The following is a 461,373-nucleotide window of genomic DNA, read 5'->3' as shown; positions in this document are numbered from 1 at the left end:
TCAAGAATTACAAAAGCCGAATGTTAACCCCACGTTTCTTTTAATATTGTATAACCTAATATCGCACCACGAGGCATAAGCATATACATGAAAAAAGTTTTAACAGCAATTAGCCTGTCCATTTGTCTCTTAATTTCAAGTTTAGGTGCTAAAGCGCAATCCTATTCATTAAAAATGGCTAATGATCAGTACAATCTCTACAATTATTCAAAAGCGGTAGAGATGTATTTAAAGATCTATAAAAAAGACCCAACACTCTTTGTTGCCGAGCATATTGCAAGCTGCTATTTGCTGATGCGTGATTTTAAAAATGCAGAGACGTGGTACGCAGTTGTTGTGGGCATGCCTGAAAGCAAGACCGAAAATACTTATACCTATGCGGAAATGCTCAAGGCTAATTCTAAATATGCGGAAGCAAGGCAGCAATATATTCAGTACTATGCAATGAGTTTGCCTATTGATAGCGTAAAACTTCGCTTCTTTACCGCGTCTTGTGATTCTGCAATAAAATGGATCAACGACCCTACAGGTACCGACGTTAACAATGAGCAATTTCTAAACAGCGCAAAATCTGACTGGGGTGCCATTAAGTATAACAACTCGGTAGTATTTACTTCAGACAGACCTAATACACAAAAAGAAAGGGCTGTAACTAAAACAGAGCACGGTGTAGAGATCAACGACCGTGTATACGGTTGGACAGGTAACGATTACTTGAGCCTTTACGAATCTAATTCGGCAGCTACAAGTGTTGCTTCTATGGTTAAGCATTTTAATTTCGATGCAGGAACTGATTACCACGTAGGCGCACCATCATTTACTGCAGACGGTAGCCAAATGTTTTTTACGCTTACCCGCATCCCTAAAAACATCAGCAAAGAGAAAGGCGCTATAAAAACCATCAACCTCGAGATCTACTCGAGCACTAAACGAGGCAATGCCTGGAGCAAACCTGTGCCCTTCAACTTAAATAACGTTCAGAAATATTCGGTAGGCGATCCGTTCATAAGTCCGGACGGTAAAACGTTATATTTCGTTTCAAACATGCCCGGAGGTATCGGCGGTACCGACATTTACTCGGTAACTAAAAACACCGATGGCGTATGGTCAAACCTTAAAAATCTAAAAAAGATCAACACTGCTGGTAATGAGCGTACGCCTTACATCTTAGATAAGATGATGTATTTTTCATCAGATGGCGGTGTCGGCATGGGTGGATTAGATATCTACAGATCTGCTATTGTCGACGAAGATTTGACTACGCCCGTAAACCTGGCGTATCCTACCAATTCTCCGCAAGATGACTTTGCATATAACCGATATGCCAACAATACCGGTTACTTTTCATCAAACCGTACAGGCGGAGTAGGTAGTGATGATATTTACAGCTATAAGGAAAAAGCTGTAGCACGTATCAAACTTGAAGGTTACGTTTACAATAAAAAAACCATTCTTCCGGTTCCGGATGCTACGGTTACGCTGACTCAGTCTAACGGCTCTCCCAAAGTTGTCACTACGGATGACAACGGTCATTTCTCTTACAACGTTCAGACCGGCAATACATATTCTCTGCGTGGCGAACGCAGCGGCTTTTTGAGTGACAATGCAAGCGTTTCAACCATTGGCGTAACGCCTCCAAAGACCTTAAGAAAAAATCTTTATATCGACAGAATCGAACTAAATAAGGCCATTCGCATCGAGAATATTTATTATGATTTGGACAAGTCCGACATCCGTCCTGAGGCAGCCGTTGAATTGAATAAGATCATCAAGATTATGCAAGACAACCCTACGTTGGTGATCGAGATCGGTTCACATACGGACAGCCGCGCGGACGACGATTATAATATGGCGCTGTCCCGCAGACGTTCGCACGCCGTGGTTGACTACATGGTTACTACAGGTGACATTGATCCGGAGCGAATTATCGCTCACGGTTATGGCGAAACGCGCTTATTAAATAAATGTGCAAACGGAGTTAAATGCAGTGAAGCGGAACATCAGCTTAACCGCCGCACAGAGTTCACTATTCTTAAATATTGATAACCAACCTAAAACTATACATTGAAGGGCAGCGTGCAAACGCCGCCCTTTTTTTGTGCTGTTATATTTAATGTGTTACTTTAGTCACAACCAATTATAAGATCTTCGTTTCCATGCTTAAATTTTTAAAAGCAGGTGCCATTGCATTAGCACTACTAAATTCAACTGCAGGCTTTTCACAAACTGCCATTAATAAATTACCTGATTGGGCATTTGGCGGCTTTGAAAGGGTAAAAGGTGTAAACCCAATTATCTCTCCGGACACAACCAGCCTTTTCCTCGACCCAATGAGCAAAAAGCAGGTGCAGTGGGAGGCGAATGATACCTTTAACGCGGCAGCGACAATTAAAAATGGCAAGATCGTAGTATTGTATCGCGCCGAAGATCTTTACGGCATTGGTATCGGTTTCCGCACTTCGCGTTTGGGATATGCAGAAAGTAGCGATGGCATATCTTTTAAACGGAATAGAACACCTGTTCTTTACCCGGCCAATGATGTGGGTAAACCCTATGAATGGCCTGGAGGGTGCGAAGACCCGCGCGTTGCTGTCACTCCTACTGGCACCTATGTGGTTTTCTACACCGAATGGAACCGTGATGTGCCACGCTTAGGCGTGGCTACAAGTCGCGACCTGTTACACTGGACTAAAAACGGCCCCATATTTCGCAAGGCCTACAACGGCAAATTTTTTAACATTGCCTCTAAATCTGCTTCTATCTTGACCAAAGTTGTTAACGGTAAACAGGTAATCATCAAAAGCCATGGCAAATATTGGTTGTATTGGGGCGAATTGCATGTCTACGCCGCCACCTCGACAGACTTAGTGAACTGGGCGCCTGTTGTTGATAGCAAAGGCGACTTAAAAGAATTGATGTCGCCGCGATTAGGTTACTTTGACAGCGACCTTACAGAATGCGGCCCACCGGCTTTGATGACCGATAAAGGCATTATCCTGTTTTATAACGGCAAAAATAAAGCGGCCGAAGGCCGCGACACACGATTCACTGCCAATTCTTATTGTGCAGGTCAGGCATTATTCAGTGCTAAAGAACCGTCAAAATTTATCAGGCGGTTGGATGTTCCTTTCCTTCGACCGATGGCAGCCTTTGAAAAAAGCGGCCAATACATTAACGGAACGGTGTTTATAGAAGGCATGGCCTACTTTAAAAGCAAGTGGTTTCTTTATTACGGTTGCGCGGATTCGCGCGTTGCAGTAGCTGTTTATGACCCGGCCCATCCGGCAAAACCAGATCCGTTGCCGTAGAATGGGAAAATAACGACCTGCGCATAGTTGATCACAATCGAAACGGGCATCAAACTTCAGGTTTTATTATCAACTAAAAATCATCCATTTACGTCTGCCTTATTTTGTATTAATGTATTTATAGTTATAACTTTAATGCAACCTAAAAACTATTATGAGGCATGCTTGCTTGATTATCACGTATACATCTGCCGTGCAAACCATGCGTGTTATCAAGAAACTTGATAACGGTAAGTTCGATTTTTATATTCATCTCGATAAGAAGATCGACATGGATACTCATCGCAGTCTTTTCGACCATCCTAACGTTTATTTTATAAAAAACCGTATCAAGGTCAATTGGGCTGGCTTTACCATTGTGCAGGCAACATTTAATGGTATCAAAGAAATTGTGGCTTCCGGCCGTGAATACGATTTCATTAATTTATTAAGCGGCCAGGACTATCCTGTTAAGTCTGCAGATTATATTAGCGACTTTTTAGATGAACACAAGGGCCAGCAACTCATTAATGTTTGGAATTTTGCACAATGGGAAGAGGCGCTCGCGCGCATTAACCGTTTCCATTTAACGGATAAAATTTTTAAAGGCAAATACTTCCTCGAGAGGATGCTTAATTGGGTTGCCGGAAAACGCCCAACGCCAAAAGGACTTACTTTTTATGGTAACAACTCTACATTTTGGACATTGAGCCCCGATGCTGCAAAATATGTGGTCGACAAGGTAGAGAGCGATCAAAAGCTCTACAATTTTTTCAGATATACGTGGGGCAGCGACGAATTCGTTTTTCAAACCATGCTGATGAATTCTCATTTTAAAGACGATGTTGTTGGTAAAAATTTCAGGTACACGGACTGGTCTGCAGGTGGGGCACATCCCAAGTTGCTCAAGACAGAAGATTTTGAAATGATCGATGCCTCTGATGCGATTTTCGCACGCAAGTTCAATATAGCTGTAGACGAGAATGTTTTAGATTTGATAGACGAGTCTAACAAAATACCTCATGGCGTACATCATTGAACTTGATCAGCACGCAGATAGACGCGGAGTGCTTACTGCCATAGATAATGTACTCCCATTCGATATCAAACGTATATATTATATCCAGGATGTTGGCGATGCTGAAAATAGAGGCGGCCACCGGCATTTCGAATCTATAGAGGCTGTGGTTTGCCTCAACGGATCGCTAATTGCGCATGTTGTAAGCCCAAAAGAAGATAAGGAATACCAACTCAGCGGTTCTTACCAATGCCTAGTCTTACTTCCCGGAGACTGGCATGAGTTCTACTCGTTTTCTCCAAACGCGATATTAATCGGCTTATCGTCCACTAACTACGATAAAACTGATTACGCCACAGAACCGCTAACAGCAATGGCTGAATAATGAGTCAGCCCGCCGATTTGGTTTATGATATCGCATTTATAGGCAGCGGTATTGCATGTACAGCAACGCTTACGGCTATTATTGAACAACTCGAAAAGGCTGAGAAAAAAACGGCGCCCCTAAAAGTTATTGTAATAGAGAAATATCCGGAGTGGTGGAAAGGCATACCATATGGGAACCGTTCTTCCGTTAATGCGCTCACGATAACAACCTTGCATGATTTCTTCACCGATATTACCGAACGTGACAAATTTCTGAACCGGTTTATACCTCAAAAAGATAAGTTGATTGCTTCTTATCTCAAAACAGGCGGCACTATTGCCGGCACATGGTTAAAGTCAAATAAGAATGCTATTGAGCAAGGCGATTGGAATAATGTTTACTTTCCCCGCTCTATCATTGGCCAATATTTGGCCAAAACGTTTAAGGCCTTAAAGGAACAAGCCCGGTCTAAAAATTTGATAAAGATAGATACGCTAACCGGCGAAGCAGTCGCTGTCGACTCCCAGGAAAACTATAAATCTGTCATAATAGCGATAGAAGCACATGTCGCCCAAATCCGTGCTCGTAAAATCGTATTAGCAATCGGTTCGGCGCCGCAACGCACATTAACTACAGCGTTTAAGCAACAGGATGAGGCGCTATATTTAAATAACATACACGGGCAAGATCTAGAAATGACTTGTGAAGCGATTAAGAAAGCACTGAAAAAAAATCTTACTGCACAACGCAACATCTTCATTGCGGGTGCAAATGCAAGCGCTATTGAATTACTTTATCTGTTGAACGATGATAAGGAGTTAAGTGACTTGGTCAACAATATAACCATGTTATCCTACGGCGGATCTTTACCAAAAGGGATCACATACACCACTCATGCACATCGCCTCACAGAAAACCTGGAGAAACTCGGGCTAAAGAAAACTTACAGTCTTGCAGAACTTGTAGAAGCTGCTAAGAAAGATATTTTAAAAGTGATTGACGGCGACGTCTCTGTTCCCGATGTAGACCAAATAATGGCTAAGACCATAGCATTGTTGACACCCCTGGATATACAATCGAAGAAATTATTCTACGCTGTACATGGCGTACAATTGGCGCGAATTTTCCGCAGGTCCGGTACAGATTATAAAAACGCTGCTAACAACCTTGTAACAAAAAATAAATTGACGGTTTTAAAGGGTAGTCTTCAAAATATCAGTTACAATTCAGATGGCTCAACAAGCATATTCTACGAAGTGGAAGACGGGGTGCAATGCCTTACCGATCATTTTGCTGTGGTTGTTAATTGTACCGGTGCTGATGATCTTGAAAAGACTACATCAAAACTTATCCAAAATCTGATTAACAAAAACGGCCTTAAAATAAATCAATCACGCAAAGCATTTGAGGTAGACAGTCATCTGCAAGCAGCTGAGGGTATCTATGTGATCGGTCCTTTGGCCGGTGGCAATTACAACGAGTTGTTATACTTCTGGCATCTGGAAAATGCATCCAGAATAATTTATTTATCAAAACACCTTGCCAAAGAGTTGGTTAACTGAATGTTATAGTTTACCGCTACTTGTACTTCAAACTGCACCTAAGCAATACAACATTTAGTCGGGCGGGCGTATACTGTAACACACTGGTTACATAGCCGCCAATGAAAAGACTTTGTATTTGCATTTTACTGTTGCTTTTTTCGGCGGCTACGTTTGCGCAAAATTGCATACAATCGGTAGCTGTAAATGCAAGTTCTAACACTTTATGTGCAGGCAGCTCTGTTACCATAACTGCGGTACCCTCGGGCGGTTCCGGTACATACAGTTATCAATGGAATACAGGTGAGGTTACATCAACTATAACTGTTACAACTCCGGGTACTTATACTGTAACTGTAACAGACGGCAACGCTGCCTGCGGTCCGGCAAGCAATTCAGTTACCATCACTAATCCATCTTTTCTGCGTGTTAGCGACGTCTTTATCTGTGGGAACTCGGCAGCAACCTTAACCGCCAGCGGTGCCGATAGCTACCAGTGGTATGACACGCCTGGAGGCAATCTTTTAAGTACACAAGCGAGTTTTACTACGCCGGTGCTGAATGCAAGCACCATATACTATGTGGTTGGCACCAAAGCCGGATGCCAGACCAGCCCCATTGCCGTAAGGGCGAATGTTACTGCCCTTCCGGACGCTCCAACGGCGCCAAGTGTTTCAATTTGCGCCGGTTCAGCAGCAACACTTTCGGCATCATCCTCTACCGGGATCGTTTTTGATTGGTATACTACACCCACCGGCGGTACATCACTTATTACCAGTTCAGACTTCACAACGCCTGCGTTAACCGCAACAACTACCTATTACGTACAAACATACAATGGTAGCTGCCCAGGGCCGCGAACCGCAGTAACCGTTACTGTCAACCCTGTACCGGCTAAACCTCAGGCAACGGGCCAAACGGTTTGCTATAACTCTTCGGCTACACTAAGCGCCACAGCGACATCAGGTATTATAAAATGGTTCGACAGTACGTTTGGAAACACGCCCTTAGCAACGGGCGCTAGTTTCCAAACACCTGCTCTTACCGCTTCTACAACTTTTTATGTTGAGGCAATGGATGACCAAACAGGCTGTGCAAGCGCGCGCGTATCGGTTATTGTGACGGTTATGCCACAGGTGCCGCATCCAACCGCTCCGGGTACTATAGTTTGTACAGGCAATGCGGCAACACTTACTGCAACGTCTATCCAAAACGGTGCTACATTTCAATGGTACGATGCAGCGAGCGGGGGCACGCTGTTGTCGTCTGCACCCACCTTCATTACTCCGCCACTATCGGCAGAAACAACCTATTATGTGCAAAGCACCTATCAGGGATGCGTGAGTTTGCGTACGCCGGTGACCGTGAGCGTGGTTACACAGCCCGCTACACCAACCGTTACAGGAACAGCTGCGGTATGCGCGGGCAATCCCGCATCAATAACTGCTTCGGGGGCTGCGTCATACCAATGGTATGATGCAGCGACGGGAGGGAATTTATTGTATACCGGAACAACGTTCGTAACACCTGCTTTATCAACTTCGACAAGTTTCTACGTACAGGCAGTAAATGGACAGTGTGCCAGCGTCAGAGTTAAATTTGATGTGACAGTAACTCCTTCCCCTGCCACACCTGTAGTAAGCGGGCCAACAACCGCAGTTTGCCAAGGCACGGCAACTACCCTAACTGCCACAGCAAACGGCCCGGTTAGCTGGTACGACGCCGCCACCGGAGGCAATGTTGTTGCAACGGGCAATACTTTTGTAACACCCGCTCTGCAAGCTACAACAACGTACTATGCCGAAACAGATAATAGCTCATGTAATAGTGCGCGCACGCCGTTTACAATTACGGTGACACCAATCCCCGACCCAGTTTTTACTTATTCATCAGGAACCATCTGTCAAACTGCAGGCGGGACACGGACACCAATTATCGCTAGTGGTGTTACAGGGCCGTTTACGTTTACTGCTACACCGGCTGGTCTAAACATAAATCCATCCACAGGGGTAATAACTGTTGCAACAAGTTTGCCCCTCAAATACACCATAACATTAACAAGCGCCAGCAACAGTTGTATCAATGCATCTGTAAGCTTACAGATTTCTCCCGGCGGCGGGCAGGCAAACTTTAGCTATGGGCAGGCAAATTATTGTCAATACGGCGCCAATCCAACACCAAGTTTTCCGCCGGGCTCGTATGCAGGAGCATTTTCTTCAGCGCCCGCTGGTTTAGTATTCGTAGATAACACCGACGGCCAAATAGACCTAACCGCAAGCAAACCCGGCACCTACACCATTACAAACAGGTTGCTTTGCGCTGGAACATCGGCGACGGCTACCGTTACGATATTGCCGCGGCCTGCGATAAATGCCGGCCCGGACCAGTACCTTGCAAGCGGAACGCCCGCCCAACTAGCAGGAACAGCGGAAAGTACGTCATCTATTGTGAGATGGTCTGGCGGAACAGGCACATTCTCTAACCCAAATATCCTTAATCCGGTTTATACGCCATCGCCGGGCGAAAGTACCGCAACACTAACGTTAACAACAGTAGTACCGGCAAGCGACCTATGTGGTGCCCAAAGCGATCAGGTGGTGCTGACTTTTGCGCCGTTAGCCCCTCCTACTGCAGATGGCGTTACCGTTTGTGCAGGGTCTGTAGCCACAGTAACCGCAACGGCGCCGGGTGGCAGTTACCAATGGTTTGCAACCGCTACTGGTGGTACCCCGTTATCGGGCAACAATCCATTTACGGTCAGTCCGACTGTTACAACCACTTATTACGTGCAAACAACCTTTAACGGCGTTACCAGCGCGCGCACTCCTGTAACAGTAACGGTAACGCCGGCACCAAATGTTACGGTAACGGGTAATGTTATTTGTTTCGACAACAAAGCAACGCTGACAGCTACCGCGGATGTTCCCGGCGGCACATTCCAATGGTTCGATGCAAACAACGTATTACTGTTTACCGGCCCAACGTACACTACCACTTTCCTACAACAGAACACAACCTATTATGTACAATATGTTTCGCTGCCGTGCTCGTCTCCATTAACGCCTGTAAATGTTACCGTAAATCCTTTACCGACGATCACCAGTCCGCTTACTGCAGAAACATGCTCGGCAACAGCGTTGAATTATCACATTACATCGGCGACTACAGGGGTTGCCTATACCTGGAGCAGGGATGCTGTAACAGGCATAGACAATGCTGCAGCAACAGGGCAGACAGCAGATATTACAGAAACGCTAGTAAATTCCACCAATAATCCTATAAACGTTGTTTACACAATTGTTGCCAGTTCTAACAGTTGTTCTTCCAATCCGTTTAAACTGGTGGTTACAGTTAACCCTGCACTTAAATTTACAAGCAGCGCTACACAAGAAATATGCAACGGCACATCAACAAATTATCAGATCCAACTCAACTTTACGCCAACCTCTATCAGTTGGAGCAGGGCGGCGGTAGCGGGCATTCGCAATCCGGCCATATCCGGTCAAACATCGCCCACCATACATGAGATCCTGTACAATACTACTACAGCTCCGGTCACCGTAAATTATATCTATACCGCTCAATCAAGCGGCTGTGCATCTTCAACTTTCAACCTCGCGGTTATTGTGGACCCCGCAGTAAGGGTAAACAGCCCGGCTGCAGAGACCGTATGCAGCGGTACGGCGCTCAACTATAAAATTACGTCGGCCACTCCGGGTACAACGTTTAATTGGACACGCGGCGGGGCTAATGGGATCACCAATGATAACGTGAGCATTACCAACGCTAACACCATTACAGAAACGCTGATCAACACCACGCCCGACCCAATTAAAGTTACCTACCTGATAACACCTGTGTACAACGGATGCCCGGGCGTAGTGTACGCTTATGTTGTAACAGTCAATCCAACACCACCTTTACCTGTCATTACCGCTCCCGACAGAGTGTGCACCGGCGGGACGCTTACTTTGAACGGCCCTGCAGTTGCCGGCGCAATCTACGCTTGGACAGGGCCAAACAATTTCACATCGGCTTTGCAAAGCCCGTCGATTAATAATTTGACTATTGCAAATGCCGGTGACTATAAATTGACCTTGACTTTAAACGGTTGTGTGGGCCCTACTGCAACTAAAACTATAGGCGTTGATGTGCAACCGGTTGCAGCAGCGGGGCCCGATCAAACAGTATGTGTTGGCCACTTTATACAACTACATGGTACTATAACGGGTGGGATATCTACCGGGATTTGGACCACAACAGGTACAGGTACCTTTGGCCCATCTAATACAGATCTCAATGCCATCTACATGCCATCGGCAGACGACGCCACCAAACCAAACCTGGTGTTTACGTTAACGGCATCTGCTTTAGGGAGCTGCACCATTGCAACGTCTAACACGACAGTTACCCTCGTCCCCGCCCCTACCGTAAATGCCGGAGGCAATCAAAATATCTGCGATCAAAACACCGTTATAAATTTAACAGCCAAAACCGCAAATGCCAAAACTTATCTTTGGACCACTACCGGAACCGGCAAATTCATTACAGCGGCTAATCAGCCAAATGCAACTTATTTAATAAGTACCGACGACTTAAAAAAAGGGTCTGTAAGTTTCATGATCGCGGCTACAAATGATTACTGTACATCATATGACACTAAAACGGTTACATTTTTGCCACCGCCAGTGGTGTCGGCAGGGAAAAAGCTTACATATGTTTTGCGTGGAACAGCGGTAACATTAGAGCCTACTGTTAATGAAAGCAATGTTACCTACTTGTGGTCGCCGGGAACATACTTAAACGATGTAACCGCTAAAAACCCCATTTTTACAGCTATCGCTGATCAAACTTTTACGCTAACAGTAACAGATACATTGGGATGCGTATCAAGCGCGGAGACCAGTTACATTGTTTTAGACCCTATTGTTACTTACAACACCTTTACGCCAAATGGTGATGGTGTCAATGATTTCTGGAATATTCCTGCCCTAAATAGTTACCCCGGTGCAAAAGTCGACATATATAACAGGTACGGTCGGCAAGTCTTTCATTCTATTGGTTACGGCACACCCTGGGATGGCACCTTTGAAGGCGCACCTGTGCCAACAGGGGTATATTATTATGTGATCACAACTAAGTTTAGCTCGCAGGTATATTCAGGTTATGTAACTGTGCTTCGATAATTTAGGCGATTATATTGTATATCGATTTGCAAGCTATACCTTGCAGAAAATACAATAAGCTTTGAACAGCAACATTTCGCGCCTTTACCAGATAGCCAATAAAGATAATAGGACCATCATCGGGCTCATGTCGGGCACTTCATTTGACGGGCTGGACATTGCGTTATGCCATATTAAAGGAAGCGGAAAAGACACGGTTGTAGAGGTACTTAATTTTATCACGAAAGACTACGACATCTCATTTAAGGAAGACCTGAAATCTGTATTTGCAAAAAAGACGGCAGATTTGGAACTTGTAGTGTTATTGAATGAGTTTATAGGTTCATACCACGCAGATTTAATTTTGCAGTGCCTGGACGAATGGAATGTTGACCCACAGGATGTTGACGCGATAGCGAGTCACGGGCAAACGATATTTCATGCGCCAAAACGTTTGCACGGGCAGCAAAAATTTGGCAACGGGACCTTACAAATTGGCGATGGCGATCATATAGCGGTTAAAACGGGAATAATCACGCTTAGCGATTTCCGTCAGAAACATATCGCCGCAGGCGGCGAAGGTGCACCACTGGCTTTGTATGGCGACTACCTGATGTTTTCCTCTAAGGGGGAAAACCGAGTTATGCTTAACATTGGCGGAATAGCCAATTTTACTTATTTGCCTGCCGATGATTCTGAGGGATGTTTTTCTACCGACGTAGGGCCCGGCAACACGCTGATGGACCAGTTTGTACAACAACAATATCCCGGCAACTATTATGATAAAAATGGCGAAATAGCTGCTCAAGGCAACGTGAACGAAAAATTGCTGTCAGCTTTATTAGCCGATCCATTCTTTACTCAGCCTGTACCTAAAACGACCGGGCCCGAACTGTTTAGCCTTAACTATTTACAAAACGCAATTTCAGTTGCAGGGTGTGAACGTTTAAGCAACGTTGACGTAATGGCGACGCTTGCCGAGTTCACCGCGCAAGGTATTATTATGCCGATTGAACAGATAAGCGGAGTCAAGGATTTTCAGATCTATATCAGCGGCGGTGGTATGTACAATCCTATTGTAACCGGCTATATAGGATCGCATTTTAAACAGACACTTAAATCGACTGCCGACTTGGGTATACACCCTGACGCAAAAGAAGCCGTACTGTTTGCTGTGCTGGCTAACGAAACTTTAGCCGGTGGTAATACAGATTTTTCTGCCAGCGGAGCGCCATCTGTAAGCATGGGAAAAATAAGTTTCCCATCTTAATTAAAACAGAAATCTGTTTTTTGCCTTAATACTATCGCTCATAATGGGCATTACATTTTTATGCCCATCCTTGAAACTAAAAAACATATAGCCATTCTGGGTGGCGGTCCCAGCGGTATGTTCGCTTACAAGCGATTTGTCGAATCGGGAGAGAAAGATTTGGTAATTACCATCTTTGAAAAAAGCGACCGCCTGGGCGCCGGTATGCCTTACAGCCTTAAGGGCGCCAGTGATGAGCACATCACCAACGTATCTGATAATGAGATTCCGGAAATTGTAACCTCTATACAAGATTGGGTTAAAACCGCGCCCAAAGAACTGCTTAACCGTTTTAATATTTGCCCGGATAATTTTAACGAGTACAAGGTACTGCCCCGCCTGTTTTTTGGCGAATACCTTACTGCGCAATTTGATTTGTTAAAAGTCATGGCCGAAAAAGCAGGTATAGAGACTAATATTTTAATGGGCAATCCGGTCGAAGATGTTATTGATCTGCCGTTAGAAAATAAGGTGCGCATTGTAAGCAACAATAAGACAGCCGATTTTGATGTCGTGATCATTAGCACGGGGCACAACTGGCCTGTGAAACACGAGGGAAAGGTTTCCGGATATTTCGAATCTCCTTATCCACCGGCTAAGCTTGACTTGAAAGCCAACTGCCCTATCGCCATTAAAGGATCATCCCTTACGGCAGTAGATGCCGTTCGCACGCTTGCTCATAATAATGGCAACTTTGTACGTGAGAATGGCAAATTGCGATACATAGTTGATAAGGAAAGTACAGGTTTTAAAATGGTCATGCATTCGCGAAGCGGCCTTTTGCCCGCGGTGCGTTTCCATCTGGCTGATACACATTTACAAAACGATTCTTTACTTAGTACTGAGCAGATAGAAGAGCACATCGTAAATAATAATGGCTTCCTATCGCTCGATTACATTTTCGAAAAAGATTTTAAGGAACCGATAAAAGAAAAAGACGCCAAGTTTTATAAAAAAATAAAAGACCTGCGCGTCGAAGAATTTGTAAACAAAATGCTGGATATGCGCAAAGGGCAAGAGGCTTTTGAACTTTTAAGAGCAGAGTATGATGAGGCTGCCGAATCTATTAAAAAACGAAAATCTATCTATTGGAAGGAAATGCTGGGTGTACTTAGTTTCGCCATGAATTATCCGGCAAAGCATCTATCCGCAGAAGATATGCAGCGTCTGCAAAAAGTATTGCTGCCATTAATTTCCATTGTTATCGCGTATATGCCGCAAAGCTCGTCCGAGCAGTTTTTGGCTTTACATGACGCGGGCGTATTAGACATTGTAGCAGTGGGTGAAGACAGCCGTGTAAGGCCCCGAAAGAAAGGTGGCGCTGTTTATCAATTTAAGGATGCGGCAGGTAACAAACATGCGGATGCCTATAAACTATTTGTCAATTGTGTTGGTCAGCCACATCTGCCTTACAAAAAGTTTCCGTTCAAAAGCTTGCGTAAAGATAGAACGGTTGTACCTGCAAGGTTAAAATTCCGGGATAAGAAATTGGGTAAAGCCGCTATGAAAGCAGATGATCGTTGTGTTGTTAAAAATAAAGCCGGCGATTATTTTTTAAAAGTAAGTGGTATTGCAATAAATGATAACTTTCAGGTGGTAAATGCTACAGGCGGCGGTAACCCGCGTGTATACCTAATGGCGGTTCCGTATATGGCCGGCTATAATCCCGACTATTCGGGACTTGATTTTTGTGAAGAAGCGTCTAAACGGTTGGTTAATACCATCCTGAATATTTAAGCTATGGAAAATTTGCCACAGTTAAAACTATTTATGGTGCTGCTTGGATCAAAAGCGCCCGAGCGTAACGTAGAGCAGCATGATTATTTTTTTGGCATCGCCGCATGTCTGAAGGACCTGGTAGAAGATTTTAAGGCCTTCTGGCCCGAATCGGGCAACAGCTTGCATATTGACGGCTGGCGCGAGGTTACTTATGTTGACGGCCATTCTGTAGAAATTGCGCCCAAAAGCGACACACCTATTACGGCCGGAAAGCGCCTGTTTTTTATCAACCTGGGCGGCTATACTTCGGGCAAACTAGAAGAACAGCATTATATTATGCTTACCGTTCAGGATGACAGGATACCTGCTGTAAAAGATGCCTTGAAAACTGCTTTCTATAAAACAAATTCGGTTAAAGGGGCTCATTCACACATCGACGAAAAATATGGTGTAGACGTAGATGACGTTTACCGCATCGAAGACATTTTAAGTCCGAAGTTTAAACAAGAGTTTGACATCATCCTTCGCGAAACTGAAGATGGTGTCGAAGACATAATTCATCTTGGCTACTTTAAAATGAAGCAGGTAGAAATGGGCGAATGTTAGCCTGGTCGCTTTCTAAATAATTATCCTTTCCGTTACTCTGTAAAACATTTCTTACAGAGGCATATTTATTTTCTTTCTTCATTTGTGCGTTAGTATTTGTACTCTCCTTAGCTTATACTTGCATAAACCACCTAAATATTTTCTTTACTACTAAAACTTCAATTCTATGAACATAGCAATGCTTGGTTCGGGGTTTATTGCGCGTTTCTATGCCGACGCTTTAGCAGGCCAGCGCAGAAGAGATAAACTCACTATGGTGTATTCGCGCAGTGCAGACCGTGCGCAGATATTCGCAAATGATTACAACGTTACCCATCATACCGACAATTTGGAAGAAGCCGTTAACCATCCCGATGTTGATGTTGTAGTGATCGCTTTATCGAACGAGTTGCATTTGCCCGCTGTTGAGGCATGTGCTAAAGCCGGCAAGCATGTGCTATGTACCAAGCCTCTTGGCCGCAGCGGCGAGGAAGCTAAAAGGATGCTGCAGCTGGTAGAAGAAGCCGGTGTTATGGGCGGTTACCTGGAAGACTTGTGTTACACACCTAAATTTTTAAAATCGCTGCAAACCGTGCAAAGTGGTGGTTTAGGCCGCATCCTTTGGGCAAAATCGCGCGAAGCGCACCCCGGCCCTCACAGCGATTGGTTTTGGGATAAAAATAAATCAGGCGGCGGCGCCATTGTCGACCTGGGCTGCCATTGTATAGAGATAGCCCGCAATTTTATTGGTAAGAATATAAAACCGGTAGAAGTAATGTGCTGGGCAGCAACACAAGTACACCCAATTGATGCCGAAGATAACGCCATAGGTATGGTGAAGTACGCTAACGGCGCCATAGGCCAGTTTGAAGTAAGCTGGTGCTTTAGGGGCGGTATGGACCTGCGCGACGAGGTTATGGGTACTGAAGGCACTATTTGGGTGAACAACTTTCTGCGTACGGGTTTTGATGTTTTTAGCACCGGCAAAGGTGGGTATGTTGCAGAAAAGGCCGAAACCAATAAGGGTTGGCTATTCCCTGTAGGTGACGAGGTACACGAGTTAGGGTACAACCACATGTTTACAGAGATGTTCGATTGTATAGAAAACGGCTCGCAGCCGCAGGAAACTTTTTACGACGGCTATGTAGTGAATGCCATTATCGACGCCGCTTACAAGTCGGCAAAATCCGGTATTTGGGAACCTGTGCAACTGGATGACTGGCGCGGCGATACAGATACGACAGACAAAGCCGAGGCAGCAAGCTATGATGATCAGTATTATCTGATCAAAGAAGAAGTACTGCCGAATGGCGAAAAGAAGATCATCTTAAAGGATAAAAAAACAGGCGAAGTAGTTAGAAGGGATATATGAAGATCGTAGAATTTAACACTGTTGAAGAACTGAACGAAGCAGGACTGAACGTCTTGCGGAAACAGATCGAAACAAAAAAAGATTCTTTGCTGTGCCTGGCAACAGGTAGCTCATCCACCGGCATTTATCAGAAATTAGCAGGCAAGACAGATGATATTGATTCGTCTCAATTAAAAGTGATAAAGCTTGATGAATGGGCAGGTATGCCTATGGCTCATCCTGCCTCATGCGAATACTATTTACGGGAGAACGTTCTGACGCCGCTGCAGATCTCTGAAGAGCGATACATCGGCTTTGACAGCCAGGCGGCAGATGGCCCGGCAGAATGCAAACGCATAGCTGATTTCTTGCAAAGCAATGGCCCGATAGATGTTTGTTTTTTAGGCCTTGGCCTCAATGGCCACGTGGCTTTTAATGAGCCGGCAGAAACGCTAGATCCAGCCGTGCGGTTATCCAAACTTTCAAATGAATCGCTAAATCATAGTTCTTTGGTTGATGTGCCGGTGACCTTATCGCACGGGTACACACTCGGCCTGGCTGACATATTAAGATCAAAAACCATTATTCTGGTGGTGCATGGTGCCAGTAAAAAAGAAATTATGGAGCGCCTCAGAATCGCAGAGATCAGCACGAATTTGCCTGCGTCTTTTCTTTACCTGCACAACAATGCTTACTGCTATTACTGCGAAAAATAATTTATGACAGACGTAAACATCATAACCGGGAAAGGAACTGCCGGACATACTTATGATGCCATTGTGGTGGGATCGGGCATTAGCGGCGGCTGGTCTGCAAAAGAGCTTTGCGAGCGCGGTTTAAAAACACTGGTGTTAGAGCGTGGCCGTAATGTGGAGCACTTAAAAGATTATCCAACTGCAACCATGGCGCCCTGGGAGTTTGCGCATCGCACTACAGAACCGCAAAAAGTGCGCGACGACAACCCTGTCATCAGCAAGTGTTACGCCTTTGGCGAAGATGCGCAACACTTCTTCGTAAAAGATGCAGAACATCCTTATGTACAAGAAAAACCCTTCGACTGGATACGCGGCTATCAGGTAGGCGGCAAGTCTATCACCTGGGGGCGCGCCTGCCAGCGTTGGAGCGATTATGAATTTACAGCACCCCAGCGTTATAGCTACGCTGTAGACTGGCCGATAAGATATGCCGACATTGCGCCGTGGTATTCGCACGTAGAGAAATTTGCAGGCATTAGCGGCGGCAAGGATGGCTTGGATATGATACCCGACGGTGAATATCTTAAACCATACGAATACAGCCGACTGGAGGCCGAGATACAGCGTAAAATAAGTGAGCACTACCCCGACCGTCACATGGTGCGCGGCCGGTGGGCCCAATTGACAGATCCACAGCCAATCCATTTGGCGCAAGGGCGCGGCAAATGCCAGGCCCGTGATATGTGTACCAGGGGCTGTCCGTTCGGTGGTTATTTTAGCTCGATATCTGCCACGCTACCCTGGGCTAAGAGGACGGGCAATTTAACCATCCGTCCACATTCGGTGGTACATTCTATCATTTACGATGAAAGTAAACAAAGGGCAACTGGCGTAAGGGTCATCGACGCGTTGACGCATGAGTCGCGGGACTATTATGCTAAAGTGATCTTCCTGAACAGTGCATGTCTCAATACTAATCTTATACTGCTTAACTCAAAATCAAACAGGTTTGAAAATGGCTTGGGTAACGATAGCGGCGTGCTTGGAAAGTACATCGCGTTTCATAACTATCGCGCCAGCGTTGGCGGCACTTATGATGGCTTTAAAGACACCTACATTTATGGACGCAACCCGGTAAACCCTATCATTGCCAACTATCGCAACTTAAAAAAACAAGACACAGATTTCCTGGGCGGCTATCTCACCTTTGTTTGGGCTACCCGTCAAGCGCTTGAAAAAACGGAGGTGCCCGAGGGGCTTGGCGGCGATTATAAGGATGCGCTTGCAGAGCCGGGCCCATGGCGGGCAGGCATGTACATGCAAGGCGAAACCATCCCTAAAGAAAGTAACCATGTAAGGTTAAGCCCTGATAAAAAAGATCCATGGGGAATACCGCAATTGATAACTTCTGTTGCCTATGACGATAACGACGAAAAAATGGTTAAGGACTTTTTGACGCAAAGCGCCGAGATGCTGCGCGTAGCCGGGCTAAGGGATATTACCGCCCGCGACAGCAAACAGGCCCCGGGCCTGGATATCCATGAAATGGGCGGCTGCCGAATGGGCCATGACCCTAAAACTTCTATGCTGAACGCGCATAACCAGCTGCACCTTTGCAAAAACGTATTTGTAACAGATGGTGCCTGCATGACCAGCACCGGGAACCAAAGCCCCTCAATTTTATACATGGCATTTTCTGCAAGGGCAGCAAATTACGCGGCAGATCAATTAAAATCAGGCAACCTCTAATATATGGACCGGAGAAGTTTTATTAATAGTAGTGGCTTATTGGCATTGAGCCTGCCGGCAGCAAAACTGTTGGACCGGGTACCTGCCCGGATCAAAAACTATGGCATACAGCTATACATGGTGCGCGATGAAATGGAGAAGGACGCGCCGGGCACCCTGGCAAAACTGGGTAAAATGGGCTATACCGAAATTGAAAGCTACGGTGGCAACAAAGGCATCTTCTGGGGCATGCCTAACACCGATTTTAAGAAATTAGCTGCAGATAATGGCTTGACGCTGATATCCTCGCACTACAACGACAGCGACATGGCTTTTGAAAAGCAGGTGGCTTTGGCTGCACAGATCGGCATGAAGTATTTGATCTGCCCGTGGAAAGGCCCGCAAAAATCTATAGATGACTTCAAACGCATTGCGGATGAGTTTAATATAAAAGGCGAGATCTGTAAAAAGCACGGCTTGCGTTATGGCTATCATCCGCATGACTATCCTTACAAAAAAATAGACGGGCAATTGCCGATCGATGTTCTGCTCGAGAACACTGATAAGGACCTGGTGTACTACCAAATGGATTTCTATTACACAGTTACAGAAGGACAAAACCCCCAGCATTATCTTACAAAATATAAGGACCGCTTTACGCTTTGCCACATGCGCGATGTTTTGAAACATCGGTTACTGGCCGGCAGTAAAGATGAGTCTGCCTGTGATTTGGGGCAGGGAATCATCAATTACCCCCACCTTTTAAACATTGCCAGGAAAAACGGCATGGCTCATTTCTTTGTAGAGCAATCCAGGTACTTCCATGAAACACCCTTGCAAAGCGCAGCTATTAATGCCCGCTACATGAAAAATCTGCGCCTGGTTTAACATGTCGTCAAAATTGATCATAGGGGTTGATGGCGGCGCAACAAAAACGCAGATGGCGGTGGCCAATACCGATGGCGAACTTTTGAACGTGCACACTTCGGGCGGTACGTATTACATCCTTGAAAATGCGCAGCAAGAGATGAACGCCCTTCTTGCTCCTATCGCGAATTCTGAAGTAGCTGTTGCCGTGTTTACAGTTGCAGGATGGGATTTTAAACCTGATCAGGAGAAGCAGCAGCGCGTGATCGAAGAAGCCATACGGGTCAACAATATTTCGATCGATAAGATCATTTACGAGAATGACGTATTCTCTACCCTCAAATCTGCAAAAGACGTTAACGGCGCATGTGTGGTAATTTCCTGTGGCACCGGGGTGATAGGTCTTGCAGCGAAGGGCAATTATTTCTGTAAAACACCTGGTTACGAATATCTGTCGGGCGAGTGGGGATCAGGCATTCACCAGGCAGAGTATGGCATCCATTTGGCTTGCGCCTCGCTGCTAGGCCGGGGAGAAGAATATGCGATACTTACACAAAAAGCGTTAGCTTATTTCGAAGCAACAGACGCAGACTCATTGGCATTTAACATCTTTAATAAGTTTACCACAAACAAGCAGCGCGGCTACTTCTTAAAGGAAATTTACGATGCTTATCATGAAGGCTGCCCCGGAGCCGCAAAGGTAATCAACAGGGCGGCAGAAGAATTGGCCCGAACTGCCTGGTGCCTGATTAAAAAGTTAAATAAACCCGATCACGTCAACCTGATATTTGGCGGAGGAGTTATAAAGCAATTTGGTTTACCGCCCGGCTTCAATGAGTGGCTGCAAAAACTTACAGGCCGAAACGATTTCAAGATGTTTGTTATCAAAAGCGCCCCTGTCTACGGCGCGCTACGCTGGGCGCTTGCTGCTGCAGAAGTGAGCACAACCCACATTTTGCCGCTGCTGATTTGCAACCCGGTTAGTTACGGCAATTATTTACAGCCGTAACCGGTTAGTGCCTCCACGGTATGGTTATCTATCCAGTCCCAATCTATCTCCACGCCTAAGCCCGCACCGGTTGGGCAGTGCTGGCAACCATCTTCTTTTATTTCGAGCGGATCATTCTTAATACCGAAACGAAACATTGGATGATGCGATTCAACAAATCTGGTAAGCGTGGTAGCGCAAGCCACATGCAGGTTTGCCACGTCAAGCAACGGCGCAGCGGCGGTATGTATCTCAAATTCAAAACCCATCATTTCGCACATGGCTATAGCTTTCATCGCGCCGGTGATTCCGCTTTTGTGGTGTACATCGCCGCGTATAATGTCAATCGCTCCGTCTATCATATAATGCGGCAATTCAAACAAGCCAACAGTTTCCGCGGCAAGTATCGGCGTGCGTATGGCTTGCGCAAGTTTTTTTAGCTGCAATATTTGCGCGTCTGGGAATGGTTCTTCAAACCACTCGTATTTCAAATCGTCAAGTACATAGCCTATTTTAAGTGCAACTTCGAAACTTAGTGTGGCCGATGAATCAAGCATCAACGGATAATCATCCCCCGCTATTTCCCGGGCCTTTTGCAGGCGCGGTATATCCAGTTTAGATCCACCAAGCAATTGCAATTTTATGCCTTTGAAACCTTGCCCCATTTTTAGCTTTACTTGTTTCTCAACAGCCTCAACGGTCTCTATGGTCTGAGGCGGGCAGCTTGAATAAGCAGGGACCTTGTTGCGTACCCGGCCTAAAAGATCTGCTATGGGCAGGTTGCAGAATTTTCCTTTTATGTCCCAAAGCGCTACGTCCAGGTTACCCCAAATAGCCTCCCTGAAATTGTACAAATGCCGCTGCATGCGCTTAAAATCCTGCCAGATGGCTTCATGCAAAATAGGGTCTTTGCCGACAAGTAAGTGGTAAAATATATCATGAACGGCGATGACAGATGCCCTGCCCTGCCCCAGCGGGCAGTAATCCATCGTATAACCTTCTATGCCTTCGTCGGTATGAATTGTGGTGAGTGGGAAATCAAAATAAGGCGTGTATCCTGCCGGAACTTTATTCGGTGCATACCACAAGTCAGACGAGCGGCGTACTATACGGGTAGTGATCTCGGTGATTTTCATCCTAATAACCTTTAGCTAAATCAACTACATTTTTAAGCCTATTCCCCTGTTTGAAGCGTTCCAGGTTCTCCAGGAAAAAAGCGGCAATTCCGTCGTATTCAGTTGTGCTCCCCCCTCCCGAATGTTGAGTAAGAATTGTGTTGGGGCAATCCCATAGCGGATGCCCTTCTGGTATCGGCTCTCGTGCGGTCACATCTAACACAGCGCCGCCAATTTTGCCGGTTATCAATGCATCGATCAGCACCGCCTCATCTTCAACAAGGTTGCCCCGGCCTATGTTGCAAAAAAGCGCATCTGCATTCATTTTATTTATCATTGCAGTAGTAAATAAACCTGCTGTTTCTTTTGTACCGGGCAAGGTTCCGATGATGATGTCGGCATCAGGAATAGCTTTTTCCAAGTCTTCGATAGTGTGTAATGTCGCCTCCCCGGCAGAGCGTGCAAAAAAAGTCACCCCGCAATCGAAGCCGCTTAAGATATTTCCAAGATGCTTTGCGATACCCCCTGCACCAAGTATGATCACTTTTTTCTGGAAAAGCAGCTGTAACTTCTCACGCGCCTGATAGCCAACCCATCGTCCTTGAGATTTTAAGGTGTCGTACTTATCTATGCCACGGTAAAGCGCCATAATGCCGGCAACTATGGTCTCGGCGCAAGGCTGTGCATAGTAAGCCTTCATATTCGTTACTACAGCCGGAATTTTTACACCACTGTAATATTCAAAACCTGTAGAATATAATTGCAACCATTTTAAATTTTGCGCTTGCTGCAGCCAGTCAACAGGTTTTGGGTTACCTAATAAAATGTCAGCCTTTAACAATGACGATAGACGCTCATCGTCAGACGGTAATTCATCTTTAAAGATCAGTTCATCTGCTTTCAAAGTGCTGCGAAGCAACGTTTTCTGCTCTTCTTTAAATGGGGTGTCTATGTAGATGATCATTGCTGTTTCTCTTTTAGCCATGCTAAATTAAAACGTTGCATCACTATTCTGTATCTCCATACATTCGGGTCACCGTCGCGTTTTTCATAAATACAATAGATCAAGCCGCTTTTGTCCGTCGCCAAATCAGAATAACCCGAACCGCCTGTAAAAAGCGGTTTAAATACAGGCCATGTTTTACCGTTATCAAAACTTGCCCTTGCCGTAATATTTTCCCGGGGTTTGAAAACAGGGCGCCCTTTTTTGGTTGAACGTGCATCATTGCGGCTGTCGGCGTTAACGAATATTATTGGTTTAACAGCAGATTTATCACTACTTATTTTCACCATACTGGCCATGCAAACGGGATCATACAAGTCCTGATCAAAAACCGGCTTAGACCATCCTGTCGCGCCATCATTACTATAGAATATCAGCCTTCGGTTAACCATATTTTCATTTCGGGTATTCATCATCACCCGACCGTCTGACAGCTGCACCACAACAGACTCATTAGGGTTGACAATGGTATCTTTTCCGTCGGCAGAGAGGTCGCCGTTATTGACGATGATATCTCCGCGATGCCAGGTCTTGCCATGGTCATCACTATAAATAGTCGCCACGCAACTTGGGCGGTGGTCACCACCCGGAATCTTTTTATTAGGAACACATAGCCATGTAGGCACCAACAGCCTACCGTTTGCCAATTGGATTGCGTGGCCTGGTCCGGGTGCCAGCACCTGCCATGGATACTGCGATTTAAACTCGTTATATACATAAGTTATGTCCACAGGTTTGGTCCAGGTCTTACCCTCATCCTTGGACTGCAAATAGAATGCATTTTGATAATTGATCTGGAATAGCAGGTGCACTGTACCATCTTTGTCTGCTATTGGCGTGATATTACTGGTTGGCTTTCCGGTGCTGTGAGGGATGATCACCACACGCGGTTGCCAGGTTTTGCCGCCGTCTGTGCTGCGTCGCATCACCAGGTCAATGTCATCCCAGTCCTTACCCTGCCCAAAACGGCCTTCGGCAAATGCAAGAATGGTTCCTTTTGCGGTAATAGTCATCGATGGCACGTGATACATGGTGTAACCATCGCGCACGGGTTCGAAAAGCAACGCAGTGTCAGAAAATGCGACGTCAGCTTTATCTTTTATCCTTGACGATCTTTGAGGTTTATCACCCTTTATTCCAGTTTTAGCATGCACTGTAAAACTTAAGCCCGCAACAATGCAAATGATCGCCGTGACGCCGCAAAGTGCTTTTAAACAGCCGGTATTTCTCATTAGTTGAAAATTTAGCATGATTAAATTAGTAGGTAATTGAGGTTTCTAATGGAGTTACAATAACTTGTTGACACGCATCCAGTTCAGGCAGCGGTCAAACCATTGGTCGGTGGTGGTTTTGTTATTCAAGCCAAACCCATGTCCTCCGGTTTCGTATACATGCAGTTCGGCTCTGACGTTGTTTTTGTGCAGGGCCAGGTAATAATTCACGCTGTTCACAACAGGCACAACTTTATCATCTGTGCAATGCACCAGAAATGCCATCGGGGTGTTTGGCGTAACCTGCATTTCATTTGAATACTCTCTTACTTTTTCCACCGAAGCGTTTTCGCCTATCAAAGCCTTTTTAGATCCCTTATGTAAGATGCTGTCCTGAAAAGTTATTACAGGGTAAACCAAAATTGAGAAGCTGGGCCTTAGGTTGGTATTGTTATTATTCTCGATAACAGCCTTTTTATAGTGTGTAGAAAGAGTCGATGCAAGGTGCCCACCAGCCGAAAAGCCGGCGATGCCAACTTTTGCGGTATCAATATTCCATTCGGCGGCACGCTCGCGAACAATTTTAATGGCTTGCTGGGCATCCTGCAACGGGCCGATCTCTCGATTTTCCATAATGGCGTCGCTTGGCAAACGGTATTTAAGCACAAACGCGGCTATGCCGTTTTTTACAAACTGCTGGGCAATGTCTTTACCTTCTCCATTCACTACCAAATAAGAGTATCCGCCTCCCGGGCAGATGACCACTGCAGTGCCGTTGGCTTTATCTTTTTCGGGCAGATAGGCTGTAATGGTAGGGTTCACTACATTACTCACTTTGCCGCGGGCAGAGGTGCTGTCGCTCTTCTCCTGCACATCAGATTTTTTTGAGTTGGGTACTTTCTTATAAAGGGGAATCACCGTCTGTGCAGACGCAGCAACGGTTATAGCCACCAGTGCTGCAACGGCCATAAATTTTTTCATAATGTTATAATTGGTGACCAAATGTAGTAATTTGTTTTTATGTCCAACATAAAGATATATTTGTTTTCATCGATGTCACATTTAAGTTCAAGCGCAGATTGCATCTTGTGTTAATTGCCTGATTTGTAGTTTAACAAGCGTTTATATTTTAAAGGCATCTAAAACGTGCCTAAGTGTATAAATTACAATATATTCTTTTGTAGAACATAAAATTTATAGCACCTTTGAATTTCCTGAAGTTCAGCCAAATCTATGTCCAAACAAATACAGTTAAACAAAGACCTTGGCCGGGTGTCGTCAGATACCATGGCCGATGTGGTCGAATCGCGCCTGAGGGATTACTTCAAAAAGAAATCTTTTAAGCCAGGCGATGCTTTGCCAAAAGAGCTTGAACTGGCAGAGGCGCTGGGTGTAAGCCGCAATGTAGTGCGCGAGGCGTTGAGCAGGCTGCGGATGCTTGGCATGATAGAGTCGCGAAAAAAACGTGGGATGATACTGGCCAGCCCGGATATACTTGGGGCGTTCGAAAGAGTGTTAGATCCGCTTATCATTACCGAAGAAACCCTGCAAGACCTTTTTGAACTGCGTTTGGTTTTAGAAATGGGTTTGGCCGATGTATTATTCATCAACATTACTCCTGAGCACCTTAAACAACTCGATCTGATAGTAGAGGCAGAAGTTACTGACAGCCAGACTTTCAGGATCAAAAATGAAATTGCCTTTCATGGCAAGCTTTATGAGATCGCCGGTAACGATACGTTAAAGCGTTTTCAAAATATGCTGCTGCCTATTTTTGGTTATGTATTAAAGCTGGAAAAAGAGCTCATATCGGGCACGGTATCACATAAAGATCTGGTAGACCTGCTCAAAGGCGGCGACAAAGAAAAATTTAGAATGGGGATGCACGCGCATTTAAAGCCGCATTTTGATAAACTTGAACAGCTGAAAAAATAAATTTAATTTTTTATGTACTACATAATAACTTAATATATACATTTGCTTCATCGGTTACCTAAAACCGAAAAACCAATTGTAGTTATTATGAGATTTTTTACCCTGATAAACAGGCTGACTGTTCTATTGGTATGCGTTTTCTTTTTTCAAAAAGCCCAATCGCAGGACGCGCAGCTTCCACAGCTTAATTATTTATACAAGCCGGGCGATAACGGTTATGCATGTTTCCGTATACCGGCATTGCTATCCACAGCTAACGGTACTTTATTGGCATTTGCAGAAGCGCGTAAGAATAACTGCGGCGACTCGGGCGATATTGATCTGGTTGTTCGCCGTTCTACAGATGGTGGCAAAACCTGGGGCGACATGCAAATAGTTTGGAACGACTCTACCAATACTTGCGGCAACCCTGTCCCAATAGAGGACAAAGCAACAGGAAAGATCTGGCTGATATCTACCTGGAACCTGGGCACAGATCACGAAAAGGAAATAGTTGCCGGCACCAGTCAAAATACACGCAGGGCATTTGTTCTATCATCAGGTGACGTTGGTAAAACATGGTCGGCAGCGAGGGAGATCACTCCAGATGTTAAAATGCCCGACTGGACATGGTACGCAACCGGCCCTTGCCACGGCGTGCAAATATCAACCGGCAAATATAAAGGCAGGCTGGTTGTGCCGGTAAACCATATCGAGAAGGCAACAAATCAGAACTTTGCGCACATCATTTATTCTGATGATCATGGCGCTACATGGCATTTGGGCCAAAACACACCTTTCGACAAAGCCAACGAAACAACAGTGGCAGAGATAAAAAAGGGCAACCTGATGCTTAACATGCGCAACAGCGGCCGTGTAGACCATGCACGCAAAGTAACTACCAGCAAAGATGGCGGCAATACATGGGCGCCCCTGCAGGTAGACTCAACCTTAACTGAACCAATTTGCCAGGGAAGTTTGCTTAATTACACAATGACCAATAAAAAGACCGTTTTACTTTTCAGCAATCCGGCAAGCCAGACAAAACGTGCCGATTTGACATTGCGCCTGAGTAAAGACTACGGTAAAACTTGGGCTGCAAGTAGGGTGATCTATCCCGGCCCGGCCGCGTACTCAGATATCGCTGTAAACAACAACCAGGTAGGCTGCCTTTACGAAGCGGGTGCCACCAAGCCGTACGAAGGTGTCGCCTGGATGACCGTCGACCTAAATGACCTTTTAAAATAGACCAATAACCCCATAAACGAATAGCACCTTTTTAAACCTAAATATGTAGTACATAACTACCAATTAATTAAATTATGAAAAGAAGATTACCAATTTTATTACTTACAGTTTGCTGCTTGCTCTTTGGCAGGCTGCAGCTTTACGCGCAAACTGTAACGGTTACGGGTATCGTTAACGATGCTACCCGCAATGAAACCTTACCGGGTGTAAGTGTGCGTGTAGAAGGCACAACATCGGGCACAGTTACAGACATTAATGGTAAGTACACCATTAAAGTGCCGGCAACAGGGGCAAAACTTACATTCTCTTATGTAGGCTTTGAAACTACCACTTTGCCTGTAAACGGTAAGGCAAACCTTAACGTAAACCTTGCTCCAAGTGCCAAATCACTTACAGAGTTAGTTGTAGTAGGTTACTCAACCCAAACCCGCGATAAGAACACGGCTTCGGTGGCTAAATTAGATACCAAGCAATTGGTAAACACGGCAAACTCAAGCCCTCTGGCTGCAATACAGGGTAAAATTGCCGGTGTGTCCATACCGTTGTCAACCGGCCAGCCGGGCGATGCACCTGCGAACATTGTTATCCGTGGAGGTTCGAAAACAAACGTATATGGTACAGGTATAGGTAACGCTAACGGTAACAACTACCAAACAGCAGATGGCTCAAGCCCGCTGGTAGTTATAGACGGTGTTTACAGAACACTTAACGATCTTAATCCCGATGATATCGAGTCATTACAGGTAATGAAAGACGCAGCATCGACCGCTCCATATGGTGCGCGTGGTGCAAATGGTGTTATCGTGGTTAAAACAAAGAGCGGCAAGTTTGGCTCGGGTAAAGCGAACATTACTTTTAACTACCGGATGAACAGGGAAGTCCCCACCGGAAAGTTGAACTACTTAAGCGCCCGCGATTATTTAACGCTTGCGCGTACCACGGTAAAGAACACATCAGATCCGCTGGATAAGAATACATTATTAAATAACGCGGGTTTTTCTGCCGGTACCAAAGTGTTTACCGCTAAAGGCCAGTTTGGTACAAGCACATATACCACTGGTTTGTATGACAACCTGGTTGCAGTTGAAGGACAGGATTATGTAAATAACCTGTTAGCAAACGGTTATGAAACTATGGACGACCCGATCAATCCGGGTACTAAACTCATTTTTGCAGATAACCACTATCAAGACTTGTTGTGGAACACCGGTACTACCAATAACTACAATTTCGGTATCGATGGCGGTAACCAAACTGCTGCTTACAACATCGGCTTTAACTACATCAATCAAGCCGGTACATTTGTTGGTACTAACTATAAGAGGTACAGTGCTTTAGGAAATTTTAGCTTTAAAGCAACTAACAATTTACAGGTTAACGTTTCTTTAAACTATCAAAACCTAAACCCTAATTATGCCAACGCGTATACCAATGAACTGGTGCGTGCAACGCGCTTAACGCCATTGATCAGAATATTTAAAGACGATGGTACACCAACCACCGGCGAAGTTTTGACGGCGCGCAACCGCTTCCATACGCTTGCTTATGATACAAACGACATTACTACGGAGCGTGTTGTATCTAAAGTGGACCTTGACTGGAACATTGTAAAAGGGTTACACTACCGCCCAGCAGTGTCTTACCTGATGACCGACTTTAACAGCCAGTTTTCAAGAAAAGCATTTCCCGATCCTATTCAATTTCCAACCCAGCGTTTAAAGGTAGATAGTACCAACATTGCAAGGCAGATCATGATAGATCAGGTTTTGCAGTATGACCGTACCATCAAAGAAAACCACCACTTTATGGTGTTAGGTGCTTTCCAATACATTAAAAACACCGGCACTTATTCTGATATCGGCTCTCAACGCGGTTCAACAGATTATATCACCACTATTAATGAGCCTTCAGTCACTACCGTAAATGGTGTAACTGTTACTAACGTAACAGCGTTCAAATCTTTGCAAAGCATAAACAAATCAGCCAGCTTTATCGGCCAGTTACAATATGACTACAAGGCCAAATATTTATTCAATGCTGTAGTACGCAGGGATGGTTTCTCAAACTTTGCACCGAATAATAAATATGCAACCTTCCCATCTGCTTCAGTAGGCTGGAACGTGTACAAGGAAGCCTTCTGGGGCACCAATAATCCGGTTAGTACATTTAAACTACGCGGAAGCTGGGGTACAGCAGGTTCAAGTGATATAAGTTTGACCGATACTTACGGTAACTACACCGCCGTTGTATACGATCAGTTATCGGGCATCCAGCGTAACAACTTGTCGAATCCGAATCTTAAATGGGAAACGACCCAGACAACAGATATCGCGTTTGATGCAGGTTTCTTTAAAGACCGTATCTTCCTGACTGTTGACTATTACAACAAATTAACTAAGGACCGCCTGGATACTAAACCACTTCCGGCAGAATCACCGTTCTCTTCAATCGTATTTAACAACGGTACCTTACAAAATAAAGGTATTGAGATTGAGTTGCAGGCAAACGTGTTACGTATTGGCAATTTCAACTGGAGGACCAACTTCTCTTACGCGCTTAACAAGCAAAAGATCATCTCGTTACCGTATAACGGCCGCGCGTTAAACCGCCAGGGTGGTGGCATTATTGCAGATCCTAATACAGGTAAAGATATAGAAGTAGGTGGCCTTGCCGAAGGCGAGCGCCCGTTTGGCTATTATGCATGGCAGGTAGAGAAAGTATTTTCTACCGATGCAGAAGCTGCCGCATGGAATGCTACTCACAAAGATCAGATCGCATCCATCCCCGGACAAACAATCGGTAAACGCGCAGGCGACTACCAGTTTAAAGACGTTAACGGCGATGGTATCATAGATAACCGCGACTTGGTGTTCCAGGGCTACAAGACACCTAACGTAACTGGCGGTATGCAGAATACTTTCACCTATAAAAGCTTTACGCTTAGGTTCAACATGGATTTCTCACTGGGTAACGTGATCAGCAATGGTAATTTGGGCCGCGAACTTGGCCAGGGCCGTGCTTATAACGAGGGTGCGCCAGTTGAAGCGCTTGGACCAGACATCTGGCAAAAACCGGGAGACGAAGGCAAGAAATATGCGCGTTTCTCTTTTGCCGATGCCGACTTTGGTCAAAAGAACTATATCCGCCAGGCCGCTTCAGATGTGGGTACAGGTAGTGCATACGGATCAGACGTATCAACCATGATCACCAAGGGAGATTTCCTTGCATTTCGCGAGTTATACCTAAGCTATGATCTGCCTAAGTCATTATTGGCCAAGATCCATTCAACTGGTTTAACAGTGTTTGTTAGCGGTACCAACCTAGGTTACCTTACAGCTTATAAAGGTCTGAACCCTGAGACGTTCACAGGTTTCGATCCGGGAGGTTATCCCCGTCCACGTCAGTACACATTAGGCGCTTCATTAAGATTTTAATCGTATCATCATGAAAAAGAACATTATATATACATTAACAGGTGCTGCCATATTGCTTTGCGCAAGTTTAACAGCCTGTAAAAAGATATTGGACATTCAGCCGCAATCGCAGATCATAGAGTCTGTATACTTCAAAAACGAGGGCGACTTTGATCCATTTGTGATAGGCAACTATACCAATATCCGCATTCTGGCAAACAATATTACGTTTGGTACAGAGCGCAGCGAAGAATTGATCAATGGTATAAATGCACGCTTAACTACAGCATGGTCGCAGGTGTTAACCGTGTCTACCGGTTCTATCAACTACAACGTTTCTACGTTGCCTATTTACAAAGCCATTGGCAGCGCAAACCTGTTGCTGGCTAAAATAGAGCCCTTCGCCTTCCCTAATACAGCAACAAAAAACAGGTTAAAGGCAGAAAGCCTTTGCCAGCGCGCTTATTGCTATTTCTACCTGGCACACATTATTGGCGACGCGCCGATTTTGCTTGACCCGATTACCGATGACAACGTACCTCAATTACCACGGTCAAAGGCAGCAGACGTAATGAAACAGGTTTTTGCGGACCTTGACGCGGCAATTGCCTTATTCCCCGACAAAACCTATCCAAACAAGTACCGCTTTTCTTATGGCGCCGCACAAGCCATGAAAGCAGAGGCGAAATTATGGAGCGCAAAGGTAACAGGCGGCGGCGCGGCAGACTTTAATGATGCGCTTACTGCTGCACAAGCTGTAGAAACTACAGGCGTAAGTTTATTACCTGCGTTTGCTAACGTTACCACCACCCGTGCCAACGCAGAGGTAATCATGTCGGCCTATTTTAACCGGGACGAATCGGGCGCGACATCAAATTACGCATTAAACGCGCTTCCATTTTTGCCAAGTATTTCGGGCGCGACCAACCTGGATAGTATCCCGTACACACTTACATCAACCAATGGTCAAAGCGCTTATCAGATAAGCCCGCTTAGCCGCAGCTTGTGGAGCGGTTTAACCGGCGACAAACGCATACCGGCAACCTTTATCATAGAACGCCAGGGCACAACTCAAAAAAATGCCTGGATCACCAAACTGCCGGGCAACAAATACACTGATGATCGTATCTCTGATAACGATGTGATCATGTACCGCCTGGCAGATGTGTACCTGATGGAAGCTGAAGCTTATGCAGGAATAAATAACACCGCACAAGCCATAAATTATATCAACAAAGTTCGTACGCGTGCAGGTATTGCCAACTACGCCGGCGCTACAGACAAGGCAACAGTAGAGCGCGCGGTATTTGACGAGCGTGGACGCGAAATGTTCTTTGAGAATAAACGCTGGTATGATGTGGTACGCTTCCACTACGGCGGCACTATTAACGCGTACAATTATGTGCCGAATTTGAAAGGCAAAACAACGCCGCTGTTCTGGCCGCTATCACCTACAGTATTGGCAGCCAACTCTGCATTAACACAAACCACAGGTTATTAAAAAGATAAGTGAGATGGAAAAAGAAGAGTTATTTAATTATCAGAAACTGACCGAGGAGCAGTTGCAAACCTACAATGAACAAGGTTACCTGATACTTAAGGGAGTGATTAAACCGCAAGGCCTTGAGCAAATGCGGGCCGAGTGTATGAAAGCGTGGAACAAAGAGAAAGAATCTTTTGACCCGAATAAAAGCTGGCTGCAAAACTCCCTGCTGGTAAATGTTCACCACCAGGCACCCACTGTAAAACAATATTACTTTGAAGGCCCTTTGGTTTCCGTTGCCACGCAGATCATCGGTGAGAATGTAAAAGGCGCAACGTCGCAGCTAACCTTCAAAATGAAGGGTAATACCAAACCTTTCGGGTGGCACCAAGACAACGGTTATGGCGAACTTGACCCCTATAACGCTTTGACCACGCTAAGCGCGCTTGACGATACCGACCGTGGTAACGGCTGCTTGTGGTTAATACCGGGCAGCCATAAACAAGGCCAGATAAGGGTTGAACAAAACGCGGAACAGAAGCAAAGCCAATCTGAGATCATTGTAGAGGCTGATGACAGCAAAGCCATCCCAATGGAGATGAAGGCCGGCGACAGCCTTATTTTCAATTGCTGGATGCTGCATAAATCTGATGGCAACTATTCTACAGACCGCGACAGGCGCATATTGTTCCTTCGCTACGCGGATGCCGACGCCATTGAGGTTTATAATAACCGCAAGCCGCGCCTGGGTAAACTGGTTAACGGGCACACCAAATTTCACGAAGTAGAGGAATTTGAAGCCGACCTATAGACACTAAAATGCATCAACTCTCTGCAGCAACACTTAAAGGAAACTGGGCAACACTTTTGTTGCCAATGAATGCTGATGATTCAATTGATTATGTTGTTTTGAGCGACGAGATAGATCTGTTGATTGCTGCAGGGGTTGATGGCATTTACTCTAATGGCACGGCCGGCGAGTTCCACAACCAAACCGAAGATGAGTTTGACAAGGTGAACGCCTTGCTTGCCGATAAGTGCCATGCTGCGGGCATGCCTTTTCAGATAGGTGCAAGCCACCCCTCGCCTGTGATTTCTTATGAGCGGGCAAAACGTGGTGTGGCTTTAAAGCCGGGCGCTTTACAGGTAATCCTTCCGGACTGGGTTGTGGCAAACCACGATGAGCAGGTTAACTTTTTAAGCAGGATAGCAGGCTTGGACACCCCACTAGTGCTATATAATCCGCCGCATGCTAAAAAAGTACTGCAGCCCAAAGAATACGGCGACCTACAACAGGCAGTTCCGCAGCTTATCGGCTTAAAGGTGCTGATAGGCGATGCAAGCTGGATAAGCGGGATGAAAGAATACGCCTCAAACTTATCGGTCTTTGTGCCCGGTCATTTTTTGGCCAGTGGTGTAAAAAGCGGTGTCGCCAGCGGGGCATATTCAAACGTGGCATGTATAAATCCCATTGCCGCACAAAAATGGTGGCAGCAAATGCAAACGGACATAGAAGCTGCCCTTGACCTGGAAAAAAGGATGCTTCAATTTTTTGATGAGTGTATAACACCCTACAAGAACAAAGGCTTCTCAAACCCTGCACTCGATAAGTTTCTGACTGCTGTTGGAGGCTGGTCGGCAATGACAACACGGCTGCGCTGGCCTTACCAATACATCAGCGGTGATGATGTGGCTGCTGTAAGAAAACGCGCCCAACACTTAATACCCGAATTTTTCAATAACTAAACACAACAGTAAAAATTACAACAATGAAAATACAAGGCATAGTTGCCGCTACTTTTGCAGCCTACCACACAGATGGTTCTGTAAATCTCGATATCATCCCTTCGCTGGTAGACAACCTGGTTAATGATGGCGTCTCAGGCGTATACATTTGCGGTACCAACGGCGAAGGCCCTAATATGACCATAGAAGAGCGCATGGCTGTAGCCGAAGCATACGTAAAAGCTGCCAATAAAAGAATTTTAGTTCTGGTACATGTAGGCCATACCTCCATCATGGAATGCAAAAAACTGGCGGCCCATGCTGCCAGCATCGGCGCGGATGCCTTTTCATCTGTAGCTGCATTTTACTTTAAGCCAACATCTGTACAAAACCTGGTAGATTCTATGGCAGAGATCGCTTCGGCGGCACCACAGTTGCCTTTCTACTATTACCACATGCCAACCCTAACCGGTGTAGGTGTTGACATGGTTGAGTTTTTACGTTTAGGCGAACAAGCTATCCCTAACCTGGCCGGTGTAAAATACACCGCTTCTACCCTGTTTGAGTACCAGGCGTGCCTTAACTACAAAGACGGTAAATTTGATACGCTATTTGGCTTTGATGAGATGCTGCTGCCTGCCTTAGCAGTAGGCGCGCAAGGGGCAATCGGTAGTACTTATACATTCGCCGCACCGTTCTATCTAAAAGTGATCGACTGTTACCGTGCAGGCAAAGCAGAAGAAGCCCGGCAAGCACAACTGGTTATGGTAAACGTTATCAGGGCGATAATTAAGCACCCGTCTATAGCGGCACAACGCGCCATCATGAAGATGCTGGGTACCGATATGGGCAATGCACGTTTACCGTTAGTCTCGTTGTCAGACAGCGCATACAATGAACTAAGATCAGACCTGGAAGCACTTGGTTTCTTTAAACAATTGAACGATTTTAAGCAGCTATCCGATAACCCGGTTGCCGTGTAAACTCTGCACCATGCGAAATGCCGCCGTTTATATATCTATCTTATTTACCATGCTATCGGTAACATCTACAGCACAACATAAAGTTTCCGCGGTCAAACTTCAATGGTCGCAATTAGCGCAAATACCCGACAAATATGGTTTTGCAGGCTCGTTTGCCGGTGTAAGCAATAATTGCCTGATCGTGGCAGGCGGTGCTAACTTCCCCGATGGCGGCGCGCCATGGACCGGCTCAAAAAAAGTTTGGACCGATAAAGTATTCATTTTGGATAGTCCAAACGGTCAATGGAAGGAAGCCGGTACATTGCCTATGCCATTAGGATACGGCGTTTCAGTAAGTTACCACAACCAGCTGATCTGTTTTGGTGGCAGCAACGCCGATGGGCACTACAATAAGGTTTTTGGTATCAGTTATCACAACGGCGAAGTTAAGATCACAAACTATCCCGATATGCCTGCACCTTTGGCCAACAGCGCCGGTGTATTGGTCGGCAGTACGGTATACATTGCAGGCGGCTTGAGTGCCCCCGCCGACACCCACGCTGCGAACAATTTTTGGTCGCTGGACCTATCAAAGCCTGCTGCAGAGCAAAAATGGAGGGCATTAGAAAACATCCCCGGCGAACCGCGCATGCTGAGCACCGCAGGCGCAGCCGGTGGAAAGATCTTTGTTTTTAGCGGCACGGCATTACACCCTGCCGCAGACGGCTCTGCCAAACGAGAATATCTAATAGACGCCTACGCTTTTGCCCCGGGCCACGGCTGGCAAAAGGTCGCCGACCTGCCCTACCCTGCTGTAGCTACGGCAGGACCGGCATATACAGCAGGTAATAACACCCTGTTTGTTTTTGGCGGGGATGACGGTAGCCTGGCCGATAAAGCATCGGAATTGAAAGACCGGCATACCGGCTTCTCCAACCAAATTTTAGCATATAACTTAGCAGAAAACACGTGGATGGTACAGGGACAGATCTTTACCGATAAAAAGGACGACGCCGTAACCCATCCGAATAATAGCACATGGGCGCCGGTAACCACATCGATGGTAATATGGCATAACCAACTAATATTTCCGGGTGGCGAAGTGCGGCCCGGCACACGCACTCCACGCGTACTGGCAGCAACCGTGACGAAATAAGGATCATGACAGATAATAAAACTAACACTGCTGTTTACCCATGGGTCATTGTTGCCATGCTGTGGGTAGTAGCCTTTCTTAATTATTTCGACAGGATACTGATCACCTCTATGCGCGACCCAATTGTTAGTGAGTTTCATCTAACAGACGCGCAGTTTGGTTTGCTTACTTCGGCATTCCTTTGGTCATACGGGATATTAAGTCCGCTGGGCGGTTTCTTTGCCGATAAATACGGCCGTAAAGCAGTAATTGTATTCAGTGTGGCAGTATGGTCCGCGGTTACGATCTGGACGGGCTTTGTCGGCTCATTTCATGAAATGGTTGCTGCGCGTGTGATCATGGGCATAAGCGAAGCATGTTACATTCCTGCGGCACTGGCGTTGATCACAGAGTACCATCGCGGCCGTACCAGATCGTTGGCCACGGGTTTGCACATGAGCGGCTTGTATACAGGTTTAGCTTTAGGCGGATTAGGCGGCTACATTGCCGAGTTATGGGGCTGGCGTTACGGCTTCCAGGTATTTGGCTTATTTGGCATACTTTACTCTGTAGTGCTGTTATTTTTCCTGAAGAATGCTGAACCGGTTACTGAAACCTCGCCGGAGGAAGCAAGATTCATCGAAGCACCCAACAATATCTTCGGCTCGTTTAAGATGCTGTTTTCGCTACCGTCATTCAGGATATTGTTGTTCTACTTCTGCGCGCTGGGCATTGTAAACTGGCTGGTTTACGGCTGGCTGCCTACATTCCTTAAAGAACACTTTCATTTAAGTATGGGCGAAGCCGGCATATCTGCTACAGGGTATGTGCAGGTAGGGTCGTTCATCGGTGTGGTAATTGGCGGTTTACTGGCCGACCGCTGGGCCAGTTTTAATTCGAGGGGCAGGCTGTACACTGTCATAATCGGTTTTACTATTGGGGCGCCTTTCCTGTTCTTGATGGCGTCTACCCCTGTATTTGCGATCGGCATCGTGGCCATGATCATTTATGGCTTATCACGCGGTTTCAATGACGCTAATTTGATGCCCATACTCTGCCAATTAGTGAACAACAGGTACATCGCAACTGGCTATGGCTTTTTAAATTTCTTAAGTACCATTGTGGGTGGCATAATGGTCTATGTTGGCGGTATGCTTAAAGATGCCCATGTAGAGCTGTCTATTGTATACCAGGTATCAGCCGTGTTGATGTTATTGGCAACCTGGTCACTTTTCATGATAAAGATCAAAAACCTTAATCCTGCAAATGTCTCAGCATAATATCATCCTTGGTCATGGCGACTTTCAATACAAGGTTAATGCATCGCGGTTTGATCTTAATCCGGCTGAGCATCCTGTTAACAATTGTCACGAGATGGTACTTAGTAAGAACGGCTTGCTGTACCTGTTGACAGATGACATTCGCAATAATGTGATCATTTACAATAAAGACGGAAAGTATGTCAACAGCTGGGGTACCACTTATCCGGGCGCGCATGGGCTTACCCTAAGTAACGAGGGTGGTACAGAGTTTCTGTATATTACCGATACCGTGCGGCACCAGGTTATAAAAACAACGCTCGATGGCCGCGAACTCATGGTGCTTGATTATCCAAAAGAGATAGCGTTATACCAATCGGCAGATGAATACAAACCGACCGAAACCGCCATTGCTGCAAACGGCGATATTTACGTAACCGACGGGTACGGGCACCAGTTTGTAATACAATACGACTCGACAGGTAACTGCATACGCCACTGGGGAGGCCGCGGTACAGGCGAAGCAAATTTCGATTGTGCCCATGGTGTCGCTATCGATATCCGGGACGCGAACAACCCGCGACTCATCATAACATCGCGCAACGAAAATGCCTTTAAATATTTTACAATGGACGGCAATTACCTGGGCCAAACCGTAATGCCCGGTTCATTTGTATGCCGACCGGTGATAGATGGAGAGAATATTTACGCGGCAGTATTCCGCTCCGGCGATAATCAAAACTTTGGCTCGGGATATATAACCATTCTCGACAAGCATAAAAAAGTGGTTTCCTCTCCCGGCGCCACAGAACCAATTTACGTTGATGGTGTGCTGCAACCGCAGCAAAAGATAGAAAGCGCCTTCGTCCATCCGCACGATGTTTGTGTCGATGCCGATGAAAACCTCATTATTCCGCAGTGGAACTCTGGTAAAACTTACCCTGTATTTTTAAAAAGAGTTTAGAAAGCTTTGAGCTCCATTACTAATTTTTTGGTAGCGGCTCCTGCCCTAGCGCCCTGGTTTCGTCCACTATTTTTGTAACAACATCATCCAACTCCAGTGCAGAAGATTTTAGCATCGGTAAAATACGTTCCAGATCTTCGCGGCTATTGTCTGTTATTGCCAGGTCTACCAATCCCATTATGCGTGCTAAAGGCGCCCTCACAACGTGCGATTGTAGCCAGGCTATCTCCAGCAATTTCTCATTTTGCTGTTTGATCTCATTCAAGTGCTGGCGGTGCTCTGTAATATCGCGCATAGCGCCTATCAGTTGATTAGGCGCCCCGAAAGCGTCTTTAATAATAAGCGCCGTGTTGCAGATCAAAGCATAAGAACCATCCTTTTTTCTAAACTGATACTCGTCAGACCATCGGTCTACCTTAACGTCTTTAACCGTTTGATCAATATAGGCTTGAACCCTTTCAAGGTCATTTGGATGAAGCCTGCTCATGATCCAGGATATGGGCACAACAGTTCCGGCCTCGTCATACCCAAACAAGTTTTTAAATCCTTCGCCCAGAAATACGGTCGATTCTTTTAAGTCCCAGTCCCATATCGCGTCAGATGAGGCGCGTATGGCGTATCTAAAGCGTTTGTTACTTTCAATAAGAGAAGCCTCGGCATTAATGCGCGATGTAATGTCCTGACAGGCGACTATCCTTGCCGGGCGTCCGTCAAAATCGATCTCATGGCCGGTAATGTCAACAATGATGATTTCGCCATTCTTTTTTAAATGCCGCCAATAGGTATTTTCATTACTGGTTTTTTGCTTGATTGAGGCTAATTTTTCTGAAAGCTGATCCTGATCTTCGGCCGGGCGAAGGTCGCGTATGGTCATACTTAAAAATTCGGCGCGGGTGTAGCCATAGTGTCTTTCTGCCTCTTCATTTACCTCCAGAATGCGCAGCGTCTCCAAGTCATATATCCATTTGGGGATAGGGCTCTGGTCAAACAGCCGTTTGTATTTTATGTGCGACTGTTCCGCGTCAAGTTTAGCGAGTTCGAGTTGCCTTTGTAGTTTTACGTCCTCTGTGATATCCCGCCCGGCCACACACAAACCATTTATCTGGTCATTTTCCTTCACCGGGCTTATTGTAAACCTAAACCAACGTACATTGTCACCACTTTCGGGATAAGATTGCGCATAAATTACCGTTTCGCCGGTCAATACTTTAGATGCCATTTTAACGAAAGCGCCCCCTCTTGATGGCGGTAGATAATCGATTAAAGAAGAGCCAACTTCCAGGTATTTGCTATCGCCATGCTGAAAGATCAATTGGTCTGCCTGGTCATTGAACGCCAGTATCGTCAGATCGCGATCAAGCAGTATAAAGCCTTCAATGGTGTGGGCGAAAATTGCGTGAAGGTGCGAGATAGATTGTTTGCCGGAGTCTACGTCACTTGGTTCTGAATTCATACTCAAATCCTTTAACTATCAACAGCTAAATTTACCAAACATCTGAAAGTATATTTCGCAATGGATAAATTTGAACAGCTAAACAACATTCCTTAAAGGAGTGAAAAACTGCGATTCTGTTGATTGTAAATAGATTTAGGGAAAGGAATATCTATTTTGCTTTTAAAGCGTTGATACCGTTAACAAGGTATACAAGTGGCGCGTTCCAGTTAATGGCAATTTCATTAACCGCGTAGGCACGGTCATCATCAATATAGGCTTCGCCAGGTACTATGCTAGGTAATTGTATATGGTCTTGCATGCCGGGATTGGGGCCGCCGACTAGAAGGCCCGGTATAGGTTGGACAATACCATCAGCAACCGAAGGGCGATGATGCGGGTGCAGCGGGCTTTTTGTTCCGTATCCTGTTACATAACAGTAACCGGTGCCGTTACATCCTGATAAATAATTGAGGGTAGCCATTGCCGTGGCCAGGTAAGATGGCTTGCGGTTATTTAAGTAAGCTTCTAAAAGAGCAACACCCTGGTTTGCCGCTACGCTGTTACTTCCCCAGATCAAATTTTTTGGTGAATTGCTTATGGGTGTAAAGTATGCACTGCGTTGTCCATCAGCTACAAGGCTGTCTGCCAAATGTATCAGTGCTGTTTGTAATCTTCCGGCAATAGCTTGCCCATTTGGGGTTAAAGATGCCTTGTTCCTGATCAAAGAATAGTAACCCATTGTTTTTACCTGTGCCCATGACGGAACCTGTATGTCAGGATTGCGCTCAACCCTTAGTTCAGATAAATAATGACCGTCTTTAGTAGTAACGTAAAGCTCTGCAGCGGCCCAGATAAATTCGTCGCTAACGTCATTATCTCCATATTCGCCGGTAGTCACGGCCGGCTCAAACGTTTGGTTAAGTTTGTTTTGCTGATAATAAGCGCGAGGATTTGCTTTAGCCCATTTCCATGCAGATAGCGAGGCCCTTAAACATGAGTCTGCAAGTCCGGGGAATGTGGTGTTAAATTTTTTAAGGATTCTGGCAGACTGCGCCATTACCGCCGCGAAGTCTAAAGTTGCCGCTGTGCTTTTAGCCACCACGTAACGGGGCTTCACAGCTTTATCGGGCATGATCATACCGTCAAAGGCCGCGTTGGTTAACTTATGGTATACGCCGCCATCGTTAGGGTCTTGCATAGTAAGCATCCATCTTAAGTTCCACAACGCTTCATTCAGCAGATCGGGAACCTTGTTGCCCGTTTCGGGAATGTTGAGCGCAACCGTTTTCATATAAGACGAAAAATCTTCATACAGCGAAAGGAGGGTGCCCATTGTTATACCGCTATTGACAATATATTTATTGTAATCGCCGGCATCATACCAGCCCCTCGCGGATGAAATAACAGTCCCAACCGGCCGCTTTACAGTGGCCGCCGACGGATGAATCAAAACATGATCATCGGCATGGCCTTCTTCACGTTGCCATTTACCGGCATATTTTTCCCGCAGCGGAATGGAAGCCCTTTGGTAATAAAAAGCCTTAATTGATGCTTTAGCAAGGTTGTCATACACCTTGTCAGAAATGTTGAAGAAATAAGACCGGTCACCATTTGACAATTTCACAGCATAGCGGCCTGGTGTTTTACATTTGCTGAAATCTGCGGTCCACACCGTTTGCCCGGCCATAGTTTTATTCGCGCCTTCTTTTAACGTACCCGTAAACTGTACCCTTCCTGTTGCATCGACAAGAGTGAAACTGCCGCCTTCAACGCTTAAAACTATCGCGGTTTTATCAGCGGATGGATAATACCCAACCTGGTTGACCCGGATCTTATCGGGCTGAGCAATACACGCGACAGAGGTCGAAAGGATGAGGCAAATCGCAAAGAATGATTTCATACAAGTCAGGTTTTAGCCGGTAAGTAACTCACAAGGGATTACTGGTGCGGGAGCTAAGCAAGTTACAATAATTCGACCCCGAATTTGCAACTGACTCCAGTTTGCCACTGTAACACCTGAAACACTTATGTGACACTTTTTGAAAAAATACGGCAAACCTGAAACACTGACAGGATTATGCATCATTGATATTCAGAAAGTTATCACGCTGACAAAATTACGTCAGATACTAATAAGTCAGCATTTATAGAGAAACTGTCACATGTTACACCCGTCCGGCAGCTGACGGATCAGCTAAATGAAGGTAAAAGTGAATTTAAGATCCAGGCTTAACGCGCTCAACAATGCAAAAGACATTGAATTTACCTAAATAAAAAACGCCTTGCAGATTTACCATCTCAAGGCGTTTTTTCATTCTTCCGTGATCCCGCTGGGATCGCGTTCAGAATGTGTAATAGGTTTGTAGTCAATACTTTACAATGATACAACATGGACAGGTTACCGAAAAGTTTACCTATGTCGATTGTATTCGTATGATGTTTTTTAAAGAACTATTCTATATTCAAAAATACCAAAAAATCAGTATTAGAAAAGGCTTGTGCCAATTGTTTAAGTTGCAGTTACTAATATAAGAGTTTCATAAAAGAATTAATCTTTAAAGGCAATTTTAGGTCACACAATCGGCGATTTCAAATAGGCTTTAAACTCCGTGCCTGCACCCGGCTGTGAGAATACTTCGAGATATCCCTGGTTTTTCTCGATCACGCGTTTAATGATACTTAGGCCAAGGCCGGACCCTGTTCCGTGGTCTGTGAGGCGTTTGAATGGCTGGAACAGCTTATTCATATTTTTGGCTAAGTCAATACCGCTGCCGTTATCCTTCACACTCAGCACGGTATAGTCCCTTTCCCGACGGGTTTTAATCTGAATGATAAGTGGCTGTTCAGGGTTACGGTATTTGATAGCATTAGTCACTAAATTGCTGAACAGACTATCGATGTGAGCTGTAAAATAATTCATTTGCGTCGCTGCGTCAAAATCAGCGTTCAGTTTGCCTCCTGCTTGTTCAAGCAAAATCTCATAGTCGGTCATCACCACATCCAACCGCTGCTGGAAATCTACCGTTTCTACTTTTTCAGAGCGGGTTTTGGTCACATCCACGAGTACATTTAGTCCCTTCAATAGTTCTTTTAGCTTACCAGCCGATTGGTGGATCTGTGATAGAAATTGAGTCTTTTTTACGGGGTCCGATTCTTTTATGCCCAATTCCGCCAGCAAGCTGATCGACGTGAGTGGCGTTTTAAAATCATGAGAGATCACGTTTACAAACTGGTCCAACTCTTCATTAAGGAATTCTAATTCTGCTACTTTTGCTTGCAGTTTATTCTCCGCCTTTATCTTATCGGTGATGTCGTTCAGCAGCAATAAATAATGTACGTTCTGTTTATTGAGCTGCAATGACGAAATATTAAGTTCCAGGAATTGGTGATTGACCCGGATCACTTTGTGCACCTGCTCCTGTCCTTCCTTTGACGGCATGGTTGTTAACGCCGACTGCTCATCCGGGAAAAGGTCATCCCAACGAACGTTTGTTAGGGTTTCCAGTTTAGGAAAAAAAATTTGTTTGGCTTTACGGTTAGCCGTAATGATATGGCGATGGTCATCGAACACAATCGCGCCAATCGAGGCGTTTTCCAAAAATGCATGGAGGTTTTGATAGGTTAGTACAGGACTTTGGGCTTTGGGATACACCTGCTGTTCTGCGATCCGTGCAAAGCTTTTCCGCTGTTTGGCCCGCAGTAGAGCATTGTCAAACACAGCAGTTATATCCTTGCCTAAATCATAGGCCACAAAAGTAACATTCTTGCCTACATTGTAAGCAAATTGGACGGCCTGTTTGACCTTCTGAAATTGATCCGGAAAGATCAACACGATAATGGAGACCAGCGGGTTTTGCTGCGCAGCCCGTTGTATTTGCCTTACAGGTTCGAGCGTATAAGGCCCTACCAGAAAAATATCAGCGTTTGAAAGCAAATTTTCGTGCACATCCGAACTGAGCTGCTGTATCTCTTGAAACGTTACGTTGGGACTGGAAGACAATCTGCCTTCAACGCTTTTCATCAGTTCCCCAAACCCAATAAATAAAATGTTTGCACCAGCCATTAATCAGAAAAGATCGGCTGGTCCAACAATATTCTGCCCATCCAAGTATACAATAAATCGGTAGTTGGTGACATCACGTGTGCAGCGCGGGCGTCCCTCATCAACATACCCAAATGGGAATTATGCTGGTATCCCTGTCCGCCTGCAAGGGTCATCACTTCGTTAACGACATCCACCACGCAATGCGCAACTTCGGCTTTCGCACTTAAAAGTAACAGCATTGCATTTGGATCGTTGTGATCTCCTGCCTGCGCAGCATGATAAACCAGGCGTCTGGTGCGCTCGACATTCGCCCAGAGTATACCCAGTTTATGTTGCAGATAACCGACGCTTGCCAGGCCACTACCATTATGAGCATAACTTCGCTTGGCTAAACTGGCTTTGCCTTCTATTAAGGCGGCTTCTGCAATGCCCAAATAGGTCCCTGCCATAGTCATCAGGAAATAAGGTGCCACTACATTAAAGATATACCAAAGTTGATCGCCTTTTTCTCCCAGAATGTTCCGTCCGGGAATGTACACATCGTTCAGATTCAAAGTCAGAGAAGAGTTACCACGCATGCCTAAACCATCCCATGGGCTGCTCCATTCCAGGCCTGGCATATTCGAATCTACAAGGATGCAAGAAAATTGGTCAGCTTCGGCCTCAGCACTTGCGCCTAAAGTGGAGACCACGTAGGAATCGGCGTGTCCGCCGTTGGTGACAAATGATTTAGTCCCGGTAACCAAAAAGTCCTCCTCAGTTACGGCAATCAAAGGTGTTTGCGGAAAATAAAAGTGCGCGCCTGTACCTATCTCACTTAGAGCCAGTGTAGTAATATGCTTGCCTTCAGCAATCGGTACCAGGTATTGTTCTTTTTGCCACCCGGTCGATTTGGCAGCTATAACGGCAGTACCCACACAATGCATTCCGAAACAAAGCCCAGCAGAGGAATAACCTTTACCCAATTCCTCGCTGATCCGGGCCAGCGCCAGCAAACCATGTCCTAAACCGCCTTGTGCTTCGGGTACAACCAGGCCCGTTAGCTTGCTATCCTGCAATGCCCTCATAGTGGAAGCTACCCACATTCCATCCCGGTCAGCGGTAAGCGCCTCGGGTGCAGCTACCTCCCTGCTAATAACGGCAGCTTTTTCAATCAAAGTTTCTAAATTCATATAAGTGCCGTGGGAATGATAGTTTCGATAGCTAACATACGAAATATAAGGATGTTTAAGTTCTTGTACATTTAACGTTCCTTTTATTTTTCGTCCAGTTGCAGTTGGATTTAATGTTTTGATGAAATCGAAGCGGTAAAAAGTCGTTAATCCGCGATTTCCTTTTACACGAGTTTAATGATAACATTAGCTTGATCATAAGCACATAGCAACGAGCGGATATATGCATGTCAGTTAATCGGATTTTTATTGATAAGGAGTTGTAGCATCGGTTCAGGATGTTTTGCAAGCCTAAATATTTTAACATTTGTTGTTAGCTAGAAACTACATAAACTGTTAGACCAGTTCATTCAAAATACTATATCATTAAGATTGCTAAAACTTGATCGAATACTATATAGATGTTACGATTGTCGGTTCATCTTATTTTTTATCTTTACTTTTTTAAGTGTTTTTGAAAGATGGATTCAGGAGTGACCGAAAGTACCGAGCAATTTTTATCTGGCGGTGGAGAAATGGGCAAATTAATCCGCTCTATGGATTGGTCACAAACAGCTTTAGGACCAGTTGAAGGCTGGCCGCAAAGCTTACGTACATCGGTGAGCCTCTGTCTTTCTTCAACATTCCCGATTCTGATTGCTTGGGGGCCGGAAACCATTCAGATTTATAACGATAGCTACCGCCCGATCTGCGGTGCCAAGCATCCCGAGTCTATGGGGCAGAATTTCCGGATTTGCTGGGAAACTGCCTTACCCGTTGTCGGTGATAAATTTACTCGTGGCGAACAAGGCGAAGGCACTTATATCACTGATCAACGGATGTTTCTAGACCGTTACGGGTACTTGGAAGAAGCATGGATGACCTTCTCTTTTGCCCCGATCCGTGATGAGTCCGGCGGTGTGGGTGGCATCTTTCACCCGATTACCGAAACCACGGAAAAAATGCTGGCCGGGAGGCGTACCCAGGTATTACGTGATCTTGGTGCTTCTATTGGCAAGGCCAAATCAGTTGCCGAGATCGCGGACTTAACCGGTGCGCAGTATGAAAGTTATCAGCTGGATATTCCCTTCATGCTTTTTTATGAGCTTTCTGGCAATGAAGCATACCTGGTAAGTTCAGCCGGCGTCAGCAATGGTAGCGCCCTGGCTACTTCAAGTATTACATTATCCAACAGTAAATGGCCACTACAGCAGTTGATCGATTCAGGCGAAATGCTCGAAGTGGAACATTTGGCTGAACTGTTTGGTAATTTTGAAAGCGGACCCTATGAAATTGCGCCGCATACCGCCATGGTATTACCGGTTAGGATCACAGGGCAAAACGACCTGTTCGGCTTTATCATCGCAGGTGTTAGCGCTTGCCGAGCTTTGGACCAGCCTTATCTGAATTTTTATAATCAGCTAGCCGGAACGTTTAATACCGCTATTTCAAATGTATATGCTTACGAACAGGAGCAAAAACGTGCAGAAGCATTAGCTGAGATAGACCGTTCTAAGACCGCCTTTTTCAGCAACGTAAGTCACGAGTTCCGGACGCCGCTGACGCTGATGCTCGGCCCATTGGAAGACTTGCTTCAAACGGAAGCTGATGAACATAAAAAATCGCAGATCGATGCCACGCATCGCAATGCCATGCGCCTGCTGAAACTGGTAAACAACCTGCTGGATTACAGCCGGGTAGAAGCCGGGCGGGTACAAGCGGCTTACCAGCCGCTGAACCTTTCAGAGCTAACCGTCGATCTTGCCAGTAGTTTCCGTTCTATCATTGAGAAAGCCGGGATGGAACTGGTGGTAAGTTGCGATGTACTTTCCGGCACTTTTTACGCCGACCGGCAAATGTGGGAGAAGATTGTTCTTAATTTATTATCAAACGCATTCAAGTATACGTTACAGGGCAGAATCACAGTAGAATTAAGGCAGATGGGCAATTTTGCCGTGCTGGAAGTCTCAGATACAGGCGTGGGTATTCCCCAAAAAGAGCTACCGCATATGTTTGAGCGGTTTCACCGGGTAGAAAACTCCGCCGGCCGTACCCATGAAGGCACAGGCATAGGTCTGTCGCTCGTAAACGAATTGGTGGAACTGCATGGTGGTGAGATTAGTGTCAGGAGCATCGAAGGAAGCGGCAGTACTTTTACTGTTAAGATTCCTTCAGGAAAAATGCACCTTCCCCCTGCTCAGGTCGTAGATAGCGTGCGGGAAACTAGTCTCGAAGCAGCGACCGCACCTTTTATACGCGAAGCTTACAGCTTGCTTCAGGATGAGGCCAATAAAAGTTCTGATGAAGTTACACACACAGTCAGTGACGTAGTTAGCAGCCAGGACAATACAGTAAACAAAGAAACCCGGATACTGATAGTGGATGATAACGGCGATATGCGCGCTTATCTAAAACGCCTTCTGGAACCTTATTTTACCATTGAAACCGCATCAAATGGCGCAGAGGCGCTTAAGCAAATTAAGAAAGCTGTTCCATGTTTAATATTAAGCGACGTGATGATGCCGGTGATGGATGGAAAGGCGCTTCTGCAATATATCAGGAGTAATGAGGATTTTTATCGTATTCCGGTAATATTTCTATCTGCGCGTGCTGGAGAAGAAGCCCGGATCGATGGGCTTGAGGCAGGAGCCGATGACTATCTGGTTAAACCTTTTTCTGCTGCAGAACTGCTGACCAAAGTCCGCGCCCAGATCAACATAAGCAAAGCCCGCGGGCACGCGGAAGAACAGCTTAGGAGCTTGTTGACAGAAGCGCCTGTGGCCATGGCCATCTATCGCGGCCCCAATCATATTATTGAAATGGCTAACCAGCGGATGCTGATGTATTGGGGGCGCACCAAAGAAGCCACAGCTAAACGACCATTATTTGATGCTATTCCCGAGCTGGATGCCCAGGGGTTCAGGCAGATTATGGATACGGTTTATCAGACCGGAGAGCGATTTGTGGCTATAGAAATCCCGGTTATTCTGCATCGATTCGGAAAAGATGAAACGGTTTACGTCAACCTGACGGTTGAAGCCCTTAAAGATGAAAATAATCTGATCAATGGAATGATCGCTGTTGCATCGGATGTGACCACACAGGTAACTGCCAGGCAGGAACTGGAGAAAGTCAGTGACACCCTTCGCCTGGCAATGGATGCTTCCGGAATGGGGATTTACCGAATCACCTTAGAAACTGACCTCCTCGAAGTATCACCACGCGCACGCGTCATTCACGCAATTCCACCGGACGCAGTGCTATCTTATGAAAATACCTTAAAAGTAGTTGTACCAGAACATCGTGAACGTTTTAGCCAGGCAATCGCCAAAGCGGTAGAAACGAAAGGCAGTTTCAGCGAAGATTACCAAATTCAGCCGTTTGATGGCAGCAAACGAAAATGGCTCAATTCATCGGGTAAAGTAGAACTGGATGCTAAAGGTGAAGTGATTTCTGTGGTCGGGACAATTCTGGACATTACTGAGTCGAAGGAAGACGATTTGCGGAAAAACGATTTTATAGGTATGGTAAGCCATGAGCTAAAAACGCCGCTGACGTCTCTGGGTGGTTTTTCGCAAATTGGCTTATCGAATGCCCAAAAAAAGGATGATAAGTTTAATACTTCACTTTTCGAGAAAGTAACATCACAAGTTCGCAAAATGACTGGCCTGATTAACGGGTTCCTTAATGTTTCGCGCCTGGAATCAGGGAAGATTCAATTGAACATTTCTGTGTTCAGACTGGATGAGCTTATCCGCGAAATGGTAGCCGATGTGAGCCTTACGGCAGGTAAACAAAGCTTTGAGATTAATTGCGAGCCGGTGACGATATCTGCCGATCATGATAAAATCGGAACGGTGCTAACCAATCTTTTAAGCAACGCCGTGAAATATGCGAGGGACAAACCCGTGGAGATAAGTTGCATTACCTCGGGTAACGAGATAAGAGTAAGTGTGAGAGATGAAGGCGTGGGTATTAAACCCGCTGATCTGAACCTTTTGTTCGAACGCTACTACAGGGTAGAAAACAGTCAAACCCAATATATCTCCGGTTTTGGTATAGGCTTATATTTAAGTTCGGAGATCGTAACCCGTCACGGCGGGCGTATCTGGGCAGAAAGCGAAATAGGCAAAGGGGCTACTTTTCATTTTACATTGCCCTACAATGATTTGTCTAAGGGTAACTCCGGGATTTAAATACCTGACGGTAATGTAAACCAAAATGTGCAGCCCTTTTCAGGTTCAGATGTAACACCTATATCACCGCCATGTTGCTTAATGATCTCGGCTGATATATACAGGCCTAAGCCCAATCCTGTTTGCACACCACTTGGATCCAAACGATAGTAGCGCCGGAAAATCAACGGTAATTTGTCCGCAGGAATGCCCGGCCCTGATCGATCACACTAATTTTTATAAAACCTGGTAGCTTTTCCGTTCTGATGATGATGCCGGACCTGGGTGCGTATTTTATAGAATTCTGTATCAAGTTGTACAAAACACGCTCGATCTTTTGTTCATCAGCACTCACTTTAAAATTGCTTTCACCCTCAATAATCAATTCTTTTTTGCTAACCAGGCGGACCTGATCCCGACAACTGTTAATCAGTGCTTGCAGGTTAAAAGAAGTCCGGTTAAGGTCGAAAGTATTTTTTGAAAGCTTTAATGCATCAAACATATCGTTTACCATGCCGGAAAGCTTTTGAACACTTTTGTTGACCTGCGCGATTAGCCCTGCATCGCCGGTATTTTTTTGACCTAATATCTGCGCGGCCGCCTTCAATGTTGTTAATGGCGTGCGCATTTCATGGCTGGCAATCTCTATAAACTGGTCGCGCTGCTGTACCAGATTGATATTGTCGTTTCGGAGTTCGGTTTGTTCCATGACGACCCTGGCCAAATGCTGTAGCAGTTCCCGTTCTTTGTTGTTTAACCGGCGTGGTGATTGATCGATCAAACATAATGTTCCGATTATATATCCATCCGGTGTAATTACCGGAGCGGCGGCGTAAAACCGGATCATGGTTTCACCTGTGACATAAGGGTGATTGGCAAAGACCTCATGATGGCTCGCATCTTCAATCAACATGACCTCCGGCTTTAAGATAGCCAGGGCACAGAAGCCTTCGGCACGGCCAAGCCGCTCCAACCCGTTCATGCCTACTTCAGCCTTGATATATTCCGTATCGGCATCCAGAAAAGAAATATGGCTAATAGGAACGGAAAACAGTTCGCAAGCCAGCCGGCAAATGCTATCAAACGCCGTTTCCTTCTGCGATCCGGCGATCTGGTAACGTTCCAGGGCTGCTACGCGCTCTGCATCGTTTTCGGGAATAATATTGATACCGCCTATTTCTTTCATAGCGATGCTAAGCTACAATTAAATTAACTGCAAGGCTTAGGTACAATTCCGATAGGGATGGGTAAATTTTAAAAAAACTAACGATATATAAAAATGTCTGATAATTTATCCGCAGAACGTAGCTGATTTGACAACAGTTTTGCAACATCGATACTAAATATGAAACGCCGGCAGCCGTCTTATCTGAATTTTGATTACTCGAATTATCCATGGCGTCCCGATATAGATTACCGGGTGCAGCCAGAGCTTTACCGTGTGGGTAAGGGAGACCAGGGCGTACTGATATGCGAACCTTATAAAAGCGAGATTGGTACCAACTGGCGTTTCAAAACCAGAGAGATTGCTGAAGCCAGCTCAACGAAAATTTATCAGCAATTCTTAGATTACTTAAGTGCTGGTGACTTTGTCGGCGCCGATATGGCCCGCAAATATTTACAGATGGGTTATACCCGGGCGCGGCGATATGCCAATTACAAAGGCGGTAAAAAATACGACGCAGAAAAACACTATGCGCCTTTAGAACGCGGAACCGGTGAGTCAGAGAAAGCTGCGGCAGCTACCATCTTCTATGAGCGCTGGAAAGCCGCTGAAGCGAACAAACTTTATGTCAACTTAAAGAAACAATGGAAACATGAACGGGGTTAAAAAGCAAAACCTGCCTCAAAAGGTGTGTGTGTCCTGTGGGCGAACTTTTACCTGGCGAAAGAAATGGCAAAAGGTATGGGCAGAAGTGAAATACTGCTCTGACAAATGCAAAAATCACAGAGGTCATTCTAATTCCTAATACTCAGTTAAATTTGATGATACATATATAATGTATTGCGCTGCGATTTAACCACGCACACTATCACTTAGCTGTCTCCATGAATTATTGAAGATATTTTGCCAGATACAGGCCAGTGCGGCTCTGTGGCATAAGGGGAAACGGGCTCGAGGTATCTTCTTTGGGCTTCAGCATATACATTCCGAAGGCAAATGAGGACTTGCCTGAACCTGAGGTACCAGTAAACACCACTAATGCATCGCGCGGTATTTCCAGGCTGATAATTTTAATGTTATGCTCCCATGCGCCTTTGACTTTGACGAATCCTTTAAATTCCATCTTTTTTTGCTTAAATATATATGGTGGCGCGCTTAGACACCGAGCGTTCTTACTTTTTCCAAGGTCTTGAACAAATCAATACCTTCACCTAACACCCCCTCAAAAAGGTCGCCCGTTTCTTTCAAACGATCGATGGCATTATGAATGGTAAAATGACGCATGGTCAGACCCGGCCTGACTTCATCCCAGGTGACGGGCATAGATACAGTCGCGCCAGGCTTTGGTCTCAACGAGTAAACACCCGCAATGGTCGCACCGGGACGGTTTTGCATAAAGTCCAGATACATTTTACCACCGCGATTGGCGATCATCCTTTCCAACGTCGTGAAATCCGGGATTTGCTTTTGTACCAGTTTAACAATGATATTCGCAAAAAGCTGGCTTTGGTCGTACGTATACTTTGCACCGAGCGGGATGTAAATATGCATACCGGTTGAGCCGGAAGTTTTAGGGTAAGCGGGTACATCGATTGCATCGAGCACTTTTTTAACTTCCTGTGCAGCCTGAATGACCTGATCGAAATGCTGTTTATCGGGATCGAGGTCTATCACGCAATAGTCTGGGTTATCAGGTGATTGTGCGCGGCTGAACCATGGGTTCATTTCAATACAACCCAAAGAAGCCATCCACAGCAATGTGGCTTCATCGTTGCCTAACAGATAATCCTTGTCCTCCCCTTTCTCATTGGCATGTGGCATGGTCTTAGCCCAGGCGGGCGCCTTATCTTTCACATTTTTTTGATAAAAGCTTTCGCCATATATTCCGCCAGGAAAGCGGTTCAGTGACATAGGCCGGTCTTTGAGATAAGGCAACATATAGGGTGCGACCTGATGGTAGTAGTTGAACATGTCCCGCTTGCTCACGCCGTCTTCCGGCCAGTATAATTTATTCAGGTGTGTGAATTTGAGCAGGTGACCCCCTACTTTCTTTTCCTCAGTATCATTTGCCAAGGTCAGCAGCGGTTCCGTTAGCAATTTCCCGGGTGTCGGTGCCGCCGTCTTTTTGCCCTTAACGTTTGGGGATGACTTAATAACTATAGCTTCACTTTTTATTTTCGCTTCCTCTACCAGCTGTTCTGTATCAGCGGCAACCTCCATCACCACATCTTTCGGGTTCTTATCGCTGCGCATGCCTTTGAATGAGGCTTGCCGGACTTTGCCATCACTGGTCATCTCTGCAAATTCTACTTCGCAAACCAGCTTGGGTTTTAGCCAGGTCGCCTTAGCGCCTAAACGCCTCGGCCGGAACTGTGAAGGTTCATCCACATCCGGCTTCACATCAAAGGGGCTTTCCGCGGTAATCAACGGTTCAAACTGGGCCATCAGCTCTTTTTGCTTTTTATCGTTAAAGCCTGTGCCAACCTTACCGATGTAACGCAATACGCCTTTCTGGTCGTAAACACCGATAGCCAGGGCACTGAAATATTTAACCGTTCCTTCATTTCGGGTGAAGCCGGCAATCACCACTTCCTGTCGGCGCTTGGCTTTGATCTTTAGCCATTCTCGCGACCGTGCATCCGAAGTATACAAACTATCCGCACGCTTGGCGATGATCCCTTCCAGGTTCATTCTTTTCGCCGCTTCAAAGAACTCGGTTCCACCTACTTCAAATGCCTGGCTTGGCCGAAGCATTTCATTATCCTTTGGTAGGACGGCATCAAGAATTTCACGCCTTGCTTTTAAGGGCAAGCCGGTTAGGTCCTTTCCTTTATACCAAAGGATGTCAAAGACATAATAGACCAGGTGGGCACTTTTTGTATTGCGCCAGTTTTGCAGCGCACCAAAATCAGCAGTGCCTTGCTCATTTAAAGCAACGATCTCCCCATCTAAAATAGCATTTAAGCCGCTCTTTGCTAATAACTCATTAATGGGTGCAAACTGTTCAAATACCAGGTTATTTCTCGAAATAAGGTTGACCTCGCCATTACTGATAGTCGCAACGGCCCGGTACCCGTCCCATTTAATCTCATAGATCCAGCCAGATTCGTCAAACGGTTCGTCGACGAGCGTTGCTTTCATCGGTTTGATGTTAACAGGCAGCGGTATTTCGGGGAGGCTCTCCAGCATATCTTCCAAACCTTTCGGTTCGGAAACTTCCGGTCCTGCCGCGTGTGCCGCAGGATTGTTTTTTTTGCCCATCTCATTTTTATTCCTCTTCCCGGGCGGACTACTATCGTCCAGTTCGATCCAAACCGGGGCATGATCGCTTGCGCCTGTCCATCCGCGTACTTCCTTATAAACGCCTCCTGTAATAAGCCGGGATGCTACGCGCTTATTCAGCAAAAAATGATCGAGCCTTAATCCCGCATTCCGGCCATAGGCATCGCGCAGGTAATCCCAGAACGTATAGATCCGCTCTTCAGGATATAGTTTTCTAATGGCATCCGTCCACCCCTGGTCAACCAAAGCTTTGTAAGTTTCACGTGACTCTACCCGGAACAGTGCATTGTCCAGGTATTTTTCGGGTTTGTAGGTATCCAGTTCCGTTGGCATAACGTTATAATCGCCAATCAGGAGTACCGGCAGATCGCGGTCGATCAGTCCTTTTGCATGATCAGCCAGCCGCTGAAACCAGCGCAGTTTGTAATCGAACTTCGGACCCGGATATGGGTTGCCGTTGGGCAAATACAGACACCCGACCACCAGGCTATGGGTAAAAGCTTCGATATAACGGCTGTGGGTAAATTCTTTATCCTCGCCCGGCAGATCGTTACGCAGCTCCTGAATTTCCGCTGTAGAAAGGACGGCAACCCCGTTCCAGCTTTTTTGCCCGGTCCAAATGGCGTTGTAGCCGGCTGCTTTAAGCTCCTTTTCAGGGAACCTGGAATTTTCGGCTTTCAATTCCTGCAGGCAGACAATATCGGGCTGCGCCTCACTCAGCCAGCGCAGCAGTACGGCCAGACGACCGTTGATCCCATTGATATTGTAAGTTGCAATTTTCAAATTATACGAGACGAAAAAGCCCCTTTCGGGGCTGTTAAACTATGCTATCTAAAAACGTTACTTCTTGCCGGACAACTTCTTCTCAACGGCTTTGCGCTGATTGGAGCCGGTTGACTTCTTGGCAGCTTCCACCGCTTTAGGTGTAGTGCCTTCCTTCTTTGCTTCATAAACCAATTCGTGCGGTTGTTCCGACACGGAATTACGTTCAACTTTTGTTCCTCTTGGCATATGTCTTATGAATTGTTTTTTATGCTCAACCGCAATTCTATAGCAATTGTTTTACGCCGCATTTAAACGGCGACTTCGTAAAAATGCCCACCCTATTGTTCAAGGGTTGAACCGATAAGTTTTAAGCTATTCACTTTTGTAGTCCACACGACGACTATGGAAAAGATAAATAAAAGTGAAGAGCGGGAACGTCGGTTGTATCGTGACCAGCTCATAACCGTAGGAGATTTCCTCGATCTGAAAGATCAGTTGCTGGCCGAATTTCGTAACCTGATCAGAGGTTCCGGTACACACGCCGGGCAAAAATGGTTAAAGGCTATGGAGGTCCGTAAACTCCTCAAAATCTCCGCAGGAAAGCTTCAATATCTCCGCGACAAAGGAAAAATTCCTTTTACCAAATTAGGCGGTGTAACCTATTACGATTGTGATAAGATCGAAAAAATGATGGAGGCCTCATGATCAAAAGAAAAGCAAAACGAAGAGCACAGCCCGATAAGTTATGTTTTACCCAACACGGCTTTGGCTACGAGATGCCGCCTGATCAGCAAATCGTTCTCATCTATTTCGACCAGCAGGGTTTGCTTGGCGAGGCCGGTAATTTCTTTAGACATTATGAAAACTGCAGCTGGAAAAGCCCGCGGGGAAAACCTTATCGCAACTGGAAAGTACTGGCGACAGATTGGATTTTCAATCATCGCCAGGCATCCAAGCTTCTGGAAAGACAAATTCAAAATCGACTAACAGGCCATTAATGACAATGATTTTCTTTTTCTATACATCTATAATTCTAAACATCTAAAATTCTATATCATGGCAAAGGTGATAACGATAGCGCACCAGAAAGGTGGCGTAGGCAAAAGTACTTTAGCAATCAATTTGGCATTGTGCTTTCAGGATCATTTAAGTGTGGCGGTCATCGATACTGATCTCCAGGGAAGCTTATATCATATTAAAGAGGATTTCGCAAAGTTTTCTATAGGAAGCACCGACGATGTTAATGGTATACCGACTTTACCACAAGATTTAGCGATTGTCGATACAGCTCCCTACCTATCTAACCGCTTACCTGCTTTATTTCTGGCATCAGATTTTATTCTGGTGCCTACCAAGGCAGGCTTCTTTGACGTAATGGCGGTGCGTTCGACTCTGGCACTCATTGAAGAGGCCCAACGCAAAAAGCCATCGCTTAAAGCGGGGATTGTACTCAATATGGTGAAGCCGAGATCAGGAATTACCCAGGATGTCATCAGTCTTTTGAAAGACATGAACATTCCCCTGCTGCAAACGGTCATTCACGACAGGGTGAGCATTACCCGCTCGTCACTTACCGGCGGAATCATGAAAACCGGCGACCGAAAAGCTATATCGGAAATCACATCGCTGGCTGAAGAACTTGTCACCGAAATAAGCGACCGCTGATCACCCATAATAGAATTATAGAATGCTAATAATCTATAATTCTATACGGAGTTCGATCAGTTATAGAAAACTATAATTATAGACATTCACATGAAAGAGTATGAAAACAGACTCGGGGATCTATATATACCGCTTGCATATCGAGGTTTGATATAAGCCGGTCACAAAAACGCCATAGCCAAAGGCGCGGACTCAACTTACCGACTTAAGGCACCTGAGAAGGCCTTGCCACAGTAAGAGAGCCCACACCGATGACTATGGCGTGGGCATTTCACTCTTATCTCGCGGCGTTAAAAATTTCTCAGGTTTCTAAGTCGAGACTTAAGCGAATGCTTAAATATTTTTGATATTATAAGTATCGCAAAACAAATATAATTAAAATAATGATTTGTGTACCTGTGAGTACACAAATTTTTTCAAATAAAAATCCAACTTAATGCTTTATAATAAAGCATTGAAAGACTACAAGAAACTGCAATCTGATTTCGGCCAAAAACTAAAGTTACTTCGTGAGAGACAAAATTTGTCATTACGTGATTTAGCTGCTCGATGCGAATTGGATTTTAGTAAGATTGGCAAAATAGAAGCTGGACAAACAAACTTAAAATTATCCAGCATTTTTGAGCTTGCCAAAGGTTTAGGAGTAGAGGCTAAAGAGTTGTTGAATTTTTAGTAAACAATCTGCCGAAACACGTTTTCTTTTTTCCCAATTGTTTCAATTACGAGTTGATTTGTATCTCATTATTTATTTTTAACAAATGATAATTCTCGGGAAAAACACAGATGACAAGGGCCGTCAATTGGAGGAACTTACAAAATGTCTATTGACACAAATAGGCTACGAGCAGATCGTTGCAAATGAAGTTCGTGCAGGCGGGGACGAAATTGATCTTACCGCCAGACTTAGACAGCGAGGATTAAAAGATGAAGTTTTTCATGATGTTATTTGTGAATGCAAGGCTTACAAAACCCCATTGAATTTACCAGATTGGCTGAAGTTTTTAGGGAAATTATACGCTTACGAGCATGGAAATCAGAGTGTCGCTCTTGGGTGCTTTATAGCATTAAATGGAGTTAACGGCAATGTGTGGGGGCATTTTAAAAGTCTACGCAAGAATAAAGGACATCTTCAAATTGTAGAGGGGGATGATCTAATCAAGCTTATAAAAAGCGAGATGCAGCTTAGTTCCATTGAGGAAATAATCTATCAGCTCTCAAATCTCACCTCAAGGACAGTAATTAACAGCGACCTTGCTTACTATCAAAAAAAGTGTTATTGGTTGGTTGAATTTGCCAAGGAAACATTTACCGTTTTCGACGGTGGCGGTAAACCAATTGATTCTGAAGAAGTTCAAATCATTGGTAAACTTATTCAGGACAATACCGAATTACGCGAATATGTTGATTTGCTGGCTGAGAATGAAGCTATCAAAAGAATGCAGTTTATTCAGAAATATGTTCTTTCAGTACTACTGATAACTGGACAAGCAATTAGTGTTCGACAAATTTTAGAAAACGAGAACAGGGAGGCAATAGAAAGTCAAATTGGAAAAATTTCCCTTGATGAAATATCAGTTGCTATTCAATCTCTCCTTGAGGAAAAACTTTTAGATGTCAAAAAAGGTAAATACACCTTAATTACCCACCATACGAATGGGCAAATTAATAGCACGGTTGCGTTTATTCGTTATTTTTTGAATGACAGAATACTACTATTCGCCTTAGGGACTAAGCACTATTGGGATTTGATCGACCCAGAACTTCTTCAAGTAATCCTCACTATGCAAGGAGAAATGTCATTGGACGCAGAAACAAAGGCAGTATGTTTAAAGCTCATCAGATGGTCGCCACGAGCGTTGATTTGGGCTTGCCATCCGGATACGTTTCTACTTAATCAACAGAAAAACAATTTGCAATTAGACCTTCAAACAGCACAGGTAGGAAACGCTTATTTCCTCAGAAAGGTTATGGATCTTTTTTTAAAGGATTACGATGAAGACGGACTTCGAAAATATTTTTTAAAAGAGTGTGGGATTGTAGAAGTAGAAACAGAAATCAAACTACGAATCAAAAGCATTGAAACACTATTAGCTGAGCCTCGAAATAAGCAACGGATTGCCTTAGGTCAAATGAGCGAAGAATACGGTGATGTTATAATCCCCATGTTGATCTTGCCCGAACAACCAGAGCCATGGGAAAGACAGAATATTATTAATAGGGATGAGAATTGATGTACAAGCAACTGTTTTTTACATAATGCATTTTTTTTAATTAAATATGAGAATTTATTGTGACAGTAACATTTTCAGAAAATGCAAGGTAAGCTCTAATCAATATGATTCCCATGTTCACCGGGTAATGGAAACTCTGAAAAGAAATTTTATCTTTTTGTTTTCGGAAGCGCACTTGCATGACCTCGCCATGTCAGAGGCTCATTACCGTGAGCAGGATCTTAATCATATGGAGTGGTACGTCAAGGATAATTACATTACCCGTGATCACGTTTACAAACGGTTACACTTCTATTTAGCTAGACCAGTAGAAGCTTACAAAGGTATAGATTTCGATGTCTTTCATCGAGTGCTTGAAAATCCTTACGAATATATTGCTCCTGCTTTTGATTTTGAAGGTGGTGAAGCAGTTGGTAATATCATAAAAGCGTTATTTGATTTGCCTTTATTCGACTTTCCCCGGTATGAAACACCGAATGTGCCGCCAGAGTTTGCTCCATTTTCAACAGGCTTTAGAGATGTGAAAACAATAAATGATGCCCTTAAATCTATGTCAGGATTAGGTACACTTCTCTATGATAAGAAATTATATAGAAAGTATCAGAACTGGACGGCGCAATTGTTTGACAGGGATCAGTACAGTTGGGATATTTGGTCTTTCGATTTCGATGAACGGATGAAAGACAGCCTATTTGGGAAAACATTTCGCGAAATGGTGAAAGATATGACCGCTGGTAACGATGCGGATGACGAGTATCAATGCTTTATCAATACCTATACACAACTTGAATTTTTAGGCGTGACACAGGAAAAAAAAGGAGGTAAAAAGAAAGCGAACACGTACTGGGACATACGCAGGGATGCCACTCACGCATTCTTCGCAAGCAAGGCTGACTATTTGGTAACCGATGATCGTGGAATGCAGGAAAAAGCATTTATTGTATACAGGATGCTTAAATATCGTACAGAAGTTTTATCAACAACGGATTTCATTGGCCGCTCCGCGCTACTAACTCGAAATGAGGATGATACAAGGTCATTTTTAAATGGTATTCGTTACACATTGCAAAAGGGAATGGTCGTTCGACAAGAACCGCTCGAGCAAGCTACCTTGTTAAAAACATTGTATCCAGTATTCAATTATTTTAATCGCTTGCAGTCTAATGAAGACGGGCATCTTATATTCTTAAGAAACAGTCACCCCAAATACGGCTTAATGTACTCGGAAATGGAACTGTTGGTAGAAAAATGCAAACGCATATTCGGCCCGCCGATCCTTGTGCCGCACCTTCCGTCAGATTATAAAAATATAGTTTATGGCGACAACTTAGCAGTTTGGAAAATTGGCAAAGAAATGGTTCGTCTTGTATTTGAAGAAGTCGCAGGCCAGCCAGGTCTATTTTTGGTTATCGGACCTGCGAGTTGATTGTATATTTGTATATGAATTCATTTTACGACATTGGTACACACAATAAAATTTCCGAATGTTCCTATCAACTTGAAAATTTGGGTAGTCAGCGTGCTTGGGCAAGTTTTGGCAAACGTATTCGTGGCGACTGGGGTGAACGTGACCAATACGAGACTAACACAATTTTCACTGATGTCACAGCTGAAGATTATGACAAACAGTTCATTACCCGGCTACTTAGAATTAGGCCCTCTTATAAGATAGATGGTTTTATTGACCATCATTTAAATCATTTTCTTCGTAACAACCCTGGTGGGTTGGACGATTTTATTAAACACATGAGATATGAAATCTATCCTGAGTTAAGAAAGCGCGGAAGTGAGGCTTATATTGATCTTTTCGGAAAGTGGTTGAGCGATAAATCAACAGCAACCCATGCGATTCAAACAGTCAATAATACGATTAACATTACCGGCAATAACGCACCAATACAATTTCAGCAAAATTCTGCTCATGCCGTTCAAACCCAAAATAATGACATTTCAGAATCACAAATACGTGAGTTTTTAGAAACAGTTCGCTTAGACCTACATCATATAGACGCAAATCTACGTTCAGACTTTGAGATTGAAATGAATTATGCAGTCGCACAGCTTGATAAGGGGCGAGATGCACAGCCGCAATTGTCCCGCATCTACGGCCTGATGAGAGATATTGGCTTGGGGACATTCACCAACTTACTTGCGTCACCTATATATGATTTGATCAAACACTTTCTTCACCTCTGATACCCACGCATAAGACTGACGATTATTTGTTCGTCGTAAACCAATATACCAATAACCATAATAATAAAAGGCCAAGTCCCCAGTAATATTGGCTATCAGATTTGAATTTTCGCACAGGTCATCAGGTTAACTTTGGTTCTACAGATTAACTGATATACGATCAGAAATATATTAATGGTTTGCGAATATAGAAAATGTGGGGTTAAATACCCACTATTTTCCTTCGGCAAAAAAGCATTTTTCACCCTGTTAATCAGGGCATGTCGGAGCAAACCTATCAGGATATACTTAAAGAATTCGGTGCTCATCTCGCATCGATACGAAAGCAAAAAAAGCTTTCGCTCCGTAAGCTTGCTACCAACTGTAATATCGACTGGAGCGATATAGGGAAGTATGAGCGGGGTGAGATTAACATCTCCTTAAAAACTATTGCTGAATTAGCTAAGGGGTTAGATGTTTCTTATAAAGAATTGATGGATTTTTAAAATATATGTGCCGTTTCCTTCGCGCTTTATCAGCGTTACAAAGAGCGGCTTATTTTAATTTAACCTTACAAGGAAAAATCGCTTTAGCATTTTGCTTCTTAGGTTTTTATAAGCGTGCCGGAATTCACAGTCATCACAGCCGCAATCATCAGCCGGATGAACACAGTGACAACCTTTACCGCATCCTTCAGGAAAGCGGTCATAGAGCATTTTGATTTCCCATTCATTAGGGATCGGGTCTCTCCAATTCATACCTAAAATTTTTGCAACGCTAATATAGTACCATATTAGTGCTATACGAACTGTAGATAATAAATAGTTATCTATTGTTGAAAAACGAACTAATTTGCTTCGCTGTCTAATTGCCAGATAATCGAGCTTTTACATTTTGTAACAACTTGCGTAAGTTTGACAAAATAAAACTCTAATTCCCATCACTCGTTCAAAAGCCGGTGAAGTGTTGCCGCTAGTTCAAAATACTGCTTACAGAATAAAAAGAAACGTTAAACTTGCGAAAAGGTAGTTTCGCCGGTTTCAAGGTTAAGATAGGAAATTGTTCAGGTGAGTTAATTGCCGTGAGCACCGCTTCTTATGCTAAATTGCTAAACAATTGACAAATTATATTTGAGGATAGTTGCCTTATCGATCTGATCTACGATGTCTGTTAGGTAAATGATCTTATCTAATATTTCGTCAATGGACATTTGATGCTCAGTTCCATAAATATATATGGCCGGGAAGAATTTTAAAAATTTATCGTCGACAATACCGTTGCGATGGGCATATAAGTGCCGTATCTGCAGGATCTTTTCAATCTCGTCCTGGATGACAGTGGTGACGACGTCAAGGTCTTTGATCTGCTTGTTTTCCGCTATAAAACCTTTCACGCTTCCTTTCTGTAGTTTACCAATCTTTTGCTTTGCCCAAAAGGTAATGAATTCTTGGATGTCCGCGCAGTTCAGTACATCTTCGACTTTAACCATTTGCTCGGATTTCAGGGTATCGGGTTTAGCCAGATAGATCTCAAATAAGATGTCCGAAAGATAGGTTTCAAAATTGTCCACCATGGACGAAAACAGTATTCTGGCCAGTACTTTGCCTTCTTTTACGGTTGTAAATACGGCCGGACTTTGCGGATAAAGAAGTTGCTTCAGGCTATCGACCATCTTTAAGACACTTTGATAGTGTTCGATCAGTTTGAACTTGGAGTCGGTCGTCCTGGCTTTTAATGCTTCGAGATCAGCGTTGATGGCTGAGATCCTGGCGTAACCTGCGGGTTGAAATATTTGGGCTGGCGGATCGAGCAGTTGGAGCCTTCCGTTTGTCCGGACATATACCTTGTTCTCAACGGACACTTGAACTTGCGATTTAGCAACGCTGATGGCAAACAACTTTTTCCCATGCAGCTGTACGTAGCCATAATCCACAATGGGTTTGGGCGACAATAGGTCGATCGCTTTATGGGTCATGGAGGTTGCTCGGAAGTCTTCGCTTAACCCGGCGATCTTGAGGCCGCCGATCTCGGAAACGCCCAGGATGAGCAGGCCGCCGTTGGTATTGGCAAAGGCGCAAATGACCTGCGCGATCGTCTTCGAAGGTGGCAGGACTGCCTTGTATTCCAGTGAATCATTCTCGGGCTGAAGAATGACTGAAGAAACCTGAGTTTGTAGATCCATTAGTTCAATTCATATTAATAGGGATGCGATTGATACCTGTACTTTTTAAAATCCTTCCCAGTGTGAGGATATGTGGGTCAGTCAGGCCATTGTCTACCCATAACTCGACGCTATCGGTGTCCAGCGTATCTTTTTCTGAAGAATAATAAAAGATCACTTCGCCATTGTCTGAAGGCCTCGTCACAATATCGATCGGCACACCGTTCTTCAGGATCCCCCCCAGCACCGTGGTCGCGGTTTCTTCAAGATCAGTGCAATCATAATCAGGGTGGCCCCGAAGGTACGCCTTGATGTTTTCCCTCGCTCGTTCGATCAGCCGTTGTGCGTACGCGTAACTGCTAACGGTAGGATTTGACGTATGATAAAATCGCGCTTGCACCCAGGGGTCTTTAAAGGCCGCCTCAAATTCGGCTTGGGAGGTGATACCGAGACTTGCCATTATTTCCTGGGTAAGGTTTACCTTTTCAGGAACTTCGTTGGAAGGAGGTGCTTCTCTACCAATTTCTTTAAGCCTTGTCAGTTGTCTGCGAAGATCTTCAATGTTCTCTATCCCGTGTTCTTCCATCAGTTCGTCAATCTCTACCGCTTTTTTAATGTTTAGGGAGATGTCATCATCTTCCAGGAACAAAAAGCGTTTCTCGTGCAGGTCAGGGAAATACTTGGCCGCCTTTTCCCGGTTGTCATTCATCCAGACATAAAAATTTTTCAAAGTCTCTTTATATTTCTTTCTTTTATCAACGTCTCTTAACATGGGCTTCAGGCAAGCAGTTATTTTTTCAGCGACATCTGCGATGTTGTAAGTTCGGTTTTCCGGTAAGACCAGATAAATCGCGGTATCCAGCAATTCCTCCCGGAAGTCATAACCCAAGTCGGCAGCGATGTCTTTGAGTATTTCGTCGATATCGCCCGCGTCTAGGAACAGATCGTCTTTGGTACGAAATGTTCCGTTCTGATTCGGAAGTATTGGACTCTTTTCCCGGTTAATGTTGTTTTCAAAACCATTTTTTACTAAAAAGCTGACCAGGTTATTCAACCAGTTGAGCGCTTCTTTTTTGTTTTCGAACTCCAGGCTTTGCCACATGCTGGCCACTGATTTTTTATCGCCAATTTTGCTGACGATGTAGGATAGCGATTTTTTATCTGACTCTTCCCATATTTTTGCGTTATAGTTTTCCAAAAGCCTTTTTTGTCGAAAATCTTCTGGATACACTCGCTGGGAGAAGTCAAATATCAAAAGCCTGCGTTCCGGGATATTTTCCTTGGGCAACAAAGAGGCTAAGTAATCACATACTGCAGAAACCGCACTTTTATCATTACTCTCTTTGATATGTGTATTGATTTCCGTTACGATAGCATCCTGTGTTTTTGGGGTGTACTTAATACCCTCTCCAGTTCCCGCCCGTTGATGAATCAAATAGGATCTGGGGTCGTTTGAAATCAACGCGCAGGCATTTTTCAATTCTTCATCGATGCCTTTGTCTACGGAAAGTTCAGATTTAATTTTAAATTCTCCGAGCTGGTTTGGTATTACGGCGAATTTGTCGGCCACAATTTCGTTGATATGCCCCCCCTCTATATTCAATAACTTATAATATTCATTTAAAAAGTCAACTCCGGTCGATTTACTATCCTGGAGCAATGCGTCGAGGTTTTTTAAATTTTCTGCTTCTTGAATATCTCCGGATAAAGTTGAAATTGTTAACTGATAGCAATCCGACCAGATAACTTCGTACCATTGATCACCGTGATCTTCGGCAGGTACTGATCCGGGATAAAGTTTTTTTGCCAAGTTCCAGATATCATTTCTTAAGGAAGCTTTATTCGCACTGGGAAAGAATACCAGTGGTTCATCAAAGTCATCCCAGATCGCCATCCTCTCGCCAGTAAATACATCGACTATCGGCGTGTGGAGCAATGTCGTTCTGATCGGGCCGACAACGTTGGTATTGAACCAGCTTTGATCGATCCAGTCACGCTTTGCGGGGGATTTTACCCTGGCCAAATGATAAAGATCATGCCAATCGTTATTGTTACCGGCATAAGTTAAAAAGGCATTATATAAACCAACCGCTTGTTGCATTAGGGAACAGTTCAGTTGCGCGAACTCATTATATTCGTCGTCCATCAGACTAATGCCATCCCTCGGCTCGGTAGGTTCAAAAAGCGTACTGTTGACAATGAAAGGCAAATGCAGGTCTTCGGTACCGATCATCGGAAAATCGAGGTGTATCCTGGGTACGTCCTCGCTAAGCGCTTGAATAAAATAGTCGAGACCATCGTAAGATATTGGAACGATGATCTGTACATGTTGGTTCTGAAATGCCAAAAAATACTGTTTTGACCTTTTACCGTCCATCAGCAGATTGTAGATGATAGCACTATTTTCGCCCATCGTGATCGTTTCATGAAGTTCTATTTGATAAACGGTTTCACCGGCCAACGCTTCATCTATCGTTAGTGAGTTGACGGCTGGAACGTTGATCAGCGTATAAGCGATGCCTTTCTGAACTTCTTCCAGGGCCACATAAGCAAGAGGTTTGGTATGATCTGTAAGTGGGTAAATAAACGATGTTTTTAAATCAATATCAGACCGTTCAACTCCGTCAGAATCTAGGATAGCTTCTTCCGCCTGGTCGAAAGCCTGCTTCATGCCTTCGACGATTTTAGCTTCGGTCTTACCCGTCCTGTCCAACCAGAAACTACAAGGATGGAACAATTCGGTTTCTTCGTGTTGGAAGGTACTGACTACCCTGACTTTTTCTGATAGTAAATGTGTGGTCATGAATCCGGTTCCGAAGCGGCCGGTGGTTTTGTAGGCCTGGCCCAATTGCTCGGTGTCACGCTCTTTGTCCCCTGATGAATATTTTCTGACCAGTCCCCGAATATGCCCACTGGTAAAATAACCTTTATTGTGTGAAAAGATGAATTCGTTTTCGCTTATTGCTATATGAACATCGACTTTTTCATCATTTTCGCTACAAAGGCTGACATTGTCTTTTGCATTTTGTATCAGTTCCCAAACCAGCCTTCGGGCAGTGAATCCGACGTTGATCTTTTGCCGGATATTCATCAGTTTCTCCAGAATGGACTTCGACGTAATCCTGTTCAGTTCTTCGTGTTCGGATTTGGCAAACATGCCGGCCTTTGCCATAAGTAAAATAATTAAGTGTTTAGGGTCAGGCTAATTTATGAGTTTTTGTATATATTATTTTATATTTATGAGAATCCCCAATCGATCAGTAGTTATCTTGGGACTGATTCAGATTGCAGTTAATTTGGAATGATGCTGGCTTAGGATCAGATCATCTTTTAGTTTTAACAGTATGACGATAAATGTTCTTAAGAAATACAGGTAATCAATTTCCTGCTGTTTTTCGTCCTTGATATTTGATCCGTGGAGGTACTTGTTCCTTAAATCTTTACCATTCGTGAACTCCTTTTTGTTGAGGTAATAATTAAGGTAACTGGTTTCATCTATTGTAAAGAGTTGATCGGACGTGGTTAATAAGCCTTCTGCGATCAAACGGTCTACCTCTATCCGAAATTCCTCCCCGTAGTGCCAGTAACTGATCGTACCGTTTTTTCGGAGTTTGCCAGCGATAATGACTTTAATTGGGTCAGCCATTCCGATGAACCCATTGTCGTCGATAAGCAGGTCGCCAGCAGCTACCGCCTGGTCTAAATAAGGGAGTTGATAATCTTCAAAATCGCTCCTGCCCAAGTTTCCTGATTCTAATCTTTTAAAAAGTGTCATGGGCTTTTCGGATCTTTTGCGCATAGCAAAAACGCTGTTTTGATCGTAGAAATGGTACTGAATCACCCGGATGCTTTCATGCGATGAATAGATATACTTTTTAGGCAATAAGCTAGGCAGTTCACTGAAAAATACCGGGTTGGAATCGATTTGCAAAAGTTCGTGATCAATCTGTTTATGAGTTACGAAATCCTTGTACTGTTTGAGTAAGTATTCCATTTCAGGGGCAAGCAACCTAATCTTGCCAATAGCACTTAGACTAGGGTCAGGCATCGCAAAAGACAACTCATTTACTTTGAAATGATCAACGAACAAATCCTTGATAACATTTTGCAGCAAGTTTTCTATCGAACGCCCTTTCTCTTTCAAATAGTGATCGAATATCCCAAGTTGTGCAATTGAAAGCATATCTTTTTTGGCAAAGACAAAACTGGTATGATATTCATTTTTGGATTGCATACCGATTTTCTCCAGTACATCCATTTCGGTGTCTTTATTTACTAAGGTAATGAGACCTTCCTGGTCGGTGTAAAGAAATATTTGGCTGAATACGGCAAATAATTTAAGTTCGGTCTTAAGCGAATCTAAGAATAGCCCCCCGTAAGTTACGCGAGTGTCGCCACCTTCATTTTTGTAGGTAACTGGTTCGGCTTGTTTTTTATCAAGCGTTGCACCCACCGACATTTTCATGCTATTTTCCTCGTTCAGTATTTCTTCTTTGATCTTATTAGCAGCCTGTTTTGCTTTGAGCAAGATCTTAGGGGGCAGTTTCAGGTTTTTTGAATTCCGGACCAATTCAATGTAGTTTAAGTTTGGATCGTCGGATTTAAGATATGAAGTAATGATAGTCTGCTTGTCGGTATCTGTTAGGCTTTTAGGGAAGTGATAATTGCTGGGTGTCGTATTTTTTTGTTCGTAATGCGCAAGTAGCAGCTCTGCGCTTTCTTCACTAGTCATCAAAAATGACCTCAAAGTTAAATTATAATGCTGGACGATCTGCTTTAATGGCAGGATGTATCGTATATGGTGTGGATGAGCGTTAAGTATAGCAAAAAAAAGCGCATCATCGATGCTTTTGTATAATTCAAAATAACGGATGAGTTCCCAGAAATTTTCCTGGTTATTGTACTCCAATAATGCGGCCTCTTCCATAACTTTTGCTGGAATCATATTCCGCATGTAGTTTCTAATGGCGGTCATTGCATTTTTTAAGATAGCCGCGTAGGCTGCTCGCTGCGAACTAGTCCAGCTATCAAGATATTTATCATTCTCAAAGTACTGATGGATGTGATGAAATTCCAGCAACGCATTGAGATCGAGTTGTCCGAAGTCATGCTTTTTTTCCAAAAGCTTTTCCGCCTTTTCAAGCATAGGCGTACCTGCTAAATCCTCTTTTGAGAAAAAAATCACCCTGTCCAACAACGTCATTTTAAAATTGCCTTGTTCCGTAGCCTTTGGATACATTAAGTTCCCGAAGCTTATTATATAGGTCAACCATGGTGCCGTTGTCCATGATCCAGTCCATAATCACTTTGAGCATTTCTTCAGCGTCGGCGATATAGCCCATTCGGCCATCGGCGCCACGGGTGCCGTCTTTTTTGATGCGTTTGCCGCGGGTCAAATAGGTATTTTTTTCTTCGTAAATGTAATTACGCGCGGCTTTGTTTTGCAGGCCTTTTGGCAGGTGTGCGAGCAACAAACGTCCAATTCCTTTATAATAGACATCAAATTTCTTTTCCGGGTCCTCAATCGTACCTAAAGCAAATTGGCGCAATTCGTTCTCCCGCTCAACATCACCGGTCGTGCCGACAAATAGTTGTTCGCCTTTTACATGGCCGGCACGTGCCAGGATCTCTAACTTTTCCTGTTCATCCGCCAATTGTTTGGCGGTTTTCTTTGCTTCGTCTTTATCTTTTTCGTTCTCAGCCATGATTATATGTTAAAAATATTTTCTTTTAGGTATAAAACGGTGTCTTCTACGCGTTCTTTATCGAAAGGATCGATGTTGATGTCTTTCAGCGCCAGTTTAAGATCAGCGCTTCTGATAAGGTTGTTAAATTTAGCCCAATAATCTCCTTTGCCTGCCGCCTTCATGTCCCAACAATAAAAATTGTAGATAAAGCTGGCGTGTATTTGGTTTTCTTTTGCAAAATTGCCGACCAATAACTGGTTGTTAATGTATTTGTAAATGAACTTCGCACGGTCGTCCGGTAGTAAATAGCTCCGCGCAAATTCATCTGCTTTATCTTCCTGCAAAAGGAAAAGATCGGGTTCTCCGGTGAGGTGAAAGATATTCTGCTGAATTTCATCATAGTCGTATAAAACATGATGGAGCTCATGCAGCAATGCGAACCAGACCGTTGCATAATTTTTATTAAGGTCAGTGAGTACGATACAGGGCTTTTCCTCAATCACAAATGTGGCGCCCCGAACGGAGGTATTATCCAAATGCTGTTGGTAAATAACGGTTACGCCAATATTATAGAGCGCCTGGCTAACGATCCGCAAGCCGCTGGCCACGTTCATGGTATAGGGGCGTATTTTCCCGAGCAGGTCAACCAATTGGCTGCGGATATAAATGTTCGGATTTTTCAGGCGCTCAAAATGGGCATAGGCTGAACGCACCCAAAACTCGCGCATCAAAGCGCTTTCATTCTTTTTCGTTTTACTGAATGCCGGTATGATCTGTTGCTGCGTATAATCGAATATGGTACGGAGGCCAAAAAATTTAAGTATCCGCTGCTCTATTTCTTCAAAGTCTGTTTTAGTTTTCAGAAAGCCAGCTTTGGCGAGATTTTTAATATCAAAATTTGCCAGGATATATGCTTTCTTTTTGGCGTCCTCTAATTCGCCGATCATATCCGCCGGCATATCGCTCAAGAATAGTTTAATAAGGTGATTAGTTTCCAGTCCCAGGAACTGCCCCAGTTTTAGTAGGTTGATCACATCGATGCGTTTGGCCGAGCCATCCAGTATGCCATCCAGCGTACGCTTTTGCATATTGAGCAGCTTTTCGGCTTGGTTCTGTGTAATGCCATGCTGCGCTAAACGCGCCTCGAAAATAGCCTTAATCGAGGTGGCCTGACCCTGCCAGGCATCCACCGGGGCGAGCATTTTATAAAATTCGTTCAGAAATTGATTTTCATCCATCTCCAACAAAATTGAAAATAATATTCGGATTATTCAAATAAAAGTTATGTAAATTTACATGACTTTTTTAAGCGAATGTATTACCCACCAAAAGAGAACGACGAGAACCATGATTATGCCCGTAGCGTTGCGTATGGCGGTGTTATTCACATTACTAATGTAAAGGAAAGTGGCCGGCATGACTTTACCTGTTTGGGTTGCGACAAGCCAATGCAAGCAATTTTACGTAAGATTCATGGATCGAAACCTTATTTCAGGCATGACGTGACGGATGTTCCGGTGTACGAACGATGCCCATTCAGTAATATTCAGGCGCGACGGCTAATCGCGCTGGAAGCCATCCAACTGGATAAGCAATTGCGTTTACCACCAGTCTATAAGTTACCCCCAAAGGGAACTGCGGGCTTGGCTATTCCACTTCAAAGCGGACAAACCATGTGTTTTGGTAGTGTTAAGCGCCATCTGCATTGTTTTGAAACGCCGGGTGGTGATCTCTTGCTAGGTAATGAACCCGCATCGGAAGATGACTTCCATCTTTTTACGGCCGATGCGGTGGGTTTCGATGAAGACGATAACCCGATATTACTTATCCTCATATCCGATGGCAAAAGGAAAAAGATGGATGTGGACCTGATGGCGACGCTGCCTATACTTGGCATCGACGCGGTGGTGATCATACCGCCACGCTCCAAACCGGAGGAAATCTACAAGGCGGTAATGACCGGTAAAAATATTAAATGGCTTTATAACAATGACGAACGAGAATTCAATTATCATTCCTTATCCGCAGACCTCTCAGCGGGCATACCAGCGGCTGATGTCGACGAGGGATTCCTTTTTGAGGAAACTTTCGACTGCCGAACAGCGGAAATTAATAGCCTCATACGAACTTTTAATAAATTCCTGGGCACAGAATCTTACCGAAAAGCAGAGCAGCACAATCGCCGAATTATCGGCGAAACTGAACTCGCTATTACAAGAGCTGGAGAACGACGCGATGAGTTTGAAGAACGGTATAGAGCAGCAAGTGAATCTGCACATCAGCGAGAGCTTGACGATGTTGACGAACGAAGAAATCGACTTGGAACAGCAAAAGCAGAGTTTAGCGGAAATTATCAAGATCTGGACGAAAGATATCGTCGGAAAAAACGCGAACTTGATGAAGCGGCAAGGGTACTTGAATCAAGTATACGTGCAGCGGAACTCGCACCAAACAGCAGCGGAAGATCAATTGCGGCAAGACGAAGCGAAATTGAAAGAAATTACCAAAGCGCACGAAGACGAATGGACGAACTCTTTGAAAGAGAGTACGATCAGTTGACCGCCAGCGAACAGGAGTTGAACGAACTCTTGCAAGTGAAGGAGCAGCTGTCGAAAGACTACGCGAACTTGTCGCAAAAGAGCCAGGACGACTTGAAAGATTACTCCGCGAAAAGGCAACCGAATTTGACCAGCTTGAAGCAAACGAAACAGCAGCAATTAAACAGTTACAAGCAGATGGAGAAAACCTCGCAGAACGCTTTGGAAAACAATTTGAAGACCTACGAAACCGAACTACTCAAGCCGCTGAAGAACGAGATGCTGACGGAATTACAGGGTTTTCCCGAAGACTTAAAGCGCTATTGGATGGACGAGGATATCTTTTGGCTATCACGGATGCCCAAAGTGACTACCGAAGGCACCGTGCAGCTAAAGAATTCCTTGAGTCGCCAGCTGGCGAAGCGTGGCTACGGACATATCAGTGTTGAAGAACTCGCTAATGCTGCCGCAGACTTCAGTGTCAAATAGCATGATAATTGACATAATCAATATTATCCGTAGCTTTAATAATTATTCATATTCCTAAATAATTTATCATCAATGACATCCAATGCGCCGGCTCAGTTATTAGGTTACGCGGTCCAGTTCCCACGGGCATTGCTGCACCTGCTGCGAGCTGGCCCCGGTGACGCTGTCAGTGTAGAGGTCATCGGCGACGTTGCCACCCATCTGGCAGACGGCGCGGCCTTGTCCGAAGAGGATAAAAGCTCTACTGTCGGCAATCCGCTGACTGACCGTTCCTCGGATCTCTGGAAGACCTTTTACAATTGGTTAAAAGCCATAGACGAAGGTCATATCGGTTTAGAAAAGACTTGGTTTTATTTGTATACCAATCAAAGCGGCCGTGAGGCCATCGTTCATACTTTCGACAAGGCAATAACAATAGAGGAAGCCAAAACTGCGGTAACCAATGCCAAGGCGTCTTTAGCTGATATCACCGATAGTCATGAGATCTGGCCTTATTTAAATTTTGTGCTGTCCTATGACCAGGATAAATTTGCCGAATTGCTTACCCGTTTCGAACTTCAGGTCAACGACGGACTCGGCTTTAACGAGATCCAGGATGAACTGGAGCGTCTGTTGATTGGCAAACACCAGCGTAAATTCGTGACCAACTTGCTAAGTGGCTGGCTACAGGAGGAGATCATGGGTAAGATCGCTCTAAAACAGCCCGCGCTGATTCCCTGGGAAGATTATCAAAAGCAGTTTACGGTTTATTTTGACCGCGCAAGAAAACTCGAACTAGTAGACTTTGCGCTGGAAAATCCGCCGACCGACGACCTGATCCAGGACCAGATGAAGATCCAGCCGCGGTACTTACAACAGCTCAGCCATATCCGTGCCGATGAAGACGACATCGTGGAGGCCGTGACGGATTTCCTACGAGCCAAGACCAACCGCGATAAGTGGATCGAAAACGAGATCATCAATGAAGAAGTGGCTATTGACTTTGAAGAAAAACTCACCAGTTTTTGGAATACGCAGCAAAAGATGATCGCGCTGACGGAAAAGACGCGCGAAGACCACGAGCGTGGCCAGTTACTATTTTTAAATTGCAAGATACGGCAGGAAGTGATCCGCGACATGTCGCCGCCAAATGGCACGATAGCCGGCACTTACCACGCACTCGTTGAAGGTAAATCATTAGGTTGGCATCCCCGCTGGGATGCCCTATAATCATATGGGAGAAGTATTAGAAGAAGTACGGATATGGAACACGCCGGTTATCGGCGCTTACCTCTTATGGCGTTTTACGAAAGGCTATGCCTCCACACACCCCAGTGGCGATGCCCCCGTCGCGCTGCTCCATTTCGTGGCCGTCGCGATATTGACCAGCCAGCAGTTGTCCGCACCGGTCAGCAATATGCGAGCCGATCTGCCATCTTATCTGCGTAGCTTTGAGGATTCCAAAAGTTCTGATACTCTGCTAAGCATCCATGAACGGACCAAGGCGAGGCTGGCTTATACCCTGAGGGCCATCGATATCGCCGTCGCCCAGGGCCTGCTCTTCTGGGATACGGAGACCGCCCAGCTTTATCCGAAAAGCGAACTAAAGAAACCCTCAAGAGGAAACGCGCTCAAAAGCGTCCACGAACAGACCGGCAAGAAAGCTGAGATCTTGGGCAACTGGTTCGGACGCCAGGACCTGGCATCCATCGCCAATTATTTAAAAATCGTATTTTAATGAACTTTCAACTACTGCAACTGATCATCTGGCCCAAGAACGCGGAATTTCCGCCGAGACAGGTCAACTTTCAACCGGGTATGCTCAATGTCATCACCGGTGCCTCCCGTACCGGGAAATCCGCGATCATCCCGATTATTGATTATTGCCTGGCATCTGGAGATTGTTCTATCCCGATCGATACCATCCGGGATTTTGCCTCCTGGTATGGCATCGTTTTCCAGACCGATTACGAGCAGGTCCTGCTGGCCCGCCGCGTGCCACTTGGCAACCAGGTCAGTAATGATTTTTATTTGCTACGCTCAGCCATTGTCAGTGTACCGCTTACCATCCCTGATAAGAACGAAACCACCGATGGCGTCAAAAACTATCTTAATACTATATCCGGCATGCCCTATTTCAATCTTGGCGGGGAAGACGACAAAAAAGCTTATACCGCCCGGCTCAGTTTCCGTGACCTGATGGCGCTGATCTTTCAAAGCCAGGATATCGTAGCCAACCAAAACATCCTGTTCTATAAGACCCACGCCCATGAGCACCGCGAAAAGCTCCGTAACTGGTTTCCCTTTATCCTTGGTGCTGAAAACCTGGACACCCTAAAAGCCAGGCAGCGTATCCAAGTGATAGAAAAAAGGCTGAACCAACTGCGCCGGGAATTTGATAAGACGAAAGCCGTATCGTCGGCCTGGAAAGCCAATATGGAAGGGCACCTGCGCGTGGCCAAAGAATACGGCCTGCTCCAGGAAGAAAATCTGCAAAATGCCGACCCGGAGGCCTTGCTGAATATGGCCCGGCAGATCCTGCAGGTGATCCCCGAGCATTCCCTGACCGAATTCAAGGATATCGATACCGCCAACAAAAACATCGCCGACCTGGAAGCCGAGGAGCGTTACTTAAGCGCCGAAATCGGCCTGGTGAAAAAACGCTTATCCGACGTCAAACGCCTCAGCACCGGTCTGACTGACTACGAAAGCTCGATCCGTAAACGCGTCGACCGATTGCAGATCTCCAAATGGCTCGAAGAGGTGTCTACTGAAACTTCCGGTTGTCCGGCCTGCGGCAGCACAGAACACCCCAATGGCAAAGCTGAACTGCGAAAGATCGCCTCGGTATTTTCCACTATCGAACAACAGTCCAAAACACTGGCCGAAGTACCCACCTCTTTTTCCCGCGAGGAACAGCGACTAAACCAGGAATTGGAAACCCTGATCGACAACAAAAAAGATTTCCAGCGCCGCTTCGACTTAATCATGCAAACGAATAGCGAAGCCCGCGCCGAATTCCAGCGCCGTAAGAACATGTACCTGTTCCTCGGCAATATGCAGGCCTCGCTGGCTACCTTTGAAAGCCTGGTCGACGGCGGCGAACTGCAAACCGAGATCGCCCTGCTGGAAAGGGAATACACCGACCTGATGGCCACCATCAACGAATATACCGTCCGTGCCCGGATCGATGCCGCCACCGCCCGCATTGCGCAGGGCGTGCTCCGCCACCTAAAAACGCTTGACGTGGAAAGCAAATACCGCGAAGTCGCGCCCCGCTTTGACACCAAAGACCTGAATGTTTCTGTATTGAGCAACGATAACCACTGGCATTACCTCGGCCAAGTCGGCAGTGCCTCCAACTGGGTTTCTTTCCACATTGCTTTGATGTGCGCCCTGCAGGAATATTTCCTCAGCCAGCCCGTGTCCTGCGTTCCCAGTTTTGTGATCTTTGACCAACCGAGCCAAGTATACTTTCCTAAACTCAAACGCAATCAGATCGCGACCGAAACCGACCTACAGTTCCCGGACGAAGACGTCGAAGCCGTTAAAGGCATGTTTAAAACCATCGCGGACTCCATCCGGGCAATGAACGGCAGATGGCAAAGCATTATCCTCGATCACGCAGATGATACCATTTACGGTGATATCGAAGGTGTCCACGAAGTCGAAGTTTGGCGTGATGGCAATAAGCTGATCCCCGAGGCCTGGTACAGTTAAACATCCATTATGGCTTACCAAGAAGAAGATATTGATTTTGATCGGCTGGATTGGAGACAGTTCGAAGAACTGTGCTACGACCTCCTCGTCAGGTTCCGCTTTCATAGCATGGCCTGGCGCCGAGGCGGCGCCGACCATGGTCGCGATATTGAAGCCCGCCGTACGGTCACTGATGCCATCACCAGCCCTTACATCGAAAAATGGTTCATTGAATGTAAAAGGCATAGCCAGGGCATTGCCCTAGATCAGGTCGTCGAAAAAATCAATTGGGCGAGAGTAGAAAAAGCGGACCATTTTCTGCTGATCGTATCCTCTTATTTAACCACTGCCACCCGCGACTGGCTAGAGAAAGCCGGGCAGACCGAACCATTTTCGATCCATGTTATCGAAGGAAAATTCCTTATGCAGCAGTTACTGTTGTTCCCAGATATCGTCATTAAATATTTCGCTGCAGACGACGTACGCCTGGTCCGTAGCTTAATCCTGCAATGGGTAAGCCATCATATCCTGCCCGGGCCTAAAGCTTTATATGATCTTTACCGCCAACTCGATTTCAGCCGCCTGAACCACGAGGAACTAGCTTTCCTATGGCATGCCTATACCCGTGCTGAAGAAAGTTTGGAACAGTATTACCGCGATGAAGACTTGGAACCCATTCGATCGGACATGATGGTGCCTTTTGATTTCCTGATCCCGCATCTGAAAAAAGCACAGAACTGGGAATATCCTGCCATGAAAGCAGCTGAAACGCAGCGGTTCGGCATGATCAACGGCCTCGGCCAGGCCTGGATGGACCCGCAGGGCAGCGATTTCGCTTATGCCCATATCCAATACGAGCTACCTGACGGAGAACGTGTGCAGGTGTTACTGGTGAAAGAGAATAAGATCCTCGAAGTCAGGATCGCTTCTGGCTACAAATCCGCCTCATTATTGTAATGGCATTTCAACGAACCATAGAGCTAGCTTACGACAGGGATACCGGCGAATGTTATGATGCGGCCACATCCTTTAAAGTTGCCAAAGAAGCCTATGAGTTGCGCAAACGTTACAATTCGGGCAAACTGAATTTGGGTTGTTATCGCTGTGATCAGCCCCTACTCATTTCGGATAGCAAAAATGACAACGTGCATTTCAAGCATTTTCCCAATGCTGATGATTGTCCGATGAAAAATGGTAAAATGAGCGACGAAGATGTACAGGATTTTACCAATATTATCAGGGCGCATGAACGGCCAAGGCATATCTTCCTGAAAAACCGGATCGCAGAATTATTAAGGCAAACAGATGGCGTCGAGCCAGGTTCGGTAATTGCCGATACGCGCTTCTTTTTTAACGACATCGAAAAACGACGGCCGGATGTTTATGGGGTTTACCAGGGCAAAGAAATGGCCTTTGAAATTCAACTGTCCAGGTTATCGCAGAAATACCTCTTAGGCAGGCACAATTTTTACAAAGCATCGGGTATTTATCTGGTCTGGATTCTGGACGACTTTGATGTGCATGGCCAGTCGACCATGGAGCGGGATATCAAGTACCTGACGCCATCGCAGAACTTTTTTAAACTGGATGAAAAGGCAGCAGATTTTAAGCTGTCCTGTACCTACAAATCGCCCTTTATTTCCGAAAAAGACCGGGTGATCGCACCCTGGCAGACAAAGTCGGTGAGTTTATCCCAGGTGACCTTTGACCCACAAAGTTTCCAGATATATTACTTGAACTATGAGCAAAAACTAAAAGAAACAGAGGAAAAACTAAAAGAACAAATCGAAGCCAATGAGCAAAGAGAGCTTGAAGAGCGGAATGCTGAACGGCGGACACAAGCGGCCCAAGATGCCGACGCCGTGATCGAAAAACTAAAGAAACACAAAAGCCATAACTGGAACTTTTACAAGTTCGGTGAGGAGCTGGATAAACTTTCACCTTTAGGTTTAGAAACATTAAATTCCAGGTTTCGCTTTGCCGACAAACGCGTACAAGGCAAGAGCCTCATTAATCACTATATAGCCAACGCCATACCGGGACAACATTCTTTTATTCATTATTTGTTGCGAGATGACCGTATCGTTTTCGATTCCAATGCCAATGACGACGATGGCACCACGACCTTTCAGCAAATCCTGAAAAATGAGCATTTGAGCTATCGTCAGCCCTTGATCAAAAGCTTGTTCAAGCGGGGCTATCAACTGACCGCCGCCGACGTTCAGGCGCATGATGCACTAATCATGGACGTTAAAGAAAAGGCCAGGGAATTACAGACTTACCATTGGTGCGACCAGCTTAAAAGCAAAGCCTTAGTAGACAGCGTTTATCAGCACCTCAGCTTTTTGTTTGCCATAGAAAGCGCTCGCCGGCAAGAGCGGTTCGGCTCCGATTATAAAGACTGGATCAGTTTTGGGGTCCAGGCCATCCTTAAACACAAGCAATTTTATGTTTACGTTGAACGCGCTTTCAAAAAATACGGTCTTTGGGCCATCATTGAGGCGCACGACAAAAACAAAAGCTTTCAAAAGCAGATCGCCAAACTACAAGCCAACCCACCTGAACAAGATGTATCATCAGTTTATCCTTTGATGTATGAACTATATCACGACATCGCCTAATCATAATTTATTTGAATCCTGGTTTTCCATTGTAAGGAATACCCATGCTATTTTGCTCATAATAGCGATCAATATCATCTTTAAATCCCATTCCCTGTAAATGCGTATCTTTTTTTACCGCGCCGAGTGGGAAATGTCCTTCCATATGGTAACCAAGGATATCCAGTTCGTCAGAAAAAGATATATCTTCCCGGTCATATAGGGCAAGCCTGTTATCCAAGTATTCTTTGAATTTTGCCTCATCCGGCATGAGGTCGGCGAAGACCATCAGGTCAAATATCGAAATGATCCAGGCCCATTTATATTCCTCGCTCATGACGCCACTGCTGATCAAATATTTTAAATTCGAAGCGATACCGGCGAGATGTTCAAATGTAACAGTGATCTTGTAATAGGATTTAACCGACGATTTATTGATAACCAGTTGTTTACGAACTTCATTGGTCACATAACTAAATTCCGGCCGTTCATTGTTCTGGATATATTTTAAGGCGCTATGACTTTGATAAGAACCGGTCGATACGGTCTGTTCGAGGCGTAACTTCAAACCTTTTAATGCGCCGCGTTTGTGTTTATCATTCAGTGAACCGGCTTTGACTTCAATAATATAAATCGCATCGGCAGATATGCCGAGTATATCCAGTTCCGTTTTTTTCGAATCGCCGTTTCCATCCGGAACATAATAGTCTAACGACGAATAAAATTGAGCGCTGGGCAATAACTTTTCAAATAAACGCTTCGCTTTATGTTCAATGTAATTATCCTTGGAATTTGGATCGGTGTTGCCCTGATAGTGATTTTGAAAATAAACTTCACTGGTAGATTTGATCAGATTTTCGGTGATTCTGAAAATATTCCTGAATGACAGGTTCAGTGAAAAATGATAAAACTTGTCTTTTTCTTTAATTAGCGGCTGCAATTTGATGATGGTGTCGTTCAAAATAAAAGCTTTGAATTTCTCCGGTTGAAAGAAAATTCCATTTTCACCAAAGGCCGTAGACAGTTTTTCGAACACGGCTTTCTCTTTTTCGCTATGGGGGATCACCCAAAAAATCGTGTTATAACTAGTAATATCATCTAGGCTGCGCAGTAAGACAGTATCAGGCGTGTCTGGATTTTTAAGATCCGGATTAGCGTCGGTAAATTGCTGGATAAAATGTTTGCCTGTTTCCATCATTGTTTGGAAAACTTTATCCTCGCCTTGGGTGGCCATCCATTCTTTTAGCCGGTCGTGCGAATTAGCTGAGCCTAGAGGATTTCCCACTTTAGAATAGACCAGGCTGTCCAACTTAAGAATTACACGGAGCAGGTCATCAGCGTCAAATTGATAATATTGATTCAGATATTCGCTAAACGGGGCAAATAGTTCTTTGAATATTTCCGTCACGTGTATATGATAGCCGCTACCCCTAACATTAATTCTTTCCGTAACGATCTGGGTTCGGAGCCAATGATCCGATTGATTGCAGTTGGCAGGTATTTCCGCGGACATCTCCCACATCCCCATATTATATTTAATCCTGGACAACTGCTCATAAATGGCCTGCAGCTCTTCCGCGTTAGGTGTCAATTCACTCGTATTAGCAGTAGCAGCAGCAATGCTCATCGCATATTCCAGCAATAGCTCGATCTCATCATCATTATGAACCAGTTGCCCTTGATCGATCGCGTCCTGATGCTTGTAATTTTCCATAAACAGGGTGTAAGAATTAGGCATGGCTTTGATCAGTTTCGCCCCGAGACCACCCAAGACATATATTTTATCAAAGTTATTGATAGACGTGATTAATGCCTCAATTTCTGTTTTAATCCAGTCAAGATAGCGTGGCCGATCTTTTTGAATATTGGCAAATACCTCCTGCATTTGTCTTTTTAATTCCTCCGGTAAATATTCTGTATGCATGGTATTATTCAATTAATTCATTTCGACGGGGTGGGCTTGATTGCAAAGATCGTTTTCTAACCACTAGTCTTATTTAAAGCGACCAGCAGCCAGTTGTTTGTCGAGCCAGCGGCTGAAGCGTCCTGTTTTGTCGTCTGCGGCAAAAAAGCCTTCTTCAGGTGTGTAGAGTGTGCGGCATAATACTGTGGCCAAACGCATACAGCCATTTTCGTTGAGCAGTAAACCGGTTTCAAACAGGGTTCGAACAAAACCTGCGGTATCGAAAGTGTCATCTTTGTTGATCAGTTTTGGGATCTCCCCAATAGACAGCGTTTCTTGCTGTGTCAGCGCATAGATGATCACATGTTGGTCAAAACTTAGTTTGACCGGTTCCCATTCCCTTCGTTCGTTAGCAGCTTTCTCTAATTCTTGAGCAGAGGTTTCAATAATATCATAATTCCAGCCACTCATTTGATCTGTGGTAACAGGGTTTCCGATTAGCAAGGTATTCAGGCCTTCGATTTCGAGATCCTCACCGAATACATCAGCCGGAATATCGTACAAATATGATAAGCGTGTCCAGATCATCTCCAAAAGGTGCATTAACGGATTCTGGCCATTGGAAAAATAGAAGATCCAATGCCCGTTAAGCATAGGGCCTATATAAGGCATCGCGTTACCTTTGAGCAGGCTAAAGCCCTCATTGATGATCAGGCTGGGGAAAGTCAGTGGTGAAAAGCCGCCCTTTTGTTTTTCAAGCGTGGAAATATTGTCCTTTAAGTATTCAACGAAACCTTGTCTGAGTCCGTGTTCAGTGGTATAGCCCTCATAGCCCAGTACAATGCGTACAGGCATCACTGCTTCAAAAAATAACATATGAAAAACCTGGCGTTCGGTCTCATTGTCAAAATCCTCCCTGATTTTACCATCAACGATCAGATCTTTCTGGCAGATAGTGCGGAACGCATCACGGTAGATCTCCTGCTGGGCCGGTGTTATTGTTTCCCAATCGGCAATATCATAAACATCTTTTAAGTTCTCGTGCGCATCGGCTAATTGTTGCTTATTGAGCTTCTTTTTCACTTGGATCACTGCAATGACTTGCTCAGGTTCTACCTTATATTGGTCACTGTAAGGCAAACGTTCGCCTTCGCCGGTAATGACCATCACATCCATCTCTTTGGATAGAATGCCCTTCTTGCCTTTAATAAATGAATTATTGATCACCTGAAGGTCCAAACCTCCGAATAGGCTTTTGCTGATGATATCGGCAGTCAAACCTTCATACATATTTCCAATGGTCACCCGGTGATGGATGTCCTGTTCTTCAATTTTTTGGGCTTCTGCTTTAATTAAGGCCTGTAGCAGGTCCGAAACTTTTTCGATCATTTATTGTTTTTATAGAGCTAAGTTAAGCAAAATACATCCAGTCCTTGCTCAGACATGGCTCGATAATAACCAAGGACATCTACACCAGGTCAACCTCGAAAAACAAAAAAAGATCCTCGCGGAAAAACACCCCAAGATGAATTTTTCGATGGCCATGCAATAAGTTCAATAAAAGATAACTGAACATTATCTATGAAAAATCAGCAATTTGTATTGACTTAAGTATTTATATATTAGCAATCCAGTAATGGATAACTAATAATTATCAATGAAAACGACTTACGAAATAAAGAGATTTAAAACCTCAAATTCTCCCGATCTCGCTAAGGCGTTGAAACTATATGCGGAAAACATTGAACCAGCCTACCGAACTGACACGAATGAAATAATTCATTGGTTAGATAATTTTGAATTTCAATACGGCGATCACTTTGTCGTACTTGGGCTTTACTTGAATAAAATATTAATAGGTTTCACAGAATTAGCTTATTTCAAAGAGGAGCGCTTTGTTCAGGTCGATTATTTAGTTCTTGATAAACCTTATAGAAAAAATAACGCTTTTTACGAATTCGTAGATAAAATAGCTGGTTTTTTGGCAGATGAGGAATTTATTTACGACTATGTTATCTGTGAAGTTGGTTGTTATTTTGACAATTTAGAACCTACCGAATCATCAAAAATGTTGATTCGGTTATTAAAAATGTCACACTTTGGCGTAATCAAATGCGCGTATTTTGTTCCGCAATTAGGCCATCATAATTATGAAAGCCAGATGAGAGCAGTTTTAATGATCTATAGCAACGACGAAATAAAACAGCTTAAAAAAGAGACGTATCTAATGATAATTAGCGCGCTTTATTACAAATATTATGAGCGTTGGTATAGTATTGTATTTAATTACACTGAGCGGGCCAATTATAAAATAGCGTTAGATCAACTATATACCATTATTAAAAAAGATGTAGATCATCGCAAAACCATAGATATTAATGGCTATAAAAATTTATTGCCATTAAATCCTACTGATTTTAATGTTATAAAAGCAAATAATGCCACAAAGTTATTATCGTTTGTTTTAATATTTATTTTATGCCTAATAATATTTGCATGCTTGGCATTACTTATTAAGGATAAATTTGATATTGACATCGAAAAACAATCATTCCTTTTTACCATGGCTATAATAGTTGCGTCTATCGCTACATCATGGATATTTGGCAATAAAACTGATTTGGGTAAAAAGTTGGTAGAAAAGCTATTAGATAAATTATAATTAAGAATCGGCAACAACAAAGTCAACATCAACATCGCACGTTATGCAAGTTTTCCGATAATTACAAACTATCTCTTCATTAGGAAGAATGTCTTTGGTAGTAGTACATTCTATAAGCTCACCGGTATCATTAAATCTGTTAAAAGTATTCGGATTTAAAGAATGATTAACAAAACGAGCGTTATCCATGCAAAGATACCATATCCCACTTTGTTCTTGGAAACCGTAATTAGTTATAAAATTGCTAGTTAACGCAGGATAACTTCTTAATTCAGTCTTACTTATAATTTTATCAAAATCAGTATTTCTGACCCAATAAACAGCGTTTTTAGGGATTAATTTGCTAGCAAACAAACCGATACCTTTACCTGAGACCTCTTTCAAATATGTTTCGACAATCAGCATTGAGTGAACAAACAAATTGTGTTCGATGAAAATTTGTTTAAGATTGGCAGGTCTCTTAGAATGCTATCCAGTTTTGCGAATTTGGCTGCAAATTGTTCATTTTTAAAAATCCTGTAAATTAATGGGGATAGTATATGACACCTAAAAGTTTCCACTAAAGTAAAATTATAAAGAGCGGCTAATTCTAAAATATATTTTTCAGAGAAAAACCAAACTTTCTCTGACTCCCCGTTGTAAAACGAATTAACAATCACTGCCTTTCGGTTAAAAGACTTTTTACCAATTAATTCAAGAGTGTAGCTGTTCTCAAATTCCAAAATCATTTTTCCATCAGTCTTTAATAGTCTTTTAAACTCTTTTAGAACTGCCGGGGGATCGCAATAATTGATGACGCTTCCAACGCAAATTATTAGATCAAATTGTTGATCTCTTAATGGAATCTTTTGAATATCGGCGACTAGTGAATTCTTAAGATTTTCCAACCGCTTCGCAGCAATATCAACATGAAGGATGTTTTTCTCTTCTAAGTCATAGCTATATCCGGCCGAACCTGCATTTAAAATCTTCCATTCTTTTATGTCAAAAGTGATGAGCACTTTCTTGATAAAGGCGTTAATCATTGCTTTAGTATGCGTATGCCATTTATCCTTTTCATCCCAAATAATCTCCAGGTGATTGTATTTTTCGGCAACTGCTTCCAGTGAGATTTCTTTCATTGATAATTATTAGTTATCAATTATTCGTTCAAGGAATAGATAAGGAAAAATTCATTCTCGGATGTTTATCTGCTAATATTTGTTTTTGCTTTTCGAGACTTACATGTGTATAAATCTGAGTGGTCATGATGGAGCTATGGCCAAGCATTGATTGAATATATTTTATATCGACATTATTTTCTAGAAGTAGCGTTGCAAACGTATGCCGCAACATATGTGGTGTCACCCTTTTTGTGATGTTAGCTTTTGAAGCTAGATTACGAACTAAAATTCTGATTGACTGGTCTGAAAGCTTGTTACCCAAGCGGTTGACTAATAGAAATTTGCCATCACTTAAATTATTTTTTGAATGTTTGCAATAGGCCCTTAGGATTTTAAGTACGTCAAGATTGCAAATTTGAATCATTCTTTGCTTACCCCCTTTTCCAAAAAAAGTTACGAGGCCCGATTCTAAGTCTACAGAACTATGAAGTAAGCCAGAAATTTCAGACACTCGTGCTCCGGTGGCGAACAATAGTTCTATTACAGCAGTATTACGCAAAGCTTCTTGATAGCTGTAAGCTGACCTTTTTTTATCTGCTAAAAAATCATATGTTTTGCTAAGTAATGCATGGGATTCTAACAGCGTTAATGCTTTTGGTAAAAATTGCGGCTCCTTAATTTGAATTTTTATTTTGCGCAGGGGATTGGAAATGATTAAATCCTCAAATTCCAAATAGTTAAACATTGCCTTTAGTGTGGCAACTTTTCTTTTAACTGTTTTTGGTTTCCAACGTGAGAGCTCTTTCAAATAAGCTTTAAAATGGATTTTATCTATGCAGTTGATTTGTGAAGGGAAGTTTTGAGCTTCAATGAATTTGGTAAATTGAAGCAAGTCGATTTCGTAACACCTAATGGATTTTAACGAAAGGTTTTTTTCATATCTGCAATGATTTGAAAAGTCAGTTATCGCCTGTTTAAGATTGAGCATGCTTTTATGATTAAAGATTAATAAAGTCGAAAGATGACTTAATCTTTAAGAAGAACAATATTCCTTAACATGAATAGCATAAAAAAGCGTCAAGGTTTATAACACTTGCGAAAGAAATTAATCAAATTGAAATTGAGTATTTCAATCAACGAAGATTAAAGATTTACTGTTATAAATATTTTTTGTAAATCTTAATTATTACTGATCATAAATCATCCGATTTAAAACCTATTCTTTTTCTGGGCATAGTTGTCGATTTACTTTCTAACAGATTGTCCAAATATTGAAAAACGATTTCTAAGTTTTTATCCTGGTTATCAATCCTCTTCTTAATTAATTCAATTTGGTATTTCATATCACCGTTCTCGAGCATCGCCTGTCTCATGCTTATAAAGATCCGAATGATCTGAATATTGATAAGAATGGCCTTTTCGCTATTTAAAATACTAGAAAGCATAGCAACGCCAGGTTCTGTGAAACAAAAAAACAAATAACGCGATCCACCTCGTCTATCAGTTTTTGAGGTCACAAATTGTGACCTCAAAACTTCAAACTCATCTCGAGTTAATTCAAACATAAAGTCTTCAAGAAATCTTGCAATGTTTCTCCGGACAGCTTGCTTTAATACTTTTGTATCAACATCGTATAAATCAGCGAGATCGCTATCTAACATAACTTTTAATCCTCTAATAACAAATATCCTGTCGGCAATTTGCTCGTTACTAGTTGATGCAACTTCCATGTTATACAGTTAAAGCTTTTTCAGCTAATTTATTTTTCAGGTATTTCATATCAGCTTGCAGCTTCCGTTCAACTACCCTTGCATAAATCTGCGTAGTAGAAACTTTCGTATGGCCAAGTATTTTACTTACAGTTTCAATAGGTACCCCATTAGATAAGGTTACTGTTGTTGCAAAGGTGTGTCTCGCCATGTGAAACGTCAAATTTTTGTGGACGCCGCAGAAGTCGGCTATTTCTTTTAAGTAACTATTTACTTTCTGGTTCGACAGAATTGGAAATACTGATTTGGTATATAAGGCCCGCGCATTGCCCTTATATTTTTCAAGGATTGCAACCGCTCTTGGAAGCAAAGGAAAATTAACGGGTTCGTCAGTTTTGCATCTGAAGGTCCTGATCCACTTTTCTCCGTCCTCTGCTATCACCACTTGCTGCGGTTTTAAGGACATCAAATCTCCATAGGCCATTCCGGTATAGCAACTGAATATAAACAGGTCTTGAATAAGTCTCAGGCGTTCGATATCGAACTCCTTTTCTTCTATAGCAGCTAATTCAACATCCGTTAGAAATTCTCTTGACACGCGTTTCATTTTGATACGGAAAGTCGCGAATGGATCACGTTCAATCCAATCCATATGCATAGCAAGATGGATCATCTTTTTTAATCTCTTTAAGTGAATCTTTATGCCATTGTCTTTCAGCGGCTTGTGATGATCTAATGGATGATAATTTCTGAGGAAGGCATCAAAGTTTTGGATAAAACTGAAATCAATATCCTTCAGGAGAAGATCGTCAGCGTGATACTGACTAATCACAAACTTTGTGAGGTAGCGCTGCGTTACTCGGTAATGCTTTAACGTAGCCGGGTCAAGGCTTTTTCCTGATGTCTCATTATGATAAGCCATCAGCTTATTGAGTGTAAGGGTTTCATCAGCCTCCCCAAGGAATAGTGATTTAATTGTTTTGGGGGTAATCAGTTTTCCTTTTAATAATAGTTCCTTATAACAGTTACCTAAAGCCAGCCGTACATCCTCGATGTAGTTGTTGATCAATCTGGCTTCGTCGCGCGTACCTTTTACGCCACCCTTGCCGAAGTCCCAGATAGCCAAACTTACCGTTTCCTTTAAAGCAATATATGCCTTTTCCTTATTAACGGTAACGGATACATAAAGCGGTGCTTTTCCGTTCCTGGCTTTGTCGGATTTAATGGTGAAATAAACCCTGAATGAATTTGAAGTTTTCATTATAAAATTAAATTAGTTAACGCTTCTAGTCGCTCTGAACTAATTAGAATCCTGGGTTCGAATGCAGCCCGTGTCATGAACCCATCAAATTTCTTAATAGATTAATGATCAGACACTTACTATTTTTCGAACACCCAAAATTAATAACTAATCAAAGGTGGACAGTAAGGTGTTCAGAAATCCGGCTTTAGAAAGGGTTACACGGGGGATAATTAATGAAAAAACCCCCAAAACAAGCAGTTAAGAGGGTTTTTGTTGGACTTGAAGTACAACTTTGTGATCCCGCTGGGACTCGAAATAAACGTAATAACTTCTTTATTTTCAATACTTTAAGTACAAACAGAAACCATATGAGTACCTAATTTAGTACCGATTTATTTGTAGTTGTTTGTATCAGATGAATGAACAAATTTTAAAACAAATATAAAAAAATTATTGTTCTTTTTGCTGAATTTAACTTTTTAACTTGCACGATACCTGAATAACGTGAATCCTATAATATTATCACGTTTATCGATTGCAATTGTATCTTCTCTGGTATCCGACTATAGAGTTCATCAATATCGCGAGGTTTTAAAAATGATCTTCTTCTCATCTTGAATTCAGTCTGGATTTTTGTTCATTAAAAAAGTTCTGAATGGAGGCGCCCGAAACTGTAAGAAATTTTCGTATTTTAAAATTATAGCAAAGACGTCGAAATATAGGTGTTTTAAATCAACTGCGTGGCTTTAATAAGTTTTAAGTAAATAAGCCTTATAAAATGTTATTACTGGCAATGTATGACGGATTACAAAAATGATTTTGATCACTTTTTTACCTGAAATTAATTACATTCGGTATGACTTGTTATCAAGACATTTGCGATCATGGAAAATGCGGCTTTGTTAAATGCTATCATCCAAAATGCCATTGATGGAATAATCACTATTGATGATCGGGGCTGCATTGAATCTATTAATCCTTCCGCTTGCAGCCTTTTTCAATATGTACCTGAAGAGGTAGTAGGCAAAAACATTGCTATTCTTATGCCTCCTCCGGATAAGGAACAGCATGATGAATACCTGGCGCGTTACCAACGAACCGGACAGGCTCATATTATTGGCATCGGCCGAGAAGTGAGTGGTCTGCGGAAGGATGGCAGCATATTTCCGTTCAGGTTGGGTGTCAGCGAGGTTGCGTATTCAGGCAGAAATATATACACTGGCTTTATCCATGACTTGAGCCGGGAAAAAGAGGCCGAGGAACAATTGAAAGATTACGCACACAAGCTCGAAGGAGAAGTAACCGAGCGTACACATTCTTTACAGAAAATGGTTAAGGAACTGCAGCTGGCCAAAGAAGAAGTTAGCCAGTCGCTGGAAAAAGAAAAGGAACTAGGCCTGCTTAAAAGCCGTTTTGTATCTATGGCTTCCCATGAATTTCGAACCCCTTTAAGCGCGGTTCAATTATCCGCATCCCTGATTGATAAATATGCATTATCGTATGGCAATCCTAATATCAGTAAGCATGTCGGAAGGATAAAAAACGCGGTGACTAATCTGACAGCTATTTTAAATGATTTTCTTTCTCTTGAAAAACTGGAGGCTGGAAAGGTGGAAGCGGCCTTTAGCAGCTTTGACCTGGTCAAGCTGGCGGAAGAGATAATTGAGGAAATGCAGTTGTTGGCTAAACAGAATCAAAACATCATTTACCAGCATACAGGCACACAACATATTGTCCGGCTTGATCAAAACCTGCTAAAAAATTGCGTGGTCAACTTAATAGGCAATGCTATCAAATATTCGGGGGAAAATACATTTATTGAGTTTAATACTGAGATTACCGAGACGAGCTGCCAGATAACCATTAAGGACAATGGTATTGGTATACCCGAGGCCGATCAGAAACATTTGTTTGAAGCATTTTTTCGCGCACACAACACTGGAAATATCCCCGGCACCGGCTTGGGTCTTAATATCGTCGCCCGGTATGCAGCCTTAATGGATGGTCGCGTAAGCTTCGAAAGCCAAGTAAACCAAGGCACTTTATTTGCTATTTCATTACCGATCCTATGAGTAAAAAAATATTGATCATTGAGGACAATGATGATATTCGTGAGAATATTTCGGAAATACTTGAACTGGCGGGATATAACGTTTATAGCGCAGCTAATGGCAAGCAAGGAGTAGAATTAGCAATAAAGCAGGTCCCGGATATTATACTTTGCGATATTATGATGCCCGAACTGGATGGTTATGGCGTTTTGTATATGCTTAATAAAAAGCCTGAAACTGCAGCTATCCCTTTTATCTTTCTGACTGCGAAGGCTGAGCGGGCAGACTTGCGTAAAGGCATGGAAATGGGCGCCGATGATTATCTTACAAAGCCTTTTGATGATATCGAGTTGTTGAATGCTGTAGAAAGCCGGCTTAAAAAAAAGGCAATCCAGATAAATTTTTACAGCAAGTCTTTAGACAGCCTAGAGAGCATCATTGCTAAAAGCGATGGTTTGGTGCAATTAAAAAAGATTACAGCAGAGCGCAAGGGACGTGAATTTAAGAAGAACCAAGTAATTTATTATGAGGGTGATAAAGGGAATCACCTTTACTTAGTTCTGAGTGGACGGGTTAAAACGATCAAACTGGCAGAGGATGGTCGTGAATTGATGACGGGCATGTTCTACGCCGATAATTATCTTGGAGTCAACGCCATATTGTCCGGAGAACCATTTAAGGACACTGCAACCGCAATGGAAGATAGTTTTTTATATATGATCCCTAAAGACCTCCTTGACAATCTCCTAAACCTGTATCCTGATGTTGCACGCAAGTTCATCAAGTTATTGTCCTGCGATATACGGAAAAAGGAAGATCAGCTTATGCAACTGGCCTATCATTCTGTTAGAAAAAGAATGGCAGAAGCAATAGTGCGTTTGTCACGTGGAGGAGACTCCGTTACAGAAGGCTTTCGTATATCAAGGGATGACCTGGCCGCAATGGCCGGTATGGCTACTGAAACCGTCAGCCGTACCTTATCAGATTTTAAGGATGAAGGTTTGATCGACAAAAAAGGCAGTGCCATTACCATTTTGGATATGACTCGGCTTGCCAAAATGAAAAACTGACGCGGATCACTTTTATAACTGATATTACGCACGAGGGGAAAGTTTTGGACCGGTAGTTTTGTAATTAATCAAAATTATTGCGGATGAAGACGGTCGCGTACAGCATTAAACCATTTGAAAAGGAATTCTTAGCCCTGGCTAATCAAAAAAAACATGATATTACCCTAATCTCTAATCCCCTGGGCCTTGATACCCTGGATTATGCCGAAGGCAAGGAGGCCGTGATAGTTTTCACTACCGATATAGTTTCGGGACCGGTGATCGAAATTTTATCGGGCATGGGCGTCCGTTATATCGCTACCCGCTCTGACATGACCGGCCATATTGACAAGGAGGCAGCGGCCAGATACGGTATTAAACTGGCCAATACCCCTGGCCATGATCCGGATGCACTACAGGCGATTGCAAATCAGACCATAAAAAATCTCGACCGCTGGCAACTTAATAAATGTGTAGGTAATGCATGTATTTGTGCCAAAGACTGTAGAGCAACTCATCTCCAAACGCAGAAAGATCAGGTCAATGAGCGCTGAAGCAGCTTTAGTACGCCTTTCTGAGAAGTATCAGGTAGCAGCACCGCGCTATACAAGTTACCCGACGATGCCTTATTGGGATACAGCTTATTTTAATGAACAAGCCTGGATAAGTAGTGTCCGCCGGTCTTTTTTAGAATCCGGCCATGAATCAGGCATCAGCCTGTATATCCATTTGCCATTTTGCGAAGAACTGTGCACCTACTGCGGCTGTAATACAAGGATTACCAAGAATCATCGGGTGGAAGAACCTTATATTGGTGCACTGATCAGGGAATGGCGGCACTACGTCGATATCCTGGGTAAGGCACCTATCATCCGTGAGATTCATCTCGGCGGTGGTACGCCAACCTTTTTTAGTGCAAAAAATCTCCAGACCCTGATTTGCGGCCTTTTGGAAAAAGCAACCATTTATCCCGATGCTGCTTTCAGTTTTGAGGCACACCCTGCGAATACTTCTGTGGAACATCTCCAAACATTGTTTAACATGGGTTTTCGCCGGCTTAGCCTGGGCATCCAGGATTTTGACCAGAAGGTACAACAGATAATTAACCGGAGGCAAAGTTTTGAACAAGTCAAAGCAGTAACACAAAATGCGCGGCAGATTGGGTATACGTCGATCAATTATGATTTAATCTATGGTTTGCCTTTGCAAACTCTTGATGGGTTAGACTCGACGTTGAAGAAAGTGGCAGAGCTAAGACCAGACAGAATTGCGTTTTATAGTTATGCCCACGTACCGTGGCTTAAACCAGGACAACGGAAATTTACCGAACTCGACTTGCCAGATCCTGCCACTAAGTTAAAACTGTATGAATCCGGACGAAGTTCGCTAAAGAGTTACGGCTATTTGGAAGTCGGCATGGATAATTTCGCTCTTCCGGGAGATGAACTACTGAAAGCGGCAACAACCGGTCAGCTTCACCGCAACTTTATGGGCTATACAACGCATCAGTGCAAATTATCAATCGGCCTTGGCGTATCAGCCATCAGTGATACAGGTGATGCTTACGCCCAAAATATAAAAAGTGTAGAGGAATATTTAAATATCACGCAAGAAGGAAAACTCCCTCTAATGAAAGGTCACCTGATGACCGCTGAAGATGTGATTATTAGGCGGCATATCCTGCAAATTATGTGCAAAGGCCTAACTAATTGGAACCACCACACAGAGTGTTCTGAAGCTGTATTTAATGGAATTGACCGCCTGCAGCCACTTGCGGATGACGGACTCATTGAACTCAGTTCTGTCGGGTTAAAAGTGACAGCGAATGGCGAAAGCTATCTGCGTAATATTTGCATGGCGCTGGACGCCCGCTTATGGGCGGCCCAGCCTACTACAAGCCTGTTCAGCATGTCTATATAAAACGAGCAGTTTAACCGTGCGGATGATCAGAATAGAATAGTATAGGAATTATGGTTCTGCAACCCTATGATCTTACTTCCCTCAATAGCCTTATCTAAAATTGACAGATCAAATGTTTCGGGCTGCAGTTGGTTTAAAGAAAGCACTTTTTAGGCGAGGCATATTAGCCCCTGGCTAATATGGGATCTATTATGCTATAGTTACCTGCATACTATGCATGCCTTCAGTTTGTTTTTAAGAGATTCGTCCGGCTCCTTAACAAAAAAGCTCGTTTTTACCATCATATTATAAAAAAGCCGTCGGCAAACCGACGGCTTAATATTAATTGTCATGAATAAAAAGCTTAAAAAATAAATATAGCCAACATTAAAAGGTGAATGATCACGCTTAAAGCTAAAGCAGTCAGAACGACCCGTATGCCGGAGCCGCCCATACCGCTGATCACGTTGCCAAAGAATAATATCATGGTAACCGCGAGCACGGCGATCGGCGCCTGGTAATAATACATTAGTACCGCCGGGATAGGCAGGAACAAAACGCCCTGTGCAATGAGCGACACCAGAAACCAAGCAGTTTTATATGGGGCCTGGCTGTCTGCAAATTTTAGCCATTTTGTCCATGGAGTTTGTTTGTGTTTTTGAATTGCTTTTTCGTGCGACCATTCGCTGGCCAAGTGTACTTTTAGCGTTGCCATGATTTTATTATTATATAGTACAAAAATGCGACGTGAATAGCCCCAGTGCCATGACCGGGAGCATATGCAAAAATGATCTCGGTCACTATTCTTTAATGGCAGAGGGCCACGCCGGATACCGGCTTAGGAGGGCTCAGGTACGGAATATCAAGATTCAATCCGCGCAGAACAAACCATACACCTAAACAAACTAAAAGATAGGGCATAGCTTTGTTGATGCTGCGTCGAAAAATCGGGCCTATATATCCAGCGCTGACCATCGCGATGAGCATCAGCGGGAAAGTCCCCATGCCGAACCAAAACATATAATGGGCAGAGGCCCATGGCGAATTGGTATTTACGGCTCCTATCAGGGCAAGGTAAACAAAACCGCAGGGAAGAAAACCATTTAGCAGGCCGATGGGAAAATGTCCTGCACGGTGGTTCAAGGCATAGTGAAGCATCATGTGCATCGGATTTAAAAGCGACGGCATCAGCCTGGTTTGGGTGACTTTAAATTTAAACATTCGTAAGAGGCCGGCGATGATGATTAGCAGCCCACTGATTACACTGACACTTTGCTGTAGTCCGGCCAGCCAGAGCTGCTTGCCAATAAAGCCGATAAGCAAACCAAGAAATGTGTAGGAACATATCCTGCCGAAATTATATACCAACTTGTCAAAGATCACCCGCCACCAATTACGGTGGAAGCATGATACTGCGAATACAAGGGGGCCACACATACCGATACAATGAACGCTGCCAAATAAGCCAATATAAAAGGCGATTTGATTGTTATCCATTACAGGTTAACCTCCTTTTCGTATAGGTAATTTTTATGATTGCTTTTCCATTCTAACACTACGCGCCAGCGCCCTTTGACCAAGTTGGTCAGGGGCAGATCAATAAGCCCTTTTTTGTCGGTATTGACTATAAATAAACGGTCTAGGGTGGCGCTGGCCGGGCGTACCAGTTTGGCGGTACCGTTCGCCTCATCTTTAAACTTCAGCTGCAGATTGGTGCCAGACAAACTTATCCACGGCTGCGCATTATCCAAGGTTACCTGTTTTTCTTTATCGTAGTCTTTGTTAAAGTTCAGGCCTTTTTCGTAATAGTGATGGTCATATTCGTCAACGGGTAGTCTAAACATCTTAAAGCAGAGCACCAGGATAAATAGCATAAACAGCCCCATTCCTAATATAATTCCTTTTCCCCAGTTCATAATTTAGTCGTTTGGCGGCCCCACAAACGTAGTGCTGACGGTTTGAATAATTTTATTGTTAAATAACAGGTTGATTTTTATTTCTGTCTTTGGTGCATGAATGTCACTAGCCCGAATCAGCAGGAAAAATACAGTTTTGACAGAGCTACCTGCATTGATCTTGCCTGGCTGCTGAATGTATTTTACCTTTACTGCCGAGTCTGCAGGGCTGATTAAGATACTTCTTACAGTACTGGATTTGTTGATGACTTCCGCATTATAAATGTTACTGATGAGCCCGCCCGTTTGTTTCTGGTAAAGCATCCCCGCGCTCCGCATAATGGTTAAGTCCATGTCAGCACGGCTAAAAATAAAATAACACAGCACGGTCATCATTACGGCGATGATCACGCTGTAACCCATCATCCTGGTTGTAAAAGTTGGCCTTTGCCGATTGCGGATCATATTCTCTGAATAAAATCCGATCAGCTCCGGTGGCTTATGGATTTTAGCCATTACGTCGTTACATACATCTATACAGGCGGTGCAGTTCACGCACTCCATTTGGGTGCCTTGGCGTATATCAATGCCAGTAGGGCAAACCTGCACGCATAGACCGCAGTCAACGCAATCGCCTTTCGGCTGTAAAGTATCCGTGCTCTTATTTAGCTTGCCACGGGGCTCACCGCGAATTTCGTCGTATGCAACCACTAGTGTATCCTTATCGAGCATGACTCCCTGTAGTCGGCCATATGGGCAGATCACAGTGCATACCAGTTCCCTAATTCGGCTATAAATAATATAAAAAATCAGCGTAAATACCCAAATGCTGAAGAAGCCAGCCCAGTGCAATTGCACTGATTCGGTAATGATTTTAATTAAAGCGACACTTCCAATAATGTAAGCTAAAAATGTATTGGCAATTAGAAATGAAAATAATAGGAAAAGGATATGTTTAATAGCTTTTTTCAGTATCTTATTTGTTGTCCAGGTGCCGGCATCCAGCTTTTTTTGCTTATTAGCGTCCCCTTCTATCCATTGCTCGATCTTACGGAAATACATTTCCATAAAGATGGTTTGCGGGCAAACCCAGCCGCAAAAAATGCGTCCATAAGCTATGGTGAACAGCACTACACAAACTATGAAGACAAGCGAGGCCAGCACGAACAGGAAAATATCCTGAGGCCAGAAAACCTGGCCGAGGATAACGAACTGCCGGTCAACAAAGTTGAGCAGCAACAAAGGCTGCCCTCCAATACGGATAAAAGGGCCGGCAAAGAACAGTGCGAGGTAAGCATAACTGATCCTGCTGCGCCAATTGTAAAGTTGGCCTTTTCGTATTAGGGGGTATATCCATCTGCGCTTTTCCGTCTCTTTTGGTTTAGGCTGTACATCCATTGTTATTTGGCCAAGGCCAATTTATTGGTAGTTTGTATTTCTTTAGTGCCTTGCGGAGGTTTGGGATTCGCCGGATTGCTGCCATGCAGTGAGATAATATAGTTCGCCACGTCAGAGATCTGTTTTGGTGATAGTTGCTTTTCCCAGGTGGGCATACCTTTTGCCAATACACCATATTTAATAGTTTTAAAAATATCGTTGATCTTGCCACCGTGCAGACAATAATCATCTGTTAGGTTTGGGCCTACATTCCCCTGGGCGTGGTCGCCATGGCAAGGTGCACAGGTGCTTCTAAAAGTCGTACCTCCTGCAGCCAGCACGGAAGCGTCTGGGTTAAGTTTTACTGTATTTTCGTCAACCTGGTTGGCAGTTTTACTTAGGTAAGCTTTCTTTTCAATAGCTGCCTGCGCCATTTCATTGCGGTATTCTGCATACTGCAATGGGCCGGTCATGAAAACGTGATAATTTAGCAGGTAACCCACAGCAAATAGGATGGTTGCGTAAAAAAGGTACATGAACCAAGCGGGTATTGGGTTGTCCAGTTCCTGAATGCCATCATAATCGTGCTCAATTAAGATCTCCTTCTCCTGTGCCATCGGCTTAAGAGAAAGCAGCTTTTGCCACACCTCTCCTTTCGGCTTTTTGGCTTTCTTAACTTTCCCCGGGTTCATTTCCGCTTCTATCTCCATGGCGGTCATCCCCTGTTGTTTCAATACCAAATAAATAACAACCCTGAAAGCTCGGTTGATGACCAGAAAGGCGATCAAACAGAGCACGAGTGTTAACATAATCACACCGTACCCGATATAGTTTACTGTTTCGCCGGATAAAAGGCTGTCATCCTTAGCCATTGTAGGTTGCATGCTAAACAATGCTATAGTACTTGTTAGAAATGTTCGGCTGTATTTCATAACTGCGTACATTCTGGTATATCCGTTAAATTATCTGTTAAGGGTAAATCCTGCATGTGCTTTATGTGTGGCTTACGCATGCGGATCAGCATGATGGTCACTACGATAAAGAAGAGAAAGAATATGCCCAGTGAAAAAAGCAGGTAGGCCTGGTGCCCGTTGATGTTTTCGGTAAATTGCTTAAACATAATCTTATCTGTTAATTGGCTGTCTTATTGGCTTTAATGTCTGTTCCCAATCGCTGCAGATAGGCGATAATGGCAATAATTTCCTTATTGCTTTTAACCTTAATATGGTCCTCATTCAGATTAGCCGCAATAGCTTTAGCTTGTTTGTCAAGATCTGCATTGGCCAAATTCTCATAACCAGGCGCGTAAGGGACACCCAGTTTACGCATAGCATTGATCTTGTTACGGGTGAGCGAAGTATCCAGTGTTTGCGTCAGCAACCAGCTGTATTCCGGCATAATACTGCCGGGCGACATTAGTCGCGGATCCATCAGGTGGTTATAGTGCCAGGCGTTACCGTATTTCTGGCCTTCACGCGCTAAGTCGGGTCCGGTTCGTTTGGATCCCCATAGAAACGGATGATCATAAACGAATTCCCCGGCTTTGCTGTATTCGCCATAACGTTCGGTTTCTGAACGGAAGGGACGCACCGTTTGCGAGTGGCAATTAGAACACCCTTCCCTGATATAAAGGTCACGACCCTGAAGTTCCAGCGGTGTGTAGGGTTTAACAGCCGCTATCGTTGGGATGTTAGATGAAATAGTCAGTGTGGGCATCAACTCGACAAAAGTTCCGACCAGGATCACCAGCAGTGCCGCAATCAGTAGTTGTATCGGTTTACGCTCCAGGCGTCTATGCCAGGCATTTTCTCTTGCCACGGTATGTGCCGGTTCAAGCGGGACGGCCTGATCTGCTTCATTGGCCAGAAGTTTTCCTTGTAATGCGGTACGGGTCAAATTATAAGCCATAACAATTACGCCTAAAAGGTACATAGCACCCCCTGCTGATCGTATAACATGCATTGGTAATATCTGTAATGTGGTCTCCAGGAAATTAGGATATTTCAGCATCCCTTCCGGTGTAAATTCTTTTAGCATTAGGCTTTGCGTAAAGCCGGCCCAATACATCGGGATGGCATAAAAGAGAATGCCCAGCGTACCGATCCAAAAGTGGAATGAGGCCATTTTTTTGGAAAATAGTTCTGTTCTGTAAATACGCGGAATAAGCCAGTAAAGGATGGCAAAGGTTAAAAAACCGTTCCACCCCAATGCGCCAACATGAACGTGCGCGATGATCCAGTCGCTGAAGTGGGCAATGCTGTTCACCTGTTTCAAAGAAAGCATCGGGCCTTCAAAGGTTGCCATGCCATACGCAGTAAGACCTACTACCATAAATTTCAAGACAACGTCATCCCTAACCTTGTCCCATGCGCCGCGTAATGTTAGCAGCCCGTTGATCATGCCGCCCCAGCTTGGTGCGATCAGCATGATCGAGAAAGCAACGCCTAATGATTGTGCCCAACCTGGAAGAGTAGTATATAAAAGGTGATGCGGACCGGCCCATATATAGATAAATATAAGCGCCCAGAAATGTAGGATGCTGAGCTTATAAGAATATATCGGGCGGTTAGCCATTTTGGGCAGAAAATAATACATCATGCCCAGGTAGGGAGTGGTAAGAAAAAACGCCACTGCATTATGCCCATACCACCATTGTACCAGGGCATCCTGAACGCCGGCATAAACCATATAGCTTTTAAAAGCGGAAACAGGCAGCTCAAATGAATTGACAATATGCAGTACGGCTATAGTTACGAAAGTGGCGATATAGAACCAAATCGCCACATACAAATGGCGCTCGCGGCGTTTGAAAATCGTGCCGAACATATTCCAGCCGAATACGATCCATATGATAGTTATAGCTATATCGATCGGCCACTCCAATTCCGCATATTCGTGAGAAGTGGTTAACCCCAGCGGCAGGGTAATTACTGCCGAAACGATTATCATTTGCCATCCCCAGAAATGGATCTGGCTGAGCACGTCGCTAAACATCCGCGCTTTTAGCAAGCGCTGCAGCGAATAGTATACCCCCATAAATATTGCATTGCCTACAAATGCGAAGATCACTGCGTTTGTGTGCAGCGGCCGGATGCGTCCAAAGGAGGTGTACTGGTTATGCATGTTTGTGCCGGGTTGGTATAACTGTATGGCTACGATCAGTCCTACCGTCATCCCAATGATTCCCCAGATAACCGTAGCGATACCAAAGTTCCGGACGATCTTGTTGTCATAGTAAAAATTTTCGGGCTGCATAAATTCTTCCGTGTTGATGGGTATAAAATTATTGGGATGGTTTAACTGTCAGAATGATGACTGTCGGCTCTATATATGACCCTGATCACTTTTTTCCTTCTTTTGCTGCTCCTCATCCAGCAGAATACGCATGCCGGGTGTATAGAGGTCATCATTCTGTCCGCTACGCTGGGCCCAGAAAAAAGCGGCTAAAAAGATCAATGCAAGCAATACGCTGCAGCCGATCAAAAAATATAGGATCGTCATATGAGCTGTCTAAATCTGGCCGCAAGGCGTGTGGCGATACTGGTAAACGAAATGATAGTGACTGTGCTGACGGGCATGAGGATAGCCGCCACGAGTGGTGATAATTTTCCTGTGATTGCAAAGCTAAGACCTACGATGTTATAGACCAGCGATATACCAAAGGATATGTGGATAACCCTTACAGTGTCTTTAGCAAACTTTAAGAATGACGCGAGCTTTGCAAACGAGCGTCCATCCAGGATGGCGTCACTTCCAGGTGAAAAATTATTGATATTCTCTGTTACCGCAATGCCCAGGTCACTCTGCCTTAGGGCGCCTGAATCGTTCAACCCGTCGCCGACCATCATCACCTTACTGTCGTTAAGCTGCAGCATCCGGATATAATCCAGCTTTTGCTGAGGCGACTGATTAAAGTGCAGTTGCTCTGCAGTATCAAAAACAGGCAGCAGTTCAGTTAGTTCATGATCCCCATCGCCCGAGAGTAAATGGAGCTGATATTGCGGCTGCAAAGTGGTGATTTTATCTAGACCCTCCCGGTAATGATGCAAAAAGCAAAAACAACCCAGGTAGTTGCTATCAATCATCAGGTGCACCTGAGTGCTTTTTAGATTTGTCTCTCTATTACCTAAGACGAAATATTTATTACCAATGCGTACTTGGTGATGCCGGATATTGGCCACTATACCCATTCCATGGATTTCGGTATAATCCGATACTTCCAGGCGATCTTCGGCATCCAGATAGCGGCAGATCATCCGGCTAAGCAAATGCCCTGAATTCATACAAACGCTATAAATTAACTGCCTTTGCTGGCTTGTAAGCGGTGCATTAAGGGTAATGCTCGTTGCATCGCCCGTGGTGATTGTTCCCGTCTTGTCCAGTACGATAGTATCTACGCCTGCCATTTGTTCTACAACTGCCGTGTTTTTTAAGTAGAAGCGGTTACCGTCAAAAACACTAAGCGCAGCAGATAAGGTGAAAGGGGTGCTCAAGGCCAGCGCACATGGGCAGGCCACGATCAATACGGAAGTAAAGGCTGCAAGAGCCCTTTTTATATCAGTTTGAAGCCAAAAGAAAAAGGCTGAAAGCGCGATAACCAGCAAAATAACGGTGAAATATTTACCTATTTTTTCATTGAAAGAGGGTAACCGGTTTTCTTTTGGCTGCGTGAAAGCTTCATTGTTCCAAAGTTGCGTAAGGTAACTTTGAGAAACAGGTTTGATCACCTCTAACTCAATGGCATGGCCAGTTTGCCGACCGCCGGCGTAAACGATCTCTCCTAAAGTTTTGGCCACAGGTAGGGATTCTCCAGTGACAAAACTAAAATCAATCAGCGCCTCACCCTTTAAAAGAATAGCATCGGCCGGTATGATCTCCTGATTACGAATAATGATGCGATGGCCGGTTTCTAAATCAGACAGCGGAAACGGTCTTTCTTTACCATCGGCGATCACCTGTACAGCTACCGGGAAAAATGAACGATAATCACGCTCAAATGAAATATGATGATAGGTTTTTTGTTGTACAAGTTTGCCGATCAGGAGGAAGAAAACCAGCCCGCATAGTGTATCAGCAAATCCGGCACCGCTGTGGCTCAGAACCTCGGCGACAGTACGGATAAATAACACCAAGATACCCAGGGCCAAGGGGAAATCAATATGCAATATCCTATTACGCAGGTTATTCCAGGCAGAGACAAAATAATCGCCTCCGCTGTAAAAGACCACCGGTAGGGCAAACAAAATATTGAGCCAGCCAAAAAAGTGCCGGAAGGACTGCTCGGCGAGTGATAGGCCAAAGTATTCCGGGAAACTAAGCAGCATGACATTGCCAAAGCAAAATCCGGCAACCGCTATTTTTAGCACTAAATTATCACGGGGGATGGCATTTTGTTTTTTGATGATATCCTGCAAGCTGATCAGCGGCTCATAACCAATATCATCCAATAGCTCAACAAGCCCCTGCAGGGCAAGCTGCCGGTGATCAAATTTGATATTAATCTGCTTTTTCAAGAAATCTACCCGGCAATAGTAAATGGCAGGATTGATCCTATTCAATTGTTCCAGCAGCCAGAGACAAGAGCTGCAATGGATATGAGGCAGATAAAAGGTAACGACGGTCTGCTGTTCATCGGTGTAATCTATCAGCTGGCTAATGATTGACGGTTCGCTTAGGTAATCAAAGCGTTTATTTTGCTGTGCGCAATTCGCGCCCGGATGATCATTATAACTATAATAACTGCAAAGCTGATTATCTCTTAATACTTGGTATACCGCTTTACAACCGTTGCAGCAAAAATCCTTCTTATCAGCCATGATACCGACGTTGGTAACTTCGTCACCACAGTGATAACAGGTAATTTCTTTAATCGTCGAGATCTCATTCATTGAAAGCTACTTATAGCTTCAAAATTCTCATTTTGGCTATAGCGACACAATGATGAATACCCGCAAAAAATGTGACCTATATCAGTTTTCAGAAGGAGCCAGCAACCTAATTTTGATTCATGAGCCATACATTTCACATCCCTGTGTTGGGGTTAGGATATTCTATAGACACCCCGCTTAAAGTAGCACGTTACGGTATTTCTTCTGTGATATCCATTGTTGACGATGAGCTAACGGAAAGAATGCGGGCTTACCATTCAGCCGAAAACCAACTGCCGTACACAATAATTCCAAAAACTGCACCGGATGCCCGTGCGAAGAGGATCACTGCTTATTTAAACTTAGTTAACGATCTGGTGGAAAAGCAGTTTAGGGAACTGAAAATACAATCTTTTAAACCAGGCAGCGATATCTGCCGGTACTTTGAGCTGCAACCTGAAACATCGCAGTTAAAGCAGGGCTATGACCTGATGCTGGAATACCCGGATGGTTCGCAAAAATATTTTTTCCAAAATTTATTAAGGGAACTTATGCATCCCGGGGCGATTGACGTAAATATTATGGCTAAGGTCGATAAAATGAATTTTTTTCCAGATGGGAGCTATCTTGGAGATGAAAACACAGATGCGCTGGCCGGTTTACGCGGCTTTGCCTATAGTAATCTGCGATCTTCTGTGACGCTTTCCGCAGGTATGAATCCTAAATTATACAGCTATCTGGAAACCTTTGCCGATTTCCAGCCGGATGAACGCGGAGAATTAAAGAAGAAGATCATTTTAAAAGTCAGTGACTTCCGTTCCGCCTTTATACAGGCAAAATTTTTGGCAAAAAAAGGTTTATGGGTGTCCGAATTCCGTGTAGAATCAGGTTTAAACTGCGGTGGTCATGCTTTCGCCACCGAAGGTTATCTATTAGGGCCAATACTTGAAGAGTTTAAACAGAAACGTGAGGAAATGAATAGGGAGCTCACCGGGTTATATGAATTGGCCCTGTTAGAAAAAGGGCTGACGACGCGTCGCCAACCACAACGTCTAAGTGTACAGGGCGGTATTGGTACCGCTGCTGAAAATGAGTTTTTACTCCACTATTATGCGCTTAATTCTACCGGATGGGGCAGTCCGTTTCTCCTGGTGCCCGAAGCTACTAACGTAGATGATGCCACCTTACTTCAACTTGCAGGGGCAGTGGAAACCGACTATCACCTGAGCGGCGCATCGCCTCTGGGTATCCTGTTCAATAATTTTAAAAATAGTTCAATAGAAAAACAGCGACTGGAACGACTTGAAAAAGGCAGGCCGGGCAGTCCTTGTACGAAAAAGTATTTGTGTACCAATACAGAATTCACCGAACATCCAATTTGCACCGCCTCCAGAGAATACCAGGTTTTAAAAATAAGTCAATTACAAGCGCTAAGTCCAGCACCGGCTGATTATAAAAAGCAATTTGATAAAATCACCGAAAAGATATGCCTCTGTGAAGGCTTATGTTCATCCACTTATTTAAAATATAGAATTGAAAAGCCAAAAGAAAATAACGCGGTAGCTATCTGCCCCGGACCCAATTTGGCCTATTTTAACCGTATCTATGGCCTGGAAGAAATGGTACAGCATATTTATGGGAAAGTAAATTTGTTGGATGATGTTAAACGTCCGCATATGTTCATTAAAGAACTGGAGCTCTATATCGATTATTTACAAAAGGACCTTCAGGCACACTTGAAAGATCTGACTGAAAAAAAACAAAAACAGCTGTATAAATTTAAAGAACAGCTGCTTTCCGGAATAGCTTATTATAAACAGCTCTGGAATGAGTGGCCGTTACCGCAATTTGGTATCCTTGAACTTGCCATTGCTGAAACAAAATTGAATAACATTTTTATTTGACCGTATGAGATTATGTTGGGGACATTAGATAGTGAAAAAATAAAGTAATTATTTAAAACAAAATTATTAGGGCGAATCGGCTGCCATGCCGACGGCATCACGTATGTTGTCCCTGTTCATTATGTTTATGAAACACCTTACACTTATGCGCATTTATCGGAAGGACTAGAGCTTAATCTCACGCGAAAAAACCCCGAGGCGTGTTTTGAGGTGGATGATATCAATGATTTCTTTAATTGGCGCGCAGTAATATGCTGGGGCATTTTTGAGGAAATTAAAGATATCAATGAACAGCAGCTGGCGATGCAGATAAGCTTCCTCTACTTTCTTGTGGAATAAGCTTGGATGATATCGATAGTACAGGCTACTTAAGTTATAAACTGTTTGTTATAAAACCTAATCCTTACTTATAGTATAATTTATACTTGCAGTTCCGTATTTAAATGCTTCTCGCCAAAGTGAATTTGCCACATATCGTTGACAGTATTCTATCATACTCCTGGAATTAAAAGTTATTATGATAGTATACGTAACTACACTTGATAAGATCGCCTATCGTTATTATGATATTACCTCCTGCAAAAAAAACGATTCATGTTAGCCTGTCTGCATTAATTAGCTGGTGATTAACATCCTGTAGACTGCCACTGGATCTTACAATTGCTGCTTAGTTCGTTAGTTGAATTTCCTGCGTCCATAGATCTGCACTGTAATTAATACCTATTTCTGAGTATATAGTATGTGACTAACGTTCGTGAACTACCATGCGCATCTTTTTGCATTACTACGATAAGTTTTGTCATTTAATGAGTTAAGCTTGCGGTCGCATAAAGCGCGTCAGTGTCATGTAAAATATCATTTCATGAATGATCCTATAATAATTATATCTACAGGATTTTAACTATATTCATAAACTTATAAATTGACTTTTTAAATATGTTCTTTTATGCCGCGAAGAGAACTTGAACGGTTGCAAACGGTTAACCGGTTTTTAAAACTACAGATCAGCAAAGAAGCCGAGCTTCAAAAAATAGTAGAACACGCGGCCTTGATCTGTAGCGCGCCGATTGCTCTGATCACTTTTATGGATGATCAGTTACAGCATGTTAAATTTAGCGTAGGAACTGATCTGGAACAAATAAATTATAACCATTCTTTTTGCCAACAGACTATTAGGCAAGATGAGGTCTTTGCTGTAGCTGATGCCAGCGTTGACCCTTACTTTGCCGAGAACCCTTTTGTAAAAAACGAACCACACATACGTTTTTATGCGGGTGCACCGCTAATTACTAATGAAGGAGATACAATAGGTACGGTGTGTGTTTATGATGTAAAAGCTAAAACACTAAGCGATATTCAGCGGCGTATGCTTAAAAGCTTATCTAATCAGGTTATGCATCTTTTAGAATTTGATGCCAGCCTGCAATTGCTTAAAGAACAATATGTTGCTTCGCGGAATATGGCTATCACACTTCATTCATTTTTTGAAAGCTCAAGTTCCAATCATGTATTACTGGACCTTGAAATGCGAATCGTGGCCTATAATAAAGCATTCGACGAGTTTACCGTTAATACACAGGGAAAACATTTGGTGACGGGCACTTTACTAGTAGATTACCTTCACATGGACTTTCGTTCAGATTACGTCGCTGCCGTCCAAAAAGCGTTGGCAGGTGAAAAAGTCAACCTTGAGAAAGACCTTCAGTATGGAAATCGCCGTATTTGCTGGTATATGATTTTTGAACCGGCTTATGACCGGGATCAACAGATCGTGGGTGTGTCTTTTAACCGGATCGATATCACGGCACGGGTAGAACAGGAAGAGCTGGTTAAAAATCAAAATAAGTCGCTGCGTAAAATAAGAAAAGTTGAACTGCATGACTTAGAGCAACCTGCACAAGAAATTGTGCGGCTAATGAGTGAAGTGCAAAACAGTTCCATTAAACCAGAGTTGGAAGAAGTGCAGCTTTTGGCAGAAGCGGTCAAAGAGTTGCAAGAAAAAATGACAGCGTAAACAATTAAAAAAATGCCTAAACGTGAATTGGAGCGGTTACAGGCCGTTAACCGCTTTTTAAAACTAAAGATTAGCAAAGAAGAGGAGTTACAAGAAATTGTATCCCTTGCTGCCGATATTTGTGGCACACCCACCGCGTTGATTACTCTTATAGACAGCGACACCCAATATATCCCTTTTAAACAAGCCTTTAATTTTGAAACTACGCCCCGCTCCCATGCTTTCTGCACTCATGTGATAGAACAGGCAGATTTTTTGATGGTTGAGGACACAGAACAGGATCTACGATTTTTGGCCAATCCCTTGGTTACCGAAGATCCGCATATCCGTTTTTATGCAGGTACGCCCCTTACAACCCAGGATGGGCTTCATTTAGGAAGCCTCTGTGTTATAAACCAAACTCCAGGAACGCTGAGTAAAGAGCAACAGCAAATGCTGCAAATACTGGCAGAACAGGTTATTCAATTACTTGAGTTTGATGCGAGCCTTGAAATGCTGAAAGATCAATTTCTCTCTGCAAAAAAAGAAGAATTGACCATGCACTCTTTTTTTGATAGTTGCGCATGCGCACACCTGCTTTTGGATCTCGATTTTAAGGTGACAGCCTACAGCAAGGCAATGAGCGATTTTATATACGAACATCACGGCATTAAAATAAATTCAGGGTATTCTATCATGGAACTGATCGACCCAATCGACCGGGAGCGCGTTACTTCAGCCTGTAATAACGCCCTTCAGGGAATATCTACCAAAATGGAAAGGCATATCGAATTTAAGAATAAATCGTACTGGTGGGATGTCGCAATTGACCCTGCACGTAACCCGGATGGTGAAATTATTGGCGTGTCTTATAATGGAAGTGATATCTCTGAACGCATACGGCAAAAGGCCAGTGCCGAAGCACAGCGGCTAAAGCTAGACGAAATTGCTTTTAATCAATCTCACCAGCTCAGAAGACCTGTCGCTACACTCAAAGGATTGCTGACTTTGATCGACATCGAAGGAGAGCTTCAAAACTGCGGTCCTCTGAAAGAAATGCAGCACTATGTCGAACAGTTAGACAATAAAATACATCTGATAGTGGATTATACTAACCATTGAACCTAATCGACTAATTTTCATGATTCGCCAAGCAGTTTATTTGGATCTTCCATTTTGCCCATCCTATTCAAATTAAAACTTATGGTGACCACAGGTTTGTAAACCGAAGGAATAATGTAGCACCTAAGGAAGTTGCACCTCTCAGTTAAACATCACTTAGCACGCGGTAGCCGGACGTAAAATAAAGTACCTTCGCATTCAGTGCTGGTTACCCAAATCTTACCTTCGTGCTCTTCAACGATTTGGTTGGAGATAAATAAGCCCATACCGTGTGTTCTTCGCCCTGGGCACTATAATCAGAAGCAACTTTTTGAAGAGAAAATTAGCTTCAGTTTATATGCGTTGCTTTTAAACTACACCTTGATGATTGTGTTAGATTTTTTATTCAAATACCATCCTTAGAGTGGCTGTTCCATATGAATTTAAACGGATCAAATAGTTTTTTTTGCTCCGATTATTTCAGTCGGATCGTACATATTTATTGATTTTGGGTGAGCCCATTGGATAGGGAGGGATTCAAACCTTGCCCAGAGTTTTCTGATTTTCAACCGATTATCAATATTATATTTCCAACTATACGAATCACTCACTTCAAGTTACCTCGTATCATATCGCCTTGTAAAAATCAGAATAGTTTTAAAGGTGGTAGCTAAATAAATTTACTTCACCACCAACAACAATCATCGCTTCATACTCTTTCCCCTCTGTTAGTCAATAAAAAACCAACGTTTATCGATACATTCATTCATGATATAAGGTAAACATCAATTTTTGATAATACATCGCTGATCCTGCTGCGAACATGGTCAGCCCGATGTGTTTTTTCATAATGATGATAGAGCGTCTGCGCAAGCAGGCGCTTCTTAAACGCCCTATGTCCCTGTTTCTGTCGATTTTGAAAACCCTGAAATTTGTGTGCCGCACTCTTGCGATTAGTATACCATGTTTCGGGGTTTTGTTGTTGCTGGCAAAAGCGGCTAAAGCGCAAAGCTTGGGCGACCCGGTGGTAAACATAACCTTCGGGGCGGGAACTGCTTCGCACGCAGGTGCGTTGACGGCCGGGACAACAAACTACACCTACAGTTCTGCCGACTTTCCCATTGACGGGTCTTACACCATAGAAAATACAACCAACACGCCGGGTACTTGGTGGACTACAACTGACCATACCGGTGACACCGGCGGGTATATGATGGTGGTAAATGCCAGCGCCGCCAAGACAGATTATTTTTACAAGAAGACGGTGAGCGGCCTCTGCGGCGGCACTACCTACCAGTTTGGTGCCTGGATCATGAACCTGCTACGGTCGCAGGATAACAGCCCGCCAAACATTACTTTCTCTGTTACCACAGTTTCGGGAACAGTTTTAGGATCCTATAACACCGGGCAAATTCCTATCACTTCCACTTCTGGCAAAGGGATATGGAAGTCCTTCACATTTAATTTTACGACTACAAGTTCAGAAGATGTAGTTATTCAAATGACCAATAATGCCAATGGTGGTGCACCGGCTAATGACCTTGCGTTAGATGATATTACCTTCAGGGCTTATGGCTCGCAGGTTGTCGCTTCATTGGGCAGTTCGTCATCAGCGACAAGTGCCACTACATGCGCGGGTTCAACCCAGGCCATCACCATTAATTCGCAGAGCACTTTAGCGAGCGGATTTGTGCAGAAACCTCAAATATATACCACCGCTAACGGATGGGTCGATATCGGCAGCGCATCAACTGCTACATCATTCCCAATAAGTATTCCATCTCCTGCAGGCACTTATTTATACCGGCTGGTGTCTGCAAGTTCTGATAACATCTCATCTTCCAGCTGCTATGTAGCATCAAACGCGTTAACACTCAATGTTACCGCGGGCCCGTCAGCCGATTTTGGTTATACTGCTTCAAATTGCCTGAACGATGTTGTGATGTTTACAGATAAACCCAAGGCCAACGGTTCAACCATTACGTCATCGGTGTGGGATTTTGGAGATGGGTCAGCAACCTCTTCAACTCCTTCTCATGTTTACGCCACGCCAGGCACTTATACCGTCACACTCACCGTAACAAGCAGTACCGGTTGCACAAGCACCGCCAGTCACGCAATTACTATTAATACCAAGCCTGTGGCGGCTTTTACTATATCATCTCCAAACTGTGCCGGTCAGCCTGTAATTTTTACTGACAATTCAACCAGCGTAGACGGTGCAATTGCACAGTGGATTTGGGACTACAGTGACGGCACTACAGAAACATTGACCACAGGTGGCACACATACACATACCTACATATCCGGAGGAAACTATAATGCCACCCTAACCGTTATACTGGCGGCAGGCTGCTCAAGCGCCGCTACTACAAAATCTGTTAGCGTTACCTCTTTACCTTCCGTCGTTACAACATTTACATCCAATACAACGGCTAACGAGGCTGGTTGCACAAACAATGCAAAGACACTCACGGTTACCGCCGCGGCAACACCAACTTTCATTTCACCCGTGTACCAATGGCAATTAAGCACAGACGGAGGCACTACGTATACCAATATAACCGGTGCAACAACGGCTGATTATAGTTTCACTACAAGCATATCTGCGGGCACCTACCTGTATAGGGTTGTAGCTTCCGACGCGGGATATTCTGCTAATTGTTCAGTTACCTCTTCGACATCTTCGCTGGTGGTGACTGCGCCACCAACTGCTTCTTTCACCTACGCGGCTGCAACCTGTTTAAAAGACGCTGTTTTATTTACAGATAATTCTACGTCAGCATCAATTATCACCGCCTGGATGTGGGATTTTGGCGACGGACAAACGTCCGTACTGCAAAACCCTTCGCATGTATATTCTGTTGCGGGTAATTATTTAGTTAAGCTAACGGTAGTGAATTCGGCAGGATGCAGTATGAGTTCCGAAACACAAGCTGTTCATATCAATGCTGACCCGGTTGCTGCCTACACATTTACAACACCAGACTGTGCAACACAAGCTGTAACTTTTACAGATGCTTCTACGACCACCGACGGTACTCTAGTCAGATGGATATGGAATTATGGTGATGGTAAAGCAGACACCCTGTCATCAGCAGCACCACATTCGCATGTTTACACCACATCGGGGACGTTTAATAGCAGCCTGATGGTATTTACAGCTGCAGGCTGTCAAAGTACATTTGTTATCAAACCCGTGACTGTAAATGCAATAGCAACTGTAGACTTCACGATTCCTGATGTTTGTTTAAATGATGCTTACGCTCAATTTACCGATGCTTCGACCATCAGCGATGGTTCGCAGGCAGGTTTTAAATATCTTTGGAATTTTGGAGATACAAACGCTACCTCCGGGAATCCAAATACCTCAACACAGCAAAACCCCCGGCACAAATACACCAAAGCACAATTGTATAATGTAACGCTTACGGTAACTACAGCTAATGGGTGTGTTACTACAAAAACTCAGCAATTGAGTGTTAACGGCGAGAATCCGGTTGCAAATTTTGCTGCTGCGAGCACACAAGTCTGCAGTGACGCACCTGCCTTATTCACCGATAACTCTTATGTGGCAGATTTCGGTAACGTCACTAAAATACAATGGTATTTCGATTTTGATAACCAACCTGCGGCCGTGGAAGAATATAACGACCCGGTGAAAGGCACTACCTATCCGCACAATTACCCGGTGATCACCTATCCAGCCGCCCCAAAAAAGTATCACGTAGTTTTAAAGGCGTATTCAGGTGGCACGTGCGTAAATATTACCGACGGGTATGTCACGCTGCTACCTATCCCAATTATAAAATTTGATGCTATCACGCCAGTATGCATTAATGCCGGCACTGTTCAATTGGCAGGTAAAGAAACATCGGGATTAGGCGGAACTACAAGTTACTTCGGCAAGGGCGTGACTTCCGATGGCATTTTCGACCCGCTAGCTGCAGGTATTGGCACCACTAACATCACTTACACCTTCACATCTACAGCGGGCTGCAGCGAGAGCTTTGTGCAACAGATCACCGTTAACCCGGTGCCAACCGCTACTATCACCGATAAAGTTACCATACTGGATGGTGGCAGCATTACCCTCGACGCAAGCATCGCCGGCGACACAACGGGCCTGGTTTATCGATGGTCACCATCAGCTGGCCTAGATAATGACGCTATATTAAACCCTGTAGCCTCGCCTACCGACGATACGCAATACACGTTAACTGTAACTACCAAAGCTGGCTGCAACATAACAGCAACTACTTTTATAAAAGTTTTGAAAGCTCCTGTTGTGCCCAACACTTTTACCCCAAACGGCGACGGGGTAAATGACGTATGGAACATTGAATATTTAAGCAGCTATCCCAACAGCCAGATCAGCGTCTTTAACCGTTATGGCAATAAGGTTTTCACCTCTGTCGGTTACCCTGTACCCTGGGACGGCACTATGGCTGGCGCTAACCTGCCTACCGGTGTATATTACTACATCATTGATCCCAGGAGAAGTGGCCGTAAAGCGGTATCTGGCTACGTTACAATTTTAAGATAAGGGTATGGTTTTATTATTTACTCTTTACATTTGATCAAACCATGCGCCGTTCAAATGCTGCTACTACAATAATCCATGCTGCCGGCTGGCTCATTTTCCTGGCCTTTCCGCTTTTATTTATGAACAAAACGCAGGAGAATAAGCATGCAACATTATTTATTTTGGCCTCCCCCTTTTATTGGCTGTTCTGCCTCACGTACATCTTCATGTTTTACATTAATGCTTGGTATTTGGTGCCTAGATTTGTATTCAGGAAGCGGTATGTTGTATATGGCGTAATTATATTACTGCTGATGGGCCTGGTTTATTTTCTGCAGCCATTTGACAACCTGCTGGAAAACAATTCGATTAAAAACGCGCATTTTCGCACAACACAAACACAGTTGCCGGTAATGCACGATTCAACATTGGTGGCGCTGGGTACGGATACCGCATCAACTGGTAAAGGGCTAATGTTCGGTCCGCTACCACACCAAGACATGCGCATGCAGGATCCACAGTTTAAATCATCTAACAAGATCTTCATTATACATCAGTCGGGAAATATCGATTTGGTGGCGCTCTTTATTTTTATTATTGTGGTGGGGCTTAGTATTGCCATCACTACAGTGGAAAAATGGCAGTTTACTGAGAGTATGGTGGGAATGGCCCAGGCAGAAAAAGCACGTGCCGAGTTATCGTTTCTTAAAGCGCAGATCAACCCGCACTTTTTGTTCAATACCCTCAACAACATTTATGCCCTCTCTGTAACAGGTAACCCAAATACGTCTGAAAGTATCATGAAGTTATCTAATATTATGCGGTATGTTACCGACGAAGTTGCAGAAGATTTGGTACTGCTACAAAGCGAGATAGATTGTATTAAAGATTACATTGACTTACAAAAGTTACGGCTTGGCAAAAAAACAAAGCTAAGTTTTAGTGTAACCGGCGAGGTAGTAAATCAGCGGATAGCGCCATTGGTGCTAATGACATTTATCGAAAATGTATTCAAATATGGCATTAGTAAGCATGAAGAGACAGTGATTGACATTACGCTGGAGGTTGATGATTGCGACATAAAATTCTTTTGCGCTAATACCATTTTTGAAAAAGGCGCTGCGAACCGCAAGGGAATTGGTATTACAAATACGCGACAGCGTTTACAATATATTTACAATGGCAAACATACATTAGACATTAAAACAGTAGACAACCGCTTTGTCGTTAAACTGGATATAACTTGTTAAAAAAAGTCTCCTCTTTTGGGAGTGTTGGGAAGAGCCTTATGCAACTAAAATGTGTAGCTATCGATGATGAGCCGCTTGCGCTGGAAATCATTAAAAAATATATCGCTGAATTTAGCAAATTGCAACTGCTTGCTACTTTCGAGGACGCTGTTTCCGGCGCGGAATATCTCCACAATACCCGGATAGACCTGTTGTTCATCGACATAGATATGCCCGATATTACCGGTGTTGACCTGGTACGCGCTCTCAAAGACAAGCCGATGGTTATCTTCACCACGGCACATAAAAATTTCGCCTTCGAAGGCTTTGAACTTCAAGCGCTGGATTACCTATTGAAACCGATCAGCATAAAGCGTTTCAATGAAGCTGTAAATAAGGCCATCGATTTTTTTAGCTATAAAAAGAGAGCCGGCAACGAGGCCGAAGAAGCTATCTATATACACTCGGAGTATCGCATGATTAAAGTGCCGATACGTGATATTGAGTATATTGAGAGCATGCAGGATTATATCAAGATCTATTTACTTGGCGTTGAAAAACCGTTATTAACTTTAATGTCATTAAAAGCAGTATTGGAAAAGTTGCCTTCTAATAAATTTGAGCGGATTCATAGAAGTTATATAATTGCAAAAGGACAAGTTACATCTATTCTGAACCGAAAGGTAAAGTTGCCATCTATTGAATTACCGGTTGGTAACAGCTACGCTGATTTTATTAAACGTTGGTCTAAATGACATAACTATTAATTCATCGATTAATTGTCGTTATTTAAAGACAAAGTATCGCTATTTTTTACTCAAGGCTGCAATTTTATAAGGTAATAAAACCCTATTATTATGAGTGGCTCATTAACTAAAAAAAAGATTCTAGTATTAGACCAGGATTGGAGAATGCTCTCCACTATAAATCAAATTTCAGAACACGGGGACTTTGATATTCATATAATTTATGATTCGAACTCTGTCTATCAAAAGGCAAAGTTTATCTCACCCGATCTGATAATTTTAGATTACCTTTTAATTGGCAACGATTGCGGGCTAATATGTCAGGATTTAAAAGATGATGAGCTACTGCACACAATACCAATAATTATAGTAACTGCTTTTAAAACATCGAAAGTTAAGTTGGATGCTTACAGATATGATGCCCTCTTTGTTAAACCACTCGATATGAATGTTTTAGCAACAAGGATAGATTACTTGATGGCCTCTTAATTATATACTCATATTGCCAATGAAAATTAAACCAAATGTTGCCACTAGCGAAAGTGGTCTTATTTTCAATCCTGCTACAGGCGATTCATTTTCGTGTAATGGCATGGCATCTTTTATTTTGGCCGCGATGAAAAACGGCGAAACCGAGGCACAAATTAAAAACTTCATCCTGGAACATTATGACGTGGATACAGCCCGTCTTGACCGCGACTGGGACGATTTGATACAGCAATTAAAACAGGCAAATCTTTTAGAAGTGTAACATGGGAGACATTTACGCTGAAATTTGTGTTGCAGTAACCGGCCTTAACGCTAATGACAACCCCGGCCCCGGTGTTGCAGTTGCACGTGCGCTGAAAGAAGCGTTTGGCGTAGGGCTGCGTATAATTGGTTTGGCTTACGAAGCATTGGAGGCAGGTATATACGTTCCGGGTTTGATAGAAAAAACTTACCAGATTCCCTACCCTTCAGCAGGTGCCGAAGCGCTTGCTTCACGTATAGCGCAAATACACTCCGAAGAAACGATTAACGTAGTCATCCCTAATTTTGATGCAGAGCTTCACAATTTCATCAGTATTGAAAAAAGGCTTCGAAAGTTTGGAATTGCTATGTTTTTGCCATCTCATGAGCAATTGAACATGCGTGATAAAGTGAACCTAAACCGGTTAGGTAACAAATTAGGTTTAAACGTTCCGCACGACAGGCTGATAAATAACGAAGCGGAACTCTACACTGCGGCGGAAAAATTGAGCTATCCGCTTGTTATAAAAGGTAAGTATTATGAAGCAACAATTGCTCACAACGCAGACTCCGCCCGAAAAGCTTTTTATGAGTTGAGCGCAAAATGGGGATTGCCGGTAATAGCCCAGCAATTTATAAGCGGCACAGAGATCAACATCGCCGCCATAGGAGATGGTGAAGGTTATAATCTAAGCATCGTACCAATGCGGAAACTTTATATAACAGATAAAGGTAAGGCCTGGGCAGGTGTAACTATCGAAGACGATCAGTTGATTGCTCTCGCAGACAAATTTGCCGGCGCAACAAAATGGCGCGGCGGCTACGAACTGGAGATCGTGCGCGGTGCGGACGGACAGTTATATATTCTCGAGATTAATCCGCGTTTCCCGGCATGGATATACCTTACAGCAGCCGCGGGCCAGAACCAGCCCGAGGTGTTAGTGCAGATGGCATTGGGCCATCAACCGCAAAAGATGACAGCGTATCAGACAGGAAAAATGTTTGTCCGCTATTCATGGGACAATGTGGTGGATATTTCAGATTTCCAGCAAATGAGCGCCTTCGGCGAGCTTAAAACAAATAAAAATGCCAAAGCTTATCTATGAACGCCCCGTTCTAAAGAAACTCAACGCCAACACGATCAATAAATTTGGCAGCTACACCGGCGTACAGCCTGTTAAGGAAATTGCCGGCGTGCCTGTAAAGGCGCTTATTGAAGATTACGGCTCCCCCGTTTTTGTGTTGTCGGAGAAACAGGTTAGGCGTAACTACCGCTCTGCTTACCGTGCGTTTAGTACCCGCTATCCAAAAGTGCAGTTTGCCTGGAGTTACAAGACCAACTACATTAACGCTGTTTGTAAAATATTTCATGCCGAAGGTAGCTGGGCAGAAGTAGTATCGGGCTTTGAATATCGCAAGGCGCTGGGTAATGGTATGCCGGGCAATAAGATCATTTTTAATGGCCCCGCGAAAAGTAAAGAAGATTTGCACCTGGCTATCGAAAACGATTCACTTATCCATATTGACCATTTTGACGAGTTGCAGCAATTGATAACGCTGGGCTACCAAACAAAAAACAAACCGCGTGTTGCTGTTAGGGTAAATATGGATACGGGCACCTACCCGTTGTGGGACAGGTTTGGCTTTAACTATGAAAACGGCGAAGCGTGGACCGCGATTGACAAAGTAATTAAATCAAGCCCGTTGCAACTGGTGGGGCTGCATTGCCACATAGGGACTTATGTAACTGCTGTAAGTGCATATCGTACTGCTGCGCAAAAGCTTTCAGCCTTGGCCTTGCGATGCAAAAATGAGCTAAAGCATATGATCGAATACCTTGATTTAGGTGGTGGGTTCGCGTCGACCAATACGTTAAAAGGCGCTTACTTGCCGGCTGTAGATACAGTGCCCAATGCGGACGATTATGCCGAAGCCATTAGTAATGCCTTACTAAATGCAGGATTCGAAAAATACGAATTGCCGATGCTTATCCTGGAATCCGGCCGCATGTTGATAGATGACGCCGGCCACCTGGCTGGGACGGTTTTAGCCAACAAACGCTTGGGGGACGGCCGCCGCTCGCTTGTGGTCGATTTTGGGGTCAACACTTTATTTACATCCCTATGGTATGATCACCAAATTTCGCCCGCGGGAGATTTTGAACCACACACCGAGAATATGGCCATCTTCGGCCCTTTATGCATGAATATCGACATGATTCGGGAGCAAATAAATCTGCCGGTCATGAATCCGGGTGATCATTTGGTGGTTCACAAAGTTGGAGCATATAACATGACCCAGTGGATGCAATTTATCACCACCCGCCCGGCTGTGGTACTTATAGATGAACATGAGCAAACACATTTGATTCGCGCTAATGAAACACTCGAATATGTAGAAACCCCTGAGCAGTTACCTGCTCATTTGAACGCCGGCATTTGAAAAATTTACTGACATATTTAAAGTCGGTATTTAACACCTATTCGATTCTGTTTTTTTCGCAGAGCACTGTGTTCGGCTTTATTTTGCTTTGCGTGTCTATACTAAACCCTGTTGCCGGCCTGTGCGGATTTGCGGGCGTGCTATTTTCACTCATAATGGCGCAAGTCTTGGGTTTTGATCAAGCTAATCTGCGCACGGGCGTCTATAGTTTCAACAGTTTGCTGTTAGGGTTGGCATTTGGCTCTTTTTATCATATAAATACTCATTTTATTCTTTGGTACCTGGTAGCATCATTGATGGTGGTGTTGCTATCGGGCATATTAGTACAACGGTTGGCTAAGGTTAATCTGCCAATTTTGTCTCTCCCCTTCATAGTAACCTTTTGGATCGTTTTAGCGGCTGCAAACAGCATCTTCAATACCGGCTTATTACAAAAGGACAGTGCGCTTCTGCAAGAGATCTACACCGGTCAAAACAAAATTGGATTATTACATCAGTACCTCTGCGACGCCATGCCGGGTAGCCTATGCCTTTATTTCAGGTCGTTAAGCGCGGTGCTTTTCCAATGCAATGTAATAACGGGTATCGGCGTCGCTTTAGGACTGCTTATACATTCCAGGATCGGATTTACACTTTCTGTGACCGGTTTTTTAACGGCCATTGCGTTTAATTCAGCCTTTCATATCTATCCGGACGGCGTTAGTTACTATCATCTTGGCGCAAATTTCATAATGGCGACAATCGCCATCGGTAGTTTTTTTTTAATCCCCTCTTGGAGATCATACCTGTGCGCCGTTATCAGTATCCCTGCTCTATTTTTATTGGTAAATGCATTAAGTACGTTGTTAGGGTTACACTCCCTCCCGGTATTTTCCCTGCCGTTTTGCATCGTCAATTTCGCCTTACTATATTTCGTAAAATCGCGCCAATCGTCGGGTAAACCGCAACCGGTGGTTGTTCAGCATTATTCGCCTGAACGAAACCTTTACCAGTTTATAAATCAAAAGAAGCGTCTTGCCAGGCTCGATTATTTTCCTCTGGTCTTACCGTTCATGGGCCGGTGGACGGTGTCGCAAGGATATAATGGCTCTATTACACATTTGGGCGATTGGGGCCATGCCCTTGATTTTGTGATCACAGACAGTGATGGCAATACTTACAAATATCCGGGCATTGAACCGGGAGATTTTTATTGTTACAACAAACCGGTTTTGGCCTGCGGCGATGGCGTAATCGAAGCCGTAGTAAACCATATCGAAGATAATATCATCGGCGAGGTAAATCTGACTGAAAACTGGGGTAACACGGTTGTCATCAAACACATCGACGGCTTGTACTCCAAGGTATCGCATCTTAAAAAAGATTCAATCGCCGTCAAGGTTGGGCAATGGGTTAGTACAGGTGATCTGTTAGGCTTGTGTGGTAATTCGGGCCGCTCGCCTGAACCCCACTTGCATTTCCAGGTACAAGCTACACCTTACATCGGTTCAAAGACGCTGGCCTACCCGCTCGCCGTTTATGAAATGGTGGATGAGGGTGGCGTGCTGCAAATCGCATCAACCGCTACACCAATTGAGGGCTGCCACGTTAATAATTTCCTCGCCAACGCGTCAATTAAAAAAGCTTTTGATTTTCAACCCGGCTACGTCGCGAAGATGAAGTCTGCAGAAAGGACGGAAACAATAGAGTCTGTCACTAATGGATTATATCAAAATTATCTGTACAGTCGTGAAACGGGGGCTGCAGCATATTTTATTAATAACGGCAACCGTTTTTATTTCACTAGTTTTAATGGCGATAAAGGTTCGCTGTTGTACCAGTTTTACCTGACGGCCTTTAACGTTTGGTTTCGCGAGCAAACATCAATGACTGATCATTTTCCGCTGGTTGATATGGATAATACCCCGGCCATGTGGCTTCAGGATATTGTGGCACCGTTTTTTATTTTTAACGAAATAACTCATCACAGTCAAGCAGAATCGCGCGCAGGCGAATTGGTCATCCATAGTGAAAGGATAAAAAATGGCAGTACCATTGCAGATGGCAGTATTCTCATCAATGGTCAACGCATTAGCAGTTTTACGAGTAAAAATTCGAACAATAAGATCCACGTAGAATGGCTTACCGGAAATATGTGATCGTGTTGGCGTTGCTGCTGCAGGCATTTGCGCTTAAAGCGCAGCAGGATCCTTATATCCACGCCGATACTATATCTTACGAACTTTACAAAGCGGGCGAGTGGCAAAAATTAATCGCTTACGCTGATTCTGCTTTGGCAACGGGATTGGATTTCCAGTTACTACGGTATCGGCTGGCTTATGCCCGCTTTGTTACTGAGGACTACAAAGCTGCACTGCAACAATACAATGCCATTATCACCGCGGATAGTTACGCACCTGTTGCAAGATACTATGCTTATTTTTGTAACCTGTATCTCAACAATGAGCCCGGGTCTTTTGCAAATGCCGCGTATCTGGATTCAGCGACACTAAAGAAAGAGGGCATCGCCAGGTTTGCCTTTACATGTGCCGCTTTGGAAGCCGGAATCAAAGCACCGGAAAGTGCAGGCCGCCAAACCGGATTGTATACACGTGCAGGATTAAGCAATCGGGTTGGCTGGCATCTCTTGTTAGACCAATCGGTAATTTACTTTAATCAAAAAGTTAACGGGCCGGCCGTCAACGTAAATCCGCCAGGAATTTTGGGACCGGTTAACACTCGTGTGAATGATGATAGCCAGATAGAATATTTTTTAAAAGCCCGCTATTCTTTAAACCAAAAATTTACACTGCTTAGTGCGTATCATTATTTAAATACTAATTACGCCGGTACAACTTATAACAGCAATATTGGTGTTTTAGGCTTCATTTATACTGGTGGCCGATATACAGACCTGCAAGCGGATATTAACTTGGGCAGCATTTATAGTTCGCGATTATTGCAATATAATGCTCAACTGACCTGGTATTCAAACGGAAATTTAAACCTGTATACTATTAGCAAGGCTTCCTTAAAAAGTTATAATTCAGCAACCGAATTTATTTTCGGTCAATCAATTGGCTTTAAGACAGGCCGCAAAACCTGGTTAGAAGCTAACATAACCTTAGGCAACCTCGAAAACTATGTAGACGCAGATGGTTTATATATTTACAACGCGATAGACCCAACCAAATTTAAAACCGGCGCTACGTTTTTTTATCGGCTAAATTTGCACACAATGCTGCAAATAAATTATACTTACGAAACCAAATATGATATTTACCGGCTGGACAACTACGGCCAGCATTCAATTACGGCAGGCGTTGCATGGAAATTTTAAGAAAAACCTTTTTACTTATTTTAGTACTGGCGCAAACTGTGATCTCACAAGCGCAGACAAATGCCGTGCTGCAAAAAGCTTTTCATAATAGCTACGGCAATGAAACCAATAAAAATTACACCGCTGCAATAGCAGACATCATACCCTATTACGCAGATAACAGCTATGAAGTGAACATCAGGCTGGGTTGGCTGCATTATTTAAACAAGAACTATAACGCCTCGCAAACTTATTATCAAAAAGCGGTTGAGCTGCGCCCGGGCGCTATCGAGGCAAAATTTGGTTACATAAAGCCGCTTGCATTTTTGCAAAACACTAACAAGATAGCTGAGCAATATAATGCTATCTTAAAGATCGATCCGCAAAATACGCAGGCTAATTATTGGTTAGGTGTGATCTATTATAACCGTAAACAGTTTGACGCGGCAATAAAATGTTTCCGGATCGTGGCTACATTATATCCTTTTGACTATGATGGTAATCATATGCTTGGCTGGAGCTTGTTGATGAGCGGAAGAAAACAAGAAGCGCGCCCGTACTTCGAAAGGGCCCTGATCATAAAACCGGGAGATGATTCGAGCACAGATGGTTTGAATCGAAGCAGATAGATCACAGTAATGTGTCTTTAAATATTCTTAACCTTCAAATTGGTGGCGCCTGAATTATAATCTTAAAGGCAGTTTCAAGGATCACCCGATATTCAAAATTTTTCCTTTGATTCAAAGTAGATCATTAGTAATTATTATCGATTGCTGATGCATCACAGTTTTAAAGCAAAATGTGCGAGCGCTGCAAACTTAGTCCCTGGTGTAAAAGCGATACCATCGACAGCAGCCTGACTTTTTAAACGTGTAATTGTTTCAAACTGTGTTTCTTTCCACCTGACGTTAAACAAATTATTTATAGTGATACCTATCTCATACTTCCCCTTAGTGTAGTTAAGAACGAGGTCATTTATAAAATAACCTGTTGCTGTTAAACTATAGTCCTCATTAGCGGGCCGGTCAGCAAGATAACGGTAACGCAGGCTGCCATTTAAACCTGATTGTGAAGTACAGGTTAGCCCGCCTGTGCTACTCCAAACCGGAGCAAGCGGGATGTACCCACCATCTACCGCTCGCCCATGAGCATAATTCACATCTGCATCAAATAATAAAGGCTTTAAAGGTTGGTATCTTGCGGAAAGGTCAAAGCCCATACGGCGCGTTGCTCCGCTAAACTCTACAGTACCGCCATCTCCTCCATAAACATATTCTTTCTCGAGGTAGCTGTACCACAATGCTGCGTTTAATAGTAAGTTTGAGCCGGGCTTTAAAACAGTTCCAAGATCTAAACTGTAAGCCGATGGTAGAGTTGGTCCATGGGTCTGAGCAACTATTACTCTCGCATCATTAGAATGAAAGCCCTTTCCCAGAAACAAGTAAAGCTGTGTTTTAGAACTCACTTGATAATAAGTGTTTAGTTTAGGGCTTAAGGTTCCGTTGGCTGCCTTGTAAATACCTATGCCGTTAAAGGTACTGTCAGTGGCGAGTTTATTGTTATACCTGTACGTCAAGTGATCGTACCTTAAACCTGCATTTAACGTAAGTTTCGGACTTATCTTAAGCGTCTCATTTAGATACAATCCATTCGCTGTCTCCAACACATCGCCTAACTTAATTGGGTTTACAACTGTGTAACGGCTTACGGTATGTGATAGCTCTGAATTATTTGTAGCATCAAATCTTAATTGTACACCTGCATCTGTTGTGAGCCTCATTTCTCCTAACAAACCTTCGTGCAGGTAGCTGCCATAATAGCCAAAAAGGTTGCGGCTTTCACGCTGTCTTATCTCATCACCATTGACGGTATCAACTAAATAAAAAGTAAAGTTGGTATGCAGGTCGAATTTGTAATTGGAGTAGTAAAGTTGATTCTTAATTACATCATTATTCGGTAAGATGGTGAGCAATTGTGCATTAAAGTTCGTTCTTGAGGTTACACCTCCCTCATTAGGATCTAAAGCGCCGTAAAAACCAACCTCGCGTTTGGCAACTGCACTTTCCGGTATCTGACCTGAAGCATTCCATTTGCTGTAAAAGGTCGAGGCCGCTATACTAAATACATTGTTCTTTGACAGGTGTCCGTGGTATTTAGTGAAGAAGTTGAACCTGTTAAAATGCTGGGGGTTGTCAAAGTAACTATCGCTGTAACGGTACTCTGAAGCTGCATACCAAGAACGCTGTTTAGCTCGCGAGGCGCTGTCTAACAAATTTGCCATTCCAAGAATGCGGTAAGTATTAAACTGACCTACCTCAGCCTTTATAAGGTTGTTGCTTAACGCATCGAAAGTATGGAAGTCTACAGAGCCGGTTACCGCAAGATCACCTTTTTCAGCATCATATGGCCCTTTCTTATAAGTCGTACTTTCTATTGTTTCGGGGATAATAAAGTGGCTGTCTGCATAACCCTGTCCATGCGCATGCGAAACCATATTAATGAGCATTCCGTCTACGCTCAAATTAATATCTGTACCATGGTCGTTGTCGAACCCGCGTAAGAATATCTGTTCAGCTTTACCACCTCCCTGATGCTGGCCGATAAACAAACCTGGTACGATGCGCAGCACTTCCTGTGAGTTCGAAACACCACGCATCTTTATGTCGATATCGCTTATTCCTTTATAGGGATTTGGTGTGTTTCCCGTTATTGTTATGTCAGACAACATGGTCTGTTGCTCAGTAAGGTAAACGCTGCTGCCGTTTCTTAACGAGCTACCCTTCAATGTAATTGTCTTATAACCTACGGCCGTTATCTTGACACTATCTATAAACCTTGACACATTCCTGAATTTGTATATGCCGTTAATGTCGGTCGATACTGCCTGGTTACCGGGAAAGAGGTGCACAGTTACGTCTTCTAAAGGAAGATGAGAAACGTCGGCATACACCGAACCTTCAAAACTGCGCCGCTGCGCGTTCCCATTAAGGTTAGATAAAACGAATAGAAATAACGCCACGTAACGCATACGTTATGACTTAACCGTCTTTGGTCTAAAAGCTAGACTTGCGAAAGAAGGTACAGCTAGCATCAACACCAACCATTTTACATATCCTGTTGACGCTGTTATCCAACCGGTGATAAAGTTGTCATTAAATGATACTCTTTGAATGATCCAGGCAATGGCTGCAATAGATGCTAGCATCGCTCCGCCAACACGGATGTATTTATATAAAGGAGATCTGCTCAATATAATCAACCAGGGTATGGTTACCGCAATAACGAAAAGTTGCATGAGTTCGATGCCAACGTTAAAACCTAATATGCTTAGCGCCATGCTTTGCCAGTCGAGGTGTAGCCCTGCTAAGGTTTCCGCGAAGGCCATACCGTGTATCAATCCGAAACCTAAAGCGACATACATCTCCTTTCCCGGGAAGATGGGTTTAAGGGCATGAACGGCTGAGACCAAAATACTTATCGCTATAAGCACTTCTATAATATGTACAGGAAAAGGAATTAAGCCTGCGGAACCGATGATAAGTGTTATAGAATGCCCGATGGTAAACGCGGTAACGATCTTAAGTATCCTTATCAGACTGTAGCGAATACCGCCTGCCTTCGCCCAGCGCTTTCCAATCACAATGAGTGGCGCGGGTAATAGAAGCGTTAACAGAAATAGCAGATGATCTGTTCCTTCCTGAATATGCTGAATGCCTAACGATACCATACTGGTAAACCCCCGTGTCCAGCTCCCGCCTTCCAGATTAACTTTTAGGGGATATATCTTATTATCTTTGGTGTTCCAGCTGATCACCGCGCTTTGTGTTGGTGTGCCGCTTATTTTTCCTGTTTCCCAGTCGCTGCGCATATACAATAGTGCTGCATGGTTAACAACCTGGTGCATAATGACGTCGTAGTTTAATGTAAACTTACGGGTGCTTTCGCCATTGTTAGGAGTCAATACAACGCTTGCAACCAGCTCCCAATAGTCGTAGTTGATATTATCGGCGTATGGACTCTTATCCATTTTTAGTGCTGAAACATCAACATTCCAGGGCTTGGTCTTATCGCTATATGCCTTTATATGAGCCTTGATATATTCTTTAAGTTGCGGGCCGAGACGTGTAATAAGTGTTGCCGGATCTTTCGATATCTGATGACCGAATGCGAGCTCGAGTTCACTCACTGGCATTTGCAGTTCCAGCACTGCGCTTTTAGGTCCAGCGTCCATGAATACAAGGGTATTGGGCGACTGATGTCCGTAGCTTGCTGACACTGAAAGCAGCGATATAAATATAGTGAGGGTAAACAATAACCGCCAAGCGAGTGCCCGGCGGTTATGAAACATAAAGTGAAACAGCATATATAGAAAGAGGATCTTACAAACCGATATAATCTCTGCTATGGTCTCTCATTACTGTGTGGTAATGTATCTGGCTTGAGATAACTACACCAGTTTGGCAAATGAATTCTATCCACACACTTGGGCCGTCTATACGTACGTAATCTGTATTTGTAGTAAGGAATGAACTCGCAGTACCGGCTACCGCAGAGGTGTTACCCGAATAGCATACGTAAGTATTAGCCAGTTCATTCTGATAGATGGTTGTAAATGCTGCAGCAGAAGTTGCATCTAAATCGTTTATCCATGGCATCATTGCTGCCATAACGGCTGCTTGTGCTGCGCTACTTAAAGTACTAACCTTCACGCCTTGTTTTGTGCTTGGGAAGGTATTGGTAGTAGAACCAGGTATCAACAAGCAGTCAGAGAAGGTACTGCTGATCTTCGCAGAAGCCAGTTCGGTGCTTGTAAATGAACCCAGCATGTTTTGCATGGCAGTGTGTTCAGACTCAATCGGGCCTGTATAAGTTGTCCCGCTTGAGGTAAATGAGCCTTTGGGTTCAACACCTTCATGTAATGGTGTAATACTTGTTACACTGCCGTTATCATAGGTGATGTTCTGTGCATAGTGGTGCCCACCTATTTGCAACATCCACTTGCCTGTTGTTGACGGTGTGCCCAAAAAGGCGATAACATAATTGCCTGAACCATAACCGCTGGTCAACGTTCCTAAGTAATCGTCAGCCGCAAGAATCTGAGTAAACTCGTCATAACCTTCACCTGTGGTTGAACCAAAGGCTGCTTTAGCGACTGCTTTGGCTGCTGCTAATTGTGTGCTGCTTAACGAACTAAACAGGAGACCATTACGGCAAGAAAGCGCGCAAGGCAGGTTTGACCAGCGTTTAGCGTTATCCAAAGTTAAAGCAAGAACAACAGATGATTGCTGAGAATTGCTTAATGTTGCGAGGAATGCATTTGCTGCACATACAACCTGTGATGCCACAGTTCCTGATGTGCTGCAACCTGTTGTCCCGGTGGATGCTGCGTTAACTGTAATCGTAAAGCTGCAAGATTGGCCTCCAAAGGTGATTGCAAAAGATGCAGTACCTGAACTTGCCGGTGTTCCTGATACTGCGTAGGTTATGCTACCCGCGCCGCTTGCAAGTGTTCCTGCATTTAGCGTTGCTGTCAGGCCAGTTACTCCGGTTGAGGAGATGGCTGTGCCTGCACTATAAGTTGCTCCATTACCACCTGTGTAAGGAACCGTTGCTGTTCCTGTGAAGGCTGTGCCTGATGTAGGTGTAGCTGCTACAGCCACGCTGCTGCATGTTAATGTTGAAATAGATGCTGTAGTGGAAGTTGTAGTTGTCGTGTCACTGGACTTCTTCTTACAACTCTCGAAAACAACGATGCCAGATAACATACTGAACATCATTGCAACGGTGTAAAGTTTAAATCGTTTCATGATCGTTAATTGACGATTGCTGTATTGCAATTGATGAAACAAACTTATACCAGTGCGTAGAACTATAAAAGCAAGTATCGACGAATAGTCATTTTCCCTCGTCCGAAAACGTATGAAAAACTCTCATTATTGATGAGAGTTTTGAAACTGTTTAAGAGTGAAAAATCATAAGCTATAAGCTTTGGAATGAAATTAAAAATCACAAATCATCTGACTTGAAGCCGATTCGTTTTCTTGGTTTAGGATTGTTCTTGACTTCAATAAGTTCATCGAGGTAGCAAAACACAATTTAGTTTGTGATTGTTTGAATTTGTTTGATGAACATTAATTTTACAAAAACAATCTCTTGCTATAACTTTCAAATTTTGAGAGGAGATATCTCTTTGTAAAAGACTGATCCCAACGCTATTATTTTGCAAAATAGCGATGTCGTAGGCTGTCTAACCTCTAACATCTGTTACAGTGACGTCTGCACCACTTTCAATTAAGAATTGTAAAACATCGTCCCTTCCAAACATTGCGGCAAACATCAATGCCGTTCCGCCATTGCCATGTTGAAGATCTAATGCGTTCCAAAACAACTCTCCATCTTTGGAATAATTCCTGATCTCGAGATTTATATTTTCACCTTTTTCGATTGCATTACGAAGGTCCGTTTTGCCGATTTGCTCGCGATCATCGCCCTGAAGGAAGCGGCAATTATGTCCTATTATTTCTTCATAGACGTAACCTGTAATGTTTTGAAAAGATTTATTGGCGTAAATGATTGGATTATCCGGTAAATTATTATCCGTAGTAATAATGCTAGAGACGCTCGAGTTAAGTGCAGCTTTTAAAAACACTAAAGTGTCATTCGCAAAACCGCCGTCCGGTAATCGCATATTGCTACTTGCTGCATTCATTAGATTTTGATGTGTAAATAATCATTATTGTATAGGCATAACACTAAGGTTTAAACCTGATTAGTTACTAACCGTTTCTCTTCTCGTAAGATAAATGTTCTCGCGTGGAGAAAATAGTTTGACAGTGATGAAACACTTAATGAGAGGCAGAGTTATTAGTTTATGGACGATTTACAGTTGAACCCTAGCATTTTGGTTGAGACGCCCTTAGGCAAAGGTCTCGTAATTCCTGTAATTGATCACGGGATGCATCAAAATACTTGCTGGGTTGTAGCACCTGAAAAAATGGCATAATGAAGCATTTCGACTGTAATGACGTTCGGTCCGCAATTAACTTCACTCATCATATGAATATGAGTGAAAAAGCGCACGAAGCAATAGCAAATTTTAATAGTGCCACCACTGCGGTTAAACAAAATTAGTTTTACGTTAACTCATAAAAAAACAATATGGCTACCAATACAGATAAGAAAAAATTCCCTACCGGAAAACGCGGTAAAATGGAAAATGCTGAGTTCCACGAATTTTTTGTGGACGAATTAAAAGATATTTACTGGGCAGAACAACATCTTTATAAAGCGTTACCTAAAATGCAGAAAGCTGCTACGAGCCCGGAGTTAGCGGCTGCATTTGAAAAGCATACCGGCGAAACAAAAACCCATATCGAAACTTTAGAAAAGGCTTTCGAATTACTTGGAGAAAAAGCGTCAGCTAAAAAATGTGATGCAATGGCCGGCATATTAGAAGAGGCAAACGGGATTATAGAGGAAACCGACAAAGGCACAATGATTCGCGACTGCGGCCTCATCCTCGGTGCTCAAAAAGTGGAGCATTATGAAATTTCAACTTATGGTGGATTACGCACGTTAGCAGCAGCGATGGGACATGATGACGTGGCAGAACTATTGGATCAAACGTTGCAAGTTGAAAAAGCTACTGACGAAGCTTTGACTGAAATAGCAGAATCACTGGTCAATCCCGCTGCGGTCGACGAATAGAATATATTTGTAAATTCTTTTGAGAGCCCGTTGAGCGGGCTTTTTTTATACGTATTTTTTTAATTTACAATTAACCATAATGGATCTTCAGATCAAATCTACATCAGCATTACATGATTACCAGGAAAAAGATGTTCGCAAAATACTCAGCGACTTGAAAGATAATTCTTCAACTTCAAAGTTACTATACCAACTTCCCACAGGAGGAGGAAAGACGCGTATATTTTCGGAGTTAGCCAAGTATCTTATCGAAGATCAAAGCAAAGGCGTTCTAATACTAACGCACCGGATAGAGCTTTGTCGGCAGACATCGAAAACTCTAAAAAATTTAGGAATCAAAAACACCATTATAGATTCCCATTTGAAAAAAATACCTCACATGTTAAACAACGGCTGTTATGTCGCAATGGTTGAAACACTATATCATAGAATTGAAGACAAAATATTTGACACAACGCAAATTGGCCTTGTAATCGTTGATGAAGCGCATCATAATTCTTTTAACAAATTATTACTGCATTTCGAGAATGCAAAGATTTTAGGGGTGACTGCAACACCATTGAGTTCTGACGCTGAACATCCGCTAAAAAATTTCTATAATAAATTGATAGTTGGAGAAGGCGTTTCAAGCCTCATTACCAAACAACATCTTGCGAAACCCAAGACATATCGATATGATGTGGAGTTGAATACTTTAACAGAGGGTACAAATGGCGATTTTTCAACCGCTTCCTCGGATGAGCTATATTCTTCACCCGGTATGCTTGAATTACTTTATGATGCATATATGGCTCATGCCAGAGGAAAGAAAACACTTATTTTTAATAATGGCATATTTACCTCAAACAATGTTCTTCAATATTTTCACGAAAAAGGATTAAATGTCAAAAGCCTTGACAATCATACTGAAGCGTCCGAACGTAAATTTATTTTAAAGTGGTTTAAAAATACAAAAGACGCGATATTAACATCTGTCTCCATCTTAACCACCGGTTTTGACGAACCTAGCGTTAAGGCCGTGATGCTAAATCGCGCGACAAATTCATTAACCTTATTACATCAAATGATTGGCCGAGGCTCGAGATGTTTGCCAGATAAAAAATCTTTTACAATAGTAGATCTCGGCAACAATATCGAAAGATTAGGAAAATGGGAAGAACCTATTGATTGGACAGTAATATTTGATAATCCTGAACTCTACTACCATTCAATAAGTACAAAGACCGAGTTCGATGACCATCACATTTTACCTTCCATTCATGCTAAGTTTCCCAATACTACACATATTGCATTTGATGTTCAAGCTACGTTCAAGGATGTTAAGGATAAAAACTTGAAGACGAGCTTGGTGCTCAAAAAATCGATCGACCAGCACGTAAAGATGTGTTTGGAAAACAGTAAATGCATACCATCCGCATTGATATTAGTAAGTGAATTAGATAAAGAAATTGAATGGCGCGTTAAACAGTTCACAAAATGCCTCGGTAATGTAACTAAAAACTATAGGGAATATCTACTCGCTGACTATAAAACCAAATTAACTGATAAAATTAAAAGCTCAAGTTTTGCCAACACCAATGATTTAAAAGTTGCTTGATCTGTTGATTTAACTACAAACAATTTAAATAAATATTGCTGGTAAAACTTATAGTTAAAAATATAGTTTATGTGTTTATGAATTTTTTTTGGGTTTATGATCTTCCAAACTGGCTCTTTGCAGTTTTAACTATAACCGTATTTCTAATATTTGGTCTGTTCGGTATGCTGGCAACGAGGAAGGTTGCCAGAAAAATGCATATCGAGGACCATTCACATAACGATATCGTTAGCTATTTTTTAGCAGCAGTAACTGTTTTCTACGGGATAACGCTTGGGCTTGTCGCTATAGGAACATGGAATTCATTTTCTGAGGTTAATAATAAAGTTGACACGGAAGCGCAAATTATTACCAGTTTATTCAGGGACTTGGACAGTCTGCCGGAACCTTATAAAGCTGAGCTTCGTAACGATCTTATAGACTACACGCACAATGTCATTACGGTAAGTTGGCCATTACAGCGCCAAGGAATACCACCAGTGCAATCAGCGAAATTTTTAAGAAAATTTCAAGGACATCTTGAGGGTTTTGAGCCAGCAAAAATCAGAGATCAAATAACTGTGACGGAAATATTTAAACAGTTCAACTCTTTAATAGAAGTTAGACGGTCTAGAGTTAATGCAACTTTTACACGGTTGCCGGCTTCTTTATGGTCGCTGGTCATTATAGGCGGACTCATATGTCTTTCAGTCACGTTTTTCTTTGACGTAAAAAGCAAGAAAATGCACATCGTGATGACTTGTTTTTTTGCGGGTCTATTAGGACTGATGATATTTCTGATTGGCACGCTCGATAATCCGTTTCGCGGAAAAGTTAGTGTGAGTCCCAGGCCCCTTGAATTGATTTATAAGCAGATGGTGACGGAAAAAAATCAAATTTCTACATACACGTCAAGTATAAAATCAAAGTGATTTCCGAAACTGATATCTCGCCGGCAACTTCCAGGATGCTTAATTATAATAAGCATCTTTTGCCGGACATTCTTCGACATAAATACGCAGCTTTAGCGGATAATCCATTTAGATTCTTTAAGAGCACGTGTTATATATATTATGAAGACTTAGCCAAAACAAGCGATGTCAATAGTTCTCCGTTGACTTGGATTTGCGGAGATCTCCATTTGGAAAATTTCGGAAGTTACAGAGCTAACAATACGTTGTATACTTTGATCTGAATGATTTCGATGAGGGGGGTCTTGCGCCGACAACCTAGGAGTTATCACGTATTTTATCTTCTATATATGTTGTTTTTCATAGTTTAAATATTGCTTACGTAAAAGCTGAAAAGACTGGCCAGACTATTTTTAAATGCCTATTGAAAAACTTTGCAATTGGGTTAAGCATACGCAATAGACCCAAGAACATCTAAAGGAAATCTGCGATTTCCTTAAAAAAGCGGATAGATCAAAATTTGAAACTTTACTTAAAAAAGAACTTTTCAAAAGAAAAATAAAATAGTCCTTTCACATAAAAACGAAAAGCACTCTGGAGTTGAAAGACAACTTAAAACTAAACTGATCCCGCGTATTCAAGACTGGATTAACAATTGCGATGATAGCCCTTTCAACTATAAAGTTAAAGATGTTGTTTTTCGTTTTGCCGAAACAGGTAGTTTGGGTTTGAAACGGTATCTTTTTCTCTTGAAAAGTCCCAATAAAAAAAATTCTATTTATTTGTCGATATGAAGCAGGCACGGGACTCTTGTCTGAATAACCTCGCTTCTCATTCGCAAAATCTCAATGCTAACAATGCAGTACTAATTGCTCAAATTCTAAAACGTATGCAGTATATATCTGCTGCGATGCTCAGTACAACAAATTTTGAGGGTGAAGATTATATACTTTAGGAACTTCAACCTGTTAAAGATTCTATAAATTTTAAATTGCTCCGTAACCGCTATAAAGAGATGGGCGCCGTAATTAATACCATGGCGTGTATGCTTACCTCTTCGCAACTTCGAAGCGGTGGAATGGATGGCTCTGCAACTATTGATGATTTAAAAGATTTCGGCTCTCGAAAAAACTGGCAGCATAATCTGCTGAAATCTGCCAGGGAATATGCAGAGATGACAACTCGTTATTACCGAGATTATCTTAAAGATTATAAGGTCAAAAAATTTTATAATATGTCCTAGCTCTCAGAATATTTAATCTTCTTTCTAACCATATCTCATTTACATTACCTGTGGAAGACTTTTATTTATCCAGTCAAGATTCCTTACGCTACAGCTGATGTCACAAAAAAAGCCAGGGGTTGAGTCTGGCTTCCGAGTGATATAAACTGAAGGGGTTTTAAATCAGTTATAAAGATATTAAAAAAATGGCATCTCCAAATTTTCAGGAATGCCATTAAAAAATACATTTCTTGTGAGGTGTTTAATAGCCTGCCTTTTATCCTGATTACCATAACGACATATCTATGGTAATTTTCAGTTATAGGCGCAAATTTCTTGCCGCGTACATCAAACCGACCGCTACTTTCCTTTGAAAGCTTTCTGCAACTGCGAAATAGCGAATTTTTCCGCTTCTAATGCCTCAGGGACTAACGCACCCATACCGAAAAACTCGTGTGTTACACCGTCAAATACCTTATGATCTGTGGACACTCCTGCCGCCTTTAGCTTATCAGCCAAATTAGCACCATCTGTTTGTAAGGGATCTAATTCGGCATTGATGATTGTTGTCGGGGGTAAGCCTTTCAAATTAGCTGCAACGAGATTTATACGGGGATCCTTCGCCTCAGCCATGTTATTAAGATAAGTTTTGCTGAACCACATCATCATAGGTTTATCAAGTGGTTTGGCATTAGCATATTTTTGATAAGATTCCGTATTCATGTCTGCGCCTGCGATAGGGTAAACTGCCACGATACCCACCGGCAACTGAATTTTTTTGTCGCGAGCCATGATCGCTGTATTAACCGCCAGGTTACCACCTGCGCTTTCTCCAACCAAAGCAATTTTCCTAGCATCTCCATGTAATGATGATGCATTATTGACAGCCCATTGGTATGCGGCAAAAGCGTCATTGTGTGCAGTAGGGAATTTATTCTCTGGCGCTAAACGGTATCCTACAGAGATTACCACAGCGCCCATTTTTTCAGCAAGCATTTGTGACGAGGCGTTATATACGTTTATATTAGCAATCACGAATCCGCCGCCATGGTAGTATACGATGACTGGATAAGGCCCGGTACTTTTTGGCGTATAGATTTTAAGATGAATTGTCCCGCCTGCCACCGGAATCTCTTTCCCTATAGTGTCCACTGTAGTAGGGGGCATAGGAATATTATATTTTTTCATGATATCCATCACGGCATCCGTCGGTGTGTGGTTCTTTCGCGCCTCAACTGGTGGCAATTGCGGAATAGGTTTATCACTATAGCTGCCAAGCTGTTCGATAACTGCAGCCATTTGGGGCCTGATATCCTTACCCCATTCCGGTGCTTGTCCGGATGGTTTAACAGAATCTGGTAACCCGGTTTTCACAGAACTATCCGCGGCTGATGACTTAACCGTGGTGGAATCGCTTGTGGAATTTTTGCCGTTATTGCTGCATGCTGATGCTAATAACGAAACTAATGCGATACCTAGTAACGCACTTTTTCTGAGATATTTATTCATATTAGAGATGATTGTTTTTACGTAACTACTTAAAAATTGAATTGTTCACCAGCTGATTATTTTCTTCTTTTTTAACGATTTTACTTAAGTAAATTTGGCAATCTACTTTTTATTCTCCTTCAGTTTCTTCTTAGGTAATCAAACTTTAAATTATTACTCATTCGTTCTAGAAATGATCCGCGAAGTTTGCCGCTTGTCATAAGCAATATACTATACATTAAAACTTAAATTATAGTTATTTGCTTATTATACAACCAATTCTAAGTTTCATTAGGTATTCAAGTTCTGGTAACATTTTGAACATCTTAAAAAAGTGTTAAGGTTGTGTTTAAACGAAAGCAGATGAGCTATGAAAAGATGTTTTACGGCATCTTGATTTCATCAATAACACTTTCATTTTTTTTGCCTTCGTGCAAGAAATCGCCAAAAAAATTCGATGACTCTAAGTGGGAAAACGCTTTAAAAGTGGCTGAAACCTTTGAATTAAAGGATTATCCTAAAGCAATTTTATATTTAGACTCCGCTTACTATTCAATAGAAAATCCGGGCAAACTTACCCAGTATCAACGGTTTAACTTTCTCAGAAAATGTCATCACCGTCAAAAGCTTTATTCTAAAGCTGTAACATTATGTGACAGTGCCATCAACGTCTTACCTAAGAACGCTGCAAATGCAGTATTTCTCGCGGAAGTACTACTTGAGAAAGGTGATATGCTTCTTTTATTGAAACGGTACAGCGAGGCATATAAAAGCTATTATAATGGATTATCGGTTATTGAAGCGTTAAATACATTTAACGCTAAAAAATTAAAATCAAGCTTTTATTCGAGACTTGCGGATATCAGCTACGGACAGAACAAATATGTAAATGCTATTAACTGGCATAAAAAAACATTGAATACTATTCTTAAATTTTCTGATAAAGATTCCAGTTACTACAGGCTTCAAGGTACGTTTAACAATATAGGTCTTTGCTATTTGTTTTTGAATAAGCCCGACAGCGCCCTGGCCTATTTCAAAGGTGCCGTTCATTGGAACAATATAGGATATCTTAAGAAAAAGCTAAACCGTAAAGACTATATCATTGCGAAGGGGGTTATTGCAGGCAATATTGGTAGTGTCCAATTTAGAAATGGTAAGGTTGACAGCGCTGAATATTATTTTAAAGAAAGTATACGTTTAAACAGAATCCCAGGATATGCAGTTGAAGACGCCTTAATCACCGAACGGAAATTAGCGGATTTATATCTGTCGAAAAGAAATTTCAAAAACACGGCGGCGCTAATTAAGGATATACAATCATCCGGTGTTAAACTCTCAAATGCGACAGATAGGCTTGACTTTCTAAAACTTAAAATTCGTTTTGCGCAGGCACAGAAAAGATTTACCGATGTCTCATCTTTGTACCGCAGTTATGAAAGCCTTAAAGACAGTATTTTTAATTCGAAAAGACTTTATCTATCAACAAATTTCGAGACCGAATTTGCCAGATTAGCCAATATAAATGAACTCCGTTCTGTCGAAAAAGAAGATTTAATAAAGACCATAGCATTGATTGCTACATTGGGACTTTTAATAATTTGCCTTATCCTGATTGTCAATAATAATAAAATAAGAAGAGCAATACAGATTTCCCAAAATGAAATGGCCATAAGAAATAAAAAACTGGAAACTACTCTTCACTCTCTGGAAGCGAGTTTCACGGAAAATTCAAAATTGTTAGGCATAGTCGCCCATGATTTAAAAAACCCACTAAATGCCATTTTTGGACTTAGCAATTTATTGTCAGAAAGCCAACACCTAAGTGACGACGACGCAGAGATGGTTGGTCTGATCATGAGTTCAAGCAAAACTATGACAGCTATCGTGAATGATTTGCTTTCAAGCAAAAAACAACAAAATTCAGATGAAGGACACAATACAACAAATCATATTAAAGACATTGTCTTAGAAAGCATATCATTATTACGAAACCGCGCGAAAGAGAAACAGATCGATTTGCTATTCACCGTAGCAGAGGATTGCACCGTCAAGATTCAGCGCCAGCAAATTTGGCGGGTTATCAATAATTTATTAGTTAATGCCATCAAATTCAGCCCTAATGGCAGCCAAATTTATATTGCGACGGAAATTGGTGACGGAAGTGTAAAAATTAGCGTTAAAGATAACGGGATAGGCATCCCTAACGATCTTAAAAGTAAAATTTTCGCACTTTCAGGAGAAGCAAAACGGGAGGGCACGCAAGGAGAGGAAACTTATGGTATGGGACTATTTATATCAAAGCAAATTATAGAGGATCACGGCGGACATATCTGGTTTGACAGTTTGGAAAACATAGGTACGACGTTTTATATAACATTACCGTGTTCTGGTTAACTAACCATGACTCATATTAAAATTGTCTCCGAACATTCTATTATAACGTTAACTAGATAACAGGCTTTTATAATACGGTTTGAAATTTATCCGCTTATAGCTTCCACTTGTTTCAAGATCTCCATAGCATCTATATTAATTGCGTTACAATACCGGAGAAAGACTTCGACAGTAATCTTAGTATACTTAAGCTCCAATTTACTTACAGCATTTTGCGATAAACCTAGGAGCGTCCCTAAATCTGTTTGTGATATGCCAGATTTTATTCGATTAGCTGCCATTAGATCCACTGCGCGTGCGCTTAAATCCTTATAAGAACTACAAAGATGTTTTTTATTAACAGCGATAGAGGTCTCTAAAAGATTCATGTGGCTTTTATCAATCAAATTGTCTTGGCCAAGTTAACCTTTAAAAAAAAAAGAGCATAGAGAACCTTTTTAAATTGTATTCCCAAAACGTGTAACATTAATGAAAAAAGTTTGATTGTCTTTATATTATGAATTCAATGCATAATCTTCAGTTATTGACTCTAATCTTTAAAATACCATAGAAATACAATCTTTGTTCATAACGAATTGAGATAAATTGCTGCTAATAATAAATGCCCTGGACAGCAATTTATTCTACTCCGAATTGGCGGAGTGTTAGGCTTCAATTCTACCAGCTCCATTACAGAGATCATCAAAACCGTCAGAACATCGACCCAGAAAAATTTCGACCTGTTCAAAAAACACTACTCGAAATATCTCGCTATGCAGAGCACGGCTCCGGCAGCTTTGCCACAAAGTCAAGAGACGACCGATAAGCGCATAGAAGGTATTCCCATGTATGACATTGTGGCTACCGGCGTCACGTGTGGAAGTATATAATAACGTAAACGATAGTCAATAAGTAGGTCGGATGAACTTTCCGGGTATTGAGGAATGTGATTTTGCCCTGCCCGTTTGGCGACATTCCATGTACCCGTATCTGGAAAACGGCTGTTGGGTAGCCCTCAAAGTCATCAGTGATAAAAGATATTACCCGGCGAGGTGTATTATATCGAATGGGGAGATTACCGCATGTATAAGCGCCTGCTCTTAAGTGATAAAGTCGATGAGATAATCGCGCACTCTGACAATACCTCTGAAATGATAGGCGACCGATTGAAATATGCCCCGTTCCCAATTAAAAAAGCAGAGATCAAAAGGCTGTGTTTAGTAAAAGATATTCATAAAAAACACAACCGCTAAATTCTTTATTTATTTAAAGAGATATTTATATAAATGAAGAATAATCTATACGAAAATCCGGTCTTTAACTAGTATTTTAAAGAGACTACAAAGATTTTAAATAGTAATAATCTCAATATTTGTTGCAAGAATAATTGTTCTGTAATGTCGCGTATCATCAACATCTATTATCGTATTAGTCCGTAAACTTCCTTGTATATATAAAAGTAACCCCGGTCTTAAATCCATATGTTTGAGAAGCGGGTTCTCCAGGCTATAATTGACAACGTGTAACTCATTATGTAGTATTGGGCCTTTTCCGCTATTAATATTTTCAGTTGTCTGCAACAAGAAGTGATAGAACTTATTACTATGCTCTTTAATAATCGATGGCGCATTAACGATCTTTCCGGCCAGAATGACGCGGTTGACGCTGGAATGTTTCGTTAATTTAGCCATCTGCTTTTTTAATTTGGGGATACTCGATAAAGCTTTCGATAGTCTCGAAAATTTCTTGCCGGGATGTTATAGGAAAATCTTTGTGTAATACCGCCTTTATTTTTTCGTTGGAAACAACAAAGTCGGTTATTATCTTCTTTAGGCATTTTGTGGCTAAAGGCCGATGAAAAAGCTTTCCGATTTCTGCAAAAGAGACTGTGATATTTTGAGTTAATAACCAGATACGTGCGCGCCTTTTTAAAGCGGATGAAATGATTTTCACAACCTCTGTGGTTGCGAGAGGGTCGTCATCTGCAACGTAAATGCCTGTAAAAATATCTTTCCGGTGAATCAATTCACAGAGGTTTGAAACACTTAAAAACGACCGTTTGTTATTAAACGCTCCCAAAGGATATGGGATACCATTTTTAATTATCGCAAATAAGAAATTTAAATTTCCTTTATTGCCTTTCCCGTGTGTCATGCATGGTCTGAGTATAAAAAATGATTTACCTTCCGGGAGTGATTGTCCCTGTATGTCCTGTTCTGCGAAGAGCTTTGATATGCCGTAATCAGTTTTAGAATTAGGCGTTATCGATTCATCACCACTTCGACAGGTCCATCTGTTACCGCTTTAACCGAACAGATATGTATAAACTTGCTCGCTTCCGATCTGATAAATCACCTTATAAGCTTTTGATAATTCCATAATTGACTGTATTAAAGTCATAAGGATTTCCGGTGTTATGCGCGTCGTGCGCTTTCCCTGCAAGATGAACTATCACGTTGCCTTTTTGGTAATTAAAATTAGTACTGCTATTTAACTTTTCCCGCAAATAAGGGAACACTGCACATTCTTTGTCCTTTAAGTACGCTAACAGATTCATTCCTATAAAACCGGTTCTCCCGGTAATTACAACCCGTTTGGCATCTGACCCGATCTCATTTCCTGAATAACGTGATAATTATTACCGCAAGAGATGCGAGGGCAGTAGATATCCCTATAAGACCTTGAATTCCAAGGGGAACCTTCAATGCCCTTTTAGGAACGAATATTTCAGAACCTGGCTTAACGGATGGATAATTGTAAAAGAACAAAAATTTTTTAGTGGCTCTGACAGAGCCATTCGGATACACGATATAAGCACCATGCCTATTCGCATTCTCAGTAAAGCCCCCGGATTCATTTATGTATTGATTCATTGATTTACCTCTTTTATAAATGACATTTATCGGCCTTAGTACAGATCCTGATATGCTTACAATCTCGTACTGACGAGGAATGATTATAATGTCTCCATCTTCGACCAGCAGATTATCCCGTGAGGTTGAATCCTTGATTATTTTAGTAAGGTCGATGCCTACAAAATCACTTTTATATATATCAACGTTATTATTTACGAGAGTTGCTGAGTCGCGTTCGCGCTGAGACATCGCTAATCTTCTTAAATTTCTTTGCTTTTCGGATTCAAATGATGCGGTATCTATGTCGCGGCCATTTTTAGAATTTCCCGCTTTATTAATTCTTTGCAATGAAGCGCCAGCCGGAAATGCAGAAGCTGTAAGGCCACCGGCCCGCCTTAATATGTCACTGATCTTATCATTGTTATTTCTGACGGCGTAGTTACCCGGAAAACGTACTTCTCCTTGAATCAGAATGGTTTTCTGAATCTGAAAGCCTTCAGCTGATCGCACTGACACGATATCAAAAGGCTCAAGCCTGAATTGATTTCCGGAAAGATGTAAGCCTTCATCTACGTTTACGACGAATATTTGGGCAGCAGGCGATGTTTTCACCATTGGGTTACTGTTCTGGATCCGCCTGGCTACCTCAATACGATTTGGTGTTGCACCATCTTTAAAACCGCCGGCCTCCTGAATGATTGATCCTAAATCCTGTCCCTCGCGATATTTAAATGTTCCGGGGGAACGTACCTGCCCTTGAATGTTTATTGTATACTCATCTCTAAGATCAAATATAGAAGAGATAATAACCTGGTCTTCGCGCTGCAACAAAATATCCGGATCGGTTCCATTTGATATCCGTTTGACATCAAATGATAGCAGGGATCCCGTATTATCCGCGTTAAGCCTATTGATATACCCCCTGTTTAAAAATGCATCTTCCCTTAAACCATCCGCTTTGGCGAGCAGCTTTTTTAACGTTAGACCTTGCTCCATCGCATATTTACCGGGGCGAAATACAGCCCCTTCGATACTAACGCGGTTTTCAAATCGGTTCAATATCTTGTCGACCGTAACCGAGTCTCCATTTTGGGGGAAATAATCGTTAAAATGATTTGATGAGATATCAAGTATCCTGCGTTCTCGGGTAGTATTTTGAATAACTTTAACACCGGAGGTATAAGCCTCACTTGAAAAACTTCCTGCAAAATTAATAAGGTCATCCAAATTTTCTTTCCCTAGAATCTCGTAGTAGGCTGGACGCTTCACTTCACCACTAATCGCTGCTCTTACCTTGTAGACCGGAATATTAAGAACATCTTGATCCTGAAGCCTTAAATTTTTTTGAATTCCGTTAAGCAAAAAATCATATATATCAATCGTTGAGACGACTTTTCCATTTCGAATCAATTGTATCATTCGAAAAGAGCCGTTTTGATTAGGACCTCCCGATAAATAAAGCACATTAAACGCCGTTGACAATGATGAAACAGTATAAGAACCAGGTTTAACCGCTTCCCCAACAATGGTTACTTTTATACTTCTGATATTGCCTATATTTACCGCTAATTTTGTTTTACCCGAAACAAGCCCCGAATAGGTCTTGGACATCACGCCCTTGATTCTCGAGCGGGCTTCTTCGATGGTTAGTCCGCCAATGTTTATGATCCCAACATATTGTAAATTAACACTCCCTTCCGGAGACACTCTCAGATTGTAATTTGCTTCATTATCGCCTGAAATGTCAATCAAAATCTGGTCATCCGGTCCGATTACATAATTTTGCGGAGTCGCAATACGTAAATTTGGCTCAAAGGTTATGGTGCCGCTACTTGAAAAAAGGTCTTCCCCAAAAATGCGAAGTTGGTTACTTTTAGGCCTTACATTGGCCGACGCGTGGTTGCTTACTGAGTCGAAAAGATTCGATCTTGGCTCAACAAAGCTGGAAGTCCCGTTTGCGGTGCGAATGGTGTGTATGCGTTGGGTAAGTGTGGAAGTTTCCGTAACATCCAAGCCCTGGCTTACACCAAACTGTGCGATTTGAGCATCCGTAGACCTGCCGGCGTTTGTCGCTTGCTGTATCAGTACTTTTACTTGTGCATCTGACAACTGATCTACCTTTTTTCCTAAAAACTTCGTCTGTGAATAGACATTACTTCCAAACCCGGCGATGCTAAGTATACAGACGCAAACACGCAGCATTTTGTTTAACATTTTCTTATTCATCGATTTGCGGAATTTTCTCATCAAATATCTGTGCTATCTTTTTTAAGGCAATGGCGATAACCTGATGCATATCATAATACTTATAGCCACCAAGCCTTCCGCCAAAAATTATATTGGGGTGGCCCTGCGCCAGATTTTTATAGCGTTGAAAGAGTAGGTTATTTACATCATCATTTACAGGATAATAAGGCTCGTCGCCGACTTTCCATTGTTTCGGATACTCTTTGGTTATAACCGTTTTTGTCTGGTTTCCGAATTCGAAATGTTTATGTTCGATTATCCTGGTGAAGGGCGTTTCAACATCTGTATAATTGACAACTGCGTTTCCTTGATAATTCTCACAGTCTAGCACTTCGTGCTCGAAAAACAAACTGCGATATTCCAAGATCCCAAAACAATAATTAAAAAATTGATCAATCATTCCGGTATACACAACGCATTCTGCTAGGTTGTTCCAATGGTGTCTATCATCGAGATAGTCGGTTTCCAGTCTGACTTCAACTCCTGACAGAAGTTTGTCGACTATTTTGGTATAACCGCCAATTGGAATCCCCTGATACCGATCATTAAAATAATTATTATCAAAGGTATATCTGACCGGAAGCCGCTTAATTATGAAAGCTGGCAATTCAGTAGCTTTCCTTCCCCATTGCTTTTCAGTATAACCTTTAATAAGCTTCTCATAAACGTCATAACCAACCATTGATAGCGCTTGCTCTTCAAGGTTACGTGGGTGTTGAATATTGAGTGACCGTACCTGGGAATCTATGATTTTTTTGGCTTCATCTGGTTTCTTGACATTCCATAAAGCGTGAAAAGTGTTCATATTAAAAGGCATGTTGAACAACTCACCTTTGTAATTTGCCAGAGGAGAGTTCGTATACCTGTTGAATTCAGCATAGCCGTTTACATAGTCCCAAAGCACACGGTTATTCGTATGGAAGATGTGGGCGCCATACTTGTGAACTTTAATGCCTTCTATATCCTCTGTATAAATGTTCCCGGCGATATGGCTTCTTTTGTCCAAGACCAGACACCTCTTGCCTCGTTTAAAAGCCTCACATGCGAAAACAGCCCCATACAGTCCCGCGCCAACAATTAAATAATCGTATTCCTTCACTTACCCTGCCTTTAAATATGTATTTTGTTGAACCCTCTGTAATACTTCGCTCCATTTGCAACTCAGATGCTCTATATCAAAATGTTTTCTTATTCCGTAATAAGCATTTTCACGTTTATTCATCAACTCGTGAGGATTTTGATAAATCATCTTTACCTTACCATAGAAATCCTGGCAAAGCAATGCTTTACTACGTTCCTTTTTGATATTATTTAGATAATCCGGCGTTTCCAGATCGCTTCGCTTGGTATACAATGCATTGTTAACCACCCAACCGCTATCAAGCTCATTTACCATACGCGCCAAGTCCGACCATAACGGACATATAGCTAGAATGGCAAGTCCGCCGGCCATCATTGCATATGATTTGCTGGGAAGGCAAACGCTGGCACCGCCAGAACTCAACGAAACAAGCCCAATATGAAAATTACTGATATCTTCCCTCCACTGACGGCTTGGAACTGCTGACAAAACAGTTACCTGACATCCTTCAAGCGACGATTCCAAATACGCAGCCTGTGCGTCACTTACATAAAAAACAAACTCCACAAACTGACCTAGATCAGAATTTTTAAGAAATTTTACCGCGTCGATAATGGCCTGCGCGTCATGAAGATGTCCTAGCTGTCCACCGTAATGTATAATCAGTTTTTTATCTTCTGTATTGTAAATATTCGGCGTTAAATAATTTGACAAATCAGTAGAAATGTCTATAACTTCAGAAATGTGTGCTTTACCCCATCTCTTCTCCGCATGCCATTGTAAAAAAGAACCCAGGTAAATCGTCGCTTCACAGAGCTTTTGACTTTGCTTGAAAAGTCTGCCAATGAGTTTAGACTTAGATGAATTTTCGTCGAGAGAAAAAGACACTTCAAGCGCATCCGGAAAGAGATCATATAACATATGAATTACTTTGCTTTTCTTTAACCTCAAAACATAGGTCATTAAAAGGGGTGCAAAGAACGTATTGCTGGTGATGACAAATATGCTGTTAGGGATACAGATAAGACCCTTCCATAACACGTAAAGTGGATAAAAGACATACATTTTTAGTTCTAACTAGATCTTTTTGATCCCCCGTGTTTTAGCCAGCTTTCTGTAATCATACTCACTGATCAGATACAGTGGCACAACTTTATACCCTGCGGCACCAATGGTTTTATTTAAAAAATCAAAACAATCAATATTTACACTGCTGGCAGTGTAAACTGTTACCGTTGGCCTAACCATGACTCATAAATTTCTTTAAAATTTGTCGTAAGTGATTTGGTAATCTCCCATCGCAGATAATGTGATTTCATTTTTCGCAGGTCGCTATAATAGCATATACCGTCACCCTTTCGGTTCATGTCAATATATTTAAATTTCATTTCCTTTCCGCTAAGCTCTGCAGGCATATTAAAAGCTTCCAAAACAGCGTGTAGTATCTTTTCCGCTTCCAATGTTATAGACTTCCGCTATCCTCGGAGCTTGAACAAATTCCTCAATAAACTGCGCTACATCATAAGCGTGAATATTGTTCCTAACCTGCTTTCCTTTATAGCTATATACTGTGTATTCCCTTTCTGGCACATTACATTTATTCAGTTAACTTCAAAAAATTGTATCTCAATTCCAGTATGATTAAAACCGGTTAACATCCTGCGCTTAAGCCTTCGGCATAATAAAATATTTGCGGAGTTCCTGGCCGGAAACGTGTTCAAAACTTTTGATGACCTGAAAAAAGAATGATTTGTATGATAAATGGGTAACGACTCTGAAATCCCCATGTTCAAATAAAACCTCTCTCGGTTATTAACTACTCCATGAATTTGCCAGCCCAGATTTGCAAAATGCAGACAAACATCGGAGCTAATCAACCTGAATATCCGCTCATAATAAATCATTTATGTTGTTGTTTTAAATATAGGTAAAGATCTGCCATTTCAGATGCTGCCTTTTCCCAAGTGAATTTCCGTGCATGAGCAAGACCTTTATTAATCAGACCCTGTCGGTAATCGTCGTTGTCTAATAAACTTATTGCCTTTTTGACAGCAACAGGCGTACTATCATCGATCAAGAGGGCGGCTCCACCCGAAATTTCCGGGATGCTGGAATTATTAAGAGCTATCACTGGGCATTTGCAAGCCATCGCCTCAAGTATTGGTATTCCAAACCCTTCGTAATCTGACAGATAAAGCAAACAGAATGCATCGCTGTACATGTCCCGTAGTGCATCAGTAGCTATATCCGGGTAGAAAAAGAATCTTCCGGGAAGTAATCGCTCCAGATATCTGAGCTCAGCTGAAGTTAAGTGACCGCCTCCGCAAATCCTCAGATCAAAATCAGGAACATCGACGGCTGCCAAAACAGCATTTTTAAAATTTTTATAGCCGAAACGCGCACCAACGTATAGCAAATAAGGCCTGCCAATTAGTACAGTTGGAGAAGATCTCGCGTTTAGAAAAATTTTATGAACACCATTGTGAATTACCCGCACCTCTTTTCCAAAGCGACAATAAGGGTAAAATTTAATCAGATCCTTTTTGGTGTTGGCAGAAACGCAAACAATCGCATGCGCTCGTTTAATGGCGATACCTTTAAATAAAAGGTGGATGCGACGCTTGATCCCGCGTCGCATAATCCCCTTTTCGTAACCCAGATCGTGTATAGTAAGTACATTTAAAACATTGCTTTGTAAGCAATAGCGCTGATAAGTGCTATGAAATATTACATTGGACGGCAGCAATTTTAGCAACGGAAAAAAAGGCAATAGAACGGTAGTAACTGGAAATTCGCTTAATTCCGTTACGCCTGCAGATGCATCGCTGAAAAAAAGATTCTTCCACGGAGCGCCATTGATCAAAAAATTAATTGAAAGTCGGTTATCCTGTTTTAAGCGATTTATTAATTCACAAAAAACAACCGAAATGCCCCCAACTTTCTGAACGTTAAAAATGCAGGTGTCGTAAATAACTCTGCAAAAGGATCTTTCCAAAATCTTTCATAGTTATAAGTAAAGCTAAAAAAGGAGGTTAACTACTGAAACTATCCCCCGAAGCGGTAATTTTAGTAAAAACGATCCACGTTGGGGATGGTGCTAATATTAATGCAAGTTACAGCTTTAATTTGAAATTTTATTTTAATTTCTAATTGAAATTTATGATTAAAAGAAAAAAAGTTAAACCATCTGGTGTATGGTTTAACTTTTTGCTGAAACCATCACAACCTTTCAGCTATTTTAATCCATCTTTTGGAATTGCTGTATATGGCGGTTTTTGACTAACCGGTTCATTGAAAAAATAATAGGATAAACAAGTTGAAGACTGATTACCGAATAAGATATCGTGTTATGAAAATTGGCAAACACTATAATATTGCAAAGAATAGCAAGGCCGCTAACACGATAACGTTCACTTTTAATAAGGAAGATATAGTATAAATTGATAATGGTAACAAAGTACACAAACATCATTAACATTCCTTTCCATCTCAGATCGGAAAAACAGTAAACATATATCGTTCCGACGTTAAGAAAAGGATTGATTTGATTAAAGTGCCTTTCTTCTGTATGAAAAGTGAATTTGGTGAGAAAGGTCGGAACAAATTCGTTGACAATCATACTCCTGTAATCTCCTTCTGGCGCAGAAGTAAAATTGATGTTGTTTTGAAGATTAGCTACAGGTGAAGCTATATATAAATATGACCAGTAGTATTGCTTAGGAACGGAACTGTTCAAGAACTGCTCTGTCCCGCCCGAGATTCTAGCGATATATGAGGAATCTTCGCTTTTAGAACGTATATCCCCCAGCATCCCAAATAAAAATAACACAATTAAAATTGCGATTGCACTTTTTAAAACGATTCGTATCGATAAATTCGGACGACTAAGCAAGTAGACAAAGAAAGAACCCAATAGCACATGTAATATACTCGATCTGGTCACGAGTAAGAAGAATGGGAATATTGCAAGTATAAAAGTTAATATTAAATGGGTTCTTCGGGAGGAAATATACTGATGAAACGTATAGATAGCGTAAAAGGTATTAAACGATATAAGAAATGTATGAAGGACCGGGATACCAAAAGAATATTCTGAATATTCGAAGCTGCCGGAAGCTATTTGCAGTAAAGGAACCTGCTTCGAATACAATGATTCTATTAAATAAAGGAGGTATAATAAAAATAAAACCTTACTGTTATTAGACGAAGGTTTGATCTGTATATATTTAAAAGGGACGGATATTTGTATTAAGGATCCGAGAATTAGACAAACAGTAAATGTAAATAAATAGAAATAAAGCAATTGGTTTGTTAACGCCGGATAGATAGTGGACCACTGCAATGTATAGACAGCAAAAGGCAATGAAAATGCCGCGATGTACATGAAATTGGGATTTTCTATAAGCTTCTTCATTTTTGTATCAAAAGCGTTACTTTTCCTGGTGCAGGAGCTCTATTTCTACATCTTTTAAAACTGTCTGTAAAAAAAAACCTTCTTTCACTTTTTGCGATAGCTCCCGAGTGTTTTTAAGCATAGCATGATATTCCTGTTCCCCTATCTGTAAAAATGCGGTAGCAATTTCACTCAGATCATTTATTGTAAATCCAATTTTGTATTCATGAATAAGGTGCGCCAAAGCAGCTTTTTCGGGCATTATGATTGGTAAGCCAGCCGCAAGGTAGAGTGATAATTTATGCGGGTTATTATACCGTATATAGTTTCCGAAGGGGCCGCTGCAGTCAGCTGTTTCGTCTCCGTCCCATATCAGGCCGAAATTACCTTTCAAATGTCCAAGCAACTGATCTGGAGCGTAAGAACCGTCATAAAAAACATTTTCCCCATCAGGTATACTGAGATCCTCTAAGGTCCCGAAAATGATAAACTTGACCTTCCCGGGCAGGCACTTTAATTTCGACAGAAATTTCCCCCGTTGTAGATTACCTGCGAATGCCACTTGTTTTGCACTTATGTCGTTATTGATTCTAACATTTATTAGTTCTGATTTAAAGAGGTAATCAAACATATTTATCTCTTTAGTAACAACATTCAAACCTTTTTTCCTTAACCACTTTGTCATCAATTCATTATGTGAAATGACTAAATCATAACTATTCAAGCCATCAATTTCTTTTTGTATTTGACGCCCGTCTCGTTGAAAGCGTAAAGACTCGATGTCATGTATCAGGCAAATTACTTTACATTTTTTGTAATGCAAAAGACCTATATATGCCGGGAAAAAACGGTTTATACCAAGCAGTGGATACTGCACGACAATGATTGAACGACTTTTTATCAGCAAATAACTACGTATCAAATAATAAACTAATTTCAAAAAATTAGTTATTATCATATATGGCTTCTTTGAGAAAGATATTTCTAGGTCGATATAGCCATTATCCAGCATTATCCGTTTACAATCGTTTACCGCTTTATTTCCAGCATTGTGGACGGCAGAACCGATGGAAATATTAAAATGATATTTTAAATACATTGTATTCAAATGCTCCTTTATTTACCAAGTAAAAAGCCGAACGCCGATTTTTTGGTTATTTGAAAATTTTCTACAAACAATTGCTGTGCTTCGGGAGAGACTGGCGTGTAAGAAAGTTTCTTTGCAAGGCTGAAGAACTTTGAAATCCCAATTAAATTGTACCAAGCGTTTTTAAAATCGCCATGTTTGATTATTTTAAGATTATTGATCATTACTCTTAATAAATATTTATTTCTTTTAACAGAAAAAAACTTATAAACTATGCCGAGTTCATGCTGGGTGACGAAAATTCTTAATCTCTTAGACGACCTGTTAATACTGCTGGCGCGGTGTATGACCTTGCTATCTTCAAAAAATTTAACACTGTATCCGGCATCAATACAACGGAGCCCATACTCCCATTCGTTGACGTAAAGGAATATCCAATCAGCATATCCGCCAATTTTATAATATGTATCTTTTCTCAAGATGGCGCCGCATCCTATAAACCCGACAGTGTCTTGGCCATCTTTCCAATCCCACATCTCGCTGGTATAGGGCCCTGTTACTACATTTAAGGCTAAGACACCAACATCTTTATTGGCATCCATGTAATTCAGCGCTTCTTCTAAACCATATTCTATGTGGCTATCATCATCTAGAATTACAAAGTAGTCGCCTTTGGCCGCCTTAAATCCCAGGTTCCAGGCCGGTGCTCCCGTGTTAACAGAATTTATGAGCAACACCACATCTGGATATGCCTCTCGCACAGCATCAGCACTGCCGTCTGTAGAGGCGTTATCTACGACTACAATCTCGTAATCAGTGTTTCTAATTAGCTCTTTTGTACTTTTGAGTGTGAAAAGGAGTTCATCTTTTCTGTTATAGTTGACAATTACAAATGAGGCTTTCATGTGGGTATTAAATTATCTTAGCAAATTTTTTAGTGGACCACACGTCTTCGCTGTAAAATTTCTCCACTTCTGGTTTTACAGGTGTATGTACAAGAGTCGTTTTTATTTTATGAAATTCTTTTAGAGCAGTAACATACCAGCTAACGGATTTTAAGCCATATTTAAAAATTCCCTTTAGATTATTAAGAAAAACCCTCGTTAAGTATAAATTGCGGTGTTTTTTGCTAAAATATTTGAACACAATAGCCATCTCATTGCGTACGGAAAATGTTATAAGGCGCTGATTGCTGCGATTAATACTACTTGTGCGGTGAGTAACGTGGCAGTCTTTGTAGAATAAAATTTTATAGCCTGCATTTAAGCACCTTATACCATATTCATATTCATTTGTATACAAAAATATCCAGTCAGCGTAGCCTCCAATTTTATCATAGAGTTCTTTTTTGATTATTGCCCCGCATCCTATAAAACCAGCATATTCGCCACAATCATTCCAATGATTGGTTTGAAAAGCCCCTCCGGTTATGTTAAGTGCCAGTACGCCTACATGGGGCTGACTATCTAAAAATGAAAGCGCGCCGTTAAGCCCGCTATCTAACTGGCTGTCATCGTCAAGGATAATAAAATATTTGCCTTTTGCAATTGCGAACCCAAGGTTCCAAGCCGGGGCACCTGTATTAACAAGATTTTCTATAAGAATTATATTTGGGAACTGCTCTTTTATAGCATCCCTGCTTCCGTCCGTTGAAGCGTTATCAACTATAATTATTTCATATAGAGATAAATCATTTCCTATAACCTCTAATGTCTTAGCAATAGTGATTAACAATTCTTGTTTGCGATTATAGTTAACTATAATGAAGGATGCTTTGATCATGTTGTTAATTATTGAGTATCTTTAGATATACGGAGCGATACCTGAAAAATTTTAAAATATTCGCCGTTCCAAAAATATTAAACATTACTTTGAATAGAAAAAATAGATCAGCTGTACCAATTTCCATATTTCTTGCCAGGTAAATCATTTTATGAATTATTTGATTACGTAGTGAGTCGTTATCAAAATATTGACTGGTATTATTGTTAAGCACTATCTTCTGTAACCATATCACATAATCCCTGAATTCAAATTCGGGCAAATTTTCTGTAATTTTAAAGCCCGCATTTATGTGCATATTAAGCTCATTTTGCGTTGGGTTTAACCCCATTCTTTTAAATATTTTTCTATAGGCTTTAAAGTTCATCTCTTTAAGGACGTCCCAGTTAGTCAGTTTTTTTATAGAAATATTTTCATCATGAAGCCTGTAGTTCAATAATACCATAGGTACGGTTGCAAACTTCATAGTGTCCATGGCGTCTATCCATAAACCATAGTCTTCTGCATTTACAAATGCCTCGTCATAAAGTAAAGACCTGCTTTTAAAGGATGCGCTTTTAAACATTACTGATGGATGTGTCACTACGTTCAGAAACAATAAGGCTGCTTTTATGTCGTCATGATCTTCGTAAGTCCTTAAAACAAATTCCTTATTTCCAAATACGTCTACATAAGATCCGCATATATCTATAGCAGGGTGAGCATCGAAATATTCAACCTGCTTTTCAAACCGCGTAAGAACAGAAATATCGTCGGCATCCATACGAGCTATGTATTTACCCTTAGCCATTTGAATTCCCAAGTTAAGGCAACGTACAACCCGCAGTTTTTCGGCATTATTAATTATCTTGACCCGGCCGTCGTTAAAACTTCGTAAGATATTATATGTATTATCTGTAGAGCCGTCATTTATAATGATTAATTCAAAATCTACCAATGTCTGATTGAGAATACTGTTAACAGCTTCCTTCAAATATTTTTCGCCGTTGTGAACGGGTAGTATCACACTTATCAATGGCTGCATTACCAAATGAGCAGTTCTATAGGCTAAACAGCCTTTTTATACAATAGGGTAATTTTTCTTTTTATTCTATTAAAGCCCATTACTGGTATACGCATTAATAATCTGAATGGAAATTCTGGCAGCCAAAAATGACGCGTGTTGCGTAATACACCTCTGTTTTGAAACCACATTAAAAGCATCCAGTCATATTTGTTATTAAACACGCTTAGAATTTTTCTGTCAATAAAAAAATTATGTTCAGCGATCCGTAAAACTTCTTTTTCTCTTGAGGTTGTAGACCTGGTGGTGTGTTGATGCATTCTGAAATAGTTAAAGGGGGTATGAAAAAAAGCAATTTTGCCAGGTTTAGAGAGTAGCTTACGCCAAAACAACCAATCGCCGCTCATTCTAAACTGCGTAGATTCATTCAGTACAGAGAGATCTTTCGGTTTTTTAAAAACAACGGCGCTGGCGTTAGGAATTGTATTTCTTAACGACAAATAATTTTTAACCTCGTGTACAGAAGAATTTATAAAGTCAGATTTCCACCTTAGAGCGTCAATAGCATCAGCCCAGTCCATCACCCTTAATAAAGACCCTTCATCATCCACAATCACAGATTGGCAATATGAGAGAAGAAGATCACGGTGATTATAAAACGGCTCCATTAAAGTTTTCAAAAATTCTTTATCGGCAAAATCATCGCTTTCAGCAATCCAAACATAGTCCCCTTTTGCAATCTGCAAACCTTTTTGCCACTGCTTAAACGTGTTTCCGCTATTAATCTTGTTATATTCTATCCTAGCAATTTTTTTATTGCCCAAGTACCGATCTATAACTTCTTTACTCTCATCTGTAGAACTATCATCTAATATTATAACTTCAAAGTCTCGATAAGACTGTTCAAGCACAGAATCGATGCGCTGTTTTAAAAAACGGCCGTGGTTATAATTTGGAATAATAACAGAAACTAATAAAACGTCGGCCATTTAAGTTTAAGCTTTGTTGTAACTATACAAGTAATTTTTCAGCCAGCTGATACTTTGGTTTAGGCCTTCGTCAATATTAGTTTCGGGCGACCAATTGTTTAAAGATTTTAACCTCGAGGTGTCAAGAACGTTGTATTGGACATCAAAAGGCCTGAATGGTAACTGCTCTATCCGAAAAGGGATATTTAGTAATTTTTCTATCTTCGCAATCAGATCATTTATACTGTAACCACGGCCGAACCCAATGTTATATATGTCATCTGTACCGTGGATAACAACGTCAAATATTGCACTGGTAAAATCATCTACGTATAAATAATCTCGAACCTGATCTCCGTTTCCGAAAACTTGAATGGGTTGGCCCTTCAACATTTTAACAATGGCATTTGCGATAATCCCCTGGCCCCTAAAAGGCTTTTGCCCGGGCCCGTATATGTTAGACGGCCTTATAATTTTAGTTTTTAAATTGTGGACCTGATTATACATCATTACATACTTTTCGCAGCAAAGTTTAGTGATGCCGTAGGGCGACAACGGATTATTCTGATAGTTTTCGTCGACCGCTTTGTTAACGTCCAGGTTTCCATAAACGGTACCTCCCGAAGAAATATAAACATAGGTAGGATTATGAAGTTGCTTTACAAACTCTAAATGCCTGATCACATTATAAAGGTTTTCTGAATAGTCTTTGACAGGATCCTGAAAGCTGGTATTGGGAACAGAGGTGTAAGAAAAATCAATGACTACAGGATTATTTGTAACCTTTACAAGGTTGGATAAAAAGTTAAAATCTAGTTCTATACCTGATATCTGGCCCCTCAATATCTCGTATACTTCAAAACCTTTTTCTTTAAGATAAGCGGTCATGGTAGAACCCAGAAAGCCTGCGGCTCCTATGATAATAAAAGAATGCTTAACGGTCATCAGGTCTAAATCTCTATTAGTGAAACAAACGTTATTTATACAGCTCAACAAGAGCCTTGTAAATCAATCCAGATGTTTTCCCTAGATTAAAATCTCGGGTAACTTTTTCTTGAGCAATTTTTCCTGCATTAGAAATTTTATCAGGATGGTAATAAAGATCGGCAATAATTGTGGCTATTTCTTGGGTATTCAAATACGATGCCATAAATCCGGCCCCATCATTCAGCAATTCTTCTGCACCTCCGCTATCTCTAAACGCAATTAAACCTTTACCCATATGTGCTGCGGATAACAGTACTAAAGGAAAAGGATCCTCACGTGATAGCAGCAAAAATATATCATAAAGATTAATATAATCGTCTGGATAAGAGGTGTGCTCGATAAATAATATTTGTTCACTCACCCCGCATTTTTGTGCATCTTGTTTTACAACCTGGATAAAGTTGTCTGTGGCAGTACCCCCTACCCAAAGAATTTTAAACTTAACGCCCGGATAATTCTTTTTCAAACTCACTGCCACCGGAACTATCAGATCTACACCTTTCCGTAATTCTATCTGGCTCATTCCGCCAATTATAAGTTCATCTTTAGCTATATCTAATTCTCCGCGAAGCGTATCGGCATCTTTAGTTTTCGCCATGTTGAAATCGACAAAGGCATGAAAGACTTTTATTTTATCATCTGGAATGGAAAATTCTTTATTAAGGTTATGTTTTACTGCTTGCGAACCGGCAATTATAAGGTCTGCTTGCGGCAGCGATTTAGTAACGTCTTCCTTGCCAAAATAAAAAGCAATGGCATTTGATAATTCATGAATAGCACAAACGGTCTTTACAGAAACCCTTCGTTTAAATTCCAGCAGGTAGGGAAGACTTACAATTGTGTTGCCATAAACAAGCGTGTAGCCATTTTTTGAAAGTTTCGCGGTAACTTCAGAAATTCTGTATTTATCTACTAGTTCAGGGTGTTTCCTTACCCGTAATTTGTTCGTCAAAGTATATCTGTATTCCTTCGGGACTATAAACGTTTTTGCAAGAGCTTCAAAATCTTTACGCAGGGGTCCGTCCCTAAGTATCAGCACATCAAATTTAATCTCATTATCATACACTTTTAGCCAGCGCAAAAAATACAGTAATAGTACTGGAGCCCCGCTACGCGCGGCATCATGAACAATAAAAAGTATCCGCCTCTTTAAACTTGCCATAAATTCGTCCTAATTAATAACATTGTTTAATAGGTGCAGAATTTTGTTATTAAAATGCTCTGCAGCATTTACGGCATCATAATTTTCTGTAAGATAAGAAGATGCGTTTTCGCCCATTTGCCGCCACCGATGCCTTTGCTGCCAGCCATTTTCGAGCGCATGATCAAGCGAAGCAACAGAGGCGGTTTCAGCAACAAATCCATTAAAATCGTTCTTTATCAATCTCGCAGCATCTCCAACATCAGTTACTACTGCCGCGCGTTTACAGTACATGGCTTCTATCAAGGCCAATGACATGCCTTCCATACGCGAAGGCATAAAAAGTATATGGTTATCCGCCCATATCTCGATGCTTTTTTTATAACCTTTTAACTTTACGTTGCTAATACCAAGCAGGGCAATATTCTCCGCTAAAACATTGGTGTGGGGGCCGTCGCCATAAACGTTAAATTCAACAGGTCTGGATTTCCATTTTTCCATCGCCGCAAGCTGCAATAAAAGATCGTAACCTTTGTGAAAACATTCAATACGGCCTATCAATCCAATTTTAAAAACCTCGCTTGTTAACGGATAAACCGGAATTTCCTCTCTCTTAATAATTAAAGGGCTATTAATAATTTCAGCATTGGTGGGCTGTAATGCCAACATCAAATTATTAAGTCTTAGATTTTTTTCTGAAACGAAATAATTGGCTGCAGCGAACAAATAATCATCCTGTAGCTTAGAAAGGTTCTCGGCCGTAATGGATAAGAAATGAAACTCTGTTACTAGTTGCGTCATAGTTACATACGGTATCTTTAAGTCTCGGCAGCATTTCATTATATCATCCTTATCAATGTTATTACCCTGCGATAAAATAACTAACACGGGTTTTTCCTTTTTCAACATTTCAGCGATAACATCCTCAACTTTAAAGCAATCTGGTAAGAGCTTATTCAAAGCACGCTTTATCAATGATGTTTTAAACCGGTCCTTAAACAAATAATGAGTGCCATTAAGCTGCGTAATATTATTATGTTTGTACTTTGAAGCGTACACAACCTGATAACCTTTCTCAATAAACCCCTTTGCAGATCTTGACCAGAGTTCTTCACTTCCACCCCAACTTTCGTTTGTGGTTACGTACACAATTTTATTATCACTTTTCATTTAGTGCAGTAATTAAAAGATCAGCTTGCGATCTTACTATAACACTTGGAGGAATAGATTTATAGACGAGCGTATTCGCACCAATTATTACATTGTCACCAATTTCAACGTTATTTAATATGGTAACATTACTGCCTATCCAGCAATTTTTACCGATCTTGATAAACCCCTTTTTAAACTTTTCCCGCTCTATAGTTAAATTATTATTTTGATAATGATACTCATGATTATGGTCGTAAAGTTTGACACCCTCTCCCAATAACGTATTTTCACCAATTTTAATTTCCCCTAAACAACTAACAGAACAATAGTTGTTAAAAAATACTTTGTTACCGATTATTAGACTACCATGTTGATGTATGGCAATACTGCAGAATTTGCGAAAAATAACATCCGAGCCTATGTTTAATGAGTAAGTCTCGGCGGGTAATTCAATATTAAAATAGTCGTCTATCAGCAATCCCGGCGCGAGTATTACATTTCCGTTTTTTAACTTTTCAAATACTTTTTGTTGTGTATAACGCTTTAAAACTCTTAATATCCAAGCCTTGATCTCTTTTTTATATTTGCTCATATACCCGGATTTAAAAAATAGCCTAATCCTTTGTTGGTTTTGAACGGCAAAAATTTGTAGAGTAATGCTGCGATACAATATCTGCTAAAACCTGTTATTTGATATAATAACCTAAAATAAAAAGGGATCTCGTTATATCGTCGTAAGGCAGCCAATTCGGGGATAATATCTCTTATCAGATCGAGAAAGTGGACCTGCATCCCCTTTCTCGTGTAGTGGTCAAATTGCTTGTAATCTAAATTTTTATATAGGGCAGTGCATTCTGCCATTTTCATTTTAAGAACGCCCCTACTGGTACCTTTCGGATTTATACGGTACAGAAATAATTTTTCATCTATACCCAAGAACCTGGCGTTAGTGTAAGCTATGCGGAGCCAATAGTCCAGGTCTTCGCACCCGTGAATTTCTTCCGTTTCGTCCTGTAAACCGACCTTGTAAACGAGGCTTTTTTTCATTACCACGGCCATTATGGGAATGGGATTGTACTTATACATTCTTTTATACATTTCTAAACCCGAAAACTTCCCGAAAAAGGTAGGGTACTTTGTTAAAAACTTACCCTTAGCGTCGATAATATCGCCCCCAGAATAACAAATATCTGCGTCAGAAGAATTCAAAAGGTTAAGTTGCCTTGTTAGCTTTTCAGGGAACCAATAATCATCTGCGTCTAAAAAAGCGATAAAATTTCCTTTGGCCTTATCAAGAGCATGGTTTCGGGCTGCGGCTTGTTTCCTGTTATGCTGATAAATATAAACGATCCTCTTATCTTCTTGGGCGAATTTGGCAATTATCTTTGATGAATTATCTGTCGACCCATCATCTACAACAATAAGTTCCCAATTTTTAAAGGTTTGATTAATAACAGATTTTATCGAAAATGGCAAATACTCTTCTGCATTAAACACCGGCATAATAACAGACACCACCGGCTCCTCTAAAATATTCAATAATCCCATGGCGACTTTTTCCAATTTTTAAAAGGTATCACTTTATCGATCTTGTGATCAAAATAAAATTCTTTGATCCTAATGCGTAAGTAGGTTCGGATAAACCGCAGGTTCCATTTAAAATCGACGTATCTTTTTACATTACGTTTGGGAGATAACGACAAGTAGTGTTGATAAAGATAACGTAGCTTGTTGCGCGCAAGCGCGTTCCAAGGCTTGTTAGCAGATGTAAAATGCACTATTAGCACGTCTTTAACAAGTATCTTAGAAGGTATTTGCAATTCTACAAAAAACTGAGTAAAGTTGTATTTATTGCTTAGTTTTAACCAATTGTTTGCCAATACAGCGTTTAGTGCATCTTGGTCGCAGAACTTAATCTTTTCAGGATAATCTTCGATAAAACTTAGCGCCTTTTCAGAAATACATTGCTTTTCCCAATTATCAAGGTCAATAAGCATTACCCCGGCATTAAAATAACCGTCCTCATTCATAACACCTAGCCGCTCACATTTCTTTACAAAAGAGTCCGATATGGCAGCGACCGCATGCTCGCCGATATCTTTTTCATAAAATTGCCTCAAATTTCCTAAAACCACTAAATCCACATCCAAATACAGTAATCTCCTTGTTCTTGACCGTACCAGTGAAGGAAAGAAAAGTCTGTAATAGGTAGCTATGTTGAAATGTGTGCCAACTGGAAAAATCAACTTTTTACTCAATGCCTCGTTATTCAGCTTGTAAAACAATATCTCCGCGCTGTGTAACGTTATATAGTCATGAAGAGCTGTTCGGTCGGCGTCATCAATCCCATTAACTATGGCATGAAAAACCAATTTTTCTCCACGGTTATTTTCGAAAACAGAGGCCAGCATAGGGTATATAAAAACCATGTAGTTCTTGTCAAACCCTAAGGCGATATGCAGCTCTTTTACATTTGCCCTTACGCCGTTTAAACCAAGATGTGCTTCAACTTCAACACTCATTATTTTAATATCTTCCTCTTTAAAAACTTTAGTAAGAACCAATAGGGCAAATTAAATTTTGAGCAAAATTTTGCGAAACGCACCAGATCAAATAAATGACAAACGTCAATAGTGGCGTTTAGAAACCGTTGTAATTCTGCATTATCGCCAACATGGTACACTGAACATAACTCATAGCGAACTGAAACCTCTTCAAAAAAGCGAAGCAGGATTTTATGTCGTTCTGTTACCCCGCGCGTGGTATTTTTATGGCTCCTGAAACTATTTAAAATTTGTGGCGAAAAACTTATATCTCCTTTTAACAATATTCTAATCCAAAAAAGCCAGTCGCCTGTGCTTTTGTATTTTTCTAACCCTGCAAAGTCGAACACACATTTCTTAAATACCACAGCGCTTGCATTAGGTATTACATTTCTGTAACGCAAAGCCATCTTAATAAAAGCGCTACCGCTCATTTTGAACGATGATTTCCAATCAATTGTGGTAATAGCCTTAGGCCACTCAAGCGACTGTTCTAAAACATCACCTCGCTCGTCAACTAATTGTGATTCACAGTAATGCAGGGTTGTATTTGCACTTTTTAAATGCATCACCGCCTCTTCCAAAAAATTCTCTTTGCAATAATCATCGCTTTCAGCAATCCAAATATATTGGCCATTGCTTAACGAAACCCCGTTTTCCCATTGCTTAAATGTTGAACCACTATTGGCATCGTTGTAAATGATGTTTCGGATTTTGGGATTTCGCCTATATTCTTCAATAATTTCCCTACTGCCATCAACAGATGCATCATCCAGAACGATCACTTCAATATCCAGATAAGTTTGCGATACTACAGAATTGATACGCTGCCTTAAAAAGTCAGCATGATTATAATTTGGGATTATGACCGATACCACTATTCCGATTTTAATTCACTCCTGAACAACCTTAATGGTGCTGACAGCATTCGTCCGATCTTATAACTTCCTGACGTTTTGAACCTTTGCTCAGTTTGCTTTGTAGCGTGATCTGCGGCATTTTTTACAGCAGTACTTACTAGTATTCTATTAATCGCTGATCCGTCAAATAGGCTCACCGGGAATACATTTGCTAGTTCTTTATCGGATGCAAGGCACAAATTATAGACAGCATTGAATCCAGGTTCACGTAGTATGGTGTTGTAATCTCCATCCAACTGATCAAAACCGGATGCCGGATGCTCGGGGATTATAAGCGAGCCGGTCACAATTTTTTGTGATAAAAAACTGGAAAAACTAAAATTGGCATTGATCAACGCCTTAAACTGTTCGAAGTACAATTCCTTTACATGGTAAGGATTGTTATACCCGGGCATATCGCTATAATATTTCTTATCCGGGGACGACATGAGCAGCACTCCGCTTGGCTTAAGAACGCGTTTAATTTCTGCAATCATTTCCTGATGTTGATCATGGTGCTCAATGGTTTCAAAACTTACAACTACATCGATGGAGGCGTCGGCTAACGGAATTAGTGCTGCCGAGCCTTGCTTAAATTTAAGATTGCTTTTTAAATATTTTTTGGCCGCCGCCGTAACAGCTTCGCCGGATATGTCAACACCCGTTACGCTTTGGGCAACCCCTGATAACAAGTTGCTGCCATATCCTTCACCAGAGGCAATATCCAGAACATCTTTGTTTACGCAAATCATTAAAGCAAGGCCGTATCTATGCAGGTGTTCTATAGTTGTCTCATTTGAGATGAAGGTTTCAAGCCGTTCCCCTGTCCATACTTCTTCCATATCATCATTATTTAGTTTTCTTTTTAATAAGTCAACTTATTAATCACATTCCACTCCAACATAGGCCGGACTACTCCCGGTATGTCGCCGCCGTAATGTTTCCGTATATTCTGGTCATGCAGGTCGTCGATAACATTAAAAACAAATTTATTTATGTCATTAAAGTGAATAGTAAACGGGTTGACAGACATCGCGGCAACACCGCAGTAGTGTAATCCTTCAGCCATAAAATTGGCAGGGAGCCACACCACGCTTTCATAAATACCAGGCTCATAATCGCTCACGCCGTTCACTAAGTCGTGCGAGCTTAGTATATGTACATCAAATTTGTTATACAAATTAAGTCCGAGTATAGCAGCTCGCATCTTTCTGTATATTTGAAAAACGATGTGGATACCGATCTTTTCACCGAGGCTAAAATTTGTTTTATTTAAACCCGTGACGTCTATTGCTTCAGCTTTCCGTAGTTTTATAAAATCGTCTCCTGGAGCACTGAGGTCATGATCATACGTTATAAATGAATTGGCTTTAGTTTCTGAGCTTAAATAACTGCTGATAACTTTATTAGTTGAGGCTTTCTCTATCATACTGCCTTTTTTCAAAAAAATACAACTAGAGCACAACCTTGAAATTGCGTCCATATTGTGACTTACAAATAAAATGGTTCTGCCTTCCCCATTTACCACTTCGCCCATTTTTCCAAGGCACTTTTTTTGAAACTCTGCGTCTCCGACGGCTAAAACTTCGTCTACAATTAAGATCTCTGACTCCAAGTGCGCGGCAACCGCAAAAGCCAACCGAACATACATACCGCTGCTGTAGCGTTTTACTGGGGTATCTATATACCTCTCAACGCCGGAAAAGTCGACAATTGCATCAAATCTAAGTTCAATTTCTCTTTTTCGCATCCCCAAGATAGCACCGTTCAAAAAAATGTTTTCGCGGCCTGTAAGATCAGGGTGAAAGCCTGTACCTACTTCCAATAAACTTGCAATACGTCCATGGGCCTTTACTGTGCCACTGGTTGGGGTAGTTACGCGGCTTAATATTTTTAATAAGGTACTTTTTCCGGCCCCATTACGGCCAATGATCCCGACTGCTTCACCCTTTTCAATTTCTAAATTGATATCTCTCAGGCTCCAAACGACATCATTGCTGCCCTTGCTTTCACCGATTTTTAAATAGGGGTCTTCTTTGCCGCGTGCTCTGCTCCACCAGCGATGGAGGTCGCTTGAGAGCGTGCCTGTATTAATCTCTCCAAGTCGGTATGCTTTAGAAACATTTTCAATCTTAATTACAGTTGACATATTTTAATTCTTTATTAAAATTATACAGTATCAATGTAATTGCGTTCAACTTTATTAAAAACTATCACCCCGGCAATAGTGATTAAACAAATTATCAAAGCACTTATACCCAATGATGCCCATGAAAATGTGCCAATCCCTGTAAAGCCATACCTGAAAGTCTCTATAATTGGAGTTAGGGGGTTATAGGCTACGAAATTTTTGTATTTAAGTGGTACAGCTGAGAGAGGATATACTACAGTGGTGGTATACATCAACAGCTGTGTTCCAAAGGTTACCAAGTAAATAAGGTCGCGATATTTTGTAGTTAACGCTGAAACCAAAAGGCCCAGACCTAAGCCGACCAGTGCCAATAAAAGTATAAGTATTGGAAACAGGAGAGCGATAGCATTCAAATGGAATTGATAGCCTTTTAATACATACCAACCCGTCAGTAGAAATAATACCCCTAACTGTATACCGAATTTGATAAGGTTACTGCAGACAATGCTAAGCGGCATAATTAGCCTTGGAAAGTATACCTTTCCGAAAATGTGCGAGTTGTCCCGAAAAACCGTAGACGTTTTGTTCAAACAATCGGCAAAGTAATTCCACCAGGCGATACCAGCTATGTAAAATAGTGGTTTTGGCAGCCCGTCTGTAGACAATCCCGCAAGATTTCCGAAAATAAAGGTGTAAACTATAGTTGTAAAAACGGGCTGAATAAAAAACCAGATGGGGCCTAAAACGGTCTGCTTATAAAACGATATAAAATCGCGTTTTATAAATAGCCAAAACAAGTCACGGTAATTCCAAACATCAGCAAGATTTAAGTCTAAAATATTGCCATGCGGGACTATCCGGATATTCCAGTAATCACCTTCTGTTTCTAAAATACTCTTTTGATCAGTAATGTTCATAATAGATAGTCAGGAAGCCAGAATATCTTTAAGTATCTTTCTTCCTAATAAAAATGATATGGTAAGGAATAGAAAAAGCATTGCAACCTCTATAAACGCTTTATACCAGGACAGTTCGAGCCGTTCTAAGGGGTACACTGGCCAATCTACAAGCTGTATAAGAGGCGTTTCTCTTTTAAGAGATATCTTGGTAAGCTCGATGTTTTTCACTAGATCGGCCATAATTCCCCTTGAGGTTTCCGCGTCAACCTGTTTTAACTGAGATGGTACCCTTAGCACCTGCCGCGACAGGTTAATATTTACGTTTGCATCGGTGTTTGAAGCAATTCTTGCTATAGTTGAATTGAAACCCCGTCTAATAGAATCTGCCTGATGCTGTAAAGTAGTAAGAGTTTGCAGAGATTTTGTTGTTTTAGAAGCGATGTAAAAATCGTTTACATTTTTCACGATTTGGTCACAGAACGTTTTGGCAAAAACTTCGTCTTTAGATTTCATTTCTACCGCTATAATTCCGGTTTTACGGTCTGGACGGCCCACAGAAAAATATTTTCTATCAATCTCGCCAACTATCTGTGTAAGAACGCTATCCTTTTCCCTTGTCCGTGATGTGTCTTTAAAACTGATATGTTGCAGGGTTTTGTTTTCTTTCCATTTATTGCGCAGGTCATTTATTTCGATATACCTGTCTATAAATAATTCTTTTGTACCTGAAAAAATACCCGTTGTGAGTAACGTTTTGAGCAACATGGGCCTTGACCTGTACAGCTCCAGTATATTGTCACCCTGAAAAAGGCCGCCTGAGTTACCGCCCAAATCAATACCTATCATAGATGCAATCCCGGCATATTGGCCATAATTTCCGCCGCTTTCATCCAATATAAAGCGGCACCTTGCAACGTATATCGTTTGCTTGGAAAAAGAATAACATATGCCCAATACCCCGCCCAATAGCGTAAACAAAATTATTGTCAGCCATTTAGATAAAAGATGCCTGTGAAGCTCCGCTATCCTAAGCAAACCTTTTTTTAGAGAAAGTTCCTGAGATGGATAGGGATCAATATATACGGGTTTATTAAAATTTTCTTCGGCCAATGTTATGTTTTATTTAAAAAAATGGGGTATTTTAATAGATAGCGGAATAGCGATCTCAAGATGTGCCTCTTTTGACGGCAGCTTTAATACAATTCTGCCAATAAGTTTCGTTACTTTGTCGTTTTAGTATTGATAACCCTATGCCAGCCCTTATACCTTGAGCCTCGTCGATCCCTTTACCTTCATCTGTAGTTTCATGTCCTAGACGACTTTTTACTGAATCCAAAACTACAATAGGCGCTCCTATTACTGTAATGTCTTTTTTTCATGATAAATATGTTAATTATAACTTTTTAATATCTTATTCTGCAATATTCTATTCTAATACAATGCATTATCCTTTATCGTAAACATCAGATAATACAATCAACAATTTATTTGCATCAAATGGCTATGATATAAAACCTTTATCCACACTAATACACTTATGGCAAAATTAAATTGCTATTTTATTTGCATATTATGTGCATAATTTCAAAAAACAAGGTTAACCACAGAGCACACCTATAACCAGCAAACTAGTGCGACTATTGCGCGTACAAAGCGGAAATAAAAGCGCGCGGCGAAATAACAAAACACAAAATTGAAAAAAAAAATCCAATAATTAAAACCAAGTTGAGGGGTGATAGTAAACAAGCCGGCAACAACTATTTATTTTATAAGTAAAGCGGCCACTAATAACTTGACAAACACATCTATAGTGGACGACCATTAGTTCGTACCAAGTGCTTTGGTATCCATTTTTGTAAAACGGTGCGAATTGACGATCATGAACAAGAGCCTGCAACACTTTTAATGCGTTTTTTTATAACGTAGGCAATATAATTCAGATCAAGGAAGACACTTAATTATAATTGGAACAAATACATCATTATATTCTACATAAAAAACAAGTTCTGCGATTTTTAAAAAGGGTATTATTATCAGACTGACTTTGAATTAACACTTATTTCACAATATGATGTTCTTTAGCTCAAAAATGACCATATGGAATCGACCGAAAAAACAACCTTGTTAAACGGGTTAATTGAAATTAACAATGACCGCGTAGCCGGCTTTGAAAAAGCTTTGGGTGACATTAAAGATGAGAATATTGATCTCAAAGCCGTATTTGAAGAATTTGCATCGCAAAGTCGGAAGTACAGCCAAGAGCTTGCAGCACTTGTAGGAGCTAATGCTGGTGAAGTTGAAACAGGAAACAGCATCTCCGGAACATTGCACCGCGCGTGGATAGACGTGAAATCTTTATTCGGCGACAATGGTCGGGAAGGAATATTAAACGAAGCAGAGCGCGGTGAAGATGCTATAAAAAAAGCTTATAAAGACGCGTTGACAGATGGCAGTTTAAGTGGAGAAGCTTATAATGTTGTTGCAACCCAATCTCAAGGCATTAACCGCGGCCATGACACTATCAAAGCGTTAAGAGACGCGTCGAAATAGTATAGTAAGATTACCTTATTTATTAAAGCGGCTTTGGCCGCTTTTTTTATGCACTATTGCGGCCTAAGCAATATTCGATTGAATTTTGCGACTTAATTGATTTTTAAATTAATAATATTTCTACAAATGAAATAATTGGCGCATAATTTGCTTATCGCTTCTATGAAAAAGTAAATTATGCAAGTGTTATGTAAAGTTGGCGATGACATTATTCCTTTTGATGTTGTGCGCGAAGACTCAAATCCCAATGAATGGAAAGTGTTTGATCATTTGCAAATGATTGCCAAGCTAGCGTGCTGGGGTGAAATAAATGGTTTACAGGTTTGGGGAAGTAAAATTCCGACGCAGTTAACCGAAGAGCAAATTTATTGGATAGGTGTACAAATCAGCGCTTCCGCTGCGTAAAGTTTTAATTGTGATAGCTCATAATCATTATTACCCACTGCAACCGGAAAGAACATTCAATATTAACGCCTCTTTTGGGGGAACGACATTGATACTAATATTCCTTATTGCAATGATATGCTTCGTTTTCTTAGCTATGCATCCTATTGAGCCTACCGATAAACCTCCAATAATTAATAATGCAATAGAGTTAAACTCTTCTATTGTTATCAATAACGCAAATGAAGATTTAACCGTGTTATCTGCAGATTTAAAAAAAGACGGGTGGCTCTATTTGGAAGTCCCTGACGACAAGTATTCCAACCAGGCTCAAAAATATATCAATGTCGCAAGACGCGTCAAAGCATCTGATATAGTTGCTGTTAAAGTTATTTCTACTGATAAAGAAACGTTAGGAATCGCATTTTATTAGGACTATTACAGCTGCTACACTGGTTTTTTTTCCTGATCTAGCATTTAACGTTATGCTCATCAATTCGGATACTAAGGTATACATGGGGGAACTACTTAAAAACACAATTAGCAAGTAAGGGTTATTGTGAAACGCCTAGTTGGATAATCTATGGACGATAGCGTCAAGTTCTTTTGTTGCTTGTGCTAACTTTGGCAAAATAGTAGCCGTATCCTGCGGTTCGTTAGTGCTTAGCAACATTTCGGTTAGGCCCATAATATTTGCTAATGGTTTGCGCACTTCATGCGATTGAATATAGTGAATTTCATCCAATTTGAGATTTGCGTCTTTCAAGTTATCTTGAGACTCCACAAAATCTGTGATATTATATCCTAAACAAAAAATGCCCAGCGGTGAGCCATCTTTGTCAAACATAGCCTGCATATCCCATTGGGTAACAATATAGCCGCCCCGGCCGTCATGCTTTCGAAGGGTTACGCTTATCAACTTATCTGGATCATTAAAACATGCTGCCCCGCCTTTCTCACAAATGGCGATGTCATCTGGATGAAGCGTAACAGAAAAATGTTGACCAGCTAGCGTATTGGATGTAGTGCTGAAATTAACATCGTAGCTTTTACTTACATAGCCGTAGGTACTATCCATGCCTATAGCAATTGTATAAAAAGTATTTGATGATTTTAAAAATTCTGCAATGTGCAGGAAGTTGTCAGGTAGGGTCATAACTACTTTTTTTAAAGATACTTAAACAAAGAAATTTATCGTCGTTTGACAGTTGGTCTGTCCAATATTTATTACAACCAATGTGTTTGGTTCTCGATAATGGAAAATATTGATGTATCACTTTAACGTGAGTTTATGCTGAACTATTTTGCTTGTCTTTCTGTATAATAAACCACTTGTTCTTTCTTATTGCTAATGCAGGTTTTAAGTTATAATGCGTGTTTGATTGATTAGTTTATATTAACGACATGGGAAATAAAATCATCACCTTAAAATTTACTGTGAATATTCAAAAGGTTGAGGGATACGATACGGCAAAATTGGGAGATACCCTTCGCGTTTCAATTCATAGTTCGGTAGAAAAAAAGCTTAGTTATTTATTCACGGACGTGCAGGCCCACGGTGGGACGGTCAAATATGATTTCAAGACTGCACAGGTCACTGTTGGGAATTGCCCGAAAGAATTGGAAATTAAAATAAGATCGTTACTTGAAAACTTAAGCGTTATTTAAAGAAAACTTTTTTGATTACAATACGCGTTTCAGTTTAGCCGGCGCAACCTTTAAAAAGATCCTCATCTCTAAAGTTTACTAAGATGAATAACAGCCCCTCCACCGCTGGCTAACCTCAATTTTATCGGCACATCTTTCTTTAACACTATTGTCTATTTTTTAAGATGATTAGCATTAATATCTGCATCTGATGCATCTGAATATATTTCCGCCTGATAATTGTCTATCCCTAAAATATTTAAATTAAGGTTAAATTACGTCCTTCACTGTTTGTTATTGCTCCAATATACCAATCAAACCCTTTACGTCGCGCGATAGTAATATACTTTCCCGGCACGGCGACGATGACTCGGGTTTCATCCCAGGTGGCAGGAACTCTTTTCAGGGATTCAAATCCAGGCTGACCAAGATATGCCTCTGGCGCATCACATATCATGCCTAGAGCGCTCTCTAGTACAATGTACATGGCTAACATAGGGCAGCGAGTGCCCATAACCATCGGCCGCGTATAAAGCACAGGTTGCAGACGTTCCTTATCTTTTCAGATGTCACAGGGCATACCTGGTCAATCTTTTCCAAATAAAAAAGGTATCAGGTAACATTCAAAAGCAGATTCTATTGCTTCACAACTTCGGCGAGCATGTCCCTGTCTCCAGGACACGGATATCTCAGTTTAAAGAGCAGTGTAAAGAGCTTAGCAACCGCAACGTCAATTTAATTGCAGCCCGTCACAAATCCTTGCGATTGGTCACAACGGATTAAAACATCTATTCGAATCCCTTAGGTTTACATCGTCGTTCTGATACCATCTGAACAGGCGAAAAAATCACAGCATTATGAATACATCGGCTTACCCATCAACCAAGATTGTCGGTAATGAAGGTAAACTTTTTTACATCGACAACATCCGGATCATCCTGACGATACTGGTCATTCTACATCACACCTGCGTAATGTATGGCGCTCCGGGCGGCTGGTATTATAAAGAACCGACCATGCTCAAAGCCGCTCTCATACCAATGACAGTTTTGGTCAGTACGGACCAATCGTTTTTCATGGGTTTTTTCTTTTTCATTTCCGCCGCGTTTACCTACTCATCCCTTAAGCGCAAAGGCTGGCGTAGGTTTTTGACCGACCGGTTAATACGTTTAGGATTACCATTGATCTTTTACTCGTTTGTTTTTTCACCTTTTTTAATTTTTCTTATATATCGCTATGGCGAAAATAATCATGCGTCGTTCTTTCAATTTTTGGGGGGATTTCATGACTGGATAGATTTTGGCGTTCTTTGGTTTGTAGCTGCATTATTGCTTTTTACGGTTGTATGTGTCGCCCTTCATCGAACATTTGACAAAATGCGGATAGGCCTGTTTGCAGTGCCCAAACTTAAGGTAATACTTTGCAGCGCATTACTTATTGGACTTATCAGTTTCATAATCAGGATACCGTTTCCGGTCGGCTGGGTATTACACCCCTTGGGTTTTCAACCAGGGCATTTTACGCAATACATTTTTCTATTTATCATGGGCATTATTGCTGCTAAAAATGATTGGCTGAAACAATTTTCTGAAAATAACTTTCAACAATTTTGGAGGACAATTAAGATTCTGTTATGCTTTTTTCCGGTATTCTTTTTAATACAGACCGGCTTTCACCTTCCTATGGTTTGGTATTCAGGCGGCTTTAACGTCTTGTCATTGCTTTATTCCGCCTGGGAACAATGTATTGGATTTTGTATAATTTCCGCAATGCTGATCTTTGGTAAACAACATTGGAATTTTAGCACTCCGACAGTTTCATTTTTGTCTCAACATGCATTTGCTGTTTATATCTTTCACCCATTGGCCCTTATTTCTATAGCACTTCTTTTAAGGCCATGGTCAGCCGATCCCGGATTTAAACTTTTGATCGCCGCGCCTATAGGTGTTGCCGGAAGTATTTTATTGGCGATTCTGGTCCGTCTGATACCGAGCGTTAAAAGAATAATTTAATAGTAAAGCTACTTCTCTTAAATCTTAATAGTTTGACGTTGATTAACACAGAATTTACTCCGTTAATGTGACATTTCTTTTATCTGACCCTCTTATTATAACTATCATTATTCCATTGGTGCCACATCACCGACAATGTTTGTGTGATAATGACCTCAATTGCTGTTAACGTAAAATGCCAGCGACTATGGCTGGCAGTTTCGGCTTAATATCAAATTAACTATTACACCTTTCAAGGTTTCTTTTTGGTCATTCCCTTTTGCTGGTGCTATACCGCATGTCAGGTGTGCCATCTTTTTTTAAATGTTTATTTTCATTGTAACGTTTGTCAGGTTTGCCGGATTTGGTCATGTGCTGTTGGGCAAAAACTGAACTAAAGCTAAACAGCACTAACGCAATAATGGTGATTAGTTTTCTCATAATATTTAATTTCAATAACAACCGAATTTTCACTGATTTGTTTTACGCTAAGCAGGCAGGGTCTAAAGTTTGCCAGAAACGAACTGTTTCGATTTTTCGATCATTAAAGCATTTTCAGCAATTCTCTTTTTTGCGTAGCCCAGTTGTTGCCTTACAAATTCAACCTGCTTTATGATTCTGTCTACTGGCTGCTTTTTGTAATCATTGTAATCCATAACTTTCTTGTTACAAATAACGTGCTAAAATTTAGAAAGATTTATAAAATTAATGACATGCCCAGCCGAGCCTAAGTTGTGCTGGCATTTTAATGATAATAGATGTGCCGACACAACACGGGATGCCAGTTCGTCTTAAACTAAGTTGTCGGACAAGCTCAATTAAAATGATTTCCATTATTTACTCGCTTAAACATCAAACGCTAATGGTTGCGCTAATCACTTAATCTCGAAAATTAAAGCCCCTTACACTCGCTGCTCGGGGCTTTACCTAAACCTTATCACAATGTCATCCCCTATCAGAAAGATGACTGTTCTACAACTGTTTAAAGCCGATATAGTTTTCAAATCTAATTTTGTGCTTGAAAAGATCCGTTTAACATTTATAGTATTCACAGTGGAGCGTAAATACACGTGATACAATTATCGTATATTTCAGCGCTTAACATCATACGTTAGGGTATAGAATATTTCTACATAAAGTAGTAGCGTCATTAGCCAGGTTGCGAGGACCGAGCTTTTGTCATTGTTACTCAACATCAACCTGAAGATTAATATGCATGTACTAATTATCGAAACGGAAGAGATAGCTGCGATCCTCGAGTTTCTTCTAAAGGAAGACGGGCACACGACTACCATACTAAACGAAATAACCGACATCCGTCAGATCGCTGCAGTAAACCCTGATGTTGTATTCGCTCATGAAAGAAATGTGACAGGTTTTACCGGTACAGATATCATTAAACAGCTCAAGTCCTATAAATTAACCAAACATATTAAAACTGTTCTCCTTTCTACCAGACCGGACATTAGGGAACTGTTTATAGAAGCCCAAGCGGATGCCTACCTGCCGAAACCATTCGATATCGACCAGATACCGGGGCTGATGCAACGGTTAACATGATGCTACCGTTTTAAAGTCGGACCGGCACTTTCGGATACCTGAAAATATTTAACATAAAGCAACAGGACCGATGTTAAAACTAACAGTGCACTGTTAATAGCAAGTCCGCTTGCAAGATCGGGTGAAAGACTAAAAATGAATAAGCATACAAATATTGACAGGACGATTTTTGAAAAACGCGAGAACGTTACTATCGAACGTTTCTCTGGGAAAGAGGGCGACAAGTTGTTGGGCATAGTTAAATCAATTAGTAAGGGAAATACAATTTACTTAACTGATTCAACGATCGCAAATACTTTTCGGATGCAAGAATTAGTTAAAAATTTGTGGATTATGTCCCGGTCTTTTTATTTGCGAAGCAACCATTGAAAAAGAGGGTTGTCATATAGTGACAAAGATGTAAATGTCCGTAAATTTTGAATTTCAAAATCCACTAAGTTGCAAATGGCAGTAAATTTTGAATTCTAAAATCCACTACCTTGTAATCCAGATCAGATTTTCTTCACTGGAATGCTGTTCCCTGAACCAGCTATTCTTTCGCTTCGCTGATTATTTACCTAAAAATTGAAATTGTTATAAAATGGCCAAACCGCACAAATCTTAAGAACTTCGGGAGAAACATCGTATTATAATTATGTAGATTAGAAAACCCTTAACAACATTGATTTGCGCTCAAAAATATTGACAGTGTGGGAACAGATCATTGGCCCTGCCACCGAATTTGATCTTCAAACAAGAACATTCCACGCATATTCTTTTATTGCATCTGACGCTGTCCTTTTAAACGTCCCGATTAAATTCTTTTAGGACTATGGGCGACTGCAAGCTTTGCAGCCCTGCTATTTATTTTCATGACGCTGGCCTATTATCAATCAAGGTATAAAGGCCGTACTTATCTTGGTCGTAACATCACCTTTGGAGGGGCGTATTTGCTTTTAGCAATCAATTATTATTACTCCGGCGGGTTAGGCGGCCCTTCACTGCTCTATTTTATGTTCACATATTTCGCCGTAGTCAGTATCACCCCGAGAAGTGAATTGCCAATTCATACAATAGCAGGAGTTTTAATTGTGACTTTTCTAATCGTTACAGAATTGATCACTCCTGAAATAATTATATTTCAAACAGGCTCATTATTGGAAAGAGCAATAGACATGTGGTCCGCATATCTACTTTCAATGGTTATGTTTGGAACATCCGCAAGATTTCTAATAACTAGTTATAATAAGGAGCGCAATCTGGGAAAGCAACAACTCGCTGTTTTAAAAGTACTCGACGAAGAGCGAAGTCAACTTCTATCAGTTATCGGACATGATTTAAGAGCGCCGCTTAACAATATACACGGATACCTGGATCTGGCGGAAGATATGGCCATTGAGGAGCGACAAGTTTTTCACGAGCATCTGGCTTCTTCCACTAAAACAACGATGGAATTATTGGATAACCTGCTGCACTGGACCCACAACAGGATGAGTGGTGTCGCGGATGAGCTTCGTGAACATTATTTACTTGGCTTGACCCAGGTTGAGTATAATTTACTTTCTAAAATAGCTCAAAAGAAAGACATTGCAATTACGCTGAATATCCCGGCTAAAATGTCCGTAATTGGAAATGATAATATGATCCGATTGATCGTACGAAACTTACTATACAACGCCATTAAATTTACAAATCCAGGCGGAAACATTTCAATTAAGGCCAAAACAATTGGTAACACGTGCGCTTTAGAAATATCTGATACAGGAACTGGCTCTTATGTCAAATTACCTGCTGATCTAAAGAATTTGAAAGGGTTTTCAAATCATGGAACACATCAGGAAAAAGGCTCTGGCTTAGGATTAAAACTTTGCTGGGAGTTCGCAGAGGCTCAAAACGGAACGATTACCTATGAGAGTAAGGTATCTGGCGGCAGTAAATTCACTTTACATTTGCCTTGCCGACCGGTTCATTTGGATTAGCCTTGAATCGGCATTAACAAAAGCGTTCATGACGAAGCAATTCTCATTCCTACTTTATGACCAATATAATAAGCTACTACCATGAGCACTAAACCAATAATTAAGTAGAAATATCTAAGCTTGATCGAAAAGTCAATACGAGATTGGAGATTTCGGATATCAGTTTGCAGAGACAGTTTGTCGTTTTGAAGTTTCATATTTTGCTGCTGAAGTTTGACAGCTGTGCTGTTAATCTCTACAGGCTTCTTTATTTCCGATTGGCGCTGCCTGACAAATCCGCCAGACCGAAGAAATTTTTCTCCCTTTGGTTTTAATATTAGTCTCTCAGGAAGATCGTAAGCGCCATGTACCCCGTTCAGTGCAATAAATCCTTCTCTTAAAAGTATTTGCATTAACGCAAAAGCTGTTGCTTCATCATGTCCAAAAAGAACTAATAGTTGGTTTCTGGTTAAACTGTCAGAGATACCAAATGCCTCCAGAAATATGTCTAACATTTCGCATTCAAATTCGTTTAATTCAACCATACTGACGCTAACGTATTAAAGGTTTATCTTATTATATCAAGATATTTATTCACTATCCCGTTACCTTACCTCGTACTTAAACTGTCCAACAGAAAGTAATTAATAAGCACTTGCGGAACGCTTGAATACATGCGCAACTGCTTAAATCAAGAATGCAAACTTATGAAAGGTATTTAAGAGCCGAGCGCGTTTCAACGAATGTGACTAACTATGCGGATGTCGTGACGCTTAAACATTTTGATTCGCATCCTCGCCGCCCGGATTTGTAAGGTGAATAATTTCGTGTCTCTTTAATTCGCCACGATTTGTTTGTGGCGTTTTCGACCCATTTTATAGGTAATGAGGCTATTCGTCTGCAACAACCTCTTCTGATTTTTCCGCCGGGTCAATGTAATCATTACAACGAAAACGTTGCGTTAGTTGTTCCCGTACGTATTTGCCTGTCTCACTAAATAACAGATACGCTAAAGCGCCAGCAGCCAGCGAACCGACAACGACGGCTGTGATGGATAATTTATTCTCGTTTCTTTCAAATAGATTTTTCATGTGTCGCGTATTTATGATGATACAATTCGGTATCCGCATTTGTTAGGTAATCGACTTGTAAATGTTATCAAGCAACCAATGAAATTACAACTTACAACCAATTGTAGTTTTAGTAAGAAATTGCATCATTAATTAATGATGAAACAATACATCCGGGTCCAAATAACAATTACTGACACCTTTTCATCCTAAACTGAATCAATTCTGTTTGCCTTTTGGCTAATAAAAAGCGAAAGATGGCTAAACATGTCCTATTCATTTATTTCAACTTTGATATTAAAACAACAAACTATGAAAGCAATTAGAATTAATGAATTTGGCGGACCGGAGGTCATGAAGTTAATGGAAGTTGAAAAACCCGTTCCGTTAGCTGACGAAATTCTGGTCAAAATGTATGCCTCAAGCGTAAACCCCGCCGATTATATAATTCGTCAGGGTGGAAACGAAGTATTACGTTCTTTCTTAAAATTACCGTTAGGCATTGGACTGGACGCTGCAGGTGTGGTAGAAGAAGTTGGATGCGAAGTGATCGATCTAAAGAAAGGGGACAAGGTTTACGGTGTGCCTAACTTCCCGGGTGATGGCGGATATGCCGAATACATTACAGCAAAAGCAAATCAATTTTCTGTAATGCCGGACAACGTTACATTTAATGAGGCTGGTGCATTACCATCATGCGCACTCATAGCATGGAACGGGATGGTCGACTTAGGCAAAGTACAGGTTGGCCAGCGGGTGCTTATTCACGGTGCGGCTGGCGGCGTGGGAAATCTCGCTGTTCAATTTGCCAAAGCAAAAGGGGCATACGTAATAGGCACAGCTTCGGCACATAATTTCGATTTCCTGAAAGAACTTGGAGCTGATGAGGTGATAAATTACAATACACAGCAATTCGAAGAATTATTAACGGACATCGATCTGGTATTTAACGCTTCGCCTGTGCGTGATAGCTCCATACGTTTAAATTCGGCCCAAGTTCTTAAAGACGGTGGATTATTCATCTGTACACATCTTGACCAGCCGTTCGAAAAGGACTTTATCAAGGCCATGATACAAAGGCATGCAACTCCGGTAATGGTCGGTGGCGGCAGCGTGACTACCTATACCTCATCATTGACGGGCACTACTCAACTCGTCAACGAAGGAAAAGTTAAAGCTGTTGTGAGTAGAGTTTATCCGTTAAGTCGTGTTGCGGATGCGCACCGCGAATGCGAAACCAAACACGTGCGTGGTAAAATTGTATTGGAGATAAGAAAAGAGAACTATGCATGAAGCATTTCAAGTCCATAAGCGAATTCTGCAAGTTTCGAAACCTGCCGTTACCGCAACACCCTTTGATAGGCGTAATAGATGTTTCTGACGTTAAACACTTACATCCCGATGAACCTGAGAGCCTGGTATTCGATTTTTATAGCATTGCGTTAAAGCGTTCCAGCAATCTCCACGTTCAATACGGACAGCATCCCTTTGATTTCAACGAAGGTGTAATGTCATTTATAGCGCCAAACCAAGTTACCGCAATCAGTGTTAAGGATAAGCATAAACCAATATCACAATCGGGATGGGTAATTTATATTCATTCCGATTTTTTGTGGAACACCCCTTTAGCCAGGAACATTAAACGTTACGATTTCTGGGATTACTCATTACACGAAGCGTTGTTCCTTTCCGAAAGAGAAAAAGCCACGATTCTAGCTATCGTTCAAAATGTTGAGGAAGAAACTAGCGTCAATTTAGATAAGTTCACTAAAAACATCGTCATTTCACACCTCGAAGCCCTCCTTAATTATGCCGATAGGTTTTATAATCGTCAGTTCATTACACGGGAGAAAGCCAATCATCAGATCCTGGAGCGCATGGAAGAATTACTGACAGCTTATTTTGACAGTAAAGACCTTGTTTCTAAGGGCTTACCAACGGTATCTCACTTGGCGGGATCGTTAAATATTTCACCAAAATACCTGAGTAGTATGCTTAAAGTACTTACCGGTCAAAGCGCGCAACAACACATTCATGAAAAACTCATATACAAAGCGAAGGAGAAACTTTCAACTACCCAATTATCGGTCAGCGAAATTGCTTATGAATTAGGCTTTGAGCATTTACAATCTTTCAGCAAACTTTTCAAAATTAAGACACAGCAATCCCCATTAGAGTTTAGGGCAACGTTCAATTGAGCAAGTGTTCTTTTTGACTTTCGAAGCAAGTCTCCCAGCTCTTAGTCGTTCGGTGTATTAGCCTGTATAATGAGGCTGATAGCTTTAAACTCGCTACGTCATTGTTACTATGTTCTCAATTGAGCAGCCGGGATATCAAGGTTCATTATAGTACTCAATTTGTTGAGTTGAAATTAGTTCAATGGTATAATTGTATAAAAAGCTTACTTATCCAAAACAACCTTTCGTCGTAACCTGTTGCGCCATATCTCCCCCATATGACGTGTTGGGATATTGTCACCTAAAAGTTTACCCCAAGGCTTGAGACCTTCTACACGATCAAAAACTATTTTGAGAATTGCAACAAAGGGTATAGATAAAAACATTCCTGGTACACCCCACAATTGATTACCTAATAATACGACCACTATCGACATCAACGCATTGATCTGGACTTTTGAAGATACAATTTTGGGTACGAATACATGGTTGTCGATAAATTGGATAACCATGTAAGCAATAATTACAGCAAGAGGGGTTCCGAAACCGTCTTTGGTGACTAATGAAATCAAAACCGGCAGCGCAATAGCAATAATACCTCCTAAATAGGGAATGAGATTTAACAGGGCACCGATGCACCCCAAAAGAATTGCATATTTCACACCCAGAATTAGCAGAGCACCTGTATTCAATACGGCGACGATCAATGTTTCCAGCATCAGGCCTACGATATAGCTTTGAATCGCGTTCTTTGTTTCTACTAGTACTTCGGACACTTGTTTAGAATTTTCTTCAGCAAAAACCTCATATAGAAAATTTAACAAAAGGGTTTTATAAAGTAGCATAAAAAATATGTAAACTGGAATGAGTACCACAATAGCGAAAAGACTTAGGACCCCATGCAAAGTTTTACCAAGCATGGCTTGACTTTTGTTCAGTCCATCTTTTATCATCTGATTTTCTTTCGACTCTGCAATACCAAATTTTAAGGTTGCCCATTCCTTCATTTGCTCAACAATAGCCAAAAGTTTTTCCTTCATAACTGGTAAAGTATCTCCAAATTGCATTATCTGCGTGGATAGGAAGTAAAGCAGACCTGCAACCACAAGCGCAACAAGTAATAATCCTAAGGTTATGGAAAGGGTTCTTGGAACCTTATGCTTTTGAAGCCAATTGCAAAATGGGTTTAACAATACCGCTAGAAAAGATGCAAAAGCGATGGGTAAAAGAATATCTGTCAGAACAGACAAGACATATATGAATAAAATAATTCCTAGTAAGGTAATTGTACTTCGGAAATAAAACGGACGATCTTTAAAGATTTCTTTCATCTTTGCTTTAGGGATTTAATCTAAATCGAAGGTGATCAAAAACAGCGAGATTAAATTCGCTTACGACAACTTTTCTTTAATAACTTCTTCGGCCTAAAAAATGATAATGGAGCGACCGAGCGTACAGTAGCAAACTGTTAGCCATTAATGAGGTACTCCACTTAACAGATATTGATTAAGAGAATTATAACATAACGGCATAGGCCATTTTCTATGGCAATTTTAGATAAACTCTTGGTTAGAGACGGCCATGTTAAATACCAAAGGACATTAAGGTTAAATAAAAAGATTTGGTGTTTTAACGGTATAAATGCACTTAAACAATTCGTACTTTCACTTAAGTATACATTTATCAGACCCCCATCTACTAAAGCCCTGGCAAAAGCCGGGGCTTGTTATATAAATGAACGGAATGAACAAAAGATTTTAGAGCTATTAGGAATAATATAATTATTCTTGCACTTGAGAACTATTGGTTGTAGATCGGGGGGTCTGAACCGTTGTTCTAATTAGTTAAAAAGTCTCGGGATCCCGGGACTTTTTAGTTCAATCAATCTTTTAGAAAGCACTTGCAACAAAGTATGAAAATTGTAGGACAATGTTTCTTTCCAAAATGTGCCCTTATACAACAAATACAGTCTACATTTAGCACAATGTTTTAAAAAGACTTTTGCTCGCCAACACGAGATCGTTCCCATAATCGTCTTTTAATTGTATCAGGTGCAAATCACGTTCTAATGCGGCTTTTATTATTGGCATTAAACTACCATCATTTTTCTCTAACAACCTGACACTTCTCTGGCTCATAGTCAATTTTCCATTACTGACATTGTCTAACCACATACGGCTTTTTTCAGATAGTGATTGTGTCTTTGCCATATACCAACATTAATAGAAATAACCGGACGCAACTATGGGATTGCATCCGGCGTTTTACCCTTAATTTGAAACTTTTAATTAAACAGTCCTGTCGCCAACCAGAAAACTCCATATTATCGCAATTACCGCGAGAACGATCAGAATGTGGATTAATCCACCAACCGAATATACGAATGCGCCAAGTATCCAGCCGATAATAAGGACAACGGCAATGATGTAAAGAATTGATCTCATGTTTAATTGTTTTAAGTGATATTGTTGTACATATGAGACACTTAAAAGTTTTATCAGCGGCGTCAAATACCATTGTACCTGAGCTATTTTTGTACTTATTCGCACTCCGCCGGATACACTAATCGTAAAATAAGAGTGGCGCCTCGACTTATGGATAATCGTTAAACAATTTGAAAATGGAAATTGGCATCTCGCTTAATGAAAAACTTTTCTCAACAAGCCTAATTTTAACTAAAATTTATGCCTTTGAAAAATCACTGTGTCGCCTGTTAAAAAAATAATACCATTTTCGGCATCGTTATATGTACGGTATATAACTTATTAATTATCATTCATTTAAAAAGAAATACCTACCTTGTATTGAGCGTTTAGCAACATAAATTATTAAGCTTTCAAATTATGGAACCGGTTAAAAACCCTACGGTCTAGAGAGGAAGTTATAAAGCAACTTGCTTAGGCGAAATGCGAAATAGCGCTGGTAGCCGCGCGCATAAAAGCTAATCTGGAAAAAACAGGTGAAAAGAAATAAATGGTTGCAAAACACTAGTAAATAACTTGCAATCATTCGAAAACGCAACCTCTACGAAGGATGCGACTGTTTGCGGTTATCCACAAAGGGAGTAGTTACTTGAGTAAAATAATAAGGTGTAATTAATATTGCCACAACTTCAGTTTAGGCAATTGATCAGTTATGTTCCGTAAATTTTACAACTTTTCTGATCTGCTCATCCAAATCAATTGCTGCTTTTTCAAGCATACCTAATATTTCCTCGTCTACTGAATTGCCGTCTCTTCTGATAATATCGATCAAGCCTAAAATAGACGCAACAGGTTTGCGATATCCGTGTGACTGGATAATTGCAATTTCCTGGAGTTTATTGTTTTGTCTCGATATTTCCTCAACATGCTGTTTAGTTTCATGTATATTCATGGCCGAATAAGAAACGGCAACAACCCGCTTATCATCATTCAGTACCGGACGTAGCGTTATCCGCCACCATGTTGCTATATCGACATAATCAATTAGCACCTCGCGAACTATTCTTTTACCTCTGAGAGCAGCATCGAATAATTTTTTGAAATGCCTGACATATCCAGGCGTAATGTAATTGATAATGTTTTTTTCATAAAGGATCTGCTTTCCCAGATATTTTTGAATAATAGCGACAGATTCTTTATTGAAATCCAGCACATTCATTTCAAGGTCCAACAATATATGCATGGAGGGAGAGCTATCGAAGTAAGCTCTTAACTTTTGAAGTACGGACTCTGTCTTTTCTTTTTGAAGTTGCAATTCAGCTGTTACAACTTTATTATATTCTTCAACCCTTTTATATTCCAGGATCTTGAAAATTTGCTTGCTTAAAGTAACAAAGGTCGTTTTCTGATAATCAGATAAGGTTTTAATCCTGGTGTCGAATAAGCAGACTGACCCAATAACTTTGCCCCGGTTATTCACCAGGGGAATGCCTGCATAAAACCTGATATGAAATTCTCCGGTAACCACATCCAGATTATTAAATCTACCGTCGAGAGTCGCATCCTGGACTTCAAGTAGCTCATCTTCCGGCTTGAGATATTGGCAAAAAGACGCGTCTGCATCATTTCCCGACATATCGGTCCCGTTTGCACAAAGAAACCATTGCTTCCGGTCACTTAATAGTGTTATAAGTGAAACAGGAGTATCGCAAATTTTGCCGATAACACATAAAAGACCATTCAACTCAGATTTAGTAATTTTGTCTATACAATTCAAGTAATCCCGATAATCCGTCTCGCCACCAAATCGTTTCTTGAAGTAATTATCCCGTCTCATACGCCTACTTATTAAATGCTACGTAACCTACACTATTGTGACAACCTTTAGGATAAACCTGAAATCTTGCTATAAAGTTTCGATAAGCACTGAATGTCAATACAATATCTTAGCAACGGGTGCTAAATTGAATGACGAAATCAGAATTATAAGATCATAATTAAATCTTGGTATTGCATGGAGAAGAGTTGCCAAATTTTCATAGATAGTTTATGAACGTTTGTATCGATAGGGGCCGATCGAGTTGTTGGCCGCGCGGTATATCGAGGATGAACGTGCCGTTTAGAGGCCAGCTCTTTGCATCCCGCATCGGGAAGCTCACGATTGAGATGAATTGTTTTGAGATGTATTGCCTTTAAAACAAAACGTCCCAAATTATATGATTGAGACGTTTTTCAAAAGTTTACTATACTATTTACGGTGAGGATATACTAACTTTTTCATAAAAAAAACACCTAAGTTAGGTGCAACATAGGATAAATATATTTTGGGTTCAACCAACTTTGCTCCATTAACAATTTTGATTATGGAAAAAGCCCTGCAAAGATTCCCAGAGCAAGGAAAAATTTTTAGAGATCAGTTAATAACTGTAGGTGACTTGCTCGATTTTAAAAATCAACTATTAGGTGATATCAAATTGCTGATAACCGACCAGCTTAGCCGAAAAGGTAAAAAATGGATTAAGGCCATTGAAGTTAGGAAACTTTTAAATATTTCCTCCGGCAAACTGCAATATCTGCGTGATAACGGCAAAATTCCCTATACAAAGTTAGGCCAGGTAACTTATTACGACGCGGACAAAATTGAAACGTTGATGGAAACTGAAACCATTATCAAACCATGATTATGGTTAAGAGAGAAGCTAAAAGAATTTCTTCTTGTATAAAAATTCCAAGGATAGGAAACTCTGCCAGTTTGTCTGAGAAACTAATTAGCGGATTTGGTTACTCAATACCTCCTTTACTTGAACATGTGACTATGTATTTTCTGGAAAAGGGAAGTTCAATATTGGAAATCGACAGGTTCTTAAGCTGTTATCAACGTACTAACTGGCACACAAAACGTGGCTATAAAATTAAGGACTGGAAGGTAGTTGCCAATGAATGGATCTACAATAACCGGCCATCAAGGTCATTAGTTTAAAGATCGTAAAGGCATTGGCAAAATGTGTGTCAAACTTATTGACGCACATACTTATGTAAATCTAGAATTATGTAATTGTTGAATTGAAGCATTACACTATTCTAGAATTATAGACCTCTTTCAATAAAGGATTATGTATTTAAATATTTACAGCATTATGCAATTACAGCATTATGTATTTACAACAATTTAGTATTACATAAAATGGGAAAGATCATCACGGTGGCTCACCAAAAAGGGGGCGTGGGAAAAAGCACATTAGCTATGAACTTAGCGGTGTGTTTTCAGGATCAGCTAAACGTCGTCTTAGTTGATACGGATTTACAGGGTAGCCTATTCCAGATTGAAAAGGAACTGCCTGGACTGACAGTTATAACTAACGATCGATTGCAGGAAATCGGAAAGTTAGATCGCGACCTGATAATAGTTGACACACCACCCTATTTGTCAAACAAACTGCCGGAACTATTCAGTCTCTCGGATTTTATCCTTATGCCTACTAAAGCAGGCTTTTTTGATGTCATGGCTATCCAATCCACTATAGCATTAGTAAAAGAAGCGCAGCTTAGAAGGCCAGAGATACAAGCTGGTATTGTTATGAATATGATTAAGCCTCGATCCGGTATAACCAAAGAAGTAGGCTGCCTTTTGAAAAGCATGGAAACCCCTGTTTTGGAAACGATGATCCACGACCGGGTAAGTATCGCAAGGTCTTCCATTACCGCCGGGGTGTTGCGCGGCAGCGATCACAAAGCCATATCCGAAATCACATCCCTGGCAGAGGAAATCGTTAATCGTATCAGTGCATAATTACATAAATACATATTTATGTAATCGTAAAAATCTCCCTTGTAACGAGGTAACAACATAAGATTTACAATGACAGATTATAAAGAGAAATTGGGTGTATTAGCGGACAAACTTAAAAAAGACACACCAAAAACGCCCATTCAGGAAGTTCACCCAATAAAGCAAACTGCCGCAGTTAAAGAGGAAGAGGTGCAGCTAAATGTCTGGATTCCAAAGCCGCTTTTAAAGCGTATGAAATCCTACGGGGTAGAATATGATACATCTTTAAAGGACATCAGCATAGATGCTTTAAGTACATTTTTGGATGCCAAATTGAAGAAGTCAACATGATGCAAAACTTGACGTACTGCTGGCAGATTTAGGAAGTCTTAAAGGACGAGATTGCCTCTTACCAGCAGTCAGCAAGATAAACGTTTGTCGGACAAACGGATCTTGCCCCTACCTTTCGAAGTCAGTCGGGGAGCAGGGTAAAAATCCTCCAGGGTCGGATTTTTAAAGACTACAAATATGGAAAATGAAGAGGAAAACAGGGAGCGCAAAGTAACTACGCGCTTTAAGCCAAACGAATTTAAAGTACTTGATACACGTTTTAAAAAAACAAGATTTTTAAAAATGAGCGAGTATATCAGGAGCGTTTTGCTTGAAAAACCAATCACGGTAAATTACCGTGATAAGACAATGGATGAAATGCTGGAGGAATTGGCATTGCTCAGAAAAGAGTTAAATGCTATCGGCAATAATCTTAACCAGGCTGTTCGTCAAATTAATAGTGCGCACGGAAATGTGGATAACCGTTTATGGTTAAATCTGCTTACCATTATTGGTAGTAAGGTCGATCCGGCTATAGTCCAGATCAAAGAATGTATGCTAACTTTTTCTAAACTATGGTCGCAAAAATTAAAACCGGGAGAAGCGTAAGTGGTGCAATAAATTATAATGAACATAAAGTAAGACAGGGTAAAGCAGAGTTGATTTCTGCACAAGGTTACCTTAAAGACCCAGCTAACTTAACGTTCACGGAAAAGCTGCAAAGATTAACTGACCTAACAAATCGGAACGAGCGGACACTCGTCAACGCAATGCACGTTTCGTTAAATTTTGCGGTGAGCGAAAATTTGGAGAAAGATTTACTGCAGCAAATTGCCGATGATTATATGGATGGTTTAGGATTTGGTAAACAGCCTTATTTAGTTTACCAGCATCGCGATGCCGGACACCCTCACCTGCATATTGTCACTACTAATATCAAACCCGACGGTAAACGTATCAGTTTTCATTTCCTCGCGAACAGAGCCTCCGAATGTGCCAGAAAACAAGTTGAAATAAATTACAACTTGGTTAAGGCAGAAGATCAGGGTAAGCAACAAAACGCATTATCTAATCCCTTAATACAAGTTGAATATGGTAAGTCAGAACTTAAAAGGTCAATCACCAACGTGGTGAATGAAATTGTAAAAGGTTACAAATTTACCAGCATTCCCGAACTCAATGCAATACTTAATCAATACAATATTACGGCTGATAGGGGTTCTAAAGATTCAAGAATGTATGAAAAAAATGGCTTGGTTTATTGGGCGCTTGATGAAAAAGGAAACAAAATGGGTGTGCCAATCAAGGCCAGCAGCATCTATGGCAAGCCAACTTTGAAGGCATTAGAAGATCGTTTTCGATTAAACGAAGTGTTGCGTAAACCTCTGAAAGAACAGGTAAAGTGGAAAATTGAAAAGGCTTTAAATGTGAGAGTTTCAAAAACCGCCTTTCAAAAAATGTTAAAAGAAGAAGGTATTCAAGTCATTTTCCGGCAAAATGAAGAAGGGCGTTTGTATGGGATAACGTTCGTAGATCATGGATCGAAGTCGGTATTCAACGGAAGTGATTTAGGCAAAAATTATAGTGCAGCCACACTAACAAACTGGTTCAAAAACAAGGAAATTCAGCAACATCAAATTGTTCCAAAAAAGGAAAAAAATGTCAAACAGGTGTTGAAATTCCCTGACAATATTTCAGGTTCATTTACACCTTCAGGCGATAGAAATTCGCTGTTAAACATACTATTTAAAGATGAACAGCAAGACATGGCCGCTATAGCAAGGCTGCAGCAAAATAAACGAAAGAAAAAAAGAAAAGGACATTCACTTTAATACGTAATCGTCATGCAAACAGGTGAAAATGAACAAGCCCTGAGAAAGATAATTGACTTTACAAGGCTTTTAAGTATTGCAGTTTTAATAGTGCATTTTTATTTAAGCTGCTATTCAGCATTCCAGGTTTTAGGTTTAAGAAGGCCTATAGTAAATCATATTTTATTACCCATTTCGAGGATGGCAATATTTGCAAAAGTGCTTCACGCAAAACTTGCCGCAATCATTCTGTTATTGGCTTCGTTACTTGGCAGTAAGGGTAAAAAAGATGAATCCATTAAGGCAAGCAGAATTTCGATTAATAGTATGGCCGGGCTGATCATGTACTTTGTTAGCACGCTATTTCTTGCCACTCACTATTCTTCCACCACCATAGCATTATTATACATTGGCGTTACATCAGCAGGGTATATGCTGATTCTTTCAGGAGTGAGTCTTCTTTTCAGAATGATTAAAATTAATTTAAACAAGGATATATTCAATGAGGAGAATGAATCTTTCCCCCAGGAAGAACGGCTATTAGAAAATGAGTATTCTGTTAACCTTCCTGCAGTTTACAATCTAAAAGGGAAAAGCCGCAAAAGCTGGATAAATATTATAAATCCATTCAGAGGAACTTTAATTGGCGGTAGCCCGGGATCTGGTAAATCTTATTTTGTAATCCGACATATTATTTCGCAGCATATTAAAAAGGGATTTTCAATGCTGATTTACGATTTTAAATACGATGATCTGTCTCGCATAGCCTATAATGCGCTTTCGAAACACAAGCATTTATATAAAGTTCAACCTACTTTTTATGTAATAAACTTCGAACGGGTTATGCATAGGTCAAATCCTTTAGAACCTCAAACCATGTCCGAAATCACAGATGCGATTGAGGCAACCCGAACTATTATGCTAGGCCTCAACCGGGAATGGATTAAAAAACAGGGAGATTTCTTCGTGGAGTCACCAATCAATTTCATTTCAGCGATAATGTGGTTTTTAAAAAAATATGAAGATGGTCGGTTTTGCACACTACCACACGTGATTGAATTTGCGCAGCTTGATTACAACATCCTATTCCATTTATTGCTTGAGGAACCTGAGGTGGAAGTCCTTATCAATCCTTTTATATCAGCCTGGAGAAATGAGGCATACGATCAATTGGAAGGTCAAATAGGAAGCGCGAAAATCAGCTTGGCACGTTTGTCGTCACCGCAGCTCTATTACGTATTAAGCGGAAATGATTTCTCACTTGATATTAATAATCCCGATGATCCTAAAATAGTTTGCCTGGCAAACAATCCGCTGAAATCTCAAATATACGGTGCGGTCTTATCCCTGTATATTAACCGGATAAATAAGCTGGTTAACCGGAAAAATCAGCAGAAATGCAGTATGGTTTTTGACGAATTTCCAACCATCTATTTCAATGGGATTGATAACCTAATTGCTACCGCGAGGTCTAATAAAGTTGCTGTTTCCTTAGCGGTTCAGGATTACAGTCAGCTTAAGAAAGATTATGGCTTGGAACAAGCTGAAGTCATTTTCAATATTACAGGTAATATTATTTTTGGACAATCAAATGGAGATTCGGCAAAACAGCTATCTGAACGCATCGGAAAAATTAATCAGGAGAAAGAAAGCATAACAATCAATAGTTCTGACACCTCTTTGAATAAATCAACTCAATTGAATTTTGCTGTACCTGCTTCCAAAATAGCCGGGTTGTCATCAGGCCAGTTTGTGGGAATGGTGGCGGACGACCCTCAAAACAAAATAAACTTTAAAGCTTTTAATTGTGAGATTCAAAATGATCATCGCGGGATTGCTGATGACGAAGCTGAATTTAAATCAATTCCTTCTGTTCGGCAGATTGATAATGAGGTGTTTGAAGCTAATTACCTTTCAATCAAGAACGACATTTTAACTATTGTTCAAAAATCAGAAGCGAGTCCAACCCCTTAATTGCATGGTATAAGAGCGCTTTGTAATTCGTGTCCCTTAGCAATCCAATGAGTTGATATAGAAACTCCAATTATTTTATAAACAAAATTGTTTATATTTGAATATGGATAACTGGATAGAAAAGTATTGGGGTATTGCGCCTGCAGCTATTCTGGACCGTACATTAAAGTTACGCAAGGTTAAGCAGGCCACGTTTGCCCGCCAGGTTGAAATGCCGGTACAAACCTTGAATGCTTTCCTTAAAGGCAAACGAAAATTGACACCCGAGGCGGCATTTAAGATCGACAATGCTCTTGGACTTGAAGAAAGCACAATGAGTGTCTTGCAAGCTATTTATGAAACAAAACTTGTCAAGAAAGATATTGTATCATTCAATCGCCCTGATATGTCCAAAATCAGGCCGGTTCTTTTCTGGGATACCGATATCCAAAAAATAGACTGGAAAGCACATCAGGGGGGAGTTATCAAGCGCGTACTTGAGAGAGGCAACCAAGATGAAAAAAATGAAATTCAAAGGTTTTATGGAAAAAAAGCTGTTCAGGATATTGACAGAAAAATGAAAACACTAAATTCTGATAGAACTGCCTACAAGCCAAATCCCTAATGCTGCACTGGGAAACCGTTTCACCTTTACTGAAGGAGATTCTGCTTAAGCTAATGAATGTAGAATTACTGAAGGACCATCGCCTGGTGGGTGGTACTGCATTGAGCCTGCATTTGGGTCATCGGATGTCAGTTGATATTGATCTTTTCATAAGCGGTGAGACATACGGGGCATTTAATTATGAAAAGCTTGAATCTTATCTAAACGAGACTTTTCCTTTTGTATCGGGTGACTTTGGGTCTCCCCCTGCTTTCGGCAAATCCTATTTGATTGGTAATAGTAATAATGATGTTGTAAAAGTCGACATTTTCTATGCAAGTGATCCTTTTTTCGACGATGCGCTCATTATCGACGATATAAGGCTTGGCTCTTTACAGCAAATTACTGCGATGAAGCTTGATATAGTTCGAAGGGTTGGAAGAAAAAAGGATTTTTGGGACTTGCATGAATTGTTGAATTTTTACTCAATCGAAGATATGCTAAGCTTTCATGCTAAAGGCTTTCAGTGGAACCACGAAAGAGACCTGATATTGAAAAATCTCATCAATTTCCACGAAGCAGACGAGGACTTTGAACCGATTTGTCTACTAGGTAAAGAATGGGCATTTGTTAAAGAGGATCTAGTAGAGGCAATCAAAAGCCGGAATAGTTAAAAAGAATTTCTGTTTCTCTATAAGTCGGAAATTTTAAATACACCTTAGAAATTGACTATAAATTTTAACGGATGAACACACCGTTAAAACACGGTATTTTTAGGGTGTTTTCATCGATAACATTAAATTAACAATGGTCGTAAAAGGTATTACTATCAACGACCCCATGAGAACATATACTGAACGCTTCTTCAGCGCTTTAGAAAACCAGCTTAATGAACTTTCCCTAAATGGAGAACCAATTGCTGATCAATACAGGATGTCGATCCTTATTTGTAAAAAAGCTATGGCGAAGCTCAAAAATTACATTTCCACTTATTCATTTAAAAATAATGAGGACGAGATCTATTTTTTCAAAGTTGTAAAACCTCAATTCTACAGCAAATACATCTACTTTGTTAGTGTGTATAAATTCATTATGCAAATGCCGCCTGGCGGTGAGGATATTTTAAAAGACTATGTCAGTTCTGAATTGGCCGATATAAAGCGATTTTTTGACCACAATCAAACTTTTTACCAATACTATCGTTCCGGAGCTTCTCAAATGGATGAGATCTACTTTACGCGTGGCGGATTTGCTGTTCAGGTAGACCTGGAAGACTTTGAAGAGGATGAAAAGTATTCTACCAGCCATGACTTCAAACTTTCCAAAATTATAGCCAATGAAAAATATCAGGATTATCTGAATCAGGAAATGCAAAAACTTGTTTATCACGAAAAGTCAGCCGTTGAAGAAATTCCTGAAATACCATTAATCTGGACGGCAGGTAAAACGGACCTCGTCGAACTAATATATGCCTTAGTGGCTCAAGGAGCATTCAACAACGGCACTGCAGATATAAAGACAGTAGTTGCCCGCCTTCAAGATGTTTTTCAAATAGATTTAGGTTCATATTACGGTAAGTATCTGGATTTAACTGCAAGGAAGAAAGAACGCGCAATTTTTTTGGAAAAATTAAAATCTGCCTTGGTAAAAAGGATTGATGATAAATTTGAAGCTGAAGGTGCGCAACAAAACTTTAATTTCTGATAATTATTTCTCTTTGATATTCAGTAACTTACAGTTGTTTAGAAAAATAAAAATACCTAAGTTAGGTTCAACTTAGGATAAACTTAAATACAACGTACCCACTTTTGCCTAACAAATCGCCGCATGTCGCGGTGAGGGTTAAGGCAAAATTATGTTAGCTTCAATATCATGGCAACACTTCCTGACTGCGTTAATAACATTAACCGGAGGTTATTATTTCTACATAGCCCTTCGCTACTATCAGTCAGAGCTTGCCGGTTTTCTAAAAGGTAAGGGTAAATCACCCTCAAAGTTTCCAATTGCCGTAGATAATTCAATTAACATTATAGGCAAGGCAAGGGAAACAGAGATGATTAGTATCGCCGATGATAAAGATATATACTACGGTGATACAATGGGGGACGATCACAATCCCGAAGTCATTTCTTCAGCAGTTCAAGAAGTTGAGAATGATGTATCAGTCAATTTTGCTAACAAACTGGAAGCTGATATAGAAAACTTAATCGAGGTTTACAAAAACAGTGATGATAAGGAGGGCTTCTTGTCCCTCATCAACGTACTGGTTAGTTCATTTAGAAGGTATGATTCAGTCACTGACTTATCTACGATTTTGGGGTGGACAGTAGAACATGCAAATGAAAAGCTTCGATTCACCATTGCTCTTAGCGAGGTTCAATAGAGTACTGAACAACATTGCTAACTCATTATTAAATCTTTCGATCATGAAAACACGAAATCAATCTCGACGTGAAAGCCGAATAGACTTTTATCGTAAAATTATTGCAACTCTCCTACTCTCTCTTTCAAGTTTATGCGTTTGGGCACAAGACGGCAATTCGGGTATCAACGCAGCAACCAGCCAGGTTAAAAGTTATTTTTCCACCGGCACGCAACTCATGTATGCTATTGGAGCTATTGTCGGACTAGTCGGCGCCATTAAAGTTTTCAAGAAATTTATAGACGGCGACCATGATACAGGCAAAGTTGCTTCAAGCTGGTTCGGCGCATGCATCTTTTTGGTAATCGTATCCACTGTACTTAAGTCATTTTTTGGTGTTTAATAAAATATATGGCGCTCTATAATATCAACAAAGGAATTAATAGGCCCATTGAGTTCAAGGGTCTCAAGGCACAATACATTGGTTATTTGGGTGCGGGGCTGGTATTATTACTAATCGTTTTTGCAGCATTATATCTATTGGGCGCACCTATGATGATATGCATACTTATCATAACCATTCTGGGTAGCCTGCTTTTTTACCATGTGTATAAGTTAAGCTACAAATACGGTCAATATGGGCTGATGAAAAAGGCGGCTAAGAAATATTTACCTGTGAGCGTAACGTTCCGCTCCCGTAAAATTTTTACATCATTAAAGAAATAATTATGTCCTCATCAATAAAAGCGGAGCAAGTATTCCCAATTTATAAGGTTGAACACAACTGCATAATATCAACTGCCGGAGATCTTACTATTGGATATCGCATGGCATTGCCTGAGATCTTCTCATTATCAAACAATGAATATTTAGCGCTTCATGAAGTGATCATTAAGGCCCTGAAAATGTTGCCGAAAAATACAGTTTTTCACAAGCAGGATTGGTTTGTTAGCGAGCAGTATAATGCAACATTTAAATCAGCAAATAATGAGGAATTGAACACTTTTCTTTCTCATGCGAGTGAAAAGCATTTTAACGAGCGTCCTTATCTTGACCACCATTGTAATATCTATCTAACTAAAAAACCAGACAGGTTTAAATCCTACACCAGCGCTGTTTCCACTTTAATGCGCAAAAAAATTACTCCTGTTCAAACGACTTGTGATGAGCTATTTAAGGATTTTTTGGATAGTGCCGGACAGTTCATTAAGGTTTTGGAAGATAGCGGTCTGGTAAGTTTAATCAGCCTAAAGGATGACGAGTTAACAGGAACCGCAACTATTCCGGGTATAGTAGAACAGTATTGCTTTCTTGTAAATGAAAATGATAACCCGGTTATTAAAGACGTACATATTCAAAATGAAATCAGGATCGGCGATAATCATTGCCAGTTATTTACTTTAAGCGACACAGAGGATTTGCCGCCCTTGTGCGGCCCAAGGATCACGTACGATAAATACAGTACAGACAAAACAAAATTTAGTACCGGCTTCGCCTCCCCTATTGGAACTTTGTTAAACTGCAACCACATTTATAATCAGTACATTTTTATTGGTGATAGCCAGCAAACGATTAAAAAACTGGAGGCTAAGAAACTACGCTTGCAATCATTGTCCGCTTACTCCCGCGAAAATTCAATCAGCCGCGATGCGACTCATGATTTTTTAAATGAGGCGATCAGCCAGCAGCGCCTGCCCGTTAAAGCTCATTTCAACGTATTTGCCTGGACAGATGATCATGCAGCCTTAAAGGATTTAAAAAATAGGGTTTCGTCTTCGCTTGCTCAGATGGACGCGCAGCCAAAACAAGAAACTGACGGTGCGCCACAGATCTGGTGGGCAGGTTTACCCGGAAATGCTGGATCATTTCCCATGAATGATACGTTCGATACATTTATTGAGCAGGCGACATGCTTTCTAAACCTGGAAACTAATTATCGTTCCAGCATCAGCTCCTGTGGGTTACGTTTAGGCGACAGGCTTTCTGGTAAACCTGTTCACGTGGATATAAGTGACGAACCGATGAGCAAAGGGATCACCACAAACCGCAACAAATTTATTTTAGGACCATCCGGGAGTGGTAAGTCATTCTTCACCAACCATTTGCTTCGAAGTTATTTTGAACAAGGCGCACATATTGTTTTAGTAGACGTAGGTCATAGTTATCAGGGATTGTGCGATTTGGTTGGTGGCTATTATTTTACTTATACGGAGGATAAGCCCATTAGCTTTAATCCATTTTTTATAGCTGATGGCGACACCCTGGATACTGAAAAGAAGGAGAGCATTAAAGCCATGATCCTGGCATTATGGAAGAAAGAAGATGAGGGCGTTCAGCGTTCGGAATATGTAGCAATTTCTGATGCCCTGTATCATTATTATAAAAAGCTTAAAGCACAACCAGAAATATTTCCATGTTTTGATAGCTTCTATGAGTTTTTGAGTGTCGATTTCTACGAAAGTATGAAGCAGTCAAAAGTCAAGGATATCCGGTTTGATATTGATAACATGCTGTTTGTACTAAAACCATACTATAAAGGTGGCGAATATGGCTACCTGTTGAATGCTAAAGAAAATCTTGACCTTTTACAGCGCCGGTTTATTGTCTTTGAATTAGATAATATCAAAGATCACCCAATCCTATTTCCAGTCGTAACGCTTATCGTTATGGAAACCTTTGTATCCAAAATGCGAAAGCTTCCTAAGAACGTTCGTAAAATGATCTTGATCGAAGAAGCCTGGAAAGCAATCGCCCGTGAAGGAATGGCCGAATACATAAAATACCTGTTCAAAACAGTTCGCAAATATTTCGGGGAAGCTTTAGTAGTTACCCAGGATATTGAAGATATTATCAGTTCACCGGTTGTTAAACAGGCGATCATTAATAATAGCGACTGCAAGATTTTGCTAGACCAAAGGAAGTATCAAAACGACTTTCCAAAAATTCAACAGCTATTGGGTATTACCGATAAAGAGACGGCACTCATTATGAGTATGAACCGTAACAATGATGAAAACCATAAATACAAAGAGGTATTCATCAGTTTGAACGGCCAGCTTTCGAAAGTCTATCGGACAGAGGTTAGCCGGGAAGAATACTGGACCTATACAACAGAATCTTCTGAAAAGGCTAAAGTAAATGCCTATACTCAAAAATTAGGTGGTGTAAAGCAGGCCATCGCGGCAATTGTTAAAGAAGAATTAGAAAACGCAGCTTAATTACAAACTATGATAAAGTCCCTAGTCCTATTAGATTTATTATTGATGATAGTTCTTATTAGTTGCTCCACAAATAATGAACAACTCATTACAGGATCCTACGCCATTTATGAAAAAAGTGAATACAGTATTGCATACGATACCTTAATTATTACCAAACTAGATAACATCAATTCCTTTCAAATTGAGGAAAGGATTGGTTATCAACGTATTATTAATAATATGTTGAAAGGAAAGCAATATAGAGTTCAGAAATGGCAAGGTACATGGAATCCTAACACTCGCTTACTTGCAGAATCCGCGTATGGTAGACAGCTTTACATCAACTCGAACAATAATAGTATCCGAATAAAAAACTCAGAATTTATTCGATTTAAATAATTGCACTCATCTAATATTTCAAGAATTATTCGCATTTGCGAATGATACGGGGAGGTTTTATGCAAAAATTAAGGCTAAAGTTAACTGCATCAATGCTTGGAATAACACTTTTCCTCGTGGGCCAAAGTGTTAGAGCTCAATTTATAATTGGTGACGTAATCAACATGACAGTTACAAAAGTGATAAAAGCCATTGATCTGAAAGTGCAGCGAATGCAAAACAAAACGATCTGGCTGCAGAATGCACAGAAGGCTATTGAGAATCAAATGTCCCAGTTAAAGCTAACGGAAATCTCAGGATGGTCAGATCAGCAAAAGAGCTTGTTCAGCAATTATTATTCAGAATTATGGAAAATCAAAGCAGTTATTTCTAATTACCAGCGTATCAAAGATATCACGCTTAAACAACTGGCATTAGTGAATGAATACAAAAGGGCCTGGAGTTTATTCAGACAAGACGCACACTTTAATGCCAATGAGCTGAATTATATGCAGCAAGTCTACACCGGTATTCTGGATGCAAGCGTCAAAAATCTAGATGAGATCATGTTAGTGGTAAGCCCGATGAAAACCCAAATGACTGATGAGCAGCGACTGGAGCTGATAAATAAAGCCAGTGATCGTCTGGACGAAAATTACGATGACTTGCACCAGTTCAATAACCAAGGAGTACGGTTGAGTTTGGCGCGAAGTAAAGATTTAAACGATACGAAATCAATTAAAAAGCTTTATGGAATCAATTGATCTAATATCATTAAAGGCTGCAAAGATCCGCAAAAGGAGTAAAAAATTACTTGCTTTTACAGTAATGACATTAGCAGCCTCTGCAATTGCTGCAAATGCGAAAGCACAAACTTTTGCAGAATGGTTTCAGCAAAAAAGTACACAAAAAAAATATTTGGCACAACAGATCGCTGCGCTGGAAATGTACGCTGCATATTACCGCGTGGGAAATAATATCGCCCATAATGGCCTGGGATCAATAACGAATGCTCTTATAGAAGAAAACGGGTTGCATGCTAACTATTACAATAATTTAAGTCACGTTAACGCATCAGTTAAGAACAACACTCAGGTTAAGGACATCGTGCAATGGCAACAGGATATTCTTCGCCGTATGTTCAATATTGAAAAGTCGGCCGGGCTGATCGGCGGAGAAAAGAAATATATATCAAATGTCAAATCAGCTTTACTAAATGATTGTGATCAGCAGATTTATGAATTGCAAATAATTGTTTCAGACAGCAAGCTAAAAATGAGTGACCAGGAACGACTGAAGCATATTGACATAATTCATTCTGCAATGGAAAACAACTATCGTTTCGCATCAACATTTTCAGAACAGTTGAAAGGCATTCTGGCCAACCGGAAAAGTGAATCCAATAGTTTAGCCACGGAAAAGAAATTGCTTGGCATCCAATAATCCTTCAGACATGAAAAATCATATCAAATACCCATTTATTGCAGTTGCATTTTTCTTATGTATAGGAATTAGTCAACCTGCCAAAGCACAGGTTCAAGAGTTGCAGCAGTTGATTTTAAATATTGAAAAACTTACCCAGCTAAAGGGCATTTTTCGTGACATGCAAACGGGGTATCAGATCTATCAGCAAGGGTATGGCAATATCTCCCAATTATCCAAGTGTAACTTCGACCTGCATAGTGTTTACCTGAATGGTTTGATGGCTGTCAATCCAATGGTCAGGAATTATGGGAGAGTTGCTGAAATTATTTCGCAACAAGTAAGCCTGATAACCGAGTACAAAAGTAATTACAATAGGTTTAGGCAAAGCCGATTGTTTAGTACCGACGAGCTAACTTACATGGGTAATGTTTATTCAGACCTGGTTAAAGGAAGCCTGCAAAATCTGGATGAATTAAGTAATATACTAACTGCCGGAAAGCTGAGGATGTCCGACGATGAACGGCTAAGAGCCATCGACCGGATTTATGCAAGCAGTTCCGACAAACTCCAATTTCTACGGCAATTCAACCGGCAAGGCATACTATTGAGTATTCAGCGAACGAAAGACGCTGCTGAAACGCGAACGCTAAAACAACTGAACGGCGTAAATAACTAAATACAACTTTATGAAAACGAAGATAATTTTATCCGCAATTTTTGCGGTATTAGGAGTCGCTTTTCCTTTATTATCCAAGGCGGACGGTCTTGCAACAAATATTCAGGGCCTACAGGGAACACTTAATGGTGTTTACAACGACATGCTCCCAATGTGCAGCCAGCTTATCGGCGTAGGAAGAGCAATTGCCGGGATCGGTGCCATGTGGTATATCGGCAGCAGGGTCTGGCGGCAGATTGCCTCTGCAGAGCCAATAGACTTTTATCCGTTGATGCGACCGTTTGCTTTGGGCATTGCAATACTTTTATTTCCTACGGTAATCGCAGTAATTAATGGGATTATGTCACCAACCGTTACTGCTACTGGTGGAATGGTTCAAAATTCTGATGCCGCTATAGCTGCCTTACTAAAAGCTAAAGAAGCGGCAATCGAAAAGACAGACACCTGGCAAATGTATGTAGGACAGGATGGTGATGGCGACCGTGACAAATGGTATAAATACACTCACCCGGATGATCCTACAGGAAAAGATGAAGGAGTTTTTGCGAGTGTTGGCAATGATATGAAGTTTGCTATGGCCAAAGCTTCATACAATTTCCGCAATACGGTCAAACAGTGGATGTCAGAGGTGTTGCAGGTTCTATTTGAAGCGGCTGCATTATGCATCAATACAATCCGGACATTTTATCTTATTATTTTGGCCATTCTAGGTCCAATTGTATTCGGACTCGCGGTCTTTGACGGATTCCAGCACACGTTGACCGTATGGCTTGCCAAATACATAAATGTTTTCCTTTGGCTGCCGGTTGCCAACATCTTTGGCGCGATCATCGGCCAGGTTCAGGAGAACATGCTCAAACTGGATATTTCGCAGGTGCAAAGTGCCGGTATTACCTTTTTCAGTTCTACTGATACCGCATACCTCATCTTTCTAATTATTGGCATCATAGGATACTTCACGGTGCCTAGTGTCGCTAATTATATTGTGAACGCGGGCGGCGGGAATGGTTTATTACAAAAGGTGAATAGTTTGGTCAGCAGTACAAGCCGGTCGGTGGTTGGTGCAGCTTCTGGCGGAAGTAGCATGACTGCAGATTCTTTCGGAAATCAACGCTCGAATACAAGTGAAAGCATGGCTGCCAGCGCAGTTTCTAAACCCTATTTCCAAGATAAGGGGGATCGTGCCAATAACACACAGGCCTCAAAAATTGACCCTAAACAGGCTTCTTAACCTTTAAATTTTAAAGTTATGTTCACACAACTTAAGAATATCGAATCAGCATTTAGTCATGTTAAACTATTCAGTTATATCTTAATTGCTGCTTGTACGATTATTTCCTGCTTTGCGCTTTACAAAAGTTTTCAGGCAGCGAATATTGCTTCAAATCACATCTACATCTTAGCTAACGGAAAAGCTCTGGAAGCTTTTGCAGCGGACAGAAAAGACAACATACCGGTCGAGGCAAGAGACCATATCCGTATGTTCCACCATTATTTCTTTACCCTCGACCCCGATGAAAAGGTCATCGATGCAAACATTGGCAAGGCCTTATATCTGGCTGATGAAAGCGCTAAGAATCAATACAATGATCTTAAGGAAAAGAGCTATTACAATAACCTGATATCCGGAAACATCAGTCAGCAAGTGAATGTGGATAGTGTATACCTCGACATCAATCAATACCCCTATTACTTCAAATGCTATGCAACTGAAAAGTTGATTCGGTCAACATCGACTGTGAACCGGAATCTGATTACCCAAGGATATCTGAGAAATGTATCCAGATCAGATAATAACCCTCACGGATTTCTGATCCTTCATTGGGAGACCTTAGCGAACAAAGACACCACAATTCAGAAATAGCTATTATGAGAACGAACACTAAAATGCCTCATAACGCTGAAAAGATCGCGGCATCAATCGCAAAGTGCATTCTAAATGTACAATGGAAAATTGCCAGTATTCTGAACCATTGGTTCAACGCTTACTCGACGCGTCAAAAAAAAATTGCCCTGCTACTTTTCTGGACGTCCACTTCCATTTTTATCGCAGCTGACACATGGCGACCATTTTTATCAACTGCTAAAATTTCTCAGTACTACAATACTGCCCACATTGGGCAGGCCTCGGATTTCCCTTTCTCTAAATTAAATAAACGACAATTAACAGATTCATTAACTATAAAAAGTCAATTATGGAAGCAGCATTAAAAAGCAGCAGGTTACCGCACCACACGCCTGAATTTTTAAAAGAACGAAAATTTCTGGTGATGATTCCACTACTAGTCCTGCCTTTCTTAACCCTTGCCTTTTGGGCATTGGGTGGCGGGAAACAACGATCATTTAATGATAGTATACAACCAAATCAAGGGTTAAACACCAGTTTGCCACAAGCAAATTTTAAGGACCGAAAAGACCAGGACAAAATGGGTGTTTATCAAAGCCAAAAGGCTGACGCTAACGCTGGCAATAACGGTGTCAGTGATGCCTTTATCAAAACAATGGGCATAAGCCACGCAGACAGTACGGATCAGATTTCAAGCGCAAAACTTACCGGCACGCCATCCCCTGCGGATGTGAATGAGGCAAAGATCCAGGCAAAACTGGCAGCGATAAATCAACAGATCAGCCAGCCGGAAGCTGCGACTTCAGCCAGTGGCGGTTACTCTTCGCCTTCGGCATCAAATGCTGATGTTAAGCGGCTTAATTTAATGATGAGAGCGATTAATAATGGTGGGGCAGGAAATGATCCTGAAATGAAACAGCTTAGTGACATGCTTGCACAAATTAATGAGATTCAGAATCCGGGTAGCGCTAACAGTACCTTACGAAATCAATCTATGCGAAATCACGGGAGGGTATATGCTATTGTTGCTGCGCGAAACGATGACGATGATCTTGAACCAGGTAATAATTTTGAAGGCAGTTATGCTTCATATAGTCCTAACAACAAAATAAAAAGATACAGCAAATCTGGTGCTGTCAAAGAGCGGGGAAATACGGTTCAGGCTGTAGTGCACGAAGACCAGACTTTGGTAAGCGGCGCGGTCATCAAATTGCGCCTGCTGGATGGTATTTATGTCAACGGCGAAATGATACCAAAAGGAAGTTTTGTATACGGCACCTGTGCATTGAACAATGAGCGCCTGGAAGTTAAAATTTCCAGTATCAGGTATCTGAATAATATCCTGCCGGTTGCGCTTGAAGTCTATGATCTTGACGGCATGCAGGGCCTGTACGTCCCCGGGTCCATCAGCCGGGATGCGGCAAAAGACGGCATGGGTAATGCAGTAAGCTCTATGCAGCTGATGTCAATGAATCAGTCTTTGGGCACTCAAGCCGCGAGCGCAGGTGTCGAAGCGGCAAAAGGTCTATTCAATCATAAAGTGAAACAAATCAAGGTCAAAATAAAAGCAGGATACAAGGTATTACTTAAAGACGCTAACGACCGCGACAATTAAAAAATCATCATGAAAAAGTTAGTTATGCTTATTAATCTGCTGTTTGTGGGAACAATTTCCATGGCGCAGTACACCGCCTATGTTAGCAAAGATCGAATTACCATACTTTCCTTCGCCAGTCCGGTTAATGTCTTAGGAAAAATTCCAAAGGATCTGCAAATCATTCAAAAGGAAAATGCCTTAATAACTTTAAAAGCAAACCAGAATATTCCTCAGCCATATTTATTAAAAATTCGGGACGTAAACACATCTCAGGTTTTTAGAATACCGGTAGCGTATTCGTACGGCCGATCCGGACAACGAATCGAAATTGGCAATAAATTATCAGCAGCAATACCGACGGCGCGCGGTTATGCCGCCATTGCTAGGGATCTTTCATCAGGAAAAAGAAATAATATTGCAGATCACCAAAAAACTGGTGGCGTAAAAGCTTGGGTAGGCAAAATCTCACTTGCCAGTAATAAATTGTTTTTCCGAGTTGATGTTCGCAACAAATCTAAACTTCCGTACGAGTTAGATTTCGCAAGATTCTATATCCGTGACCTCAAAACAGTAGAAAGAATGGCAACTCATGAAGAAGAGATTATTCCAACTTATACGTCGCTAAGCAGGAAAACAGTTGTTGGACACAAACAGGAAATTGCCCGGGTTTTTGCCTTTAAACGGTTTTCACTTTCAGAAAACCAGGCGCTCAACATTGAACTTTATGAGCATAATGGTAATCGCCATATCTATTTACAGGTCAAACAGGATGATCTAAGCGATTTAACAATATTACAACCAAGACCACAGCAGTCGCTTAATAATCTTGTTGCTGCTACTCACTTTAATTAACGCTTTTTATTTATTTAATCTTTAAATTATGAATTCTCAAAATTCTGAATTTTTGAAAAAGAGCTTGCTAAACCTTGGGTTTGGGGACAAGCTTAAGGCAGAACTGGACAAGAAAATTGCCGCTAAAACACCGGAATTTACGCTTGACCTGCAGCACGAATTTAACCATAAAACGGTTGATTATACACTTCACTTCAAAGCGGGTGACAATCAGGACATGTATTTTTTTAATAAGTACGATGCAGTTATCAATAACAAGGGTGATGCGGCCAAAAATATCGAGCAAACCTTTTATATAAATAAGGGTAGCGGTATTACGGCTAAAGAGGCTTTTAATTTAATGGACGGCCGCGCTGTGTATAAACAATTACATAATCTGGAAGGTCAGAAGTATCACGCCTGGCTGGTGCTGGACGATAAAAATCTTACAGAAAATGGCAACAAAAAAATCAAACATTACCATGACGCATATGGATTTGATTTGGAAAAGGTCATTTCCGGCAAAGGCATCAAAGAGCTTGATAAATCAAAGGCAAAGGAAGAGCTGATGTATTCCCTTAAAAAAGGTAATGCGCAGCAAGTCACTATTGCCGGCGATAACGGAGAAAAAAAATACTTTATCGCCGCAAATCCCCAGTTCAAAACTGTTGATCTTTACGACCATCAGATGAAAAGAATAAAACGGGAGGAATTGTTACACACGGAGCAAAAACCGGTGAACAATTTAAAGCAACGCGAGCAGCAAAAGGAGGATGCTCCGGCAAAAAAGCAGTCGCGTAAGAGCAAAATTCATGTTTAAACTAAAAAAGAGGAACAGGTCGTTAAACGACCTGCTCCTCTTTTAACATTGCAGATTGAGATGCCGAATCAATTCCGCCGAACAATTTCCAATATTAGTAGTTTGGTAATAAGCCGTTGTCATTTACTAGAATTATATCACAGTCCAGGTTCACGGCCTATCGAACGAGCAAATTTAATATGTGACTTGCGGCAGTGGCAGGCGATTTAAATGAATGCAAAGGTTAATGACCTATATTTTGTCTGAAAACCTGCCATTACTTTCAAATGAAAAATTTAAAATATTTCATTGGTATAGATATTTCAAAAAATAAGCTTGATCTCGTTATATTAAAGGATTATGCTCTTTTAAAACATGAGGTTATCGCAAATACTAAACAGGATATTAAAGACGCAATTCCTCGGATAAAAAAGCTCTGTGGTCAACCATTTTCTAAAATGGTATTTGGTTTTGAACACACAGGGTTTTACGGAAATTATCTTGTAGATTTTTTATTAAAAAAGCGAGCACAATTCGTAATTGAAAACGCTTCCCAAATACGCAGTTCACTTGGAAATATCCGTGGCAAGAACGATATAGTTGATGCATTGCGTATCGCACAATACCTATACCGTAATCGCGAGCATCTTAAATTTTGGGAACCTAAACGACCAATAATTGACCAATTAAGTGCGCTCTCAACTCTTAGAACTAGGCTGATAACAATACAAAAAGCATTAACAACACCAATTGCCGAAGGAACACGATTTAGTAATACGACTAGCGCAAAACAACTCAAAGCGCTATGTCATTCTAGTATTGAAGCTGTTTCAAAGGAAGTAAAAAAAATAAATGAAGAGATAAGTATTTTGATCGTAGGTGATAGTAAACTTAACCATCTTATAAATATAATCACTTCTGTACCGGGTGTCGGTGTCACTACAGCATCGCAAATTATCATCACAACGAATGAATTCAAAACAATTGCAAACGGGAAAAAATTCGCTTGTTACGCAGGGGTAGTGCCGTTTTTAAAAAGTTCCGGAATAGTCAATGGGAAAGCCAGAGTATCTAAGATGGCTAACCATAAAATGAAATCTCTCCTTCACTTATGCGCGCTTGCTGCTGTTCGCACTAAGAATTCAGAACTTAATGTTTATTACAAGCGGAAAGTTGCTGAGGGTAAAAACAAGTTAGCAGTTTTTAACGCCGTCCGTAATAAGATTGTGCTTCGAATTTTTGCATGTGTTACAAATGACCGTCTGTACTCAAATTCTCATCAGTCTATCTCAAGTGGCATTCGATCGCTGGTGAGAAGTAGTACTAATAATGTTATTTAGATTTCAACATCTCAACCTTCTCGCGCTCACTTTCCAATAGCCGTTCATAAAGCTTCTTGTTCTCTTCAAGAACTTCTAACCATTTATCGATGGGATTAAACACTGGATGATAATTAATTGTCGGTCCACCATTTATAACGGAGCTATCATAATTATTCTGAATGTTATGTATAGCTGTTTCTTCGTCAAAATTCTTAATTGCTTCCTCGGGTACTTTTAGTGCTTGAGCAACTTGAGTTAAGATGTCAGCTTCGATGACGTCTTTGCTTTCTAGTAATGAAACCTTTTTCTGATTCCAATCTTCTCCCAATTCCAACGCCAATGCTTCCTGTTTCAAGCCAAGCATTTCGCGGAAGCGTTTAACGTTTCTGCCTTGGTGGATATAGTTTGATCTTTCAGCTGTAGCGTCCATGAGTTATTTAAGGTTTAGTCAAATGTAATAATTTTCTGTAACGCTAATTAACGTGTTTTTCGGGGCTGATGCAAGATAAATAATACCACGTTACTTCTAAGATAGAAAGTTAAAAAGTTTCGTAGAACAGGCGCGTTACGGTCATTTGAATTGCCAGTCAATGCAGATTGGCTAAGCCGCTTTTCATATGTACAACACCAGGTATACACCATTTGACCACTACCCTAAATTCCTGTCTTTTAATGAAATTCAAAATCCATTAAAGCCACTCTATGACTTCTTTACTGCTGACAGCATTAAGGGTCACAAAGCATATTTAAAAGAGTGGCGGTATTACGTGATCAACAAAGATTGCTTCAAGGGAAGAAAATATGGCCCGGGCGAACTGCTATACGAGCATGAACTCAATATCAAAATGATGGAAGCGGCTTATTTATTAATGCTTTCCTACAATGACATCAGTTCAGATATTAAGAAAGTAGATAAAAACCAAATTAAGCAGGAAAAAAAAGACTGGACGTATTTTCCGAAAAACTTGCGGGGAAAGTACTTAGTCAATCCTTACCTGGCGTTAAAGAAAGTTTTCAGGCAAATCAAGCCACAATCTTTCAGGGACAGCTTGAATATGTGGTTATCAGATGCTTTACACACCAAGCCAACTGACGAGGTTACAGAAACTGCGGAGATCATTGGAGTATATGACAACTTAAAACTGCTTTATGATGTAACCTGGCTCATCTATCAAAGGGAAAGCGATGAGCCTTATCTTAAGGATAATTATGGCAGCGTTGCAAAAGTCAAGAAAATTGCCAGGCGGCTGGTGCTGAAAGAATTGTTTCCTGCAGTCAATGAAAAGGATAAATCTTTACTGGACAAGCTGGTCAATTTTATCACGGAGCGCTTTCCCATGATCGACATGATCTTCTACCCGGGTAAGAATGATAATCCTGAGATATTTTACCTGGTTTTGATCCGAAACATCAAAGACACATCCGATGACGGCGAGCTCGGAAATAAGATCGAAGACCATTGTAAGCACTTAGCCGAGGTATTCGCCATCGTTCACCAGTACGATACTGTGGTAAAAGGCCTTGAATCCGGCGCAAGATTTTGGACCAAGTTAGTTGGAAAAGGAGAAGTGCTATATCAGCGAGATCGAAATATCGTTTTACCTGCCCCGCAGCAGATCAATAACGCGACACTTATCGACCGTGCAGAAAACAAATGGGCAAGATGGGGAAGCCAGGGTGATTTGTTCATTGCTGCTGCTGAAAACTTATTAAAAAACAGAAACGAGCTTAAAAAGGCAGACCTGATACTCGCATGCTTTATGCTCAACCAGGCAACACGTAATTACTTAAAAGCTATAATTGAATCTGTGATTGGTTATAGGGTACAAGCCCACAACTTGTCGAGGCTCCTTAAATTAACATTACTTCTCACAAATGAGATTAGAGCTGCTTTCAAACTTGATACCGAAGAAGGAGTCCAGCTTTACACATTTATCAAAGACGCCGGTCAAAAAGCTTCCTACTTTGAAGAGTATAACCCTGATGAAGGCGGTATTAGAGCGGGTTTAAAAATAGTAAAAAGGTTGGCGCTTGTTTCAGAAACGGTAATGCTGCGCCTTGTTCAGGACCTTAAAAATGAGTGATCAGTAACCTATGTACATGGTATCTTTTGTCAAAAATTAAAGTCCCCTCACACTCGCTGTTTGGGGACTTTACCTAAACCTTATCACAATTGACAATCGGATTGTCAAAGTGTGCAATGTAAAATTTTATCCTAAACAGTTTGTAATACCAGCCTAAGATTAAATGGTAACACCTCCCGAATCTACAAACGTTATGTCAATGGCACTTAATTCCGGTTATACAGCAATAGCTTCAATTGATGTCCAAATGGGAATTATGTTCTTAATCCAACAGTTGAGAAACTGTTTCAAAAAAGTTCCTGATTTCGACTTTAAACGCTTCGAAATGGTTTACTCTTACTCTTTTTGCTCTTTGACGATAATTGCTTTCAAGCCATGACTTTTTATCAAGAATGTTTGGGCGGAGAGTTAACCATTACTTTTTTACGGACACGCCAATGAAAGATCGTTATTCAATGACTTTTCCATAACAAAGTTGTAAATGCCCAGTTGCACAGTGAAAATATCACTTTTCAGGAACTGACTGGCTGCACGCAACAAGGAGTGCTAAAACGTTTGTCGTTCATGGAACAGGTTCAGAACCCAATATTTCTATTAACGCGTCTATTAGCGTTCCAAACGGGAAACTTTACTATGTTGCATTAGCTGTCTGGTACAACAATCAACCAGGACTTTTAAGCGCAAGCCGTGTGTGTGTGTTGCAGGAAAGCCTTCGTTTGTAACAGTACTCAATCAAAATAATACAATATCATCATTTGTATCTGACAACCCAAGTCTAACTTTGACACCGGTTCAAGGGCAACCGTTTGCAACAGGGATGAGAGGGGCGGTAAGTATGTCATTAAATCCTTCAAAAAATGCAGCTTTTTTGGTTGCGCTTCAGGGTAGCGAATTTTCTGCATTGGATTACAACTCTGAAACTAATATTTTTAGAACAAAACAAGGCTATCCTAATGATATCAGTCAATATCCATCATACATCGTAACAAGTGCAAATGGGAAAAATGTTTATGTTACAGCGTAAGTTAAGTTTCAAAAGGCGTCCAGCAATTAGGTTGGCCTTTTTACAGGTTTAAATTAATGGGTCTATAACTTTCGATGCCGGCACCAGCCTCCGCATTAGAAGTGGTATCTGGTCAATGTCAAATGGCTTTGGCAAATACGCATCCGCGCGGGCGTCCATAAACTGTTGTTTTATATCAGGACTCGTAGACAACAGCACAGTTTTTATGTTCTTAGTAGATTCAAAAGACTTAAGTTGTCGTACAATCTCGCTACCGGAAAAACCTACCAAGTTTCGTTCATGGATAAACATCACATCTGGAATAATCGCAGCAACGTGACGGATATCGTTTACCGCATCAAAAATTGTGGTAGTATGGCCATCTTCCTTTAAAAGAAAATCCAGAACAGCTGCAATCTCTGTGGTTTCAATGATTAGTACGTGAGCCATAATTAATGTAGGGATGAAAATATTAGCCGATTGTTGTGAGCTAATTAAAACACATCTGAAAATGTTGATACCCTACGCATGAGGTCGATGTCACAAAGTTACAACAATAATGTTAAAACATCCATGGTTGTATTTTGGATGTTCCTACGCTATCAAGACCCTAGCTTTGCCTTAACAGAGGATCTTCTCACAGGTAAAAAAAGCCCGGGAATTACTAAAAGCCCGGGCTTCACTGTAATAACTAACAGCTTATGAAAATTACTAATGCGTATAACTACTGTTCAATGATAGTTGTTTGTAAATCTTTAAAGTATTTTTAGCACGCAATTTGTAACGAAAAAGTTATGGGTTACAATGACTACAAAAAGCCGCCGGTTGACAGCATCACCAAGCAAGTAGAATTTGTTAGGCGACAATTAGACTACGCAAAGCGCCTAATTAATGAAAACGCTGTTATCATTGAAAGATCAAAATTCGACGCCTCGAAAAAGAAATAGGATTAATGGTTGAATCGCTTAAAACATTTCCCTGTCAGCCAAGTTTTTATAGAAATTTAAGCCATGAAAAAACTGATCACTATTATCGCCTTAGTGCTGTTTAGCTTTAGCACATTCGCCCAGCAGCACATGACCAAATCAGGCAAGCCTGACAAGCGCTATAACGAGAACAAACATTTGAAAAAGGATGGTACGCCCGATATGCGTTACAGCACTAGCAAGAAGGCCATGACTAAGAAAAAACCTTAAATATGGATGAACAGGGTAAGCCTCAGAAAATCGAGGATTTAGATGATAAAGACTACGAGTATTGGGCAAATGAATTTGGTGTGACACCAGATGAAAGTTGATAGTTAGTTCGAGCCGATCCTGCCAGCCTAGTTGCTGGCATTTTTGTTGGCGGCCATACCTAATAAAAGGCGATGCCAAGTGTTTCTTTATCGGTCGAGAGAACTTTGACAGCCACAATATCTGAAGCCCTTACTTTCCTGGCAATATTTATATACTTCTGAGCCTGATTAGAATACCTTTCATCGGGTACTTCTAGATATAACCATCCGTCCTTTCTTAGATCTGACCTTAAAACCGTCAGGTCTTCGTTAGCGTAGTTTACCACAAGGTCCGATTTTAGTTCGACTGCCTTATTAATCTTGACGGGTTCACCTGTAGATCGTATAGGGTGCATTGCAAAAAATATGAAGCAAAGCATCGTTATCAAAAATAGTAATATCAGAATTGAGCCGCCAAAAGACGCGTTGTGATTGAAACGTCGTTGTGATTGAACAGGGTAATAATTAGTATCTGAGCCCATTTAAACTGACTTATGCTGCCGCCGCGCTGATTTGAACACCGATCCAATAAATTTGCTCCTCCGTAAGACTGGTTGGGATTTTACTTCCCCAAACTTGAAGCCCATTGATCTCTCCCCAACACGCCAGTTTCGCTATAATGTTAAGATGATCATAAACATTCCATTCATTCAAATTCGAATCTTCTCGCTCGACGTCTAAGGGCTTAATGTCATTGCCAATCTTGCACATCACTTCCATAATCCAACCTTAAAAGATTTATGGATGCAAATTGTAGGCCAAATATTTCCGCAGTAGAAAAATTGTTAATTTAAGGTGGGATTGTTGTTGAAGTTCAACACGATATTACTTGCCACGAAAATAGGCACAAAAAAAAGCGCCCGAAAGCCGCTCTTTTAAAACAAATTGTTCTTACTTACTTCGAAGCGTCTCTCAACGCTTTGATAGTATCGTGGCCACGGTTGATGCCTTGAGATTGTTCAGCTACGAGACTGTACGCATCACTGCTCAAGCCGCCATCGGTAAGCGCGTCTTTGTACGCTTTCTTGATAGCATCTTCACCGCGCTCTGCTTCATTCAAGATGCCTTCACGGCCGTTGTCACCGAAGATTGACTTAACATCTATCCATGCACGGTGTAGGGTGCCTGCTATACTGTTGCCGGTTTCTACTTCGCCTGCATTAGCGCCAACTAATGCTGCCAACTCCTGGCTGTATTTGCGGCTTTGAGCTGCAAACTCTTCGAATACTGCTTTAAGATCGATGTTCTCGTCTTTAATATCGCCAAGGGCTTTTTCAAACCCTGCTACGCGATCATTGTTAATTTCAATTAGGTCGTTTAACACGCTTGTTTTTTCTGTTGTTCCCATTTGGTAGTATTTAGTCTATTCAACACCGTTATGTTCAATTGGTTTGAAAACCTTTTCCGACCATGATTTATTAATCTACGTGACAAATCAATTTGTCAAATAACTAAGTCAAAACCATGCACTTCTGTCTGGTATTATTGAGGCAATAGGTAGATTTACAAGCAATCTGCCTCTTCGACTATAGCTTGAAGCCGATGAAGGATCTATATTTATTAAGTGGACAAAATCCTGCTATATTTTAGTGTTAATCTGAAGACGTAATTGCTCATTCACTTCCCGAAGCTCTTCCTCTTGAACTTGCAATTCCTCTTTTTGCTGTTGTATTTCTAATAATAAAGATTCAAGTTCAGTCTTCGATTTCATATTATGGAGGCTGACGCCAATACGATTAGTGGTGGAATTAATAAATTCGATTTTCGAATCATCGATTTTGTCCCAATACCCTAATTCAATAACACCCTCAAGACTTTCCTCATAAAAAATTGGCACAATGATCACATAAGGTAGTTCCCTTTGTACAATTGATGTAGAAAATGCAATGTTAGCATTAATTTTCCTTTCAATAATTTTTGAATTTCCTGAAACTGCGACTTGTCCTAACCAGGTTTCAGACATTCTAATCTCTTTGCGTATCTCGTCAATCGCGCTGACCGCATGACTTGCGCAATAGGTCAGCAGGCTATTTTTTTTATCAAATAGGTAAAATGTTCCGGATATACCTGCGGTATAAAACAAAAGCTCTTTCAGTACGATTGCACATAAATTTTCTTTGCTGGTTTGGCCTTGCATCTCTTCTGCCAAATGTTTTAAGCCCTCTAAAAGCCAGTTGTGATAACGGTTGAGATTTAAAACATCCTCCAACTCGTCTTTGGATTGTATGACTTTCTTTTCAATCTGTAGCTTTTGAGTGAAAGTTTTAAATATGTAATAAAACAATAAACCAATTACAATGAGAAACATTAAAGAGCCGACAATTAACCAGTTAAATGATGAAGATGACGCATCCTCCGATTCATTTTGACGTCGTATAAGACTTATTTTTTCTTTCTGGGTTATCTGAGTAATGTAATTCCTAATAAGATCCATTTCTGCCTTACCCCTCATAACTTTATCCGAAGACAAGCTCATATTCGCACCGGCATCCTGGCGCTGGACAACGTAGCTATTCATAGCTGTTTTTTTCAATTCCAGGTGAATACTTAATGAGGATATTAACCTCTTGGTTTCAATATCATCGCCTGCATTCTCCGACAACTGACTGAATAATGGATCAATGTGAGACACTGCATTTTTGAATGATTCTACAAACACAGGTTGCCTTGTACCAAAATATCCTCGCGCCGCAGTTTCTGCATCAGTTACCGTCTGCAATAAATCCGTAGCATCCTTTATGACTTCTTGTGAATGATTAGTAGCGCGGTGTTCTTCATTTAATTTTTCTAAATTGGTATAAGATATATAAGTGATTACAAAAACTATAATCACACTCACCACTAATCCTATTCCCAGTTTTTGAAAAAAAGACAGATTGTTTCCGAACATAAATAAGGGCTAATAATTAAGTAAGCTATTATAGTATTTTTCAAATAATAATTCAATCTTTAATTATAAGTCCCATCAGACTGCGAATACACGCTTTTGGGGATTGGGTAGGTATAATCTGCCGCTTCGGAAGATATAGACAAATACATTAAACTTCCTATGGAAAAATTTGGGGGTAAAATTAATTATCAAAAGCTGCTGATGGAAGGCATAAGATCCACTTTACCTAAACATTACCGCCATAGCCATGTAACCCTTGACATTCATTTTACAAACGATTACACAGGTCAATTTACGCTCATCATAAAAGACAACCGCTTTTCGGGTGAATTTGTGCTTACAGATGACGATGTTCCTGTTTTTAAGTTTGTGATAGGAAATGAAGGAATAATATTCGAAGTGGAATACAATAAAGTACAAGAAGTTGTTGACAAAATTGCCAAGACCTATTGACCTGTACTAATTCAGAGATGTAGTTAGTCAGTGATCATTCAATTAGCGACAATCTGTAGTATAGCTTCATGATTGAAATATTCTTTTTTAGTATGCGTAGGATGTTCTGAGTTTAGTCTACTACGTCACCAAAAACTGCCAATAAAAATACATCATAACCAGAATAGAAGAATGGCGCCGGTAAAACACACGGCGCCACCCTCTTTTATGAAAAATTACTAAACACCAGACAAACGATTTTTTTAAAAGTTCTCTTTTTTTCAAGCAGGCTTTAAAACTTTGCTTCTTATCGTTGCAATTACGGTTCTGTTTGCCCGTTAATTACCCAGGCTAAACCAAACTTAACAAATTCAATTGACTGGTGGCCGGTATCATCGCCCACGGCGTCGTTGTTTTCTATTAAAGCGCCTATCCTAAGATCGGCCGTCTTTACCATACTTGAATAGCCGCCTTTGCCCTGGTCATGTTCCTGAGTCGTAGTAAGGTAGTCATAGACGCGGCGGCTTATTTGCCATGATTGCCCTTCATCATAACTGATACGAATGCGCATATTAAGGCGGGTAACCGTGCTTGCAGAGTTTAGAAAAAGTATTCGTTTAGGTTCGCTTAAATTATAGCGTAGCATTGACCCCTCCATGCGCGGATCCAATAAGGAATCGTCGGCGAAGGTAAACGGTGCAAAGCTTGTAAGTGATTGTCCTGTAGATATCCAACGTCTTTTATGCGCGTTCCAGTTTGAAAGTGTGGGACGGTCATTTCTGTAGAAACTTCCGTTAGCAAGTTCCACAATTGTTGATTCACTCGTACCGCCGGGAGTGCTGGCATAGCTCCAGGTATCGCCATGGTCATCACTGTAGATATTACGGCTGGTAGCGGGTATAATTAACCTCCCCGCATTATTAATTGTTGTTTGAATCCCAATACCGGGACCCATGGCGTCAAATGCTGTTCCGGCAGGTTGTAAAGTAGCAGTCATATTAACCGGGGTTGACCAACTTACACCATCGTTTGTGCTGTAAAGCATATACACAGGCCGGTCGCCTACACCAATTTTCGTTTTGCCATCATCGCCGTTTTGGTTTTTGCCAAAGTCGTTCCAACTCATAAAAAGCCATATCTTACCATTGCTTTGGTCAACAACTGCAGTAGGATTGCCGCAGGTACCTTGGGCAAATGTGCTGGTACCCGTACCTACAGCAACGCCCATTGATCCCCAGGTTGCGCCGTTATCTGTAGAACGTTTAAAAACAATGTCTATGTTTCCGTAATCTTCATTGCTGGACACACGCCCCTCTGCAAAGGCAATAAGAGTTCCGGCAGTTGTTTTGATGATGGACGGTATCCGGTAAGAATGGTAACCGCCTGTGCCTCCTACAAAGATCCGTTGGTAGGTAGGATCTGAAGATGTGGTCGTGACAGCATTTGTGCCTTTGACCGGATTGTTAACGGATACATTCTCTGAAGTTGCAGAATTCAACGGGCTTTTTTTGCAACCCATTACAATTACTAAGCAGCCCATAATAAAGGACGCCTGCAATACTTTTAGTGCAGTTTTTTTCATGATGTAGCATTTAGAAATTTAAGTTGTAGGAGACGCGTACTATATAATCGGTGAACAAATATATAGTTATGTTCTACATAAAAACAAATCTTCTATCGTTAAGTTACGTTATAATTATTCTCAAACTTCCCAACATTAATAGCAAGCAAACCTCAGTCAAGTAATAGTTAACCGATATAGGTAAATGATTCGAGCTTAGAACAGAATTGTTTAAAGTTGGATTTGCGCGAGAGTGAGTTTCAAAATTTTAGGGCTCATGTTTTTGCGCTAAGGAGTGCAATTGTTGTATATTAGAATTTTAAATCTTAGGTAGAAGTTGAGAAAACAGCCGCCGCGAGGGTGGCTTTTCTTTCAACTATTTGACCCGTCACTTTTCATTATCCATAATTACAGCCGATAAGTTTCATATCAGCACTACCAAAAGTTAACGCTGATTTATGCAAGCGAGGCACCATGGGTAATACATACAATTAAGTTTGGCTAGGCGTGATTTGGAATAAGGGTCGTGGGATGCTTAGTACCCTTAATCACTCGAGTGTAGCTTATTTATAAACGCAATCACGCTTCACTTAAACATATTGCTTTTTCGGAACCGCTTTCAGCGGGATTCGGTAACTATATACTCTTTGGGACAAAACCATTTTTGAGTGAGATTGTCATTAAAATGAGTTTCGTAAAGTTGTTAAATGGCATTCCTTTTTTGCTTATAAGGGGTGCCATTTTTTTACCCATAATCCGCGTAACAATCCTGTAAACATTGGAAGAGGATAAGTGTCAATACTAGGTGAGACAGGTTCAAATCTTCGAGGTGTCGAAGCTTAACACCAAACGCTTCACATCAGTTAATAGCCGTTTCTAAACGGTTCTTAAAGGCAGTTCTAGATTGGACTGCTTTTTTGTATATTACATAACCATAATAGTTAGATAGCTAAGATAATCGCCGCTTGGGTGCCTTTTCTTCTAACAGGTAAGCGTTGACGGTATTGATTATCGCCTGCTTAATGTCTTACGGTAGTTCAGGCATATTCTCTTTCCAATCCTTTCAATGTAGTCTCAGTAATAAAATAACCTTTTGTCCTTACTGCAATAAACTTATTCGGCGTGCCTAACAACGTTAGTATCAGAAGAGATCAAATAGAAAATTTCTAACAAGTAGCTTAAAGTTTAGCTTATGAAGGATACCTCAAATAGTTCCAGATTTGATATTTAATGATTTGCATGATCAGCAAACTTTCCATAGTGTGGCAATTCAAAATCGCTATTGAATTGTCTTTTAGTGCTCTTAAAGCTAAAGAATCTTGTTATTAATTTTACTGGTTTACTTCCTATGAATGAATAAAATTTATTTAAAATGCTCACACCAAGGCGGGAATAAGGATAAATTAAGTTTGGCACCCCAAGTGGGCGCTTTTGAATTTTTTTAACGTAAGGACGTAACAATTTTTCGTAATTTGAAAAAGCTTGCGCGTAAGATTACTTTTCGCTTAACTCACCTGCAATGATATATGGCCCGGTGATAGCCAAATCTGTTCCTCTCCCACCGATAGGAGTTACACAATATGCAGCGTCGCCGGTCATTACAATTCTACCGCGCGACCAATTACAGGCTTTAACCTGACTCAGTCTATCCAGGTAAAAGTCATCTGTTTTACGAATCTCGCCTACCAAACGAGCGGCCTCCCATCCGATACCTTCAATTTTCGATATAAGAAGCTCCTTTTTCTTTTTAGTGGACAAGTCCTCGTAACCATTTTCTGAGCTCCGGAAATTAATACAAACCCTGGTTGTTCCATGGTTATCTGGTCTGATCAGTATGACTACACCTCCTGGTGCATTACACCAACGTGCCCAGAGACTGTCAGTATCACTTTTGCTAATAGTAAAATAACAGGTATATATGCCCAAGTAAGCAAAGGTGACTTCGTTCTTAAACACTTGTTCTCTGGTTAAAGATCCAATGCCTTCTGCGATGATTAAAAAAGCAAATTTTTTAATGTTGCCACTTTTATACGTGATTTCTACATCTGCATCGGTGTCGTTTACAACTTTTATGTAATCGCCGAAAATAAAATTAACGTTGTTTTTAATTTCGTCATGTAAAATCTGAACAAGATCGCCGCGCAAAATTTCCAGTTCCTGTGTCATACTTGCTGCTTCACTTTTAGGAAACTGAGCTAAAAGTTTATGGTCAGTATTATAAAATTGAATTCCTACCTCAGTAGTATTCGCCTTTCGGATCTTTTCCTCCAAGCCCATCATTTTGATAATCTCCCAGCCAGGCCCTTTCACATCTATATTTTGCCCGCCTAATCGCAAAGCAGGTTCCCGCTCAAGAACGGTGACAATAAAACCCGCCTTTTGAAGCCAATAGGCTGCGGTGAGGCCGGCAATACTTGCTCCGGAAACTAGAATTTCCTGTTCCATTTTATTTTTAGGCGTATCGATTGAAATATTCATTTATAGATTTCGTATTATTCAAAAACATGCTGCTTTACAGTGTAATAAGTTTTCCGCTTATCAATGTCAGCCCTTAAAATTTTTTCACCTGCCAGTGTAACCTTTTGCTTTGGGCGGTGGACCTGCAAAAAATCCCGCTCTTTCTCGCTTATCGTATCGGGGAAATTGCGCTCAATGTGTTTTTCTGCTTCTTTCAAAACTGATTTAATGGACTTTGTTAAAGTTGCGATTGCTTCTGAAGTTAATTTATCCGCAGCCGAAAAGGGCGAAATACCAGCTGCGTAAAGAATTTCATCCGCATATGCATTGCCTATTCCTTGAACCGTTTTTCCTTCCACTAAAACAGTTTTAATAGGACGAGAACTCATTTTTAACGTCGCCTCGAAATATCTCGATGTTACTTTTAATGCATCAGGCGCCGACGAAAGCTCAGGATCAAGTTTTAGCATTACTGCCTTTTGCCAATCGGTTATGGCAAGACCTGTTCCATTATTAAAATATAATTCTGCTATTGTAAAACGGTTGTCGTTTTTAACCTCAAACCAATGCAGTGCTCCATGAAGCATTAAATGCAGTCCTAGCACATGGCCATTTTGAAATTCAAAATGCAATTCCTTGCCGATTCTTACGACTTCCTTCAACTTTGTGCCCTGTAGCGTCTCCTGAAAGGCAGAAGCCGGAATCTTAAGTTGCCTGGTTATGAGAAATTCAATCTTCTCAAGTTTTTTACCTACAAGCTTTTTTGCAAGATTCTTTTGGAAAACATTAAGATCGGGAATTTCGGGCATAACTATAGTGCTTAAAAGTATTGGCGCTCAATTTTTTAATTGAATGTCCGATATTTACGGTATCTAATTAGTTATTGGGCATAAAGTTTACATAAAGAATTCACGCTTATTTAACAATAAGGCTTCCTTAATCAATTGCTGGTAGGTTTGGTGTTGAACGTGGATCTTCTGATAATAATTGCATTTGTGGATTATCGAATTTTACTGAAGCATACCACTTGATCGCGGTAGTAACCTCAGCTATCTCCAATGCAGTATGATCCCTTGACATGAGTGAAACCTCAAAAACAAGAAAGTCCCCGCGGTCTTCCCCGTAAAATATTAGGGTGTGGTCGTCCTCTTTAAAACGCGCTAATAACAGTGGATGTACCCGGATGAAAATCCTGCTTCCAACTATCCTGATGATATCGTAGGAATTCTTAACCTCGACACTAAACATCCCCGACATATTTAAAGGTATCCAATTTTACCGTATCAGTAACAATTATTCATCCGCCTAAAAAGTACTGCCGAATAAAAACGCTATTAAAAGTACCTGCATAAGATTCCAACAACTCGTCAACTTTCATTTTGCTTATTCTTGACTTTCATCTTGATCACGTCTAAATCCAATCCCTGTTTCATTTCGTCAAGATCCTTGTCCTTTTTAGCGATACCTAGTTCGTTTTGAATTTCGTGAAGCATAGTCAGCACCTTCGTGATTTCGTGTTCGGCCCGTACGTTAATTTCAAACTCTACTTCCTCGCGAATCTTCTCCAGTCTGCGTTGCCTGCCCTGACTAATTAGGATTGTTATCGTTAGCAACAATGCGAACACAGATAACACCGAATCCATTACATTAAAAGGGGGCGGATCAAAGGCCGTTACGCCTGGGATGATATTAACGTTTAAGAGAATGTAGATGATGATTGCTGCACAGATGATTACAAGAAATGCGAAGTTGCCAAGGGCGTTAGAGATGGCAATCGCAATATGGTCTGCCGTACTTTCATCTTGTTGTAACCTGGACTTAAGTTGGTGTTCCCTGTGAGGATGCTTTTGCTTTCTGCTCGCCATTGCTGATCGAATTACTTTTTGAATAACAATTTATTTATCACTGATAAGCGCTGCACGCTTTCGACGTAGGTTCGTGCTATGACTCTTTAAAAAGTTATATGTGAATGTTAATCCCATATACTGCCGGTTAGTGTTATCATTCGAACCGTCAAAGAACTCATATCCCTGCACGATAGCAATGGCATACCTTTCTGTAATATTAAAGTTGATGCTATTACAGATTTCAGTTAGTAGCGCCTGCTTGGCACCGAAGATATAACCTGCCCCTAAACATAACCCTTCGGCGAACCTGCCCTTGGAAAATATATTGATGGTTGGCCTGAGCTCGATATAATGGGTAGTATCGCTTCCTTTACCGATTGTGTTTGTCCTTCCTGTTGCCAATCCTAAATCAAATATCCCATAAGTGCGGCCAATTTCTATTGATGGTACAAACCTATTTCCGAAAGTGCCTTTGGTGTTAACGAAGGCCGTCGTGCTAAGTGTGGCGTAAAAATACTGTGGTTCCTTATTCTCTTTGGTCGTATCAGATTCGATGACCGTATCCTTCCTGGCGTTGAGATTTTGTGCATGGGGAATGTTGTGCACTCCCGTTGTTACCTGACAATAACTTGTAACGTATAAGGCTAAAAGCAGACAGCTAAGTATCAACTTCATAGATTAATCATTTAATAAGGGTATGATTGTAATGATACAAAATTAATTAAAGCTTTAATCACACTTAATCATTATGGAAAAATCAAAGACCTGGCATGAGAACCATCACAATTCGAGGGGCTTTGGACAAAGACTGGCGGATGGAGTAGCAAATGGCATGGGTTCCTGGACATTTATTATTGCCCAAACCATCGTGGTAGCTCTTTGGATGAGCTTGAATGTAATAGCCTTTATCAAGCATTGGGATCCCTATCCTTACATACTTCTTAATTTGCTCTTTTCAACTCAGGCAGCGTATGCCGCGCCAATCATTATGATGGCCCAAAATCGGCAGGGAGAACGTGATCGCGCACAGGCTACCAGTGATTATGAGACTAACCTGGAGGCAAAGAAGGAAATAGAAGAATTGATGGAGCGCCTGAACAACATTGAACTACAAAAGCTGGATAAGATTATAACCTTACTGGAAGAGATGAAAAAATAATTGTCGTTGCTATACGACATTTCCGCCAGCTCAATTTAAAATTGGACTAAGGATTCAAGCCTTCATGTGCAAACGCGTATTAAATCGTAGCGTTGAAAATAATTAGACTTCTGAATTGAAACATTGTATTTGTCAAAGACTACAGAAATAAATAAGCTTGGGAACGATGCTGCTTACCAGTATAGCTTATACCATTTTATAATATTAAGAACTTTTAAATGAACATGTCAGTATGAGCCTCTTTAGCAAATAAGTAAATAGCCGCAAACCACGTTATCATTGGCAATTTGCTTCCTCAAATATTGCTATTAGTTTTAACGGTGTAGATACGCTTGCATTCTGAGCATTTATAGCTAATGCTGTCTTTGAAAACATATTTCCAAATTATCTGAGAAATCCAATAACACGCGTAGAGAAATTTGTTGCCATGCAAACTGTAATTGAAAGTTAATTTAAGCTTTAGGCGATTTAAAACAAGAAAGTATATTTTATCAGGACCGCTACACCTCTTAAAGGATAAGAATATGATGACAGAGAATTACCAACTAACGCAGTGGTTTTATATTCCTTAACATTTAAAAGATTGCTTCCTTGAAGTTCAATAAAGGATTTCAATTGATTGATATTGTAGCGAATGGAGGTATCTAAGAAAAAATAGTTTGCGTCCAGGGCTGAGGTGTTTTTGTTGTATTGCGAGGAAATCGTACCTGCAAAAATGAGATAATTGTTAATTTCCCAATCACATTTAAAAAGATTGTTAAGACCTTTTGCAGAAAAACTATTTCCTGCAAAAGCATCATTATCAACTGGACGATTAGTATTTTCAGTATAGGAAGTCGTATAATAGTAATGCATAGTACCGGTAATTGTCCCATTAATTTTAAGTCCAACAACTAGTTGCTGTGATAAAAAAGGAAAGATCTTTGAGTTAACAAATTGGTTTACCTGGCCTGTTTGATAACTTATACTTCCATTGATGGTCAAATTAAATTGCGAAATGTACTTGCTTAGGTTGAAACTGGATAACAACTGCCGGCTTGTATTATTAAATGGGATTCTTTGTATAACTGATAAGTTTTGGTCGATGCCTTTGAAAAAAAGACTATTCGTGTTAGTAAGCAGATAATTAATCAACAAATTAGCGTACAGTATCTTTTCTGGATTTTTATAGTTTAGGGATGCGCCGATGTTATTTATATCATTTTTGCTCACTAGTCCTGTGTTTTGACTTACGCTTCTATAATTATTTAATACCACCCCATCGAAGCTTTCCAGAATGTTTCCTACATCCGCATTTCGTTGATAGGATAATCGTGCAGCCAACCCTGAACTTGGATCATATCTGAACGAGAGATCCGGGTTGAATAAAAAATCATCATTGAGCTGTCGGGCGTGGTTGTCGGAAGAAATGTGCTGAAACGCTACAGGAAGTTTTGCAGAGAATTTCCAGTTATTTGATTTCCATTGATACCCTGGCTCAAAAAAAATTCTTAATTGCGCCCATCTGAGAGCATTTACTCCATTTGTAGCATCAACTTTTATAGAATTTTCATCCGCCTGAAGTGTTGAATTGAATGATTGAATTTTTGTATTTGCGCCTAGCTTATATGATTGGGCAAAGTCTCCTTTAACAAAATGCTTCACAAGGTTTTCATTTGTGTAGAAAGTTGGGATGTTGACTGCTTGAGAGATATTTCTCAAAGAAAATAGGCCGCTGAATAATGTCGGATAAGACAAGCTGTCTATAAGGAGTTGTTCCGGAGAGTTACGATAAACTATAAAAGAATTTATCTCTGTTATATTTCTACCGCTTTTAGCTTTAATCAGCTTTAATTCGTTTGAGACTTCGTTGAATGTGGAGTTTCGGCTTTGGAGTAGAGGGGAGAAGTTAATCGCTGCATTAGCAGCGTCGCCCTCGTTATAATGCTTAAAATTGGTAACGTTATTTAAATAATAGTCGGGCTGGTTTATTTGTACGACCAGATCACCGTATAAATTCTGGATTTTATTCCGACTATTTTGTGTTTCCCGATAATTAATGGTGTCTGAAGGAACATAGATGCTTGTTTGATTATTATAACGTTGACGTATGATATCATATTGATAATATACCTTTGATTTGATTTGTACGCCTGATTTGGTTTTCCAGAGGTTAGCACTATTTAGCAGTCCGGAGTTATTAAACAAATACCTCGTCGGATCTAATAAAGGAGTGTATGCGGTCCCAATATTTACCTGGCTTGGGTGCGGCGTGTAACCACGATTGCGCTGCGTTTCTCGTTCATTTAAAGATTGGATGTCGTCAGATAATAAATCACCCGTGTTATTTAATTTAACCTCGTTAATGGCTTTATATTTTCGTTTAAGGGAAATTGCATTGCCTTCTACATTATATTGATTTGAAATGCCACCGCCGACCTGGCCTTCGCCGAATATTTTAAGCTTTGCGTTTTCTTTAAATGTCAGGTTAATGTCGACGTCCTCACTGAATATCTTATTCTTAAACGCAGCTATTGCCTGATGATTTTCAAGCACCTGGATTTGGTTTACGACATTTGACGGAATCGTTCTGGTGCCAATGTTATATTTATCGTCCAATAAATCATCACCGTCTAGGTAAAGCATTTTGACAGTCTTTCCATTAAACTTGATTACCCCGTTGTCTTCGACCGTTATGCCCGGGATCTTTTTTAAAACGTCACCTATGGTTCGATCGCTTTTTGTGGAGTAGTCACTGACTTTAAAGCTTGTCGTATCGCCGTTAGATTTTATCCTTGGAGTATTTGCCACAACGACAACATCCCTCAATTGAATTGTTTCTTCGTGCAATGTGAATGTGTAGGCGTATTGGTTAGGGTTTAAGAGTTGTATCTGCTTTTTAAATCCTAATAGTTGAACCTTGATTAGCAAACCGCCCTCATTCAAATTCTTTAGTGAGAAGATGAAGTGGCCGTTTGCATCGGTATTCGTATAATCAATTACGGTAATTGTATCGCTGCTCGTAATACTCACAACGGCATTTTGTAGCAGGCTACCTGAAGCACTTCGTACAATTCCAACGATCTGAGCAGAATTTTGCCCGAACAGATGAGTGGAACACATTACGATTAGAGATAAAACAATGAATGCGCGCTTCACCAAAACTCATATTTTCACTGAAGTTCGCGTTATTTTTTCGAAGGTGGGACTTCTAATGGGAAGTTGATGTTTTTATCAATTAGCAGGTTTTTATGAGCCATCGGCCTTCCTGTTGTGATCTTAACATTAAACATTGATTCCATAGCAGCTTTTGGATCATTCTCGAAAGATTTGGCAATGTTTTGGTATTGCTCATAGGTAATACTTTTTGCACTCTTATCCCATTCGATTGATTTAGATAGATCTTTCACCTGACGGATTGATGCAAGTTCGAACCTGATTCGTCCAGTCTCATCCGCTGCTGATACGATAAGGCCTGGAAGCCCATGCAATTTCCATGGTCCCGCTTTAAATGGATATTCTGTGTCAAACCATGCTGTATATTTTCTCCCCATATATGAGGCTGTGGCCTTTTGACAAACGAGGTTGGCGATTCTTTTAGTTTCTTTCAAAATAGACCATTGTAATTTATTAAATGGCCTTTCAATAATGTAGTTTCCTAACAGACCAGTTTTTAAATAGGCTTTTTCAGGACTGAAGTAAAAATATAGCTCGTCTGAATTTGTTCTCTTTAATCCGGCAGCTCCGCCCATCATTCCTGTTAGCTTGTAGCTTGCTTGGGCAATAGAATCTTGAATGACACGGTCAAAGCTTTTGTATGCTGAGGATGTTTGGCCTACGAGAAGAACATAATTTTCAACTTTTATGCGATTAACGTCGGTTGTATCATATTGGTGCGTGAATTTGTAGACTACTTGCAAGACTACAGGTTCAGGCTTCTGGGCGAATACCTGGCTTGAAAATACGAGCCAGAGCGAAAGGATTTTAAACAGAGGAAATTTCATTATAATGATTAGTGATTGTAAAAAAGTTTCACCAACATGATAAGTTGGTGAAACATACATATTTGCGTTGACTAAGAATCGCAATCAATCATGTCATATAATTCCCAAAAATAAAAAGCATTTTGCGGCGTGATTCCCGGGCCACAATACATATACGTTGTTCCGCAGGTAGTAACGCCACCTTCACATTGTACGTCCCCGTCTTTTTTAACGGTGCTAGATTTTTTGCTGACTGCATCCGAATTTGTCGCAGCAGTCGCACTTAACCCTACCAGTAGGGCTGCGCAAATAAAAATTTTTTCATGTTTTTTGGATTAATATTGACAGGCAACATATGCCTTTTTATAATTCATCCGTACCGTGTTTTGACGGTAAACTACACCGTTAAATCACGGTAAATCAGCCATGTTTATGTAAGAATGCAAGGAATTTATTTATTATTCAAATAGCGTAATTTATTATCTCGAGCTGTTTTGAACTTAGACTTTTCTCATCGTTGAGTCTTTTAGTCACTTTATGTCTTGACGCTGCAAGTGTAACTATTTTTCCACTTTCACCTTGGCTCTTACCAAAGAAGTTCTCCAGTTTCCGCAAATTAATATAGTAGAAAGGCAAGGTTAGTTGCGGTATCGTTAAACTTAACGCGGATCAGATAGCGCAAATTACAATTAGGTTATATCTGTAATCTATTTAATACAATGGAGGGTGTTTCAATGTAATATCACTGATGTTACACCTTTGACACTTAATTCTTTCTCAAATGAATATTTAAAATCTGGTCTGCCTCACTGGACAAATTTTGTTCGAGTTTGATAACCCGCTCTTTTAAATCTTCATATTTTTCTTCGCAGGCATAATAACCTCTTCGGAATTCTCTTGCATATTTAGCTTCGTTCCAACCCCGAAATGGGTTAATAACCTCTTTCATATCATGATAACCCATAGTCCATTTTTGATAAACATTATAGAGGTAATAAATAACCGCCTGAATCGCTAATAGTGTTAATACAATTTTAAGTGTTTCCATAGCTTTTTCAATTTGTAAGGATAGAATAACAGCTAAAAAATACCACTTGTTTTTCCTGTCCCTACGGTCAGGCTTTTCACTCCATCTTTCAACCCGAAAGTATGCCATTGTAATCCCTGGCAGTTTTTTGCTTTAACATTGAAAATAATCCCCGCTCCTGCCTTTTCGCCTTTGCTGCAAAAGCATACGCTGTTTCTGTAAAGATCGGTAAATGCGTTAAGCGCATCACTCAATCTTTGCCCGTTTACCCGCTGCGCCGGGAAAACCGGTGCCCTGCCTTCACTCAGCACTTAACTCACTGCTTTTAAGGGATCTTGATCCGGGCTGCTATTTTCCAAAGAAAACGGACAAAAGCGGCGTCAAGATCGGTCTGCCCGTTCCTGCGAACGCATAATGTCATCCGCTCCGCTCCTTCCACCCTCACGGGACTTATAGTTCTCCGGCCCGCGGCTCACCGACCGTCTGTCTGACTTTCTTTTTTACCGTTTTTTCTTTTGAAAAATAGCTTTCAGGGAAGGCCTCGGGAGGAAAGGGAAACAGAAAACAAATTTTTTAACCCTTTTAATTATTTCAGAAATGGAAACAGCAGAAAAAAAAGCAGCAGCGGTACAAGGTACAGCAGGTGCAAATGGTTCAACTAACAAAACAGCTAACCGCCCAAGCCTGACAGGCACAGAGGCAAAACAAACTGGCAATGAAAAAGACCATGCAAAAGCTAAAGATCAGTCACCTGCCGCGACTGCGCAAAGCGGTGCGGGTAAGGACAGCACCACTGCGGCCGGCAGCAGCGCTGGAGTGGTTAACCAACCCCTTAACGGTCAAAGTCAGTCAGCAGGACAGGTAGCAGCGGACAAGCAGCCCGAAGCAGGACAGGCAAACGCTGCTGATAACAAAGCAGACATCAAATACATCAGGCCTGTTTTCGGTTTAGAGCAGACCCTTAAATCCGTGGAAAGCCTGCACCGCCTGAGCATCCAGCGTTTAGCCCTGATCGCACGCATCAAAACCCTTGAGGACTTCGAGGTAAAGCTGGTCGAAGAAGGTGACGAACTATCATCTAACCCTTACCATGGCTGTAAGCTCATCATCAAAGACGACAAAGGCCGTGAGTTTGTGACCAATACGCCGAACCTTATCCGCATGGTATCACAATACATCTTCGATGCCTGCAATGATAAACTGGCCGAAATCGAAGCGCACATCGTTTTCCCGAATGCCTGAGCGCTGAACAGTCCCTGCCCATCTACGGGTAGGGACTTATTTAGTTTTTGACAGCATAATACAATAAGACATGATAGAGCAATTTATAGAACTGACCGACCAGATTTATTGGGAAGGCTATGCCGCACAACTGGCTAAAGATGACCCTTACCGATTTCAGTCTGAACTAAACGACTTTATAGACACCTATCGATTTTGAATTCATGGAGGACACTATCTTTTTACTGGTCAGGGTCAGGATCAAGACCAGTTACCCGAGCATACATGACGCTATCGCCGAGGTACAAAGCCATACCACCTTTACCATCGGCAGCTCTGATAAGGTACAGGTCACCGAAGCACAACTCATTCCATTAAAAACAAAAAAGTAACAGAACTTATGGCACATCAAATCAATTTCAATGAGAAAACAGGCAAAGACAGTTTTATGTCCGTTAAGGAAAAAGCATGGCACGGCTTAGGACAGGTCATTGACCGCTACCCGACCAGCTCGGAAGCGATACAGCACGCAGGACTGGATTATATTGTAGAAAAACGGCCCCTATTCACCTATGACACGGCAAACCATACAGGCGGGGCGAGTGATGGTTTGATCATCCCTGAACTTCCCGTTCCCAATTTCTTTGCCACCGTCAGGGCATACACCGAGCAGGTACTCGGCGTGGTAGGCAACGATTACGAGGTCGTTCAGAACCGTGATGCGTTTTCCTTCTTTGACGCTATCGTCGGTGGAGGTGACGGCATCCTTTACGAAACCGCAGGGGCATTGGGCAAAGGTGAGCGGGTATTCATTACCGCTAAACTGCCTGATTACATTAAAGTAGGTAATAAAGACTGGATAGAGCAGTACTTATTCCTCACTACATCGCATGACGGCCTCGGCAGTATCACCGCAGCCTTTACCCCTGTCCGTATCGTTTGCAACAATACGCTCAATGCTGCAATGCACAACCATTCAGGCGCTGTTAAAATTCGTCATACCGCCTCCGCTGCCGAGCGGCTTAAACAGGCGCATACGCTCATGGGGATCACCAGGTCATTAGGCGGCGGGCTCGAAGGCCTGTTTAACCACTGGGCGAAAGTGCGCATCACCGATGCCGAAGTAAAAAAACTCATTCAGATCGCCATGGCGCCAAACAAAGAGGTGCTCGAAAACTTGGCACTGGGTAAACAGGAATTGCTATCTGCACATTACACCAATATCGTGGATAATGTATATGACTACGCTTTATCCAGTCAGACCCAGCAGATGGAAACGACCGCGGGAACGGTATTCGGCGCTTACAATGCCGTAACCGGTTATTTTCAAAACGTGCGCAGCTTCAAAACTGGCGAAGCCAAGTTCAGGTCGATCATGGACGGGACTGCCAAACAACGCGCGCAATCCGCATTTGACCATTGCCGTAATTTCGCCGCCTACGGCAGCGATGCACTGATCTACAATTAATGATTGATTAAGCTAAGCCCTTATCACGGGCTTAGCTTAACGAAATGTTTCGGCTTGATATAAAGCGTTAATGATTTTCAGTCTACCGGTTTTGAAATTTTAAAAATGCCCGGCGGCCCCGCCATGCGGGGCCGGGGAAAAACGCCCCCTGTTTTCTTTTAGTTCACTAACGGTTGGTGAAACAGGGGGCGGCATTTTAGAAACAAAGAAAATCAAATTAAGGATTTAGCTATCGTTTTGAAATCTTATATAATTTACCGCTATCCGTAGCTGCATAGATAGCACCATCTTTACAGGTTGTTATTGCACACCACCGATCGTTTTTATCTTCCAGTAAACGTTCTTCGAGAACATTCTCGAACGAGACCCATGCTGAACGGCAGCACTAATGCAAGGTGGAGAACAAAGAAACTGTGGAGGTTCCAAGCATGGATACCCATTTTCGTATTGCTACCTTGAAGCGGAGCGAATATGTGCTGACTTGTCAGCTACCTTTGTGTTGAGAATAGAGAATTAAGTCTCATATTACATTAACTAAAACCTCTCATATGTATATCATCGCAATTATATTGTTTGCTATCATTGTTGCCGTAATTATCATGTCCAGAAATAGGAGTAAGACTAATAACAACTCTGTTGAAATTGAGAAGAAAGGCAAAAACAACAATCCACCAAATGTTACAAGCAAAGCTGGTATTCCAGAGCCAGTCTTAAACTCAACTTTAGCACAACATCTCAAACAGTCTACAGATGATATCACTCTATCTGAACATAAAGCACCAATATATAATGCTAGTCCAGAACCTAAGACGAGTCCTTTCGAAACACTTACTGCATCGGAATTAGTTGAAAAGTTTGGTTTATATGATCCTAAACTTGACTTGCCTGATTACAAATACCCTCCAATTGATCTACTCGATACTGATCTAAACTCATCTCCTGTAAATGCTGGAGATCTTGACAATAACAAGCAGCGCATAGTAGCACTTCTTAATACCCATCGAATAAAGATTGATGCAATAAAGGCAACTGTAGGACCAACAGTTTCGATATATGAAATCACACCTGCCACTGGGGTAAGAATACAGCAAATTAAGAATTTAGAAACAGATATTGCCTTAACCCTTTCCTCAGTTGGAACCAAGGTAATAGGGCACATTCCCGGCACAAATAATATTGGTATCGAAGTGCCTCATTCTACCCCACAATTGGTTTCTATACAATCAGTGTTAGGTTCTCATACTTTTGTAGATGCATCCATGCAATTACCCATTTGTTTAGGTAAAACTATGGACAATAAAGTGTTTGTAAAAGATTTGGCTACATTGCCACACTTACTAATAGCTGGAACAACAGGGCAAGGCAAATCTGTAGCTCTAACATCAATCATAACCTCACTTCTTTATAAAAAACATCCAGCCGAACTCAAGTTTGTAATGATCGACCTCAATGGGATAGAGCTTACCCCATATTCCAGTATCGGAAATCATTTTTTAGCTAAGACATCCTCAGCAAAAAAAGCTATTGTAACAAGCCTCGATGCTGCAGAATCAAGTTTATCAAGCCTTTGTATCGAAATGGACAGAAGATACTCTCTTTTTCAAGATGCTCAAACTCGTACCATTGTAGATTACAATAAGAAGTTTGTAAATAGAACGTTAGACCCATCAAGTGGTAATAGATATCTATCTTACATAGTTATTCTGATTGATGAGTTTGCTGACCTTCAGACAACTACAAATAAATCAATAGAACAACTTGTAATTCGACTTGCTCAAAGAGGACGGTCAGTTGGTATACATTTAATCATTTCGACCCAACGCCCTTCAGTCAAAATTATCACTGGAGTCATTAAAAGTAACATTGCATCTCGCTTGGCGTTGAAAGTGATAACAGCGATAGACTCTAATACAATTTTAGATACATCTGGCGCAGAGCATTTAAATGGAAATGGTGAAGCTTTATTCTCTGATGGTATAAACATCACACATATTCAGGGAGGGTTTGTCTCTAGTGCAGAAATTGAAGCAGTCAATAGCTTTATAAATCATCAACATAGTTATGCAACCCCTATGTTACTTCCAGAATATATCGACTCTTTTGCCCCTAAACCATTTGATTCGGACGACCGCGATCCAATGTTTGAAGATGCTGCACGCCTTGTAGTTTTACATCAGCAAGGAAGTCCATCCTTAATTCAACGAAAACTTAAGCTTGGATACAACAGGGCAGGTAGAATAGTAGATCAACTAGAAGCTGCCGGTATAGTTGGACCGTTTGAAGGTAGTAAAGCTCGAGAAGTGTTATACCCTGATGAATACTCATTAGAAAGGTATTTGGAAGGGCTTAATTAAACAAATCGTTAACAAGTCATAACTATGAAACGTAGATTAATATCTTCACTTGTTGTCCTATCGACATTAACAATCTCATGGGACCGCGAAGGTCACAGTATAGTTGGTCTAATAGCGGAACGACATCTTACTCCCCAGGCTAAAGCAGCAATTAAAGAGTTGCTCAATGGCCAATCATTATCAGAAGTTGCAAGCTGGGCAGACGAGGTTCGTAACCAACCTCAATATAAATACAGCGCACCTCAACACTTCGCAAACTTTCCCGGCGGTCTGACTTATAAACAGTTCATTGACTATGCTAATGGTGGTGATATAGGACCTAATGTAATTTTCGCTATACCAATGACAGAAGCACCTTAATGTCTTCTGCTACGCCATTTGAACAAAAAGTTGACGCCCTGAAATTCTTAGTGCATTACATTGGCGGTATTCATCAACCAATGCACATCTCACATAAAGAAGATAAAGGTGGAAACACTATCCAGCTGCAATTTGATGGTAAAGGAACTAATCTGCATTCTCTTTGGGACAGTAAGCTTATCGATAAGCAAGGGTTAACACCAGCAGATTGCAGACAAGGTAAATCATGTTAGCCTATCACAGAGTCACAAATGGCTGCAAACATCAATCAATCAATGGGCATGGGAAAGTTACCAGATTAGCGAGAAGTTATATGCAGAGGTTGCCGCTAATAATATGTTGAACGAAAATTATTACGTTAATCATATTGATATTGTTGACACTCGTTTGGAACAAGCCGGCTTGCGTTTAGCCAATGAACTTAACAGAATATTTAAGGATGGATTCCCTGATGCCCATGTTATAGCTGAAGCGCCTATAACTAACGATGGAGTCAAACCAGGGTATCAACCTCAAACTAAACTTTCAGACGTTACAAATCATGTCGGCTAGGTAATAGTAGTGCAAGGTAGTATAGCTGATTATAAAGACTTTAATAATATGATCTTAATAATCTTGGCGCTCCGTTCCCAAATCAATTACTAACGATAGTGGCTAAAGGCGAAGCACACGCTAAAGCCAAGAAGCGCTATCTGATTGATGAGTTCTTCCACCCGATAATTGATGGCCGACCAACTAACGCAAAGAATGAACTTTCAGTCAAGGGTAAAGTCATCCTGTATAAAGGAAAGCCAGAGATTGAGGTTAGTGATTCTAAGCTTATAAACACCGCGACAATTCTAACAATCGTTGAACCATAGACTAAACATTCACCATGGGTATATACGAGTTTATGGCACTAAGCTTCAATGAACAAGCCGAGGCGACATGGTAACGTCCACTTGTATTTGAGAATCAATTTGCCTGAATCTATCGACATAATCATATTAGAGTTATAACCTATGCCCTTAGAATTTGATGCGTTTTTAATTCATAGTAACTTGTTTGCATTTCTGCTGAAGTAGTTGTCAATGAGAATCTTGCAATATTTGAATCGTACTTATCTATATTCGATTCTATAGGTACATCAACATCTAGATGAGACGCAGTAGCAAATACATAAATTGGTTTTCTAGTTAAAAACAACTCAAAAAATTCTTCTTGAGAATAATTATTGGTGCTCCTTCCCTTGGCTTTAAGTCCATTATAAAGCTTATCGAAGAAGACTTTTTGTTTGCTCGAAATTGCCTCTGTTAACCTACGCGCGCTTATCAATATTTGATTTGTTAGCTCTCTTACCCTAGCGGTGAAGCTATGTTTGACATGAATTAGATAAATTTCGACATCAGTTATGAAAAGTATATCGCATAGTTCAACTCCATCAGCGATAATCCTGTCAAGGACTATATAATTAGGTCTCCCATTGTAAAGCATGTTGTAAATTTCCTCATTACTGAACAGTTTTCTTGCAACATCATAAGTCCACGGTTCATCAATTATAGTTGATGTAAGTTTCGAATTTTTAAGTACACGCTCAGTTTGATTTTTCAGACTTTCAATAAATGATTCTTTTAGAATGTACCACTTCCCATCTACCAAAAAAACAGATTCACCGTTGAAAGTGAATTCTGCATTAAAATGATACATAAAACCTGACGACGCCACTGATTTTTTACCAATGCAGGCATGTATATTTACACTATAAAGATAGTTGATAAGTCCTGATTGATTATTGCCGTAGATGGTATAAGCTTTCTCTAGTACCGTTTTGAAGATTTCGTTTTTATTAAAAACTGTTGCAAAAAGTCCATCCTTTCTTTTATTTGTTTCAGAAGGTTCAACTAGCTCATAATGCTCAGCTTCGTAAAACTCTTCTATCTTATTAGGGTTACAAAATTCAAACTCGAAGATATCTCTCGGATCATTACTTTGATTGATAATATAAGCAATATTGTTATAAACTTTCTCATTTAAAAGCTTTTTCAATTCAGTCAAGACAAACTTGTCTGTGATGTTTAAATAAGAGCTTAGAAGCTCTTTGGGCGCCAAGCTTGTTATAATGTTCAACTCAATCGAGAGTCTATGTAATAGGTCAAAGTCAACATCTTTCGATATTTTAAACCCGCGACCAGCAGTTATTTGCAATCTTTCAGTCGACTTGTTAAGTAAGAATTCAAAATGAGTTAAACTAGTTTCATTAGCTAGTTTTATATGAAGCTCTTTTGGTACTTTACCAAATTCAAGATAGTTAATCATCCTGTAGTCGTCACGATACTGTTCACTGATACCGGCTCTTTGACCAGCGATTGTTCTAGACTTAGTCGACACAGCTTCGTCTTTTTCTAATGAAATAATTCTATCATAAGTTGTAAGGCCAAACAAGTGATCAATAAAGGTCGCGATTAAAAGATAACCAGTTCCGCCAAATATCGCTAACAACTCATGATCAGTTTCCATGAACAGAATAAGGTTAACTTTCGTTTGCTTAAATGATTCATCGCCTTTGAGTTCACTTGGAAGAAAGTCTGCCCAATCAGATTCTTTGTCATCAACAGTGTATGTATAAAGATAATATTGTATATCCTCTTTTTTGTAGGCCGTAATGTTTAAAAATGAAGCATCAAAAGCTTTATCTCTTTTTGTATGAGACTCTATAAGCATTTGAAGAATTATTGAGTGAGAGTCTTCTAAGCCTACAAGTTTACTATGGGTGCGATCAATTCTGAAAACGGTTGGTATCATAAAGATATTTGATTGTGATATTGACAATCTGCGCGTTTAGGTAAGGCATTGTATATCAGACTTAAAATTCAACCTAAACAATGATACATAAATAATTTTAATCATATTAATTTTTCGATTTATCGAGCCGTACAAACCAATGCAGAAAAACGAAGTGGGTTGCGAGTTGGTGGTTATTGCCTGGGCTTTGAATAGAGATTATATCTACCTTTTAGATCATCAATGAGTCTAGATATATCTAACTCAAGACTATCGAAATCGTTGTGAATTGTGCTCAACGGTATTGCATCTGTAAAGAATACATCATTTATCGCCAAGTAGAGTTGTAAACCTATTCCTTTTGTTAGGTTAAGAAACATTCTATCATCGTCAGAAAGGTTGCATTGCTTGGTTATTCGTTTGAGCCGTTCATCTGAATCAGGATGCATTTTACCTCCTCTCACGTCTCCGTTATGTGCGCTTAAAATAGATGTCAAATGTGCTACAATTGCGCCAAGGAACCTACCAAAAGCCTGATCTGTATTCTTATTAGTTCTTGTTATACACATCAAAGCGAAGTCGTCAGCTTGAAGTTCCATATTACGTGACCGTCGACGGTCTTCATGAGACATCTTGTAGCCTTCTGATTTAACCATCTTAATAAATTCTAAAGAATTAGAATGAAGAATTAAGTGCGCTAATTCATGATATAAAACATAAGATAATGTATATGTGGTTAAAGCATTCGCCTGAATGGCAAGTGCAAGTTCGTCAACAGGACTTACCATATCCTTAGGCCATACTTTTAGTCCTGAGACAAGCGATTGTCCCCAGTTGAAAACCTTCTTCATTTCAACATAATCGTCCCTATGATCGAATTTCAAAACTTGCACATTTTCATTAGAAGTTTCAGTGGCAAGGATGCTCACTCCAAGTAAGAAATAAGAACAACACCAAACAAAACCTAGATATGCTTGATTTACCATAATGGTTTTCGTAAGCAAATTGACATTTGGAAAAGCAAAGTTTTGACTATAACTATCGATGCCAATAGAAATTTTATTTTCTCGAATGTACTTAATCGTTAACGGTGGTAATCCATCCGCATCTGACTCGAAAGATCTTTTAAGGTTGTTATACAAACGCTCATATGGATCAGTGACGAGTTCTTGTGTTATCATATTCTTATGATCGATAGTATTAAATACTCACGTTGCGTTACTATTGGAGCTTTGATATTCCATACTTTCGAATAGAAAGTCTGCAATCGCTAAAGAAAGGTTAACAGCAAGCCTGGCATGATGCTTACGAGTTTTGAATTTAGTAGCATGACGATCAGAAGCATTGTTGCTAAGACCTGCGAAGCCCTTAACCGCTGTATCAATACCACCAAGTATTTGAAATATGCTTTCAGGTAGATCCGTCTTGTCTTTCAGGTCAAGCTTAAGAGCTTTCTTAGTTCTTGCCCATAGGCTATCTACGTTGCCGTCATTTCTAACTTCAATGGCTTCCTTCTTCTCTATGATATCGATACATACTGCTTCAATCAGACTTCTAGCGTTAGTTATTGCTCCACTATAATCACCGTTATTCACCTTCTCAGTAGCTTTAATTATTTGATCAAAGATGAATCTATGATCGATTGCCACTGCTATCTTAGATTCTACTGCGGCTATCTGAGTTCCTTTAATAATAACTTTGTCATTCTCTAAAACAACCATATACCCATCAAACTTTAGAATGTTGTTGACTGCATGTATTGCATGTTCAAAACTTACTTTAGCAAACAGATATCGTCTGGAATCTAGCACATCTATGAGTACATCTTCTAATATGGTTGTTCCATTAAGGCTTTTAACTTTCTCTTCAGTGTAAACCCATCTAGATGGAAATCCTGATTCATAATTATCCTGAAATCCATAACGCCTAAAGAACTCGACAAGTGTTGTTCCAGTCATGTAGGGTGCTTCATTGGTGTCACCACAAATAAACTTTGCAAGCGGATTAATAACCAATGCAGAGATGTTCATCTTTAATTAAAATTGTTAGTTTGATAAAGATACATAAACTCTGCGAGCGTGATGCGAGTAGAGCAAATGGTCTGTGAAGAGAAAGCTACAAAGCTGATTCACAGAATGCTTCACAAAGGCTTGGCCGCAGCTTTTGACTTATAAGGCATGTGGTGGCAACAGAAGGTGTGACAAGGCTGAAGCCATTTGCGAGGAAGCAGGCGAGCTAAAATTATGATGAGCGATTACATTTACATATCATGATCGTTGCAAGTTCACCTGGTTGCCAAACCAAGTGATAAACGCAGCACAAGGGAAAGGTTTGTAAATGCAGAGAAAGCGAATATGAAGCAACGTCATTTGCGGGAGCAAAGCTTATGAAAGGTTGCTATGGAATGGAAAGCGCACATTTTATTTACAGGGTGTCTAATATGAAGTTAAGTAAATAAAAAATGTGCATGAGTACTGGGATTGCAGTTAAGTAAGACGTGCCGGCAGGATTAACGAAGCTTAACCACACCTGGCGTTAGCTTTGTTGCATTTAAGGAGCGTAATGCTATTGTACCATGTAGGATATGGCCTTTGCGACACGGCCACAGGCAAAGCTATTCATTCCCTGTAAACAGCTTCTTTGGGATTGAATAGCATAGGCTTGCGGTAATGGAATTATACTGCTGATTAATAAGCGCCTTCCGGTATCGGCTCTGCAATCAGTATTGTACCTGAACAATCTAAATAAGTGCAAAGCATGTTGTTTGTGTCAATAATCCATTTTTCAACTCCCGCATCTGCAACCTGCTTACAAAACGTCATAAAGTCTGTCTGTCCCTGCTGATGGATTGATATAGCGTGCTCAACGTCTTGAATCGATGACGCTTTCGCGATACGTAACGCTGGATAAATGGCTTCCCCTTTTATGCAATATCCCCCTTGTGAGTAATAGTTAGTCGAACCATCACTTACAATAAATTCATATGTTGCTAAACCTAATTTCTTAATCTCTTGGATGTAATTTGGAAAATCTGCACCAGTTTTAACCCTTGCATGGGCCGCTTTTAATTCTTCTAATGTGAACATGTTGTGTTTGTTATGTCCAGCGAAGGTAGTCTGTCTCGTTATGGCACGATTGTAAAAAATCGTTTTTCAATCAGCCTTTCTGTACTGTTTGTAATACTGTTGTGGCGTTAAGGATGTAAACTTCTTGAACTGGTGTATGAAGTGGGACTGGTCGTAGAAGTCTAAAAGGTAATCTGCCTTTTGCTTATCATTGATCTCTAAAGCCTGGAGCATACGTTTCATTCTAACTATTGTCGCATACTTCTTCGGCGTTGTTCCAACGATCGCCCTGAATCGTTTCTCAAGCGGACTTAAACTTGTATTAAGTTGTCTAGCCATAGCTTCAATACGGATAGTGCCTTGTGAATTGTCGATCAGATCAATAGCAGCCTCAACCAATTTGTCTGCTTCCCTGCCGGTCATATTCGTTAGTAGGAACTGCTCTATACAAGCAAGTCGCTGAACGTCGCCGCTACTCTCCAATAGCTGTTCCTGAACAAGACTTAAATGATAGTCCTTAACCAGATCATTCAAGGATAGACTTTGTGAATACAACTTTTGCAATGGCTCAGCTATGAACTGACTTGCGCCAGCTTCGTTGAAAACTACTAATATGGAACGTGTATCGGAAACATTCTTAAAGACTCTGCATGCATCAAGTATACCAGTAATGCCATTTTGTGCCAATGGTCGCTGGACGTCACCTTCGACATGACTTAGTGCGCCCCGATATTGAAATCCCATGACCAGCGAGGTATCTGGCAACACATTGTAAGATTGCTCGCTTTCATTCTCAGAGATAGCAAAGTGCTTAACGTATGGTGCCAATCTTGCACACGGCTTTACAAGTTCGTATCGCATGTTCTGTGTTGACCAAAGATACTGATAGTAAAATAAATATAGCTTGCCTTATCCTGTTGTAGCAATAGAAAGTGGAGAGGCAAGTAGGCTTATGGATTATTTTAATACCTTCAATAAACGCATCAAGTCACCATGTCTTACTTAGCAAATGTCGCCTTGATTATTCTTGTTACAGCAACTTATATGGCTATTGGTAAACATAGCTTTATAAGTTACGCATTGTTCTATGGTTCTTACCTCATGATTTATCAAGGCATCAATTACTGGATACGCGGCAATCGTCAAGCGAACGAAGACTTCACTGATTATGATAGAGCATTGAATTCTTTTGCTAAAGACAAGTTCGGGTGATGTCAATTTTTCCAGTGTAAGATTCCGGGAATAGAATTCAGATACAGCCGAGTTTATAAAGAATGGTTGATGTTTAATGAAAACCCGTATGTAAAAGTGATCGATGATTAATGAAGAAAATATTAACGGATTTTGGTTCTTACCCGAATTTCCTGATTAGCATTTTAACGGACAGCTATTCTTTGGCTCGAATGCTTCCCCAAGACTATTACTGTCTTCGGCTCCCAACATGGATTTCTCCAACTTTTCTTTGAACTGCCGGTTATACCATTTGGTGTACGTATACAAAGGGACAGCCCCTGAGCCTTTTCGGTTGTAACCGGCTTAAAATCAGCTCTTTTGGAGCGGCATACAAACCGCTAATTTTATGCTGCATAAATCGTCTTTGGAACCTATATTTCCAGCGGTGAAAACGAGTTTTTTGAAAGTATACACATTCTTTTGACGGTTTGGAGGATTGGGTAAACATCTGGGACATAGCTTGAATATGAGGCCAAAAGATGCCTACCAGTGAGCTATAAAAACCAGATGATATCGCCTTTAAAATCAATGACAATATCAACAGTACGATTAGCTTCTGGAACAATTTTCCTCAGATCAATGTTCGTGAAACAGAAATTGCGCAGGACACGCTTTTCGGCTTAACTATTTTCATCTGGTAAGCATTACGACCATCATTCAAAATGTCTGGCACCTCCAGCAATTGATCACACTTCTTATGTTTGAACAAATTGGTGTTAAATTGATATATGCACAGGCAAACGACAGAGAATACCGAATCTTTTATCGTCAGTGCCAACACGATAAAGAAGACAATGGTCGCAATTTATTTTTTCTACCTGGCCGGGCTCTACAGTAAAGAACAGATAGCCTTTTATTCCCAAATGATTATCTCGTTCTTGAAATAATGATTTTAGGTTGATTATTACAACTCATCAAATTTAAAACCAATTCGTTTTCGAGATTTTTGAACTTTTTTGCTCTCAATCAGCTCATCTAAATAAACAAATACAATTTTCATATTTTTATCCTGATTATCCAATTTGGTTTTAATTTTCTCAATTTCTAAGCGCAGTTCAGTGTTATCGAAAATCATTAGACGTATACGGGTAAATATTCTCATTACCTGTATATTCACTTGAATAACTTGTTTACTGGTTAACACGCTGGATAACAATAACACGCCATGTTCAGTAAACACTTAGGGCAGTTTTTTTATGCCCTCCCTCTTTAATGTCGCACTTTGCGACATCAAACCTTCAAACTCTTTTTCATTTGACCTGAACATAAAATCGTCGGAGTACCGATCAGTATTCCTTGCAACCTGTTCATTTAATCTTCTCGTTTCCACACCGTACAATTCTGCCAAGTCGCTATCTAATATTACCTTCTGACCTCCTATGAAAAAGATTTTGTTCATGATGATCTCGTATGGAGTTGTTGGTATAGTAGTTATTATTTCTTATTTAAGTGTTTTGGAAAAAATTAGGATTGCAAATTGTTATCACATATTTACTCAAACGCCATTTAGTTGCCCAACTTTATTAAATAATTTGCTTTCGAGGTCAGCCATATTATTACTGATTTTAAGTTTAGTAATCTTGGCATATATTTGAGTTGTTCGTAAGTCTTTATGACCAAGCATCTTACTAACTGTTTCGATCGGCACGTCGTTCTCAAGTGTAACTGTTGTAGCAAAAGTGTGTCGGGCAGTATGGGTTGTTAAATGTTTATTGATGTTACAGATGTTAGCAACTTCTTTCAGATATGAATTATAGCGTTGGTTACAATTAACAGGAAGCAACTTGTTGTTATCGGTGCAATAAGGATGGCTTTTATATTTCTCAATAATTTCCAATGCAATTGGCAAAAGTGGCACGGTTTCTTCAGAACCTGTTTTGGCTCTTTCTTTTGTAATCCAAAATCTTCCATTTAAGCCTCGAAAAATATTTCCTGGTTCGAGGTTATAAACTGTTTCATAGGCATAACCCGTAAAGCAACAGAATATATAGGCATCCCTTACCTCTGAAAGCCGGTCGTTAGGAATATGCTTGTTATACATGGAAATTATTTCATGCATTTCTAAATATTCCCTGTCCGGGTCATTATAAGGGCACTTGAAACCATTGATCGGACTATGCTTAATCCATCCCTTGTCAACAGCTTTTTTAACAACTTGCTTTAGGGTCTTAACGTACTTAAACGCTGCATTATCGTCAATGTCTTGCATGATCAAATAATGGTAAAAGTCTGCCGCGGTTGAATACTGAATATCATCCAAATTTATATCCGTGTGTTTATATTTTTTACCTAGGAAGTCAATCACCTTGTTTCTTAATCGCTCGTAACGCTTTAAAGTGCCTATTGACCCTTTACCCTTTGAAATACGCTCTTCAAACTCTCCGTTGTGGGCATCGAAAGCCTTCATCAGAGTATGCTTAGTTGCTTGTTTTGGCATGTAAAGTTCCTTAACCATTGCAGCCGTAGTGATATTATTTGTCACCGATAATTGGTTGTAGCATTTTTCTATGTCAGCTCTAGTCTTTGTTATATAGCTGTTAATGAGATTGGCGTCCGGACATGCTTTCGCAACTTTTTCAAGCTTATCATTCCAATACTCTGGAAGCAGTTTTTTACCCGAAGAAAAATTGTCCCGCCTGCCTTTAACCGTAATTCTAACATAGATGGGCACTTTGCCATCTTTCGTTCCTTTCTCGTGTTTAAGCCAAAATAAAATTGACAGATCTTCATTTACTTTCATAACCATTTCCTTTTTTGTGATACATGGCCCAATAAACTGTAAATCAAACAGATACATATTAAAGTCAGATTGATTCGGTACTCAAATTTCTGAAAAAACAAATGAGTACCGAATAGAGTACCTTTTTGGTTGTATTCGGTTGTGCTTACTTGTATTGAAATATTTGAGAAAATTGCGTTTTAACGCAAAAAAGGCCTCTTTTTCAAGAAGCCTTTATTACTTTGATGATCTTTCCGTGATCCCGCTGGGACTCGAACCCAGGACCCCAACATTAAAAGTGTTATGCTCTACCGGCTGAGCTACGGAATCATTTATCGTTTCCGATAAAGTGGTGCAAATATAGGGTTATCGGCCTTTATCTGCAACCATAATTTTCAAAAAACATAAAAGCACAAAAATCGCGCTGTAAATAGCTGATTTCTACCTTATATGTTTTTTTACTATTGCTTCCAGCTCTTTAAGTTCGAAGGGTTTTTTAAGGTATCCGTCAGAAAGTCCGGCGTCTGCCGTCTCTTTTATGTTGCTCACTGCCGAAACAATAACTACCGGGTAATGACTTGTAGCCGGGTTGCTTTTGATCTCTTTACTTAATTGCTGCCCGTTGGCATCACTCTTCCAATCGGTAAGCCAGTTGTCAAGCAAGATCAGGTGGGGGTCTATCTCGCTCAGGTTTTTCAAAATGCGGGCGTTATCAGATGAGGTTATCTCATAGTCGCCTTGCAAGGCAAAGGTTATGGTGTCCCTTATGTCTTTATCATCCTCAATTAGTAGTATTCGTTTTTTAGACATGGCAGTGTATTCCCTGTAAGTGTATAGGCTACAAATAGTCGCTTGTTATTAATATGCTATAACACCAGTTATGCGGCATTTTGTTTGCCAGGGTAAACTTTTTCTAAAGAATTTTTAAGATTTGTACCATTGACGGGCCCTACTTATTATCAAGCGACGGGCCCAGGTTGAAACACTTGCGGCAGCGTGGCTCATAGCTCTCTTTTTCGCCAAGCAAAACACGTGCACCATTAGGCACCAATCGGTACGAATACAGGGCAGGGTTACCGCATTTTACACATACAGCGTTTACTTTGGTAATGGATTCTGCAATAGCCATTATAGCGGGCATGGGGCCGAATGGCAACCCCTTGAAGTCCATATCTAAACCCGCGACAATCACACGTATGCCACGGTTGGCAAGTACATTGCAAACGTTGGGAAGTTCGTCGTCGAAAAATTGGGCCTCATCTATACCAACAACATCTGTATCATCTGTCACCATCAATAATAGCACAGATGAATGGTCAACCGGAATGGAATGAATCGAATTTTTGTCGTGCGATACCACGTCGGTATCGTCATAACGGATGTCTGTCTTAGGCTTAAATATTTCTACCCTTAGCCTGGCAATTTGCGCACGTTTTATTCTGCGGATCAGCTCTTCTGTTTTGCCCGAAAACATAGACCCGCATATTACCTCAATGCTGCCGCCAAGCTCACTTTTTCTCCTAAAAACATCTTCGCTAAACAGCATTACAATCAATTTACGGGAGGACTAATATCAGAATTAAATCCTACTTTTGAGAAGCATTTTCCTAACATACTATGAGGCAAGAAGAGGTTTTCAATAAGATTGGCGGCATAATTAGCGAACTCACAGAGCAGTACAATTACCTTAAAACGCAAACGCTCCCGCTTGATGATCTTGAACTTGAACTCTTTGCCGCCAACGCAGATTTCCTTGGCGATCACCTCGAGGTATTGAGAAAACTAAACGCTTCGCTGGCTGCAAAACCGAACACTGCAGAACCGGCTATAAGCCAAGTGAAACCTCAGGAAATACCAACAACAGTTACAGAATTTATAGAACCGGTAAACCAGGCACCGGATACAGAACCGCAAACAGAGACAAATTTTACGGAGGTACGACAGCCGGAAAATCAACCTGCATCTGAGTTTGATTTTACCCCGGACGGACCTCAAAACACTGCGCCGGAGAATACAGAGGACGATACCGATCATGATGATATTGCTTACCTGGAAGAAGCAGAATATGAGTATGAACCTGCACAAGAACATGCTGCCGAGACTATTCAGGAAAGCAGCCAAGAGGTTGCTGCGGACACACCGGTACACGATATAGACCTACGCCCTGATACAGGGCAAGATCATTTTTCATTTATAAGATCAACCGAGACGTCAAACGAAGGGCAGGAATTTCATCTGAATGAATCTTCAGCCTTTAGTGATGATGAACCACACCGGGAAACAATAGCCGAAGCATTGGCCGATCAGGCTGAGGAAAGTGAAGTGGCGCATAGCGAACCCGAACCTGTACCAAACCATTATACCGACGATGTGCATACACCAGCTCATGCGCAGGATGAGAAGCCGCTTACTTTCAATGATCGCATGTCAGCACAAATGAACAGCAACGCGCCTGCACCCGCGCAGCCAATTACGGACTTGAAATCGGCAATAACGCTTAATGACAAGATGCTTTTTGTGCGCGACTTATTTAATGGATATAGCCTGGCGTACAGCGAAGCCATCGAAATACTAAACCGCTTTAATAAACTCGAAGATGCACAGCGTTTTTTATCCGTGAATTATGAGGAGAAAAACAACTGGCGCAGTAAGCCCGAGGCGCGCCGTAAATTTGAGGACCTGTTAAAACGCCGTTTCCCTAATTAGGGCTGATAGTTCCCATACGGTTCGAGTCGAGCTTGATCAATACGAACAACAAAATCGTAAAGCTCCATAATGAAGAACCGCCATAACTGATATATGGCAGCGGAATACCTATTACCGGCACCAAGCCAATGGTCATCCCGATATTGATGATCACGTGGAAAAATATCACCGAAGCAACCCCGTAGGCGTATATCCTCGAGAATGGCGACCGCTGTCGTTCGGCAATGACAATGATGCGTAACAGCAAAAACAGGTAAAGCCCGATTACAACTACAGAACCTGCAAAACCCCACTCTTCGCCTACGGTACAGAAAATAAAATCAGTGCTTTGCTCTGGTACAAATGAATATTTGGTTTGCGTGCCCTGCAAATAACCTTTACCCCACAACTTACCCGAGCCTATTGCGATCTTAGACTGGTTTACATTGTAGCCCTTTTTCCGAAGGTCTGTTGTGAGGCCTAAAAGGATGTCTATACGCTCTTTCTGATGCGGTTTTAAAACATTCTGGTACAGATATTTTACACTGAAGATAAACCCGATGGAAATGGCTATGCCTATCACCAGCATCAGCATAACGCCGCGATAGCGCCTGAATATCCAGATTAAAAGTGCGCCTAATGCGATGATCATTATAACGAGATATATCTGGTTAAACAGTAACGTGAGTATGAACAACGTGATTAGCAGCGCAATAACCACTAAAAAGTATGGTGATAAACCTTCACGATATAGCACGAATATAAGCGAACAGAACACCAGCGTTGAACCGGTGTCGGGCTGAAGCATGATCAGCAACATAGGCAGCGCGATGATGCCCGCCGCCACAAAAAATGATTTCCATTCTGTTATGCGGATGTTGGTCCCACTCAAATATCTGGCAAGGAGAATACACGTTGTCACTTTGGCAAACTCCGAAGGCTGCAGCCTGAAACTGCCTAAAGGTATCCATGCCTGGTTACCGCCAACGTTTCGCCCAACGACGAGTACAGCAATAAGCAGTATAATAGTAATAACGTAGAATATCGACGCGAATGCTACGAAAAAGCGGTTATCTAACAGTAAGATAAAAATGGCCAGCACCACCGACGACATGAGGTAGATAAACTGCTTACCATAATTGGTGTCAAAATCTACAATGTATTTATGCTGAGGGTCATAAACGGCAGAGTGGATATTGAACCAACCTATAGTGCAAAGGGCTACGTAAAGCAGCACGGTTAACCAGTCTACATTATAAAACAGGCCGCGTTGTATGGTACTATCGCGCATGCTCCTCCTCTCTTTCCGGCAAAGCCGCGATTAAAGCGGGCTTCAACTGCTTCTTGTTTTTACGGGATGCCGCCTTAAGTGCGGCATTCTTTTTAGAGGTATCCGCAGCAGGTTTCTGCACAGTGTCAACTTTAGGTTTGTACACAGGTTTAGCGCCAGGCAACTCGGGTAAAAGGTTGGCACTCTCGTAATAATCCAGCGATATTCCAGACGGCCTCGACGAGATGGTTCCCTTTAAGTATTTCTCAACCAGGAAACTGGCGATTGGTGCTGCCCAGGTAGCGCCCTGGCCCGCGTTCTCTACTACCACAGCTATGGCGATCTTCGGATTGTCGCGCGGAGCGAAAGCCACAAACACAGAATGCGGTTTACCATGCGGATTATCCGCAGTACCGGTTTTACCGCACATGATAATGCCGGGGATTTTTGAGCCTGCAGCCGTACCCACATCTACCACGCTTTGCATGCCATTTATCACCGGCTCAAAGTAATTCGAGTCGACACCCACATAGTTACGGATAGTGTACTCATGCTTGATCACTTGCTTGTCTCCGATGGCTTTGATCAGGTGAGGCTTATAATAAAACCCGCGGTTAGCAATGGTAGCTTCAACATTTGCCAACTGTAAAGGCGTGGCTAACAACTCACCTTGGCCAATACCTAAAGAAATAACAGTGCTTGATCGCCAGCCCCCTTTGCGATATGCCTTATCGTAATATTTAGAAGTTGGTAAGAATCCCTTGCCCTCGCTTGGCAAGTCAAGGTTCAGGCGACTGCCTAAACCGAACTTATTTACGTTGTTGCGCCAGTTGGTAAAAGACGAGTCGGTCATTTTTGCGCCCAACCTATTGATCAGCCGCTCAAAAACCATGTCGAAATATCCGTTACACGAGTGTGCTACCGCGGTGCTTAAAGTCACCAAGCCATGCCTTTCGCCGTTGTAGCATTTTATATGCCTGTTACCTGCGGTATAATAGCCCGGGCAAAAGTAGGTAGTTTGCGGAGTGATAACGCCCTCTTGCATAGCAATTAACGCACTCAATGGTTTAAACGATGACCCCGGCGGATAGTATGCTTGCACCGGCCGCGTAAATAATGGCTTGTAAGGGTCTTTGTACATCAAAGAAACATTCTTGCCCCGCTCCCGGCCAACCATTAAGTTTGGGTCGTAAGTTGGGCTGCTGATGAAAGCCAGGATTTCGCCCGTTGATGGCTCTATTGCTACAATGCTGCCTACCTTATTTTGCATCAGCTTTTCGCCCAGTTTCTGAATTCGGGCATCAAGGGATGACATCAACCGGTCGCCGGCAACGGCCACAGTATCAAACGCGCCGTTGGCATAACTTCCTTTGCGTATGTTTCTCGAATCCACTAAAACGTTTTGAACACCCCGCTGCCCGCGTAACAAGTCTTCATACGACCGCTCAACACCCGTGCGCCCAATGTAATCTCCGGGGTGATAGTAACCATGCGATTTCTCTATGTCGCGGTCTGTAACCTCGCCAATGTAACCCAAAAACTGGGCGGCTGTAGTGTCGGGATAGGTGCGTATGGTACGTGGCTGCACGTTAAATCCCGGGAACTCGGGCAGGCGCTCCTGCAAAGACGCATAAACGTTTACAGGCAGCTGCTTCTCAAATATCGAGACCCTGTACGGCGAATACTTAATGGCTTTGGTTAGGCGTTTATCAAAGCCTTCGCGGTCTATGCCTATCAGTTTGCAAAATTCAACGGTGTCAAAAGGCTTAACTTCGTTAGGCAAAACGGTAACATCATAGACCGGCACGTTTTGCACCAGTATGGTGTTATTACGGTCTAATATCGGCCCGCGCGCGGGGTAGACAATAAATTTGCGAATAACGTTATTGTTGGCATAAAGCAGGTAACGGTCATCAATGATCTGCATATAGAACAGCCTTGCCAGCAGTATCAAACAAAAGGTAATGAATATACCGGCCATAACGTACCGGCGCGCAAAAAAACTGTTCATTTACGTTCCCTGCTCCTGAAAAATAAGAAGCCTGATATCAGCATTAAAAATACGGTAAAAACCGAACTTAATAAAAAACGTAATAAGGTGTATTGTATTTCTGACCAGCGAAAAACTTCGAGGTTGAAGAGGAAGAAATGATGAAACAGCGTCAAAATGCTGGCATACGTGAAGAACCACCTAAAGCCCATGACACTTAAAGTTGGCTCGGGTTCGTTATCAAAGCCGTCGCGCTGCACCGTTATGCTAATAAACGCGATGCGCACGGCTGCCAGCAGCACACAAGCCGAAGTATGCAGGCCGGGAGTGTCATAAAAGGCATCAATAGTAAGACCTGTTAGAAACGCCAGTAAAAACAATATAAAGTTAGGCGTCTCAAACGGCAGCAGCAGTATAAAAATAATGTATGGATATGGTGTGGACAGGTTATATAATGTCAAGTTTTTTAACAGGAAAACCTGTAAAAACACCAGCGACAAAAACCGCAGCAGATTTATGATCAATACTCTAATCATTGGTTTTTTGCTGCGCCTCCAACGCTGCCTGTTCCACCGCAAGCTTATTGGTTACCACGTATACATACTCAAGGCGGCTGTAATCAACAGCAAGCTTAACTTCCATATTTAAAAAGAAGCCCCCGCCCTTAGCTTTTAAGTTGCTCACCTTGCCAATAGGGATACCAGCCGGCCATAATGAAAATCCGGAAGTCACAACTGGTTCGCCAACCCTGGGCTTCACATGGTTTGGCACGTCAATCAGTAATCCTGTATTTGGCCCCGACTCTTCATTCCAAATCATAGAGCCGATATCTTTTGTGTCGGTAAGCATGGCGCTTACCTTGGTGTCTTTGTGCAAGAAAGAACGTATGGTTGCAAAATGCGGCGAAACATTTACGACCAAACCAACCAGCCCGGCACTGCTAATAACACCCATATCCTTTTGAATGCCTGCTATGCTGCCGCGATTAATGGTCAAGTAGTTATTGGACTTATTGATCGAATTGTTGATCACTTTTGCACCAATATAAGTGTACTGCTGCTTATTGATGGTATCTACAACTGTATGTTTGGCAGCAGTGTCCTGGTAAAACGCGCCGGTTAAACGTCCGCGCAGGCGGGCATTCTCCGCCATCAGGCTATCGTTACTTTCCTTTAAATAAAGATATTGGTTAAGCTTATTTACGCGGCCGTATATGTTGCCGGTAACCTCGTTAGAACTGTTGATAAATGTAGCGCGTTGAAAAGAATTGTACTTGATGTAAATGATCAGCGCGCTGACTTGAAATATCAGGAAAAAGAAAAATGCGTTGTACTTGTTTATAAAAATCAAGAGGTTACGCATGTTCCTTCAATGAGTGAGTTAGTGAATGATAGAATGAGTGAGTTTAAGTTTTGCCGGGAGAATAATATCCCCCATTCAATCCTTCTCCTCATTCAATCATTCTATCATTAGCTTATTGCATTAAAAATTTAAAGTTGCCGATGTTCTTAAGTGCCGTACCTGTACCGCGCACAACTGCCCTAAGCGGGTCTTCTGCAACGTGTACAGGTAATTTGGTTTTTGCAGCTACACGTTTATCCAGGCCGCGCAGCAATGCACCACCACCTGTTAAATAAATACCTGTTTGATAAATATCTGCAGAAAGTTCTGGCGGAGTAATCTCCAACGCCTTCAAGATTGCTTCTTCTATTTTAGAGATAGACTTATCAAGGCAATGCGCAATTTCTGTATACGATACAGTGATCTGTTTTGGCACACCGGTCATCAGATCGCGGCCTTGTACGGCAAAATCTGCCGGCGGATCTGCCAGCTCCGGCAAAGCAGCACCAACTTCGATCTTGATTTTCTCGGCAGTACGGTCGCCAATCATGATATTATGCTGACGGCGAATGTATTGAACAATGTCTGCATCAAAGTTATCACCTGCTGTACGTATAGACTGATCACAAACGATACCTGACAAGGCAATAACCGCGATCTCTGTAGTACCACCGCCGATATCGATGATCATGTTGCCCATCGGTTCTTCTACGTCTATACCGATACCCACGGCTGCTGCCATCGGCTCATAAATAAGGTAAACCTCTTTTGCGCCGGCTATCTCGGCCGAGTCGCGCACGGCGCGTTTCTCTACCTCTGTAATACCTGAGGGGATACAGATCACCATACGCAGAGAAGGGAAAAACCAGCTTTTGCCTTTGTTGATCATTTTGATCATGCCACGTATCATGTGCTCGGCAGCGTCAAAGTCTGCAATTACGCCGTCTTTTAACGGGCGTACGGTACGTATCTTTTCGTGTGTCTTACCTTCCATCTGCATAGCCTGGTGCCCAATGGCAATAACCTTATTGGTTTGCCTGTCAAGCGCCACTATAGATGGTTCGTCAACAACAACTTTATCGTTATGTATGATCAGGGTATTCGCGGTACCAAGATCTATGGCAATTTCTTGCGTAAAAAAGTTAAATAAACCCATTGAATCAGCGTGTCAGAATAATCTGCAAATTTTAAAAAAATTAGTCAAAAACAGGCATTAATCGCTTGCTTTTTAATGCCTTGCATCTTTGTGCAATTTAGTGTTTGAAATGTCTTACACCAGTGGTAACCATCACAATATTTTTTTGGTTAGCCATGTCGGTCGAGTCCTGGTCTTTTATAGAACCCCCTGGTTGTAACACAGAAGTTATCCCTGCTTCCGATGCTATTTCTACGCAATCAGGGAACGGGAAAAACGCGTCCGAAGCCATTGCCGCGCCTTGCAGATCAAAACCAAAACTGCGGGCCTTCTCTATGGCCTGGCGCAAAGCATCTACCCTTGACGTCTGGCCAACGCCGCTTGCCAGCAACTGGTCATTTTTAGCAAGAACAATGGTGTTAGACTTGGTATGCTTTACAATCTTATTGGCAAAATGCAGGTCCTTTAGCTGTTGCTCTGTAGGCTTCGCATTGGTAACCGCTGTCATCTGCGCCGGGCCTTCTATCACCAGGTCTTTATCCTGTTCGATAACGCCGTTTAACAAAGTCTTGAACTGCTTGATAGGCAGTTCCACCTTTTGGCGGATCAATATCACCCGGTTCTTTTTGGCCGTTAAAATGGCAAGCGCCTCGTCAGTGTAGGCCGGCGCTATCAGCACTTCGTAAAACAATTTGTCTATCTCGGCCGCGGTTTCTTCGTTTATTTCCGCGTTGGCAATAATCACTCCGCCAAAAGCCGAAACAGGGTCGCAAGCCAGGGCGTCTATCCAGGCTTCTTTGATAAAACTGCGTGAGGCCACGCCACATGCGTTGGTATGTTTCAGTATCGCGACAGTTGGTTCGGTAAATTCGTCTATCAACGCAACTGCCGCATCAACATCCACAAGGTTATTATAAGACAGTTCCTTGCCGTTGAGCTTGGTAAACATAGCGTCTAACTGGCCGTAGAATATACCTTGCTGATGCGGGTTTTCGCCGTAGCGCAAAACCTGGCATTGCTGTATGCTCTGTTTAAACACAGGCAGTTGCTCATCCTGATTAAAATATTTGAAGATGGCGGTATCATAATTGGATGATACATTGAAAGCTTTCAACGCGTATTTTTTGCGATCTTCTATATCTGTTTCGCCATTCTTTTCTCTAAGGATGTTGGCTAAGGTCTGGTAATCATCTTTCGATGAAATGATCACCACGTCTTTATAATTCTTAGCCGCCGCGCGGATAAGCGAAATACCGCCGATGTCTATCTTCTCGATCACATCGTCGTGCCCGGCGCCGCTTTCAACCGTTTCTTCAAATGGGTAAAGGTCTACAATAACCAGGTCTATCTCAGGGATCTCATACTCACCCAATTGTTCCTGATCCGTTTGTAAACTGCGACGCGCCAGTATGCCGCCAAATACCTTGGGGTGCAAGGTTTTAACCCTTCCGCCAAGGATAGACGGGTACGATGTAAGGTCTTCTACAGCAACAACATCGGCACCCAAACTGCGTATAAAACTTTCTGTACCACCGGTGGAGTAAATAGTTACGCCAAGTCTTTTCAACTCGGTGATCACCGTTTCCAAATGGTCTTTATAATAGACAGAAATTAAGGCGTTTTTAATTTTAACAGGCTGGCTCATGCAAAGGATGTTTCGAGCCGCAAAAGTAGATAAAATGATTGATGTAGCCGCTGTTTGTAACATTTTAACCAGTCACGTAAATGGTAATGTTTAACAGCATCTTTTAATTTATATTTAACTACTTTTTACATTTATCAATTAAAAATTCAACCTGTCACCTGAATGGACGCCTACAAAAAAGCCATATCACTTCTAAAGGATTCAACCTCATTTTATACCATTGCCGTTAATATGGCGGGTGAGTATTTTTACGTAAGCCAGAACTACGACGATAACTTCAGGGTAAATTTTGATACACTACTTGGAAAACCTTTTTACAGCACGCTCCACGAGGACGACATAAAAATTTGTGAAGAAGTTGGTGCACAATGCTTTGCAGAGCCTGATAAATTATTCCCGGCTACCCTGAGAAAGCATGATGGTAACGGCGGCTATGTGATCACTCAATGGGAGATCAAAGCAATTATGAATGAAAATGGCCAGCCCGAAGGCGTTTTTTGTATTGGGTACAACATCACCAAGTTCATGAATACCGAAGAGGAACTTCTGAGTGCACGGTCTGAAATTGAGGCTGCAAACGGTAAATTGTCGGAGATCGGTTTTATGCAATCGCACATGGTGCGGAAACCTGTCGCCAATATTATAGGCTTGATAGCATTGCTTAACACCACTCAATTAAACGCCAACGCTAAAAATATAGCAAAGATGCTCGATCAAAGCGCGAAAGAATTGGATGTGATGATAAAATTGATGACGGATAAAACTAGCGACGGTAATTAACTCTTCATCTTTGCCAGCAAATGCTCTATAACGCGCGGGTAATGGTGGTGTTCTAACTGCTGGCCCTTAAACTTTACAACTTCGAGGTTGTCTTTATGGTCTATTTTAAAGCGGGATTGGTGGATCACTTCGCCCTCGTCGAAATGCTCGTTTACAAAGTGGATGGTAATACCAGATTCTTCTTCCCTGTTGTCCAGAACAGACTGATGAACCTTATCGCCATACATGCCTTTACCGCCATATTTAGGCAGCAAGGACGGGTGTATATTGATGATCTTATTAGGGAATGCCTGTAATAAAGATTGCGGTACAAGCAGTAAAAAACCAGCTAAAACGATTAGATCTACCTGAAGATTTTTAAGCAACTTAACTATCTGGTCGGTATCGTAAAGCTCGTGTTTGCTGAAAGAATGTGAAGGTATCTCGAAGTTGTCGGCGCGCTGCAACACGTAAGCGTTGGGGTTGTTGCTCAAAACCAGCACCACCTCGGCAACGTTGCTGCGCTTAAAATGCTCAATTATCTTTTGGGCATTTGAACCTGATCCTGACGCGAAAATGGCTATCCTCTTTTTCAAATCATGCGGTTTGTAACCACCTCAAATATAAAATTTTACCGATAATTCCGACGTAAAATTGAATTTTACTGGTGTATGAAAGCCCAACGCTTTATGTGGCGCACTGTTGAAGATGTATAGTAAGTGTTGATGTCGCCGGTCTCTAATATCAATGAGTAGCTGCCTAAATTTGCTATCCTGGCGTTTTTAAACGGCATGTCTGTAGTATCACGACCGCCTAAAACGGTGTCCTTAGCTGTAAAATTGGCCATCAAGGTTAACTTATCGTCGCTGAATTGCCAGTTGCCACTATTGCTGCCTGCCCGGCAAATGAAATTCTGGTAATTGCAGGTATTGTCGCTGCTGAAAGTAAAAATCTGCTTTAGCAGGCATTTGGTATTCAGCGTATCAACCTTATTTTCTGTGGCACCAACGTAATTATGCACTTCAACAGATGCCAAAGTCCAGGGCGAGGCGGTTAACAATGTCGGCGTGTAAGACTGATCGGTTTTCTTGCACGAATTTGTAATAAACACAATTAATATGAGTGCCGGAAAAAGAAGTAAGGACAATTTGAACTTCATGGTTGCGTTCTGCAAAAATACAGATAGTTTTTGTACCCGCTATTAAACATAAACTGCGAATGATGAACGTTATTGCCTTGGCGCTTTATAACGGTAAAAACTAAAGTCGGCTAAAGCCAATAACTCGCGGTCGCCGACACTATCTCCGTAAGCATAAAGCTGATAGTCTTTCCGGTTAGGATAGGCATTAAGCAGACGGTTTACTTTCTCCTGCCCGTAGCAATTTTGAGATTTAAATTTCCCGGTTATGGTGCCATTGGCGACTTCGACTTGTGTGGCCAGCACTTCATCAATCCCACTGTTATTTGCCCAGGGTTTGATCCAGTCTTCAATAGAAGCACTGATCACAACGGTTGTATCGCCTTGTTGCTGATGTATAAGCAATTTATCCATCACTGCCTTATCTAATATTTTATCAACTTCCGCGGCGTAATTTCTGCATAGGTCTCGATATTCATTTACAGACATCCCCGCAAACAGGTGGCCGAACAGCCGCTCTTTAGCTTTATGATTAGACACCAGCTTAATTTTGTGCAGAATAAGTACAGGCGACAGCACCGCCAGAGCCCTGAATAATTTTCGCCTGCCGAATGCGAAAATGATGAAGTGAAAAAGTGTGTCCCTTGTTGTAAGTGTTCCGTCAAAATCAAATGCTGCTATTACCATTGGCTTAGTGCGATTTGCTTTTTAACACCTCATCCAATTTAAACAAATATGGTTGCGGCAAAGGTTGCGGCTGCGTTTTCAAATGAACCATCGCATGGATATATTTCATCGGGAAATTAACCGATGCACTGTCCAGCTTTGCTTCTTTAAAAGGGATGTTATTCTCCGTAAACTTTAACCGCGAGTCTGTATAGATGTCGAAGTCTACCGTTACTGTATCCTTCAAAGTCTTCAACTCGGCCAATTGATACTTCGTCTTTTGGGTCGCGACAAGATTTTTAAATAATGACACCGCGCCAAGCAGGCAGAGGTTTAATACAATAAGAACATAGGTAATATTACGCACCCATTTCACCGGCGTGCCGGTGCATATCTCAGAAAAGGCAAGTATAATGATTGGCAAAAACCATATTTGAGGTGCATACCTGGCCCACCATGAATATTCAAAAATGAATACGGAAACCAGTATAGTACCTATCATAAACGCAAGCAACGCACGGGTTGGTTTAGACAATTGCCTGATCGTGAAGATCGCTAAGATCAAACTCAGGATAATAATACCACTGAACAATACGCCAAAGCCACCAATGCGGATGTCTTCTTCGTACGAGAAGCGCATTTCTTGCATTTTAAATGTAAAAGGCACTTTTAATTGCGGCTGATCTGTTTGCGGCAGCAGCATGTTGGCCGTGCGCGAAAACAGCGACGTAAACAGATTGTGGAACCTGTTATTCTTTGGGAAGCCCATCGGTGAATTGCGGGTCATGATGTCGATCTTTCCTTTACCGGCAAGCGGGTAGAAAGGATTTTTATGGTCGACCGTGTTGGTTACATATGGGTTATATCCCACCACTGCGATAGCGGCAAATGTGGCAAGGGCAGCCGTGATAAAAACCTTCTTAAACTGTGCCACGTCTTTGCGGTAAAGCAAAGTGACCAGTATGCCGATCACTAAAACACCAACAAATATGATGGCCGTGAACTTAATGTTCAAGGCGATGATGATCACCGCGGGCAGCAGCCATAGCTTAAACTTGTCTTTATCTATCAGCAAAAAGCAACCTAACAAAAACAGGCACTGCAGCATCAATGCCAAATGCGAATCGATGCAGTAGCTAAGCAATTGCACCAATATCACCGGATTGAAAGTAAGTATGGCGGCCAACAGATATACTTTAAACGTGGTAAACCTGTTGAACTTAAACAGGAGGGAGACCGTTAAAAAGAAAGCGCCAAGAAATAAAAAGAAGTTGGTGGCCTTACCGGTTTCTATCTTATTAAAAAAAGCATAAACAACTGCCTGCGGAATCTCCGCGCCCTTGCCATAATGGTTAAGCCAGATACTAAATTGCATATCGGCAGGTAGCTCCTGGTGGAAGGGGTTCCAACCATTTTTCAATTGGATGATAGTATTTTGATGATAGGTCTGCCCGTCTATCGATGAGTCGAAAAAGTACCCTGCTATTAAAAATGAAACGATTGATAAGCCAACAATAAGCAGAACCGAGCGTAGAAAGACCGCGTTGTCTTTCACAAAGTAGTATCTCGCAGAAAGAAAATAGTTCGTCACCAATGCTATAATTATCGACAACGGAAAATGCACCGGCGAAATGGAGATACCAACAGCAAACGACAGCGCCGATAATGCAAGCATTACCCCTACCAGGTTGATAAAAAAGAAAGCCAGCAGAAAGGCAAAATCCGACCGGCGTTGAGCGTTAGCGATCATTATAAGGTATTAGTGTAAAGTAAAATGAAAAAGGTGGCCAGCCAGCCTGCGATTGTCAATTGCAAAAAGCGGTCGCGTAAAAGTATGATAGATGGGTTGCCGCTTTCATGTTTAACAAACGTAACCTGCAGGTAACGCATCACACCGATCACTACAAAAAAAGACGTAACGTAAACTTTCTCTCCCACCATTCGTACCACATCGGGAGAGGTGGTGTACATAATGTAGGCGACGATAACCACGGCCGACATAATTGACATCGACACATTCAAAAAGTCAAGATTATAACCGTCGATGTTGCTGCGCATTTTGTTGCCTGTCTTTTCAAAAAGCAAAACGTCGTCGCGGCGTTTGGCCAGCGCCAGGAATAAGGCAAGCAGGAAGGTAATCAGTACGATCCAATGTGAAAGCGGCGTGTTGGTTACAATGCCACCCAGCACTATCCTGATCAGAAAACCCAGTGCGATAATCACAATATCCACAATGGCGATATGTTTAAGCTTTACAGTATAAAGCAGGTTTTGCACAAGATAAATTATTACCAATACCCAAATTAAAGGCTGATTTAGCGTGAGGAACAGGAGTAGTGACCCGGCCCCTACAAGTACAAGTATAATGATCAATGCTTGCCTTGTCGTAACCAGGCCTGCCGCTATCGGGCGGAATTGTTTTTTGGGATGCAGCCGGTCTGCCTCTACATCTATCAGGTCATTAAAAATATAGACCGCGCTGGCAAAAAAAGAAAAGCCTATAAAAGCATACACATCATTCAGCAGCAAATTCAACTGCATGATCTTAAGACCGAAGAATATGGGCAGGAAAATAAAAATGTTCTTAACCCACTGATGAACGCGCAGTAAAGAAAAAATTTGTTGTGGTTTGGCCATGCTGGTTGTATGCAGCTAAGGGCACCAAGGCTGCGCAACCAAAGATATTATAAACTATTTAATTTGAAAGGCTTGGAAGATGGCCTTATTCCGCGTTAATAACGGCTGCCTGCCACTTTGCAGTATGCTCATCATTGGATATTGATGGCATTTTGAAATTTGCAGTAAACTTTACGTCGTTGCCTACACCAGATACAAAAGCCCAGTTGCCCCAGTTACTGGCCGGCGAATAGTCTATCAACTTAGCTTCGAACCAGCGTGCGCCCCTTGTCCAATCTACCTTAAGTCCTTCAGTTAAGTATTGGGCACTGATCTGCCTGAGATTATTTGGGATATAGCCCGTAGTATTTAGCTCTGTTATAGATACATTGACGGTTTCGTTATCCGTTGATGCAGTTTTCCACCTGTTGAATGATTCTTCCTGTTCCTGCGACAATTCCGGCACCTCGCCACTAAAACCTTCTACTTTAAAAAAGTTCGCGCTGCCATGCTTTTTAAACATGAACCTGAAGTAGTCGCGCCACAATAGGTCAAGCACCACCGGATTGTTCTGATGCTGAAACTTGGACATGAAGGAATGGTACACTTCCCGGGGCGAAAGGCACCCAACCGTTATCCAGGGAGAAAGCCCTGTATTGAACTTTCCTGTTTTACCGGCTTTTGCAACAACCGCTGTACTACTCTCTAACGCGTTTTGCAATTGAAGCTTTCCCGCCGTTTCGCCACCTGTAAAACTAAATCGCACACGCGGATCGGTTACCGGCTCTTGCAATCCAAGATCCGCCAGGGATGGGATTATGCCTGCTTCAAAATTGTCCGGGATGCTGATGCTGTCGGGCGTGGGTACAACAGGCCTAACTACGCTATCGCGCTCCACCTTTTTCTTGAAAATGGTAAAGCTGTCGGGTATATCTTTGATAGGGAATGGCAGGTCTTCTTTGTGGTATAACGTGTGGCCGATAAAATGCTTAAGGTTAAGCTTAATCTTCCATAAAGCCGATTCCACCTTTTCTGAAATGGCAGTTTCCTCGAACGATACTTCCCGGTGATGATAAACCTCATTAACCTGGTATTGCTGCGCAACTTGCGGAATGATCTCGGCAGGGTCGCCAATGCGCACCATAAGGTTACCGCCAAGCGCCTGTAAATTTTCACGAAGGTTGCCGACAGACTCTATCAGAAACTTTGACCTGATGCTGCCTGTTTTCTGTAAACCATCCGCATCCGTGGTGAAATAGTAAGGATCAAATATATAGAGCGGCAGTACTTTATCGGCCTTGCGGGTAGCTTCTAACAAGATTTCATTATCGCTTACGCGCAGATCATTTCTAAACCAAACTAATATAGTTCTATCGCTCATTAACAGAAATCAGTCAACAGGTAAATTTGCGATTATTTGTGTCACTAACACACGGCGACAAAATTTTTGACACCATTTAAACAATCTAAATAAAGATAACAAGACAGGAATAAAGATACAAGAAGCAAGATGTTAAGACTCGTTAGTTCTGTTCGATCTGCATTTATCGGAGCAGTATTTTACGTCATCCCAAACCTTCTCCCATTTTTTTCGCCAGGCAAATGACCGGCCACATGTAGCGCAGATCTTTTGCGGCAGGTTTTCTTTTAAAATTCGTTTTGGTGCGGGCATTAGTTCACAGGCAATTATAATTTAAGCATGACATTTGCTAAGATATTAAACGGTAACTTTAATACAATAAAATCGCGTTATGGCTACAGCAGAAAGTATACAAAAAGCTTATATAGACTACGTTTTAACTCACGGCGAAGAACCCAAGTCGGTTTACGTGTTCGCCAGGAAAAATAAAATGGCCGAGGACGAATTCTACAAATTTTACGGTTCATTCGAGGCGGTAGAACAAGGCGTTTGGGCAGACATTGCCAACACCACCATTACAGAGATCAACAATCAGGATATCTGGCCGCAGTACTCGTCGCGTGAGAAAGCGTTGTCATTTTTCTATAGCTTTTTTGAGCTGCTTAAGCGCAACCGTAGTTTCGCTGTTTATAGCCTGAAGAAACATAAAACCATGCTTACTCATCCGCAAGCGCTGAACAAACTCAAAGAGGTTGTCGAGAATTTTGCGGACAGCATTATCAAACAGGGTTTGGAATCGGGCGAGCTGGCGGACCGTAAATTCCTATCAAAACGATACAAAGACGGTCTGTGGATGCAATTTGGCTTTGTGCTTAACTTTTGGGTGAATGATACTTCTGCCGGGTTTGAAAAAACTGACGAGGCTATAGAAAAAGGCGTTAATGTAACCTTCGATCTTTTCCAGCGTTCGCCCATCGATAACCTTTTGGATTACGGCAAGTTTCTGGCAAAGAACGCCGGGTTTAAAGAGAAGATGGGATTCCCTGTCTAAACATCGCCCCCGCCCCTGAAGGGGAGAATTAACAGGGCTGAACCTATCACCCAAATTCCATCATCGAAATATTTATAAAAGCCTCCCTTTAGGAGAGGTTGGAGGGGTTAATGAGCGAAAATAAAGAACAGAATAGTATACCTACCTCAAAGGTAGAGCGCAGTGCCAAGTTTATTAAAACAGGTTTCCAGGTTGGCGGCAACTATATTAAGCATTACTCCAAAAAGCTTTTTAACCCGGATCTGGATAAAACACAATTGAACGAAGATAACGCAGCTGATATTTACAACTCCTTAAGCGAGCTGAAGGGCAGCGCATTGAAGGTTGCGCAGATGCTGAGCATGGATAAAAATCTGCTGCCCACTGCCTATGTCGATAAATTTTCGCAGTCGCAGTATAATGCGCCGCCGCTTTCGGGGCCGCTCATCGTTCAAACGTTTAAGAAATACTTTGGCAAAACACCGGATAAGATCTACGACAAATTCAATCTTAAGTCTACCAATGCAGCATCCATAGGTCAGGTTCACCAGGCCGAGTTGAACGGAAAAAAGCTGGCTGTGAAGATTCAGTATCCGGGTGTGGGCGATTCCATATCATCAGACCTTAAACTGGTTAAGCCATTCGCGTTCCGTTTGCTGGGCATGAGTGAGAAGGAACTCGACATCTATATGCGCGAGGTTGAGGAACGCCTTTTAGAAGAAACCGATTACGAACTGGAAGTTCGCCGCTCTATTGAATTTTCTAACGCCTGCGCTAATCTGGATACCATCGTTTTTCCTGAATACTTTCCGCAACTGTCGAGCAAACGTATCATCACCATGAGCTGGCTGGATGGCATGCACCTTAAAGAGTTTTTAGCTACCAACCCATCGCAGGAGCTAAGGGATAAGATAGGCCAGGCGCTTTGGGATTTTTATAATTTTCAAGAGCACGAGCTGCGTGCGGTACATGCCGACCCGCACCCGGGTAATTTCCTGATCACGCCCGAAGGTAACTTAGGCATCATAGATTTTGGCTGTATCAAAGAAATGCCCGAAGATTTTTACTACCCGTTCTTCGCGCTTACCTCAACAAACCTATTGGAAAATAAAGAAGAGACCATCAAAGCATTCCGCGAGTTAGAGATGATCTTGCCGGGCGATACCCCCCAGCAGGTAGAATTCTTTTATGGCATGTACAAGCAAATGATAGGCCTCTTTGCTAAACCCTATTTGAGTGAAACCTTCGACTTTAGCCAGACCGCATTTTTTGACGACCTGTTTAGCTTTGGTGAGAAAGTTGCCCGCATGCCCGAATTTAAGCAGGCGCGCGGTGTAAAGCACTTCATCTATGTTAACCGTACAAATTTTGGTTTATATAATATTTTGCACGACCTTAAAGCCTGCGTTAAAACAGATACTTACAAACCGCATTTGCTGGCCGTTTAATTCCTAAATATGCAATTCGAAGATTCTTTTGTGCACCATGTACACTTTTGGTTGAAGGACAAAGCCGACAAGGCCAAATTCATAGCCGGCCTCGAAACGTTGAAGCCAATTTCGTTTATCAAACACATGCACATTGGGGAGCCTGCAGATACGCACCGCGACGTAGTTGACAGAAGTTATGATGTGTCGTTGCTGCTGTTGTTCGCCAGCGCGCAGGATGAAGAGGCTTATCAGGTGGACCCAACCCACGTGGCCTTTGCAGAGGGCGTTGCCAAACCGCTATGCGCTAAGGTGGTGGTTAGCGATAGCATACCCCCAACCCCCTGAAGGAGCTTTGTTTTCGGTTCCCCCTCTAGGGTTTGGGGGTTACAATTTCTTTTTTTAAAACCCCATTGCCTTTTTTATTGTTGGTGCTACAGATATGAAGGTGCTGGTAACTGGGGCTAATGGATACATCGGTACAAAACTAATTGTTGCCTTGCTTGATGCGGGCCACAATGTGGTGTGCTTGGTGCGCGATGAGGCACTTTTTCGTAAGCAAAACCCAAATGCCGACCGTGTTACTATCGTAATCGGCGACCTGCTCCGAAACCGCAGCATCGCACCCATCCCTACCGATATTGACGCGGCTTACTACCTGGTAAACGCCATGATCCAAACATCTGGCTTTGCGGGACTGGAAGCCCTTGTAGCACAAAATTTCCTGGAAGCGATTGACAATACCAATTGCAAGCAGATCATTTCGTTAAGTGACATTGACGATCACCTGACTGCCGAAGGTCTATCGCGCCAGCATGTGGAAAATATTTTATGCAAGGCCGATGCTGCCATTACTATCCTCAAAACTACCATGATCATTGGCCCGGGCAGTGTGGCAAATGAGTTAATGGACGGCCTTACTAAAAAAATGCCAATCATTATCGCCAACAAATGGTCAAAGGCGCAGGAACAGCCTATTGCCGTTAGCGATGTGATCAAATACCTTATCGGGTGCCTTTTAAATAAGGATGTTTATGACGCTGAATTTCATATCAGCGGTCCAGACGTAATGACCTTTAAACAAATGCTTAGCATTTACGGCGACATTTGCCGCCGCATAAAAACCACCATTGTTACCGTGCCCGAAGTTTCTTCGGCACTTTCTTCATATTGGCTTAATTATTTGACCCCCATCAGTTATTCGCATGCCAAAACACTGGTCGAGAATTTGAAGTATGACCTCATTTCCCGAGACGACGCTATTCTGAATATCGTCCCCATGCAGCGGTTAAATTTTAAACAAGCCTTGCAGCATGCGGGCTAACACCCAATATCAATGCACGTACTTATAACGGGGGCTACCGGCCTTATCGGCACTAAACTTACTGCCGACTTATTAGCTAACGGATACACCGTAAGCCACTTAAGCCGCAAGCCCGGTAGAGATCCAAGGGTTAAAACTTATCTATGGGACGTTGAGAGCGGAAAGATAGACAGTAAGTGCCTTAACGGCGTAGACGCCATTATCCATCTTGCCGGCGCAAGCGTTGCAGAAAAGCGGTGGACAAAAAAAACGAAAACAAGAGATCATAGACAGCCGGGTAAAATCCATCAGCTTAATTTATGATTCGATGCGAACCACTGCTCATCAGGTTAAACATGTCGTTTCTTCTTCTGCAGTTGGCTATTACGGCGATAGCGGCGATGATATCCTACATGAAGAAACAGAACCCGGGACCGATTTTTTGGCTGAGTGCTGTTTGTTATGGGAACAGGCCGTAGATGATGGTGTGCACCAGGGTTTGCGCGTTGTTAAACTGCGCACAGGCATTGTGCTGTCAAAAAATGGCGGGGCGCTTCCGGCACTGGCCCTGCCGGTTAAATTTGGCTTGGGCACCGCGCTTGGCAGCGGCAAACAATGGTCGCCCTGGATACATATCGATGATGCCGTGTCCGTGTACATTTATGCGTTGCAAAACAAAGGATTAAGCGGTGCCTACAACATGGCGGCACCAAACCCCGTAACAAATAATGATCTGACTAAAGCCGTAGCCAAACAATTGCACAGGCCTTATTGGCTGCCACATGCACCGGCATTTATGCTAAAGCTTATACTGGGCGAACGCAGCATCATCGCTTTAGAAAGTACACGCGTTTCATCAGAAAAAATTACAGCCGAAGGTTTTACCTTTAAATATACACAGATAGATACAGCCCTTACCGACATTTATGGATAAACAAGCGATAACAATATTCTGGTTCCGGCGCGATCTGCGCCTGCATGACAATGCCGGGCTTTACCGCGCACTTAATAGCGGCAACCCCGTTCTCGGCCTGTTCATCTTCGATAAAGAGATATTGAATGATCTGGAGGATAAAGACGACGCAAGGGTATCCTTTATTCACGAAAACGTTGACGGGCTAAAAAAAGAGCTTGAAAAGCATCACAGCAGCCTGATCATTAAATATGACAAGCCCGAAAGTGCTTTTAAAGAAATTATAAAGGAATATAATGTCGCGGCGGTATATACCAACCGGGATTATGAACCTTACGCTAAAGAGCGCGACAGCCAAATGGCTCAACTGCTAAAAAAGCACGACATAGATTTTAAGGATTTTAAAGACCAGGTAATTTTTGATAACGATGAGGTTTTAAAGGATGATAAAAAGCCCTACACCGTTTTTACGCCTTATAAAAACAAATGGCTGCACACGCTTAAACCATTTTACTTAAAGAGCTATCCCACAGACAAATATTTCAAAAACTTATTCCATACCAAGCCGCTAAAGGATGTTTCTCTAAAGGAAATGGGCTTTGTACCAACAACGCAAAAATACCCGCCGTTACAGTATAAAAAGGTAATAGACAATTATGTGAACACCCGGAATTACCCAGCTATCGAGGGAACATCACATGCTGATGTGCACCTGCGCTTTGGCACTTTGAGTATAAGGGAACTGGCAACTGAAGCTAGTAAAGCAAAAGAGCGTACCTGGCTTAATGAATTGATATGGCGCGAATTTTATATGATGGTGCTTAATCATTTCCCTGATACAATGAGCCATGCTTACCGCCCCGAGTATGACCGTATAAAATGGCGCAATAACGAAGCAGAATTTAAATTGTGGTGTGAGGGCAAAACCGGTTATCCATTAGTTGATGCCGGCATGCGCGAAATTAATGCCACAGGGTTTATGCACAACCGCGTGCGGATGGTTGTTGCGAGTTTTTTGGTAAAACACCTGCTGATAGACTGGCGCTGGGGCGAACATTATTTTGCGCGTCATTTGTTAGATTATGAAGCATCTAGCAATGTGGGCAACTGGCAGTGGGTTGCAGGATCGGGGACTGATACTATGCCATACTTTAGGATCTTTAATCCAGAAGCGCAGCTGGAAAAGTTTGACAAGAAACTTATCTACGTCAAGAAATGGGTGCCCGAGTATGGTACAGACGAATATCCCGAACCGATGGTGGATAACCGCGAAGCCCGCGACCGCTGCCTGAAAGTGTATAAAGCAGCAGTGGCCAAATAAATATTGGCCACCGGTATTCTTTAATTGGTTATTGACTCGATAGTGAAATCGTAGTATAAACAGGAGTTTGGCCCTGGTGATGATACACTAAACCCATATGGGCTTGATGGCGTTAACCCATATCCTAAAGCAGATGGAATGATCAGCGATAAGTTGGTGCCTTTAGTTACATTCTTGAAACCTTCCTGCCAGCCTTTTGGTATCTCTGCATAATCACGCGGTGATGCCGAAGAATCTGATGCGGTGTAGTAATCAAAGATCACCCCATTCATTAACCTGCCGTTAAACTGCACACCGATTGTGGAGTTGGGCGTAGGTACAGATTTACCCGTTCCTTGCTGAGTGATTTTGTAATAAAGGCCCGACGCTGTTTTGGTAAAGCCAGACAAACCGTTTGTGGTCATATAGTTCCTGATCACCAGGTCATCATAGGCTGCTTGTTGGCTTGGATCTACCATGTTAATATAGTAATCCAAACTTTCATTACCCGGCAAACGCGTACTGCCAGTACCCTGACCTGTTGCACCATATGCCAACCGTGACGGAATGATCACGTGTGCCTGCGTTCCACGATATTTAAGAAGATTTTTGATAGCCAATTGTAGTCCCGGAGGCGTTAAATGCCCTACGTAATTATAGGCATGATTAACGGCGGTGTCTGACAGGGTGTATTTACCATCAAGGCTGGTTGCTGTGTAAACGTAGAAAACCAGATCAGGGTAGTCAAGCGCCGTACCGGTGCCTTGCTTTGTGATCTTGTAATAGATACCTGTTGTGTCGCCACCTGTCAGATCGCGGGTGTAACCGGTTAAATTATGGCTCGATATATAAGCCTGTATCTGCTGCTGGTCGTAAGTTTTGATATCAATATTTTCGGTGTCTTTACGGCACGAGGTTAACCCGCCGGCCATTAAACCAATAGTAGCAATAATAAGAAAAGTAGAAAACGCTTGTTTCATTCAATCAATTAGTTACATCGTACATATTTATATCAAAATCGAGCAATGAATTGGCTGGCAATCCATACTGACTTTGATCATACGGCCCGTAGCCATACCTGGAAGACATGATAATCCTAAGCCTTCCCCCTTTATTTATCTTGGCGGCACTTATACCCAGCTGCCACCCTTTTATAGTTTGTCCTAACACAAAAGAAGGATTAACCCCCGCCGCATTGGCACTTGTTGCAAAAAGCTGGGTGGCGCCAAGTATTTTAGCAGTAAACCCGACAGTTATAGTAGACGATCCCGAGTATAGTGCCGGCACTGTACCCGCGTCTTCAACTATATACCACACACCAATGGTGTCTACCTTTGGCGCGCCGACATGCACTGCGTTAAGCTTATTTATAGCAATGTAATTTGCAATGGCCTGGTCATCAATCGCGGCTTGTTTATTAATGTTGGTGGCCACGTCGTTAGACTTTTTGCAGCTGCCAAATATCACAAGGCTTAATACTATAACCGCCCACCTGCGCATGTCCATTTTTTCAATCGGCAAATTTATCGTTTTAAAATTCAAAAACAGCAGGTTAACATATTTTAACACATCAGCATAACGCAATAAGGCTTGTTAAATTACCCGCTTTAGCTTAAAGGGTCTGGAGGCTTATAATTGAGGGTAAGCTTATTCAGCTTCTTGAGCATATCGGTCAGCTGATCCTTTTCCTTATCGCTGAAATGCCCGTTAAGATAATTATTGAATTCCTTTACCACAGCCTTTGCCATGCGGCTTTTTTCGATACCAAGCGGCGTTAGGTAAATCTTTACAGAACGCTTATCGCCCTTATTTAATTCGCGGTAAATAAGGCCCATTTTCTCTACCTGGCTTAGCATACGCGACAAACTGGTAGACTTTGCCCCCATCAGCGCGGCAACTTGTGACACCGTTGTACCTTCTTCGGGATCGATGTTAATGAGCATATAACCTATTGACTGCGTAATGCCGAAATCAGCCACTATCTGATTATAACGTGTAGCCATGGTTTGCCAGACTATCTTAAGGAAATAGTCTATCGTTTCGTGTTTCTGATGTTTATTACGCATTGAGGCCGGTAACAAAAGTACACCCTTAATGGCGTGTGTGCAAATATATTACCAGCCTGTAACCGTGTCGTCGCCGCGTGGATCGGCGCCGCCTTGCAATGAGCCGTCTTTATTTAGCAATATGGCATCAACCCTGTTCATAGGGCCTTTAACCACAATTTTATAGCCCTTAGCCTCCAGCTTTTGCTTAACCTCATCTGTAAAAGTGGCAGCTGTTTCTATCGATACCTCGTCGGGCAGCCATTGGTGATGGAAACGTTTTGAAGAAACGGCCTGCTGCATATCCTGGTTAAATTCTATAACATCTAAGATGGTCTGGTAAACGGCGGTTATAATTGTCGATCCTCCCGGGGTACCCACCACCATAAAAAGCTTGCCGCCTTTTTCCATTATCGTGGGCGTCATAGACGATAACATCCTTTTGCCCGGTTGTATACTGTTGGCTTTGCCACCGGTAACCCCAAACATATTGGGCACACCTGCCTTCGAACTAAAATCATCCATCTCGTTATTCAATAAAAATCCTGCGCCCTTTACAAATATCTTAGAGCCGAACGAGCCGTTAAGCGTTGTAGTAATAGAAACGGCGCTACCCTCTTTGTCAACTATAGAGAAGTGCGTGGTCTGGTCGCTTTCATAGCCTACAAAACTGCCCGGCTTTATATCACTGCTTGGCGTTGCTTTATTCCAGTTAAAGCTTTGCATGCGCTTGGCGGTGTACGCGGGGTTTAATAAGCTGTCGACCGGGACTTTGAAATAATCGGGGTCGCCCAGGTATTTAGACCGGTCGGCGTAAACGCGGCGCTCCGCCTCAACGATCAATTGCACGGTCGAGTCTTGATTATATCCCCAGCGGTGCAAAGGGTACTTCTCAACCGCCGATAGCAATTGCAGCAAAGCTATCCCTCCGCTTGAAGGCGGCGGCATGGTGATGATTTTATAGTTTTTATATTTACCAATGATAGGTTTGCGCCACACTGAGTGGTAATTTTTCAGGTCGGTTTGTGTGATCAAACCACCACCGCTTTTCATTTCGTCAGCAATTTGTTTTGCTACCAAGCCATCGTAAAAACCATCGCGCCCCTTGTCCCGTATCAATTTCAGAGTACTTGCCAAGTCCTGCTGAACAAGAAGCTCGCCCGCTTTCCATGGCGTATCCTTAAGCATATATGTTTTGCCGGGGTTACCTTTTCTAAAAGCGTCTGCCGTGCGGTTAAGGTCATTCGCCAAATGCGCAGTGATGACAAAGCCTCTTTCTGCAAGATCGATAGCCGGTTGCACAAGGTCTGCCCATTTTAATTTGCCATATTTTTTATGCGCGGTGATCATGCCATCAACAGATCCAGGCACACCTGAAGCAAAATGAGTAGACAGGCTCATGTTCGGCACCACATTGCCGGCCGCGTCCAGAAACATGTTAGTAGTCGCTGTGGCCGGCGCTTTTTCGCGGTAATCAAGGGTGTTGGCTTCGCCCTTGGCAGAACGGTAAACCATAAACCCACCGCCGCCAATGTTACCGGCTTCGGGCAATGTTACCGCCAACGCGAATTGTACCGCCACTGCCGCATCCACTGCGTTGCCGCCTTTCTTCAAAATATCGACGCCAACCTTTGATGCATCCGGATAGGCGCACACTACCATCCCGTTGCGATAAACGGCAGATGAAGGTTGAGCATTTACAGCAGTGGATAAAAAAATTGAGGCGATGACAAGCGACTTGAATACAGACATATGCAAATGGTTTGACAAGCAATATACGATGTTATACAGACTTATTTTTGATGGCCTGATTGGCAAAATGCTTTAAGCGTAGTCATAAAACGCAACTAATGCCGTTTAATATCAAAATCGTCCTCATGAAAAAATATACATTCTTGTTATCCCTTGTTTCGATGTTAATGCTTGGCGCCCTTAAGGTGCAGGCCCAGGATTACCCCACAGCCGCTGGTTTAAAATTTGGCGGATATGAAATCGGCCCATCCATTAAGTGGTTCGCCGATGAGCATACCGCGCTCGAAGGCATCGCTGGTTTCCGGAGCGGCGGCTTTGCCATCACAGGGCTGTACGAAGTGCATACCCGCGCATTTAATGTAGACAAGCTGAACTTCTTTTATGGCGGCGGTGCGCACTTAGGCAGCTTAAGGCCGGGCAGCTACAACGGTGGCCGCAACATTTATGATAATAACCGCCTACTCATCGGTGCCGATGGGGTTGTTGGATTAGAATATTTATTCCCCGGCAGCCCCATCGTGATGAGCGTAGACCTTGACCCACGTATAGAATTTGCTACCGGGCCGGTATTCGACCTGGCGCCGGCTTTGGGCATTAAGTATTCGTTCTGATCTATCGAATAACGATAACTTTTTTGCTGTAAGTTTCCCCGCCGAGGGTTAGCTTCAACACATAGGTCCCTGCCGGTAGCGATGCTGTGCTTACCACTGTGCTGTAAGCACCCGCGGCTATAGTACGCTCTTCCTGCCTTTGTATCTGGCCCGCACTGTTTACAAATGTTAGTACCAGTGTACCCGCGGTCTTTGCGGTAAATGCCAGATTGATCTTTGTATTTGCCGGGTTAGGGAACAAGGCTAAGCCTATGTCACTATTGTCGGGATGGAGGGCTGTTAAAGCAAATGCGAAGTTATCTGATATCGACGTACAACTTCCGCTCACTGCTACAGCTACCTGGTAATTGCCGCTTTCGACAGGGCTCAAGGTCGAGCCCGTTGCGCCCGGTATTGCAACGCCGTTGAAGTACCATTGATTGCCTGTGGCATAATTTGAATTCAATACGTTGCCATTTCGTGTAATTATTGGTTTAGTCAACGCGACTGCCACTCTTGACGTCGACGGGCAGCCGTAACTGACCACCTGCATGTTATAAAAGTAGTAATAAAACGTCTGCGGATTTGGTGTGGCCGAGTTAGTTGTAATGTTAAAGATATTACCCACACCAAACGGATAGCCCGTTACACCCGCGTTACTGCGGAATAGTGTAGCGTTAGCGTCATAAGTGGTGTTGATAGTATAAGTACCTGCATTCGGCAACACAAGGTTTAAAGTATAAACACGTCCCTGATCTGCCGGATCATCAACCTGTGCACCCGCCCCCGGCGTGGTCCGCGTCGCGACAGCGTTAATGGTTGTTGTCGACACGATCTGCCCCGTACTGTCTGCTACGCTAAATGTAATCTGGCCCGAGTTACCAATGTATAAACGTGCGCTCTGTATCACTACGGGGATAGCGGTTTTTACTGTTACATACGGCCCGAATTGATTATAGCCGCCGCCTGAAAATGCCGATTTTGTAGCCGGACCTACTGTTGCCGAAAAATCATTGATGCCAACATAATAGCTTCCGTTAGCAGGCGGCGTAGTGGTCGACGTTAAGTTACCTGCCGCTACAGGGACGGCTGCCGTTGCAGACGGGTACCACAATAATGCCGGCCCGCCTGTACCTGTAAGCTGATAACTGCTGGTATTAACGCAATAAAATGCAGATAGCGCGGTGGGCACCGGTGTTGGCGCGATAGGCAAGTTGGCGCTTGTCTGGTTGTCAGACGTTATAGGGTCTGCCGCCAGATTTGTAGCGCCTGTTAAAACATACGTACTGCCGGCCTGAACGGTGTATGTGTTATTGAAAACATAGTCTACACTGGCATTAGGGGCGATAGAGCCTGTATATGTTTCGTTGAACGTAGTAACCGTACCGTCGGGTGCTTTGATTGATAACGTAACCGGAACGCTTGTCAACGTAACAGTCCCAAAGTTTTTGATGGTGACAATGAAATTGGTTTTGCCCGCGCATAAACCGATCGGGTTAGCACCCTGAACGTTAGTAGCGCCCGCGTCTATACTTGGCTGTATAAATTGTACCCTGTAATCCTGGGTTTCGCCTTTGGCATATGTACCACATGGCGAAATGGTGGTTGGATCATTAGTTTCTGAGAGCACGACACGCAGCCTTGTATAGTTACCTACTATCAGGTCAGGCGGTGCAGTGATCGTTGTGGTAAAAGTACCCGTTGCGCTGATTACCCCGGTGGTAGCAATTAATTCGTTGGCATCTGTGAAATCGCCGTCGCTGTTCCAGTCCACATACACCTTAGCAATCTTATTAAAGTTGCCGCCGCATGTGCCTGCTGTTAGGCTTAAGGTGTAAGTCTTGGCCGGTTCAACTTGAGCCGTAAGCGCGGTATAGTCTGAGTATGAGGTGCAGCCTGCGGCCGGAGTATTATTTATTCCGGCGAAGGTAAAGTTGTTGATCCTTGAATCGGCAGTCGACGCAGGTGCTGAAGCGCAATAAATGCTGCCGCCGCCACCTATCGATACCAGGGAATATGCCTGGCTGCCTGTGTTCAACGTACCTTTATGGGTAATACTGATGGTATATTGCCGGCCCGGAACGGGGTTGGCTATGTAAACCTGTTCCACATTATCGCGTATGTTGTTGCCTGTTGTGGCAGCAGCGTTGGGATGGTCGGGGTCTAACACCCAAGCTAAATAAGTGGTAGTGCCATCGCTCACTTTTATGTCCAGGTCATTAATCAACTTGGGCGTTCTGCTGTTGACAGTGCCGTCCGCGGTTATCGTGCCTTGTGGATCTGTCCAGCAGATGGTTGATACCAGCGGGCCATTGCCCGAAGCCACCACGTTAAAAGTTTGTGTTTGGCCGGTGGCTAAACTGTTCTCTTTAATAATGCTTTTAGTGCCGTTATCAGTGATTGCCTGCGCGGCCTTCTGCATATCCAGCAAACCCCAGCCATAAATATAATCGGGACCAGCATTGCCGGCGTCAAAAGCAGTTCCGCAGGCAAGGCCTTTTAATGTTGCTGATCGCATAAAAGCGCCTGCATTTTGCTTGGCCCAATATTCCTGAAGCAGTAACAAAGAGCCTGTGACGTTAGGCGCTGCCATTGATGTACCACTTAAGGTAACATAAGATGTGTTGCTGGCACTGCCTGTGGAGGTAACGTTTAGGCCATCGCCCATAATGTCAGGCTTTACGCGGCCATCATCTGTTGGCCCCCAACTACTGAAAAAAGAAACCTGAACATCGTTCTTCGAAGTCGGCCCGCCGGGGATAGGATTCACTGCGCCAACTGTCAGAATATTTTTCGCGTTAGCGAAATCGGGGATTATGTCGTAATAGGTATTGCTGCTGATGGTCGCAGGGCGGTTTCCCTTGTCAACAAAGGTTCGGTCGGTGCGGCTGTTATATCCCCAATAGTCCGACCCAACTGCCGGACCGGGATAACCCCTGCTGTTACCTGCTGATTCAACAATAAGATATTGCGGTGCTTTAACAGCGATGTTGTCGAAAGCCTGCGCCTGGCTGCCGTAAAAACCGAATTTATAATCCACGCTGTCGCCGGGCAAGCCGTACCAATACCAGCGGCTGGTCGACGAATCATAATCCCACCCTGCAATAGTGCCATAGGAGTGATTAGACAGCAACAGGTTAGCCGCCTGGGAAGACATCTCTGATACGTCATTATTAAAATCGTAGGACACCAACGTATTCATACCAAAAGCCATCCCCTTCGCAGGGCCATAAACCCCTTTAGCGATCATGGTGCCCGATACGTGGGTGGCATGCTCGTCGGTACCTAATTGTGTATCATGAATGGTGATCGTTTTGCCCGCAAACTCCTGATGTGTAGCTAAAGGCGCGCCGCCGTCCCAGATCCCTAACTTTCCTGCCAAAAATGTGCTGGATCCGCTTAAGTTTAAATTGAGCGCGCCGCCCGGCTGAACATAATTTGTGCGGGTCGTTGCTGCAGCGGTTGTGTTGTTATCAACCCTAACGTAAATTGGAAAGCCTGATGGCGAAATATCATGAAGCGCGATGTAACCACCGTTCTTCCGTTTGGCGTTCTCTGGCCAGTTATGCTTTTTTCGCAGATCTGCAAACTTGCTTTGTTTGTCCTGGTAAGTTTTATCGTACTGTGTAGAGAGTGATTGCAGTTCTATTTTATTAGCTTCTACAACAGGGGGGCGTTGCTGGGCATAACTATTGCTAAACAATGCCGACAAAAGCAGAATAATGCACAGAACAAAAAGAGGGGTATTACCGCCGCTTAACCGGCGCGCACTATTCACTGTCACAATTTTATTAGGATGAGTATAAGTTGTCAAATTGAATTGCTAAATATACTTAATAGCTTAATTTTAAGCGTTTAATTTTTCTCTCTATGAAATATTTTTTTTCGATGCTGCTGCCAATGTTAGTAGCCTGCAAGACATTTAACAACAAACTGCCGCTTACACAAGGCATTAAAGGCACTGTGGTAGAACAAAGCGGCAACATGATGCCCCGCCCGGGACGGGAAAAACCAAAGCCTAAAGCAATTTCTGCCACTTTATACGTTTACGAATCTACAACCGTTGCCCAAACACAAGGTAGCCTGCCTTCATTTACAAGGATCAACAGCAAATTGGTAACCATATTGAAAACTAACTCATACGGTGTTTACGCCACTTATTTGCCGGAGGGTACGTATTCTGTTTTCATAAAAGATGATAAAGGATTTTTCGCCAGCGAGAGCGACGGCAATGGTATCATTAACCCCATCACCGTTTCTAAGGGACAGGTTACCGAACATAACTGGGTATTATCGAGAAACGCTGTCTATTAGTTGCACTAGAACGCAAATAAAAAATCCCGCTTCTAAATCAGGAGCGGGATTTTTATAAGGTAACTGGTTACATGGTTGTTGGTAACTGTTTAAATATACCTTCAACCACTTTAGGTAATTCTTCTATGGTTTTTTGCGGGTCGTGGTGCAGTTCGCCTACCCCAAAACCTCTCCAGATGATCTTGTTGCTTTTGCGGTCAATCAGATCGATGATGATGGTACCTTCTTTATAAGTTTCGGGCACAGCGTAAGTGCCTCCGCCGTAATATGGGAAGCCGCCATACCAGTATGGGCGATAACCCCAGTAAGGCCTGTAAAAAGCACCGCCCCAATAGTATGGGTAAGCAGTATAATAATCAAGGCGGGTACCGCGGCCTACTGCCGATGTATAGTGCACCAACAGGTCTGGTGTCTGCTCGTCGATCCTCAAACCTTTGGTCTGTAAATTAAATAAAGCTGCCGTCCGGATGGCTTGTGTTGCCTGCGGATTATTGTAATACGCGTTGCCGGCATAAGGCTTGCCGCCTTTATCTGGCTTTGGGTTACTTTGACCCGGGTCTGCTATCCAGGCAAATGTGTGATATTGTGAAGTATTCAGTTTGGTTGCACCCGCTTTGTAATAGCTGTAGGTGTCGCACGCCTGAATAAGCGCTACGCTGATCAGGATCAGCCCGGTATATAGAATGCGTTTCATTGAAGGGTATAAATTTTATAGTTATTAGACAAATGATTGCTCAAAGGTTTAACAGTATCATGAGTTTTTTGTGAGTTTTTAAGACAGATATTTACCCACCAGCGGCATCCGCCTGCCCATACCGAATGCCTTTGGTGATACCCTTAATATCGGTGGGGTTTGGTAGCGCTTATGCTCAGAAATATTGACTAAACGAAGCACCCGTTTAACCAATGCCTCGTCATAGCCCATCTTTACGATCTGCGATGATGAGCAACGGTTCTCGATATATTCTTTCAAGATCTTATCCAGCACATCATAGTCAGGCAGTGAATCACTATCCTTCTGATCGGGGCGCAATTCGGCCGATGGCGGTTTTACGATAGTGTTTTCGGGGATGATCTCGCGGTCGCGATTGATGTATCGCGCCAGTTGAAATACCTGCGATTTAAACACGTCGCCCAAAACAGAGATACCGCCGCACATGTCGCCATACAAAGTACCGTAACCCACCGCGGCTTCGCTCTTGTTTGAGGTATTCAACAGAATGTACCCAAACTTATTACTCATAGCCATCAGCAGCACAGCACGGCTGCGCGCCTGAATGTTTTCTTCGGCGATGTTAAAAGGCAAGCCCTTGAACTGCTGTTCGAGTGCAGACTCGAACGCCTCCGTCACGGAACGTATAGCGATCATCTCTGATTTGCAGCCCAGGTTATTGATTAAATCTTGCGCGTCTTTTAATGAATGGTCTGTTGAGAATTTTGAGGGCAGCATAACTGCCATCACATTCTCAGGTCCAAGCGCTTCGGCGGCAAGCGCTGCAACTACAGCCGAATCAATACCTCCCGATAGGCCCAAAATAGCCTTACTAAAGCCCGACTTTACGAAGTAATCTTTGATGCCCAATTTTAACGCCAGGTAGATCTGCTCAATATCCGACTGGCGTTCTGGCATCAGCGTTTCCTTTTGTCCGGGAGTGATCTTGCCATCAGCGGCTAACTCATAATAGGTAAGCGCTTCTTCAAAATAGGGCATCTCGTCAACAATTGCGCCTTCTTTATTAAACACTAACGAACCGCCGTCGAAGATAAGTTCGGTATGCGCGCCAACATGGTTTACATAAAAAAGTGGAAGCTTATACCGGCTGGCGTTGTCGCCCAATATGGCAATGCGTTCTTCGTCGTGCTGGTATGAAAACGGCGACGCGGCGATGTTGATCATCACATCCGGATTCTCGCGCATTAATTGGTCCATCGGCCTGTTAACGTACAACGGGTTTTCAATGGTATTCCACAAGTCTTCGCAAATAGTTAGCGCAATGCGGTGACCCATAAAATCTATACATTTAAAGGTCATGCCCGGCTCAAAGTATCGGTATTCATCAAACACATCATAGTTGGGCAGCAAAGCTTTATGAACTACGGCTTTAATCTCGCCATCGGCAATAAAGTACGCCGAATTAAATAAGTCCTTCCCTTCGGGGTTATTATTTGGCGTCGGCACGCCGATGATGCACGCTATACCCTGACATTCTTTAGCTATCTGTTGTGCCGAAATTTCGCAGGTGTTTATGAATTCACTGAATTCCAGAAAGTCGCGCGACGGATAGCCGCAAACGCACAATTCGCCAAAAACCACCAGGTCAGCATTTTTTGCCTTAGCTTTGCGAATAGCATCGATGATTTTTTGCGTGTTGGCTTCAAAATTGCCGATGTGATAATTAAGTTGTGCGAGTGCGATATTCATATTAAAAGACTGAAAACGGCTGCAAATTTTGCTGCCTAAGCATTAATCTACTAACAAAAAATGGCCTCTACTGTGTTAAAAGGCAACCAAATCTACATTTTTTTTACATGCCTTATCTTACTGGCTGCCTGCACCGGTAATAACAAGGTTGATGTAAGCAATATCCCGTTAACAGTTTCTATTGAACGTTTCGACCATGACCTCAACAATTTAAAGCAGCCACCTGCCGAACCCAAGGCCCAGGCGATGAAACAGAAATACGGCTTGTTTTATCAGGATTTCATTGAACGGATATTGCATGCAGGCAGTATCAATTCGCCGGCATATTTATCAAAACTAAACGCTATACTTTCTACGCAAGCTTACATCGACCTAAAGCACGATGTTGATTCTATTTACCCAAACCTCGATAAGCAAAATGCAGAACTGACCGATGCCTTTAAGCGTATAAAGTATTACTTCCCGCAAAAGCAGCTGCCAAGGGTTTATGCGTATCTATCAGGTTTCGAGGCGCAAACCGCTATTGGGAACGGCTATGTGGGCATTGGGCTCGATCTGTTTCTGGGCAATAAGTCGAGATTTTACCCTGCCATTGTAGAAGCATATCCTATGTACCTGCAGCATTTCTTTACACCCGAAAATATTACCCCGCGTGTTGTTGAAGGCATATTGCGCGAAGATATGTTCCCGGAACCGAACAGCGACAAAACCATGCTGCAGAAGATGATCTATAACGGCAAAATCATGTACGCCATGGACCTTTTGCTGCCCGACGTGGGCGACACGACCAAAATCCGATATACTACCCAAAAAATGCAGTGGGCAGAAAAATTTAAGGCCGATATCTGGGGATATTTCCTGGAAGAAAACATCTTGTACAGCAGCGATGTCCTAAAAAATCAGGTTTATTTTGATGATGGCCCGTTTACTGCCGGACTTGGCGAGCGCAACGAGTCTGCGCCGAAGCTGGGCACATGGACAGGTTGGCAGATAGTGCGCGAATACATGAAACGTAATCCAAACATCACCCTTAAACAATTAATGGCTGTTGACGACGCTCAAAAGATCTTAAACCAGTCGCATTACAGGCCAAAGTAAAGTCTCTTTTTTTTAACGACGTTGCGAGCTACAACACTAACGTGATTTTGTAATGAGGCGAGTGTAAATAAAAAGCCCCGCTAAAAGCGAGGCTTTAATATTTCTAGAATCTTGTGGCTTAGCCTAAAATATTTTTGATTGCCCTAAGCGCAATAACCACACCAACAACCAGAATAGCGTTAGCAGCCCATGACCAGTAAGGCGCATCACCGGCAAAACGCAGGTAAACACCTACAATGCCGATAAAGATGGCAATGGTCATTAAAATATAGTGTTTCTCTGAGTTTGCGTTTTCAATGCTGTTCATGGTGTTGTTTGTTTAAGGCAAAAATATAAATGTTTGTATAAATCCTTATTGTCATGCCGAATTTATTTCGGCATCCCATCGTTAGGTCTTGCATGTGAGATCCCGAAACAAGTTCGGGATGACGTTAGGTTCGCGAATTACCCGTTACTTAATGCTGCCGCACCGCTCACGATCTCTGTAAGCTCTGTGGTGATGGCTGCCTGCCGTGCCTGGTTGTAAGAAAGTTTCAATGCTTTTAACAATTCACCGGCGTTATCTGTAGCCTTATCCATGGCTGTCATACGTGCACCGTGCTCAGACGCATGCGAATCTAATACCGCGCGGTATAACTGAATCTTAATATTTTTAGGAATCAGTTGTTCAACGATCTCTTCCTGATTTGGCTCTAAGATGTAATCAACCTGTGCCTTTTTCTCCTGCTCTTTGTTCTCGGTTTTCGGCACCGGCAACAATTGCTCTGTAGTCAATATCTGCACAGCCGCGTTGCGGAAGTGATTATAAACCAAATCTACCCTGTCATAATCGCCGTTCACAAAACCCTTCATAATGTCTTCGGTGATCTTAGACACTGTAGTAAAGTTCAGGTCGTTGTAAACCTCGGTATTGTTACCGATAACATTGTATTTACGGCGCTGATAGTATTCCTGTGCTTTTTTACCGATAGCAACGATTGATACGTTGCCTTTGGCTAATTGTTCAGGATATTTTTCTGCAATTAGATTGTTAGCAGTTTTGATGGCGTTTGTATTGAAAGCACCCGCCAAACCACGGTTAGAGGTAACAACCACAACCAATACGCGAACGGGTTCGCGGGTTTGCAGGTACGGCGAAGTACCATCTTCCAAACTTGCCGAAAGGTTGGCCAGTATTTCTTTAAGCTTTACTGCATAAGGGCGCAACTGCATAATGGCGTTTGTAGCACGCTTCAACTTAGCAGCCGAAACCATTTTCATGGCTTTGGTGATCTGCTGCGTTGAGTTTACAGATGCAATACGGTTTCTTACTTCTTTTAAATTAGCCATTCTTTTTCGAGATGTGAGATGTGAGATTTGAGATATGAGATCGCTCTCTACTCATTTTCATCAACTCAATTCTTCTTATGAAAGATGCAAGATTCTGTCTCAAATCTCACATCTAATATCTCATATCTAATTAATATTTCCCTGACAGTTCTTTAGCTACAGTTTCTAATACGCTTGTTAAAGAATCGTCAAATTTACCTGCTTTCAAAGCTGCAAGGGTTTCCGGGTGGCGTATCTCCATCTGGCTTAAGAATTCTGTTTCAAATTCTTTTACCTTATTTACAGGCACATTACGCATCAGGTTTTTAGTACCAAGGTAAACCATAGCCACTTGTTTTTCAACCGTTACCGGCGAGTACTGCGGCTGCTTCAACATCTCTACGTTACGTGCACCTTTATCCAATACCAGTTTGGTAGAAGCGTCAAGGTCTGAACCGAACTTAGAAAAAGCCTCTAACTCGCGGTATTGTGCCTGGTCTAATTTCAAAGTACCGGCAACCTTTTTCATCGATTTGATCTGCGCGTTACCACCCACACGTGATACCGAGATACCTACGTTGATGGCAGGGCGAACACCCGCGTTAAACAAGTTAGACTCCAAAAATATCTGACCGTCTGTGATAGAGATCACGTTGGTTGGGATATATGCTGACACGTCACCCGCTTGCGTTTCAATGATAGGCAAGGCGGTTAATGAACCGCCGCCTTTAACCAGGTGCTTGATAGACTCAGGCAGGTCATTCATGTCACGCGCAATCTCGTCGTTAGAGTTGATCTTAGCGGCACGCTCTAATAAGCGGCTGTGCAGATAAAATACGTCACCGGGATAAGCCTCGCGGCCCGGCGGGCGACGCAATAGCAATGATACTTCGCGGTAAGCAACAGCTTGTTTAGATAAATCATCATAAACGATCAATGCCGGGCGACCGGTATCGCGGAAATATTCACCGATGGCAGCACCTGCGAAAGGCGCGAAGAACTGCATTGGTGCCGGGTCAGAAGCGTTTGCCGCAACAACGATAGAATATGGCATGGCGCCTTTTTCTTCAAGCGTGCGTACAATGTTCGCTACTGTTGATGCTTTTTGACCGCAGGCAACATATATACAGATTACCGGCTGGCCGGCATCATAAAATTCTTTTTGATTGATGATAGTATCGATACAAACTGCTGTCTTGCCGATCTGGCGGTCACCGATAACCAACTCACGCTGGCCACGGCCGATTGGGATCATCGCGTCTATGGCTTTGATACCTGTTTGCAAAGGCTCATTAACCGGCTGGCGGTAAATAACACCGGGTGCTTTACGCTCTAAAGGCATCTCATAGGTTTGTCCGCTGATAGGGCCTTTACCATCGATAGGCTCGCCCAGTGTGTTGACCACACGGCCAAGCATGCCCTCGCCTACGTTAAGGGAAGCGATCTTTTTGGTACGTTTAATGGTATCACCTTCTTTAACACCTTCAGACTGGCCAAGTAAAACCACACCAACGTTGTCTTCTTCAAGGTTAAGTACTATACCTTGCAAACCGTTAGCAAATTCAACTAACTCGCCCGATTGTACTTGTGTTAAACCATACACGCGCGCAATACCATCGCCCACTTGTAGTACGGTACCAACTTCTTCTAATTCAGTTTCTGACTTGAAGCCCGACAATTGCTGACGCAAAATTGCTGATACTTCGTCTGGTCTTACCTCTGCCATTTGATTATATTTTAGCTTTGCTTATACTTAATTATTAACTACCTCTTGGGTAAAATCTTTTTTCAATCTTGCTAAACTGCCCGATACGCTGGCATCTATCTGCCTGTCGCCTACGGTTAAAATAAAACCGCCAATAAGGCTTGGGTCAACTTTCTCAACCAGTTCAACCTGGCCATTAGTAATGTGGTTAACCTCTGCCACAACCTGCTGTCTATTCTCAGGCGAAAGCGGCACTGCCGAAACTACCGTAGCACGAACAATATTTTTGATCACATCATACTGATTTACAAACTCTAAAGATGTTGGATAAAGCAGCTCGCTGCGGCTTTTGTTGATCATGATATGAAAGAAACCGATAGTCGCTTTGTTTACCTTACCGGTAAAAATGGCGTCGAGGATCTTTTTCTTCTTATCGTGCGAAATGATGGGGTTACGCAGCACTGCCTGCAGTTCTGAATTTGCCCTTAAAGTTTGCGCAAAAAGACCCATATCGCCACGCACAGCCTCCAGCGAGTTTTGTTCCTTCGCCAGGTCTATCAGTGATTTGGCATATCTTGATGCAACTGTTATTTCAGACATTTCTTAAAGTTGTGAGTTGTAAGTTGTGAGTTGTGCGTTATTGAAAACAGACAACTAATAACCGGAACCTATTTTACAATAACTTCTTTCAGCAAGTCGGCTACTAAAGCGTCCTGCTCTTGTTTATCTTCAAATTCTTTGCGAAGCACTTTCTCAGCAATGTCTATAGACAATTGTGCTACCTGTGTTTTAACAGACGCCAACGCAATAGCTTTTTCATTGTTGATTTCCAGGCGCGCTTTCTCGATCATGCGTGCGCCCTCTGCTTCGGCAGCACCTTTTGCATCATTAATGATCTGGTCTTTGATCTGGCGGGCTTCCTTCAAAATAAGGTCGCGTTCCGCGCGTGCTTCTTTTATTAATTGCTCGTTCTCGTTAGTTAAACGGGCCATCTCTTCTTTAGCAGATTCTGCCTGTAATAAAGCAGTCTCAATAGTACGCTCACGCTCTGTTACCGCGCCTAAAATAGGTTTCCAGGCAAATTTGCGCAGGATGATCAAAAGGATCACAAATGATAGCAGTGTCCAGAAAACCAATCCTATACTTGGGGTTACCAATTCCATATTCTTATCTATTTATTCTAAGTAAGTGTCTTTCTTAAAAACACAGTCCGGTGCCAACCGCGCCGGGCCTGTGCTTTGTTTTTTGCCTGCTTGAAATTACAGCAGGGCAACTACCACGGCAAACAGTGCAACACCTTCTACAAGGGCTGCAGCGATGATCATGTTAGTTTGGATTTTTGAAGAAGCTTCTGGCTGACGAGCAATACCTTCTACTGCTTTGCCACCAATTTGACCGATACCGATACCGGCACCGATTACTGCTAAACCAGCACCGATAGCGCCAAGTTTGCTAAGGCCAACAACGCCTGAAGCAGCAGCTTCCTGGATCATTCCGATCATTCCAATCATTGTTTGATAATTTAAAACGTGTATATATAGATAATTAATTGCTTATTAATGGTGATGCTCTTCAACAGCCATACCAATGAACAGTGCAGATAGCATGGTGAAGATAAACGCCTGTAGGAACGCTACCAACAACTCTATGCAATCCATAAACACTACAAACACAACTGAAACCGGCGACATCCAAATGGTATTGAAGATAAATATCAGCGATATCAAACTTAGTACGATGATGTGGCCTGCGGTGATGTTTGCAAACAAACGTATCATCAACGCGAAGGGCCTTGAAATAACGCCGATCAACTCAACAGGCACCATGATAATGTATAACCACCATGGAATATCTGGTGCAAAAATGTGTTTCCAATAATATTTGTTACCGCTAACGTTAACCACTACTAAAATGATGGCAGCGAGTGTTAGCGTTACCGCGATGTTACCTGTAAGGTTATACGCGGCAGGAAATATCGGGATCAAACCTAAAAGGTTATTGATCAGGATGAAAAAGAAAATCGTCAACAGCAAAGGCATATAACGTGCCGCCTTAATACCAATATTCGGGATAGCAACGTCATCGCGCACGAACAGTACAACCGGCTCTAAGAAAGATTGCAAACCCTTAGGCGCTTTGCCTTCGCGTTTTTTATATGCTGATGCAACAGACAAGAAAACAATTATCAGGATAAGCATTGCCATCCACATGCTGGCCACGTTGCGGGTAATAGAAAAATCGATCACCTTCTTAGACGCGGCCTCGTCAACTTTACCGTTTGCATCGGCAACCTTAACATGGTTACCTTCCATTACGTAGCTGTTATAATTGCCGGTATAAACAGGATGTTGAACTACACCGTTTTCTTCCGTCTCGCGGATCTTTTCTGACGAGAATATTTCAAGGCCTTTATCGGTATATAATATTATTGGCAACGGCAGAAATATCTCTTTAACCAAAGGCAAGGCAACCGGCCATGAATGCGAGTCGCTGATGTGTTCAAAAATGATATCCTTAGGGTTAAACGCTTTTGCGGGCTCAGCGGCCTTATTCTCACTTTTTTCCTGGGCAAAACTAAGTGTTGGTAATACACTCAGCATTAAAATAACGCAGGAAATGAAGAATTTTGTGAAATTTTTTTTGTTCAAAACTAAGCCGTTGTTCATTTAAATGAAGTTTCTACCGTAAATTTTGGTTGCGCAAGTTACGCAACAAACCATAAACTTCAAAGGCTGTATTTAAGAAATAAACGTAACAGAAATCTAATGCGAAAACATGCCTGTTTACAGGCGTTTTCCGCAGGAAAAAGAGTACAAAAAATAAGCAGACCAAAATCTTTACCGTTGTTGCCGCAAGAAAGGCCTGAGCATATAAATCCCTGTTTATTTGTTGCACCACCAATATTAAAATAATGGTCATTAGTGTCAATGCAGATATAAATCCGAACAGCAGCCAAAACTTTGGAATCAGCAAAAAAGTATCTCCTGTGGCCGTCAAAACTACAGGGCCTATGGTCATCAGCAACAGAAAAAACAGATAGCGGTATATGGTAGCCGAAACCTTCACTCTTTAATTCCCCTAAAAACAAGTACAAGAGAACTGAACACACCGAACAACGCGAATGCCGCGGTTACCCATTTGGTTTGATGCCCTGAGGAGACATCTATGCGGTAGCCTATGAAGGTCATTATGCCAATGATAGCGATCATTTGAAACGCCAGCCCGGTAAACTTTATATAATTATTGGCTTGTTTACCGTTATTATCATCGTTATTTTGTTGTGCATCAGCCATGCGCAAATCTATTAATCATGTTGCTACAATTTGTTAAATTGGCAAGCTTTTTAAAATATACTAAACTTTGAGGCATAACCGCGTTGCTATACTTTTTTTCCCGGCTTTTATTACCCTGGTGGCGGCATGCAGCCTTGAGAAAAAAACTGCCGTAAACAGGGCGCTTCAAAACTTAACGGCACACTACAACATTATTTTTAACGCTAATGAATTGCTGCGCCAAAAGCAGGAGATCTACGCCACGTCTTTTGTAGACAACTACACAGATTTTTTGCGTGTTTATCAGGACACAACCGGCCGCGCCCAGGGTGCCATAGACAAGGAACTGGATGGCGTTATAGCCCGTGCAAACACCATTATTGCGGTTAAAGAGCAAAGCCATTACATAGGTGATGCCTACCTGTTGCAGTCAAAAGCCAACTACCTGTATGGCCAGTATTTTTTAGCCGACGAATTTAGTGCTTACGTGATCCGCAACTATCCGCAGAATGTTAATCTGGTACAGCAGGCACGCAACTGGCGCGTACGCTCGCTTTTGAATTTAGGACAATTACCCCAGGCGAAACTGGTGTCAGACACTGCTCTGCTTGGCCTTAACGAAACGAAGAAAACAGCCGACCCTGGTGGTGTGTATGCAGCGCGGCTGCAATATGACCTCGATGCCGGCGATTATAAAGAAGCCGAAGAAATGGCTAAGAAAGCCATTAAGGATGCAGCGAATAGCCGTATGCGTTACCGGCTCACTTTTATTTTAGCCCAACTGCAGGAAGCCAATAAAAAACCTGCTGACGCGTACGCTAGCTACAGCAAAGTGGTAAAAAGTAACGCGTCTTTCGAGATGGCGTTTAACGCCGAACTGAACCGTATCCGCATAGAGGATACCCAAAACGGCCGTAAGCTTACCCACCTGCAGCGTTTACAGGGACTAATTAAGAATGACAACAACGCCGATCTGTTAGACCAGATCTACTTCCAGATAGGCGATCAGTATTATGCCGAGAACAATATAGATGCCGCGATTAAAAACTACCGGCTGGCACTAAAGTACAGCACGCGTAACCAGAACCAAAAGGCCATAACCTATCTGCGGTTGGCAGACATCGCCTTTAAAAACAGGGGTGATTATAACGGTGCTAAAAAATTGTATGACAGCACTTTAATGAATATGCTGCCAACCTATCCCGGTTATCGTACTATACAGTTACGGGCAAACAACCTTACTGTGCTGGGCGAACAGCTGGGCATTATCGCACGTGAAGATACTTTGCAACGTTTGGCAAAGCTAAACGAAAAAGACCGTGCCGACTTGCTGAACGAATATGCAAGAAAAGCTGTTGCACAACAAAAGGCAGCAGCGTTGGCAGCAACTAATTCCGCTTTTACTAACGCCAACTCACCCAACTCAACTGTAACTACAGCCACTGTCCCCGGCAATGCTACGTTTTACTTTTATAATGTTAATTCGGTTAGCCAGGGTTTTACGGCATTTAAAAGGGTTTGGGGCAACCGTAAATTAGAAGACAACTGGCGCCGTAGTCTGCGTACGTCATCAGATATTACGGCTAATACGCAAAACCTGGCAGCACAGGTAGATCCTTCGGTCGTGGTTAAAAAAGATGAACGCAGTACGGATGACCTTCTAAGCAGCAATTATAAAAAACAACTGCTGCAGAACCTCCCGCTCACGCCCGAGTTATTGGCGCAATCTAACTCGAGGGTCTATGCGGCATACTTTCTTCTGGCTAATTTTTACCGCGATGTGCTGGAAGACCCCAAAGAGTCGATCGCGTCTTTCGAAATTTTGCTAAGCCGTTTTCCAGACAATAATGACAAGCCGGCCATCTATTACAACCTGTACCGCTTATACAGCAACATAGATATCGCAAAGTCTGATTATTACAAAAACCTGCTGTTAAAAAATTATCCCGAGACCACCTTCGCGAAGATAATCCTCGACCCCGAGTATAGCCGCAAGATGAATGATATAGATGCAGAATTCAATACGGTTTACGACCAATTGTATGATCTGTATGCTAATAAAAAATATATTGATGTAATAGCCCGGGCAGACGCGCTATTATTGCAATATCCTAAAGCTAAATTTGCGGCACAAATAGCGTACCTGCGTGCCATTGCCGCAGGGCATAATGAAAAACTCACGCCATTTAAAGCCGATCTGCTGGCGCTGATCAAAACCTACCCGGATGACCAATTGATCAGTCCGCTGGTTAACCAGCACCTCTCCTTCATAGCGGCGAACGAAGCTGAATTGGCTGCCCGCCCTGTGGTTTTGGTTGATAACGACTTTACAGATGCCGGCTTTGTGCCGACTTCTGTTACGCCAACTTATGCCGTGGTGCAGCAACCGGTTAAACAGCCTGTCGCGCAAAAGGCAACGCCTGCTGCAGAAAAGCCTAAAGTAAAACCAACTGAACCACCTGTTCAACAGAAAGCACCTGTTGTAACGACAGCACCTAAAACGCCGCCGAGTATTTTCTCGCTTCGCGACAGCACACATTATTATTTTGTAGTGAATGTAGCCAGCGGTACAACTAATTTGTCGTCGTCGCGTTTTGGCTTTGGGCAATTTAACCGTGCTAATTTCGATCAGCAACGAGGCATCAGTCACCAGTTGACTACTGCCGGTCCTGACAACCAGTTAATATTTGTAGGCAATTTTAACAGCCTTACAGAGGTTAAAGATTATGCCCGTGCTATTATACCTTTGCTGCCCCAGATAATGAAGGTGCCGGCAGACAAGTACAGCTTTTTCATCATTACCAAAGAAAATCTGGATAAATTAGCCGACAAGAAACTACTGGATACTTACGTAGACTTTTACCAAAAAAATTATTAAAGAATGATCGTCAAATTAAAACCCGAAGAAATACAGCGTTACAACCGCAGGCTTTGGGGTTTTGTGATAGGGTGTTTCGGCTTCTTGCTGCTCATGCTGCTGGCTATAAATTTCGGGCTGTTTGGTGCCCTGCCGTCTTTGCGTACTATAGAAAACCCAAAGAACAACCTGGCATCTGAAGTAATTACCGAAGACAAACAAGTGCTGGGCAAATACTTTGTACAAAACCGCTCTAACGTCACCTTTAAACAGATATCGCCAAATGTGATCAACGCGTTGATCGCTACGGAAGATAACCGCTTTTACAAACACTCTGGTATAGATTTTGGACGTACGTTTACAATTATCGCATACAATCTTATCGGCCACAAACAAGGCGGCAGTACCATTACGCAGCAGCTGGCCTTGATACTCTTCTCGGGCAGGGAACGCTCACATAATCCGTTTGTGCGGATTATTCAAAAACTTCAGGAGTGGATCATCGCCGTACGCATCGAGCGTAATTATACTAAAGAGGAAATTCTGACAATGTATTTGAATACCGTTGATTTTGGTGCGCATAATACGTTTGGGATCTCATCAGCATCGGCGACATATTTTAATACCACGCCGGATAAGTTGACGCCCGATCAGGCAGCACTGCTGGTGCGTATGGTAAACGCGCCCACGCTTTATAACCCTATTCGTCACCCGGACAACGCGCTTACCGGCCGCAACTTTGTTTTGTACCGTATGAGCCAGGAGAACTTCCTGACCGATGGCCAATACCAGGAGTTCAAGGCAAAACCTTTAGGTATAAATTACCACCCGATAGATCATAACGAAGGTTTGGGCACTTATTTCAGGCAGGTATTGAAGAAAGACATCCAAAAGATATTTGAAGAAAAGTCTATCAACAAACCCGATGGCACCCCTTACGACCTTGACCGCGACGGCCTGAAGATATATACAACGTTGAACTACGATATGCAGGAATATGCCGAGGCTGCGCAGAAAAAATATATGCGCGAGTTGCAGGCTCAGTTCAACGACCATTGGAAAGGCCACAACGTTCATAAAGAGATAAACAATTATGACCTGCTGATAGACCAGGGCATGCGCCGCAGCGACCGTTATCGCGAGCTAAAAGCTGATGGCAAAACTGACGATGAGATTAAGGAAAACTTCCGCCAGCCGGCAGAGATGAACATCTTTACTTGGCACGGCGACATAGATACCACCATGCGCCCGATCGACTCTATCATCTACAGCAAGTTTACCTTACGTAACGCCATGATGAGCATGGACCCAACAACAGGCTTTGTAAAAGCGTGGGTAGGCGGCATAGACTTTAAGCACTATAAATATGACCAGGTGCAAATGGGCACACGCCAGGTAGGGTCGACCGCTAAGCCATTTACCTATGCTGTGGCCGTAGATAACGGGTTCTCGCCGTGCCTGCAAGTGAACAACGTCCCTGATACTATCTCCGGTTACGGTGTGCCCTGGTGCCCTCGCTCAAGTCCAAGCGAAACTATCCCGGGTGTTATTACCTTGAAGAAAGCTTTAGCTAATTCGCAGAACTGGGTTACGGCCCACGTAATGAAGGAGGTGACCCCCACCCCGGTAATGACGCTCATCAAAAAAATGGGTATCACCAGTGCTGTACCTGCTTATCCTTCCATATGTTTAGGCACTTTTGACGCTTCTGTTTATGACATGACGGGTGCATACTCTGTATTTGCCAACCACGGTTTGTGGACAGAACCTACCTATTTGCTTAGGGTTGAGGATAAAAACGGGAACATACTTTACGAGAATAAACCACGTGTAGTGCAGGCCATGAATGAGCAAACCGCTTATGTTATGACTTATATGCTTAAGGCCGTGGTTACAGAAGGTACAGGCGCACGTATGGGTTACAAATACGGGCTAAATAACCCGATAGGCGGCAAAACCGGCACCACAAATGACAACTCCGACGGTTGGTTTATAGGCATAACCCCGCAACTGGTTACCGGTGTATGGACTGGCTGCGAAGACCGGGACATTCACTTCCGCAGCACGCGGCTTGGCGAGGGGGCCAATACCGCATTGCCTGTGTTTGCCATGTACATGAAGCAGGTTTACGCAAATTCGTCGCTGGGCATAAAAAAAAATGTGGACTTTGACGCACCCAAAAACGGCCTAAACATTGTTATAGACTGCGGGCAGTACAATAACCAGCAGCAAGGCACAGACGAGGTGGACAAGAAGTTGGGATTTTAATCCCTAAAAGAAGCTTCCCAGTATGTCATTGCGAGCGAAGCGCGGCAATCCTGGCATAAAATAATAATTGGTAAAAGGCAACGCGCTATGCTTCGAGAGCCTCAGCATGACGCGCTTTTTAAAAATATGTAAATGAGTGGTTTCGATTACCGCGAAGAATTAAAGAAAATACCGCACAAGCCGGGTGTATACCAGTATTGGGACAGCGAAAATGAACTGATATACATCGGTAAGGCTAAAGACTTGCGCAACCGCGTAGGTTCCTATTTTATAAAGGATTACGGCATCAATGCCAAAACACGTGTGCTGGTATCAAAGATCCGCAAGATCACGTTTACCATTGTTGATACCGAAGTTGATGCATGGCTGTTAGAGAACAGCATGATCAAAAAGCATCAGCCGCGTTACAACGTGATGCTTAAGGATGACAAGACCTACCCATGGATCATCATCAAAAACGAACCTTTCCCTCGTATATATTGGACACGCCGGCTAATTAAAGACGGTTCAAAATATTTAGGCCCGTACGCGTCTGTAAGTATGATGCACACCATTTTGAACGTAGTACGCGAGGCTTATCCCCTGCGCACTTGCAACCTCGACCTGAGCAAGGAAAAGATAGACGCGGGTAAGTATAAAGTGTGCCTGGAATACCAATTGGGCAACTGCAAAGGCCCTTGCCAAAACCTGCAAACGCTTGAAGATTACAATCAAAGTATCGAGGAAATAAAGGACATCCTCAACGGCAAGACCGGCGATATTATTAAGAACCTGCGGGCTGTTATTGACAGAGCAGTTAAAGAACTTGACTTTGAAACAGCGCATAAGCTAAAACGCAAATTCGACCTGCTGGATAACTATCAGCATAAGTCGACAGTGGTTAACTCATCCATTACCGAAGTTGATGTGTTCAACATTGCATCAGAAGAAAAGTATGCCTTTGTAAACTACCTGAAAGTGATGCACGGCACAATCATCCAAACGCAGACAATAGAGTTGAAGAAACGCCTGGATGAAAGTGACGAAGAACTGCTTACACTCGCTATTTCAGAGTTCAGGCTGCGCTATGGCAGCACATCAAAAGAAATCATTGTACCGTTTGCTATCGACCTGGAAGACGCCTCCGCAATCAAATTCACCATTCCTAAACTGGGCGAAAAGAAGAAACTGCTCGACCTTTCTGCCAAGAATGTAATGTTCTTTAAGACAGAAAAGATGGAGCAGTATGAGAAGCTTAATCCGGACGTGCGTACAGATCGTTTGCTCACTAAAATGATGACGGATCTGCGCATGAACCAGCTACCCCGCCACATCGAGTGTTTCGATAACTCAAACTTCCAGGGCAAATATCCTATATCGGCAATAGTCGTGTTCAGGGACGCCAAACCCTCTAAGAAAGATTACCGTTTCTTTAACGTAAAAACGGTTGAGGGGCCAAACGACTTTGCTACAATGGAAGAGGCTGTACACCGCCGGTACCGCCGAATGCTTGATGAAGGCGGCGACCTGCCTCAACTCATCATTATTGATGGCGGCAAGGGACAGCTGTCTTCGGCTTTAAAAAGTTTAAGGCTGCTGGGTATAGATAAGCAAGTTACCGTTATTGGTATCGCTAAGCGCCTCGAAGAGTTGTATTACCCCGGCGACCAATATCCGCTGTACCTGGATAAGAAGTCGGAGACGCTGAAGATCATCCAGCAACTTCGCGACGAAGCGCACCGGTTTGGCATCACCGCTCACCGTAAGAAACGCGACAAAAGCACGCTTGCCACCGAACTGGAGCTTATAGGCGGAATAGGCAGCACCACCGCTCAAAAACTTCTGAAATACTTTAAATCGGTTAAGAAGATCCGCGAAGCCAGTGAAGCTGAGTTAATGGAAGTGGCAAACACAAAGCAAACCAAAGCGATACTGGCTTATTTTGCGGCGAAGGACGCGTAATAGTTGTTCGCCTTTTCGTCACTACGAGCGTTAGCAGAAAGCGCGGCAATCCTTGCATAAAATCAACCGACGGGATTGCTTCGTTCCTCGCAATGACATATTTACGATTGTTATACTACAAAAAAATCCCCGAAGCCTTCAGCTGCGGGGATTCCAAATATCACCGCTTTCAGATTAGTATTGCCATAGGCCCAGCTCATAATCTTGCAGGCTTTTCTTCACCCTGTCAGACTCGTACAAGCGGTCAATACCTTGTGCATAATCTTTAATACGTTCATCTTTTTCGTTCGATACTTTTACCACATAGCTGGCAAACAAGCGCTTCATAAACGCGTCGTCATAGCTTAGGCCGGTTGCGTCATTCCTGCTGCTGATAGCCTCTTTGGTAGCCAAAACCTGCCGTGCTTCAGGGAAATAAACCCAGAACACCGGAATATAATCTGCTGCTTCTACGCCTGCTACTTTAGGTTTCATAAGGGGCGCTATGCCGATAATGCGTGGTTCAAAAATAGAACGCTGCTTATCAAAAACCCAGTCTTCCTTTATGCGGAACTTAACTATACTATCAGGATTAAATTCGCCTGCAACCAGCTTAGAGCCTATCTTGTCACCTGTATTTTTATCGAACTGATCTGTAGCCACGCTGTCTGCCAATCGGTTTTTCGCTTGTCCCGGTGTTAGCGGTTTGGTAAACATGTCGCCATTAGGATCTTCCTTAGATGGGGTAGGATCATAAGCGGTAAGCTCGCCGTTGGCAATCGCTTCAACTAAAATTGTGATCAACTGCGATTTTGGCGAAGCCATATAATGGTTCATCTTTTCGCGGGTATCCAGTTCCCGCCATACACGTTTAGCAAACATTACATCTGCTTCGCGCAGGTAGGCATAAGGTGTAACCTTAGCGTTTATCAAATCGTTCTTTTTGTAGTACCCATCAAGCGGGCGTTCAAAAGGCCTTGCAGAAGCGTTTCGTTTTACGCTCGTATCTGCACTAACCGGGGCCGTACCCATAGTGTTACTTGGCGACACCACCGGAACTTTTGAGCCTGCATTCCTGCGTGCAGGAGCGGCAGTACGCGTAGTAGTGGTACGCTTACGTGTGGTAGTTCTTTTCTTTTGGGCAAACACGCCAACACACAAAAAGCAAAGTGCAACAACAATAATCTTTTTCATATCTGCTTTAATTTGCGCTTAGTACAATATCATCCAATCCGCGTTGGGTACCGTCAGGGCCAACTGCTATAATATTTGTGAAAAACACCTTGGTACCCGGGCTTACGGTAGCTAAAGCACTCTTCATGGCGCCGCTTAGATCGGCGCCTGATGTTGTAAGTTGAATAGCTTCCTGGCGTGGTTTAAACACCCACATGGTAAAACGTGTAACACTAAATTTGGCATCAAACTCGAAGTTTTCTAAACGTGCGAAAACGCGGTCTTGCGCTTTTAAGTTCCCTGATGCTACAGAACCACTGCTTTTGCCTGCAAACTGTGCTTTAGGATCGGGAATACGTTTAACCCTGAACTCGCTGCTGCCTAATACGGTTGATTTGCCCGGGGCAGCCTCGCCTATCACATTTACTTTAACAGTGCCGATAGTCTTCACATTAGCGGTATAATGACCGGCAGAACCGCTTACAGAGCCATCGCTAATGCTAACTTTCAATTTCTCTTTCGCGATACCCGGCGCTGAAACCGAGATTGGATTTGGCACGCCTATGTACAACACGTTCATCTTATCCGGAGAAACTACCGCTGATGGCTTAGCAACCTGGTAAGTTTGTGGTGCTGTTTTATATTCTTTAAATGTACCGTCGTTTTGCTTTACGCGGATAGTACCCACCCAGGTGTATACGCCTTCTTTGCCAGTACCAACCTGGTATTTACCACGGCCTTCAGATACTTGTAAACGTGAACCATTTACAGTAATATCGGGGTTTGATTTTGAGTCAGACGCGGTCAGGAATACATCGGCACTGTAAGGCTGGCCTGCGATCACATAACTGCTTGGCGCTACTGCAACCGCGCTGAACTTATCAAGGTTCACTACAGCCTGGTCAACTTTACCTAATATCTTTTTAACCACTTCAGACTCGGCATTTTCCGCATCAGCTTGAACTTTGGTCAACGAAGTAATAGCGGCGCCCATTGGGATACCATCGCCGAAATAAGCTTGCTCCCATGAGGCGCTGGCAACACCTTTTTTAGTAGAAGGCGCTTTTGCTTCTAAAGCCAGGTTAGAGGTCGCACGGTCTTCGGGGTTTAATAAACTGATCAGCTTCGCGCGGGTCTCTTCAATCTTTTTCCTTAATTCTTCGCCTTTACCATGGTTGATCATCAGGTTTGATGATACATCCAAGTTATCACGGCCTTTGTAGTCATTTATGTTTTCGTCGAAGCCGCCGCTCGCGTCAATCAATTGCTTCTTCAACGTCTCAACATAGGCGTTAAGATCTTCTGCAACTTTGCTTGCTTCTTTTGCTTTGTCATAAAAAGGTTTAGCCCTTTCAGGCTGCTCCTTTAATTTAGTCTTTTCAAAAGCATCAAAGGTGTTAGCAATACCGGTAGATACATTTGTTTTTGATGCATTAAGGCTATCGCTGATATTCTTGAACGCGTTAAGCAAACTATCCGGTACGTTAAGGGCAACAAGGCCCAAAAGCACCAGGTAAAGTATGCCTATCATCCGCTGCCTTGGGGTTTCTTTACCTCCAGCCATGTTTTATCTTCTATGTATTAAATAAGTAAAGCTTAATTAACTAACGCGCGGCTGGTTCATGGCCGTTAACATGTTGCCATAAATAGCGTTCAATGAAGCCAAGTTTTTAGATAGTTTACCCACTTCATCTTTAAACTGGCGGCTATCATCTAACGACTCGTTAAAGTTTTGCATTGTTGATGCCAGGCTAGAGTAAAACTTGTTCATGGCTTTCAAATGCGCGCTTGAATCCTGCAACTCTAATTCATACACAGCATTTAAGGCAGCTAAGTTTTTAGCCATGTTGTTCACCTGCTCGTGGTACGCTTTAGAGTCTGTATCTGTGCTGGCTAACTCATTAATATTAGCTGTAGCTTTTTCAAAAGCGGCGCCTAATCTATCGTAGCTATTTCCTGCAGCCTTAATTTTTGTAGCAAAGTCATTGGTTGCTTCTCCCGCGTCGGCAACTTTAGAAATATTCGCCACCTTATCGCCAAAAGTGCGAAGGCCATCGCCTAAGCTCGAGATCAACTCGGGACCGATTTTAGCGTCAGACAGCATTTTGTCTAAAGCTGCGGTATTGCCGGTAGCCGCAACCGGAGGGGCAACGCGTTTTACCGGCTCGCCATCATAATCATCTGCCAGTTCGGGATAAGCTTTCGCCCAATCGATCTCAACAGCTTCGGGCTGTAAGCCCAGTACAAAGAACAATAACGCTTCAGTTCCTAAACCGATAGTGATAAAGGTTGAAGCATATTCCCAGTGCTGAATTTTGAAGAGTAACCCGATGATTACAACAACCGCTCCGAATGATACGAAGTTACCAACACCGAACTTTGATTTTTTTTTGCCAGCCATAAATAATGTTGTGGAGTATAATTTTAGTTTATTATTTGATAAGAAAAGCTGCTATTTATCGCGAATATCGCGGCCCATAAATGCAGTTACACAACGGAAACCGATGTATGATTTAGCGGTATCCTGATATTCAAATGTACGTGTAGAATTTTGCAGGAAGTAACCTATATCTTTCCACGAGCCGCCTTTAACCACCTTACGTTTCATTGTCTCGGGGTCGGTTGCTTTAGCCTCGTAAGTAAATGTTGGGTTCATGTCATGCACGAATGTCGAAGCCGACTCGTCATAAGCAGACGCGGTCCATTCTGCAACGTTACCGGCCATGTTATATAAGCCGTAATCATTAGGGAAGAATGACCTTGCTTTTACGGTGTAAGCCGCACCGTCGTCGGTATAATTACCGCGGCCCGGTTTAAAGTTAGCTAACAAACAGCCTTTTGCGTTTTTGATATAAGGGCCACCCCATGGATAGTCTGTACCCATACGGCCGCCGCGGGCAGCATACTCAAATTCTGCCTCTGTAGGCAGGCGGTAAGGCAAACGGTGTGGTAAGCCGCGAGAGTCTTTGTAAGAATCGTTAAAACGCTGGCGCCATACAGCAAATGCACGGGCCTGGCGCCAGGTAACACCTACAACAGGATAATCTGCAAATGCAGCGTGCGAGAAATAACCGTTAACATAAGGCTCATTGGCAGCGTAGGCAAAGTCTTCAAGCCATACTAAAGTATCGGGGTAAATGGCAACCGTATCGCGCATGATAAAATCAGAACGCTTTTTGGTTTTATCCATATGGTGGTTAGCAGCTTCGCGATAGTTAAGATCGGCAAAGTTGTATTTTAACAGGCGTACATCGAGCTCGTTACGATCGAACACGCGGTCGTCGCCCTGGTAGTACATGCTTTGCAGTTTCTGAGAATTTGCTGCGGCTTCTTTAGTTTTGCCACCCGCAAAAACAGGGTGCTGGCGCACATAATCCCAATTGATTATCCTGCGGCCGTTAGCCGGCGCGTTAGCACCTGTGGCCTGCTTAATGTAGTATTTGTCATCATTAAGATATTTGGTGACAGCGATAGAGTCGCGCACCCATTCCACAAACTGGCGGTACTGGCTGTTTGTTAGTTCTGTCTGGTCCATAAAGAACGGAGCGATAGTAACCTGCTTATCCTGAGCGATTTGCGAGAAAGTAATATCCTGGTCTGTTTGCCCCATCAGGAACGAACCACCCGGAATGTACACCATGCCGTAAGGTATTTCTTTATGAAAGGCTGCATGTTTGGCACCAACAATCTCTCCCCTCGGATCACCCTTTTTGCCACAGCTGCTTATCACAGTGGCCGCCATCAAAACATACAAATAGTATATTCTCTTCATCCTTTTTATCAGCTAAGTCTAATCAATCGGGCCGTTATAAGGCCTAAATTCGGTACCTAAATTACAAAAAAGTTTTAAACCCAACCAATTTCACCGATTAACATCCAATATCAACCGATAAAAATGTGCCTCACAATAGACGGGCGAAAAACAAATTTGTTCTGTTCAGAACAATAAAAATTAATTAGTTAAAACTCCCTAACACAGGCGGTTACTTGTTCACCTGCTTAACATACTGCTCTATTGCCATGGTCATTGATGGTGCACTTGGCGTTGGCGCTGGTATGTCAAGAATAAGTCCGGCTTCAAGAATTGCCTTATGTGTTGTAGCACCAAACGCTGCAAGGCGGGTATTATTTTGTTTGAAGTCGGGGAAATTTTTATAAAGTGAAAGTACGGTTGATGGGCTAAAGAAAGCGATGATGTCATAAAACACCTCTCGAAGGTCAGAAAGGTCACTGCAGACTGTTCTAAACAGCACTGCAGGTGTAAAGTTGTAGCCGTTATCTAGCAAAAACTTTTGCGTTTCTTCTGCAGCTACGTCAGAGCATGGGTATAAGAATTTTTCTGACGAATGCTTTTTAAGCACCTCGGCCAGGTCAGAAGCTGTTTGCTTGCCGAAGAATATTTTACGTTTACGGTATTGAATATATTTCTGCAGGTAAAGTGCAATGGTTTCTGACAGACAGAAATATTTCATTTCTACCGGAACCTCGAAACGCATTTCTTCGCAAATGCGGAAAAAATGATCGGCAGAGTTACGGCTGGTAAAAATAACGGCTGTAAAATCGGCCAGGTTTATCTTCTCTTTCCTGAAATCTTTGGCAGGCACCCCTTCAACGTGAATAAAAGATCTGAAATCTATCTTCAGGTTGTACTTTTTAGCAAGCTCGGCGTAAGGGTTTTTATCGTTTTCGGGCTTGGGCAATGTCACCAAAATGCTCTTAACCTTTTTCTTTCTCTCTTCCAATTTTGATCCTTCTTACTAACTTATGTCTTAATATTCAGTGCCTTAATCAATACTAAAATGGGGCAAATTTCGAGGGCACAAAGATAGATAAATAAATAAAGTTTTGGAAATCTAAACGTTGAAATAATATTTAAGCTGCTGCGCAGGTATTGCCAGATAAAAATCACTGCCGAAATAATCAATGCCGAAATAAGTACGGGCTGAATGTATTTGGCAGCAAGCAAGCTAAAACACAGTGTTACCGGTAGAAATACAAATGTGATGTTGAAGTAGGTTAGAAATAGCGTTGTAGCATATTCAGACACCACTTTGCCAATGTCGAAAATAAACCCTATGATCTTCAGAATGAGGAATTTTATGGCAAACAGTACGATGATCAGAATAGATAAAGCGAAGAAAAGCTGAATGCCACTTATACGATAAAAAATTTCGTAATAAGAAGATATCTGGTATAAAAACAGGCCAAACGTAAGCCCGAACAGAACGAACAGGCCTATAAACGCCCAGGAACTGATCAACCCATCTTCTTTACTTACCTGCGCCAAAATGCGCTGGCTGTAAAACGACTGCATAACATTGAGGATGTCTTTGCTTACAATGCGGTTTAGCAACGCGCCGTAGGTAACCAGGCCGATGATGATCAGGATAATGCCCCTGTCGCGGGTATGGCGGGTATGGCCTTCGCGAACTGCGCTTTGCTTATTTTTTGGCATTTCCAAAAAACCGTAGCCATGATAAGTACTGTCGCGCAGCATCATCACTACAAACTGGTTGGTTCGCAAGCTGTCGCCCTTATTGATGTATTGCATGGCAATAGAGTCTGCAATGAATTGCTGACGGGCGTTTTCTGCATTAGCGACAGAATCGAGCAGTAACTGGGCAGCCGTTGGTGCCGGCCTGCGGTACACCGAATCACGCGTTGATAGCACGCTATCTCCCTGGGCAAAGCAAGCCCCGCAAGCGCATACCAACATCAATAAAATTAACAGGAACCGCATGTGTAATTTAGCTGCAAATCTAACTTAAATATTGATTTGCTACGGTTTACAAATTGTTATATTTGATTACCAAATGCTGCTATGGATAAGGAAATTGCATTGTTGCTCGCAGAGATGCTGGTAAAGCAAGACGAGAATACCGAACAAATAAAAAAAATTAATACCACTCTTGGTCAGTTTATGGATCACAGTATTAAGCAATTTGACCAACAACAAAATTTTAACGAGCAGTTTGCGACAGGTTTCAAACAGCAGAATAATTTTAACGAAAAGTTTTTGAAACAGTTGGACGAGCAACAATCTGTAAGCAAAGCAATGCTTTCCGAACTCAAAGAGATAAAGCAGACCGTTGTAAATTTTGGTGATGTGGATGCCCGTTTTAAGGCTTTAGAAGAGCGGGAGAATCAATTAGAAAATCGTTTATCTACCATTGAGAGACTGTTGAAAGCTTCTTAAGCTTTATAGTTTACTACCTTTGCCATTTCTATGGCAGGCATTTATATCCACATCCCTTTTTGTAAACAAGCCTGCCATTACTGCGATTTCCATTTCAGCACTTCCCTAAAGTATAAGGAAGAAATGGTGCTGGCCATTTTGAAAGAGATAGCTATGCAGAAAGGTTATCTAACCGGCCAAACCATTGAGACCATTTATTTTGGCGGAGGTACGCCTTCTTTATTGACGGGTGACGAGGTAAACCAAATTATCGAGACTGTCGGCACGTATTTTAGTATTTCTACCGATGCGGAGATCACACTTGAAGCTAACCCTGATGACCTGAATAATGAAAAAGTAAAAGCCTTGCGCCAAACGCCAATCAACCGCTTCAGCATCGGTATACAATCTTTTTTTGATGAAGACCTTTTATGGATGAACCGTGCGCACCGGGCAGCCGAGGGCGAAGCGTCCGTGAAACGTGCCCAAGACGCCGGGTTTGAAAACATTACCGCCGATCTGATCTTTGGCTATCCACTATTGACTAATGCCAAGTGGCAGCAGAATATCTATAAAATGCTTGAACTAGGCATTCCGCACATTTCTGCTTATTCTATGACTGTAGAACCGAAAACGGCGCTTGCCTCATTTATCAATAAAAAGATATACCCACCAATGAATGAGGCGCAAAGTGCGTCGCAGTTTTCTTTACTCTCTGAAACGCTATCCCGAAACGGTTTCGAGCATTACGAAATATCCAATTACTCCAAACCGGGGCACTATTCTAAACACAACACCAATTATTGGCGCGGTGTAAGTTACCTCGGTGTCGGCCCGTCCGCGCATTCATACAATTGTGATACCCGCCAATGGAATATTGCCAATAATGCCAAATATATGGCTGATATCAGCAATAACACTTTACCGGCCGAACAGGAAGTGTTAACCGAAACCGATAAGCTAAACGAATACATCATGACCTCGCTGCGTACCATGTGGGGGCTTGATCTGCAGCGCCTCAATTCAATTGCAGCCGGCGCATCATTGCCTCTGCTTAAAGAAGCAGCCCCTTATATAGAGAAAGGTTGGGTAACAAATTTTGAAGACAAATTATACCTCTCGCCCGAAGGCAAACTGTACGCCGACGCTATAGCCGCCGACTTGTTTTTCTGATCCCATTTTATTCGCGTTGATTAACCGCACACTTTTTAAGAGTGAATTAGTAAAAATCTGCCTATTTAGTTACGCCGTATCTTGCTGTATAACAACCAAATGAAAAACATGAAGAAATTATTTTTTGCAGCAGTTGCTTTAGTAGCTATCGCAATTGCTCCCAACACTTACGCGCAAACCAAAATGGTTGGCGGTGCTGCCATGTATCCGACCAAAAACATTGTAGAGAACGCGGTAAACTCTAAAGACCATACTACTTTGGTAGCTGCCGTTAAGGCTGCCGGATTAGTAGAAACACTTGAAGGCACAGGTCCGTTTACGGTGTTTGCGCCAACCAATGCGGCTTTTGACAAGCTGCCTGCAGGTACGGTGTCTACCCTTGTGAAGCCGGAGAATAAGGCTACGTTGACCAAAATTCTTACCTATCACGTGGTTGCCGGCCGCTTAAGCGCTGCCGACCTGATGGCAAAAGTTAAAGCGGGCATGGGCAAAGCAGAATTAACTACAGTACAAGGCGAAAACCTGACCGTTATGCAAGAAGGTAAAAAGCTATACCTGGTTGACGCCAAAGGTGGTAAATCATGGATAACTATTGCAGACGTGTTTCAAAGCAATGGTGTGATCCACGTGATCAATACCGTATTGATGCCGAACTAATCTTTCCCCTAGGAACTCTTTGAGCCATGCCGCAATATGCGGCATGGCTTTTTTGTTATCTTTTAGTAATGAAACATTTTTGAGGCGACGCATCATCACAGTTTTTTTAACTTTGAAAGTTAATTATTTGTAAACATGGCGTTGATTCTATCCCCTATTGACCGGGTTGAACATATCACTAGAGAAGATTTCATAAACAATTACCTTATACCGCGTAAGCCTTTGGTAATTTCTAAGGCAACCGAAACCTGGCCGGCTTTACAAAAATGGACGTTTGAATATTTAAAGGAAGCTGTTGGTGACCAGATGGTGCCGCTGTATGACAGCTCAAAGGCTGACCCAACTAAACCTATTAACGCGGCAGCATCAGAAATGAAGTTTGCCGATTATATAGATCTTATTCAGCGCGAACCGACAGACCTTCGCATTTTTCTTTTTGACCCGATAAAACATGCGCCTAAGTTGCTGGATGACTACCGTTCGCCTACCGACCTAATAGGTGGCTTTTTAGATAAGTATCCCAATATGTTTTTCGGCGGGGCGGGGTCTGTTACGTTTTTGCATTATGATATAGACCTGGCGCATATTTTCCATACCCATTTTAACGGCCGCAAGCACGTGATGCTGTTCGACTATAAATGGCGCGAACGTTTGTACTGCATTCCGTTTGCTACTTATGCTTTGGAGGACTACGATATCGAACACCCCGACTTTTCTAAATTCCCGGCGCTTGACGGTATTGAGGGGCAGGAAGCCATTTTAGAACACGGCGACACCCTATTCATGCCAACCGGTTTTTGGCATTGGATGAAATACCTCGATGGGTCATTTTCTATTTCACTGCGAGCATGGGATAAATCGTTAGCAGTAAAAGCACATAGCTTGTACAACCTAACCGTCCAGCGGACTTTTGATAATTTTATGAAAAAGAATTTCAAGAAGAAGTACATGGATTGGAAAGAGGAATTGGCCGTAAAACGCGCAAACAGCGCTTTAGCAAATAACGAACCCCGGTAATACCATGCGCAAATACCTGCACATATTCACATTTCTGGTTTTAGTCGGAACTTTGCAAAGCTGCACTGGAGGCATAAACCAAGCCACTTTAACGGGAAAATGGAATTATGTAAAAGTTGGTGTGCCGAATAGCAGTCCGCCGGATACCGTTACCCGTGCCGAGTTGGAGGAGAACAAACCCTACATTGAATTCAAAGCTGATAACAATTTTACCATCACCTGGGGTGGCAAAACACTATCGCACGGTAGGTATGCTATCAGTGGTAAAAATTTAAAGATCAACGAAGATCTGGGTAACGGCAAGCACCGCGATTTTCAGTTTTATGTGTCAGATCTAACAGCAAAGTCTATCACTTTCGAAACTGTTGGAGCAGGCGGATCTAGGGTGACGGCAATTAAAAACTAATGACACGTTGGTTCGGGTGGCGACGGCCAGGGGGGCACGCTAAAATATTCCATACAATCCCAATTCAGAATTTTATAATTTACTGATTATCAATAATTAATATTAAGTAAGCCTGGTATTTGAGTGGCCGCCATGCGGGTTTTTAGTCATCAAATAACTATCATCGCCATGCTATCGCCATAGCATCGCCACCCCATTGCCACGTAGAGGAGAGTTTATACACCATTAAATTTAAAGCCGACAATAACTTTAACATTACCTGGGGTGCTAAGATACTATCCCGCGGTAGGTACACTATCAGTGGTAAAAATTTGAAGATCAATGAAGATCTGGGTAGCGGCAAGCACCGCGATTTTCAGTTTTATGTGTCAGATCTGTCGGCAAAGTCTATTACTTTCGAAACTGTTGGAGCAGGCGGATCAAGGGTGACGGCAGTTAAAAAGCAGTGACATGTTGGGTGGGGTGGCGACGGCCAGGGGGGCACGCTAAAATACCTAATAAACCCCCTACCCACTTTTTATAATTTACTGATTATCAATCATTATTGTTAAGTAAGCCCGGTATTCGTGTGATTCCACCCGGGTTTTTAGTCATCAAATAACTATCATCGCCATGCTATCGCCATAGCATCGCCACCCCATTGCCGGGTAGAGGAGAGTTTATACACCATTAAATTTAAAGCCGATAATAACTTTCTGTTATCAGGGGCGGTAGACACTTTTGCATGGCACGTACGCCGTTAGCGGTTGGAATTTCGAGGTAAACGAGGATCCGGGTAAAGGCACGCACCCCAATTTCAGTTTTATGTGTCAGATCTATCGGCTAAATCCATCAGTTTTGAAACCGTTGGAACAGGCGAATCGGGCGTGACAGCGGTAAAGTAATAGCTCGCTTTTCGATCGTTAATTCAACATCCCTTCTTCGTTCTTTTGTCTTAGCAACAAAAGAACCAAAAATGCCAAGTCAGCACAAGGCTTCCTTGCCGCACAGGCCCTCCCCTGCAAGCCAGACAAAACTACGGGTCGGGATATTTCTGCCGGACGAAATAAAAAGTTCGAGAGGATTGCATGCAAAAATCTCCAATGCCCCTCCCCCCGCGCAAGCCACCATCGTTTTGCCTGTCTTCACCCGAAGCTGTGCGCTGACGTTTGAAAACGGGTAAATGTTGGCACCGAATTGACAATACCGAATGAATGCGGCATCAGTCTGTGCACTAATCACAGGCCTTGAAACTTGCAGAAACATTGAAGCGCAGGGTGCAGCCGCGAGTTTCTTTGGTCACTTTCTTTGACGGTCAAAGAAAGTAACAAGCCCAGCGGCGAATGAGCGAAACCTAACCAAAGGCATTATTAAGGATACGCCATACACTAACCAAACAAATACTTACATTTAGCCAACCAATGTCCCTGCTCGTTATTTTTCTTGCCATCGTTGCGCTTGTATTGCTGGTTAGCTGGGCAAAGGTTAATCCGTTTCTGGCGTTTTTAATCGTGTCTATTGGCGCCGGTTTAGCATTGGGCATCGGGCCCGATAAGGTCATCGCCTCGGTGCAAAAGGGTATGGGCGACACCATGGGTTCGCTGATCATTATTATTTGCCTTGGCGCTATGCTTGGTAAACTGATCGCTACAAGCGGTGCAGCGCAAAAAATAGCCGATGTGCTGGTGCAGGCCGGGGGCGAAAAAAACATTCAATGGGCGCTGGTAGTGGCAGGCATCATTGTAGGCATTCCGCTTTTTTACGGAATCGGTTTTGTGTTAGTGGTCCCGCTTATATTTTCAATCGCCTACAAATACAAGATCAACGCAGTCTATATTGGTCTACCTATGCTTTCGGCCTTGTCGGTTACGCATGGATTTTTGCCACCCCACCCATCTCCTACCGCACTGGTTAAACAGTTTCATGCCGACTTGGGATTGACATTTATCTACGGTTTCATTATTGCCGTGCCTACCATCATTCTGGCAGGTCCGCTTTACGCCCGCACGCTTAAGCATATTAATCCGCAGCCGCTCAAAACATTTCGTGCCCCGCAAATACCTCAAAATCAACTGCCGGGTACGTTCATCAGTTTCTTCTCGGCACTGCTGCCGGTAATCTTGCTGATGGCCGGTACGGCGTATCCATTCCTGCACGTCCAAAACGCAATGTTGAACAGGGTTGCAGCTTTCATAACAGACGGGTCTACGGTAATGCTTATCTCGCTCATCACCGCCACATTTACAGTCGGCATCAGTATGGGTAAGAAAATGGCAGACCTAAGCGCCATCTATGTTGACGCATTAAAAGACATCGCCGTTATACTGCTTATCATTGCCGGCTCGGGCGCATTTAAACAAGTTTTGGTTGACAGCGGTATAAGCACTCAGATAGCCGGGCAGATTCAAAGCCTCAACATTCCGCCGCTAATCATGGGCTGGCTTATAGCAGCCATAATCCGCATTAGCCTGGGGTCGAGCACCGTGGCCGGACTAACCGCAGCCGCCATTGTAGCACCCACGGTTATTCAATATCATGTAAACCCAAACCTCATGGTGCTGTCCATCGGCGCAGGCAGTTTGGTGTTATCGCACGTAAATGATTCGGGCTTTTGGCTCTATAAAGAATATTTCAATCTGAGTATTAAAGACACGTTCCGCTCGTGGAGCGCCATGGAAACGCTGGTTGCCATTTGCGGTTTAGGGGGTGTACTGCTGTTGAATTTGGTGGTGTAAGGGCCTCAGTCAAATACTCGTTATGATTGTCTCACCCAACCGTCTCCTGTTATTGCCTCACCCCAAACCCCTCTCCAAAGGAGAGGGCTTTATGCCATCTTTGTGACTATCGTGGTGTAGGATCTTTTTGATCCTCTCCTCTGTGTGGCCTCACCCAAACCCTCTCCAAAGGAGAGGGCTTTTTCTTCTAATTAGAGGGCTTTCAACCTTATATCTATCGACGTATAAAACTGTAAACCCCTCTCCTTCGGAGAGGGGTTTGGGGAGAGGTCAAACCTTTAGATTTGTTTGAAATCGAATCTTTTGGGGAGAAGTAAACCTTAAGCTTTGTTAAACTCAGATCTTCAAGCCCCTCTGTTTCGGAGAGGGGTTGGGGAGAGGTAAAAAGTCGATTCTTAACTCTCTTTTAAACTTTATTAACCGCCCCGTTAGTCAGGTTCACGGTATAATTCACACCATTCAGCGTCAGGTTAGCCAGGTTGGTGGTGTTAAAAGTGAGGGTACCTGTATAGCTGTAATTGCCTGATGCTGCTGCTACGCCGGCGTTAGTATCCGTTCCGGTAATGGTGAATGTTGCGGTGCCGCCAACAATGTAGCGGTTCGGCTTACTTACAAGCAGCTTTTTAAGTGTGATATTGATATTGCTGGTTGTTGCAGTCTGGCTGGTGTTGTTGTATTGATAATTCCCCTGGCGTACATAAGTGCCATCAACAGTGTAGTAAGTCGCGGTAGCCAAAATTCCGCCGATATTGAATAAGGAGCTACCCGAATTGGACGATACGACGTTTGTGTTACTGAAAGTACCTGTATAGGAAGAAGTGTTAACCGCGCTGTCGGCCTGTGTGCTGTTTTTACACAACACCACCAGCTTATTTTTATTGATGTACTTATAGGTAGTAGTTGCGCCCGCCGGATTTTGCTGTACGGTACTGTCAGACCGGATAGTGCCACAAGCCGAATTTGCATTCACCATGTTTTGTGCGCTAAGCGTTACCTGGCCTACCAGGTTTACTATCCCATCGGCATCATTAGCTAAAGTGGTGCCCACATTACTCGCCGCGTTGCCTGGCTGGTTGTTATAATAGTAGCCACCGCCGTTGCGGTAATAACGGTCTTTTGTACAACCCGCAAAGGCTGCAACAATTAAAGAAAAAGCTGCAAAACGTAGAATTTTTTCCATGGCAATAGGGATATTTTGCTTTGACGTATGAAAATAAAAAAGGTTTAAGCCGAAGAAGAATTTTTTAGACATTTTTCTCTCGTCTAAATAGCAGAGCCTTACTCATCCTGCTTTTTTTATTCGCTAAATTGCCTGCCTATGGAAAATAAACAATATGGCGTTATAGGCTTGGGTAAAATGGGCAGCAACCTGGCGCTGCAGGCTGTAGAAAAGGGCTACGAAATTGTAGGATATGACATGTATCCGCCACCGGGCTTGTCAGAAACAAACCTGGTTTTGGCAGCAGACCTCGAAGACCTGGTAAACAAACTCCAGACACCCCGAAAAATATTCTTGTACATACCGGCAGGCGTTGCCGTTGATACTGTAATAGGACAACTATCGCCGCTGCTTACCGGGGGCGATATTATTATAGATGGCGGCAACTCTTACTGGGGCGACAGCATACGCCGTGCAAGGCAGCTTAAAGATGATAAGGGCATCCACCTGATAGACTGCGGTACCAGCGGCGGCGTAAGCGGCGCGCGCAATGGTGCTTGTTTTATGGTTGGCGGCGATAAAGATGCTGTGACTTCTATCGAAGGCTTACTGCGCGATCTGGCAGTGCCTAACGGCTACAGTTATACCGGCAACTCGGGTTCAGGCCATTTTGTTAAACTGGTGCATAATGGGATCGAATTTGGCATGCTGCAAGCCATTGGCGAAGGTATGGACCTGCTGGCCAATTACCGCGAAGAGCTAGACATCAGCGATATTTTACTGACGTGGAATAATGGCTCTGTGATACGATCATGGCTGATAGAGCTGATGAAAAAGCTTTACGATGAGAAGCAGGGTTTTAACGTACCAAAATATGTGGAAGATACCGGCGAGGTTAACTGGCTTGTTACAGATGCCATGCACATGGAAGTGCCTATCCCGGTCATTGCGCAATCGGTTATGCAGTTGATCGCTTCGCGCGATGATAAAAATGTGGCTCCAAAGGCTGTCGCCATGATGCGTAACGGTTTCGGCGGTCACCCGTTCGGCCCAGATGACCACATCCGTTATGAAAGGCATTTTGGCAAAGTTGGCGGGTACGAACAGCCGGCGCAAGAATAGCAGACAAACAATTTGTTGTACAATTAAACCATTTGCTGTAACCTGTGTTCATAGTATTACATTAAAGGACATACTTATGAAACAGAAACTTTTTTGCCTTAGCTTGATCATGTCGGTAATGCTTGCCTTTACCACTCAAGTGCAGGCGCAGCACAAAAAAATAAGCTCGCAAGGCAAGGGAGCAATAATTGGCGGCGCAGGCGGTGCCATAGCCGGCGGGTTAATAGGTCATAGCGTTGGCGGCGCCTTGATTGGTGGCGCCATTGGTGCCGGCGGCGGTTACGTAGTTGGTAACGAAATACGCAAACATAAAGTGAAAAAACGCCGCGAAAACTGGCGTGCACACCACGTATTGGTGCGCAAGGCTAAATATAAATATGTGCCGTAAATAAAATCAGGACTGATATTACCAGGCCCTTCTGATATTCAGAAGGGCTTTTTTGTTATCGGTTATCTACTGTTGAGCAGATCCGCTGCGAGGGTTTTAAATTCGACGCTGCTAAAATCTACGCCGTTATGTCCCTTCTCGTTGTCTACCAGCCAGAATTTTGCCTTTAATAAAGCGGCAAGTTCCGAGGCCGGCAGTGGATTTACGCTATGGTCGTTCCTGGCATTTACGATCACCATTTTGGCTTTAATGTGCTTTGCCGTTTCTTCCATAGATCCGCCATACTTATTACTAACATCTTGACCCATAAGGGCGGTTAACTGTGTATAAAAATTATTCCAGTCGAAAGCCTGCGGTTTTTCAAACGAAGCCATGCGTTGTGCGGCGTCTTCGCGTTTTACATTTCTGGCGATATTAAGTGGTGTGGTGAGGTTCATATCGGCATACATTGCGGCAAGCGGAATTGCAGGGTTAGCGGTATAGTTGCCGTGATTGAAGTTTATATTCTGCTCTATTAATCGTTTTAAGATATTGGTTACAAACAAATCGTAGCTGCTTAAACGCGGACTGCCTACTATGGGCAAAGCGCGGTCCACAAAATCCGGATAGCTTACCACCCATTGATAAACCTGGAAACCGCCCATCGATATACCAAATATGGCATACAGGTGGTTTATGCCGAGGGTCTTTGTAAGCATAGCATGTTGGCTGTTCACCATATCTTCAATAGTTATTGCCGGAAATTTGTTGCCGTGCTGCGTTGGGCTGTTACTTGGCGATGATGACACCCCGTCGCCCAAGGCGTCAACCAGTATCAAACAATATTTAGTGGTATCAATAAACTGCCACGGCTTGGTATACATTACCAAACCATTTGTGGTACCCGTAAACCAGGTTGGGAATAATACCGCGTTATTTTTAGCTGCGTTGAGTTTGCCAAACATTTGATAACCAACCTTACAGTCCGTTATTTCGCTACCGCCTGTTGTTTTAAAGTTACCTATGGATGCTATCTGTATGGTTTTAGCAAAGGAAGTACTGCATACCCATATTAAGAGTAAGACAATCAGGCAACGCTTCATAATTTCTTCAGTTTTCTGTAACATCATTGTACCGGTTTTCGTAAAATAAGGCAGTGCATTTCATTTAACTAACTTTAACATTGCCATGATTTGCAGCGGATGGAAATTCGCTAATTTTGCTGAACTATTAAACGGAATATTTCTTAATTTTAAGTGCAAAGGATCGATCGCATTTGGTATTTGAAACTTAAGGTTATCCGCTAAATTTGTACTACCCCTAATTTAATATGTCAAAAAGGATACTGATCATTGACGACAATAACGACATCCTGGACATTGTGCAGGAAACGCTTACCTATGAGAACTTCGAGGTAATTGCCCGTAATGATGCAAAGGACTACATGACCGTGATCGATGAATTCAATCCCGATCTGCTCATCCTTGACTTCCGCCTGGGCAATATCACCGGCGGTGAGATCTGTCAGCAGGTAAAAGCCACCCCTCAATACGCCAACCTTCCGGTTATTATCTTTTCGGCTTACATCAACCGCAAAGACGACCTGTTTAAATACGGCTGCGACGCCACCATTGACAAACCGTTTGACCTTACCGAATTAATAGACAAGGTTAACGGCCTTGTGTATCCGCAAACGGCCTAAAACAGGCATCACCCTAGCCCTCTCCAAAGGAGAGGGAGTTGTAAAGATCCTTTATTTCAATCCCAAAGCATTTACATAATCGCGGTTAACGCGCGCGTTGCTGAATTTACTGTTCTCTAACATTTGATATAACGCTTTTTTAATTTTTGCACGGTCTGCCGGCGCTGCTTTGCGTATCTGCTCAAATGTGTCGCGTTTCTTTTGGGTGTAGTCGATTAATTCGTCATAACCTTCGGGCTTGTTAAACGTCACGAAACTGCTTTCGCTATCCATTTTTTTATAGGGCCAAAAGTGCCAGCCAATGTTATTCGCTTCCAGCAGTTTTCTGAAATTTACTATCCAGTCCGTCTTATTTTCACCGGTCTCGCCGCAATAGATGGGCACCTGGTATTTGTTGCTGTAGTCCACGTAATCTTTGATCACATCCTGGGTGGTCTCTGTCCAGTATTTGTGAAAGGTGTATACGGCCTTGCTATCGAAGGGCTTGCCGAACACCTTAAAGTTGCTGTCCCATTGTGCGCCGCCTAAAAACACCATATGATTTTTATCAACCTTACGAATAGCGGCAGTAATTTCTTTGTACAGTGGCTCCAGGTATGGGTTTATCTTGTCGACATCGAAATAATGTGCGATGGGCTCATTCAGCAGGTCATAACCCATCACTATCGGCTCATTTTTGTACCTCGCGGCAATTTTTGTCCAGATAGATACTGTAAGCTGCCTTGCCTGCGGACTGGTAAACAAAAACGGATAACCGTCGCCATCATCTATGTTGTCACCCGTTTGGCCGCCCGGTGCGCAGTGCATATCCAGTATCACGTACAAGTTTTCCTTTTTGCACCAGCCGATCAGGCGGTCTAAGAGTTTAAACCCGCGGTTAGGGTCGGTATCATTTAAGTAAGTTTCGTTGGCGAACAAGCGGTAATTGAACGGCACCCGAATAGAGTTACAGCCAATGCTTTTCAAATAATGTATATCTGCCGCGGTGATGTAATTGTTTAAGTACGCACGCCAGAACAACCGCGCTTCATCCGGGCCTAAAACCTCACTTACCGCCTGGCTGATCAGCCGTGGCGAGCTAACGTCCTTAAATTTAAACATGTAACCCTCGGGTACCAGCCAGTTGCCCAGGTTTGTACCTTTTATCAAGAACGGTTTGCCGTTAGCGCCTATAATTTGTTTACCCCTTGTAGTGATAAATTTCGCATTTGAGGACGACGGCATTTGCGCCATGGCAAACACAACTAAAAGCAGCAGGCACGCTGTAGTGATGATCTTTTTCATAGTAAATGCAAATTAAATGCTTAAAAATTAAAATCGGAATGATGAGTTGTAACGTTTGTCACGGTGTTCATTATACACAATTGTTTGTAACAATAAATCAATGGCATAAGTATTGCTAAGTATCAGACAGATAAAAAAATATTCGGCCTAAAGCAAAATCCCAGCAGAACCTGTAACGATGTTAAAGTTTAACGAGTATTTAAGAGACGATAAAGATGAGCCGCATATTAGCTGTAGACGACGATAAAGATATCCTTGAGGTATTACAATTCATACTAGAAGACTCCGGTTATACCGTTGATACCCTTTCTGACGGAAAAAAATTGTTCGAAAAAATAGACGAACACTACCCCGATCTGATATTACTGGACATTATGCTGGGCAATACAGACGGACGGGAACTTTGCAAGAACATTAAATCTGCCGATAGTACCCGCCGCATACCGGTGATCATGATCTCGGCAAGCCATAGCCTTAACGATGTTCTGCGTCAAGAATGCGCACCTGACGACTTTTTGCCAAAGCCTTTCGACATATCCGTATTGCTTAATAAGATCAACAAACAGTTAGCGGCCTGATCCGGCGGCTTTTAACTCCGTATCTATCTTTTTGTTCCAAACTTCTTGCTGCCCAAGGTTCATGCCGTGGCGGGTTTCTGTATCATATTGCTTTTGCATGGCGGTTATTTGCCTTAATGCGTCAAAATAGGCTACGTTAATATCGCCATCGTAATTATGCACAGGCAGCTGTTGTGCCAGCAACCCCTTCTTGAACCGATTGCTGATGATCTTTACAATATCGAAATGCCGCTGCTCATGGTTTAAGTTAACATCATTTTTCTGGCCCGGCTCAACGTATGCTGCGCTCTTAGGAAGGAAAACCTTCAGGCGCATCTCAACTATTAACTCGCCGCTTTTAACCTCATTACTTTCAGTAAATCCTAAACCCGGAATAACTTCCGCGGCGTAGCCGCCGCGCGCGCTTACCTTATCCTGAAAGTCATCCCACGTCAAAGGACGCTTCGGCGAATAGTATATGGTGTCGCTTTCTTCTTTCTCCGTATAATCTTTAAAGACTAATCTCACATTGTTAGCCAGGGCGGCATCGTTATTTTTATGCTGGTCAAGCCAGTCATTAAAAAACTTAAGGCTGTTTTGGATACCCATGCGAATATAAATATCAGCCGCGCCGGTTTGATTAGGCAAGCGCGAATACCGTACCGCTCCTTTATAATCTATTAGATGAGTATAGAGGTCATCGCCTATAACCAGGTCGAAACCAAATTGTATCTGTAATTCGCCATCGACAGACTTGCCGTTAATGGTGGTTTCGTTCAAGAGAAGTTTCTTTATAGAAATCCGCACCGGTTTGGCTTTACCGGCTACAACAGTATTATCATCAATGTACTTTTTAACCGCCCCGGCCACACCATTGGCAAAAGACAACTGACTGACCTGGTTGGTGCGTGGCAATAAGATGCTTCCCGGCTTGGCAACTTTCGGCGTGGCATCGGTCAGCTCTGTTATTTGAAAACCGTTGAGCCGTGTCTTTACCAATTCATTTTTTAAGGCAAGTTGTGTCGGGCTGGTATTTCGTGGCTGACCTGCAAAAACCGGTAGAGCTATGCTAACAAAAAAGCAAAATGTTGAGAAGCCGTATAATGTTGATAATAAATTGGTTTTGCATCAATCTGCGCTGGTGTACTCAAACGTAAGGTTTTTACGCTTATTATAAACTTTACAATCCAAATGGCGCTTATTTTTTTGTCCCGGCGATAACATCAATTTTTTACCTTCGTTATAAAGGTATTTTATTGCATTTTTTGATATTTGCCGCCGTGTAATCAGGCTGCCTTTCGCCCTTATAGCACCTTGTATGACTAAAACGATATATCTATCTCTACTCACCGGACTCTTCTTCATCACATCGGCTTCGGCGCAGCAAAACCCATCCTTTCTCTATCATCGCAGTTATAACGCTGCTAAAGAGTTGCTTGACAGGGGACAATACGTTGCGGCGGCAGAGCAGTTCAGGCAGGTAGAAAAAATGGAGAACAAAACCCGTAACCAGCCGCAATTCGAGTCGGAACTTACGTTGCTTAAAGAAAATGCGTACTACTACGAAGCCCTTTGCGCGCTTGAGCTAGGCAACGATGATGCTGAAAGCCTTTTTTTAAGCTTCATTAAAAAGTATCCGGAGAACCCGCTTACCAAATTAGCCTTCTTCCAGATAGGCAGTTCTTATTTCAAGCGGGCGCTGTATACTGATGCCATCCGTTGGTTTGATAAGGTAAAAGCCGGCGATCTGAGCGGCCGCGAAAACGTAGAATATAAGTTTAGAAAAGGCTATACCTATTTTTCTGTTGCCGACTATAGGAATGCTCAGCAACTGTTTGGTGAAGTGCGTAACACACATTCATCTTACGCCTTAGACGCGACTTATTACTATGCCTACATCGCGTATCTGAACAAAGACTACCACGTTGCGCTGGTCAACTTTGAGAAGCTTAAAAACTCAAAAAAATACGAGAACAGCTACCCTTATTACATTACCGCGGTTTACTTTTTAGACAAGCGATATGACGATGTGATCAGCTATGCCATTCCAATTCTCAATAGCACGCATCAGCAAAATGAGACCGAAATGCTGCGTATAGTGGCTGCATCTTATTTCGCCAAAGCCGATTATCCAAACTCGGTTAAATACTACTCGCGTTTCCGCAGTCAGGATATGGGCAAAACCCAAAATACGCAGGATAGCTACCAGATGGGTTATGCTTATTATGAAACTAAAGATTATAAGAACGCCGCCCGTGAGCTCGAAAAACTGGTAGATGGAAATGACGTTTACGCGCAAAATGGTAATTATATTTTGGGTGATGTTTTCCTGAAACTGAACAACAAACAAGGCGCCCGCAACGCGTACCAGGTAGCTTCTAAGCTAGACTTTGACAAGCAATTGCAGGAAGATGGCCTGTATCAATATGCCAAACTTTCTTACGAACTTGATTTTAACACCCAGGCTTTAGAAGCCACACGTTTATACCTTAAAAATTATCCGAGAAGCCGCCGTACAGATGAAGTGAAAACCTTGCTTGGCGAAGAACTTTTAAACTCGCGCAACTACCGCGAAGCTGTTGAGATACTGGAGCCGATAGTGAATACCTCGCAGCCGGCTAAGGTAGCCTATCAAAAAGTGACCTATTACCGCGGTTTAGAGTTTATTAATGAGCGTGCTTTTGAAAATGCCATCGGCATATTTATCCGTTCGCTTAAATACCCGCAAGACGACCACATTACGGCGCTTACCACCTATTGGCAAGCCGAAGCGATGTACGAGGTGCGCAAATATGCCGAATCGGTTTTAAAGTTCGAGGACTTTTTAGACTTACCTGCTGCCCGCCAGACTGATGTTTACAATTATGCGAACTATGCCCTCGCATACGCTGCTTTTAATGACGAGAAGTATAAAAAGGCTGCAACGTATTTTGAACGCTTTTTAGCAGGCGATGAAAAAGATAAAAACACCGCTACAGATGCCATAACCCGCCTGGGCGATAGCTACTTCGTAATGAAAAGTTACGGCCGGGCTTTGGATTATTATAACCGCATCATAGACCAGCATAGCCAGGGACAGGATTACGCCTTGTTTCAGCGTGGCATGATCCAGGGATTGCAAGGTTCGCCGGATACAAAAATAGCTACGCTGAACGACGTCCTAAACCGTTTTCCAAATTCGGATTTCGCGGATGACGCGGCTTTCGAGATCGCTTACACCTACTTTTTAAAGAGCAATGGCGACGAGGCTAAGACTCAGTTGCAGGCCATGATCAAAAAATATCCTAACAGCAGCTATGTGCCGCGTGCGTTGGCGACCATCGGCCTCATAGACTACAACGCCGACCGGGATGACGAAGCGATCGTCTCATTCAAGCAGGTAATACAATCTTATCCGCAGACAGACGAAGCTAAGCAAGCGCTTAAACAAATAGAAAAGATCTACACAGACAAAGGCGACGCGCAAACATTTATAAGCTATGCTACGACTACGCCTATCGGCAACTATTCGGCTGCCGAGCAGGAAAGCATCATGTCTACTGCTGCCAATAATCTTTATTTGCGCGGCGACTGGCAGGGAACGGTATCGGCAGTGAATGCTTACTATGATAAATTCAGCAAACCTATTTATGATAAGCAGATGCGCTTTATAAGGGCGCAAAGCTTGGTAAACCTGAACCGCGGCGACGAGGCGGTGGTTGATTACAATACCATCCTAAACGATTGGACGAGCCCTTACACAGAGAAGTCGCTCATCAGCATGGCTAACTACTATCTTAAACAGAAGAAATACAATGAGGCTGTGGTTTTCTTAAAACGTTTGGAGACCAACTCAGAATATAAAGCCGACTATACTTACGCCATCAACAACCTGATATTGTGTTATTCCAAAATGGAGATGCCGGATGATGTACTTAAATATGTAAAACTCATCAGGGCAAATGAAAAATCATCAGACGAGGATAAGTATAAAACCGGGTTATACGCTGGCAAAGCTTATTTGTTAAACGCCGATACAGCTGCTGCACTAAAAGAATTGGCTTACACCGTTGCTTCTACAAAAACTATCAGCGCTGCGGAAGCGAAATACAACATTGCTTTAGTTGAATACGAGCGCGGCAGTTATGAGGCTTCGCAGAAAACATGTTTCGACCTGGTGAACAAGATGCCGAACTACGATTACTGGGTAGCTAAAAGCTTCATTCTATTGGCGGATGATTATGTGAGGCTGAAAGACAATTTCCAGGCAAAGGCAACGCTGCAAAGCGTGATAGATAATTACAAAGGCGATGACGATATTTTGCCAGAAGCTCATGCCAGGCTGGATAAACTGTCGCCGGCTAAAGCGGCCGACAAAGCGGCGACAGATAGCACAGCAATTACACCAGAGACAAAAAAACCGGGTAAAAACTAATAAGCGCGACAACAAATGATATCTACATATAAAACCGGTTTAATAATTTTCTTATTGGCATTCGGGTTAACCGCGTCTGCACAAACGCAGAAAGCAAAGCCCAAAACTGCCGCGCCTGCAAAGAAAACGGTAGCCGTTAAAAAACCAACGCCGGCATCGGCTAAGCAAAAAGCAGCAGCCAAAAAATTAGGCGATGTTGCAGCGAAGATTCCTTTGGCCGATACCACTAAAAAGAGCGGCGCTAATAATGCCGCTGACAACAAAAATGGCGGCAGCCTGTCAGAAGAGATCATCGTAACTACCAGCTATAAGCCGGTACTGGCAGACGCGGTTAAGATTCGCCGCAACCCTGATCTGGAGGACAAAACGCCCTATAAGGCGCCGCTGTCATACACCAGCATTGACAAACGTCTTGAACGCAACACAGACATAAAACAACTGGAGGCCATGAAGCTACCTGCGCCAAAGGATTCGATACCCAACAATAACTACGTAAAAGTGGGCGCGGGTAATTTGAAGACCACCTTTGCAGAATTATACGTAGATAATGGCCGCGACGCTGCATTGCAGGTAGGCGGATGGGCCAAACACCTTGGCCAATCTGGCAACGACGCGTATAAGCAAACGAAAAATCGCCAGGAGGCAGGTATCTTCGCCAAATCTATAAATGGTGAGAATACCGTTAGCGGCCGCATCACTTATAACCGTGAGCAGAATTATTATTACGGATTTTCCCCGACCGCTTTTACACTTGCTACAACACCAAACCCGGCTTCGCAAACCTATAACACCATTGGTGCCGAAGCCGAATTAGTAAAAAACTTTGTTGATACCGACCGTGTGTTCGACTACGCGTTAAAAGCTAAGGGCTATGTATTTAGCAATGCCAACCAAATGCGTGAAAATAATTTGGTGATCAACGGCTTTATCAACCAAACTGTTAAACAGTTTTATGCGGGCTTGAGCGGCACGCTCGATTTGGCATCTCAAAAAGACGCGGCTTACAGCATCAACAATAACATCTTCCGTGCTAACCCTTACCTTAAATTTCAGGGCGATAGCTACAAGATAGACGCGGGTGTAAACATTGTTACCCAGTTCGGCAATAACTCAAAAGTTTCAATATATCCTGCAGCAAAGGCAGAGGTTCAGGTTGTGCCCGATTATGTTCGTTTGTTTGTAGAGGCCAAAGGCGATGTCAACCGTGCATCTTTAAGGAATTTTGCTGATGAGAATCCATTCATTGGCCAGAACATTGCCATTGCCAATACAGAAGATCAGCTCGACCTAACTGCAGGCATCAAAGGGACTATTACCGCGGGGCTTGGCTTTAAGGCACTGGTTTTCCGTAACAGGGTAAAGAATTTGCCGTTATTTGTGAGCAACCTAAACACCACCACTTTTAATAACCAGTTTGCTGTGGTTTATGATGATGGCTACGCTACCCTAAGCGGGTTTCGCGCCGAGTTGGATTACAAGGCGTCGTCTGAAGTTGACATATTTGGCAAAGGCGAATACATAGATTACAAAATGGCTAACCAGTTAGCCGCATGGAACCTTCCCAACTTTAAACTAACAGCAGGTGCGGTTTTGCATATCACAGATAAGGTAGACGTAAACGCGTCACTGCTGCTCCGCGGCGATACAAAGGACATTGGGTATCCAATGGCGCTTAGTCCGCTAAGTGTACAGCAAACTGTAACACCATCTGTCATCCCGTCTTTTACAGATGTAAATGCCGGAGTGTCTTATAAAGTTACAAGCAAAGTGTCTGTATTTGTGCAGGCAAACAACCTGTTAAACAGCAATTACAGGCAGTGGTTGTACTATCGTAACTACGGATTTAATATATTTGGGGGCGTTGGCTTTGGTTTTTAACTAAACTATAAGCCAAACACCGGTTAATTATGGATCTATTTGATTACGCACAGGAACTATTTAACGAGCAGGGCAGCCTTTGGGTGCCTGGGCTGGGTTACTTCTCAAAAGTGCGTAAGAGCAGCTATTACGATCCGGATACACAAACATTTTACCCGCCCCGCTACGTTGGCAGTTTTGAAGAGAATTTAGAGAACACCGATGAAGCGTTTGTAGCCTACTTTTCTAAAACAAAGAACCTGTCGCAGGGCTCTGCCAAATATTTTGTCGATAAGTTTTCTGATAATATCAAAGCACAGCTTCGTGAACGAGAGGTTACCTTTGGCAGCCTCGGGACGTTATCTGCCGGGGCCGATGGACAGATAAACTTTACAGGCAGCGAGTTAAGCCACGATTATGATGGCGCCCTTTACGGACTTGCGCCTGTATCGTTAAACAAACTTTCTGCTGTCAATTACAGCGACGATGTAGCCGAGAAGCCGGTTGAAAGTTTTATACAGCAGGCAGCAGTGCCGGAGACATCTTCTTCAAACTTAGCGACCGAACCCGTTAGTGATGAACCGGTCACTCAAAACGCGGAAGAAGCGCCTTTAGAAACGCAAGAGCCACAAGGTGAAGCAGAGCCAACCCGCCGTTACGACCCGAATAACTTTTTTACAGACGATCGCGTTTTAGTATTAAAAGGCCGTCCCCAAAAAGCTGAAGAATCAAACCGTTACCAGTTTTGGATACTGGCTGCTCTTGTAGGTTTGGTTGTACTGGCAGGTATCTATTACGTTACCCAAAACTACCTTACCCCTGCCGGCGACCCCCAAGCAAGCGGTGACGTGAGCAATCAGATATTAAGCAAAAAAGTAACAGCAGATACCATTGCAAACACAGCACAAGCGAAAGCTGACAGCGCTATTAAAAATGCAGCCACAGCGCCTTCGACGTTGCCGACTACAGTTGACACCTCGGGGGTAGAAAGCCCATTAGGTTCAACGCCAAATACTACGAATGATGCGAAAACTGCATCCACAACCGGCGACATACCAAAAGGTAGTTGGCTCATTGTAGGTGGGCAGAATAATAACTACGGTTCGGCCGTAAAATTGGTAGCTAAATACCGCGGTATGGGTTACGCCGAAGCGCGCTTGCTAGACTCGGTAAAAAAAGACAACTACTTTGTTTACAAAACCATATTTGGGCATTACAGCACCGCTGCACAGGCTAATGCTGAACGTAAAACTATTTTAGAAGAAAAGAAAATAAGGCCGCAGGCCCTAACTGTACAAAAATATAAATAATGACTCTTTTAACCCTTTTACAAGATACGGTCACCTCGGTGACAGACACTGCTACACACATTGCCCAAACCACTGCGGCGCCAAAACAAGAAGACCTGCGCTTTGGCGATTTATTGGTAAAAGGTGGGTGGGTAATGGTGCCTATCGGGATACTGGCTGTGCTTGGGCTGGTGATATTCTTTGAAAGATATTTTACCATTCGCAAAGCATCAAGGAATGAGTCGCAGTTAATGTCGCAGGTGCGCGATAATATTCACCGCGGTAATCTGGATTCGGCAATGGCCATCTGCAAAAACAGCAACACGCCATTGGGGCGCATGCTGCAAAAAGGATTGCTGCGCATTGGCCGGCCGATAAAGGACATTGAGGGCGCTATAGAGAACGTGGGCAAAATTGAAGTATCAAAGCTGGAAAAGAACATCGGCATCATTGGCATTGTGGCAGGTATAGCGCCCATGTTTGGTTTCCTGGGTACCATTGCCGGTGTGATCAAGATCTTTTACGATATCTCAAAGACAGACAATATCAGCATGGGTGTGATATCCGGCGGTCTGTACGTTAAGATGGTAACATCTGCAGCGGGCTTGTTCGTGGGTATTGTGGCTTATGTATGCTATCATATTTTAAACATGATGGTCGATAAAGTGATCCTGAAACTGGAAACAGATGCCATTGAGTTTATTGACCTGTTAGAAGAGCCAAGCAAATGAACCTGAGAAAAAGAAGCGGTCGCGCGTCGGCAGAGGTGCATACATCGGCAATGAACGATATCATGTTCTTTTTGCTGCTTTTCTTTTTGATCGCGTCTACAGTAACCAACCCCAACGTGATCAAATTGATGCTGCCTAAATCATCATCAGGGCAATCGGTATCAAAGAAAACCATTACGGTTTCAGTCACTAAAGACCTTAAATATTTTGTAGACAAGAAAGAGGTGCAGGAAGCCGATCTGCCGACAGCCCTTGGCGAATACAAAAAACTGGCCACAGAACTCACCATCGTGCTTTACGTTGATCGTACCGTCGCTATCCAAAATGTAGTGCAGGTGATGGATACGGCCCAGAAACTAAACATCAAACTTGTGCTGGCTACAGAGCCTAAAGGTTAATTGTTAATGGATTACCGCAGCGAAGAAAATAATTACCCAAAAGCTTTTTTGGCGACAGGTCTTATCCTGGCGGTGGTGATCGCTGTGTGTTATTTCATTGTATTCTCAATGCCGCCTAAACAGGAAGATGGCACGGGTGGAATATTGGTCAACTATGGTACCGTTGACGAAGGCATGGGCAGTGATTATATGAGCACCGAAGAGCCCTCGGTCGCGGAGCATGCCAATAATGTGAAGCCTGACAAGGTTACCCCTGCCCCGCCGACAGATCAACCCACGCCGACTGACAATGCTACCAAAGAAGTTGTGACCCAAAATACCGAGGATGCTCCTGAAGTTAATGCCGCTACAAAAACCGCAACTACGGTGAAAGCAAAAGAGGAAGTCAGTAAGGCAAAACCCGCTCCTGTGGTCAACCAGAACGCGTTATATAAAGGCAAGACAAACAACGGCACAGGCGAAGGCGACGGCACCGGCAACACGCCCGGCAACCAGGGAAAAACCACAGGTACCACGCTTACCAACAACTACAACGGCACAGGCTCCGGCAATGGTGGTAACCTTACCGGCATGCCTCAGCGCAATTTCATCAGCAAACCCGGTGTAAGCGATGGCAACCGCCGTACAGGTAAAATTGTAGTAGATCTGCGTGTTGATAAAAACGGCAACGTGGTTTACGCACGCGCCGGAGCACGCGGTACAACCATAACAGATGCAGACTTGCTTCAAAAATGCGAAGATGCTGTAAAATCTGCTAAACTAAACGCCCTTGATACCGCCCCCGATTTGCAGCAGGGTACTGTAGTGTTTGTGTTTAGGGTGCAGTAATAATATTTTATCACCAATAATTCGTCATGCCGAACTTGTTTCGGCATCCCATCAGACATAAACTATATGCTCTTTAAGCAAGGATATATTTATATCATGAGTAATGAATATCGTACTACATTTTATATTGGTGTTACGAGTGATTTGCGAACCAGAGTTTGGCAACATAATAATAAGGGAGGATCAAAATTCGTAAGAAGCTATCGATTGTTTGATTTAGTTTATTACGAGCATTTCCATGACATTACTCATGCGATTGCTCGGGAAAAGCAATTAAAAAATTAGCATCACGATTGGAAAGTAAATCTCGTTCAATCAATCAATCGTGAAATGAAGGATTTGAAAAATCACCTATTTGAAAAATAAATGTGAGATCCCGAAACAAGTTCGGGATGACGTTCTTAAAGGATAATGACTTACCCCGAAGCGCTCGACTATCTATATACCCAATTGCCCATGTTTACCCGCGACGGGGCATCAGCGTTTAAAAAAGACCTGACCAATACCCTTGCGCTTTGCAATTTGCTGGACAACCCTCAGCATAAATTTAAAAGTGTACATGTAGGTGGCACTAATGGCAAAGGTTCTACATCGCACATGCTGGCTGCCATTTTGCAGACAGCCGGGTATAAAACGGGGCTCTATACCTCTCCTCACCTTCGAGATTTCAGGGAGCGTATCCGCATTAACGGCGTGATGATCCCCGAAGATAATGTAGCTGATTTCGTGACCGAATACCGGACCGATTTTGACCGGATAGCGCCATCATTCTTCGAGATGACAGTGGCTATGGCGTTTGATCATTTTGCCCGCAATAACGTAGATATCGCGATTATTGAGGTCGGCTTAGGCGGAAGGCTAGATTCCACAAACGTTATAACGCCGCTGCTTTCGGTGGTCACTAATATCGGCTGGGACCATATGAACATGCTTGGCGGAACGCTGCCATTAATAGCGACCGAAAAAGCGGGAATTATCAAACCAAAAATTCCGGTAGTGATAGGCGAACATCAGGATGAAGTTGACGGCATATTTTTATCGAAAGCCCGCGAGACGGAAAGCCCGATCACTTTTGCCTCTGAAGTGTGGAACGCTGTGACAGACGAAGATGACGAGTATCTGAGCCTTACTGTTACCAATAAAAACCACCCCCGGCCTTTTTACAAATACCAGTTAGACCTGCGGGGCATTTACCAGGTCAAAAACGTTAAAACAGTACTCTCGGCGGTTGTGCTGCTGCGAACTATGCACTTTTTAATTGCCGATACCGATGTGGAATACGCGCTTAGAAATGTTGTTACTTTAACAGGTTTACAAGGGCGTTGGCAAACTTTGGGTTACAGTCCGCTTACCATTTGCGATACCGGCCACAATGCCGAAGGCATTACAGAAGTGCTAAAAAACATTACCCTTACGCCGCATAACCAATTACACTTTGTGATCGGCATGGTTGCCGATAAAGACATCGGCAAAATATTGAACCTGCTGCCCGCTGATGCCATTTACTATTTCTGCAAGCCCGATCTGCCGCGCGGACTGGATCAGGATCTTCTAAGAAGTCAGGCCAAAAACGCGGGGCTTACTGGGGAAAGTTACGAGTCCGTAAACGTTGCTGTATCCGCGGCTAAACTTGCCGCCCGCCCGGATGATCTGGTATTTATCGGAGGAAGCACCTTTGTGGTTGCTGAAGTGGTGTAACCATAGATGCGAGAATCGAGAATCAAGAATCAGGAGTCGAGATGACAAGAAGAATCTGCAAAGCAATCTCAGAACAGCCTAGTTAGCTACGAAATAAGGATTGTCATGCTGAGGCTCTCGAAGCATGGTGCGTTGGGCTGATGAAGCTCTTTATGCTTCGAGAGCCTCAGCATGACAGAGCTTTTATCTAAACATCACTTCATCTCATCAAGCACTTTAAACATCTTTTGCCTGATGTCTGATGTTTTACCGCTGAAGTTATTTTCAATAATAGAAAAACAAAGTTCGCGGCCCTGGTAAGTTTGGTAGCCTGCGTAGGCCAATGTGCCGCCAATGGTGCCGCTCTTCATGTGCATATTGTTATAAACCGGCAGGCTGGCGAAAAAATCGGGGTACCATGCTTCTTTCTTAGCCGACTGTAATATCTTGGCCATGGTTATAGTGGTTACGCGGTTGGCGGGCGACAAGCCGCTGCCATCAGCCACATTCAATGAATTTTTATCGATGCCCCTATCTTTCCAAAAATTACGGATCACAGACGGGCGGTCGGTTGTTTTGAGCGAATCTGCCATAGCCAAGAGCAACTGCTCCGCGTAAAGGTTTATGCTTTTTTGGTTAAGCCAATAAATGATCTTTCTCAGCGGTGGCGAATAATGTGTAGTAAAAAAATAAGCCTTGCCCAGATCGAAGTTATCTTCGTTAAGCAGATGCATCGACGCGGTTTTAGGATTGCCTGCTACGGTTATACCTGCTTGCCGCAACGTATCTGTTAATCTTCGTGCCGCTTCATAAGCGGGATCGGGTAAGGCGGCGCTTATTTTTCGCTTCTCCTGGTCTGTAGCATATGTTCCCTGCAGATACACCCAATTGCCATTTACAGGTATAGTGGCATAGGCATTATCGCCGGACCCGGGCGCGCCGGTTTTTAACTGATTATCAAATTGCAGGTAAGGCATCTTTGGAACTGTGCCCGTCATCTCGACAGAATGGCCCGGTTTTGTTGGCTCGAGTAAAATATCATATGAATTTTCTCGCCAGCAAAGGTTCGCCGGAAAAGCACCATAGTAATTACCTATATCCTGCCAGATCCACCCTGGCAATTCATGGTTAGTACCTTCGGCGTAAACCTGTCCTAATATTTTTTTAATTCCCGCCTTTTTGATCGCGTCAACAAACTCGAAGAGTACAGTGCTTTCATTAGTCTGGTCCCAACGGAAGCTTCCCAATGTAGGGTCGTCGCCTGCATGAATAATAATATTGCCAGCAAATGTGCCGTCTTTTTGCAGTAGACCAAACCCGGTCAGGCTGGTTTTAAAACGATAATCAGGTCCGAGCAAGTTCATGGCCGTGATAGTCGTAATGGTTTTTAGTGTTGATGCCGTTGACAAGCCCGTGTTAGGATTAGCCGCAAAGACTACTTCGCCTGTTTTGGCATCCAGTACGGTTAATGACAGTGATGCGTAAGTATTCTGCGGGTCTTGCTGCAGCCGGGTAAATGCTGTTTGCAATTTTTGGTTGAGGGTTTGGGCATGTGATGCAAAATTAAATGCTAACATAACCACCATAACACACCCCTTTTTCAACATTTCTGCAAACTGCACTAGCCTGCATTTCCCCTCTTGAGAGGGGATAGCTAAGGCACCGCAAATCTTCACTGCCTTTGATAGGGGTGTGTTAAAAAACGATGCCATTCCTAATCCAAAACTTGTTCATTCTTCACGTTTCTTTGCGAGATGTAATAGATAGGTATGCCTATCAGCACAATTATCAGTCCCGGCCAGGTAAATTCAGGTTTGTAGATGATTAACAATATGCAGAACGCCAGACCCATTAAAATATAAATTGCAGGCAAAACCGGATAGCCAAACGCCTTGTATGGTCGCGGGGCGTCAGGGCGTTTGTTACGAAGAATGTATATGCCTACAATGGTAAGGATGTAAAAGATGACTACCACAAATGAGATCATGTCCAGCAGGTCGCCGTAACGGCCGCTCAGGCAAAGCAGAGATGCTACCAGGCATTGAATCCATAAACCAAATTCGGGTACTGCGTTTTTGTTGAGTGTACCGGTTCTCTTAAAGAATAGCCCGTCTTGCGCCATCGTGTAGTAAACCCTGGCTCCGGCCAGTATCAACCCGTTATTGCATCCAAAAGTTGATACCATGATCATCAACGCGATAACTATCGTTCCTATATTTCCAAAAATAACGTGCGACGCGGCTACTGCCACCCTATCCTTTTCTGCCGTAGCAATTTCATGCATAGGCAGCACCGCGGTGTACATTACATTGGCAGAAACGTAGATAACAGTCACGATAAGCGTGCCTAAAAACAAACTTAAACCAATATTGCGTTGCGGGTTTTTCATTTCTCCCGCGATGAATGTCACGCTGTTCCAGGCGTCACTGCTAAAAATAGATCCTACCATAGAAGCAGCAATGGCGCCCATTGCTGCAGCAGTCGTAAGGGCGGTGATGGTTCCGTTAGCATTCAGCGCATGCATGTTCCAGGCGTTATTCCAGTTGGCATGCCATACATCAGCTTTAAAGGCTAATAAGCCAAAAATGATCAGCCCGAAGAGACTTAATAATTTCGTTAATGTAAACGTTGTTTGTATGATCTTGCCGCTTTTAACACCACGGGTATTTATCCATGTAAGCAAAATGATAAGTACAATGGAAACTAACTGCGCCGCGCTGATAGTAAAGGGTTTGCTGCCGCCGGTATTTATCGCTAGCAAAATATTGTCTTCGCTAACCGCCGGTATCAGATATGCTGTAAACTTAGAAAAGGCAACACCTACGGCAGCTATCGTCCCGGTTTGTATTACAGCGAAGAAACTCCAGCCGTATAAAAAGGCAACAAACTTGTTATAAGCTTCTTTCAAATACACATATTGCCCGCCAGCTTTGGGGAACATGGCGCTTAGTTCGCCATAGCTCACAGCAGCGGTTAGGGTCATAAACCCGGTAAGCAACCAAATGGCGATCAGCCAACCTGCAGAGCCCACATGGCGAACGATATCGGCACTTACAATAAATATCCCTGAGCCTATCATAGAGCCTGCAACCAGCATGGTACCGTCAAGCAAGCCCAGCTCGTGCTTCATCTCTTTTTTATCCGTACTATTTTCCATTAAGCTTATCGTTTGGTTCCCTAAACTATTTAAAATATTTAAATGAGTGGTAATTTGGCGCATTTTACGGCTCAAATATTTGCAAGTGCCGAAAATTTTATGAACATTGGGGACCTCATTACCAATTACTTTAACCAATTTATATGGATGTTCTGAACAATTACTTAATTTATTGTATCCCCGTGCTTGGACTCGTCGGCCTGTTGTTTATGGCCACAAAATCTGCATGGGTTGTTAAACAAGACGCCGGCGACGGCGGCATGGCGCAGCTGGCAGGCTACATTGCCGATGGCGCAATGGCTTTTCTGCGTGCCGAATGGAAAGTACTAAGCTACTTTGCCGTTATAGCGGTTATTTTACTGGCGTGGTCGGGCACAACGGTTACCACATCAAGCCCTGTTATTGCCGTTTCTTTTATCATAGGCGCGTTCTTGTCGGCGCTTGCCGGTTACCTGGGCATGCGCATTGCAACAAAGGCAAACGTGCGTACCACCCAGGCAGCTAAAACCAGCTTAGCGCAAGCACTTAAAGTTTCGTTTACAGGTGGTACTGTTATGGGCCTAGGTGTTGCAGGTTTGGCCGTGTTGGGCTTAGGATCGTTATTTATTGTTTTTTACCAGATATACGTTGTACAAACTCATGGCAATGTTAACGGCGAAGAAATGCAAAAAGCCCTTGAGGTTTTAGCAGGCTTTTCGCTTGGTGCGGAATCTATAGCATTGTTTGCACGCGTTGGCGGTGGTATTTATACTAAGGCTGCCGACGTAGGCGCCGACCTTGTAGGTAAAGTTGAAGCAGGTATCCCTGAAGATGACGTGCGTAACCCCGCTACCATTGCTGATAACGTAGGCGATAACGTAGGCGACGTTGCCGGTATGGGCGCAGACTTGTTCGGCTCATATGTGGCTACTATGCTTGCTACCATGGTATTAGGCCGCGAAGTGCACTCAAATGATGCCTTTGGTGGTATAGCCCCGGTTTTATTGCCGATGGTTATCGCAGGCCTTGGATTGATTTTCTCTATCCTGAGCGCGTCTTTTGTCCGTATAAAAAATGAAGATGACAGCGTACAAAACGCTTTGAATATAGGTAACTGGACTTCTATCGTATTAACCGCGATCGCTACATTCTTCGTGGTAAGATGGATGCTGCCCGAAGGTTCTATGCATCTGATCCGCGATGAAGATGCCAGCCACAATGTAAAAGAAGGCGCGCTTATCTTCACCAAAACAGGCGTGTTCTTGTCTATCATTGTCGGTCTGATAGTAGGTACCTTGATGTCTATCATTACCGAATATTACACCGCGATGGGCAAACGCCCGGTGATGAGCATCATCAGGCAATCGTCTACCGGTCATGCTACCAACATTATCGGCGGTCTGGCTATCGGTATGGAATCTACCGTGCTGCCGATCATCGTTTTGGCGGCAGGTATCTTTGGGGCTTACTACTTTGCAGGCCTTTATGGTGTTGCCATAGCGGCGGCGGGCATGATGGCTACAACTGCAATGCAGCTGGCTATTGACGCTTTCGGCCCTATTGCTGATAACGCGGGCGGCATCGCGGAGATGAACCAATTGCCCGAAGGTGTGCGCCACCGTACAGACAACCTTGATGCTGTGGGTAACACCACTGCTGCAACAGGTAAAGGTTTTGCTATCGCCTCTGCGGCACTTACCTCACTTGCGTTATTCGCGGCGTTTGTGGGTGTTGCAGGTATCGAACATATCGATATCTACAAAGCCGATGTTTTGGCCGGCTTGTTTGTAGGCGGCATGATCCCTTTTATATTCTCATCGCTTTGTATATCGGCTGTGGGCCGCGCTGCAATGAGCATGGTAGAAGAAGTCCGCCGCCAGTTCCGCGAAATACCAGGCATTATGGAATACAAAGCTAAACCCGAGTACGAGAAATGCGTGGCCATATCAACCACCGCCTCAATCCGCGAAATGGTTGCCCCCGGCGCTATTGCTTTAATTACACCGCTGATCATCGGATTTGCATTCGGCCCCGAAGTATTGGGCGGACTTTTAGCAGGCGTAACCGTTTCGGGTGTATTGATGGGTATCTTCCAAAGCAACGCAGGTGGTGCATGGGACAATGCAAAAAAATCATTCGAAAAAGGTGTTGAGATCAATGGCGAGATGTTTTACAAAAAATCAGAACCGCACAAAGCATCTGTAACGGGCGATACAGTGGGCGATCCGTTCAAAGATACATCAGGTCCGTCTATGAATATCCTGATCAAGCTGATGTCGATTGTCTCTTTGGTTATCGCGCCTCACTTACACAAAGAGGTGAATACCAACAAACACATTCAAAAAGAAATTAAGATCCAGTCTATGGTTACTTATCATATGAAAAGCGATGGAAAAGCTTAAATATTTTAATACTTAATTAATGAAAAGGAGAAAATTTAAACATTTTCTCCTTTTTTTATTTTCGTATTTTTCATTGAAACATAATTAGTTAGTTTTGCGTATGGCAGTAGTGGTAAACGTTCACAATGAGTTTCAGGAAGATGAACTGGTATCATTTCTTGACGAAAAAAAATACGACTTTAAAACCAACGACAAAGTGTTTTTAACAGAACAACAAGCCGAACAGATACTGCAAATAGTACCTCAAACCACCACTGAACCACGCAGCTGGGAAGACATCAGAAAAGAACTGAAAAGTAACGTGGTAACCCTTATCCGCGAAGCAGGAATAGATATCGAAACGCCTTGCTACTGGTACGAAAGTCCGCACATTGGCCTTGCCGGTGTACTGCTAAACGAGATAGATAACTATTTCGACCTTATCAGCCAGAATCCGTTATTGTAAGATAAATTCATTTTCTGTTCCGCGTTAGGGACAGGAGCGGCATCCTGCGCAGCAGATACAGCGAATGGCCCGACCTGAGCGAAGCGAAGGGAACGCCATAAAAATTCTTTCCCGTTCTTGGGACTCTAAATAAAACGCGACGGGATTGCTTCGTTCCTCGCAATGACAAAGTTGATTTTTTTAAACCTGGTTCTATAAAACCCTCTTCTTTGGAGAGGGTTGGGTGAGGTGTTTCCCGCCTTCTTATTGTTACAAATGCCGCTATTCTGTTTTTCAGATAAATTGATTAGGTTTGGAGATAAACATGATTAAATCTTTACACTGAACTAACAACATGAAGTTATTCGTTAAGAAACCATTAAGCCAGCTGCTGGCGTCAACTGAGGGCGAAGGTAGCCTGAAGCGTACGCTGGGCGCAGGTAATCTTATTGCGCTGGGCATTGGCGCAATTATAGGCGCGGGCCTTTTCGTAAGAACCGCGGCTGCCGCGGGCGGTCACGCAGGTTCTGCCGTTACCATTTCATTTATCATTGCCGCAATCGGTTGTGCTTTCGCGGGCCTTTGCTATGCAGAGTTTGCCTCTATTATCCCTATCGCGGGTAGTGCCTATACTTACGCTTATGCCACCATGGGCGAAATTGTTGCCTGGGTAATCGGCTGGGCGTTGATACTTGAATATGCACTTGGGGCAGCAACTGTATCCATCAGTTGGAGCGAATATGCCAATAACCTCCTGGGGCATCGAATACCCTTTGAGTGGTGCCATTCGCCACTCCAGTCAGAAATTATCAATGGCGTAGCCCATCACGGTATCATGAACGTGCCTGCATTGGTTATTTTGCTTGCACTATCATTACTATTAGTAAAGGGCACCCAGGAATCTGCTACTGTAAACGCTATTATAGTGTTCATCAAGGTGGCTATCGTTTTGGTGTTCATCGCGATTGGCTGGCAGTTTATAAACCCGGCTAACCACACGCCATATTTAATTCCTGCAAATCAGCCTGATGTTACACAACCAGACGGTAAAATCTACTCCTACCTGCCTACCTTTAATCATGGCTGGGGCGGCGTACTTACCGGCGCCGGCATCGTATTCTTTGCCTTTATTGGTTTCGATGCGGTTTCTACTGCAGCACAGGAAGCTAAAAATCCAAAACGCGATATGCCTATCGGTATATTAGGTTCACTGGTGGTTTGTACTATTTTATACATCCTGTTCTCATGGGTATTAACAGGTGTTGCACCGTTTACAGATTTCATGAAATCTGGTAAAGAAGCATCAGTTGCTTACGCAATAAGCCATTACATGGGCCAATATGCATGGCTATCAACTTTGGTTACTGTTGCCATCCTGGCAGGTTTCTCATCAGTAATTCTGGTGATGCTTTTAGGCCAGTCGCGCGTGTTCTATACCATGTCTACTGATGGTTTGCTGCCAAAAGTATTCTCAGAACTGCACCCTAAATTTAAAACTCCATACAAGAGCAATCTAATCCTGTTCATCTTTGTAGGTTTATTTGCGGCATTTTTGCCTGAAAGTATTGCAGGCGATCTAACTTCTGTAGGTACGTTGTTCGCGTTTGTACTGGTTTGTATCGGCGTTATCATTCTTCGCAGAAAAGAACCAAACCTGGTTAGGCCATTCAAAACGCCTTTAGTACCGCTTGTACCAATTTTAGGTATTTTGGTTTGTGGTGCCATGATCTATGGTTTACCTGCAAGCACACAGTTAAGCGCTTTAGCATGGATGGCTATTGGCTTAGTGATTTACCTTAGCTATAGCAAAAACAATAGTAAACTGGGAACCAGCGCGGCAGACGCATTGCCAACCGCGTCGGACTTTGAAAAATTTGATTAATTTTTAGTCGATAGATAATTAAAAGGTTCTGCAAAACGCAGAACCTTTTTTGTTAATGATGTGTTGCTGAAACGACTTTAAAGACGATACAATAGCTGATGAAGGGTGATAAAAATTTATGGGTACTGATTGGGGTCTGCGTTGTTAATTCGCTGGGCTTTGGTATTATCGTGCCTTTGCTATATGCGTACGGTAAGCGCTTCGGTGTAACAGAAGTAACCATAGGCTATCTTACCGCATCATTCTCCATCGCTCAATTTTTTGCAACACCGCTTTTAGGTGCATTGTCAGACAAATGGGGACGAAAGCCCATTCTTGCCATCAGTTTGGCAGGTACGTGCCTTTCATTCATACTATTCGCTACCGCTACAAATATTTATATGCTTTTTGCCGCGCGGATCCTCGACGGCATTACCGGCGGCAATATATCTGTAGCGCAGGCCATGGTATCAGACAGTTCAACGGCAGACAACCGCGCAAAAAAGTTTGGCTTCCTTAGTTCGGCTTTTGGGTTTGGGTTTGTTCTTGGCCCTGCACTTGGTGGCTTGCTCAGCAAATTTGGCCTGCAGTTTCCCTTCTTCTTTGCCGCAGGGATAGCGCTGATGGGAACTTTAGCAACAGTCTTCCTTCTCAAAGAAACATATACCGCATCAATGCGTAAGAAGGGTGCCGACAATAAGTTTAATTTCTCTTCGCTGATAACAGGTATAAAAATGCCCGTGATAGGCACAGCAGTGATTACGGGCTTTTTGCTCACCATGGCGCAGTTTACCATGATCATTGGCTTTCAAACCTTCAGTGTAGACGTGCTAAAGATCAGCCCGACTAAGATGGGCTTGTTCTACGCTGTGTTTGGCATCGCCGGCATTATCATGCAAATGTGCGTGCCGCTGTTTACAAAGGTATTTTCGTCAAAGTCGGTTATATTGCTCTTCTCTACGCTGATATGCCTGGGTGCCATGTTCGCCACCGGGTTTACCAATACATTCATGATGTTCGCGGTAAGCCTTATTATATACGCGAGTTTCAACGGCTTGCGTAACCCTATGCTAAACGCCATCATTGCAGACCACAACGACCAGCGACGCCAGGGAGAAGTGTTAGGCATCAATCAATCATATGCGTCTATCGGGCAAACCCTTGGCCCTGTTTGCGCCGGATTGATCTCTGCCGTCTCTGTGCATGCCGTGTTTTTTCTATCTTCGTTTTATATCCTGCTTGGCTTTTTGCTTAGCATCAGATTAAAAACTAAAGAACATCAGCATAAAGCAACATGACCTACTTTAACTGGCAGCAAATTGTTTCTGTAACGATGATCCTTTTCGCGATCATCGATATCCTGGGGGCCATCCCGGTGATCATTGAGATGCGCCAACGGGTAGGACATATCCAGTCGGAAAAGGCCAGTATTGCGGTGTTAGTGCTGATGGTTGCGTTTCTCTTCTTGGGCGATGAACTGCTTGCCATTATTGGTTTAGATATTCCATCATTTGCCATTGCAGGTTCGCTGGTGATCTTTATCATTGCCATGGAAATGATATTAGGCATAAAGTTCTTCAAAGAAGAAATGCCAGAGAGTGTATCCATCGTACCTATCGCTTTCCCGCTCATCGCCGGTGCAGGTACCATGACTACGCTGCTATCTTTAAAATCTCAATACGCTACGCAAAATATCATTGTGGGCATAGTAGCTAATACGTTATTTGTATACTTAGTGTTGAAAAACGTACAGCGTCTCGAGCGGCTCTTTGGCAAAACGGGGCTCAATATACTGCGCAAAGCTTTTGGCGTTATTCTTTTAGCTATCGCAATAAAGTTGTTCAGGAGTAATACGGGGCTTTAAACTCAGAGACAAGAATCAAGAGCCAAGAATCAAGACGTGAGAATTAAGTATACGTTCTCGTCTTTGCGAGATACGTAGTGACCAAGCAATCTCAATTTAGATAGCAGCTGAATTATTTGCGTGGCCTTGCGGTTCTGAATTACTATCGACACCTAACTCAATTCAATATGCGGATCCCAATCAGGTAATTCTTCTTTAATCGGTTCGGGCTCTTTCCGGATCAACCGCGCTACAAACATGGTGTCGGCTTTATGTTCGTATCCCTTCAATACCTGCTGGCTTTCTAAAACCATACCCAATTGATCGGTCATGAAGTTGACGTTAGCTTCGTTTTCCGCCTCAAAAGCAGAGCATGTAATGTAGATCAAAGGCTGACCGGGTTTTAGATATTTAATTACGTTCGGTATGATGGCCCTCTGCAGTCGCTGAAAGAATGCAATGCTGTGGTCCTGGAACTGGCTGATCATTTCGGGGGTGCGGCCCCAAGTGCCCGAACCGCTGCAAGGCGCGTCCAAGATGATGCCGTCAAACTCGTAATGGTGCATTTCGGCATCGCAATTAGTAGTCAGGTCTAACAGTTTCTTTTGATATTTAAGTATACCCGCTTGTTCAAAGCGTTCGTCAAGGTTAGCTAAAATACTTTCGCGAACGTCAGACACTACCAGTTTTACAGTCGGTTCCAGATCATGCAGCAGCAACGACTTCCCTCCCGATGCCGCGCACGCGTCCCACCACGCTTCCCATTTTTTGGGCTGAAAATATGCTGCAGTTTGCTGGGACGATTTGTCCTGAACTTCAAAGAAATGCTGATTAGGAAAAACTGCATCCAGTTTGGTGCCGTTTGGTAATGCCAGGCAATTTTCGCTTTCTAACCTGAATGGTATTTCTGCCGCTGCTAGCGCGGCTTTTACCTGCTGTTCGTTACCTTTTTGTATACGGATATACAGATCGGGCTGAACGAATAATGATTTTAAAAAAGCCTCTTTATCAATGTCTGGGGATAGTTCGTTCGCCCACGCGAAAACGTCTTCTAAATTAAATCTCGGGAAAGCCTTCTTAATAATGGCTATTTTCTCATCAACAGCGAAATCTATACAGGTTGCCCACTCGGGTTTGAAATGCTGGATGAAAGAGTTGATCTGGTTATTGCACAAAAACTCTGCGATAAAAAGGCGCTCATCTACAGGAGTATCAGGCACTGCCCGGCCCAAACGAAAATAGTTGTAAATCAAACGGCTGGCCACCTTGCGGTCGGTAGAACCCATCTGTTTATTTTGACGAAAGAAACCCGGCAAAAACTTGCCTAAGGGCACATTAGCAGGGTAAGCTTGTAGCAACCGCTCAAAAGTTTTGAATTGATTCAGGGCTTTCATTCTACTACACGTAATTCATAGTTGGTGTATCGCAATACAAATACATGTGTGTTTATCCAGCCTAAACCGGGCTTCCGTACAAAATGAAAATGATTACTCAAGCCGTCATAATCGCGCTCTGCGGCGTTGATAGGGTTGCCATGTGATCCGGCCAGCAAGTCGCCAAAGTACATACCCTCATCAAATCCCCTTATTGCGTAGGCATCGGGCTCATTATGGTAAGCCTTGCGGTAAGCCCTGATAAACTGAACCGTTTCGCCGCTTTTATAATTGATATGTTCCGACGAGGATATTACGGTCTTTAAACGCTGTAACATTTCGGCACGTAAAAAGGTAAAGCCTTCCCAACTGGGGTGGCCTATTAACGCGACCGGGTAATTTTTCGACAATGAGTCGAGCGAGCGTAACGTTACCTGCAGGAATGCCTGGTTTAAAGATGGCAGCAGAAAAACGTTGGTTTCTGTCTTGGACAATTGCGGCAATAAGGAAGTAAGATTGCCTCTGGTTACCACGAAGGGAATTACCTTAACACGTAATTTGCTTAGGCTGTCAACCGCTTCTTTAAAAGGGATGATGTATTTATTGTCTTCGCTATATCCCGATTTTAATACAAATACCTTTTTGGCTTTAAGCGTATTAACCGCGTAGCCTGCCATTCGTTTTGCATGGTAATCCAGCGGTGGGGTCGCGGTAATTAAATTGGGGTTATTAAACGTAGCCGGTGAAACAGGCGACAATGGCGACAACATTAGTTTGCGCTTCATAGAAGCGGTGCCAAACGCTTTTATCCCTTCAGGAAAAATTGGCCCTACCACCAGATCGGCGTTACGGACTTTGCTATTTGATGCCAAAGCCGAGGCCGTGCCAGCATTGTCTTTACCGTCTAAAAGCTGGATACGGAAATTGTAACCATCTGCAGTTAACGAATCAAGCGCCAGTTTAAAACCCTGGTAATAACTGATGCCCATGTTCGCCTGCTTTAGTGCTGTCTTGGAGTAACCAACCGCCGGATTAAGGTTATCCAGGTTGAACGGCATGATTATGGCGATGGTTGAAAAACGGGGCGTGGCAGGCTTTGCCACAACGGGTTTTGATTTTTCGACAGGCATGGGCGCTTCAGGCGCAGGATGTTGTACAACAGGCCTAACCTTGGGCGAGCACGATGCAAAGGCAGCAACGGCGGCAATTAACCACAGTTTATTCCCACTCAATTGTAGCAGGCGGTTTAGAACTGATGTCATATACTACCCGGTTTATGCCTTTAACATTGTTAATGATCTCGTTCGATATTTTGGCAAGCAGATCATAAGGCAAATGGCACCAGTCGGCGGTCATACCGTCTAAAGATTCCACCGCGCGTAAGCATATGACGTTTTCATACGTCCGCTCATCACCCATTACCCCTACTGATTGCACCGGCAGGTAAATTGCACCGGCCTGCCAAACTTTATCATAAACACCGGCCGAGCGTAAATTGTTGATGTATATCGCGTCGGCTTCTTGCAAAATCGCAACTTTCTCGGGTGTTATCTCGCCCAGTATACGTATAGCTAAACCCGGACCCGGGAAAGGATGGCGGCCTAAAATGTTATCGTCTATTTCGAGGGCCCGGCCAACGCGGCGTACCTCGTCCTTAAACAAAGTATTCAACGGTTCTACCACCTTCAATTTCATAAAGTCTGGCAAACCACCCACATTATGGTGCGATTTAATCGTTGCCGAAGGCCCCTTAATAGAAACCGACTCGATCACATCCGGATAAATGGTGCCCTGGCCCAGCCATTTAACATCCTGCACCTCGTGAGCGGCATCGTCAAATACCTCTATAAACACGCGGCCTATGGCCTTACGCTTTTTCTCGGGATCTGACAGGCCTTGCAGCGCATCATAAAAACGCTGCTTCGCGTCTACACCCTTAATGTTTAAGCCCATGTGCTTGTAAGATTCAAGCACCGACTCAAATTCGTCTTTACGCAACAGGCCGTTGTCTACAAAAATGCAATGCAAGTTTTTGCCGATGGCATGGTGAAGTAGCACAGCGGCAACAGATGAGTCTACCCCACCCGAAAGGCCTAACACCACCTTGTCGTCACCTAACTTATCCTTTAACGCGGCAATGGTGGTTTCGATAAATGAATCGGGGGTCCAGTCTTGTTTGCAACCGCAAATGTCTACCAAAAAGTTCTGCAGCAGTTGCTTGCCGTCGAGGCTATGCGTCACCTCGGGGTGGAACTGGATGCCGTAAGTTTGTGTGCCTTTTATATGATAAGCCGCAACATCAACGCTGTCTGTACTAGCTATGATTTCAAAATCCTTACCTAATTTTTTGATCGTATCCCCGTGCGACATCCACACCTGCGAATTGGCGGGTATCTGTTTCAACAACGGACTTTCTGCATTGATAAACTGCAAGTTGGCACGGCCATACTCCCGGGTGTTAGAGGCCATTACCTCGCCACCGTTAAAGTGGGCCACATACTGCGCACCATAGCATACACCAAGTATGGGCAATTTGGTATGATGGTTTTGAAAATCGAAATGCGGTGCATCATCCTGGCGAACGGAGTAAGGACTACCTGAAAGGATTATACCTTTAACGCTATCGTCAACCGACGGAACATTATTGTAAGGATGTATCTCGCAATAGATATTTAGCTCCCTAACCCTGCGTGCAATAAGCTGGGTAAACTGCGAACCAAAGTCGAGAATGAGGATTTTCTCTTGCATGGGCGAAGATACCGCTTAGATGTGAGATTTGAGATTGTCTGAACCCGAATTTTTAGAATTATGAAATTGTGGAATTGTAGCGGCACAATACCTTGTGTCGCACGAAGTTTATAGAAAGCTCCTCTTAAATCCTCCCCGGGAGGGACGGCTTTTAAGGTTTAAATCAGTTGTGTCATGCTGAGCCTGTCGAAGCATCTTTTTTTATTCAGGGAATAGCGAAGAATCTTAATCAGATTTCAAGCGCCTAATTTCCTGAATTAATCTTGGTATGTCTTGCTTTGCATTGGCAATAAAATCGATGTCGGCTTTAGAAGTATTTTGGAGATTAATATCATCTTCATTACCGAAACCAATCCCAGTCATAATAAAATCGTCGCCGCTTTCATGATCCCGCCCTTCAATATAGGTTTCCAAATACCGGGTTTCGACTGTAAGCACCTCATTTTGTTGTAGTTCTTCTTCCGAAATCATCGTTTTGATAATTATTTTATTTAAAAACCAAATAAGGCTTTATTTTCTTCAGGGTAGCCTCATCCAATATCGCCACGTCCTTCAGGTCGTCAAAATTATCATAATCGCCATGCTCGCTGCGGTACTGGATAATGGCATTAATTTGTTTGTAGCTTAGATACGGATAACGCCGAAGATCTTCGAAAGTAGCCTTGTTGATATTGGTTTTCTTTATTGCGTTTGCGTTTATTTTTACAGCGTCTTTGATCAGCAGGTAATGTTCCTCATCTATCCCGAAAACTTCCTTCAATTGGGTCTTGGCATGGAAACCGCCTAATTTGTCGCGATAACGGATAATGCGCATGGCAAAAGCGGGACCGACGCCTTTTAATGTTGTCACCGTTGCCGAGTCGGCGTGATTGATGTCTATAATGGCAGGTACAGTTTCGCCACCCGGAAGGTTGATGTAAGGTTCCAGGCGTTTGTAGTCCTCAGCAGAAATGGCATATATTTTCTTTACATCCTGTTTAGTTTTAAAGGTGCCGCCTTTTTCTTCGTAATGTTTAATCATTTTTGCCTGATGCGCATTCAACCCAAGCTTCATCCAGCCGCTATCGCTCAATTGGTTTGGGTTAAAAAATGTTAGTTTAGAAGGCAAGTTTAATTTTGTGCTGTCAGTCGTTTTTACTTTCGGCATCAGCTTAACCAGGCTGTCTATCTGTGCAAAATTTATTGTCTTATCTTTGCGAAACGCCTTGTACACGTACGGCGCACTTACTACCAACACGATCAACACAACCAGCACAATTACCCCATTCCACTCCTTCTTTGTTATGGACAGGTAATTTTTAAGGTCGCTTTTCATCAATTGGTTTGCTTTTGGCAGTTGAAAATAAATAAATTTGAGCTAACCTATGAAGATAATCACCACAGAGGAGTTTGCCGATGCCACCGGACTGTCTAAGTTGAAGATGCCGGGCCTTGCAGCACTTCTGATGGAGGTGATGAAGATCAACCAGGTAAATGAACTTTTTGCCCAGGCGCAACCAAAGCAAGGGCCCGAGTTTGTCGATGCCATTCTTGCGGGCTGTGGCGTTACCGTTGATTTTGACCCTGCCGATCTTAAAAACATTCCGGCAGACGGCGCTTTCATTGCTATAGCCAACCACCCTTATGGCGGGATAGAGGGCATGGTATTGTTAAAGATGCTGTGCATGGTAAGGCCTGATGCTAAGCTAATGGCCAATTTCCTCCTAAAGAAAATACCAAACCTAAGCGACTACTTTATAGCTGTTAATCCGTTCGAAAATATCGAACACTCATCAAGCATCAGCGGTATAAAGTCCACACTTGAGCTTTTGCAAAACGGCACACCTATAGGGATTTTTCCTGCCGGCGAGGTATCCACATTCAAAATAGACCAGCAACAGGTTACCGATAAACTATGGCACCCTGTAGTAGGCAAGATCATCAGCAAGGCCAAAGTACCGGTTGTGCCTATTTATTTTCATGGTAACAATGGCGTTCTTTTTAATCTATTGAGCTTGATACACCCAACTTTGCGTACAGCCAAGTTGCCATCCGAATTATTCAATAAACAGGGCCATACCATTAAGCTGCGTATTGGTAAGCCAATTAAAGTTGAAGATATTCCGGGTCATAATAACCCTGGTAAGCTGCTTAATTTCTTAAGGGCCAAAACATATGCCTTGGGCGCAGGATTGGAGGACGAGAAGCGTTTGTTTAATCCACGAAACCTGTTTAAGATCAAAAAAAGCCCGGCAGCGATTGAGCCCGAAACAGACCGTGCCACGATGGTAAAAGAGGTTGACGGACTGCGCGAGAATTACTTGATCACAACAGAAAAAAACTATGAGGTGTATGTTGCGCCAACCTCTGCCATACCCAATGTAATACGCGAGATCGGCCGGTTAAGGGAAATCACTTTCCGCGAGGTTGGCGAAGGCACTAACAAAAGCACCGATCTTGACGAATATGATATTTACTATCATCACCTATTTATCTGGGACATTGAAGCAAATATGCTGGTAGGTGCTTACCGTATTGGCCTTGGCGACGAGATCTATTACAGTATGGGCAAAAAAGGCTTTTACACGGCCAGCCTGTTTAAGATCAAATCACAATTTACATCGATACTAAAACGAAGCCTCGAATTAGGGCGCTCCTGGATCCGTAAAGAATACCAGGCAAAACCACTGCCGCTTTTCTTACTTTGGAAAAGCATCCTCAAGTATGTTACGCTGAACCCGCGGTACCGTTATCTTATAGGCCCGGTGAGTATCAGCAACAGCTTTTCTAATTTTTCAAAATCGCTCATAGTAGATTATATTACCCGTAACCATTTTGATCCCGAACTGGCAGAGTACGTTAAGCCGCGCAAGAAATTTAAGGTTGATTTTTCAAGTATCGATGCCGACTTGTTACTGCAGGCAGAAGACAGTTTTAAAGGTTTGGACAACCTGATATCTGAACTGGAATCGCGCAATATGAAGGTGCCAGTGTTGCTTCGCCAATACATGACCCTTAACGCCAAGATCATCTGTTTCAACATAGATCCTAAATTTGAGGATTGCCTTGACGGCTTCCTGGTATTAGACCTTCAGAAAGTCCCCCAGGAGATGCTGGACAAACTCGGCAAGGGCTTTTAACTTTTACACCACCCATTTCTTTAGAAATATTTGATTTTTTTAACCTTGTGCCACAAGCGATTAGGCTCTGCAGGTCAATTTTAAAACGCTCAACGTTAAACGCGATGGCACAATCCTTGTCTGTATTAATATAACAATGCTGATAAAGCATCAGGTAAAAATTAAAACAGACACATTATGAAACGTATAACCTTTCTAGCCCTAACTGCAATTTTATTAAGCGTAGGCGCAGCAAAAGCACAAGTTGGTGTGCATGTAGGTTTAAACTTCGGTACACCTGTATATCATCGCCCATACTACCGCCCGGTTGTGGTAGCACCGGCACCCGTTTATTATGAACCGGCTTATCGCCCCGTATACGGCGGTTACTACAGGCGCCCTGTTTATGTAAGAACACGCTATTATTCACGCCCTGCCGTTGTATATCACACCAGGTATTATGGCCGTGGTTACAGAAGATGGTAATTTAACCTATTGATACGAAAGCCCCGTTTGGAATCAAACGGGGTTTTGTGTTTTTAGATCCTGCAAACAAAAAAAACTCCCGGCTTTCACCGGGAGTTCTATCAACTGATCTATTGTAATTAACTCAAATTAGAAGCTGTAGCGTACACCGAACTGCATTTGCCAGCGTGATGCGAAATAATCAACTGAATATGGCAAGCCCGGGTCTGCAAACCTGTAAACAGGGCTTGTAGTTGCAGTACCTGCTGTAGCAGTTGTCAAACCAATGCTTGATGTTGAGTTGTAAGTATTTGGAGAGAAGTAGTATTGACCCCAGTGCTTGTTCAACAGGTTGGTTAAGTTAACAATGTCATAAGTAAATGTGATAGCTTGTTTCCTCTTGCCATTACCAAATTTAAATTCCTGAGCAAAACGGAAATCTAAGCTGGTGTTCCACGGTGTGAAAGCAGCGTTACGCTGTGTAAAATCGCCACGGCGTGTAGACAAGTATTTATCAGTGTTAATGAAGTTATCAAAAGCTGCTGCCTGTTGGGCCGCTGTTGCACCACCTGCTATATCACGGAAGAAATTAATCGTCTCGCCTACTTTTGGAATGTAAGCTAAACTAACTTGCTGACCTGTACCATTAATAGGGTTAGGATAAAAACCGTATGTATATGGGTTACCACTCTGCGCATTTAAGAAAAACGTAAAGTTTGCAGTATAATTTTTGGCAGCGTCCCAATTGGTCATGAAGTTTAATGTAGACACAATGCGGTTACGGATATCAAAGTTTGAATTAGCTAAACCAGGATTATTTGGATTCAAAGCCTGATTTAACTGCCAGTTAGATTCCATTGAGTTACGGATACCATTTGTCACATCTTTAGAGTGACCGTAAGTATAGGCAACCGTTGCGTTGATATTGCTTAATTGAGACAATGTAAACAGTTTAGCAATTTGGCCGGTGATGCTGTAACGGTAACCAAGGCTTGTGTTTGATAATAAATAAGCATTGGTGTAAAGGTTGCTTATAGCCTGGCTTGTACCACCATTACCGTTAGCGCCTGCAACAAATATTGGTTGTTGGTGCTGTGTATCGTATGGATAGTAAATTACATTATCAACCAAATTTACGTGCTGGAATTTAAGATCGTAAATGGTCTTGGTATAAATACCGTCGATAGTGAACTTCCACTGATCTGGAGTGGTATAATCTAAACCTAAGCTGCTTCTCCAAACCTGCGGCATTTTAAAGTTGTTGTCAATTAAGTCAACCTGGGTGGGGCCTGTAGCGCTGGTGTTAGGTGCCGGCACTTGCTGGTTAACGAAACCTAAACCACCATTAGCAGGCGCTTGCACAGGGTTGGTACCTGCAGTAAACGGACCTGCTGTGTTTCTTCTGTCGTAAGCACCATAAGTGTTACCATTGTTGTAGAACGCATAACCAAACCATGCAAAAGGCACACGGCCTGTAAATGTACCGGTACCACCGCGCAAAATAACACTTTGATCACCTAACAGATCCCAATTAAAAGACACACGGCCGTTAAACTCAACATTATCTAAATATTTGTTAGTGATATTTCTTGGCTGAGTATAAGTGTATGTATTGCCATAATTAGGGTCAACCGGAGCATTTGTAGTTTTTGCGCTCAATGGTTGTTTGTTCGGTACACCTGCATAATCCAGACGCAAACCGTAGTTCAACTTAAAGTTATCCGCTACCTGAAACTCGTCCTGGCCATATAAACTTAACAGGTTTACTTTAAATTGTGCTGATGGATTAGCTAAAATATAATCGCGTGTGTTATTGGTGTAATTAAAGTTTGTACGCACGCGTGATGGTGTGTTTGCTAAAAATGCTGCTATGCTACCATAAGCGTCACGGCCGTTCCAAGCATTTACAAAGTTGTAAGTGATGTCATAAAACTCGTTGTGCGTACCAAATGTAAGCGTATGCTTGCCTGTAGTTAACACGAAGTTGTCTGTGAACTCGAACGTTTTCTGATGCATATCAAAGATGGCAGCCTCACGGTCTGTACCTAAGAAAATGGTAGTACCGGGAGTGTTACCGGTGATCTCTATCTGCGGTAAAGCAGGGTTCGAGTTAGGGTCGCGATAGTCATGTACGTTTGAGTAACCTAATAACAGGTTATTGCTGGCAAAATTGCTCAATCTTGATTTTAACTCCAACACAGTAGATGTAGAGTTATTATGCGATGTATAGTCGATACCACCAAAACGGAAGTTGCTTTGATCGCGCTCTAAGTTGGTAGCTGATGAAGTGATGGTATTATTTCTTAACGTTAACTGGTTTGCATCATTGATGTTCCAGTCTAAACGGTTAAAAAATTTGTTTGAGTTTGAGAAGATGGTTGTATTATCATAAGTACCGGCATCAATCCCGCTATATGTCTTGAACGCTGCAGCAATATTTTGCGCGTCTGTCAGCGAAAGGATCTTTGCAGAACCTGCGGTACCGGCGCCGGATATTACAGGGTCTACGCGGCGGTTAATTTCTTCGTTAGTGAAGAAAAACAATTTGTTTTTGATGATAGGGAAACCTAAACGGCCACCGATCTGGTAGTCATGAAACGATGAAGGCAAACTTGAACCATCGCCGCCTGCAAGTGCAGAGGCATTGTTAGGGCCAACCAATGAAGCATTACGGCCATAGCTATAGAATGAGCCGCTTACATCATTTGTACCACTGCGTGTTACAGCGTTAATAGAACCACCTAATACGTTACCGATCTTGATATCGTAAGGAGCAACGTAAACCTGTATGTCTTGTATCGCGTCTATAGAAACCGGGTTTGTACGTGTGCTACTACCAACCTGACCGGATGTATTGTTTTGGCCACCAAGAGAAGGGCTAAAACCAATCGCGTCATTATTGATGGCACCGTCTAAGGTTACGTTATTATAACGATAGTTAGTACCCTGGAAAGAGTTATTGTTACTTTGCGGGGTAGTACGGGTAAGGTCTTGAAAGTTGCGGTTGATAGATGGCAAAGTCTTAATAGCGTTTTGACCTATACGTGTGCTGGCACCTGTTTTTGTGGCACCGCCGGTTGCGCGGACAGTTACTTCTTTAAGTGCAGTAGCCTCGGGGCTTAATAAGAAATTGTAAGTAGAGTTTCCTAAGCTAAGTGTGATGTCTTCACGTACTTCTTTTTTGTAGCCTACAAAAGTGACCGTGATGGTATAAGGCCCGCCAGGGTTAGCATTTGCGATGCTATAACGTCCATCTACGTTTGTTTGAGTGCCGTAACGTGTGCCGGTGCTTGTGTTAACGGCATTAACGGTTACACCAGGCATGGTAATGCCTTTTTCGTCGACAACCTTACCGCTAACGGTAGCGGTTGTTAACTGCGCACTCGCCGTTTGAGCGGCCAGAACAGCAAAAATGGATAATAGGAGAAAGTAAAACTTCTTCATGGAGTTGTGAGATTGATTTAGCCACAAAGGTTCGGAGATGGTGTTAACTGACCATTAACACCAGATTATATTTACGCCGATAAGTTTTAACCGAATGTTAAGCGTAAGTTAATTGCTCACAAAAAAACTCAGCCAGAGTTAATATTTTGCAGACATGGGCTTAATCACAAACCGCGCCAGCCATAACGGGATATTTAAGATGCCGCTTAGAATATTTAAGTGTCTTTTCGTAAGCAATCTTGTGATCCCAAACCCGCCAGTAAAAAGCATGGCTGCGTAGATGATGCGGGTAGATAGCTCGCCTTGTTGATGAGAAGCTTCGACCAACGTTACGCCGTAAGTGATTCCAAATATTAAGAGTAATAGTAGGTAAGACAGCAAGGGTGATTGCCGGTACCAGTAAAATATAAGCGCGGCGATAGCGAATGACGCCCAGTTAAAATATCCGTTATAGTTATGCAGAAAATTGAGATGCGGAAATGGTATTGTCCACAACAAGCCGATTAATCCAAAATAAAACAGCACCGTTAAGATGCTAAACAATATAATAATAGTGCTGCCTTTAAGCAGATTATCGTATCGCTCAAAATTACCATCAATGGCGCGTTGGGCACCATCGATGGTTTTATCAGGTATTTTTGATTGTTGTTTCAATTTTATGTCTGAGTGTCATTGCAAGCCATCTTTGATGGCGGGGCAATCTCGTCGCATTCACAGACGTTAGCTACGGGATTGCTTCGTTCCTCGCAATGACAAAGCGGATTAGGACTTTGCCTCTTACTTGGCAAAAGCCACAGACCTGGTCTCCCTGATCACGGTAACCTTTATCTGACCCGGATAAGTCATCTCTGTCTGAATGCGATTCGAGATGTCAGCCGCTAAAACTTCAGACTGCGCATCGGTGATTTTTTCGCTTTCAACTACAACCCGTAACTCGCGACCTGCCTGTATCGCAAATGTTTTTTCGACACCCGGATACGACAAAGCCAATTCTTCGAGTTCTTTCAAACGTTTGATATAGCTTTCAACTACCTCGCGGCGTGCACCAGGACGGGCGCCCGAAATAGCATCACAAGCCTGGATGATAGGCGAGATCATCGAAGTCATCTCTATCTCGTCGTGGTGGGCGCCGATGGCGTTGCAAACCTCAGGGTTCTCTTTGTATTTTTCGGCTAGCTGCATGCCAAGAATAGCGTGCGGCAATTCGGGGTTATCATCAGGCACCTTACCAATGTCATGTAACAAGCCTGCACGCTTAGCTAATTTTACGTTCAGTCCAAGCTCCGCTGCCATAGTAGCGCAGAAGTTGGCTACCTCGCGAGAGTGCTGCAGCAGGTTTTGACCATATGACGAGCGGTAGCGCATACGTCCAACCATTCTGATCAGCTCAGGGTGAAGGCCATGTATGCCCAGGTCAATTACGGTGCGCTCACCTATCTCAACGATCTCCTCTTCTATCTGCTTTTTAGTTTTAGCAACAACCTCCTCGATTCGGGCAGGGTGGATACGGCCGTCAGTCACCAGGCGGTGCATAGCCAAACGGGCTATCTCGCGGCGCACAGGATCAAATCCTGAAAGGATAATAGCTTCAGGGGTGTCATCCACAATGATCTCGATACCGGTAGCAGCTTCCAACGCACGGATATTACGTCCTTCACGGCCAATGATACGGCCTTTGATCTCATCATTCTCGATATTGAAGATGGAAACTGTGTTTTCTATAGCACTCTCCGTCGCGGTACGCTGTATGGTCTGAATAACTACTTTCTTAGCTTCCTTAGTAGCGGTTAGTTTAGCCTCGTCCACAATGTCTTTGATCTGCATCATGGCTTTTGTGCGTGCTTCTTCGCGCAGGGTATCTATCAACTGATTCTTAGCATCCTCGGCGCTTAAACCGGCAATAGCTTCCAGTTGCTGTACATGCTGATTTTTTAAAGCTTCAACCTCTTCTTGCTTTTTAACGGCAAGTTCTGTCTGGCGTTCTAAATTTTTACGCACGTTGTCCATTTCGCTTTCTTTGCGGGTGGCATTATCCAGCTTGGCATTCAGCGACTGTTCTTTTTGCTTCAGCTGATTTTCGCGCTGGTTCATGGCGTTGTTCTTGCCGTTTATTTCCTGCTCGTGCTCTGCTTTAAGTTGTAAAAATCTTTCTTTGGCTTCGAGCATGCGGTCTTTTTTCATGATCTCGGCATTGCTCTCAGCATCTTTAAGGATCTTTTTTACTTTGGCTTGCGCTGCTACTTCCTGTTCTTTGAACAGTTTGCGCAGCATATAGCGGCCAATGATAACGCCTATAACAGCGCCTATCAGCAAGCCGATGATGATATACAGTAAAGTGGTCATATAATTGGTTAAAGTGTTATTAAATAAAAAAACCGTACTCAAATTTTAAGTGCCTGCCCGTCAATTGATCGAACGCGATTATCGCTTTCAACTGTCATGATCTTAGCCAAGTGAACTTAAAATTTAACTACGGTTAAATTTATGCCCTAAATATTTGCCTTACTTCGAAAAAAATGCTGTAAGCATCTGGTCCAGTTTGTCTACACCATCTGCTATCCCTGTATCTTCTGCGGTTACTTTACGCTCTGCCTTTAATGATGCTGTTGCATATTGTAATACGGCCATTGACAGCAGATCTTGCTTATCACGTACCGCATATTTATCCTGATATTCCTTCAGGCTGTCATTAATTAGCTTTGCCGCCCGCCTGATTATCTCTTCCTCGTCTGTGCTTACCTTTAACGGGTAAACCCTGTCAGCTATATTTATTTTTATGGAGATATCTCCCATTGAACATGTTCACTACGCGTATTACTTTTTAAGCAATACTATGCACTTATCAATTTCCTGCACAAATTCGTTAATTTTTTTCTTCATGTCAAGGCTTTTTTCTTCGCCTCCGGAAAACGACTTCGCAACTTTAAGTACACGCAAGCGTTCTTCCAGCTCAACCACTCTTGTCTTGCCATCTACAACAGCTGCTTCCAAGCGATCGCTTTCGGCCTTTAACAGGTCATTCTCCTGCTGTAAGGCGGCGCACAACTCAATTAAGCGTTCTGTTTTTTGGGTAATTGCCGCTAACTGCTGGGTGGTTGACATTTCTTGATTTCGAATTTCGAATTTTCAATTTTGGATTAGGAAAACGCGTCATTTTGCATCTGCACATTTACACATCGGCAAATCTGCAAATCTGCAAATCAAACTATTTCCGTATTTCTGCGCCTGCCTCTTTACCGAAGTTATAAATTAATTTCTGCATTATGGCATCTATGGCTTTGTCTGTCAGTGTTTTCTCTTCATCCTGAAGAATAAAACTTAACGCGTACGACTTTTTACCGGCAGGCAATTTATCACCCTGGTAAACATCGAATACGTTTACGTTTTTCAACAGCTTTCGTTCTGTTTTTTGTGCGATATTTTTCAGATCGTTAAAAGAAACGTTTTTATCTACCAGCATAGACAGGTCGCGGCGCACCGACGGGAACTTTGGTATATCCTGAAATTTAATGTTGTTCTTTTGCACAGACGACATTATCAGGTCGAAGTTAAACACTGCGTAGAATACCTCATTATTTACATCCGCCTTCTTTAACGCACCAGCACTCACGGCGCCAAACTGCACCACGGTTTTGCCACCGCGGTTATTATACTGCAAACCGTAAGTAAAATCATCACCCGATGCATCTTCTGTGGTCAGGTCCTTTAATTTCAACCGTTCAACCAATTCGTCGACAATACCTTTAAGGTTAAAGAACGATACTTTACTTTGCTTTTGCCCCCACTGTTCCGCTTGCTGGGCTCCGGTAACGAAGATCGATAATTGCCGCGACTCAACATATTTGTCTTCCTTGACATTATAGATCTTACCGAACTCATAAAACTTAAGGTCGGCACTTCGGCGGTTCTGGTTATAAGCAATAGCCTCTAAACCCGAGTACAGCAACGACTGGCGCATAATATCCAAGTCGCTGCTTAGTGGATTTAATATCTTTACGGCATTGTCGGGGTCGGTTGCAAACTCAGACGCGGTAAGCGAATTAGCCAGCATCTCGTTAAAACCATTGGCTGTCAGCAATTCTGAGATACTGCGTTGAACTGTTTCCTTTTCGGGCCTTGATGAGGTGTTCAATGACGCCCTTATCTGCGTTGGAATATGGATATTATTATACCCATAAATCCTCAGCACTTCTTCTATCACGTCAACCTCGCGGGTTACGTCCACACGATATGGCGGAACGGATAGCAGCAACCCTTCTGCGGATTCTTGCTCAACCTTAATATCCAGCGCCTCAATGATCGCCTTTATTTCGGCGGCAGGTATATCCTGGCCTATCAGCCTGACCGCGTTTTTGTAACTGAAGTCGACCTTGAAAGGTTCAACCTGTGCAGGGTAGATATCTGATATATCGGAAGTAATTTCGCCGCCCGCAATTTCTTTGATCAGCAAAGCCGCGCGCTTCAAAGCAAATACCGTCATATCCGGATCGGTTCCACGCTCAAAACGGAAGGAGGCATCTGTCTTTAAGCCAAAACGTTTGGCAGTTTTACGAACGGTAACGGGGTTAAAGTATGCACTCTCTAAAAATATATTGGTTGTAGTGTCACTCACGCCCGAGCTGATGCCGCCAAATACACCCGCGATGCACATCGGCTCGCCTGTATTGCAGATCATCAGATCGTCGGCATGTAGTTTACGCTCAATGCCATCAAGGGTAACAAAACGTGTACCCTCCGGGCAAGTTTTTACTACTACCTTGCCACCTGTTATTTTATCGGCATCAAAAGCATGCAAGGGCTGACCCAATTCATGCAGCACATAATTAGTGGCATCTACCACATTGTTTATCGCTCGGACACCGATAACCGCCAGCCTGTCCTTTAACCACTGCGGCGACTCTTTAACCGTAATGCCCGATATAGTAAGGCTGCTGTAGCGCACGCATGCTTTGCTTTCCACTTCAACAGGGATAATTCTATCGGTATTATCTATAGCGAAAGTATCAACATTGGGCTGAGTAACCGGTAGCTTCAAAAAGGCGGCAACATCACGCGCCGTACCCAGGTGCGATGCAGCATCGGCACGATTGGGGGTAAGGCCTATCTCGTATAAATGGTCGTCGTTAAGGCTAAAATAATCTTTAGCTAATGTGCCAACCTGGGCATTATCGGGCAATACCATAATGCCCTCGTGCGAAGTACCTAAACCTATTTCGTCATCGGCACAGATCATCCCTTCAGAAACCTCGCCGCGTATTTTTGATTTATTGATCTTAAATGGTTCGCCCGCTGTTGGGTAAACCGTTGTACCCACAACAGCAACTACCACCTTTTGGCCTGCGGCAACGTTTGGCGCGCCGCAAACAATTTGCAGGGCTTCGCCCGTGCCTACATCAACATGGGTAACACGCAAACGGTCTGCATTTGGGTGCTGGGTGCAGTCTTTAACATAGCCGATCACCAAGCCTTCCAGTCCGCCCGGGATGGCCTGTACTTTTTCCAGGCTTTCGACCTCAAGGCCGGTGCCTGTCAATATCTGCGAAATTTCCCACGGTGTTTTATCGGTATGTATAAACTCTTTGAGCCAATTGTAAGAGATCTTCATTGCCGCAAAGATAAAGAAAAGCCCCCTCTAAATCTCCCCCAGTAGGGGAGACTTTTATTCGCAAATAAGTTAATGTGCGGATGCGCGCATAGTTGTTTATTATAAAATAATGCTGTAGAAATTATTTGCAAATTCGAATAAAAAGAAAGCAATGAAATATTTCAACTTAATAGTAATCGCGTCTTTATTAACTTTTTTCTTCTCTTGTAAACATCACAGTCAATATTTCGACACAAAAATTATTGGCGTTGTTGATAGCGTAAATAAGTCGGCAAATATTTACAGGGTATTTATTAAGGGCGTGAGTTATGATCTATTTGGCGATAGCTCCTTTCCTGTGTATCAATTTAGATTGGTAAAGGGCGACAAACTATTTAAACCTGCAAGAACAGATACTTTGCATGTTATTCATGAAGAGGATGAAGGATTGATTTTTATCTTAAAATAAAGAAACTCTTTTGGTTCATTAAAACAACCCTTCATCCGCGAAGCTGAAGTAACCCGTATCAGTAACGATTATATGGTCGAAGATGTTAATGTCAAGCAGTTTTCCTGCGGCGTATAGTTTTTTTGTAAGGTCTATATCCTGCTGACTTGGTTTCTTATTGCCGGATGGATGGTTATGCGCCAGTATTAATGAGGTGGCCTGGTGCTGTATTGCAAGGTGAAAGATAATGCGCGGATCGGCAACAGTGGCAGAAAGTCCCCCCTTGCTGATCAGTTCCTTCCCCAAAATCCGGTTGTTGCGGCCAATGAGTACGATCCAAAACTCCTCGTGCGCCAGGTCTACCATATAACGTTTAAGGTATTGCCATGCCGCGTTACTACTTGTTACTATTTCCGGCGCCTTAACTTCTGTCTCGTCGCGGCGGCGGCCCAGCTCTAGTGCCGCGATTATGGAAATGGCCTTTGCTTCGCCGATGCCCTTAAACTTGCATAGTTCGGCAATGGACACCTTTCCCATTTTTTGCAGGTCGTTGCCGTAGTGGTGCAAAATGCGCTTGCTTAGCTCAACCGCGCTCTCATCCCTATTTCCCGAAGCTATCAAAATGGCTATCAGTTCAGCATCACTTAAAGACCGTCGCCCCTGGGTGCTTAGCTTTTCACGCGGGCGGTCATCCTCTGCCCAGTTCTTAATACTGATCTTATTTTCGTAAGGTTCCACACGGGTAAGGTATCAAAATTTGGTGCAACAAAAAAGGGACAGTGTTTTCACACTATCCCTTTTCAAATATTTAGATTTTAAAGCTTAAGCTAAACCATTAACAAATTTAGTCAGCTTAGATTTATTGTTAGAAGCTTTGTTTTTGTGAATCACGTTCTTTTTAGCCAAACGGTCAAGCATAGAGATCACTTTAGACAAAAGAGGTGTAGCATCTGCCTTAGTAGTAGAAGCCCTTAATTTTTTGATAGCGGTACGGGTGGTTTTAGCCTGGTACCTGTTGCGCAGACGCTTCGCAGCGTTAGCTCTGATCCTTTTTATCGATGATTTATGATTTGCCATTGTAGCTTAACTTCGTTCTTTATTTTTCGGACTGCAAATATAAGACGAATAGTTTTTATAATCAAATGCGATTTTAAAAATTTTTAAAGGTAGAATTTGGTATACGCGGCTGTCGTTCAGAGCGCAGGGAAGAATTTTATTTAGCTGCCTCAATTAATAGTTTGTCATAGTCAGTATTATAGTCTCGAAGGTGAGTTCTAAAATAAATTAAGAATTCCCCTCTTGAGAGGGGATAGGGGTGTGTTATTTTAATTTTGGGCGCTGCCGCGTTACGGCCCGCGCTTTCCGCTCATACTCCCGCGGCTTCGCCGCAGGCGGTAACCGCTGCAATCGCTAACGCAAACTAACAAAAATATCAGCGCTGCATTTACATAACCGAAAAAATGCCACCTCAGTCTGTGCGGTAGCCACGGCAACTGAAACTTGCTCAAACACTTGTAGCACAGGGTGCAGCGGCGGGTTCTTCTGGTTATTTTTCTTGATGGTCAAGAAAAGTAACATTAACAGCATGGTCTTAGAAAACAAAGTATAGCTTTGATTTAGTGAAACCCGTTATCCGCCTTGTTCTCGCATTAATCACGCTTACCCTTTTTACGTCATGGGGCTTCTTTGCGCATTACAAGATCAACCATTTAGCAGTATTTACTTTACCAAAAGGCATGGCAGGGTTTTATCGGGCCAACATTGCTTATTTAACAGAACATGCCGTTAGTGCCGACAAGCGCCGGTACGTTGACAGCACAGAAGCGCCGCGCCATTTTCTTGATGCCGATTTTTATGGCAAAACACCCTTCAGAACTATTCCGCATAAATGGGCGGATGTAACGGCAAAGTATAGCAAAGATACCGTGATCAAATACGGCACCGTGCCGTGGACTATACAATATCAGTACTACAAATTGGTGCGGGCATTTAAGGCCCATGACACATCGCGCATATTGCATACGTCTGCCGATTTAGGCCATTATGTTGCCGACGCTTCTGTGCCGTTACACACTACCATGAATTACGACGGCCAGCTAACTAATCAGAAAGGGTTACATGCGCTTTGGGAGAGCCGCCTGCCCGAGCAGTTCTACAGCCGTTATCGCTTGTATGCCGGCAAGGCGCGTTACATAGACAATCCGCTTTCGCAGGCTTTTATCATCTGCCGCAGTTCATTCAAGTGCGTGGATTCTGTTGTCTTGCTAGAGAAGCAACTTAACAAAACTTTCCCGGCAAATAAAAAATATGCGCAAATGCAACGCGGCGAGCGCAAGGTTACCGATTACTCTCCCGAATATTGTGCGGCATACAACAAACTAATGCATGGAATGGTTGAGCGCCGAATGCGCAGTGCAATATTATCCGTTGGCAGCTTTTGGTACTCGGCATGGGTAGATGCTGGTCAGCCTAATTTGGATAAGTTGATAGATAAGCACCCAACCAAAGTGGAGCATTTTAAGACTGATAGTGAAGAGGTGGCTTTTAGGTCTCACACCGCCCCTCTCCGAAGAGGAGACAAGCGAAATAACTAAGCGTTTTTCTCCTTACGCGCGTTTATCAATCCAATAACTACCGGCACTAATGAGATCAGTACAATTGCAATCGTAACGATCGAGAAATGCTGCTTAAAGAATGGCAGGTTACCGAACATAAAGCCTGCAAACAGGAATAGAATTATCCATGCTGTACCACCAATAATATTGTAAAGGGTATAGCGCGCAAAGGGCATTTTGCCCACGCCCGCCACAAAAGGTGCTACTGTACGTATGATAGGGATAAACCTGCTCAGGATAACCGCTAACGAACCATGCTTCGCGAAAAAGGCTTCTGTTTTATGGTAGTACTCCAGTTTCAGGATCTTATTTCCGGGTTTGAAGACGGCCATCCCCAAATACTGCCCGATAAAGTAGTTGACCGTATTGCCCAATATGGCGGCGAAAACCAAGATCAAAGTGAGTAAATAGATATTCAGGCCTGTATCGCCTGCCGCTATCAACGCGCCCGCGGCAAATAGCAGCGAATCGCCTGGAAGGAATGGTGTCACTACAAAACCCGTTTCGGCAAAAATAATGAAGAACAAGATAAGGTAGGTACCGCTCCTGTACTCGCTTATGACAGGGCTAAGGTGCTTATCAATATGGAGTACAAAATCTATGATGCTTTTTACAACTTCCACAGGCTAAATTTTACGCAAAGCTAAAAATATTCGGTAAACCCTATCTATGGATAAGCGTGTCTAAGGCAAATGCAGAGGTATCTGTACGGCCGACTAATCCATGCGCGTATATAGAATAAATGCGGCTATCCTGAACAGTAAACGGATTAATCTCTTTCAGAATATTGGTCTGGTCGCCTTTTAAATAGACCCTGATATCGTAATTGCCCGCGGGTAAGGCAACAAAGTTAGAAGCGCTGAGATAATTAACCCCGTTAGGGACTAGCTTAGTGCCGTTGGCATAAATATCCAGGCTAACAGACCTTGGTGAGGCATTTACAAACCGCACCTTGCCTTGTCCTATAGCGGGAGTGCTTGTTGTGTCTACCAGAAAGATGGTACGGATGGTGCTATCAGCCCGTAAGCCCGTTACCAGGAACGTGAACTTGGCATTGCTGGTAGTGAGGTTTACGTCGTCCTCTGCAACGGTGGATTGTGTACCACCTGCCGACCGTATTTGTAGCGGAACGCCAATATTTAGCAGATAAAAATATTGGGAAGGTGTTGGGTATCTGTATGGTGTAAGAAAATTATTTACCGGCTGATTATTGATATACAAATTAACCGGCAAAAGATCGGGGCTGAGGTTTGCTATGCGTAAGCGCGTGCTGCTAATAGCAGATGTGGTGGTTGTATCAGTGGTCTTCTTGCAACTTGTAAAAGCAGGAATTACCAGGAAGGCCGCAAATAAAAGCGCCATTATATTGAAAATATATTTACCTGTTCTGCCCATTCTATTTCCCAAACAAACCGATTGTAATTATGGGCTTACCCGTAGCGACAGACGTAGCTTTAACATATACAGTATATAGCGAACCTGTGGTTAACGCCACAGTTTTGGTCGCTGCCGGGATGGTTGTCCCTGTATAATAAACTTTCAACGATGTAGTGCCCGCGGCAACATCTGCATAGCCGCCTAACTTTTGGAATGCAAACCCGCGTGCGGTGAAGACATCATTAATAGAGAGATCCAGGCTGCCCGCACCATCAGCGGTGTTTACAAATCTAACCCTTGCACCGATAGTGCTGGATTTCAATGTATCACGGGTAATAAACGCTTTATCGGCAGATTCTCCGCACACGAACACGGTTTGGTAAGTGGTGTCCTTTAAGGCCAGTGTTTTGCTAAATAACATTACGGGCGATCCATTTCTGCGGAAGTCGAAATTATTGGTGCCACTAGCGACATTCAGATAGTTGGTATTTCCTAATGGGAAGATGGTTGTGGTGTTATTTTGGCGGGTGCCATTTAAAAAAATATTTATGGTATCCTGCGTGCTGTTGATCACATTCAGATAGCTGGGGAGACCTGTCGCCGGTACCACATCATAAGACGGCTTGCACGAACTAAATCCTGCAATAATTGCTATCAGAAAAAACAGATGCCTTACCTTCATTTACACAACCGCCTGTAATATAACAGGCGCAAATATCTTTTATTGTCTGCAAACAAAAAAGTCCGGCTTTTGAATTGGCCGGACCTTCTTATATTTTATCGCTTGGTTTACGCATAGCTGTTAAGCATTACCGGCATAACCAGCATGAGCACGTCTTCGTTTTCATCACCGCCAACAGGCAATAACAAGCCTGCACGGTTAGGGGTCGACATTTCGAGGTTAACTTCTTCGCAAGCAAGGTTACGCAACATCTCTATAAGGAAACGCGCGTTGAAACCAATTTCCAGATCGTCACCCTCATACTGGCATGCCAAACGCTCGTGCGCTTCATTAGCAAAATCGATATCTTCTGATGATATATTTAGCTCGCTGCCGGTGATCTTTAACCTTACCTGGTGCGTTGTTTTGTTGGCATATATTGCTACACGGCTTAGAGAGCCTAAGAACGCCAGACGGTCAATTGTCAGTTTGTTGGTGTTATTCTGCGGGATAACAGCTTCATAATCCGGGTAACGCTCGTCTATTAAACGGCAAACCAGATTGATGTTGCCGAATTTGAAGAACGCGCTTGTGTTGTTATATTCAATAGCAACGTTCACATCGTCAGACGGCAGAGAAGACTTCAACAAATTCAATGCTTTTTTAGGCAGGATGAAAGAGGTGGTTGCATCGGCCTTGGCGTCCTTACGGCGGTAACGCACCAATTTATGCGCGTCTGTTGCCACGAATGTAAAAGAAGAAGTAGTGAGCTGGGCGTATACACCTGTCATCGCCGGGCGCAATTCGTCATTACTAACCGCGAAAATGGTTTTATTGATTGCTTCTGCCAATACAGATGCCGGTAAATTAACCGACGATGCATTTTCAACCACGGGAATCTTAGGGAAATCGTCGCCGTTCTCGCCACTCAGTTTGTATTTACCATCGCCGGCGTTAATCTCAACCGCGAATGTTTTTTCATCCACAGAGAACGCTATAGGCTGCTCCGGCAATGATTTTAGCGTATCTAACAATATGCGCGATGGTATAGCGATGCGGCCGTTTTCTTTAGCTTCAACAGAAAGCGAAGTGGTCATGCTGGTCTGCAGATCTGTTGCAGATATAGTGAGCACACCGTCTTTTATTTCAAATAAAAAGTTTTCGAGTATGGGTAAAACCGTACTGTTGCTCAATGCGCCGCTTACCGACTGCAATTGCTTTAGTAAAGTTGAGGTCGAAACAATAAATCTCATTTCCTTAGGGAATTAGTTCTATCAAAAGTAAAAAAATTAATGGGCATACGTTCGCCGCCTTATATAATGTTGAAAAATAGCAAATATCAACACTAAGGCAACCGGGACTATGTTATTAACTAATTGCCACCACAACTTTTCGCTCCTTACGCGAGCTTTATCCAATACCCTAAGTTTTACCTCTTTGTTACGCAAGGCAATCAGGCGCGTATCGCCGGTAAGGTAGTCTACCATGTTCAACAGCAGCGTTTTGTTGCCCGATGTTTGCTGTGTATAATGGTCAAAACCGAGTGGGTAAGCCGAGCCATCAGCAGCCACCTGGTTCTTGAAAATATCACCATCGCTGATGACGATCATCTTTGCGGGTTTGCTCTTGGAAAGCACCTCTCCTGCATCTTTTACGCTGTCGGGCATAGGTCGGTTTTTAAAATCCGACTTAAAGCTACCCTCCAGTAAAACAGCAACCATTTTAGGCTTGTTTTGAAATGCTTTCACGTCGGGCTGCTGCGCCACAGCGTCCAGTGATATGGTATGCGGCGCGCCAATTTTGTTATTGTATGGCGATGTAGTAAGCAGCACCGTCTTTTTAATGCCTTTAACGTCAAGCGTATCAATGGTGCTGATAAATTGTGTGCTGATGCCGTCCACATTTTTGACAATAGGATTTTGCGACGTTGGCATCAATAGCGGATTAAACAACCAGGGTACCATTTGTATTTGCGCCTGCCCGCCGCTGCTTCCGGTTGCAATGGGTATCTGCGAGCTGTTCAAGTCGGCTATCAGATCATAATTGATACGTACACCATAAGTGAATAGCTGATCGTCGAGGTTCAGTTGTTTTGGGAAAGCCAGCTGCGTACCGCCATGGCGGCGCATGCTGTCCAGCTCGGCGCTTACCTGGTCTATGCTCCAGATGATGTTACCGCCATGCATCAGGTACTGGTCTATTTTAAATTTCTCAGCTTCAGTAAATGGCTTGTCTGGCTTGGCTATCACCAAAAGTTTCAGCTTTAACAGATCCTTTAGTGCAATTTTACTTAGGTCTACCCTGCCAACATAGAAGTTTGCAGACAAGGCGTCGATGGCGCCCTTAAGCTGGTTATTATCCAGTTCGTGGTGGCCTTCTGTTATGCCCAACTGCGGCCTTCCGCCGGTCGTCGCTTTCTTTATCGCCGATGCAAAAGCGTATTCAAGGTTTTGTATCGAATTATTCAATACCTCATCATCACTAAGACCAATCCGGCGCTGCAGTAAATTGACGGGTATCTCATTTTCGCCTGATGAAACGACCGCCGCCGGGACGATCAGTTTTTGTATCAGCCCGTCATCTGTTTTCACTGACAGGTTGGTTGGCTCTATACCCGCTCCCACCATGTTTTTTATAACGGTATCCTGCCCGGCCTGGTCCAACCCTTTTAACGGATCGACAAACCTGAACAGCAATCGGCGATGACTATAGGCCTGCAAATCGTTTAGCATGTCGCGTGTGGCGCCTTGCAAGCGCTTGAACCCTGCAGGCAGGTTATCGCCTTGCAGGTAAACGGTAACTTTCACAGGTTCGCGCAAGCTGTCAACCATATTGCGACTCACTGCAGAGAGTGTGAAGCGTTTATCGGCAGTAAAGTCCACACGGGTAAAAAGTGTGAAAGTTAAAATGACAGCCGCAACTGTTATGCCTGCAAAAATGCCGGTGTCGCGCTTAAATGCTTTGCGCTGCATTTGTTGCTTTAATGCAAGCAGTGCCAGCAATAAAAAAAACGATGTGAGCGCTACAAAATAAAACAGGTCGCGGGTATCTAAAACACCGCGGCTAACGGACGCGTAATGCGAATTGATGCCCAGGTCAGCGATAGACGTATCCTGTAGTGAAAGCAGTCCGCTTAGCGAATCAAAACCACTGAAAAAAAAGAAGCATAAAAAAACGGCCACAGTAAACGCGATGATCTGGTTTTTAGTGATGGCTGATGCAAAAAGGCCTACCGCCACAAATGCCGCCCCTAAAAGAAACAAGCCTATGTAAGACCCGGCTACTTCGCCACCATCAATATTCCATTGCGGATTGCCCAGCACGCCAACCGAATAATAATAAACCAAGGTAGGCAGCAATGCAAATAGCACCAATAATACGCAGGCTAAAAATTTGCCTGTAATAATTTGGCTAAACGTAATGGGCCGGGTAGCAAGTAATTCAAATGTTCCTTCCTTACGCTCCTCAGCCAGCGACCTCATGGTAATGGCCGGCACTAAAAACATAAACAAGTATGGAGCGGTGCTAAACAGGCTGTCGAGCGTTGCGTACCCATAGGCCAGGATGCTGGTATCGGGGAAAACCCAAAGGAACAAGCCCAGCACAATAAGGAAAATCCCAATGGTAACGTATGCTACCAGCGAGCTTAAATATAAAACGATCTCTTTTTTTAATATGCTGAACATTTGACCAAATTATTCATTAAACCGTCATTGCGAGAAGTCCCGATTGCAATCGGCCGACGGGGCAATCCCTACTTACAGACTCGATCAACTAATCGGGGATTGCTTCGCGTTGCTCGCAATGACGCGCTTACTATTTTTTCCTCTACACGCCCTTATTGGTGTTGTTACCAACAAGTTTAGGTAGCTGTTGGTGACAACACCAACAGCGGCACAAAAGTTATACACCTGAAAACTACGAGATTGCTTCGTACCTCGCAATGACAAATTTGTTGCCTGCTTATTATTACTCATAAAAAAAGCCTCCCTGCATTAACTGCCGGGAGGCTTTGCTATTGTATAACAACAAAAAATTATTGCTGCTCTTCTTCTTGCTTTGGCGTGCCTTTGTCGGCACCTTTGGCGGTGATCACTATGCCATCTGCATCTTTATCAAAATCTATCAGCATGGTATCGCCTTCACCAAGTTCGCCTTTAAGTATCTCTTCGGCAATCGGGTCTTCCAGGTATTTCTGGATAGCACGTTTTAGCGGGCGGGCTCCAAATTGCGAATCGTAACCTTTATCGGCGATCACCTCTTTAGCGTTCAAAGTAAGCTCGATTTTGTAGCCTAAACCGTTGATACGGTCAAATAAGCCAGCCAGTTCAATATCGATGATCTGGAAGATGTCTTCTTTGCTCAATGAATTGAACACGATTACATCATCAACGCGGTTCAAGAACTCCGGCGCAAAGGCTCGCTTCAAAGCATTCTCTATCACACCTCTCGAGTGCGCGTCTGCCTGGTTAGTTTTAGCAGTTGTGCTGAAACCAACACCTTGACCAAAGTCTTTCAACTGGCGTGCGCCAATGTTAGACGTCATGATGATAATGGTGTTCCTAAAGTCGACCTTACGGCCCAGTGAGTCGGTTAGCTGGCCTTCATCCAATACCTGTAACAGGATGTTAAACACATCAGGGTGTGCTTTTTCTATCTCGTCCAGCAACACTACTGCGTAAGGCTTGCGGCGTACTTTTTCTGTTAATTGTCCGCCTTCTTCATAACCTACATAGCCCGGAGGCGCACCTACCAAGCGCGACACGGCGAATTTTTCCATGTACTCGCTCATGTCTATCTGTATCAGCGCGTCCTCGGTATCAAACATAAAGCGGGCAAGTTCTTTTGCCAGTTCTGTTTTACCAACACCGGTAGGGCCTAAGAAAATGAATGAACCTATCGGCTTCTTCGGGTCTTTCAACCCGGCACGAGTACGCTGAATGGCTTTGGTTAATTTCTTAACCGCGTCATCCTGACCGATGATCTTACCTTTAATGCTCTCTGTCATCTGCAGCAATTTCTGGCTATCGCCCTGGCCAACTTTCTGTACCGGTATACCGGTCATCATCGCTACAACTTCGGCAACGTTTTCTTCTGTAACGGTATAGCGTTTAGATTTTGTTTCGGCCTCCCAAACGCCTTTGGCCTGCTCCAACTCTTCTAACAAATGCTTTTCGGTATCACGCAGTTTAGCCGCTTCTTCATATTTCTGGCTGCGTACAACGCGGTTCTTTTCAACCTTAATTTGCTCTATCTTTTGCTCAATATCCAAAATGTTTTGCGGCACGTGGATATTGGTCAGGTGAACGCGTGAGCCAGATTCGTCCAAAGCGTCTATAGCTTTATCAGGTAAAAACCTGTCGGTAATATAGCGCGCGGTTAAAGCAACACAAGCTTTAATGGCCTCGTCAGTATAAGTTACGCCATGGTGCTCTTCGTACTTGTCTTTAATGCGGGTCAAAATCTCAATGGTTTCATCGGGCGAAGCCGGCTCAACCATTACCTTCTGGAAACGGCGGTCCAAAGCACCATCTTTCTCAATGTACTGACGGTACTCATCAAGCGTTGTAGCGCCAATGCATTGTATCTCGCCACGTGCCAAAGCAGGTTTAAACATGTTTGATGCATCAAGTGAGCCCGAAGCACCGCCCGCGCCTACAATGGTGTGTATCTCATCAATGAAAAGGATCACGTCCGGCGATTTTTCCAGTTCATTCATCACGGCTTTCATACGCTCTTCAAACTGGCCTCGGTATTTGGTACCTGCCACAAGGGAAGCCAGATCAAGCGTTACCACACGTTTGTTAAATAATACGCGCGACACCTTTCGCTGAACAATACGCAATGCTAAACCCTCTGCAATGGCAGATTTACCCACACCAGGCTCACCTATTAAAATAGGGTTATTCTTTTTACGGCGCGACAGGATCTGCGATACGCGCTCTATCTCTTTTTCACGGCCAACTATCGGGTCGAGTTTACCATCTTCGGCAGCGCGGGTTAAATCGCGGCCAAAGTTGTCAAGAACGGGCGTTTTAGATTTAATGTCCGACACCTTTTTTGGCTGGCTGAACGATTCTTCATCTTTAAAATCGTCGTCGCCACCTGTAGATGAACCCGGCATCTCGTCTGTAACGTTGTTTTTGTGCGATTCCACTTCATTTTTAAATATCTCGTAATTAACGTGGAACTGTGTCAATAACTGAGAGGCAATATTATCCTCGTCACGGAGGATAGACAGTAACAAATGCTCTGTACCTATCACGTCGCTCTTAAATATCTTTGCTTCCAGGTAAGTGATCTTTAATACTTTCTCTGCTTGTTTAGTCAGCGGGATATTACCCACATTCATGTTTGTGCCTGTTGTGCCTTTAACAGCATCTTCAACAGCACGGCGCAAACGGGTAGTATCAACGTTAAGCCCCCTAAGCAGCTTAATAGCCATACCATCGCCATCGCGTATAAGCCCCAGCAGCAGATGCTCGGTACCTATATAATCGTGGCCAAGTCTAAGCGCTTCTTCCCTGCTGTAGGTGATAACGTCTTTAACACGCGGCGAAAATTTTGCTTCCATAAAAACCTTTCGAATAAATTTTAAACGGCCCTGAAACTTATATGCTCGCAGGACCTGACACTAGCATTGACAACAATATTGCCAAGTTTACGCCGGCTCCCGGTTATGCTTTTTGTGCGGTGGCAATCTATCAATTATTGCAATAAAACGATAATTTATTTGACGGATTGCCCGCAAATTCAATTTACTAACTCTTTATTAGAGTGCGTGGCAGCGCAAATAGTTTATCAACTGCCACAAATAAAATTTCTAATAGGTTGTTAAGGCAATTTCGGCATTCGGCCTGACATTAAGGCACGAAAGTTATAGACATTTAAACAAGGAGATAAATGAGGGAATGATAGAATGAGTGAGTGATAGAATGAATGAATTAGTGAGTGATAGAATGAATGAATAAAAATGAGAGATTCAGCGATTTATAATTTAGACGATAATACTGAATAAGGTTCCGAAATTAAGGTAGGGTTGTCTTCCTATTAGGTTGGGTAGTTTAAGCCACATCCACGCTTACGATAGCATTGATTTGAGATTCACTTTCGGCTCCCTCTCCTTCGGAGAGGGTTGGGGAGAGGTAAATACAGTTTGAACACAACTTGTTGGTGACAACACCAACAAGGGCGCTAACGCGCAAGCTTTCCGGCTGCCTATGCTCAGGAGAAATTCTCATAGTTGTCTGATAGGTACGGCTGTTTCAGTGGCACCAGTTTGTCATCGAAAAACTGGCAAAAACAGTGTCATACTGACAAAGTAGTGCTTGCAGGTAAACGCTGTAACACGTTGAAAATTAGCAAAAAGCATTATCGTGTCAGATACTTAAAAGTATGAAACACTTTTGAAACACTGTTTCAGGCGAAACAGTGAAACACCTCGCCAATAAAAAAGGGAATAAGCCGCCGGCTACTCCTTTGTATTTTAATTAGTGTTGCTAATAAAGAACACACCCCTACCCCTCTCAAGAGGGGAATTAAACCCTCCTAATTTAAACGAGGAAGTCAATTAAATTTTCACATGTGCACATTTTACTCATCAGCACATCTGCGCATCTACTCCGCAGGAGCAACATCTTCATCATAAACTACGCCCATAGACGTAAATTTGTCTACGCGCTCGTTCACCAGTTCGTCGATGTTTCTTTCCTGTAGGGATTTCAAATCTTTAAGCAATTGCTTTTTCAAGGTCGCCGCCATCGCTATAGCGTCCTGGTGTGCGCCGCCAAGTGGTTCTTTGATTATACCGTCTATCAATTTGTTTTTCAGCATCTCGCCCGATGTAAGTTTCAACACCTCGGCAGCTTTTTCTTTGTAGTCCCAGCTGCGCCATAAAATAGATGAGCATGACTCCGGAGAAATTACAGAATACCAGGTATGCTCCAGCATATAAACTTTGTCACCAATGCCAATACCTATCGCACCGCCTGACGCACCTTCGCCAATCACCACGCAAATGACAGGCACTTTAAGCACAGACATCTCCAGCAAGTTACGGGCTATGGCCTCCCCTTGCCCGCGTTCTTCCGCTTCCAGTCCGGGGAATGCGCCCGGGGTATCTATCAGCGTAATGATAGGCTTATTAAATTTTTCGGCCATTTTCATCAGGCGTAAAGCCTTGCGGTAACCCTCGGGGTTGGCCATACCGAAATTGCGGTATTGTCTTTCCTTTGTGTTGCGGCCTTTTTGGTGGCCTATAAACATGGCGGTGTGGCCACCAATTGAACCAAAGCCACCAATAATGGCCTTGTCGTCGCCTACTGTGCGGTCGCCGTGCAATTCAATAAAATCATCGCACATCAGCTCCAGGTATTGCAATGTGTAAGGGCGCTCTGCATGGCGCGATATCTGCACCTTTTGCCAGCCGGTAAGGTTGGCGTACACTTGCTTTTTGGTGGTCTCAAACTTATCTTCCAGCTCTGCCAGGGTAGCACCCATCGGAACTTTTGTTTTGTCTTCAACCTGTTTTATTTTTTCTATCTGCTGCTGCAGTTCTGCCAGCGGCTTCTCGAAATCGAAACTAATTTTCATAAGCGGTAAGTCTTTTACTGATCGGCTATCTCAACACAAATAAAGATGCCAACCGCAGACGGGCTGCTAAATTACATAAATTTAAACTGCAATAATCAATTATGGTTTTGCAGACTTTTTAGCTTAGTTAGCTGTGCCGGTGTTAGCAATTTATGCGTTTGATGACAAGCCAGAAGCACAGCGCCGCGATATTCGCCCTCGTAAAGCCCATAACGGTTGGTGTAGAAGATGATAACACCTTCATTTACCTTACCGGTGCGAAATAAGCTATCCAGCATCTTTTCGTTACGTGCCGCGGAGATACCCGTCTCACGCTCTTTCAAATCAAGCGTGCTTTGAACACTTTTAAGCTTATTTAATTGCTCTGCAGACAAGCCTAATTCTTTGCCAAGTTTCAATACCTCACCGGGTAAAGGGTAATCGTGCTTTAATGCAATATCGGCTTGCTTAACGCGATGCTTATAAATACTGCTGTCTTGCGCTAATGCAGATAAGCCAAACATCAGCACCAACGATAACATCGGCACCACCCTATTAAACCGCATACTATTTAACGGTAAATTTATAAACCGTTCTGCCCAAATTGCCGTCTTTGTCTATACCTTCAATTACCGCTTTGTATGTACCGCGCCCGTCTGAAGTATAAAAACTAAACGCCGCATTGCCTAGCTTATCTGACAGTACATTCGGGTTCCAGAATATGGTGCTGCGTAAATCGCTGTTTTGCACGGCACGTGTCACCTCATATTTAGGCGAGTAAAACTGTCTTGTTTTTACATAACCTTTAGGCGTAAATGAAACCACATTAGGCTCGGGCAGCATACGCTTCAATTCATCAAGGCTAATTTTAGTACCCTTTGGCTGTTCTTTCAAGTTGATTACTACGACGCCGTGGGTGTCGGTCATCTTGTTAATACCCGTAAAACCATCGCTGCTAAAAGACTCTATAGACTCGATGCTTTTAGGGTCAAGCGTCGACAGATAGCTAACATCAACCTGTAAACCACGCGCGTAAAACTGTATCGGCTTGGTATTACCCAAGTTATAGTCCCTGGCAAAGTAAAAATTATTATCGCGATACATGATCCCCATTAACATAGAGGGTAAACAAGCCAGTAAATTATTACAACCCTTAAGCTGCTCACCATCCAGCACGTGATCCGGCATGTTAGAGAGGCCACTTAACGCGGGATATGTTGTATGATCTATTTTCTTTTTTGTAGATGCCTTGATCACAACTTCTTTAAGTACCCGGTTGGTTTGATATTGCCTTTCGCTGTTTTTTACGTAAACATTCAGCACGCTATCAATATTGGGCATCTCATCGGCAAAATTCTGTTGTTTGGTGACTGCCGGATAGAAGTCGGCATTCATGGTCAATTTAAGATTATGGGCATCAACGTTATTACGTGCGTTAATAGTCACACTTGAAGAATCTGTAAATACTACATTTCTAAAAATAAAATTGCCATCTGCATCGGTTATCGTTTCAGCAGAAATCCCTTTATCCGGAATGATTAGCCGCACGTTTCCTTTAAACACAGGCATGCCATTAAATTTTCTAAGCGTGCCTGTAAGATTAATACCCTGTTCGGCCAACATCCTAATCGGCGGTATTTTGTTATCTACAATGTCGAAGAATGTAAACTGCCTGAAGCCTTGGGTTAGCATCAAAACGTCAAGGTCATCTGCCTTTTTAGCGCTCGGCGTACCAAAGTAGTAATTGGGTTGTTCTACGTAACCGGATATATCGCTGGTGAGCAACAGATAGCTGGCAATGGTGGTAGCCTGGTTATCGTTGTAGGCTACTTTGCTTTCGTCAACTACCGAGACAGACATATTTGCTTCGGCAGGTTTGTCACCAAATTTGGTAGCCGCCTTCATCAAAACTTTTTGTCTTGTTAAATAAGAAGGTTTGTCTGTGCTTAAAGATATGTTCAGTGGGTCGTTATGATCTATATAAACTAAACGCTCGCTTAAAGGATCACCCGCGGTAGACAATAACGTTAACTGTAGTACCCCTGTTTTAAATTTGCTTTTTGGGATTGTAGCGCTGTAAGTTTGACTGTTAAGGAAAGCCTGCGCTGCAAACATTACATACCCGCCGGTCTTGGCGATGATATAATATGCCTGGTTCTTATGCTTCTCGAAATAGGTTTGGCTGGCGTTAAGTTGTAATATTAATGATGTAGCATTACTATTGTTTACAGCCAGCGTTATACCGCTATTGGTTACCCTTGGCAACTGATAAGTGCCTTTTGTACCGTCAGGAAATTCTATTTTCGCTTTGTAAATAGCGTTTACTGCCGGGGCGAAAGTAAACTTGCCCATACCTAAATGCTGCGACGAAAATGTACCAACCTGCTGATTCTTATCATCAACTATAGTACCTTTCACATCCAAGCCCAAACCGTTGGTTTGCAGCGCCTTAAAGGCGACAATGTTTGGTATATCTGCAACCAGCGTTCCGCCTTCGGGGAAGAATTGTACGTCTGTTCCGTTAAAAGCATTTTTGAGGGTAAATGCAGACGTTTTGATCTGCTTATCTGCAGTTTCTAAACCGGTGATAAGCGTGCCAGCTGTAATATCTTCTGCCTTGGTGCCGGCTAACTCTATTGTCAAATAACCTGCACCATCTGTAACGCCTTTTCCTTTGGTGATCTGGTCGCCGTTCCTGTCTAAACGCCAGTCTACCCGGCGGTTGGCAAGCAGCGTGCCATCGGGGTTTTTATATAAAATGCGTGCGTTAAGCTTCGAGTTCTTGTCTGCAATATTACCGCTGTAGGAAGCACTTGCAAGTATTCCTTTATTTGCAGACCCTCCGATAGTTACAACTTTATCAAACAAATAAGAAGGCGGAAAATTAAGTTGCCATAGCGTGTAAGCTTTGAAATGGTAGTTACCCTGGCGATAAGTTAACCCGTTAAGTACCACGCTGCCTGCGGCAGTACCGCCGGTAACCGGAAGTTTAACGGTTTCGATCAATGAGTCGCGGTCACTTATCACGTCTACGTTTACCACCTTACTTAACTCAGATAATTGATGAGCTTCCATAGTAAGGTAAGCTTTAAACCATATCGTGTCGCCTACGGCATAATAAGGTTTATCGAAGTGCAGGTATACTTTTTCAACAGGGTGACTATTGTTCACTTTAACCGCTGACTCAACGAGTGAAGTCAGGCTTACACTATCGCTTTGCGCGTAAACAGTAGCGGTAAAAAGACAGAAAAAGAGCAGGTAAAAATATTTTTTCAATGTTTGGGGTAAAAACGTTTAACGGCTAAAAATGCGAAAACATTGTTACACCTTCATTTTATTTAACATTTTTTGACAGCGTCTATCACTTTCGCCCGCAAAAAAAATTTATATTTTTTTTGCCATTATAGCGATTTAAAATGTGCTGCGCGGTAAAAGTCTTAAACAATAAGATAATTATTGATAAGAATGTACGGACTTAACATTTAGTTGATAACAAATAAAGAATTTAGGAGTTGTAATAAGGCAAATCTTTAACATAAGATTTGGGCTTTTAGTTGATGTAATTTACACAGTTACAGTGCGTTTTGGGGTGAGAGCCAAAACGCATTTTTATTTTATCAGAGGGTTGCTTTTTCTTACTTTTCAAATGACCCTAAAAGTTTTTCTTATTGGGTTATAATTTTACTTTTGAGGATGTTTAATACTATGGTTAACCTCAGCAATTGCGATACAGAACCTATACACATCCCCGGTCAGGTACAATCGCATGGCTTCTTATTAGTTATAGACCACCAGAACATCATTAGGTTTCATAGCGATAATGCGGTTACTTATCTTACAGATCACACCATAAGGTTATTAGGGCAGCATATCAGCGATGTTGAGTCATACCTTTTAGCAAATGAGCCCGCCGATTTTATAGCATCAATTATTGCCTTAGGCAGAAACAAAGGTTTTGAACACAGCAACCCTTATGCTGTAACGGTTAAAGGATCATCGTTTAATTTGATTATAGCACCATCAGACGAATTTTATCTCCTGGAGTTTGAGCCCGCTATATCGGACTTGAACATTGATATACAACGCGTTATAGGCCGCTCAGTATCAGAAATTTTGGCTGATAAAAACTTGCAGCGCCTATTAGACAACGCGGCTCAGCAAGTAAGAAACATTATCGAGTACGACAGGGTAATGATCTATCGCTTTGCAGAAGACGGCCACGGCGAGGTAATTGCAGAAGCACGTAACGAAGATCTTGAATCATGGCTGGGCCTGCATTACCCGGCATCTGATATCCCCCAGCAGGCACGTGAGTTGTATAAAAAGAACCTCACAAGAATTATAGCTAACGTACATACCACACCGTCGAGGATAAGCGCTGCTCCGGGATACGATAAAAAACCGCTTGATCTTACCAACTCGGGTATCAGGGCGGTATCTCCTATCCATATCCAATATCTTAAAAATATGGGTGTGGCATCAAGCTTTAGCATATCGCTGATGTATAAAAAAGATCTTTGGGGACTGATTGCCTGCCACAACTATACGCCGCGGTTTATTGACTACAGGTCGCGCGATTCGTCTAAATTGATTGGGCAAATATTGTCGTCTGCGTTAGAATTCCGCCAGGATGAAGAAAATCAGCAAGTAAAACAGTTACTAAAAACAGCAGTAGATCAATTATCTAATGACCTGCTGCGGAAACCAACTATCGGCGAAGCATTAACAAGCGACCAAATCAATTTACTTAACGTTGTTGACGCTGCGGGTGCCGTGCTTACCTACGATAAAGAGGTACACACACTTGGCAACGTGCCGCAACAGCATGACCTGCAAAACTTAATAAATTGGATTAAAACCCATGTGGATGGCAGTTTTTTTCATACAAGCGAATTATCAAAGCATTATCCAGGTGCCGAAAAGATCGCCTCTGTAGCAAGTGGTATAATGGTGGCAGTATTGTCGCGCGAATTGAGTGAATACATCATTTGGTTTAAACCAGAACAAACCCACACCATTACGTGGGCCGGGAATCCCGAAAAGAACATTGAGGTAGATGAACAAGGTATGACCCATATTTCACCACGGCATTCATTTGCAAGCTGGTCGCAAGAAATATCAGGCAAGTCTAAAGACTGGAACCCCGAAGAAGTATTAGCCGCTACACGCTTGCGCGAAGAAATATTTTACGCGATCAACCAAAAAGCTAATTCTATCCGTGAGTTAAATGAAAAGTTAAGACAGGCTTATGACGAACTCGACACCTTTAGCTTTACCATATCGCACGACTTAAAAAACCCGCTTTCTACCATAAAGAGCTACTCGCAAATATTGCTGCGCAACATAGAGCTGGAGCCGAAGGGTAAACAAATTGTGGAGCGCATACAAGCCGGTGCTGACAAGATGAATGTTATGATCAACGAGGTGCTGGAATATTCGCGCCTTGGCCGGGCGGCGTTTAAAGGCGGACGAGTTGAAACCGAGCCTATCATCAGCGAATTGATCAAAGACTTGCTGGTTGCCTATAATGTGCCCGATATGGAGGTTAATGTGGGAAACACTCCTGACATTTATGGAGACCCGGTGATGATCTCGCAAGTGTTTGCCAACCTGATAGGTAACGCGGTAAAGTATTCCTTGCCTGCCGAAAAACCGACTGTTAGCATCGAAGGTCGTGAAAACGAAGGTAAAGTTATCTATAGCGTTAAAGACAACGGCATAGGTATAGATAATCAGTTCTTGTCCAACGTTTTCGACTTATTTAACCGGATGGATAATGCCCGGAATATCGAAGGCTCGGGCGTTGGTCTGGCTATTGTGAAACGTATAGTTGACAAGCATGACGGCCGGATTTGGGTAGAAAGTGAACTTGACAAGGGATCAACGTTCTTCGTGGAGTTTGATGCCGCAAACTCGGGTGAAGAAAGATAAGCCTACAATTTTTTCTTTTCGTTGCGAATAAATATGGCGGCTGATAAAGCGGCAAGGAAGGTCAACCCCGCACTGATACGCATTACATTGCTGTAGGCATGAATAAAGCTTTGGTGAAATGCTTTTTCAACCCTCGGCTTTTCATTCTCGTTAACACCGGCAGGTATTTTAGCATTTCCTAAGTTTACCCCTGCGTTTATAATTTCTTGCTGCTGAGGCTGCGATAGCTTTAGACCCGATATTTCTTTTTGCAGTGCGCCCGTAAAAAACACCACGGCCAAGGCACCAAAAACAGCATTGGCAAACACGTTGGCAATGCGCGTCATGGCGTTGTTAACGCCTGACGCTGTGCCCGAGTAATTATCCGCGACTGACGTCATCACCGCTGTGGTTAAAGGTGCAACGGTAAATGACATACCTAAACCAAATACAATTACCCCCGGAAGAAACGTCGTCCAGTAGTCCGACGGCCCGGCAGTTTGTTTTACAAAAGATAGGATAAGAAGCCCCAAACCTGCGGCAGCCGGCCCGCAAATTAATAGCAGCCTGGGTCCATGCTTGTCTGCAAGCCCGCCGGCAAAACGGGCAATGCTGATCATCATAATGGTAAACGGCAAAAAAGTTAATCCCGATTGCAACTGCGTATAACCTTGCACCTGTACCAGGTTTAGCGATAAAAACAACATACCCGCGCCAAGGCCCGCGTAGAGAAACAGCGTTAGTAAATTTGCTCCGCTAAATGTCGGGTTTGCGAATAGTGACATGGGCATCATTGGGTGATGGCCTCTCAATTCGATAACGATAAAGGCAGCTAAAAACGCCATCCCCATGACTAGCGAGCTAAGCGATTGCCAGTGATACACTCCTAAAGCCGGTATGCGCAAAAAGCCGAATGTAAGTAATGCCAAACCCAGGCAAATGGTAACCGCGCCCCAAATATCTATGGTCTTGTCAGTGTCTTTACTTGGCACCTCTTTGACACGTGTAAGCAAAACGGCCAGCGCGGCAATGCCAATGGGCACGTTAATGAAGAATATGTAACGCCAAAGGCCCGCGTCTGCCAGGGCACCGCCCAAAATGGGTCCGCCCATAGTAACCAATGTTGTTACTGCAGACCAGGTACCAATTGCCTTGCCACGCTCCTTTGGGTCAATAGATGACGAAATCAATGCTAAACTACCGGGAATCATAAATGCCCCTCCAAGCCCTTGTATCAGCCTGAAAGCAATAAGCAGTAAAATACTTGTTGAGATGCCGCAAAGTGCAGAGCCAAGAATAAAAATGACAATGCCTGCAATGAACATTTTCTTGCGGCCCAGCTTATCGCCCAACGACCCGCCGATCAGGATAAGCGAGGCCAACATCAGCAGGTATGCATTTAGAATCCAAAACAGATCGGCACCGGTTGCATTCAGATTTTTTTGCAGAGCGGGCAATACTACGTTTAAGGCTGTGCCATCAATAAACGCCATTGACGATGCAAGAATGGCCGATGCCATAACCCACTTTCCATCAGCGCTTTTAAGTGATACGGTTGCCATATCAGCAAATATAGCTTTGCAACAGGCACTTACATAATTGTGTTTATAATAGTCCTAAACTTCAACTGCGACATTTCTATATACCACGGTTTATGATTAATTTTCCTAAAATCATTTACTTACCAACAGACTTTTAAGCCGCGCCGTATGCACCATACCAGCTTGCAAACCATGGTCATCCTATATTTAGGACTGATATTTACTGTAGCTATACTGGTTGTCATCGCTCAAAAAATTAAGATCGCCTATCCCGTTTTTCTAGTCATAGCCGGATTGGCGCTAAGTTTTATACCTGCTGTTCCAAAAATCCACATTGACCCCGAACTGGTGTTCGTGATCATACTGCCGCCGATCCTTTTTGATGCATCGCATCAAATTTCTTTAAAAGGACTATGGAAATGGCGAAGGGTAATATCTGTTATGGCATTTGGGTTTGTGTTATTTACCGCGACGTTGGTTGCATTCATTAGTCATTGGCTCATACCCGGCTTCCCGCTCGCCGAAGGTTTTATGCTTGGTGCTATAATTTCACCACCCGATGCGGCTGCTGCCATGTCTGTGCTTAGTTATACCAAACTGCCAAAAACAACCAAGACAATTTTAGAGGGCGAAAGCCTGCTAAACGATGCCACCAGTTTAACGCTGTTCCGCTTTGCGCTGATAGCGGCTACCAGTACTGGCTTTGTATGGCACCAGGCTGTAACCGGTTTCGCTTTTGTCGTAATATCCGGAATCGGCATCGGCCTTGCCTTTGGAATGCTCTATTATGTGATCTACAAATGGCTGCCTACCAATGCCAATCTTGATGTCGCATTCTCGCTTACGCTACCATACCTCATTTATATTACTGCAGAGTCGGTTCATTCGTCAGGTGTGTTGGCGGTAGTAACCGGCGGGCTGCTTACCGCCTACCAGATACACTTTGTTTTCTCGCACCAAAGCAGGCTTAAGTCGGCCGCCTTATGGTCGTCCATTGTATTTATTTTCAATGCGATAATTTTCTTTCTTATTGGCTTACAATTGCCCGAGATAGCAAAGGCAATCAAAACAATGGACGTGGTCACTGCTACAGAATATGCGTTGATCATTACGTTCGCAGTGATAGTAATAAGGCTGCTATCAAGTGTATTTTCGGGCTGGTTTACCGCATTTATAAGTAAGTACATAACCGTAGCCTATGATAAACCGGGTTGGCGCGGACCATTTGTGGTAGGCTGGGCAGGCATGCGGGGGGTAGTGTCACTGGCGTCTGCGTCGGCAATTCCGTTGTTGCTACCGGGCGGACAGACATTTCCTTTCCGCAACCTCATTTTGTTTATCACCTTTGTAGTTATCTTGATCACTCTTGTCGGCCAGGGGCTTACTTTGCCATGGATTGTAAAAATTGTAAGACCGGGGGAGATGATGATGCCGGGAGCCAAACCTGACAATCAGCAATTGTTTGAGATGGAACTCGAGTTGTATACAAACGCGCTTGATGAGTTAGAGACTAAACATACTAAAGATACCGAAGGCAACAAGCTGCTGCAGCACCGTAAAGAATTTATAAAAAACAAGTTGGAGCTGTTAACCCGCGCAGCCGGCAATGAAGAGTTTAGGGACAAAGCAGTGGAGAAATTAGCGCATTACCGCAAAGTGATGATAAACATAACCGAGCGTGAACGCCGGAAACTGCATGAGTACCGCCGCAAAGACGGTTATGATGACGACATTATCCATTACATAGAAAGAAGGCTTGATCTGGAAGAAGAGCAGTTGGAGGGCGAGGAATAATAATTATAAATGTAATTCTGAGTCATTGCAGTGTGATGCACAATAAACCAAGATGTTTTGAAAGATAATTATTGTAAGTGATTTGTATATTGCTACGCAACCGATTCATAAACTTTAATAACAATCAATGAAAATCATCCTATTTCTTTTCGCCGTATCAGTTCTAGTTATAAATAACAAAGTAGCTTCTGCTCAAGTAATGCGCGACGGCAATAACAAAACAATACTAACAAAAGACGCCGATGTTGAAGGCAGCAGATATTTAAATGATAAATGGGCACTGGGAAGCGTTTCGACTGCTAACGGGAAGAAACTCGAAAACGTTTATCTTAAATATGATGTGTATGAGAATAAGCTAATATTTAAAACAGAAAACAGTGATGATGAACAAACTTTTGCCGACCTGGTAAAATCTTTTACTTTCAAAGGCCCTCCGGTTAGAAACTTTTCTAATGATTTTCCTGCCGTTGCAGGTCAAAAATCGAATGTTTATTACGAAGTCTTAAGTACCGGTAAGAAAAGTCTGCTTAAAAGTTACGGTAAGGAATTATCAGAAATTAAAACTTACGGAAGTTCTGAGACTGTAAAAAAATTTGAAGAAAGTGAGTCTTATTATGTTTTTGCAGATGGTAAAATGTTACCAGTAAAAAAGAACAAGGCATCGATGCTGGCAACCCTGTCCGACAAGTCTGATAAGATTGACCAGTTTTTAAAGGCGGTTAACCTCAATTTTAAAAATGATGACGACCTTAAAAAGTTCTTCGATTTTTATAACGGATTATAGGTCATTAATACTCGTTTCATGACACGGCAAAAGCGCCGGTGTTATGGAGTTCTAGTCGAACTTTCATATCCTCTGTTTGCCCAACATAAAACTTGTTTGCAAAATGGGGAATAAAGAATGTAAACAAAATATGTCATAATGAAAAAGCCCCGCATAAAATGCGGGGCTTTCGCTCCTGAGGCTGGGCTCGAACCAGCGACCCTCTGATTAACAGTCAGAAACAATAGCTATCGCATACTAATTGTTAACTGTTATTGCATTGATTTATAGCTAATTATAAAATTTACACTTTTCGTTATTTATCGATATTTGTTGTTTTTTATATCAAAAGTATGCACAAAGTATGCACATAAAATTGACTATTTATTGGGATTTCAATATCATAACCAGTATTTTTGAATTATAAAGTATGCACATAGTTACGAAATGGAACAGATAATAAAAAGACCCAAGATATCTTTGTGGCTTGACACCAGGCGAAAGCGAGAAGATAATATCTATCCTTTAAGAATTCAGGTTTTCTACGGAAGACAGAAACTTTTTAGTGTGGGTAAGAATCTATCGGAATCGGACTTCCAGAATTCGTATAAAACATTAAAACCTAAAGGTGAATATCTGAAAACATTAAAGATTGAACTTTCCGCACTTGAAGCTAAAGCAAATGAAGTTGCTGAAAGCATTTCTCATTTTACCTTCGAAAAATTTGAAGAGCTCTTATTTGCATCTACCTATTTAGAACTTAATGTTATTGACAGGTATCAAGCCTATATAGATGAATTAATTAAAACCGACCAGGTTGGTACGGCATCAAGTTATTCTTGTAGTATTAATTCTATAAAGTCCTTCTATTTTGAGGGTAAAAAGAACTCGGGCGGCATAATTCCTTTTGATGTTATTACACCTTCTTTTCTTCATAAATACGAGCAATGGTTTACTGGAAAAGGTAAATCGAGGACATCTGTAGGAATTTACCTGAGACCATTGCGTAAAATTTTTAATGTGGCAATAGAGGATAAAATCATCGACAAGGAATTATATCCATTCAAAAAATATAAAATTCCTACTGGCAAAAACACGAAAAAGGCTATCGAAACCAATGATCTGAAGAAATTATTCGAATTAGACCTAAGCCACAACGTTTACCAACAAAAGGCAAGAGCTTTCTGGTTTTTTAGTTATCAATGCAATGGCATGAATATCAGGGACATATCTGAGTTGCAGATTAAAAATTTCCATGGCACTTATTTCAGTTTCTTAAGGCACAAGACAAAAAATACCACAAAGGAAGATCCCAAACCTATCATTGTGCCAATAACAAACTTTGTTAAAGAAATGATAGAACAGTACGGTAAGCTAACAGCTAAGCCCAATGATTACGTTTTCCCCATATTTAAAGCAGGAATGAACGCTTTAGAAAAGCACCGAACTAATCAGAATTTCGTGAGATTTATCAACCAGCATATGGCAAAGATCGCTGAACAATATAAACTTAATATTAAGCTTGGCACAATGGAAGCGCGGCATACCTTTACCACTATGGTTACAAGAAAACAAGGCTTAGAATTCGCCCAGGAAGCGCTCGGTCACAGTACACTTTCCACTACCCAGAATTATTGGAAGGGATTTGAAAACGAAACCAAGCATGAAGTCGCTGATATGCTTTTAAATTTTCAATAAGATTCAACCCACATAAGTGACTATGAAAAAGCAGGCGCTTTCTTCCTTTGATCGGGCAGTATTTAATATCTCTTCTGAGTTTTCCAAAATTCCAAATTATGAAAAGGTGCTGGAGGATGAGGATTTGAAAAAGCTCCACACCTTCGTAGCAGTTGGTATAATGAGTATACATGATGCAATAACAATTGTATATGGTAGTTTTATACCGGCAGCAAATAAACTGGTGGTAAATACCAGAGATAATATTCAAAAGTCTTTATTTAAAAATGTATTTACGTCAGTAAATTACGATCCAGTCATCATCCAGCATGATACCATTCGTCTGGGTTATGTATTTGTCTTCCATAAGTTTGAAGTTTTTGTCAATCAACTTATTGACATGCTGGACGACCTTTCCGGTAAAAAAGCAGTAACAGTGAGGGAATACGCAATTTCAAAATTTAGGTTTAATGTAAAGCACTGGTATAAAAATAAAGCCATACACCTGGTTAATTTTATATCAAATTGCACTAAACACCAAGATGGATTTTGCAGATCTGATAATGCAAGCCATACGATTCCCGAAGAACTTAACCAGGTACCTGAAAATCATAAAATTATCCGTACCGCACAGCAATTTAAAAGCGATACCAATGCATTAACCGATCAGATAACTTCACTTATCAGAATTATCAGCTTAATTATGACATATCAGACTGCAGAAAATTCTTTAAAAAATTTGTCTGAATCACCAATCTTCGAACCCAGTGATGATCTCATAAAATCAAGCCTTCTCATTCTTGAGAATTCCATCAGGAATTTAATCAGGTATTACGAACAATAGAGATTGAATATATCATTTTTGATACTGCTTTTATGGAGTACCAACTGTCCTCATTTATAATTTGATTTGCTTATGAAATCAAATGAAATAAATTCAACCAGCGGCGATGGTTCCATTGAAGACCAACTTAAATCTATCGGGAATCGCATTAAATCTCTGAGAATACGAAGTGGAAATTTAAGCTACGAAAAATTCGCGCACGAAAATAACATTGGCAGGATGCTATTGCGAAGATGTGAAACCGGAAAAAACGTAAATATGAGTAGCTTTTTAAAAATAGTTACTGCTTTAGATGTAACTGTAGAAGAGTTTTTTCAATTTCCCTTAGATCATAAAAATCATTCAGGTCACCACTAAACTGAGCCATTAATATTAAATTAGTCTTACAACAATATTAATATCATATTGAACGATTAATGATTTTAGCTTAAATGGACCTGTCGGCATATTCCTATCCCTATACGTTTGATTATTATTATAACGCAAATAACATCCCTAATCAGGACCTCGTATTTTTCACAGTAGAATATTTTGAAGATGGCCATGGTAATGAACATTTTCACCCTTTACTATTTTTAAATCTGCTTTATAAACAATATCACTTTATATCTGAAAACATCGATAAACCGCATACCGTCATCGAGACGCTGAAAGCTTTACCATTAGATGCACAGAAGCGGCACACCTTATTAGGTTTTCTGTTAAAATGGTTCGGAGGCTATCCGGTCGAGAATATGAATGCACAATATAATTCGACCTTAAGGCTAGTGGAGAAAGAATTTTTGAAGTATCCCGGCGATTCCCCTGAAAAAGAATATTGTCAGAAAGATTGGAAAGGTTACAAAAGGCTAAAGCAAATTGAACCCATCGTCAATGATAAATTAAATGGCGTTGAAACAGGCCTTGAGAATTACCAAAGTTCAACTGCCGGTAATAACCTTAACTTATTCGGCAAAAAGGAATGGAAATTTTTTATTCCGGAAGAGGTCACAGGCCCAATAGCACAGTACGAATTTAAACACTTTAAAGACCAGATTGAAAAATACGGGTATATGGGCTTAAATTTCGAAAATGTTGAAACCAAGATCTATGAACCTATGGTGGCATTTGTTCTCTGCTCAAATGAGGTAAAACTAAAGGATGTAGACACTCAAGAAATCATAAAAGTTGATAATCATCATTACAGACAGCTTTATCTTGAAGGGTGGGAATTAGGAAAAAAAGATTATGAGGCAGAATTTCCTATAACTGCTGCATTGTTATACAGCGATCATTCACCAAAACTGCTTGGTGATTTGCATTACCATTATTATCATTCAGATGTTTCGAACAGCAGTTACGGCTGGGAATATGTAAAGAAAACATGTCCATTAATGTTGACAGAAAACGTCATTAAAAAACTTGGTTACAATTCAGCAAAGCTGTCGGCCACAGATGATTGGAGGAGCAGATATCCAGAGGTTTTTAAGGAATTTGATAATCATGCAAATAAAAGTTCAGGGCCGGTTAATATAAATGAGGGGATCAATTATCACGCAATCAATAATTTGTTCGACAGATTTTACGATGCCTATGATTCGATTTTCGACCAGTTAAGAGGTTATGACTATGACCTTAAAAAGCAAAATATCATTTACCAGGATACACTCGATGAAAAGTGCAGTAAAGATTTTGAATACATTTTACTCAACAACATGGCCAATAAGGATGGCCTTAAATTTTTTGTTGAAGACGTTTATTATAACAAGATTGGAAGATTGTATCTACTCTTTAAACAGCTGCAGTCATACAGGCTAAATCAATTGAATGATGATCATGGTGTAGCTGTTAAGGATGAATCTTTTTTAATGATTTCCAATGGTTATTTGCCTGCAATCGTAACGATACTCAATCAAATCCAGCAATTATCAGCAAAAATGAGCGTTGTAACCCTTCGGTCATTAGGCGACTTAAAAATGGACGACTATAATATCTTAGGTAATTATATTCCATTAGAAAAGCTGACAGATAACCAGGATAATGGAAGCGTGTCAGCTTTGCAAGAAGTTTTTCTAAATGGAAACTGGAGATTTTATGTGCAGGCATTGACCCAGACAAAACCCAAACTTTTAGATGAAAATTTCAAGTTTATCGGCAACCGTAATAAGCATATTGGCGTGATCTGCGGTTATTTCGAAGACCTTAAAAAAATTGGGATTATCAAGCCGGTGTCCAGAAAAACTCTTGCAAAAGCATTGAATGCTGCTCTTAATGATTTTAATATGGGTGAGGATGGACGAACCTTTGCAAATGAAACATACCAATATTCGAAAGATTTCAAACCACAGCTTTATAAATTAGCGAATTTAGACAGCTGATTGCCAACTTAAATCCAGGCAAGGTTTGGCAAGTCAGGATCAGTTTCTTTGACCATATTATTTAAATGGACATGAAACTTAACCAACGAAACCGGTCATCAGCGCTTAACAATCTATTGAAATTTTTAAGGTTGGCTATACTGCAATCTCTATGATAAAAGAGTTATTAAAATTATTTTGATTGTGATGACAATAAGCAGATGGGAAAACATAAAAAAGGCCTCCAAAGGAGGCCTTAATATTATTTGGAAACTTTCGTAAAGCCAATAGCTTCCCTTATACGATCGACTTTATCTTTACCAAAAGATTCGTCGAGACTGGTCCTGCGGTCTTTGCCTTCGTAATGAACAGCACCCTTTTTACCAGACTGTGCGATTTGATATTTTACCGTCTGCTTCATCATCGACATAATTATTTCAGCAATTTATAATATCAGATTATCTAAAAATAAGTGAATATTTCGTATAAAGATTTTTGATCAAATATTGCTAATGTAAATTATCACTTTTATCATCGTAGCCGTTTTACTACAATTTTTCAAGCTAAATGACGATTTACTGTTTGGACAAGCATCTCAATATCGAATGGCTTAGCAACGAAATCATCCGGCGCTCCAGGGCCGTCCAGCTTGTCACTCATATTATCACTCGCGGAAATAAGAATAATTGGGGTTTTAGCAATCTCTCGACTCTCTTTAATTTTTCGACATATATCACGCCCGTCCATATCACCAAGGCGGATATCCATGATAATAAGGTCAGGTGTATCTTCGAGCACAGAAGAGTAAACTGGCTTTCCAGAAGTTAATATTGAGGTTTGAAAGCCTTCTTCTTTCAAAACAATATCGAGGACGTCACATATATCCGTCTCGTCATCGACGATGAGTATTTTATTAGGCATTATAAGATAGTTAAATATACTTAGGCGAAAATGATGCCACCAATTATTTTTAATAGACGAAAATTATTGTGGCGTCGGATCTACAGGTAATTCAAACCAAAAAGTGCTGCCTTTACCTACTACGCTCTCAACACCAATTTTCCCGCCGTGACTTTCAATGATGTCCTTGCTGATAAACAACCCGATCCCAAAACCTTTAGTTGATTTGGTAGCTTCACTTTCAACACGATAAAATCTGTTAAAAATATGCGGTAAATCTTTTGCGGGGATACCCATGCCTTCATCGCTGACACTTACATGTGCTCTTCCATTAACCGTTACACACGCAACGTTGATAACACTATTATGTGGCGAATATTTGACAGCGTTGTTAATCAGGTTCACTAAAACTTGTTCAATTTTATCTTGATCTGCAGTAACTGGTGTAAACAATACAGGATGAAACATGATCGTATGAGAGGTGATAGTAGCTAAAGACTCTTCCTCAGCCGCTTTCACCAGTTCTGCCATGTCAAACGATTTCAGGTTAAGCTTAATCTTTCCTTCGCCAATCCGCGCGACATCCAGAAACCCTGAGATCAACGCGCTCATTCGATCTACCTGACGTCTGGATTTTCCGGTGAGATCTAATGTAGATTGATCACCAGCTTTATTGGCTTTCATGGTAAGTATCTGAAGATACCCATTTAAGGAAGTTAATGGCGAACGCAACTCATGGCTGACAATGCCAATAAAGTCACTTCTACGTTGTTCATCCAGCTTTTGCTCCGTTATATCCAGTACAACACCGGTGAATGCTGTTAATTTCCCCTCTTCATCAGCCTTAACGTTTCCCACAGCACGTAACCATCTAACGTCGTCGCTATTTTTTCGACGCACGGTATGAGAAACATCATAATTGCCTCCACTTTGGATTGTAGCTTGTATAGCTTTGCTAACCCTTTCACGATGGTCTTCGGTAATCATCGCAACACAGTCAGCACGTGTCACCTCTCCGTCGTCTGGTAAAGCAAATAGCTCTCTCAACCGATCATTGACGTCGAGTTTGTTAGTATTGGTATTTAAATGCCATGTTCCAAAATTTGCAGCTTCTATTGCAAATTTTAAATTGTTTTTCGTGCTCTCCACTTCACGTAGAAGTGCTTGTGTTTCGGTTATATCTTGCGCAATTCCTGAAAATCGGTACGGCGTACCGTCTTCTTTGAAAAATGCTTTGCCACAGCAGTGCAGCCATCGAACACGGCCATCTTCTGCGCCGACAGTGCGAAATTTGATATCATAACTGCCCTTAGAAGAAGGATCTAATGCGCGCTTCACGGCTTCATTGACGAATGGCATGTCACTTGGATGCATGTACCGTAACACCTCATCGTAAGGCACAACATCATTTTTAGAAAAACCGTAAAGTTCTTTACACCTGTCGTCCCAAGTAACCAAATTATTCGCGACATCTAAATCCCAGGTTCCCACATCTGCGGCCTTCATCGCAAAGCGTAACCGCTCTTCTTTTATACTTAATTCTTGGTGAAGACGGTCTCTTTCTTCTTGTAACGCGAGTAGTTCTTCATTGGTTGAAATTAATTCTTCGTTTGTTACCTGATATTCTTCATTTAATGAATTCAACTCCTCGTTCATTACGGTAAGCTCTTCATTAAAATTTTGGAGTTTTTCTTCATTTTCCTGCAACTTCTTACGCGCCTTGTAAGATTCAGAGATGTCTACAATTGTCCCTATAAATCTTTGCGGCACATTTTCCTCATCGAAGTAGACTTGTCCGACTGTTCGGACCCAACAAATATTGCCACTCATGGCGTCGATAACACGGTGTTCTACATCAAAACTGCCCTCGTAACGATTATCATTGTAAGCATTTCTAATCGACGTTATAAAAAGTTCTCGATCTTCCGGGTCAATTCCTTTTAAAAAATCTTCGGTATAACGAACTTCTTTACTGGCCTTTACTCCGAAAATTTTTCTGCAATTTTCGTCCCAGTACAACGTGTCGGATGCAACATCCAAATCAAAAACACCGATATGTGCCGCTTTTTTTGCAAGATTCAGTTGTATGAGGGCATTATCGACTTCCAATTTTGAGTTACGTTGAGCAGTAACATCGTTTGCAACGATCTGCACACTAATGACGTTTCCTAACTCATCCAGAACTGGCTGGTAAACAAAGTTGAAGTATCTCGAAAAAGAAATATCACCTCTTTGTGCGACTTCTATATCTTGACCGTAGATCGACTTTCGCTCCAGTTTGACACGGTGAATGATCGATATTAGACCACTACTAACTTCCTGATCTAACACCGCGTCTAGCGATTTGCCTATCGCAGCATCGTTTATCTGCCATAGTTGGAGAAGTTTTTCGTTCGCACTATCTATTTTGAAGTTATCAGCGTCAATTAACCCAATAGCAGTGGGTGCACCTTCAAGCAACATTCGTGCTTTCGTCTCGGTGATTGACAACTTTCTATAAGCGGCGTCAACTTCATCATATGCACTCTTAAGTTCTTCGTTACTCGCTGATAACTCTTCATTTAAAGACAAAAACTCTTCATTCGCTTGCTCTAGTTTTTCCTGATAATACACCTTTTCAGATGTTTCGACAGCAGTATTAACGACACCATAAATTTTACCGTTTGCGTCCTTGAGAGCTTTAAATGAAAAGTCAAAGTACTTAAGTACTTGATTGCCGTTTTCAAAGATAAACGCTTTACCATTTGGTTCATGATATTCTTCACCAGTATTCAAAACGTCCACTAATAATTTATTAAACCCCTGATCTCGAATTTCAGGAATTGCGTCGTGTAAAGTCTTATCTATTACCGAGATATCTTTTGACCAAATTTTCAGCATTTGGTAATTAACCGCGCCAATAGTAAGTTCACTACCTAAAAATATTGCCGCGCCTATTGGAAGTGCGTCAACCATGGTTTGTTGAGCGTATGAAGAAAGCATTAATGAATTCGGGTTTTCAATAGTGTTACTTTCAAAGATAACAAAAAAGGGAGGTTAACTAAGTTTTGAACTAATTGACAACTTTTCACCTATCTACCGGTTGGATACCGAGGAAAAAGATTTTTGAATACTTATCTATGAAACTGGAATTTTGAACAGGTGAGGTCATCGTATGAATTTTTTTCCTCAATAAATAGCACAGGACTTTCGCGTTAAAAGATTTTTAACACTTCAAGCTTGAAGTGTATGTCATGTTTTTCCCGCACCGTGTTTTAAAATAAAACGGCAGCGGAACACGGGGCGAAACGGGGCTCCGGTAACCCGGAGCCCTCCGGAGGATTTACCTAAGCAATCCTCATCGGCTGTGCCCTGAAATCCTGCAAATTGAGGAACAGCCCCCTGTTGAATAGAATGCCTTCACGGAAAAGCTGCCAAAGCAGGGAAGCGCCGCAATTTGCTAATGCAGAGTTTATATATAAGTCCTGTTTGGTCAGGGCTTCTGCAAGTGAGCAGCTTGGCACCTCGTTATTTTGGTCGGCACCTTCCATTAAGTCATTGAATTCATTGGTAATTAAGGGCAATGTGTCGACTGTTCGAAAACGTTCGGAAACTGGTTGGGGGATTTTTCCAAGCGTTGACAAAATGACCTGCCCGTTATTACGGCTATTACCAAAATCCATCCAATACATACCTCTGTCCCTGCTATAATGGTTTTTAGCTGATTGTGACAATACTTGCGCAATCTCAAATCTTGCCTGCACGGTATCCACGCAGGAAATGATAATTGTTGCACTGGTGAGCGAATACTCAATAGTGGTTTTACGGGAATATTGATACGTTTCCGCTTTCCAGTTCGTGCCGAAAAAGCGGTTGATACGATTGATTAGGGCAACGGATTTAAATTGCCCCGTTTCAGATGTTGTGAAAAGCTGTCGCCCCAAATTTGCGGGGCTGACCGTATCATCATCAAAAATTCTGACAAACAATCCTGCATGACCTAAAGCAATAAGCGAATGGTTCATTCGGGCTAAAGCCGTTAGCACCTGTCCGCCAGTTCCGCCCGCCCCTATTAAGTTAACCGTAACTGGATTATAAGGTTGTAACAATTCCTTAGGGATAATATGTGCTGCGGGTTTTGTTGTCCGTGCATTTTGATTTTTCATGAGATGATGTCCTTAATAGTGTAACCTGTTGATTTTAATTCCTTCAGCGGGAAGTCCGCCCCGCTTTTTGCGAGCGTACGCCATAAAATGGTAGTATCGGTCAGCGTAGTTGAATTACCATTGATAGAATGGCTGAAATAACTGTTAAAGAAGTATTCCTGCCAAAGGCGCATAAAATTTTCAAGGCATTCGCTTTTGCTGATGGCAATATTCACCGTTCCCATACACACCAAGCCGTTAGCATAGGTATTCAAGAATGGCGCATGGTACAGCTTGCTCTTTTCATTCGGTTTGTTCTTACCTTTCAGCGCATAGACTGATAATTTTTCGCTGTGCGCTTTCCATACCAAAGCAGGTAATTTGAATTTACCTGATGGTACATTCAGCGCGTCGATAAATAACAAATTAGCATCCTGTGGCGGGGTGTACCATACCGCAAAGCCATTTCGTTGCTGGTCGAGATAAAGCACATTAGCGGGTAACAGGTTTCTACTTTTCAAATACCCGTGTTTAAAATCATCCCCCGATTGCAATACGTCAGCAAGAGAGCCGATTTCCTTCAATGATAGCGGATGCGCATTGATTGGCTTGCCGTTTTTACCGATGTCGTAGCTTTCTACGTAGACCTCTGTTTTAGGTTTATAATTATAGCCATTGATGTTATTCTCGGCTGTTTCCTGCTTGAAAATCAGTAAGGCCTTAACGGGTATAAATTCAGCGTTAAATTGTTCAGTTATATTTTTCATAACGATTTATTCGTCTTCGTGGTCGTATTCATTGAGCAAATCCCTTAACCGCTCCATCAGTTCAAAAAGTTTCTTTTCATAGCTGAAAACACCTTCACCGCTATCGGGTATTTTTTCAAATGACCGTATGGCGTTAGGTTCCTCTACAACAGCTATTTCCTGTAAAGTAGAGTTTATCATTTCATCGAGGTCATCCGCAAAGCAATCTTTCCCGCTCCAATAAAAACCCGTGTATTGATAGGCTGAAATCGTTTCATCCTCAGCAGGATAAATCAATTGGGTGTGGATATTATCATGTATGGAACGCTTGGGGTATTGCCTGTATAACTGTAAAAATTCAATCCCGAGCAGTTCCCATTCCAGTTCCCAATTGTCGGCGTGGCGATAATGGGTGATGACCTTTTCCATATTTTTCAGGATACAAGGTTCTTGGATACGTCTTAATATATGGCATCCTGCCTGCCTTAATTCATACATTGTATTTTCACGCTTTTCCCGCCATGCCTTGTTTTCGTCATCATCAGCTTCCTCGCCCTCTGTTTCCTGCATCCAGGTGTCTAATGTTTCATACTGGCCGTCCATAAAACTGCCGTTTTCGGAATAGAAAGGCACGCCTGTAACCTGATGCAGGTAAGCGAATAAAGCGGTAACCAATTCCGTAATTTTTTCCTGCCCTTTAGTGTTCCACCATTTCCAATAAGCCCGGACAGGGATATAATACAGGCCGTTCAAATCGAAAGTATTAATCACGGAGAGTACGGCCTTTTTCGTTTTATCCTCCAAGATGATCAGGTGGCTGCCTTTTTCCTTAAGCCCGACCTGTTCTTGTAAGTAAGTCCATGCCTGATAAATATTATGCGGGTAGGTAACCATTTCCAAGTCAGGAACAGCTAACTGGTAATATTCGCAAAGGTTATGAAGGGAGTTTTTAAACTCCCTTTCCTGCCTGTTCCTGTTACCCTCGTACCCGAAAACAGGTGTGAATGAGGTATTCAGAAAACCAGAGTTACCATTTCGTGTGGTGCGCTCCGCAGGGGGTTTCGCCTTACCTCGTCCGCATCGGGCAGGCGGTCTAAGTCCCTTATTAATTCTGCAAATAATTGGTGCATTTTCCATTGTGTTCCCTTTTTGTTCAGTTTTACAATCCTGAATTGTTGAAATTTCCTCATGACTAACCTTTGGTTCCTATAACCGCATCGAACCTATATTGCATTTCGTCGTCTTTTATTTCAGGGCCGTTTATTTTGGCATTCGTTAATACGGGATAAGTTGCTGCATAAAAATTCTGCACAGCTCCAATGTCAAAGGTTTCATTCGGGTCAGCCAGGCGAACATCCTGCCCGTTTATTTTGTGTATAAACACCCTTTTTAAAATATTTACTTTCATGGCTGATTGATTAATCGTTAAACTGTTCCTGTAATTTGTCATAGAGGTCTTTACCAGACTGCACTTCCTGTTTTTTTGCTACTATCAGTTCTGCCTGTTCAGGATAGTCGTCTGCACTTGGCAAATGGGCGAGCGCCTCGGTGTATTTCATTTGTTTTGCCAACTCCTTTACCTTGACCATGGCATCATCAAAGAGCCTTTTCTTTTCGGCTTTAGCCTGCTTATCGTCGGGTTGGGTTTTAAAAAGGTCATCGGTCTCTTCCACGTCATCGTGTTCTTCGTCAACGGGTTGCGATTTCGCCGATTTACCCTTTTCTGTTTTAGCCGTTTTCTTCGCCTTTTCCAATTCCGCCTGATAAGCATGCAGGTTGGCTAACAGTTCCGTTGTTTGCCGAATGGGCGAGGTCAGTTGGGTGAAAAAACCCTCGCCGAGTTCGGACGGTGAACCGTTGAAAATAAGTGGTGGAAGGTTTGGCTGACTGCCGATTTGTTGTGTATTGACCAAGTGAACAGATACGGTTTGTTTGTCATCAACATGATTGTTTATGTTGACAGACAGGTTGCCTTTAAAATTCAGTCCTGCAACCAATTCAAAAAAATTCGTTTTCATTGTTGTTATTTTAATGTTTATTAATAAATCCTGATGCCATCAGTAATAGGGCAGCGATAATGCATAACAATGCAAAGACGGACACCGCTTTTTCTACTGCCCTTATCAAAAGGGAGGCGGAGTATGATTTAAAATAGGCGACCCCTCCCCATCCGCGCCTGTTGAACCTGCGCTTGGCCACCTGATAGCGGATTGCTACGCCCGCTAAAATCAAAACAGTTATCAAAAAGTTATGTGCTACCATGATAAGGGTTGTTTAGTAATCTTTGTCCCTTTACCCTGACGAAAATGCACCTCGTACCCGTTTTTCTCGACCAACCCTGAAATCAGGCGTTTTGCTGTGGCAGCATCGAAATCATCTTCCGCCGTCATATTCAAAAAATTCAGGTCATCAAAATATCGCAGGGTATTCGCCAAAACCTTTATCGCTTTTCGTTCTGTTTTTTCTGCCAGTATGCTCATTGTATATTTGTTTTATAGGGGGGAACAAATCCCCCCTATATTCTTAATTCAGGTTTAATGCGTCTGCTCCATGATTCGAAAAGCGTTCACAAAGATTGAAAACTACCTGCGCCCTTTGTTTTGCCGTACCATCCATGATAGATTTGAACTTGGCGTCACCGTCCTTAAATTTTCTAACATTCTGAAAATAGCCGGTAACTGCATTGTAAGCCCCGAATACCGTTCCCGCAGTTGTTTCCATTAACTGGGTTGAATTACCCATAGCATAGTCGAATGCGCTGTCCACCATATTGGTGTAGGTAGATGAAAGTTCTTCGATATTGCCTGTTTTCAAATGATGCAAAGCCTCTTTATTCGGCGACATAGCAATAGCAATTAACTTTTTAACCTCTTTATCAGTGATACGGACATTAGCCCATTTGTTAAAAATCTGCTCGAGTTCGTCAGCCAGTACGTGAGAAATCCCCATTAGTGTGTGCGCCTGTTTTAACCGATCATTGGCGGAGGCTGTGTGCCTGATTTTTATCCCGCTGGAATGATTGCGTAATGCAGCATTCAATGTATTGTTACATACAATTCTTGTAGGCGTAAATGCTGCTGTAATGCTTCCAAACCCATCGTGTGAGGTAGTCAGGAACAAATACTGTGCTATCAAATCCTGCTTGCCCACTTTGATATAATCACGTAGTTTGGCGGTAATAAAAATGCGTTCACCATTACCCAATGCGCCTGCGGTCTCGTATTTAATACCTTCACCATTTCCTACTATTGCGTCAAAGAATTGGAATGCATCTGCATTTTGTACAACCTCGTAATCTTTGCCAACTACGCCCAAGACCGTATCGCTGTCATTTCGCACAGTTGCGAACATGTTAGGAACAGGTATTTTTGGCATTTTCCCTGCTTCCCCATTAGCGGTAACATTATCGAATGCACTGGTAAAAAGCGGTCGCTTCTCTACCGTGTAATCTAATCCTGCATAAGCTATCGCTTCTGCGCTTGTTGGGTAATCGGCTACAATTTGCCCTAAGCCATGCCATGCCTTTTCCTTTACACTAAAAAAACTGTGCTTACCGCTCTGCTCGTTATAAAAAAGATTGTGTCCCATGATTAAAGAATTTAGGTGATTATTTCTGACGTTTTAGGGTACTTTTTGCTCCGTCACTATCATTTCTTTGAGATGCACCGAGCAGGTTAATTTCATTTGTGTGAAAGTTGAGGCTTGCCATCGGTTCGCCGTCCCTTGATACCCAAGGCCTGGCTGTCATATGCCCGTAAAGCTGAACCAGCAAACCCTTTGTCAAATAAGGTGCTAAGGCATCCGTGCGCCAGTATGCGCAATCTACGTAGGTGGTTTCTTCTTTCTGTTCGCCGTTTGATTTGTAACGGCGGTTAATGGCTACCCTGAAATCGGTAACTTTCTTGTCCGAAGTTGTTGTTCTCACGATAGCGTTTGCTACCAGTCTGCCTGTGATTTCCATGATTAAAATTTTAATGGTTATTAATTTTTTATTTGCTTTTCCTTTTCAGCCGATTTCCCTGAAAGCTGTTTTCAAAGAAAAAACGGAAAAAAAGAAAGCCCGGAAAGGTGCCCGCGATAGGCAAAAGGAAACGGAATAATTGGAAGGGGCCCGGAACGGGAAGGATGCCGTTTATGCCGTAGTCTTTTGCGGATCTATGGTCAGATCTGAAACTGCGGGCAAAACCTTAGCTGGCCTTTTTATCCGTTTCGATGAAAACAGTTAAGAGTCAAAGTCGTGTTTTAATCAGGTCTTCGTTTACGCTGTTGATTAATTAAAATCTTAATTATTTTAATCAGCTGAACCTGTAATTTTTAAAGCATGGGTCTTTAAAAGCGTGGGCGTAATAAAAAAATAACCTTAATTATTTAGTCTTGCCTAAACCGTATATGTGATGATAGGCAAATCTGCCATGTAGAAATCTTGACTATGGTTATTCAATGTAAGGAAATGTGAAGTTGCTGATTCTTAAATCAGGTCAACTTAAAGTATTTTTGGTGCGTAATTGGTTGGTAATTTGAGGGTATAAGTGGGCAGGTACAATGGCTTAAGTATAACATCTTTAAATTCCAAGTTTAAAAGGTTTTAATACATCTGGTGATCGACTAATGATGTAAAAGCTAAAACAGGAACATCATAATTGTGCTCACTTAGGTATGCCATCGTTTGGTAGCCATCTAATACGCGCATTTCCAGATTAAGAAGAATCATCGTAAAAGGCACGCTTTGCGTGAGCATATCCAGGGCAACCTGGCCGTTCACCGCGATCGTAACAGTTGCGTTGAAATTTTTTAGTATTTTTTTGCAACCATCATATTAACAGGATTATCTTCTTCTAATAGACAATGTTGTTCTGCCCAAGTCACTAAGTGGTATAATTGTAACCGTTTGATTTAATAGAGCTGATATTTTGTCAACACAAAGATGGATTCAAATGAGGAGGAGGAAATTAGGCTGTAAAAGTAACAGCCGGTAATTTCCGGCTGCTTACTTGTTAACTATTACTTGTTAATTCCAGCGAAAGCTAGTTTAATGTCTTTTTAGCTCGCCTGAACTGGCTGTTCACCTGCAGCATCTTCTCCGTCGGCTTCGGCCGTCGCTGGTTCATGCTCATCCGTCCCTGATTCATGAGTCTCAGGATCTACAGAATCTTCGTCACTATTAATATTCTCGTCTTGGTCGCTTGCTTCTGGGTTTGTTGTCAGGGTATGTTGGTTAACAGCATTATCAAAGTTAACCTGATCTTCCTGGGGGTTTTGTACTTGCGTTGTCATATATCTAACTTAATTGGTAAGCTCCAAAAGAAAACTTTTAATAATTTACCTATGCCAGAATAAATACTGATTGTCAAAATATTTATACTATAAAGTATAGGTGTGTTTAACCGCCCATTTGCAAATACAAGATTGAATTTAAGGAATGAGTTGTTCTTCCTGAAGTTTTTTAACAGATCAAAAAAATAGTCGGGCGAATCTTGATAAACCGCAACCCCAACTTTAGGCTTTTAGACATATCAGTCATAATCGCTATAGTTTTTTTTAAATCGAGAGTTCTGCCTCCATCTCGTTTCTTATTCAACTCATGATAAATACACGAGTTGAGTTAAAATTCCAGAGTGCAACCGACAAACTACCATATCTAAAAGGATAGCTTAAACCAGAACAAAGGTAGGTCGTTATCAGAGCCAAACCATAAACCTTCCAACCTGCTGGTAATAATTTTCCGGCCAAATTGCTTCCTATAATGCCATTAACCCCTACTAGTAGTGGCTTTTTATTCATACTCAAGTGAGACGCAGACACCTCATATTGTGTCAAAGTTTAACTTTATTAAACAACAATAAAGGTTAATAAAGGCATTATCTGGCAGACTATTGTTTATATGTCGTCACACCCCTTCGTTAACTTTCTAATTAATTATATTTTCTGATTTGCAGCCTGGTTCATGTGCGATTGTTTCTCGTTATAATCGTAAGGCACCTTAGAATCCCTGCCTAACTTGGCAGCAAAACCTGCGGCGATTGAACCCAATAATACTCCAATAAAGCTATATAAAGCCGCCTTACCGGCTGCAGAAGCAGCATCATCAGCAACTTGTCGGCTTTTCTCTTCAATTTCTGTCTTATGCGTAGAAACTTCATCAGAGATTTTTGCGCTGTCATTTGCCATTTGTTTTTCCCCCGCGTTACCGCCCGAATATCTTTGCTCCGCTGCTTCTTTTAAAGACGGGGCTGCGGTTGAAACTGCATTGCCAACCATTTTCCCTGCTCCGCCTACAATACTGCCAATAGCACTTGACAACAGGTAAAAGGTAAGAATGAACATTAAGCCCGCAACCAATAGACCGTGTATCACACTTTCTGAAGTATGTTTATCTTTTGCTAGGCGGCCTGCAACCCAACCACCTACAAACAAGGATATGATAAAGCTTACTGCGGACCATATGCCCGAACCAAGTGCAAGTGCGGTACCTGGTGTGTCATGCCCTACGGCATCAACGGTACTCATCCCTATAGCTACACCCAAAAGCATTAACAATAATTGTGTTAGTACTGCTAAGATAAGACCTGCAAAAATTGCCGGCCAGCTTATGCGCTGCCGCGATGTTATATTGTTATAAACACTATATGGGTCATTAAAGCCGTCGGGGCTTAATTGTGATGCTGTATAATTATTACTTGTTTCCATAATTTACTTAAACTTTATTGATTGAATATTTTAAAATATGTTGTTAGTATGGCTATTTGGCGTCGCGTTTTACCTTTGCAGCTGTGCTTCTGCCCGGTAGGTACACCTGGAAGCCAAACGATAAATTAAGGTTGCTTTGAAAAGACTGACTGCCAAAACCTGCCAGGCCATTATATTTCAGCAAGGTTTCCAAGCCAATACTTGGCGTAATGAAATACGCAAAGCCTGGTCCTACGCTTATGTTTAGGCCGTTGGTATTACCGCCACCATTGCTTACGTTTACGCCGCCTAAACCTAAAGTCGCTTCGCCAAAGATCCTCCCGTGGCGAAGAACACTCACATCAGAACCTGTATAATAACGGCCTAATGCGCCAATCCCGTAGCTGGTAGTTGTGTTAGAATTTTTGGCTGTCTGTACTCCTAAATTGGCGTAAGCACCCAAAGCCAGATTATCAGCTACAAACCATGCCGCTTTGGGTGTAATGTCCAGGCTAAATATTTTTGGATCATTTAGCCCAAGATTAATGTTTGTAAAGTTGCCGCCTACAAGTACATTGCCTTGTTGAATTTGCGCTTTGGCAGATAAAGCAATGGTTGATAAAGCAATAGTAATTGCCAATAATGATTTTTTCATGGTATCTATTTAAAATGGTGGGTTACAATAATGAGAACTCTACACGGCGGTTCTTTTGACGCCCTGCTGCAGTTTTGTTTGAGGCTATTGGTTGCGTTGACCCATATCCTGTTGCTTCAATTCTGGACGCGTTGGCACCTTGCGAAACCAGGTATGCCTTAACAGCTTCTGCCCTGTCTTTTGATAACCGTAAGTTTAATTCTGACGAGCCGGTATTATCTGTATGGCCGGCAAGTGTTAAACTGAAGTTTTTCTGCGTAAGAAGGTTAGCAACACGGTTTAACGTTGCATCAGAAGATTCTTTAATGGTGGATTTTCCCAGATCAAATTCAAGATTTTTAATAGCTTCATTAACTACTCTTCTATCTGCCTCTGTCACAATTACACGTTGGGTGATTACTGGTGCAGGTGTTTTTAAAGGGCAGCCTGCGCCATCCACAGTTGTGTTTGCTGGTGTGCCAGGGCATTTATCAAACTTATTAGCAACGCCGTCGCCATCAGAATCTCCAAGGTCGCTGGCATACTGCTGCTGATCACTCAACCTATTGGCTTGCGCTGTTGCAATCTGCGCACGAAGTTCGGCGCTTTCTGACGCGCTTTGTTCACGCAGAGCAGCCAGCGCACTATAATTTTGCAGTTGTGAGGATTTTTGTTTACCTAAAGCAAATTCAAATCCACCGTGTGCATAGCTAAACCTGTCATTTGTTGATCCGGCAACACCATCAAACCGCGTTGTTTTCATAAAGCCAACGGTATACCCCAGATCAAGATTAATGCCTTTAGACAGCCCAAATTTGAAGCCTGCTCCTACCGGAATAAACCAGTTGCGCTGATATCCTTCATTTTGAGCACTTGCAATACCTGATGTTACCGCATTATATGACATATAACCAGCACCACCTGTTAAATAAGGGGATAAAACATTATGCTTTCTATTGAGGCTTAAGTTTGCAACAGTAAAGTTGCCGCTTATCGCGGCAGACCATTCTATACGGGTATCAAACCTACTGTTGTTTTGTGCTTGTGAGGGTGAAGGATAAAGGTTCGACTGATAACCTCTCACCTTTCCCGCCAGAAAATCTGCCTGAATGCCAAAGCCTGGCAATATTTGTTTTTTAATGTAACCTCCGTAACCCCAGCTTTCTTCCGGTGTGCGGAAATCGCCGTTAGTTGGTCCGTTAAAAGGTGTATAATGTGTTAGCATACCACCGTTTAGTCCTATTGACCACGTTCTAAAAGTTTCTTTACCAAATCTTTCTGTGGTGTCTTGATAGGCGCTCTGAGCGTACACGCCCGTTGAAAAAAACAAAGCTGATATCGCCAGCGTGCTTCTTGTAAATTTTAATTCCATTTGTTATGATTATTTGGCAAAGACAGGCCAATAACCGCTCCCTCATATGGATTTAAAAGGATTTAATGTGAGAATGAACCTTTAAAGTGTTATGAGGTATGATAATTTAATTTTGTCAATTATCTTATCAACTCTTAATTGCTCTAATTAAACTACTAATGGTATTTTATATACTAATGAGTAAAATCGCAGAATGTGAGAACAAATACGGATATATAGAAAATATGTACCAAAAATTGGTTTTAATAAGATCCGTACTATTTAGGAAGCGTTATTATAAATGTCGTTCCCGCGTTCTCTGCGCTGTTGAAAGTGATTGATCCTTGGTGCCAATCAACAATTGTCTTTATTAGATACATACCAAGCCCCGTGGATTTCTCGCCTCTTAGCCCACTCCTGCCTGCACCAGAAAATTTGTTAAACAAGTTTTGATGAAACCGTTCGGGGATGCCTACCCCGTTATCGGCAACTGAAAGCCGCACAGCATCTTCATCTTCATCAATAAAAATTGATATTTCGCCTCCATCGGGTGTAAATTTTAGCGAATTAGAAATGAGGTTATGCATCACTTGCATAAACTTATCTTCATCTATTTCTACATATATGATTTTTTTGCTTGCGTTTACTTTTAGATTAATGCTTGTATCATGCTGAGTGACAAAATACTCCTTTGTTCCGGTATTTATTTTTTCTACAAGATCTACGCGTGTTTTCTTTAGCTCTATACCAGCGCTTTCCAAAAATTCTTCGTTGATGAATGTTCTGATAAGCCGGGTACTACTGCTGCTAATCTTACGGATCATTCTTATGTATTCATTCAAGTTGCTATTATCTAACTCATCTACTTCCTGTTTCATCAGGCTGGTCAGATTTTCTATAGTTGATATTGGCCCGGCAAGCTCATGAGCAAGAATATTAAGGATAGAATTTTTCTTGGTATTGTGATCATTCATTAAAACGCTGTAATTCTTTACAGCATTTATATTTTCTGCATAACCTGTTACCGATAGATTTTTGCCTTGTTTAACAAGATAAAAACTAACTGACACCCACTTAACGGACCCGCGCACAATTCTGCATTCAATATTGATAACGTCATCGCCGTTTATACAATCTTTAATTTTATTAATGATGTAACGCCTGTCCTCATCATAAATAAGCGATAATATTTTTCGTAAAGTAGCTGACTTTAAAGCAACGCCGAAGAATTCTGTAAAGGCCGGATTTAGATATTCAAACCGGGTGTTAGTAATTGAATAAGAAAAAAAGAAAAGGCTAGCCTGTTTAGCTAAACCGTTTAAAATATTAGAGGGAGCCATGCGTTTGAGAAACGCTGTTGTCCCTAAGGCCGCCTCACATAGTATAAAACATTCAATTTTTATTTTAATTATATTATGTTGCGATTTATATAATCAGATGACTAATGAAAAAGTCTGGTGATATGTAATAACCATTTTTTGATGGGACAAAAGATCTGATAGTTTTTTCAGGTAAGTTCTTAGGAAGATGATTTATGATTTTTGCATAAAGTCTTCGCAAGCTTCACGTCCTCTCGCCTATTCAACACTCATCGAATTTATATTCAATTGGATAGTGAGGGATTGCACCGGCAACCTTTTTAGGGATAGATCTATCGGAGAGTTAATGCTGTTGCGCATAAAAGGCGGCCACAATTGTGAAACGCCTGATTCAAGTGTACCAATTTGAGACATTAGGATATTTTTAGCAAATACACAGCATTTTGAAAGGGTTAAATATTAAAAATATACGCAATTCCCAATCTGCGCATGGTTCTCTTCATGTTCAGTATGATAAAATTGTTATTCAAATACCATTCTTAAAGTCGCTGTTCCATATGAGTTTAAACGGATCAAATCACTTTGTTTTACTCCGATTGTTTCAGTCGGATCGGACAGATTTATTGATTTTGGTGAGCCCGATGGATAAGTAAGGGTAACATTTTCGGTTGTATTTGATAGGGAACGTAATCTAAGCATTATCGCCTTACCGTCTTTCGAAGGGCTTAACGCGGAAATGAATACACGTGGATTATCTATAGAAACCATTGGTTTACTTATTGCATCTTTAGTTGATAAAACTGCGACCAATGGGCGATTTTGTTCCAGCCCAAACCGGTTAGTAATTACAGGGTCAAATGCTCCATGAGGAAGGATTATATAATGGAAAGGAATGATACCACCTTGTTCAAGAGGGAAATTTGTGCCCCACCTATTATTAAGCGCATAAGAAACTATCGTACGATTATTTATCGGGAGATTTTTGATATAATGGTCTTCTCCATATCTGGCCCTTTTCCTGTTTATTGTTATCCCACCTAATTCTACTATTGGAGATTCTATACATGTCCAAGCCACTCCAAATTGGCTATTGGTAATATCAATCCAACGTTGAAAAGCTAGAAAATTTTGATTGGCGCCTCCCGGGAGCTGTTCGGTTTGAGGATTCATAACTCCCCATGGTATGTCAAAACGGATTGTTCCGTTAGGCACATCAAAGGCATACGCAAAATGCACACTTTCTTTTGTTGTTGTAGAAATTTTATCCAAAACGTTGAAGATGTCTACTTGCGGCTGATTTGCGTAGATCCGAATTTCGCGGACAAGAGCATTACATCCCGGTGCCTTGGATTCTATTTTCAAAGATGCCATAACCGGACCATTATCTTTAACAGAGATATTTACGTCGGTTGGTATTCCGCTCTTAAACGAGGAATCTCTTCCAAGTACATACCTGTAGGAATTCAATGAATAAGTTGATTTGGTATTGACAAATTCATGTAGAGTCCGTTTGTCGTAAAAGCTTACAATATCGCCCGTTTTCCGATCAACTATCACCTTTATCAACTTATTTTCAAGTGTCGTGTCAGAAGCCATTGGTTCTTTGGGAATCTGATCAAGCGTTTTCACCAGCCTAAATGTTTTTGATCCAAGTGCAGGTATCCCCGGCGCCATGAAAACCAATTCTCCCGAAATTAGGCGTTGAGATGGGATGGAATTACCGGAAACATCAACAATTCCGCTGTAACCCTTACTTTGCAGATCAGTGAGGGTAACAAGGCCAGTTCGCGTCCAAGAAAGCGCATTTAGAACTGTGAAGGATTGTGTTTCACTGCTGGAAATCGGTTGCAAGATATTTGTAAAAAGTTCTCTGCTGGTCTTATCACCATTTTCAAAATAGGATGCTTTAACAGCTTCGACTTTTTTTGAGATAGGCATTTCAGGCTTCCAGTATCCCCAGGTGTGTTCACTGCCAAGCAATATCCATTGCCATGAATCGTAAATACCTGATTGAAAGCCAATAGCTTTATTTTTGGGATAAAGCATAGTCGATAATATTTCAGCTTGTGAAAGTCGCTCCTTCGAAACTCGGTTATATCCGGTTCGTAATGCATCCGATCCCAGCCCATCAGTCCAGTATTCTGTTAAATCTCCATGACGTTCCGGGATTAAATTTCCAAACTTTTTAAGGTACGCGTCAATAATATTTTCGCCTGATGAAATCACAAGCTTAGGAAATGCGTATTTCGAATTCCAGGCTTTGACTGCATCCGGAAGGTCTGCGTCTATAATGGAATTATCGGACATTGACCAGGTCATAGTGAAATAGTCGTATGGAAGTCCAGCCTTTTCAATCGCATCGGTTTCCTTGGTCAAATAGCTAAGCGGTATAAAATTTTCAGAAGGATTTTTAGTTTTAATATAATCAACAACTGCCGGATAATCCTGAATCCATCCACCTGCCGGATTTTCATAATTAGGATAGGGTGACGGCTTTATCTTTAAAGCTTTCCAATACCAACCCCAATCATATTGTGGGCCTTGGATATAAAGCACCTTCGTTTTCCTATCAGGTGCAACGAAGTAAAACGGCTTTTGAAATAATGTGTCGTTATGATAAGATGAATTAGGAAATGTAATAATTCCTTTAATTCCATATTGAGCTGCAGCTTGAACTATTCCCCAAGAGATGCCAGGGACATCAATTTGAACCATTGTTTTGGATTTGACACCTGTAAGCTGATTTATCTTAAGGCCAGCCTGAAACATCCTAAGCAGCTCCTCATCAGAACAAATGCTCGTGTTTAAGTTTGCATAATTTGCATTAAGTCCTACCTGGCCTTTCTTAACTGCATCAATAAATGCAGCACGCTGAGTGGCCGTGGCGACTTTAAGAAAATTCTCTGTCGCCCAAACCGCCTCAGTGTTCCATATATATCGTGAACCTACTGGATAGTTTGCAGTTTTTTTTGCCAATTCCATTCCATTGATGAGATTTCTCACCGTGATTTTTTTTACTATTTCCTGGGTTTGAGTATAACCTATATCGACATGAGAATGAGGATAAACAAACACTGTCCACTGACGTTTAAAAGGGATTATTGCTGAGGCACTGAGTTGATGCTCCTTTGATTTGATGGTAACTTTTAAAAGACAATCTTTAGCAACAGCGATTCCTTCCGGGAGTAATATAGTTAAGGCTGTGGTGCCGTTTGCATTTGCAGGAACAATGGTGGTCTCGGTTTTCCCTTCACACTCTATTGTCATTGTTGCAAGATCAAACAATTTAGAATTCTTGAAATGCAATATAATTTCACGTCCGGGCTTACCATCTGGACGATACCGATAAACAGGTTGTGGTTCAAACTCAATTGCATTTGGAAATACTGAATCTGTTTTAATAAGAGCCTTGGCAGCTTTGGAAAAACCAGAAGCATGTAAGCTTTGAAAATTCTGGAATAGGGACGCAAGTATAAACAGACACACTAATAAGATTTTAAGATTCTTCATATACCTATTTTAATTTTTACGACCCGAAATTTGATGACATTTATAATACGTTGCAATATTGTTTCAAGCATATTTCTCATAAACGTTAATCATTTCCAGCTTTGAAACTGGCACTAAAAAACCGCTGGCGCTCAACCCAGCGGTTCAGAAATCAATTAATCAACGAACGCATTATCTCAATACGCTAAGTCGGCCATATATTTCTGCAATACAGGCCTCATCAAGTAACCATTTAGGTTTCTTAATATCTTGAGGATTGGTTGTCCAGCTATGTGTCACCAACCCGAATTTATCTCTGGAATTTTCCCAAGCATAATTAATGTCGTGTTCTAAAGCGGATATATACAAGTCATTTTTATCAACTTTATAGAGGGCCTCATATCCCCTGAATAATACGGCCATAAACCAGGGTAGATCGATACGGTAAGTCAGATGTTCATCATGTTTTGCAGCTTTATAGAAAGCGTGGCTATCCTTAGCTAAAGCCTTGGCCTGAATCAAATAAGATTCTTTCCCCGTGAACCGATACAACATTACCGCTGCTTCAATTAAAGATCCGGTATTATAGGACCAAAACGTACGGTTCAGTCCTTTACCGGGCTTAATATCATTTGTAATCATTCCTGTAGTGCTATCCCGTAACGTCGTATACATCCAGTTATAGAACTTTTTACCTTGATCCAGATAATACTTTTCATGACATCCCTCATAAATTTTTAAAGAAGTAAGCAAGGCCATTCCATTGCTGCATGCAGGCTTTTGATCTGGATGACCCTCAACCCAGAAAACCCCACCCCCAAGGTCTTCTGTCCATCCGCTCATGATAAATCTGAATACATTTTTTGCTCTGGCCAAATAAACAGGATTCTTTGTATTGAAATATGATTCCATATAATCAATGCCAACCAATCCATTATCATCGTAGTAACGATCAGATTTCTCCAATTTAACCGGATAGGCTTGGTAACCTTCAGGTTTTCTTACGACGTCAAGATATTGTTCAATACCTGCGATCAGGGAGTCCTGGTACGGTTTGTACACATTTTTTTGACCGGGTATACGCATTAACACATTTGTGGCGGAAAAAACCCCAGAAAATGGCCACAAGAAACTTACTTGCCTTTCTTTTACTGCAGAACCTTGGAAATAATTGAGTGAATCACTTTTTCCTCCCGGGTAGTTTTCTAAGAATAATCCGGTAAACGATTTTACCCTAAACCGTGTCCAAATATTTGAATAAATAGATTTTGCTCGTTCAGCATATAATTCAGACTTCACTGTTTTAGACTGGGCAGACACCTGTTCTGTGACGAACAGAAAGAGTAAAAAAAGAATCTGAAAAGGACTGTGCTTTCTCATAAGGATTATCTATAATCAGATAGTAAAGCTTGCGTCCGCTGCATCCAAGCCTGATCGACTCCTTCCTGGCGAGTGTCAACACCAGAGCCGTCAGTATTACAGAAGGCATAATATCCTTTGTTCGTCGCGTTTCGCAATTTTGCATTCATAAAATCTATATTTTTCTGTGCGTAATCTAACCAAGCGGTATTTCCATCGCGCTGATAAAGACGGATCATCGCTTGAGAGGCCCACACACACCATGACGGATTAACACGATTACCTGCAGTATTGAACCGATATACTTTATTTGTGGCATCCCACAGTTGGGTATTCAAGGCACTGCCCAAGTTTTGTGCTTTGGTTACATATGTGTTGTCACCCATTATTTGTGCATAAAGCAAAAATGCTTCGATCATTATGGCATTGTCATAAGTAAACTTGTCTAAATGCTTAGTACCTGTTCCCGCACCATCTATTTTCCATATAAATAAACCTGTTGTTGAATCGTACATATTATTTAGGAGCCAGTTTTTTACAGAGTTTGCCCAGTCACGGTAGAATGTTTGACCTGTAATTTGATAAAGACGAAGAAACAACTGCATTGCAAGCCCATTAGATTGCGTCGGCTTGTTATCTTTTACGGTACTCCAATAAAACCCTCCACCGTAAGTATTATCCCATTGGCCGCTATTCATGAGCCAGTTTGCGCAGGATTTCGCCGCATTTAAGTAGTTAGTTTGTGTAGTGCCGGTCGTTACCGCATAGCAGTCCAGATACACATTTCCTGTAAGAGAATTATCATCGACATATTTATCGCCGGCTGCACCTGTACCATTAATATTAGCTGCTGCAAAATAGCCACCATTTGGACTGGCACCATCCCACATATTACTCATCCAGGTAAAGGTATTATTCATATAAGAGGCGTATGTTGTCGCCCCAATTTTCACCATTGCAGCATCAGCATAAATCTGGCTGGCATTGTACCATTCATAAGCTGTTGTTGTTGTCGTTGTCGTATTTACCCGGTAACTGTTATAACTGGTTAGAATGTTACCGTAAACAAAATTATGAGTCTCACCCGCTTTGATATAATAAGCAGAACTGGTACTCTGTGTTTTTATTTTGGGGGCATTGCCTACAGAATCACTAGACTCAGATTTATTGACAGAGGCAGTCATTTCTTTTTTACATGAACTTACAATTACTCCGAGTAACAATATCACCGGAATAAACTTTTGATGTACTAGAGTTTTCATAACGTGGTTTTTTATTGGTGAATTTTCAAATAAGCCCTACATATTCCCATCTTACAATTTACTGCGCTGACGGAGGGGGCACATTTGTTCCCCAAGCGAAATTGGGAACAGCGCCCATTGTAAATTTCAATTCCCCGCCTTTCATTAATTCATCGCGATAAATCCAGCAATTTTTCAAATAGACGCCATTAAATTCCGCTGATTGCACATACATATTCGTTTGCGAGTTATTAACTGTTTCAATCTTAAGGGTTCGGCCGTTTCCTAAACCAATTACGCACTTCTTGAACAAAGGGCTGCCAAACTCGATAATCGGTCGAGCGTCGGTAAAGCCTTTAACATCGAAAAGACCTAAAGCATTGAGAACGTACCAAGAACCTAACTGACCCTGATCCTCGTCCTGCCCGTAACCATAACCATGTATTGGTTCGTTACCATAAAACTCTTCCCCGATAAGCCGGGTCCATTTTTGTGTAAGCCAAGGTTTTCCTGAAAAGTTAAAAAGCCAGCTAATATGCAGATTGGGCTGGTTGCCGTGATTATATATAGAGTTTATCCCGGCAAAGGCGTCGATCGTTTTTCCACCACCGAATCCTTGCTTTTCTGATACTGTGAAAATACTATCCAAGCGCTTATTAAAATTATCCTTTCCAATAGCGTCAATTAAACCTTTGGGGTTTTGTGGTACATAGAATGTATACTGTACAGCGTTTCCTTCCTGAAATCCTCTCCAAGGCTGATATGGATCGAATTTTTCAATAAAAGATCCGTCCAATCGTTTAGGTTGCATCAATTTATTAACGGGGTTAAAAATCTTTCTCCACCCGTTTGACAACCTAATCATTTGCTCATAATCGGCATGCTTACCCAGCGCTTTTGCGAATTGAGCAGCAGCAAAAGCGCTGTAGCTATACTCTAAGGTATGTGACCCGGCGAAATTAGATCCTGTTGAATCTGTTGCGAAATCCCTCCCGGTCTGATTGAAAAAAGGCACGTAACCATATTGTACGAAGGCCTTAGTATCCTGCTTTCCAGATCCGACAGGCCGGTTTTTGTAATTTAATTCGTTTGATTTGACTGCCTGGTATGCCAGATTTACATCATAGTTGCGAATTCCCACCTGATAGGCCGCAGCAACAGCGAGTCCGACAAAGTTTGTACCTACCCCTGACACATATTCACTATTAGCTATACCATCCCCAAACCAACCTTTATCCTTATATAATTGAAGTTGTGTATTTACAAAACTTCCATACCATTTCGGATAAGAAAGCGACCATAGCTGAGTTAAATTCCAAAATCCCCCCCATATGGCATCAGTATTAAGGAATTCAGCATTTAACCCTGACACGTCCTTTGGAAGCTGGCCAATTCCACCGGCGTGTTTCGGATAATTCCCGTTCACATCGCTGGCGATACCTCTCCCCAATAAAGCGTGAAACAATCCTGTATAAAACTTTACTTTATTGACCTTATTAGTGTCTATTATGTCAATTTTATTTAGTTCAGTTCTCCATGTCGACTGTGCTATGTTCTTTGCCTTGTTGAATGTCAGGCCTTTGGATTCTTGCTGAAAATTTAATTTAGCGTTGGCAAGTGATGTATATGAAAGCCCGGTGGTAACTTCAACCTGCTCATCAGACTCAGTTTGAAAGTTTAAGGCAAGTCCTGCTCCTTTGCCATTAGATGCATTATGCTGCCCTGTAATCTTTCCTTCTGAGAATGCAGTTACGGAAAGCGGCTTTTTGCTCACTTTACCATAAAAGAACATTTCGACTTTTCCGAGAGGATCATACGTTTTTACATATTTTGGATAGGTAGTAACATGACCTTGGAAATAATTGTCGTCGATCATTCTGATCTCGGCATCCGTTACCATTCCGCTTTCCCCCTGCTTATTACCAATGTCCAAAATGATGTGTGCTTGATCCGTTTTGGGAAAGGTGTATCGCTGAAAGCCGACACGCTTAGTTGCAGTCAGCTCAGCCATTATCTTATAGTCGTCAAGAATGACACTGTAGTACCCAGGTTGGGCCACTTGGTTTTTGCGGTCAAAAGCTGATCGGTAACCAGGCATTTTTCGTTCCAGATCACCAGGTTGAATAATCAGATTTCCCACTGTTGGCATAAAACTAACGCCCCCAACTTGCCATTCATGAAAATGTACAAAACCTTCAATCGAAGTCTGACGGGTATCATAACCAACAGCTTCCCATCCGGACGCATTACCGAAATGCCCGTTGGTAGATGGGGCAAGTTTTGCCATTCCATATGGAACGGCGGCGGGCGTATAAAAAAACCATCTGCTATGGGCAGTGCCAATGTTAGGGTCTACAAATTTCAGGACATCTTGTGCTGATGCAAATACGGACAACTGCAGACATAAAAAAGTCCCAATAATGGCCTTGACAAATTTGTAGTGTTTAATGATTTTTAGTCTCACTGTCTTATTATTTATATTTTGATAAAAGTGCTTGTATTCTTTGCATCCAGGCCTGATCTACACCTTCAAGGTTTGTGTATCTGCCAGATCCATTTAAAGCAGCATATTGATAGTAGCCATTTACAGCAGGGTTCTTTAACACTACATTGATTTCATCAATATTTCCTTTTGCATAAGTAAGCCAGTTTACATTGTTATCAAATTCGTAAAGCTTTATCATCGCCTGACTAGCCCATCCGCTATAACATGGATTGACGCGTTGGTCATTCGTATTAAATATGAATACATTAAAATTTTTGTCCCATAAAGTTGCAATCATGGCATTTCCGAGTGCTTGTGCTTTGACCTGATATGATCCATCTCCCATGACATCTGCATACAGCAATAATGCCTCTACCATAATTGCATTATCATAGCTAAACTTATAGGTATCTTTCGTTCCGCTTTTTTCAATCTGCCAGATATATAAGCCGCTGTTAACATCGAACATTTGCGCGTTTAGCCAAGTGTATACAGCTGTAGCCCAGTTTTTGTAAACTGCATCTCCGGTGATTTTATAAAGTCTGCTAAATAATTGTAACGCTAAACCATTTGACTGTGTTGGTTTAACTGTTTTATCGGTTGACCACCAAAAACCGCCGCCAAAATTGGTATCCCATTGACTACTGTTTATGAGCCATTTGGCACATCCTTTTGCTGCGCTTAGGAAAGCATCTTTATCACTCCCTGAACTAACATCGTAAGCAGCCAAAAATGCCATTCCGGTGAGTGCATTGTCATCTACATATTTACCGCCATTTGCTGTTGATCCATCGAGTGATGCAGCTGCAAAATAACCACCATTAATGTCAGACTTATCAATCAGCTTTTGAAGATAGCTAAGGGTATTCGTTAAACTAGTTTTAATACTTGCATCACCAAGCTCAACCATTTCTGCATCTGCATATAATTGACTTGCGACATACCACTCATAGGCACCTGAGGTATTTGTGGTCGTATTAACGCGGTAGCTGCCAAATGAGGTTGCATATGCTGACTGAACATAGCTGCGCACTGCTTTGGCATTGGTCAGATAAATGGATTCTGTAATACCTCCGCTAGGAGTGCCACTACCACCACCATTATTTGTTCCTGTACTATCGGGAACAACTTTCGATTTACTGCACGACACAAACACAAGTGTTAATAATGTTATGGTTAATAATTTGGGGTTCATAGCGGTTATTTTAATGCCTCCAGTGGAGAGACTGCAGGCTGTGTGCGTTATGTATCTTAACTCTGGTTAATTTACAACAGTAGCTGTGTGTGTATAGGATGATTGTGATGTATTGAAATAGACATCGACTTTTGCGTTTTTAGTATCTATGCTTGGGTCGAACTTGTATGTATTATCCCACTGGGCATTTGTAACTGGCAATAGATAAAAATAACTGGCAGCTTGTCCTGCCGGGGCAACATTGTTTACATTAGTGCTACCGTAATATTCAAGACCGCTGCTCGTGTGCAATACAAATTTGTAGCGTTCGTCACGGCCCCAGGAGAATTGGTAAAAGGTAACAGGTAATTTAGGATTCTCCCATGTCCCATTACCTAAATAGGCTAGCTGACCAATTTCCATATTGTAGGCAGACATCCAAAGCCCTAAAGATTGTATTTCAACTGTATTGCTCGTAGCAACGTTGAAATCCAATCGCATACGATAAGTAGTTTTTGCAGCTGCGACAGTGGTTGATCCGCTTCCTTGTTGGATTACGCCATTTGCATCCAAAAAATAAAGCGTTCCGCCGCTACCAGCTTTGTCAGAAAACTGGTAGGATCCTGGCTGAAGCGATGTATAAATTTCAAAAACCCCGGAGGAAGTCCGTTTAAAAGGGATGGCTTTGGACAAATCTGACGCCCCAGCTTCTGTAGCCGTCCCGGTAAGATACAGCGTAGTTGGGGGTACAGCAAATCCCGCAGGTCTTGTTACTTGTATCGTGTTACTTGATTTGCCGGTTTGTAAATTAGTTGATTTTGAAGATACCACTGTCCATTTTAATGTTCCAGTGCTGGAAGATGCGATGCCTGCGAGCGACGCGATCTTATTAAGGCTATCTTGTGGAACAGTGGCTTGGGTTTGTACACCGCCGCCATCTGCTAAAATTTTGTAAACCGGTGCACTGAAATCACCGCCAGCTTTATCGAATGCAACCTGGTAAATTATAAGACCACCATCTTCAGCTGTTGCTGGGTCCCATTTAAAAGTTACCGCAGGTGTGCCGGTTTTGATCGTTAAAGTAGCAGCATTGGCAGGTGCCGACAAAGTAGTGACGGCGTTTACATTCGTGTTTAGTGGTCTAACTTCTTTTTTACATGACGACGCACCAATTATAATGACGCACGACAGCCATATGAGGGATAAAACTCTTTTCATAAAATTTTAATTATTTGTATTATAAATTAATAACCAGGATTTTGAGTAAGATTAGCATCAAGGCTTACGTCACCGTTCGGGATAGCCCAGAGATAATCTCTGCCAGCGTTGAACCTTCTTAACTGCGCTCGGATGTAACCATTATCGGTTGCTGGATCTCCTGAAAATTTTGCACCATGAACATATCCGTTCAACACGATTTCCGCTATTTTCCAGCGGCGGATATCATCAATCCGGTTTCCCTCCAAAGCAAGTTCTATTCTTCTTTCCTTACGGATGATGTTTGTCAGATTAGCACTCCCGGGATAGCTCAGTGCACCCGGTTCGGTAAAACCTGCGCGGCTCCGAAGGGCTCCAATTGTTTTCGACCACACCGTTGCATCCATTTGCCCCAGACTGTTTTTTGCTTCAGCGTAATCCAATAATATCTCTGCGTATCGGAATAAATGCAGATTATTTCCTGACACGTAATTAATTAGCGCAGATGGATCAAAATATTTACGCCAATAATAACCTGTTGGTGAGGAATTCTGCCTGCCTGGTGAGTATTCATCAGGTCCGGGTTTCACAGGGTCAGTTCCAGGTTTTATGTATATAATTTTGGTCTTCCCGTTAACACCACCGCCATTATTCCAATTATATTTATCATATACAATTGTAGCTGTCAAACGCGGATCCCTATTGATGTACGGATTATTTTCATCATATCCAGATGTAGGATCAGTAATATCTTTGCCATTAAGCATGATATAGTCGTTGACTAACTCCTGACTAGGTGCAAGCGAATTGACCCTTCCATCCACGCTTTTAGGCGCAAAATCCCAAAAATCGCTCCACGTGCGTGTTGTTGCCGGCACATACTGAAGAGATAGCATCGTTTCAGGATTTGTCTTATTTGTTGCCGGATCACTGAAAAGATTAGAATAGCTAGGATTTAATGAATAAGTCCCATTAGCAGTACTGTTCATCAGACTTTCGCAAACACTGATAACATCTGCCATACGATCACCCTGGTATAATAACACGCGGGCCTTCAAAGCCAGAACTGCACCTTTATTTATGCGACCATTTTCTGCTGCAGGCATCTGATCCTTTGATGGGAGTGCCGGAAGGGCAGCATCCAGTTCATTAAGTATAAATTTTACAACGTCAGCCTTTGGAGTTCTGCCAATGGATTTGGCTTCATCCTGACTTAGATCATGGTCTACTAGTGGAACATCTCCATACCATTTGGTTAAATTGAAATGCTCGTAAGCGCGTATAAACCGTACTTCAGCTTTTAACCGAGCTATTGTTGCAGCCCCTAACGTGGTATTTTTGTCTACGTTTTCAAGGAATTGATTACAGGATTTAATGGTACGGTAGTAAAAACTCCAGTCATTTGCAAATTTGGCCTGTTGTGCGGTCGCATTGCCGCTAGCGATTTGTATCGCGTCGGTATTTGTTTGTGAATAAGCGTTATCCGATAAACCTTCAGCTGTAAAATATTTATCACTGTTATATATCAGACTGTAATTATTATTAAGTGCGTTATACACATTTGCGTCCGCTGTCCAAAAGTTCAATGCAGAGTAAGAATCTGTAGGTGCGATGTCCAGTTTTCGGCAACCTGTCACAGCAACCAGTGCTGCTAAAGCAAAATATTTAGTTAGATTTTTCATGTCCTTTCAGTTAATTGATTAAAAGGTAATATCAAGGCCTGCGCCGTAAAATTTGGGAAGTAAATAAGATCTGGCACTATTTGACGCTGAGCTCGGACTCACACTATTGCCAAATTCAGTCGTTTCAGGATCGTAAAAATTTAATTTCGAGAATGTTAAGAGGTTTTGACCTATTAGAGAAAGTCGAACGCGTTCCATTCCTGCTTTGCGACTTATCTTTTGAGGCAATGTATATCCGATGTTGACGTTCTTTAATCTTACGTATGCCGCATTAAATTTATACAGGTCAGAACCAGTACGCCAATTATTCGTATTAGACGCCGAACCTATCGTCGCTAATCTTGGGTAACGTGCATCTGGATTATTAGGTGTCCAATAATCCGTCATGTGTTCGTATAAGGTTGTTCCATAATTATAATGGAATGGTTCAACTAGCTCGCCGCGCAAAAACTCATCCCTTTTACCCACACCCTGTAAAAAGATCGTGGCATCAAATCCGGCTACAGCAATTCGATAGTTGAAACCGAAGGTATAATGCGGAAAAGGATCTCCAAGTACCTTCTTGTCGTTGTCATCTATTTTTCCATCGCCATTAAGATCTTTAAATTTTAAGTCACCAGGGCCTACAACGGCACCTGCCGGTTTTGGGTAAGAAGCAACCTCAGCTGCGTTTTGAAAAAAGCCATTTGTTTGAAACCCATAATATTGTGTTACAGGATCGCCAACACGACGGATTAACTGATATACATCTTGATTGTATAATATTTGCTGTGTATTTCCAGTCAGTTGAAGCAGCTTGTTGTAAGTATTACCAATATTAGGGCTAAAGCTTTGTGTTACCTTACCTGTTTTTAAGGTATAAGTAATCTCAAATTCCCAACCTCGATCACCAACTTTTGCTACGTTTGCTGTCGGAGGCGATGCTCCAAATATAGATGGGACATCCAGCGGTGTTTGCTGGATATCACTTGTTACTTTGTTAAAGTATTCAAATGTTCCTGTCAGTTTGTTGTTAAACAACCCAAAATCAAATCCCAGATTCAAGGTTCGTGCTCTCTCCCAAGTTAGAAATGGATTCGAGAGGTTCGTTCCGGCACCACCTTGAATTACGTTATTATATCCATATGCGCCAGCATAATTAAAATATGTTGTCAAATAGGTATAATTACCTGCAGTCTGTTCGTTACCGACAACACTATAACTGGCTCTTAATTTTAAATTGTTTACAGTACCTTTTATTGGTTTGAAAAAATCTTCATCTGAAATCAGGTAACCAACATTTACTGATGGGAAAAATCCGTTTCTTCGGCCACTCGCAAATTTTGAAGAAGCATCCTCGCGAAATACAAAGTCTATGAAATAGCGGCTTTTAAAGTCGTAATTTATTCGGCCGAAGGCAGATTGTCTGCTGTTAGCCTGTACAGTGATGCAGTTATAGGAATTCGTAGCATCAATTAGTGTACCTGTAGTGGCATTGCCGAATACAGGATCAGTTAATGTTTTTTGTAATTGAAAACCACGCTGACTGTACAGCTCACTCGAAACACCGAGAGTGGCACTAACATTATGCATGCCAAATGATTTATTTAAACCGAGATAGACCTGTGTATTGTAGGAAGAGCTTTTTGAGTTGTTATCAAATGTTGTAAGGTCATTCCCGTAAACACCGGATGGTATATAATTAACCTGTGTCCTTCTGAAAAAATTGCCATTGTTCTGAAGAGTTCCACCAAAGACCCCTGTCAATGACAGCCAGTTGGTTATACTTAAAGTACCATTTAAATTACCGTAAATACGATCATTATCAGCTTGGTTCGCGCCGCCATTAAGCAGAACGCCATATTCGTTATATTGAGAGGCAAATGAGTTTGTTAGATAATTTCCATTTGCATCGTAAAAATTATAATTGTGTGGGACGCGATTAGCATCTGCGAAAATATTATTGTCACCAACCGTGTTTGTTTTGTTCCTCGATTTGGTATATTCAAGAATTCCGGTCAGTTTAAATTTACCGACAATTGCCGATTCGTTAAGCCGTAAGTTATACTTCTGGTAACCAAATCTTGGCCCTGAACCACCATTACCAATAAAATTGGAAAACTGATTTAAATATCCCGCTGAGATGAAATACGTGTTTGTTGTACCACCACCGCTGACGCTGATGTTCTGCGAGGTTTGAGGCGCATTGTAAACCAAATGATTGATGTCCCAATTTCCATTACCCTGTGCCGCAATCTGCTGGATTTGTTCCGGTGTATATGCCGGAGGAAGCCCTGAATTAGCTAAAGCTTCGTTTTTATAATACGCATTATCAGCGGCGTTCACTTTTTTAACCAAAATGTCGGGCTGTTGCAAACCAAAATTTCCATTATAAGCAACCTGGGCTTTTTGGTTTAACTTGCCACTTTTTGTGGTAACCAAAATTACTCCATTCGCACCCCTTGAGCCATATATTGCCGCCGAGCCAGCATCCTTAAGAACACTTACATTAGCGATATCATTGGGATTGATAAGGTTGATATCGTTAATTGATTGGGAAACAATTCCGTCTATTACTAAGAGCGGATCATTATTCCCGGTAGTCGCAACTCCCCTAATGTTAACAATCGGATTACTACCAGGGTTAAGTGTACTTTGCTGAATAATAAGATTGGGAGACTGTCCTTGCAATGCCTGAGCGGCATTGAGAACCGGTTTATCATTAATATCCTTAGCCCCAACCGTTCCAATAGCACTATTGATAGTCGCCCGGCGTTGTGTTCCATATCCAACCACCACAACTTCATTTAATGACCTCGTTGTATCAGTTTTCAAACTGATATTAATTTGAGTGCGGTTGCCAATTTGAATAGTCTGAGTGAGGAAACCTATAAATGAAAAAGAAAGGGTGCCACCCGCATTCTCATCTGGTAGTGTTAACTTGTAGTTACCATTTACATCTGTAACTGTGCCTAATTTGGTATTTATCAATCTTATGGTTACACCGGGAAGCGGCCTACCCTGGTCATCTAGGACTTGACCGGAAACAGTGTTTGCTGCATTTACGGTAAAATTAATCGTGGGACGTGCGGCTTTGGCTTGCTGATTAATACAGCATAAAATAAGCACGACCATTAATCCAAGAAAATTGGCTGTTCTCAGACATTTCTGTGTCCATTTTTGTTCAAGTAAAAGTTTTAATCTCATTTGTTTTGGTTTTTTAAGTTGGTCTGTTCATTAGTTTAGGATTTCAGATATAAAGGGTTTACTTTATGTTTATCATTATCTAAAGCGACATTCTTATGATGGCCGCTCCATAAAGTTTCGATATCTTCAAGTGAAAGACCCTTCGTCTCAGGGATTAGCTTATATGTCAGTATTAAGGCAGGTGCACAACATCCGGCGAAGAGCCAAAATGTGTATGCAGGCCCTAAAAACTCAAGAAATGCAGGCGTAAGCTGACCTACTAGAAAATTTCCTATCCATAAGGAAAGTGTAGCGAGAGACATCGCCTTGCCTCTGACAGTACTGGGAAAGATTTCACCAATGATTACCCAGCAAACCGGCCCGAATGAGAATGCAAAGCATGCTATAAATATTAAGATGCTAATAAGTATCCATGGACCTGATGTGTATCCGTTGTAAAATAATACACCGATAATAATCAAAGCAGTAACAGCTCCACCCACCCCAACATACAAAAGCGGTTTACGCCCGTATTTGTCGACTGTGAGAATTGCTACAAATGTGAAAACAACGTTAACCAGACCGATGGTTACCTGTCCGCCTAGTGCATTGTTTAGTGCGAAACCTGCTTGCTCTAAAATTTTGGGTCCATAATAAATGACTGCATTTATACCGCAAACTTGTGAGAAGAATGGCAGCAGTAACCCGATAATTATCGGACGCCTGTATTCTCTGCTGAAAAGCCGTTTTAAGGGCAGTTTCTTTTCTGTGTTGTTATTCAGGTTAAAGTCATTAATCTCCTTATCTGCGGCTTCATCTCCATCAATTTTAACGAGAATTGCGCTTGCCTCGGCTATTTGCCCTTTTAACAATAACCACCGTGGAGATTCCGGTACTGTTAAAAGTGATAAGAGAAACACCCCGGCAGGAAGTGCGCCAAGCCCCAACATTAAACGCCACGAGCCGTTTTTGTCATCATTAACATATAGATCATGACCGTTACCACCTGGATGGCTAAGAAGATACGCGTTTGAAAAATAAGCGATTACAATGCCTATAGTTAAGGCCAATTGATATAATGAAACCATCGTACCCCGATACCGAGCGGGTGCAAACTCAGAAATATATAGTGGCGATACCATTGATGCCACACCTATTCCCAATCCCCCTACAATACGGAATCCAATCAATTCAGAGAAGGAGTGTGACCACAAGCATCCCAACGCAGAGACGAGAAATAGAATTGCCGATAGAATCAGAACAATTTTACGTCCGAATTTATCACTAAGGGCACCTGAAATAGCCACTCCTACAATACATCCTAATAATGCACAGCTAACAAACCAACCCTCATTAATTGCGTTCAGGGAAAAGTTTTGCTTAACCAATTTTACTGTACCGGAAATGACAGCAGTGTCAAAGCCAAATAGGAACCCTCCCAGCGCAGCTACAAGGCAGACCAGATATAGATATAAGCGGCTTGGCTTGGCAGGTGTGTATTGATTTAGATTTTCCATCACCAATTATTTTATAAAGGCTTTTATAATTTTTGCCCTACTACTGCCGAGATTTTTAAGTGTATAGGAATTTGCTGCTGCGGGAACTACAAATGTTTCCGCATATGCGAAAGTTTCTTTGGTACCATTTTCAGTTTCAATTAGTATTGCCTCACCCTCAACCAGCATTAAAACATGGAATGAATTAGCGGTGACAAATTTTAACATGTTGTCAAATTCCAGTCGCATTACATCATAAAAGTGATCCGGGTGGGTTGGTAAATGCACAATGACGTAATCATCTGTTTTCTGGATCACGCGAGGCTGAGAAATCAACTCTTCTTTAACCTTATCACCTTTCCTATCAAAATTTAAATTTTTGAATGCATGGTCAATATTGATTGGTCGCGGCTTGCCGTCGAGATCTAACCTGACCCAATCATACATTTTGAATGTGAAGATGTATGGTGTGGCGCTAATTTCGAGAACAACATTGCCAGCTCCTGCGCTATGAACCGTTCCATTCGGAATCAAAAACAAATCATGCTTTTGAGCTGGATGAACTTGCACAAAGTTTTCAATAGTCAAAGCCTCGCCGGTCGTTTGGCTGCGCTCTAACTCCTTTCTAAATTCAACTGGATCAATGTCCTCTTGAAATCCAAGGTATACAGATGCGTTTTGATCAGCTTCCAGTATATAGTAAGTCTCATCCTGAGTAATCGTTTCACCAAAATTTTCTTGGATATATTTTAAACGCGGATGGCATTGAATGGAAAGATTACCTCCTTTATAAGTATCAAGAAAATCAAATCGGATTGGAAATTCATCCCCAAATCGGGCAGCGTGTTTACCTAGAACATTCTTTTGACAACAAAATAAAAGGCTGTCAAATGTCACCTCTAAAAGGTTCCCATCGCTTTCAAAAACCAAACCATTTTCAGGTACGATTAACTCGAAAGACCACGCCAGGTTTACTGCATTTGGATTGAGCCCGTCAATGTTTTCTTTCATCCATTGACCGCCCCAGGCGCCGGGCTCAAACCATGGCCTGACTCTGAAAACCGATTCACTTAATTTCTTTAACCCGTCGCTAACATTATTATGGAATGTCCAATGAAGTGTTTCCTCCCATTGCGTATCAGCCATAATAGTTATCCTATTAAAGATATTTTTCTTATGGCTGTTCAAAACAACCCAGTCTACAAAATAGAACCTCTTGTACATTTGAAAAGGTTCATCTTGCGACTGGCTGCCCAGATTAAAGATGCTCCCTGCACGCATGCGAAATTGTATTTCATTTTTAGGAACGTCCAGATATATGATAGGTAATGAGGATTGACATAAAGACGCGCCGATACCAAAGACGACATTTATGTCGCAATCAGCATTCAATGCATTTTCGAAATGAACGTTATCAAAAAATTCTGATAATGTTAATGTTGTTCTGGTCCCCCAGACTGATGACTGTTCTCCTAGAAACGGGCTAATGATAGATCTGATGTGATCGGGTGATTTTAAGAAATCTAATGTTTGTATCCAGTTTGTTGTATAGCCCTCTTTATCAAAGCAAGACTGAAGTTTTTTACGAATTTCATCCCAATTAACGCCAACGTAACCATCTATTATCACTGTCTTTTGTTCAGCAATGTATTTTCCTAAGCTGTCGTATCCGTCAAAAATCTTACTTACACCTAGTTGTGCAACAGGATAAATATCATATTCTGATGGTGGTGCGTTTCTCTCTCTAATATTTGCAGGCATAACGTATTGAGACGTGTTGCGCAATGGAGATTCAGTCGCTATAGATTTTTCAAGTAAATTAGTATCAATATTCATTATTTGTAATTATGTACGGACATATTAATGCACATAGGGTATCTGTACTAGTTCAATTTAATGTATTTAGAATTAAGGGTTCCTAATTGGCAAAGGAAATATGTACAAACATATACATTATACCATCACTTGCAAATTTTTTTCAATTTTTATTTTTAAAGGCCAACTAAAGCCTGACCTTTAAAATATGATTGAACATTTGACTTTAATCATTATCATTGCGAACTTATCATTTCATGAAATACAGCATTGATCATAAAAGTCCTGTTCCACTACATGCCCAGGCTGAAGAATTGCTTAGAAAATTGATTACTGAGGAGGCATATCAAAACGGTAAATTATTACCTAATGAGGTAGAACTCGCCAGATTATTAGCCATATCGCGAACAACACTTCGCCAGGCAATAAACAAATTGGTGTATGACGGTTTACTCGTTCGGAAAAAGCGGCTAGGTACTAAAGTAAACCACTCAACGGTTAGCTCTAAATCAAATAATTGGCTAAGTTTCTCTCAAGAAATGAAGTTGAGGGGGATTAACATTAAAAATTTTGAATTGCATGTAACCTGGGTATTGCCAGATGAAGCCGTTGCAAATTTTTTTGACATCAAACCAGATAAAAAGGTCTTGAAAATGGAGCGCGTCCGCGGCAGAAAAGATGGACCATTTGTATACTTCGTGTCCTACTTTCATCCCAGAATTGGGCTTAACGGAGACGAGGATTTCAAACGACCTCTGTACGAACTACTAGAGCAAGATTATTACACAATTGCAACACTGTCTAAAGAAGAAATTAGTGCTCATGCAGCAGATCATTTAATTGCTGAAAAGTTGCACATCAAAATTGCAGATCCGGTGCTATTTCGAAAAAGATTTGTATTTGACCAGGGAGAACGACCGATGGAATTTAACTTAGGATTTTATAAAGCGGATAGTTTCATATATACTGTGGAAAGCCGCCGTTAAAGGTTCCTATTAGAAGAACCGACATTATATGGACTATATGGAAATCTTAATAACATTATGGTCATTTCAAAATGTCGAATTCTTGTAATCTGAAGTTAGACTTCTATGGAAAAGTAGCCATCCATATAATTATTGAGTATTTTAAAAAAATTAATTTCCTTATGAAGTACTAAGGACGTTATTTATATATAGTTCTATTAGTCAACTTTTCATTAAAGACAAAAACATTTTATCTAATTGTACATACATTAGTATATATTTATACTATGAAACAATTTCTAACCGTTTGCCTGCTTTTTCTAAGCTTCTCCCTGAAGGCCCAAGATGTCTACTCTACAAAAACAAACATTCCTTACTACCAAGACTCCACTGGTCATGATCAGGATTATAAATCGTCTCGATGTTTACTTGATGTTTATTATCCAAAAAATATCAAAGATTTCTCGACCATAATATGGTTTCATGGCGGAGGGCTAACCGGAGGGGGTAAATTCATTCCTAAGGAATTGATGGGAAAAGGATATGCAGTAATTGGAGTGGGATACCGGCTTTCACCTAAAGCCAAAGCACCTGCTTATATCGAAGACGCTGCTGCCGCTGTGGCCTGGGTTTTCAATCATATCAGTGAATTCGGGGGTAACGACAAAAAGATCTATTTATCAGGTCATTCAGCAGGCGGCTATCTGGCCATGCTTATCACGCTTAATAAATCGTATTTAGAAAAGTATCATATTGATGCCAATCAAATTGCTGAGCTTATTCCATTTAGCGGACAATGCATTACTCATTTCACTGTAAGGGCGGAAAAGGGGATTAAAGAAACCCAGCCAACTATTGATGAGTACGCACCATTGTATTGGGTACGCCCGGATGCGCCACCTATTATGCTTATAACAGGAGATGCGGAGCTTGAATTATACGGAAGATTTGAAGAAAATGCGTACATGTTGCGTATGATGAAGCTAGTTGGACATAAGAAGACCCGCCTTTTGCAATTACAAGGATATGATCATGGAGGAATGGCAACTCCTGCATTTCCCTTATTGTTATCAGAAATCGCTAATCACGAAAGACAGCGTAATCAATAATTATATTATGCCGATTCAAAATCAAGATTTTGTTCAATTTTTAATATAAGACAAAACTGAATTCCCATGAGGCTTCAAAAAAAACAGGTCTTTACCATTGTATTACTATTGATTTGTGTTAATGTTTTCGCGAAGAAAAAGCTAAACTTAAAATCTCCTGATGGACGAGTTAGCCTTCAAATTACTGTCGATAATAAAATTCGTTATACCTTATCATGCGACAACAGCATCTTGCTTGACACCTGCTCACTTGCACTATCACTTCGCGACGAAATTCTCGGCAGCAATTCAACCATTTTAAAAACGGAGAAAACATATGTTGATGAAGTTATCAAACCATACATCGCCCTAAAATATTCCTCAGTAATTAACAGATACAATTCTTTGGTTATCACTTTTAAAAGAAATTTTGCAGTTGAGTTTCGCCTTTATGATGATGGATTTGCCTACCATTTTATCACCCATAAAAAAGGTCAGATCGAAATTTTAAACGAAGATATAACCTTAAATTTTCCTTCTGCGTATTTACTACACCTACAACAAGCAAATAGCTTTAAAACTGCCTACCAGGAACCCTATAGTCACGTAACATCCACGGCCTGGAGACCAAGTGATAAAATATCTACGTTGCCGATATTAATTGATACCAAATCAGGTTATAAAATGTTGTTTTCAGAATCGGCCGTGGTTGATTATCCCGGTTCCTTCATAAAAGGAATAGGAAAAAATGGGGTTAAAGCCGTTGCACCAAAAATGCCGCTAACATTCGAACCTGATGGGGACAGGAGTGTTAAAATTTTAAAAGAAGCCAACTACATCGCTAAAACAGAAGGAAATCGAGAATTACCATGGCGTTATTTAGCTATTACCAGGGATGACAAGCAGCTTATTGAAAATACAATGACATTAAAATTAGCACCTAAATCTCAACTTTTATCTCCCGCATGGATTAAGCCCGGACAGGCCAGCTGGGAATGGTGGAACGGCGCATCGCCCTACGGTCAGGATGTAAACTTTGTATCAGGATATAATCAGGATACATATAAATACTACATTGATTTCGCATCGAAATTTGGAATCAAATATATAGTAATGGACGAAGGCTGGGCAAAAAGCACATCAGATCCTTATACTACTAACCCGAATATTAATTTACCTGAATTAATCCAATATGGAAAGAATAAAAATGTTGGTATCATACTTTGGCTTACGTGGCTGACAGTAGATCAGCATATGGAACTATTCAAGGTTTTCCAAGAATGGGGAATCAGGGGGGTAAAAATTGACTTTATGGACCGTAGTGACCAATGGATGGTTAATTACTATGAAAGGGTGGCCAAAGAAGCCGCCAAGCATGAATTATTCGTTGATTTTCATGGTGCCTTTAAGCCCTCAGGCCTGGAATATAAATATCCTAATATCCTGTCTTACGAGGCGGTAAAAGGAATGGAGGAGATGAGTGGCTGTACACCCAATAATAGCATTTATTATCCATTTATACGTAATGCTGTAGGGCCAATGGATTATACTCCCGGCGCAATGCTCAGCATGCAACCAGAATCCTATATTTCAGCCCGGCCAAATTCCGCGAGTATAGGAACCCGTGTATATCAAATGGCTTTATTTATCGTCTTTGAAAGCGCATTACAAATGTTGGCCGACAATCCTACCTTATATTATCGTAACCAGGATTGTACTGAGTTTATAACCAGTGTTCCGACTACATGGGACGAAACAAAGGCGCTTTGTGCCACGGTCGGAAAACTTGCGATAGTAGCTAAACGAAAAGGTGAAAAATGGTTTATAGGTGGCATTACCAATAATGATCAACCCCAAAATGTCACTATAAATTTGGATTTTCTACCAAAAAACAAATCCTTTAAAATGACTTTTTTTGAAGATGGAGTAAATTCAGATAGACAGGCTATGGATTATCGTAAGAAATTTAACACTGTTAGCTCGGAAGACACCCTGACATTTAAACTTGCCAGAAATGGTGGTTTCGCTGCTCGGGTTGAATGAAAATGATACTTATATCCTGCCGGTAGTATTTATGCTTAAGCATTAAGATGTGCCTGTATTATCACTAAACTCTAGATGCCGGACTATATTTTCGCTAAACACGCAATTTTAAGAAGGCCTTTACATGTTGGGATAAGTCCACTAGATTTAGAATATTTTCTAAACTCGCCAATATTTAAAGCGGCAGTCTATATAGCTACTCCGGATTATTATTATTTACTTGAATCGAATAATTTCGAAGCCGCAAATCTTAATCGTAAAAGCTTAAATACCCTAAAGAAATATATCAACAGATTTTGCTACCGGCCGGTACCGTTCGGGTTGTTTGCATCGGTTAGCTATGTCCAGTGGCAGGATAATATCAATCAATTTAAAACGACCGATCAAAATGCCTATGCATTTATTGCATTCAGCCAGCAACTGATCAATACAATATATAAATATCATAACCATAATTTCGACCCATCCATCAAGTACTTCCTTAATTTCACAGTTTATAAGAACGACAATGAATACCGGTATATAAAAACAAGTCTAAGTGGAAAAAATGATGTCAGAAATTATAAACTTCAGTCTATAGCTTACAGCAAACCTCTTGCGAGACTGGTCAATTTTGGTACTGAGCCAAAAGCAATTGAAGAAATGGTTAAAGCCGTAGTCGCGGAGGCAGACTGCAGCCAAAAGGATGCCTTAGACTATATAATTTTTCTAGCGGAGGAACAATTTTTAATTAGTGAATTGGAAATCAATATCACTGGTAAAGATCAATTTACAAAACCTCATTCCATTGCCGCCATTAACCGACTAGAAGAGGTTCTGCCACGAAAAATACCGTTATCCCTGGTTACTACAGATTATTTTGAAAATTTGTGCTTTCATATTAAACGTCAAATTGTTGAACCTGCCCTCCTGCCAAAGGATCTATTCAATGTTATAGCAATCAGTGATGGAGAGGAAACCAATTTATCTGCAAAGATCCAGCAGAAGATCAATGCAGGTTTACAGGCGCTATCCAAACTTGGTTCCTATTCGTCAGTTCCGATGATGGATAAATTTATAAAGCAATTCGAAGAAAAATTTGACCAGCAAACAGTGCCCTTGTTACTGGCCGTCGATCCTGAGAATGGCATTGATTATGACTTCAGTCCGGAGACTGAAAGCAATATCCTTTTGGAAACTTTAAAGATAGGCGATACACAGCGGATGAATCCAGGCGGATCCTGGACATTGAAACAAAGCATGCTCCTTCGTAAATGGCATGAACAATTAGGGCATGAAACAAATGAAATCCTGCTGAACGAAAACGACATCCAAGATCTAGATGGTCCACAACCGGGTGAAATATGCGGCTCGGTATTTTTCAGGATGTCAGACACGCTAATCTACATAGAAAACGCAGGGGGTATAAATCCTGCTTCATTAATAGGGAGATTTACGGTAGCGGATGAAAAGATCAGAGACGCCGCCATGGAGATGGCAAATTATATCGAAGAGCTCAATCCAGAAATTGTTTATGCAGAAATTCTTCATCTTTCAGACCCAAAGGTTGATAATATTAACAGGAGGGAAAACTTTTACAGGTATGATCTGCCAATTACTGCAAAGTCTGTTAGAAAAGCTGATTGCCAATTAAGGTTAATTGATCTTTCTTTAAAACTTATTCACGGGAAATTGTATCTGTGGTCCGCACGGTTGAGAAAGATTGTCATTCCGATGTTGAGTTCGGCATATAATCATTCCCGTGATAAATTGCCCCTGTTCAGGTTCCTTGTTGACCTGGGTTACCAATATTCAAATATTAATTTATCATTGGATATGCCCGGTCTTTTTCCCGGGCTCGCCAGTTATCCGAGGGTCTCTTATAATGGCGTAGTATTATCATTAGCCAAATGGTCTTTTTCATCAGCAATTTTCCAAAAAATTAATGACCCCGATCCACAGAACCGATATTCGGACTTTTTACACATCGCTAAAAAAAATCATTTCCCGGTATGCTTCTCTTTAAAGGAAAATGATCAGCAACTTGTATTTAACAGCAAAAGTTTCAACGACATCATGCTTTTCCTTGACTGTATTTCCAATAAAAAAAATATCCTTATTGAAGAGTTTTTGACTGACACTTCTTGTCAAAACACAGATGAAAAAAAAATCAATAATACATTCGTAAACCAATTTAACTGTTTTTTATTACCCAAGAACCCTTATCCGGTTCCCAAATTCAATTTAGCAAAAGTACGCAATGGCTTAAGGCATTTTATTCCCGGATCTGAATGGCTGTATCTAAAACTATATTGCGCAAAGCTGGGCACCAATAAATTGCTTTTAGATATCGCGCCGTTGCTTTTCAAAACCTACGACAATGGAAAAATCCTTCAATGGTTTTTTATCAGATATGAAGATCATGCACCGCACATTCGTCTCAGGTTGAAAATAGACCCCCGAGATCTTCCGCAGATCATGAATGCATTGAAATCTAAGTTATCGCGTAAAATCGACAGACACATTGTAAGGGAATATACTATTAGTACCTATAGCAGGGAACTGGAGAGATACGCTCCTGCCGGAATACATTTTACAGAAAATTTCTTTACAGCGAGCAGTAATTATGTGCTGGCCTTCTTAAAGGCATCTAAGCGTTATCATTTTTTACCTTATCTATACGCAATAAGCGGCATGGTTGATATTCTTAAACAACTGATCAAAGGCAAAAAGGATCAAATGGCTTTTTTGTATGAGGTTTTTAAAAATTTTGAAGCGGAATTCAAAGAACCTGGAATAAAGGTGCAACTCGACAAAAAATTTCGTGAATTACGGCCGGAAATCATCGCGCATTTATCAAATAATGCATACCTGAATCCAAGCCAGTTATACACTGCCAGGAAGTTGTTTTTACAATCTATCATGCAAATTGAAGGTAAATTATCTGGCTCAAACACATCCCGCAACGACTATATAGCGAGCATTATTCATATGCATTTAAATAGAATTTTCAACACTGAACCGCGTAAACAGGAAATGATCTGCTTTTACCTGTTATATAAACACTTGAAAAGTGAATTTGCAAAAATTGACTAATATGCCCTTTATGATGCCCTGTTGGTTTTTATTAGATGCTGGTCCATTATTTCCAAGAAGCGATCTTTATAATAATTGCCCATGATGACCTCCGTACCATTCTCTAGTATCAGGCGGTTTCGTTCGGTTATTTTTACATAAGCGATGTTTACAATGAATGACCTGTGTACGCGTACAAATTGATCGGGAGGTAAATATGCCTCTATATCCTTCATGGTCAGATAAGTCATATGTTTTCCCTCGATAGTGTATAACTGCACATAATTTATGGCGCCTTCAATGTATATTACATCAGGCACATTGATCTTGACCATTCTTCCTTTGATCTCGCTTTTGATATTGAAGTATTCGACCTCCCCGTTTTTCGACAGCGGACGCACACGAAGCAAACGCTTCTTAACGCGCTGGACACATTTCAGGAAGCGTTCATAATTGATCGGTTTCAACAGATAATCAAATGCGTCCTTTTCAAATGCCTGGATTGCGTACTCCGGGAAAGCTGTCGTAAACACCACGTTTGTATACAAATTGATCATATCCGCTAATTCCAAGCCGGAAAGCAATCGCATATCCACATCAATGAATGTCAGGTCAGGCGCATCAGCCCCTGTAAGCAAATCTAATGCTTCAACCGGATTTTGAGAGCTTCCCAGTAAACTCAATCCTGGAGTCCTGGAGATATACTCCTGCATTATGCCGATCGCATCTTGCTCATCATCTACAATAAAACAATTTAAACTCATCGCATTATAATAAGGTTGGTTTTGAACAGGTCAATTTCCTCAACAATTTCAAGGGTGTAATTCTCATGATAAAAATTAGCCAGCCGTTTGCGAATATTCACGATTCCAAGGCCATTCTTTGTAAGCAAGGCATGGTTACGCTTTCTGTTGCTGGTACTAAATTGAAAACGGTTCTCTGAAGAGACTACAGAGATCCTGGCCGGATGTAATCTATCACCGACGTCACCATGCTTCATCATATTTTCAACCAGGGTTATCAGCACCATCGGTATAATTTTTATCTCTTTTAACGTACCTTTTTTTGTGATCTTTAAATAAAAGTCATCTCCAAATCTAAGTTTACAGAGTTCGGTCAGGTTTTGAATTTGCTTTAATTCTTCAGTAACCATAACCTCTTTGGTATCATCGACCGTTCTTAATGAATAGCGCATCAGATCCGACAATCTCATAATACCGTTCCCCGCTTTTTCGGAGGTAAGATATACTGTATTGTAAATAAAATTTAAGGAATTAAATAACAAGTGCGGGCTGATCTGATTTTGCAGGTAAGCATTTTCGACAGTGATCAAACGGTTACTCAGTTCGAGGTTATTCGAACGGGCGATTAACTGTTCTTTCTCTACCATGTAGTTTCTCTCCCTTAGCTTTTTATTATACCGCATCGACCAGTAAACAGCGCTTAACCCTATGAAATATATACCCCGCCACAAATTGACCAGAATGTACCTTCTCGTTAAAAGTTCACGTCCCTGTGAAGACGGGCTAATCAGCCTATCCAAACCACATTTCAAAAGAAAGTAAAGCAACAACTCCACCACGATCAGGACTATTGCTGCGGTATAATGACTTTTTAATTTAAAAAAGGCGAAATCAAATACCAAATGGGCATTGGAATAGAATAATGCAATGTTGATAATATAAAAAACAATTGTCGGTACCATCTGCGTTGGCAATCCCAGCGCGACACGAATCAATGTAACCTCATAAACAATAAAAATTGCCCAGACAAGGAAGTGCATTAAGAATATGTTTTTTATGGACATATCACCCGTTTAATCTCAAAAATAATATTTCTACATAGCGCAAAGTGCTCTCCGCGTAACAAATTTCAGGTCAATTCTGCCTGCAAGTTAGTTTCACAGGAAATTTAATAATATGAAAACTACAAGGCAAATAAAACTTCTAAAACAGGTGCAAACCATATGCGAGTTTGACCGAAGCGCTGCACCATCATTTGGTGAAACCACTGCGACCACCGGTACTGATCCGACCAATTCTACAATCGTTACGATCACCAGTCATTTAATGGCATTCGCAAAGAAAAACTAACCTAAATTATCAGCCAATATCCTGCACAATTCGATTTTAAAAGATGAAACCTTTTGAGACCCTTTTTTGCTTAAAACATATCTATATCGATTCGAGGCACTAACTGACGAATTATTACAATATAATCCGGACCAGTTAAGCAACTTTTCCGGATTTGACTCTGTGGAAAAGACCCGCTCTGCTGCTGCAATTGCAGATTTTTTGAAAGGCGAATGGCTTAAAAGCTTATTCGGACCTGCAAAAGACCATGTGCTTCGGCGATACATCCAATACCACCAGAGTGTACTCATCAGGATGTCTAATCGAGTCAACCGGTACGTTCATTTTTCAGGCCATCAACAGACAAGTGACCTGACTAATTACGCAACCTGGTTTTTAAATGAAATTGAGGGACTAATTATCTTTTTGAGGCATCGCTGTTATCAGTTTTTTGACAGCAACCAATATATCAGTGACTATTTCGCAGTTATCATTGCAAAAAAGATTAATGCATTTGAAGCAGAGTTCAAGAGATCCGATACCCTAAATGTAAGCGGCGGTTTAAGAGACTTTTATATTAATGCTTTAAGATACACTGCAGAAAAGGTTACGGTCTCCCGTACAACGTTTGCAGCAACAGAAGACCAGTTAAAAATTTTGCGGTCCATCAGGGCAGGTCTGTTAGAACATCCTGATCTTACAGATGAAGATTTTTGCCTTATCCTGTACCAGCATAATTTTAACGTCCCCGGATTTTCAGAAAAACTACAAGCTGTATTAGATCAAAATGCAGCAAAACTAAATGACATTACAAAGCAGGAAGCTTTTTGGGAAAGTTCTGCAGGGAAATTTATTCAGGCCGGTACCGGTCCCGACCACTCATTTGATCACCACCGGCCTTCACTGGAAACGATAGTCATCCCCTGGGTCAACAGCAAACAAACCATGTTCTCAGGCAGTCAAATTTCTGAAACAAACCTTTCAGAAAATGATGAAAGATTACATTTAACCTTATCCGTACCGCAGTTTGCCTTGTATGTCAGGCTTTTTCATTTAAGCGGATGCTTTTCAACGAAGAATGTCTCTGATCTGAAACGCTTTTTTGCAACGCATTTTTCAACAAAAAGACAGGGAACTATCTCGATCAAAAGTTTTGCCAGGGCATTTTACAATGTAGACCAAACCACTGCTGCAGTTGTACTGGACCAGCTCAAGAGAATGACCGATATAATCAACAAAACATACTTTAATTAACCGATAAATATGGCCAAATGATACCAGCAGCAATTGTTAAGTACATCTTTTGATAAAAAGGTGGCAATAACTGTTCACTTAAACGAATAAACATGATAGCAAAATTCAGTGAACGAATCTACAATGATTTAACAAAGGACTTAAACGAGCTTGTTTTGGAAGAAAATGACCTGATCAAAAGACTTGAAAAATCGATCCATATCTGTTTGAAGTATTTGAGAAAGTTAAAGGATTACTGCAAATTGAATGACCCGCAGACCGCCGAGGAAGAAATCCAGTTCTTTAAGCATATCAAACCCAGGTTTAAATCCCAACTGATCTTTTTCCAGGCATTGCTTAACATAGAAATACGCAAACCCATCGGGGAAAGCCGGGTCATAGCCGAATATTATGGCAATGAAATTACCATATTGAATCACTTCTTTGCCAGCAATACTTCATTTTATCAGTATGTGCGGACACAAGCTACTTATCTGGACAGCTATTATTTTGTACGCGGCAATTATGATGTACACCTGGACCCTGACCAATGTATGATCGACTTCGATCCGTCCTTCAGCACCACGCACGACCACAAATTGGCGCAGGTATTGGCAAGTGCCTTATTGCAGGAATACCTGGAGGAGGCGATCCACCGCATTAACCAAAAGGAAACACTGCTCACCACGGATGTAGAATTTAAGGATTTCGATTGGAAGCAAACCAAATGCGCACTGATCGAACTGATCTATAGCTGGCATGCAACAGAAGCCTTTGGAAAAAAGAATTTGAAAAGCATCGTTAAGTTTATTGAGCGCTCTTTTAACATTTCGCTGGGAAATTTCTATGATACTTTTGACTGGGTTTGCGGTCGATCAAGCCCTACTCTATACATTGATGAAATGAAAGAGGCGTTTTTATTACGAGTCCAGAAAAAACTGAAATAAGGTAAAAACTTCAAAAGCGGTGTAAATAACCGCTTTTTTTATGATTTTTTAAAAAAGCCCGACTCCGAGTCGGAGTATATCGGATTAATCCGGCTTAAGTCCTGCCCAAATTTGTATCGTCGACGGTAGCAACAGGGCTACCGGCAAAATTACTTCATATGCTTCATCAAATTTCCTGGACTGTGTTCCTGACGTTAACCGTTTTATTTCTTTTCATCTATTACGGCTTTATTGTAATCCTTTATTACCGTGCGGACCTGCTTTACTTTTTAGAAAAATTTTCAGACAGGCAATTGTCCGCTGCGAAAAACGGTCAGCGCATTCCGGAGCCGGTGTTTGATATCATCGGTGCTGTTGCGAGTGAAGCTCCATGCGAAGGCCCGGAAGATCAACTGCAATTCGGGCCGGATGAGGAAGATGAAATTCCAGCAGCAATAGATGAGCTGCAGGCTATCCCGAACAGCCATCTGGTAGGGGAATTTTCGGCAATGATCGGTGAAGTTAAAACCCTGATCAGGGTGATTATTGAATCCAGCGAAACGAAGGAAAACTTCGAGATGCTTTTCTGCCTGATCCTCCATAAATACCCGGACCTCGCCGGTACGTCCTATCAAACCCAGGTCAATGATTTCCTCATTGATGAAAGCGGCGACAGGTTTGAATTTGAACTGACTAAGGCTGAACTGGATGAATACTGGACAAATTAATATTTAAAACATATGAAAGCTATCACACAACAGAACTGCCAATCATCACGGCGAAAAATAAGCCGGGCAATGGTCTTATCATTTATTGCTGTCGTCCTACTGGCTAATGCTGCAGCTGCGCAAGACGGAAATGCGGGTATCAATCAGGCAACATCCGAGGTGAAAGGATATTTCTCCGCCTCAACCAGCCTGATGTACGCGATCGGGGCAATCGTCGGACTGGTAGGAGCGATCAAAGTTTATAAAAAATGGAATGACGGCGATCATGACACCGGCAAGGTGGCATCTGCCTGGATGGGAAGTTTGATCTTCCTTGTAGTCGTAGCCACTATCCTTAAATCTTTTTTCGGCGTATAAATTATGATCTATCAGCTAAATAAAGGCGTAAACAAGCCAATTGAGTTCAAGGGATTAAAGGCTCAATATATTGGTTTTTTAGCGGCCGGACTTGTCCTACTCCTGCTACTGTTCGCTGCCGCTTATATCATTGGCATACCGGCTTATCTGATCATTCCTTTTATTGCCTGTGCAGGTTTTTTTCTGGTTCACAGGGTGTATTATTTCAGCAACAAATACGGTGAATATGGCCTGATGAAAAAAGCTGCCAAGAAATTCCTGCCAAGGTATTTAAAATTCAATTCCAGAAAACTTTTTACTCATCTAAATCGATAACGATGTCCGCATATACTAAAGCAGAACAGATCTTTCCGATCTATAAAGTAGAACACGACTGCATGGTTTCCGTCCAGGGTGATATATCCGTGGCCTATAAACTTGACCTTCCGGAAATTTTTACTTTATCAGATGCAGAGTATGAGACCTATCACCACGCCTGGATAAGGGCATTGAAAGTATTGCCGAAAAACAGCATTATCCGTAAACAGGATGTATTTCTGAAAACAAAGCAACAGTCTAGCCACCGGAAGGATGAGAACTTTCTTAATGCTGCAGCAGATTCACATTTTAAAGACAGGGTATATCTTGATCATACCTGCTACCTGATTTTAACCAGGAAAGCTGAGGAGCATAGAAATGCCAGCAGCGCCTTGAGTGGCATACTGAGAAAAAAGGTCGCACCGAGGCAGACGACGGATGCCTCCGTTGCTGCTGATTTTCTGGATAAGGTCAGCCAGTTTGAACGCATTCTTTCTGATTTCAGGTTCATTAGGCTTTCAAGGCTAAATGATGAAGCAATTGCCGGCTCTGCTCAACGGGCAGGTTTAATAGAGCAATATTGCTTTTTGCTATCCCCTTCGGAACAGCCGGTCATAAAAGATGTACATATTCAGGAGCATTTAAAGATCGGTGCAGATACGTTGCAACTCTACACCCTGGCTGATGCCGAAGACTTGCCGGCTCTTTGCGGTAGCAGGATCAATTATGAAAAATTCAGTACAGACCAGACTAAATTTCCGATCGGCTTTGCGTCACAGTTGAATTTATTATTGGACTGCAACCATATGTATAATCAATACCTTTTTATAGGTGACGCCAACCTTGTTTTAAAAAGACTGGAAGCGAAAAAACTAAGGTTGCAATCGCTTGCGAATAACAGCCGCGAAAATGCGGTCGGCAGAGATGCGACCAATGACTTTTTGAATGAGGCAGTTAAAGATCAGCGACTACCTGTGAAAGCCCACTTTAACCTACTGACCTGGACATCAAAGGATGAGGAGGCCCAGACGATCAAAAATCAGGTAGGTTCCGCCTTGGCGCAGCTTGGCGCAAATTGCAAAATGGAGTCTGATGGTGCGGCGCAAATCTGGTGGGCAGGCATTCCAGGAAATGCGGCTGACTTCCCGATGAACGATACTGTTGATATGTTCCTGGAACAGGGTGCCTGTTTCCTTAACCTGGAAACGAACTACAAGAGCGATCCCGCTGCAACAGGTATTCGCTTTTGCGACCGCTTGTATCACAAACCGGTCTATATTGACCTCTTTGATGCACCAAGAAAAACCGGCATTACTTCAAACATGGGGATGCTCGTTTGCGGAACTTCAGGCGGCGGAAAAAGTATGGCCGTTAACCATATCCTCAGGACGCTTTATGACCAGGGCGCACACTGTGTAACAGTAGATATCGGCGGAAGCTATAAAGGATTATGCGAACTGGTTGGCGGCTATTATTTTACTTATGAAGAATCTCATCCTATCGCATTTAATCCATTTTATTTACTGGAAGGACAGCAACTCGACACAGAAAAGAAAGAAAGTCTGAAAGCATTACTGATCACGTTATGGAAACAGGAAAATGAAAGCCTCATCCGCAGCGAATACGTGGCCTTATCAAACGCCCTGCAGGGGTATTACGATCACCTGAATAAAAAACCTAATATTTTCGGCTGCTTCAACAGCTTTTATGAATACCTGGCTGATGAATATATCCATGTTCTAATCGCACACAAAGTAAAAGATAAGGACTTCGATATCGATAACTTTTTATATGTACTCCGACCCTATTACCGTGGTGGTGAATTTGATTACCTCCTGAATGCCAGTGAAAACCTTGATCTCCTCGAGCAGCGATTTGTGGTTATCGAACTCGATAATATCAAGGACCATCCAATCCTTTTTCCAGTAGTGACGCTGATCATTATGGAAATGTTTCTTTCCAAGATGCGCAGGTTAAAAGGTGTCCGGAAAGTGCTGACCATTGATGAGGCATGGAAGGCGATCGCCAATTCCGGTATGGCTGGGTTTATACAGTACGCTTTTAAAACTATGCGCAAGTTCAACGGCGTACCAAACGTGGTTACGCAAGAACTGGATGACCTGATCAGTTCGCCGATTGTAAAGGATGCTATTATCAATAATGCAGATATCAAAATCCTGATGGACATGCGCAAATACCTGAACAAATTTGACAGGTTGCAATCGACTCTTGGCTTATCCGATAAAGGCAAGATGCAGTTGCTTTCTGTAAATAAGGACAACCGTGACATCTATATAGACCTCGGTGGGCAGGTGATGAAAGTGTTCAAGAATGAATTGAGTCCTGAGGAATATTATGCCTACACCACAGAAGGGAAAGAAAGGGTTCGGGTTCAGGAATTAGCGGCTGCCTGTGGAAGTATGGAAGCCGGGATAAATGCCATGGTGAAAGAAAATCGATAACGTTAAAACTTCCTAATTATGAAAAATATCAAAGCCGCATTGGTATTAATCCACATCTGCATGATCGCAGCAGCATGCCATAATGCTGAAAGCTCTATTGCAGGTTCTTATGTGACGCAAACCAAAAATGAATATTTCCAAACCGTTGACACCCTTATCGATCCGGGAACTCAATGCAAGGTCTAAGACATATTTGGTTAACCTGCATATCTGGTACCATAGGACCAGCAACCCGACTGACCGGCATCAAAAATATATGGAGCGGTCATGGACAGGGATTTATGAACCTGAGCAGTCTTTACTGTTAGACCGCATAGATGCCAAATCGATGCGGTTTAATAAAGACGGCAGCGGGTTTCGTTTCGGAAAATCGATGTATCATAAAATCAATTTAAAAGGAGAAATCATGAAAATTTTAAGAATAACCCTTCCCGTGAGCCTTGCCATTGTGCTGGTCTCTGTATCTGTAGAATCCGCGAACGCGCAACTGATCATTGCAGAAGTGATCAGGGCGACAGTTACTAAAGTCATCAAGGCCATCGACCTCCGCGTGCAGCGTATGCAGAACAAAACGATCTGGCTGCAAAACGCGCAGAAAGTGTTGGAAAATCAACTGGCAAAATTGAAGTTGAGTGAGATATCTGGATGGACAGAACAACAGCGGCAGCTTTACAGCAATTACTACGGAGAACTCTGGCAAATCAAATCAGCTATAAGTTATTATCAACGGGTGAAGGAGCTGACCTCAAAACAAGTCCTAATGGTCAGGGATTATCAGCGGGGGTGGGTAGCGATCAGGGGCAACAGTTCCTTCAGCGGGACAGAACTTACCCGCATACAGCAGGTCTATTCGGGAATGCTGGAAGCAAGCATGAAAAACCTGGACCAGGTTCTACTGGTGATCAGTAACCACAAAACACAGATGAGCGATGAAGAGCGCCTGGAGCTTATCAACCAGGCCGGTGACCGGTTAGATGAAAATTACAATGATCTCAGGCGTTTCACCCAACAAAATCTGTCCCTGAACATACAGCGGAAACGTGCTGCAGGCGACAATCAAACTTTGAAAATGCTTTATGGAATCAACTGATCAAATCCAAGACCGGGCCCGCTATTTGGCATTATGCTCACGCAGGCTATGCAGGTACGCGTTCATCACGGCAATATTTTCAGGCATGGCTGCTTATGCAGATGCACAAACTTTTGCGGAATGGTTCAACCAGAAAAAAACGCAAAAAAAATATTTGCTGGATCAGATCGCTGCTTTACAGGTCTATTCAGGCTACCTGCGTAATGGTTATTACATCGCGCAAAAGGGGCTTGGTTCCATCAGCGGTTCTGTGCATTCGGAGTTTAATCTTCACCAGGATTATTTTCGTTCCTTAACAGTTGTTAAACCTTCTCTTGCAGATCAGGCGGTAAACCGCCAGCTAATGGAACTGGCAGAAGGGATTAACCGCAACTTTTCGGCGCTGGGCAGGCTGGACTATTCAAATAATGAAGAGCGAAAATATATAAGTTCCGTCGGCACGCGTGTACTAGCCGATTGCGAAGAAAACCTGCTGCTATACCAGCGCATTAACAGTGGCGCGGTTTACTTATCTGATCATGACCGGGTAATGCGAAACAGTCAAATCGTTGGTGCATTAAAAAGTAACTATCGCTTTTCAATATCGTTCACCGCCCAGGTCATGGCCCTGATCAAAGCGCGGGAGAGTGAAAAGATTGATAATTTGAAAATCAAGAATCTATATAACCGTTAACGCGCAGCTTATGAAAAAGTATTCAAAGATCTTTATGCTGCTGGCAACCAGCTTTGCCTTGTTTATGATACCCGGTAGAAGCGCAGCCCAGGAACAGGAATTACAACAGTTACTCTTGAACATGGAGAAGCTGACTCAGCTCAAAAGTATCCTTTCAGATATGCAAAAAGGCTACTATATCTACGAACAAGGATACGGAGCTATCTCTAATTTGTCCAAAGGCAATTTTGACCTCCACGATACCTATCTCAGCGGCCTGTTAAATGTAAGCCCTTCGGTTAGGAATTATTCCCGGATTGCCGATATCGTCAGTATGCAGTCATCCCTGTTACGTGAATATAAAGCCTCTGACCATTTGTTCCGGACCAGCAATACGTTCAGCCCGGGTGAATTGAATTATATGGGGACGGTCTATGAAAAACTGGTCAGTGAAACGATGGAAAATGTTGATGAACTGGCAACAGTTATCGCGGCAGGCAAGCTCAGGATGTCTGATGCCGAACGGTTGAAAGCAGTAGACCGCATCTATAACAGCAGTGCAGATAAACTTCAGTTTCTACGGCATTTTACCCGGCAGGGGCAAATTCTTTCCATCCAGCGTGCGAAGGAGCAATCAGAAATTCTGAAACTCAAAAAACTGTACGGTATCGTAAACTAAAGCTAAATTTTATGATAATAAAAATTTGCAAAACTGCTTTGACAGCAGTGACGGCCATGCTTATGCCCAATTTTTCCCATGCTGCGGGATTAGCGGGTGACATCCACGGGTTACAGGCAACGCTTGACGGGGTGTACAAAGAGATGATCCCGATGTGTAGCCAACTGATCGGCACCGGGAGGGCGATCGCGGGTTTCGGTGCCTTATGGTATATCGGTGCCAGGGTCTGGCGGCAGATTGCCAGTGCAGAGCCCGTGGATTTTTATCCTTTAATGCGGCCTTTTGCACTTGGGCTGGCCATACTTCTTTTTCCAACGGTGATAGCAGTCATCAACGGGGTAATGCAGCCGGCTGTATCCGCCACCGCCGTTATGGTGCAAAACTCGGATGCCGCCATTACCAGGCTGCTTCAGGCTAAAGAAGATGCCGTTAAGAAAACAGGCACCTGGCAGATGTATGTTGGTGATGATGGAGATGGCGACAGGGATAAATGGTATAAATATACGCATCCGGACAGCAGCCCCTCGGATGAGGGGGTCATGGCCAGCATCGGCAATGATATGAAATTTGCGATGGATAAAGCGGGCTATAAGTTCCGGAACACTATAAAGGAATGGATGTCAGAAGTGTTACAGGTGATATACGAAGCTGCAGCTTTGTGCATCAACACGATCCGGACGTTCTACCTTATCGTGCTTGCAATTCTCGGGCCTATCGTTTTCGGACTGGCTGTCTTTGACGGCTTTCAGCATACGTTAACTGCATGGCTGGCTAAATATATCAACGTCTTTTTATGGCTTCCGGTCGGCAACCTTTTCGGGGCCATCATAGGTAAGATCCAGGAAAACATGTTAAAGCTGGATATTTCCCAGGTTCAATCTACCGGGGATACCTTTTTCAGCTCTACTGATACGGCTTACCTGATCTTTCTGATCATCGGCATTATCGGCTACTTCACAGTCCCGGGCGTAGCGAATTATATCGTTACCGCAGGTGGTGGAAATGGCCTGCTTCAAAAAGTAAACGCTCTGGTAAGCCAGTCTACCAGTTCTGTGATCAGCGGAAGCTCCGCTGCCGGTGCGCGCGCAACAGCAGGTGCAGGCAACCTGATGCAGGCACCTTCCAATTTTATGGAAGGCTATAAAAGCACGGGCAAACCCGAAACAGCATCCCCAAAACAATATCAGGCCGGCCGGCTCAGCGGCGATAAAAAAACTAATCATTAAAACAGCCTTATTATGTTCACACATCTTAAAAATATCGAAACCGCATTCAGTCACATCAAACGGTTTAGTCTGGTGCTCATCACAGCGAATGTATTTATCACCTGCTTTGTCATCTACCTGAATAACCAGGCATTACGTAATGCTCAGCAAACAGTGCACATTCTTTATAACGGTAAGGTTCTGGAAGCGATAGCAGCAGACAGGCGTGTCAACCTCCCCGTAGAGTTAAGGGATCATATTAAAACCTTTCATGAGGAATTTTTCAACCTGACCCCGGATGATGATGCCATTCAAAAAGGTATCACCAAAGCATTATACCTGGCTGACGAGTCGGCTAAGCACCAGTATGACAATTTAAAAGAATCAGGTTACTTCAATAACCTGATCTCAGCAAATATCTCCCAGCAAATCACTGTGGACAGTACGCAGCTGGGAGGTAACCAGTTCCCATACACGTTTACCTGTTTTGCTACGGAAAAACTAGTCAGATCCAGCAGTACTGCTACAAGAAAGTTGATTACCAGGGGCGAGGTCAGGGACCTTGGTCAGCAATCTGATCACAACCCACATGGCTTCCTTATACAGCACTGGCAAATTATTGCAAACCGTGACACCTTAATCAAATAAATCATGAGAGTGATACCATTATTCAAATCTATTACCCAACGCGACCTTTTGGCAATCAGGATCGCCGGCCGTATCGAAAGGTCACATATGTTGGTTGCCGGCAAAATGAGCCAATGGTTTAACAGGCTTAATCCATCAGTTCAAAAGGTGGTACTGCTATTAATAACCCTGTTGGTTAGTATCAGCCTGCTATCAGGAATAATCTTCCCGGATCGGCATCCTGCCTATATATCTACTACAAATATCACCAACGGACTTTCAGCCCATCATGACCTATCACTTAAATCCATCTGTAAACATAAAAATTAATGCTATGGAAAATCAAATTGGCGGTCCCGGAAGGCCGCAACACCCACCTGAATTTTTGAGAAAACGCAGGTTTTACCTCATCCTGCCATTACTTACTCTCCCGTTTCTTACCATGGCCTTTTGGGCTTTAGGCGGAGGGACCGACCATTTAGTTTCGCCAGATAACCGGCCGCGCCAGGGATTGGACCTAACCCTACCGTCTGCGCAATTTAAAAATGACGAAAAGACAGATAAAATGAACGCTTACCAAAATGCGGCGAAAGATACCGCTGCAAATACGACACTTTCAGCGCAAAGCTTCACGGCAACCGAAGGATTGAAGCCAAAGGCGGACACGTCCGTTTCTCCGGTTTCTGCTGATGAACAATCTGAGCGGATCAATGCGAAACTGGCCGACATTAATCGTCAGCTCAGCCAGCCTCAACCGGGTAGTTACTCCCCCCCTGCACCGCATGACCCATCAGGCGGCAGGGATGTAGAAAGGCTGCAACGCATGATGAGTAACATGAAAGGAAACGGCGACGACCCGGAGATGCGGCAGCTCAGCCAGGTATTAAAACAGATCAGCAATATCCAGAACCCCGGCAGTGAAAATGAGATCCTCTATGCATCGCTGAAAAACAAGCAACGCACCTATCCGGTAATGGCGGCCGCAAATGCCGAGAATGATGGCAGCGCCGATGAGGTCACTATGCCGGCGCAAAAGCAAATGCCGAACGCGATCGAAGCTGTCGTACACGAGGACCAAACCCTTGTATCCGGGGCCGTCGTTAAATTACGGCTGCTTAACGGAGTTTATGTTAATGGCCGGTTTATACCGAAAGGCAGCTTTATCTATGGTTCCTGCGCATTAAATAACGAGCGGCTGCTTATTAAGATCTCGACGGTCAGATACCTGAATAATATCCTGCCTGTTTCCCTGTCCGTGTATGACCTTGACGGAATGGAAGGCTTGTATGTGCCTGGTTCGATAGGACGTGATGCCGCTAAGGACGGCGCAACAAATGCGGTCCAAAGCTTACAGCTCATGTCCATGAGCCAGGGACTGGGCGCACAAGCTGCCGGGGCAGGAATTGAAGCGGCAAAGGGTCTATTCGGCCGCAAGGTAAAGCAGATCAAGGTAAGCGTAAAGGCAGGCTACCAGGTGCTGCTCAAAGACAATAACCAAAGGGATATCTAAAATCAACTTATGAAAACGATCATCATATTAACCATCATCCTGTTCTCGTCATTGATAACGATGGCGCAGGATACAGTGTACGTCAGCCAGGACAAAGTGACCGCCTTATTTTTCGACCATCCTGTCAGGCTGGTCAGTAACCCTCAGCAGGCGGTCAGCATTGATGAAAAAGAACCAGGCCTGTTGACCATCAGGGCGGTCGCACCGCTTACCCATCCGGCCACTATCGTCATAAACAACGCCCGGGACAATGAAGTTTATCACCTGCCTGTCGTTTATTCTTTCGGCAGAGCCGGCAGGTCGATGTATATACACGGGTCTAAACGGCAAGATCTTAGAAGAAAAACCGCAACGAGTTTAAATGCTGCTTTAGCCAGTGTGCTGCTGACAGGAGGGCGAAGTGATGTTGCCGGACATAAAAGAGAAGGTAAGATTAAGGCCTGGGTAAATAAGGTCAGCATTGCAGGGAACAAACTTTATTTCCGCCTGGATGTACGAAATAAATCTAACCTACCCTACGATATCGATTTCATACGGTTTTACATCAGGGACAAAAAAACTGTCGCAAGAGTCGCCACCCATGAACAGGAAGTTGTTCCCTTATTCAAAACGACCAGTCTTTCGTCCGGTATCAGTCCTCATGGGGAAAGTGCTTATGCTTTTGGCTTCCCCCGTTTCCCGATAAGCGGTGACCAGCTTTTTTCAGTAGAAATCTATGAACGACATGGTAACCGGAACCTGGTGATCGAACTGGACAACGGTGATTTTGACGATGCCAGACCGCTCACCCCGTCAGTTAATAAGTAACGACCCTAATTTCCATTATATAAAAATCAGTAATTTATGAATCAGAACATTGAATTTTTGAAAAACAGCTTGCTAAATCTAGGATTTGGCGATAAGCTAAACGCGGAACTGGAAAAACAGACATCTGCGAAAAAACCGGAATTCACGCTGCATGCGGCACATGAATTCAACCAGCATCCGGTAGACTACACCCTGCATTTTAAAGCCGGGGAAAATGAAGGCATGTATTTTTTTAATAAATACGAAGCGATGCTGAAACGTGGTGATGAGCAAACCAAACAGAGTTTCTTTATCACCAAGGGCCACGGCGTTACCGCAAAGGAGGCGTTTAACCTTATGGACCGTTCGGACGGCCTTGACGGGCGTTCTGTATTTAAACAACTTTATAACAAAGAGGGGGAAAAATATCATGCCTGGATCAAACTTGACTGGAAGGACCTGACCGAGAATGGCAATGCCCGTATCAAACAGCATAATTTTGATATTGAGAAATTTCTTGACGGCAAAGGCATCAAAGAGATGAATGATCCGAAAGCCAAAGAAGAGTTATTGAAATCTCTCAAAAAAGGGAACAAGCAACAGATTACCGCGACCAAAGACGGCAAAGAGCAAAAATTCTTTATCGCTGCCAGTCCGCAGTTCAAAACTGTGAACCTGTTCGATCACCAGATGAAAAAGATCAAACGTGAGGAACTTTTTCCTTCCGGAACCAAACAGGATAATTCGCAAAAAGCCAATCTAAAACAAAGTAATAATCCGCAGCAACAGGAGGAGCTGCCCGGAAAAAAGTCCAAAAAGGCTAAACTAAAAGTTTAACCTAAAAGGCAGACATTTCTGTCTGCCTTTTATAAAGCTATAGATTTAAATGACTATTAGTTTTTAAAACTATAGTTACAATTTTATTTGTATAATTAAATCTATAGCTTTAAATTTACTCTGTGAAAAGTACAAAAAAACGTTTAGCAGTGGAACAACTCGATCAAAAGTTGGGCGCTTTCAAAGAAGCTCAGCATGTGGTACGTCCGGATAAGGGATGGTTGTTTAGCATAAGGACTACCCTCAACATGACACTTAGCCAGCTGGCAAAGCGAATGAATACTACACCACAAAACATAAAAGCAGCAGAATCGCGCGAATCGAACGGAAACATTACACTTAATGCATTGAATGAAGCTGCTGCAGCGATGGAAATGAAAGTGGTATACGCCGTAGTGCCTAAGGAGACTTCCTTGAACACACTCATCCATCAAAAAGCGGCTTTGCTTGCCACACAAATTGTTTCCCGGACCTCAGCATCGATGAAGCTGGAAGACCAGGAGAATACCAAATTGCGATTGGCAAAAGCAATACAGGATAAAACAGAAGAGATCGAAGAAGAATTGCCCCGTTATTTATGGGAATCGAACTGATATATACTGAAGGCCAAACCCCTTTAGGTGAAGAAGAAAAAGACGGCCTGCTCATTGGTACCATTACTACTAAAGGTGAGCTGGACGAGTTCGAGCAGCTTAATATTCAAAAAGCAGTCGAATGGAGCCTTGGCAAAAGGTTGAAAGCGGAACAGATCTTCACCGAATCGTTTCTACTGCAACTGCACAAGAGAATGTATGGTGATGTTTGGGCGTGGGCAGGCAAGTTTAGAAAGACAGATAAGAATATCGGCGTCAGTTATTACAAGGTTGGCCCGGAGCTCAGGAACTTACTGGATGATGTTAAATACTGGGTAGAGAACGGGACCTACAAACCTGACGAAATTGCTATTCGCTTTAAACACCGCATTGTTGCCATTCATTGTTTTCCCAACGGCAACGGGAGGCATTCGCGATTGGTAGCCGATATTATCATTGAAAAGATCTTCCGTGAAGCTGTTTACAGTTGGGGCAGTTCAGCACTTTTAAAGGATGACGACCTACGTAAAAGTTATATCCAGTCATTAAAATCAGCGGACCGTGGCGACATCGGCCCGCTGATTACTTTCGCCAGGAGTTAAGGTGTGCCGTAAACTTTACGGATCAATTTATTAACAGATGGATCAGTGTTTTTTTGAGATTAGGGAATAAATTGCCATAAAGATATCTTTTGTGTTCAGGAAGGTCGTTCTCATCTGTCCCTAACAAGTAGAGGACTGCTTCGGGAATTTCAAAAAAACCGCACTTCTTCTTTAAAGCGCCCGGATTTGGTCATTTGGCACCGCTTTCAATCTGGAAAAGAGAAGTCTGAGTTAATTTGCAAGCCAGCGCAGGGTCACTTTGATTTTTAATCTTTTTCAATATAGCTCAGTATTGAAAAGTTAATAATTCTCATAAAAAGATTATATATCGGCAACTATCTAAAATTCCATTGGAAAAGTGTCTTAACATAGATAAATTAATGTCTCACACATGATTGTTTGTAAAAACCTATGACCCAAAAAGATTGATTTCAGTATTTCAGGCCACAAAATACATTTTTAAATTTTCTTTACTTTTAGCTAGAATCTCTCCACGGTAAGTAAACGAGTAATTATCTTTATTAATTTGTACGTGTTTTCTGATACATTGATTTTTCCGGGTTCGCTATTTGTTCCATGCGGGCAGCTGTATTTACAGTATCGACCCAGAGATCATAAATAATTAACAATCTAAATTTTTTTGCAACTGAATACACAGCAAACACAGCATGGGTTTGCTACTATAATGAAACGCATATTACAATTCATGGAACAACAAAAATTGATCGTTGGGTAGAATCTGCAGTAACTGAACGGTTAAAAGCGATGTTATCTCCGTTCGCCAAAATTTTCAATGGCGTACTGTCCATCAAAAGGACCAGTGCCGCTTGTTCTTAGATTTAACTATTTTTCACAAGTCATAATCATTTGTATCATCGCTGATTTGATAGTAAGAAGCACAGATTAATAGCCAATCTTTTTTGGCTTAAATAACGTACGTTTTCGAAAAGCCGCGACTTACTTTTTTCTTTTTTTATCTTATGTATAAGACATGTTTACTAATTGATGATAACTACGTTGACAACTTCGTCACAAGGCGTACTTTGGAAAGTGGTAACTTCGCTAAAGAAATAGTGGTAAAACAATCTGCTAAAGATGCGATCGCATATTTGAAAAGTGGACTTGCCATGCCGGAAGTGATTTTTCTTGATTTGCGTATGCCTGATATGAATGGCTTCGACTTTCTGCGCGAGTATGATAAACTCAACATTCCTGAAAAAAAGACAATCAAAATATTTATGTTGTCGTCATCACTAGACCCCAATGACGTAAAAAAATCGAGCCAAAACAGATATATAAAGCAATTTATCTATAAACCAATTACCCACAACATACTAGCAGAGCTTTTTTAACGGACCTTACAGCCAATATAACTGAAGTTTAATAGTAGAACGGGATTGCTCAAAAATAAAAATTCGTGCAATGAATCAGGTTCAATTATTATAGTCTGTCATATTACTCGAATGGTTTTCGAGATGGTATGATCAAAGTCTTGGATTCCTGATACATCACTTAGGATTATTAAAAAGGATCTAGTAAGATAATTTTGTATTTTCCAGTATGTATATTTCTAGCTAACGATGGAAATGAGTCCAACTATTGTATTGAAACCTAAACAAGTCAATACAGAATAATTTCAATCCTGAAGAGGCAAATACTTCTGTCCTACAAATTAACTTCCTGAGTTATGTTTAAAAAGATCGTTGAAATACACTTTTAAAATCGGGTATTTTTGATTATAAAGGTAATTCGAGTGGTTAATGTCATATATTATCACCGGAAGAAAATAACATATTTAGCCAGCTCGAGATGAATACTAATAAAATCAGCCTTTGCGAAATAGGCTAAAAACTTTATCAATCAGGCACCCATATATATTGGTGGGTATGAGTGCTCCGCGATTACATAATAAAAAAATATTTATAGCTATACGTCAATAGTCTAAAACACAACAGCTTACAGGTTGTTAGATGAATATCAGTATATAAACAAAGGTAGATATTGTACCATATGTAATAAAAGTAATTGTCAAAATGCCACAACGCGAACTTCAAAGGCTACAGGAAATTCATCGTTTTTTGAATTTAAATATTGACAAAGATCATGAGCTTCAGGAAATTGCTGAATTAGCATCAGAACTTTTAGACTGCCCAATTGCCCTGATAACTTTGATGGATGGGGAAACTCAGTACTTCCTGTATAAAGTTGGCACTGATTTAAAGCAAAACGCTATAAAAGATTCTTTTTGCAAACATCTCACACAGGAGAATTTATTAATTATTCCTGACACAACTAAGGACCTCAAATTCCGGAATACCTCTTGTGTAACAGCTTCGCCTTTTATACGTTTTTATGCTGGAGCCGCTTTGTTAACACATGACCAACATCAGTTAGGCAGTATATGCGTTATGGGCACTGAGCCAAAGACATTAAGTAAAGGGCAGCAACACTTATTGAAGGTATTAGCGAAACGTGTTATTCAAATTACAGAATTTGAATTCAGTATCAATTTACTTAAGGAACAGTTCATTAAAAGTCGCGAATCAGAAATTAAACTTCGCTCTTTTTTCGAGACCTCAAGTGCACTGCATCTGCTAGTTGACAAAAATTTACAGGTATTCGATTTTAATAAAAATTTTGCTGATTTTTTGCGGCAAATGTATGATGTTGAACTCATGCAAGGGCTTCCGGTCGGAAAAGTTCTACACGGTGAGGCGCTTAAAAGTTTCATCGGAGACTTTGAAAAAGCTTTAAATGGTGAAATGGTCTCGTTTGAAAGAAAAGTGGGTTATCGGAATGACCAGGAAATTTGGTGGTATGTTACTTTTGAACCCGGCCTGAATCCCGAAGGCGAAATAATAGGTATTTCTTACAATGCCTTAGATATAACAGAACGAAAATTAAATGAAGCGCAGATAATAGCGCAGAATAAATCTCTCCGCGAAGTAGCTCTATGGCAATCGCACGAACTCCGCAGACCTGTGGCTACCATACTTGGACTGATGGATATTTACAAAGCCCGAAAGAAATCTTTAGACAAAGAGCTTTTAATGCTCGAAAAAGTCACGAAAGAACTGGATGAGCGGGTTAAGGAAATAGTTGGCAATATTGATATTGCGCATTTTTAAGCCTGACGATATTCTGTACATTAAATTGTTGTTAATAACATATTATCTTAATAAGATGTTTATGATAATCGCTTGATTATTAGCTAACTGAATTTAACTTTAAAGAATTATTTGTACTATTGAGCAAGAAAATTTTACTTAAGATATAGAATTCTTCACCAGATGAATGTGATTAATGTAGTCATTGTAGACGACAAAGCAGATAATGTCGAAATGTTGGCGGAAGCGCTTGAACGCGAAGATATTTCAATTTTTGCGACGACTTCGTCCAATGATGCCCTTTCGTTGTGTAGAAATAATAAAATCGACATAGCTTTTATAGACATCAACATGCCTGATTTAAGCGGCTTGCAATTACTTAAATTGTTACAGGATTCTCCCGCTACCAGTCAAATCATGGTGGTCCTTATTACAGGGTATTCTTCAAAGTCCGAGGATGTCGTACATGGGCTTCTTTCAGGGGCGGTTGATTATTTAATTAAGCCACTGGATTTACACGTTATAACAGCTAAAATTAATTCTCTGATCAAACTCGTTGTCTACCAAAGAGAAATCAACAAAAAGAATGAGGAACTTAAGCATTATCAGGAGGAATTGATAAAAACGGTTGAAGTCTCAAATAAAAGTAAGTTAGTAAAAGAAAATTTCCTGGCAAAAATGAGTCATGAGATTCGGACTCCATTGAACGCGATAATGGGTCTGACGTACGTACTTAAAAATATGTCATTAAACGATGAACAGAAAGGTTTAGTGAACCTTCTTGAATATTCATCGAACTCCCTATTAGGAATTGTTAACGATATTTTAGAAATTTCTAAGATAGATGCAGGACATGTTAAAATCAACAGAATTGAAATCGAAATCACCAGGTTGATTGACAACATATGCGAGTCTACCAGGCCCATGGCATTGAGCAAAGGTCTTCAGTTAATTTGTGAAATAGATGAAAATGTGCCGAAATTGATTATAGCAGATGGCCTGCGTTTAAATCAAATATTAATCAATCTCATTAACAACGCTATCAAATTCACCGAAAAAGGTATAGTGAAGCTTGGGGTAAAGTTAACTGAGAAAATGGATAATAAATGTTTTTTGACATTTGCAATAAGTGATACAGGTGTGGGTATCCCGAAAGAGAAACTTGGTACAATTTTTAGCAGGTTCGAACAAATTGAAAATAATGTTAAAGAAAATTTCGGAGGAACAGGGCTGGGATTAGCAATAGTAAAAAAATTGGCTGAACTTAAAGGCGGTAACATAGCAGTTGAAAGCAAATTGGGGCAAGGGTCTACGTTTACTTTTAGCAACTGGTATGTAAACACTAATAATAAATTAAATTCTGAACTCAATCAGATATTCCAGCTTAATCCGCTTGAAAACATACGAATATTAGTGGTCGATGATAATGCTGTTAATCGTATTGTAACCCAAAAAATTCTTTCTGGATGGAAAATATCAGTAGATACGGCCGATGATGGTTTTATGGCTTTAGATAAGCTGAGAGAATATTCCTATGACTTGATATTAATGGATATTCATATGCCAAAAATGAACGGCTTGGAAACAACCGCCATAATTAGAAATGAATTTCCTGACAATAAGAAAAACGTTCCCATTATTTCTTATTCTTCATCAGTTGTAGAATCGGAACTTCAGCAAGCTAAAGAAGCCGGCGTTAATGAATTTGTTCTTAAACCGTTTTTGCCTGAAGTGCTACATAAGAAGATTTCTAATTTAATAACCTCTGTACCATGAAATCGGTCTATCCAGTTTTTTTGGAAATAAAAGTTGACTCACAATCTTTATACTTTTGTACTCTGTAAGTTTTAAAGCGAATCAGTTGTATCCGGCAAGACCATGAAATTTTAACAAGTCGCTTTTGATTTAATCAAATCTGTATATATTTCGCAGATCATAGATAACTTATTTTGGAAGATAGCCGTTATTATTTATTCCAGGTTATGCAGCGGTATGAAAATTCTGATGGAATATCGTTTCCGGTATACTATCAAAATCTTCATGAAACTGGGATTGATAATAAATTCATATTTGCTGTTGTTAACGCCTTTGATGAAATCAAATTTCGTGATTCAGATTTCATCTCCTTTCCGATTGAACTTATCGTAGATTATATACAGCGTACTCACATTTATTATTTGCAAAAAGCAATTCCTGATATCAAAAAGACGATATTGTTATTAGCTAAATCCTATGAACGCGGTCATCCGCTCGTCAATGACTTAGATCTTTTCTTTATAAAATATCAAACTGAGTTAGAAGCACATTTTTATAATGAAGACCATAAGCTATTGCCGTATGTTGCGCTTTTAAATAATGCACAAAAAACAATCAAATATTTTCACACCTGGTTGCTGAAAAAAAATGCTTATTCGATTACGAACTTTGTTAATGATCACGACGATACACAGACAGACCTTAGAAAAATTCAAAATCACATAATGATGTATCATCCCCCACGATCAAGTGTTATTTCATACCGTGCGCTACTTAGTCAGCTTCGTATGTTAGAAAAAGATCTATATGTACATTCATCAATCGAAGAATTTGTTTTAATCCCGAAGGCGCTTCAATTAGAAAATATGCTAATCGAAAAGGTTCGAGCCAACCTTCATTTAAACTGACCTTCTTTTTATAATTCCTGTTGGAGCAACAGTACTTACCCTTGTAATTACCCTTCAATCATTATTCAATAGCTTAAATTTCATACAGACCTCTTCCATGTACCTGTGAAAGTGACAAAACACTGTCTCGTAAGGTGTTTGAAGCTGTAAAATGTCTGTTTACAACATTCCTAACTTCTATATTCTACTTTCACGTTACACCAGAAGTTTTTTTGTTATTTATTTATAAACGCGTATGACTTACACATTCCAAAAAGCGAGGTGCTTGCAGAATCTTCATGAATATATAATTGGCGTATTAATATATCTGGTTGTTTAGCAAATGCACCCCTTTACTTAGCATGTTATGACGATTAATGGATCTCGTGTGCAATTACATAATTTTTGATTTAGAAATTTGTTGCTATTTATGAAATTTATTATGGTTGATATACTAATTTTTATTAAAAATGTATCAATGCTTATTTCGGTACCGGCTCGAGGAAACATTTATTTGCAAATTGAGAAAAGGGGTTAATCGTGGTATAAGTTTTGACTAAATTAATGATGCTTTATAATGCCAAAATAGTATTGATCGTGGACGATGATCCTGATATACGGGATGTAATGTCTATGATATTAGATATGGAGGGATTTGTTGTGCATACTGTCAGTAATGGCACCGATGTGCCGAACAGCGTTGCTACTTATTTTCCCGATTTGATACTATTAGACGTTATGCTTGGAGACGCCGATGGACGTGATATTTGTAAAAAACTTAAGGGTGACCCTTTAACAGAACACGTTCCGATTATCATCATATCAGCGACGCATGGTAGAGAAACGATGAATGAAAAGAACTGCGGAGCAGACGACTATATTGGAAAACCATTTGATGTACAAGTATTGCTTGATTACGTTAATAAATATGTTAGCAACTAATTGTCTTGTATTTTATAGAATCTGTCTGCATGATTTATGCAAACTCGGAAAAAAATCGTTACCGGTTTCAATAATCGTTAAATGCATCTAGTAGGTCTTTAGATTTTTTCCAGCATGGAAATAATTTTGTCCAGTTTGTCGATCTCAATAGAGTTTAACCGCTCGAGTAATTGTTCAATTTCTTTCTTAGCCTCTACGTTTGTTTGATAATCACTGTCGGCCTGAGCACGGTCGCGTTGGCTTTGCCTGTTTTGCGCCATCATAATAATTGGTGCTGCATACGCAGCTTGAGTAGAGAAAAGCAGATTTAAAAGAATGAAAGGATAAGCATCCCAATGTTTAATGAAAGCGATTACGTTAAGTCCCATCCATAGACCCACGATGACAGTTTGGATGATAATAAACCTCCATGATCCCATTCCGTTTGCAACAGCGTCTGCAAGCCGTTGACCAAATGTCGATGATTCTTTATGTGCATCGTGCCAAGTTTTTGGTGCTTCCATTATTATTTAGTAAGGGACTTTAAATTGTTGATTTATTATTCTACTTTTCAAGAATACCTTTATTAAGTGATTATTACATGAAGTTTATCATAATATGTGGCTTATGTTTTTTTTATGTTGCTGCTCATTGTCAGATAACTACAGGCGTTCATAACATCCCTCATGCTCAAAATCTAAATGCCATCAGAGATACGGTGATAGAATCTGACACGACAAAAGAAAATAAAGAGCCGCAATATTTTTATGCCACATTGAGTACAACGGCTTTCGTAAATACGAAAGGATCTTTTGCGAATAGGTTTGTGCCATCAATAGAATTTGGGCGTACCTATGGCATATTTGACATCGGTATGGCTACGGGTAAAACGAATACCCTCGCCAATGGAAGCGACACCACACATTTTATCGAATTAAGACCAACAATAAATATTTTTTCTAAAGGGAGATTTGCAGAAGGTCTGTGCCTAGGCGCAGGATATATATTTGGCGCGAAACAAGCTTTGATGACCGAGATCTGCAATAGTATTAATTTCAATCTTACTGAAATATTTGCACTGGCTATAGTACAGGGGTACGAATTTTTTGACGGTACCAACAGTAATACAAATCGGCAATATATGGGTTTTACCTTTACTTATAATTTTCTCAAAAAGCACAGTACAAATCTGAGGAGGAAAAGAGCGGCACTAATAAGTGATAAATAATGGCCGTTAAGTGTGATCGTGATCTTATAATTTCAGTTGCAATTTTTCGGCTTTGATTATCAGATCAATTACTTTATGAAACACGCTATAAAAATATTTTATTCATTTTGTTCAACTGTTTTTTTATCACTTTTAGGAGTGTACTTTTGTTGCGGTCTTTCGGGGGCGTCAGATCAATTTTAGTTAAGGTTAGCCTTCACAGGCTAACCTTAACTATTTAAAAATTTGTACTTTTAGTCATACGATCACTCACCCCTAATTCACTCTATAAACTCGAAAGCCAGATTCAACCACTGGCTTTTTTTAAGACCTTTATGACATTGCTGTTACTACGCCACCAGTATAGAGCAAACAACCCAGCTACAATAAAACCCATTACTGATGATATCGTCAGCCAATGTAGTCAAGTACAAAGCTCCCCCGCTTGGTGGTTGTGCATTTAGCACGCTTCCATCCCTTTGGTTATATCTGCCTCACCGATAAGATCTATTATGGGTGATTCGTGATCAAATTGCTTTACTGTTTGTGAAGTAGGTTGAGAGCAATAGCGCCTGCTGAACCTTGTAAGATATTCTTCAATGCTTTCCAACATCTGGATTATCTCGGAAGCTTATCAATAAAGAAGCCAGCACTGAGGCTGGCTTCAATCAAAAATTAACTATTACTTGAAACTATGATTTCTTCTTAACGGCAGCTTTTTTGCTGGTATTATACCGCATGTCAGGGGTGCCGTCTTTCTTAACGTGCTTATTTTCATTGTAACGTTTGTCAAGCTTGCCTGACTTGGTCATATGCTGCTGTGCAAATGCCGTTGAGATAACTGTACTGAAGCTAAACACCGTTAGCATCAGCATTAAGATAAGCTTTTTCATATGCGTTGTTTAAGTGGTTTAAAATCCAAAGGCACTTCCAAGGCCTTGAGTAGTTATACTGTTATCATTAGGGTCGTTGGCTTTGTGAGCAAACTTCTGAAGTATGCCAGGTAATGCAGCGGCAATAGCGCCAGTTATAGCAGGTGATAAGCCGAACTTACTGGCAAGGCTTCCAACCAACCCACCCTCAATAGCATTGGTAACAGGGCCACCGGAGGCAGCAGCATTTTCTAATGATGAAAGCATGCCACCTATTCCGTCCTGCGTGTTCACTTGCTGCTGTAGTCCATTATTGATATGGGTAGCAACCTCATTGTGAATGTCGTCTGCCTGATCCGCAGGAATGCTATTAGCAACAGCAGGATTACTACCCAAATGGGATTTAACTAAGTTTAAGATTTCGTCGAACATGATACTATGGATTAACTGGTTTGTTTGCTTTATAGCGTCTGTCAAGCTGGCCGTTCTTATCTAACCCCGGTGTTCTGTTTTCTTTATATCTCATATCAGGTGTACCATCTTTCTTCAAGTGAACAGCACCGCTGGCATTTGCTGACCTCGTAGATTGCGACAGAAATATGAGCGGTCATTATATTAGATACTGGTCGATCAGGTCAGGCTACAATGCGTTGAGTTTCCAGTGTTAGGTTATTTATCTTCCCTGATTGGTCCAGACCAGTTTACTTACGTCATAGCCAAGTTCTTGAGCATGTTTTAAACATTTCGTGATAAAAGTGGCTGGCATTGTTGGATCTCTCGACAGAAGCCACAAATATTTTAAGTTATTACCTACGACCATTGCATAGTTATAATCATCGTTTATTGCAATTACATTATATCCGGCATAAAAAGGGCCGAAAAAAGACACTTTTAATCTTCCTTCATTTTCAGCGTTTACAAACTTTGCTTTTCCAATACTCTCTTTCCATTTCATTTGCGCCTTATCATAGCCCTTATTATCGACCCGTATTGTTTGATCCCTATTTAGTGAATAATTAGCAGTAACATGGTCTAGATTCTTCTCAAAACGAAAATCCAGTCGGGCTATCTCATACCATTTACCCAGATAACGTCCTATATAAAACGGGCGTACGGCCTTTGCTCCTTTTGGTAAAGTGGCGCAAGATGACAAGCCGAAAATTAAGGCTGCAGTACCAGCCCCCGCTAGGCCAATTTGCCAAGGTTTTATCTTCATTTGATGACAACTCTTGTCGATGGAGGATTGTTTGGAAATATGAATACGTCAACAAGAAATTACTTTATACCTAATAGTGACGATTGAATTTATCGGTCAGGTAGTTCGAACAGCGGTTTACGACAATAATCCTTTTCCAATCCTCGGCATTTTACAGTTAAGACGTAAAACTGCTATTAAAGCGATCTATCTAAATATTATTCAGCAGCTTTTTAATTTCTATCGCAAGTTCGTCCAGGTCAAATGGTTTTGCTATAAAAGAATTCCATCCATAGTTTCCTAATGATTCAATTACTCGTTGATGGCCTGACAGCATTATAACAGGAATATCTTCTGTTTCTTTATTTTTCTTTATTTGAGCACAGTATTCACCTCCATTAATACTGCCTAAAAGATAATCTATAATGACTATGCTAGGCTTATTTTCCTTAATAATTGTAATAATATCCGTAACAGAATTGAATGCTATGACTTCATATCCTAATGGTGGCAAAAATTCTTTGAGTAATTCAATTATGTCGCCATTGTCTTCCAGAATAAGGATTTTTTTCGAGTTATTAGTTACCGGCATATATCTTTTTTAATCTCACATTGCGGGTAACATGATAACGCCAGCTTTGTTTAATGTAGTTGAACAGTCAGAGCTGGTTGAGTCACTGATCAATCCCTTCTTTTCAAACTGCTTATTAGTGTTTAATAAGATAAAAAGATCATAAATGATAAGCTTCACATTTGACAATGAAAAATTAATTCAGTTTTTGTAAATCAGGAAAAGGTATATTTAACGGCTTATCTACCGCCCCATGAATTTAAACCTTAACCGTAAACTACAAGTTGGTTACGGAATATCTATTGTCGTCCTTATTATAATCGGATTTGTTTCCTGGTTTACCCTGCGCAACCTACTTGACAGTAACCGTGCCGTTAGCCACAGTGTTGAAATCATGCAAAAATACGAGCAGATTCTCTCTGCTATGAAAGATGCAGAAACTGGTCAGCGTGGTTATCTGATAACAGGTCAAACTAAATATCTGCAACCATATAATGGAGCCTATCTCCAATCTGAATCTCTGGCCCTTGAGCTGAAAAAATTAACAGCAGACAACTCCGCTCAGCAAAAAAATATTAAAATAATACAGGATATATTAGGTAACCGGCTTGATATTCTTAAACAGCTTGTTGAGAAAAAACAAGCCGCAAAGCCAATTTTAAGTTCAGATCTGGATGCGGGTAAATCGGCTATGGATGCGTTAAGAAACGCAATTGCGAAAGGTGAGCAGGACGAACGTCAATTATTGAATGCCAGAAATGAAAAGCTTTTAAACTACACCAATTTTGTTCCGGTCTTTATCCTTATTGCGATGTTGATTACACTCGGTATTACACTTCGTTCGTATCGTAATGTAGCAGCAGATATTCAAGAGAAAGATATCCTACGCAGAAATCTGGAAGTAAGTGAGGAAGAGACACAGACGTTGAATGAAGAGCTCTCTGCAGCTAACGAAGAAATTTCTTCTGCAAATGAAGAACTTTCGGCTATTAATGAAGAACTGTGTGAAGCACGTGACAACTTGGTCAATGCTAATCAAACCCTTGAAAAGCGTGTTACAGACCGGACTAAAGCACTTCAGGACAGCGAAGAAGAAACCCAGGCATTAAATGAAGAATTAACTGCCATTAATGAAGAGCTGACTGCCACCAACGAGGACCTAACTGATAGCAAGGAAAAGCTACAGTTGATGCTTGATGAATTGAAGATCGCGGAAGAACGCAGTGCCAAGCTCGCTGCCATTGTAGAATCTTCCGATGATGCAATTATCGGAAAGGACCTCGACGGAGTTATAACAGCGTGGAATCGCGGAGCGGAAATTATTTTCGGCTATCGGGAGGCTGATATGGTCGGCAACTCTATTTTGAAACTTATTCCTGCACACCTACACCATGAAGAGCCGGTTATTTTGGGCCGTCTACGTAATGGAGAAAAAATCGATCATTACGAAACCGTACGTCAAACATCAGATGGAAGGCAGATCAACGTATCCCTGACTATTTCACCAATAAAAGATAAAGAAGGAAAAGTTATTGGCGTATCGAAAATTGCAAGAGATATAACTGAGCAAAAGCGTGACGATCAGCGTAAAAGCGACTTTATCGGTATGGCCAGTCATGAACTGAAAACGCCGCTTACCTCACTAACTGCACTGATCCAGGTCTTGCAACATAAATTGAAAACTAATCCGGATCCTTTTGTACCACAGGCATTAGACAAAGCTAAACTTCAGTCTAAGAAGATGAGCAGCCTTATTAACGGTTTTCTAAATGTTTCTAGGTTGGAATCCGGTAAACTGGAAATTGTAACACAGGATTTTGAGCTTTCGCAATTAGTGGACGAACTGATCGATGAAATAAAACTGACAGCAAGCACGCATGAGTTTATATTTAAAGACAGGGCAAATATTACGGTAAATGCAGACTCTGAGAAAATCGGCTCAGTGATCAGTAATCTGCTTTCAAATGCAGTAAAATATAGCCCCAACGGCAAAACAGTAACTATACGTCTTAAAGTAGTTGATGAACAGGCAGAATTCAGTGTTGAGGACCAAGGGCTTGGAATCAATCAAAAAGATCTACCGCGCATTTTCGACCGGTACTACCGGGCAGGAAGTGAACATATAAAACAGATTTCAGGATTTGGTGTAGGTCTTTATCTTAGCGCTGAAATTATTGAGCGGCATCATGGGAGGATATGGGCCGAAAGCGAAACCGGTAAAGGGTCTACCTTTTATTTTAAGCTTCCTTTAAAAGGATAGGTTGTTTTATAAAGCTTGTCTCAAGCAAAAAGCTACAGCAATTCTCATCTTAAAATAGGTCTTGTTAGGCAATGTGATTCATGAGCGGCCTACGCACTGCTTTTGAATTTTAAAGATCCTTAAAGTTGTTAGTTTCTCCTTTTTGCGTATGCTTCAATTAACTTTCCTATCTCAGCAGCTTCACGCTGTCTACCTTGTGGAATGGAGGTCCATTGCTTGTTATCATAATCTAATCCTGAAACCGTTAATAGCAGATGCCCTTTATCCCGACCCAAGTCAACGTGATATACCGGGTTGCCTTCGACAGCCAGTTTTGTTACATGGACGAAGCGGGTGCCATAATAAACTTCGAATGGATCATCAGTAGCCATATTATTTATAACGTATGTCGTCCCTTTAATTAGAAACGTATGCTTTTACCAGGTTTACAAGCTTGTTAAGATCGAAAGGTTTGGCCAGGAACGCATCTGCATTGGCCTTGACAGATAATTCTTCAATATCAAGATGTGCGGAAAAGTAAATGACAGGTATGTGAGATAAATTCGGATCGCTTTTGATTTGCTGAACCGCCCCAACGCCCCCTCCACCTGGTATCCAATTATCCATAAATATTAAAGCTGGGTTTAAAGCTGTGACACGGTTGACAACATCATCAGAATTAATAAACGTTTTTACCTGGTAACCTTCGTCTTCTAATATGTAACTACATATAGATAATATGTCTTCATCATCGTCGAAGATCAGAATCTGATTGGCAATCGGGGTCATTTACAAATTTACTTTAAAATTGGAATATTGTAGTCAAAAGTCGGATCATTCCTAATTTCTTGTTGATTCAAATGCGACTGATGTGCTTTTTTTTAAAATTTCTACTAATAATATTCACGGCCAGAACCGATACTAATTCTTTTAAAGGGTCCGATATACGTCACCTATGAAACAATCTGGCTGGGCCATAAATGTTCTCGGTCAAGAGTTTAGCAAAATGGTTCTTATAATGATTCTATTTCCCTAAAAAGTTTAAATTTTAAATCTTCACGTAAAAAATGATTACTCAAAAGATAAAGGCACAAATTTATACTGATATGCATCTTTTATCGCAAGAACCTCAACCCCCCTCGGAGAGACCAGTCAAATATACACTCCTAAAAGTGATAAAAAATGTTATTATAAAATGAATAAATTTTACTCTAGCCAGCTAAAATTTTTCTTAAGCCACAAGGTAGTAGCTAACGGTAAGCTACAAAATTTGACATTTTCTTTTTCTGTTTTTTTGCATAATGCCTAATGATATCGCCTCGCACGCTAATCCCAGACCGTTCAGACAACCAATTGCAAAATCAGGAAGGTGAAAATGTCTGCCAACCAAGGGTGTAAGCGTGATCAAAAGGAGTCCTGCAATTAAAAAAGCTAAAGCTGGTTTGCTAAATTTTTGATGTCTCATAATTATTGAATTTGATTTACAATCGATTCTATTAGCTGATTGATAGCATTTTTCTTTTTTAGATACACGGGTAGACAGAATGTTTTCAACAATAACGAATTTGCTTGAAAATGCCCTGCGTCATTCAGTTTGCATTGTACCACGTGCGAGCATACTGGGTTTCATTGCATTGAAAGCGTCGTTAGACGGTCAGGAATAATCTCGTTCCTCAATTACACCTTCTTACCCCTATAAATTCTAAAACCATTCTTAACACTTGCGCAAAGTAAGCCATCATAGCTTTATCCATAAAGGGTATATAAATGGATGCGCCTTAGGAGCATTTTGAAAACACCCACCCTTGATGGTTTAACCTATTCACACTTTTGCTGCTTAAGCGTAAAGAATGGAATAGTGTGTCGAGAATTCCGGTAAGCTATTAGATATTCAACAACTTCATGCAAATATTAAACAGCATGAAGATAACGTTGAGATCAAAACAACTGGTTAAAGGCCGTACCAGGCTTTACCTTGATTATTGCCAGGGAGAGAAAATTGGATATCTTTTAAATACAGATCGATAGCATTTTGTCCCTTGATTTAGCAGATCAGTTTGTAACCAATACCTCTGACATTTAGTATTTCTACATCACGATCCGACGACAGATGTTTTCTGAGTTTGGTAATGAAAACGTCCATAGTACGGGTGTTGAAAAAGCTGTCATCTCCCCATAATGTAATTAGTGCTTGTTTTCTTTCCAATAGGGCATTCTTGTGTTCGTAAAGCAATTTGAGTAATTGGGTTTCCCTGTGAGACAATCTGACCAGATCAGTTCCATTTTGAAGTGTTTGCTTGCTCGCAACAAAATGATATCGGCCAATCATCAATATTTCCTCTTTTGTAATGACCTTGGAATCGAATCTCTTGATAAGCTCAGCAATACGCAGATATAGCTCCTCTAAGCTGAATGGCTTTTTTAGGTAATCATTTCCACCACTTTGATAACCTTCTATCACATCTTTTGTGGCCACACGTGAAGTAAGGAATAAAATAGGCACTTGAGAACCCAACGCACGTATTTGTTTGACCAGGGTAAAGCCGTCGGTTTGAGGTAGCATTACATCTATGATGCAAAGATTAAACAACTGGTTTTGAAAAATGCTAAATGCCTTTTTCCCGTCTGTAGCATGAACCACGCTGTAGTTTAATTGTTCGAGACTCTCCTTTGTTACTTTTGCTAAAAACGGTTCATCCTCAACCAGAAGCAGGTTTACTTTTTGCATTATAAGAGTGGCAAATTAATCGTGAAAATACTTCCGGTCGGATCATTATCGGTGATAAAAATTTTACCATTATGCTGATTAATGATCTTTCTTACATAGTCGAGCCCCAACCCGAAACCCTTAACATCATGCACATTTCCGTGGGGGACCCTAAAGAATTTATCGAAAACTTTCTTTTGGTATTCTTGCGGAATCCCAATTCCGTTGTCTGCAACAGTGATCACAGCTAAAGAATTTGTTTTCGAAACTTCAATCGTAATAAACGGGCGATCTTTAGAATACTTTAACGCATTATCCAATAAATTGATCAGTACATTTAATAAACCTGAACGCTCTCCAATTATATTTATATCATTTTCGGGAGGGTGAAAGTTGATCAACGCGTTCCGATCTTCGGTTTGCGGCTTCAGGTCGGTTATAGCTTCAACAATTATCTTAATCAGGTTAATTTCATTTGAAATTATGTTTTGAAAAGCCATTCTGTTCACACCCAAAATTTGATTGGTCAATCCGTTCAGCTTGTCAGCCTGATAGGTGATGATATCGAGATATTCCGCTTGTAATCCCGGCTCGTAGGAAAATGTCTTTAAGGCCTCAGCTGTTATTTTTATAGATGATATAGGTGTGTTCAACTCATGAGTTATGTTATTTACAAAATCTTCTTTTAACGCTGCCAATTTTTGTTGCGATAACAAAACCTTAGCTGTGTAAATAAAACAGCTGATAGTTATCACCACTAATAAAAAAGAGCTTATAATGACCCATTTCATTTCTTTGAAAAAGTAAACGTTTGGATTTTCAAAACCGGCATAAACGGAATCGTTCTTATACGGCTTCCTAAAATTTGTATTGACAGGTTTGGTGAAGTATAAACCTTTTGATTTTGAAGGATTCAATAAGAATGCAGTATTGATATTCTCTTTTGATAATTCCTGCTTTAAAAAAACAGCAAGGACATTCAGATCTACTTTACTGTCATTAAAAACCTTTCCCAGGCTATCCCCCAGCATCTGCGTATAGCTGTAAACAAACCCTTGCTGTAAATCCCGTTTTACAATTTTTTGTGCGAAGTGGTTAATAAGAGAATTCTTAGCTCCAGGGGTAATATGATCTAATCTTTGCTTAAAGTCATTAAGACCGAACTGAAATTTCCTCTTTTTATCTTCTTCAAATTTAGGATGAGCATCCTGGGTGTAAAAAACAGTCATGCTGTCCCGGTTATTGTGATCGGCAGTAACTGTAATGAGAGCAGTATCCTTCATCCATCCTTTAAACCGTTCAACGATCTGATCCTGCCTATGATTAGTTTCTCGCGCAACAGCGCTGACCAATGCCTCATTAATATCATGGTCAAAATTCCTGACCGTAGTTTTATAATTCTGATAGTTCCAATATAACTGTAAGCCTAAGATACCTGCAACAGATAGCGACATCAGGATCAGTATAATTAAAAGCGGCCTTTTCATTTATTGTAAAATTACAATTAGGGTTAATACAATCGTATGACGTTAACACTAATTAACTTAGGTTAACACAGGTTAACTGAATGCCATGTTCGCCAGCTATACTTTTGAAAAAAATTCCATGAAAAAGTTATTAATTCTATTGGTCCTATTGGCCCCAGGGCTTACAGCTTTAGCACAAGTAAAACAGGGGGATTTGGTTCCTGACATTAATTTTGCAACTGTTTTAAATGCGAAAGTAAAGTCGGCGAATCTTAGTCAGCTGAAAGGCAAAGTTGTATTAATTGATTTTTGGGCAACCTGGTGCGGTTCGTGTCTTGAGGCAATGCCACATCTTCAGGCTTTACAGGCAAAGTACCCCAAAAGTTTGCAGATTATTGCTGTCAACGACGAAAGCCTGAAACGCACCGGTCTGTATATCAAATTGAGGCCTGCGAATTTTTGGTTTGCCGTTGACACCACCAGAGAGATAGGAAAAGTATTTCCCCACCGGCTCATTCCCCATTCTGTATTAATCTCGTCGGATGGCAGGCTTGCAGCCGTAACCCTCCCGGAAAATATAACTGAACACGTCATTGACAGTGTACTGAACAAAAACGTTGTACACATTTCTGAAAAAAAAGATAATCTTTTAAGTCACGAAGAACTTATTAAACAGAATTTCTATGCTGCTGATACAGTAAGACATCGCTTTATGATGGAAGGAGAAATTAACGGTGCGCCAGGACTTAGTACGACGTGGTTAACTGATTCAATTTTTAAAGGCCGCAGAATCACCTGCCTAAATTTGTCATTAAGCACTTTATACCGATTGGCTTACAATGATTATCCATATAGTCGAACAATAGATCAAACTAAACCTGCTAAGAATGCGCCCGTATACTGTCTGGATTTAATTGTAGAAAACCCTGATCAGCTCCGGCCCGCTTTACAGCAAGAACTCGCTAAGCGTTTTGACATTCAAGCCAAAGAAGAAACAATATTAAAAGATGTGCAGGTTTTAAAAATTACCGACCAGAATAAATTTAATGAGATCAAAAGAAATCAAACCGGAAAACGTACTTACAGCGCCGGTCACGGTAACATTGATCAGGACTGTATCACAATGAAAGAATTTGCAGAGTTTCTACAGGATTATGGAATTGGAAAACTAGTAGTTGACAAAACTGGAAATATAGAAAAGCTCGATATTAAATTCACCTTTCAACCAGAAGACCCACAGAGTATTTTAGATATTTTGTCGACTATGGGACTGGGATTAACCAAAGAAGAGCAAGAGATCAATATGCTCGTTTTATATAAACAGGCAGCCCTTTAGAACTGCACACCGTCTTAGGTGGTTTGCCTGTAAAAGCCTTACTTATTGGTTAACGTCAAAAGATAAAAGCCCTTTGCAGGGCTTTTATCTTTTATTATTCTTTTAGGGCATCTTTGACGCTTCCAACTGCATCTTGCACCTTGCCTGCCGCTTTATCAGCTTTATATCAAGTTTTTAATAAAAAGTTTTATAGTCTGACTAAATAATCATTGTACCTCTACCTCATGTTTTATTATTTTATTTATCATGTAAGTTCTGCGGTCAGCATCATGCTCACTAGGTTGAGTATTACCTGCACAATCAGTCGCCTTAACCATTAATTTGTATTTCGATTGTTTGATTGGAACTTGCCAGTTATATTCCCATAATACCCATGAGTGTGGCATCGGTTGCGATGTCAGGTCTACGACCTCCCAGCTCTTTCCCTCGTTTATGCTAATTTCTACTTTTTCAATAGCTTTCTCACCACTCCATGCGGCTCCAGTTATCGTGTAAGTCGTCCCTTTTTCAATAAGCTCGCTTAGTGCAGGCCGTGCAATTTGTGCTTTCACTTGCACTTCAGAAACGGGTTTAAGTGATGGATGCCCGTCCGGACGTGACCAATAAGCATATTCTAACGTCTGCCAGTATCCATCAAAAGGTTTGTTTACGACGATGATCTTTATGAGCCATTTAACAGATGCCATTCCATACCACCCCGGGACAATTGCTCTTACCGGATATCCATGAATAGGTGTCAAGTCTTTACCGTTCATTTGATAGGCTATCAATACTTCCTCCTGAAGTGCTTTAGTTAAGGTAAGACTCCTTGCGAAATGGATCTCGCCTGGTGACTTCGGTTCTTCAGTTATCGCACCTTTGTCTGCCCCTTCTAAAATTACTTCAACGGCATCGCTTTTGATTCCTGCCTTTTTTAGAAGTACAGAAAGCGGCACGCCTGTCCACTTAGCATTACCAACCGCGCCCTGTTCCCATAACAAACCTTTCATCTTCGGGACCATATTAGCCCTTCCGTTGCCTGCACATTCCAAAGTTGCTACAACTGTTTTAGATGGCAGCATTTTTAACTCATGATAGTTGATACTAAACTCGTTCTCTATTTCACCAGTTATGGTCAGTTTCCAATCTTTAGAACTAATGTCTGGTACCGGGAAGTGAGTTCGAACGAAGAATTGGTTATCGGGTGTTATAAAATCATCAAGCATCGGAAATGGATACTCGTAGTTGGCAGGTTCTTTCTCACGAATAATTAAGCCGGGGAATGAACCTTGAGTTGATTTAGAAACATTTTCGATTTCCGTACTGGTTTCACTTCCCTGATATTGCTTATTCATGATGATGTGTTTGTCTTTCAGTTAAAGGCAATTGTTGGGACTTTGTTTGTTAACAGTGATTGCACATTGCGCTAACAACGTAGCTAGAACCTCAATCCTGGTTCATATTTTCAAGAAGGGTAATTATTTTGTCCAGCTTTTGAAGTTCGATGTTGTTAAGGCGTTCCATTAGCTCTTCAATTTCTTTCTTAGCCCCTAGGTTGGTTTCGTAATCACTCGTCGCCTGTGCCCTGTCACGCTCACCTTGTCTATTTTGAGCCATCATGTCATGATTATAGGAGCGGCATAAGCTGCTTGGGTTGAAAATAATAAGTTAAGAAGTCTATAGGGATAAGGGTCCCAATGTTTTACAATGCAATTACATTTCAGCCTATCCACAACAGTACAATTACTGTTTGTGCAATAATAAATTTCCAGGACCCCATTCCATTGGCAACACCGTCTGCCAGTTTTTGACCGTAGCCTCTTGAGTTGTGGTAATCTTCATGCCAGTTGTTTGATTTTCCCATGATGGTTTGTAAGAGTGATAATTATTGAAAGTAACGACTTCTGAAGTATAGAACTTTCAATACTATTACAAAATTAAAATACTTTTCAAGCATTTAAGTGCAGCAGTGGCAACCTGTAAAGAGTTTAAGAAGTGAGTAAATTTATTGACCTGATCTCTTGTACTGTAATTTCTTTTAAAAAGATATAAGCCGCTATAGAAAAAGCAAAAAAGGAGAAACATAAATTTCTCCTTTTTTGCTTACGGTTAGTAACCCGGGTTTTGATACATTTTTACCGGATCAAGTTTGTATTCGTCAAACGGTATCGGATAATAACGATCCTTCGTGGTCACGTTTGAAAGCTGTGCAGCACCAAAGTCTGCCTGCGGTTTAGCTCTTAGATAAGAAACCAACTCATCTGTCGTGAATGTTCTCAACAAGTCAAACCAGCGATGATGTTCAAATGCCAGTTCCACACGGCGTTCATGCAGTATAGCAAGCTTCAGGGTTGGAAACTTTGTTGCATAAGTACTATTGGTAAGAGATACCGCATAAGTTGGCATGCCTGCACGCACACGTACCTGGTCTAAATAAGATATTGCAGTTGTGTTGTCACCAAGATACATGTTGACCTCGGCCAGCATCAATATTACGTCTGCATAACGGATCAGGTTCCAGTCATTACCCCCATAACCCAGATTACTTGCAGCCGAGCTTGCATCCCTGAATTTTGTGATAAACCAGTCTTTAACGATCGGATCATTCGCAAATTTTACAGAGAATCCCATTCGCGGATCATTAGCTTCATATTCATTTATCAGATCATGAGTCACATTACCACCAACGCCTGAAGATGCTTTTAGAGAATTAATCGTCTCCCCCTTTGCCTGGTTGTTGGCCGCTATATCAGAACTGTAAGTGACATCTCCCTGCTTATTTACTATCTGGAAGATCAGTTCAGGACAGGTAGATTTTTTATTTACATCAAAAACATCCGTGTATGGAATGCTGCTTAATGCGCCAAACGTCCGCATGTTATAAGCATTCATCAAATAGGTTTTTGCATTATTCAGGTTTGCAGTACGGTTTGCCTGGTCTTGGGTGGTGGCCATTGTAAGATACACCTGTCCCAGCAGAGCATTGGCAGCAGCCTTAGAAGCGCGGCCGATATTTCCGCCTGATTGCAAATTAGGTAAAGGGCTGCTGTTTATCACGTCAGTAAGGTCAGCAACTATCTGGCTATAAACTGTGGCTTGTTTTTCCCTGAATGTATAGGCGCCTACTTCTGTAGAGCTTAGCTGTTTTGTAACTAATGGCACGTCTCCCCATAATCTTACCAAATGAAAATACATCAATGCACGCAAAAACTTAGCTTCTGCCGCATATTGCAATTTAAGGTTAGGATCACTAAAGGGTACATTGTCAATATTGGACAGCACCACGTTGGCGCGGGTAATAGTTCCGTATAAAGAAACCCAATGTGATTTAAGATAGGTATTGCTCGGTATCAACGAAAAGTTGTTGAACTGAAAAGGCTCTCCGGCATTAGACTGATTGTCGTTACGGCCGGTATCGTCAGATCTTTCATCCGTCCAAAGGCCACTGTCTTCTCCAATATTATTGCCGCTTCGTAACGATTGATAAATACCGTTTACCGCAAGCAAAATATCATTTGAAGATTGAAAGTTAGCGGCAATAGAAATATTGTTAGGGTCACTTTGTTCAAGGAAACTTTTTTTACAGGCAGTACCAATTAACAGCAATACTGCAAGACTTATAATGGTTATGAATTTCTTTTTCATTGTAGTTTTTCTAAATGATTAAAAGGTAACATTTATACCAAGGTTATATGACCGTACTAACGGATACACGCCATAGTCGATACCAGGCGCCAGGTTGGCCGGTTGGGTGCTGTTTGATGCGCCGCTCGAATAGTTGTAATCTACCTCAGGGTTATAGCCTTTGTATTTGGTGATAGTAAAAACATTAACTACGCTGGCAAAAATGCGCGCATTGCTGATTCCGAGACTTGTTTTTAATAAGGTTGGGATGCTGTAACCCAGCGTTAGGTTTGTACAACGTAAGAAAGACCCGCTTTGCAAATAAACCGTAGATAAGCGGGTACTGTTGCTTTGCGTACCGCCACGAGATGCACGATATAAAGAGGTACCATTACCGGGATTGTTGACGTCACGGTAACGATCAGCTACGTCAGCATATTGGTTACCAGATCCTTCGCCATTATAAAGGTAATAGTCTTGTCCGTCCAATACCTGGTTACCATATGAACCATTAAAAGAAGCCGAAAAATCAACTTTTTTGTAATTGGTATTCAGCGCAAAACCGTAAGTGAATTTTGGATATGGGGTACCGATAACCGTTTTATCGGCATCGTTTACTACGCCATCGCCATTAGTATCAACGAAGTAAATATCGCCGATCTTAAGCGGGTTGGTAGAAGATGCGGACGGAGCAACTTTCCCCAAATTATCGGCAGTGACATGCCCGCCAACTTTAAGTCCGTAGAACATACCAACCGGTTGGCCTTCTTGGGTGATACTAGTTAAATATGAACGCTCTGCACCATTGATAATAATGGTGTTATTGGCCGCCAGTTTAACTACCTTATTACGGTTGACAGATATATTTCCGCTCAAACCAAGATTGAAATCTTGTGACCTTATTACTTTACCGTCTAACTGGAGATCTATCCCGGTATTTCTTATCCTTGAATCCCGCAGGTTGGTTAGGATAGTTGTGCTGCCTGAAATTGCAGAGATCGGCTGGTTGTATAACAGGTTATAAGAATAACTTAGATAATAGTTAAGTATTATATTCAACCGGCCTTTAAGTAAGCCTATGTCTGTACCAAAATTATATTGCGAAGTTGACTCCCAACTCAGGGCTTCATCTTTTATACCAGCTGGATAAGTCGCCGTTACAATGGTATTATTACCAAATACCACTCCGGTTGGATTAGCCAGGGTTTGCTGGGTATTATAATTTCCGATATTATAATTGCCGCTTAGCCCCCAGCTTGCCCTTAATTTAAGAGTAGATTGCTCACCTAATAAATTGTTATAAAATGGCTCCTGCGAGATATTCCAGCCGGCAGCCACAGATGGGAAGTAGCCATATTTGTTTTTTGGTCCAAATCTCGATGATCCGTCAGCCCTGAAAGAGCCCGTTAGAAAATATTTATTATCAAAATTATAATTGACACGACCTAAATAAGATAACAAGGTATAAACAGATTTCCCTGTATTGGAGTTAAGGGTGAAAAGGCTTGGATCTGCACCTTTAGCGGTAATTTCCGGAATATTATCATTTTGAAAACCCTTTGCTGTTACGCTGATCAGATCGCTACTGGTTTTCTGGGCTGTATATCCCGCCAGCGCGTCTATATGATGTTTACCGAATTGTTTGTTATAATTCAGGGTAAATTCACCTAATTGGTCCAGCTGCGATATGGTTTGTGCTGTTGCAGTAGCTGCTGCGATAGACTGAACGGAACCGGGAGGGAAGGCACCACTGCTTAAACTGGTGGGCAGATAGTAGTCATATTTCTCATTATATGTCTGGGTTCCCAGATTTACTTTCGCGCTTAGACCATCCCAAATTTTATATACTGCGTTAGCATTATAAGTACTACGGTAACCTTTACGGGTAATTTTTGTGCGTTCTGCCAAGGCTACCGGATTTTCTATTGACTGATATCCATAAGTTGCTGACTGTGCGGCTGCAGCATTTGTTGCTAAAGAGCCATCTGCATTGTACGCAGGAAAGTACGGCATATATATTAATGCACCCAAAATAGGCCCGTGGTCAAAACGTCCTTCCTGTATTTCCCGGTTATAATTTTGCGTGTAGGAAAGATTTACGCCTACATGCAAACGCTTACTCACGTCGCCATCGACATTTGTACGGAAGTTATAACGTTCCTGACCGCTCGAGCGGATAATACCATCTTGGTTTTGGTAGGCACCACTAACATAGTAGCGGATATCTTTAGAAGCTCCAGAAAAAGACAGGTTGTGTTTTTGAAAAAAGGCGTTATGATAAAGCTCATTCTGCCAGTCTGTATTGATAGTTTGGTGTATGAGCGATTGGCTTGAAAAATTATAGATATCAGTGGGGATACTTACGCTAGCAGCATTACCCACATTGGCAATACGCGTTGCGTTTAGATCTGAATACATGGCATCATTCCATGTCTTGCCGCTGTTAACCCACAGGTCGTGATACGTATTGTTACGGCCATCTATAACTAACTGGGCAAACCCGTCGGCATCAAGCAATTTTACTTTATGTGCTAACTGGTTTACTCCTGTCTGCACATCGTACTCAAATTTACCCTTTCCTTCTTTACCACGTTTGGTAGTTATTATAACTACCCCACCTGAAGCGCGTGAACCATAAATAGCAGCCGATGCGGCATCTTTTAAAATGTCTATAGTTTCGATATCATCCGGGTTGATAAAAACATCATTACCGGCAGGGTAACCATCGATCACATATAAAGGATCTGAACTGGCGTTGAACGATCCGATACCCCGCACCCTTATCTTAGTACCTTGGTAAGGTGCCCCATCTGTTTGAGATATCTGCATACCGGCAACTTTTCCAACCAGGGCTTGCCCCAGAGTAGGTGCAGATAAGTTGAGCTCGCTCGCCTTCACGCTTGATATTGCGCCGGTAACATCGCTTTTTCGTACGGTCTGGTAACCTATTGCTACGACCTCATTCAATACATTAGCAGATGGTTTGAGTGAGACGTTTACCAATGTCAACCCATTAAGTTTAACTTCCTGCATATTGTATCCGACAAAGCTGAAAACAAGCGTAGAACTCTCTTCCGCCTGAATAGAATATTTACCATTGTTGTTAGTGGCTGTCCCGCTGGAAGTGTTTTTCACTCTCACAGTTACGCCGGGAAGTGGCTGATTATTTTCATCAGTAACGGTACCGGTGACAGTTACCGGTGCGTCGATCTTATTTAATGTTTTATCAGCAGATCTTGCCGTAAAAGGCAAAGCAATGATCAGAAAAGAAAAAAGAAGGATTGATGAGTAAAACGTTTTCAAAAGATCATGAGTAATCTTTTTATTCATAATTTTAAAAATTAATTTGTTTGAATGACAGAAGCTTGCAGGCTTTTTAGTTGTTTTTTACGAATTGATAAGAGCCGGCTGAATGTTAGCGCATTCGCCGGTTTTATGATAATCAATTTCTAATGCAGGAGTTGTAGTTTTTACATAGGCAGATCTATTGAATAGAAGACAATTAGTTTCTTTTAATTTGCGGCGAATGTACCGACGGTGCATAAAGCCAGCCTACACTATAAGTTAAGGATTTATTAAAAAGTGACTTAACGTCTATTTTGTCTTTTAAAGTCCCAACAAAAGTTGATAACTCCTACCAAATCGTATTGACGTAATTAACATTTGCTTTCCTTGATGAGGTTACAGCGATGCCTTCGGTACCGTTGCCCAAAAAAGCAAAGCCTTCCAATTCGTCACCCCGATCAATATGATCGACCTGGTTTAATACCACGGCTTTACCGCTTTCTACCGATTTTGCCAGATCTAAATAAGTAAACCGCCATTTCCGTCCCTCTACCTGGTTTTGGATCAGGACTAAGGTGCCCTTATCAGCCACCCAGTTTAAATTTTGCACCCATGGTGTACAGGTAAATTTCTTAAATAATACGCCCGGCTCACTCGTCCTTTTGCAATGCTGCAACTTTTCCGGATCATACAAACGGACCTCGTTGCCGTGATTCCCGTAGTCAGCTGTAGCTACATACCACTTGTTTTTATATTTTACATATTCGGGCCGCGTACCCTGTATACAGGCATCATCTTCAATTGTATTTAAAAGACTGGCATCAAGCGTTCCCGTCTTTAACAACGCATTCCAGTCTACGCAATAAATTACTGCACGCCATTTGGTGCCTTCTGCATTTAGTCGAATTGAGTTGCCTATGAAGGTGGGACCGTTGCCATTATAAGCAATACCGGTAGGATGGTTAATGACATCCTCCCCTTTTTGAGTAAGTTTATATTCTTTATGCTGGTAAACCAAACTATCATGTTCAAGTTTAAATTCACGTATCATGCCAACCTCACGGTCGCCATATAAAAAAACTCTTCCATGCTGATAAGAAATCCCCTGGCAGGCGCCCAAAGAATCAACCGTAACCGCTTTTGTTAACGTGATATCAGGCTTGTTATCGATGAAGGAGGTTAACGCTAAGGCCGCAATAAATAGCAAGTATGATTTTTTCATGATTTACTTTTCGTGCAAAGTAGGCGCGCCAATGTAAATTTGAAATTAAACTTTAGTTATGATTCAGCTTCACCAAGCCATAGAAAAGCTAAGCCAGCCTTATCTATTAAATGTCTCTCTGTTAAATCTCTCGGCACCTATTATCACTGTTCATTAACCTTCCTGATAATTTAATAATGACTTAATAATGACGGTATATCTTTACTATCTTATTGTTCACGATAACCACCCGATCTAATCATATGTCTTTATTAAGAAGTAATATCAGCATACTACATCCCGGAAAAATTGTCCTAAGCATGTTTTCGTTCCTCTTGGCCTGTAACACATTGACCTTTGCGCAGGATCTGAAAACTGTTGAGCATAATCGCGTAAAATTACCTAATGGATGGTCATTAACCCCGGTAGGTAAAAGCTTACCTCTTGGCGACCTGCCTTTAAATATTGCGGTAAGCAAAAAGCACCGCTATGCAGCAGTAACCAATAATGGCCAAAGCGTGCAAACCATTCAATTGCTGGATGCCCGGACAGATCGTGAATTGGATAAAGTGGTAATCAGTAAGGCATGGGGAGGGTTGGTTTTTAGCGCAGACGAGCGTTCGCTTTATGCCTCTGGCGGAGATAATAACTGGATCATCCGTTATGCAATTATAAACGATAAGCTTCAGGCAGCTGATACCATCAGATTAGGCAATGCATGGAGCAAAAAATCAAACTCAACCAATATATCCCCAACGGGATTAGCACTTGATGATAAAAAGAACGTCCTATATGTGGTTACCAAGCTGGATAACACCCTGTATTTAATTGATCTTAAAACCAAAGGCATTTTAAAACAAATTCATTTAAGTGCGGATGCTTATACCTGCTTATTATCACCTGATAATTCAAAATTATTCATCAGCCTTTGGGGCGGCGATAAGGTAGCTGTGTATGGAACTAATGAGAATCGGCTGGTCGATTCTGTTGCTGTAGGCGATAATCCCAATGATCTTTGTATTTCACGTAATGGAAGATATCTGTATGTAGCTAATGCCAATGATAATACAGTATCTGTTATTGATGTTCGCAAATTCAGGGTCTTGGAAACACTCAACACAGCAGTGACGCCTACACCATTAAGTGGTTCTACCAGTAATTCAGTAGCCTTAAGTAAAAATGACAAAACGCTTTATATAGCCAATGCAGACAACAATTGCCTGGCTGTATTTAATGTAGAAAAACCGGGGTTTAGCCAATCAATGGGATTTATACCAACCGGGTGGTATCCAAGCGTCGTAAGGATGATTGATAGTAAACTATACGTGGCCAATGGTAAAGGGTTTTCATCTCTGCCTAACCCGCACGGGCCTAACCCGACAGATAAGAAGGAAACAGTTTTATTACATGGCGGGGATCCCTTCAGGCCCGCTCGCACCGAATATATTGGCGGCGGCTTACTTAATGGAACTTTAAGCATCATTGCAGCTCCGACAGCCAACGAGTTATCTATCTATTCACAGGCGGTTGTCCATAACACTCCATATCACAGAGAGCAAGAAGTAACGGCGACTGGCGAGCAAGGAAACCCTATCCCGTTCAAAGTTGGTAGCGCATCACCAATAAAACATGTTTTCTACATTGTTCAGGAAAACAGAACATATGACCAGGTATTGTCTGATATGCCAAAAGGGAACGGTGATACCAGCCTGTTGTTATTTGGCAGGAGAATAACACCAAACCATCATGCGCTGGCTGACAACTTTGTATTATTGGATAATTTTTATGTGGATGGTGAAGTAAGCGCAGACGGGCACAACTGGAGCCTGGGTGCCTATGCGACAGATTATATGGAAAAAAACTGGCCAACCAGTTATGGCAGCCGCGGGCCGGGTGCGGTTGCTCCTACAGCAAAAAACAAACTTTATATCTGGGATCAAGCAAAGCGTGCCAACATAACGTTCCGCACCTACGGAGAATTTATCAATGCCGATAACTCCCCCCAGATCGCTGTCTTAAAAGATCACTACGCAAAGGCTTATCCGACACACGATTTGCGTGACCCTGATACGTTGCGTTATCAAGCATGGGAACATGACTTCGATTCACTGATGCGCAGCAACGCTGTTCCGCAATTAAGTACGCTGCGTATGCTTTCAGATCATACCGAGGGCACAACCGCAGGCAGACCTACTCCATTTGCGCACGTTGCAGATAATGATCTGGCTGTTGGACGATTGGTGGAGCATATCGCTAAAAGCCCGATCTGGGAAAACAGTGTAATCTTTATTGTTGAAGACGACGCGCAAAACGGTCCGGATCATGTGGATGCGCACAGGTCACCCGCTTATATTGCTGGTGGTTTCGTTAAACGGAATTTTGTTGATCATACCATGTATTCCACCTCATCAGTCCTCCGCACGATTGAGTTGATTCTTGGTTTAGCGCCAATGACGCAATATGATGCAGCAGCTACTTCAATGTGGCGTAGTTTTAATCCAACTGCTGATAGAAGTCCATTTAAAAGCCTCCCATCTAATATCAATTTAAACGAGTTGAATCCAAAAGGCACTAAACTGGCTGGCTTGGCAAAAGGCCTTGATTTTACAGCAGTAGACCGCGTGCCTGACGAATTAATGAATAATATGCTATGGAAGGCAATAAGAGGAGAAAATGCAATTGCGCCATCACCTGTACGCGCAGCATTTGTCAAAGCTGTTCAGAAGTCTGATGACGATGATGATAAAAGATAAATAACTCTGGCATTTATCAATATTTGTCTACGGTTAATTATCGATTAAATGTCTTTTAATGCCAGCTTAAATACTCAAATACCTATTTCAACGAAAAACATATCGTAGAAATCGACGCTATAATACCTGGCACTTTCTTTTCCGTTCCCTTTGCATAATACCTAATGATATTGCCTCGCACGCTAATCCCAATCCGTTAAGAAAACCAGTTGCAAAATCAGGAAGGTGAAAATGTCTGCCAACCAAGGGCGTAAGCGTGATCAAAAGGAGTCCTGCGCTTAAAAAAGCTAAAGCTAGTTTGCTGAATTTTTGATGTCTCATAATTATTGAATTTGAGTTACGATAGATTCTATTCTGTTAATGGTTTCTTTCAATCTTAATGATTCGCGTTTATATGATCTTGGCCGCACAATAAACCACATGGCTACCATGTAGATAATACATAAAATATAAATGGTGAGAAACCATTTAGATTGGCCCGCGATCGGTTCGTAGAAATAGAATGCCAGCCCGATCCCATGAAGCAGAATTATAGCCGCCTGGGTATTTTTATAATAGAACAATTGGTTGCGCTGGGTCTGCTTCAAAAAATGGAGAAACTCCTGGTTGCTGCAATTGTCGAGTTGTTTAAAGCGTTTAAGCGATCTGATATTTGTTACTGCGAGGATAACACCGGAAGCTGCCATCATTCCGCCGCCGATATATGTGGTAAACATTTTAAAAGGTGTAATAATCAATACTGCCGTGATGATGCATGAAAGCATAATTGAACATATAATTACCAGCCATTTTTTTCTCAATTTCTGATCACGAAAACTTGAAACCGTTTGTTTCATTTCTTTAGAAGATGGCAGATCGTCAGTTTTTGCGCTATGCCAGATCGTATGTAGGTTAGCTGAATTGTCCATGTTCCTGAAATTTTTGCTTTAATTTATCCTTAATCCTATGCACCCTGACACGTATAGTTGAATGGCTTAGTCCTACAATGGCAGCTATCTCCGCCTGTGGTAACTCTTCCAGGTCCAGCGAAATGATAATGCGGTCCGTTTCCGCTAATTCTGAGATACATTTGTACAGAAACTGGATCTGATCTTCTTTACCGGTTGTATCATCAAGCATCAAATTACTGGGTAGTAAAGTCCTTTCTTTGCGTTTCTCAATTTCCAGATGCCGCAGGCAATTATTGGTTGCTATCCTGAATATCCATGTGGTCATCAGGGAGCGGTTCTCAAAAGATGATAGATTTTTCCAGACAGAAATGAATGTTTCCTGCACCAGGTCCTTAGCCTTATCAGCATCATTGGTGTAGCCTAAACAAATCCTGAAGACCTGCTTTGCGTAAGCATTGTATATGTCTTCAAAATCTTTCATAGTTGATCGATAGCAGTTTTCTTTCTTAGATACACCGATAGACAGAATGTTTCCAACAATAACGAATTTGCTTGAAAATGCCCTGCGGCATTCAGTTTGCATTGTACCACGTGCTAACGCACCGGGTTCATTGCACTGAAAGCCTCATTAGACGGTCAGAAATAATCTCGTTCCTCAATTATACCTTCTTACCCCTATAAATTTTAAAACCATTCTTAACACTTGCGCAAAGTAAGCCACCATAGCTTAACCCATAAAGGGTATATAAATGGGTGCGGCTTAATAACATGTCTGAAAGCACCTACCCTTGATGGAGAATGAAGAGGTCATCAGTAAACTGGCTTACGTTTTTGCCTGACTTGGGAAATTTATTTCATGAATTGGTCTGCTAGGATTACCTATGTTCACAACGGAATAACGTGTTTGGGAAATCGGCATCCGTAAAGTGCTTGGTGGTAGTGTGAGCTCTTTATTCACCTTACTATCTGCTGAATTTCTTAACTTAATCAGCATATCAATTGTTATCGCCTTACAGGTAGCATGGTATTTTACCTATAGCTGGATGCAGAGTTTTGCCTACAAAGCGCTGTTAACGTGGTGGGTATTCGCTTTGTCCGAGTTGCAAATCATTGGCATTGCCTTATTTACAATCAGCATCCACATATTAAAAGCTGCTCTTTTGAACCCTATAAAAAGATTAAAAGGCGATTAAGGACCCTTTGTTATCTACTCGAATATATTCATCAGAATTTAGCGAATCGGCCAAACTCGCATCTGATAAGTTCTTTTAAACCTAAAGTCAAGGTGCGATCTTGCACCAAGAGAAAGGTAACGCAGCTAATTTAAGGCTTGACAACACGGGTGCCTTAAGTGTCGAAACGCAGGAATTAACGGTAAATCAATAGTTATGATGAATTCCAAAAAATTAATCTTTTGATCTAAATCAAATTTGTCACTAGATTAATATGATAGCAATTTTCTTAAAGCTTCCTGGCTACTCTTATCTTTAGGATCCAAAATGAGCATTTAATGAATAGGTATCCGTGGGCTATAATTTAAAAACCGTAGATGCTTAGAATACAGCACTATTAAAAAAATTTATTATTGATCTATGGAAAATTGGAAAGTGTTGAAACTGAATCGGAATACAAAAATGCGTTAGAATGTTTAAGTGAAATTTTTCATGCTGAACCTGGCACTTCAGAAGTCGATTAATTGGAATTGTTATTGGTCTTAATAAAAGTGTATAATGATAACCATGTGAAAGTACCAGAGCTTTAAAAAATATTTTTGAGTTAGTTTAGTATACAAAATACATTTTTAAATTTCCTTTATTTTTAGCTGGAATCTCTCCACGGTAAGTAAACAAGTAATTATCTTGTATTAATTCGTAAGTTTTTTCTGATACATTGATTTTCCCGGGTTCGCTATTTTGTTCCATGCGGGCAGCTGTATTTACAGTATCACCCCAGATATCGTAAGCAAATTTTTTAATACCGACTATGCCGGCTACCACACTACCGCTATGTAGACCTATACGTATGTCGAAAGTCTTATCACCGAATTCTTGTTTACGATGCTGGACAAATCTCATTATTTCTATTGAAGCATTTACAGCATTGTTGGCATGTTTGGTGTTTGCGTTTGGCAACCCTGCTACTGCGAGGTAGGCATCGCCGATGGTTTTTATTTTTTCTATTTGATGCTTGTCTATAATGTTGTCGAATGCTTTGAAGCAAAAATCAAGTTCATCTACAAGTTGCTGAGGCGTAAGCGTTTCGCTTACGCTTGTAAAATTCACAAAATCGGTAAAGATGACTGTTACGTTGTCAAACTGACGCGCATTTGCGCTACCCTTATTCTTTAGTTCTTCAGCGACATCAGCAGGAAGAATATTTAATAAAAGGGAATCTGATCTTTGCAAAGATTGATTAAGCTCACGGGTTCGCTCAGCAACTTCACTTTCTAACAACATATTTTGATCATTAAGAATTTGCTGTTTTTCCTTTTCCTGTGCTATCGTTCTAAAAGAAAGATTCTTTACCTTTTCCAAGGTAAATCCCAATTTCCGGTTTTTATTCGCACTTCTAATTGCAAGGAAGAAAGACATGCCAATCGGAAAACTAATTAAGGACAATTCAAATAGTACTTGCGCAAGTATGCTATCTTGATCGAATAGGGAAGATACTATATTGAACAACACAAATAGGGATATGCCAATTAACAAGAAGTAAGCATCTCTTTTGCGTCTACGGATGGCCCAAAAACAAACATAAATACCTTCGGCTAAACATAAAACCGGAAATACTGAACTTGCTAAAATGTATCCTACAGTTCCGAGATAATATTCGGAGCCAATAAATATCACCCCGATAATTGTTATGACTGTGAAAATAGCTCTTCTGGAATATCCAACTATGGTGTAAACTAATAACAACAGAAAAAGGAGCCCAGGCACTATAACAGCCCCATTTGCCGCATATATCCACATTTCAGTACTTACTTTACCAAATCTCTCTATACCCCATAATTCGTTTGGCAGCGCGTTGAAACTAAGCATCATACACATAAGTGAATAATACAGATCTATTTTTTGACGCTGATCAAATAGAAAATTGACAAAATGTATAAAGCTAATTATCAGAAGAATAGAGCCACTAAAAGTGTAAAAGATGATAAACCATGTTAGTTTTTGTTGACTTGCTATATAGGTATTAAAAGCTTCTTGGCGATCATTTATTGTAAGCTTAAAAACCGGCAGAGGCGAATAAAAATTTGACAAATAAGGTATTTTTGCCTGATAGGCAATTCTTAAGGCAATGACGTTTTCTACATTAGGTAAAAGACTAATATCCAACGGTCTGTTAGACGGCAGAAAGGCAACAACTTTCGCCGCATCGCTGCTTACAACGCCAAACTGAAGTATTTTTTTGCCATTTAAGTAAATCTCTGAAGCTACGTACTGTGTTATGTTTATTGATAATAGCCGGTTATCTGCTAAGTTTACTTTTGGTAGGTGTATTCTTAGCCAGCCAATTCCAGACTTTCTAAGGGGCGTAAAAGTTTTAACATCCTGAAGTGGATCTACTTGTTGCCAACTGCTGTCATCAATGTCAGGGTTCGCCCATTGTTTATCGTCGCCTGGATGAAAAACCCAGTTCGATGTCAATACAATATCACTTGTTGGATTGATAATTTTACTGATAGTATCTATTTTTAAGGATCCGAAAGCCTCCTGAATAACTATCAAATTCAGGAAAATCCATAGAAATTTTATGCGCATACTAAGCTGATGTGATATTTGGCTTTGAAATTTCGCCCACAAAATACATTTTCAATTTTCCTTTGTTCTTCGCATCAATTTCCCCTCTGTACTGACAATTAAATCTTGTTTTTATCAAGTCGTAGGTTTTTTCTGATATGTTAATTTTTCCCGGAACGCTATTTTGTTCCATTCGAGCAGCTGTATTTACAGTGTCGCCCCAAATATCATATGCAAACTTTTTAACGCCTACAATTCCGGCTACAACACTGCCACTATGAATGCCTATCCGGATATCGAAGGTTCTATCGCCAAGCTGTGCTTTGCGATTTTCTATGAACTGACTTATTTCAATCGCAGCGAGAACCGCGTTATCTGCATGTTCAACGTCCGCTATTGGAAGTCCCGCGACTGCAAGATAAGCGTCTCCAATTGTTTTGATTTTTTCAATTTTGTGGTTGGTGATGATTTCATCAAATGCTTTAAAGCAGTAATGTAACTCGTTTACCAATTCTTTTGGAGTAAGTGTCTCACTAATTCCCGTAAAGTTGACAAAGTCTGTAAATAGTACGGTAACCTCATCAAATAAACGTGCTTCTGAGCCGCCACTTGTTTTTAATTCCTCGGCAACATCAGCAGGAAGAATATTTAATAGCAAGTTATCCGAACGTTTGTTATTATAAGCCGCTTTCCGGTAGTTTCGATATACAAAAAACGACAATATCAACAGGACAAAAATCCCTCCGGCAAAATAATAGCTTTGAATTTTCTTAACACGCAGTTCAGAAGATGTTAAACGTTGTCTAAATTTTAAAGAATCGGTTTGCTTTTGAAAATCATTGTTTAGTTGAGTCTCTAACATTCGTCTCACGACATTCTGATTTTCAAGGCTATCCCGGTCTATAATATATTGCTTATAATTTAAGTAAGCCTTTTTATAATCTTTTTGTGCACCATAAATTTCACTCAGATCTTTTAGCCCCTGGCTGATATTTGGCAAATATCCATCAGCTTGCTCTGACAGTTGAATAGATTTATCGATTGATGCGATAGCCTTTATAAATCTTTCTTTCGGCTCAACGCCAATTTTTACGAGGACATTATCAGGAGCGTTTGCATAAATTTTACCTAATGTGTTATAAATTTCACTGTTTACAAAGTAATTAAATGTGGCCTTTGTTTTGAGAAACAATGAGGCATAGATATATGCCTCAAGGTAACGCTGTAAATACATATTGTCTTTAGCAAGTTGTGCGTAGGCTAATCCCAATTGAAAGTCTTCCGCCTCTCCCTTTAATATTGTTTCAGCTTGATTGTCATAATTTAAAGCGATATCGTATTTTTTTAAATTATCTGAATAAACTTTGGCTATACGCGTCAAAACATCGCCAATTCTATCATTTCTTAATTCCTTGTTTTTTATTTGCCTTGCTATATTTAGCGCTTGATTATAAGTTTCTAGAGCTTTATTATATTCAACTAAAAATACATAAGAACCTGCCTTATGAATTAATGCATGAATTGTAGCAACCTTATCACCCAATTTTCTAGATAACTCCAGCGCTTTATTAATATCGTCAGACGCTTTTGCGTAATCATTTATTCGGCTGTGATAATGATTGATGAACAGATAGTATTCCAATTCATATTCAGGCAAATGTAACTTTTTAGCCAAAGTCTTCATTTTGGAAGATGTCTCGACCAACATCGCGTGATTACTTCCTAAAAAGGGTGAAACATCCGCATAAGTAAAATAAGCCCTTAATTTATTGCTGTCATCAGGCATGGACATAATCCCTGCTAGGGTCTTTTTTTGGTAATTGTTAGCATGGAATTTGGGGGCTTCTCCTGTAGCGCTAAAGGTGTATATTATCAGCAAAAGAAAATATAAAATCCTCATATTTCTCTTTCTGCAAAATACATCTTCAAAGCTCCTTTATTTTTTGCATCAATCTCTCCACGGTAATTAAAAACGAATTGGTCTTTAACTAGGTCATAGGTCCTTTCTGAAACATTAATTTTTCCAGGGACACTATTTTGCTCCATACGCGCAGCGGTATTTACCGTATCGCCCCAAATATCATATGCAAACTTTTTTACACCGACAATACCTGCTACCACTGGACCACTGTGTACGCCGACACGAACATCAAATGTCTTGTCTCCGACTAAGTCTCGTCTTTGTTTAACAAAGGATATTATCTCTAAGCCCGCCTTAATTGCATTTTTAGCGTGATATAAATCGGCGTTAGGTAGTCCCGAAACAGCAAGGTAGGCATCACCTATAGTTTTGATCTTTTCCATTTGATGCTTGACCATAATATCGTCAAAGGCTTTAAAACACTGGTGCAATTCATCTACCAGTTGCTTCGGGCCAAGCATTTCTCCAATGGCAGTAAAGTTTACAAAGTCAGTGAAAAGCACGGAAACCTCATCAAAGGATCGCGCATCAGCGCTACCTTTTTCTTTCAATTCCTCAGCGACATCTGCAGGGAGTATATTGAGAAGTAGGTTGTCAGATCTAGTCAGTGATCTGTTAAGTTCTATTGTCCGCTCAGCCACTTCAATTTCCAACTTAGCTTTCTGATGGGTAAGTATGTCCTGTTTTTCTTGTGAAAGTTTTTCAACCTCTTTTAGTTTGAATACCAGCAGTCGGCTTTTTTGAGCAAAAGTTTTACTTAAACAAAAAGAAATGCTTAAAGATATACCAAGTGTGATTCCGGCGATAGAAATATCATATATAAAACGATTTACTCTAACCCCATCGACATTTAAGTAGGTGGTGTAAATAAATAAACTGACAAATGAAATTAAAAACCCGATACCGATTATTATAGCTCCTCTTATTTTTAATAGCGCTGCTTTGAAAACTAAAAAAACGCTTGGAAATGAGGTAAATAACATCAGAAATGAAGTATATACTGCGGGAGTGTTAGAAAATATAGCAACAATTGCTAAAAGCAAATTTAATACAAGTATCAACCAACCAATTTTTTTGTAATTGAGATTAAATAAGTAACTAACTGCCTTAAATTGAAAATAACTGGCTATTGCAGCCAAGTTTGAAATAACACCAATAATTAAGTACCCAGTACTGTTAATGGTGACAAATGGTGTACCGTTCACGATATAACTGGCAAGGTAACATAGTGTTAATCCAGCAAAATGAATATTGGCGAAGTCAGATCGGTCAAAGTAAAATAAGAGGAAGTGAAAGATTGTGAGCAAGGTCAGGATGCCTATACAAATACCATCAATATAAGAGAGATGAAGTATG

General features: G+C 42.0%; 419 protein-coding genes, 1 tRNA gene and 1 pseudogene (2 of these 421 running past the window's edge). 202 read left to right on the top strand and 219 right to left on the bottom strand.

The features are described 5' to 3' along the window. From GO620_RS02370 to GO620_RS02300, 15 genes are all read left to right on the top strand, one after another. A protein-coding gene (locus tag GO620_RS02370) for a PorP/SprF family type IX secretion system membrane protein (RefSeq protein WP_157522447.1) crosses the window boundary here: on the top strand, positions 1-44 show its 3' portion. The gene continues 925 nt to the left of window position 1, outside the view; 44 of the gene's 969 nt are visible here — the last part of the coding sequence; the start codon falls outside the window, past its left edge; its stop codon occupies positions 42-44. Between the two features lie 43 nt (positions 45-87). Beyond that, positions 88-2,043, top strand: coding sequence for an OmpA family protein (locus GO620_RS02365; RefSeq protein ID WP_157522450.1), 1,956 nt, complete (start codon positions 88-90; stop codon positions 2,041-2,043). 113 nt (positions 2,044-2,156) lie between these two features. After that, positions 2,157-3,308: a glycoside hydrolase family 130 protein gene (locus GO620_RS02360; RefSeq protein WP_157522453.1), complete on the top strand. Its 1,152-nt coding sequence runs from the start codon at positions 2,157-2,159 to the stop codon at positions 3,306-3,308. Between the two features lie 154 nt (positions 3,309-3,462). Then, positions 3,463-4,326, top strand: coding sequence for a beta-1,6-N-acetylglucosaminyltransferase (locus tag GO620_RS02355; RefSeq protein ID WP_157522456.1), 864 nt, complete (start codon positions 3,463-3,465; stop codon positions 4,324-4,326). Then, a complete protein-coding gene (locus tag GO620_RS02350; protein ID WP_157522459.1) occupies positions 4,310-4,690 on the top strand; it encodes a sugar 3,4-ketoisomerase in 381 nt (126 codons plus the stop codon). Before GO620_RS02355 ends, GO620_RS02350 begins: the two co-directional genes overlap by 17 nt. Next, complete coding sequence (locus tag GO620_RS02345) at positions 4,690-6,234, top strand: FAD/NAD(P)-binding protein (protein ID WP_157522462.1); 1,545 nt, start codon at positions 4,690-4,692, stop codon at positions 6,232-6,234. The genes GO620_RS02350 and GO620_RS02345 overlap by 1 nt, the downstream gene beginning before the upstream one ends. Before the next feature lie 101 nt (positions 6,235-6,335). After that, positions 6,336-11,399 carry an Ig-like domain-containing protein gene (locus GO620_RS02340; RefSeq protein ID WP_157522465.1) on the top strand — a complete coding sequence of 1,688 codons (5,064 nt, stop codon included), beginning with the start codon at positions 6,336-6,338 and terminating at the stop codon, positions 11,397-11,399. A 61-nt stretch (positions 11,400-11,460) separates the two neighbouring features. Further along, a complete protein-coding gene (locus tag GO620_RS02335) occupies positions 11,461-12,648 on the top strand; it encodes an anhydro-N-acetylmuramic acid kinase (RefSeq protein WP_157522468.1) in 1,188 nt (395 codons plus the stop codon). Between the two features lie 60 nt (positions 12,649-12,708). Beyond that, entirely contained in the window at positions 12,709-14,424 is a 1,716-nt protein-coding gene (locus GO620_RS02330) for an FAD/NAD(P)-binding protein (protein WP_157522471.1), read from the top strand. 3 nt (positions 14,425-14,427) lie between these two features. Next, positions 14,428-15,012: a DUF1543 domain-containing protein gene (locus tag GO620_RS02325; protein ID WP_157522474.1), complete on the top strand. Its 585-nt coding sequence runs from the start codon at positions 14,428-14,430 to the stop codon at positions 15,010-15,012. 166 nt (positions 15,013-15,178) lie between these two features. Next, positions 15,179-16,363: a Gfo/Idh/MocA family protein gene (locus GO620_RS02320; protein ID WP_157522477.1), complete on the top strand. Its 1,185-nt coding sequence runs from the start codon at positions 15,179-15,181 to the stop codon at positions 16,361-16,363. After that, positions 16,360-17,058: a 6-phosphogluconolactonase gene (locus GO620_RS02315; RefSeq protein ID WP_157522480.1), complete on the top strand. Its 699-nt coding sequence runs from the start codon at positions 16,360-16,362 to the stop codon at positions 17,056-17,058. The genes GO620_RS02320 and GO620_RS02315 overlap by 4 nt, the downstream gene beginning before the upstream one ends. 3 nt (positions 17,059-17,061) lie before the next feature. Further along, positions 17,062-18,786 carry a GMC oxidoreductase gene (locus GO620_RS02310; protein WP_157522483.1) on the top strand — a complete coding sequence of 575 codons (1,725 nt, stop codon included), beginning with the start codon at positions 17,062-17,064 and terminating at the stop codon, positions 18,784-18,786. Between the two features lie 3 nt (positions 18,787-18,789). Next, on the top strand, positions 18,790-19,653 hold the full coding sequence (locus GO620_RS02305) for a sugar phosphate isomerase/epimerase family protein (RefSeq protein WP_157522486.1): 864 nt from the start codon (positions 18,790-18,792) through the stop codon (positions 19,651-19,653). Between the two features lies 1 nt (position 19,654). Further along, positions 19,655-20,641 (top strand): ROK family protein, encoded by a 987-nt coding sequence (locus GO620_RS02300; protein WP_157522489.1) that lies wholly within the window; start codon positions 19,655-19,657, stop codon positions 20,639-20,641. On the opposite strand, the gene GO620_RS02295 is transcribed toward GO620_RS02300, so the two are convergent. Genes GO620_RS02295 through GO620_RS02280 form a run of 4 tightly spaced genes read right to left on the bottom strand, consistent with a single transcriptional unit; the run spans position 20,626 to position 24,930 of the window. Beyond that, a complete protein-coding gene (locus GO620_RS02295; protein ID WP_157522492.1) occupies positions 20,626-21,756 on the bottom strand; it encodes a mandelate racemase/muconate lactonizing enzyme family protein in 1,131 nt (376 codons plus the stop codon). The two genes, GO620_RS02300 and GO620_RS02295, sit on opposite strands and share 16 nt — an antisense overlap. 1 nt (position 21,757) lies before the next feature. After that, positions 21,758-22,720 carry a D-2-hydroxyacid dehydrogenase gene (locus GO620_RS02290; protein WP_157522495.1) on the bottom strand — a complete coding sequence of 321 codons (963 nt, stop codon included), beginning with the start codon at positions 22,718-22,720 and terminating at the stop codon, positions 21,758-21,760. Continuing rightward, on the bottom strand, positions 22,696-23,970 hold the full coding sequence (locus GO620_RS02285; RefSeq protein WP_198173465.1) for a sialidase family protein: 1,275 nt from the start codon (positions 23,968-23,970) through the stop codon (positions 22,696-22,698). Before GO620_RS02285 ends, GO620_RS02290 begins: the two co-directional genes overlap by 25 nt. A gap of 54 nt (positions 23,971-24,024) precedes the next feature. After that, entirely contained in the window at positions 24,025-24,930 is a 906-nt protein-coding gene (locus tag GO620_RS02280; RefSeq protein ID WP_157522501.1) for an alpha/beta hydrolase, read from the bottom strand. 252 nt (positions 24,931-25,182) lie between these two features. Here GO620_RS02280 and GO620_RS02275 point away from each other — a divergent pair, with 252 nt between their 5' ends. The 10 genes from GO620_RS02275 (at position 25,183) to GO620_RS02230 (ending at position 38,052) form a co-directional block, all read left to right on the top strand. After that, a complete protein-coding gene (locus tag GO620_RS02275; RefSeq protein WP_157522506.1) occupies positions 25,183-25,884 on the top strand; it encodes a FadR/GntR family transcriptional regulator in 702 nt (233 codons plus the stop codon). Positions 25,885-25,971: 87 nt separating this feature from the next. Further along, on the top strand, positions 25,972-27,111 hold the full coding sequence (locus tag GO620_RS02270; protein ID WP_157522509.1) for a sialidase family protein: 1,140 nt from the start codon (positions 25,972-25,974) through the stop codon (positions 27,109-27,111). 74 nt (positions 27,112-27,185) lie between these two features. Beyond that, positions 27,186-30,545: a SusC/RagA family TonB-linked outer membrane protein gene (locus tag GO620_RS02265; RefSeq protein WP_157522512.1), complete on the top strand. Its 3,360-nt coding sequence runs from the start codon at positions 27,186-27,188 to the stop codon at positions 30,543-30,545. A gap of 10 nt (positions 30,546-30,555) precedes the next feature. Next, on the top strand, positions 30,556-32,025 hold the full coding sequence (locus GO620_RS02260; protein WP_157522515.1) for a RagB/SusD family nutrient uptake outer membrane protein: 1,470 nt from the start codon (positions 30,556-30,558) through the stop codon (positions 32,023-32,025). 13 nt (positions 32,026-32,038) lie between these two features. Then, the gene (locus GO620_RS02255; protein ID WP_157522517.1) at positions 32,039-32,818 is read left to right on the top strand and encodes a phytanoyl-CoA dioxygenase family protein; all 780 of its coding nucleotides are present in this window, start codon (positions 32,039-32,041) and stop codon (positions 32,816-32,818) included. 8 nt (positions 32,819-32,826) lie between these two features. Then, positions 32,827-33,753, top strand: a complete 927-nt coding sequence (locus GO620_RS02250; RefSeq protein ID WP_157522520.1) for a dihydrodipicolinate synthase family protein — start codon at positions 32,827-32,829, stop codon at positions 33,751-33,753. Between the two features lie 23 nt (positions 33,754-33,776). Then, positions 33,777-34,715, top strand: coding sequence for a dihydrodipicolinate synthase family protein (locus GO620_RS02245; RefSeq protein ID WP_157522523.1), 939 nt, complete (start codon positions 33,777-33,779; stop codon positions 34,713-34,715). A gap of 10 nt (positions 34,716-34,725) precedes the next feature. After that, on the top strand, positions 34,726-35,850 hold the full coding sequence (locus GO620_RS02240) for a Kelch repeat-containing protein (protein ID WP_198173466.1): 1,125 nt from the start codon (positions 34,726-34,728) through the stop codon (positions 35,848-35,850). Positions 35,851-35,855: 5 nt separating this feature from the next. Further along, positions 35,856-37,109 (top strand): MFS transporter, encoded by a 1,254-nt coding sequence (locus GO620_RS02235; RefSeq protein WP_157522526.1) that lies wholly within the window; start codon positions 35,856-35,858, stop codon positions 37,107-37,109. After that, entirely contained in the window at positions 37,096-38,052 is a 957-nt protein-coding gene (locus tag GO620_RS02230; RefSeq protein ID WP_157522529.1) for an NHL repeat-containing protein, read from the top strand. Before GO620_RS02235 ends, GO620_RS02230 begins: the two co-directional genes overlap by 14 nt. 19 nt (positions 38,053-38,071) lie before the next feature. Here the strand turns inward: GO620_RS02230 and GO620_RS02225 are convergent, their stop codons facing one another. From GO620_RS02225 to GO620_RS02210, 4 genes are all read right to left on the bottom strand, one after another. Continuing rightward, complete coding sequence (locus tag GO620_RS02225; RefSeq protein WP_157522532.1) at positions 38,072-39,505, bottom strand: PAS domain S-box protein; 1,434 nt, start codon at positions 39,503-39,505, stop codon at positions 38,072-38,074. Between the two features lie 151 nt (positions 39,506-39,656). Then, the gene (locus GO620_RS02220) at positions 39,657-41,387 is read right to left on the bottom strand and encodes a glycoside hydrolase family 9 protein (protein WP_157522535.1); all 1,731 of its coding nucleotides are present in this window, start codon (positions 41,385-41,387) and stop codon (positions 39,657-39,659) included. Positions 41,388-42,059: 672 nt separating this feature from the next. Then, positions 42,060-43,550 carry a sensor histidine kinase gene (locus tag GO620_RS02215; RefSeq protein ID WP_157522538.1) on the bottom strand — a complete coding sequence of 497 codons (1,491 nt, stop codon included), beginning with the start codon at positions 43,548-43,550 and terminating at the stop codon, positions 42,060-42,062. Beyond that, a complete protein-coding gene (locus tag GO620_RS02210; protein ID WP_157522540.1) occupies positions 43,550-44,704 on the bottom strand; it encodes an acyl-CoA dehydrogenase family protein in 1,155 nt (384 codons plus the stop codon). Before GO620_RS02210 ends, GO620_RS02215 begins: the two co-directional genes overlap by 1 nt. Positions 44,705-45,165: 461 nt before the next feature. Between GO620_RS02210 and GO620_RS02205 the strand changes: the two genes are divergently transcribed. Further along, the gene (locus GO620_RS02205) at positions 45,166-48,879 is read left to right on the top strand and encodes an ATP-binding protein (RefSeq protein ID WP_157522543.1); all 3,714 of its coding nucleotides are present in this window, start codon (positions 45,166-45,168) and stop codon (positions 48,877-48,879) included. Here GO620_RS02205 and GO620_RS02200 read toward each other — a convergent pair. Together GO620_RS02200 and GO620_RS02195 are read right to left on the bottom strand one after the other, a co-directional pair. After that, entirely contained in the window at positions 48,876-49,022 is a 147-nt protein-coding gene (locus GO620_RS02200; RefSeq protein WP_244139450.1) for a sensor histidine kinase, read from the bottom strand. The genes GO620_RS02205 and GO620_RS02200 overlap by 4 nt on opposite strands. A gap of 20 nt (positions 49,023-49,042) precedes the next feature. Next, positions 49,043-50,044, bottom strand: coding sequence for a sensor histidine kinase (locus tag GO620_RS02195; RefSeq protein ID WP_157522549.1), 1,002 nt, complete (start codon positions 50,042-50,044; stop codon positions 49,043-49,045). Between the two features lie 159 nt (positions 50,045-50,203). Between GO620_RS02195 and GO620_RS02190 the strand changes: the two genes are divergently transcribed. Together GO620_RS02190 and GO620_RS17450 are read left to right on the top strand one after the other, a co-directional pair. Further along, entirely contained in the window at positions 50,204-50,689 is a 486-nt protein-coding gene (locus GO620_RS02190) for a DUF4385 domain-containing protein (RefSeq protein ID WP_157522552.1), read from the top strand. After that, positions 50,676-50,828 (top strand): DUF2256 domain-containing protein, encoded by a 153-nt coding sequence (locus GO620_RS17450; RefSeq protein WP_157522555.1) that lies wholly within the window; start codon positions 50,676-50,678, stop codon positions 50,826-50,828. The genes GO620_RS02190 and GO620_RS17450 overlap by 14 nt, the downstream gene beginning before the upstream one ends. Positions 50,829-50,912: 84 nt before the next feature. On the opposite strand, the gene GO620_RS02180 is transcribed toward GO620_RS17450, so the two are convergent. From GO620_RS02180 to GO620_RS02170, 3 genes are read right to left on the bottom strand one after another with little or no spacing between them, the layout of a single operon-like run. Then, positions 50,913-51,146: a hypothetical protein gene (locus tag GO620_RS02180; RefSeq protein ID WP_244139449.1), complete on the bottom strand. Its 234-nt coding sequence runs from the start codon at positions 51,144-51,146 to the stop codon at positions 50,913-50,915. Positions 51,147-51,178: 32 nt separating this feature from the next. Beyond that, positions 51,179-54,088 carry a DNA ligase D gene (gene ligD, locus GO620_RS02175; protein ID WP_157522558.1) on the bottom strand — a complete coding sequence of 970 codons (2,910 nt, stop codon included), beginning with the start codon at positions 54,086-54,088 and terminating at the stop codon, positions 51,179-51,181. Positions 54,089-54,145: 57 nt separating this feature from the next. Next, complete coding sequence (locus GO620_RS02170; RefSeq protein ID WP_157522561.1) at positions 54,146-54,316, bottom strand: DUF3606 domain-containing protein; 171 nt, start codon at positions 54,314-54,316, stop codon at positions 54,146-54,148. Positions 54,317-54,472: 156 nt separating this feature from the next. On the opposite strand from GO620_RS02170, the gene GO620_RS02165 reads away from it, so the two are divergent. The 8 genes from GO620_RS02165 to GO620_RS02130 all read left to right on the top strand — a co-directional run bounded on the left by GO620_RS02165 (position 54,473) and on the right by GO620_RS02130 (position 60,647). Then, positions 54,473-54,775: a helix-turn-helix domain-containing protein gene (locus tag GO620_RS02165; protein ID WP_157522564.1), complete on the top strand. Its 303-nt coding sequence runs from the start codon at positions 54,473-54,475 to the stop codon at positions 54,773-54,775. Further along, a complete protein-coding gene (locus tag GO620_RS02160) occupies positions 54,772-55,068 on the top strand; it encodes a hypothetical protein (RefSeq protein WP_157522567.1) in 297 nt (98 codons plus the stop codon). Before GO620_RS02165 ends, GO620_RS02160 begins: the two co-directional genes overlap by 4 nt. Before the next feature lie 58 nt (positions 55,069-55,126). Beyond that, positions 55,127-55,735, top strand: coding sequence for a ParA family protein (locus GO620_RS02155; RefSeq protein ID WP_157522570.1), 609 nt, complete (start codon positions 55,127-55,129; stop codon positions 55,733-55,735). A gap of 436 nt (positions 55,736-56,171) precedes the next feature. Further along, positions 56,172-56,408 (top strand): helix-turn-helix domain-containing protein, encoded by a 237-nt coding sequence (locus GO620_RS02150; protein ID WP_157522573.1) that lies wholly within the window; start codon positions 56,172-56,174, stop codon positions 56,406-56,408. Between the two features lie 85 nt (positions 56,409-56,493). Next, complete coding sequence (locus tag GO620_RS02145; RefSeq protein WP_157522576.1) at positions 56,494-57,966, top strand: restriction endonuclease; 1,473 nt, start codon at positions 56,494-56,496, stop codon at positions 57,964-57,966. A 127-nt stretch (positions 57,967-58,093) separates the two neighbouring features. Beyond that, the gene (locus GO620_RS02140) at positions 58,094-59,392 is read left to right on the top strand and encodes a hypothetical protein (RefSeq protein ID WP_157522579.1); all 1,299 of its coding nucleotides are present in this window, start codon (positions 58,094-58,096) and stop codon (positions 59,390-59,392) included. 14 nt (positions 59,393-59,406) lie between these two features. Continuing rightward, positions 59,407-60,162 carry a hypothetical protein gene (locus GO620_RS02135; protein ID WP_157522582.1) on the top strand — a complete coding sequence of 252 codons (756 nt, stop codon included), beginning with the start codon at positions 59,407-59,409 and terminating at the stop codon, positions 60,160-60,162. Positions 60,163-60,422: 260 nt separating this feature from the next. After that, entirely contained in the window at positions 60,423-60,647 is a 225-nt protein-coding gene (locus tag GO620_RS02130) for a helix-turn-helix domain-containing protein (RefSeq protein WP_157522585.1), read from the top strand. A gap of 602 nt (positions 60,648-61,249) precedes the next feature. Here GO620_RS02130 and GO620_RS02125 read toward each other — a convergent pair. The 5 genes from GO620_RS02125 to GO620_RS02105 all read right to left on the bottom strand — a co-directional run bounded on the left by GO620_RS02125 (position 61,250) and on the right by GO620_RS02105 (position 69,227). Next, the gene (locus GO620_RS02125; protein ID WP_157522588.1) at positions 61,250-62,323 is read right to left on the bottom strand and encodes an AlbA family DNA-binding domain-containing protein; all 1,074 of its coding nucleotides are present in this window, start codon (positions 62,321-62,323) and stop codon (positions 61,250-61,252) included. A 4-nt stretch (positions 62,324-62,327) separates the two neighbouring features. Further along, complete coding sequence (locus tag GO620_RS02120) at positions 62,328-65,474, bottom strand: sacsin N-terminal ATP-binding-like domain-containing protein (protein ID WP_157522591.1); 3,147 nt, start codon at positions 65,472-65,474, stop codon at positions 62,328-62,330. A gap of 108 nt (positions 65,475-65,582) precedes the next feature. Continuing rightward, entirely contained in the window at positions 65,583-67,541 is a 1,959-nt protein-coding gene (locus GO620_RS02115) for a hypothetical protein (RefSeq protein ID WP_200230547.1), read from the bottom strand. Next, positions 67,507-68,007 carry a hypothetical protein gene (locus tag GO620_RS02110; RefSeq protein WP_157522597.1) on the bottom strand — a complete coding sequence of 167 codons (501 nt, stop codon included), beginning with the start codon at positions 68,005-68,007 and terminating at the stop codon, positions 67,507-67,509. Before GO620_RS02110 ends, GO620_RS02115 begins: the two co-directional genes overlap by 35 nt. A 2-nt stretch (positions 68,008-68,009) precedes the next feature. Next, on the bottom strand, positions 68,010-69,227 hold the full coding sequence (locus GO620_RS02105) for an ImmA/IrrE family metallo-endopeptidase (protein ID WP_157522600.1): 1,218 nt from the start codon (positions 69,225-69,227) through the stop codon (positions 68,010-68,012). A 75-nt stretch (positions 69,228-69,302) separates the two neighbouring features. Here GO620_RS02105 and GO620_RS02100 point away from each other — a divergent pair, with 75 nt between their 5' ends. The 6 genes from GO620_RS02100 (at position 69,303) to GO620_RS02075 (ending at position 77,314) form a co-directional block, all read left to right on the top strand. Beyond that, the gene (locus GO620_RS02100; RefSeq protein WP_157522604.1) at positions 69,303-71,015 is read left to right on the top strand and encodes a coiled-coil domain-containing protein; all 1,713 of its coding nucleotides are present in this window, start codon (positions 69,303-69,305) and stop codon (positions 71,013-71,015) included. 72 nt (positions 71,016-71,087) lie between these two features. Continuing rightward, a complete protein-coding gene (locus GO620_RS02095) occupies positions 71,088-72,224 on the top strand; it encodes an ABC-three component system protein (protein ID WP_157522607.1) in 1,137 nt (378 codons plus the stop codon). 4 nt (positions 72,225-72,228) lie between these two features. Continuing rightward, a complete protein-coding gene (locus GO620_RS02090) occupies positions 72,229-72,732 on the top strand; it encodes a three component ABC system middle component (protein ID WP_157522610.1) in 504 nt (167 codons plus the stop codon). Next, positions 72,732-74,714 (top strand): DUF3732 domain-containing protein, encoded by a 1,983-nt coding sequence (locus tag GO620_RS02085; protein WP_157522613.1) that lies wholly within the window; start codon positions 72,732-72,734, stop codon positions 74,712-74,714. Before GO620_RS02090 ends, GO620_RS02085 begins: the two co-directional genes overlap by 1 nt. Positions 74,715-74,723: 9 nt before the next feature. Continuing rightward, positions 74,724-75,650 carry a restriction endonuclease gene (locus GO620_RS02080; protein ID WP_157522616.1) on the top strand — a complete coding sequence of 309 codons (927 nt, stop codon included), beginning with the start codon at positions 74,724-74,726 and terminating at the stop codon, positions 75,648-75,650. Then, the gene (locus GO620_RS02075; protein ID WP_157522619.1) at positions 75,650-77,314 is read left to right on the top strand and encodes a DUF6035 family protein; all 1,665 of its coding nucleotides are present in this window, start codon (positions 75,650-75,652) and stop codon (positions 77,312-77,314) included. Before GO620_RS02080 ends, GO620_RS02075 begins: the two co-directional genes overlap by 1 nt. Before the next feature lie 7 nt (positions 77,315-77,321). Here GO620_RS02075 and GO620_RS02070 read toward each other — a convergent pair whose 3' ends face one another. Continuing rightward, entirely contained in the window at positions 77,322-79,217 is a 1,896-nt protein-coding gene (locus GO620_RS02070; RefSeq protein ID WP_157522622.1) for a hypothetical protein, read from the bottom strand. A gap of 69 nt (positions 79,218-79,286) precedes the next feature. Beyond that, a complete protein-coding gene (locus tag GO620_RS02065; protein WP_157522625.1) occupies positions 79,287-80,585 on the bottom strand; it encodes a DUF6602 domain-containing protein in 1,299 nt (432 codons plus the stop codon). Between the two features lie 268 nt (positions 80,586-80,853). On the opposite strand from GO620_RS02065, the gene GO620_RS02060 reads away from it, so the two are divergent. Then, complete coding sequence (locus tag GO620_RS02060) at positions 80,854-81,858, top strand: hypothetical protein (RefSeq protein ID WP_157522628.1); 1,005 nt, start codon at positions 80,854-80,856, stop codon at positions 81,856-81,858. On the opposite strand, the gene GO620_RS02055 is transcribed toward GO620_RS02060, so the two are convergent. From GO620_RS02055 to GO620_RS02035, 5 genes are all read right to left on the bottom strand, one after another. After that, on the bottom strand, positions 81,859-82,263 hold the full coding sequence (locus GO620_RS02055; protein WP_157522631.1) for an SET domain-containing protein-lysine N-methyltransferase: 405 nt from the start codon (positions 82,261-82,263) through the stop codon (positions 81,859-81,861). It abuts the gene before it with no gap. Further along, positions 82,257-82,979, bottom strand: a complete 723-nt coding sequence (locus GO620_RS02050; protein WP_157522635.1) for a class I SAM-dependent methyltransferase — start codon at positions 82,977-82,979, stop codon at positions 82,257-82,259. The genes GO620_RS02055 and GO620_RS02050 overlap by 7 nt, the downstream gene beginning before the upstream one ends. Before the next feature lie 28 nt (positions 82,980-83,007). Next, entirely contained in the window at positions 83,008-83,949 is a 942-nt protein-coding gene (locus GO620_RS02045) for a tyrosine-type recombinase/integrase (protein WP_157522638.1), read from the bottom strand. Between the two features lie 205 nt (positions 83,950-84,154). Next, on the bottom strand, positions 84,155-84,691 hold the full coding sequence (locus GO620_RS02040) for an ORF6N domain-containing protein (RefSeq protein WP_157522641.1): 537 nt from the start codon (positions 84,689-84,691) through the stop codon (positions 84,155-84,157). Position 84,692: 1 nt separating this feature from the next. Then, the gene (locus tag GO620_RS02035; RefSeq protein ID WP_157522644.1) at positions 84,693-85,931 is read right to left on the bottom strand and encodes a site-specific integrase; all 1,239 of its coding nucleotides are present in this window, start codon (positions 85,929-85,931) and stop codon (positions 84,693-84,695) included. 866 nt (positions 85,932-86,797) lie between these two features. On the opposite strand from GO620_RS02035, the gene GO620_RS02030 reads away from it, so the two are divergent. The 4 genes from GO620_RS02030 to hemN all read left to right on the top strand — a co-directional run bounded on the left by GO620_RS02030 (position 86,798) and on the right by hemN (position 90,933). Next, on the top strand, positions 86,798-87,985 hold the full coding sequence (locus GO620_RS02030; protein WP_157522647.1) for a PAS domain-containing sensor histidine kinase: 1,188 nt from the start codon (positions 86,798-86,800) through the stop codon (positions 87,983-87,985). Next, a complete protein-coding gene (locus GO620_RS02025; protein ID WP_157522650.1) occupies positions 87,982-89,034 on the top strand; it encodes a response regulator in 1,053 nt (350 codons plus the stop codon). The genes GO620_RS02030 and GO620_RS02025 overlap by 4 nt, the downstream gene beginning before the upstream one ends. Before the next feature lie 83 nt (positions 89,035-89,117). Further along, the gene (locus GO620_RS02020; protein ID WP_157522653.1) at positions 89,118-89,567 is read left to right on the top strand and encodes a Rossmann-fold NAD(P)-binding domain-containing protein; all 450 of its coding nucleotides are present in this window, start codon (positions 89,118-89,120) and stop codon (positions 89,565-89,567) included. Then, positions 89,557-90,933: an oxygen-independent coproporphyrinogen III oxidase gene (gene hemN, locus GO620_RS02015; protein WP_157522656.1), complete on the top strand. Its 1,377-nt coding sequence runs from the start codon at positions 89,557-89,559 to the stop codon at positions 90,931-90,933. The genes GO620_RS02020 and hemN overlap by 11 nt, the downstream gene beginning before the upstream one ends. Positions 90,934-91,276: 343 nt before the next feature. On the opposite strand, the gene GO620_RS02010 is transcribed toward hemN, so the two are convergent. From GO620_RS02010 to GO620_RS01970, 9 genes are all read right to left on the bottom strand, one after another. Beyond that, positions 91,277-91,627, bottom strand: coding sequence for a hypothetical protein (locus GO620_RS02010; RefSeq protein ID WP_157522659.1), 351 nt, complete (start codon positions 91,625-91,627; stop codon positions 91,277-91,279). A gap of 92 nt (positions 91,628-91,719) precedes the next feature. Beyond that, entirely contained in the window at positions 91,720-92,409 is a 690-nt protein-coding gene (locus tag GO620_RS02005; protein WP_157522662.1) for a sulfite exporter TauE/SafE family protein, read from the bottom strand. Beyond that, entirely contained in the window at positions 92,409-92,828 is a 420-nt protein-coding gene (locus GO620_RS02000; RefSeq protein ID WP_157522665.1) for a FixH family protein, read from the bottom strand. Before GO620_RS02000 ends, GO620_RS02005 begins: the two co-directional genes overlap by 1 nt. Before the next feature lie 3 nt (positions 92,829-92,831). Then, complete coding sequence (gene ccoG / locus GO620_RS01995) at positions 92,832-94,205, bottom strand: cytochrome c oxidase accessory protein CcoG (protein ID WP_157522668.1); 1,374 nt, start codon at positions 94,203-94,205, stop codon at positions 92,832-92,834. A gap of 2 nt (positions 94,206-94,207) precedes the next feature. Then, a complete protein-coding gene (locus GO620_RS01990) occupies positions 94,208-95,116 on the bottom strand; it encodes a cbb3-type cytochrome c oxidase N-terminal domain-containing protein (protein ID WP_157522671.1) in 909 nt (302 codons plus the stop codon). After that, complete coding sequence (locus tag GO620_RS01985; protein ID WP_157522674.1) at positions 95,113-95,304, bottom strand: hypothetical protein; 192 nt, start codon at positions 95,302-95,304, stop codon at positions 95,113-95,115. Before GO620_RS01985 ends, GO620_RS01990 begins: the two co-directional genes overlap by 4 nt. 11 nt (positions 95,305-95,315) lie before the next feature. Next, a complete protein-coding gene (gene ccoN, locus GO620_RS01980) occupies positions 95,316-97,439 on the bottom strand; it encodes a cytochrome-c oxidase, cbb3-type subunit I (RefSeq protein ID WP_157522677.1) in 2,124 nt (707 codons plus the stop codon). Positions 97,440-97,508: 69 nt separating this feature from the next. Further along, on the bottom strand, positions 97,509-97,685 hold the full coding sequence (gene ccoS / locus GO620_RS01975; RefSeq protein WP_157522680.1) for a cbb3-type cytochrome oxidase assembly protein CcoS: 177 nt from the start codon (positions 97,683-97,685) through the stop codon (positions 97,509-97,511). Continuing rightward, complete coding sequence (locus GO620_RS01970; RefSeq protein ID WP_157522683.1) at positions 97,682-100,072, bottom strand: heavy metal translocating P-type ATPase; 2,391 nt, start codon at positions 100,070-100,072, stop codon at positions 97,682-97,684. Before GO620_RS01970 ends, ccoS begins: the two co-directional genes overlap by 4 nt. Positions 100,073-100,191: 119 nt before the next feature. Between GO620_RS01970 and GO620_RS01965 the strand changes: the two genes are divergently transcribed. The 4 genes from GO620_RS01965 (at position 100,192) to GO620_RS01950 (ending at position 105,070) form a co-directional block, all read left to right on the top strand. After that, the gene (locus GO620_RS01965) at positions 100,192-101,955 is read left to right on the top strand and encodes a hypothetical protein (protein WP_157522686.1); all 1,764 of its coding nucleotides are present in this window, start codon (positions 100,192-100,194) and stop codon (positions 101,953-101,955) included. Between the two features lie 75 nt (positions 101,956-102,030). After that, the gene (locus GO620_RS17445; protein WP_200230941.1) at positions 102,031-102,294 is read left to right on the top strand and encodes a pyridoxamine 5'-phosphate oxidase family protein; all 264 of its coding nucleotides are present in this window, start codon (positions 102,031-102,033) and stop codon (positions 102,292-102,294) included. Positions 102,295-102,925: 631 nt separating this feature from the next. Beyond that, the gene (locus GO620_RS01955) at positions 102,926-103,969 is read left to right on the top strand and encodes a GAF domain-containing protein (protein WP_198173468.1); all 1,044 of its coding nucleotides are present in this window, start codon (positions 102,926-102,928) and stop codon (positions 103,967-103,969) included. Between the two features lie 12 nt (positions 103,970-103,981). Then, positions 103,982-105,070 carry a GAF domain-containing protein gene (locus tag GO620_RS01950; RefSeq protein WP_157522692.1) on the top strand — a complete coding sequence of 363 codons (1,089 nt, stop codon included), beginning with the start codon at positions 103,982-103,984 and terminating at the stop codon, positions 105,068-105,070. Between the two features lie 152 nt (positions 105,071-105,222). On the opposite strand, the gene GO620_RS17440 is transcribed toward GO620_RS01950, so the two are convergent. Beyond that, positions 105,223-105,336 carry an ATP-binding protein gene (locus GO620_RS17440; protein WP_157522694.1) on the bottom strand — a complete coding sequence of 38 codons (114 nt, stop codon included), beginning with the start codon at positions 105,334-105,336 and terminating at the stop codon, positions 105,223-105,225. Between the two features lie 563 nt (positions 105,337-105,899). On the opposite strand from GO620_RS17440, the gene GO620_RS01940 reads away from it, so the two are divergent. The 10 genes from GO620_RS01940 to GO620_RS01895 all read left to right on the top strand — a co-directional run bounded on the left by GO620_RS01940 (position 105,900) and on the right by GO620_RS01895 (position 118,647). Continuing rightward, entirely contained in the window at positions 105,900-109,595 is a 3,696-nt protein-coding gene (locus GO620_RS01940) for a PKD domain-containing protein (protein WP_200230538.1), read from the top strand. Between the two features lie 41 nt (positions 109,596-109,636). After that, complete coding sequence (locus GO620_RS01935) at positions 109,637-110,824, top strand: sensor histidine kinase (protein WP_157522700.1); 1,188 nt, start codon at positions 109,637-109,639, stop codon at positions 110,822-110,824. Positions 110,825-110,862: 38 nt separating this feature from the next. After that, on the top strand, positions 110,863-111,558 hold the full coding sequence (locus tag GO620_RS01930; protein WP_157522703.1) for a LytR/AlgR family response regulator transcription factor: 696 nt from the start codon (positions 110,863-110,865) through the stop codon (positions 111,556-111,558). A 102-nt stretch (positions 111,559-111,660) separates the two neighbouring features. Beyond that, positions 111,661-112,038, top strand: a complete 378-nt coding sequence (locus GO620_RS01925) for a response regulator (RefSeq protein ID WP_157522706.1) — start codon at positions 111,661-111,663, stop codon at positions 112,036-112,038. Positions 112,039-112,057: 19 nt separating this feature from the next. Beyond that, positions 112,058-112,300: a PqqD family protein gene (locus GO620_RS01920; RefSeq protein WP_157522709.1), complete on the top strand. Its 243-nt coding sequence runs from the start codon at positions 112,058-112,060 to the stop codon at positions 112,298-112,300. A gap of 1 nt (position 112,301) precedes the next feature. Next, positions 112,302-113,384 carry an ATP-grasp domain-containing protein gene (locus GO620_RS01915; RefSeq protein ID WP_157522712.1) on the top strand — a complete coding sequence of 361 codons (1,083 nt, stop codon included), beginning with the start codon at positions 112,302-112,304 and terminating at the stop codon, positions 113,382-113,384. Next, positions 113,365-114,720 carry a type III PLP-dependent enzyme domain-containing protein gene (locus tag GO620_RS01910; RefSeq protein ID WP_157522715.1) on the top strand — a complete coding sequence of 452 codons (1,356 nt, stop codon included), beginning with the start codon at positions 113,365-113,367 and terminating at the stop codon, positions 114,718-114,720. Before GO620_RS01915 ends, GO620_RS01910 begins: the two co-directional genes overlap by 20 nt. Before the next feature lie 68 nt (positions 114,721-114,788). After that, entirely contained in the window at positions 114,789-116,858 is a 2,070-nt protein-coding gene (locus GO620_RS01905) for an urea transporter (RefSeq protein ID WP_244139498.1), read from the top strand. Continuing rightward, positions 116,837-118,039: a hypothetical protein gene (locus GO620_RS01900; RefSeq protein ID WP_157522720.1), complete on the top strand. Its 1,203-nt coding sequence runs from the start codon at positions 116,837-116,839 to the stop codon at positions 118,037-118,039. The genes GO620_RS01905 and GO620_RS01900 overlap by 22 nt, the downstream gene beginning before the upstream one ends. Further along, positions 118,027-118,647, top strand: coding sequence for a tetratricopeptide repeat protein (locus tag GO620_RS01895; RefSeq protein ID WP_157522725.1), 621 nt, complete (start codon positions 118,027-118,029; stop codon positions 118,645-118,647). Before GO620_RS01900 ends, GO620_RS01895 begins: the two co-directional genes overlap by 13 nt. Positions 118,648-118,799: 152 nt before the next feature. On the opposite strand, the gene GO620_RS01890 is transcribed toward GO620_RS01895, so the two are convergent. The 4 genes from GO620_RS01890 to GO620_RS01875 form a co-directional block, all read right to left on the bottom strand. Continuing rightward, positions 118,800-121,046, bottom strand: coding sequence for a TonB-dependent receptor (locus GO620_RS01890; RefSeq protein ID WP_157522729.1), 2,247 nt, complete (start codon positions 121,044-121,046; stop codon positions 118,800-118,802). Positions 121,047-121,049: 3 nt separating this feature from the next. Beyond that, entirely contained in the window at positions 121,050-122,381 is a 1,332-nt protein-coding gene (locus tag GO620_RS01885) for a HupE/UreJ family protein (protein ID WP_157522732.1), read from the bottom strand. Positions 122,382-122,397: 16 nt separating this feature from the next. Then, complete coding sequence (locus tag GO620_RS01880; RefSeq protein WP_157522735.1) at positions 122,398-123,825, bottom strand: DUF3500 domain-containing protein; 1,428 nt, start codon at positions 123,823-123,825, stop codon at positions 122,398-122,400. A 440-nt stretch (positions 123,826-124,265) separates the two neighbouring features. Then, positions 124,266-124,727 carry a PAS domain-containing protein gene (locus GO620_RS01875; RefSeq protein ID WP_157522737.1) on the bottom strand — a complete coding sequence of 154 codons (462 nt, stop codon included), beginning with the start codon at positions 124,725-124,727 and terminating at the stop codon, positions 124,266-124,268. Positions 124,728-125,176: 449 nt separating this feature from the next. On the opposite strand from GO620_RS01875, the gene GO620_RS01870 reads away from it, so the two are divergent. From GO620_RS01870 to GO620_RS01845, 6 genes are all read left to right on the top strand, one after another. Next, positions 125,177-125,725, top strand: coding sequence for a YciE/YciF ferroxidase family protein (locus GO620_RS01870; RefSeq protein ID WP_157522740.1), 549 nt, complete (start codon positions 125,177-125,179; stop codon positions 125,723-125,725). A gap of 79 nt (positions 125,726-125,804) precedes the next feature. Further along, entirely contained in the window at positions 125,805-127,322 is a 1,518-nt protein-coding gene (locus GO620_RS01865; protein ID WP_157522742.1) for a DEAD/DEAH box helicase, read from the top strand. Positions 127,323-127,357: 35 nt separating this feature from the next. Next, positions 127,358-128,233, top strand: coding sequence for a bestrophin-like domain (locus GO620_RS01860; RefSeq protein WP_157522744.1), 876 nt, complete (start codon positions 127,358-127,360; stop codon positions 128,231-128,233). A 35-nt stretch (positions 128,234-128,268) separates the two neighbouring features. Continuing rightward, positions 128,269-128,496: a DUF2252 family protein gene (locus GO620_RS17435; protein ID WP_157522746.1), complete on the top strand. Its 228-nt coding sequence runs from the start codon at positions 128,269-128,271 to the stop codon at positions 128,494-128,496. A gap of 279 nt (positions 128,497-128,775) precedes the next feature. Then, positions 128,776-129,006 (top strand): DUF2252 family protein, encoded by a 231-nt coding sequence (locus GO620_RS17430; protein WP_200230930.1) that lies wholly within the window; start codon positions 128,776-128,778, stop codon positions 129,004-129,006. A 221-nt stretch (positions 129,007-129,227) separates the two neighbouring features. After that, positions 129,228-129,455: a hypothetical protein gene (locus tag GO620_RS01845; protein ID WP_157522748.1), complete on the top strand. Its 228-nt coding sequence runs from the start codon at positions 129,228-129,230 to the stop codon at positions 129,453-129,455. Between the two features lie 339 nt (positions 129,456-129,794). Here the strand turns inward: GO620_RS01845 and GO620_RS01840 are convergent, their stop codons facing one another. Next, positions 129,795-130,943, bottom strand: coding sequence for an alpha/beta hydrolase (locus GO620_RS01840; RefSeq protein ID WP_157522751.1), 1,149 nt, complete (start codon positions 130,941-130,943; stop codon positions 129,795-129,797). Positions 130,944-131,285: 342 nt separating this feature from the next. On the opposite strand from GO620_RS01840, the gene GO620_RS01835 reads away from it, so the two are divergent. Further along, positions 131,286-133,319, top strand: coding sequence for a tetratricopeptide repeat-containing sensor histidine kinase (locus tag GO620_RS01835; RefSeq protein WP_157522754.1), 2,034 nt, complete (start codon positions 131,286-131,288; stop codon positions 133,317-133,319). Positions 133,320-133,405: 86 nt separating this feature from the next. Here GO620_RS01835 and GO620_RS17425 read toward each other — a convergent pair whose 3' ends face one another. Then, entirely contained in the window at positions 133,406-133,600 is a 195-nt protein-coding gene (locus tag GO620_RS17425) for a helix-turn-helix domain-containing protein (protein ID WP_394368567.1), read from the bottom strand. 360 nt (positions 133,601-133,960) lie between these two features. Between GO620_RS17425 and GO620_RS01825 the strand changes: the two genes are divergently transcribed. Then, complete coding sequence (locus tag GO620_RS01825) at positions 133,961-134,188, top strand: hypothetical protein (protein ID WP_157522759.1); 228 nt, start codon at positions 133,961-133,963, stop codon at positions 134,186-134,188. A 459-nt stretch (positions 134,189-134,647) separates the two neighbouring features. On the opposite strand, the gene GO620_RS01820 is transcribed toward GO620_RS01825, so the two are convergent. The 25 genes from GO620_RS01820 to GO620_RS01700 form a co-directional block, all read right to left on the bottom strand. After that, positions 134,648-134,989: a single-stranded DNA-binding protein gene (locus GO620_RS01820; RefSeq protein ID WP_157522765.1), complete on the bottom strand. Its 342-nt coding sequence runs from the start codon at positions 134,987-134,989 to the stop codon at positions 134,648-134,650. Further along, the gene (locus GO620_RS01815; RefSeq protein WP_157522768.1) at positions 134,982-135,452 is read right to left on the bottom strand and encodes a Rossmann-fold NAD(P)-binding domain-containing protein; all 471 of its coding nucleotides are present in this window, start codon (positions 135,450-135,452) and stop codon (positions 134,982-134,984) included. Before GO620_RS01815 ends, GO620_RS01820 begins: the two co-directional genes overlap by 8 nt. Before the next feature lie 202 nt (positions 135,453-135,654). Continuing rightward, entirely contained in the window at positions 135,655-135,855 is a 201-nt protein-coding gene (locus GO620_RS01810) for a hypothetical protein (protein ID WP_157522771.1), read from the bottom strand. Positions 135,856-135,910: 55 nt separating this feature from the next. Beyond that, positions 135,911-138,400: an SLBB domain-containing protein gene (locus GO620_RS01805; protein WP_244139448.1), complete on the bottom strand. Its 2,490-nt coding sequence runs from the start codon at positions 138,398-138,400 to the stop codon at positions 135,911-135,913. Then, complete coding sequence (glf, locus tag GO620_RS01800) at positions 138,372-139,499, bottom strand: UDP-galactopyranose mutase (RefSeq protein ID WP_200230528.1); 1,128 nt, start codon at positions 139,497-139,499, stop codon at positions 138,372-138,374. The genes GO620_RS01805 and glf overlap by 29 nt, the downstream gene beginning before the upstream one ends. After that, entirely contained in the window at positions 139,500-140,444 is a 945-nt protein-coding gene (locus GO620_RS01795) for a glycosyltransferase family protein (RefSeq protein WP_157522774.1), read from the bottom strand. Between the two features lie 114 nt (positions 140,445-140,558). After that, complete coding sequence (locus GO620_RS01790) at positions 140,559-140,729, bottom strand: hypothetical protein (protein ID WP_157522777.1); 171 nt, start codon at positions 140,727-140,729, stop codon at positions 140,559-140,561. Between the two features lie 652 nt (positions 140,730-141,381). Beyond that, a complete protein-coding gene (locus tag GO620_RS01785; protein WP_157522780.1) occupies positions 141,382-142,476 on the bottom strand; it encodes a glycosyltransferase family 4 protein in 1,095 nt (364 codons plus the stop codon). A 243-nt stretch (positions 142,477-142,719) separates the two neighbouring features. Continuing rightward, the gene (locus GO620_RS17420) at positions 142,720-143,865 is read right to left on the bottom strand and encodes an O-antigen polymerase (RefSeq protein ID WP_394368566.1); all 1,146 of its coding nucleotides are present in this window, start codon (positions 143,863-143,865) and stop codon (positions 142,720-142,722) included. A 46-nt stretch (positions 143,866-143,911) separates the two neighbouring features. After that, positions 143,912-144,973: a hypothetical protein gene (locus tag GO620_RS01775; protein WP_157522786.1), complete on the bottom strand. Its 1,062-nt coding sequence runs from the start codon at positions 144,971-144,973 to the stop codon at positions 143,912-143,914. A 17-nt stretch (positions 144,974-144,990) separates the two neighbouring features. After that, positions 144,991-145,866, bottom strand: a complete 876-nt coding sequence (locus tag GO620_RS01770; protein ID WP_157522789.1) for a glycosyltransferase family 2 protein — start codon at positions 145,864-145,866, stop codon at positions 144,991-144,993. A gap of 7 nt (positions 145,867-145,873) precedes the next feature. Then, positions 145,874-146,743, bottom strand: coding sequence for a glycosyltransferase family 2 protein (locus tag GO620_RS01765; RefSeq protein WP_157522792.1), 870 nt, complete (start codon positions 146,741-146,743; stop codon positions 145,874-145,876). 4 nt (positions 146,744-146,747) lie between these two features. After that, complete coding sequence (locus tag GO620_RS01760) at positions 146,748-147,767, bottom strand: glycosyltransferase family 2 protein (RefSeq protein ID WP_157522795.1); 1,020 nt, start codon at positions 147,765-147,767, stop codon at positions 146,748-146,750. Between the two features lie 23 nt (positions 147,768-147,790). Next, positions 147,791-148,735, bottom strand: a complete 945-nt coding sequence (locus tag GO620_RS01755) for a glycosyltransferase family 2 protein (RefSeq protein ID WP_157522798.1) — start codon at positions 148,733-148,735, stop codon at positions 147,791-147,793. 6 nt (positions 148,736-148,741) lie between these two features. Further along, a complete protein-coding gene (locus GO620_RS01750) occupies positions 148,742-149,659 on the bottom strand; it encodes an NAD-dependent epimerase/dehydratase family protein (protein ID WP_157522802.1) in 918 nt (305 codons plus the stop codon). Positions 149,660-149,690: 31 nt separating this feature from the next. Then, positions 149,691-150,863: a glycosyltransferase family 4 protein gene (locus GO620_RS01745; protein ID WP_157522805.1), complete on the bottom strand. Its 1,173-nt coding sequence runs from the start codon at positions 150,861-150,863 to the stop codon at positions 149,691-149,693. A gap of 9 nt (positions 150,864-150,872) precedes the next feature. Next, a complete protein-coding gene (locus tag GO620_RS01740) occupies positions 150,873-152,012 on the bottom strand; it encodes a glycosyltransferase family 4 protein (RefSeq protein ID WP_157522808.1) in 1,140 nt (379 codons plus the stop codon). Next, positions 152,002-152,586, bottom strand: coding sequence for an acyltransferase (locus GO620_RS01735; RefSeq protein WP_157522811.1), 585 nt, complete (start codon positions 152,584-152,586; stop codon positions 152,002-152,004). The genes GO620_RS01740 and GO620_RS01735 overlap by 11 nt, the downstream gene beginning before the upstream one ends. Further along, positions 152,583-153,542 (bottom strand): glycosyltransferase family 2 protein, encoded by a 960-nt coding sequence (locus GO620_RS01730; protein WP_198173472.1) that lies wholly within the window; start codon positions 153,540-153,542, stop codon positions 152,583-152,585. Before GO620_RS01730 ends, GO620_RS01735 begins: the two co-directional genes overlap by 4 nt. After that, on the bottom strand, positions 153,530-154,516 hold the full coding sequence (locus GO620_RS01725) for a glycosyltransferase family 8 protein (RefSeq protein WP_157522817.1): 987 nt from the start codon (positions 154,514-154,516) through the stop codon (positions 153,530-153,532). Before GO620_RS01725 ends, GO620_RS01730 begins: the two co-directional genes overlap by 13 nt. Further along, the gene (locus tag GO620_RS01720; protein WP_157522820.1) at positions 154,516-155,415 is read right to left on the bottom strand and encodes a glycosyltransferase; all 900 of its coding nucleotides are present in this window, start codon (positions 155,413-155,415) and stop codon (positions 154,516-154,518) included. The genes GO620_RS01725 and GO620_RS01720 overlap by 1 nt, the downstream gene beginning before the upstream one ends. After that, on the bottom strand, positions 155,415-156,278 hold the full coding sequence (locus tag GO620_RS01715; protein WP_157522823.1) for a class I SAM-dependent methyltransferase: 864 nt from the start codon (positions 156,276-156,278) through the stop codon (positions 155,415-155,417). The genes GO620_RS01720 and GO620_RS01715 overlap by 1 nt, the downstream gene beginning before the upstream one ends. Before the next feature lie 23 nt (positions 156,279-156,301). Next, positions 156,302-157,585, bottom strand: a complete 1,284-nt coding sequence (locus tag GO620_RS01710; protein ID WP_157522828.1) for an ABC transporter ATP-binding protein — start codon at positions 157,583-157,585, stop codon at positions 156,302-156,304. Between the two features lie 20 nt (positions 157,586-157,605). Continuing rightward, positions 157,606-158,484, bottom strand: a complete 879-nt coding sequence (locus tag GO620_RS01705; protein ID WP_157522831.1) for an ABC transporter permease — start codon at positions 158,482-158,484, stop codon at positions 157,606-157,608. A gap of 9 nt (positions 158,485-158,493) precedes the next feature. After that, positions 158,494-159,576 carry a GumC domain-containing protein gene (locus GO620_RS01700; RefSeq protein ID WP_157522834.1) on the bottom strand — a complete coding sequence of 361 codons (1,083 nt, stop codon included), beginning with the start codon at positions 159,574-159,576 and terminating at the stop codon, positions 158,494-158,496. A 987-nt stretch (positions 159,577-160,563) separates the two neighbouring features. Between GO620_RS01700 and GO620_RS01695 the strand changes: the two genes are divergently transcribed. The 3 genes from GO620_RS01695 (at position 160,564) to GO620_RS01685 (ending at position 161,833) form a co-directional block, all read left to right on the top strand. Further along, positions 160,564-161,016 carry a ferritin-like domain-containing protein gene (locus GO620_RS01695; protein ID WP_157522836.1) on the top strand — a complete coding sequence of 151 codons (453 nt, stop codon included), beginning with the start codon at positions 160,564-160,566 and terminating at the stop codon, positions 161,014-161,016. A 177-nt stretch (positions 161,017-161,193) separates the two neighbouring features. After that, positions 161,194-161,421, top strand: coding sequence for a hypothetical protein (locus tag GO620_RS01690; RefSeq protein ID WP_157522838.1), 228 nt, complete (start codon positions 161,194-161,196; stop codon positions 161,419-161,421). After that, complete coding sequence (locus tag GO620_RS01685; protein ID WP_157522841.1) at positions 161,393-161,833, top strand: hypothetical protein; 441 nt, start codon at positions 161,393-161,395, stop codon at positions 161,831-161,833. Before GO620_RS01690 ends, GO620_RS01685 begins: the two co-directional genes overlap by 29 nt. Before the next feature lie 135 nt (positions 161,834-161,968). Here the strand turns inward: GO620_RS01685 and GO620_RS01680 are convergent, their stop codons facing one another. After that, entirely contained in the window at positions 161,969-162,556 is a 588-nt protein-coding gene (locus tag GO620_RS01680; protein ID WP_157522844.1) for a histidine kinase dimerization/phospho-acceptor domain-containing protein, read from the bottom strand. 248 nt (positions 162,557-162,804) lie between these two features. Between GO620_RS01680 and GO620_RS01675 the strand changes: the two genes are divergently transcribed. Then, positions 162,805-163,068: a hypothetical protein gene (locus tag GO620_RS01675; protein WP_157522847.1), complete on the top strand. Its 264-nt coding sequence runs from the start codon at positions 162,805-162,807 to the stop codon at positions 163,066-163,068. 238 nt (positions 163,069-163,306) lie between these two features. On the opposite strand, the gene GO620_RS01670 is transcribed toward GO620_RS01675, so the two are convergent. Continuing rightward, complete coding sequence (locus tag GO620_RS01670; RefSeq protein ID WP_244139447.1) at positions 163,307-163,534, bottom strand: glycoside hydrolase family 97 C-terminal domain-containing protein; 228 nt, start codon at positions 163,532-163,534, stop codon at positions 163,307-163,309. Positions 163,535-163,629: 95 nt separating this feature from the next. On the opposite strand from GO620_RS01670, the gene GO620_RS17415 reads away from it, so the two are divergent. Beyond that, complete coding sequence (locus tag GO620_RS17415) at positions 163,630-163,830, top strand: hypothetical protein (protein WP_157523484.1); 201 nt, start codon at positions 163,630-163,632, stop codon at positions 163,828-163,830. A gap of 191 nt (positions 163,831-164,021) precedes the next feature. Further along, a complete protein-coding gene (locus GO620_RS01660; RefSeq protein ID WP_244139446.1) occupies positions 164,022-165,059 on the top strand; it encodes an acyltransferase family protein in 1,038 nt (345 codons plus the stop codon). A 249-nt stretch (positions 165,060-165,308) separates the two neighbouring features. On the opposite strand, the gene GO620_RS01655 is transcribed toward GO620_RS01660, so the two are convergent. Both GO620_RS01655 and GO620_RS01650 read right to left on the bottom strand, forming a co-directional pair. Continuing rightward, positions 165,309-165,479, bottom strand: coding sequence for a hypothetical protein (locus tag GO620_RS01655; protein WP_198173473.1), 171 nt, complete (start codon positions 165,477-165,479; stop codon positions 165,309-165,311). Positions 165,480-165,541: 62 nt separating this feature from the next. Beyond that, positions 165,542-165,694 carry a hypothetical protein gene (locus GO620_RS01650; RefSeq protein WP_157522856.1) on the bottom strand — a complete coding sequence of 51 codons (153 nt, stop codon included), beginning with the start codon at positions 165,692-165,694 and terminating at the stop codon, positions 165,542-165,544. Positions 165,695-166,250: 556 nt separating this feature from the next. Here GO620_RS01650 and GO620_RS01645 point away from each other — a divergent pair. Together GO620_RS01645 and GO620_RS01640 are read left to right on the top strand one after the other, a co-directional pair. After that, positions 166,251-166,598, top strand: coding sequence for a DNA-binding transcriptional response regulator (locus GO620_RS01645; protein ID WP_157522859.1), 348 nt, complete (start codon positions 166,251-166,253; stop codon positions 166,596-166,598). Positions 166,599-167,449: 851 nt separating this feature from the next. Continuing rightward, entirely contained in the window at positions 167,450-168,556 is a 1,107-nt protein-coding gene (locus GO620_RS01640; RefSeq protein WP_157522862.1) for a sensor histidine kinase, read from the top strand. A 26-nt stretch (positions 168,557-168,582) separates the two neighbouring features. Here the strand turns inward: GO620_RS01640 and GO620_RS01635 are convergent, their stop codons facing one another. Beyond that, positions 168,583-169,080: a hypothetical protein gene (locus tag GO620_RS01635; RefSeq protein ID WP_157522865.1), complete on the bottom strand. Its 498-nt coding sequence runs from the start codon at positions 169,078-169,080 to the stop codon at positions 168,583-168,585. Between the two features lie 345 nt (positions 169,081-169,425). After that, positions 169,426-169,626, bottom strand: coding sequence for a hypothetical protein (locus tag GO620_RS01630; protein WP_157522868.1), 201 nt, complete (start codon positions 169,624-169,626; stop codon positions 169,426-169,428). A gap of 291 nt (positions 169,627-169,917) precedes the next feature. Between GO620_RS01630 and GO620_RS01625 the strand changes: the two genes are divergently transcribed. Continuing rightward, positions 169,918-170,898 carry an NADP-dependent oxidoreductase gene (locus GO620_RS01625; RefSeq protein ID WP_157522871.1) on the top strand — a complete coding sequence of 327 codons (981 nt, stop codon included), beginning with the start codon at positions 169,918-169,920 and terminating at the stop codon, positions 170,896-170,898. 62 nt (positions 170,899-170,960) lie between these two features. After that, positions 170,961-171,803, top strand: a complete 843-nt coding sequence (locus GO620_RS01620) for a helix-turn-helix domain-containing protein (RefSeq protein WP_317198311.1) — start codon at positions 170,961-170,963, stop codon at positions 171,801-171,803. Between the two features lie 203 nt (positions 171,804-172,006). Here GO620_RS01620 and GO620_RS01615 read toward each other — a convergent pair whose 3' ends face one another. From GO620_RS01615 to GO620_RS01600, 4 genes are all read right to left on the bottom strand, one after another. After that, the gene (locus GO620_RS01615; protein WP_157522877.1) at positions 172,007-173,113 is read right to left on the bottom strand and encodes an AI-2E family transporter; all 1,107 of its coding nucleotides are present in this window, start codon (positions 173,111-173,113) and stop codon (positions 172,007-172,009) included. A 645-nt stretch (positions 173,114-173,758) separates the two neighbouring features. Continuing rightward, entirely contained in the window at positions 173,759-173,992 is a 234-nt protein-coding gene (locus tag GO620_RS01610) for a hypothetical protein (RefSeq protein WP_157522880.1), read from the bottom strand. Between the two features lie 78 nt (positions 173,993-174,070). Further along, on the bottom strand, positions 174,071-174,226 hold the full coding sequence (locus tag GO620_RS01605; protein ID WP_157522883.1) for a lmo0937 family membrane protein: 156 nt from the start codon (positions 174,224-174,226) through the stop codon (positions 174,071-174,073). A 685-nt stretch (positions 174,227-174,911) separates the two neighbouring features. Then, entirely contained in the window at positions 174,912-176,042 is a 1,131-nt protein-coding gene (locus GO620_RS01600) for a GAF domain-containing protein (RefSeq protein WP_157522886.1), read from the bottom strand. Positions 176,043-176,568: 526 nt separating this feature from the next. Between GO620_RS01600 and GO620_RS01595 the strand changes: the two genes are divergently transcribed. From GO620_RS01595 to GO620_RS01480, 24 genes are all read left to right on the top strand, one after another. Beyond that, entirely contained in the window at positions 176,569-176,886 is a 318-nt protein-coding gene (locus GO620_RS01595) for a helix-turn-helix domain-containing protein (RefSeq protein WP_157522889.1), read from the top strand. A 2-nt stretch (positions 176,887-176,888) separates the two neighbouring features. Further along, positions 176,889-177,185, top strand: a complete 297-nt coding sequence (locus tag GO620_RS01590; RefSeq protein ID WP_200230517.1) for a hypothetical protein — start codon at positions 176,889-176,891, stop codon at positions 177,183-177,185. 204 nt (positions 177,186-177,389) lie between these two features. Further along, positions 177,390-177,995, top strand: coding sequence for a ParA family protein (locus GO620_RS01585; RefSeq protein WP_157522892.1), 606 nt, complete (start codon positions 177,390-177,392; stop codon positions 177,993-177,995). A 69-nt stretch (positions 177,996-178,064) separates the two neighbouring features. Next, on the top strand, positions 178,065-178,325 hold the full coding sequence (locus GO620_RS01580; RefSeq protein WP_157522895.1) for a hypothetical protein: 261 nt from the start codon (positions 178,065-178,067) through the stop codon (positions 178,323-178,325). 177 nt (positions 178,326-178,502) lie between these two features. Then, entirely contained in the window at positions 178,503-178,913 is a 411-nt protein-coding gene (locus GO620_RS01575) for a plasmid mobilization protein (protein WP_157522899.1), read from the top strand. After that, positions 178,880-180,136 carry a relaxase/mobilization nuclease domain-containing protein gene (locus GO620_RS01570; RefSeq protein ID WP_157522902.1) on the top strand — a complete coding sequence of 419 codons (1,257 nt, stop codon included), beginning with the start codon at positions 178,880-178,882 and terminating at the stop codon, positions 180,134-180,136. The genes GO620_RS01575 and GO620_RS01570 overlap by 34 nt, the downstream gene beginning before the upstream one ends. 12 nt (positions 180,137-180,148) lie before the next feature. Next, entirely contained in the window at positions 180,149-182,089 is a 1,941-nt protein-coding gene (gene mobC / locus GO620_RS01565; RefSeq protein ID WP_157522905.1) for a conjugal transfer protein MobC, read from the top strand. 103 nt (positions 182,090-182,192) lie between these two features. Further along, positions 182,193-182,693, top strand: a complete 501-nt coding sequence (locus tag GO620_RS01560) for a helix-turn-helix transcriptional regulator (RefSeq protein WP_157522908.1) — start codon at positions 182,193-182,195, stop codon at positions 182,691-182,693. Then, on the top strand, positions 182,693-183,346 hold the full coding sequence (locus GO620_RS01555; RefSeq protein ID WP_157522911.1) for a nucleotidyl transferase AbiEii/AbiGii toxin family protein: 654 nt from the start codon (positions 182,693-182,695) through the stop codon (positions 183,344-183,346). The genes GO620_RS01560 and GO620_RS01555 overlap by 1 nt, the downstream gene beginning before the upstream one ends. 133 nt (positions 183,347-183,479) lie before the next feature. Beyond that, positions 183,480-184,376 carry an RteC domain-containing protein gene (locus tag GO620_RS01550; RefSeq protein ID WP_157522914.1) on the top strand — a complete coding sequence of 299 codons (897 nt, stop codon included), beginning with the start codon at positions 183,480-183,482 and terminating at the stop codon, positions 184,374-184,376. A gap of 151 nt (positions 184,377-184,527) precedes the next feature. Continuing rightward, positions 184,528-185,055 (top strand): hypothetical protein, encoded by a 528-nt coding sequence (locus GO620_RS01545; protein ID WP_157522917.1) that lies wholly within the window; start codon positions 184,528-184,530, stop codon positions 185,053-185,055. 43 nt (positions 185,056-185,098) lie between these two features. Beyond that, complete coding sequence (locus tag GO620_RS01540) at positions 185,099-185,437, top strand: DUF4134 domain-containing protein (RefSeq protein WP_157522921.1); 339 nt, start codon at positions 185,099-185,101, stop codon at positions 185,435-185,437. A gap of 8 nt (positions 185,438-185,445) precedes the next feature. After that, positions 185,446-185,760: a DUF4133 domain-containing protein gene (locus GO620_RS01535; protein WP_157522927.1), complete on the top strand. Its 315-nt coding sequence runs from the start codon at positions 185,446-185,448 to the stop codon at positions 185,758-185,760. A 2-nt stretch (positions 185,761-185,762) separates the two neighbouring features. Beyond that, positions 185,763-188,252, top strand: a complete 2,490-nt coding sequence (locus tag GO620_RS01530) for a TraG family conjugative transposon ATPase (RefSeq protein ID WP_157522930.1) — start codon at positions 185,763-185,765, stop codon at positions 188,250-188,252. Positions 188,253-188,692: 440 nt separating this feature from the next. Further along, a complete protein-coding gene (locus GO620_RS01525; protein WP_157522933.1) occupies positions 188,693-189,376 on the top strand; it encodes a conjugal transfer protein TraI in 684 nt (227 codons plus the stop codon). Then, entirely contained in the window at positions 189,363-190,055 is a 693-nt protein-coding gene (locus GO620_RS01520) for a hypothetical protein (protein WP_157522936.1), read from the top strand. The genes GO620_RS01525 and GO620_RS01520 overlap by 14 nt, the downstream gene beginning before the upstream one ends. A gap of 10 nt (positions 190,056-190,065) precedes the next feature. Continuing rightward, positions 190,066-190,713 (top strand): TerB family tellurite resistance protein, encoded by a 648-nt coding sequence (locus GO620_RS01515; RefSeq protein WP_157522938.1) that lies wholly within the window; start codon positions 190,066-190,068, stop codon positions 190,711-190,713. Positions 190,714-190,723: 10 nt separating this feature from the next. Continuing rightward, positions 190,724-191,944 (top strand): conjugative transposon protein TraJ, encoded by a 1,221-nt coding sequence (gene traJ / locus GO620_RS01510; RefSeq protein ID WP_157522941.1) that lies wholly within the window; start codon positions 190,724-190,726, stop codon positions 191,942-191,944. An 18-nt stretch (positions 191,945-191,962) separates the two neighbouring features. Continuing rightward, complete coding sequence (gene traK / locus GO620_RS01505) at positions 191,963-192,577, top strand: conjugative transposon protein TraK (protein WP_157522943.1); 615 nt, start codon at positions 191,963-191,965, stop codon at positions 192,575-192,577. Between the two features lie 5 nt (positions 192,578-192,582). Then, complete coding sequence (locus GO620_RS01500) at positions 192,583-192,924, top strand: hypothetical protein (protein WP_157522946.1); 342 nt, start codon at positions 192,583-192,585, stop codon at positions 192,922-192,924. Beyond that, positions 192,909-194,174, top strand: coding sequence for a conjugative transposon protein TraM (gene traM, locus GO620_RS01495; RefSeq protein WP_157522949.1), 1,266 nt, complete (start codon positions 192,909-192,911; stop codon positions 194,172-194,174). The genes GO620_RS01500 and traM (GO620_RS01495) overlap by 16 nt, the downstream gene beginning before the upstream one ends. A 9-nt stretch (positions 194,175-194,183) precedes the next feature. Further along, positions 194,184-195,008 (top strand): DUF4138 domain-containing protein, encoded by an 825-nt coding sequence (locus GO620_RS01490; protein WP_157522952.1) that lies wholly within the window; start codon positions 194,184-194,186, stop codon positions 195,006-195,008. A gap of 28 nt (positions 195,009-195,036) precedes the next feature. Further along, entirely contained in the window at positions 195,037-195,807 is a 771-nt protein-coding gene (locus GO620_RS01485) for a hypothetical protein (protein ID WP_157522955.1), read from the top strand. A 266-nt stretch (positions 195,808-196,073) separates the two neighbouring features. Continuing rightward, positions 196,074-197,126, top strand: a complete 1,053-nt coding sequence (locus GO620_RS01480) for an IS110 family RNA-guided transposase (RefSeq protein ID WP_157522958.1) — start codon at positions 196,074-196,076, stop codon at positions 197,124-197,126. Here the strand turns inward: GO620_RS01480 and GO620_RS01475 are convergent. Beyond that, on the bottom strand, positions 197,119-197,538 hold the full coding sequence (locus tag GO620_RS01475; protein ID WP_157522961.1) for a helix-turn-helix domain-containing protein: 420 nt from the start codon (positions 197,536-197,538) through the stop codon (positions 197,119-197,121). The two genes, GO620_RS01480 and GO620_RS01475, sit on opposite strands and share 8 nt — an antisense overlap. 187 nt (positions 197,539-197,725) lie before the next feature. Between GO620_RS01475 and GO620_RS01470 the strand changes: the two genes are divergently transcribed. Together GO620_RS01470 and GO620_RS01465 are read left to right on the top strand one after the other, a co-directional pair. Further along, entirely contained in the window at positions 197,726-199,192 is a 1,467-nt protein-coding gene (locus tag GO620_RS01470) for a HEPN domain-containing protein (RefSeq protein WP_157522964.1), read from the top strand. A 691-nt stretch (positions 199,193-199,883) separates the two neighbouring features. Continuing rightward, entirely contained in the window at positions 199,884-200,216 is a 333-nt protein-coding gene (locus GO620_RS01465; RefSeq protein ID WP_157522967.1) for a lactonase family protein, read from the top strand. 48 nt (positions 200,217-200,264) lie between these two features. Here GO620_RS01465 and GO620_RS01460 read toward each other — a convergent pair whose 3' ends face one another. After that, positions 200,265-200,645 (bottom strand): response regulator transcription factor, encoded by a 381-nt coding sequence (locus GO620_RS01460; RefSeq protein ID WP_157522970.1) that lies wholly within the window; start codon positions 200,643-200,645, stop codon positions 200,265-200,267. A 560-nt stretch (positions 200,646-201,205) separates the two neighbouring features. Between GO620_RS01460 and GO620_RS01455 the strand changes: the two genes are divergently transcribed. Next, entirely contained in the window at positions 201,206-201,391 is a 186-nt protein-coding gene (locus GO620_RS01455) for a hypothetical protein (RefSeq protein WP_157522972.1), read from the top strand. A 975-nt stretch (positions 201,392-202,366) separates the two neighbouring features. Here GO620_RS01455 and GO620_RS01450 read toward each other — a convergent pair. Beyond that, positions 202,367-202,819, bottom strand: coding sequence for a ferritin-like domain-containing protein (locus GO620_RS01450; protein ID WP_157522975.1), 453 nt, complete (start codon positions 202,817-202,819; stop codon positions 202,367-202,369). A gap of 231 nt (positions 202,820-203,050) precedes the next feature. After that, the gene (locus tag GO620_RS01445) at positions 203,051-204,361 is read right to left on the bottom strand and encodes a CHASE3 domain-containing protein (RefSeq protein ID WP_157522978.1); all 1,311 of its coding nucleotides are present in this window, start codon (positions 204,359-204,361) and stop codon (positions 203,051-203,053) included. 159 nt (positions 204,362-204,520) lie between these two features. Between GO620_RS01445 and GO620_RS01440 the strand changes: the two genes are divergently transcribed. Beyond that, positions 204,521-204,814, top strand: a complete 294-nt coding sequence (locus GO620_RS01440; protein ID WP_157522981.1) for a hypothetical protein — start codon at positions 204,521-204,523, stop codon at positions 204,812-204,814. A 298-nt stretch (positions 204,815-205,112) separates the two neighbouring features. On the opposite strand, the gene GO620_RS01435 is transcribed toward GO620_RS01440, so the two are convergent. From GO620_RS01435 to GO620_RS01410, 6 genes are all read right to left on the bottom strand, one after another. Next, a complete protein-coding gene (locus GO620_RS01435; protein ID WP_157522984.1) occupies positions 205,113-206,375 on the bottom strand; it encodes a sialidase family protein in 1,263 nt (420 codons plus the stop codon). Positions 206,376-207,848: 1,473 nt separating this feature from the next. Then, positions 207,849-208,832, bottom strand: a complete 984-nt coding sequence (locus GO620_RS01430; protein WP_157522987.1) for an FAD-dependent monooxygenase — start codon at positions 208,830-208,832, stop codon at positions 207,849-207,851. Between the two features lie 14 nt (positions 208,833-208,846). Next, the gene (locus GO620_RS01425) at positions 208,847-209,620 is read right to left on the bottom strand and encodes a DNA-formamidopyrimidine glycosylase family protein (protein ID WP_157522990.1); all 774 of its coding nucleotides are present in this window, start codon (positions 209,618-209,620) and stop codon (positions 208,847-208,849) included. Positions 209,621-209,747: 127 nt separating this feature from the next. Beyond that, entirely contained in the window at positions 209,748-209,891 is a 144-nt protein-coding gene (locus GO620_RS01420; RefSeq protein ID WP_198173476.1) for a hypothetical protein, read from the bottom strand. A gap of 287 nt (positions 209,892-210,178) precedes the next feature. Next, on the bottom strand, positions 210,179-210,676 hold the full coding sequence (locus GO620_RS01415; RefSeq protein WP_157522994.1) for a DUF1003 domain-containing protein: 498 nt from the start codon (positions 210,674-210,676) through the stop codon (positions 210,179-210,181). A 30-nt stretch (positions 210,677-210,706) separates the two neighbouring features. Continuing rightward, a complete protein-coding gene (locus GO620_RS01410; RefSeq protein ID WP_157522997.1) occupies positions 210,707-211,333 on the bottom strand; it encodes a hypothetical protein in 627 nt (208 codons plus the stop codon). Positions 211,334-211,406: 73 nt separating this feature from the next. Between GO620_RS01410 and GO620_RS01405 the strand changes: the two genes are divergently transcribed. Next, the gene (locus GO620_RS01405) at positions 211,407-211,817 is read left to right on the top strand and encodes a DUF1003 domain-containing protein (protein ID WP_157523000.1); all 411 of its coding nucleotides are present in this window, start codon (positions 211,407-211,409) and stop codon (positions 211,815-211,817) included. A gap of 468 nt (positions 211,818-212,285) precedes the next feature. On the opposite strand, the gene GO620_RS01400 is transcribed toward GO620_RS01405, so the two are convergent. The 4 genes from GO620_RS01400 to GO620_RS01385 form a co-directional block, all read right to left on the bottom strand. Beyond that, entirely contained in the window at positions 212,286-214,955 is a 2,670-nt protein-coding gene (locus GO620_RS01400; protein WP_157523002.1) for a carboxypeptidase-like regulatory domain-containing protein, read from the bottom strand. Between the two features lie 29 nt (positions 214,956-214,984). Beyond that, positions 214,985-215,800 carry a GLPGLI family protein gene (locus GO620_RS01395; RefSeq protein ID WP_198173478.1) on the bottom strand — a complete coding sequence of 272 codons (816 nt, stop codon included), beginning with the start codon at positions 215,798-215,800 and terminating at the stop codon, positions 214,985-214,987. Between the two features lie 745 nt (positions 215,801-216,545). Continuing rightward, the gene (locus GO620_RS01390) at positions 216,546-216,827 is read right to left on the bottom strand and encodes a hypothetical protein (RefSeq protein ID WP_157523007.1); all 282 of its coding nucleotides are present in this window, start codon (positions 216,825-216,827) and stop codon (positions 216,546-216,548) included. A 32-nt stretch (positions 216,828-216,859) separates the two neighbouring features. After that, positions 216,860-217,117 (bottom strand): hypothetical protein, encoded by a 258-nt coding sequence (locus tag GO620_RS01385; protein ID WP_157523010.1) that lies wholly within the window; start codon positions 217,115-217,117, stop codon positions 216,860-216,862. Positions 217,118-217,403: 286 nt separating this feature from the next. On the opposite strand from GO620_RS01385, the gene GO620_RS01380 reads away from it, so the two are divergent. From GO620_RS01380 to GO620_RS01345, 9 genes are all read left to right on the top strand, one after another. Beyond that, positions 217,404-218,048, top strand: a complete 645-nt coding sequence (locus GO620_RS01380) for a hypothetical protein (protein ID WP_157523013.1) — start codon at positions 217,404-217,406, stop codon at positions 218,046-218,048. Positions 218,049-218,118: 70 nt separating this feature from the next. After that, positions 218,119-218,247: a hypothetical protein gene (locus tag GO620_RS17275; RefSeq protein WP_262895022.1), complete on the top strand. Its 129-nt coding sequence runs from the start codon at positions 218,119-218,121 to the stop codon at positions 218,245-218,247. 4 nt (positions 218,248-218,251) lie between these two features. Beyond that, positions 218,252-218,419, top strand: a complete 168-nt coding sequence (locus GO620_RS01375; RefSeq protein WP_198173479.1) for a hypothetical protein — start codon at positions 218,252-218,254, stop codon at positions 218,417-218,419. Positions 218,420-218,427: 8 nt separating this feature from the next. Continuing rightward, entirely contained in the window at positions 218,428-219,495 is a 1,068-nt protein-coding gene (locus GO620_RS01370) for a DUF932 domain-containing protein (RefSeq protein WP_157523016.1), read from the top strand. Positions 219,496-220,043: 548 nt separating this feature from the next. Then, positions 220,044-221,849 (top strand): DNA translocase FtsK, encoded by a 1,806-nt coding sequence (locus GO620_RS01365; protein ID WP_157523019.1) that lies wholly within the window; start codon positions 220,044-220,046, stop codon positions 221,847-221,849. A 24-nt stretch (positions 221,850-221,873) separates the two neighbouring features. Further along, positions 221,874-222,209: a S1/P1 nuclease gene (locus tag GO620_RS17270; protein ID WP_157523022.1), complete on the top strand. Its 336-nt coding sequence runs from the start codon at positions 221,874-221,876 to the stop codon at positions 222,207-222,209. Next, complete coding sequence (locus GO620_RS17265; protein ID WP_157523025.1) at positions 222,209-222,442, top strand: S1/P1 nuclease; 234 nt, start codon at positions 222,209-222,211, stop codon at positions 222,440-222,442. The genes GO620_RS17270 and GO620_RS17265 overlap by 1 nt, the downstream gene beginning before the upstream one ends. Next, a complete protein-coding gene (locus GO620_RS17260) occupies positions 222,417-222,761 on the top strand; it encodes a S1/P1 nuclease (protein WP_200230918.1) in 345 nt (114 codons plus the stop codon). Before GO620_RS17265 ends, GO620_RS17260 begins: the two co-directional genes overlap by 26 nt. A 98-nt stretch (positions 222,762-222,859) precedes the next feature. Further along, entirely contained in the window at positions 222,860-223,069 is a 210-nt protein-coding gene (locus GO620_RS01345) for a hypothetical protein (protein ID WP_157523030.1), read from the top strand. 139 nt (positions 223,070-223,208) lie between these two features. Here GO620_RS01345 and GO620_RS01340 read toward each other — a convergent pair whose 3' ends face one another. From GO620_RS01340 to GO620_RS17410, 6 genes and pseudogenes are all read right to left on the bottom strand, one after another. Beyond that, positions 223,209-224,990, bottom strand: coding sequence for a DUF6119 family protein (locus GO620_RS01340; RefSeq protein ID WP_157523033.1), 1,782 nt, complete (start codon positions 224,988-224,990; stop codon positions 223,209-223,211). Between the two features lie 173 nt (positions 224,991-225,163). Further along, positions 225,164-226,150: a phage exclusion protein Lit family protein gene (locus tag GO620_RS01335; RefSeq protein ID WP_157523036.1), complete on the bottom strand. Its 987-nt coding sequence runs from the start codon at positions 226,148-226,150 to the stop codon at positions 225,164-225,166. Positions 226,151-226,177: 27 nt separating this feature from the next. Beyond that, positions 226,178-226,999, bottom strand: coding sequence for an abortive infection family protein (locus GO620_RS01330; RefSeq protein WP_157523039.1), 822 nt, complete (start codon positions 226,997-226,999; stop codon positions 226,178-226,180). A 657-nt stretch (positions 227,000-227,656) separates the two neighbouring features. Continuing rightward, positions 227,657-228,055, bottom strand: a complete 399-nt coding sequence (locus GO620_RS01325) for a DUF1398 domain-containing protein (RefSeq protein ID WP_157523042.1) — start codon at positions 228,053-228,055, stop codon at positions 227,657-227,659. A 66-nt stretch (positions 228,056-228,121) separates the two neighbouring features. Next, the gene (locus GO620_RS01320; RefSeq protein WP_198173480.1) at positions 228,122-228,568 is read right to left on the bottom strand and encodes a helix-turn-helix domain-containing protein; all 447 of its coding nucleotides are present in this window, start codon (positions 228,566-228,568) and stop codon (positions 228,122-228,124) included. A gap of 63 nt (positions 228,569-228,631) precedes the next feature. Continuing rightward, a pseudogene (locus GO620_RS17410) lies at positions 228,632-228,895 on the bottom strand (DUF6597 domain-containing transcriptional factor); the annotation flags it as partial. A gap of 132 nt (positions 228,896-229,027) precedes the next feature. On the opposite strand from GO620_RS17410, the gene GO620_RS01315 reads away from it, so the two are divergent. Then, positions 229,028-229,246, top strand: a complete 219-nt coding sequence (locus GO620_RS01315) for a hypothetical protein (RefSeq protein ID WP_157523049.1) — start codon at positions 229,028-229,030, stop codon at positions 229,244-229,246. 925 nt (positions 229,247-230,171) lie between these two features. Here the strand turns inward: GO620_RS01315 and GO620_RS17165 are convergent. The 6 genes from GO620_RS17165 to GO620_RS01290 all read right to left on the bottom strand — a co-directional run bounded on the left by GO620_RS17165 (position 230,172) and on the right by GO620_RS01290 (position 233,532). Continuing rightward, positions 230,172-230,447, bottom strand: a complete 276-nt coding sequence (locus GO620_RS17165) for a hypothetical protein (protein ID WP_244139445.1) — start codon at positions 230,445-230,447, stop codon at positions 230,172-230,174. Then, complete coding sequence (locus tag GO620_RS17160) at positions 230,448-230,666, bottom strand: ORF6N domain-containing protein (protein ID WP_244139444.1); 219 nt, start codon at positions 230,664-230,666, stop codon at positions 230,448-230,450. A 96-nt stretch (positions 230,667-230,762) separates the two neighbouring features. Further along, positions 230,763-232,007 (bottom strand): site-specific integrase, encoded by a 1,245-nt coding sequence (locus tag GO620_RS01305; protein WP_198173481.1) that lies wholly within the window; start codon positions 232,005-232,007, stop codon positions 230,763-230,765. Between the two features lie 236 nt (positions 232,008-232,243). Further along, positions 232,244-232,316: transfer RNA gene (locus GO620_RS01300), tRNA-Lys, on the bottom strand. A 111-nt stretch (positions 232,317-232,427) separates the two neighbouring features. Beyond that, positions 232,428-232,796 carry a response regulator gene (locus GO620_RS01295; RefSeq protein ID WP_157523054.1) on the bottom strand — a complete coding sequence of 123 codons (369 nt, stop codon included), beginning with the start codon at positions 232,794-232,796 and terminating at the stop codon, positions 232,428-232,430. Between the two features lie 139 nt (positions 232,797-232,935). After that, positions 232,936-233,532, bottom strand: coding sequence for a thymidine kinase (locus tag GO620_RS01290; protein WP_157523058.1), 597 nt, complete (start codon positions 233,530-233,532; stop codon positions 232,936-232,938). A gap of 71 nt (positions 233,533-233,603) precedes the next feature. Between GO620_RS01290 and GO620_RS01285 the strand changes: the two genes are divergently transcribed. Then, positions 233,604-234,692, top strand: coding sequence for a hypothetical protein (locus GO620_RS01285; protein ID WP_157523061.1), 1,089 nt, complete (start codon positions 233,604-233,606; stop codon positions 234,690-234,692). Here the strand turns inward: GO620_RS01285 and rodA are convergent. From rodA to purH, 6 genes are all read right to left on the bottom strand, one after another. Further along, the gene (rodA, locus tag GO620_RS01280) at positions 234,685-235,962 is read right to left on the bottom strand and encodes a rod shape-determining protein RodA (RefSeq protein WP_157523065.1); all 1,278 of its coding nucleotides are present in this window, start codon (positions 235,960-235,962) and stop codon (positions 234,685-234,687) included. The two genes, GO620_RS01285 and rodA, sit on opposite strands and share 8 nt — an antisense overlap. Beyond that, entirely contained in the window at positions 235,952-237,952 is a 2,001-nt protein-coding gene (gene mrdA / locus GO620_RS01275; RefSeq protein ID WP_157523067.1) for a penicillin-binding protein 2, read from the bottom strand. Before mrdA ends, rodA begins: the two co-directional genes overlap by 11 nt. Next, positions 237,949-238,467, bottom strand: coding sequence for a rod shape-determining protein MreD (locus GO620_RS01270; protein ID WP_157523070.1), 519 nt, complete (start codon positions 238,465-238,467; stop codon positions 237,949-237,951). The genes mrdA and GO620_RS01270 overlap by 4 nt, the downstream gene beginning before the upstream one ends. Beyond that, a complete protein-coding gene (gene mreC / locus GO620_RS01265; RefSeq protein WP_157523072.1) occupies positions 238,460-239,293 on the bottom strand; it encodes a rod shape-determining protein MreC in 834 nt (277 codons plus the stop codon). Before mreC ends, GO620_RS01270 begins: the two co-directional genes overlap by 8 nt. A 112-nt stretch (positions 239,294-239,405) precedes the next feature. After that, complete coding sequence (locus tag GO620_RS01260; RefSeq protein ID WP_157523075.1) at positions 239,406-240,428, bottom strand: rod shape-determining protein; 1,023 nt, start codon at positions 240,426-240,428, stop codon at positions 239,406-239,408. Between the two features lie 97 nt (positions 240,429-240,525). Next, a complete protein-coding gene (gene purH / locus GO620_RS01255) occupies positions 240,526-242,052 on the bottom strand; it encodes a bifunctional phosphoribosylaminoimidazolecarboxamide formyltransferase/IMP cyclohydrolase (protein WP_157523486.1) in 1,527 nt (508 codons plus the stop codon). 162 nt (positions 242,053-242,214) lie between these two features. Here purH and GO620_RS01250 point away from each other — a divergent pair, with 162 nt between their 5' ends. Next, on the top strand, positions 242,215-242,832 hold the full coding sequence (locus tag GO620_RS01250) for a PAS domain-containing protein (RefSeq protein ID WP_157523078.1): 618 nt from the start codon (positions 242,215-242,217) through the stop codon (positions 242,830-242,832). Here the strand turns inward: GO620_RS01250 and purN are convergent. The 7 genes from purN to GO620_RS01215 form a co-directional block, all read right to left on the bottom strand. After that, on the bottom strand, positions 242,829-243,407 hold the full coding sequence (gene purN, locus GO620_RS01245) for a phosphoribosylglycinamide formyltransferase (RefSeq protein WP_157523081.1): 579 nt from the start codon (positions 243,405-243,407) through the stop codon (positions 242,829-242,831). The two genes, GO620_RS01250 and purN, sit on opposite strands and share 4 nt — an antisense overlap. A 65-nt stretch (positions 243,408-243,472) precedes the next feature. After that, on the bottom strand, positions 243,473-243,970 hold the full coding sequence (locus GO620_RS01240) for a hypothetical protein (protein WP_157523084.1): 498 nt from the start codon (positions 243,968-243,970) through the stop codon (positions 243,473-243,475). A gap of 69 nt (positions 243,971-244,039) precedes the next feature. Continuing rightward, positions 244,040-244,636 carry an HAD family hydrolase gene (locus tag GO620_RS01235; RefSeq protein WP_157523087.1) on the bottom strand — a complete coding sequence of 199 codons (597 nt, stop codon included), beginning with the start codon at positions 244,634-244,636 and terminating at the stop codon, positions 244,040-244,042. Positions 244,637-244,640: 4 nt separating this feature from the next. Next, the gene (locus GO620_RS01230; protein WP_157523090.1) at positions 244,641-246,365 is read right to left on the bottom strand and encodes a hypothetical protein; all 1,725 of its coding nucleotides are present in this window, start codon (positions 246,363-246,365) and stop codon (positions 244,641-244,643) included. Then, entirely contained in the window at positions 246,365-247,252 is an 888-nt protein-coding gene (locus GO620_RS01225) for a UbiA prenyltransferase family protein (protein WP_157523093.1), read from the bottom strand. Before GO620_RS01225 ends, GO620_RS01230 begins: the two co-directional genes overlap by 1 nt. Before the next feature lie 85 nt (positions 247,253-247,337). Next, the gene (locus tag GO620_RS01220; protein ID WP_157523102.1) at positions 247,338-248,612 is read right to left on the bottom strand and encodes a DASH family cryptochrome; all 1,275 of its coding nucleotides are present in this window, start codon (positions 248,610-248,612) and stop codon (positions 247,338-247,340) included. A 132-nt stretch (positions 248,613-248,744) separates the two neighbouring features. After that, positions 248,745-248,903 (bottom strand): DUF2256 domain-containing protein, encoded by a 159-nt coding sequence (locus GO620_RS01215; protein ID WP_157523105.1) that lies wholly within the window; start codon positions 248,901-248,903, stop codon positions 248,745-248,747. A gap of 79 nt (positions 248,904-248,982) precedes the next feature. On the opposite strand from GO620_RS01215, the gene GO620_RS01210 reads away from it, so the two are divergent. From GO620_RS01210 to GO620_RS01185, 7 genes are all read left to right on the top strand, one after another. Next, positions 248,983-249,642, top strand: coding sequence for a TetR family transcriptional regulator C-terminal domain-containing protein (locus tag GO620_RS01210; protein WP_157523108.1), 660 nt, complete (start codon positions 248,983-248,985; stop codon positions 249,640-249,642). A 110-nt stretch (positions 249,643-249,752) separates the two neighbouring features. Further along, entirely contained in the window at positions 249,753-251,069 is a 1,317-nt protein-coding gene (locus GO620_RS01205) for an ABC1 kinase family protein (protein WP_157523112.1), read from the top strand. A gap of 9 nt (positions 251,070-251,078) precedes the next feature. Beyond that, positions 251,079-251,396, top strand: a complete 318-nt coding sequence (locus GO620_RS01200) for a Dabb family protein (RefSeq protein WP_157523115.1) — start codon at positions 251,079-251,081, stop codon at positions 251,394-251,396. A 94-nt stretch (positions 251,397-251,490) separates the two neighbouring features. Beyond that, positions 251,491-252,372 (top strand): NAD(P)H-binding protein, encoded by an 882-nt coding sequence (locus GO620_RS01195; RefSeq protein ID WP_157523118.1) that lies wholly within the window; start codon positions 251,491-251,493, stop codon positions 252,370-252,372. A gap of 12 nt (positions 252,373-252,384) precedes the next feature. Further along, positions 252,385-252,675 (top strand): NAD-dependent epimerase/dehydratase family protein, encoded by a 291-nt coding sequence (locus GO620_RS17345; RefSeq protein ID WP_317198310.1) that lies wholly within the window; start codon positions 252,385-252,387, stop codon positions 252,673-252,675. Next, positions 252,581-253,285 carry a TIGR01777 family oxidoreductase gene (locus GO620_RS01190; RefSeq protein WP_317198309.1) on the top strand — a complete coding sequence of 235 codons (705 nt, stop codon included), beginning with the start codon at positions 252,581-252,583 and terminating at the stop codon, positions 253,283-253,285. Before GO620_RS17345 ends, GO620_RS01190 begins: the two co-directional genes overlap by 95 nt. Next, entirely contained in the window at positions 253,278-254,585 is a 1,308-nt protein-coding gene (locus GO620_RS01185) for a cryptochrome/photolyase family protein (RefSeq protein ID WP_157523124.1), read from the top strand. The genes GO620_RS01190 and GO620_RS01185 overlap by 8 nt, the downstream gene beginning before the upstream one ends. 20 nt (positions 254,586-254,605) lie before the next feature. Here GO620_RS01185 and GO620_RS01180 read toward each other — a convergent pair whose 3' ends face one another. The 4 genes from GO620_RS01180 to ggt all read right to left on the bottom strand — a co-directional run bounded on the left by GO620_RS01180 (position 254,606) and on the right by ggt (position 258,361). Then, positions 254,606-255,544 (bottom strand): FKBP-type peptidyl-prolyl cis-trans isomerase, encoded by a 939-nt coding sequence (locus tag GO620_RS01180; protein ID WP_157523127.1) that lies wholly within the window; start codon positions 255,542-255,544, stop codon positions 254,606-254,608. Between the two features lie 4 nt (positions 255,545-255,548). After that, the gene (locus GO620_RS01175) at positions 255,549-256,085 is read right to left on the bottom strand and encodes an FKBP-type peptidyl-prolyl cis-trans isomerase (RefSeq protein WP_157523131.1); all 537 of its coding nucleotides are present in this window, start codon (positions 256,083-256,085) and stop codon (positions 255,549-255,551) included. Positions 256,086-256,171: 86 nt separating this feature from the next. Beyond that, positions 256,172-256,630, bottom strand: coding sequence for a MarR family winged helix-turn-helix transcriptional regulator (locus GO620_RS01170; RefSeq protein ID WP_157523135.1), 459 nt, complete (start codon positions 256,628-256,630; stop codon positions 256,172-256,174). 48 nt (positions 256,631-256,678) lie between these two features. Then, positions 256,679-258,361 (bottom strand): gamma-glutamyltransferase, encoded by a 1,683-nt coding sequence (ggt, locus tag GO620_RS01165; RefSeq protein ID WP_157523138.1) that lies wholly within the window; start codon positions 258,359-258,361, stop codon positions 256,679-256,681. A 125-nt stretch (positions 258,362-258,486) separates the two neighbouring features. Between ggt and GO620_RS01160 the strand changes: the two genes are divergently transcribed. Next, complete coding sequence (locus GO620_RS01160) at positions 258,487-258,972, top strand: hypothetical protein (RefSeq protein WP_157523141.1); 486 nt, start codon at positions 258,487-258,489, stop codon at positions 258,970-258,972. Position 258,973: 1 nt separating this feature from the next. On the opposite strand, the gene GO620_RS01155 is transcribed toward GO620_RS01160, so the two are convergent. Next, positions 258,974-262,735 carry a S8 family serine peptidase gene (locus GO620_RS01155; RefSeq protein WP_198173482.1) on the bottom strand — a complete coding sequence of 1,254 codons (3,762 nt, stop codon included), beginning with the start codon at positions 262,733-262,735 and terminating at the stop codon, positions 258,974-258,976. Between the two features lie 86 nt (positions 262,736-262,821). Between GO620_RS01155 and GO620_RS01150 the strand changes: the two genes are divergently transcribed. After that, entirely contained in the window at positions 262,822-263,265 is a 444-nt protein-coding gene (locus GO620_RS01150) for a hypothetical protein (protein ID WP_157523147.1), read from the top strand. 67 nt (positions 263,266-263,332) lie between these two features. Here GO620_RS01150 and GO620_RS01145 read toward each other — a convergent pair whose 3' ends face one another. Continuing rightward, the gene (locus GO620_RS01145; RefSeq protein WP_157523150.1) at positions 263,333-263,959 is read right to left on the bottom strand and encodes a DUF4136 domain-containing protein; all 627 of its coding nucleotides are present in this window, start codon (positions 263,957-263,959) and stop codon (positions 263,333-263,335) included. A gap of 78 nt (positions 263,960-264,037) precedes the next feature. Further along, positions 264,038-265,687 (bottom strand): NAD+ synthase, encoded by a 1,650-nt coding sequence (locus GO620_RS01140; RefSeq protein ID WP_157523153.1) that lies wholly within the window; start codon positions 265,685-265,687, stop codon positions 264,038-264,040. A 60-nt stretch (positions 265,688-265,747) separates the two neighbouring features. Between GO620_RS01140 and gldB the strand changes: the two genes are divergently transcribed. Then, the gene (gldB, locus tag GO620_RS01135; RefSeq protein ID WP_157523156.1) at positions 265,748-266,785 is read left to right on the top strand and encodes a gliding motility lipoprotein GldB; all 1,038 of its coding nucleotides are present in this window, start codon (positions 265,748-265,750) and stop codon (positions 266,783-266,785) included. A gap of 118 nt (positions 266,786-266,903) precedes the next feature. Here gldB and GO620_RS01130 read toward each other — a convergent pair whose 3' ends face one another. From GO620_RS01130 to GO620_RS01090, 9 genes are all read right to left on the bottom strand, one after another. Then, the gene (locus GO620_RS01130; RefSeq protein WP_157523159.1) at positions 266,904-267,092 is read right to left on the bottom strand and encodes a hypothetical protein; all 189 of its coding nucleotides are present in this window, start codon (positions 267,090-267,092) and stop codon (positions 266,904-266,906) included. Between the two features lie 137 nt (positions 267,093-267,229). Further along, positions 267,230-268,114: an ATP synthase F1 subunit gamma gene (atpG, locus tag GO620_RS01125; protein WP_157523162.1), complete on the bottom strand. Its 885-nt coding sequence runs from the start codon at positions 268,112-268,114 to the stop codon at positions 267,230-267,232. A gap of 130 nt (positions 268,115-268,244) precedes the next feature. Beyond that, complete coding sequence (gene atpA, locus GO620_RS01120; RefSeq protein WP_157523165.1) at positions 268,245-269,819, bottom strand: F0F1 ATP synthase subunit alpha; 1,575 nt, start codon at positions 269,817-269,819, stop codon at positions 268,245-268,247. Between the two features lie 27 nt (positions 269,820-269,846). Then, on the bottom strand, positions 269,847-270,398 hold the full coding sequence (atpH, locus tag GO620_RS01115; protein ID WP_157523168.1) for an ATP synthase F1 subunit delta: 552 nt from the start codon (positions 270,396-270,398) through the stop codon (positions 269,847-269,849). 68 nt (positions 270,399-270,466) lie between these two features. Beyond that, positions 270,467-270,961, bottom strand: coding sequence for a F0F1 ATP synthase subunit B (gene atpF / locus GO620_RS01110; RefSeq protein ID WP_157523171.1), 495 nt, complete (start codon positions 270,959-270,961; stop codon positions 270,467-270,469). A 96-nt stretch (positions 270,962-271,057) separates the two neighbouring features. Next, a complete protein-coding gene (gene atpE / locus GO620_RS01105; protein WP_157523487.1) occupies positions 271,058-271,300 on the bottom strand; it encodes an ATP synthase F0 subunit C in 243 nt (80 codons plus the stop codon). A gap of 54 nt (positions 271,301-271,354) precedes the next feature. Then, positions 271,355-272,398, bottom strand: a complete 1,044-nt coding sequence (atpB, locus tag GO620_RS01100; protein WP_244139443.1) for a F0F1 ATP synthase subunit A — start codon at positions 272,396-272,398, stop codon at positions 271,355-271,357. Positions 272,399-272,477: 79 nt separating this feature from the next. Then, entirely contained in the window at positions 272,478-272,864 is a 387-nt protein-coding gene (locus tag GO620_RS01095) for a hypothetical protein (RefSeq protein WP_157523177.1), read from the bottom strand. After that, on the bottom strand, positions 272,861-273,091 hold the full coding sequence (locus tag GO620_RS01090; RefSeq protein ID WP_157523180.1) for an AtpZ/AtpI family protein: 231 nt from the start codon (positions 273,089-273,091) through the stop codon (positions 272,861-272,863). The genes GO620_RS01095 and GO620_RS01090 overlap by 4 nt, the downstream gene beginning before the upstream one ends. 67 nt (positions 273,092-273,158) lie before the next feature. Here GO620_RS01090 and porW point away from each other — a divergent pair, with 67 nt between their 5' ends. From porW to uvrC, 3 genes are all read left to right on the top strand, one after another. Then, a complete protein-coding gene (porW, locus tag GO620_RS01085) occupies positions 273,159-275,948 on the top strand; it encodes a type IX secretion system periplasmic lipoprotein PorW/SprE (RefSeq protein ID WP_157523182.1) in 2,790 nt (929 codons plus the stop codon). Positions 275,949-275,951: 3 nt separating this feature from the next. Beyond that, positions 275,952-278,195 (top strand): penicillin-binding protein 1A, encoded by a 2,244-nt coding sequence (locus GO620_RS01080; protein ID WP_157523185.1) that lies wholly within the window; start codon positions 275,952-275,954, stop codon positions 278,193-278,195. A gap of 132 nt (positions 278,196-278,327) precedes the next feature. After that, entirely contained in the window at positions 278,328-280,136 is a 1,809-nt protein-coding gene (gene uvrC, locus GO620_RS01075; protein ID WP_157523188.1) for an excinuclease ABC subunit UvrC, read from the top strand. 174 nt (positions 280,137-280,310) lie between these two features. Here uvrC and porN read toward each other — a convergent pair whose 3' ends face one another. From porN to GO620_RS01045, 6 genes are all read right to left on the bottom strand, one after another. Next, entirely contained in the window at positions 280,311-281,309 is a 999-nt protein-coding gene (porN, locus tag GO620_RS01070) for a type IX secretion system ring subunit PorN/GldN (protein ID WP_157523191.1), read from the bottom strand. 7 nt (positions 281,310-281,316) lie between these two features. After that, the gene (gene porM, locus GO620_RS01065; protein WP_157523194.1) at positions 281,317-282,852 is read right to left on the bottom strand and encodes a type IX secretion system motor protein PorM/GldM; all 1,536 of its coding nucleotides are present in this window, start codon (positions 282,850-282,852) and stop codon (positions 281,317-281,319) included. Between the two features lie 36 nt (positions 282,853-282,888). After that, positions 282,889-283,689: a type IX secretion system motor protein PorL/GldL gene (porL, locus tag GO620_RS01060; protein WP_157523197.1), complete on the bottom strand. Its 801-nt coding sequence runs from the start codon at positions 283,687-283,689 to the stop codon at positions 282,889-282,891. 51 nt (positions 283,690-283,740) lie between these two features. Next, positions 283,741-285,060 (bottom strand): T9SS ring complex lipoprotein PorK/GldK, encoded by a 1,320-nt coding sequence (gene porK / locus GO620_RS01055; RefSeq protein WP_157523201.1) that lies wholly within the window; start codon positions 285,058-285,060, stop codon positions 283,741-283,743. A gap of 211 nt (positions 285,061-285,271) precedes the next feature. After that, complete coding sequence (locus GO620_RS01050; protein WP_157523204.1) at positions 285,272-286,030, bottom strand: uroporphyrinogen-III synthase; 759 nt, start codon at positions 286,028-286,030, stop codon at positions 285,272-285,274. A gap of 20 nt (positions 286,031-286,050) precedes the next feature. Then, positions 286,051-287,028, bottom strand: coding sequence for a DUF4271 domain-containing protein (locus GO620_RS01045; protein WP_157523207.1), 978 nt, complete (start codon positions 287,026-287,028; stop codon positions 286,051-286,053). 81 nt (positions 287,029-287,109) lie between these two features. On the opposite strand from GO620_RS01045, the gene GO620_RS01040 reads away from it, so the two are divergent. From GO620_RS01040 to GO620_RS01010, 7 genes are all read left to right on the top strand, one after another. Then, positions 287,110-287,484, top strand: coding sequence for a hypothetical protein (locus GO620_RS01040; RefSeq protein ID WP_157523210.1), 375 nt, complete (start codon positions 287,110-287,112; stop codon positions 287,482-287,484). Positions 287,485-287,514: 30 nt separating this feature from the next. Beyond that, on the top strand, positions 287,515-288,636 hold the full coding sequence (hemW, locus tag GO620_RS01035) for a radical SAM family heme chaperone HemW (protein ID WP_157523213.1): 1,122 nt from the start codon (positions 287,515-287,517) through the stop codon (positions 288,634-288,636). A 108-nt stretch (positions 288,637-288,744) separates the two neighbouring features. Next, the gene (locus GO620_RS01030; protein WP_198173483.1) at positions 288,745-289,293 is read left to right on the top strand and encodes a fasciclin domain-containing protein; all 549 of its coding nucleotides are present in this window, start codon (positions 288,745-288,747) and stop codon (positions 289,291-289,293) included. Positions 289,294-289,428: 135 nt separating this feature from the next. Continuing rightward, positions 289,429-290,310, top strand: a complete 882-nt coding sequence (locus GO620_RS01025; protein WP_157523219.1) for a cupin-like domain-containing protein — start codon at positions 289,429-289,431, stop codon at positions 290,308-290,310. Positions 290,311-290,314: 4 nt separating this feature from the next. Further along, the gene (locus GO620_RS01020) at positions 290,315-290,716 is read left to right on the top strand and encodes a lipocalin family protein (RefSeq protein ID WP_157523222.1); all 402 of its coding nucleotides are present in this window, start codon (positions 290,315-290,317) and stop codon (positions 290,714-290,716) included. Between the two features lie 311 nt (positions 290,717-291,027). Beyond that, the gene (locus GO620_RS01015; RefSeq protein WP_157523224.1) at positions 291,028-291,165 is read left to right on the top strand and encodes a hypothetical protein; all 138 of its coding nucleotides are present in this window, start codon (positions 291,028-291,030) and stop codon (positions 291,163-291,165) included. 951 nt (positions 291,166-292,116) lie between these two features. After that, complete coding sequence (locus GO620_RS01010) at positions 292,117-293,430, top strand: gluconate:H+ symporter (protein ID WP_157523226.1); 1,314 nt, start codon at positions 292,117-292,119, stop codon at positions 293,428-293,430. Between the two features lie 406 nt (positions 293,431-293,836). Here the strand turns inward: GO620_RS01010 and GO620_RS01005 are convergent, their stop codons facing one another. Further along, positions 293,837-294,610, bottom strand: a complete 774-nt coding sequence (locus GO620_RS01005) for a hypothetical protein (RefSeq protein ID WP_157523228.1) — start codon at positions 294,608-294,610, stop codon at positions 293,837-293,839. Between the two features lie 138 nt (positions 294,611-294,748). On the opposite strand from GO620_RS01005, the gene gnd reads away from it, so the two are divergent. Both gnd and GO620_RS00995 read left to right on the top strand, forming a co-directional pair. Continuing rightward, on the top strand, positions 294,749-295,711 hold the full coding sequence (gene gnd / locus GO620_RS01000) for a phosphogluconate dehydrogenase (NAD(+)-dependent, decarboxylating) (RefSeq protein WP_157523230.1): 963 nt from the start codon (positions 294,749-294,751) through the stop codon (positions 295,709-295,711). Positions 295,712-295,787: 76 nt separating this feature from the next. Continuing rightward, complete coding sequence (locus GO620_RS00995) at positions 295,788-296,099, top strand: glycine zipper 2TM domain-containing protein (RefSeq protein ID WP_157523232.1); 312 nt, start codon at positions 295,788-295,790, stop codon at positions 296,097-296,099. 62 nt (positions 296,100-296,161) lie between these two features. On the opposite strand, the gene GO620_RS00990 is transcribed toward GO620_RS00995, so the two are convergent. Next, positions 296,162-297,208, bottom strand: a complete 1,047-nt coding sequence (locus GO620_RS00990) for an alpha/beta fold hydrolase (RefSeq protein ID WP_157523234.1) — start codon at positions 297,206-297,208, stop codon at positions 296,162-296,164. Positions 297,209-297,408: 200 nt separating this feature from the next. Between GO620_RS00990 and GO620_RS00985 the strand changes: the two genes are divergently transcribed. Then, positions 297,409-297,780 (top strand): response regulator, encoded by a 372-nt coding sequence (locus GO620_RS00985; protein WP_157523236.1) that lies wholly within the window; start codon positions 297,409-297,411, stop codon positions 297,778-297,780. Between the two features lie 51 nt (positions 297,781-297,831). Here GO620_RS00985 and GO620_RS00980 read toward each other — a convergent pair whose 3' ends face one another. Then, entirely contained in the window at positions 297,832-299,064 is a 1,233-nt protein-coding gene (locus tag GO620_RS00980; protein ID WP_157523238.1) for a glycoside hydrolase family 5 protein, read from the bottom strand. A 215-nt stretch (positions 299,065-299,279) separates the two neighbouring features. On the opposite strand from GO620_RS00980, the gene GO620_RS00975 reads away from it, so the two are divergent. Next, on the top strand, positions 299,280-299,642 hold the full coding sequence (locus tag GO620_RS00975; RefSeq protein ID WP_157523240.1) for a response regulator transcription factor: 363 nt from the start codon (positions 299,280-299,282) through the stop codon (positions 299,640-299,642). Here the strand turns inward: GO620_RS00975 and GO620_RS00970 are convergent. Then, complete coding sequence (locus GO620_RS00970; protein ID WP_157523242.1) at positions 299,631-300,620, bottom strand: hypothetical protein; 990 nt, start codon at positions 300,618-300,620, stop codon at positions 299,631-299,633. The two genes, GO620_RS00975 and GO620_RS00970, sit on opposite strands and share 12 nt — an antisense overlap. A gap of 319 nt (positions 300,621-300,939) precedes the next feature. On the opposite strand from GO620_RS00970, the gene GO620_RS00965 reads away from it, so the two are divergent. The 8 genes from GO620_RS00965 (at position 300,940) to GO620_RS00930 (ending at position 310,836) form a co-directional block, all read left to right on the top strand. Beyond that, positions 300,940-304,035, top strand: a complete 3,096-nt coding sequence (locus GO620_RS00965; protein WP_157523243.1) for a tetratricopeptide repeat protein — start codon at positions 300,940-300,942, stop codon at positions 304,033-304,035. A gap of 15 nt (positions 304,036-304,050) precedes the next feature. Beyond that, positions 304,051-305,913, top strand: coding sequence for a TonB-dependent receptor (locus GO620_RS00960; RefSeq protein WP_157523244.1), 1,863 nt, complete (start codon positions 304,051-304,053; stop codon positions 305,911-305,913). 29 nt (positions 305,914-305,942) lie between these two features. Continuing rightward, the gene (locus tag GO620_RS00955) at positions 305,943-307,202 is read left to right on the top strand and encodes a hypothetical protein (RefSeq protein ID WP_157523245.1); all 1,260 of its coding nucleotides are present in this window, start codon (positions 305,943-305,945) and stop codon (positions 307,200-307,202) included. Beyond that, complete coding sequence (locus tag GO620_RS00950) at positions 307,202-307,912, top strand: MotA/TolQ/ExbB proton channel family protein (RefSeq protein WP_157523246.1); 711 nt, start codon at positions 307,202-307,204, stop codon at positions 307,910-307,912. The genes GO620_RS00955 and GO620_RS00950 overlap by 1 nt, the downstream gene beginning before the upstream one ends. Then, on the top strand, positions 307,909-308,310 hold the full coding sequence (locus GO620_RS00945; RefSeq protein WP_157523247.1) for an ExbD/TolR family protein: 402 nt from the start codon (positions 307,909-307,911) through the stop codon (positions 308,308-308,310). Before GO620_RS00950 ends, GO620_RS00945 begins: the two co-directional genes overlap by 4 nt. 6 nt (positions 308,311-308,316) lie before the next feature. Next, on the top strand, positions 308,317-309,138 hold the full coding sequence (locus GO620_RS00940; RefSeq protein ID WP_157523249.1) for an energy transducer TonB: 822 nt from the start codon (positions 308,317-308,319) through the stop codon (positions 309,136-309,138). A 66-nt stretch (positions 309,139-309,204) separates the two neighbouring features. Then, positions 309,205-309,423: a GIY-YIG nuclease family protein gene (locus GO620_RS17405; RefSeq protein WP_157523250.1), complete on the top strand. Its 219-nt coding sequence runs from the start codon at positions 309,205-309,207 to the stop codon at positions 309,421-309,423. 126 nt (positions 309,424-309,549) lie between these two features. After that, the gene (locus GO620_RS00930) at positions 309,550-310,836 is read left to right on the top strand and encodes a bifunctional folylpolyglutamate synthase/dihydrofolate synthase (protein ID WP_157523251.1); all 1,287 of its coding nucleotides are present in this window, start codon (positions 309,550-309,552) and stop codon (positions 310,834-310,836) included. A 194-nt stretch (positions 310,837-311,030) separates the two neighbouring features. Here GO620_RS00930 and dacB read toward each other — a convergent pair whose 3' ends face one another. Together dacB and GO620_RS00920 are read right to left on the bottom strand one after the other, a co-directional pair. Beyond that, on the bottom strand, positions 311,031-312,392 hold the full coding sequence (gene dacB, locus GO620_RS00925) for a D-alanyl-D-alanine carboxypeptidase/D-alanyl-D-alanine endopeptidase (protein WP_244139442.1): 1,362 nt from the start codon (positions 312,390-312,392) through the stop codon (positions 311,031-311,033). 137 nt (positions 312,393-312,529) lie between these two features. Beyond that, positions 312,530-313,972, bottom strand: a complete 1,443-nt coding sequence (locus tag GO620_RS00920; protein ID WP_157523252.1) for an APC family permease — start codon at positions 313,970-313,972, stop codon at positions 312,530-312,532. A gap of 143 nt (positions 313,973-314,115) precedes the next feature. Between GO620_RS00920 and GO620_RS00915 the strand changes: the two genes are divergently transcribed. The 5 genes from GO620_RS00915 to GO620_RS00895 all read left to right on the top strand — a co-directional run bounded on the left by GO620_RS00915 (position 314,116) and on the right by GO620_RS00895 (position 320,502). Further along, positions 314,116-316,353 carry a sodium-translocating pyrophosphatase gene (locus GO620_RS00915; RefSeq protein WP_157523253.1) on the top strand — a complete coding sequence of 746 codons (2,238 nt, stop codon included), beginning with the start codon at positions 314,116-314,118 and terminating at the stop codon, positions 316,351-316,353. Between the two features lie 100 nt (positions 316,354-316,453). Next, a complete protein-coding gene (locus GO620_RS00910; protein WP_157523254.1) occupies positions 316,454-316,798 on the top strand; it encodes a hypothetical protein in 345 nt (114 codons plus the stop codon). Between the two features lie 334 nt (positions 316,799-317,132). Continuing rightward, a complete protein-coding gene (locus GO620_RS00905; RefSeq protein WP_157523255.1) occupies positions 317,133-318,659 on the top strand; it encodes an amino acid permease in 1,527 nt (508 codons plus the stop codon). 98 nt (positions 318,660-318,757) lie between these two features. Next, the gene (locus GO620_RS00900) at positions 318,758-319,936 is read left to right on the top strand and encodes an MFS transporter (RefSeq protein WP_157523256.1); all 1,179 of its coding nucleotides are present in this window, start codon (positions 318,758-318,760) and stop codon (positions 319,934-319,936) included. Next, positions 319,933-320,502, top strand: coding sequence for a MarC family protein (locus GO620_RS00895; RefSeq protein ID WP_157523257.1), 570 nt, complete (start codon positions 319,933-319,935; stop codon positions 320,500-320,502). The genes GO620_RS00900 and GO620_RS00895 overlap by 4 nt, the downstream gene beginning before the upstream one ends. Positions 320,503-320,654: 152 nt before the next feature. Here GO620_RS00895 and GO620_RS00890 read toward each other — a convergent pair whose 3' ends face one another. From GO620_RS00890 to GO620_RS00870, 5 genes are all read right to left on the bottom strand, one after another. After that, a complete protein-coding gene (locus GO620_RS00890) occupies positions 320,655-321,875 on the bottom strand; it encodes an RsmB/NOP family class I SAM-dependent RNA methyltransferase (protein ID WP_157523258.1) in 1,221 nt (406 codons plus the stop codon). Beyond that, positions 321,872-323,116: an ABC transporter substrate-binding protein gene (locus GO620_RS00885; protein ID WP_157523259.1), complete on the bottom strand. Its 1,245-nt coding sequence runs from the start codon at positions 323,114-323,116 to the stop codon at positions 321,872-321,874. Before GO620_RS00885 ends, GO620_RS00890 begins: the two co-directional genes overlap by 4 nt. Further along, on the bottom strand, positions 323,073-324,602 hold the full coding sequence (guaA, locus tag GO620_RS00880; RefSeq protein WP_157523260.1) for a glutamine-hydrolyzing GMP synthase: 1,530 nt from the start codon (positions 324,600-324,602) through the stop codon (positions 323,073-323,075). The genes GO620_RS00885 and guaA overlap by 44 nt, the downstream gene beginning before the upstream one ends. 225 nt (positions 324,603-324,827) lie before the next feature. Next, positions 324,828-325,073, bottom strand: coding sequence for a hypothetical protein (locus GO620_RS00875; RefSeq protein ID WP_157523261.1), 246 nt, complete (start codon positions 325,071-325,073; stop codon positions 324,828-324,830). Between the two features lie 16 nt (positions 325,074-325,089). Beyond that, positions 325,090-325,917 carry a helix-hairpin-helix domain-containing protein gene (locus GO620_RS00870; protein WP_157523262.1) on the bottom strand — a complete coding sequence of 276 codons (828 nt, stop codon included), beginning with the start codon at positions 325,915-325,917 and terminating at the stop codon, positions 325,090-325,092. Positions 325,918-325,966: 49 nt separating this feature from the next. Here GO620_RS00870 and GO620_RS00865 point away from each other — a divergent pair, with 49 nt between their 5' ends. Together GO620_RS00865 and GO620_RS00860 are read left to right on the top strand one after the other, a co-directional pair. After that, positions 325,967-327,721 (top strand): lysophospholipid acyltransferase family protein, encoded by a 1,755-nt coding sequence (locus GO620_RS00865; protein ID WP_157523263.1) that lies wholly within the window; start codon positions 325,967-325,969, stop codon positions 327,719-327,721. A 177-nt stretch (positions 327,722-327,898) separates the two neighbouring features. After that, the gene (locus GO620_RS00860) at positions 327,899-328,186 is read left to right on the top strand and encodes a hypothetical protein (RefSeq protein WP_157523264.1); all 288 of its coding nucleotides are present in this window, start codon (positions 327,899-327,901) and stop codon (positions 328,184-328,186) included. Between the two features lie 129 nt (positions 328,187-328,315). On the opposite strand, the gene GO620_RS00855 is transcribed toward GO620_RS00860, so the two are convergent. The 6 genes from GO620_RS00855 to pheT all read right to left on the bottom strand — a co-directional run bounded on the left by GO620_RS00855 (position 328,316) and on the right by pheT (position 337,214). Continuing rightward, a complete protein-coding gene (locus tag GO620_RS00855; protein ID WP_157523265.1) occupies positions 328,316-331,609 on the bottom strand; it encodes a TonB-dependent receptor in 3,294 nt (1,097 codons plus the stop codon). 138 nt (positions 331,610-331,747) lie between these two features. Next, positions 331,748-332,263, bottom strand: coding sequence for a hypothetical protein (locus GO620_RS00850; RefSeq protein ID WP_157523266.1), 516 nt, complete (start codon positions 332,261-332,263; stop codon positions 331,748-331,750). A gap of 123 nt (positions 332,264-332,386) precedes the next feature. Next, positions 332,387-333,952, bottom strand: coding sequence for a ribonuclease Y (gene rny / locus GO620_RS00845; protein WP_157523267.1), 1,566 nt, complete (start codon positions 333,950-333,952; stop codon positions 332,387-332,389). A gap of 159 nt (positions 333,953-334,111) precedes the next feature. Further along, positions 334,112-334,402, bottom strand: a complete 291-nt coding sequence (locus GO620_RS00840; RefSeq protein ID WP_157523268.1) for a cell division protein ZapA — start codon at positions 334,400-334,402, stop codon at positions 334,112-334,114. Positions 334,403-334,423: 21 nt separating this feature from the next. Then, positions 334,424-334,711, bottom strand: a complete 288-nt coding sequence (locus GO620_RS00835; RefSeq protein ID WP_157523269.1) for a hypothetical protein — start codon at positions 334,709-334,711, stop codon at positions 334,424-334,426. A 103-nt stretch (positions 334,712-334,814) separates the two neighbouring features. Next, positions 334,815-337,214, bottom strand: a complete 2,400-nt coding sequence (gene pheT / locus GO620_RS00830) for a phenylalanine--tRNA ligase subunit beta (RefSeq protein WP_157523270.1) — start codon at positions 337,212-337,214, stop codon at positions 334,815-334,817. Positions 337,215-337,365: 151 nt separating this feature from the next. Between pheT and GO620_RS00825 the strand changes: the two genes are divergently transcribed. After that, complete coding sequence (locus tag GO620_RS00825; RefSeq protein WP_157523271.1) at positions 337,366-337,662, top strand: hypothetical protein; 297 nt, start codon at positions 337,366-337,368, stop codon at positions 337,660-337,662. A gap of 18 nt (positions 337,663-337,680) precedes the next feature. On the opposite strand, the gene radC is transcribed toward GO620_RS00825, so the two are convergent. Beyond that, entirely contained in the window at positions 337,681-338,379 is a 699-nt protein-coding gene (gene radC / locus GO620_RS00820; protein ID WP_200230503.1) for a RadC family protein, read from the bottom strand. Between the two features lie 84 nt (positions 338,380-338,463). Then, a complete protein-coding gene (gene rpsT / locus GO620_RS00815) occupies positions 338,464-338,718 on the bottom strand; it encodes a 30S ribosomal protein S20 (protein ID WP_157523272.1) in 255 nt (84 codons plus the stop codon). Between the two features lie 542 nt (positions 338,719-339,260). Here rpsT and GO620_RS00810 point away from each other — a divergent pair. After that, positions 339,261-340,235, top strand: coding sequence for a zinc dependent phospholipase C family protein (locus tag GO620_RS00810; protein WP_198173486.1), 975 nt, complete (start codon positions 339,261-339,263; stop codon positions 340,233-340,235). On the opposite strand, the gene GO620_RS00805 is transcribed toward GO620_RS00810, so the two are convergent. The 9 genes from GO620_RS00805 to GO620_RS00765 form a co-directional block, all read right to left on the bottom strand. Continuing rightward, positions 340,232-340,879 (bottom strand): VTT domain-containing protein, encoded by a 648-nt coding sequence (locus tag GO620_RS00805; protein WP_200230489.1) that lies wholly within the window; start codon positions 340,877-340,879, stop codon positions 340,232-340,234. The genes GO620_RS00810 and GO620_RS00805 overlap by 4 nt on opposite strands. A gap of 40 nt (positions 340,880-340,919) precedes the next feature. Continuing rightward, positions 340,920-341,618, bottom strand: coding sequence for a DUF4397 domain-containing protein (locus GO620_RS00800; protein WP_198173487.1), 699 nt, complete (start codon positions 341,616-341,618; stop codon positions 340,920-340,922). A gap of 34 nt (positions 341,619-341,652) precedes the next feature. Further along, positions 341,653-342,315, bottom strand: a complete 663-nt coding sequence (locus GO620_RS00795; RefSeq protein WP_157523274.1) for a DUF4397 domain-containing protein — start codon at positions 342,313-342,315, stop codon at positions 341,653-341,655. A gap of 107 nt (positions 342,316-342,422) precedes the next feature. Further along, a complete protein-coding gene (gene dnaN, locus GO620_RS00790; RefSeq protein WP_157523275.1) occupies positions 342,423-343,547 on the bottom strand; it encodes a DNA polymerase III subunit beta in 1,125 nt (374 codons plus the stop codon). A 36-nt stretch (positions 343,548-343,583) separates the two neighbouring features. After that, the gene (gldG, locus tag GO620_RS00785) at positions 343,584-345,980 is read right to left on the bottom strand and encodes a gliding motility-associated ABC transporter substrate-binding protein GldG (protein ID WP_157523276.1); all 2,397 of its coding nucleotides are present in this window, start codon (positions 345,978-345,980) and stop codon (positions 343,584-343,586) included. A 350-nt stretch (positions 345,981-346,330) separates the two neighbouring features. Further along, complete coding sequence (locus GO620_RS00780; RefSeq protein ID WP_157523277.1) at positions 346,331-348,868, bottom strand: ATP-dependent Clp protease ATP-binding subunit; 2,538 nt, start codon at positions 348,866-348,868, stop codon at positions 346,331-346,333. Positions 348,869-349,911: 1,043 nt separating this feature from the next. Further along, positions 349,912-350,886 carry an acetyl-CoA carboxylase carboxyltransferase subunit alpha gene (locus tag GO620_RS00775; protein ID WP_157523278.1) on the bottom strand — a complete coding sequence of 325 codons (975 nt, stop codon included), beginning with the start codon at positions 350,884-350,886 and terminating at the stop codon, positions 349,912-349,914. Between the two features lie 95 nt (positions 350,887-350,981). Further along, complete coding sequence (locus tag GO620_RS00770) at positions 350,982-351,431, bottom strand: hypothetical protein (protein WP_157523279.1); 450 nt, start codon at positions 351,429-351,431, stop codon at positions 350,982-350,984. 1 nt (position 351,432) lies between these two features. Continuing rightward, positions 351,433-354,141 (bottom strand): carboxypeptidase-like regulatory domain-containing protein, encoded by a 2,709-nt coding sequence (locus tag GO620_RS00765; RefSeq protein WP_157523280.1) that lies wholly within the window; start codon positions 354,139-354,141, stop codon positions 351,433-351,435. Positions 354,142-354,570: 429 nt separating this feature from the next. Here GO620_RS00765 and GO620_RS00760 point away from each other — a divergent pair, with 429 nt between their 5' ends. Then, entirely contained in the window at positions 354,571-356,796 is a 2,226-nt protein-coding gene (locus GO620_RS00760; RefSeq protein WP_244139441.1) for an ATP-binding protein, read from the top strand. Between the two features lie 2 nt (positions 356,797-356,798). Here GO620_RS00760 and GO620_RS00755 read toward each other — a convergent pair whose 3' ends face one another. Further along, a complete protein-coding gene (locus tag GO620_RS00755; protein WP_157523282.1) occupies positions 356,799-358,337 on the bottom strand; it encodes an MFS transporter in 1,539 nt (512 codons plus the stop codon). 147 nt (positions 358,338-358,484) lie between these two features. Between GO620_RS00755 and GO620_RS00750 the strand changes: the two genes are divergently transcribed. The 6 genes from GO620_RS00750 to GO620_RS00725 all read left to right on the top strand — a co-directional run bounded on the left by GO620_RS00750 (position 358,485) and on the right by GO620_RS00725 (position 365,751). Beyond that, positions 358,485-360,110, top strand: coding sequence for a Na+/H+ antiporter (locus GO620_RS00750; protein WP_157523283.1), 1,626 nt, complete (start codon positions 358,485-358,487; stop codon positions 360,108-360,110). A gap of 127 nt (positions 360,111-360,237) precedes the next feature. After that, positions 360,238-360,894 (top strand): hypothetical protein, encoded by a 657-nt coding sequence (locus GO620_RS00745; protein ID WP_157523284.1) that lies wholly within the window; start codon positions 360,238-360,240, stop codon positions 360,892-360,894. Positions 360,895-361,320: 426 nt separating this feature from the next. Further along, the gene (locus GO620_RS00740) at positions 361,321-362,571 is read left to right on the top strand and encodes a tyrosine-type recombinase/integrase (RefSeq protein WP_157523285.1); all 1,251 of its coding nucleotides are present in this window, start codon (positions 361,321-361,323) and stop codon (positions 362,569-362,571) included. Positions 362,572-362,593: 22 nt separating this feature from the next. Then, entirely contained in the window at positions 362,594-363,394 is an 801-nt protein-coding gene (locus GO620_RS00735) for a hypothetical protein (protein WP_157523286.1), read from the top strand. Between the two features lie 72 nt (positions 363,395-363,466). After that, positions 363,467-363,751 carry a helix-turn-helix domain-containing protein gene (locus GO620_RS00730; protein ID WP_198173488.1) on the top strand — a complete coding sequence of 95 codons (285 nt, stop codon included), beginning with the start codon at positions 363,467-363,469 and terminating at the stop codon, positions 363,749-363,751. 410 nt (positions 363,752-364,161) lie between these two features. Continuing rightward, positions 364,162-365,751 (top strand): hypothetical protein, encoded by a 1,590-nt coding sequence (locus GO620_RS00725; RefSeq protein ID WP_157523287.1) that lies wholly within the window; start codon positions 364,162-364,164, stop codon positions 365,749-365,751. A gap of 241 nt (positions 365,752-365,992) precedes the next feature. On the opposite strand, the gene GO620_RS00720 is transcribed toward GO620_RS00725, so the two are convergent. From GO620_RS00720 to GO620_RS00665, 12 genes are all read right to left on the bottom strand, one after another. Continuing rightward, positions 365,993-366,151, bottom strand: a complete 159-nt coding sequence (locus GO620_RS00720; RefSeq protein WP_157523288.1) for a hypothetical protein — start codon at positions 366,149-366,151, stop codon at positions 365,993-365,995. Positions 366,152-366,288: 137 nt separating this feature from the next. Next, positions 366,289-366,651 (bottom strand): response regulator transcription factor, encoded by a 363-nt coding sequence (locus tag GO620_RS00715; RefSeq protein ID WP_157523289.1) that lies wholly within the window; start codon positions 366,649-366,651, stop codon positions 366,289-366,291. A gap of 63 nt (positions 366,652-366,714) precedes the next feature. Next, entirely contained in the window at positions 366,715-369,585 is a 2,871-nt protein-coding gene (locus GO620_RS00710) for a PAS domain-containing protein (protein ID WP_198173490.1), read from the bottom strand. 371 nt (positions 369,586-369,956) lie between these two features. Beyond that, positions 369,957-370,775, bottom strand: coding sequence for a PRTRC system ThiF family protein (locus GO620_RS00705; protein ID WP_157523291.1), 819 nt, complete (start codon positions 370,773-370,775; stop codon positions 369,957-369,959). Further along, positions 370,772-371,521, bottom strand: a complete 750-nt coding sequence (locus GO620_RS00700; protein ID WP_157523292.1) for a PRTRC system protein B — start codon at positions 371,519-371,521, stop codon at positions 370,772-370,774. The genes GO620_RS00705 and GO620_RS00700 overlap by 4 nt, the downstream gene beginning before the upstream one ends. A 6-nt stretch (positions 371,522-371,527) precedes the next feature. Continuing rightward, positions 371,528-372,637 carry a hypothetical protein gene (locus GO620_RS00695; protein WP_157523293.1) on the bottom strand — a complete coding sequence of 370 codons (1,110 nt, stop codon included), beginning with the start codon at positions 372,635-372,637 and terminating at the stop codon, positions 371,528-371,530. Positions 372,638-372,692: 55 nt separating this feature from the next. Beyond that, a complete protein-coding gene (locus GO620_RS00690; RefSeq protein ID WP_157523294.1) occupies positions 372,693-372,908 on the bottom strand; it encodes a PRTRC system protein C in 216 nt (71 codons plus the stop codon). Between the two features lie 10 nt (positions 372,909-372,918). Then, positions 372,919-373,518, bottom strand: a complete 600-nt coding sequence (locus GO620_RS00685) for a hypothetical protein (RefSeq protein ID WP_157523295.1) — start codon at positions 373,516-373,518, stop codon at positions 372,919-372,921. A 10-nt stretch (positions 373,519-373,528) separates the two neighbouring features. After that, on the bottom strand, positions 373,529-373,762 hold the full coding sequence (locus GO620_RS00680; protein ID WP_157523296.1) for a hypothetical protein: 234 nt from the start codon (positions 373,760-373,762) through the stop codon (positions 373,529-373,531). After that, complete coding sequence (locus GO620_RS00675) at positions 373,756-373,980, bottom strand: hypothetical protein (protein WP_157523297.1); 225 nt, start codon at positions 373,978-373,980, stop codon at positions 373,756-373,758. The genes GO620_RS00680 and GO620_RS00675 overlap by 7 nt, the downstream gene beginning before the upstream one ends. A gap of 43 nt (positions 373,981-374,023) precedes the next feature. Then, positions 374,024-375,088: a DUF932 domain-containing protein gene (locus GO620_RS00670; RefSeq protein WP_157523298.1), complete on the bottom strand. Its 1,065-nt coding sequence runs from the start codon at positions 375,086-375,088 to the stop codon at positions 374,024-374,026. A 19-nt stretch (positions 375,089-375,107) separates the two neighbouring features. After that, a complete protein-coding gene (locus GO620_RS00665; protein ID WP_157523299.1) occupies positions 375,108-375,461 on the bottom strand; it encodes a single-stranded DNA-binding protein in 354 nt (117 codons plus the stop codon). Between GO620_RS00665 and GO620_RS00660 the strand changes: the two genes are divergently transcribed. Next, positions 375,460-375,600, top strand: a complete 141-nt coding sequence (locus GO620_RS00660) for a hypothetical protein (RefSeq protein WP_157523300.1) — start codon at positions 375,460-375,462, stop codon at positions 375,598-375,600. The two genes, GO620_RS00665 and GO620_RS00660, sit on opposite strands and share 2 nt — an antisense overlap. A gap of 485 nt (positions 375,601-376,085) precedes the next feature. On the opposite strand, the gene GO620_RS00655 is transcribed toward GO620_RS00660, so the two are convergent. The 16 genes from GO620_RS00655 to GO620_RS00580 all read right to left on the bottom strand — a co-directional run bounded on the left by GO620_RS00655 (position 376,086) and on the right by GO620_RS00580 (position 400,594). Continuing rightward, complete coding sequence (locus tag GO620_RS00655; RefSeq protein WP_157523301.1) at positions 376,086-376,262, bottom strand: response regulator; 177 nt, start codon at positions 376,260-376,262, stop codon at positions 376,086-376,088. A 278-nt stretch (positions 376,263-376,540) separates the two neighbouring features. Beyond that, entirely contained in the window at positions 376,541-376,774 is a 234-nt protein-coding gene (locus tag GO620_RS00650; RefSeq protein WP_157523302.1) for a hypothetical protein, read from the bottom strand. 642 nt (positions 376,775-377,416) lie between these two features. After that, positions 377,417-378,187 (bottom strand): YrzE family protein, encoded by a 771-nt coding sequence (locus GO620_RS00645; protein WP_157523303.1) that lies wholly within the window; start codon positions 378,185-378,187, stop codon positions 377,417-377,419. A 52-nt stretch (positions 378,188-378,239) separates the two neighbouring features. Beyond that, the gene (locus tag GO620_RS00640) at positions 378,240-378,821 is read right to left on the bottom strand and encodes a hypothetical protein (RefSeq protein WP_157523304.1); all 582 of its coding nucleotides are present in this window, start codon (positions 378,819-378,821) and stop codon (positions 378,240-378,242) included. A 22-nt stretch (positions 378,822-378,843) separates the two neighbouring features. Then, positions 378,844-380,172 carry an OmpA family protein gene (locus tag GO620_RS00635; protein ID WP_157523305.1) on the bottom strand — a complete coding sequence of 443 codons (1,329 nt, stop codon included), beginning with the start codon at positions 380,170-380,172 and terminating at the stop codon, positions 378,844-378,846. Positions 380,173-380,429: 257 nt separating this feature from the next. After that, positions 380,430-381,491: a PAS domain-containing sensor histidine kinase gene (locus GO620_RS00630; RefSeq protein WP_157523306.1), complete on the bottom strand. Its 1,062-nt coding sequence runs from the start codon at positions 381,489-381,491 to the stop codon at positions 380,430-380,432. 501 nt (positions 381,492-381,992) lie between these two features. Beyond that, positions 381,993-384,980: a glycoside hydrolase family 38 N-terminal domain-containing protein gene (locus GO620_RS00625; protein WP_157523307.1), complete on the bottom strand. Its 2,988-nt coding sequence runs from the start codon at positions 384,978-384,980 to the stop codon at positions 381,993-381,995. A gap of 171 nt (positions 384,981-385,151) precedes the next feature. Continuing rightward, on the bottom strand, positions 385,152-386,339 hold the full coding sequence (locus GO620_RS00620) for a glycoside hydrolase family 76 protein (RefSeq protein WP_157523308.1): 1,188 nt from the start codon (positions 386,337-386,339) through the stop codon (positions 385,152-385,154). 5 nt (positions 386,340-386,344) lie between these two features. Further along, the gene (locus tag GO620_RS00615) at positions 386,345-387,580 is read right to left on the bottom strand and encodes a glycoside hydrolase family 76 protein (RefSeq protein ID WP_157523309.1); all 1,236 of its coding nucleotides are present in this window, start codon (positions 387,578-387,580) and stop codon (positions 386,345-386,347) included. A gap of 58 nt (positions 387,581-387,638) precedes the next feature. Continuing rightward, positions 387,639-390,023 (bottom strand): GH92 family glycosyl hydrolase, encoded by a 2,385-nt coding sequence (locus GO620_RS00610; RefSeq protein ID WP_244139440.1) that lies wholly within the window; start codon positions 390,021-390,023, stop codon positions 387,639-387,641. 7 nt (positions 390,024-390,030) lie between these two features. Continuing rightward, the gene (locus GO620_RS00605) at positions 390,031-391,239 is read right to left on the bottom strand and encodes a glycoside hydrolase family 76 protein (RefSeq protein ID WP_157523310.1); all 1,209 of its coding nucleotides are present in this window, start codon (positions 391,237-391,239) and stop codon (positions 390,031-390,033) included. 66 nt (positions 391,240-391,305) lie between these two features. Beyond that, the gene (locus GO620_RS00600) at positions 391,306-392,436 is read right to left on the bottom strand and encodes a SusE domain-containing protein (protein ID WP_157523311.1); all 1,131 of its coding nucleotides are present in this window, start codon (positions 392,434-392,436) and stop codon (positions 391,306-391,308) included. Positions 392,437-392,462: 26 nt separating this feature from the next. Beyond that, complete coding sequence (locus tag GO620_RS00595) at positions 392,463-394,097, bottom strand: RagB/SusD family nutrient uptake outer membrane protein (protein ID WP_157523312.1); 1,635 nt, start codon at positions 394,095-394,097, stop codon at positions 392,463-392,465. Between the two features lie 18 nt (positions 394,098-394,115). Then, a complete protein-coding gene (locus GO620_RS00590; RefSeq protein ID WP_157523313.1) occupies positions 394,116-397,283 on the bottom strand; it encodes a SusC/RagA family TonB-linked outer membrane protein in 3,168 nt (1,055 codons plus the stop codon). Between the two features lie 35 nt (positions 397,284-397,318). Then, entirely contained in the window at positions 397,319-398,779 is a 1,461-nt protein-coding gene (locus tag GO620_RS00585; RefSeq protein ID WP_157523314.1) for a sugar porter family MFS transporter, read from the bottom strand. 6 nt (positions 398,780-398,785) lie between these two features. Next, a complete protein-coding gene (locus GO620_RS00580) occupies positions 398,786-400,594 on the bottom strand; it encodes a class I mannose-6-phosphate isomerase (protein ID WP_157523315.1) in 1,809 nt (602 codons plus the stop codon). 236 nt (positions 400,595-400,830) lie between these two features. Here GO620_RS00580 and GO620_RS00575 point away from each other — a divergent pair, with 236 nt between their 5' ends. The 4 genes from GO620_RS00575 (at position 400,831) to GO620_RS00560 (ending at position 407,744) form a co-directional block, all read left to right on the top strand. After that, complete coding sequence (locus GO620_RS00575; protein ID WP_157523316.1) at positions 400,831-401,559, top strand: GntR family transcriptional regulator; 729 nt, start codon at positions 400,831-400,833, stop codon at positions 401,557-401,559. A gap of 266 nt (positions 401,560-401,825) precedes the next feature. Next, on the top strand, positions 401,826-402,647 hold the full coding sequence (locus GO620_RS00570; RefSeq protein ID WP_157523317.1) for an alpha/beta hydrolase: 822 nt from the start codon (positions 401,826-401,828) through the stop codon (positions 402,645-402,647). 66 nt (positions 402,648-402,713) lie between these two features. After that, positions 402,714-404,669, top strand: coding sequence for a glycoside hydrolase family 97 protein (locus GO620_RS00565; protein ID WP_157523318.1), 1,956 nt, complete (start codon positions 402,714-402,716; stop codon positions 404,667-404,669). A 75-nt stretch (positions 404,670-404,744) separates the two neighbouring features. Next, a complete protein-coding gene (locus GO620_RS00560) occupies positions 404,745-407,744 on the top strand; it encodes a lantibiotic dehydratase (RefSeq protein WP_157523319.1) in 3,000 nt (999 codons plus the stop codon). Between the two features lie 8 nt (positions 407,745-407,752). On the opposite strand, the gene GO620_RS00555 is transcribed toward GO620_RS00560, so the two are convergent. Next, on the bottom strand, positions 407,753-408,487 hold the full coding sequence (locus GO620_RS00555; RefSeq protein ID WP_157523320.1) for a LytR/AlgR family response regulator transcription factor: 735 nt from the start codon (positions 408,485-408,487) through the stop codon (positions 407,753-407,755). Beyond that, positions 408,484-409,113 carry a sensor histidine kinase gene (locus GO620_RS00550; RefSeq protein ID WP_200230468.1) on the bottom strand — a complete coding sequence of 210 codons (630 nt, stop codon included), beginning with the start codon at positions 409,111-409,113 and terminating at the stop codon, positions 408,484-408,486. The genes GO620_RS00555 and GO620_RS00550 overlap by 4 nt, the downstream gene beginning before the upstream one ends. 529 nt (positions 409,114-409,642) lie before the next feature. Here GO620_RS00550 and GO620_RS00545 point away from each other — a divergent pair. The 19 genes from GO620_RS00545 (at position 409,643) to GO620_RS00455 (ending at position 424,358) form a co-directional block, all read left to right on the top strand. Then, entirely contained in the window at positions 409,643-409,816 is a 174-nt protein-coding gene (locus tag GO620_RS00545) for a hypothetical protein (RefSeq protein ID WP_157523322.1), read from the top strand. A gap of 162 nt (positions 409,817-409,978) precedes the next feature. Beyond that, the gene (locus GO620_RS00540; protein WP_157523323.1) at positions 409,979-411,049 is read left to right on the top strand and encodes a hypothetical protein; all 1,071 of its coding nucleotides are present in this window, start codon (positions 409,979-409,981) and stop codon (positions 411,047-411,049) included. Between the two features lie 92 nt (positions 411,050-411,141). Next, positions 411,142-411,975, top strand: a complete 834-nt coding sequence (locus GO620_RS00535; protein ID WP_157523324.1) for an RteC domain-containing protein — start codon at positions 411,142-411,144, stop codon at positions 411,973-411,975. A 158-nt stretch (positions 411,976-412,133) separates the two neighbouring features. Further along, a complete protein-coding gene (locus tag GO620_RS00530; RefSeq protein ID WP_198173493.1) occupies positions 412,134-412,682 on the top strand; it encodes a hypothetical protein in 549 nt (182 codons plus the stop codon). Between the two features lie 69 nt (positions 412,683-412,751). Then, positions 412,752-413,039, top strand: coding sequence for a DUF4134 domain-containing protein (locus GO620_RS00525; RefSeq protein ID WP_157523490.1), 288 nt, complete (start codon positions 412,752-412,754; stop codon positions 413,037-413,039). A 3-nt stretch (positions 413,040-413,042) separates the two neighbouring features. After that, entirely contained in the window at positions 413,043-413,354 is a 312-nt protein-coding gene (locus GO620_RS00520) for a DUF4133 domain-containing protein (RefSeq protein WP_157523325.1), read from the top strand. Positions 413,355-413,356: 2 nt separating this feature from the next. After that, a complete protein-coding gene (locus tag GO620_RS00515; RefSeq protein ID WP_157523326.1) occupies positions 413,357-415,798 on the top strand; it encodes a TraG family conjugative transposon ATPase in 2,442 nt (813 codons plus the stop codon). Positions 415,799-415,816: 18 nt separating this feature from the next. Continuing rightward, on the top strand, positions 415,817-415,984 hold the full coding sequence (locus GO620_RS00510) for a hypothetical protein (RefSeq protein WP_157523327.1): 168 nt from the start codon (positions 415,817-415,819) through the stop codon (positions 415,982-415,984). A 220-nt stretch (positions 415,985-416,204) separates the two neighbouring features. Further along, positions 416,205-416,888, top strand: coding sequence for a conjugal transfer protein TraI (locus tag GO620_RS00505; protein WP_157523328.1), 684 nt, complete (start codon positions 416,205-416,207; stop codon positions 416,886-416,888). Next, on the top strand, positions 416,875-417,561 hold the full coding sequence (locus GO620_RS00500) for a hypothetical protein (protein WP_157523329.1): 687 nt from the start codon (positions 416,875-416,877) through the stop codon (positions 417,559-417,561). The genes GO620_RS00505 and GO620_RS00500 overlap by 14 nt, the downstream gene beginning before the upstream one ends. A 10-nt stretch (positions 417,562-417,571) precedes the next feature. After that, entirely contained in the window at positions 417,572-418,219 is a 648-nt protein-coding gene (locus tag GO620_RS00495) for a TerB family tellurite resistance protein (protein WP_157523330.1), read from the top strand. Positions 418,220-418,230: 11 nt separating this feature from the next. Then, positions 418,231-419,445 carry a conjugative transposon protein TraJ gene (gene traJ / locus GO620_RS00490; protein WP_157523331.1) on the top strand — a complete coding sequence of 405 codons (1,215 nt, stop codon included), beginning with the start codon at positions 418,231-418,233 and terminating at the stop codon, positions 419,443-419,445. A 12-nt stretch (positions 419,446-419,457) separates the two neighbouring features. Beyond that, positions 419,458-420,072: a conjugative transposon protein TraK gene (gene traK / locus GO620_RS00485; RefSeq protein WP_157523332.1), complete on the top strand. Its 615-nt coding sequence runs from the start codon at positions 419,458-419,460 to the stop codon at positions 420,070-420,072. A gap of 3 nt (positions 420,073-420,075) precedes the next feature. Beyond that, positions 420,076-420,381, top strand: a complete 306-nt coding sequence (locus GO620_RS00480; protein WP_157523333.1) for a hypothetical protein — start codon at positions 420,076-420,078, stop codon at positions 420,379-420,381. A gap of 4 nt (positions 420,382-420,385) precedes the next feature. Next, positions 420,386-421,561 carry a conjugative transposon protein TraM gene (gene traM / locus GO620_RS00475; RefSeq protein WP_198173494.1) on the top strand — a complete coding sequence of 392 codons (1,176 nt, stop codon included), beginning with the start codon at positions 420,386-420,388 and terminating at the stop codon, positions 421,559-421,561. Between the two features lie 9 nt (positions 421,562-421,570). Continuing rightward, a complete protein-coding gene (locus GO620_RS00470) occupies positions 421,571-422,368 on the top strand; it encodes a DUF4138 domain-containing protein (protein WP_157523335.1) in 798 nt (265 codons plus the stop codon). A gap of 36 nt (positions 422,369-422,404) precedes the next feature. Next, complete coding sequence (locus GO620_RS00465) at positions 422,405-423,184, top strand: hypothetical protein (protein WP_157523336.1); 780 nt, start codon at positions 422,405-422,407, stop codon at positions 423,182-423,184. 122 nt (positions 423,185-423,306) lie between these two features. Next, positions 423,307-423,777, top strand: coding sequence for a mobile mystery protein A (locus GO620_RS00460; RefSeq protein ID WP_157523337.1), 471 nt, complete (start codon positions 423,307-423,309; stop codon positions 423,775-423,777). Then, complete coding sequence (locus GO620_RS00455) at positions 423,762-424,358, top strand: mobile mystery protein B (protein ID WP_157523338.1); 597 nt, start codon at positions 423,762-423,764, stop codon at positions 424,356-424,358. The genes GO620_RS00460 and GO620_RS00455 overlap by 16 nt, the downstream gene beginning before the upstream one ends. A 521-nt stretch (positions 424,359-424,879) precedes the next feature. On the opposite strand, the gene GO620_RS17400 is transcribed toward GO620_RS00455, so the two are convergent. After that, positions 424,880-425,014, bottom strand: coding sequence for an adenylate/guanylate cyclase domain-containing protein (locus GO620_RS17400; protein ID WP_394368565.1), 135 nt, complete (start codon positions 425,012-425,014; stop codon positions 424,880-424,882). 324 nt (positions 425,015-425,338) lie between these two features. Between GO620_RS17400 and GO620_RS00450 the strand changes: the two genes are divergently transcribed. The 5 genes from GO620_RS00450 (at position 425,339) to GO620_RS00430 (ending at position 431,049) form a co-directional block, all read left to right on the top strand. Then, a complete protein-coding gene (locus GO620_RS00450) occupies positions 425,339-425,710 on the top strand; it encodes a response regulator (protein WP_157523340.1) in 372 nt (123 codons plus the stop codon). Positions 425,711-426,391: 681 nt separating this feature from the next. After that, complete coding sequence (locus GO620_RS00445) at positions 426,392-427,486, top strand: PAS domain S-box protein (protein WP_157523341.1); 1,095 nt, start codon at positions 426,392-426,394, stop codon at positions 427,484-427,486. Positions 427,487-427,648: 162 nt separating this feature from the next. Beyond that, positions 427,649-429,241: a response regulator gene (locus GO620_RS00440; protein ID WP_157523342.1), complete on the top strand. Its 1,593-nt coding sequence runs from the start codon at positions 427,649-427,651 to the stop codon at positions 429,239-429,241. Positions 429,242-429,414: 173 nt separating this feature from the next. Beyond that, positions 429,415-430,128 carry a hypothetical protein gene (locus GO620_RS00435; RefSeq protein ID WP_157523343.1) on the top strand — a complete coding sequence of 238 codons (714 nt, stop codon included), beginning with the start codon at positions 429,415-429,417 and terminating at the stop codon, positions 430,126-430,128. Between the two features lie 543 nt (positions 430,129-430,671). Then, positions 430,672-431,049, top strand: coding sequence for a response regulator transcription factor (locus tag GO620_RS00430; protein WP_157523344.1), 378 nt, complete (start codon positions 430,672-430,674; stop codon positions 431,047-431,049). A gap of 98 nt (positions 431,050-431,147) precedes the next feature. Here the strand turns inward: GO620_RS00430 and GO620_RS00425 are convergent, their stop codons facing one another. Then, positions 431,148-431,552: a DUF1003 domain-containing protein gene (locus tag GO620_RS00425; RefSeq protein ID WP_157523345.1), complete on the bottom strand. Its 405-nt coding sequence runs from the start codon at positions 431,550-431,552 to the stop codon at positions 431,148-431,150. Between the two features lie 77 nt (positions 431,553-431,629). Between GO620_RS00425 and GO620_RS00420 the strand changes: the two genes are divergently transcribed. Then, a complete protein-coding gene (locus GO620_RS00420) occupies positions 431,630-432,256 on the top strand; it encodes a hypothetical protein (RefSeq protein ID WP_157523346.1) in 627 nt (208 codons plus the stop codon). Positions 432,257-432,927: 671 nt separating this feature from the next. Here GO620_RS00420 and GO620_RS00415 read toward each other — a convergent pair. From GO620_RS00415 to GO620_RS00400, 4 genes are all read right to left on the bottom strand, one after another. Next, a complete protein-coding gene (locus GO620_RS00415) occupies positions 432,928-433,128 on the bottom strand; it encodes a hypothetical protein (RefSeq protein ID WP_157523347.1) in 201 nt (66 codons plus the stop codon). Between the two features lie 18 nt (positions 433,129-433,146). Beyond that, a complete protein-coding gene (locus tag GO620_RS00410; RefSeq protein WP_157523348.1) occupies positions 433,147-433,539 on the bottom strand; it encodes a DUF937 domain-containing protein in 393 nt (130 codons plus the stop codon). 241 nt (positions 433,540-433,780) lie between these two features. Continuing rightward, positions 433,781-434,323, bottom strand: a complete 543-nt coding sequence (locus tag GO620_RS00405) for a lipocalin family protein (RefSeq protein WP_157523349.1) — start codon at positions 434,321-434,323, stop codon at positions 433,781-433,783. 190 nt (positions 434,324-434,513) lie between these two features. Further along, the gene (locus GO620_RS00400) at positions 434,514-434,894 is read right to left on the bottom strand and encodes a response regulator (protein ID WP_157523350.1); all 381 of its coding nucleotides are present in this window, start codon (positions 434,892-434,894) and stop codon (positions 434,514-434,516) included. A 232-nt stretch (positions 434,895-435,126) separates the two neighbouring features. Here GO620_RS00400 and GO620_RS00395 point away from each other — a divergent pair, with 232 nt between their 5' ends. Beyond that, entirely contained in the window at positions 435,127-437,133 is a 2,007-nt protein-coding gene (locus GO620_RS00395) for a sensor histidine kinase (protein WP_157523351.1), read from the top strand. A 128-nt stretch (positions 437,134-437,261) separates the two neighbouring features. Here GO620_RS00395 and GO620_RS00390 read toward each other — a convergent pair whose 3' ends face one another. The 5 genes from GO620_RS00390 to GO620_RS00370 form a co-directional block, all read right to left on the bottom strand. Further along, a complete protein-coding gene (locus GO620_RS00390; RefSeq protein WP_157523352.1) occupies positions 437,262-437,504 on the bottom strand; it encodes a hypothetical protein in 243 nt (80 codons plus the stop codon). A 25-nt stretch (positions 437,505-437,529) separates the two neighbouring features. Beyond that, positions 437,530-437,901, bottom strand: a complete 372-nt coding sequence (locus GO620_RS00385) for a response regulator (RefSeq protein ID WP_157523353.1) — start codon at positions 437,899-437,901, stop codon at positions 437,530-437,532. Positions 437,902-438,373: 472 nt separating this feature from the next. Next, a complete protein-coding gene (locus tag GO620_RS00380; protein WP_200230459.1) occupies positions 438,374-438,577 on the bottom strand; it encodes a hypothetical protein in 204 nt (67 codons plus the stop codon). A 579-nt stretch (positions 438,578-439,156) separates the two neighbouring features. Beyond that, positions 439,157-439,840: a response regulator transcription factor gene (locus GO620_RS00375; protein WP_157523354.1), complete on the bottom strand. Its 684-nt coding sequence runs from the start codon at positions 439,838-439,840 to the stop codon at positions 439,157-439,159. Continuing rightward, positions 439,840-441,306: a sensor histidine kinase gene (locus GO620_RS00370; RefSeq protein ID WP_157523355.1), complete on the bottom strand. Its 1,467-nt coding sequence runs from the start codon at positions 441,304-441,306 to the stop codon at positions 439,840-439,842. Before GO620_RS00370 ends, GO620_RS00375 begins: the two co-directional genes overlap by 1 nt. Before the next feature lie 118 nt (positions 441,307-441,424). Between GO620_RS00370 and GO620_RS00365 the strand changes: the two genes are divergently transcribed. Then, entirely contained in the window at positions 441,425-442,621 is a 1,197-nt protein-coding gene (locus GO620_RS00365) for a redoxin family protein (protein WP_198173495.1), read from the top strand. 206 nt (positions 442,622-442,827) lie between these two features. On the opposite strand, the gene GO620_RS00360 is transcribed toward GO620_RS00365, so the two are convergent. The 7 genes from GO620_RS00360 to GO620_RS00330 form a co-directional block, all read right to left on the bottom strand. Beyond that, the gene (locus GO620_RS00360) at positions 442,828-443,955 is read right to left on the bottom strand and encodes a sulfite oxidase (protein ID WP_157523357.1); all 1,128 of its coding nucleotides are present in this window, start codon (positions 443,953-443,955) and stop codon (positions 442,828-442,830) included. A 91-nt stretch (positions 443,956-444,046) separates the two neighbouring features. Then, the gene (locus GO620_RS17255) at positions 444,047-444,217 is read right to left on the bottom strand and encodes a DUF1003 domain-containing protein (RefSeq protein WP_198173496.1); all 171 of its coding nucleotides are present in this window, start codon (positions 444,215-444,217) and stop codon (positions 444,047-444,049) included. Beyond that, a complete protein-coding gene (locus tag GO620_RS17395) occupies positions 444,217-444,333 on the bottom strand; it encodes a DUF1003 domain-containing protein (protein ID WP_198173497.1) in 117 nt (38 codons plus the stop codon). Before GO620_RS17395 ends, GO620_RS17255 begins: the two co-directional genes overlap by 1 nt. Continuing rightward, a complete protein-coding gene (locus GO620_RS00345; protein WP_198173498.1) occupies positions 444,321-444,464 on the bottom strand; it encodes a DUF1003 domain-containing protein in 144 nt (47 codons plus the stop codon). Before GO620_RS00345 ends, GO620_RS17395 begins: the two co-directional genes overlap by 13 nt. 245 nt (positions 444,465-444,709) lie before the next feature. Beyond that, positions 444,710-446,245 (bottom strand): RagB/SusD family nutrient uptake outer membrane protein, encoded by a 1,536-nt coding sequence (locus GO620_RS00340; RefSeq protein ID WP_157523358.1) that lies wholly within the window; start codon positions 446,243-446,245, stop codon positions 444,710-444,712. Positions 446,246-446,263: 18 nt separating this feature from the next. Continuing rightward, entirely contained in the window at positions 446,264-449,554 is a 3,291-nt protein-coding gene (locus tag GO620_RS00335) for a SusC/RagA family TonB-linked outer membrane protein (protein WP_157523359.1), read from the bottom strand. Between the two features lie 304 nt (positions 449,555-449,858). After that, on the bottom strand, positions 449,859-450,731 hold the full coding sequence (locus GO620_RS00330; RefSeq protein WP_157523360.1) for a hypothetical protein: 873 nt from the start codon (positions 450,729-450,731) through the stop codon (positions 449,859-449,861). 242 nt (positions 450,732-450,973) lie between these two features. Between GO620_RS00330 and GO620_RS00325 the strand changes: the two genes are divergently transcribed. Continuing rightward, positions 450,974-453,463: a bifunctional YncE family protein/alkaline phosphatase family protein gene (locus tag GO620_RS00325; RefSeq protein ID WP_244139439.1), complete on the top strand. Its 2,490-nt coding sequence runs from the start codon at positions 450,974-450,976 to the stop codon at positions 453,461-453,463. Positions 453,464-453,786: 323 nt separating this feature from the next. On the opposite strand, the gene GO620_RS00320 is transcribed toward GO620_RS00325, so the two are convergent. After that, positions 453,787-454,371, bottom strand: coding sequence for a hypothetical protein (locus GO620_RS00320; RefSeq protein ID WP_157523361.1), 585 nt, complete (start codon positions 454,369-454,371; stop codon positions 453,787-453,789). Beyond that, positions 454,355-454,834 (bottom strand): RNA polymerase sigma factor, encoded by a 480-nt coding sequence (locus tag GO620_RS00315; RefSeq protein ID WP_157523362.1) that lies wholly within the window; start codon positions 454,832-454,834, stop codon positions 454,355-454,357. Before GO620_RS00315 ends, GO620_RS00320 begins: the two co-directional genes overlap by 17 nt. 460 nt (positions 454,835-455,294) lie before the next feature. Here GO620_RS00315 and GO620_RS00310 point away from each other — a divergent pair, with 460 nt between their 5' ends. Next, a complete protein-coding gene (locus tag GO620_RS00310; RefSeq protein WP_200230449.1) occupies positions 455,295-455,546 on the top strand; it encodes a hypothetical protein in 252 nt (83 codons plus the stop codon). 588 nt (positions 455,547-456,134) lie between these two features. On the opposite strand, the gene GO620_RS00305 is transcribed toward GO620_RS00310, so the two are convergent. The 3 genes in view from GO620_RS00305 to GO620_RS00295 are tightly spaced (at most 1 nt apart) and all read right to left on the bottom strand, a layout consistent with a single transcriptional unit that may run on beyond the window. Then, entirely contained in the window at positions 456,135-458,117 is a 1,983-nt protein-coding gene (locus GO620_RS00305) for an adenylate/guanylate cyclase domain-containing protein (RefSeq protein WP_157523363.1), read from the bottom strand. Between the two features lies 1 nt (position 458,118). After that, on the bottom strand, positions 458,119-459,996 hold the full coding sequence (locus GO620_RS00300; protein ID WP_157523364.1) for an adenylate/guanylate cyclase domain-containing protein: 1,878 nt from the start codon (positions 459,994-459,996) through the stop codon (positions 458,119-458,121). Then, a protein-coding gene (locus tag GO620_RS00295) for an adenylate/guanylate cyclase domain-containing protein (protein ID WP_157523365.1) crosses the window boundary here: on the bottom strand, positions 459,993-461,373 show its 3' portion. It continues 575 nt past the right edge of the window; the window shows 1,381 of its 1,956 coding nt (coding positions 576-1,956); the start codon falls outside the window, past its right edge; its stop codon occupies positions 459,993-459,995. The genes GO620_RS00300 and GO620_RS00295 overlap by 4 nt, the downstream gene beginning before the upstream one ends.

The organism is Mucilaginibacter ginkgonis, from assembly GCF_009754905.2.
GTDB lineage: Bacteria > Bacteroidota > Bacteroidia > Sphingobacteriales > Sphingobacteriaceae > Mucilaginibacter > Mucilaginibacter ginkgonis.
Note: the sequence above shows the minus strand (reverse complement) of the source record. Positions and strands in the feature narration are given on the sequence as shown.

Coding starts and splice junctions, on each gene's coding strand:
- GO620_RS02365 (WP_157522450.1), top strand. CDS start 88: ATGAAAAAAGTTTTAACAGCAATTAGCCTGTCCATTTGTCTCTTAATT.
- GO620_RS02360 (WP_157522453.1), top strand. CDS start 2,157: ATGCTTAAATTTTTAAAAGCAGGTGCCATTGCATTAGCACTACTAAAT.
- GO620_RS02355 (WP_157522456.1), top strand. CDS start 3,463: ATGAGGCATGCTTGCTTGATTATCACGTATACATCTGCCGTGCAAACC.
- GO620_RS02350 (WP_157522459.1), top strand. CDS start 4,310: ATGGCGTACATCATTGAACTTGATCAGCACGCAGATAGACGCGGAGTG.
- GO620_RS02345 (WP_157522462.1), top strand. CDS start 4,690: ATGAGTCAGCCCGCCGATTTGGTTTATGATATCGCATTTATAGGCAGC.
- GO620_RS02340 (WP_157522465.1), top strand. CDS start 6,336: ATGAAAAGACTTTGTATTTGCATTTTACTGTTGCTTTTTTCGGCGGCT.
- GO620_RS02330 (WP_157522471.1), top strand. CDS start 12,709: ATGCCCATCCTTGAAACTAAAAAACATATAGCCATTCTGGGTGGCGGT.
- GO620_RS02325 (WP_157522474.1), top strand. CDS start 14,428: ATGGAAAATTTGCCACAGTTAAAACTATTTATGGTGCTGCTTGGATCA.
- GO620_RS02320 (WP_157522477.1), top strand. CDS start 15,179: ATGAACATAGCAATGCTTGGTTCGGGGTTTATTGCGCGTTTCTATGCC.
- GO620_RS02315 (WP_157522480.1), top strand. CDS start 16,360: ATGAAGATCGTAGAATTTAACACTGTTGAAGAACTGAACGAAGCAGGA.
- GO620_RS02310 (WP_157522483.1), top strand. CDS start 17,062: ATGACAGACGTAAACATCATAACCGGGAAAGGAACTGCCGGACATACT.
- GO620_RS02305 (WP_157522486.1), top strand. CDS start 18,790: ATGGACCGGAGAAGTTTTATTAATAGTAGTGGCTTATTGGCATTGAGC.
- GO620_RS02300 (WP_157522489.1), top strand. CDS start 19,655: ATGTCGTCAAAATTGATCATAGGGGTTGATGGCGGCGCAACAAAAACG.
- GO620_RS02295 (WP_157522492.1), bottom strand. CDS start 21,756: ATGAAAATCACCGAGATCACTACCCGTATAGTACGCCGCTCGTCTGAC.
- GO620_RS02290 (WP_157522495.1), bottom strand. CDS start 22,720: ATGGCTAAAAGAGAAACAGCAATGATCATCTACATAGACACCCCATTT.
- GO620_RS02285 (WP_198173465.1), bottom strand. CDS start 23,970: ATGAGAAATACCGGCTGTTTAAAAGCACTTTGCGGCGTCACGGCGATC.
- GO620_RS02280 (WP_157522501.1), bottom strand. CDS start 24,930: ATGAAAAAATTTATGGCCGTTGCAGCACTGGTGGCTATAACCGTTGCT.
- GO620_RS02275 (WP_157522506.1), top strand. CDS start 25,183: ATGTCCAAACAAATACAGTTAAACAAAGACCTTGGCCGGGTGTCGTCA.
- GO620_RS02270 (WP_157522509.1), top strand. CDS start 25,972: ATGAGATTTTTTACCCTGATAAACAGGCTGACTGTTCTATTGGTATGC.
- GO620_RS02265 (WP_157522512.1), top strand. CDS start 27,186: ATGAAAAGAAGATTACCAATTTTATTACTTACAGTTTGCTGCTTGCTC.
- GO620_RS02260 (WP_157522515.1), top strand. CDS start 30,556: ATGAAAAAGAACATTATATATACATTAACAGGTGCTGCCATATTGCTT.
- GO620_RS02255 (WP_157522517.1), top strand. CDS start 32,039: ATGGAAAAAGAAGAGTTATTTAATTATCAGAAACTGACCGAGGAGCAG.
- GO620_RS02250 (WP_157522520.1), top strand. CDS start 32,827: ATGCATCAACTCTCTGCAGCAACACTTAAAGGAAACTGGGCAACACTT.
- GO620_RS02245 (WP_157522523.1), top strand. CDS start 33,777: ATGAAAATACAAGGCATAGTTGCCGCTACTTTTGCAGCCTACCACACA.
- GO620_RS02240 (WP_198173466.1), top strand. CDS start 34,726: ATGCGAAATGCCGCCGTTTATATATCTATCTTATTTACCATGCTATCG.
- GO620_RS02235 (WP_157522526.1), top strand. CDS start 35,856: ATGACAGATAATAAAACTAACACTGCTGTTTACCCATGGGTCATTGTT.
- GO620_RS02230 (WP_157522529.1), top strand. CDS start 37,096: ATGTCTCAGCATAATATCATCCTTGGTCATGGCGACTTTCAATACAAG.
- GO620_RS02225 (WP_157522532.1), bottom strand. CDS start 39,505: ATGAATTCAGAACCAAGTGACGTAGACTCCGGCAAACAATCTATCTCG.
- GO620_RS02220 (WP_157522535.1), bottom strand. CDS start 41,387: ATGAAATCATTCTTTGCGATTTGCCTCATCCTTTCGACCTCTGTCGCG.
- GO620_RS02215 (WP_157522538.1), bottom strand. CDS start 43,550: ATGGCTGGTGCAAACATTTTATTTATTGGGTTTGGGGAACTGATGAAA.
- GO620_RS02210 (WP_157522540.1), bottom strand. CDS start 44,704: ATGAATTTAGAAACTTTGATTGAAAAAGCTGCCGTTATTAGCAGGGAG.
- GO620_RS02205 (WP_157522543.1), top strand. CDS start 45,166: ATGGATTCAGGAGTGACCGAAAGTACCGAGCAATTTTTATCTGGCGGT.
- GO620_RS02195 (WP_157522549.1), bottom strand. CDS start 50,044: ATGAAAGAAATAGGCGGTATCAATATTATTCCCGAAAACGATGCAGAG.
- GO620_RS02190 (WP_157522552.1), top strand. CDS start 50,204: ATGAAACGCCGGCAGCCGTCTTATCTGAATTTTGATTACTCGAATTAT.
- GO620_RS17450 (WP_157522555.1), top strand. CDS start 50,676: ATGAACGGGGTTAAAAAGCAAAACCTGCCTCAAAAGGTGTGTGTGTCC.
- GO620_RS02180 (WP_244139449.1), bottom strand. CDS start 51,146: ATGGAATTTAAAGGATTCGTCAAAGTCAAAGGCGCATGGGAGCATAAC.
- GO620_RS02170 (WP_157522561.1), bottom strand. CDS start 54,316: ATGCCAAGAGGAACAAAAGTTGAACGTAATTCCGTGTCGGAACAACCG.
- GO620_RS02165 (WP_157522564.1), top strand. CDS start 54,473: ATGGAAAAGATAAATAAAAGTGAAGAGCGGGAACGTCGGTTGTATCGT.
- GO620_RS02160 (WP_157522567.1), top strand. CDS start 54,772: ATGATCAAAAGAAAAGCAAAACGAAGAGCACAGCCCGATAAGTTATGT.
- GO620_RS02155 (WP_157522570.1), top strand. CDS start 55,127: ATGGCAAAGGTGATAACGATAGCGCACCAGAAAGGTGGCGTAGGCAAA.
- GO620_RS02150 (WP_157522573.1), top strand. CDS start 56,172: ATGCTTTATAATAAAGCATTGAAAGACTACAAGAAACTGCAATCTGAT.
- GO620_RS02145 (WP_157522576.1), top strand. CDS start 56,494: ATGATAATTCTCGGGAAAAACACAGATGACAAGGGCCGTCAATTGGAG.
- GO620_RS02140 (WP_157522579.1), top strand. CDS start 58,094: ATGGAAACTCTGAAAAGAAATTTTATCTTTTTGTTTTCGGAAGCGCAC.
- GO620_RS02135 (WP_157522582.1), top strand. CDS start 59,407: ATGAATTCATTTTACGACATTGGTACACACAATAAAATTTCCGAATGT.
- GO620_RS02130 (WP_157522585.1), top strand. CDS start 60,423: ATGTCGGAGCAAACCTATCAGGATATACTTAAAGAATTCGGTGCTCAT.
- GO620_RS02125 (WP_157522588.1), bottom strand. CDS start 62,323: ATGGATCTACAAACTCAGGTTTCTTCAGTCATTCTTCAGCCCGAGAAT.
- GO620_RS02120 (WP_157522591.1), bottom strand. CDS start 65,474: ATGGCAAAGGCCGGCATGTTTGCCAAATCCGAACACGAAGAACTGAAC.
- GO620_RS02115 (WP_200230547.1), bottom strand. CDS start 67,541: ATGTATCCAAAGGCTACGGAACAAGGCAATTTTAAAATGACGTTGTTG.
- GO620_RS02110 (WP_157522597.1), bottom strand. CDS start 68,007: ATGGCTGAGAACGAAAAAGATAAAGACGAAGCAAAGAAAACCGCCAAA.
- GO620_RS02105 (WP_157522600.1), bottom strand. CDS start 69,227: ATGGATGAAAATCAATTTCTGAACGAATTTTATAAAATGCTCGCCCCG.
- GO620_RS02100 (WP_157522604.1), top strand. CDS start 69,303: ATGTATTACCCACCAAAAGAGAACGACGAGAACCATGATTATGCCCGT.
- GO620_RS02095 (WP_157522607.1), top strand. CDS start 71,088: ATGACATCCAATGCGCCGGCTCAGTTATTAGGTTACGCGGTCCAGTTC.
- GO620_RS02090 (WP_157522610.1), top strand. CDS start 72,229: ATGGGAGAAGTATTAGAAGAAGTACGGATATGGAACACGCCGGTTATC.
- GO620_RS02085 (WP_157522613.1), top strand. CDS start 72,732: ATGAACTTTCAACTACTGCAACTGATCATCTGGCCCAAGAACGCGGAA.
- GO620_RS02080 (WP_157522616.1), top strand. CDS start 74,724: ATGGCTTACCAAGAAGAAGATATTGATTTTGATCGGCTGGATTGGAGA.
- GO620_RS02075 (WP_157522619.1), top strand. CDS start 75,650: ATGGCATTTCAACGAACCATAGAGCTAGCTTACGACAGGGATACCGGC.
- GO620_RS02070 (WP_157522622.1), bottom strand. CDS start 79,217: ATGCATACAGAATATTTACCGGAGGAATTAAAAAGACAAATGCAGGAG.
- GO620_RS02065 (WP_157522625.1), bottom strand. CDS start 80,585: ATGATCGAAAAAGTTTCGGACCTGCTACAGGCCTTAATTAAAGCAGAA.
- GO620_RS02060 (WP_157522628.1), top strand. CDS start 80,854: ATGAAAACGACTTACGAAATAAAGAGATTTAAAACCTCAAATTCTCCC.
- GO620_RS02055 (WP_157522631.1), bottom strand. CDS start 82,263: ATGCTGATTGTCGAAACATATTTGAAAGAGGTCTCAGGTAAAGGTATC.
- GO620_RS02050 (WP_157522635.1), bottom strand. CDS start 82,979: ATGAAAGAAATCTCACTGGAAGCAGTTGCCGAAAAATACAATCACCTG.
- GO620_RS02045 (WP_157522638.1), bottom strand. CDS start 83,949: ATGCTCAATCTTAAACAGGCGATAACTGACTTTTCAAATCATTGCAGA.
- GO620_RS02040 (WP_157522641.1), bottom strand. CDS start 84,691: ATGGAAGTTGCATCAACTAGTAACGAGCAAATTGCCGACAGGATATTT.
- GO620_RS02035 (WP_157522644.1), bottom strand. CDS start 85,931: ATGAAAACTTCAAATTCATTCAGGGTTTATTTCACCATTAAATCCGAC.
- GO620_RS02030 (WP_157522647.1), top strand. CDS start 86,798: ATGGAAAATGCGGCTTTGTTAAATGCTATCATCCAAAATGCCATTGAT.
- GO620_RS02025 (WP_157522650.1), top strand. CDS start 87,982: ATGAGTAAAAAAATATTGATCATTGAGGACAATGATGATATTCGTGAG.
- GO620_RS02020 (WP_157522653.1), top strand. CDS start 89,118: ATGAAGACGGTCGCGTACAGCATTAAACCATTTGAAAAGGAATTCTTA.
- hemN (WP_157522656.1), top strand. CDS start 89,557: ATGAGCGCTGAAGCAGCTTTAGTACGCCTTTCTGAGAAGTATCAGGTA.
- GO620_RS02010 (WP_157522659.1), bottom strand. CDS start 91,627: ATGGCAACGCTAAAAGTACACTTGGCCAGCGAATGGTCGCACGAAAAA.
- GO620_RS02005 (WP_157522662.1), bottom strand. CDS start 92,409: ATGGATAACAATCAAATCGCCTTTTATATTGGCTTATTTGGCAGCGTT.
- GO620_RS02000 (WP_157522665.1), bottom strand. CDS start 92,828: ATGAACTGGGGAAAAGGAATTATATTAGGAATGGGGCTGTTTATGCTA.
- ccoG (WP_157522668.1), bottom strand. CDS start 94,205: ATGGATGTACAGCCTAAACCAAAAGAGACGGAAAAGCGCAGATGGATA.
- GO620_RS01990 (WP_157522671.1), bottom strand. CDS start 95,116: ATGAAATACAGCCGAACATTTCTAACAAGTACTATAGCATTGTTTAGC.
- GO620_RS01985 (WP_157522674.1), bottom strand. CDS start 95,304: ATGTTTAAGCAATTTACCGAAAACATCAACGGGCACCAGGCCTACCTG.
- ccoN (WP_157522677.1), bottom strand. CDS start 97,439: ATGCAGCCCGAAAATTTTTACTATGACAACAAGATCGTCCGGAACTTT.
- ccoS (WP_157522680.1), bottom strand. CDS start 97,685: ATGACGATCCTATATTTTTTGATCGGCTGCAGCGTATTGCTTGCATTG.
- GO620_RS01970 (WP_157522683.1), bottom strand. CDS start 100,072: ATGAATGAGATCTCGACGATTAAAGAAATTACCTGTTATCACTGTGGT.
- GO620_RS01965 (WP_157522686.1), top strand. CDS start 100,192: ATGAGCCATACATTTCACATCCCTGTGTTGGGGTTAGGATATTCTATA.
- GO620_RS01950 (WP_157522692.1), top strand. CDS start 103,982: ATGCCTAAACGTGAATTGGAGCGGTTACAGGCCGTTAACCGCTTTTTA.
- GO620_RS17440 (WP_157522694.1), bottom strand. CDS start 105,336: ATGGGCTTATTTATCTCCAACCAAATCGTTGAAGAGCACGAAGGTAAG.
- GO620_RS01940 (WP_200230538.1), top strand. CDS start 105,900: ATGATGATAGAGCGTCTGCGCAAGCAGGCGCTTCTTAAACGCCCTATG.
- GO620_RS01935 (WP_157522700.1), top strand. CDS start 109,637: ATGCGCCGTTCAAATGCTGCTACTACAATAATCCATGCTGCCGGCTGG.
- GO620_RS01930 (WP_157522703.1), top strand. CDS start 110,863: ATGCAACTAAAATGTGTAGCTATCGATGATGAGCCGCTTGCGCTGGAA.
- GO620_RS01925 (WP_157522706.1), top strand. CDS start 111,661: ATGAGTGGCTCATTAACTAAAAAAAAGATTCTAGTATTAGACCAGGAT.
- GO620_RS01920 (WP_157522709.1), top strand. CDS start 112,058: ATGAAAATTAAACCAAATGTTGCCACTAGCGAAAGTGGTCTTATTTTC.
- GO620_RS01915 (WP_157522712.1), top strand. CDS start 112,302: ATGGGAGACATTTACGCTGAAATTTGTGTTGCAGTAACCGGCCTTAAC.
- GO620_RS01910 (WP_157522715.1), top strand. CDS start 113,365: ATGCCAAAGCTTATCTATGAACGCCCCGTTCTAAAGAAACTCAACGCC.
- GO620_RS01900 (WP_157522720.1), top strand. CDS start 116,837: ATGGCTTACCGGAAATATGTGATCGTGTTGGCGTTGCTGCTGCAGGCA.
- GO620_RS01895 (WP_157522725.1), top strand. CDS start 118,027: ATGGAAATTTTAAGAAAAACCTTTTTACTTATTTTAGTACTGGCGCAA.
- GO620_RS01890 (WP_157522729.1), bottom strand. CDS start 121,046: ATGCGTTACGTGGCGTTATTTCTATTCGTTTTATCTAACCTTAATGGG.
- GO620_RS01885 (WP_157522732.1), bottom strand. CDS start 122,381: ATGCTGTTTCACTTTATGTTTCATAACCGCCGGGCACTCGCTTGGCGG.
- GO620_RS01880 (WP_157522735.1), bottom strand. CDS start 123,825: ATGAAACGATTTAAACTTTACACCGTTGCAATGATGTTCAGTATGTTA.
- GO620_RS01875 (WP_157522737.1), bottom strand. CDS start 124,727: ATGAATGCAGCAAGTAGCAATATGCGATTACCGGACGGCGGTTTTGCG.
- GO620_RS01870 (WP_157522740.1), top strand. CDS start 125,177: ATGGCTACCAATACAGATAAGAAAAAATTCCCTACCGGAAAACGCGGT.
- GO620_RS01865 (WP_157522742.1), top strand. CDS start 125,805: ATGGATCTTCAGATCAAATCTACATCAGCATTACATGATTACCAGGAA.
- GO620_RS17435 (WP_157522746.1), top strand. CDS start 128,269: ATGCTTAATTATAATAAGCATCTTTTGCCGGACATTCTTCGACATAAA.
- GO620_RS01845 (WP_157522748.1), top strand. CDS start 129,228: ATGGGCGCCGTAATTAATACCATGGCGTGTATGCTTACCTCTTCGCAA.
- GO620_RS01840 (WP_157522751.1), bottom strand. CDS start 130,943: ATGAATAAATATCTCAGAAAAAGTGCGTTACTAGGTATCGCATTAGTT.
- GO620_RS01835 (WP_157522754.1), top strand. CDS start 131,286: ATGAGCTATGAAAAGATGTTTTACGGCATCTTGATTTCATCAATAACA.
- GO620_RS17425 (WP_394368567.1), bottom strand. CDS start 133,600: ATGGCAGCTAATCGAATAAAATCTGGCATATCACAAACAGATTTAGGG.
- GO620_RS01820 (WP_157522765.1), bottom strand. CDS start 134,989: ATGGCTAAATTAACGAAACATTCCAGCGTCAACCGCGTCATTCTGGCC.
- GO620_RS01815 (WP_157522768.1), bottom strand. CDS start 135,452: ATGACACACGGGAAAGGCAATAAAGGAAATTTAAATTTCTTATTTGCG.
- GO620_RS01810 (WP_157522771.1), bottom strand. CDS start 135,855: ATGAATCTGTTAGCGTACTTAAAGGACAAAGAATGTGCAGTGTTCCCT.
- GO620_RS01805 (WP_244139448.1), bottom strand. CDS start 138,400: ATGAGAAAATTCCGCAAATCGATGAATAAGAAAATGTTAAACAAAATG.
- GO620_RS01795 (WP_157522774.1), bottom strand. CDS start 140,444: ATGACCTATGTTTTGAGGTTAAAGAAAAGCAAAGTAATTCATATGTTA.
- GO620_RS01790 (WP_157522777.1), bottom strand. CDS start 140,729: ATGGTTAGGCCAACGGTAACAGTTTACACTGCCAGCAGTGTAAATATT.
- GO620_RS17420 (WP_394368566.1), bottom strand. CDS start 143,865: ATGTACATCGCGGCATTTTCATTGCCTTTTGCTGTCTATACATTGCAG.
- GO620_RS01775 (WP_157522786.1), bottom strand. CDS start 144,973: ATGTATTTAAAATATCATTTTAATATTTCCATCGGTTCTGCCGTCCAC.
- GO620_RS01770 (WP_157522789.1), bottom strand. CDS start 145,866: ATGAAAGCCTCATTTGTAATTGTCAACTATAACAGAAAAGATGAACTC.
- GO620_RS01765 (WP_157522792.1), bottom strand. CDS start 146,743: ATGATCAAAGCATCCTTCATTATAGTTAACTATAATCGCAAACAAGAA.
- GO620_RS01760 (WP_157522795.1), bottom strand. CDS start 147,767: ATGCAGCCATTGATAAGTGTGATACTACCCGTTCACAACGGCGAAAAA.
- GO620_RS01755 (WP_157522798.1), bottom strand. CDS start 148,735: ATGGCCGACGTTTTATTAGTTTCTGTTATTATTCCAAATTATAACCAC.
- GO620_RS01750 (WP_157522802.1), bottom strand. CDS start 149,659: ATGACCGTTAAGCATTCTTTTATTATCATAGGAGCCGCAGGCTTTCTG.
- GO620_RS01745 (WP_157522805.1), bottom strand. CDS start 150,863: ATGGCAAGTTTAAAGAGGCGGATACTTTTTATTGTTCATGATGCCGCG.
- GO620_RS01740 (WP_157522808.1), bottom strand. CDS start 152,012: ATGAAAAGTGATAATAAAATTGTGTACGTAACCACAAACGAAAGTTGG.
- GO620_RS01735 (WP_157522811.1), bottom strand. CDS start 152,586: ATGAGCAAATATAAAAAAGAGATCAAGGCTTGGATATTAAGAGTTTTA.
- GO620_RS01730 (WP_198173472.1), bottom strand. CDS start 153,542: ATGGGATTATTGAATATTTTAGAGGAGCCGGTGGTGTCTGTTATTATG.
- GO620_RS01725 (WP_157522817.1), bottom strand. CDS start 154,516: ATGAGTGTTGAAGTTGAAGCACATCTTGGTTTAAACGGCGTAAGGGCA.
- GO620_RS01715 (WP_157522823.1), bottom strand. CDS start 156,278: ATGGAAGAAGTATGGACAGGGGAACGGCTTGAAACCTTCATCTCAAAT.
- GO620_RS01710 (WP_157522828.1), bottom strand. CDS start 157,585: ATGTCAACTGTAATTAAGATTGAAAATGTTTCTAAAGCATACCGACTT.
- GO620_RS01705 (WP_157522831.1), bottom strand. CDS start 158,484: ATGAACATTACTGATCAAAAGAGTATTTTAGAAACAGAAGGTGATTAC.
- GO620_RS01695 (WP_157522836.1), top strand. CDS start 160,564: ATGGAATCGACCGAAAAAACAACCTTGTTAAACGGGTTAATTGAAATT.
- GO620_RS01690 (WP_157522838.1), top strand. CDS start 161,194: ATGCAAGTGTTATGTAAAGTTGGCGATGACATTATTCCTTTTGATGTT.
- GO620_RS01680 (WP_157522844.1), bottom strand. CDS start 162,556: ATGACCCTACCTGACAACTTCCTGCACATTGCAGAATTTTTAAAATCA.
- GO620_RS01675 (WP_157522847.1), top strand. CDS start 162,805: ATGGGAAATAAAATCATCACCTTAAAATTTACTGTGAATATTCAAAAG.
- GO620_RS01670 (WP_244139447.1), bottom strand. CDS start 163,534: ATGTACATTGTACTAGAGAGCGCTCTAGGCATGATATGTGATGCGCCA.
- GO620_RS01660 (WP_244139446.1), top strand. CDS start 164,022: ATGTATGGCGCTCCGGGCGGCTGGTATTATAAAGAACCGACCATGCTC.
- GO620_RS01655 (WP_198173473.1), bottom strand. CDS start 165,479: ATGAGAAAACTAATCACCATTATTGCGTTAGTGCTGTTTAGCTTTAGT.
- GO620_RS01650 (WP_157522856.1), bottom strand. CDS start 165,694: ATGGATTACAATGATTACAAAAAGCAGCCAGTAGACAGAATCATAAAG.
- GO620_RS01645 (WP_157522859.1), top strand. CDS start 166,251: ATGCATGTACTAATTATCGAAACGGAAGAGATAGCTGCGATCCTCGAG.
- GO620_RS01640 (WP_157522862.1), top strand. CDS start 167,450: ATGACGCTGGCCTATTATCAATCAAGGTATAAAGGCCGTACTTATCTT.
- GO620_RS01635 (WP_157522865.1), bottom strand. CDS start 169,080: ATGGTTGAATTAAACGAATTTGAATGCGAAATGTTAGACATATTTCTG.
- GO620_RS01630 (WP_157522868.1), bottom strand. CDS start 169,626: ATGAAAAATCTATTTGAAAGAAACGAGAATAAATTATCCATCACAGCC.
- GO620_RS01625 (WP_157522871.1), top strand. CDS start 169,918: ATGAAAGCAATTAGAATTAATGAATTTGGCGGACCGGAGGTCATGAAG.
- GO620_RS01615 (WP_157522877.1), bottom strand. CDS start 173,113: ATGAAAGAAATCTTTAAAGATCGTCCGTTTTATTTCCGAAGTACAATT.
- GO620_RS01610 (WP_157522880.1), bottom strand. CDS start 173,992: ATGGCAAAGACACAATCACTATCTGAAAAAAGCCGTATGTGGTTAGAC.
- GO620_RS01605 (WP_157522883.1), bottom strand. CDS start 174,226: ATGAGATCAATTCTTTACATCATTGCCGTTGTCCTTATTATCGGCTGG.
- GO620_RS01600 (WP_157522886.1), bottom strand. CDS start 176,042: ATGAGACGGGATAATTACTTCAAGAAACGATTTGGTGGCGAGACGGAT.
- GO620_RS01595 (WP_157522889.1), top strand. CDS start 176,569: ATGGAAAAAGCCCTGCAAAGATTCCCAGAGCAAGGAAAAATTTTTAGA.
- GO620_RS01590 (WP_200230517.1), top strand. CDS start 176,889: ATGGTTAAGAGAGAAGCTAAAAGAATTTCTTCTTGTATAAAAATTCCA.
- GO620_RS01585 (WP_157522892.1), top strand. CDS start 177,390: ATGGGAAAGATCATCACGGTGGCTCACCAAAAAGGGGGCGTGGGAAAA.
- GO620_RS01580 (WP_157522895.1), top strand. CDS start 178,065: ATGACAGATTATAAAGAGAAATTGGGTGTATTAGCGGACAAACTTAAA.
- GO620_RS01575 (WP_157522899.1), top strand. CDS start 178,503: ATGGAAAATGAAGAGGAAAACAGGGAGCGCAAAGTAACTACGCGCTTT.
- GO620_RS01570 (WP_157522902.1), top strand. CDS start 178,880: ATGGTCGCAAAAATTAAAACCGGGAGAAGCGTAAGTGGTGCAATAAAT.
- mobC (WP_157522905.1), top strand. CDS start 180,149: ATGCAAACAGGTGAAAATGAACAAGCCCTGAGAAAGATAATTGACTTT.
- GO620_RS01560 (WP_157522908.1), top strand. CDS start 182,193: ATGGATAACTGGATAGAAAAGTATTGGGGTATTGCGCCTGCAGCTATT.
- GO620_RS01555 (WP_157522911.1), top strand. CDS start 182,693: ATGCTGCACTGGGAAACCGTTTCACCTTTACTGAAGGAGATTCTGCTT.
- GO620_RS01550 (WP_157522914.1), top strand. CDS start 183,480: ATGGTCGTAAAAGGTATTACTATCAACGACCCCATGAGAACATATACT.
- GO620_RS01545 (WP_157522917.1), top strand. CDS start 184,528: ATGTTAGCTTCAATATCATGGCAACACTTCCTGACTGCGTTAATAACA.
- GO620_RS01540 (WP_157522921.1), top strand. CDS start 185,099: ATGAAAACACGAAATCAATCTCGACGTGAAAGCCGAATAGACTTTTAT.
- GO620_RS01535 (WP_157522927.1), top strand. CDS start 185,446: ATGGCGCTCTATAATATCAACAAAGGAATTAATAGGCCCATTGAGTTC.
- GO620_RS01530 (WP_157522930.1), top strand. CDS start 185,763: ATGTCCTCATCAATAAAAGCGGAGCAAGTATTCCCAATTTATAAGGTT.
- GO620_RS01525 (WP_157522933.1), top strand. CDS start 188,693: ATGCAAAAATTAAGGCTAAAGTTAACTGCATCAATGCTTGGAATAACA.
- GO620_RS01520 (WP_157522936.1), top strand. CDS start 189,363: ATGGAATCAATTGATCTAATATCATTAAAGGCTGCAAAGATCCGCAAA.
- GO620_RS01515 (WP_157522938.1), top strand. CDS start 190,066: ATGAAAAATCATATCAAATACCCATTTATTGCAGTTGCATTTTTCTTA.
- traJ (WP_157522941.1), top strand. CDS start 190,724: ATGAAAACGAAGATAATTTTATCCGCAATTTTTGCGGTATTAGGAGTC.
- traK (WP_157522943.1), top strand. CDS start 191,963: ATGTTCACACAACTTAAGAATATCGAATCAGCATTTAGTCATGTTAAA.
- GO620_RS01500 (WP_157522946.1), top strand. CDS start 192,583: ATGAGAACGAACACTAAAATGCCTCATAACGCTGAAAAGATCGCGGCA.
- traM (WP_157522949.1), top strand. CDS start 192,909: ATGGAAGCAGCATTAAAAAGCAGCAGGTTACCGCACCACACGCCTGAA.
- GO620_RS01490 (WP_157522952.1), top strand. CDS start 194,184: ATGAAAAAGTTAGTTATGCTTATTAATCTGCTGTTTGTGGGAACAATT.
- GO620_RS01485 (WP_157522955.1), top strand. CDS start 195,037: ATGAATTCTCAAAATTCTGAATTTTTGAAAAAGAGCTTGCTAAACCTT.
- GO620_RS01480 (WP_157522958.1), top strand. CDS start 196,074: ATGAAAAATTTAAAATATTTCATTGGTATAGATATTTCAAAAAATAAG.
- GO620_RS01475 (WP_157522961.1), bottom strand. CDS start 197,538: ATGGACGCTACAGCTGAAAGATCAAACTATATCCACCAAGGCAGAAAC.
- GO620_RS01470 (WP_157522964.1), top strand. CDS start 197,726: ATGTACAACACCAGGTATACACCATTTGACCACTACCCTAAATTCCTG.
- GO620_RS01460 (WP_157522970.1), bottom strand. CDS start 200,645: ATGGCTCACGTACTAATCATTGAAACCACAGAGATTGCAGCTGTTCTG.
- GO620_RS01455 (WP_157522972.1), top strand. CDS start 201,206: ATGAAAAAACTGATCACTATTATCGCCTTAGTGCTGTTTAGCTTTAGC.
- GO620_RS01450 (WP_157522975.1), bottom strand. CDS start 202,819: ATGGGAACAACAGAAAAAACAAGCGTGTTAAACGACCTAATTGAAATT.
- GO620_RS01445 (WP_157522978.1), bottom strand. CDS start 204,361: ATGTTCGGAAACAATCTGTCTTTTTTTCAAAAACTGGGAATAGGATTA.
- GO620_RS01440 (WP_157522981.1), top strand. CDS start 204,521: ATGGAAAAATTTGGGGGTAAAATTAATTATCAAAAGCTGCTGATGGAA.
- GO620_RS01435 (WP_157522984.1), bottom strand. CDS start 206,375: ATGAAAAAAACTGCACTAAAAGTATTGCAGGCGTCCTTTATTATGGGC.
- GO620_RS01430 (WP_157522987.1), bottom strand. CDS start 208,832: ATGAATATTTCAATCGATACGCCTAAAAATAAAATGGAACAGGAAATT.
- GO620_RS01425 (WP_157522990.1), bottom strand. CDS start 209,620: ATGCCCGAAATTCCCGATCTTAATGTTTTCCAAAAGAATCTTGCAAAA.
- GO620_RS01420 (WP_198173476.1), bottom strand. CDS start 209,891: ATGTCAAGGGATCATACTGCATTGGAGATAGCTGAGGTTACTACCGCG.
- GO620_RS01415 (WP_157522994.1), bottom strand. CDS start 210,676: ATGGCGAGCAGAAAGCAAAAGCATCCTCACAGGGAACACCAACTTAAG.
- GO620_RS01410 (WP_157522997.1), bottom strand. CDS start 211,333: ATGAAGTTGATACTTAGCTGTCTGCTTTTAGCCTTATACGTTACAAGT.
- GO620_RS01405 (WP_157523000.1), top strand. CDS start 211,407: ATGGAAAAATCAAAGACCTGGCATGAGAACCATCACAATTCGAGGGGC.
- GO620_RS01395 (WP_198173478.1), bottom strand. CDS start 215,800: ATGAAATTTCCTCTGTTTAAAATCCTTTCGCTCTGGCTCGTATTTTCA.
- GO620_RS01390 (WP_157523007.1), bottom strand. CDS start 216,827: ATGGAAACACTTAAAATTGTATTAACACTATTAGCGATTCAGGCGGTT.
- GO620_RS01380 (WP_157523013.1), top strand. CDS start 217,404: ATGGAAACAGCAGAAAAAAAAGCAGCAGCGGTACAAGGTACAGCAGGT.
- GO620_RS17275 (WP_262895022.1), top strand. CDS start 218,119: ATGATAGAGCAATTTATAGAACTGACCGACCAGATTTATTGGGAAGGC.
- GO620_RS01375 (WP_198173479.1), top strand. CDS start 218,252: ATGGAGGACACTATCTTTTTACTGGTCAGGGTCAGGATCAAGACCAGT.
- GO620_RS01370 (WP_157523016.1), top strand. CDS start 218,428: ATGGCACATCAAATCAATTTCAATGAGAAAACAGGCAAAGACAGTTTT.
- GO620_RS01365 (WP_157523019.1), top strand. CDS start 220,044: ATGTATATCATCGCAATTATATTGTTTGCTATCATTGTTGCCGTAATT.
- GO620_RS17270 (WP_157523022.1), top strand. CDS start 221,874: ATGAAACGTAGATTAATATCTTCACTTGTTGTCCTATCGACATTAACA.
- GO620_RS17265 (WP_157523025.1), top strand. CDS start 222,209: ATGTCTTCTGCTACGCCATTTGAACAAAAAGTTGACGCCCTGAAATTC.
- GO620_RS01340 (WP_157523033.1), bottom strand. CDS start 224,990: ATGATACCAACCGTTTTCAGAATTGATCGCACCCATAGTAAACTTGTA.
- GO620_RS01335 (WP_157523036.1), bottom strand. CDS start 226,150: ATGATAACACAAGAACTCGTCACTGATCCATATGAGCGTTTGTATAAC.
- GO620_RS01330 (WP_157523039.1), bottom strand. CDS start 226,999: ATGAACATCTCTGCATTGGTTATTAATCCGCTTGCAAAGTTTATTTGT.
- GO620_RS01325 (WP_157523042.1), bottom strand. CDS start 228,055: ATGTTCACATTAGAAGAATTAAAAGCGGCCCATGCAAGGGTTAAAACT.
- GO620_RS01315 (WP_157523049.1), top strand. CDS start 229,028: ATGTCTTACTTAGCAAATGTCGCCTTGATTATTCTTGTTACAGCAACT.
- GO620_RS17160 (WP_244139444.1), bottom strand. CDS start 230,666: ATGAACAAAATCTTTTTCATAGGAGGTCAGAAGGTAATATTAGATAGC.
- GO620_RS01305 (WP_198173481.1), bottom strand. CDS start 232,007: ATGAAAGTAAATGAAGATCTGTCAATTTTATTTTGGCTTAAACACGAG.
- GO620_RS01295 (WP_157523054.1), bottom strand. CDS start 232,796: ATGTCTAAAAAACGAATACTACTAATTGAGGATGATAAAGACATAAGG.
- GO620_RS01290 (WP_157523058.1), bottom strand. CDS start 233,532: ATGCTGTTTAGCGAAGATGTTTTTAGGAGAAAAAGTGAGCTTGGCGGC.
- GO620_RS01285 (WP_157523061.1), top strand. CDS start 233,604: ATGAGGCAAGAAGAGGTTTTCAATAAGATTGGCGGCATAATTAGCGAA.
- rodA (WP_157523065.1), bottom strand. CDS start 235,962: ATGCGCGATAGTACCATACAACGCGGCCTGTTTTATAATGTAGACTGG.
- mrdA (WP_157523067.1), bottom strand. CDS start 237,952: ATGAACAGTTTTTTTGCGCGCCGGTACGTTATGGCCGGTATATTCATT.
- GO620_RS01270 (WP_157523070.1), bottom strand. CDS start 238,467: ATGATTAGAGTATTGATCATAAATCTGCTGCGGTTTTTGTCGCTGGTG.
- mreC (WP_157523072.1), bottom strand. CDS start 239,293: ATGCGTAACCTCTTGATTTTTATAAACAAGTACAACGCATTTTTCTTT.
- GO620_RS01260 (WP_157523075.1), bottom strand. CDS start 240,428: ATGGGTTTATTTAACTTTTTTACGCAAGAAATTGCCATAGATCTTGGT.
- purH (WP_157523486.1), bottom strand. CDS start 242,052: ATGAGCCAGCCTGTTAAAATTAAAAACGCCTTAATTTCTGTCTATTAT.
- GO620_RS01250 (WP_157523078.1), top strand. CDS start 242,215: ATGGACGCCTACAAAAAAGCCATATCACTTCTAAAGGATTCAACCTCA.
- GO620_RS01240 (WP_157523084.1), bottom strand. CDS start 243,970: ATGAAGTTCAAATTGTCCTTACTTCTTTTTCCGGCACTCATATTAATT.
- GO620_RS01235 (WP_157523087.1), bottom strand. CDS start 244,636: ATGGTAATAGCAGCATTTGATTTTGACGGAACACTTACAACAAGGGAC.
- GO620_RS01230 (WP_157523090.1), bottom strand. CDS start 246,365: ATGATCGCTAACGCTCAACGCCGGTCGGATTTTGCCTTTCTGCTGGCT.
- GO620_RS01225 (WP_157523093.1), bottom strand. CDS start 247,252: ATGGCCAAACCACAACAAATTTTTTCTTTACTGCGCGTTCATCAGTGG.
- GO620_RS01220 (WP_157523102.1), bottom strand. CDS start 248,612: ATGAGCGATAGAACTATATTAGTTTGGTTTAGAAATGATCTGCGCGTA.
- GO620_RS01215 (WP_157523105.1), bottom strand. CDS start 248,903: ATGCCCGCACCAAAACGAATTTTAAAAGAAAACCTGCCGCAAAAGATC.
- GO620_RS01210 (WP_157523108.1), top strand. CDS start 248,983: ATGGCTACAGCAGAAAGTATACAAAAAGCTTATATAGACTACGTTTTA.
- GO620_RS01205 (WP_157523112.1), top strand. CDS start 249,753: ATGAGCGAAAATAAAGAACAGAATAGTATACCTACCTCAAAGGTAGAG.
- GO620_RS01200 (WP_157523115.1), top strand. CDS start 251,079: ATGCAATTCGAAGATTCTTTTGTGCACCATGTACACTTTTGGTTGAAG.
- GO620_RS01195 (WP_157523118.1), top strand. CDS start 251,491: ATGAAGGTGCTGGTAACTGGGGCTAATGGATACATCGGTACAAAACTA.
- GO620_RS17345 (WP_317198310.1), top strand. CDS start 252,385: ATGCACGTACTTATAACGGGGGCTACCGGCCTTATCGGCACTAAACTT.
- GO620_RS01185 (WP_157523124.1), top strand. CDS start 253,278: ATGGATAAACAAGCGATAACAATATTCTGGTTCCGGCGCGATCTGCGC.
- GO620_RS01180 (WP_157523127.1), bottom strand. CDS start 255,544: ATGAAACAAGCGTTTTCTACTTTTCTTATTATTGCTACTATTGGTTTA.
- GO620_RS01170 (WP_157523135.1), bottom strand. CDS start 256,630: ATGCGTAATAAACATCAGAAACACGAAACGATAGACTATTTCCTTAAG.
- ggt (WP_157523138.1), bottom strand. CDS start 258,361: ATGTCTGTATTCAAGTCGCTTGTCATCGCCTCAATTTTTTTATCCACT.
- GO620_RS01160 (WP_157523141.1), top strand. CDS start 258,487: ATGAAAAAATATACATTCTTGTTATCCCTTGTTTCGATGTTAATGCTT.
- GO620_RS01150 (WP_157523147.1), top strand. CDS start 262,822: ATGAAATATTTTTTTTCGATGCTGCTGCCAATGTTAGTAGCCTGCAAG.
- GO620_RS01145 (WP_157523150.1), bottom strand. CDS start 263,959: ATGAAACGCATTCTATATACCGGGCTGATCCTGATCAGCGTAGCGCTT.
- GO620_RS01140 (WP_157523153.1), bottom strand. CDS start 265,687: ATGAATATCGCACTCGCACAACTTAATTATCACATCGGCAATTTTGAA.
- gldB (WP_157523156.1), top strand. CDS start 265,748: ATGGCCTCTACTGTGTTAAAAGGCAACCAAATCTACATTTTTTTTACA.
- GO620_RS01130 (WP_157523159.1), bottom strand. CDS start 267,092: ATGAACAGCATTGAAAACGCAAACTCAGAGAAACACTATATTTTAATG.
- atpG (WP_157523162.1), bottom strand. CDS start 268,114: ATGGCTAATTTAAAAGAAGTAAGAAACCGTATTGCATCTGTAAACTCA.
- atpA (WP_157523165.1), bottom strand. CDS start 269,819: ATGGCAGAGGTAAGACCAGACGAAGTATCAGCAATTTTGCGTCAGCAA.
- atpH (WP_157523168.1), bottom strand. CDS start 270,398: ATGTCTGAAATAACAGTTGCATCAAGATATGCCAAATCACTGATAGAC.
- atpF (WP_157523171.1), bottom strand. CDS start 270,961: ATGGAATTGGTAACCCCAAGTATAGGATTGGTTTTCTGGACACTGCTA.
- atpE (WP_157523487.1), bottom strand. CDS start 271,300: ATGATCGGAATGATCCAGGAAGCTGCTGCTTCAGGCGTTGTTGGCCTT.
- atpB (WP_244139443.1), bottom strand. CDS start 272,398: ATGCTGAGTGTATTACCAACACTTAGTTTTGCCCAGGAAAAAAGTGAG.
- GO620_RS01090 (WP_157523180.1), bottom strand. CDS start 273,091: ATGGCTGATGCACAACAAAATAACGATGATAATAACGGTAAACAAGCC.
- GO620_RS01080 (WP_157523185.1), top strand. CDS start 275,952: ATGATCGTCAAATTAAAACCCGAAGAAATACAGCGTTACAACCGCAGG.
- uvrC (WP_157523188.1), top strand. CDS start 278,328: ATGAGTGGTTTCGATTACCGCGAAGAATTAAAGAAAATACCGCACAAG.
- porN (WP_157523191.1), bottom strand. CDS start 281,309: ATGAAAAAGATTATTGTTGTTGCACTTTGCTTTTTGTGTGTTGGCGTG.
- porM (WP_157523194.1), bottom strand. CDS start 282,852: ATGGCTGGAGGTAAAGAAACCCCAAGGCAGCGGATGATAGGCATACTT.
- porL (WP_157523197.1), bottom strand. CDS start 283,689: ATGGCTGGCAAAAAAAAATCAAAGTTCGGTGTTGGTAACTTCGTATCA.
- porK (WP_157523201.1), bottom strand. CDS start 285,060: ATGAAGAGAATATACTATTTGTATGTTTTGATGGCGGCCACTGTGATA.
- GO620_RS01045 (WP_157523207.1), bottom strand. CDS start 287,028: ATGCGGTTCCTGTTAATTTTATTGATGTTGGTATGCGCTTGCGGGGCT.
- GO620_RS01040 (WP_157523210.1), top strand. CDS start 287,110: ATGGATAAGGAAATTGCATTGTTGCTCGCAGAGATGCTGGTAAAGCAA.
- hemW (WP_157523213.1), top strand. CDS start 287,515: ATGGCAGGCATTTATATCCACATCCCTTTTTGTAAACAAGCCTGCCAT.
- GO620_RS01030 (WP_198173483.1), top strand. CDS start 288,745: ATGAAGAAATTATTTTTTGCAGCAGTTGCTTTAGTAGCTATCGCAATT.
- GO620_RS01025 (WP_157523219.1), top strand. CDS start 289,429: ATGGCGTTGATTCTATCCCCTATTGACCGGGTTGAACATATCACTAGA.
- GO620_RS01020 (WP_157523222.1), top strand. CDS start 290,315: ATGCGCAAATACCTGCACATATTCACATTTCTGGTTTTAGTCGGAACT.
- GO620_RS01010 (WP_157523226.1), top strand. CDS start 292,117: ATGTCCCTGCTCGTTATTTTTCTTGCCATCGTTGCGCTTGTATTGCTG.
- GO620_RS01005 (WP_157523228.1), bottom strand. CDS start 294,610: ATGGAAAAAATTCTACGTTTTGCAGCTTTTTCTTTAATTGTTGCAGCC.
- gnd (WP_157523230.1), top strand. CDS start 294,749: ATGGAAAATAAACAATATGGCGTTATAGGCTTGGGTAAAATGGGCAGC.
- GO620_RS00995 (WP_157523232.1), top strand. CDS start 295,788: ATGAAACAGAAACTTTTTTGCCTTAGCTTGATCATGTCGGTAATGCTT.
- GO620_RS00990 (WP_157523234.1), bottom strand. CDS start 297,208: ATGATGTTACAGAAAACTGAAGAAATTATGAAGCGTTGCCTGATTGTC.
- GO620_RS00985 (WP_157523236.1), top strand. CDS start 297,409: ATGTCAAAAAGGATACTGATCATTGACGACAATAACGACATCCTGGAC.
- GO620_RS00980 (WP_157523238.1), bottom strand. CDS start 299,064: ATGAAAAAGATCATCACTACAGCGTGCCTGCTGCTTTTAGTTGTGTTT.
- GO620_RS00975 (WP_157523240.1), top strand. CDS start 299,280: ATGAGCCGCATATTAGCTGTAGACGACGATAAAGATATCCTTGAGGTA.
- GO620_RS00965 (WP_157523243.1), top strand. CDS start 300,940: ATGACTAAAACGATATATCTATCTCTACTCACCGGACTCTTCTTCATC.
- GO620_RS00960 (WP_157523244.1), top strand. CDS start 304,051: ATGATATCTACATATAAAACCGGTTTAATAATTTTCTTATTGGCATTC.
- GO620_RS00955 (WP_157523245.1), top strand. CDS start 305,943: ATGGATCTATTTGATTACGCACAGGAACTATTTAACGAGCAGGGCAGC.
- GO620_RS00950 (WP_157523246.1), top strand. CDS start 307,202: ATGACTCTTTTAACCCTTTTACAAGATACGGTCACCTCGGTGACAGAC.
- GO620_RS00945 (WP_157523247.1), top strand. CDS start 307,909: ATGAACCTGAGAAAAAGAAGCGGTCGCGCGTCGGCAGAGGTGCATACA.
- GO620_RS00940 (WP_157523249.1), top strand. CDS start 308,317: ATGGATTACCGCAGCGAAGAAAATAATTACCCAAAAGCTTTTTTGGCG.
- GO620_RS17405 (WP_157523250.1), top strand. CDS start 309,205: ATGCTCTTTAAGCAAGGATATATTTATATCATGAGTAATGAATATCGT.
- GO620_RS00930 (WP_157523251.1), top strand. CDS start 309,550: ATGACTTACCCCGAAGCGCTCGACTATCTATATACCCAATTGCCCATG.
- dacB (WP_244139442.1), bottom strand. CDS start 312,392: ATGTTAGCATTTAATTTTGCATCACATGCCCAAACCCTCAACCAAAAA.
- GO620_RS00920 (WP_157523252.1), bottom strand. CDS start 313,972: ATGGAAAATAGTACGGATAAAAAAGAGATGAAGCACGAGCTGGGCTTG.
- GO620_RS00915 (WP_157523253.1), top strand. CDS start 314,116: ATGGATGTTCTGAACAATTACTTAATTTATTGTATCCCCGTGCTTGGA.
- GO620_RS00910 (WP_157523254.1), top strand. CDS start 316,454: ATGGCAGTAGTGGTAAACGTTCACAATGAGTTTCAGGAAGATGAACTG.
- GO620_RS00905 (WP_157523255.1), top strand. CDS start 317,133: ATGAAGTTATTCGTTAAGAAACCATTAAGCCAGCTGCTGGCGTCAACT.
- GO620_RS00900 (WP_157523256.1), top strand. CDS start 318,758: ATGAAGGGTGATAAAAATTTATGGGTACTGATTGGGGTCTGCGTTGTT.
- GO620_RS00895 (WP_157523257.1), top strand. CDS start 319,933: ATGACCTACTTTAACTGGCAGCAAATTGTTTCTGTAACGATGATCCTT.
- GO620_RS00890 (WP_157523258.1), bottom strand. CDS start 321,875: ATGAAAGCCCTGAATCAATTCAAAACTTTTGAGCGGTTGCTACAAGCT.
- GO620_RS00885 (WP_157523259.1), bottom strand. CDS start 323,116: ATGACATCAGTTCTAAACCGCCTGCTACAATTGAGTGGGAATAAACTG.
- guaA (WP_157523260.1), bottom strand. CDS start 324,602: ATGCAAGAGAAAATCCTCATTCTCGACTTTGGTTCGCAGTTTACCCAG.
- GO620_RS00875 (WP_157523261.1), bottom strand. CDS start 325,073: ATGATTTCGGAAGAAGAACTACAACAAAATGAGGTGCTTACAGTCGAA.
- GO620_RS00870 (WP_157523262.1), bottom strand. CDS start 325,917: ATGAAAAGCGACCTTAAAAATTACCTGTCCATAACAAAGAAGGAGTGG.
- GO620_RS00865 (WP_157523263.1), top strand. CDS start 325,967: ATGAAGATAATCACCACAGAGGAGTTTGCCGATGCCACCGGACTGTCT.
- GO620_RS00860 (WP_157523264.1), top strand. CDS start 327,899: ATGAAACGTATAACCTTTCTAGCCCTAACTGCAATTTTATTAAGCGTA.
- GO620_RS00855 (WP_157523265.1), bottom strand. CDS start 331,609: ATGAAGAAGTTTTACTTTCTCCTATTATCCATTTTTGCTGTTCTGGCC.
- rny (WP_157523267.1), bottom strand. CDS start 333,952: ATGACCACTTTACTGTATATCATCATCGGCTTGCTGATAGGCGCTGTT.
- GO620_RS00840 (WP_157523268.1), bottom strand. CDS start 334,402: ATGGGAGATATCTCCATAAAAATAAATATAGCTGACAGGGTTTACCCG.
- GO620_RS00835 (WP_157523269.1), bottom strand. CDS start 334,711: ATGTCAACCACCCAGCAGTTAGCGGCAATTACCCAAAAAACAGAACGC.
- pheT (WP_157523270.1), bottom strand. CDS start 337,214: ATGAAGATCTCTTACAATTGGCTCAAAGAGTTTATACATACCGATAAA.
- GO620_RS00825 (WP_157523271.1), top strand. CDS start 337,366: ATGAAATATTTCAACTTAATAGTAATCGCGTCTTTATTAACTTTTTTC.
- rpsT (WP_157523272.1), bottom strand. CDS start 338,718: ATGGCAAATCATAAATCATCGATAAAAAGGATCAGAGCTAACGCTGCG.
- GO620_RS00800 (WP_198173487.1), bottom strand. CDS start 341,618: ATGGCGCTTTTATTTGCGGCCTTCCTGGTAATTCCTGCTTTTACAAGT.
- GO620_RS00795 (WP_157523274.1), bottom strand. CDS start 342,315: ATGAAGGTAAGGCATCTGTTTTTTCTGATAGCAATTATTGCAGGATTT.
- dnaN (WP_157523275.1), bottom strand. CDS start 343,547: ATGAGATTTATTGTTTCGACCTCAACTTTACTAAAGCAATTGCAGTCG.
- gldG (WP_157523276.1), bottom strand. CDS start 345,980: ATGTTCAGCATATTAAAAAAAGAGATCGTTTTATATTTAAGCTCGCTG.
- GO620_RS00780 (WP_157523277.1), bottom strand. CDS start 348,868: ATGGAAGCAAAATTTTCGCCGCGTGTTAAAGACGTTATCACCTACAGC.
- GO620_RS00775 (WP_157523278.1), bottom strand. CDS start 350,886: ATGAAAATTAGTTTCGATTTCGAGAAGCCGCTGGCAGAACTGCAGCAG.
- GO620_RS00770 (WP_157523279.1), bottom strand. CDS start 351,431: ATGCGGTTTAATAGGGTGGTGCCGATGTTATCGTTGGTGCTGATGTTT.
- GO620_RS00760 (WP_244139441.1), top strand. CDS start 354,571: ATGGTTAACCTCAGCAATTGCGATACAGAACCTATACACATCCCCGGT.
- GO620_RS00755 (WP_157523282.1), bottom strand. CDS start 358,337: ATGGCAACCGTATCACTTAAAAGCGCTGATGGAAAGTGGGTTATGGCA.
- GO620_RS00750 (WP_157523283.1), top strand. CDS start 358,485: ATGCACCATACCAGCTTGCAAACCATGGTCATCCTATATTTAGGACTG.
- GO620_RS00745 (WP_157523284.1), top strand. CDS start 360,238: ATGAAAATCATCCTATTTCTTTTCGCCGTATCAGTTCTAGTTATAAAT.
- GO620_RS00740 (WP_157523285.1), top strand. CDS start 361,321: ATGGAACAGATAATAAAAAGACCCAAGATATCTTTGTGGCTTGACACC.
- GO620_RS00735 (WP_157523286.1), top strand. CDS start 362,594: ATGAAAAAGCAGGCGCTTTCTTCCTTTGATCGGGCAGTATTTAATATC.
- GO620_RS00730 (WP_198173488.1), top strand. CDS start 363,467: ATGAAATCAAATGAAATAAATTCAACCAGCGGCGATGGTTCCATTGAA.
- GO620_RS00720 (WP_157523288.1), bottom strand. CDS start 366,151: ATGAAGCAGACGGTAAAATATCAAATCGCACAGTCTGGTAAAAAGGGT.
- GO620_RS00715 (WP_157523289.1), bottom strand. CDS start 366,651: ATGCCTAATAAAATACTCATCGTCGATGACGAGACGGATATATGTGAC.
- GO620_RS00710 (WP_198173490.1), bottom strand. CDS start 369,585: ATGGTTGACGCACTTCCAATAGGCGCGGCAATATTTTTAGGTAGTGAA.
- GO620_RS00705 (WP_157523291.1), bottom strand. CDS start 370,775: ATGAAAAATCAAAATGCACGGACAACAAAACCCGCAGCACATATTATC.
- GO620_RS00700 (WP_157523292.1), bottom strand. CDS start 371,521: ATGAAAAATATAACTGAACAATTTAACGCTGAATTTATACCCGTTAAG.
- GO620_RS00695 (WP_157523293.1), bottom strand. CDS start 372,637: ATGGAAAATGCACCAATTATTTGCAGAATTAATAAGGGACTTAGACCG.
- GO620_RS00690 (WP_157523294.1), bottom strand. CDS start 372,908: ATGAAAGTAAATATTTTAAAAAGGGTGTTTATACACAAAATAAACGGG.
- GO620_RS00685 (WP_157523295.1), bottom strand. CDS start 373,518: ATGAAAACGAATTTTTTTGAATTGGTTGCAGGACTGAATTTTAAAGGC.
- GO620_RS00680 (WP_157523296.1), bottom strand. CDS start 373,762: ATGGTAGCACATAACTTTTTGATAACTGTTTTGATTTTAGCGGGCGTA.
- GO620_RS00675 (WP_157523297.1), bottom strand. CDS start 373,980: ATGAGCATACTGGCAGAAAAAACAGAACGAAAAGCGATAAAGGTTTTG.
- GO620_RS00670 (WP_157523298.1), bottom strand. CDS start 375,088: ATGGGACACAATCTTTTTTATAACGAGCAGAGCGGTAAGCACAGTTTT.
- GO620_RS00660 (WP_157523300.1), top strand. CDS start 375,460: ATGATTAAAATTTTAATGGTTATTAATTTTTTATTTGCTTTTCCTTTT.
- GO620_RS00665 (WP_157523299.1), bottom strand. CDS start 375,461: ATGGAAATCACAGGCAGACTGGTAGCAAACGCTATCGTGAGAACAACA.
- GO620_RS00650 (WP_157523302.1), bottom strand. CDS start 376,774: ATGACAACGCAAGTACAAAACCCCCAGGAAGATCAGGTTAACTTTGAT.
- GO620_RS00645 (WP_157523303.1), bottom strand. CDS start 378,187: ATGGAAACAAGTAATAATTATACAGCATCACAATTAAGCCCCGACGGC.
- GO620_RS00640 (WP_157523304.1), bottom strand. CDS start 378,821: ATGAAAAAATCATTATTGGCAATTACTATTGCTTTATCAACCATTGCT.
- GO620_RS00635 (WP_157523305.1), bottom strand. CDS start 380,172: ATGGAATTAAAATTTACAAGAAGCACGCTGGCGATATCAGCTTTGTTT.
- GO620_RS00630 (WP_157523306.1), bottom strand. CDS start 381,491: ATGGCTCCCTCTAATATTTTAAACGGTTTAGCTAAACAGGCTAGCCTT.
- GO620_RS00625 (WP_157523307.1), bottom strand. CDS start 384,980: ATGAAGAATCTTAAAATCTTATTAGTGTGTCTGTTTATACTTGCGTCC.
- GO620_RS00620 (WP_157523308.1), bottom strand. CDS start 386,339: ATGAGAAAGCACAGTCCTTTTCAGATTCTTTTTTTACTCTTTCTGTTC.
- GO620_RS00615 (WP_157523309.1), bottom strand. CDS start 387,580: ATGAAAACTCTAGTACATCAAAAGTTTATTCCGGTGATATTGTTACTC.
- GO620_RS00605 (WP_157523310.1), bottom strand. CDS start 391,239: ATGAACCCCAAATTATTAACCATAACATTATTAACACTTGTGTTTGTG.
- GO620_RS00600 (WP_157523311.1), bottom strand. CDS start 392,436: ATGAAAAGAGTTTTATCCCTCATATGGCTGTCGTGCGTCATTATAATT.
- GO620_RS00595 (WP_157523312.1), bottom strand. CDS start 394,097: ATGAAAAATCTAACTAAATATTTTGCTTTAGCAGCACTGGTTGCTGTG.
- GO620_RS00590 (WP_157523313.1), bottom strand. CDS start 397,283: ATGAGATTAAAACTTTTACTTGAACAAAAATGGACACAGAAATGTCTG.
- GO620_RS00585 (WP_157523314.1), bottom strand. CDS start 398,779: ATGGAAAATCTAAATCAATACACACCTGCCAAGCCAAGCCGCTTATAT.
- GO620_RS00580 (WP_157523315.1), bottom strand. CDS start 400,594: ATGAATATTGATACTAATTTACTTGAAAAATCTATAGCGACTGAATCT.
- GO620_RS00575 (WP_157523316.1), top strand. CDS start 400,831: ATGAAATACAGCATTGATCATAAAAGTCCTGTTCCACTACATGCCCAG.
- GO620_RS00570 (WP_157523317.1), top strand. CDS start 401,826: ATGAAACAATTTCTAACCGTTTGCCTGCTTTTTCTAAGCTTCTCCCTG.
- GO620_RS00565 (WP_157523318.1), top strand. CDS start 402,714: ATGAGGCTTCAAAAAAAACAGGTCTTTACCATTGTATTACTATTGATT.
- GO620_RS00560 (WP_157523319.1), top strand. CDS start 404,745: ATGCCGGACTATATTTTCGCTAAACACGCAATTTTAAGAAGGCCTTTA.
- GO620_RS00555 (WP_157523320.1), bottom strand. CDS start 408,487: ATGAGTTTAAATTGTTTTATTGTAGATGATGAGCAAGATGCGATCGGC.
- GO620_RS00550 (WP_200230468.1), bottom strand. CDS start 409,113: ATGGTAGAGAAAGAACAGTTAATCGCCCGTTCGAATAACCTCGAACTG.
- GO620_RS00545 (WP_157523322.1), top strand. CDS start 409,643: ATGAAAACTACAAGGCAAATAAAACTTCTAAAACAGGTGCAAACCATA.
- GO620_RS00535 (WP_157523324.1), top strand. CDS start 411,142: ATGATAGCAAAATTCAGTGAACGAATCTACAATGATTTAACAAAGGAC.
- GO620_RS00530 (WP_198173493.1), top strand. CDS start 412,134: ATGCTTCATCAAATTTCCTGGACTGTGTTCCTGACGTTAACCGTTTTA.
- GO620_RS00525 (WP_157523490.1), top strand. CDS start 412,752: ATGGTCTTATCATTTATTGCTGTCGTCCTACTGGCTAATGCTGCAGCT.
- GO620_RS00520 (WP_157523325.1), top strand. CDS start 413,043: ATGATCTATCAGCTAAATAAAGGCGTAAACAAGCCAATTGAGTTCAAG.
- GO620_RS00515 (WP_157523326.1), top strand. CDS start 413,357: ATGTCCGCATATACTAAAGCAGAACAGATCTTTCCGATCTATAAAGTA.
- GO620_RS00510 (WP_157523327.1), top strand. CDS start 415,817: ATGAAAAATATCAAAGCCGCATTGGTATTAATCCACATCTGCATGATC.
- GO620_RS00505 (WP_157523328.1), top strand. CDS start 416,205: ATGAAAATTTTAAGAATAACCCTTCCCGTGAGCCTTGCCATTGTGCTG.
- GO620_RS00500 (WP_157523329.1), top strand. CDS start 416,875: ATGGAATCAACTGATCAAATCCAAGACCGGGCCCGCTATTTGGCATTA.
- GO620_RS00495 (WP_157523330.1), top strand. CDS start 417,572: ATGAAAAAGTATTCAAAGATCTTTATGCTGCTGGCAACCAGCTTTGCC.
- traJ (WP_157523331.1), top strand. CDS start 418,231: ATGATAATAAAAATTTGCAAAACTGCTTTGACAGCAGTGACGGCCATG.
- traK (WP_157523332.1), top strand. CDS start 419,458: ATGTTCACACATCTTAAAAATATCGAAACCGCATTCAGTCACATCAAA.
- GO620_RS00480 (WP_157523333.1), top strand. CDS start 420,076: ATGAGAGTGATACCATTATTCAAATCTATTACCCAACGCGACCTTTTG.
- traM (WP_198173494.1), top strand. CDS start 420,386: ATGGAAAATCAAATTGGCGGTCCCGGAAGGCCGCAACACCCACCTGAA.
- GO620_RS00470 (WP_157523335.1), top strand. CDS start 421,571: ATGAAAACGATCATCATATTAACCATCATCCTGTTCTCGTCATTGATA.
- GO620_RS00465 (WP_157523336.1), top strand. CDS start 422,405: ATGAATCAGAACATTGAATTTTTGAAAAACAGCTTGCTAAATCTAGGA.
- GO620_RS00455 (WP_157523338.1), top strand. CDS start 423,762: ATGGGAATCGAACTGATATATACTGAAGGCCAAACCCCTTTAGGTGAA.
- GO620_RS00450 (WP_157523340.1), top strand. CDS start 425,339: ATGTATAAGACATGTTTACTAATTGATGATAACTACGTTGACAACTTC.
- GO620_RS00445 (WP_157523341.1), top strand. CDS start 426,392: ATGCCACAACGCGAACTTCAAAGGCTACAGGAAATTCATCGTTTTTTG.
- GO620_RS00440 (WP_157523342.1), top strand. CDS start 427,649: ATGAATGTGATTAATGTAGTCATTGTAGACGACAAAGCAGATAATGTC.
- GO620_RS00430 (WP_157523344.1), top strand. CDS start 430,672: ATGATGCTTTATAATGCCAAAATAGTATTGATCGTGGACGATGATCCT.
- GO620_RS00425 (WP_157523345.1), bottom strand. CDS start 431,552: ATGGAAGCACCAAAAACTTGGCACGATGCACATAAAGAATCATCGACA.
- GO620_RS00420 (WP_157523346.1), top strand. CDS start 431,630: ATGAAGTTTATCATAATATGTGGCTTATGTTTTTTTTATGTTGCTGCT.
- GO620_RS00415 (WP_157523347.1), bottom strand. CDS start 433,128: ATGAAAAAGCTTATCTTAATGCTGATGCTAACGGTGTTTAGCTTCAGT.
- GO620_RS00410 (WP_157523348.1), bottom strand. CDS start 433,539: ATGTTCGACGAAATCTTAAACTTAGTTAAATCCCATTTGGGTAGTAAT.
- GO620_RS00405 (WP_157523349.1), bottom strand. CDS start 434,323: ATGAAGATAAAACCTTGGCAAATTGGCCTAGCGGGGGCTGGTACTGCA.
- GO620_RS00400 (WP_157523350.1), bottom strand. CDS start 434,894: ATGCCGGTAACTAATAACTCGAAAAAAATCCTTATTCTGGAAGACAAT.
- GO620_RS00395 (WP_157523351.1), top strand. CDS start 435,127: ATGAATTTAAACCTTAACCGTAAACTACAAGTTGGTTACGGAATATCT.
- GO620_RS00390 (WP_157523352.1), bottom strand. CDS start 437,504: ATGGCTACTGATGATCCATTCGAAGTTTATTATGGCACCCGCTTCGTC.
- GO620_RS00385 (WP_157523353.1), bottom strand. CDS start 437,901: ATGACCCCGATTGCCAATCAGATTCTGATCTTCGACGATGATGAAGAC.
- GO620_RS00380 (WP_200230459.1), bottom strand. CDS start 438,577: ATGAGACATCAAAAATTTAGCAAACCAGCTTTAGCTTTTTTAATTGCA.
- GO620_RS00375 (WP_157523354.1), bottom strand. CDS start 439,840: ATGCAAAAAGTAAACCTGCTTCTGGTTGAGGATGAACCGTTTTTAGCA.
- GO620_RS00370 (WP_157523355.1), bottom strand. CDS start 441,306: ATGAAAAGGCCGCTTTTAATTATACTGATCCTGATGTCGCTATCTGTT.
- GO620_RS00365 (WP_198173495.1), top strand. CDS start 441,425: ATGAAAAAGTTATTAATTCTATTGGTCCTATTGGCCCCAGGGCTTACA.
- GO620_RS00360 (WP_157523357.1), bottom strand. CDS start 443,955: ATGAATAAGCAATATCAGGGAAGTGAAACCAGTACGGAAATCGAAAAT.
- GO620_RS17255 (WP_198173496.1), bottom strand. CDS start 444,217: ATGGCTCAAAATAGACAAGGTGAGCGTGACAGGGCACAGGCGACGAGT.
- GO620_RS00345 (WP_198173498.1), bottom strand. CDS start 444,464: ATGGGAAAATCAAACAACTGGCATGAAGATTACCACAACTCAAGAGGC.
- GO620_RS00340 (WP_157523358.1), bottom strand. CDS start 446,245: ATGAAAAAGAAATTCATAACCATTATAAGTCTTGCAGTATTGCTGTTA.
- GO620_RS00335 (WP_157523359.1), bottom strand. CDS start 449,554: ATGAATAAAAAGATTACTCATGATCTTTTGAAAACGTTTTACTCATCA.
- GO620_RS00330 (WP_157523360.1), bottom strand. CDS start 450,731: ATGAAAAAATCATACTTGCTATTTATTGCGGCCTTAGCGTTAACCTCC.
- GO620_RS00325 (WP_244139439.1), top strand. CDS start 450,974: ATGTCTTTATTAAGAAGTAATATCAGCATACTACATCCCGGAAAAATT.
- GO620_RS00320 (WP_157523361.1), bottom strand. CDS start 454,371: ATGGACAATTCAGCTAACCTACATACGATCTGGCATAGCGCAAAAACT.
- GO620_RS00315 (WP_157523362.1), bottom strand. CDS start 454,834: ATGAAAGATTTTGAAGACATATACAATGCTTACGCAAAGCAGGTCTTC.
- GO620_RS00305 (WP_157523363.1), bottom strand. CDS start 458,117: ATGCGCATAAAATTTCTATGGATTTTCCTGAATTTGATAGTTATTCAG.
- GO620_RS00300 (WP_157523364.1), bottom strand. CDS start 459,996: ATGAGGATTTTATATTTTCTTTTGCTGATAATATACACCTTTAGCGCT.